General features: G+C 63.8%; 309 protein-coding genes, 3 tRNA genes and 3 pseudogenes (1 of these 315 only partly in view). 158 read left to right on the top strand and 157 right to left on the bottom strand.

What is annotated here, in order from left to right:
- Positions 1-213: 213 nt before the first annotated feature.
- Together AC56LR_RS05945 and AC56LR_RS05940 are read left to right on the top strand one after the other, a co-directional pair.
- Positions 214-1,971 carry a cation:proton antiporter domain-containing protein gene (locus AC56LR_RS05945; protein WP_497128519.1) on the top strand — a complete coding sequence of 586 codons (1,758 nt, stop codon included), beginning with the start codon at positions 214-216 and terminating at the stop codon, positions 1,969-1,971.
- Between the two features lie 1,451 nt (positions 1,972-3,422).
- Positions 3,423-3,776, top strand: a complete 354-nt coding sequence (locus tag AC56LR_RS05940) for a hypothetical protein (protein WP_497128517.1) — start codon at positions 3,423-3,425, stop codon at positions 3,774-3,776.
- Positions 3,777-3,916: 140 nt separating this feature from the next.
- Here the strand turns inward: AC56LR_RS05940 and AC56LR_RS05935 are convergent, their stop codons facing one another.
- Both AC56LR_RS05935 and AC56LR_RS05930 read right to left on the bottom strand, forming a co-directional pair.
- Positions 3,917-5,518, bottom strand: coding sequence for an NAD(P)-binding protein (locus AC56LR_RS05935; RefSeq protein WP_497128515.1), 1,602 nt, complete (start codon positions 5,516-5,518; stop codon positions 3,917-3,919).
- Complete coding sequence (locus tag AC56LR_RS05930; protein WP_497128513.1) at positions 5,518-7,029, bottom strand: polyamine aminopropyltransferase; 1,512 nt, start codon at positions 7,027-7,029, stop codon at positions 5,518-5,520. Before AC56LR_RS05930 ends, AC56LR_RS05935 begins: the two co-directional genes overlap by 1 nt.
- 64 nt (positions 7,030-7,093) lie before the next feature.
- Between AC56LR_RS05930 and AC56LR_RS05925 the strand changes: the two genes are divergently transcribed.
- Genes AC56LR_RS05925 through AC56LR_RS05900 form a run of 6 tightly spaced genes read left to right on the top strand, consistent with a single transcriptional unit; the run spans position 7,094 to position 11,874 of the window.
- The gene (locus AC56LR_RS05925) at positions 7,094-7,480 is read left to right on the top strand and encodes a DUF350 domain-containing protein (RefSeq protein ID WP_497128511.1); all 387 of its coding nucleotides are present in this window, start codon (positions 7,094-7,096) and stop codon (positions 7,478-7,480) included.
- A gap of 38 nt (positions 7,481-7,518) precedes the next feature.
- Positions 7,519-8,604 (top strand): SPFH domain-containing protein, encoded by a 1,086-nt coding sequence (locus AC56LR_RS05920; RefSeq protein ID WP_497128509.1) that lies wholly within the window; start codon positions 7,519-7,521, stop codon positions 8,602-8,604.
- Between the two features lie 9 nt (positions 8,605-8,613).
- Positions 8,614-10,065, top strand: a complete 1,452-nt coding sequence (locus AC56LR_RS05915; protein WP_497128507.1) for a DUF4178 domain-containing protein — start codon at positions 8,614-8,616, stop codon at positions 10,063-10,065.
- Positions 10,066-10,075: 10 nt separating this feature from the next.
- The gene (locus tag AC56LR_RS05910; RefSeq protein ID WP_497128505.1) at positions 10,076-10,237 is read left to right on the top strand and encodes a hypothetical protein; all 162 of its coding nucleotides are present in this window, start codon (positions 10,076-10,078) and stop codon (positions 10,235-10,237) included.
- The gene (gene speD, locus AC56LR_RS05905) at positions 10,234-10,593 is read left to right on the top strand and encodes an adenosylmethionine decarboxylase (RefSeq protein ID WP_497128503.1); all 360 of its coding nucleotides are present in this window, start codon (positions 10,234-10,236) and stop codon (positions 10,591-10,593) included. The genes AC56LR_RS05910 and speD overlap by 4 nt, the downstream gene beginning before the upstream one ends.
- A gap of 33 nt (positions 10,594-10,626) precedes the next feature.
- Complete coding sequence (locus AC56LR_RS05900; RefSeq protein WP_497128501.1) at positions 10,627-11,874, top strand: CaiB/BaiF CoA transferase family protein; 1,248 nt, start codon at positions 10,627-10,629, stop codon at positions 11,872-11,874.
- Between the two features lie 3 nt (positions 11,875-11,877).
- Here the strand turns inward: AC56LR_RS05900 and AC56LR_RS05895 are convergent, their stop codons facing one another.
- Positions 11,878-12,201, bottom strand: coding sequence for a hypothetical protein (locus tag AC56LR_RS05895; RefSeq protein ID WP_497128499.1), 324 nt, complete (start codon positions 12,199-12,201; stop codon positions 11,878-11,880).
- Between the two features lie 365 nt (positions 12,202-12,566).
- Here AC56LR_RS05895 and AC56LR_RS05890 point away from each other — a divergent pair, with 365 nt between their 5' ends.
- Complete coding sequence (locus AC56LR_RS05890) at positions 12,567-13,382, top strand: hypothetical protein (protein ID WP_497128497.1); 816 nt, start codon at positions 12,567-12,569, stop codon at positions 13,380-13,382.
- Positions 13,383-13,474: 92 nt separating this feature from the next.
- Entirely contained in the window at positions 13,475-14,776 is a 1,302-nt protein-coding gene (locus AC56LR_RS05885; protein ID WP_497128495.1) for a Xaa-Pro dipeptidase, read from the top strand.
- Between the two features lie 156 nt (positions 14,777-14,932).
- On the opposite strand, the gene AC56LR_RS05880 is transcribed toward AC56LR_RS05885, so the two are convergent.
- The 5 genes from AC56LR_RS05880 to AC56LR_RS05860 all read right to left on the bottom strand — a co-directional run bounded on the left by AC56LR_RS05880 (position 14,933) and on the right by AC56LR_RS05860 (position 18,682).
- Positions 14,933-16,129 (bottom strand): MFS transporter, encoded by a 1,197-nt coding sequence (locus tag AC56LR_RS05880; RefSeq protein WP_497128493.1) that lies wholly within the window; start codon positions 16,127-16,129, stop codon positions 14,933-14,935.
- 10 nt (positions 16,130-16,139) lie between these two features.
- Positions 16,140-17,012 (bottom strand): hypothetical protein, encoded by an 873-nt coding sequence (locus tag AC56LR_RS05875; RefSeq protein WP_497128491.1) that lies wholly within the window; start codon positions 17,010-17,012, stop codon positions 16,140-16,142.
- Between the two features lie 17 nt (positions 17,013-17,029).
- Positions 17,030-17,818, bottom strand: a complete 789-nt coding sequence (locus tag AC56LR_RS05870; RefSeq protein ID WP_497128489.1) for a hypothetical protein — start codon at positions 17,816-17,818, stop codon at positions 17,030-17,032.
- Positions 17,815-18,324, bottom strand: coding sequence for a hypothetical protein (locus AC56LR_RS05865; protein ID WP_497128487.1), 510 nt, complete (start codon positions 18,322-18,324; stop codon positions 17,815-17,817). Before AC56LR_RS05865 ends, AC56LR_RS05870 begins: the two co-directional genes overlap by 4 nt.
- A gap of 67 nt (positions 18,325-18,391) precedes the next feature.
- Complete coding sequence (locus AC56LR_RS05860; protein WP_497128485.1) at positions 18,392-18,682, bottom strand: DnaJ domain-containing protein; 291 nt, start codon at positions 18,680-18,682, stop codon at positions 18,392-18,394.
- A 275-nt stretch (positions 18,683-18,957) separates the two neighbouring features.
- Here AC56LR_RS05860 and AC56LR_RS05855 point away from each other — a divergent pair, with 275 nt between their 5' ends.
- The 3 genes from AC56LR_RS05855 (at position 18,958) to AC56LR_RS05845 (ending at position 23,762) form a co-directional block, all read left to right on the top strand.
- Positions 18,958-20,718: a glutamine--tRNA ligase/YqeY domain fusion protein gene (locus AC56LR_RS05855; protein ID WP_497128483.1), complete on the top strand. Its 1,761-nt coding sequence runs from the start codon at positions 18,958-18,960 to the stop codon at positions 20,716-20,718.
- 241 nt (positions 20,719-20,959) lie between these two features.
- Positions 20,960-22,819, top strand: a complete 1,860-nt coding sequence (locus AC56LR_RS05850; protein ID WP_497128481.1) for a sensor histidine kinase — start codon at positions 20,960-20,962, stop codon at positions 22,817-22,819.
- Between the two features lie 250 nt (positions 22,820-23,069).
- Entirely contained in the window at positions 23,070-23,762 is a 693-nt protein-coding gene (locus AC56LR_RS05845) for a glycine-rich domain-containing protein (RefSeq protein WP_497128479.1), read from the top strand.
- Positions 23,763-23,850: 88 nt separating this feature from the next.
- Here the strand turns inward: AC56LR_RS05845 and AC56LR_RS05840 are convergent, their stop codons facing one another.
- Both AC56LR_RS05840 and AC56LR_RS05835 read right to left on the bottom strand, forming a co-directional pair.
- Entirely contained in the window at positions 23,851-24,078 is a 228-nt protein-coding gene (locus tag AC56LR_RS05840; protein ID WP_497128477.1) for a hypothetical protein, read from the bottom strand.
- Complete coding sequence (locus AC56LR_RS05835; protein WP_497128475.1) at positions 24,075-24,989, bottom strand: SDR family oxidoreductase; 915 nt, start codon at positions 24,987-24,989, stop codon at positions 24,075-24,077. The genes AC56LR_RS05840 and AC56LR_RS05835 overlap by 4 nt, the downstream gene beginning before the upstream one ends.
- Positions 24,990-25,138: 149 nt before the next feature.
- On the opposite strand from AC56LR_RS05835, the gene AC56LR_RS05830 reads away from it, so the two are divergent.
- The gene (locus AC56LR_RS05830) at positions 25,139-26,167 is read left to right on the top strand and encodes a CDP-6-deoxy-delta-3,4-glucoseen reductase (RefSeq protein ID WP_497128473.1); all 1,029 of its coding nucleotides are present in this window, start codon (positions 25,139-25,141) and stop codon (positions 26,165-26,167) included.
- Positions 26,168-26,287: 120 nt separating this feature from the next.
- The gene (locus tag AC56LR_RS05825) at positions 26,288-26,677 is read left to right on the top strand and encodes an HPF/RaiA family ribosome-associated protein (protein ID WP_497128471.1); all 390 of its coding nucleotides are present in this window, start codon (positions 26,288-26,290) and stop codon (positions 26,675-26,677) included.
- A 39-nt stretch (positions 26,678-26,716) separates the two neighbouring features.
- On the opposite strand, the gene AC56LR_RS05820 is transcribed toward AC56LR_RS05825, so the two are convergent.
- Complete coding sequence (locus AC56LR_RS05820; RefSeq protein WP_497128469.1) at positions 26,717-27,535, bottom strand: helical backbone metal receptor; 819 nt, start codon at positions 27,533-27,535, stop codon at positions 26,717-26,719.
- 102 nt (positions 27,536-27,637) lie between these two features.
- On the opposite strand from AC56LR_RS05820, the gene AC56LR_RS05815 reads away from it, so the two are divergent.
- Both AC56LR_RS05815 and sbcB read left to right on the top strand, forming a co-directional pair.
- Positions 27,638-28,603, top strand: a complete 966-nt coding sequence (locus tag AC56LR_RS05815) for a GGDEF domain-containing protein (protein WP_497128467.1) — start codon at positions 27,638-27,640, stop codon at positions 28,601-28,603.
- Positions 28,604-28,708: 105 nt separating this feature from the next.
- Entirely contained in the window at positions 28,709-30,157 is a 1,449-nt protein-coding gene (gene sbcB, locus AC56LR_RS05810) for an exodeoxyribonuclease I (RefSeq protein ID WP_497128465.1), read from the top strand.
- 27 nt (positions 30,158-30,184) lie between these two features.
- Here sbcB and pyrF read toward each other — a convergent pair whose 3' ends face one another.
- Positions 30,185-31,006: an orotidine-5'-phosphate decarboxylase gene (pyrF, locus tag AC56LR_RS05805; RefSeq protein WP_497128463.1), complete on the bottom strand. Its 822-nt coding sequence runs from the start codon at positions 31,004-31,006 to the stop codon at positions 30,185-30,187.
- A gap of 145 nt (positions 31,007-31,151) precedes the next feature.
- Between pyrF and AC56LR_RS05800 the strand changes: the two genes are divergently transcribed.
- From AC56LR_RS05800 to AC56LR_RS05760, 9 genes are all read left to right on the top strand, one after another.
- Entirely contained in the window at positions 31,152-31,763 is a 612-nt protein-coding gene (locus AC56LR_RS05800) for a LemA family protein (protein WP_497128461.1), read from the top strand.
- A gap of 3 nt (positions 31,764-31,766) precedes the next feature.
- Complete coding sequence (locus AC56LR_RS05795) at positions 31,767-32,624, top strand: TPM domain-containing protein (RefSeq protein ID WP_497128459.1); 858 nt, start codon at positions 31,767-31,769, stop codon at positions 32,622-32,624.
- 5 nt (positions 32,625-32,629) lie between these two features.
- On the top strand, positions 32,630-33,133 hold the full coding sequence (locus AC56LR_RS05790; protein WP_497128457.1) for a TPM domain-containing protein: 504 nt from the start codon (positions 32,630-32,632) through the stop codon (positions 33,131-33,133).
- A gap of 67 nt (positions 33,134-33,200) precedes the next feature.
- Entirely contained in the window at positions 33,201-33,782 is a 582-nt protein-coding gene (locus AC56LR_RS05785) for a helix-turn-helix domain-containing protein (RefSeq protein WP_497128455.1), read from the top strand.
- The gene (locus tag AC56LR_RS05780) at positions 33,779-34,300 is read left to right on the top strand and encodes a GNAT family N-acetyltransferase (RefSeq protein ID WP_497128453.1); all 522 of its coding nucleotides are present in this window, start codon (positions 33,779-33,781) and stop codon (positions 34,298-34,300) included. Before AC56LR_RS05785 ends, AC56LR_RS05780 begins: the two co-directional genes overlap by 4 nt.
- A 162-nt stretch (positions 34,301-34,462) precedes the next feature.
- On the top strand, positions 34,463-35,227 hold the full coding sequence (locus AC56LR_RS05775; RefSeq protein WP_497128451.1) for an SDR family NAD(P)-dependent oxidoreductase: 765 nt from the start codon (positions 34,463-34,465) through the stop codon (positions 35,225-35,227).
- A 639-nt stretch (positions 35,228-35,866) separates the two neighbouring features.
- Positions 35,867-36,133 carry a hypothetical protein gene (locus tag AC56LR_RS05770; protein WP_497128449.1) on the top strand — a complete coding sequence of 89 codons (267 nt, stop codon included), beginning with the start codon at positions 35,867-35,869 and terminating at the stop codon, positions 36,131-36,133.
- A gap of 70 nt (positions 36,134-36,203) precedes the next feature.
- Positions 36,204-36,605, top strand: coding sequence for a VanZ family protein (locus AC56LR_RS05765; RefSeq protein WP_497128447.1), 402 nt, complete (start codon positions 36,204-36,206; stop codon positions 36,603-36,605).
- A 161-nt stretch (positions 36,606-36,766) separates the two neighbouring features.
- The gene (locus AC56LR_RS05760) at positions 36,767-37,351 is read left to right on the top strand and encodes a hypothetical protein (protein WP_497128445.1); all 585 of its coding nucleotides are present in this window, start codon (positions 36,767-36,769) and stop codon (positions 37,349-37,351) included.
- 178 nt (positions 37,352-37,529) lie between these two features.
- Here the strand turns inward: AC56LR_RS05760 and AC56LR_RS05755 are convergent, their stop codons facing one another.
- The 6 genes from AC56LR_RS05755 to AC56LR_RS05730 all read right to left on the bottom strand — a co-directional run bounded on the left by AC56LR_RS05755 (position 37,530) and on the right by AC56LR_RS05730 (position 45,363).
- A complete protein-coding gene (locus AC56LR_RS05755) occupies positions 37,530-39,356 on the bottom strand; it encodes a glycoside hydrolase family 2 protein (RefSeq protein ID WP_497128443.1) in 1,827 nt (608 codons plus the stop codon).
- The gene (gene galK / locus AC56LR_RS05750) at positions 39,353-40,441 is read right to left on the bottom strand and encodes a galactokinase (protein ID WP_497128441.1); all 1,089 of its coding nucleotides are present in this window, start codon (positions 40,439-40,441) and stop codon (positions 39,353-39,355) included. Before galK ends, AC56LR_RS05755 begins: the two co-directional genes overlap by 4 nt.
- 2 nt (positions 40,442-40,443) lie before the next feature.
- The gene (locus tag AC56LR_RS05745) at positions 40,444-41,547 is read right to left on the bottom strand and encodes a M24 family metallopeptidase (protein WP_497128439.1); all 1,104 of its coding nucleotides are present in this window, start codon (positions 41,545-41,547) and stop codon (positions 40,444-40,446) included.
- A complete protein-coding gene (galT, locus tag AC56LR_RS05740) occupies positions 41,544-42,650 on the bottom strand; it encodes a galactose-1-phosphate uridylyltransferase (protein WP_497128437.1) in 1,107 nt (368 codons plus the stop codon). The genes AC56LR_RS05745 and galT overlap by 4 nt, the downstream gene beginning before the upstream one ends.
- A 399-nt stretch (positions 42,651-43,049) precedes the next feature.
- Positions 43,050-43,655: a DUF642 domain-containing protein gene (locus tag AC56LR_RS05735; RefSeq protein WP_497128434.1), complete on the bottom strand. Its 606-nt coding sequence runs from the start codon at positions 43,653-43,655 to the stop codon at positions 43,050-43,052.
- 181 nt (positions 43,656-43,836) lie between these two features.
- Entirely contained in the window at positions 43,837-45,363 is a 1,527-nt protein-coding gene (locus AC56LR_RS05730; protein WP_497128432.1) for a dipeptidase, read from the bottom strand.
- Between the two features lie 126 nt (positions 45,364-45,489).
- Here AC56LR_RS05730 and AC56LR_RS05725 point away from each other — a divergent pair, with 126 nt between their 5' ends.
- A complete protein-coding gene (locus AC56LR_RS05725; RefSeq protein ID WP_497128430.1) occupies positions 45,490-46,356 on the top strand; it encodes a pirin family protein in 867 nt (288 codons plus the stop codon).
- On the opposite strand, the gene AC56LR_RS05720 is transcribed toward AC56LR_RS05725, so the two are convergent.
- Positions 46,342-46,737 carry a hypothetical protein gene (locus AC56LR_RS05720; protein ID WP_497128428.1) on the bottom strand — a complete coding sequence of 132 codons (396 nt, stop codon included), beginning with the start codon at positions 46,735-46,737 and terminating at the stop codon, positions 46,342-46,344. The genes AC56LR_RS05725 and AC56LR_RS05720 overlap by 15 nt on opposite strands.
- Before the next feature lie 281 nt (positions 46,738-47,018).
- Here AC56LR_RS05720 and AC56LR_RS05715 point away from each other — a divergent pair, with 281 nt between their 5' ends.
- Entirely contained in the window at positions 47,019-48,041 is a 1,023-nt protein-coding gene (locus tag AC56LR_RS05715) for an asparaginase (RefSeq protein ID WP_497128426.1), read from the top strand.
- Positions 48,042-48,051: 10 nt separating this feature from the next.
- Here AC56LR_RS05715 and AC56LR_RS05710 read toward each other — a convergent pair whose 3' ends face one another.
- The 4 genes from AC56LR_RS05710 to AC56LR_RS05695 form a co-directional block, all read right to left on the bottom strand.
- Positions 48,052-48,909, bottom strand: coding sequence for a hypothetical protein (locus tag AC56LR_RS05710; protein ID WP_497128424.1), 858 nt, complete (start codon positions 48,907-48,909; stop codon positions 48,052-48,054).
- Positions 48,910-49,117: 208 nt separating this feature from the next.
- A complete protein-coding gene (locus AC56LR_RS05705; protein ID WP_497128422.1) occupies positions 49,118-49,807 on the bottom strand; it encodes a fumarylacetoacetate hydrolase family protein in 690 nt (229 codons plus the stop codon).
- A gap of 55 nt (positions 49,808-49,862) precedes the next feature.
- Positions 49,863-52,589, bottom strand: a complete 2,727-nt coding sequence (locus AC56LR_RS05700) for a hybrid sensor histidine kinase/response regulator (RefSeq protein WP_497128420.1) — start codon at positions 52,587-52,589, stop codon at positions 49,863-49,865.
- Positions 52,590-52,723: 134 nt separating this feature from the next.
- Entirely contained in the window at positions 52,724-53,800 is a 1,077-nt protein-coding gene (locus tag AC56LR_RS05695; protein ID WP_497128418.1) for an aldose epimerase family protein, read from the bottom strand.
- Between the two features lie 328 nt (positions 53,801-54,128).
- Between AC56LR_RS05695 and AC56LR_RS05690 the strand changes: the two genes are divergently transcribed.
- On the top strand, positions 54,129-55,148 hold the full coding sequence (locus tag AC56LR_RS05690; RefSeq protein ID WP_497128416.1) for a porin: 1,020 nt from the start codon (positions 54,129-54,131) through the stop codon (positions 55,146-55,148).
- Between the two features lie 54 nt (positions 55,149-55,202).
- On the opposite strand, the gene AC56LR_RS05685 is transcribed toward AC56LR_RS05690, so the two are convergent.
- Together AC56LR_RS05685 and AC56LR_RS05680 are read right to left on the bottom strand one after the other, a co-directional pair.
- On the bottom strand, positions 55,203-55,676 hold the full coding sequence (locus AC56LR_RS05685; RefSeq protein ID WP_497128414.1) for a chemotaxis protein CheW: 474 nt from the start codon (positions 55,674-55,676) through the stop codon (positions 55,203-55,205).
- Between the two features lie 58 nt (positions 55,677-55,734).
- Entirely contained in the window at positions 55,735-55,926 is a 192-nt protein-coding gene (locus tag AC56LR_RS05680; protein ID WP_497128412.1) for a hypothetical protein, read from the bottom strand.
- Between the two features lie 22 nt (positions 55,927-55,948).
- Between AC56LR_RS05680 and AC56LR_RS05675 the strand changes: the two genes are divergently transcribed.
- On the top strand, positions 55,949-58,546 hold the full coding sequence (locus AC56LR_RS05675) for a hybrid sensor histidine kinase/response regulator (RefSeq protein WP_497128410.1): 2,598 nt from the start codon (positions 55,949-55,951) through the stop codon (positions 58,544-58,546).
- A gap of 6 nt (positions 58,547-58,552) precedes the next feature.
- On the opposite strand, the gene AC56LR_RS05670 is transcribed toward AC56LR_RS05675, so the two are convergent.
- Entirely contained in the window at positions 58,553-60,172 is a 1,620-nt protein-coding gene (locus AC56LR_RS05670) for a M28 family peptidase (RefSeq protein WP_497128408.1), read from the bottom strand.
- Positions 60,173-60,337: 165 nt separating this feature from the next.
- Between AC56LR_RS05670 and AC56LR_RS05665 the strand changes: the two genes are divergently transcribed.
- Positions 60,338-60,640 carry a putative quinol monooxygenase gene (locus AC56LR_RS05665; RefSeq protein WP_497128406.1) on the top strand — a complete coding sequence of 101 codons (303 nt, stop codon included), beginning with the start codon at positions 60,338-60,340 and terminating at the stop codon, positions 60,638-60,640.
- A gap of 4 nt (positions 60,641-60,644) precedes the next feature.
- On the opposite strand, the gene AC56LR_RS05660 is transcribed toward AC56LR_RS05665, so the two are convergent.
- From AC56LR_RS05660 to AC56LR_RS05640, 5 genes are all read right to left on the bottom strand, one after another.
- Positions 60,645-61,790 (bottom strand): sensor histidine kinase, encoded by a 1,146-nt coding sequence (locus AC56LR_RS05660; protein WP_497128404.1) that lies wholly within the window; start codon positions 61,788-61,790, stop codon positions 60,645-60,647.
- A 270-nt stretch (positions 61,791-62,060) separates the two neighbouring features.
- On the bottom strand, positions 62,061-63,056 hold the full coding sequence (rfaD, locus tag AC56LR_RS05655; protein WP_497128402.1) for an ADP-glyceromanno-heptose 6-epimerase: 996 nt from the start codon (positions 63,054-63,056) through the stop codon (positions 62,061-62,063).
- A 24-nt stretch (positions 63,057-63,080) separates the two neighbouring features.
- Complete coding sequence (waaF, locus tag AC56LR_RS05650; RefSeq protein WP_497128533.1) at positions 63,081-64,103, bottom strand: lipopolysaccharide heptosyltransferase II; 1,023 nt, start codon at positions 64,101-64,103, stop codon at positions 63,081-63,083.
- A gap of 112 nt (positions 64,104-64,215) precedes the next feature.
- Positions 64,216-65,565: a Nal1-like putative serine protease gene (locus AC56LR_RS05645; RefSeq protein WP_497128400.1), complete on the bottom strand. Its 1,350-nt coding sequence runs from the start codon at positions 65,563-65,565 to the stop codon at positions 64,216-64,218.
- Positions 65,566-65,679: 114 nt separating this feature from the next.
- Entirely contained in the window at positions 65,680-66,747 is a 1,068-nt protein-coding gene (locus AC56LR_RS05640; protein ID WP_497128398.1) for an alpha/beta fold hydrolase, read from the bottom strand.
- A gap of 324 nt (positions 66,748-67,071) precedes the next feature.
- Here AC56LR_RS05640 and AC56LR_RS05635 point away from each other — a divergent pair, with 324 nt between their 5' ends.
- Complete coding sequence (locus AC56LR_RS05635; RefSeq protein ID WP_497128395.1) at positions 67,072-67,494, top strand: hypothetical protein; 423 nt, start codon at positions 67,072-67,074, stop codon at positions 67,492-67,494.
- 50 nt (positions 67,495-67,544) lie between these two features.
- On the opposite strand, the gene blaOXA is transcribed toward AC56LR_RS05635, so the two are convergent.
- The 3 genes and pseudogenes from blaOXA to AC56LR_RS05620 form a co-directional block, all read right to left on the bottom strand.
- Positions 67,545-68,351 (bottom strand): class D beta-lactamase, encoded by an 807-nt coding sequence (blaOXA, locus tag AC56LR_RS05630; RefSeq protein WP_497128531.1) that lies wholly within the window; start codon positions 68,349-68,351, stop codon positions 67,545-67,547.
- Between the two features lie 90 nt (positions 68,352-68,441).
- Positions 68,442-69,326: pseudogene (locus AC56LR_RS05625) on the bottom strand (M56 family metallopeptidase); the annotation flags it as partial.
- Positions 69,323-69,703 carry a BlaI/MecI/CopY family transcriptional regulator gene (locus tag AC56LR_RS05620; protein WP_497128393.1) on the bottom strand — a complete coding sequence of 127 codons (381 nt, stop codon included), beginning with the start codon at positions 69,701-69,703 and terminating at the stop codon, positions 69,323-69,325. The gene AC56LR_RS05620 and the pseudogene AC56LR_RS05625, both read right to left, overlap by 4 nt.
- Positions 69,704-69,815: 112 nt before the next feature.
- On the opposite strand from AC56LR_RS05620, the pseudogene AC56LR_RS05615 reads away from it, so the two are divergent.
- Positions 69,816-70,433, top strand: a pseudogene (locus tag AC56LR_RS05615) (penicillin-binding transpeptidase domain-containing protein); the annotation flags it as partial.
- 6 nt (positions 70,434-70,439) lie between these two features.
- Positions 70,440-71,504 carry a class C beta-lactamase gene (gene ampC / locus AC56LR_RS05610; RefSeq protein ID WP_497128529.1) on the top strand — a complete coding sequence of 355 codons (1,065 nt, stop codon included), beginning with the start codon at positions 70,440-70,442 and terminating at the stop codon, positions 71,502-71,504.
- 341 nt (positions 71,505-71,845) lie between these two features.
- Here ampC and AC56LR_RS05605 read toward each other — a convergent pair whose 3' ends face one another.
- On the bottom strand, positions 71,846-72,049 hold the full coding sequence (locus AC56LR_RS05605) for a hypothetical protein (protein WP_497128391.1): 204 nt from the start codon (positions 72,047-72,049) through the stop codon (positions 71,846-71,848).
- Positions 72,050-72,798: 749 nt separating this feature from the next.
- On the opposite strand from AC56LR_RS05605, the gene AC56LR_RS05600 reads away from it, so the two are divergent.
- From AC56LR_RS05600 to AC56LR_RS05560, 9 genes are all read left to right on the top strand, one after another.
- Entirely contained in the window at positions 72,799-73,308 is a 510-nt protein-coding gene (locus tag AC56LR_RS05600; protein WP_497128388.1) for a hypothetical protein, read from the top strand.
- A gap of 739 nt (positions 73,309-74,047) precedes the next feature.
- Positions 74,048-75,280, top strand: a complete 1,233-nt coding sequence (locus AC56LR_RS05595) for a tyrosine-type recombinase/integrase (protein WP_497128385.1) — start codon at positions 74,048-74,050, stop codon at positions 75,278-75,280.
- A 50-nt stretch (positions 75,281-75,330) separates the two neighbouring features.
- Positions 75,331-76,068, top strand: a complete 738-nt coding sequence (locus AC56LR_RS05590; protein WP_497128382.1) for a hypothetical protein — start codon at positions 75,331-75,333, stop codon at positions 76,066-76,068.
- A gap of 44 nt (positions 76,069-76,112) precedes the next feature.
- A complete protein-coding gene (locus AC56LR_RS05585) occupies positions 76,113-76,388 on the top strand; it encodes a helix-turn-helix transcriptional regulator (RefSeq protein ID WP_497128379.1) in 276 nt (91 codons plus the stop codon).
- Between the two features lie 12 nt (positions 76,389-76,400).
- Positions 76,401-76,628, top strand: coding sequence for a hypothetical protein (locus AC56LR_RS05580; RefSeq protein WP_497128377.1), 228 nt, complete (start codon positions 76,401-76,403; stop codon positions 76,626-76,628).
- Complete coding sequence (locus tag AC56LR_RS05575; protein ID WP_497128374.1) at positions 76,625-77,197, top strand: hypothetical protein; 573 nt, start codon at positions 76,625-76,627, stop codon at positions 77,195-77,197. Before AC56LR_RS05580 ends, AC56LR_RS05575 begins: the two co-directional genes overlap by 4 nt.
- Complete coding sequence (locus AC56LR_RS05570) at positions 77,197-79,653, top strand: phage/plasmid primase, P4 family (protein ID WP_497128371.1); 2,457 nt, start codon at positions 77,197-77,199, stop codon at positions 79,651-79,653. Before AC56LR_RS05575 ends, AC56LR_RS05570 begins: the two co-directional genes overlap by 1 nt.
- Before the next feature lie 183 nt (positions 79,654-79,836).
- The gene (locus AC56LR_RS05565; protein WP_497128368.1) at positions 79,837-80,508 is read left to right on the top strand and encodes a hypothetical protein; all 672 of its coding nucleotides are present in this window, start codon (positions 79,837-79,839) and stop codon (positions 80,506-80,508) included.
- On the top strand, positions 80,429-80,767 hold the full coding sequence (locus AC56LR_RS05560) for an HGGxSTG domain-containing protein (RefSeq protein ID WP_497128365.1): 339 nt from the start codon (positions 80,429-80,431) through the stop codon (positions 80,765-80,767). Before AC56LR_RS05565 ends, AC56LR_RS05560 begins: the two co-directional genes overlap by 80 nt.
- A gap of 466 nt (positions 80,768-81,233) precedes the next feature.
- On the opposite strand, the gene AC56LR_RS05555 is transcribed toward AC56LR_RS05560, so the two are convergent.
- Positions 81,234-81,482: a hypothetical protein gene (locus AC56LR_RS05555; RefSeq protein WP_497128363.1), complete on the bottom strand. Its 249-nt coding sequence runs from the start codon at positions 81,480-81,482 to the stop codon at positions 81,234-81,236.
- A 714-nt stretch (positions 81,483-82,196) separates the two neighbouring features.
- Between AC56LR_RS05555 and AC56LR_RS05550 the strand changes: the two genes are divergently transcribed.
- From AC56LR_RS05550 to AC56LR_RS05535, 4 genes are all read left to right on the top strand, one after another.
- Entirely contained in the window at positions 82,197-82,823 is a 627-nt protein-coding gene (locus AC56LR_RS05550; RefSeq protein ID WP_497128360.1) for a hypothetical protein, read from the top strand.
- 219 nt (positions 82,824-83,042) lie between these two features.
- On the top strand, positions 83,043-83,282 hold the full coding sequence (locus tag AC56LR_RS05545) for a surface-adhesin E family protein (RefSeq protein WP_497128357.1): 240 nt from the start codon (positions 83,043-83,045) through the stop codon (positions 83,280-83,282).
- A 34-nt stretch (positions 83,283-83,316) separates the two neighbouring features.
- Entirely contained in the window at positions 83,317-84,153 is an 837-nt protein-coding gene (locus tag AC56LR_RS05540; protein WP_497128355.1) for a tetratricopeptide repeat protein, read from the top strand.
- Positions 84,154-84,276: 123 nt separating this feature from the next.
- A complete protein-coding gene (locus AC56LR_RS05535; protein ID WP_497128353.1) occupies positions 84,277-84,711 on the top strand; it encodes a hypothetical protein in 435 nt (144 codons plus the stop codon).
- Between the two features lie 851 nt (positions 84,712-85,562).
- Here the strand turns inward: AC56LR_RS05535 and AC56LR_RS05530 are convergent.
- From AC56LR_RS05530 to AC56LR_RS05505, 6 genes are all read right to left on the bottom strand, one after another.
- Positions 85,563-85,976 (bottom strand): hypothetical protein, encoded by a 414-nt coding sequence (locus AC56LR_RS05530; protein WP_497128350.1) that lies wholly within the window; start codon positions 85,974-85,976, stop codon positions 85,563-85,565.
- Positions 85,977-86,135: 159 nt separating this feature from the next.
- Positions 86,136-86,543 carry a hypothetical protein gene (locus AC56LR_RS05525; RefSeq protein ID WP_497128347.1) on the bottom strand — a complete coding sequence of 136 codons (408 nt, stop codon included), beginning with the start codon at positions 86,541-86,543 and terminating at the stop codon, positions 86,136-86,138.
- Between the two features lie 323 nt (positions 86,544-86,866).
- Positions 86,867-87,457 (bottom strand): hypothetical protein, encoded by a 591-nt coding sequence (locus AC56LR_RS05520; protein ID WP_497128344.1) that lies wholly within the window; start codon positions 87,455-87,457, stop codon positions 86,867-86,869.
- A gap of 311 nt (positions 87,458-87,768) precedes the next feature.
- Complete coding sequence (locus AC56LR_RS05515; protein ID WP_497128342.1) at positions 87,769-88,575, bottom strand: M48 family metallopeptidase; 807 nt, start codon at positions 88,573-88,575, stop codon at positions 87,769-87,771.
- Between the two features lie 814 nt (positions 88,576-89,389).
- Positions 89,390-90,124, bottom strand: a complete 735-nt coding sequence (locus tag AC56LR_RS05510; RefSeq protein ID WP_497128339.1) for an abortive infection system antitoxin AbiGi family protein — start codon at positions 90,122-90,124, stop codon at positions 89,390-89,392.
- Between the two features lie 1,227 nt (positions 90,125-91,351).
- Positions 91,352-91,504: a hypothetical protein gene (locus AC56LR_RS05505; RefSeq protein ID WP_497128336.1), complete on the bottom strand. Its 153-nt coding sequence runs from the start codon at positions 91,502-91,504 to the stop codon at positions 91,352-91,354.
- Positions 91,505-91,593: 89 nt separating this feature from the next.
- Here AC56LR_RS05505 and AC56LR_RS05500 point away from each other — a divergent pair, with 89 nt between their 5' ends.
- From AC56LR_RS05500 to AC56LR_RS05485, 4 genes and pseudogenes are all read left to right on the top strand, one after another.
- Positions 91,594-93,156 (top strand): recombinase family protein, encoded by a 1,563-nt coding sequence (locus AC56LR_RS05500; protein ID WP_497128333.1) that lies wholly within the window; start codon positions 91,594-91,596, stop codon positions 93,154-93,156.
- The gene (locus AC56LR_RS05495; RefSeq protein WP_497128331.1) at positions 93,150-94,649 is read left to right on the top strand and encodes a recombinase family protein; all 1,500 of its coding nucleotides are present in this window, start codon (positions 93,150-93,152) and stop codon (positions 94,647-94,649) included. Before AC56LR_RS05500 ends, AC56LR_RS05495 begins: the two co-directional genes overlap by 7 nt.
- 287 nt (positions 94,650-94,936) lie before the next feature.
- Positions 94,937-95,767 (top strand): annotated as a pseudogene (locus tag AC56LR_RS05490) (FAD-binding oxidoreductase); the annotation flags it as partial.
- Complete coding sequence (locus AC56LR_RS05485; RefSeq protein ID WP_497128328.1) at positions 95,659-96,228, top strand: D-arabinono-1,4-lactone oxidase; 570 nt, start codon at positions 95,659-95,661, stop codon at positions 96,226-96,228. The pseudogene AC56LR_RS05490 and the gene AC56LR_RS05485, both read left to right, overlap by 109 nt.
- Before the next feature lie 46 nt (positions 96,229-96,274).
- Here the strand turns inward: AC56LR_RS05485 and AC56LR_RS05480 are convergent.
- A protein-coding gene (locus tag AC56LR_RS05480) for an IS3 family transposase (protein WP_497128326.1) occupies positions 96,275-97,425 on the bottom strand; the annotation gives its coding sequence in 2 pieces (ribosomal slippage) (positions 96,275-97,185 and positions 97,185-97,425; 1,152 coding nt in all).
- 49 nt (positions 97,426-97,474) lie between these two features.
- On the opposite strand from AC56LR_RS05480, the gene AC56LR_RS05475 reads away from it, so the two are divergent.
- Entirely contained in the window at positions 97,475-98,461 is a 987-nt protein-coding gene (locus tag AC56LR_RS05475; RefSeq protein WP_497128324.1) for a recombinase family protein, read from the top strand.
- Here the strand turns inward: AC56LR_RS05475 and AC56LR_RS05470 are convergent.
- Entirely contained in the window at positions 98,458-101,202 is a 2,745-nt protein-coding gene (locus AC56LR_RS05470) for an ATP synthase subunit B family protein (protein ID WP_497128322.1), read from the bottom strand. The two genes, AC56LR_RS05475 and AC56LR_RS05470, sit on opposite strands and share 4 nt — an antisense overlap.
- 546 nt (positions 101,203-101,748) lie before the next feature.
- On the opposite strand from AC56LR_RS05470, the gene AC56LR_RS05465 reads away from it, so the two are divergent.
- Entirely contained in the window at positions 101,749-103,248 is a 1,500-nt protein-coding gene (locus AC56LR_RS05465; protein ID WP_497128319.1) for a recombinase family protein, read from the top strand.
- A 391-nt stretch (positions 103,249-103,639) separates the two neighbouring features.
- On the opposite strand, the gene AC56LR_RS05460 is transcribed toward AC56LR_RS05465, so the two are convergent.
- From AC56LR_RS05460 to AC56LR_RS05435, 6 genes are all read right to left on the bottom strand, one after another.
- Positions 103,640-104,275, bottom strand: a complete 636-nt coding sequence (locus AC56LR_RS05460) for a hypothetical protein (RefSeq protein ID WP_497128317.1) — start codon at positions 104,273-104,275, stop codon at positions 103,640-103,642.
- A 125-nt stretch (positions 104,276-104,400) separates the two neighbouring features.
- Complete coding sequence (locus AC56LR_RS05455) at positions 104,401-105,312, bottom strand: hypothetical protein (RefSeq protein WP_497128315.1); 912 nt, start codon at positions 105,310-105,312, stop codon at positions 104,401-104,403.
- A 186-nt stretch (positions 105,313-105,498) separates the two neighbouring features.
- A complete protein-coding gene (locus tag AC56LR_RS05450; protein WP_497128313.1) occupies positions 105,499-106,347 on the bottom strand; it encodes a hypothetical protein in 849 nt (282 codons plus the stop codon).
- A gap of 2 nt (positions 106,348-106,349) precedes the next feature.
- Positions 106,350-107,237 (bottom strand): hypothetical protein, encoded by an 888-nt coding sequence (locus AC56LR_RS05445; protein ID WP_497128311.1) that lies wholly within the window; start codon positions 107,235-107,237, stop codon positions 106,350-106,352.
- A gap of 351 nt (positions 107,238-107,588) precedes the next feature.
- A tRNA-Ser gene (locus tag AC56LR_RS05440) sits at positions 107,589-107,679 on the bottom strand.
- Positions 107,680-107,778: 99 nt separating this feature from the next.
- Positions 107,779-108,084: a helix-turn-helix domain-containing protein gene (locus AC56LR_RS05435; RefSeq protein WP_497128309.1), complete on the bottom strand. Its 306-nt coding sequence runs from the start codon at positions 108,082-108,084 to the stop codon at positions 107,779-107,781.
- Between the two features lie 81 nt (positions 108,085-108,165).
- Between AC56LR_RS05435 and AC56LR_RS05430 the strand changes: the two genes are divergently transcribed.
- Together AC56LR_RS05430 and AC56LR_RS05425 are read left to right on the top strand one after the other, a co-directional pair.
- Positions 108,166-108,531, top strand: coding sequence for a VOC family protein (locus AC56LR_RS05430; protein WP_489874138.1), 366 nt, complete (start codon positions 108,166-108,168; stop codon positions 108,529-108,531).
- A gap of 142 nt (positions 108,532-108,673) precedes the next feature.
- The gene (locus tag AC56LR_RS05425) at positions 108,674-111,346 is read left to right on the top strand and encodes a polysaccharide deacetylase family protein (protein WP_497128307.1); all 2,673 of its coding nucleotides are present in this window, start codon (positions 108,674-108,676) and stop codon (positions 111,344-111,346) included.
- Between the two features lie 101 nt (positions 111,347-111,447).
- On the opposite strand, the gene acs is transcribed toward AC56LR_RS05425, so the two are convergent.
- Positions 111,448-113,445, bottom strand: a complete 1,998-nt coding sequence (acs, locus tag AC56LR_RS05420) for an acetate--CoA ligase (protein ID WP_497128305.1) — start codon at positions 113,443-113,445, stop codon at positions 111,448-111,450.
- A gap of 203 nt (positions 113,446-113,648) precedes the next feature.
- Between acs and AC56LR_RS05415 the strand changes: the two genes are divergently transcribed.
- The 4 genes from AC56LR_RS05415 (at position 113,649) to AC56LR_RS05400 (ending at position 116,867) form a co-directional block, all read left to right on the top strand.
- On the top strand, positions 113,649-114,251 hold the full coding sequence (locus AC56LR_RS05415) for a TIGR00645 family protein (protein ID WP_497128303.1): 603 nt from the start codon (positions 113,649-113,651) through the stop codon (positions 114,249-114,251).
- Positions 114,252-114,272: 21 nt separating this feature from the next.
- Entirely contained in the window at positions 114,273-115,808 is a 1,536-nt protein-coding gene (locus AC56LR_RS05410; RefSeq protein ID WP_497128300.1) for a fumarate hydratase, read from the top strand.
- Positions 115,809-115,848: 40 nt separating this feature from the next.
- Positions 115,849-116,718 (top strand): glutamate racemase, encoded by an 870-nt coding sequence (murI, locus tag AC56LR_RS05405; protein ID WP_497128298.1) that lies wholly within the window; start codon positions 115,849-115,851, stop codon positions 116,716-116,718.
- A gap of 73 nt (positions 116,719-116,791) precedes the next feature.
- A tRNA-His gene (locus AC56LR_RS05400) sits at positions 116,792-116,867 on the top strand.
- Between the two features lie 24 nt (positions 116,868-116,891).
- On the opposite strand, the gene AC56LR_RS05395 is transcribed toward AC56LR_RS05400, so the two are convergent.
- Together AC56LR_RS05395 and AC56LR_RS05390 are read right to left on the bottom strand one after the other, a co-directional pair.
- Positions 116,892-117,065 (bottom strand): hypothetical protein, encoded by a 174-nt coding sequence (locus tag AC56LR_RS05395; protein WP_497128296.1) that lies wholly within the window; start codon positions 117,063-117,065, stop codon positions 116,892-116,894.
- 72 nt (positions 117,066-117,137) lie between these two features.
- On the bottom strand, positions 117,138-117,347 hold the full coding sequence (locus tag AC56LR_RS05390) for a cold-shock protein (protein ID WP_171085897.1): 210 nt from the start codon (positions 117,345-117,347) through the stop codon (positions 117,138-117,140).
- A gap of 345 nt (positions 117,348-117,692) precedes the next feature.
- Between AC56LR_RS05390 and AC56LR_RS05385 the strand changes: the two genes are divergently transcribed.
- From AC56LR_RS05385 to AC56LR_RS05375, 3 genes are all read left to right on the top strand, one after another.
- Positions 117,693-118,832: an ATP-binding protein gene (locus AC56LR_RS05385; RefSeq protein ID WP_497128293.1), complete on the top strand. Its 1,140-nt coding sequence runs from the start codon at positions 117,693-117,695 to the stop codon at positions 118,830-118,832.
- Positions 118,833-118,984: 152 nt separating this feature from the next.
- Complete coding sequence (locus AC56LR_RS05380) at positions 118,985-119,404, top strand: PDC sensor domain-containing protein (protein WP_497128291.1); 420 nt, start codon at positions 118,985-118,987, stop codon at positions 119,402-119,404.
- A 32-nt stretch (positions 119,405-119,436) separates the two neighbouring features.
- Positions 119,437-120,411 carry a sensor domain-containing diguanylate cyclase gene (locus AC56LR_RS05375; protein ID WP_497128289.1) on the top strand — a complete coding sequence of 325 codons (975 nt, stop codon included), beginning with the start codon at positions 119,437-119,439 and terminating at the stop codon, positions 120,409-120,411.
- Positions 120,412-120,454: 43 nt separating this feature from the next.
- Here AC56LR_RS05375 and AC56LR_RS05370 read toward each other — a convergent pair whose 3' ends face one another.
- From AC56LR_RS05370 to dusA, 4 genes are all read right to left on the bottom strand, one after another.
- Positions 120,455-120,892, bottom strand: coding sequence for a YXWGXW repeat-containing protein (locus tag AC56LR_RS05370; protein WP_497128287.1), 438 nt, complete (start codon positions 120,890-120,892; stop codon positions 120,455-120,457).
- Between the two features lie 201 nt (positions 120,893-121,093).
- The gene (locus AC56LR_RS05365) at positions 121,094-121,438 is read right to left on the bottom strand and encodes an energy transducer TonB (RefSeq protein WP_497128285.1); all 345 of its coding nucleotides are present in this window, start codon (positions 121,436-121,438) and stop codon (positions 121,094-121,096) included.
- Positions 121,439-121,514: 76 nt separating this feature from the next.
- Positions 121,515-123,287 carry a methyl-accepting chemotaxis protein gene (locus AC56LR_RS05360; protein ID WP_497128283.1) on the bottom strand — a complete coding sequence of 591 codons (1,773 nt, stop codon included), beginning with the start codon at positions 123,285-123,287 and terminating at the stop codon, positions 121,515-121,517.
- A 337-nt stretch (positions 123,288-123,624) separates the two neighbouring features.
- Positions 123,625-124,632 (bottom strand): tRNA dihydrouridine(20/20a) synthase DusA, encoded by a 1,008-nt coding sequence (gene dusA / locus AC56LR_RS05355; protein WP_497128281.1) that lies wholly within the window; start codon positions 124,630-124,632, stop codon positions 123,625-123,627.
- A 452-nt stretch (positions 124,633-125,084) separates the two neighbouring features.
- On the opposite strand from dusA, the gene AC56LR_RS05350 reads away from it, so the two are divergent.
- From AC56LR_RS05350 to AC56LR_RS05325, 6 genes are all read left to right on the top strand, one after another.
- Entirely contained in the window at positions 125,085-125,513 is a 429-nt protein-coding gene (locus AC56LR_RS05350) for a hypothetical protein (protein WP_497128279.1), read from the top strand.
- Between the two features lie 455 nt (positions 125,514-125,968).
- Positions 125,969-126,121, top strand: a complete 153-nt coding sequence (locus AC56LR_RS05345) for an STY0301 family protein (RefSeq protein ID WP_497128277.1) — start codon at positions 125,969-125,971, stop codon at positions 126,119-126,121.
- 172 nt (positions 126,122-126,293) lie between these two features.
- A complete protein-coding gene (locus tag AC56LR_RS05340; protein WP_497128275.1) occupies positions 126,294-128,462 on the top strand; it encodes an O-linked N-acetylglucosamine transferase, SPINDLY family protein in 2,169 nt (722 codons plus the stop codon).
- A 199-nt stretch (positions 128,463-128,661) separates the two neighbouring features.
- A complete protein-coding gene (locus tag AC56LR_RS05335; protein ID WP_497128273.1) occupies positions 128,662-129,513 on the top strand; it encodes a flagellin N-terminal helical domain-containing protein in 852 nt (283 codons plus the stop codon).
- Between the two features lie 113 nt (positions 129,514-129,626).
- The gene (locus AC56LR_RS05330; RefSeq protein WP_497128271.1) at positions 129,627-130,523 is read left to right on the top strand and encodes a hypothetical protein; all 897 of its coding nucleotides are present in this window, start codon (positions 129,627-129,629) and stop codon (positions 130,521-130,523) included.
- Between the two features lie 13 nt (positions 130,524-130,536).
- Complete coding sequence (locus tag AC56LR_RS05325; RefSeq protein ID WP_497128269.1) at positions 130,537-131,142, top strand: acyltransferase; 606 nt, start codon at positions 130,537-130,539, stop codon at positions 131,140-131,142.
- A 10-nt stretch (positions 131,143-131,152) separates the two neighbouring features.
- Here AC56LR_RS05325 and AC56LR_RS05320 read toward each other — a convergent pair whose 3' ends face one another.
- From AC56LR_RS05320 to AC56LR_RS05285, 8 genes are read right to left on the bottom strand one after another with little or no spacing between them, the layout of a single operon-like run.
- A complete protein-coding gene (locus tag AC56LR_RS05320; protein WP_497128267.1) occupies positions 131,153-132,274 on the bottom strand; it encodes a DegT/DnrJ/EryC1/StrS family aminotransferase in 1,122 nt (373 codons plus the stop codon).
- A 3-nt stretch (positions 132,275-132,277) separates the two neighbouring features.
- On the bottom strand, positions 132,278-134,371 hold the full coding sequence (locus AC56LR_RS05315; protein WP_497128265.1) for a flagellar biosynthesis protein FlhA: 2,094 nt from the start codon (positions 134,369-134,371) through the stop codon (positions 132,278-132,280).
- Complete coding sequence (gene flhB, locus AC56LR_RS05310; RefSeq protein ID WP_497128263.1) at positions 134,368-135,507, bottom strand: flagellar type III secretion system protein FlhB; 1,140 nt, start codon at positions 135,505-135,507, stop codon at positions 134,368-134,370. Before flhB ends, AC56LR_RS05315 begins: the two co-directional genes overlap by 4 nt.
- Complete coding sequence (gene fliR, locus AC56LR_RS05305; protein ID WP_497128261.1) at positions 135,497-136,276, bottom strand: flagellar biosynthetic protein FliR; 780 nt, start codon at positions 136,274-136,276, stop codon at positions 135,497-135,499. The genes flhB and fliR overlap by 11 nt, the downstream gene beginning before the upstream one ends.
- A 17-nt stretch (positions 136,277-136,293) precedes the next feature.
- Positions 136,294-136,563 carry a flagellar biosynthesis protein FliQ gene (fliQ, locus tag AC56LR_RS05300; protein WP_497128259.1) on the bottom strand — a complete coding sequence of 90 codons (270 nt, stop codon included), beginning with the start codon at positions 136,561-136,563 and terminating at the stop codon, positions 136,294-136,296.
- Positions 136,564-136,579: 16 nt separating this feature from the next.
- Positions 136,580-137,371: a flagellar type III secretion system pore protein FliP gene (fliP, locus tag AC56LR_RS05295; protein ID WP_497128257.1), complete on the bottom strand. Its 792-nt coding sequence runs from the start codon at positions 137,369-137,371 to the stop codon at positions 136,580-136,582.
- Positions 137,368-137,727, bottom strand: coding sequence for a FliM/FliN family flagellar motor switch protein (locus AC56LR_RS05290; RefSeq protein ID WP_497128255.1), 360 nt, complete (start codon positions 137,725-137,727; stop codon positions 137,368-137,370). Before AC56LR_RS05290 ends, fliP begins: the two co-directional genes overlap by 4 nt.
- Positions 137,727-138,638 carry a FliM/FliN family flagellar motor C-terminal domain-containing protein gene (locus AC56LR_RS05285; protein WP_497128253.1) on the bottom strand — a complete coding sequence of 304 codons (912 nt, stop codon included), beginning with the start codon at positions 138,636-138,638 and terminating at the stop codon, positions 137,727-137,729. The genes AC56LR_RS05290 and AC56LR_RS05285 overlap by 1 nt, the downstream gene beginning before the upstream one ends.
- A gap of 326 nt (positions 138,639-138,964) precedes the next feature.
- On the opposite strand from AC56LR_RS05285, the gene fliE reads away from it, so the two are divergent.
- The 17 genes from fliE (at position 138,965) to AC56LR_RS05200 (ending at position 152,475) form a co-directional block, all read left to right on the top strand.
- Positions 138,965-139,312, top strand: a complete 348-nt coding sequence (fliE, locus tag AC56LR_RS05280; RefSeq protein ID WP_497128251.1) for a flagellar hook-basal body complex protein FliE — start codon at positions 138,965-138,967, stop codon at positions 139,310-139,312.
- A 25-nt stretch (positions 139,313-139,337) separates the two neighbouring features.
- Positions 139,338-141,047, top strand: a complete 1,710-nt coding sequence (fliF, locus tag AC56LR_RS05275) for a flagellar basal-body MS-ring/collar protein FliF (protein WP_497128249.1) — start codon at positions 139,338-139,340, stop codon at positions 141,045-141,047.
- The gene (locus tag AC56LR_RS05270) at positions 141,031-142,053 is read left to right on the top strand and encodes a flagellar motor switch protein FliG (RefSeq protein ID WP_497128247.1); all 1,023 of its coding nucleotides are present in this window, start codon (positions 141,031-141,033) and stop codon (positions 142,051-142,053) included. Before fliF ends, AC56LR_RS05270 begins: the two co-directional genes overlap by 17 nt.
- Entirely contained in the window at positions 142,050-142,739 is a 690-nt protein-coding gene (gene fliH / locus AC56LR_RS05265) for a flagellar assembly protein FliH (RefSeq protein ID WP_497128245.1), read from the top strand. Before AC56LR_RS05270 ends, fliH begins: the two co-directional genes overlap by 4 nt.
- The gene (gene fliI, locus AC56LR_RS05260; RefSeq protein ID WP_497128243.1) at positions 142,736-144,052 is read left to right on the top strand and encodes a flagellar protein export ATPase FliI; all 1,317 of its coding nucleotides are present in this window, start codon (positions 142,736-142,738) and stop codon (positions 144,050-144,052) included. The genes fliH and fliI overlap by 4 nt, the downstream gene beginning before the upstream one ends.
- Positions 144,049-144,486: a flagellar FliJ family protein gene (locus AC56LR_RS05255; protein ID WP_497128241.1), complete on the top strand. Its 438-nt coding sequence runs from the start codon at positions 144,049-144,051 to the stop codon at positions 144,484-144,486. The genes fliI and AC56LR_RS05255 overlap by 4 nt, the downstream gene beginning before the upstream one ends.
- 65 nt (positions 144,487-144,551) lie before the next feature.
- Positions 144,552-145,949, top strand: coding sequence for a flagellar filament capping protein FliD (gene fliD / locus AC56LR_RS05250; protein ID WP_497128238.1), 1,398 nt, complete (start codon positions 144,552-144,554; stop codon positions 145,947-145,949).
- A 19-nt stretch (positions 145,950-145,968) separates the two neighbouring features.
- Complete coding sequence (gene fliS / locus AC56LR_RS05245; RefSeq protein WP_497128236.1) at positions 145,969-146,358, top strand: flagellar export chaperone FliS; 390 nt, start codon at positions 145,969-145,971, stop codon at positions 146,356-146,358.
- Complete coding sequence (locus AC56LR_RS05240; protein ID WP_497128233.1) at positions 146,351-146,668, top strand: hypothetical protein; 318 nt, start codon at positions 146,351-146,353, stop codon at positions 146,666-146,668. The genes fliS and AC56LR_RS05240 overlap by 8 nt, the downstream gene beginning before the upstream one ends.
- A gap of 8 nt (positions 146,669-146,676) precedes the next feature.
- Positions 146,677-147,882: a flagellar hook-length control protein FliK gene (locus tag AC56LR_RS05235; RefSeq protein ID WP_497128231.1), complete on the top strand. Its 1,206-nt coding sequence runs from the start codon at positions 146,677-146,679 to the stop codon at positions 147,880-147,882.
- A 10-nt stretch (positions 147,883-147,892) separates the two neighbouring features.
- Positions 147,893-148,351: a flagellar basal body-associated FliL family protein gene (locus tag AC56LR_RS05230; RefSeq protein WP_497128229.1), complete on the top strand. Its 459-nt coding sequence runs from the start codon at positions 147,893-147,895 to the stop codon at positions 148,349-148,351.
- Between the two features lie 25 nt (positions 148,352-148,376).
- The gene (locus tag AC56LR_RS05225) at positions 148,377-149,117 is read left to right on the top strand and encodes a FliA/WhiG family RNA polymerase sigma factor (protein WP_497128227.1); all 741 of its coding nucleotides are present in this window, start codon (positions 148,377-148,379) and stop codon (positions 149,115-149,117) included.
- A gap of 40 nt (positions 149,118-149,157) precedes the next feature.
- Positions 149,158-150,069, top strand: coding sequence for a flagellar motor stator protein MotA (motA, locus tag AC56LR_RS05220; protein WP_497128225.1), 912 nt, complete (start codon positions 149,158-149,160; stop codon positions 150,067-150,069).
- A gap of 2 nt (positions 150,070-150,071) precedes the next feature.
- Positions 150,072-151,010 carry a flagellar motor protein MotB gene (locus AC56LR_RS05215; protein WP_497128223.1) on the top strand — a complete coding sequence of 313 codons (939 nt, stop codon included), beginning with the start codon at positions 150,072-150,074 and terminating at the stop codon, positions 151,008-151,010.
- Positions 151,011-151,047: 37 nt separating this feature from the next.
- A complete protein-coding gene (gene flgM / locus AC56LR_RS05210; protein ID WP_497128221.1) occupies positions 151,048-151,323 on the top strand; it encodes a flagellar biosynthesis anti-sigma factor FlgM in 276 nt (91 codons plus the stop codon).
- On the top strand, positions 151,320-151,748 hold the full coding sequence (flgN, locus tag AC56LR_RS05205) for a flagellar export chaperone FlgN (protein WP_497128219.1): 429 nt from the start codon (positions 151,320-151,322) through the stop codon (positions 151,746-151,748). Before flgM ends, flgN begins: the two co-directional genes overlap by 4 nt.
- Positions 151,735-152,475, top strand: a complete 741-nt coding sequence (locus tag AC56LR_RS05200; RefSeq protein ID WP_497128217.1) for a glycoside hydrolase family 73 protein — start codon at positions 151,735-151,737, stop codon at positions 152,473-152,475. The genes flgN and AC56LR_RS05200 overlap by 14 nt, the downstream gene beginning before the upstream one ends.
- A 14-nt stretch (positions 152,476-152,489) precedes the next feature.
- Here the strand turns inward: AC56LR_RS05200 and flgA are convergent, their stop codons facing one another.
- Entirely contained in the window at positions 152,490-153,062 is a 573-nt protein-coding gene (gene flgA, locus AC56LR_RS05195; RefSeq protein WP_497128215.1) for a flagellar basal body P-ring formation chaperone FlgA, read from the bottom strand.
- Between the two features lie 218 nt (positions 153,063-153,280).
- On the opposite strand from flgA, the gene flgB reads away from it, so the two are divergent.
- From flgB to AC56LR_RS05135, 12 genes are all read left to right on the top strand, one after another.
- Positions 153,281-153,640, top strand: a complete 360-nt coding sequence (gene flgB / locus AC56LR_RS05190) for a flagellar basal body rod protein FlgB (protein ID WP_497128213.1) — start codon at positions 153,281-153,283, stop codon at positions 153,638-153,640.
- Between the two features lie 13 nt (positions 153,641-153,653).
- Entirely contained in the window at positions 153,654-154,058 is a 405-nt protein-coding gene (gene flgC / locus AC56LR_RS05185; protein WP_489876284.1) for a flagellar basal body rod protein FlgC, read from the top strand.
- A gap of 4 nt (positions 154,059-154,062) precedes the next feature.
- Positions 154,063-154,752, top strand: coding sequence for a flagellar hook capping FlgD N-terminal domain-containing protein (locus AC56LR_RS05180; RefSeq protein WP_497128211.1), 690 nt, complete (start codon positions 154,063-154,065; stop codon positions 154,750-154,752).
- Between the two features lie 11 nt (positions 154,753-154,763).
- Positions 154,764-155,948, top strand: coding sequence for a flagellar hook protein FlgE (locus AC56LR_RS05175; protein ID WP_497128209.1), 1,185 nt, complete (start codon positions 154,764-154,766; stop codon positions 155,946-155,948).
- Between the two features lie 17 nt (positions 155,949-155,965).
- Positions 155,966-156,694: a flagellar basal body rod protein FlgF gene (locus AC56LR_RS05170; protein WP_497128207.1), complete on the top strand. Its 729-nt coding sequence runs from the start codon at positions 155,966-155,968 to the stop codon at positions 156,692-156,694.
- A gap of 26 nt (positions 156,695-156,720) precedes the next feature.
- Positions 156,721-157,506 (top strand): flagellar basal-body rod protein FlgG, encoded by a 786-nt coding sequence (gene flgG / locus AC56LR_RS05165; protein WP_497128205.1) that lies wholly within the window; start codon positions 156,721-156,723, stop codon positions 157,504-157,506.
- Positions 157,507-158,157: a flagellar basal body L-ring protein FlgH gene (gene flgH / locus AC56LR_RS05160; protein WP_497128203.1), complete on the top strand. Its 651-nt coding sequence runs from the start codon at positions 157,507-157,509 to the stop codon at positions 158,155-158,157.
- Between the two features lie 79 nt (positions 158,158-158,236).
- Positions 158,237-159,289, top strand: coding sequence for a flagellar basal body P-ring protein FlgI (locus tag AC56LR_RS05155; RefSeq protein ID WP_497128201.1), 1,053 nt, complete (start codon positions 158,237-158,239; stop codon positions 159,287-159,289).
- Positions 159,289-159,621, top strand: a complete 333-nt coding sequence (locus AC56LR_RS05150; protein WP_497128199.1) for a rod-binding protein — start codon at positions 159,289-159,291, stop codon at positions 159,619-159,621. The genes AC56LR_RS05155 and AC56LR_RS05150 overlap by 1 nt, the downstream gene beginning before the upstream one ends.
- A gap of 78 nt (positions 159,622-159,699) precedes the next feature.
- A complete protein-coding gene (flgK, locus tag AC56LR_RS05145) occupies positions 159,700-161,091 on the top strand; it encodes a flagellar hook-associated protein FlgK (protein ID WP_497128196.1) in 1,392 nt (463 codons plus the stop codon).
- An 11-nt stretch (positions 161,092-161,102) separates the two neighbouring features.
- The gene (gene flgL, locus AC56LR_RS05140; RefSeq protein ID WP_497128193.1) at positions 161,103-162,014 is read left to right on the top strand and encodes a flagellar hook-associated protein FlgL; all 912 of its coding nucleotides are present in this window, start codon (positions 161,103-161,105) and stop codon (positions 162,012-162,014) included.
- Positions 162,015-162,020: 6 nt separating this feature from the next.
- The gene (locus AC56LR_RS05135) at positions 162,021-163,028 is read left to right on the top strand and encodes a hypothetical protein (protein WP_497128190.1); all 1,008 of its coding nucleotides are present in this window, start codon (positions 162,021-162,023) and stop codon (positions 163,026-163,028) included.
- A 61-nt stretch (positions 163,029-163,089) separates the two neighbouring features.
- On the opposite strand, the gene AC56LR_RS05130 is transcribed toward AC56LR_RS05135, so the two are convergent.
- The 15 genes from AC56LR_RS05130 to AC56LR_RS05060 all read right to left on the bottom strand — a co-directional run bounded on the left by AC56LR_RS05130 (position 163,090) and on the right by AC56LR_RS05060 (position 181,899).
- Entirely contained in the window at positions 163,090-163,983 is an 894-nt protein-coding gene (locus AC56LR_RS05130) for a flagellin N-terminal helical domain-containing protein (RefSeq protein WP_497128187.1), read from the bottom strand.
- Positions 163,984-164,022: 39 nt separating this feature from the next.
- Positions 164,023-164,148: a hypothetical protein gene (locus AC56LR_RS05125; protein WP_497128184.1), complete on the bottom strand. Its 126-nt coding sequence runs from the start codon at positions 164,146-164,148 to the stop codon at positions 164,023-164,025.
- A 15-nt stretch (positions 164,149-164,163) separates the two neighbouring features.
- Positions 164,164-165,996, bottom strand: coding sequence for a translational GTPase TypA (gene typA, locus AC56LR_RS05120; RefSeq protein WP_497128181.1), 1,833 nt, complete (start codon positions 165,994-165,996; stop codon positions 164,164-164,166).
- Positions 165,997-166,182: 186 nt separating this feature from the next.
- A complete protein-coding gene (gene truB / locus AC56LR_RS05115; RefSeq protein WP_497128178.1) occupies positions 166,183-167,103 on the bottom strand; it encodes a tRNA pseudouridine(55) synthase TruB in 921 nt (306 codons plus the stop codon).
- On the bottom strand, positions 167,100-167,543 hold the full coding sequence (rbfA, locus tag AC56LR_RS05110) for a 30S ribosome-binding factor RbfA (protein WP_497128175.1): 444 nt from the start codon (positions 167,541-167,543) through the stop codon (positions 167,100-167,102). The genes truB and rbfA overlap by 4 nt, the downstream gene beginning before the upstream one ends.
- Positions 167,544-167,684: 141 nt before the next feature.
- Positions 167,685-170,516 carry a translation initiation factor IF-2 gene (infB, locus tag AC56LR_RS05105; RefSeq protein ID WP_497128172.1) on the bottom strand — a complete coding sequence of 944 codons (2,832 nt, stop codon included), beginning with the start codon at positions 170,514-170,516 and terminating at the stop codon, positions 167,685-167,687.
- 46 nt (positions 170,517-170,562) lie between these two features.
- On the bottom strand, positions 170,563-172,128 hold the full coding sequence (gene nusA / locus AC56LR_RS05100; RefSeq protein ID WP_497128170.1) for a transcription termination factor NusA: 1,566 nt from the start codon (positions 172,126-172,128) through the stop codon (positions 170,563-170,565).
- Positions 172,125-172,613, bottom strand: coding sequence for a ribosome maturation factor RimP (rimP, locus tag AC56LR_RS05095; RefSeq protein WP_497128168.1), 489 nt, complete (start codon positions 172,611-172,613; stop codon positions 172,125-172,127). Before rimP ends, nusA begins: the two co-directional genes overlap by 4 nt.
- A gap of 309 nt (positions 172,614-172,922) precedes the next feature.
- Positions 172,923-174,806, bottom strand: a complete 1,884-nt coding sequence (gene rluB, locus AC56LR_RS05090; RefSeq protein ID WP_497128527.1) for a 23S rRNA pseudouridine(2605) synthase RluB — start codon at positions 174,804-174,806, stop codon at positions 172,923-172,925.
- The gene (scpB, locus tag AC56LR_RS05085) at positions 174,793-175,563 is read right to left on the bottom strand and encodes an SMC-Scp complex subunit ScpB (RefSeq protein WP_497128166.1); all 771 of its coding nucleotides are present in this window, start codon (positions 175,561-175,563) and stop codon (positions 174,793-174,795) included. Before scpB ends, rluB begins: the two co-directional genes overlap by 14 nt.
- A 368-nt stretch (positions 175,564-175,931) precedes the next feature.
- Complete coding sequence (locus AC56LR_RS05080) at positions 175,932-176,960, bottom strand: glucokinase (RefSeq protein ID WP_497128164.1); 1,029 nt, start codon at positions 176,958-176,960, stop codon at positions 175,932-175,934.
- A gap of 148 nt (positions 176,961-177,108) precedes the next feature.
- On the bottom strand, positions 177,109-178,062 hold the full coding sequence (locus AC56LR_RS05075) for a DedA family protein/thiosulfate sulfurtransferase GlpE (RefSeq protein ID WP_497128162.1): 954 nt from the start codon (positions 178,060-178,062) through the stop codon (positions 177,109-177,111).
- 200 nt (positions 178,063-178,262) lie between these two features.
- A complete protein-coding gene (locus AC56LR_RS05070) occupies positions 178,263-179,954 on the bottom strand; it encodes an ABC transporter ATP-binding protein (RefSeq protein ID WP_497128160.1) in 1,692 nt (563 codons plus the stop codon).
- Positions 179,951-180,964 carry an ABC transporter permease gene (locus tag AC56LR_RS05065; protein ID WP_497128158.1) on the bottom strand — a complete coding sequence of 338 codons (1,014 nt, stop codon included), beginning with the start codon at positions 180,962-180,964 and terminating at the stop codon, positions 179,951-179,953. Before AC56LR_RS05065 ends, AC56LR_RS05070 begins: the two co-directional genes overlap by 4 nt.
- Positions 180,961-181,899, bottom strand: a complete 939-nt coding sequence (locus AC56LR_RS05060; protein WP_497128156.1) for an ABC transporter permease — start codon at positions 181,897-181,899, stop codon at positions 180,961-180,963. The genes AC56LR_RS05065 and AC56LR_RS05060 overlap by 4 nt, the downstream gene beginning before the upstream one ends.
- Positions 181,900-182,237: 338 nt before the next feature.
- Between AC56LR_RS05060 and AC56LR_RS05055 the strand changes: the two genes are divergently transcribed.
- Positions 182,238-185,150, top strand: a complete 2,913-nt coding sequence (locus AC56LR_RS05055; protein WP_497128154.1) for a TonB-dependent receptor domain-containing protein — start codon at positions 182,238-182,240, stop codon at positions 185,148-185,150.
- 78 nt (positions 185,151-185,228) lie between these two features.
- On the opposite strand, the gene aroG is transcribed toward AC56LR_RS05055, so the two are convergent.
- Positions 185,229-186,287: a 3-deoxy-7-phosphoheptulonate synthase AroG gene (aroG, locus tag AC56LR_RS05050; RefSeq protein WP_497128152.1), complete on the bottom strand. Its 1,059-nt coding sequence runs from the start codon at positions 186,285-186,287 to the stop codon at positions 185,229-185,231.
- A gap of 522 nt (positions 186,288-186,809) precedes the next feature.
- Here aroG and AC56LR_RS05045 point away from each other — a divergent pair.
- Entirely contained in the window at positions 186,810-189,485 is a 2,676-nt protein-coding gene (locus tag AC56LR_RS05045; RefSeq protein ID WP_497128150.1) for a TonB-dependent receptor, read from the top strand.
- A gap of 152 nt (positions 189,486-189,637) precedes the next feature.
- Here the strand turns inward: AC56LR_RS05045 and tldD are convergent, their stop codons facing one another.
- The 9 genes from tldD to AC56LR_RS05000 all read right to left on the bottom strand — a co-directional run bounded on the left by tldD (position 189,638) and on the right by AC56LR_RS05000 (position 206,164).
- Positions 189,638-191,098 (bottom strand): metalloprotease TldD, encoded by a 1,461-nt coding sequence (tldD, locus tag AC56LR_RS05040; protein WP_497128148.1) that lies wholly within the window; start codon positions 191,096-191,098, stop codon positions 189,638-189,640.
- A 193-nt stretch (positions 191,099-191,291) separates the two neighbouring features.
- Positions 191,292-192,074, bottom strand: a complete 783-nt coding sequence (locus AC56LR_RS05035) for a hypothetical protein (protein ID WP_497128146.1) — start codon at positions 192,072-192,074, stop codon at positions 191,292-191,294.
- 107 nt (positions 192,075-192,181) lie between these two features.
- Positions 192,182-195,412 carry a hypothetical protein gene (locus AC56LR_RS05030; protein ID WP_497128144.1) on the bottom strand — a complete coding sequence of 1,077 codons (3,231 nt, stop codon included), beginning with the start codon at positions 195,410-195,412 and terminating at the stop codon, positions 192,182-192,184.
- Position 195,413: 1 nt separating this feature from the next.
- A complete protein-coding gene (locus AC56LR_RS05025; RefSeq protein ID WP_497128142.1) occupies positions 195,414-195,851 on the bottom strand; it encodes a hypothetical protein in 438 nt (145 codons plus the stop codon).
- Between the two features lie 49 nt (positions 195,852-195,900).
- The gene (locus tag AC56LR_RS05020) at positions 195,901-196,581 is read right to left on the bottom strand and encodes a hypothetical protein (RefSeq protein WP_497128140.1); all 681 of its coding nucleotides are present in this window, start codon (positions 196,579-196,581) and stop codon (positions 195,901-195,903) included.
- 549 nt (positions 196,582-197,130) lie between these two features.
- The gene (locus AC56LR_RS05015; protein ID WP_497128138.1) at positions 197,131-200,052 is read right to left on the bottom strand and encodes a type IV secretory system conjugative DNA transfer family protein; all 2,922 of its coding nucleotides are present in this window, start codon (positions 200,050-200,052) and stop codon (positions 197,131-197,133) included.
- Between the two features lie 9 nt (positions 200,053-200,061).
- Entirely contained in the window at positions 200,062-200,754 is a 693-nt protein-coding gene (locus AC56LR_RS05010; RefSeq protein ID WP_497128136.1) for a hypothetical protein, read from the bottom strand.
- 435 nt (positions 200,755-201,189) lie between these two features.
- Positions 201,190-202,002: a carbon-nitrogen hydrolase family protein gene (locus AC56LR_RS05005; RefSeq protein ID WP_497128134.1), complete on the bottom strand. Its 813-nt coding sequence runs from the start codon at positions 202,000-202,002 to the stop codon at positions 201,190-201,192.
- Between the two features lies 1 nt (position 202,003).
- Complete coding sequence (locus AC56LR_RS05000; protein WP_497128132.1) at positions 202,004-206,164, bottom strand: YhdP family protein; 4,161 nt, start codon at positions 206,162-206,164, stop codon at positions 202,004-202,006.
- Between the two features lie 176 nt (positions 206,165-206,340).
- On the opposite strand from AC56LR_RS05000, the gene glnE reads away from it, so the two are divergent.
- The 5 genes from glnE to AC56LR_RS04975 all read left to right on the top strand — a co-directional run bounded on the left by glnE (position 206,341) and on the right by AC56LR_RS04975 (position 219,467).
- A complete protein-coding gene (gene glnE, locus AC56LR_RS04995; RefSeq protein ID WP_497128130.1) occupies positions 206,341-209,076 on the top strand; it encodes a bifunctional [glutamate--ammonia ligase]-adenylyl-L-tyrosine phosphorylase/[glutamate--ammonia-ligase] adenylyltransferase in 2,736 nt (911 codons plus the stop codon).
- Between the two features lie 309 nt (positions 209,077-209,385).
- Positions 209,386-212,289: a TonB-dependent receptor domain-containing protein gene (locus AC56LR_RS04990; protein WP_497128128.1), complete on the top strand. Its 2,904-nt coding sequence runs from the start codon at positions 209,386-209,388 to the stop codon at positions 212,287-212,289.
- A gap of 302 nt (positions 212,290-212,591) precedes the next feature.
- On the top strand, positions 212,592-215,504 hold the full coding sequence (locus AC56LR_RS04985; protein WP_497128126.1) for a TonB-dependent receptor domain-containing protein: 2,913 nt from the start codon (positions 212,592-212,594) through the stop codon (positions 215,502-215,504).
- A gap of 141 nt (positions 215,505-215,645) precedes the next feature.
- Positions 215,646-216,410, top strand: coding sequence for a type I methionyl aminopeptidase (gene map / locus AC56LR_RS04980; protein ID WP_497128124.1), 765 nt, complete (start codon positions 215,646-215,648; stop codon positions 216,408-216,410).
- Positions 216,411-216,674: 264 nt separating this feature from the next.
- On the top strand, positions 216,675-219,467 hold the full coding sequence (locus AC56LR_RS04975) for a bifunctional diguanylate cyclase/phosphodiesterase (RefSeq protein WP_497128122.1): 2,793 nt from the start codon (positions 216,675-216,677) through the stop codon (positions 219,465-219,467).
- 372 nt (positions 219,468-219,839) lie between these two features.
- On the opposite strand, the gene AC56LR_RS04970 is transcribed toward AC56LR_RS04975, so the two are convergent.
- The 3 genes from AC56LR_RS04970 to tkt form a co-directional block, all read right to left on the bottom strand.
- The gene (locus tag AC56LR_RS04970) at positions 219,840-222,632 is read right to left on the bottom strand and encodes a TonB-dependent receptor plug domain-containing protein (protein ID WP_497128120.1); all 2,793 of its coding nucleotides are present in this window, start codon (positions 222,630-222,632) and stop codon (positions 219,840-219,842) included.
- Positions 222,633-223,071: 439 nt separating this feature from the next.
- On the bottom strand, positions 223,072-224,082 hold the full coding sequence (gene gap / locus AC56LR_RS04965) for a type I glyceraldehyde-3-phosphate dehydrogenase (protein ID WP_497128118.1): 1,011 nt from the start codon (positions 224,080-224,082) through the stop codon (positions 223,072-223,074).
- Positions 224,083-224,165: 83 nt separating this feature from the next.
- Positions 224,166-226,163 carry a transketolase gene (gene tkt / locus AC56LR_RS04960; protein ID WP_497128116.1) on the bottom strand — a complete coding sequence of 666 codons (1,998 nt, stop codon included), beginning with the start codon at positions 226,161-226,163 and terminating at the stop codon, positions 224,166-224,168.
- A gap of 126 nt (positions 226,164-226,289) precedes the next feature.
- Between tkt and AC56LR_RS04955 the strand changes: the two genes are divergently transcribed.
- Positions 226,290-227,021, top strand: coding sequence for a 16S rRNA (uracil(1498)-N(3))-methyltransferase (locus AC56LR_RS04955; RefSeq protein WP_497128114.1), 732 nt, complete (start codon positions 226,290-226,292; stop codon positions 227,019-227,021).
- A gap of 233 nt (positions 227,022-227,254) precedes the next feature.
- On the opposite strand, the gene AC56LR_RS04950 is transcribed toward AC56LR_RS04955, so the two are convergent.
- Positions 227,255-230,140: a TonB-dependent receptor gene (locus AC56LR_RS04950; protein WP_497128112.1), complete on the bottom strand. Its 2,886-nt coding sequence runs from the start codon at positions 230,138-230,140 to the stop codon at positions 227,255-227,257.
- Positions 230,141-230,914: 774 nt separating this feature from the next.
- Here AC56LR_RS04950 and AC56LR_RS04945 point away from each other — a divergent pair.
- Together AC56LR_RS04945 and AC56LR_RS04940 are read left to right on the top strand one after the other, a co-directional pair.
- The gene (locus tag AC56LR_RS04945) at positions 230,915-232,531 is read left to right on the top strand and encodes an NAD(P)/FAD-dependent oxidoreductase (RefSeq protein ID WP_497128110.1); all 1,617 of its coding nucleotides are present in this window, start codon (positions 230,915-230,917) and stop codon (positions 232,529-232,531) included.
- Complete coding sequence (locus AC56LR_RS04940; protein ID WP_497128108.1) at positions 232,528-233,421, top strand: EamA family transporter; 894 nt, start codon at positions 232,528-232,530, stop codon at positions 233,419-233,421. The genes AC56LR_RS04945 and AC56LR_RS04940 overlap by 4 nt, the downstream gene beginning before the upstream one ends.
- Positions 233,422-233,442: 21 nt before the next feature.
- On the opposite strand, the gene corA is transcribed toward AC56LR_RS04940, so the two are convergent.
- From corA to glnA, 5 genes are all read right to left on the bottom strand, one after another.
- The gene (gene corA / locus AC56LR_RS04935) at positions 233,443-234,411 is read right to left on the bottom strand and encodes a magnesium/cobalt transporter CorA (RefSeq protein WP_497128106.1); all 969 of its coding nucleotides are present in this window, start codon (positions 234,409-234,411) and stop codon (positions 233,443-233,445) included.
- A gap of 52 nt (positions 234,412-234,463) precedes the next feature.
- Positions 234,464-235,933 (bottom strand): nitrogen regulation protein NR(I), encoded by a 1,470-nt coding sequence (gene ntrC / locus AC56LR_RS04930; protein WP_497128104.1) that lies wholly within the window; start codon positions 235,931-235,933, stop codon positions 234,464-234,466.
- 62 nt (positions 235,934-235,995) lie between these two features.
- Positions 235,996-237,060, bottom strand: coding sequence for a nitrogen regulation protein NR(II) (glnL, locus tag AC56LR_RS04925; protein WP_497128102.1), 1,065 nt, complete (start codon positions 237,058-237,060; stop codon positions 235,996-235,998).
- Complete coding sequence (locus AC56LR_RS04920; protein ID WP_497128100.1) at positions 237,057-237,593, bottom strand: DUF4124 domain-containing protein; 537 nt, start codon at positions 237,591-237,593, stop codon at positions 237,057-237,059. Before AC56LR_RS04920 ends, glnL begins: the two co-directional genes overlap by 4 nt.
- 159 nt (positions 237,594-237,752) lie before the next feature.
- Positions 237,753-239,168 carry a type I glutamate--ammonia ligase gene (glnA, locus tag AC56LR_RS04915; protein ID WP_497128098.1) on the bottom strand — a complete coding sequence of 472 codons (1,416 nt, stop codon included), beginning with the start codon at positions 239,166-239,168 and terminating at the stop codon, positions 237,753-237,755.
- Between the two features lie 290 nt (positions 239,169-239,458).
- Between glnA and AC56LR_RS04910 the strand changes: the two genes are divergently transcribed.
- On the top strand, positions 239,459-239,917 hold the full coding sequence (locus AC56LR_RS04910) for a rhodanese-like domain-containing protein (RefSeq protein WP_497128096.1): 459 nt from the start codon (positions 239,459-239,461) through the stop codon (positions 239,915-239,917).
- Positions 239,914-240,639 (top strand): hypothetical protein, encoded by a 726-nt coding sequence (locus tag AC56LR_RS04905; RefSeq protein WP_497128094.1) that lies wholly within the window; start codon positions 239,914-239,916, stop codon positions 240,637-240,639. Before AC56LR_RS04910 ends, AC56LR_RS04905 begins: the two co-directional genes overlap by 4 nt.
- Positions 240,640-240,696: 57 nt before the next feature.
- Here the strand turns inward: AC56LR_RS04905 and AC56LR_RS04900 are convergent, their stop codons facing one another.
- From AC56LR_RS04900 to AC56LR_RS04875, 6 genes are all read right to left on the bottom strand, one after another.
- Complete coding sequence (locus AC56LR_RS04900) at positions 240,697-242,649, bottom strand: CocE/NonD family hydrolase (RefSeq protein ID WP_497128092.1); 1,953 nt, start codon at positions 242,647-242,649, stop codon at positions 240,697-240,699.
- A 235-nt stretch (positions 242,650-242,884) separates the two neighbouring features.
- Entirely contained in the window at positions 242,885-243,286 is a 402-nt protein-coding gene (locus tag AC56LR_RS04895; protein ID WP_497128090.1) for a type II toxin-antitoxin system MqsA family antitoxin, read from the bottom strand.
- A gap of 5 nt (positions 243,287-243,291) precedes the next feature.
- Positions 243,292-243,597 carry a type II toxin-antitoxin system MqsR family toxin gene (locus tag AC56LR_RS04890; RefSeq protein ID WP_497128088.1) on the bottom strand — a complete coding sequence of 102 codons (306 nt, stop codon included), beginning with the start codon at positions 243,595-243,597 and terminating at the stop codon, positions 243,292-243,294.
- Between the two features lie 251 nt (positions 243,598-243,848).
- Positions 243,849-245,225: a TAXI family TRAP transporter solute-binding subunit gene (locus AC56LR_RS04885; protein WP_497128086.1), complete on the bottom strand. Its 1,377-nt coding sequence runs from the start codon at positions 245,223-245,225 to the stop codon at positions 243,849-243,851.
- Positions 245,226-245,269: 44 nt separating this feature from the next.
- Positions 245,270-248,443 carry a transglycosylase domain-containing protein gene (locus tag AC56LR_RS04880; protein ID WP_497128084.1) on the bottom strand — a complete coding sequence of 1,058 codons (3,174 nt, stop codon included), beginning with the start codon at positions 248,441-248,443 and terminating at the stop codon, positions 245,270-245,272.
- Between the two features lie 402 nt (positions 248,444-248,845).
- Complete coding sequence (locus AC56LR_RS04875; protein ID WP_497128082.1) at positions 248,846-249,667, bottom strand: EI24 domain-containing protein; 822 nt, start codon at positions 249,665-249,667, stop codon at positions 248,846-248,848.
- A 159-nt stretch (positions 249,668-249,826) separates the two neighbouring features.
- On the opposite strand from AC56LR_RS04875, the gene AC56LR_RS04870 reads away from it, so the two are divergent.
- Both AC56LR_RS04870 and AC56LR_RS04865 read left to right on the top strand, forming a co-directional pair.
- Entirely contained in the window at positions 249,827-250,183 is a 357-nt protein-coding gene (locus AC56LR_RS04870; protein ID WP_497128080.1) for an FKBP-type peptidyl-prolyl cis-trans isomerase, read from the top strand.
- 230 nt (positions 250,184-250,413) lie between these two features.
- Positions 250,414-250,668 carry an acyl-CoA-binding protein gene (locus AC56LR_RS04865; protein ID WP_497128078.1) on the top strand — a complete coding sequence of 85 codons (255 nt, stop codon included), beginning with the start codon at positions 250,414-250,416 and terminating at the stop codon, positions 250,666-250,668.
- 43 nt (positions 250,669-250,711) lie between these two features.
- Here the strand turns inward: AC56LR_RS04865 and AC56LR_RS04860 are convergent, their stop codons facing one another.
- A complete protein-coding gene (locus AC56LR_RS04860; RefSeq protein ID WP_497128076.1) occupies positions 250,712-250,993 on the bottom strand; it encodes a polyhydroxyalkanoic acid system family protein in 282 nt (93 codons plus the stop codon).
- Positions 250,994-251,169: 176 nt separating this feature from the next.
- Between AC56LR_RS04860 and AC56LR_RS04855 the strand changes: the two genes are divergently transcribed.
- The 5 genes from AC56LR_RS04855 (at position 251,170) to AC56LR_RS04835 (ending at position 256,234) form a co-directional block, all read left to right on the top strand.
- On the top strand, positions 251,170-252,684 hold the full coding sequence (locus AC56LR_RS04855) for a hypothetical protein (RefSeq protein WP_497128074.1): 1,515 nt from the start codon (positions 251,170-251,172) through the stop codon (positions 252,682-252,684).
- Positions 252,681-252,956, top strand: coding sequence for a protealysin inhibitor emfourin (locus AC56LR_RS04850; RefSeq protein WP_497128072.1), 276 nt, complete (start codon positions 252,681-252,683; stop codon positions 252,954-252,956). The genes AC56LR_RS04855 and AC56LR_RS04850 overlap by 4 nt, the downstream gene beginning before the upstream one ends.
- A gap of 180 nt (positions 252,957-253,136) precedes the next feature.
- On the top strand, positions 253,137-253,460 hold the full coding sequence (gene fdxA / locus AC56LR_RS04845) for a ferredoxin FdxA (protein WP_091871505.1): 324 nt from the start codon (positions 253,137-253,139) through the stop codon (positions 253,458-253,460).
- Between the two features lie 127 nt (positions 253,461-253,587).
- Positions 253,588-254,685, top strand: coding sequence for an NAD(P)/FAD-dependent oxidoreductase (locus AC56LR_RS04840; RefSeq protein WP_497128070.1), 1,098 nt, complete (start codon positions 253,588-253,590; stop codon positions 254,683-254,685).
- A gap of 313 nt (positions 254,686-254,998) precedes the next feature.
- On the top strand, positions 254,999-256,234 hold the full coding sequence (locus AC56LR_RS04835; protein WP_497128068.1) for a polyhydroxyalkanoate depolymerase: 1,236 nt from the start codon (positions 254,999-255,001) through the stop codon (positions 256,232-256,234).
- Positions 256,235-256,321: 87 nt separating this feature from the next.
- Here the strand turns inward: AC56LR_RS04835 and AC56LR_RS04830 are convergent, their stop codons facing one another.
- The gene (locus AC56LR_RS04830; protein WP_497128065.1) at positions 256,322-256,657 is read right to left on the bottom strand and encodes an RcnB family protein; all 336 of its coding nucleotides are present in this window, start codon (positions 256,655-256,657) and stop codon (positions 256,322-256,324) included.
- Between the two features lie 151 nt (positions 256,658-256,808).
- Between AC56LR_RS04830 and rsxB the strand changes: the two genes are divergently transcribed.
- Both rsxB and nth read left to right on the top strand, forming a co-directional pair.
- Positions 256,809-257,486 (top strand): electron transport complex subunit RsxB, encoded by a 678-nt coding sequence (gene rsxB, locus AC56LR_RS04825; protein ID WP_497128063.1) that lies wholly within the window; start codon positions 256,809-256,811, stop codon positions 257,484-257,486.
- A 13-nt stretch (positions 257,487-257,499) separates the two neighbouring features.
- Complete coding sequence (gene nth, locus AC56LR_RS04820) at positions 257,500-258,204, top strand: endonuclease III (RefSeq protein ID WP_497128061.1); 705 nt, start codon at positions 257,500-257,502, stop codon at positions 258,202-258,204.
- Positions 258,205-258,224: 20 nt separating this feature from the next.
- Here nth and AC56LR_RS04815 read toward each other — a convergent pair whose 3' ends face one another.
- From AC56LR_RS04815 to rplU, 6 genes are all read right to left on the bottom strand, one after another.
- Entirely contained in the window at positions 258,225-259,811 is a 1,587-nt protein-coding gene (locus tag AC56LR_RS04815) for a methyl-accepting chemotaxis protein (protein WP_497128059.1), read from the bottom strand.
- Positions 259,812-259,979: 168 nt separating this feature from the next.
- The gene (proB, locus tag AC56LR_RS04810; RefSeq protein ID WP_497128057.1) at positions 259,980-261,098 is read right to left on the bottom strand and encodes a glutamate 5-kinase; all 1,119 of its coding nucleotides are present in this window, start codon (positions 261,096-261,098) and stop codon (positions 259,980-259,982) included.
- On the bottom strand, positions 261,095-261,541 hold the full coding sequence (locus tag AC56LR_RS04805) for a hypothetical protein (RefSeq protein ID WP_497128055.1): 447 nt from the start codon (positions 261,539-261,541) through the stop codon (positions 261,095-261,097). The genes proB and AC56LR_RS04805 overlap by 4 nt, the downstream gene beginning before the upstream one ends.
- Positions 261,531-262,643 carry an Obg family GTPase CgtA gene (gene cgtA / locus AC56LR_RS04800; RefSeq protein ID WP_497128053.1) on the bottom strand — a complete coding sequence of 371 codons (1,113 nt, stop codon included), beginning with the start codon at positions 262,641-262,643 and terminating at the stop codon, positions 261,531-261,533. Before cgtA ends, AC56LR_RS04805 begins: the two co-directional genes overlap by 11 nt.
- A gap of 108 nt (positions 262,644-262,751) precedes the next feature.
- On the bottom strand, positions 262,752-263,024 hold the full coding sequence (gene rpmA / locus AC56LR_RS04795; RefSeq protein ID WP_497128051.1) for a 50S ribosomal protein L27: 273 nt from the start codon (positions 263,022-263,024) through the stop codon (positions 262,752-262,754).
- A 42-nt stretch (positions 263,025-263,066) separates the two neighbouring features.
- Positions 263,067-263,378: a 50S ribosomal protein L21 gene (gene rplU, locus AC56LR_RS04790; RefSeq protein WP_171087799.1), complete on the bottom strand. Its 312-nt coding sequence runs from the start codon at positions 263,376-263,378 to the stop codon at positions 263,067-263,069.
- Positions 263,379-263,664: 286 nt separating this feature from the next.
- On the opposite strand from rplU, the gene ispB reads away from it, so the two are divergent.
- Together ispB and AC56LR_RS04780 are read left to right on the top strand one after the other, a co-directional pair.
- Positions 263,665-264,651, top strand: coding sequence for an octaprenyl diphosphate synthase (gene ispB / locus AC56LR_RS04785; protein WP_497128048.1), 987 nt, complete (start codon positions 263,665-263,667; stop codon positions 264,649-264,651).
- A 55-nt stretch (positions 264,652-264,706) separates the two neighbouring features.
- Positions 264,707-264,783 (top strand) — tRNA-Pro (locus AC56LR_RS04780).
- A 74-nt stretch (positions 264,784-264,857) separates the two neighbouring features.
- Here the strand turns inward: AC56LR_RS04780 and AC56LR_RS04775 are convergent.
- Entirely contained in the window at positions 264,858-265,817 is a 960-nt protein-coding gene (locus AC56LR_RS04775) for a PEP-CTERM sorting domain-containing protein (RefSeq protein ID WP_497128046.1), read from the bottom strand.
- Positions 265,818-265,868: 51 nt separating this feature from the next.
- Between AC56LR_RS04775 and AC56LR_RS04770 the strand changes: the two genes are divergently transcribed.
- From AC56LR_RS04770 to AC56LR_RS04745, 6 genes are all read left to right on the top strand, one after another.
- Complete coding sequence (locus tag AC56LR_RS04770) at positions 265,869-268,712, top strand: M16 family metallopeptidase (protein ID WP_497128044.1); 2,844 nt, start codon at positions 265,869-265,871, stop codon at positions 268,710-268,712.
- 95 nt (positions 268,713-268,807) lie between these two features.
- Entirely contained in the window at positions 268,808-269,500 is a 693-nt protein-coding gene (locus AC56LR_RS04765; RefSeq protein ID WP_497128042.1) for a dienelactone hydrolase family protein, read from the top strand.
- Between the two features lie 183 nt (positions 269,501-269,683).
- Entirely contained in the window at positions 269,684-270,433 is a 750-nt protein-coding gene (locus tag AC56LR_RS04760) for a DUF6345 domain-containing protein (RefSeq protein WP_497128040.1), read from the top strand.
- 2 nt (positions 270,434-270,435) lie between these two features.
- Complete coding sequence (locus AC56LR_RS04755; RefSeq protein ID WP_497128038.1) at positions 270,436-271,377, top strand: hypothetical protein; 942 nt, start codon at positions 270,436-270,438, stop codon at positions 271,375-271,377.
- 476 nt (positions 271,378-271,853) lie between these two features.
- Positions 271,854-274,211 (top strand): S9 family peptidase, encoded by a 2,358-nt coding sequence (locus AC56LR_RS04750; RefSeq protein WP_497128036.1) that lies wholly within the window; start codon positions 271,854-271,856, stop codon positions 274,209-274,211.
- 114 nt (positions 274,212-274,325) lie between these two features.
- Positions 274,326-276,512, top strand: coding sequence for a hypothetical protein (locus AC56LR_RS04745; protein ID WP_497128034.1), 2,187 nt, complete (start codon positions 274,326-274,328; stop codon positions 276,510-276,512).
- Between the two features lie 3 nt (positions 276,513-276,515).
- On the opposite strand, the gene AC56LR_RS04740 is transcribed toward AC56LR_RS04745, so the two are convergent.
- Together AC56LR_RS04740 and AC56LR_RS04735 are read right to left on the bottom strand one after the other, a co-directional pair.
- A complete protein-coding gene (locus AC56LR_RS04740) occupies positions 276,516-277,754 on the bottom strand; it encodes a M20/M25/M40 family metallo-hydrolase (protein WP_497128032.1) in 1,239 nt (412 codons plus the stop codon).
- Entirely contained in the window at positions 277,754-278,989 is a 1,236-nt protein-coding gene (locus AC56LR_RS04735) for a urate hydroxylase PuuD (protein ID WP_497128030.1), read from the bottom strand. The genes AC56LR_RS04740 and AC56LR_RS04735 overlap by 1 nt, the downstream gene beginning before the upstream one ends.
- A gap of 128 nt (positions 278,990-279,117) precedes the next feature.
- On the opposite strand from AC56LR_RS04735, the gene AC56LR_RS04730 reads away from it, so the two are divergent.
- Together AC56LR_RS04730 and AC56LR_RS04725 are read left to right on the top strand one after the other, a co-directional pair.
- Positions 279,118-280,056 (top strand): LysR family transcriptional regulator, encoded by a 939-nt coding sequence (locus tag AC56LR_RS04730; RefSeq protein ID WP_497128028.1) that lies wholly within the window; start codon positions 279,118-279,120, stop codon positions 280,054-280,056.
- A gap of 80 nt (positions 280,057-280,136) precedes the next feature.
- Positions 280,137-281,879, top strand: coding sequence for an allantoate amidohydrolase (locus AC56LR_RS04725; RefSeq protein WP_497128026.1), 1,743 nt, complete (start codon positions 280,137-280,139; stop codon positions 281,877-281,879).
- A 1-nt stretch (position 281,880) separates the two neighbouring features.
- Here AC56LR_RS04725 and AC56LR_RS04720 read toward each other — a convergent pair whose 3' ends face one another.
- The 8 genes from AC56LR_RS04720 to aptA form a co-directional block, all read right to left on the bottom strand.
- A complete protein-coding gene (locus AC56LR_RS04720; RefSeq protein WP_497128024.1) occupies positions 281,881-282,393 on the bottom strand; it encodes an MgtC/SapB family protein in 513 nt (170 codons plus the stop codon).
- 46 nt (positions 282,394-282,439) lie between these two features.
- A complete protein-coding gene (locus tag AC56LR_RS04715) occupies positions 282,440-283,678 on the bottom strand; it encodes a Zn-dependent hydrolase (protein ID WP_497128022.1) in 1,239 nt (412 codons plus the stop codon).
- 17 nt (positions 283,679-283,695) lie between these two features.
- Positions 283,696-285,087: a dihydropyrimidinase gene (gene hydA / locus AC56LR_RS04710; RefSeq protein WP_497128020.1), complete on the bottom strand. Its 1,392-nt coding sequence runs from the start codon at positions 285,085-285,087 to the stop codon at positions 283,696-283,698.
- A gap of 18 nt (positions 285,088-285,105) precedes the next feature.
- The gene (locus tag AC56LR_RS04705) at positions 285,106-286,581 is read right to left on the bottom strand and encodes an NCS1 family nucleobase:cation symporter-1 (protein ID WP_497128018.1); all 1,476 of its coding nucleotides are present in this window, start codon (positions 286,579-286,581) and stop codon (positions 285,106-285,108) included.
- A 102-nt stretch (positions 286,582-286,683) separates the two neighbouring features.
- Complete coding sequence (gene preA, locus AC56LR_RS04700; protein ID WP_497128016.1) at positions 286,684-287,964, bottom strand: NAD-dependent dihydropyrimidine dehydrogenase subunit PreA; 1,281 nt, start codon at positions 287,962-287,964, stop codon at positions 286,684-286,686.
- The gene (locus AC56LR_RS04695; RefSeq protein WP_497128014.1) at positions 287,952-289,328 is read right to left on the bottom strand and encodes an NAD(P)-dependent oxidoreductase; all 1,377 of its coding nucleotides are present in this window, start codon (positions 289,326-289,328) and stop codon (positions 287,952-287,954) included. The genes preA and AC56LR_RS04695 overlap by 13 nt, the downstream gene beginning before the upstream one ends.
- A gap of 34 nt (positions 289,329-289,362) precedes the next feature.
- Positions 289,363-290,856: a CoA-acylating methylmalonate-semialdehyde dehydrogenase gene (locus AC56LR_RS04690; protein ID WP_497128012.1), complete on the bottom strand. Its 1,494-nt coding sequence runs from the start codon at positions 290,854-290,856 to the stop codon at positions 289,363-289,365.
- A 2-nt stretch (positions 290,857-290,858) separates the two neighbouring features.
- A complete protein-coding gene (gene aptA, locus AC56LR_RS04685) occupies positions 290,859-292,175 on the bottom strand; it encodes an omega-aminotransferase AptA (RefSeq protein ID WP_497128010.1) in 1,317 nt (438 codons plus the stop codon).
- 254 nt (positions 292,176-292,429) lie between these two features.
- On the opposite strand from aptA, the gene AC56LR_RS04680 reads away from it, so the two are divergent.
- The 6 genes from AC56LR_RS04680 (at position 292,430) to AC56LR_RS04655 (ending at position 297,117) form a co-directional block, all read left to right on the top strand.
- The gene (locus AC56LR_RS04680) at positions 292,430-293,830 is read left to right on the top strand and encodes an aminotransferase-like domain-containing protein (protein WP_497128008.1); all 1,401 of its coding nucleotides are present in this window, start codon (positions 292,430-292,432) and stop codon (positions 293,828-293,830) included.
- A gap of 7 nt (positions 293,831-293,837) precedes the next feature.
- Positions 293,838-294,473 carry a TetR/AcrR family transcriptional regulator gene (locus AC56LR_RS04675; protein ID WP_497128006.1) on the top strand — a complete coding sequence of 212 codons (636 nt, stop codon included), beginning with the start codon at positions 293,838-293,840 and terminating at the stop codon, positions 294,471-294,473.
- A gap of 34 nt (positions 294,474-294,507) precedes the next feature.
- Positions 294,508-295,071, top strand: coding sequence for a GNAT family N-acetyltransferase (locus AC56LR_RS04670; protein ID WP_497128004.1), 564 nt, complete (start codon positions 294,508-294,510; stop codon positions 295,069-295,071).
- A gap of 136 nt (positions 295,072-295,207) precedes the next feature.
- On the top strand, positions 295,208-295,459 hold the full coding sequence (locus AC56LR_RS04665) for a hypothetical protein (protein WP_497128002.1): 252 nt from the start codon (positions 295,208-295,210) through the stop codon (positions 295,457-295,459).
- A 3-nt stretch (positions 295,460-295,462) separates the two neighbouring features.
- Positions 295,463-296,353, top strand: a complete 891-nt coding sequence (locus AC56LR_RS04660; RefSeq protein WP_497128000.1) for a sensor histidine kinase — start codon at positions 295,463-295,465, stop codon at positions 296,351-296,353.
- Positions 296,353-297,117 (top strand): LytR/AlgR family response regulator transcription factor, encoded by a 765-nt coding sequence (locus AC56LR_RS04655; RefSeq protein ID WP_497127998.1) that lies wholly within the window; start codon positions 296,353-296,355, stop codon positions 297,115-297,117. The genes AC56LR_RS04660 and AC56LR_RS04655 overlap by 1 nt, the downstream gene beginning before the upstream one ends.
- Before the next feature lie 22 nt (positions 297,118-297,139).
- Here AC56LR_RS04655 and AC56LR_RS04650 read toward each other — a convergent pair whose 3' ends face one another.
- The 11 genes from AC56LR_RS04650 to xapA all read right to left on the bottom strand — a co-directional run bounded on the left by AC56LR_RS04650 (position 297,140) and on the right by xapA (position 311,325).
- Positions 297,140-297,811 (bottom strand): DUF2076 family protein, encoded by a 672-nt coding sequence (locus tag AC56LR_RS04650; protein WP_497127995.1) that lies wholly within the window; start codon positions 297,809-297,811, stop codon positions 297,140-297,142.
- A gap of 177 nt (positions 297,812-297,988) precedes the next feature.
- The gene (locus AC56LR_RS04645) at positions 297,989-298,666 is read right to left on the bottom strand and encodes a hypothetical protein (RefSeq protein WP_497127993.1); all 678 of its coding nucleotides are present in this window, start codon (positions 298,664-298,666) and stop codon (positions 297,989-297,991) included.
- A complete protein-coding gene (locus AC56LR_RS04640) occupies positions 298,663-299,406 on the bottom strand; it encodes a hypothetical protein (RefSeq protein WP_497127991.1) in 744 nt (247 codons plus the stop codon). The genes AC56LR_RS04645 and AC56LR_RS04640 overlap by 4 nt, the downstream gene beginning before the upstream one ends.
- A gap of 71 nt (positions 299,407-299,477) precedes the next feature.
- Entirely contained in the window at positions 299,478-300,851 is a 1,374-nt protein-coding gene (locus AC56LR_RS04635) for a hypothetical protein (protein ID WP_497127989.1), read from the bottom strand.
- 65 nt (positions 300,852-300,916) lie between these two features.
- The gene (locus AC56LR_RS04630) at positions 300,917-303,823 is read right to left on the bottom strand and encodes a type VI secretion system Vgr family protein (protein WP_497127987.1); all 2,907 of its coding nucleotides are present in this window, start codon (positions 303,821-303,823) and stop codon (positions 300,917-300,919) included.
- 198 nt (positions 303,824-304,021) lie between these two features.
- A complete protein-coding gene (locus tag AC56LR_RS04625; RefSeq protein WP_497127985.1) occupies positions 304,022-304,423 on the bottom strand; it encodes a cytidine deaminase in 402 nt (133 codons plus the stop codon).
- Between the two features lie 8 nt (positions 304,424-304,431).
- Entirely contained in the window at positions 304,432-305,754 is a 1,323-nt protein-coding gene (deoA, locus tag AC56LR_RS04620; RefSeq protein ID WP_497127983.1) for a thymidine phosphorylase, read from the bottom strand.
- A 163-nt stretch (positions 305,755-305,917) separates the two neighbouring features.
- Positions 305,918-308,296, bottom strand: coding sequence for an aldehyde dehydrogenase family protein (locus AC56LR_RS04615; protein ID WP_497127981.1), 2,379 nt, complete (start codon positions 308,294-308,296; stop codon positions 305,918-305,920).
- 17 nt (positions 308,297-308,313) lie between these two features.
- Positions 308,314-309,270 carry a deoxyribose-phosphate aldolase gene (gene deoC, locus AC56LR_RS04610; protein WP_497127979.1) on the bottom strand — a complete coding sequence of 319 codons (957 nt, stop codon included), beginning with the start codon at positions 309,268-309,270 and terminating at the stop codon, positions 308,314-308,316.
- Positions 309,267-310,460 carry a phosphopentomutase gene (locus AC56LR_RS04605; RefSeq protein ID WP_497127977.1) on the bottom strand — a complete coding sequence of 398 codons (1,194 nt, stop codon included), beginning with the start codon at positions 310,458-310,460 and terminating at the stop codon, positions 309,267-309,269. The genes deoC and AC56LR_RS04605 overlap by 4 nt, the downstream gene beginning before the upstream one ends.
- 19 nt (positions 310,461-310,479) lie before the next feature.
- Entirely contained in the window at positions 310,480-311,325 is an 846-nt protein-coding gene (gene xapA / locus AC56LR_RS04600) for a xanthosine phosphorylase (RefSeq protein WP_497127975.1), read from the bottom strand.
- A gap of 386 nt (positions 311,326-311,711) precedes the next feature.
- Between xapA and AC56LR_RS04595 the strand changes: the two genes are divergently transcribed.
- Genes AC56LR_RS04595 through AC56LR_RS04585 form a run of 3 tightly spaced genes read left to right on the top strand, consistent with a single transcriptional unit; the run spans position 311,712 to position 314,683 of the window.
- Entirely contained in the window at positions 311,712-312,830 is a 1,119-nt protein-coding gene (locus AC56LR_RS04595) for a carbohydrate kinase (protein ID WP_497127972.1), read from the top strand.
- 4 nt (positions 312,831-312,834) lie between these two features.
- On the top strand, positions 312,835-313,755 hold the full coding sequence (locus AC56LR_RS04590; protein ID WP_497127970.1) for a pseudouridine-5'-phosphate glycosidase: 921 nt from the start codon (positions 312,835-312,837) through the stop codon (positions 313,753-313,755).
- A gap of 13 nt (positions 313,756-313,768) precedes the next feature.
- Positions 313,769-314,683 carry a LysR family transcriptional regulator gene (locus AC56LR_RS04585; protein WP_497127968.1) on the top strand — a complete coding sequence of 305 codons (915 nt, stop codon included), beginning with the start codon at positions 313,769-313,771 and terminating at the stop codon, positions 314,681-314,683.
- A 3-nt stretch (positions 314,684-314,686) separates the two neighbouring features.
- Here AC56LR_RS04585 and AC56LR_RS04580 read toward each other — a convergent pair whose 3' ends face one another.
- Positions 314,687-314,896, bottom strand: a complete 210-nt coding sequence (locus AC56LR_RS04580) for a hypothetical protein (protein ID WP_497127966.1) — start codon at positions 314,894-314,896, stop codon at positions 314,687-314,689.
- 194 nt (positions 314,897-315,090) lie between these two features.
- Here AC56LR_RS04580 and AC56LR_RS04575 point away from each other — a divergent pair, with 194 nt between their 5' ends.
- A complete protein-coding gene (locus AC56LR_RS04575; RefSeq protein WP_497127964.1) occupies positions 315,091-315,468 on the top strand; it encodes a hypothetical protein in 378 nt (125 codons plus the stop codon).
- Positions 315,469-315,654: 186 nt separating this feature from the next.
- On the opposite strand, the gene pcp is transcribed toward AC56LR_RS04575, so the two are convergent.
- From pcp to AC56LR_RS04555, 4 genes are all read right to left on the bottom strand, one after another.
- Entirely contained in the window at positions 315,655-316,299 is a 645-nt protein-coding gene (gene pcp, locus AC56LR_RS04570) for a pyroglutamyl-peptidase I (RefSeq protein WP_497127962.1), read from the bottom strand.
- On the bottom strand, positions 316,296-317,249 hold the full coding sequence (locus tag AC56LR_RS04565) for a DUF979 domain-containing protein (protein WP_497127960.1): 954 nt from the start codon (positions 317,247-317,249) through the stop codon (positions 316,296-316,298). Before AC56LR_RS04565 ends, pcp begins: the two co-directional genes overlap by 4 nt.
- On the bottom strand, positions 317,246-317,938 hold the full coding sequence (locus tag AC56LR_RS04560) for a DUF969 domain-containing protein (RefSeq protein WP_497127958.1): 693 nt from the start codon (positions 317,936-317,938) through the stop codon (positions 317,246-317,248). The genes AC56LR_RS04565 and AC56LR_RS04560 overlap by 4 nt, the downstream gene beginning before the upstream one ends.
- A gap of 66 nt (positions 317,939-318,004) precedes the next feature.
- Entirely contained in the window at positions 318,005-318,307 is a 303-nt protein-coding gene (locus tag AC56LR_RS04555; RefSeq protein ID WP_497127956.1) for a YciI-like protein, read from the bottom strand.
- Positions 318,308-318,467: 160 nt separating this feature from the next.
- Here AC56LR_RS04555 and AC56LR_RS04550 point away from each other — a divergent pair, with 160 nt between their 5' ends.
- The 7 genes from AC56LR_RS04550 to AC56LR_RS04520 all read left to right on the top strand — a co-directional run bounded on the left by AC56LR_RS04550 (position 318,468) and on the right by AC56LR_RS04520 (position 326,076).
- On the top strand, positions 318,468-318,986 hold the full coding sequence (locus tag AC56LR_RS04550) for a DUF2231 domain-containing protein (RefSeq protein ID WP_497127954.1): 519 nt from the start codon (positions 318,468-318,470) through the stop codon (positions 318,984-318,986).
- 293 nt (positions 318,987-319,279) lie between these two features.
- A complete protein-coding gene (locus AC56LR_RS04545) occupies positions 319,280-320,293 on the top strand; it encodes an alpha/beta hydrolase (RefSeq protein WP_497127952.1) in 1,014 nt (337 codons plus the stop codon).
- 396 nt (positions 320,294-320,689) lie between these two features.
- Entirely contained in the window at positions 320,690-321,691 is a 1,002-nt protein-coding gene (locus AC56LR_RS04540) for a BMP family lipoprotein (protein ID WP_497127950.1), read from the top strand.
- Between the two features lie 95 nt (positions 321,692-321,786).
- Positions 321,787-323,316, top strand: a complete 1,530-nt coding sequence (locus AC56LR_RS04535) for an ABC transporter ATP-binding protein (protein WP_497127948.1) — start codon at positions 321,787-321,789, stop codon at positions 323,314-323,316.
- A complete protein-coding gene (locus AC56LR_RS04530) occupies positions 323,313-324,395 on the top strand; it encodes an ABC transporter permease (protein WP_497127946.1) in 1,083 nt (360 codons plus the stop codon). Before AC56LR_RS04535 ends, AC56LR_RS04530 begins: the two co-directional genes overlap by 4 nt.
- 3 nt (positions 324,396-324,398) lie before the next feature.
- Positions 324,399-325,364: an ABC transporter permease gene (locus AC56LR_RS04525; RefSeq protein ID WP_497127944.1), complete on the top strand. Its 966-nt coding sequence runs from the start codon at positions 324,399-324,401 to the stop codon at positions 325,362-325,364.
- A 385-nt stretch (positions 325,365-325,749) separates the two neighbouring features.
- A complete protein-coding gene (locus AC56LR_RS04520; protein ID WP_497127942.1) occupies positions 325,750-326,076 on the top strand; it encodes a hypothetical protein in 327 nt (108 codons plus the stop codon).
- Between the two features lie 70 nt (positions 326,077-326,146).
- Here the strand turns inward: AC56LR_RS04520 and AC56LR_RS04515 are convergent, their stop codons facing one another.
- The 10 genes from AC56LR_RS04515 to puuE form a co-directional block, all read right to left on the bottom strand.
- Positions 326,147-327,010, bottom strand: a complete 864-nt coding sequence (locus AC56LR_RS04515; protein ID WP_497127940.1) for a MipA/OmpV family protein — start codon at positions 327,008-327,010, stop codon at positions 326,147-326,149.
- A gap of 189 nt (positions 327,011-327,199) precedes the next feature.
- Positions 327,200-328,264 (bottom strand): S1/P1 nuclease, encoded by a 1,065-nt coding sequence (locus AC56LR_RS04510; protein ID WP_497127938.1) that lies wholly within the window; start codon positions 328,262-328,264, stop codon positions 327,200-327,202.
- Positions 328,265-328,290: 26 nt separating this feature from the next.
- Positions 328,291-329,994, bottom strand: coding sequence for a bifunctional metallophosphatase/5'-nucleotidase (locus AC56LR_RS04505; protein WP_497127936.1), 1,704 nt, complete (start codon positions 329,992-329,994; stop codon positions 328,291-328,293).
- Between the two features lie 168 nt (positions 329,995-330,162).
- Positions 330,163-333,594 (bottom strand): TonB-dependent receptor, encoded by a 3,432-nt coding sequence (locus tag AC56LR_RS04500; RefSeq protein ID WP_497127934.1) that lies wholly within the window; start codon positions 333,592-333,594, stop codon positions 330,163-330,165.
- A gap of 524 nt (positions 333,595-334,118) precedes the next feature.
- Entirely contained in the window at positions 334,119-335,612 is a 1,494-nt protein-coding gene (locus tag AC56LR_RS04495; protein ID WP_497127932.1) for an adenosine deaminase, read from the bottom strand.
- 224 nt (positions 335,613-335,836) lie between these two features.
- The gene (gene guaD, locus AC56LR_RS04490; RefSeq protein WP_497127930.1) at positions 335,837-337,144 is read right to left on the bottom strand and encodes a guanine deaminase; all 1,308 of its coding nucleotides are present in this window, start codon (positions 337,142-337,144) and stop codon (positions 335,837-335,839) included.
- Positions 337,144-338,223: a xanthine dehydrogenase accessory protein XdhC gene (gene xdhC, locus AC56LR_RS04485; RefSeq protein WP_497127928.1), complete on the bottom strand. Its 1,080-nt coding sequence runs from the start codon at positions 338,221-338,223 to the stop codon at positions 337,144-337,146. Before xdhC ends, guaD begins: the two co-directional genes overlap by 1 nt.
- Complete coding sequence (gene xdhB / locus AC56LR_RS04480; RefSeq protein WP_497127926.1) at positions 338,223-340,556, bottom strand: xanthine dehydrogenase molybdopterin binding subunit; 2,334 nt, start codon at positions 340,554-340,556, stop codon at positions 338,223-338,225. Before xdhB ends, xdhC begins: the two co-directional genes overlap by 1 nt.
- Positions 340,553-342,034 carry a xanthine dehydrogenase small subunit gene (gene xdhA, locus AC56LR_RS04475; protein WP_497127924.1) on the bottom strand — a complete coding sequence of 494 codons (1,482 nt, stop codon included), beginning with the start codon at positions 342,032-342,034 and terminating at the stop codon, positions 340,553-340,555. Before xdhA ends, xdhB begins: the two co-directional genes overlap by 4 nt.
- A gap of 141 nt (positions 342,035-342,175) precedes the next feature.
- Positions 342,176-343,129 carry an allantoinase PuuE gene (gene puuE, locus AC56LR_RS04470; protein ID WP_497127910.1) on the bottom strand — a complete coding sequence of 318 codons (954 nt, stop codon included), beginning with the start codon at positions 343,127-343,129 and terminating at the stop codon, positions 342,176-342,178.
- A gap of 103 nt (positions 343,130-343,232) precedes the next feature.
- Here puuE and uraH point away from each other — a divergent pair, with 103 nt between their 5' ends.
- The 7 genes from uraH (at position 343,233) to AC56LR_RS04435 (ending at position 351,036) form a co-directional block, all read left to right on the top strand.
- Entirely contained in the window at positions 343,233-343,586 is a 354-nt protein-coding gene (gene uraH, locus AC56LR_RS04465) for a hydroxyisourate hydrolase (RefSeq protein ID WP_497127908.1), read from the top strand.
- Between the two features lie 77 nt (positions 343,587-343,663).
- The gene (locus AC56LR_RS04460) at positions 343,664-344,221 is read left to right on the top strand and encodes a ClpP family protease (protein ID WP_497127906.1); all 558 of its coding nucleotides are present in this window, start codon (positions 343,664-343,666) and stop codon (positions 344,219-344,221) included.
- Positions 344,222-344,442: 221 nt separating this feature from the next.
- Positions 344,443-345,681: a hypothetical protein gene (locus tag AC56LR_RS04455; protein WP_497127904.1), complete on the top strand. Its 1,239-nt coding sequence runs from the start codon at positions 344,443-344,445 to the stop codon at positions 345,679-345,681.
- 9 nt (positions 345,682-345,690) lie between these two features.
- Entirely contained in the window at positions 345,691-346,098 is a 408-nt protein-coding gene (locus AC56LR_RS04450; protein WP_497127902.1) for a hypothetical protein, read from the top strand.
- 72 nt (positions 346,099-346,170) lie between these two features.
- Positions 346,171-347,730 (top strand): methyl-accepting chemotaxis protein, encoded by a 1,560-nt coding sequence (locus AC56LR_RS04445; RefSeq protein ID WP_497127900.1) that lies wholly within the window; start codon positions 346,171-346,173, stop codon positions 347,728-347,730.
- Positions 347,731-348,062: 332 nt separating this feature from the next.
- Entirely contained in the window at positions 348,063-349,790 is a 1,728-nt protein-coding gene (gene pilB, locus AC56LR_RS04440; protein ID WP_497127898.1) for a type IV-A pilus assembly ATPase PilB, read from the top strand.
- A 10-nt stretch (positions 349,791-349,800) separates the two neighbouring features.
- Entirely contained in the window at positions 349,801-351,036 is a 1,236-nt protein-coding gene (locus AC56LR_RS04435; protein ID WP_497127896.1) for a type II secretion system F family protein, read from the top strand.
- 12 nt (positions 351,037-351,048) lie between these two features.
- Here AC56LR_RS04435 and AC56LR_RS04430 read toward each other — a convergent pair whose 3' ends face one another.
- On the bottom strand, positions 351,049-351,942 hold the full coding sequence (locus tag AC56LR_RS04430; protein WP_497127893.1) for a LysR family transcriptional regulator: 894 nt from the start codon (positions 351,940-351,942) through the stop codon (positions 351,049-351,051).
- 102 nt (positions 351,943-352,044) lie between these two features.
- On the opposite strand from AC56LR_RS04430, the gene AC56LR_RS04425 reads away from it, so the two are divergent.
- Positions 352,045-352,473: a tellurite resistance TerB family protein gene (locus AC56LR_RS04425; RefSeq protein ID WP_497127891.1), complete on the top strand. Its 429-nt coding sequence runs from the start codon at positions 352,045-352,047 to the stop codon at positions 352,471-352,473.
- A gap of 24 nt (positions 352,474-352,497) precedes the next feature.
- Complete coding sequence (locus AC56LR_RS04420; protein WP_497127889.1) at positions 352,498-353,484, top strand: TerC family protein; 987 nt, start codon at positions 352,498-352,500, stop codon at positions 353,482-353,484.
- Positions 353,485-353,512: 28 nt separating this feature from the next.
- On the opposite strand, the gene AC56LR_RS04415 is transcribed toward AC56LR_RS04420, so the two are convergent.
- On the bottom strand, positions 353,513-354,883 hold the full coding sequence (locus AC56LR_RS04415; RefSeq protein ID WP_497127887.1) for a hypothetical protein: 1,371 nt from the start codon (positions 354,881-354,883) through the stop codon (positions 353,513-353,515).
- A 193-nt stretch (positions 354,884-355,076) separates the two neighbouring features.
- Here AC56LR_RS04415 and AC56LR_RS04410 point away from each other — a divergent pair, with 193 nt between their 5' ends.
- From AC56LR_RS04410 to yacG, 4 genes are all read left to right on the top strand, one after another.
- Entirely contained in the window at positions 355,077-355,949 is an 873-nt protein-coding gene (locus AC56LR_RS04410; protein ID WP_497127885.1) for a prepilin peptidase, read from the top strand.
- Position 355,950: 1 nt separating this feature from the next.
- Positions 355,951-356,574, top strand: coding sequence for a dephospho-CoA kinase (gene coaE / locus AC56LR_RS04405; protein WP_497127883.1), 624 nt, complete (start codon positions 355,951-355,953; stop codon positions 356,572-356,574).
- Positions 356,575-356,668: 94 nt separating this feature from the next.
- Positions 356,669-357,424, top strand: coding sequence for a cell division protein ZapD (gene zapD / locus AC56LR_RS04400; RefSeq protein WP_497127881.1), 756 nt, complete (start codon positions 356,669-356,671; stop codon positions 357,422-357,424).
- A gap of 18 nt (positions 357,425-357,442) precedes the next feature.
- Complete coding sequence (gene yacG, locus AC56LR_RS04395) at positions 357,443-357,625, top strand: DNA gyrase inhibitor YacG (protein WP_497127879.1); 183 nt, start codon at positions 357,443-357,445, stop codon at positions 357,623-357,625.
- Between the two features lie 27 nt (positions 357,626-357,652).
- Here yacG and AC56LR_RS04390 read toward each other — a convergent pair whose 3' ends face one another.
- The 4 genes in view from AC56LR_RS04390 to argJ are tightly spaced (at most 10 nt apart) and all read right to left on the bottom strand, a layout consistent with a single transcriptional unit that may run on beyond the window.
- Positions 357,653-357,781 (bottom strand): hypothetical protein, encoded by a 129-nt coding sequence (locus AC56LR_RS04390; RefSeq protein WP_497127877.1) that lies wholly within the window; start codon positions 357,779-357,781, stop codon positions 357,653-357,655.
- Positions 357,781-358,203: an NUDIX domain-containing protein gene (locus AC56LR_RS04385; protein ID WP_497127875.1), complete on the bottom strand. Its 423-nt coding sequence runs from the start codon at positions 358,201-358,203 to the stop codon at positions 357,781-357,783. Before AC56LR_RS04385 ends, AC56LR_RS04390 begins: the two co-directional genes overlap by 1 nt.
- Positions 358,196-359,086 (bottom strand): ATP-binding protein, encoded by an 891-nt coding sequence (locus tag AC56LR_RS04380; protein WP_497127873.1) that lies wholly within the window; start codon positions 359,084-359,086, stop codon positions 358,196-358,198. The genes AC56LR_RS04385 and AC56LR_RS04380 overlap by 8 nt, the downstream gene beginning before the upstream one ends.
- Before the next feature lie 10 nt (positions 359,087-359,096).
- Positions 359,097-359,721: the 3' portion of a bifunctional glutamate N-acetyltransferase/amino-acid acetyltransferase ArgJ gene (gene argJ / locus AC56LR_RS04375; protein ID WP_497127871.1), read on the bottom strand. 614 nt of this gene lie beyond the right edge of the window; the window shows 625 of its 1,239 coding nt (coding positions 615-1,239); its start codon lies beyond the right edge, outside the window; it ends in the stop codon at positions 359,097-359,099.

Below are 359,721 nucleotides of genomic sequence, written 5' to 3'. Positions count from 1 at the left end.
CTGAACATGTTGCAGGGTTTGAGTTTTAAGTTTGGCGACTTCGGGTATACGCCCGTAACCCACTCCCTGCAACCCTTTCAGCGATTTCCCTACAAATTATTCCGGACAGCAGTGGGCGAAGGCCGGGACCCAATTCCGTACCGCAGCCAGTAACGTCACAGCCCTGCTCCGGCACGCTACAATCGCCCGTCCCCAACCCCACGGCAAAACAACGTGCAAGAGCAACACGCCTTCCCCTTCCTGCGCGAGATCCTCCTTTTCCTGGTCCTCTCGGGCATCCTGATCCCCACCTTGCAGCGCCTGCGCATCAACCAGGTGGTCGGCTTCCTGGCCGTCGGCACCCTGGTCGGGCCCTTCGGCCTCGGCCTGCTGGCGAAGGACATCCCGTGGCTGGCCTTTCTCACCTTCCCGCGCGGCGAAGGCATCTCGATGCTGGCCGAGATCGGGGTGCTGTTCCTGATGTTCATGATCGGCCTCGAACTCTCCGCCGCGCGCCTGTGGGCGATGCGGCGCTGGGTATTCGGCGCCGGCACCGCACAGGTTCTTGCCAGCGCGGTCCTGATCGGCGGCGCGCTGCTGCTGTCCGGCCAGATGGAGACCCAGGCCGCCGTTATCGTCGGCCTGCTGCTCTCGCTGTCCTCCACCGCCGTCGTCATGCAGCTGCTCGCCCAGCAGCAGGCCACCGGCACGCCGCTGGGCCAGGCCACCTTCGCCCTGCTGATGCTGCAGGACCTGGCAGTGGTGCCGATCCTGCTGCTGATCGGCGCGCTGGGCCATGGCGGCGGCGACGGCGTCGCCATGCTCGCGCTCACGACGCTGGCGAAAGCGGCGGCCGCCATCGCCCTGATCTACCTGGTGGGCGGGCGCGTCGTCCACAAGCTGTTCCGCTCCTTCGCCGAGCACCGCCAGCCGGACGTCTTCATGGCGCTGATCCTGCTCAGCACCTTCGGCATCGCGGGCCTGTCCGCCGCGGCCGGCCTGTCGATGGCCCTGGGTGCGATGATCGCCGGCCTGCTGCTGGCCGAGACGGAATTCAAGCACGAAGTCGAACTGATGGTCGAACCCTTCAAGGGCCTGCTCATGGGCCTGTTCTTCATGACGGTCGGGATGAGCATCGACACCCGCCAGGTGCTCGAGGCGCCGCTGCTGCTGGCTGCCTGCGTGGCCGGCCTGGTGCTGCTCAAGGCGGTGGTGGTGGCGGTGCTGCTGCGGATCGGCGGCTTGAGCTGGGGCCGCGCGCTCGAGGGCGGGCTGCTGCTGGGCCAGGGCGGCGAGTTCGCCTTCGTCGCGGTGGGCTATGCGGTTACTTCACAGGTGCTCGATCCCGTGCTGGGCGCGCGCGTCATGCTGGTGGTGGGCCTCACCCTGTTCATCACGCCGATGCTGGCCCGCCTGGGCCGCGCCATCGGCGACCGCAGCGACAAGGCCACGCACGAACTGGCGGCGGGCCAGGACGAGCACCAGCTGGCGTCCGCCCGCGGGCGCATCATCATCGCCGGCTTCGGGCGCGTGGGCCAGCAACTGGCCAAGCTGCTGGGCGAGCAGAACATCCCTTTCGTCGCCTTCGAATGCGACGCCAAGCTGGTGTCGCGCCTGCATGCGCAGGGCAAGCCGGTCTACTTCGGCAACGCCGCGCGCCCCGAACTGCTGCGCCGCGTGCATGCCGGCGAGGCGCCGGCCATCGTGCTGACCATGGACCATCCGGCATCGAGCATGCAGGCCGTGCGCGGCATCCGGCGCGAATTCCCACACGTGCCGCTGTTCGTGCGCTCGCGTGACGAGAAGCATGCGCGGGCCCTGCGCCTGGCCGGGGCCAGCGTGGTGGTGCCGGAAACGCTGGAAGCGAGCCTGCAGCTGTCGGCCTTCGTGCTGGAAGCGATGGGACTGGACGAGCGCCTGGTGGACGGCATCGTCGACCACGAGCGCGACCTGTTCGCGGCGAAGCTGTCTGAACCGGAGCGTCCCGCCTGAGCAGCTTTGGCGGCCCCGAGAAAATTGGAGAGCTGCCTGCCGGCGCCCATGGCTATACTGTCCGCTTATGGCCAGCCAGTGGCGGCCACGCCAGCAAGCGTGTAGATCCCGACGCCGCCAGCCGCGCCTATCACAGCGGCGCCGACCATTCTGCCGGCACGGCAACCGTTTGGTCGCGCGGCATGGCTGCCGAGTGCCGAAGGAATGCGCCGCTCCTGATACGCCACCTATGAACTGATGGGCAATGCGAGGGACCACCTGCGTGGGTCCACGGTCAAAGCCGGCGCACCTTGAGCATATGCAGCCGCCGCTGGAAAGCCAGCCTGCCTGCAGTGCGGCTCACGGGCTAACCAGACCAGTGCGCGAGCAGTCGCCTAAAAGCCCCACCTCGATGATTCCTTTAACACCCACGTGTGGTAGACAAACCACAGCTGGAGAAGAACCGACTGCAACTGGTCGCGATCGTGTCAATTGGTTAGTAAGCTCCCTGTTTTAATATGTATTCTGATTCTGCTAACATGCCCTACAAGATTGCCGTCGAATCAGCGAATACCTTATTAGCTCATGCGCAGGAAAATAAATGGCAGACGTTACACTAAATACCTACAGCCTACCGGGCGGCATTACTATGCCGATGCAACTACAATCTAATAGCAGCATGAATATTACGGAATAGCGGCACTTTCATCACGTGCGCAGCTCTAAGTGGCGGGGTCAGACTCGCGGTATGGGCATATTATGGGGGCAATACCGCTCTCGCCAGCCTTACAATGAGACTGTCGGCGCTTGGTTGCACTTATGCTGTTGAACAACTTCAAGACTCATCAGGAAGTGGCAAGGGCGGAGACAGTGGTGGAGTCGGGGGAGACGGAGGCGGAGGTCCAAATCAATCGCAGACAACGCCAAAAATTCCAGGCGGTTATTGGCAGATTCCAGAAATAGTCACTGGGCCCGAACCAACTACAGAAGCCGTGACTGTCAGCCCGGGACAGCAAGCCGAATCGTACGTTGAGCCGGATCCTGCCGTTTTTGTAGGGGTGGCCGACCCGGTGTTTTAACGGAACGTATAAGCTCAAGCATCTCCACTTGCTCAGCTTGTGGAGAGTCACACAAGCTACCTAGCAAGCTGCAAACGGCCACAGACAGCTTAGATTAGACTTCATCCGCAACTCAGCGCTCATCCAAGCGTAGACAATTGAAAGGCTAATCCGAATCAAATTCTAATCGGCTATTACCCGGCTTGCGCGTGGACACGCAATTGTAAGCTGTTGCCGGGAAAATCCCCCGTTGCGAACAGGCTAAGGAGCCACCACTCCGAAAAGTTGGCCAGCAGCATTAAACTGGAAGAGGCAATTATACTAATTGTGTAAGACGTGAGTTTCGAATACTCTCACAAGTGGGTAAGTGCCGGATATTTTCCAGCCGATTAATCAATGTAAAACGGGACGATAATGAACAGATTTAAAGTAGCGTGCTATGCGGGACTGGGCCTACTGGCAATCGCTATTTCCTCAATACCCACTTCGCCGTTGTCGAAAGCTTTTTTCGGTGGAATACTTTTATATGTTGCCATTGGCCTGGCACATTTAGTGTTCAAGTTTGTGCTGCGAATGCTTTCTGGAAGCGTACGCCAAGAAATTAAAATGAGTGGCCAATTCAGTGCAGGCTTAGGTTTTGTCGGAAGCGTTCTGCTAACGACTGGTATATTGAATGCAGACACCCTGCTGAGTCAAATTGGCATTGCAGTCATTTTAATATCGCTAGAGTATTTTTTCACCATTCAATCACATAGCACCTCTCACTAGTTTGCGCATAACATTAAGACAAACATGCTATTTAGTAAGCCTAACATCATTCCTACTTATTGTGGGTGTGCAGCATTCTGAAGCACTAAGCCGGTCCGACCACTTCATTTCGGGCTAGCCTGCAAGGAGTGGCACTAGTTTTACGCCAGCGCCTGTTGAGCCGCCCGGCAGCCCCACCATGCTGCCTCTTCGAACACCGACAACCCGGACAAATCGGCGTGGGCGAACAGGATCGGCCCCTTCGCCTCGCGTAGCGCGGCCAGCCCGAGATTGGTCCGGAACCCCGGCGCCGGCACTGCCATCGCGTGCGCCCGCAGCGTGATGTCCACCCGCTCGACGCAAGTCGCGAATGCCCAGCCATACGCTTTCTTCAAATCGCTGCCCGCCAGCTTCAGCAGATCGGCGGGACTCGCCGCTTGCATCCAGCGCCGCGCTTGTTCGGGCGTGCGGCTCGACAAGGCCATGTAGGCGGTGAAGACGGTCTTGTCAGGCGGGCGCGAACGAATGTCCTGGTGGGTCGAGACGACGTAGCCGAGTCCCCTGCCCTGATAGACCACGTTGTCCCAGGCCAGCTGCGTGCCAAGCAGCTCGCGCGGAAAATCGCGCATCAGGAAATTCGACACCATCCACGGCGCATAGGCCGGCAGGTGAACGCGCGCATCGAAGCCGTAGCGCTCGATGCGGTCGACGATGCGGCTGGCGACGAACAGCGGCATCGCGCATATCGCACGGCGCGCCCGGACAAGGAAGCTGCGCGGCTTGCCATCGACGAGCGTAAAGCACAGCGCCTCGACCTTGCCGTCCACCTCGCGGACCGACGCCGCGGTTCCCGCACGGCGGCGTGGTCCGGCGCGCGCCGCCAGCGCTTCGGCCAGCGGCGCCAGCCCACCGGGCCAGGTCAGCAGCGCGTTCTCGCCGGCGTTCGCGGCCTGGCCCCAGCGGCCGGCAAAATAATGCAGGCCGGCCCAGGCCGACACCCGGTCGATCCCGGCGCCGTAGTCGTCGCGGCAGCAGTAGTCGAGATACCAGCGCAGGCTTGCCGAGCGATAGCCCTTGTCGCCCAACCACTGTGCGAAGCTGATCCGGTCCAGCGCCGCGAATTGCGGGTCGCTGGACGAGCGCGCCAGCGGGAACACGAAGGCGCGCAGGCCGTCGCTGCCGCGCTGGTGGCGCAAGCGCGCCATCTCGTCGAAGAACAGCTTGTGCTCGGCCGCGTCGGCGGCGCTGGCGGGAATCAGCCCCTCGTGCCATTCGCCCTCGACCAGCAGCCGTTCTTCCGGCCCGTGCAGGAGGAAGCGCTCGTCGTAGTAAGGCTTGTCGCCGTCGGCGTCACGCAGGATGATGCCGAGGTCCGCCAGCATCTCGCGCACGTGGGTCGCCTCAGGCCCCGGAAGCGGCAGGTAGTGCGCGCCGGTCGGGCAGGCCAGCTCGCCGTAATGGCTGCCGGCCGCATTGCCGAAGGCCTCCGGCCCGTCCAGCAGCAGGTAGTCGTCGCAACCCAGGCGACCCAGTTTCCACGCGGCGCTCAGGCCCGCAATGCCGGAGCCGAGGATCACGACGTCCGTCTCGACGACCTCGGAGGGCTGTGGCAGCGCGCTGCGGTCGCGCAGGAAGTGCCCTTCCGCCCGGCCCGGCGTGTGCACCGCCGGCGTGATTTCCTGGTAATAGCGAAAGCCTGCCGCGGATGCCAGCCCCGCCGCGCCGGCGCCCGCGGCCGTCATCAGGAAGGAACGCCGGTCCATCAGCGGATCACCTGCTGCCAGTCCTCTTCGAATTCGCGCACCAGCGACTGGGTGTCCAGGCGGTTCGGCGCCATGACCCGACGCGGCATGTCGGGCGGGAAGTCGAACATGGCGCGGGTGGTCTCGCCGGTCAGGTAACGCATCGGCAGCCGGTAGTTCGACGGCGGCACGAAGCGTCCCTGCGGGGAAGCCATGATGAAGCCCCACTCGCCGAACGAGGGCACGTACAAGTGGTAGGGCCAGGTCTGCAGCCCGACTTCGCGCAGGGTGGCGTCGATGGTCCAGTAGGCGTTCGGTGCGAAGAACGGCGAGGTCGACTGCACCACGATCAGGCCGTTGGCCGCGACGTGCTTGCGCAGCACCCCGTAGAAGGGCACCGAATACAGCTTGCCGAGGGCGAAGCTGGACGGATCCGGGAAGTCGACGATCACCGCGTCGTACATGCCAGCCTCTTTTTGCAGCCAGATCGCGGCGTCGGCGTTGACCACCTTCACGCGCTTGTCCTTGAGCGCGCCGGCGTTGAGCTTGACCAGTTCGGGGCGGGTCGCAAACGCCTGGGTCATGGCCGGGTCGAGGTCGACCAGCGTGACTTCCTCCACCTGGGGATAGCGCAGCACTTCGCGCAGCGCCAGCCCGTCGCCGCCGCCCAGCACCAGCACGCGCTTCGCCCACGGGAGCGACTGCATCGCCGGGTGCACCAGCGCCTCGTGGTAGCGGTATTCGTCGCGCGAGGAGAACTGCAGGTTGCCGTTGATGTAGAGGCGCAGGTCGTCCTTCCAGCGCGTGATGACCAGGCGCTGGTAGGGCGTGGTGGTGGAGTACACGACCTCGTCGCCGAACAGGCCGTGCTCGCCCCACTCCACCATGCGGTCCGAAAAGCTAAAGCCCAGCACCAGCGCGAACAGCACGGCGCTGGCGCGGATCGCCTTGCCGCGCAGGTGTTCCAGCTCGGCGCGGAACACGTAGAGCGTCCACATCGCGACGCCGACATTGAGCATCCCGAACAGGAAGCCCGTGCGCACCAGGCCCAGGTGCGGCGCGAGCACCAGCGGAAACAGCAGCGACACGGCCAGCGCCCCCAGGTAGTCGAAGGTCAGCACGCGGCTGACGATCTCGGCGAATTCGGTGCGGCGCTCGTTCAGGGCGCGCATCACCAGCGGCACCTCCATGCCGACCATGCAGCCGATCAGGAACACCGTCACATACAGCACCGTACGAAACGGGGCCGGCATCCAGGTGAAAGTCATGAACAGCACCGCTGCCGAGACGCCGCCGATCAGGCCAACCGCCAACTCGATGTCGATGAAGCGCGACAGCACGTCCTCGTCGCGCACATACTTCGAGAAGTGCGCGCCCACGCCCATGGCGAACAGGTAGCAGCCGATGATGGTGGAGAACTGCAGGACCGAATCGCCCAGCAGGTAGCTGGACAGGGCCCCGGCGATGAGTTCGTAGGCGAGGCCGCAAGAGGCGACGACAAATACCGAGAGTATAAGAATTCTTTTGGTCATGAAACGGCTTTTGTTCTAAGATCGCGCTGTGCTGCCATCCTGTCTATTTTCTCTGGAGAATGTCGTGCCCGCCATCCTAAACTATGTGCTGCATCTTGCGACGGCAATTGCGCTGGTGCTCGCTTTTTTTGTGGTCTACACGCGGGTCACGCCGTACGATGAAATCCTGCTCATCCGCCAGGGCAACTGCGCCGCCGCGGTCTCGCTGGGCGGCACCCTGCTGGGCTTTTCGGTGACGATCGCCTCGGCGCTGATGCACACCGACGACTATTATGAATTCTGCGGCTGGGCGGGCCTGGCCATGCTGCTGCAGGTGCTGGTCTTCGTGATCGCCACGCGCCTGCTGCGCATGTCGAAGGACCAGATCGAGGCCAACAATGTCGGCTTCGGCATCCTGCTCGGCGCCATCTCGCTGTCGATCGGCCTGGTCAACGCGGGCAGCATCTCCTGACACCAATAGTTATCCATCGCGCATAAAGAGGATCCATCATGTCTATCGGCTCATTCATCAAGAAGCAGTTTCTCGACGTCCTGCAGTGGAACGAGGAAGGCGAAGGCACCTTGGCCTGGCGCTACCCGATGGAGGACTTCGAAATCCAGAACGGCGCCACCCTGGTCGTGCGCGAGTCGCAGGTCGCGATCTTCGTGGACGAAGGCCGCATCGCCGACGTGTTCGGCCCCGGCACGCACCGCCTCACCACCTCGACCCTCCCGGTGCTGACCAACCTGAAGAACTGGGACAAGCTGTTTGCCTCGCCCTTCAAATCGGACGTGTATTTCTTCTCCACGCGCGTGCAGACCGGCCGCAAATGGGGCACGCCGCAGCCGGTGACGATCCGCGATAAGGATTTCGACATGATCCGCGTGCGCGCTTTCGGCATGTATTCGTATCGCGTCGCGGACCCGCGCCTGTTCTTCACCGAGATCAGCGGCACCCGCGAAGCCTATACGCGCGACGAAGTCGAAGACCAGCTGCGCGGCCTGATGCTGGCGACCATGGCCAATTCGCTGGGCGCATCGAAGATCGCCTTCCTCGACATGGCCGCCAACCAGACCCTGATGGCGCAGCAGATCCGCGGCGACCTCGAAACCGCCTTTGCGCGCTACGGTGTCAAGCTCGATGAATTCAACGTCGCCAGCGTCAGCCTGCCGGAAGAACTGCAAGCGGCCCTGGACGAACGCATCTCGGCCGGCATGAAGGCCAGCCTGGGCGCCGACAAGATGGGCGGCTTCACCCAGTTCCAGGTGGCCAGCAGCATTCCGCTGGCAGCCCAGAACGAAGGGGGGCTCGCCGGCATCGGCGCCGGTGCGGGCGCGGGCATCGCGATCGGCCAGGCCATGGCGCAGGGCATGAGCGGCGCGTTTGCTCCGCACGCCGCGACGCCGCCGCAAGCGGCCGGCGCGGAATCGGTCGCCGCGGCATCGGCCGGCGCGGCATCGGCCGCCGCGGCATCGGCCGGCGAATCGATCGAAGACCGCCTGGGCAAGCTCAAGGGCCTGCTGGACAAGGGCCTGATTTCGCAGGGCGACTACGACAGCGCGAAGGCCGAGCTGCTCAAGAAACTGATCGGATAAGCAGCGCCGATGCAGAACGTCTCCTGTCCTTCCTGCGGCGCACCGGTCCAGTTCCGCTCGCACGCCTCCGTCATGGCGGTGTGCGAGTTCTGCCGCGCCACCGTGGTCAAGGACGCCGGTGCGGTCAAGGACCTCGGCAAGATGTCCGAGGTGCTGGAAGATTATTCACGCATCCAGATCGGCACCTCGGGTGTGCTGGCGGGCCGCAGCTTCACGGTGATCGGCCGTATCCAGCTGAGCTATGACGCGGGCATGTGGAACGAGTGGTACCTGCTGTTCGACGACGGCCTCGATGGCTGGCTGGGCGATACCTCCGGCCAGTACACCTTGAGCACCAAACGCGAACTGGCGCCGGGCTGGCCGGCTTTCGACGCGATCAAGGTCGCGCACCAGTACGACGTCGGTTTCGGCCCCTATGTGGCCTCCGACAAGCGCGTGGCCAGATGCACGGGCGGCCAGGGCGAATTGCCGTTCCGGGTCGGCGAAGGCTGGGAGGCGCGCGTGGCCGACTTCCGGCGCGGCCCGAGCTTCGCTACCTTGGACTATTCCGACGGCGACACGCCCCTTCTCTACGCCGGCAATGCGGTCACGCTGGAAGCCTTGAAATGCCAGCTGCTGCGCGACGACGAGCAGATCAAGGCCAGCGCCGGCAAGTACCGCGGCAAGGTGGACACGCTGGTCTGCCCTTCCTGCGGCACGGCGATCGCCTACCTGCCCGGCATTGCGGCCAATTGCGTCTGCCCGGCCTGCAGCACGCGCCTGGACGCGAGCACCCCGGCGCTGCGCGTGCTCGAAAAAGGATCGGATTCCGCCGCGGCCGGGTTCACGCTGCCGCTCGGCGCGAAGGGCAAGATCGGCGGCAATGAGTACCGCATCATCGGCGCCATGCGCCGGGCCGACGACGAGGGCGAATCCTGGACCGAATACCTGCTGTTTGGCAGCGGCGGCGGCTTCCTCTGGCTGGTGGAAACGCTTGAAGGATGGACGCGCTCGCAGGTGATGGACGACTGGCCCACGCCGCCGCTGCCGGCCATGAACGAGGTCCAGGTGGACAAGGTAAGCTACCAGCGCACGTGGGTGTACCCGGCACGGGTGCTGTACGCCGCGGGCGCCTTCAACTGGCGCGTCAAGGCCGGCGACACCGTCAATGTCGCCGAATACGAGCATGGTGCTACAAGCCTGGCGGCCGAATACACGGACGAGGAACTGAGCTGGTCGCGCTCTTCGCCGGTGGCCGAAGACCAGGTGCGCAGCTGGTTCGGCCTGGGCGCCCCGGCGGCGGCGAAGGCGTCCAGCGCGGCGGGGCAGTCGAAAAGCGACGTCGCCTGGAAAGCCCTGCTGTGGATCCTGGGCCTGAATTTCATCCCGCTGGTCTTCAATTTCGGCATGACGATCTTCCTGCTCCTGCTCGGGGTGCTGGCCCTGTTCATGCCGATGCTGCTTGCACCCGACAAGAAATGAGTCCGACCGCATGAACCGCAACTTCCTCCTCTACGCCATCGTCGTCACGCTGGTCACGACCATCGTCTGCTGGACCAGCATGGCATCAAGCGCCCGCACCGGCGGCGGCAACAGCTGGCGCAGCTATGGCAGCGGCAGCGGCGGCAGCTATTCGGGCGGCGGCCACAAGTGAAGGCAGTTCACCGCCCTGCCGGCATCCACCTGCTGGCCGACCTGGCCGGCATCGACGCCGCGCGACTGAATGACCCGGCCGCCATCGACGCGCTGCTGCGCGAGGCCGCGCAGGCCGCGGGCGCCAGCATCCTGCACAGCCACTTCCACGCCTTCGGGCCAGGCATGGGCGTGACCGGCGTGCTGCTGCTGGCCGAATCGCACATCTCGATCCATACCTGGCCAGAGCACGGCTTTGCGGCGGCCGACATCTTCATGTGCGGCGACGCCCAGCCGCAGCGCGCGCTCGACGTGATCGCTGCGGCCCTGAAGCCGGGCTCGCGCTCCGTGCAAACCATCCCGCGCGGACAGCTATAATCCGCGCTGGTCCCCTACTCCAGCAGGAACACCATGACGCACTTTCCTTCCGCGGCGCTGCCGAAGGCGCTCGGCCACATCCGCGTACTCGACCTGTCGCGCGTGCTCGCCGGCCCCTGGTGCTCGCAGAACCTGGCCGATCTCGGCGCCGACGTGATCAAGATCGAACGTCCCGGCAACGGCGACGACACGCGCGCCTGGGGCCCGCCCTACGCGAAAGACGAAGAAGGCCGCGACACCAGCGAAGCCGCCTACTATTTGTCGGCCAACCGCGGCAAGCGCTCGGTCACGGTGGACATCGCCAGCCCTGAAGGACAGCTTCTCTTGCGCGAACTGGTGCGCCATTGCGACGTGGTGCTGGAAAACTTCAAGGTCGGCCACCTGAAACGCTACGGCCTCGATTACGACAGCCTGGCGGCCATCAAGCCCGACCTGGTCTACTGCTCGATCACCGGTTTCGGCCAGGACGGCCCCTACGCGCACCGCGCCGGCTACGACTTCCTGATCCAGGGCATGGGCGGCCTGATGTCGGTCACCGGCGAACGCGACGACCTGCCCGGCGGCGGTCCGCAGAAAGCCGGCGTGGCCCTCACCGACCTGATGACCGGCATGTACGCGACGGTCGCCGTGCTGGCCGCGCTGACCCACCGCGACCGCAGCGGCCAGGGCCAGCACATCGACATGGCCTTGCTCGATACCCAGGTGGCGATGCTGGCCAACATGGGCAGCAATTACCTCAACAGCGGCAAGCCGCCCAAGCGTTGGGGCAATGCGCACGCCAACATCGTGCCCTATCAGACCTTCGCCTGCGCGGACGGCCACATCATCGTCGCTACCGGCAACGACGGCCAGTACCAGAAGTTCGTCGAGGCCGGCGGACGTCCCGAACTGGCCAGCGACCCGCGCTTCGCCACCAACCCGCTGCGCGTGCAGAACCGCGACCTGCTGGTGCCGATGCTGGCGGAGATGGTCAAGGAGCGCGGCCGCGACGCGTGGATCGATTTGCTCGAATCGGTCGGCGTGCCCTGCGGGCCGATCAACGATATTGGCGACGTGTTCGCCAACCCGCAAGTGAAGGCGCGCGAAGTCGCCTTCGAGCTGCCGCACCCGACCGCAGGCATGGTGAAACTGGTGCGCAACCCGATCAGGATGTCGGCGACGCCCGCGACCAGCGACAAGGCGCCGCCCCTGCTGGGCCAGCACACCGACGAGGTATTGGGCGATGTGCTGGGCCTGGGAGAGGCGGAGATTGCCGCGTTGCGCGGCAAGGGAATCGTGTAAGGATCAGTGCAACTGGTGCTTCAGATCCGACAGCACGTCATGCACCCGCGTCACCACCGAGGCCACCTGGGGCGACGGCTGTGAGCTGCGCACCATGCGCTTGGCATCGTCGCCCATCTCTTCCAGCCGGTCGATGCATTCGATGATGCGGGTCTGGTCGTTCGAGCGCATCACGCGTTCGGCGGCCGGCATTTCATGAGCGATCTTCTGGATGCAATCGCGGATGTCGTCGGGCGCGCCCTGGTCGTTCCGGGTCACTTCTTCGGCCTGGTTGATGGTCTGCTGGATCTGGCTGAAGCGTTGTTGAATTTCGGCAGGTTGTAACATGATGAGCTCCTGGAAGTGGTGCGGCAAATCCGCTGGACTTAATCACTTTAGACCTCTGCGCGGCGATTTCAAGCAAGCATTTCAGCAGTGCGCGCGTCAAAGATGGGGCAGCGATCGCGGATGTTTCAAGCGGTAAATCAGCCCTGGGCTAGATACCGATCAAACAGCGAGGACGGGAAATTCGCGCACGGCTGAGGCTTCAGGAGTTGTCACAAGCGGCGGATCACTACAATTCCTGAGTTGATGTTCGCCCACCCACCTCCCGAGACGCCATGACTGTCCCCGCTTGCGCGCTGCGCCCTGTATTACCGCGATGCTTCCTCGATGTGCTCTGCCGCTGCCTGCTCGCTGCCTGCACCGTTCTCGTGCTCGGGGCCTTTCTGCCCGCGCGTGCGGCCAGCTCCACCGAAGTCGTGAACGTCATCCTGACCTCGCGCTTCCTGGAACAGGAACGCTGCGACAACCTGGGCCTGGTCAGCATCGGGCTGCTGCAAGGCCTGCACCGCGGCGTCGGCGTCAACAAGCGTCCCGAACTCCCGGCGCATCAAGTGCGCGAGATCGCCACCCGCTATGTCGCGATCAACGAGCATCTGTGCGAGGCGATCACTCCCCTGTTCGCCGACCACTGGGCGCTCAACTACGACAAATACGCGCGCTCCAGCCTGGCCAATACCGCCTGGGACGAGTTCCTGGCCGACGAACGCGCAGTGAAATGGGCGGGGATCAGCGCCCGCTTCCGGACCGAACTGATCATGCTGAACAATGCGATCGACCTCGTGCTGGCCTTGCGTCCCGATGCCTTCAATCCGGACTCGAAGCAGATGCGCGGCCTGCTGTTGCCGGAAAAGCGCAAGCTGCTCGACGACATACGCCGGGTGTCGCTGACCGATGACGAAGCCAAAGTCAGGCTGATGCTGGCGACCTCGCACGACCAGCCGATGTTCCGCGACATGCTCCCGGCGCGCTTCAACCTGGAGAGCCTGGCCGCGATCGAAGCAAAGACGCGCCAGATCGGCCTGCAGCTGGTCAATGGCTACCGCGTCCATTTCGACGACCTGTACAACCCCGGGACGCGCCTGCTGCTGTTCGCGGTCGAGGACAGCGCGCGCGGGCCGAAGTTTGACACCACCGTCCGCAGCGCAACCACACAAATCAAGGCACTGGCGTCGAAATATCGCTAGCACCTCCATCCAGCCCTTACGTGCGTCTGGACGCTGGCAGTGACTATCTGTATAAGTTGCTACTTGTCCATATCATACGTAAGGGGAATCTTTTGGATCGACAGCACCGCCCGCTATCCCGCATCGCCCTGTTCTGCCTGGCTTTACTGGGCAGCTCCGGCGCCTTCGCCGCCGACGTGATCATCACCGCCGACCGCCTGCTCGACGTGCGCGCGGGACGGATGATCCAGAGTCCGGAAATCCTGGTCCGCGACGGCAAGGTCGTCAGCATCAAGCCGAACGCTGCGACGCCCGCCGCCGACGCCGGCGCCGGCGCCACGCGCATCGCCTTGCCGGGCATGACCCTGGTCCCGGGCCTGATCGACATGCACGTCCACCTCGATTCGGACCCGACCTACGGCGGCTATACCAATCTCGAATACAACGACCGCTTCTGGTCGGCCCTGAGCGTGGTCCACGCGGGCAAGACCCTGGACGCCGGCTTCACGACCGTGCGCAACGTGGGCGCCTCGGACTGGAACGACGTGGGCCTGGGCCAGGCGATCGCCGCCGGCAAGGTGCGCGGTCCGCGCATCGTTCCCGCGGCGTGGTCGTTCGGGCCGACCGGCAGCCACTGCGACTCCACCTATTTCCCGCCGTCGATGGACGAGAAAGCACCGTATAACGCCGACGGTCCCGACGAAGTGCGCAAGTCGGTGCGCGCGCTGCGCAAGTACGGCGCCCAGGTGATCAAGATCTGCGCCACCGGCGGCGTCTTCTCGCGCAATACGGAACCGGGCCAGCAGCAGATGAACCTGGCCGAGATGCGCGCCGCGGTCGAGGAAGCCCACCAGTGGGGCCTGCAGGTCGCCGCCCATGCCCACGGCGCGGCCGGCATCAAGGATGCCATCCGCGCCGGCGTCAACACGATCGAGCACGCCAGCCTGATCGACGACGAAGGCATTGCGCTCGCCAGGAAGCACGGCGCCTGGCTGTCGATGGATATCTATAACGGCGACTACACCGCACTTGAGGGCAAGAAGAACGGCGTGCTGGAAGATAACCTGCGCAAGGACCGCGAAGTGACCGACATCCAGCGCCAGAATTTTAAAAAGGCGCATGCCGCCGGCGTGAAGATGGTCTTCGGCACGGATGCGGGCGTGCATCCCCATGGCGGCAACGCCAAGCAGTTCGCGGTGATGGTCAAGTACGGCATGACGCCGCTGCAGGCGATCCAGGCTGCCACCATCAATGCGTCCGAAGCCCTGGCGCGGAAGGACGTCGGCGTGGTCGAGGCGGGACGCTTTGCCGACATGGTGGCGGTGGCGGGCGATCCGACGACCAATGTGCAACTGCTGGAGGCGCCGGCAGTTGTGATTCAGGGCGGCGTAGTGGTCAAACGCGCGGGGCAGTAAGCCGCTTCAGGGCGTAATGCCGGGAAATCGTAGGGTGGTCGGCTCTGCCGACCGCGCGTTCAACTCGAGCAAGCGTTTCCACGACGCTGACGGAAGTTGAACGCGCGGTCGTTCGTAATTCCGGGCATTGCCCGAAATTACCCCGACCACCCTACGTCAAATAGGCGCCAGTCGACGCAGCCGCAGCGCAATCAACATCGCCACCGCCAGCAGCGCCCCGAGCACCGCCACCACGCCGGGCCAGCCCCAGGATGCCCACACATAGCCGGTGCACCAGCCGATCACGCTCGAGCCCACGTAGTAACTGAAGAGATAGATGCCCGAGGCCAGCGCCTGCGGCGGCCGTGCGCGCCGCCCGACCCAGCTGCTCGCCACCGAATGCGAGGCGAAGAAGCCGAAGGTGGCCAGCCCGGTGCCCAGCACCACCGCGACCACGGAATCGTGCAGGGTCACCAGCAGCCCGGCGATCATCACGCCCAGCACCAGCCACAGCACGTTGCGCCGGCCCAGGCGGTCGGCGAGCTTGCCGGCCCACATCGAGCTGACGATGCCCAGCAGGTAGAGCAGCGAGACGGCGCCCACCGCGCTCTGGCTCAGGCCAAAGGGAGGCGCCAGCAGCCGGTAGCCGATGTAGTTGTACAGGCTGACGAAAACGCCCATCAGCAGGAAAGGCAGCACGAACAGCCAGGGCAGGCCTGCGTCGCGCCAGTGCGTGCGCAGCCCGTCCAGGAAGCCCGGCCCCGGCGCGCGCTTCGTGCCCGTATGACGCGAAGGCGGCAGGCTGCGCGAGAACTCCCAGGCCGCGTACAGCCCGGCCACGCCCAGCAGCCCGACCGCGATGCGCCAGGATGTGTAGTCGCTGATGAAGGAGGACAGCACGCGCCCGCTCATGCCGCCGAAGGCGCTGCCGCTGATGTACATGCCCATCGACAGGCCGAGCGACGAGCCTTCGATCTCGTCGCTGAGGTAGGCCATCGCCACCGCGGGCAGCCCGCCCAGCACGAGGCCGAGCAGTGCGCGCGCGCCGACCAGCTGGGTGTAGTCGACCGCAAAGGATGACAGCAGCGTGAGCAGCGCGCCGCCAAGCATCGAGGCCGTCATGATCTGCTTGCGGCCGATGCGTTCGGCGAGAAGGCTTGAAGCCAGCAGGGCGATGGCCAGGGTGGCGGTGGACACCGACAGCGCCAGGCTGCTTTGTGCGGGGGTGAGGGAAAAGTCGCGCGCCAGCAGCGGCATCAGCGGCTGGACGCAGTAGAGCAGTGCGAAGACGGAAAAGCCACCGAAGGCCATCGCGCGGTTGATGCGGCGGAACTCAAGGCTTCCGGCCGCGATCGGACCACGCGCGTCCGTCATCGCCGGCTCGTCACGGCAGGTCCGCGTCGAGTTCGGAACCGGCGTAGTTCTCCAGTTCTCCGAAGAGCTGCTTCATCGTCGCCTTGGTCCCGATGTGCTGCAGCACCGTGCATTGCTCGCGGTAGGTCGCGATGCGCTCGGCAATCACGCTTTGATGCGCCGGCGGGATGCGCGCCATCAGTTCGGCCCAGCCGGCTTCGAAGTCGGGCTTGTTGCGGCGTACCGATTTCACGAAGCGTTCGAATTCGCGCTGACCGGTGCGCGCCGTGATGCGCCCGCCCGCTTCCACCGCGAAGATGATCGCCAGCGCGATCACGCCCTCGGCATTCAGGTCAGGATCGTTGATCGGGCCTTCGTAGTGATGGCGGCGCAGCCACTGGGCCGCGCGCACGATCGCCTGCACGCCCTGGCGCTCCTTGAGCTGGGCAACGTAACGCTCGTAGCCGGACCAGGTCTCGCCCGGATCGGCCGTGCACAGGTCGACGAACAATTCCTTGAGGCGGCGCTGCGCATACACCGGGTCGGTGTCGTATTCGCCCACCAGCGTGTCTTCGGGCATGGCGGAGAGCTCGCGCACCATGCGAAAGCCCGACTGGAATACCGCTTCGGCGCCCTCCTCGATCAAGATGTCGAGTGCGTCGAGGTCGTCGTCGCTGTCCAGCTCGTGCTCCAGGCCGAGCGAGACACCGCCCACGGTGAGCAGCAGCGCGCGCTGGATGCCTTCGGCGGTGCGGTCGTTGGTGAACTTCTCGGCCACCATCGCGGTGATGCCGCACAGCTCGTCGGCCAGGGCCTCGGCTTCGTCCGGCGTGGCCTCGCCCGGCAGCAGCTTGATGGCGCGTATCAGGCGCGGCAGCGTCTCGACGACGAGGGCGGGCAGCATGGTTCCCGGCGCTCCGCTCACGAGAAGATGTCCGTGCCGATGCTGCGGCGCGTACTGCGGCGCGGCATGCTGCGCACCGACGGCACCTGCTTGCGCAGGCGGTAGAGCAGTTCGCGCGTATTGCGCTGCATGAAGGGCGACTCTTCGTCCGGATCGTCCGGCAGCTCCATGTCGGCCATCTCGGCGCTGTGGCGGAATTCCGGGAACAGCTCGAGCAGCGAGCGCTCCCAGCCGTCTTCGCTGGCCTTGGCCAGGTCGATCGCCAGCGGCACGATGTCGCTGTCGCCGCTGGTCTGGCCGGTGACGTAGCGCCCCTTGGCCAGGATCTCGCCGGCCACCTCGAGGATCTCGCGCGGCGCCAGCGACCACATGATGGCGAACACGGTGGCGCCGTGGTCGGTGGCGGAGGCTTCGCGCAGCAGTTCGTGGCGGCGCTCTTCGTCGTCGTTGGCGTACACGATGCCGTGCACGTGGTTGAACAGGTTCTCGGCGATGCGCTCGGGATCGTCCTCGATCATGTTGTCCGGCCAGGTGGCGGCGATATAGGCCAGGCTATCGGCCCAGGCCTTGGGCGGCACCAGCATGGTCGCGAGCGAGGTCTTGCCGCCGTCAAAGCCGGCCAGGTGCAGCGCGGTCACTTGCGGCGGCAGGGTCGACAGGACTTCGGCCACGGCATAGTCGCCGTGCTCGTCGGCGGCCTTCGAGAATGCTTCTTCGGCATGGTCGAGCGAGCCGGCCAGCACCAGTTCGCTGACCTGGCGGGTCAGCGCCGGCAGGTTGCTGCCTTGCTTGGCGTCGTCGCTCATTCGCGCTCTCCTCCGTCCGCATCGAACAGCTGGGTGAAGTCGTCGGTTGCGGCGCTGTCGTCCATGTCGTCGTCGCCTTCGTCGCCTTCGCCGAGGCGGTCGAAATCGCGGTCCTCGTCTTCCCAGCGCGACTGGTTCTTGTACAGGAAGGCCGTGATGATGGCCTGGCGCGCCAGCTCCGGGTAGTTGGCCGTCATGGCCGCGTACATGGCGCGGCCCTGTTCGCCGTCGCACTCGGCCATGGCGAAGACGTGCGAAGGAATGGTGCCTTCGTAGTCGGCCGCTTCACGCAGCAGGCCTTTCGGATCCTTGAACTTGATACAGTCAACGAGCGCGAAGGCCATCAGGTTGACGTCGTCCAGGCCCGAGCCGCTGGCGTATTCCGACACCAGTGCGCTGACCATCATGTTGTAGTTCTTCTTGTTGGGCGGATCGCCCAGCGTGCCCTCGATCTGCCCGTCCAGTTCACGCGACTGGAACGAGAATTCGGGATGTACGTTTTTCATGGTGTGTCCTGTTGATTCGTTGGTTGGGCGCCGACAGCAATCGGCGCCGGCCGGCAGCCGGCCCGGCTCAGTGCGGGAGGTTCACGCCGTTGAGCGCGAACACCGAGCGCCACAGCTCGAAGGCTTCGGCCTCGGCATCGAGCACGATGCGGTGGTTCACGCTCTGGTTGTACTCGGCGCGCTTGACCGGGTCGGACAGGACCTCGTAGGCCTTCGACACCGCCTTGAAGCGCGCCTCGGCGCCCGGCGCCTGGTTGCGGTCCGGGTGGTAGCGCATCGCCAGGGAGCGGTAGACCTTCTTGATCTCGTCGTCGCCGGCATTCGGGGCAACGCCGAGGATCGCGTATAAATTTTCCAACTGAAACTCTCCCGGCCAAGGCCGCTAACAATGCCGCACTTGCGGCAAGTCCGGCAAAAACGAGATTATCCTATAGAAAACGATCACGTGGCGAAGCTGCCCACGGAGCCCAGTGGGGTGACGAGGGTTTTCATGCCTGGACCCTTCGGTTTGGGCGAATTTGCCACAAGTATGTTCTCGCCTGGCGTGCCGTACCGTGCGCTCCACCACATAGGAGGCCGCCTGCCCCGCCGTACGGTAAAATGTTCGTTACTTCCCCATCCAGAAACTTCTTCATGAGCAACGATAAGAACAAACCGGCGGCGACCAACGCGCCGACGCCTCCGTCTAATTTTCTGCGCGCCATTATCGACAATGACCTCGCGGCCGGCACCCATGCGCGCGAAGGCATGCCGCAAGTCATCACCCGCTTCCCGCCGGAGCCGAACGGCTACCTGCACATCGGCCATGCGAAATCGATCTGCCTGAACTTCGGCCTGGCGCGCGACTACGCCGGCCGCTGCCACCTGCGCTTCGACGATACCAATCCGGAGAAAGAAGACCAGGAATACGTCGACACCATCATGGACAGCGTGAAATGGCTCGGCTTTTCCTGGAGCCAGGGCGGGGAGGAATTCCTGCACTATGCCTCCGACTATTTCGACAAGCTCTACGCGATCGCCGAATACCTGATCGAAAAAGGCCTGGCCTACGTCGACAGCCAGAGCGCCGAAGACATGGCGAAGAACCGCGGCAATTTCGGCACGCCGGGCACGAATTCGCCCTTCCGCAACCGCCCGGTCGCAGAATCCCTGCAGCTGTTCCGCGACATGAAGGCGGGGAAATTCAAGGACGGCGAACACATCCTGCGCGCCAAGATGAGCGAGGACGCGATGGCCTCGCCGAACATGACCAACCGCGATCCGGCCCTGTACCGCATCCGCCATGCGCACCACCACCGCACGGGCGACGACTGGTGCATCTACCCGATGTACGACTACACCCATCCACTGTCCGATGCGCTGGAGTCGATCACCCATTCGATCTGCACCCTCGAATTCCAGGACCACCGTCCGTTCTACGACTGGCTGATCGCCACCGCGACCGAAGGCGGCTTCTTCACCCCGCCGGTGCCGCGCCAGTACGAGATGTCGCGCCTGAACCTGACCTATGTCGTCATGTCCAAGCGCAAGCTGCGCCAGCTGGTCGACGAAGGCATCGTGTCCGGCTGGGACGATCCGCGCATGCCGACCATCGTCGGCCTGCGCCGCCGCGGCTATACGCCGGAATCGATCCAGCTGTTCTGCGAGCGCATCGGTGTGTCGAAGTCCGACGGCTGGATCGACATGAGCACGCTCGAAGGTTCGCTGCGCGACGACCTCGACCCGAAAGCGCCGCGCGCCATCGCCGTCCTGCGTCCGTTGAAGCTGATCGTGGATAATTTCCCCGAGGGCGAAGCACACGAATGCACCTCGCCGGTCCACCCGCACCACCCAGGCATGGGCGCACGCAGCTTCCCGTTCACGCGCGAACTGTGGATCGAACAAGAAGACTTCATGGAAACCCCGACCAAGGGCTATTTCCGCTTCACGCCGCCCGTCGGCGACCAGCCGGGCAGCCGCGTGCGCCTGAAGTACGGCTATGTGGTCGAGTGCACCGGTTTCGAGAAAGATGCCGACGGCAAGGTAACGGCCGTGCACGTGAACTACTTCCCGGATTCGAAATCGGGCACGCCGGGCGCGGACAACTACAAGGTCAAGGGCAACATCACCTGGGTCAGCGCCGCCTCGGCACTCGAGGCCGAAGTGCGCCTGTACGACCGCCTGTTCCTCGATGCCCAGCCGGACGCGGGCGGCAAGGACTTCAAGGCCCTGCTCAATCCGAACGCCCTGGAAACCGTGACCGCCTATCTCGAGCCGGGCATGGCGGCAGCCCTGCCGGAGCAGCGCTTCCAGTTCGAGCGCCACGGCTATTTCGTGGCCGACCAGGTCGATTCAACGCCGGGCAAGCCGGTGTTCAACCGCGTGACCACGCTCAAGGACAGCTGGGCGAAGTAAGCGCTTCGGCATCGGCAGTCGACTGCCGCAGCACCGTCGCCCCGGCGCAAGCCGGGGCCCGGGTGCTGCGTGCAGTCGCGATGCGTCCCTCCCCTGAAACCTTTCCAATTCCCCAACACCCGTTGGTTTTTTGGTAAACCTATCCATCCTGATAGGTTCTTCGTCGCCTAAACCCGCTTAGCGTATGAACGTCTGTCGCATAAAGACGACGACTTCATCTTTGCAAGCGAGGCCACGGATCATGTCTTCCCGCCGTCACCCTGCCATTCTGGCCAGGCTGCCAACGACCCTGCTCACCGGGGCGCTGCTGTCCCTGGCCGTTGGCGCCGGCCTTTACCTCGCCACCGCGGAAGCCATCGAAAGCGATACGCAGACGCGTTTCCACGGCATGGCGCGCGCCGCCCAGTACACGATCGACGCCCGCATCAAGAGCTATTCCGACGTGCTGCGCGGTGCGGCCGGCCTGTTCCGCGCAAATCCGGATGCCGGCGCCGACGAATTCCGCCACTATGTCGAACAGCTCGACACGCGCCGCAACTTCCCCGGCATCGAGGTCATGAACTATGCGCGCACCGTCGGCCCGGATGAGCTGGCGGCAGTGGACGCGGACGTGCGCCGCCGCCTGCGCCAGCACGGCATGCCCGAGCCTGCCACGAAGCTGCGTCCCATACCCGGCCGCCACAGCTACACGATCCTGGTCTACATGGAGCCGGCCACCCCGCAAACGCTCGACAAGCTCGGCCTCGACCTGGAAGCGCGCAGCTACATCCGCCGCACGGCTGCGGATTCGCGCGACAACAACACCATTGCCGCCTCGGGTTTCCGCGTCAGGATCATGCCGGGGCCGATCCAGAACGTGCTCGCGATGCGCCTGCCGGTGTACCGCAGCGACATGCCGATCGACACCGTGCCCCAGCGCCGCGCCGCCTATATCGGCTCGGTCGGGATCGGGTTCGGCGTCAACAGGGTGGTCAACGGGGTGCTCGACGAATTCCCCGTCAAGGGCGCGCGCCTGGTGCTCACCGACCTCACCGACATGCCGCCGGAGCCGGGCGAGGCACGCCCCAACGCCGTCCTCTACGACAGCCAGGCGAGCTTGCGCGATCCGAATCCGGCGCCGGCCGGGCAGGAAGGCGCCGTGCTGCGCGCCAGCCTGCCGATCGAATTCAACCAACGCCGGTGGCGCGCCGACTTCAGCATCGACAAGGCCTCGCTGTATACGCGTTTCGACGTGTATTACCCGTGGCTGGCGGCGCTCGCGGGCACGCTCAGCACCGCCCTGCTCTACGCGCTGTTCCAGACCATGGCCTCGTCGCGCCGCAGCGCCTTGCGCATGGCCGAGGACATGACGCGCGAGCTGCGCGCCAGCCAGGGCAAGCTGCAGGCCACCAACGAGAAATTGCGGCTGCTGGCCGCGCATGCGGAACAGATCAAGGAAGGCGAGCGCAAGCGCATCGCGCGCGAGATCCACGACGAGCTGGCGCAGAACCTGCTGGCGCTGAAGATCGAGGCCGAGATCCTGGCCAACCGCACGCGCGGACGCCATGGCCGCCTGCACGAGCGCGCCGACGCGACCGTGCGCCAGATCGACGTCACCATCCGCAGCGTGCGCCAGATCATCAACGACCTGCGGCCGAACGTGCTCGACCTGGGCCTGAACGCGGCGGTGGACTGGCAGGTGGCGGACTTCGCGCGCCGCACCGGCATCGAATGCGAGCTGGTGGAAGACGAAACCGAGCACCACCTGGACGACCACTGCGCCACCGCGCTGTTCCGCATCCTGCAGGAGTCGCTCAACAACGTGGCGCGCCACGCGCGCGCCAGCAAGGTGCGGATCGACCTGCACGAGCACGCGGGGATGCTGACCATGACGATCCGCGACAACGGCGTCGGCATGGAGCCTGGCAGCCGCAACCGCAATGGCTCGTTCGGGCTGGTGGGGATCGAGGAGCGCGTCAACATCCTCGGGGGCAGCTTCTCGATCAGCAGCGGCCCGCATACCGGCACCACCATCGTCGTCACGATCCCGATCCGCGGCGACGGGCAGGGCCTGCGCCACGTGGCGCGCGACAGCGATTTCACGCTGTCCGCGCTGGCCTGAGTGCCTGCCCGCATCAGCGTTTGGAGCTTGTTGTGGCGTTTCTGCACAGCAGTTTCTTGCTTGATCGAACTCAACATTAAATATGACCGCGCGCAGGACAATTCTTATCACTGCCACCGGTCAAGATGAAAGCCTTGGCTTCCGATTAACCCGCACAGCCTGATCAGGAGGGATCTTCTGAAGCACCGCTCCACCACTAGGGATAATTAGAAGTGCCTTATTAAACATACCAAAACCAAAGGTGAAAATCATGTCGACTACCGAATTCGCAGCATTTGAAACGCTCGATCTGGCTCCGATCAAGATGAAGCTGATGCACGTGCAGTCCGGTGAAGGCTGGTCCGCCATGCGTGCCGATGCCGTGGAAGCGGAGTACCGCCGGTTCCTGTTCCTGATGAAGAAATACCCGGACGCGGGCGCATCGCCCACCGTCGATGTCGACACCTTCTGGCACTACCACATCCTCGACACCATGAAATACGCGGCCGACTGCGAAGTGGTGTTCGGCTACTTCCTGCACCACTACCCGTACGTCGGCATCGGCGCCGGTGCGAACGAAGGCGAGCACGCTGCCGGCGGCGAACGCATGCGCGATATCTACGAAGCGGAATTCGGCGCCTGGCCTGCCGCCAAGGCCGCGTACGCATTCTGCTCGTCGCCCGGCAAGCCACGTGCAACCGCCAGCGCCGCGCATGCGTTCTGCTCCTCGCCGGGCAAGCCGGGCGACGCTGCCAATGCGGCATATGCATTCTGCTCGTCGCCCGGCAAGCCACTTGTAACCGCGAGCGCCGCGCACGCCTTCTGCTCGTCGCCAGGCAAGCCCGGCCAGGCGAGCAGCGCCGCATATGCCTTCTGCTCCTCGCCGGGCAAGCCAGGCGAAGCCGCCACCGCGGCGTACGCATTCTGCTCTTCGCCAGGCAAGGCGCTGGCGCACGCGGCCTGAATGCGGTCAAAGCAACGGCCGGGGTGGCGACAAGCGCCAACCCGGCCGTTTTTTCGTTTTCGCAGCGTCGTGCGCAACGATCGAGGAGTTACTTCTTCTTGCCTGGCACAACCTTGGTCATGCCGCTGGCGTCGAACAGCTTGCGGGCGTCGAGGTGGGCGCGGTCGATGGTGCGCATGTCCGGCTGCTCGTCGTGCGGGACAAAGAATTCCTTGTCCTGCGCCTGCACCACGATCTTGATCGCGGCGTTTTCGGTGATGCCGTATTTCTCCACGATCAGCGTGGTTACTTCATCGAGGTATTCTTCATAGGTCATGCTTGGTTCTCCTTCAGGGAGCGTGATTGTACGCGGGCGAAGCCTTCCAGCGCCACCGTTACCTCAGGATAGCGCAGCCGCATGCGCAGCTCGCGCTTCAGGCGCGTATTGTCCAGCCGGCGCGATTCGGACATGTACGACAGCAGCGTCGGTGTGACCACCTCCTGCAGCGCGGCGCGCGCCAGCCGCGGCGGGCGCTGCATGCCGAACGCGTCGGCGACCGCATCGAAATAGTCGGCCATCTTCATGCGCGTATCGTCCACCGCATGCAGCACGCGCCCGCCGCGCGTGCGCAACAGCGCCTGCACGGCGATCCGCGCCAGGTCGTCGGCATGGATATGGTTGGTGTAGACGTCGTCTTCCGCCCGCAATGCCGGGGTGCCCAGCTCCAGGCGCCTGAAAGGCAGGCGCTCGGCCGCATAGATGCCGGGCGCGCGCAGGATCGCCAGCCGGGTGCCGTTGACGAAGGCCCAGGCCCGCAATACGCGCTCGGCGTCCACGCGGCGCCGGGCGCGCGCATTCTTCGGCGCCACCGGGCGCGATTCGCGCACCAGCTCACCGCCGCAGTCGCCGTAGACGCCGCTCGTGCTCACATAGGCCAGCCGCGCGGCCGGCCCGAGCGCCGCGACCAGGTGGCGCGTGCGGCGGTCTTCAACGCCGTCCGGCTGGGGCGGCGCCAGGTGCAGCACCCAGTCGGCCAGGCCGCGCAACCGCCCGAGAGTGTCCGGGCGGTCGAGGTCCGCCACGATGGGCACGGCGCCGGCGGCGCGCAATTCTGCGCAGCGCTCCGGCTGGCTGGTGAGCGCGAACACGCGCCAGCGCCCGCGCACCAGCGGCAGCACGCGCATGCCGACGTCGCCGCAGCCGACGATGAGCAGGCGCGGACGGTTGAATGCAGCAAAGCGGGTCATGGGAAGAAAAGGAAAGTCCGGGCGCGCCAATGTAGCACAGCGGCTGGCGTGCCGCGGCGCAAAGACCGGCGGTGTAGAATACCGCCCTGTCGCACCACCCGTTTTCCCTATCAACGCCTGCCCGCGCAGGCCTTAACCATCGACACCGCATGACCTTCCAGATCACCGTCCAGCCCAGCGGCCACCAGTTCACCTGCGAGGCCGATGAAACCGTTCTGTCCGCCGCCATCCGCGCCGGCATCGGCCTGCCCTACGGCTGCAAGAACGGCGCCTGCGGTTCCTGCAAAGGCAAGGTGCTCGATGGCTCCGTTCAGCACAAGCCGCACCAGCAGCGCGCCCTGGGTGAGACCGAAAAAACCGCCGGCATGTCGCTGTTCTGCTGCGCCGTGCCCGAGGGCGACCTGGTGATCGAAGCGCGCGAAGTGGGCGGCAGTTCGGAATACCCGATCCGCAAGATGCCGACCCGGGTCGCCGGCATCTGCAAGGCCGCGCCGGACGTCGCCATCGTCACCCTGCAGCTGCCGGCCAACGAGGCCCTGGCCTACCGCGCCGGCCAGTATGTCGAATTCCTGCTCAAGGACGGCAAGCGCCGCGCCTACAGCATCGCCTGCGCGCCGTCGTTTACCGGCCCGCTCGAACTGCACATCCGACACCTGGAGGGCGGCCTGTTCACCGACCACGTCTTCGGCGCCATGAAGGAGCGCGACATCCTGCGCTTCGAAGGCCCGCTCGGCACCTTCTTCCTGCGCGAAGAATCGAACAAGCCGATCGTGCTGCTGGCCTCGGGCACCGGCTTCGCGCCGGTCAAGGCCCTGGTGGAGCACCTGATGCACCTGAAATCTACCCGCCCCGTGCACCTGTACTGGGGCGGCCGCCGCCCGCAAGACCTGTACATGGACGAATTGTGCCGCGCCTGGGAAACCACCCTGCCCGACTTCCAGTACGTGCCGGTGATTTCGGATGCGCTGCCTGACGACGCCTGGCAGGGCCGCAGCGGCTACGTGCACGCCGCCGTGATGCAGGACCTGCCGGACTTGTCTGGCCACCAGGTCTATGCCTGCGGCGCCCCCATCATGGTCGATTCCGCGCGGCGCGACTACGTGGCACAGTGCGGGTTGCCGGAAGACGAGTTCTTTGCGGATGCGTTTACGAGCGAAGCGGATCTGGCGCAACCCTGAGCGCAAGTGCAAGCTGGTCACCCTTGCAACCCGCCGGGACGACCCCACGTGTCGTAACGGGACGCGGCAAATTCAGCGCCGCATGTAAGATGTAGTTGTTATGACAACAGGAGCGATCTTATGCAAATCAATGTAAATACCGACAACACCATTGAAAAACACCAGGGCCTGGACGAACACGTGGAATCCGTGGTCCAGAGCTCGATCGGCCGTTTCGGCGAACAGGTCACCCGCGTCGACGTGCACCTGAGCGACGAGAACAAGGAAAAGCATGCCGACGGCGGCAATTACTGCATGATGGAAGCGCGCGTTGCCGGCTACCAGCCGATCGTCGTGCATGAGCACTCGACCGAACTGCACCAGTCGATCAAGAACGCCGGCGGCAAGCTGGCCCGCGCCCTTGACAGCGCCCTCGGCCGCCTGGCAGACAAGAACAAGCACGCACCGGCCGCGGTGGCGATCGACGAAGATATCGATCCGCTGTCCGACAAGCATCTGACCGACTCGTAATCCCGCATCACGCGCACGCCCGGCTCCTGGGCGTGCGCACTAGTATCCCGTTTCGCCTTCCACCATCGCCCTCAGCGTGCGCAAATAGCGCAAGCCTGCCAGTGCGCGGCTGCCGTACCACGACATCATTTCTCCATCGACCAGGAAGACCGGGATGCCGAGCTGCTTCTCGAGCGCATCCGCATGCGCTTCCGTGAAACGGTAGGGTTCGGTGGACAGCAGGACCGCATCGAGCTGGCCGACCAGTGCCTCGGTCCAGTCGAAGCACGGATAGCGCGCCGCGCCGAGGGTTGGCACCGTCCAGCCCAGTTCCCCCAGCATGGCGGCGATATAGGTGCCGCTGGAAACGCTCATCCACGGGTCCTGCCAGATGCAGTACAGCACGGTGCGCGGCGGGGCTGTGGGCAGCGCGCGCAGGGCCGCGTATTCCTGCTCGAAGGCGGCGCACCACTTCTCCGCCGCTTCCTCCCGGCCGAAGATCCCGCCCATCAGCCGCGCCAGCGCCAGGTTGTCGCGCGGAACCAAGGGGTGCGTGACCACGATGTTCGGCACGCATTCCGCCAGTTTCTCCACCGTCGGCTTCTCGTTCTCGTCGATGTTCACCACGAGATGGGTCGGCGCGAGCTTGCGGATTTTCTCGATGTTCACATCCTTGGTGCCGCCGATTTTCGGGATGGCCTCCAGCGCCGCGCGCGGATGGATGCAAAATCCCGTGCGGCCGACCAATTGCCCGGCCAGGCCGAGGTCGCACAGCAGCTCGGTAATCGAGGGCACCAGCGACACGATACGGGCGCCGGGCGCAGGAAGATGCGGGTGGCCCGCGGCGTCGACCAGAGGGAGAGAGGCAGGATTCGTCATGGCCGCTATTGGACCACTGTTGTTTCTGGAACGCCAGCCCGCGCTCGTCTATTGCAATGGGTTATCATTCCAGGTCGTAATGACATTTCTTCCCGACACCCTGTGAACCCGATCGGCACCTTCGGTGCATCCCGCTACGCCGTGCGCGACCTGCAATTGTTCCGCGACGCCGACGACCCGGCCGTAACAAAGGCGCTCGCCCCTTGCGCCATCGTGCGGGTGGCGGCCGGCGAGCGGGTCGAGGACGGCTTGCGCGCGCGCCTGTATATCGTGCTGTCGGGCTCGCTGGAAGTGGCGCCGGATGCGCACAGCGGCCATGAAGACAGCGGCATCACCCGGGTATTGCCCGGCGAAAGTGTCGGCGAGCAGGCGGTGCTCGACGACGCGGTGAATCTGGCGGCGATGACGGCGCTCGAGGACAGCGAGCTGCTGGTGATTGAGCCGGAACTGGTGTGGCAATTGATCGACCGCTCGAACGTGCTGGCGCGCAACCTGCTGCGCCTGCTGTCCTTCCGGGTGCGCGCCGCCAACGTCCTGTTGCGCCGGCGCCAGAAGCTCGGCGAGTTCTACCGCCAGCTCTCGCTCAACGACGCCCTCACCGGCCTGTACAACCGCGCCTGGCTCAATGAAATGCTGCCCAAGCTCGCGGCCCGCGCCCATCAGGACGGCAGCCCGCTGTCGGTCATCATGATCGACCTCGACCATTTCAAGCGCTTCAACGACACCCATGGCCACGTCGCGGGCGACGCGGCCTTGTCGAGCGCCGCCGGCGTGATCCGCGATTCGCTGCGGCCATCGGACTTTGCCGTGCGCTATGGTGGCGAGGAATTGATGGCGGTCTTGCCGGACACCCACCTGGGGCTGGCGGAAATGGTGGCCGAACGCCTGGCCGAGCGCCTGCGCGCGGCCATGGTCTTCCCCGACATGCGCCTGCCCATGCCCCATATCACCGGTTCCTTCGGCGTGGCCACCCTCGGGGACGGCGGCGACGAGCACGCGCTGGTGGCGGCCGCCGACGCCGCGCTCTACCGCGCCAAGGAAGCCGGCCGCGACCGCGTCAGCGTCTGAAGCCGCGTTCGGCGCAAACGGGCCTGCGGGACGGCTGACGCCGCGCCCATTCTGTGCCACCATGGCGCCTGCCCGCCGCAGTCGCGGCGAACACCATAACAATACATGAGCACGCATACCTTCCTCTGGCACGACTATGAAACCTTCGGCGCGGTCCCGCGCCGTGACCGCCCGGCCCAGTTCGCCGCCATCCGCACCGACGCCGACCTCAACGAGATCGGCGAACCGGTCATGCTGTATTGCCAGCCGGCGCCGGATTTCTTGCCCGACCCGCAATCCTGCCTGATCACCGGGATCACGCCCCAGCACTGCCTGGAACGGGGCGTGCCCGAGCACGAGTTCGCGCACCAAGTCGAGGCCGCCTTCAGCGAGCCCGGCACCATCGGCGTGGGCTACAACACGATCCGCTTCGACGACGAGGTCACGCGCCACCTGTTCTGGCGCAACCTGATCGACCCGTATGCGCGCGAATGGCAGAACGGCTGCGGCCGCTGGGACCTGCTGGACGTGGTGCGCATGGTGTATGCGCTGCGCCCGGAGGGCATCGAATGGCCTTCGCGCGAAGACGGCAAGCCGAGCTTCCGGCTGGAACACCTCACCACCGCCAACGGCCTGGTGCACGAGGCGGCGCACGACGCGCTGTCGGACGTGCGCGCCACCATCGCGCTGGCCCGCCTGATCCGGCAAAAACAGCCGAAGCTGTTCGACTTCTGCCTGGAACTGCGCCGCAAGGACCGCGTGGCCGCCGAAATGGGCCTGCACCTGGAGCCGAGCCAGCGCCAGCCCTTCCTGCACGTGTCCGGCATGTTCCCGGTCGAGTACGGTTGTCTGGGCCTGGTCTGGCCGCTGGCCCAGCATCCGACCAACAAGAACGAGATCCTGGTGTGGGACTGCCGCCACGATCCGTCCGAATTGTTCACGCTCGACGTCGAAACGATCCGCCTGCGCATGTTCACCCGCAGCGCCGACCTGCCCGAAGGCGTGACCCGCCTGCCGATCAAGAGCGTGCACCTGAACAAATCGCCCATGCTGGTCGGTAACCTCAAGACGCTGCAGCCGGCCGCGGCCGCGCGCTGGGACATCGACCTGGAGCGCGGGCGCGCCCATGCGGCGCTGGCGGCGAACGGACGCAACATGACGGCGATCTGGGCGCAGGTATTCCAGAAGCCGGCCTCGACCGTTGAAGTGGACGTGGACGAAGACCTGTACGGCGGTTTCGTTGGCAACGGCGACCGCCGCAAGCTCGAATCGCTGCGCCACGAAAAACCGGCGGCGCTGGCCGGCATGCGGCCCTCGTTCGAGGACGAGCGCCTGGCCGAACTGTTCTTCCGCTACCGCGCGCGCAACTTCCCGCAAACCTTGTCGGCCGAGGAAGCGCAGCAGTGGGAAGAGCACCGCGCCGCGCGCCTGTTCGACGGCGCCGGCGGTGCGCGTACGGTGGACCAGCTGTTCGGGGAAATCGATGCGCTGTCGGAGACGGCGGACGAGCGGGCCGAGGAGATCCTGGGGGCGCTGTACGACTATGTGGAGTTGATTGCGCCGGAGCGGTATTGAGGGTGCTCGCGCTTCACCAGCGCCTCCTTACCCCCGCGCCTTGTTGATCGCATCGCGCGTCTCGCGCGCCACCCTGCGCGCCGCAGCCGCGAAATCCTCCCCCTCCTGCGGCGCCGCATACAAGATCGCCCGCGACGAATTGATCATCATCCCGGTGCCACCTGGCGTGCGGCCCGCCTTGACCGTCGCCTCCACATCCCCGCCCTGCGCGCCCACGCCCGGGATCAGCAAAGGCATGTCTCCCACCAGCTTGCGCACCTCGGCGATTTCTTCCGGGAAGGTCGCTCCCACCACCAGCGCCAGCTGGCCATTGCGGTTCCACTTGTCCGCCACCAGTTGCGCCACGTGCTGGTACAGCGGCCGCCCGCCGACGTCGAGGAATTGCAGGTCCGAGCCGCCCGCGTTCGAGGTACGGCACAGCACGATCACGCCGCGGTCGGCCCACTCCAGGTAAGGCTCGACCGAATCGAAGCCCATGTAGGGATTGACGGTCACCGCGTCCGCGCCGTAGCGGTCAAAGGCTTCGCGGGCGTACTGGTGGGCGGTGGCGCCGATGTCGCCGCGCTTGGCGTCGAGCACCAGCGGAATGTGCGGATAATTCGTGCGCAGGTAGCTGCAGATTTCTTCCAGCTGGCTCTCCGCGCCGAGCGCCGCGAAGTACGCGATCTGCGGCTTGAAGGCGCAGGCCAGGTCGGCGGTCGCGTCGATGATGGCCTTGCAGAACTGAACGATGGCGTCCGGCTGGCCCTGCAAGTGGGCCGGGAAACGCGCCAGGTCCGGGTCGAGCCCGACGCACAGCAGCGAATCGTTGCGGGTCCATGCAGCGGAAAGTTTGTCGATGAAATTCACTCTAGGCCCCTTGTCGGTCGATTATTGCAAACCCAATATTGTACCCGCCGGCTTCGCAGGCCGTCCCGCGCCCCGATGATGCGCCAAAAAATCTTTACATCATGTATATTTTGATTATTCGACAACTTGCTGCGGATTATTAATTATGACCTTTACTTTCTTCTCCCGTTGGACCCGTACCCTGGCCCTGGCCATCCTCACCGGTTCGCTGCTGTCCGGCTGCGGCTATAACGAATTCCAGACCAAGGACGAAGCGACCAAGGCGGCCTGGGGCGAAGTGGTCAACCAGTACCAGCGCCGTGCCGACCTGATCCCGAACCTGGTCAATACCGTCAAGGGCTATGCCTCGCACGAGCGCGAAACGCTCGAGGCCGTGACACGCGCCCGCGCGGCCGCCACCAGTTTCCAGATCACGCCGGAAGTGCTGAACAATCCGGAAGCCTTCAAGAAATTCCAGCAGGTGCAGGGCGAACTGTCCGGCGCGCTGTCGCGCCTGATGGTGGTCTCGGAAAAATATCCTGACCTGAAGGCCGACACCAGCTTCCGCGACCTGCAGTCGCAGCTCGAAGGCACCGAAAACCGCATCACGGTGGCGCGCCAGCGCTATATCGCGGCGGTGCAAGACTATAACGTTTCGGTGCGCCAGTTCCCGAACAACCTGACCGCCATGGTCTTCGGCTACGAAACCAAGCCGTCGTTCACGGTCGAGAACGAAAAAGCGATCTCGACTGCTCCGTCGGTCAACTTCGGCAAATAAACGATGCGCGCGTTTTCAAAGGGCCATTTCCTGCACTCGATCTGGGCCCTGCTGCTCGCCTGCGTGCTGGCCAGCCCGGCATTCGCCCAGCTCAAGCCGGTCCCGGCGCTGAGCGGCCGCGTGGTGGACCAGGCCGGCATGCTCGACGCCGCCCAGCGCGAGCGGCTCACCGCCGTGCTGGCCGATTACGAGGCCCGCACCGGCAGCCAGATCGCCGTGCTGCTGGTCAAGTCGACCGAGCCCGAAGCGATCGAGCAGTACAGCATCCGCGTCTCGGACGCCTGGAAGCTGGGCCGCAAGGGCGTCGACGATGGCGTGCTGCTCATGGTGGCGCGGGATAACCCGAGCGCGCTGCGCCGGCTGCGCATCGAAGCCGGGCGCGGCGTGCAGGGCGTGCTCACCGACGCGCAATCGAAACGCATCCTGCAAGATGTGATCGCGCCGCATTTTCGCCAGAACCATTACTACGAAGGACTGGTGGCTGGCGTCGGCGCCATCGCCACAGTGCTGAACAAGGAAGCCTTTCCGGCTCCGGCACAACGGCAGGTGCCGCCGGGCCAGCTCCAGCAAGATAGCGGAGGAGGAGGTTTTTCGATGTTCACCATTCTGGCAATCGTGATTGGTTTTACCCTGCTGCGCTCGATCTTCCGCCCGCGCCGCAGCCGGCTCTCTCCGGGTCATTGGGGCCGTAGCAGCAGTGGCCTGGGCAATGTTGCAACCGGCATCATCCTCGGCAATGTCCTCGGCGGCCTTGGCCGCGGCGGCGGCGGCTTCAGCGGTGGTGGTGGCGGATTCGGTGGCGGCGGCTTTTCCGGCGGCGGCGGCAGCTTTGACGGCGGCGGCGCCTCGGGAGATTGGTAATGGGTATGGGACACAGCATTGGGCGCGCATGGCGCCACCTCACCAGCAGCAGCGCCGAAGCCAAACGGGCCTTCCCTGAAGCGACGCTCAGCGCCCTCAGCGAAGCCATCACGGCCGGCGAACAAACCCACCGCGGCGAAGTCCGCCTGATCGTCGAGAAGGCCCTGCCCTTCGACGATGCCTGGGATGGCGTCACCAACCGCCAGCGCGCACTGGCGCTGTTCGCCGACTATGGCCTCTGGGACACGGAAGACAATTGCGGCGTGCTCATCTACGTGAACCTGGCCGAGCACAAGGTGGACATCGTGGCCGACCGCGGCATCGACCGCAAGATCGACAGCGCCACCTGGCAGGCGGTGTGCCAGACCATGACCGCCGGCTTCAAGGCGGGCCAGTTCCATGATGCGACGCTGGCGGCCGTCAAGCAGGTGAACGAACTGCTGCGCACCCACTTCCCGGCCAATGGCTCGCGGGCAAACGAATTGCCGGATCAGCCACTGATGCTGTAAGCACCCGCTTCGGCAAACGTCAAAAAATCCAGTATACGGGATTCTTCAATCCTATATACTGGATGTCATGGACATCAATGAACTCATCGCTTCCCGCCTGCGTGAACTGCGCGCTGCGCAGGGCCTGACGCTGGCGGCCCTGGCCGACCGGAGCGGCGTCAGCCGTTCGACCATCTCGCTCATCGAGCGCGGCGAAAGCAGCGCGACCGCCACCGTGCTCGACAAGCTGAGCGCCGCGCTCGGCGTCACGCTTGCCTCGCTCTTCGAACAGCCCCGTGCTGCGCCCTCCCCCTTATCGCGCCGCCAGGACCAGCCGGTGTGGACCGACCCGGGGTCCGGCTATGTGCGCCATCAGCTTTCACCCGCCGCGTATTCGCCGATCCAGCTGGTGGAAGTCGATTTTCCTGCGCGGCAGCGCGTGGCCTACGAAACGGCGGCGCGCAACGTCGATGTCTACCAGCAGGTCTGGATCATCGAAGGCACGATGGAATTGACCGTGGGCGACACCCCCTGGCGCCTCGCCACGGGCGACTGCATCGGCATGCGGCTCGACCAGCCGATCGTCTTCCACAACCCGGCCGATGTTCCGGCGCGCTACCTCGTCGCCCTGGTCTCGCAGGCGCACAAACCTCCAAGGAAAGAAGAATGACGAACCCTTATCGCGTGCGCCGGCTTGATGCGGGCGAGGCGGCAGCCTGCACCGGGCAACTGGCCGACCTGCTGCTCGACTGCGTCGAAGGCGGGGCATCGGTAAGCTTCATGCTGCCCATGCAGCGCGAGACCGCGCTGCGCTTCTGGCAGGACGTGGCCGATGGGGTGGCCCGCGGCGAGCGCACGCTGCTGGTGGCCGAGGACGCTCACGGCATCGCCAGCACCGTCCAGCTGCTTACCGGCATGCCCGAGAACCAGCCGCACCGCGCCGACGTCGCCAAGCTGCTGGTGCACCGCCGCGCCCGCAATTGCGGCATCGGCCAGCGCCTGATGCAGGCGGTGGAAGACGCCGCCCGCACGCAGGGCCGAAACGTGCTGGTGCTCGACACCGCCGATGCCGGCGCGGCCCGCCTGTACGAGCGCCTGGGCTGGCAGCGGGTCGGCGTGGTGCCGGACTATGCGCTGATGCCGAACGGCCAGTTGTGCGCCACCACCTTCTTCTACAGGCATGTGTGAGACATGCCGCTCGCTTCCAGGCGCGCTTCCTGCCTTTGGGGTGCGCAGCACGGAAGACGTGCTGCGCGAACTCGCGGCCTGATTGATGCAGCAAGCCTGCTCCGTCCGCCGTCAAGGCGCCGATTCGCTACAATTGCCGTTTGCCCATTACGAAAGCCCGCCATGAGACTAGCCGACAAAACCGCAATCATCACCGGCGCCAGCCAGGGGATCGGCCTTGCCTGCGCCCAGCGCCTGGTGCAGGAAGGCGCGCGCGTGATGCTCGTCGATATCCGCCCCGAAGGCGCCGCCGCTGCCGCCGCACTGGGCGAGGCCGCGCGCTTCTACCAGGCCGACGTCGGCATCAAGGCCGAGGTCGACGCAATGATCGCGGCCACGCTCTCGAGCTTCGGCCAGGTCGATATCCTCATCAACAATGCGGGCGTGACCCATGCGGCCGATTTCCTCGACCTGACGGAAGACGATTTCGACCGCGTGCTGCGGATTAACCTGAAGTCGATGTTTTTGTGCAGCCAGGCTGCCGCCCGCGAGATGGTGAAACGCCAGAGCGGCTGCATCATCAATATGTCGAGCGTCAATGCCGAGCTGACCATCCCGAACCAGGTGCCGTATGTGGTGTCCAAGGGCGGCGTGAACCAGCTCACGCGCGTGACCGCCATCAGCCTGGCCCAGCACGGCATCCGCGTAAACGCGATCGGCCCCGGCACGATCCTGACCGAGCTGGCCAAGAAAGCCGTGCTCGGCAGCCCGGAGGCGCGCCACACCATCCTGTCGCGCACCCCGCTCGGCCGCTGCGGCGAACCGGAAGAAATCGCCTCGATCGCCGCCTTCCTGGCGAGCAGCGACGCTTCGTACATGACCGGCCAGACCCTGTATGCCGACGGTGGACGCATGGCGCTGAACTACACGGTTCCCGTACGCGAATAAGCGCCGCCAGCCGGAAGAATCAGCTGGAGATATGCGGAATATCAATGTCTGGTATCAAAACTCGCAATTGGACATATATTTGGCAACGCAACATAATCGCACCTGTCTCCACTATTCTCCTCCAAGAAAATAGTTTTAAGCCCGCCTCGAGCGGGCTTTTTTTTGCCCAGAAATAAGTACCTGCAAGGCACCCTGTACGGCCTGAAGCGGCGCGCGTCCTGCGCGACTTTGTTGAGATCGCGCTATGCCGGAAGGGTTCGCCTAGCCCCGTTGACGTTTGATCCAGGTCACGGCGTGGTCACAATAAGCCCATATACTTTGAATCTACTGCGATACACGCAACCGATATGCGTGATCCCAGCAGGTGTGTTGCACCTACGTGCAGCACACCCACCGAACACGCGTCTCTTGGCCCGATCTTGGGTTGTGCCCGCCAGCTCCTGGCGGGCATTTTTTTCATATGTACAACATGCCAACATAAATCCGGTCACAAGGCTTGAAGCTGCGCGAAATTTGGCTATGATGAAGCTCCCGCCCTGCTTTTTCTCATCCGTAGGGTGCCGGACCACACGATAACAGGGAGCCTGTCCTATGAGTTTACGTGCATCCGAGTCATATTCGCATCCGCCCGAGCCAGTCATGTGCCGCCGTCACGATGCCGACGGCAACCTGGTCCTCGTCGAGCTCAATCCCCTGGCCGTCATCGACCAGCCCGATGACGCGAGCATGCCGCTGGATTTGCTGACCTTCGGCAGCGTGCGCGAAACCTGCCCCAAATGCCGGCACAGCCACCTCAAGCTCGTGCTGCGCCAGACCAGTGTGCGCATGGCGCACCTCTTTTGCGCCGATTGCGAGAGCTGCTTCGACGCGCATTACACCAACGGCGCCCCGGCGCTGACGATCTGATCAGCAGGACGGGTGTGGCCGCTTAGCCGGCAGGCATGGTATCTTTGGCGTTTGCCAACGCCTCAACGTCATGCCAGCCATCCTGTCCTACCTCCTGCTCGACCCCCGCCTGCGCAGCGCCCGCCTCGGCCTGGCCCTGGTGGTCTATGCGGGCGTGATCGTCGCCGGTTCGATTCCCGGCGCGCGCGCCGGGATCGGCGAATACGCGCCGGGCGTCGTGCTGCATGGCCTGACCTATGCCGCCCTGACCCTGCTGTGGTTCCTCGGCAGCACGGGAAGCGGACCGGTGCGCGCCGTCAAGGCCGTGCTGGCGATCGCCCTGATGGGCGCTGGCGACGAACTGGTGCAAAGCTTCCTGCCCTACCGCTCGGGCGACATACGCGACTGGATGGTCGACGTCACCGCCGCACTGCTGACCAGCACCCTGCTGGCCATGCTCCTGCCGCAACGCGACCCGGTGCGCCCGCGCTGACAAGCGCGGTCTGGAAAATTCCGCCGGCCTCATCGCCTTTTTGATACAGCTCAGGTTTTACCCGGTTCAGCTGGAACGCTGACGCGCTTTCCGCCTCTTACCAGAGGTGGCACGCTGCATCGTCACGCATCCCACTGAACATCCATTACAAGGAGTTAACCATGAAGCAAAAACCCCAGAGCGTGATCCTGGCGGGCTTGCTGGCTGTGGCGCTGGGCCTGTCCGGGTGCGCCAGCACGCAGGGCGACAAGAGCGGCGAGTCATCCACCAGCGGCGGCATGTCCGGCAGCACGGGCGGCGCCACGGGCACCACCGGTTCCAGCAGCACCACCGATCCCGCCGACGCCGGCAGCTCGGGCAGCAGCGGCAGCTCCGGCACGTCCGGCAGCAGCAGCACCGGCTCGACCGGCTGGGACCAGTCCGGCACTTCCGGCACCAGCGGCAGCACGGGCAGCATGGGCGCCACCGGCGCGCAGGCTGGCGCGGCCAGCACCGCCAGCGCAAGTCCGAACAGCACCGTGCTGGCAATCGAGGTCATCCCGCGCGCCAGCGGCAGCGCAGGCAGCTCGGGCAGCGCCGGCAGCACGGGCGCCAGCGGAGCAGCCGGCGCCACCGGCAGCTCTACCTCCTACCGCGTCACCGTGCGCATGGACGACGGCAGCACCCAGGTCGTCACGCAAAACACCACGCCCGACTTCCGCAGCGGCGACCGGGTGAACGTCACCAGCGGCGTCATCCAGCGCTAGCCTCAGCGTCCGCGCATGCAGCATGCGGGGCCTGGCAGTGGCCGGGCTCACGCCGGCTGCCTGCCGGTTTCCCGTAGCGACCGCTGAACGGCATAAAAAAACGCGCACCATCCGATGCGCGTTCGTACAATCAGCGAGACGCACCCCGAGCAGGATGCGCCTTCGCGAACCTGCCTGCTTACGGCATGCCCGTCCCACCCGGCAAGCCATCCCCTTCCGTCTCGATATCCTTCTTCTGCAGCGGCACGTTGCGCGTGGCGGCGCTGATGACCTCCAGCGGCAGCTTCGGCGTGCGGTCGGCGTTGAGCAGGCCGTTCGCTTCCTGGAAGGTATCGGTGAACTGCGTGTAGCAGAATCCGCTGAACATGAAGGTTTCGTTCACCACCTGCAGCAGCCTGCGGTAGAGCGACGAATAGGTCTCGGCGCTATGCGCGCGCGAATAGCCCCAGGTCGTCTTGTCGGCATCCGGATTCTGCTTCGGATCGTAGGCAATGCCGCCGAACTCGGTGAGCACGATCGGCTGGCCGCGGTGCGGGAAACCATCGAGCGTCAGGATGCGTCCGCCTGGACGCCGTTGATCGAACAGAGTCCGCACCGGGTCGGTGACTGCATAGCGCGCCTGCACCTTTTCCGGGTCGCAGTCGTAATCGTGAATGCCGAGGATGTCGGTGGCCGAGGCTTCCCAGCCATCGTTGCCGATCACCGGCCGCGTCGAATCGAGCGTGCGCGTCAGGTGATACAGCGCCTCGACCGCATTGCGGTGCGCCTGGGTCAGGGTCAGGTTCGGCACCCCCCACGACTCGTTGAAGGCCACCCAGACGATGATGCAGGGGTGGCTGTAGTCGCGCTGGATCGCCTCGGTCCATTCGCGCACCATGCGCGTGATGGCCCGCGAGCTGAAGCGGTAGGCGGACGGCATCTCTTCCCACACCAGCAGGCCCAGCCTGTCGGCCCAGTACAGGAAGCGCGGGTCCTCGATCTTCTGGTGCTTGCGCACGCCGTTGAAGCCCATCAGCTTGACCAGTTCCACGTCGCGCTTCAAGTGCGCGTCCGAGGGCGCCGTCATGAAGGATTCGGGCCAGTAGCCCTGGTCGAGCACCAGGCGCAGCTGGTAAGGCCTCCCATTGAGCATGAAGCGGTCGCGGTTGATCGAGACCGAGCGCAGCGCCGTGTACGAGCGGATGCGGTCCAGGATCTGGTCGCCGCAGCGCAGCGTCACCTCGGCGTCGAGCAGGGTCGGACGCTCCGGGCTCCACAGGATCTCGTTGCGCGAATCGTCGATGCCCGGGTCGGACAAGGCGATCTTGCGGTTGGCTTCGCCGCCCAGCAGCTTGTAGTAATCGTCTGCCAGCAATTGCTCGCCGTGCCAGATCTTGACCTCGACGAACAGGTCTTGGTGGGTATGGCCGGCGGCAAACACCTCGCAGCCGATTTCATAGGTTTCGAAAATCGGGGTCCAGCGCAGCGAGGCGATATAGGTGTCTTCCACCTGCTCGACCCAGACGGTCTGCCAGATGCCGGTGGTGCGCGGATACCAGATCGAGTGCGGCTCGAGCAGCCAGTCCTGCTTGCCGCGCGGCTTGGCCAGGTCGGCCGGGTCGTCCTCGACGAACACGGTCACCACCTGCCTGCCGTTCTCGTTCATGGCGCCGGTGATGTCGGCCTGGAAGGGCGTGTGGCCGCCCTCGTGCTCGGCCACCAGGCGGCCGTTTACCCAGACGCGTGCGCTGTAGTCGACCGCGCCGAAATGCAGGATGGTGCGCTTGTCGTTGGGGGCGAGCTCGAATTCGCGCTCATACCAGACCGCGCGGTGGAAGCCGGTATCCTGGATGCCGCTCAGTTCTGTTTCGACCGCGAAGGGCACGTTGATGTCGTGGGTCCACTCGGGTGCGTTGTCCGGCAGCCGGTAGACCAGCTCGTCGTCGAAGCAGAAGCGCCATTGTCCGTTCAAATTGATCCAGTTGTCGCGCACCAGCTGGGGACGGGGGTATTCAAACTGACTCATTGTTGTCCTTTCTGTTCAGTCGGGACCGGAACCAGTATCCGGCCCTCTCGTCCATGTTCGTTATAGGCCGCCAGCGCGGCGGCGGCCGCTTCTTGCGCCTGCCCTGCCCGGCACAAGGCCACGCAGGCGCCGCCGAATCCGGCGCCGGTCAGGCGCGCCCCGAGCACGCCGGGCTGGGCGCGCAACTGCTCGCACAGGTCGTCGAGCTCGGGGATCGATACTTCGTAATCGTCGCGCAGGCTGAAGTGCGAGGCGTTCATCAGTTCGCCGAAGCGCTCGGCGCTGACGCCGTCCGCCGCTTCGAGCACGCGTAAATTTTCCTGCACCACGTGGCGGGCGCGCTCGCGCAGCGGCGAGGGCAGATCCTCCACGGTGGATGGATCGGTCACGTCGCGCAGCGCCCGCACGCCCAGCTTGCGCGAGGCTTCCTCGCACTCGGCGCGCCGTTCGTTGTACTTGCTGGCGGCGAGCTTGCGCGCGATGCCCGAATCAACCACGATCAATTCGGTATCGGGCGGCATTTTCACCAAGCGGTGTTCGAGCGTGCGCGCGTCGATGAACAGCATGCTGGTCTCGTCGGCCAGGCTCGACGCCATCTGGTCCATGATCCCGCAGTTCACATGCGCGTATTCGATTTCGGCGCGCTGGGCGATCTGCGCCAGCCTGACGTCGTCGAGTTCGAAGCCGAGCAGCGCGCGCATGGCGCGCAGCGTCGCCACCTCGAGTGCGGCCGACGACGACAGCCCCGAGCCCACCGGCAAATTGGTATCGACATAGATGCGCAGCGGCGGCACCTCGATGCCCTCCGCCTGCACCAGCCGGATGCAGCCCTCGATATAGCTGCCGAAGCCCTGCGGCGCATTGCCCTCGTAGGCGAAGGTGACGGTGTTGTCGAAAGTCGGCGAATAGAAATGGAAATGGTCGTCGCCGCTGCGGCTCATCGCCACCAGCGTGCGTTGCGGGGTCGCAACCGGCAGCATGAAGCCGTCGTTGTAGTCGGTATGTTCGCCCAGCAGGTTGACGCGCCCGGGGGCCGACGCGTTCACTTCCGGCGCGCCGCCGAAGAAGGTGTCGGTATTGAGCATGTTTACGCCTCCAGCCAAAGGGGCCGCATGCGGCCATGTACGTCCACCGCCGGCCAGCCGGGGTCGAACGTGAGGTTCTCGAGCCCTTCCGGGCCGAGCAGGAAAGTGTCTTCGATCTTGACGCCCGCGAAGCTCGGGTTGAATGCGAAGGCCATGCCTTCTTCGAGCAAGGTGGCGGTGCTCGGGCTGGCCACGATCTCGCGCGCCCGGTAGCCGGTGATGCCGCCCTGGTGATGCTCGCGGATCGCCGCCTCGCGGTCGGCGTGCTTGTAGGCTGCGTCCAGCGCGTGGTACACGGACGACAGCGACATGCCCGGCTTTACCGCCGCCAGGCCGGTGGCCTCGACTTGCATGAGCGCGCGCTGCTCGTCGAGCGGCGCCGCACCGAAAGAAACGAAGCGGGTCAGGTTGGCATACAGGCCGTGGCGGCGTGCGCAGAACACCAGCATCGCGTGCTGGCCGATCGGGTCGTGCGAGGGCACCGGATGGCGCCAGGCCGGCATGCGCCGTTCGCCGGCCACCAGCACCAGCGCCGGATGGATGCCGCGCCGCCACAGCGCCTGCGCGCCGGCGCCCGCCAGCTGGAATTCGGTCCAGTCGGGGCGCGCCTGGCGCAGGGTTTCGCTCATCGCTTCGGCCGCTTCCCGTCCCAGCAGGCGGTAGCGTTCGCGTTCGCCCGCGCCCAGCACCACGCGGCGCTGGCGCAGCGCGTTCGGCAACGGCTGCTCCCTGCCGTTGGCTGCGGCATCCGGACGGTCCGACAGGATGGTGCGCCCCGCCGCCGCGTTCTGCACATAGCGCTCGCGCAGCTCGGGTTCGGCCCAGGGCTCGGCGTGAAAGGTGAAGCCATCGGGGACTTCCTCGGCGCGCAGGCGCTCGGCTTCGATGGCATCGGTCAGGATGCAGGCTTCTTCAGGCGTGACCAGGACTTCGGCCACCCCATGGTCGGTGGTGTGCAGCACGGCGCTGGAGCCGCCGGCGGTGACCCAGGCGAACCAGTCGACGCCGCGCAGGCGCAGCGCCCCGGCATTGGCCGCCGCCAGGTGCGCGCGCAGCAGCGCCAGCTTGTCCGCGACCTCGGCCGCGCGTGATGGGCTTTGGGTCATCCGCGCTCCTCCACGAGTTCGTCCAGGCTCACTTCCACCTGCTGCAGTTCGTAGGCGGTGGTCTCGGGCAGCACGTCCATCGCGAACATGCCCGCCGCCAGCTCGGTGCCGGCCAGGTATTTCAGACGGTCTTTCGTGCGATACGGCGGATAGAACTGGGCGTGCAGCTGGGTCTCGGGATGCGCGGCGCCGTCGGTGGGCGCCTGGTACCAGGCCATCAGGTAGGGGAAAGGCCGGTCCCACAGCGTCTCGAACTTGAGCAGCACGGTCTTGAGCGCACGCGCCAGGCTGGTGCGCTGCGCCGGCGTCAGGGCGGCGAAATCCTTGCACGGGGCGGTCGGCATCACCCACACCTCGTAGGGATAGCGCGCGCAGGCCGGCACGAAAGCGATCGCATGCTCGTCCAGGTAGAGCACGCGCTTGCCGTCGGCCGCTTCGTCGCGCGCCATGTTGCACAGCAGGCTGCTGCCGTGCTGGAGAAAATATTCGCGCTCCTGCGCCAGCATCCGCGCCGGCACCGCCGGCACGAACGGGTAGGAATAGATCTGGCCATGCGGATGGTGCAGGGTCACGCCGACCTCGGCGCCGCGGTTCTCGAAGGGCAGCACGTAATGGATGTGCGGGTGGGCGCCGATGCGCCGGGTGCGGTCGCCCCAGACGGCCAGCAGCAGCTCGATGCGCGACAGCGGCAGCGAAGCCAGCGCCGCATCGGCCTGCTGGGTGAACACCACCACTTCGCAGTGGCCGTTGGCGGGCGCGGTCGGCACCGTCACGGTGGGCGGGTCATGCGACTCCAGCGCCAGCGAAGGGAAACGATTGTCGAACACGGCGATCTCGTAGTCGCCGGCCGGCATCTCGGTCGGGTGTTCGGCGTCGCTCATGGGCGCCAGCGGGTTGTACTGGGGAGGCGGCTGGTAGGTGCGGTTCTGGCGGAAGGCGGCGTAGCTTACCCACTCGCCGCGCAGCGGATGCCAGCGCAGGTGCGGGTTGGCATGCTGGGGTTCGGCAAATGGGCTGGGTGCGGTAATACCGTCCGGAATCGGCTGGTTGCTGTAGAGCGTAATATTGCGTCCGTCCGGCTTCTTGAGATCTTGGCTGTGCATGGCATCCAAAAATGTCGGCAATCGGCGCGAGCAGGCACCCGCCACAGCCGGTGCGCCCACGTTCTAGAGCCGATCCTAACATGCTGATTTCGCCACATTTTCCTGTGGGTATTGACGCATTTTCCGGGCGTCAACGACGCCATGCCGCAGTCCCACACTGCCATAGGCCAGCCGCCCTTTGCCTCCTAGGGAAAGGCCATATTCGATCTGTGGAATCCGGCCCTCATGTAATCCCAGTCCTACAGCAGGACCAGATTTTTTGCCCGGTTTTGGCGAGCAATACACCTACGAACCGGGAGTGGGAATGGCAGAGTAAAAACGGCCAGACGAAAAAAAAGCCGCCCAGCTTTCACTGAGCGGCTTCACCGCAGGCGCGGTGTTTTCAGGCGATGCCGGTATTCAAGCGGCCTTGCGGCGGCGCCCGAAGCCCAGGCCCAGGAAGCCCAGGCCCATCAGCGCCAGCGAGGCCGGTTCCGGCACATCCACGCGCACGTTGTCGAGCAAGCCGTCATTGCTGATCGAATTGTTGGTGTTCGCATCAAAGAAACGCAGGGTGGTCATGCCACCTGTGCCGACGAAACTGAAGCGGTAGCTGTCGAGCAGGCCCGAGACGTTGTTATCGGTGACTTTGCCATTGGCAAGCGTGTTGTTGGCGGCGAGCACGATATAGTTCATGCTCTGCGGCGATGGGCTGGTCGAGCCGTAGTCGAACGACACCCGGTAGACGTGGCCTTGCACGGTCGCGAAGCTCTGCGACAGCGTGCCGTTCGCGAACCGATCTCCGCTATTGAACGCAATGGCACGGGTACCATTTTGCGCGACGCTTCCGCCGCCCCAATAGAAACCTCCCTGGGTCTGGCTGGCGTAGTCAACATTGCCCGTCAACGCCCAATGGCTACGACCGCTTTCGAAGTCGCCGTTCTTGATGACATTGATGATTTCCGCGTTGGCCGAACCAGCAAGGGTGGCGAGGGCGAACAGGGCGGTAGCAAATTTGAGTTTCATGGGGCAATCCTGAAAAGGTGGAGGTTACCCCTCATCTAGCAATTGTCATGCCAGCAGTAAAAACTCACGCATAATCAACTGCTTATGGTTTCCGACCGGATATTTATAATTCCTCATGTAAAAATTTCCGACAAAACACTTATGTTTCAATAAGGAACAATGGAGAGGAAAGGAAGACCCCTTACTTCGCCAGTTCCACCAGCACCGCCGTGTACATCTGCAAATTCAGCAGCAGCTGCTTTTCAGTGATGAACTCATGTTCCGAGTGGCCGGTATACACCTTGCCCGGCATGCCCGGACCGAAACTCACCGCGCCCGGGAACAGGCGCGAATTGGTGCCGCCGCCGATCGCCACCGGTTTCGGGTCCTTCATGCCGGTGAAGTAAGAGAACACTCCCATCAGGGTCGGCAGGTGCGGTGCGCCTTTCTGCACCCAGGGTTCGTTGATGCGCACCGATACGTTCGCCAGCGGCAGCCGGCGGCTCTGCCACTGGGCCAGCGCGGCATTGACTTCGTTGGTCAACTGCTCGGTGCTCTTGCCCTGCGGGCGGCGCAGGTTGATCGACACCTCGATGCCGTCCTCGCGCTGGCGCAGCACGGTCGGCGAGAAGGTCATCGGCCCCATGAAGCCGTCGCGGTAGGCGACATTGCCGAACTTCTCGCCATGGATGCCGGTGCCGACCATCTCGTTCAGGTAGTTCACCACCCCGCCCGCGGTCGTGTTGGCCCAGGGGCGCACCGCCAGCGCATCGGCCAGCATGCTCACCGCGTTGATGCCGTCTTCCGGCTTGGAGGAATGGGCCGACACGCCCTTGGCTTTCACGGCCAGGTTGCTGCCTTCCCAGGCGAAGCTGTACTGCATGCCTTCCTGTTTCGCACCGCGCGCGCGCACCTGCTTTTCGATCTCCGGCGTGGCGTTGGCGATCACCGCGTTCGCATCTTCCGGAATCTGGCTGCCGAAGAAGCCGCCCGCGAATTGCGCCACATACGGCTCGCCGTCCAGCGGCGTCGCCGCGCCTTGTCTGGGCACCGTCACCGCCACCGTGCCGGAACCCTTTTCGGCGATCACCGCCGGGTATTCGGCGTCCAGCGTGATGTTGACCTGCGGCGGCTGGTGGGTCTTGAGGAATTCGGTCAGCGGGGCCCAGTCGGATTCCTCGCCCATGTACACGTAGAGCTCGATGCGCTTGGAGAGCGGCACGGCGCGGTCGCGGATCGACTTCATCGCGTACAGCGCGGTGGCGATCGGGCCCTTGTCGTCTTCGGCTCCGCGCGCCAGCAGCTTGCCCGGCTCGCTGGTGCGGTCCAGCACGAAGGGCGACTTCTTCCATTTGCTGGCGTCGACCGGCTGCACGTCGCCGTGGGTGATGACGCCGACGCGCTCCTCGCCCTTGCCCAGCCCGATGACCACGGTCCAGCCATGATCGGTATAGTCCAGGCCCAGGCGCGTGGCTTCCGCCTTCAGGGCTTCCTTGAAGGCGATATGGACCGGGTTCTTGTCGGACGGGACGCCCTTGTCGGCCACCGTGTTGTAGCTCACCAGCTTGGCCAGCGTGTCGACCAGGTCCTTGCGGTAGGTGGTCACCGCATATTTCGCGGTCTTGACGGCGGCCTCGCCCGGCGGCCTGGTGGCGGCGCCTGCAGGCGCCTGGCCCGCGATGGCGAAGGAGGCCAGCAGCAGGCTGGACAGCAGGGTTTTCTTGATCATGGGCGCCGTCTCCGGTTGTAAAAGCGCTGGTTGCAAAAGCGCAAGAAGTCTAGCACAGGCCTGTACGCGCGCATGGCGGCGATCGGGTATCGTGAGGGCCATCCGACCAATCACGAGCGCTCTTCCATGACCAACAAGACCGTCCACCGCCTGCACCCGGCAATGCGCGACGACATCGGCGACCTCATTACCCAGCGTCCCCTGCCCGCCCGCCATCTCGAGCAGATCGATCCCTTCCTGTTCCTGAACCACCACGGCCCGCAGACCTACCCGCCGCACAACCGCGGCCTGCCCTTCGGGCCGTACCCGCACCGCGGCTTCGAGACCGTCACCTTCATCCTGGAGGGCGTGCTGGCCCACCGCGACAACGCCGGCCATGAAAGCATCATCCACGCCGGCGGCGTGCAGTGGATGACGGCCGGGCGCGGCATCGTGCATGCGGAAGTGTCGCCGCGCGCATTCCTGGAAACCGGCGGCCCGGTCGAGATCCTGCAGCTGTGGGTCAACTTGCCGTCACGGCTGAAGATGAGCGAGCCGGCCTATACGGGCCTGCAGCGCGCCGACATCCCCGCCTTGCAGCTCGACGGCGGCAAGGTGACGATGAACCTGATCGCGGGGGAATGGGAAGGCGCCAGGGGGCCGGTGCAGTCGCTCACCAATGTCTTCATGACGACGCTGCAGATGCGTAGCGGGGGCAGCATCCGCCTCACCGGATTGGCGGGCCGCAGCGTGTTTCTTTACGTGGCGCGCGGGGTGGTTCAGGTGGGCAACCATGCCGACATGGTCAGCCCGATGCACCTGGTGGAGCTGGACGAATCGGGCGACACGCTCGAGATCCGGGCCGAACGCGATGCGCTGCTGGTGTTCGGCCATGCAGACCCGATCCGCGAGCCGGTGGTGGCGCACGGCCCCTTCGTCATGACCACCCGCGAGGAGATCTCGCAGGCGATCGCAGACTACCAGGCCGGGCGCTTCGGATCAGCGCTCGGCTAGCGCCAGCTGCTGGCGGCCGTCGGCCGTGCTGATGCGCACCGTGTCCACCACGCGGCGGCGTTCTTCGAAGGCGAAGCGCACGTCCTTGTTCATCGCCACGAAGCGGCCGGCGCCGATGTGGACGATCTCGACCGGGCCCTCGCCCAGGTCAGCGTACACCGTCCTTCGCTTGCCGGTGATGGTGCCGGTGATTTCCAGCATGCGGCCGTCGTCCAGTTCGTAGTGGCCCATCATGCGGTCGAACAGGAAGGGCGCCATCTGGGTGCGCGCGGCCTGCGCACCGACCACGGTGACGCGTTCGGTGGGGGCGCCTTGCGGCGCGGCGCTTGCGCTCAGGGTGATGAAGGTGGCGGCGGCGGCCAGCAGCAGTTTGGTACGCATGATTGGTCTTCCTTTCGAGGGCGATTGAGGTCGGACCGGTGCGCCTGGAAACTGCTGTGCGCGCGGTCCACGAAATTCAAGTTCGCCAGCGTTTGTCTGGGTTTGTCTGGCGATGGGAGAAGTGTAGCGAGGCGCCGCGCGCGCTCAAGCGGCATGTGCCGAAACGCCGGAAAGACGGGACGAACTGCGTAAAACCGGGGATAGCCGGGGGGTGCATATACGTGCGGCGGTCCAGCGTGCATATGCCTTACATTAGGACTTTATTCCAACCAGATCAGCCCATGCAACCGACTCCCCTCGCCGCCACCACGCGCGGCTACCCCGGCCTCGATAAGGTCGTCGAGAACGTCCACTTCGGGTCGGTGGCCGTCGTCGACGTCCAGGGCCGCCTGCTGTTTTCCGCCGGCGATCCGCACTACCCCACCTTCACGCGCTCGGCCCTCAAACCTTTCCAGGCCCTGCCCTTCATGCTGTCCGACGGCCCGGCGCGTTTCGGATTGACGCGCGACGAACTGGCGCTGCTGTGCGCCAGCCATTCGGGCGAAGGCATGCACCTGCAAGGCGTGCAGTCCATCCTGAACAAGATCGGCCTGGACGCCGGCCACCTCGAGTGCGGCTGCGCCACGCCCCTGTTCTACGAGTTCACCGGCCAGCGCGCGCCGGACCAGGAATGGACGCCGCTGCACCACAACTGTTCGGGCAAGCACAGCGGCTTCCTGGCCTGGTGCCGCCTGCACGGCGCACCCACCGCGAACTACGTCGATCGTGCGCATCCGCTGCAGCAGGCGATCCGCAGCACGCTGGCCGTTGCCGTGGGCATGCCGGCGGAGGCGATGCCGACCGGGATCGACGGCTGCTCGGCGCCGAACTACGCAATGCCCCTCTCAACCCTGGCCCATTTGTATGCACGCCTCGGCCAAGGCAGCCTTGACCCGCAACTGGGCGGCGCCATGGGCGACCTGTATGACGCGATGACGGCGCGCCCGGACCTGGTCTCGGGAACCGCGCGCACCGATTTGTCCTGGATGACGGCGGGCGGCGGCGACTGGGTGGCGAAGGTCGGCGCCGATGCGGTGCAGACCATCGGCATCCGCTCGGCGGGCCTGGGCATCGCGATCAAGATCGCCGACGGCAACAGCCGGGCCTTGCACCCGGCCGTCTACAGCGTGCTGGAACAACTCGGCTTGCTGGACGATGCGCGCCGCGCGGAACTCGAGCAGTACCGCCGGCCGCTCATCCGCAACGCGCGCGGCGCGGTGGCGGGCGATATCCGGACGCTGTTCACGCTCAGGCGCGAAGCCTAGGCGACGCCGGTCACGCGGCCAGCCGGCGCAGCATGGCCGCAATCGCCGCGATCACGGCATCGTCGGACCAGTAGTTGTTGTGGGCCAGCGGGTTCCAGCTGCGCAGCAGCAGGCCGGCCACGCCGCCGCCGGCATTGATGGCGCGGTCTTCCACCAGGGCGCGGTAGCCGCTTGAGAGCGGCTGCAGCGGCCAGCCCAGGATGTCGTCCGGGTCGTAGAAGTTGATCCACTTGAACAGCGAAGTCGGGGGCGCGATCGGGATGATGTGCATCTCCTTGTGCGCGGCCACGAAGATGGGGATGTTGCAGCCGGTCGTGACCAGCCCCGCGCAGGTGCCGGCGGCCAGAAACGTCTTTTCGCTGGCGGTCAGGGTGCGTCCGAGCGCGGTCGAGGCCCAGGCGTCGATGTTGCGCCAGATGCCCGCCGCCACCGGCCTGCCCGCTTGCGCTTTCTGCGCATCGTAGATGTAACTCGACAGCACCTGGCCGCCCAGCGACTGCGCCACGAATACCACCGGCATCGAGGGGCGGATTGCATGGGCGGACAGCAGGGTTTTCGCAATCTCGCCCTGCGCCAGCTCGTAGACCGAGCCCGGGATCTCCTTGCGGTTCTCCAGCCCGGCCGCATCGCCGAAGCCGAACAGCACGAACTTGCGCAGGTCGGGGTAGCGCACCGCGCTGCCCTTTTGGGTGCGGTCCCAGACGATGAGCTGGTTATCCTGCAGGATCTTCTGGTAATACACGGAACGCATCACCACCTTGCCCGCGACGGCGCCCAGCTGCCCGCGCACGCGCTCCATCAGAGCGTCCGCATACGTGGGCGGGGTCTCCCCCATCCCGTGCACCGTGATCAAGGCCACTTCGGCCATGGCAGCCTCCCCCGAATGGCCACATCCTGATCTGCGTGCGGCCTTTGTTTGATATCGTTAGCCTATCAGTTTTCGGGGCTGTGCATGCGCTCGCCGACCACTGACCCGTAGGGTGGGCGGGTCTCCCGCCCGCGCGTTCAACCAGCTCATGAATAGCCGCGCCGACTGCTCATCCGTGATGTGAACGCCTGGGCAGAATCTGCCCACCCTACGAGATGGAAAGTGCGAACTCCGTGACTCCTTCGACACCACCGCGCACCTGGTCACCCGGCTTCAAGGCCGCCACGCCGGCCGGCGTCCCGGTATAAATCAGATCGCCCGCCTCCAGGCGAACGAGCCGCGACAAATGGCTGATCACATCCGCGATCGGCCAGATCATCTCATTGAGATTGCCTTCCTGGCGCAGCGCCCCGTTCACCTCCAGCCAGATGCGCGCATCCTGCGGGTGCCCGAGCGTCGCCGCCGGAATGAGCGCACTGCACGGCGCCGACGCATCGAAGCCCTTGGCCATGTCCCACGGCCGCCCCGCATCCTTGGCCACCGCCTGCAAGTCGCGCCGCGTCAGGTCCAGCCCCACGCCATAGCCCCAGACCAGCGCCATCGCATCCTCAGGTGCGATGTGGACACCACCCCCACCCAGCGCCACCACCAGCTCTACCTCGTGATGCAAGTCTTGCGTCGCAGGCGGATACGGCAGCGCGCCGCTGGCCGGCACCACCGCATCGGCAGGCTTGGTGAAGAAGAACGGCGGTTCGCGGCCTGGGTCGCTCCCCATCTCGCGCGCATGCGCGCCGTAGTTGCGGCCGACGCAGAACACGCGGCGGATCGGGAAACGGGCCTCCTGGCCCGCCACGGCCAGCGAGGGCGCGGCGGGCGCGGGGATGACGTAGCTTGGCATGCTGAACCTTTCATGGACGGGAGTCGCCCATGATAACCGCGCAGCGCGGCTGCTGTCAGGCCGTGCCGGCCGGGGCCTCAAGACGCGCCGCGGCGGCGCCGACCGATTCCAGCACCCGCACCAGCGCCGTCATGTCCACCGGCTTGACCAGGTGGTGCGCAAAGCCGGCGGCAATCGCGCGTTCGCGGTCCTTGGCCTGGCCGTAACCGGTGATCGCCACCAGCACGGTGCCGCTCGTTTCCGGCATCGCGCGCAGCTGCCGGGCGAGCTGGTAGCCGTCGATGTCGGGCAGGCCGATATCGACCAGCATCGCGTCCGGGCGCTCGGCCCGGGCCCGGCGCAGGCCGGAGCGGGCGTCGTACTCGACCGCCGTACGATAGCCCTGCACGGTCAAGAGCGTGGACAGGCTGTCGGCGGCGTCGGCATTGTCGTCCACCAGCACCAGGCGCAGCGGGCGCGCCAGGAGCGTGCCTTCGACGGCTTCCTGCGGCCCGAGGCTGGCGCCAGGGACGTCCGGCGCCGCGTCCACGCAGGGCAGCGCCAGCGTGAAGCGGCTGCCCTGCCCTACGCCCTCGCTATGCGCCGCGACTTCTCCTTCGTGCAGCTCCACCAGGCGCTTGACCAGCGTCAGGCCCAGCCCCAGCCCGCCCTGCGAGCGCGCCAGCGTGCGCGCGCCTTGCGTGAACAGGTCGAACACGTTGGGCACCAGTTCCGCCGGCATGCCGGAACCGTTGTCGCTGACGGTGAGCAGCATGCGCCCGTCCATCGCTTCGAGCCTGAGCGCGATGCGCCCGTCCTTCTGGGTGTACTTGGCGGCGTTGTTCAGGATGTTGGCCACGCTCTGCACCAGCCGGGTCTGGTCGCCGCGCACATGTACCGGCCCGGGCGGCAGCGCCACCTCGACCTGGTGGCCTTTTTCCGTGATGAGGGGACGGGCCTGGTCGAGCGCGCCGGAGACGATGTCGCGGAAGTCCACCACGCCCAGCTTGAGCTTGACGAGCCCGCGCGTGACGCGCGAGACGTCCAGCAGGTCGTCGATCAGGCGGCTCATGTGGCGCACCTGGCGGCTGATGATGGTGGTGGTCTGGCGGACGCGCGGCTCCTCCTTGAACTGCATCGACAGCAGGCTGGCCGAGCTGCTGATCGGCGCCAGCGGGTTGCGCAGCTCGTGCGCCAGCATCGCCAGGAATTCGTCCTTGGTGTGGGAGAGGCGTTCGGCCTGCACGCGCGCCGCGCGTTCGCTCTGCAGCAGCGCGTCGCGCTCGAGCGCGGACTTCTGCGCCACCTCGTACAGGCGCGCATTGTCCATTGCGATCGCCGCCTGCGCCGCGACGCCCGCGATGATGCGTTCGGTGCGCTCGGTGAACACGCCGGGTTCCGGATGGCCGAACAGCAGGCCGCCGAGCACCGCGCCGGACCGCGACACCACCGGCACCGCCAGGTAGCTGCGCACCGACAGCTGCCCGGCCGGCGTCCCTTGCACCACATAGCGCGGGTCGCGCGTGATGTCGCTGCTGCGCACCGGTCCTTCGCCGCCGGAGGTGGGGCGGAAGATGCCGCCCGGGCGCAGCCGGCCGAGCTGCTCGAATTCCTCGCGCGAGGCGCCCGACAGCGTGTACAGGGGCAGGCGCTCGCCCTGCTGGTCCTGGGCGTTGTAGAAAAAGCCGCCGAAGCGCGCGCCGGCCAGCTCGGTGCCGGCATCGGTGATCGCCTGCAGCAGGGTCTCGAGGTCGAGCGTCGACACCAGCGCCTGGCCGGTGCGGTTGAGCATCTCGAGCACGCGCTTTTCGTCGCGCAGCGATTCTTCCACGCGTGCGCGGCGCACGACTTCGCGGGTGTGGCGCGCCACGTCCTCGGCCAGCGCGATCTCCTGGTCGGTCCAGCGCCGCGGGCACTGCTCGTGCAGGTAGAAGACCGCGGCCAGGTGTCCTTCTTCGATCAGCGGCACGATCACCATCGAGCGCGCGCCGATGCTGGCATAGCCTTGCGCATAGGGCGCGGCGCGCTCGTCGAGCGCGATGTCGTCCAGCCGCAGGGTGCGCCCCTTGCGTAGCTGCGAGACGATCGCCGGCCCGAAACTCTCCAATGGGCGCGACTGGCCGGCCAGGCTGGCGATGCTGCCGTCGGTCCAGTCGCGGTCCACGCTGATGGTGCCCGCGGCGGCGTCGATCTCGGCATAGCCGACCCGTGCCACGCCCAGGTAGCCGCCGGCCAGGCTGCTGGCCGCTTCCATGATGCACGCGGTGTCCACCAGGGGACGCAGGGACTCGCTCAGTTTCAGGTGGAAGGCGTGGCGCTGCTCGGCCAGCACGCGCGAGGTGGTGTCGGACAGGACGAAATACACGCCGATCACATTGCCGTCGTGGCGCACGGGGGTGATCGAGGCCGACACATAGTAGCGCTCGACCTGGCCATTGCGGACCGGGTACATCAAGGCGTTTTCGAAATGAACCGGCTGGCCGCCCAGTGCGGCCATCACACAGGGCTGGATCTGGGGCCACAGTTCGGGGCGCACCAGCGGGAAAGGCTGGCCCATGGCATTCGGGTGCTTATCGCCAAGCAATTCGGCATAGGCGTCGTTGTAGAACAGGCGCAGCTCCGGTCCCCAGGCGATGACCATCGGGACATGCGAGGCGATGATCAGGTCGGCGATGGCCTGCATGCCTTCGGGCCAGTTGTCCGGTTTCACGGACGGGAAGACGGGCCAGGGGCGCCCGGCGCGCGGCACGGGCAAGGCCAGGCCAGCCTCCGGCAAGGAAGAGGAACTGCTGTGGATACTCATCAGGATTCCCGGTTATCTTGGGCGGCTTACGGTCGCAGGTGGGAGAACCCGTCGCCTTGATTATGTTGTCGCGCCGCAAACTTTTTAACCCGCGGATTATAACCAGCAATTTTCCGGGGCCGCGCCCGTTACGCTTATTCCTGCACCGAGAACCGGAAGCGCGATTCGGTCCGGTAGACCTGGCCCGGTCGCAGGATGGTGTCGGGAAAATGCGGCTGGTTGGGCGAATCCGGGAAATGCTGTGGCTCGAGGCACAAGCCGCCGCGATGGGCATATGTGCGTCCTTTCCCCTTCAAACTACCGTCAAGGAAATTGCCGCTATAGAACTGAACGCCCGGTTCTTCGGTGAAGAGTTCCAGCACCCGGCCCGAGCCCGGGTGCCAGACGCGGGCCGCGCGCGTCATGGCCGGGCCTGCAGGCTTGTTCAGCACGAAGGTATGGTCATAGCCCAGCCCGTGGCGCAGCTGCTCGTTCGCCTCGCCGATGGCCTGGCCGACCGGGCGCGGCGCGCGGAAGTCGAAAGGCGTGCCTGCCACCGGTTGCAAGGGGCCCAGCGGAATCGACCCGGCGTCGATTGGAACGAAGGCATCGGCGTCGATCGACAGCACGTGATCGAGGATGTCCCCCTCGCCCGCCAGGTTGAAATAGCTGTGCTGGGTCAGGTTGACCGGAGTGGCGCGATCGGTCACGGCATGGAAACGCACGATCAGCTCGTTATCGTCGGTCAGCGTGTACACCACGGTCGCGTCCAGGTTGCCCGGGTAACCTTGTTCGCCGTCGGGGCTGGAGTAGGCCAGCTGCAGGCTGTCGCCGTCGACGATGGCGTTCCAGCGCACCTTGTCGAAGCCCGGCACGCCGCCATGCAGGTGATTGCGTCCGTTGTTGACCGGCAGCGCATAGGTCTGGCCGTCGAGCGTGAACCTGCCGCCGGCGATCCGGTTTCCGTAGCGGCCGATCAGGGCGCCGAAATACGGACTGTCGCCGCAATACGGCGCGAGCTGGTCGAAGCCCAGTGCCACATCGGCCATGCGGCCGTCGCGGCCGGGCGCGTGCAGCTCGGTGATGATGCCGCCAAAGTCGATGATCCTGACCACCATGCCGCCGGCATTGGCGAGCGTGAACTGGGTAACGGTGTCGCCATCGGGCAACTGGCCGAACGGCGTTTGGGTAATCCGGGTCTGCACCTTGTCTTTTCCTCGGTTGGACGGCATTGGTCGCCTGCCCCCGATCCTAGCAGTTTGGACGACAGGGCCCCGCGCGCCTCGCTGTCACACTGGCCGGTCAGTGTCGCCAGGACCTAAGTAAAACCACCGATAGCGTGTGATAGGCGCAACATGTAAAGTGTTTCCGCGGCAATGTTTGCTCTGGATCATGCGGCTTTTTGACCACACAAACATGCCAATCAGAAATCATGTAAGGATAGTGCAAATGTTTATTGGCATCATTTTGATGGTGCTGGTAACGTAACTGTCTAACAAACCTGACTTTTCACTCACAGACAGACCTGCACAATTCGCAATCAACCACTGGAGACATGCAATGAAGAAGATTAGTCTGGCCCTCGCCCTGTTATCCGTCCTGCCGCTGGCCGCCCAAGCGCAAAGCAGCGTCACGATCTACGGCATCGCCGACGCATCGGTCGGTATCGAAGACACGGATGCACCGGGCTCGGACAGCCGCACCGTGATCAGTTCGGGCACTCAGGGCACCAGCCGCATCGGCTTCCGTGGCACCGAGGACCTGGGCAATGGCCTGAAGGCGCTGTTCAACATCGAAGCGGGCGTCGCCCTCGATACCGGTGCTTCCGATTCCGCCGGCCTGTTCCAGCGCCGCGCCGTGGTTGGCCTGCAAGGCTCGTTCGGCACCGTCACCGTCGGCCGCGAATACAGCCCGATCGCCGCAGTCGTGCAGTCGAGCGACCCGCTGGGCCACGGCTTCTACGGCTCCAACCTGGGCAGCTTCGGCACCGGCCGCGCGACCCGCCGCCTGGCCAATTCGGTCAACTACAAGAGCGAAGCGCTGAGCGGCTTCACCGTGCAGGCCGCCTACAGCGCGGGCGAGCGCCAGAACAACAACCCGTCGGGCAGCCTGGTCGGCGTGTCGGTCGAATACAAGAACGGTCCGCTGAACCTGGGCGCGGGCTACCACCGGGTCGAGAACCTGGCCACCGGCGACGACGACGAATTCGCTCTCGGCGCCGGCTACAACTTCGGCGCCTTCGACCTGCGCGGCTCCTACGTCGTGGCCGATCCGGAAGGTCCACTGCCCGAGTTCAAGTTCACCACCGTGGGCGGTTCGTTCACCAGCGGCGCCAGCAAGTTCTTCGCGTCGCTGCACCAGCAGCGCGTCGACACGGGCGGACGCGGCAACGGCTTCTCGCTGGCCTACCAGTACACCTTGTCCAAGCGCACCAACGTGTACAGCAGCTACGGCCGCGTGCGCAACAACAACGCCGGCAACTTCGGCCTGACCTCGGCGGGCGGCACCTTCGCCCCGCCGCCAACCGCGTTCGGCGCCGATCCGTCGGTGTTCAACGTGGGTGTGCGCCACTCGTTCTAAGCGCTGCGGCGTCGAACAAGAACGGCAAGCCTGTTGGCTTGCCGTTTTTTTTGGTCAGGCCGCCTGTTTCGGGCTGGCGATCAGGCCGAGCTTCTCCGAGCTCATGAGCTGGTCGATGTCGAGCAGGATCAGCATGCGCTCGCCGACCGTGCCCAGGCCGGTGATGTAGTCGCCTTCCGCGGTCGAGCCCATCTCGGGCGCCGGGCGGATCTGCTCGTCGAGCAGGGTGACGACGTCGGAGACGCTGTCCACCACCATGCCGATCACGTGGTTCTTGATGTTCAGGACGATCACCACGGTGAACTGGTCATAGGTCGGCTCGCCCAGGTTGAACAGGATCCGCATGTCCACGATCGGCACGATCGAGCCGCGCAGGTTCTGGATGCCCTTGATGCAGGCGGGAGCGTTCGGCAGCAGGGTCGGCTCTTCATAGCCGCGGATTTCCTGCACCTTGAGGATGCTGATGGCGTACTCTTCCTTCGCGAGGCGGAAGGACAATACTTCGTTGTCTTGGGTTACTGCGTCCATGGGTGGTTCCTGTTCCTGGTGTCTGGGCGAGAGCGTAATTGCCTCAATGCAAGATACCTTACGTCCAATCCGCTGCGGATTCGATGGAGAAGTAGCAAAATTGGGCAAATTTTCCTGTTTTGCGGCTGCGGTATGGCGTGCCTGCAACGGATTTGTGACTTGCCCGTGGAAAGCTCGGCAGTTCGCCTAAAACAACACCCGTGCGGTCGCCGCCGGTGCGCAGTGGCAATATCACGTAGAATCCGTCCATTCCACTGCATCCGGACGACCGCGTGACCGGCACCCCCCCCTCTTCTTCCCCGGCACGCAGGCCACTGCGGGCCTACCTGTTATGGCTGGTCCTGGCAACCCTGCTGCCTGGCGTCGTCGGCGCGTCCCTGCTGTTCGTCCACCAGTACCAGAAAGCGCGGGCCCAGTTCGAGAAGAACACCATGCAGACCGTGCGCGCGCTGGTGCACACGGTCGAGAACAAGATGCTGCAGGGCGAATCGATCGCCCAGACCCTGTCGACGCTCGACGCGCTCGAAACGGCGGACTTCGCGCGCGTGCACCGCCAGGCGCGCCAGGCCCTGGTGCTGGCCGGCGGCGGCATGAACATGGTGCTGCGCGACCGCAGCGGCCAGCAGCTCGTCAACACCGCGGCCGACTACGGCACGCCCCTGCCGCTCGAGCGTTCGGCCCAGCTCGAGCGCGTTTTCGCCACCGGCAAAGCTTCGGTGTCGGATGTGTTCACCGGTCCGCTGAACAAGTTGCCGAAAGTCAGGGTCGACGTTCCGGTGCAGGTGGGCGGCGAGGTACGCTATGTGCTGAGCATCGGCATGCGGCCCGACTACTTCCAGGACATCCTGACGCGGAAGTCGATCCCCGAAGGCGCGGTGGCTTCGCTGTTCGACCGCCAGGGCATCATTTTCGCCCGCAACATCAATCCCGCCCAGTCGATCGGCAAGCCGGTCAATCCGCTGCTGCGCAACGCGGCCGCGCGCGCCAGCGAAGGCACCATCGACTCGCGCTCGCGCGAAGGCATACCGCTGGTGACCTCGTTCTCGCGCTCCGCCGTCACCGGCTGGGGCATCGCGATCGGGATCCCGCGCGCCGTCCTGCGCGCCGAACTGCTGGGACAACTGGTCCTGATGGTGGGCGGCACGGCGGTGCTGTTCGCGATCGGGCTGTGCCTGGCCTGGCTGATCGGCGGGCGCATGGCGCGCTCGCTGCAGGCGCTGACCGGCCCGGCCCTGGCGCTCGGCAAAGGTAAAAACGACGGCGCGCAGCCATTCAACGGCGTGCCGCTGGACGAGGTCTACGTGCGCGAAGCGGCCGAGGTGGCGGCCGCCATCGGCGACGCAGCAAGCCTGCTCGAAGAACGCTCGTGCGAACTGGCGGCCAAGGAAGCGGCGCTGCGCGACACCCACATGCAGGCGCGCTTCGGCACCTGGCACTGGAGCATCGGCAGCCAGGCCATCGAGGTGTCCGATTCGGTATCCCACATCTTCGGCCGCCCGTTGCCGCCCTTCGCGCAGCAGCGCGGTTCGGTGCTGGGCGAGGAATCGTGGCTGCAGGTCCAGCGCCTGACCAGCGAACTGGCGCGCGTCGGCGGCAACGGCAAGCTGCAGCTGCACGCCACCCACGCCGACGGCCACCGCATCTGGCTCGACTACCGCTGCGAGAGCGTGCACGGCCCGGACGGGCGCGTGGTGGCGCTGCGCGGCTCGATGCAGGACGTGACCGAGCGCGTCCGCGCCGAAGAAGCGCTGCGCCACGCCGACCAGCGCAAGAACGAATTCCTCGCCATGCTCGCACACGAGCTGCGCAACCCGCTGGCCCCGATCACTTCCGGCGCGCAGCTGCTTGGCCAGGACGGGCTCGATCCGGCGCGCACCAAACAGATCAGCGCCATCATCGCGCGCCAGGCGCGCCACATGGCCGGGCTGGTGGACGACCTGCTGGACGTCTCGCGCGTCACCCGCGGCCTGGTGGAACTGAGCAAGGAGCGCATCGACATCAATGCGGTGGTGCTGGACGCGGCCGAACAGGTGCAGGCGCTGGTGCGCGACAAGGGCCACCGTCTCGAGGTCCGCACCCTGCCCCAGCCCTGCCACGTCTTCGGCGACCGCAAGCGGCTGGTGCAGGTGGTGGGCAACCTGCTGCACAACGCGGCCAAGTTCACCGACCGTGGCGGCGAGATCGTCGTCACGCTGGCCGCGGGCAGCGAACTGGTGGTGCTGGAAGTGCGCGACAACGGCATCGGCATGCTGCCGGCCGAACTGGAACGCGCCTTCGACATGTTCGTGCAGGGCGAACGCACGCCCGACCGCTCGCTCGGCGGCCTGGGCATCGGCCTGGCGCTGGTGCGCAGCCTGGTCGAGCTGCACGGCGGCAGCGTGGGCGTGGCCAGCAGCGGCCAGGGCCTGGGCACGGTCTTCACGGTCCGCCTGCCGCGCGCAAGCGAGCGCGCCCCGGCGGGCCTGAACGCCGCGCCCGCGGCCGCGGCCCCGGCGCACGACGCCAACCTGAAGGTGCTGGTGGTGGACGACAACATCGATGCGGCCCAGGTGCTGGCGATGTATGTCGGCGCGCAGGGACACGAGGTGCAGGTCGAGCATGACTCGCAGGCGGCGCTGGCGCTGGCCCCAGGCTTCGCGCCGGACGTCTGCCTGCTCGACATCGGGCTGCCCGACATGGACGGCTACGAACTGGCGCGCCGCCTGCGCCGCGACCCTGTCACCGCCCAGGCGGTGCTGGTGGCGGTAACCGGCTACGGCCAGGAGCAGGACCGCCGCAACAGCGCGGCGGCCGGCTTCGACCACCACCTGGTCAAGCCGGTGGACATGGCCAGCCTGGAGAAGATCCTCGCAGGCGTGGCCGCCGCCTGACGACGCTTAGCGTTTGACGCCGCCGAAGCTGTCGCCCTTCTTCCACGCCGGCATGCCGGGTGCGTTCGCCACCGCATAGCCCAGGTTCAGCGTGAACTGCGCCTGCTGCACCATGCCCGACAAGTCCCAGTCGGCGCGGTACTCGTCGCTCACCTGGTGGTAGTCCTTCTTGAAGCCCACCATCTTCTCGCTCGATGCGCCGTGCTGGTGCGCGAACTCGAAATGGCCGTCGCCCGAGAACACCGCCGAGCCGACATTGAAGGCCGGGACGCCCGCCTTGGCAAAATTAAAATGGTCGGCCCGGAAGTAGGCGCCCGACAGGTCGGGAATCAATGGCGCCAGCTTCAGGCCCATTCCCTTGGCCACGGTGGCCGCGGTGTCATACAGGGTGCTGCGCTCGGCGCCCGGCACGCCGATGTCGCGGGTACGGCCGACGAAATTCAGGCTGTCGAGGTTCAGGTCGGCGGCGGTCTGCGCCAGCGGCACCACCGGATTCTTCACATAGGCGGCGCTGCCCAGCAGGCCCTGCTCTTCGGCGGCCGGCCACAGGAATACCTGGGTGCGGCGCGCGGGCTTTTTCACCGCTTCGGCCGCCATCGCCAACAGCGCGGCGGTGCCGGAGGCGTTGTCGATGGCGCCGTTGTAGATGCGGTCCTTGTTTCCTGCAGCTGCCTCTTCGTCCATGCCCATGTGATCCCAGTGCGAGGAATACACCACCGCCTGCTCTTTCAGCCTGGGGTCGGTCCCCGGCACCAGTCCGACGACATTGAACTGCTCGACCTGGCGAATGCCCGACCTGAGCTCGACATGGGTGGCGATCTTCAGGTCCACCGGACGGAAATCGCGGCGCTCGGCCTGGGCGCGCAAGGTGTCGAGGTTGAAGCCGGCGGCTGCGAACAGCTCGCGCGCCGTGTCTTCGTGCAGCCAGCCTTCCACCGGGTTGCCGGCGCCCGCGAGGTGGAAGCGCTCGTGTGAGAAGCCGTTGGCCGGCACGCTCCACGGGTAGGAGGACGATGGCAGCGTGTGGATCAGCAGCGCGCCGGCCGCGCCCTTGCGCACCGCTTCCTCGAACTTGTACAGCCAGCGGCCATACCAGGTGTAGGCCTTGCCCGCGAAGCGGTTCGGCTCCTGGGAGGTAGGCTGCGGGTCGTTGACCATCATGACCAGGATCTTGCCCTTTACGTCCACGTCCTTGTAGTCGTCCCATTTTTCTTCGGGCGCGGAGACGCCATAGCCGACAAAAAGAAGCGGCGCATCGAAGGCCAGGCTCGTGCGTCCGCTGGCGGTGCCGAACACGATGCCCTTGCCGATGTCAGGCTTGAAGTGCTTGCCGCCGGCCTCGAAGCTCACGCTGCTGCCGGGCAGCAGCCGGGTGCCGCGGATGTCAACCTTCTGGCGGTAGCCGCCGCCCGGGATCTCCTTGAGCCCGATGATCGCGGCCTGGGTCTCGAGATAGCGCACCGCCAAATCGCCGCCGCGCTGGCCGGTGCCGCGCCCTTCGAACAAATCGTCGGCGAGGAAGGCCAGGTGGCCGCGCAGCACCGGCTCGGACACGGCAGGCGCCTGTGCGAAGGCGGTGCCGGACAGGGTCAATGCAGCGGCAAGGGCGAGAGGGGAAAGTCGCATCGAAGATTCCATATCGAGGTGGGCCGGCTTGGCAGGCTGCCATCTTAACCCAGCCCTCATGGAGTGGGCGGTCCCCATTGCCGCAGGCTGGATGGCAGGCCTATACTTGCCATCTACTGAACAGGAAGCGCCAGCCACGCCGCACCACCCACCAAGGAGTCCACCATGTACGGTTTGATCGGAAAAATGCGCGCCCAGCCGGAACAGCGCGATGCCTTGATCGCCATCCTGCTCGAAGGAACCAAGGCGATGCCGGGCTGCCTGGGCTATGTGATCGCGAAAGACAGAACGGACGCGGACGCGCTCTGGATTACCGAGACCTGGGACAGCCAGGCCAGCCACAAGGCCTCGCTGGCGCTGCCACAGGTACAGGCTGCGATCGCCAAGGGACGGCCCTTGATCGCAGGCTTCGGCGAGCGCTTCGAGACCGAGCCGGTGGGCGGGCACGGGCTGGCCGCGCCGCGCTGACCAGTCAGGCGGCGGTGGGCGCGCCGGCGAAGGGCCGGGCGTCGATCGGGAGATCGATCACGAAGGCCGTGCCCTCTTCGGCGGAACTGGACATCAGCACGCTGCCGCCGTGCGCCTCGGCCACGCGGCGCACGTAAGGCAGGCCCACGCCCCAGCCCTCGCCCAGGCCCTGGTTGCCGGCGCGGCGGTAGAGCTGGAAGATGCTCTCGCTGTCTTCGGGCGCGATCGGCGCGCCCTGGTTATGCACCATCACCTGCACCCGTTCGACCGTGGTGGACACGGTCAGGCGGATGGCCGCGTCGTGCGCGCCGTACTTGATCGCATTGTTGACCAGGTTTTCGATGGCCCGCTGCAGGGCTTCGCGGCACCACCAGCCTTCAATCGGTTCGACTTCGATCGTGACCTCGACCGGGTGGAAGATCTCGGCCGACTGCGCCACTTCGCGCACCAGCGCCACCATGTCCATCTGCGCCAGCGTCAGGCGCACCGGCCCGGTCTTGCAGAAGGCAATCCCGTCGAGCAGCTCGCGCGTCATGCCGTCCATGCGCTGGGTGCTGGCGACGATCTTCTCGGCATAGCGGCGCACGTTGGCGTCGCCCGATGTATGGTTGATCATCTCGGCCGCCATCTGGGCGGTGGACAGCGGCGTGCGCAGGTCGTGCGCCATCGAGGCCACGAACTGTTCGCGCAGCGCGGCCTGCACCACGATGAAGGCGTTCGCGCTTTCGCGGATGGTGGCGTCGATGTGGGCCGAAAGCATAGCGCGCTGCGCTTCGTCCAGCAGAACGCCGTGGCGGTCGAGTTCGCGGAACAGGACGTCGCGGAAGATCTGCATCTCGTGGATGACGGCGGTGGCGTCGTACATCGTCATGCGCGCACGCTCGCCGCCATGCTCGCTGGCGACCGCGCCCAGGTCGGTGACCACGCGCGCCGAGTGGCCCGGCGTGAGCAGTGCCGCCAGGGTGTCGAAATAGGCCGGGAGCGTGTTCTCGAGGATGGGCAGCGCCAGGTCCTTCGCCTGCGGCACATGGCCGCGCACCTCGGTCATCCAGGCTTCGATGAGCGGCGTGCGCAAGGCCACCATCGCGCGCGTCACGGGCGACAGGTCGGGGTCGTCGGGGGACAGGTGCCCAGTCAGGTTTGCATTCATTACCGGTGGGGACCCTGGTCGCGTTGGCAAAATGGAACGAGACTGGAGTCTACACGACGGTGTTTATGGACGGCGCGTGAATGCGGGGCTCATCTATTAGCTCATCTTATGAATGAAGCCGCGAAATAAGATTGGCTAATACACCGTAGGGTGGGCGGGTTTCCCGCCCGCGCGTTCAACGAAAGGTGTACGCCACGGAGCGGGCCGAGATACGTAATTTGAACGCGCGGGGTAATCTGGTCCAGTGGACCAGATTACAAGCCGCCCACCCTACGATTTCAGGTACTGCATGTACTTTGCCACTCCGCTTGCGACATCCGTGAACGGCTCGCTGTACCCCGCCGCCCGCAGCGCCCCGATATCGGCCTGCGTAAAGCTCTGGTATTTACCTTTCAGCTTGTCCGGGAACGGCAAATACTCGAGCAGTCCCTTCTCGACGATCTGCTCCAGGTTCATCGGCTCCCCGCCTTCATTGGCCAGCGCATTGACGGTGGCCACCGCCAGGTCGTTGAAGGGCTGCGCGCGCCCGGTGCCGAGGTTGAACACGCCGCGCTTGTCCGGGTGATCGAGGAAGAACAGGTTCACCTTGACCACGTCCTCGATGTAGACGAAGTCGCGCATCTGGGTGCCGGCCTCATAGCCATCGTTGGCGCCGAACAGCTTGACCTTGCCCTCTTTCTGGAACTGGTGGTACTGGTGGAAAGGCACCGAGGCCATCGTGCCCTTGTGGCCTTCGAGCGGACCGTAGACGTTGAAATAGCGCAGGCCGACGACCTGGCTGCCCTCGCGGATGCCGTGATGCCGCCAGTGGCGGCGCATGTACTGGTCGAACAGGAATTTCGAATAGCCGTAGACGTTCAGCGGGCGCTCGTGCTCGCGCGCTTCCTTGAACACGGTGCCGCCACCATACACCGCGGCCGACGAGGCGTAGATGAAGGGAATGCGTTCGCGCTGGCAGAACTCGAACAGCGCGATGGTGTAGTCGTAGTTATTCTTCATCATGTAGACGCCATCGGTCTCCATGGTGTTGGAGCAGGCGCCCTGGTGCAGCACGGCCGTGAACTTGCCGTCGAATTCGCCCGCCTTCAGGCGCACCAGGAAGTCATGCTTGTCGGCGTAATCGGCCACCTCGGCATCGACGATGTTCAGGAATTTGTCGGGACGCGACATGTTATCGACCGCGAACACGCTGAAGGGCTTGCGCTTGGATAGCGCATGTACCAGGTTGGCTCCGATGAAGCCTGCTGCGCCGGTGACCAGTATCATTTTCTACCTCGTTTCAATGTGCGTTCAGGCTGCGGCCAGCATGGGCTGCAGCGGTTGCCAGACGTCGCCTGGCAGGAGTTGTTTCATGCAGTTCTGGTGGCCCAGCGGGCATTCGCGCTGCTGGCAGGGCGAGCACTCGATGTGCAGCCACAGCACCTTGGCCAATTCGGAATGTGGCGGCGTGTGGCGCGGGTCGGTCGGGCCGTAGATCGCCACCACCGGCCGGCGCAGCGCCGCGCCGATGTGCATCAGGCCCGAATCGTTGGTGACCACCACGGCCGCGCGCGAAATCAGCGCAATCGCCTCGCTGAGCGAGGTGGAGCCGGCCAGGTTGTGCGCCTCTGGAACCTGCGCGGTGATCTCGTCGCAGACCGCGCGGTCTTTCGGGGAACCGAGCAGCAGGATTTGCGCGTCCGGGCGGTTGGCCAGGATCGTTTGCGCCAGCTCGGCGAAATACGGCGCCGGCCAGCGCTTGGCCGGACCGAACTCCGCTCCCGGCGCGAAGGCCACGTAGGTGCCGGCCGGCAGGCCGAGGCGCGCAATGGCGGCGTCGGCCAGTTGCGGATCGACGCTCATCTCGGGCTCGGGCAGCTTCGCGGGGCGCGGCAAGTGGCGCACCGGCGCGTCGGCCAGCGCCGCATAGAACTGCACCATCGGGCGCGGCGCGGCCTTGTCGTCGTGGTGCATGGCGTTGACCAGGCCATAGCGCATTTCGCCCTTGTAGCCGACCCGCCGCTTGATCCCGGCCAGCCACGGAATCAATGCGAACTTCAGGGTATTGGGCAGCACATACGAATCCGCATAGCCGCGCGCCTTGAGGATCTTCGCGAATGCGCGGCGCTCGGCCCACTGCAGCGAGCCGTGCTTGAAGGGCGATTCGATGACCGTGTCCACCTCGCGCATGGCGCGCCAGACCGGGGCGACCCAGGTCGGGGCCAGCACGTCGATCGGACGGTCGGGATGCAGTTCGCGCAGGCGGCGCAGCAGCGGCTGCGCCATGACGGCGTCGCCGATCCAGTTGGGGGAAATGACAAGCGTGCGCAAGATGGGTCCTTCGTCGGGATTGTGCGGGACCCGAGGCGTCAGCCAGGTCCCTGCATTCGTAATCCCGGATTATAGCAACCAGGGCGCCGGCCTTCCCGTGCCGGGCAAGCGCTTGTCAGGAAGGCTCGGCGCCGGCGCTTTCCTTCACCCTGCCATGCAGCGCGTCGCGCCAGCTGTTGCCGACGTTCGCGCAGACGAAGCGGCACATCGAGGCCGCCTGCTGCTGCAGCATGCGCTGGTGGTTCGCCTGCAGGAATTTGCCGAGTGCTTCGTACAGGTCCCACATCACCTCGTCGGTATCGTGCGAGCCGAGTTTGGCGGGGATGATGGTGTCCGGGTCGATCATGGCTTCGCGCAAGGCCGCCAGCAGCTCCGTCACCGGCATCCGGCGCCACATCGCGGCCAGGCGCGGGACGTTGTGGAAGATGTGGCGGAAATAGATGCGGTTGGTCGAATAGGCGTCCCACCAGGCCTTGCCGCGTTCGGTCTCGCCAAGAAAAGACTCGAAGCGTCCCAGCAGGGTCTCGCCGGGCGAGCGCACGGCATCCCGCGTGGTCAGCACCGACACGCCCAGGCTGTTCGTCACGCGGTCGATGGGTGCGGCGATGGCGATGCGGTTGGTGTCCGGCGACTTGCCCCACAAGAGGCCGACCACGAGATTGTTGTCCTCGTCGATCCGGTGCACGATGGCCGAGCCGGAATCGCCATGGTCGACGAATTCGTGGCCGCTGCCGCAAATGAACAGCATGTCCTGGAAGAGCTCGAGATTGGCTGCCTGCCCGCTGTAATGGATCGCGGTGATGCTGCCGGAAGTCAGGCCGGTGGACACGCCGCGCTTGGCGACGGCGAAGGGCAAGTCGTCCCTGGTGAGTTCGTGGGTGCCGGTGACGGCGCCGATTTCACGGATATAGGCCAGGGCCGTATCGTTGTAGTAATCCAGGCCGACGATGGCGGCGTCGACTTCCGAGCTGTCGTGCACGTCGACGGTCGTGCCGATCTCGTCGCATTTGACCTTGGCCGGCTGGTAGACGGTGGTGCCGACGCTGCCCAGCACGTGCGCGGCCGACAGCGCATAACAGCTGCCGTCGGGCTTTTTGACGATGCAGCCGAGCGTGCCGAAGAAATAGCCGACGCTGAGCTTGGTGCCGCCGACCAGCGGCCGGTACTTGCCGTTGTCCTCGTACATGGCGCGCTTCTCGGCGGTGGCGTCGCAGCGGATGACGGGGGCGTGCTCGATCACGTCGGTGGGAAAACCGTCGACCTCGACCGGGATCTGCTCGTCTTGCGGGATGGATGCCAGGCTGCGCTTGCGCCTCAGGTGTACGCAGATCGCCAGCTCGCCGGTCGGCTTGCCCTGCACGCGCTTCACGCCGATGCTCGTTCCGTGTACACCCGGAATCATCATCGCGACGGCGTGAAAATACTCCTTCGCCTGCTTCATCTGCTCGAAACTCATGTCGTCCATCGTCGCTCTCCCCCTAGAAAGTAACGCAGCGGTAAATGGCCTTACGCCAATAAGTGTCAATTTAGCACCAACTTAATGCTGAGTCACCGGGTATTTACGATCTGCTGGCGCGTTTCACCTGCAGCTGCCGACTTCCTTGAGCATCCTGAACTGGGCATCCATCATCACCGGATTCGGATCGTGCCCGGTGCGCGGCAGCATGACGAATTGCTTGCGCGGGGCCCGGATGCTGTCGAACCAGCGTTTGCCGGTGGCCGGCATCGTCACCAGGTCGTGCTCGCCCTGCAGCAGGAAGACCGGGACGGCGAAGTCGGCGCCGAGCTTGTACAGGTCGACTTTCGACGCGATGCCGTCGCCCTTGTAGCCGACGAACTGCAGCCAGGAGTAATCCTCGCCGGCCGTGTAGTCGGCCTGGTATTGCGCGGTCGTATACTCGGGTGGCGGATTCCACCAGGATTTCGGGGCCGGCTCCGTGACCAGGGCTTCGTACTTGCGCGTGACGCGGCGCAGGACGCCGGGACTGCGCGGGTTGGTCCAGGGCGGCGGGCCGAGGGCGTCGAGTTTGCTGATGGCGTCCTGATCCCTGGCGGCGCGGGCGAGCGCCAGCGTGGCGTTGTAGCTGTCCTGGTCGCCGAAGCGGCCGACCAGCTGGCCGGTGCCGATGTAGGCGCAGAAGGCCTCCGGCCACGATTTCACCATGTGCACGGCGAGCATCGAGCCCCAGGAGCCGCCCATCAGGATCACCTGACGCTTGCCGAACAGCTTCGCGATTTCTCGGGCGAGCTCGGTGCCGTCGTCGCGCAGGCGCTCGACCACCAGCGGCTCGTCATCAAGCGGGCGGTTGCGGGCGTAGGTCATGCCGGAGCCGCGCTGGTCCCATTGCACCAGGGTGAAATCCTTTTCCCAGGATTTGTAAACCTGGTCGGCGTAGGGCGTGGAGGGGTTGCCGGGGCCGCCATGCACGATCAGGACGAGGGGGTTGGCGCAATTGCTGCCCTTGATGCGCACCCATTGGTCGATGCCGCCGATGCGCATGTAGCCCTTTGCGTCGACGGATTTGCCGGGGCTGGTGCAGACGGTCTTGCCGAAGGTGTCGGTGGCCGGGGATGCGGCCTTGGCGATGCCGGTGCAGAGGGTGAGCAGGATGGTGGCGGATAGGACCAGGCTTCTTGTCGTCGTCATGGCGTTCGTCGAGTGTTGTTATGGAAACACCTCTGAGGGTACATCACGACGGCGCGGCAAAGTGCGTGGAATTTCACAGGGGTCTTGCCCCGCCATCCTGAGGCAAGTGTCGTCATTTCGCGCGGATATAGCTTTCTGCAGATCGAGACTGTTTCGTGATGACCCCGCCGGCAGTGCTTGCTCTCCTTTGGCGCTGTCCTAGACTGAATCATCGGAGAAGCGCGATCCGCGTCAGCGATCGTGCGGCACTCCGACGGCACGACATTACGCTGATTCGGCGCGACGCCTGTCCCAAAGACGAGTTTGCTTTGTGAAGGAATGATCATGCGTCCCCTTTCCTACCTCCTCCCTGCCGCCCTGTTTGCACTCGCTTCCAGCGTGGGCGCGCAGACCCAGACCTATCCACGACCCGACACTGCGCCGATCTCGACCGTCACTGTGACGGCCCCGGCCAAGACGGTCCGGTTGAGGGATGAACAGGTCCGGGAAATTGCCGGTACCTATGCCATGTCAAATGGCTGGAACCTGAGAGTGCGCGGTACGCCGCGTTACATTGACGCGACCATCGATAGCGAAAAGCCCATCCGGCTGGTTCCGGTTTCTTCGGACAAGTTCGTTTCCGGGGATGGGAACGTGACGATGGAATTCAACCGGGGTGCGTCGCGTGAAGATATGGTGATGAGCTATGTGCCGGATCCGAAGGACCCGGGCAGAGTGGAAGTGTCGGCGCAGAGAGAGAAGCGCTGACGGGTTGCGCGGATCGAGATGCAGGCGGCTGCCCCGCATCTCGATGAGTGCTAGAGCCGGTCCAGCCGCGCGGGCAGTTCGCGTAACATCGCCTCGCGGGCGCGGGTGCCGCCCATAGCCGATTCCTGCCTTGCATCCAGCACCAGGCGCGCGAACACGACCGTGCGCCCGTCTTTTTTCGCCCATCCGACATACCAGCCATACTGGCGCGTTGCGTCATCGCCGCCGTCGGGCCGCAGCGCCGGAGCAGTACCGGTCTTGCCGGCCACTTCCCAGCCGTTCGCGAGCGTTTTCTGCGGCATGATACGGGCGGTCATGGCATAGGCATGGGCCGACAGCGGCAATTCGCGGTTCGCCACCTTGCGCAGGAAAGCCACTTGCTCGAGCGGTGAAATACGCAGGCTGGAGCCGACCCAGGATTGCGTCACGCCGTTGTCCTTGCCGGGATCGCCGCTGACGTCCCGGTTGCCGTAGCCGAAGCCTTGCACATACTTCTCGAAGCGCGCGGTCCCCAGGCTGGCCGTCACTTGCTGGGCGTACCAGAGCACCGAGTTCTGCAGCCAGCTGCCGGGATCGGTATCGGCGCGCCAGGATGCGTTGTACGCGGGATAGCCTGGCTTGAAGGGCAGCACGGGCGCGTGCGGACTTGTCAGGATGCCGCTGTCGAAGCCCATCAGGGCAACCGGGATATTGAAGGTCGAGGCGGGCGTGACGCGTTCATCGCAGTGGCCTTCGCGGGCCAATTGCTCGCCACTGACAGCGTCGAGCAGCACCGTGCAACTGAATGGGGCCTGCGAGGCAACCGGGGCGATGCGCCAGGCCAGCGCGGGCTGGAAGGCGAGGCTTGCGCCAAATATGCAGGCCAGCCCGGCGATGGCGAGCACACGCGTGACGCGCGCCCGATCGCCGCGCGCCTGCCTTGGCTCGCGAATCAGCGCGATGCGCGCGGCCAGCGTGCCGGGGCACACCGCGCCGAAGGCAAGCGCCGATTGTGGCGTCCCGCGCTGCAGGCGCAGCTGAGCCACCAGCGCCATCGCGTAGGCTTTGCGCTGTGCCGGCAGGCGCCGGCGCAACACGTCGCGGTCGCAGCCGAGCTCCTGGGCCAGGGACAGGCTGGTGCGCAGCATCCGCATGAATGGATTGAACCAGAGCAGCATCTGCAGCACGATGCCGACGCTCGTCCAATGCAGGTCGCGCCGGCGCCAGTGGGTCAGCTCATGCTCGACGATCAGCTGCCGTTGCGCCTCGTCGAAGCTGCGCAAATGGCGCGGCAGCAGCAAGCGCGGCTTGAGCAGGCCGAACAGCATGGGCGAAATCGGCGCGTCCACTTCGATAAAAACAGGCGAGCGGGTGGGCGGGCCATGCGACGGCAGGCGGCTGCCGCTCGCAGCCAGGCCGTCGAGCAGCCGGCGCGCCTGCAGCAGCCGAAACACCTTGCAGCCCAGGCCGAGCAGGTAGGCCAGCAGCCAGGCTTGCGCGGCAAGGCTCAGCCAGGTGGTGGGATGAGCGTCGGCGGCAGCGGCGGCAACCCGGCCGGCCGCCGCCGACACGCTCGCGCCTTGCGGCGCGGCGGGACGGCTCTGCGCCATGTCGGGCAAGTCGATGGGCGGCACCAGGCGCAGGCGTTCACTGTGCGGAAGCAGGATCACCAGGAAGACTGCCACCACGGTGGCCTGGCCCAGCAGCCAGGTCGAACGCTGCGACGCGACGCCAGGCAGGCGGGCAAACAGCGCCGTCATCGCCCACACGCACAGGCCGGCGACCAGGCAACCCGCGCTGGCCAATAGAAAACGCAAGGGCAGCTGGTCCAGCAACTGGGCAAGCCCGGTCATGCCGCGTCCGGGTCATCCGGCCAGCTGTGCAGCAGCTGTTCCAGCTGCGCCAGCTCTGCCTCGTCCACCAGCTTGCTGCCGGTGAACATATTGACCGGCAGCGGTGCATCCATTTCCATCACCCGCTTGCCGAAGTCGTGCGCGAAGGCAGCCAGGGTACCGACCTTTTCCAGCGCCGCTTCATACACCTGCACACCATGCCGCGTGTGCTGGTGCACGGAGCCTTTGTCCAGCATGCGTTCCAGCGTCTTGCGGGTGGAGGAATACGACCAGCCCAGCTCGGGTTCAACCTGATCATGGATTTCACGCGCGCTCAGCGGATGCTGCTTCCACAGCGCCTTGAGGACGGACAGTTCGGAGATAGAGGGGATAGCCATGGCGGATATTGTGCAGGGGTCTGCGACCAATGTCACCAAGAATAAAATAATTGACAGCAATACGACATGAGTCGCATGATGGTCAGCATTGTCGCATATTGAAAGGTACAGCATGAGTTTCCGCATTACCGCCATGGCGCTGCTGGGCGGCATGGCCGCGCTGGCCCCTGCCCCTGTCGTCCACGCCGCCGAAATCTGCACGGCGATCGCCGATGCCGCCACCGGCAAGGTCCTGATGCAGCGCGGCGACTGCCGGCGCCAGGTGACGCCCGCCTCCACGTTCAAGATCCCCCTGCGCCTGATGGGCTACGACGCCGGCTTCCTGAAGGACGCGCAAGCACCCGAGCTGGGCAACCAGGACGTCTCGGGTGATGCCGGGCATGATGGCTTGACCGCTTCCTGGCTGGAATCGTCGCTGCGCATTTCGCCATTGGAACAGCTCTCCTTCCTGGGCAAGCTCGTCAACCGCCAGTTGGGCGTGAGCGGGCACGCCTACGCGATGACGGCGCAGCTGACGCAATCGGGCCAGTCGCCGGAAGGCTGGCGCATCAATGGCAAGACCGGCAGCGGTTCTGGATACGGCTGGTATGCCGGCTGGGCGTCACGGGGCGCGCGCACCTATGTCTTTGCGCGCCTGATTCAGAAAGACCCGGCGCAAGCAGCGAATGTGCCGAGCGGCGTGCTGGCGCGGGACGGCCTGATCGAGGAATTCCCTGCCCTGATCAACGCCATCGAGGTGGACCAGGCGATTCAAGCGCTGATGCAAGAGAACGATGTTCCCGGCATGGCGGTGGCGCTGAGCTTGAATGGCAAGCACTATTTCTACAACTACGGTGTGATGTCGAAAGAGACGGGGCAAGCAGTCAGCAACGCCAGCTTGTTCGAGCTCGGCTCGCTCAGCAAGACCTTCACGGCAACCCTGGCGACCTATGCGCAAGCGCAAGGCAAGCTGGCCATGACGGACCCTGTCAGCCGCCACCTGCCCCTCCTGCGCGGCAGCAGCTTCGACCACATCAACCTGGTCCACCTGGGTACGCACACCGTCGGCGATTTTCCGATGCAGGTGCCGCAGCACATCACGACCTACGATCAGCTGATGGATTACTACAAGAACTGGAAGCCTGGCCACGCGGCGGGCACGCACCGGACCTATTCCAACCTTGGCATCGGCCTGCTGTCCATCGCCACCGCCGCCAGCCTGGGCCTGCCCTATGTGGACGCCGTGGAGAAGACGCTGTTCCCTGCCCTGGGCATGACGCATAGTTATATCAGGGTGCCGGCCGCGCACATGGCGCAGTACGCACAAGGCTATGACAGCGAGGGCAGGCCCGTGCGCGTGCATCCGAATGTATTGGCCGATGAGGCCTACGGTGTGAAGAGCAATACGCGCGACTTGATTCGCTTCCTGGACGCCAATATGGGGCTGGTGAAGCTAGAGGCCAGGCTAGCGCGTGCGGTCGCAGACACGCATCTGGGTTATTTCAAGGCGGGTGTGCTGACGCAGGCTCTGATCTGGGAGCAGTTCCCGGGTCAGGCGGGGGTGGAGCAGCTGTTGGTCAGCACGGGAACGAAGATGTCGCGCGAATCGAATCCGGTCAGGGCCATTGCGCCGCCGCTGGCGCCGCAGGCTGATTCGTGGCTGCACAAGACGGGAGCGACAGGCGGCTTCAGCGCTTATGCGCTGTTCAATCCGGCGCGCAAGCTGGGGATTGTGTTGCTGGCGAATCGGTTTATTCCGGGGGAGGAGCGGGTCAGGGCTGCGTATACATTGCTGGAGCGCGTGGCGCCTGGGGTGCGGTGAGCTGCGTCGGCAAGCCGGAGCAGTTCACGGGCGGCCCACATGCTGAGCGCGGAATCGAAGACTCGCGCGGCATCGTTTCCTTCTTCAGCATTGACGGTGGCGACGGAGCGCCGGGACACATCGCTATCGTGTCGAGAGATCGCTGGGGCAAGTATCTTCGTTGTGGGAATGAGGTCGATGGGACGCCAAGCGGCTGTTACAGGCAGTCGCGTGATGGCCGCTGCTGTAGTCAGCCCTTGGGGAGGCCAGACCTGACTGCGGCCCAGGCGCTGACGGGAGCCTCCGACGTCGAAACGGACAAGCCCGCACCGAAAGGTAGCGGGCTTTTTGCTTTCTCGAGTCTACTTTGTCTTCGACGAACGGTATTCGTCAATCGCCGTAGCGTAGTTCTCGAGCTCGTCAATTACCTCATGAAAGATCACTAGCGCACGTCCCTGTGCATGGGCTTTGGCCTCATCTGTAGGCATGCTTCCGATTTCGATCGAAGCACGTTCCTTTGCAAGCTTGCGAACTTCAGCTGCAAATAACAATCTAGCGTAGTCCATCGCCATCTCTCCTGAAAGAAATTATCGGAAGCACCATGTTTACGCCGGACGCTTTGATCGGTTTGAGCCTTGGAGCGCAGCGGTTTGGCGTTGTTGTATGGTACGCCGCTCGATGCTTAGTGTCAGACGATTTGCTTGCCGTGCTGCGCCGTTGGAAGCTTGTGACAGCCCGAAACACCGGCGGCACTATCACAGCCACTCGACGGCAGCGTCGAGACGCAGGTTCGAGAACGGGGTCAGCGGGGAGCGGGGCTGCTGCCGAGGGCGCGCGATGGGACCGAACTAGCTAGTGTGTCTGACGTTTTCGGTCTTTCGTAGAGGGGCGTGTTGGGATGTGAGGCTTGGCCCCATTCTCAGGTCAGTCATATAAATTCGACACTTTTAGCCCAGTTAGTACGGACTTTTTGTTACAAATGAGGCCAAGAAATGCACATTTACGCCATCATGTCAGACAAACCCCTACACAATATGCACAAAGATTGCCGCAACGCAAGCATATTTCTCAGATGTGACGTCCGTCACAAACTTTGATATATCGAACGATGTACACTACTGTTATTCCTCGCCAGTTTGTGATGGTGATCACATCTCGTATGTTATATGCGAGATATTGAAAGGTATTAACTTACTTAAGTGGCTCGGACGACTAGTCGGCGTGTGACTTAAAGTATCTTTTCTGTAAAGTCGCGTTCTAACTTTACAGAGTCGGCATTGCCGACTAGCTATTACTCCATACCAGGAGACCTCGCATGAATAGTATTAACGAATTTCGCAAGTTGAAAGCGTTCGGCAACCAAATTACATCTGAGGCTACACGTGATCTACAAGAGTCGGTCCGTGACCTCAAGCTTTTACGTCACATTGAAACTACACTCGACGCGCTCGATGTTCGATGCGAACAACTACGTCAGGTGAACCAAGCTGCCGACTACTTTATCGATCGTCTTAAAGACATCGATCCTCTCACGTTCAAACATGACGGGGAGTTAGTGACTTTGTTCGAAAGTGCTCGAGATGCGGTTGGAGATGCGTATGATCGCTTGAGCGTCAAGCACCTCTGCGCAGTTAGTGCCCCGGAGCTTACTGAAGAGGACGGGATTGTCGATGGATATGCCTTACTTCTCACAGAAGTAGCAGCTCTTCATGACAAACTGAATACTCTTTCTTGGATCATTCGGGAGTATGAAGCCGATCAGGACACAACTCTGCCTGGAGAGTTCTCGGGCGCTGACGATCTGTTCGCTGCCATGGGAGTTTAATTGAGTCATTGCGTTCCAAGAATTACAACAATTACAAGGAACGCGAAGTTTGAAAGCGATTTCAAGGCTCTCCCTGTCGATGTGCAAGAGGCTGCCAAAGAAGCAGTTCGAGATCTTACTAAAACTCCCGTTCCAAAATCGAGGCGGCTACACGCGTTACACGGGTACAGGAATCCCAAGGTCTTCACAATCGATGTCACATCAAATCATGCCTACAAGATCTCTCTTGAAATTAGCGGATCTAGAGCGAACCTCAGGCGCATAGGCACACATAAGGTCATTGACCGTTCAGCGTAGCGAGGAAACGGCGGCATCAGGTCTGACATCCCGACACGACCTCGACAATAGCCGGAGAACGCGCTAGCTGGTGTGCACGCATCGCGCGCCCTCGGCGCGCGGGGCTGTCGCCGTTGGCGACAGCAAAGTGGCGATTCGGAGCGGCACGCGCGACTACGCGCGAGGCCTTCGAATCCCCCGCGCAGAGCCCGCAGGGGCTCTGCTTCTCTCCGCCCGGAAACAAAAAATGGCCACCCGAGGGGTGGCCATTCTTTTGTGTCCTGGCGGAGAGAGGGTCCGCCGGGATTGGCGATGGGGCAACATGATTTGATCTGTTCTGAGACCAGCCTTTTGACTTTCCCCCTCTGGTGTTCAGGCAAAAATCCAAAAACGCTTGAATCACTACGTGGCACACGTTAGCATACGATTACATTTTCCTTTGGGGGGTAGAAGGTGGGTAATCATGCCGCGTATCGCTAAGGAACTTAGCGCGCTCGAAATCCGCCGCTTGATCACGCCCGGCTATTACTTTGTCGGTGGCGTGCCCGGCCTGCTGCTTCAGGTCTCAGCGTCTATAAGTCGGTCCTGGCTCCTGCGGGTGACCGTGGGCAGTAAGCGCCGTGAGATCGGACTTGGTCCCTACCCTGCTGTGTCGCTGGCGCTGGCACGAGAGAAAGCCCAGGCGATGCGCGACGAAATCGCTGCCGGTACCGATCCAGTCTCCAAACGTAAGTCGAGCAAACAAGCGCTCCACGAGCAACAGGAAGCGGAAAGACGGCTGGCTTGGACCTTCCGGCGCTGTGCAGAAAAGTTCATCCAGGCAAAGAAGCCGGGATGGCGTAACGCCAAACACGCCCAGCAGTGGCAGAACACGCTCGCCAGCTACGCCTATCCGTTGATCGGCGACATGGCCGTGGCGAACATCCGCGTCGAACACATTATGCAGATCGTGGAACCGCACTGGACGACCAAGAACGAGACCATCAACCGTGTGCGTAACCGCATCGAGCAGATCCTCGACTGGGCAGCCGTTCACGGCTACCGCGAACAAACCAATCCTGCACGCTGGCGTGGTTGCCTCGACAAATTACTGCCCAAGCCCTCAGACGTCGCGCCGGTCGAACATCATCCTGCCGTGCCCTCGGATAACATGTATGGGTTTATGCGCCGCCTGCAGGCGATGACAAGCATGAGTGCACGTTGCCTTGAATTCGTCGTCCTCACCGCGTGCCGCTCCGGCGCCGCCAGGCTGGCTACTTGGGGTGAGATCGATTGGAAAAACCAGGTCTGGAATATCCCGGCCGAACCCGGCCGAAAATTGAAGCGGCTACTCCGTGTCCCGTTGTCTGATCCAGCTCTAAACTTGCTGAAGTCGCTACCGCAGGGCAAAGGTGGCACGCTCATTTTCCCCGGCAAGAACGATCAGCCGCTATCCGACATGGCGCTCACGGAACTCATGCGTGGCATGAGCCTAGAGGCGGTCCCGCATGGGTTCCGCTCGACGTTTTCAAGCTGGGCCGCGTCGTCCACCGCCTATCCTTTTGAAGTGCGCGAGATGGCGCTCGGACATACCGTGGGCAGCGATACGGTGCGCGCTTATCAGCGTGATGACCTGTTCGTAAAGCGAACCTCGATGATGGCAGACTGGGCCGCATTCGTTAACACCAGTCCGCATCCCGAGCAGCCGCCGTCCTGAACGAATTTGGCGGCCTGCACCAAGCGTCTGTCCACCAGCACTAGTTCTAAATGAAACATCCCTCAAAGGTAATGCTCGAGATGGAAAACTATTCGACGTGGTCCAAATATCAAAACGAAGTGGCAATGTATCTTTTGCGCTGGGACGCCGGATTCGCTGAGCGGGTCTGGGCCGCTCTGTGCGCTGACCTGGCGCCGTTCCTGTCCCGTCCTAATTCTGAAGCGCCCGACCCTATCACTGCCGCGCTTCTCCTCCGCAAGCAGGTTCCGACTGCGCTCACCGACGTCGCGGTCAAGTTCAATATCAGCGAGAAACAGATCTGGGCTTTGTTGATCGACCGTGCCGAGCCGACTATTACCTCTCTGGAACGGCTCTCCGACGCACGGGATCAGATTCTTCGCTTGACCGCTCAACAAGATTTCTCCGCCCAACAAAGACTACATGCCAACTTCAACTATGGGGCGGCGGAACGTCAACGGCAGTCAGCCCGCGCACAACACCCGCGGGTCAAGGTTGACGTCGAGTCGGACCAACCGACACCGAACGCAATTATTTTCGAGCTGGCGCGCGCAGCACAGTACGAGGAATACAGCGCGAAAGAGCTATGGCACGTTTTTATCGGGGAAATGGAAGCCAACCATTTTGAACCTGAAGAGGATGATTCCGACCCCAAAGGCACCAAGTGCACGTATTGGCTGGTTAACAAACCGAAGACGCTTTCATTCCGCCATTTTTCTAACGAGATCGCCAGACACCGTAAAAAAATCAGATTAGCCGGGCTACCCTGATTTCCTGAAGACCATGGGTGTTCTCACTCACAAGGAGACACACCATGGCAGCAACAATCATCCAGGCTCACGAGTCGGAAGCATCCGACAAAGGCTCCGATAAGGACCGCATCCCTACCGCCCTCAAGTACTTCGACGACCTGCCCGACTCGGCAAACGTGCGCCAGCCCGTCGTGCAGGGCCTCTACGGCTGCTCGGGCGCCACCGTCTGGCGCGGCGTGAAGTCCGGCCGCATCCCGGCTCCGATCCGCTTGGCCGGCCGCGTTACCGCCTGGAACGTCGGCGAACTGCGCCGTGCACTGAAAATCGCAGCGGCTTAAGGGGCGCCCATCATGGCTAACTCGAACCGCGTCGAATCCTGGCCCCAGGACGACTACTCCTGGCTCACTGAACTTCCGATGCTCTTGTCGCGCCACTCCGGCCTCGGCATCGGCGCCGACGTTGACGCGATGGGCCTCGACGAACTGCGCGGTGTGTACCTCTACCTCTCCCGACTCCAATCCCCATCGCGCACCAACGTGCACTGCCACGGACTAAATAATCCGAAGGACGAAAAATGAAACAGATCAAGAACGATCAGCAGTTCAAAGAAGTGGTCGACAACAAAACGCGTGCTGAACGGAGGCCAGTAATGAAAAACGTCAACCCGAGGCCCAATGCTGTGAACGCCCAGAACAATTCCGAAAACTTCGTGGGTGAGTTGCCAGCGCGTTGCGGCACGATCCAATCCGAGATTTTGGCTCGACTGCTGGCAGGCGGCGAGCCGCTGACGCCAATCGCTGGTGCGCAAATGCATGGTGCAGTTAATCTCAGCGCACACATCAACAAGCTGGAGAAAAAATTCGGCTGGCCCATCAAGCGCGAACGAATGGAAGTTCAAACCGTCAACGGCCGCCACGTGATGACGGTCGGCTACTCGCTGCCGCCAAGCACGATTGAAGCCGCGCGTAAGCTGTACGGGACCGAATGGACCGACGAAGTGAAGTGGTACTGCGACCACTACGAAGACGAAGCAAAGTTCTGCATGTACCTGATGCTCGACAAAGATCCATTGTGGAACAGCTTCATCCCGGAGTCGGAGACCAAATTCCTCGCCGCCTATCTGTACCAGCTCTTGGGTACCCACTAATGGCCGCTGCTCTCCAAACGGAGCGGGAAGTACCTGGCACCTGCGCGACGAATCGTCCTGCAGGTGCCGGGCTCCGCAACACGGCCCAACAAGCCATCTTCTGCGCGTCGCTGCAGGAAGCCTTCGCACGTGTCGGCATGTCGTATCCCGACGTGCCGATCGAGCCTGGCGTCAAAGCACGCTTCCCGACCAACGGCCGTCCCGGCGACAACGCCGGCTGGTGCTTCATGTTCCTCGACGGCACGGGCGCTGCCTTTGGCTGCAACCGAGCCGATACGAAGTTCGTGTGGCAGCAGCGAGATGCCAATACGCCCCCGCCCAGCAAGCGAGAGCGCCGCGCAACGCACGCCAAGGCAGAGCAGACGCGACAGGCTGCCCAGCGCAAACTCAAGGCCGCACACGCGCAGGGTGCTGAAAATGCGGCTCGCATCCTCACTCGGGCAACTGACCTCGGCGCTACCCATCCGTACCCGGTAGGCAAGGACATCAAGCCCTTCGCTGCCCGCGGAACAGGTGACGGCTCGCTCGTCCTCCCAGTCCACGGCCCGGATGGCAAGCTGCAGAGCCTGCAATTCATCTACGCTAACGGCCAAAAGCGCTTCCTGGCAGGGGCGCGCATGAAGGGAGGGCGCTTGGTCCTCGGCGACCTCGCCAGCGACACGCCCATCATCCTGTGCGAGGGCTGGGCCACCGGCTGCAGCCTGCACGAGGCGACCGGCTACGCCGTGGTCGTGTGCTTCTCTGGTGCCAACCTAGCCAAGGTAGCTGAGGACCTGCGCGAGCAATTCCCTGACGCTGTCCTGCACATCGCGGCCGACCTCGACGCACACGGCAAGGGACTGGAGTTCGCCCGCGACGCTGCTGCTGCTGGTGCTCCGGCAACCTTCCTGCTGCCGGAATTTGATGATGGCCGCGACTGCGGCGACTTCAACGACCTGCACCAGGCCGAAGGTCTGGAAGCAGTACGCCAGCAGCTAACGACCGGAAGCGCCAATCCCGGCCATATCGTGGTGCCATTCCGCGCCCCGGTATTGCCTGGCTGCGACGCACGTGACGGTACCGGAGACTCTCGCCCGCTCACGGAACTCGGCAACGCCCAGCGTCTCTTCGACCTGTACGGCAAGCAGCTGCGCTACGTGCACGACGCGGAGTCCTGGCTGATCTGGCAGGACGGCGCATGGCGCTGGGGTCCGACCGACGCCCCCGTGCGCTCTCTCGCCGCCCACCTGCCGAAGTTCATCTACAAGGACGGTGAGCGCTACCCGATGGATGGCGAGCATTTCGCAAAATGGGCACGCAAGAGCCAGGAGCTGCGAGTAGTAAGCGCCGCCGTGAAGTTGTTGTCCGACTTCCCGGCGTTACGCTTGCCGCTCGTGCATGTCGATGCCGATCATCTTTTGGTCGGCATCGACCAGGCTCGCCAGGTGATCGACCTGCGCAGTGGCACGACCCGGGCTGCGGCGCCAAGCGACTACGTGACCAAGACCCTCGGCGTGAAGACCTTGGGAGATGCTGCTGAGGCGGAACGCTGGATCCAATTCCTCGACCAGGTCTTCGACAACGATCGTGCACTGATCGACTGGCTGCAGCGCTTCTGCGGCTACCTGCTGACGGGATCGACGCAGGAACAGATCTTCCTGTTCTGCTTCGGCCACGGCGCCAACGGCAAGAGCGTCTTCATCGAGACGCTTAAGCATGTGGCAGGCGACTATGCCCGCGCCATCGCACCGGAGACGCTGGCCGACTCGAAGCGCCAGGCTGGCAGCGCCTCGCCCGACCTCGCGGCGTTGATCGGTGCCCGACTGGTCCTTTGCAGCGAGACCGAGGACAACACGGCCCTGGCCGAGTCCCTCGTCAAAAGCATGGTAGGTGGCGACAGCATGTCGGTCCGAAATCTCTACAAGGCGCCAGTGCAGTTCACGCCGGTGTTCAAGCTGGTCATGGCGGGGAACCACAAACCAGTCGTGCGTGGCAACGACAATGGCATCTGGCGCCGCATCCGGCTCGTTCCGTTCAGCCAAACGTTCACACCAGATGCGCGTGATCCGAACCTGCTCGCCAAGCTCAAGGCCGAAGCGCCACACATACTAGCGTGGATGGTCGAGGGCTGCATCAAGTGGCAGCATGAAGGGCTGGGCGAGACTCCCTCAGCCGTCGACAACGCAACCGATGAATACCGCGAGGACCAGGACATCATCGGCCGCTGGGTCGAAGAGTGCACCAACCGTGATCCGCTGGGCGTAGTAGCCATGCAAGACCTGTATCGCAGCTACGAAGAGTGGTGCGTTAGGAACGGCCAGCGTGCAGCCAGCAACGTCACGCTGGGTCGCCGCTTGGGCGAGCGTGGTTTTGTCCAGCGCAAGTCCAACGGCAAGCGCCTGTGGATGGGGTTGAGCCTAAAAGATGCGCAGCAGTTCGATATCGACAGCTACCTGCGTGCCACCAAGGGCTACTGAGCTCAAGCATTAAGCCATCTCAGGGCGGATGGGGCAGATAAACACCAGTTTTCAAGAACTCCACCATGGTTTTGTTTCTTGGAGAAGTTTTCAAAACTGGACAATATCCGCCCTATCCGCCCTGTCTTCCGTTGCATGGCAAGTTGCTCTTAAACATCACGCTGGCATACTGAAAGGGACACCATGAAAAATAAACTTAAGCAAGCGGTCCAACTGCAACAGGAGGCTCAGGTCGCGCAAAAATCTGCTCTCGCCGCTGAGGCTGCAGGTTACTTGGAACAGGCGTCGACATTCCAGGTTGACGCTATCTATCATGACGCCATGGCCCTGGCCCAGCTGCAACCAAGCGTGCTGCCGTCGATTGTCGCGGGCGAGGTAGTGCCGGGCGAAGCAGACCTGCCGCATAACCGTGGTGGCTGGGCGGTGCGCGATACGCTTGCAACACCGGACACACCTGCCTTGGCTGCGTCACTGGCGCGCACCGAAATGCTGGCGCAAAGCCGCCTCGATGTCCTGGCCCTCGGTGTCGATGCTGCCGCCGCAACAGCTTCTAGCGATCCTCTGACGAAAATGCTCGCCCACCAGGCTGCTCTTGCGCACGCCGCTGCCTTTAAATTGATGGACCGCGCCATGGAACACGAGAATCCAGTCGAGACCGCGCGACTCATGAACACCGCTGCTCGCATGATGAGTGTTTTCCAGCAGGCGCTGGTAACGTTGCACCGGCTGCAGAACGGTGGCCAGCAGACGGTGACGGTGCAGCACATTAACGTGAATGCCAATCAGGCTGTCGTGGCCGGCTCGGTACAAGCCGGGGGGCGTCCTGCCTCGACGGGGGGCAAAAATGAAAACTGAAATCAACCCCATGCACCCGCAGGAAGCACCACGCTGCGGTGCAAGGACACGCTCAGGTGCGCCATGCCAGTCACGGCCCGTGCACGGCAAAAAACGCTGCCGCGTGCACGGTGGAACCAGTCCTGGTGCACCTCGCGGAAATCAGCATGCTCTTAAGAGCGGTGCCTACACCCGCCAAGCATTGGCGCAACAACGCAACGCGCGGGCCGTTCTACGGGCACTAAGGGAATTGATCGAGAAAGTTACGCACGTGACATGAGTTTCGCCCGACCCACGCATGCTGCGCTGTCATACTCTTACGCTGATCCAGCGCTGCTGGCGCTACGTTCAGTGGCGTCAGACAGTACTCGGCGGGAAGCGCTAACGCCGGCTGCCGACCAATAATGGCTGCACTTCCAATTCTGGAGTCATGCCATGCACCCTCTTCACGTCCCCTCGCTCGTCAACGACTTGCACTCGGCGCTCACCGCCACATGCGTCGCGGCCATCCACTAGCCCCGTTGCGTCGCCGAAATCCGTGATCACATGGCGGACGCGGCGCGCCGCTCCATGTCGGTCTCGTCAGTCAGTAACCGAAGTCGCGGTGCGCATGTCCTTGAATTGGCCTATAGTGGTATTGCCGTCAGCTCCCATGCCGTAACGCGTAACCGTAGGCACGGCTTGCGTAGACAGGACGGGATCGAACCCTCCTCCTTGTTCACCTGACGGCCCTTCTGGATTCGTTGTCATGGATGCAGGCGCAGCTGGCGGTACTGCCGCTCCAGCGCCGCATGCCGCTCCATGTCGGTCTCGTCGTCGCGCCGGCCACCACGCGCTTCCTGGTGCCCGTCGCGGCGTTTGGTGGCTGTGGCGATGGCCGATGCTTCGTCACTGTCCTGGCGGCCTCGATTGATGCCGAACACGGTCGACTTGCTCACTTTGAACTGGGCCACGACCTTCCGCAGCGACTGGCCGGCAATGCGCAGCTCTATCATCTGGGCCTAGTCGCGCTGCGTGTTGCTTGTTGGGCGGTAGGCATCTTGCACTCAACCTTGGCCCACGTGAGACCTCTGAGCAGGGCACTCGTCAAGGAATCGCTATCCCGGGGTCCGACGCAGTTGGCTAGACGCACCGTGCGTTTAAGTCTTGCCCTCGCCCCCATGCGCACTCGCCCAACAATGCTTCCGGGTCGGCCGCGCAGCTGAGTACTCTCGCAGAGTCCGGTCCGGCCTCCCTCGGAGCCGTGTCGAATGTGTCGAATGTGTCGATTGAACGCCGATCGTTATGAAAGCTGCGTCTGTGCCAGCGCCGGCTCTTTGTCCGGCAATGTGGTGGAGTGTGTCGATTGTGTCAATTTCGGCCATGTCGCCACTGTCGAGATTTCTCATCGCATTTGCCGTCGCCTCGCGCGGTAGGTGAGGAGCCGCCAGCGCACAGTGCAATGCTGCCGGCACCAGCGTCGAACAGATCGACACAATCGACACGATCGACACAAGAAAATATGGTGTGACATACCAACGTGGACGCCGAACAGGCTGTCGAAGCTGGCTCACTGCAAACCGGGGGACGTCCGGCTCTAATGCCGGGGCGCAATGAATTCTTTGATAGCGTTCAATTTCGACCCACAGCAGACTTATTAGGACTTCTGACCTTTTTCTACAGTACTTTTGCCCTTTTTTGCTCCCTTAGCTGAAATTGTGAAAAACGTTATGAAGGTGATGCTGCATAATGAACCACCTCATCAGAAAGGGCGCATTATGCAAACTATTCTGTTCGTAGTGTGTTGCGTATTGATGACTGCGATGGCCACTACAGTTTCAGCGGCTGGAATATGCATTCAATTAAATGGTGGATGTAAAGATGCGGTCACCAATAAAATTTATGTTCAATCTGGCGAAAAACTTATTGACCCTGAGACTCAAATTCCGGTCATGACGGTTGAGCCGTTCAAGTTCCATGTCGTAACCCAACAGGATCGCCTCGATACCTTGCGTCGCAAATCTGAAGCAATCGCGCAAGCTAAAGCGACAGCTGCCATACAGCGAGCAGAAGCCGAGAATCAAAGGGTACGGGTATTGGCATATCAAGCTCAAAGATTACAGGCGTTTGAACAGCACCATGAGCAAACACGGGCGCAAATGCAATACGATTCACAGTCAGACATGTACCGTAACTCGCTCCCCACAGGCGTTAGCCCCTCTTACTTCGGCACGAACGGGCAGTATTACCAAGGTCTGGCGGGAGGCATTGTGAACACTACTAATGGAACATTTTCGCAAGACGTTGGTGCGGGTTTCGTTAATAGCCAGACCGGGCAGTTTTCGGCCAAACCTTAAGAGTTTCTGTCACAAAAATGGGAAGCGCGAGCAATCTTGAAATAGCTAAAAGAGTTGTTGAGGCAATCGGACTCTAGCCAATAATAGAGATTGAAATACTTTCACAGCACGCCCTCCCTTCGGTACACAACGGACAAACTAATAAGCGTTACAGATGAATACGAAACGAACCTGTCGAGGGATCTTGCAAACCGTGCTATTCGTCTATAGTTTGAATTGATGCTTGGAACTTGTAACCAGTTAGCACCTGAGAATAGTTATCAATGCTGGCATTGTCGCTATCGTGCGGAAGGCAAATCGCGCACGCTACAGGGAGTGGCATTTGAAGGACACATGCGTAAAGGCAAGATGGTTCTTTCCCATAACTCACCTGACGAATGGTCTTACCCAATGCCTGAAACTGTCGAGAGTGCTGAACTGAACGCGGCGTGCAAAGCTGCACGCCACCGCATAGAATGAATTGCAAAATGAATCGATGCGGAGGAGTCTTGAGATGAAAAATTGGCCGATCTGTATTTTTATCGCGGCAGCCTGCATGTCTTCAGCTTTTGCCCAAACTCTGTGGCAACTAGAGAGTGGCAACTATCAGGCAGTAGAAAGTGCTTTTGCAACGCTTCAGAGAAAATTCGAGGCGGGGAAAGCCACCGAATATGAACTGCTCGACGCATACAAGATTTTTTATCAGAAAGAAGATCGATACCGGATTCCACTCAATAATTGGATCGGGGTCTATCCAAACTCTCCATCGGCTTATCTCGCACGCGGTGTGTACTTTCGCAAATTAGGGGAGTATAGACGTGGAGAAGGGTACATTTCGCAAGTGCCGTCTGAATACCTTGAGTACATGGGGCAGATGTTTGCGTTGGCAGAGAAAGACCTTGAAACGTCCTTGCGTCTCAATTCCAAGTCATACCTGGCCATTCTCCATTTGTTGAATATTGCTCAATTTGAGGGAAATGCGCGTGCCGCCAAAAAATACTTGCACTTAGGCAATGAGCTGTTTCCAGCTAATTTTATTTTGCGCGCACGCTACCTGATTCGCCTGACTCCGCGCTGGGGCGGCTCGTATCATGACATGGAAAAATTCATCGCCGAATGTCGCGCTCAAGGTTTGCCAAAAGACAAAATCGACTTGCTTAAAGCGATCATGTTTAACGACCTGGGCCTCTCCGCAAGAGAGCAAGGAAACATGGATGCGGCGCGCAAGGCGTATGAAAACGCGCTTATCCTCGCACAATCCGGCGGTCCAAGATTTCGGCAAGACTACATGAGTCATGCATCACAAATTTGTATGGAGCCTAAGTACGACAACAAGCCATACTGCCAATAAAGCAGGGCAGCTTGGTGGTGACCATATCCGCCTCACCTTGACGATTTTTTTGACGGTTCTTGATGAAAGGTTTCGGGACAGAATTCACAGTAAATTTTTCCTGACTACTTAGAACAAGCAGCAATGTTCCAGACCGAAGCCACCTACCATGACGCCGCTGCCCTGGCACAGCTGCAACCGACAGTGCTGCCGCTGATCGTCGCAGGTGAGGTAGTGCCGATCGAAGACGCCCAGCCACCCAACCGTAGTGGCTGGGCGGTGCGCGATACGCTTGCGATACCGGACACACCTGCCCTAGCTGCCTCGCTTGCCCGCACCGAGATGCTGGCGCAAAGCCGCCTTGATGTTCTGGCCCTCGTATCGACGTTGCGGCCGCAAAAGCCATTAACCTCTAAGACCTCTTCTTCGCGCTTACGCCGGAAGGTAGTGGGGATCGACACCAGCCTTTCTGCATGCGGCCAATACAAATTGGCGCATCAGATCCGCTGTCATCCAGTTCTTCTCGGTGAGATGAACGACCCACTGGAGAATCTTGACAGAGTTGTCGATACGGTTTAGGGCGATCTCGTATTGGTTCTGATCATCAACATTGATGGTCAAATGCGTTTTGTCCACTACGATCCTAGTCAGGCGGTCCTGGATCGTTGCCATGTATTCCTCTTCATTGAATTTTTCTGCCACTTCTTTCTCCCGGTCGCTCGAATAATTGGTACGTTGTGGTTGCTGGTTCCACGGGACAACACTGTGGTGCTTCTCTCAATAGCATAGCCGCGTCAAGCGCTGCAGGGCAAACTAGTGAGGTGAAGGCACAGGGCAGAAGAATTGCCAAACTTCACGCCACGAATCAACTAATTTTGCGTCGTGTTAGTTTTGTTAACCTAAACTATCCAACCGCACTTCAACGCCCACCGGGCCTCGGTCCTCCAATTGATGCGTCGGTTCGTGCTTTTAGTATGGACGGGGTCCGGGCAACGCCTTGCAAGCTCCTCAAACGCGGAGCAGGCCCAAATTTCTTTCCAAATGCTCCACTTCATCGGGTCAGCCTCGGCCGTGGCCCGTAAGCTGCGCTTTTCGATCACTTGGTACGGCCCCTCAAGAATAGCTGGCTGTTTCCGCATGCTTTTCCGAGCTAAATGCGAGGATTTTGCGCGAGGTACTCGTTAGCGATCTGCCGGGCTTCGCTCAAAGTCGGAGCGTGCCCGATGACGACGTAGGTCGGTACTTTCCCTTTCTCCAACATCCGACGATTCTTCGCTGCGATCGTTTCTACCGTATCGATATGGAAGTCATCCATACCAGACTGTGGACTGATGTTCCATTCAACGCACCAGGTCATCTCGCTTTTCCTTGCTCGGCTACCGGCCGGATCGGAGCGCTCAGGGCGCCAAATGGGTTTCGCTCGTCCAGCTCTAACTCTTCAGCTCGTTTGTCGACATTTTGATATGTAACGATTTCAGAAAATCGACCTCCGTTTTTCGATGTTGCCAACCAATCAATGTACCACACGGGAAAAGCTGTTTAGTTAGCGGGATCGGGATAAAGGGCGGGAACACTCCTCGGGGCCTTGACTTGTTTTGTTCTTTGGTTATGAGAACCGTTTGATCTTTTTCAAGGAAGAACTCGAAGAACTCGTCGATCGGCAAGACCGTGGTCCGAATGGAGAAAAGTTCGTGTGCAGTACTTGATCGATCCGCCTTGTGACCACGCTGATTTAGACCTGTTGGGCGCTCAAAACCGTTAGCCGCAAAAATTGCGAGGGCAGCGGGCGTGATGCCGATGACTCGCCAAGACCATGGTCGAGAGCCCATCAGGCTAGTAAGCATGCGAGTTGCGTCGGCTCTAGTGAATGCAGTAGGAAACCGCTGCATGGTCTCAAACTGCGCCACGTAAAGACTGTACAGAGCGGACCGCAGTTCGTTATTGTTTAAGATAGAGTTTATTTTCCTCGAATTCACCAAATGGCACTCGGTGGCCCCTTGGGGCTAATCCAAAAACCGCGCGATTAGTCTTGCGATGCCGGACAGTTGATGTTCGTTCCAACGGTCAAGGTCAGTACGAGCGAACGCCTTCCAGACCGCCAGCAGAACACATGCGACAAGGATGGCAATGCCTGCCCACTCCGCTGGGTGAATGAACCGATGAATGAAGATATCGTCAAGCAGCTTGCCAAAGTGTGCTGCGTGTCGGCCAACTAGCTTACCTTTGTTGTACTCCGCCCAGACTGTCAGTATCCAAGGCAAGAAGAAGTAGAAAAGCGTGAAGCCTGCTGCGCCGAGAATCAGGGTGCCTTTAGGTCCAAAGGCATTTGAAACTTTAATGCTATCGGTCACAGCGGAGCCAAAAACACTTTTCGCGCGCCCTCGGCGCGAGCGTCGTTTCTTGTATCTCATTGGCTCCCTTACAGTGACCTAGCGACGTCTAAGCATGCCGCTGGCAGGAAGTCATCGAGCGGCGCAATTGAAATGGAACAGTCCTCTGGATAATCGACACAATCGACAGTGTTCAGATGCTGCTCCCTGCCGTTAATGACGATAAGAAAGCTCGCGCGGCGCTGTTTGAACCAGATACAGCGTTGGTCACGAAATGGCCTGTTCCGACTTTAACGAAGGACTCATGAACTGCATCGTACCATCAACATGGCGTAACATTTGAATACAGTTGAAGGAGCGGATCCCAATTCATTTTCTACTCCATTATGACTACCCCCCCCGGACTACGCTGCGTCATATGCGATCATCATCTTGTGTGCGTAATCAACAATTGCACCGCAATGAAATCGCGCGAAGTTTGATCTTTTGCGAAGTGCTCCACTCGGGCTATGAGCCGCAGCGGCTACGAAGTGACGATGGGCCAACTGAACCGCATCCATCAAGGCAACTGCACAAGTTCGCTCCGCGTCGTCACGGTCGCCCTCGACCTGCAAGGTCACATAAAATATCCAGTGTGGTTCACCGACAGAGCGGTAGGAGGCAGGCGCTACGCATTCTGGGTATTTTTTAATCAACTCCGCTACCTGCGGCCCAGAGATCAGGAATCTGAAATCGAGAAAGCCATGATCGCCTGGTGTTTTAAACACTTCAGGATCCCAATGTGTGTAAAAGCATGTCATTGCTTCGACCTGCCCTACATTAATTCGGAAGCCGGAGCGGAGCAGTGAAACCGACCACGCCGAACTGCCTAATTCTATGCAAGAGCTGATGGTCTTCAAAAGCTGCGAGCACATTAGACGTTGATCTTCGAGATTGGGAATGATTTCGTCGAATGCTTCCTGTATCTGTCCTACCGTGGTAAATACGCCGTCCATCCAAGCCTCCTTGAGATACGTGATGATTCAGGCCTGCGGGTGCCGCTGCTCCTTGCCTGTCCAGCTATACAACGACTTACAGTGGAGCGCGGCAGTACTTACATTATGTCGCGTCGCTTGACCCATGTTGTATAATTTCAAGCAAATTGAAACGGGGATCAGGTAAAAAATATCTCTGATATCAGATGACGACGATGCAGTTGACGTGCCTAAAATAGAGAGCAATGCCAACATACCTAATATTGCCCATCTGGCATCTTTCCTGCTCATAGTGGTGGAAAAAGAAAGCTAAGTGCAAAGCGCTAGTTAGATCAATGCTGTTTGGCCCCTTCATAAAGCGGCATGACTGCCGGCATTAATCTCGTGATCTCGTTAATCCGGTGTTCATTAGATGGATGAGTCGACAGGAACTCAGGCGCTTTCTTATCGTCCGTTGAAGTCATTTTACGCCAAACAGATACCGCTCCCTTAGGGTCATATCCTGCACGCGCTGCAAGCTCGATTCCAATCTTATCTGCCTCGGATTCGCTCTCGCGCGAGTTCGGCAATAGATAAAGGTATTCCGCTATCTTATTCGCAAGGGCGGCGTTGGCACTACGATTAGCCGTGCGCGCTGTAGCAGCCTGTGCAAGGACATTCACGGCCATTACGTTAGAAACCTTTTCCCGACCGTGCTCGCGCAAGGCGTGAGCAATCTCGTGACCCATAACTGCAGCGATCTCATCGTCGGTCAACTTTAGCTTATTTAGAAGGCCAGTATAGAAAGTAATTTTCCCGCCTGGACCACAACTCGCGTTGATGATGGGCGAGTCAATCAATATCAATGCCCATTTCCAGCTACCTGTATCGGTGCGAAAAATCGGAACCTGTGCTCGGATTCGCTTTGCGATTCTGATCAACCTGTCATAGTCTGGTCCAGACACGATAAGCTTCCCCGATACTCTAGCATTTGTTACTTCCTTAGCGTAGCTCATCAAAGCGGCCTGCTCTACGGTCGTTGCAGGGATAAGTAACAACTGAGCACGGTTAATGCCGATGGCTCCGGGTGCTGTAGTAGAAGCGCATCCCGAAATGAAGGGTATGACCAAAAAAAAGCATGCAGTCAGCAGTTTTTTCATGATTGTCCTCAAATTGCGGTGCACGTATAAATCTTAGTTTTTAGTTGTATGTGTGGCTATAGAGCTTCCGTCGTGTTTGCATAGGCAAATTTACTGGGCAGAGGAGTCACCGCTGCTAAGAAGCAACGCACGAGCCCTGCATGGACGCATACGATGGCACCAGTCGATCACGTTGTGGCTAGTGCAAACGGATGTAATAACAGCATCCGCTGCTTCCAATTCAGCGTCATCATGTCAACCCAGCATGGTGAGGACCTCGGTCGATGGCCTGCCGCGCAGCCGCAACCTGTCACGGAGCATTGGCCATTATGGCGCACGATAGGTTGTAAATCAGTAGCGCTGCCGCATCCTCCGCAGTCTCTCGCTCGACAAGGTGCTCTGCCGTTAGCACCACATCCTCCAAACCTTCCGGGTTAGTCAGGAACCGTACTGCGTCCCTAGGGTGCCAGCGTGTCACCATCGCGTTGACCTGCGCCATCAGGCGGCCTCCGTCCGGGTCATCCACGCTGAACGGCTCCGTTCCGATCCCGTTGTCCAGCCCCTAGCGAATTAGAGTCAGCACCGCCGGCTCCTGTGCCAGTGGGGTACAGCCTTCCAGGAACCGTGTTGCCACGCGGTTGAGAGGCATTTGGTTGAGCAACACGTTCTGCGCCGTGCGCATCTCAAACAAACTTTTGCACATGTGGATACCTCTCGACAGCAACGACGGCAGCGCAAAGGCCGGCACAAGCCGCTTGGCAATGCTAGAACGCCCGCCCTTGTGAAGGCAGCTAACGCTCTGCTTCAAGAGGCGAAATTTAGGCCGTGACCGTTACTAGGCTTCCCTTGTGCAGATTTTTTCTGTAAAGGCCGGCAGCGCTTCTTTGGCCCGTTCGAGAAACTCATGATGCACGACAACCCCAACCACATCTGTCGGCTCGAACTTCATGTTCCCGTATTTCCTCCACTCGCGCTCCGCATAGTAATAGTCTTCATGGTCTTCATCGAGTGTGGAGTCGTAGGGTTTAATAAAAGCCAACACAGCCAGTTCAAGCGTTCGTTGCAGATGATGAATTGCGTCCTCGGGGGACTCGGGTACTCGAGTTGGAATTGATCTGCCGGTATGCTGCTCCACCGTGGGAACAAGCTGGTCAAGGAGTCCACGGTAGGTAGCCTCAAGAGTATCAAGGAAGTTCTCACCGTTATGCACGCCACCACGCCAGTCATCGTCACGCATTGGAATATAGGTGACCGGACGGGCACCGAATTCGATAAGGTGGTGGCGGGACAACGACAAGCCGAACTCACCGTATTTTCGGGTATGGATGCGAAGAGCCGCGCGCGGAATGTCGCAATAGCAGGTTACGGTGGGCACGATCAAAGTTTCGGCGCGCAATCTCCCGGACAAATCACGTTTATATGACGTTTTGCCCCAAGTGTCATCAGGTGGTCTATGGCAAATGGCGCCCCCGCCCAAGACATGACAGAGGGTGTTAAAGTTGGCCTCATGGTCCTCAGGGTTTGCTCGTCCAACGAAATGAAATAGTTCGTCTGAAATACATGCGGTCATATTGCTCCTCCCTGAATTTGATGGGAACACATGAAAAGCCACAATGTAACGAGCTGATCAACAGCATTCACATCGTAGCAGGGCTGGCGAAAAAGACCCTATATCAGGAGTAATAGGACGGGGCCACACATCCGAACAAACAAAGGTCGGAGAACGGCCGAAGGTGCTTAGTTGAAGCTGATCAGAGGCATTTTTGGAGGAATTACAAGCACAATCTTCAACATGCTCGTAGGCAAAGGAGAAGTCCGCCCACCAGCCACCGGGATTTCGAGAGGGCCTGGACTGGTTTACTGATGGGGAGGTGCTCATCGCGCGTTACCTGGCTGGATCAGCCCATTGCGATCGCCCGCAATGACGTGCGAGCCGCTTAGGCCAAGCAGGCCCGCGATGTACTGGAACAAGACGGTCCCGTGCGCCGCGCCTACGTCAGTCCACAAGGCAGCAACGCAGATCAGCAGCACACCCAGCCTGCGCGGCCATGCTGTACCCGCCGGCGGCCTCGTGACCTGGTGCACGACCCATGGCTCACCGGACGGTGCGCGTTCAACGATTTTCGTTTGGTCAGGGTGCATGGGTTACTCCTCAACTAGTCGCGCGACTTCGACGATCATGCCGTTGTCCACACCTCGACGTTCTCGAAGTGTCGCCAAATGAAGAACTTCCGCGTTAAGCACGGAGCAGAGGCGACGGCCTAGGCTCGCTCAGCCATGGTGCAAGCCTTGATGAGCTGCTCGGCTAGACCCGTCGGGTGGGTAACTTCATAGTGGTACACACCCGGATCGACTGCGTGGAGTAACCGATTCATCAGGGCGACCATGTTGCTGGCGCCCTGGCGCAAGGCCTTCCAGGAAAGGTCGTAGCCGGGCGCGTGGACGCCTTCCATAACGATTGCATTCGTGATGATCCTATTGTCGCGCTGGCGCTCGAATAGGTGGGCCAGCTGAACATCTTCGCGTCGAAAAGCGGGAGTTGGCCGGGCAGTTTAAGAAACCGCTCGCCGAGCACACGGCCATCCGCAATATTGCCAAACGTAAGTGCCTAAAATGATCGGCACTTATTCCGACGCCAGTGGAGTGGCCGTGGGATCGCGGTCCCGAAAATCGTTCAAGTTGGCGCGCAGCGCAGCCTTGAATGTCGGCAGTACGGGAATGTCTCGTACCTGTGGCCGCGTGGCGCATCGATAAGCGCGGCACTTACTTTAATGCCGGCGTGAAGGGTACCGTCCTGTCATGCTTCCGATTTGTCACTCTTGGGACGACGTCCAAGTACCTCCACAGCAACTTCGAGGGCAATTCCTGCTTCACACAAGTAGAACGCCGCAAAACGCACGCCATGGAGCCGTGCCAGCTCAAGTGCAGTTGCAAGGATCATCGAATTCATAATTCACCTGTGCGGCGTCATGGCTCTTCCTCATATAGTCTTCGATTTGAACTGTCGAGTATTGAGCTTCCTCAACGCTGGAGACTACCGTGGACCAAAGCTGCGCTAACTGTGCCGTGATGTACGTCCGCATGTCGACTGAGAGTCAGGATTACTCGACGGACCACCAGCGCGCCAAGATCCGCGAGTATGCAGAAGCACGGGGCATGTCGATCATTCGGGAGTATGTCGACGACGGGAAGAGCGGCCTTGATATCAAGCGGCGTGCCGGTCTTCAAGCTCTCATGAAAGCAGTGCAGTCCGCCCAACCGGACTTCAGCCACATCATCGTGTACGACATCAGCCGCTGGGGACGATTTCAAGACATCGATGAGGCCGCGTACCACGAGCACACCTGCCGGCGGGCTGGAATCGATGTGGTTTACTGCGGTGAGCGATTCACTAACGACGGCGGACCATACTCTTCACTCCTCAAGAGCATGAAACGGGTGATGGCCGCTGAGTACAGCAAAGACCTGTCCGAAAAGGTCTTCATTGCCCAGTCACGCTTCGTTGAGATGGGATTCAAACAAGGTGGGCATGCCGGCTACGGGCTTAGGCGTCTCGCCCTCAAGTCCTGCGGAACACCAAGGGCGGTACTTGAGTACGGTGAATCAAAGGTCTCAGCGACAGACCGGGTCGTCTTGATCTGGGGGCCAGATGAAGAGATAGCGACGGTGCGACGCGTCTACTCCCTCTACCTGGACAACCGAATGAGTGAGGCCGGTATTGCACGACTCCTCAACAGCGAAGCCTTGCCGAGCGAGTTTCGCCGGCCCTGGACACAGGCAATGGTCAACTCCCTGCTGACCAACTCGAAGTACTGCGGGGTCTTAGCGTACAACAGACGCTCCTGCAAGCTGTCGAGGCCGCGAACACGTAACTCGCCCGACAAGTGGGTCGTGAATCCCACCGCGGTCGAGCCGATCATTGCCTCAGCCGTATTCGAGCGAGCACAGGTTGAACGAGCGCGGAGACTCCGCCGATACAAGTCTTCCGAACTAATCACCCTGCTTCAGTCGTGTCATCAAAGACATGGCAAGGTTAATGCGAAAATCATCGCGGAAGATCCAACCATGCCTGACCCACAGCTGATTGTCAGATCGTTCGGCTCGCTGATCCGCGCCTACGAGGCCGCGGGGCTGCCTCGCTCACCAAAACATGCGTTTGTCGAGACAAAGAAGCGATTGTCAACTAGACGACAGGACCTTCTGGTTCAAATAGAAGCATTCGCAAAGGCTGCCGGCGGAATAGTTGAACGGACAGCTAACCCTTTCACGCTTTTGCTGAACGGTCACCTACAGGTGCGAATCGAGGTGGCGGTCTCCCGCAATCCAAGCCGTGGACTGCAGAGCTGGAAGATTACTGCAAAGCCTGGAATCGACTTTATCATCACAGGTCGGATGGATTCTGCAGCTATCGAAATCACTGACTACTTTTTGATGTCCTCGGCGGACCTCGCTGCCGGGCCGATCTATTTGAAGGCTACGAATCTCGACCGCTACTCGGCATTGAGGTACACCTGCGTCGGTGCGATGTTCGGTGGCGAACTGCATGACGCTGAGTTCGAGGCACGCAGCGCCGTCGCTGGCCGTCTGGTGCAGACGTGCTGAAGCCCTGCAGAACTCGTGCCGCGCTGTATGTCCGGGCATCGACCGAACACCAGAACTATTCGACAAGCCATCAAGAGGCAGCGCTGCGCGATTATGCAGCCGAGCACAACTATGACATTGTCACGGTCTACCGCGACGAGGCGCGCAGCGGCCTCACGCTTGATGGCCGCGTTGGTCTGCTTACCCTGTTCGAGCACATTCGGTCGGGCCAGGCCGACTTTACAGCGGTATTGGTATATGACGTAAGCCGTTGGGGACGATTTCAGGACGTTGATGAGGCAGCCTATTACGAGTATGCCTGCCGACGTGCTGGCATCGCTGTGTCCTACTGCGCCGAACCTTTTGCCAACGACGGCTCGCCAATCGCTGCGCTGATCAAAGGTCTGAAGCGGGCGATGGCCGCCGAATACAGCCGCGAGTTGTCAGCCAAGGTATTTCGAGCGCAAGTTCGCCTGTCTGAAGCGGGTTACAAGCAGGGTGGCGCTGCTGGCTATGGACTGCGCCGGATGGTTCTCTCGGCAAGTGGTGAGCGGAAGGGAATTATCCGGCCGGGTGAGCGCAAGAGCATGCCGAGCGACCGGGTTACGTATGCTCTTGGGCCTGAAAACGAAATCGCGGTAGTGCATCGCATCTATGCGATGTATGTTGATGAGCGCATGGCGGATGTCCGGATTGCTGAAAAGCTTAACGCAGACGGTGTGCCGACTGATACAGGCCGCCCTTGGACGGCGCACATCGTCAAGCAGGTGCTTACTAACGACAAGTACGTTGGCACCATGACGTTCAACCGCGGCACCCAACGCATGCGCACAATTCGACGATGGAATGACCAGGACAAATGGATCCGCAGGGAGAACGCATTCGAGGCTGTAGTTGCCCGCGATCGGTTCGACCAAGCAGTCGAGGAGCGAGCACAGCGGCACAAACAATGGACTGACGACGAAATGCTCGATGTACTGCGAAACATTATGGTCGAGCATGGCAAAGTGACCCCCGACTTGATCAACGCTGGCGAAGGACCGTCGGTAAAATCGTTCACGTTTCGCTTTAACGGGTTGGTCTCTGCAATGGGCCTAGCCGGCGTAAGTTGGCCATCGCTTTCACGCGACACCATCACGCGTTTCCGCCTGCGCTGTGTAACCCGTGACATGACGGTCGAACTGGAGCGGTGCATGGCCGCTGTAGGGGCTCTAGTCGAACAGATCAGCCCGCGCACTTGGCGCGTGAACGGCGTCATGGTCAGGCTACTGTGCACTCGCTGTCGCTACGAGCGCAGTCACCCCTGCTGGAAAGTGACCGTGGCACATGACCCCGCTGTCGACTTCGTCATCTGGGTGCGTATGGACAAGGCCAATGAGCTTCCCGAACAGGTCTATCTCATTCCCGTCGCAGATTTCCCAGGGCATAAATATATCTGGCCGTCGACTCGCACGCTGGAAAAGTACGAGCAGTATCGCCGCCCGACGCTGGCCTCTTTATTTAGCTCGGGCTAACTGCATGGACATGAAGCTGAAAATGAGCTTCCCGGAGCCAGATAGCTGACCTACTTCGGCAGTCTGTGTTGCGGAAGGCCGACTCGTTGCAATGATTTATTCAAAAACGCCTGCCTGTACTTACCCAATGGCGTGCCGATCGTGTCGATTCGCGCCTGTCCGGTCCTGTCGACAATTTTCGCGCCCAACAGTGCATCGTCCCCGCAAGGGGACGCTCCTAAGGCTACGCCGCCCGTTGCCACATGCCGAGGGTATCGATGTGACCACGTGCGGACGCGGCGAGGCGCGGCGCGTCACTGACCATCTGCGGTGGACGGCATGCCACGGACGGCCAGCAGTTCGCTGTCGATGCAGTGCTGCTCGACATGCAGCACATGCGCCGCGTACTGGCGTACAACGTCGGCGCCAGCCTGATCGAAGTCGAGGCCGGCATCGAATGGCCAGACTTGATCGACTATCTCGAAAGCGGGCCAGCCCCACATGGCAGACGCTGGAGTATCCGCCAGAAGCAGACCGGCGCGGAGCGGCTGTCGCTCGGTGGCTGCCTCGCGGCGAATATTCACGGGCGTGGCCTGCGCATGCGCCCCCTCATCGGCGATGTGGAAGCCTTTACTCTGGTAGATGCAAATGGTGAGGTGCAGCATTGCAGCCGGACCAGCAACAGGGAACTGTTTGCGCTTGCGATCGGCGGCTACGGCCTGTTCGGCATTATCGCCAGCGTAACGCTGCGCCTGGCGCCACGTCAGGTATTGCGGCGCGATGTGACGCTGCTTCACCTAGACGAACTCATGCCCGCGTTCGAGCGGCGCATTGCCGCTGGCTATACATTCGGCGACTTCCAGTTCGCCATCGATCCCCAGACCAGCGATTTCATGAATCTCGGCGTGTTCTCGTGCTATGTGCTAGTCCACGATGCCGAGGCCCCCGCCGGCGTGGCCAAAGAGCTGTCTGAACAAGACTGGCGCCAGCTGCCGCATCTCGCGCATATCGACAAAACCAAGGCTTTTGAGTGCTATGCGCGCCACTTCTCGCTACCGACGGCCAGTACCACTGGAGCGACCGGCTGCAGCAGAGCACCTACCTGGACGGCTATCATCTCGACATCGACCGCACGCTGAATCATTGCGGTTCCGAGGTCATCAGCGAAATCTATGTCCCACGCGAGCGCCTGGTGGCCTTCATGCGCGAGGCTGCGGCTGACTTCAGGCAGCACGGCGTGGACCTCATTTACGGGACAATTCGCCTGATTGAACGCGATACGGAAAGCTTCCTGCCGTGGGCGCGCCAGGACTATGCCTGCATCATCTTCAACCTGCATACACCGCACACGCCCGACGGCATCGATGCAACACACCGCGCCTTTCGCCGGCTGATCGATATGGCGATCGCGCGCGATGGCAGCTTTTACCTGACTTACTCGAGAGCTGCGAGCGCAGAGCAGGTGCGCGCCTGCTATCCACACTTCGCGCAGTTTCTCGAAGCGAGACGCCGCTTCGACCCACAGCAGCGCTTCCAGAGCAACTGGTATCGTCATTATTGCGCGCTGCTGACCGGCGCACCGGCAGACCTGGCGGCATGAAGCCGGATAAGCCAAGCAATACGGCCCTTGAATCGCCACGGGTTTCCTAGACACCCGCGAGCCGCTGGAAATACTGCTTTTCATATTCGACCGGCGACAAGTCATTGCTGAAGCTGTGCCGCCGCTTTGGATTGTAAAACATCTCGATGTAATCGAAGACATCCTGCTTTGCTTCGTCCCGGGTGCCGTAAGTCTTGCGTCGGATTCGTTCCCTTTTTAAGAGCTGGAAGAAGCTCTCGGCCACAGCGTTATCGTGGCAGTTTCCTCGTCGGCTCATGCTTTGCTGCAGATTGTGCTGGTCGAGGAAGTCGCGCCAGTCATAGCTGCTGAACTGACTTCCCTGATCAGAATGCACCATCACCGTATTCTTGGGCTGCCGCCGCCAAACCGCCATCAAAAGCGCATTCATTGCCAGCTCACGATCGATGCGTGAACTCATCGACCAGCCAATTACCTGGCGCGAGAACAGATCAAGCACCACGGCCAAATATAGCCAGCCTTCATAAGTACGGATGTACGTTATATCTGTTACCCAAACGCGATTGGGTTCTTGCACGTCAAATTGGCGTTGAAGATGGTTGGGCGCTACTAGCGAAGGCGCGCCGCCGCGCTTGCATTTGCGCCTGGCGTAACCAGTTTGCGAACGAATCCCGGCCGACCTCATAAGACGGTGGACGCGATTGATGCCGCATTGCTCACCGAGTTCGCGCAGATCGTCGCTGACCTTCCGATAACCGTAGACGCTACCGCTTTCCAGCCAGGACTCCTTGATCGGTACGAGTAGGCGCTTGTCTTCCCTGGCGCGACGGCTTTCCGGATTCAGTCGCCAGGCATAGAAGCCGCTCGGATGCACCTCAAGCGCTTTGCACAGCCGGCGCACCGGGAATTGGTCCTGTAACTCAGCAATTAAGGTGTACCTTACCCGGACGTCTTGGCAAAGTACACCGCGGCCTTTTTCAATATGTCACGCTCCTCCGTGACGCGCTTGAGCTCGGCCTTCAGGCGCCGCATCTCATCAGACTGGGCATCGACAGCCTTACGCTCCGCCTCGGGCACGCCGTAGCGCTTCGTCCAAGCGTACAGGCTATGGATGCTGACCCCGAGCCGCGCCGCTACTTCGCTCGCTGGGTGACCGCCCTGCGCCACCTGCTTGACCGCTGCAATCTTGAATTCTTCTGTGTACCGCTTGCCACTCATATCTTCTCCTTGTGCCCGACATTATGGCTCAGGAGTGTCTACGATAGTCGTGGCGATTCATGGAGAATCAAAGATCGCAGCCACAGACCGAGTCATCTTGGTCTGGGGGCCACACGAAGAAATAGCGATCGTCCAAAAGGTCTATTCCCTCTATCTGAATGACCGGCTGAGCGAAGCCGGGATCGTGAGGTTGCTCAACAGCGAACAGGTCCCGAGTGAGTTTGGCCGTCCGTGGACCCAGGCGATGATCAACACGTTGTTGACCAACGTGAAGTACTGTGGCGCCCTGGCCTATAACAGGCGCTCGTGCAAGCTTTCCAACCCGCGCAGATCCAACGCCCGAGACGAATGGGTCGTGAACCCGACTGCGCTTGCGCCGATCATCGCGGCCGACGTGTTCGAGAAGGTTCAGGAAGAGCGGGCACGCAGGATGCGTCGATACTCACTTCCTGAGCTTACTGCCCTCCTCCAGGCCTGCCATCGAAGGCACGGCAAGGTCAACGCGAAGATCATTGCGGAAGACAGGGAAATGCCGGATCCACAGCTGTTTGTGCGCGGCTTCGGGTCGCTGGTTCGCGCTTATGATGCAGTCGGACTACCTCGTTCCTTGACGTATGCATTTGTCGACACGAAACGGCGACTATCGGCAGTCAGGGCCGAACTTCTCTATGAGGTCATCACCTTGGCAAACGCTGGCGCGACCGTCAGGCAGACAGTGGACCCTTACACGTTCATATTGAACGACACGTTTCACGTTCGAGTAGATGTCGCCGTTTGCCGGAATCCCAAGCGCGGACAGCAGAACTGGAAGATCACTGGACGACTAGGGGTAGACTTTATCATCGTAGGCCGGATGAACCCTGAAGCGTCTCACATCATCGACTACCTTCTGGTGTCCGCCGCAGACCTAGCCACGGGTCCGATCTATCTAAGGACATCATGCTTTTGTCGCTACACAGCATTGATGTACAGCTCGTTAGAGGAAATATTTGGTGGCACTCGAGCAAGCGCAATTTTGGTAAAAGAAAGCGTCTAAAGAACCCGTGAAGACATAACGCCAATAGCAGTACGCTTGCTTGTAGCAGGGTCAACCAAAAGTGTCGTGGGGAATCGGTCAACAAGAATTTCGACTAAACGCTTATGGTGAGTACCTCGTAACGCTTTGCTTTTGCCGCACAATGCTGCTGCGATTCGATCTGGGGAACAAACAATCAGACCGGATCCTATCAGTTTAGCTTCAAGCCGTTGTCGAATCGAAAGCACTTCATCAAGTGGAAAATCGATCAACAGTGCTGCCTGTAGCATCGGATTCTCATGTGTAATTGGAGTTTCCTCAACTTCGTCTTCCACTAGAGTGTTGTCAGTCTCAGACTCAGCCTGATCAGGAGGCGAATCGACGCTCTCATCAGCAGTTTGCGTCTCTTCATTTGTATTGGGCTCTACCGCTTCACCATCTATCTGCAACTCCTCGGTTACAGAATTAAATTCAGGCTTAGCGACAGCCGCTGCGGTTGAGATTAACCGTTCTGAACCTATGTTAAGGACCACCATAGCGGAACTCATCGCCCTTTCGTCACCATCGACAGGGGTCGACAAATCACATGTGATATCGAGCCGTTTTGTCTCCTCCACAACGGGCAGCTCAGGTAATGCAAAAGCTACGCCAGTCTGCAAGATTGACCAGTCGTGCAAAAAAGTATTGGCTGCCGTTGACGCCGTCAGCGCAAGCGGCGCACGCTGCCGCGCCGATACTTCTTTATCCGTTACCAGTGTTTCAAGGATGTCAGCCATAAGCTGTAAACCTGTGCCACCAGTGTCTTCCTTTTGCGCACGGTTGGCTGCCCAGACTGCTTCGGCGCGCCGCCCTCCAGCTCCTTGGCACTTTAGTTCAGCTCTACGTACTGCTCCTGCCTGCGCAGGGTCTGCATACTGAACATGACGCGCTAACACTTCAATTGCACCAAATGGCACATCGAGTAATTGTCGTCGCGCCCAAGGTGAAGCACTTGAAAACTCAGTGCCTTTTGGTAGAGCTTTCCAAGCCTCTAGTAACTCGGCTGCATTGACAAGAACACTCGGTGTTGCTGCGCTACCACTAGCCTGCGACACAAGAATTGTCCCTAACACTTCTGATGTCCGTACAGTTAACTCGCGTACAGCCAGACGCAGTTGCTGGTCCGCGGTATAAGCTGCATCGTCGGGCATTTGGTCCGCCAATGTTACCAGCTCACTAATACGCGCAGCGGCGAGCGGTTCTTTCAGTCCAAGCACCTCGTTAAGAGAGCGGCCGCCAAGCAACTCAGCTGCCTCAGCGTCAGCGACAGGATCAAGTAAATAGCTTTCTATTAAATAGCGCGCACTTGTACGATAAGTTCCGCCAATTTCAGGATTATTACGCAACACGTGATAAGCCAGCGAAGCCCCTGCAAGTTGCCCACCACGATTACTAGCCAAGCGAGCTGTCATTTCACCAACCAATAAAAGTAGGTGACTATCAAAATTGCCTTCCTTTTGTTTTAGACGATTAATTAACCCGATAGTTTGTCTAAGTTCTCCGTGGAGATCACGCTCACTGACACTGAACGTCGTGCGCAAATAATACCGACGTAAATATTGCACACGCTCATCATGCAATCGATAACTTGTTGCACCAGGGAAGGTGGTTACTAAAACACGTGAAGAAGCGATGGCATTGGACCAGTCGGCATCGCGGACAAACTGTTCGCGGCGTTCGATCATGCGCCGGGCTGGGTCATCCGCCAGATACCGATCAAGTACAATAGAGCCGCCAATTATTACTGCAGTCAGGGTTAGCCCAGCTCCAGCCAGCAGTAAGCGAGGACCCGTACCGCGAGTCCGCAGAAACGCACGCCTGAATAGCGGAACCGAAATAGCAAAAAGTATAAAACCTCCTGAGAAAACCAGCATCGTTTGAGTACGGCTTGCCGCTGTATTAGCTTCCACGCTGAATAGAGCATATACATCCACCGCTTTGCGCTCAAGACTATTGCTCTGCTCTGCCAAAACTGTATTTAATCCCGCAGTTGCCTCATTTGCCGACGAAGCTAAAATAGAGTCCAATTCATTGAGCCTTCGCCCGACCAGAAGGTCAGCGCTAGCCAGCTTTTGGTCGGCTATCGTATTTGCCTTATCTAATGCCTGATCAACTGCGTGCTGTGCCTGCACGATGCGAGCGTCTGCATCCTTCATTAAGTTAACTGCAACAAGTTCAGCTTGACGAATTCGGGCTTCGGCCATACCGTCGGCCAAGGATAAAGCCTTATGCACAGCGAATTCAGCTTGCACGATCCTTTGATCTGCCATCTCGTTCGCTGTCCCTAACAAACTTCTTGCAGTAACTTCAGTTGCACTACGTTGAGCATCAATCATTTCGCTCACTTCTTGCAAACGCGCGCCGACGCGGTTATCTACATCGTTCACAGTTCCTTTGAGGACTTTGTCCACATCATTAATTCTCTCGCGTGTTTTTTCGTCAACGTTCTTTATTTTCTCGTCAAGCATCTTGTCGAGGACATCTGAATATTTTGCACCTAGACTGTCTAGCTTCTCACCCATAGCATTGACAGTTGGCTCGAATACAACCGACTTGACAGCATCCCCTGCAAATTGTGTGTTAATAATTCCACGACTACCACCGCAGGCAATCATGCAGGGCAAATTCCCAATGTTTCCAATAAAAGGCCATACGTTGCCAGGCGTGAACAATGGCACCGATAACACGAGAGCAAATACAGCAATGTAGAGTCTGCTGTGCATAAAGGCCCCACGTCAGAAAAACGACATTACCGCCAGTTACATTAGCCTGTTTGATGTACATCAATCATTTCTCATAGTTGTACAGATTTCTTCGCCCGCTCATGGTTTACTAGAATCACTAAAAATGGAGTCGAGCCATGCGCCCCAGCCTTTATATTTTGAGCCTAACCTTAATGTTCGCGTCACTGACAGGCTGTGATTTTTTAAAATCACCAGAAGACAACCCGTGTGTTAAGAAAGGGCAAACTTGTTGTGTAGTGACGACAGGACCGGGTCAACTAGTATCGCAATGTGTGTCAAAGCAGACTGGCGCCTCTGAATGCGGTGCGATCGCCAATAACTACCCCAAATTCGATAGCTATCCGCAGTCGAGACTTAGTGATTCTGTAAATGATTGCGACAAATGATACTGTTCAGTTCATCCAATCAGCTTGTTATCCACTGGCTGAACGGACGAGATGGCCTTTGAGCAGTCGAAATCTTCGTCGGCATACCCCAAGCGCAACGTCTGATTGACACGATTCCTCTGCAGCTGTGAGGGAGCCAATGCTAACGCCCCACACAAATCGCGCTGTTCTCTACGTCCGGGCGTCGACCGAACATCAGAATTATTCGACTGACCACCAAGAGACCGCCCTGCAAGAGTACGCTGCATCACATAGCTTCGAGATCGTAGGCATATACCGTGACAAAGGCCGAAGTGGTTTGACCCTGGACGGGCGCACCGGATTGCTGCGTCTACTAACGGACATTCAATCCGGCCAAGCTGGCTTTAACATAGTCCTTGTCTACGACGTGAGCCGCTGGGGCCGATTTCAAGATGTCGATGAAAGCGCGTACTACGAGTATGCTTGTAGGCGCGCGGGCATCGCTGTCGCCTACTGTGCTGAGCCATTCACCAACGACGGATCTCCCCTCGCAGCGGTTCTCAAGGGTTTGAAGCGCGCCATGGCTGCAGAGTACAGCCGGGAGCTGTCGGTTAAGGTCTTTCAGGCGCAGTGTCGATTCACCGAAGCTGGTTTCAAGCAAGGCGGTCAAGCAGGCTATGGATTGCGGCGAGTTGCCATCTCTGCCCAAGGGCAAGCAAAGAATGTACTTAAGCGTGGTGAGCGCAAAAACATGCCCACTGATCGGGTTACCTATACGCGAGGCCCGAATGAAGAAGTTTCAGTAGTGCGGCGCATCTACGACATGTTCTTGGAAAAACGGATGACCGATACTGGTATCGCCAGGCGCCTGAATGAGGAAGGCATCCAGAACGAGTTCGGCAGGGCCTGGTCACCCTATCACGTCAAGCAAGTGCTCACGAACGACAAGTACGCAGGCACGCTCGTGTTCAACCGAAGCACCCAGCGGCTCAAAAGTTCACGACGCCCAAATAGCCCGGACACTTGGGTCAAAGTGGAAGATGCTTTCGATGCGATCGTCTCGCGCGAAAAATTGGAGAGGGCGCGGGCCGAGCGACGACGTCGGCACAAGCACTGGACTGACGACGAAATGTTGGACGTGTTGCGTGAGATCTTCGTCCAGCACGGCAAAGTCACGCCCGACCTGATCAACTCTAGCGGTGGCCCAGCCGTGAAGTCCTATGCCTGCCGTTTTAACGGCATCACCTCAGCGATGGGCCTCGCTGGCGTCACCTGGCCATCCCTCACACGAAGCACAATCACCAGGTATCGGATGCGCTGCATTACGCGCGACATGACAATAGAGCTGGAACGTTGCGCTGCAGCCGCGAAGGCAGAGGTCAAGAAGCTTAGCCCGCGCACCTATGACCTAAACGGCGTCACGGTGCGATTGATGTGCACCAGGTGTCGATTCGAGCGCAGTCACCCGTGCTGGAAGGTTACGTTAGCTCACCAGCCGACTGTCGACTTCGTACTTTGGATGCGTGCGGATCAGACCAACGAACGGATCGAACAAATCTACCTCATTCCGGTCGCTGATTTCCCCACTCACCTTTACATCTGGCCATCCCAACGGACGCTACCAAGATATGAACGGTATGCCCATGATTCCATGCGGAACGTGTTTGGGCTGAGATAGTGAACGAAAGCGGAAAAGATAAATGTCACACGGTCTGCTGCTCTGGGAGGCAACAAGAATGAAAACTAAATTGCCGCCATGCAACCGTATCAGGTTTCCGCACTTGCGCCAGAATGCGGTCAGGCACACTACGTCTGTCTGCACTAGTTCAAAAAAAGTAGCGCTGCCGCATGCACGGCAGAAGGGTCTAGGTCTCTACATCGCAATTAAAATGCGCTAAAGACCTGCACATAAACCCGCGAAACGCTGACGAAAAAACGCTAAGCTGATGTAATTCTTAAAGCCTAAAGATCTCCCGAATTAGTCCAATCTCTTCAACCAAATAGGATCGACATGCGGTCATGGTCAATGCCTGCTGGAAGCGCAGTTCAACGCGGCATGGCAGCCGAGCTTAATCAGAGTCGAGAAGTACTTTGCGGGCTGTGATCGCAAGATCACACTTTGATTTTGCTCTATTGAGATGGTCGCCAAAATATCTAATGTCACGCTCAAGCTCGGGAGGACGTATGCCGCCAGAGCTTAAATCAAGCAGTGAATTCAACTCTAAATCTAGATCGTCGCAAAGTTCACGGGCGCGGGACTGAATTGAAAGACAAAGTACCAAAAGCTCTGGGTCTGGCATCTCAAATGGTGGTAATCCTTCTAGAAGACTGGCTGCGTTACGGAGCTTTTCTATATGGTCTTTGTTGCCGATATAAAATTCGGACCGTTCCCGTGCTTTGATCAAACCCACAAATCGCGTGCCAATGCGATTTAGGATCGCCTTAACGATTTTAAAACGATTTTGCTCATGTCGCCAAGCCTGCTTTTCCTGCAGCCGAAGATCTTTTTTATGTTGTCGGCTTGCTAGCGCGAACGCGCCATAAATTGCGGCAATAGATCCGACTGCTTGGACCCACGATGCCCATGCTGAGGAGTCCAGGCCTTTCCAGCCATGGGCCGTAAAAAGAAGCGCAATTAGCTGATGGCAAGCAAGCAAAATAGCTGCCCCAAAGACGGTTAACACAGTTCGCTCGACGATTTTCATTGGGAGCAGCGTAGTTGAGTTAGCTTAACGAAACTTCTGACGAATCAAATCACTGAATTGGATTACGTAGCCACCCGCCCTGTCAATCGCAGACCGTTGATACGGTTAGTGCAGAGGTAGCAGTTTCAACGACAAGTAGGAGTCTTTGCTAGTTGCTCTTGCTCGACCTCAGATAAGTGTTTTTCGATTTTTTGCCATGCAGGAATCCCTGCAAGATCTACTGATTCCAAAAACTTTACATGGTACCTTGAGATGTCGAAATGGCGGAGCACTTTGAGTACGAGCACAGGGGTGTTAAAAGCAAGCATGAATAGATATGGAAAATAGCTTTGACGTTCGACCACATACCGTTCGATGCGCCGCTTGTCTATGTCACCAAGGAACAATAATGTGTCGTTATCCTCCGCACCGAGCATATACTGGACACTATGTGCAGCAGGATGGGTATACTGACATAATTCTGCGTAAAGCTCTTTTATATCTCCAGACGGAGCATTTTTCAGTGGCTTAAGGTAATCCGCCATGGTCTTCGCTACATGCGTCGGCGGGACTTCAATACCTTTTGTTGGCTTATGAGCGTAAGCGAAGTGAATCAGCATATTCTCAAGCTCGGCTGAAATACAGACCATATCGCAGTCTCCTGCCAGTGCCTGCTCGATGACTTTGTGATTCTCAGCCAATGTAAGTGCAACCCCATTGAGCGCGTGATACGTATCTGCGGCTGATTCCAGTAGAGCACGGAGGGAAGCGCAGAACGGGAGAAATAGACCTGCCGCGTGTGCGGAATTCATACCTTGAAGCCAGCGATATGAGCGCACTACGGATGTGGTTCCAGCAATGTGTGCTCGGGCGAGCATTTCTTCCCAATACACTTGCATCGCTGCTCTAAAATCACGGTTACACAGCTCCGCAAACGCGGCCTCATTCATGAAAGTATATCGGGATGAGGTGCGGAAAATTTCGGCGACGAGAGGTTGAACTACGGTAATTAGCCTTGTAGCTTCTTGCCCGTAAAGGTTGTCCTGTCCAGTCATCATATTCGCAGTGCCAATATTAAATTAAGGTTTTTTAGTGTGGCGAAATAGACGGATGTGCATGGTGCCTGTTACCTCGTTGACGATTGCCGAACCCAACCTTAGTAGATCTTGGCGAAAATACGCCGTTGACTATTTTGCATAGCAATCAAAAGATTGAAGAATTACTAGCCTAAAGAGAAAATCCAGTTAAGCGAGTTGCTCCAACGCACGTACTGCCGCGTCTGTCGATTTAACTTCTACAGGCTGAACGTTGTGGCGCTTGGCGAACCACTGCAATGATTCATTTGCCTTGGCTACGATATTTCTAATGCTTTCGCTGGCATGAACGATTGGCTGGCGGTTAATAATTAAGATCGTTTCGGTTGGTGACTCGACAAAGTCTCGGGCGGTGATCAATTCCAAGATTTTACTTTCTGCCTCACGACGAACATATGGTGCCTGACCAACGGTAGAAGGCAAACTAGCAAATTGCACCAGCCATTTTTTGTATGCGTAATCGATCGTTACGCGCTCTTCGCCATCAGCCCTCATTGACTTGAAGAAGCGGCTGCGCCGATCTTTAATATCATGGGAAAAAGCAGTCTGAACAAGCTTCAAAAAAGCTAGGGTTGTCGACGTCGATCGTGTTCCGAACGTGTCATCTTCTAAGAGGTCGTCGATGTCACCGAGCGCCGAAACCATCTGCACTGCACCGGACAAGAGCTGTTCTTCCGAGAAAGCTCTAATGGTTCGTACGTTTCCTACCGTAAATCCCGCAAACGGCGCGTCAAGTTCTTCTAAAGTCAAACCGGCGACCAGACGAGAGGTCATAAACTCTGCCACCTCATTCAGTATGCCGTATGCCGAGCTGCCGCGGGCTGGTCCAAAGATTCCCTTGAGCCGCTTGAGCGGCAGAATTAAGTGTGCAGCTGGTGTTAAATACGTTTGCCCTGGTTCTGGCTCTATAGCCAAGAGCGCAGTGATCCGTTCAGCACCACCTGCCATCGGTTGCCAAAAGATGGGGGAAAATCGTGCGCTAATTTTTGGGGCGTCCATGTTCAGTCGGAATCTTGTTTCCATAAATCTGCAGCGCTGGGTTTTTCAATGCGGTCTTGAATATGTAGCGCGAGGGCTGGCAGTCGTAGCTCGATAGCAGTTAGAAGTATAGCAGTGGTCTCGAAAATCTTTTGTATCCTCGGATCAGGATGAGTCCATTTGCTTGCGGCCTGAACGAGCATCGAAAGCGCTTTCTTGTTGCGGTCGAACTCAGCTGGCTGGGCCGCGATGCCGTGGTTCGACTGAAGACGACTGACCATTTGGGCTGCTAGATTATTGGATTTCGCACGAAAATTCGTCAGATCCAGCCGCGTCACATTGTCAGTCGGATTCTTATTGAAAGGCCCTGCCTCCATTAACGCACGGTCATGATCGAAGAGCCACCAGTAGGATCCGTCGAAGATAGCATTTTGATAATGTCGATCGTCATTTGCCACGAGTTCATCCCAAGCTGCCCCAGCTGGCCCCATGTCGCTGGCACATAGCTTGTTCCACACGAACTCTTCCGCCGCAGGGTTACCATCGGCAGCCATTGCGAGAAAAGCGTCAGGCACCTTGTACTCGCTCCCAACGAGCAGGACTTCTTCGGAGTGGAGCGCCGCGGGAATGCCGTGAACGAACTCACGGGGTGCGACAACAATGGCTGGCGTAGGTACGCGGACCCCTAGACTTTGGGCAGCAAGCGCGCAAGCGAGTTCGACACAAGCAGCAAAATGACCGCCCAGCCACTTCATTATCATCGTCTTGGCGCGGGGCATATCACGTGAAGCAACTTGTCCTCGCCACACTCGATGCACATGACTCCCCTGCAGTGGTTCTGCTGCACAGATTAAGAAAAGTACTTCGAGAGCAGTCGGTGCCTTCGCGCGAGCCTTGCCAGCAGTTACCATTTAATATGTCCTTTGCACGTAGAAGCCTTCCGAAGCCTTCGCTCATCATGGCGTCTGAGATCATAAGCGCACTGAACAGGCCAATTCCTGCACGGCAGATGATAACTTATATCAATGTTTCCCATATGACAAGGGGACAGCCACGAATTACCTTAGCGAGGTTCTGAATTCATACGCTCACGCATTGAGGCAGTCCTTGGACGTACATCGAATGGAAAAAGTGGTTCACCAAAACAACAAAGCCCGCACGAGGCGGGCTTTCAGGAAAGCGCTTGTTTCACGCAATCTCATTTTTTTTGAGGGGTCGTTTGGGGGGTAGGCACCGTTACAACCATATTTTCACTCTTGTCTTGGCGGAGAGAGGGGGATTCGAACCCCCGGTAGGCTATGAACCTACACACGCTTTCCAGGCGTGCGACTTAAACCACTCATCCATCTCTCCTGATGGTCCTCGTGTCTCCACGAAGCCGCCTATTATATCAAGGATTCTCTTCTATACAAGACTGTTCCGGCGACGCCGTCACGGCGCGGTATCAAGCGGCTAGCGCCGGCGCCAGGGGCGCAGGACGTGGCGGACCGGGTTGAGCTGCGTACCGACCTCCTCTTGACCAATCAGTCCGCGCCGCTTCAGGTGGCGCAACGCGGACTGGACGGCCGACTTGGACAGTCCGGTTTTCACGGCAATCGTTTGCAAGCTGGCCGGCACTGCGTCGCGGCCCAGGGCTTGCGCGCTGTACAAAAGATGCAGGTAGACGACGAAGGCGGCGGGACGGCGGTCGTGGCCGACGAGGTCGGGCATCAGGACCTCGAACACGTAGGCATCAAGCGAAGACTGGCGGGTAGTCATGAATACTATAGTGATTAAAAATACATGGAGGCGCGAGTCTGCCACGATAATGGATGCAATGACAACCACGGCAGACCACCCATGATCACCCAACTGAAATTCGTCAGCATCCCGGTCTCGGACCAGGACCGCGCCCTCGCCTTCTACACCGAACAGCTCGGCTTCGACATCGCGACCGACCAGCCGATGGGCCCGGGCAAGCGCTGGATCGAGCTGCGCATCGGCAGCTCCGGCACGCGTGTCGTGCTGTTCACGCCGGATGGGCAGGAAGACCGCATCGGCAGCTTCTTCAACGGCTCGTTCGCTTGCGACAACGTCGAAGCGACCTACCGCCAGCTGAGCGGTCGCGGCGTCGAATTCGTCGATCCGCCGACCACCCAGCCTTGGGGCTCGTATGCGAAGTTCCGCGATCCGGACGGGAATACCTTCGTGCTGTCGTCTTCCTGATACGCGTCCTAAGCACCGCGCATAAAATGCCGCCTCCTGGGCGGCATTGCCGTATCTAGCGGGGGATTTTGCGCTTCAACGCAGCGACAAGGTCAGCAGGATGGTATCGTTTCCCGGATTACACTCCCTGCCATGAGCCGCCGTGAAACGCAAAGCCCTGTATTACGTCATCTTCACCGTTGCCGCAGCCGGCGCCGCTGCGGGCAGCTGGATCGTCAGCCTTCAGTCCCCCTCCTCGCCTGCACCTGCCGCGGCCAGCAAGCCCGCGGTTGACACCAGCGCGATCTCGGCCGACATGCAGGCGATGCTGGCGGCCTACCGCAAGATCATCGTGCTGACCCAGGACGAGGCCGGGCTGTCGCCAGAACAGCGGGCCCAGGCCAACCGGGTCGGTCAGGAGCTGTTCCACGAGAATCAGGTTCGCGTCGGCAAGGTCGATGCAGCACTTGCGCAGCTGGTCGCCTCGACCAATCCCGCCCGCTTCGACGCCCTCGGCAGCCTGCTCGACTACGTGGAATCGGGCGAAGGCCTGTATGACGCGGATCGCCTGGCTTTCCGCGAGCTGATGCAGTCGCTGCTGGCCCAGGTGGCGAAGGATTCGTCGCTGCCCGCGATCAAGCTGCACAAGCGCATTTCGGAAGACCTGGAGGCGCTGGCGGAAATCGAGCGCAATTACGAGAAGGAGATCCGCGCGGTGTTCGGGCGCTTCGAGTCGCGTTCGATCATCCTCAAACGCGAGAAATGGGAAAGCTATGTCGCCTACCTGAAGACCCTCTACCAGCGCGAGCGCATCCTGAAGGATTACGGTTTTGTCGCGCCCTACCCTGCCAAGCCGGAAGCGCCGTCAAGCCCGTCGCAGGCGAGCGTGGAAGAAGGCGAAATCTTCGGCAAGTCGCTGCCGAAGAAGACCGTGGTGCTAACTTTTGACGATGGCCCGCACCGCCGCTACAGCGAGGAGATCGCGGCCATCCTCAAGCAGTACAACGCGCCGGCGATTTTCTTCAGCGTGGGCCGCAATATCGGCGCGCTCGACGCGCAGGGCAAAGCCAAACTCAATGGCGGCGCGGAGGTGATGCGCCGGCTGAAACAGTCGGGCTATGTGCTGGCGAACCACAGCTTTTCGCATGCGCAGTTGTCGAAGCAGACAGGCAGCGGCTTGCGGGCGGAAATCATGAGTACCGATACCCTGCTCAAGGCCGTCGACCCGCAGCGTTCAAACCTGTTCCGCTTTCCCTATGGGGCGCGCAACCGCGAGGGCATGCAGGCGCTGGACGCGGCGCATTTGAAATCGGTGATGTGGAATATCGATTCGCTCGACTGGGCCGACCCGGTGCCCTCCTCGATTGCCGACCGCGTGCTGCGCACGGTCGACAAGGAAGGCCGAGGCATCATCCTGTTCCATGACATCCACGAGCGCACCGTGAAGGCACTGCCCGCCATCCTCGACCGGCTGGTGGCCGAGGGCTATCAGTTCGCGGGCTGGGACGGCGATGCCTTCAAGGTATCCGGCGCCACCGCCCCTGCTCCCGTGCAGCGCTCGGCGGCGACCGGCTATGCCAATTCGTGGGCGATCGTGGTCGGGATCGACAAGTACCAGAAATGGCCGCAGCTCCAGTATGCGGTGCGCGATGCGGAAGGCGTGGGCCAGATGCTGGTGCAGAAGTTCGGCTTCGCGCCGGAACGCGTGATCACGCTCAAGAACGAAGCGGCGACCCGGAGCGGCATCCTGGCCGCCTTCCACGACAAGCTCGCGCACGGCAACCTGCAGCCGAACGACCGCATCTTTGTCTTCTTCGCCGGGCATGGCGCCACGCGCAAACTCAGCTCTGGACGCGACCTGGGCTATATCGTCCCGGTCGATGCCGACCCGGACAAGCTGGCGACCGACGCGATCCCGATGACCGAAATCCAGAACATCGCGGAAAGCCTGCCGGCCAAGCACGCGCTGTTCGTGATGGACGCCTGCTACAGCGGACTGGGCCTGACGCGCGGCGCGGCGAATGCTTCCTTCCTGCGCGATAACGCCAAGCGCCTGGGCCGTCAGATGCTGACGGCCGGCGGCAGCGACCAGCTGGTGTCGGACGGCGGACCGAACGGGCATTCTGTGTTCACCTGGACGTTGCTGCAGGGCCTGGGCGGCAAGGCGGATTTGAACGGCGACAGCCTGATCACCGGCACCGAGCTGGCGGCCTATGTGGCGCCGGCGGTGTCGAGCGTGTCGCAGCAGACGCCGGCTTTTGGCAGCCTGCCGGGCTCAGAAGGCGGCGAATTCGTGTTCGAATTGCCGGAGGAAAGCGAGTTCCTCAATACCGGCACGGCGCAGTTGTCGAACGATGCGATTGCGCTGAACACCAAGCTCGATGCACAGGCTTCCGCGCCGGCCGCGACGGTGGTGGTGAAGGACTTGCAGGGCTTTGATACGCGGATCACGGCGCCGGCGGCGGTGCCGGGTTCACAGCGGCAGCAGGCGCAGCGGGCCAATGACCAGGGGCTGCTGCTGTACAAGGAAAAGCAGTATGCGCAGGCGGAGGCGCAGTTCACCGAGGCGCTCAAGCTGCGGCCGAACTTTGCGCTGGCGGCGAATAACCTGGGCTTCGTGTTCTACAAGCAGGACAAGTATGCCGAGGCGGCGCGCTGGTTCGAGAATGCGGTGAAGATGGATCCGTCACGGGCGATCGCGTATCGGAACCTGGGCGATGCGCATGCGCGGGCTGGGGACAAGGCGAAGGCCAAGGCGGCGTACAAGACCTATGTGGAACTGGCGCCGGGCGGGGCCGGGGCGGAGTATGCGAAGCAGCAGATGGAGAAGTTGTAGGGTGGTCGGCTACGCCGACCGCGCGTTCAGCCAGTGCGTGCTCAGCCACGGCGCTTGCTTTAGTTGAACGCGCGGGCGGAAGACCCGCCCACCCTACGGGACTACGCCGACTCTTTCAACTGATCCAGAATCGCCGGATTCTCCAGCGTCGACACATCCTGCGTAATCGCCTCGCCCTTGGCCAGCACGCGCAGCAGGCGGCGCATGATCTTGCCGGAGCGGGTTTTCGGCAGGTTGTCGCCGAAGCGGATTTCCTTCGGCTTGGCGATCGGGCCGATTTCCTTGGCGACCCAGGTGCGCAGTTCGGCGGCCAGTTTCTTGGCATCCTCGCCGCTCGGGCGTGCCTGCTTCAGCACCACGAAGGCGCAGATCGATTCGCCCGTGGTTTCGTCTGGCTTGCCCACCACCGCGGCTTCCGCGACCAGCGGGTGGCCCACCAGGGCCGATTCGATTTCCATCGTGCCCATGCGGTGGCCCGAGACGTTCAGCACGTCGTCGATGCGGCCAGTGATGGTGAAATAGCCGGTGTCCTTGTTGCGGATCGCGCCGTCGCCGGCCAGGTAGTATTTGCCGCCCAGTTCTTCCGGGAAGTAGCTGGTGCGGAAGCGCTCCGGGTTGTTCCAGATGGTGCGGATCATCGAGGGCCATGGGCGCTTGACCACCAGGATGCCGCCCTGCCCGTTCGGCACGTCGGCGCCGGATTCGTCCACGATCGCGGTCATGATGCCCGGCAGCGGCAGCGTGCACGAGCCCGGCACCAGCGGGGTCGCGCCCGGCAGCGGGGTGATCATGTGGCCGCCGGTTTCGGTCTGCCAGAAGGTATCGACGATCGGGCAACGTTCTTCGCCGACGTTCTTGTAGTACCACATCCAGGCTTCCGGATTGATCGGCTCGCCGACCGAACCGAGCAGGCGCAGGCTCGAGCGGTCGAAGTTCTTCGGGTGCACCTTTTCGTCGACATCCGATGCCTTGATGAGCGAACGGATCGCGGTGGGCGCCGTGTAGAAGATCGTGACCTTGTGCTTGGCGATGGTTTCCCAGAAGCGGCCGGCGTGCGGGTAAGTGGGCACGCCTTCGAACACGATCTGCGTGGCGCCGACCGCCAGCGGGCCGTAGGCGATATAGGTGTGGCCGGTGACCCAGCCGATGTCGGCCGTGCACCAGAACACATCGTTCGGCTTGATGTCGAAGGTCCACTTCATGGTGAGGGCGGCCCACAGCAGGAAGCCGCCGGTGGCGTGCTGGACGCCCTTCGGCGTGCCGGTGGAGCCCGAGGTGTAGAGGATGAAGAGCGGGTGCTCGGCATCGACCCATTCCGGCTCGCATTGCGCGCTCTGGTTGTCGACCAGGTCGTGCAGCCAGATGTCGCGGCCTTCCTGGAAAGCGATGTTGCCGCCGGTGCGCTTGTAGACGATGACGTCGCGGATGGTGGTGATGCCGCCCAGCGCCAGCGCTTCGTCGACGATGGCTTTCAAGGGCAGCGACTTACCGCCGCGCATTTGCTCGTCGGCGGTGATGACAGCCACGGCGCCGGCGTCGATGATGCGTTCCTGCAGCGACTTGGCCGAGAAGCCGCCGAACACCACCGAGTGGGTGGCGCCGATGCGGGCGCAGGCCTGCATGGCGGCCACGCCTTCGAGCGACATCGACATGTAGATGATGACGCGGTCGCCCTTCTTGATGCCGCGGCTCTTTAAACCGTTGGCGAATTTGCAGACGCGCTCGTGCAGCTCGCGGTAGCTCGCGCGGGTGACCGTGCCGTCGTCCGCCTCGAAGATGATGGCGGTCTTGTCGGCGTTGCCGTTGGTAAGGTTGCGGTCGAGGCAGTTGTACGAGGCATTGAGCTGGCCGTCGCCGAACCATTGATAGAACGGTGCGTTCGATTCGTCGAGCGTCTTGGTGAACGGTTTCTGCCAGTCGATGTTCTCGCGCGCCAGGCGCGCCCAGAAGCCTTCGTAGTCGCCGGCGGCCTCGGCGCACAGCTTTTCGTAGGCTTGCATGCCGGAGATCGTGGCCTTGGCAGCGAACTCGGCCGGCGGTTGGAATACCCGGCTTTCCTGCAGGGTAAATTCTTCGTGACTGGTCTCGTTCTCGGTCATGTTCGTCTCCATGGTAGTAAGTTTTACAGGACACCTTAGGTGGGCTCGCTTACTCTGCCCTTACATGGGAGGCAGCGGCGCTTTCTTCTGGAATGCCATTCTACCAACGCAGCCGAAAACCAGGAGCTTGAACAGGCAGGCGGGCGCCGGCAGGTGTAAAATGCTCTGCTGTATTTTTCCGCATTCCAGGAGCTCAAGTCCCGATGGCCCAGTTATCCCCTGATTCGCAACCGAAAAAGCTTACCCCGCTTAACAACCTGATTTTTTCCAGCCGTTGGCTGCAGCTGCCGCTGTACCTCGGCCTGATCCTGGCGCAGTGCGTCTACGTCTTCCATTTCTGGGTCGAACTCAAGGACCTGATCGGCGCGGCGATGGGCAACGTCGCCTCGCTCCAGCACATCCTGGATGCCGTCACCGTGCCAGGCGCACCGCGGCCGACCAAGCTGACCGAAGTGACGATCATGCTGGTCGTGCTCGGCCTGATCGACGTGGTCATGATCTCGAACCTCTTGATCATGGTGATCGTGGGCGGCTACGAGACCTTCGTCTCGCGCATGCACCTGGAGGGTCACCCGGACCAGCCGGAATGGCTGTCGCACGTGAACGCCTCGGTGCTCAAGACCAAGCTGGCGATGGCGATCATCGGCATCTCGTCGATCCACCTTCTGAAAACCTTCATCAATGCGGCGAACTATGCTCCGGAAACGATGATGTGGCAAACCATCATCCACTTTGCCTTCCTGTTGTCGGCCATGGCGATCGCGTACACCGACCGCATCGTGATGACCACGCATTCAAAACATTAATTCCCCTGATCGAGAACTTCCATGCCCACCGTTATCACCCAAAGCGACCTCATCGAATCGGTCGCGGCAGCCCTCCAGTACATCAGCTATTACCATCCGGCCGACTATATCCAGCATCTGGCGCGCGCGTATGAGACCGAGCAAAGTCCGGCGGCAAAGGACGCCATTGCCCAGATCCTGACGAACTCGCGCATGTGCGCGGAAGGCAAGCGTCCGATCTGCCAGGACACCGGCATCGTCAACGTGTTCCTGAAGATCGGCATGGGCGTGCGCTTCGAAGGCTTCACCGGCACCGTGACCGACGCCGTCAACGAAGGCGTGCGCCGTGCCTACGCCTTCGAGGACAACAAGCTGCGCGCCTCGATCGTGGCCGACCCGCATTTCGAGCGCAAGAACACCAAGGACAACACCCCGGCCGTGGTCCACATGGAACTGGTCGAAGGCGAGACCGTCGATGTGAAAGTCGCGGCCAAGGGCGGCGGCTCGGAAAACAAGACCAAGTTCGTCATGCTCAACCCATCGGACTCGCTGGTGGACTGGGTCATGAAGACCGTGCCGCTGATGGGCGCCGGCTGGTGCCCGCCGGGCATGCTGGGCATCGGCATCGGCGGCACCGCCGAGAAGGCGATGCTGATGGCCAAGGAGTCGCTGATGGAAGACATCGACATGTACGAGCTCAAGCTGCGCGGCCCGCAGAACAAGACGGAAGAACTGCGTATCGAGCTGTGCGACAAGATCAATGCACTGGGCATCGGCGCCCAGGGCCTGGGCGGCCTGACCACCGTGCTCGACGTGAAGATCAACATGTACCCGACCCACGCGGCTTCCAAGCCGGTGGCGATGATCCCGAATTGCGCCGCCACCCGCCACGCCCACTTCGTGCTGGACGGCTCGGGCCCGGCGTACATCGAACCGCCGGCGCTGTCGACCTGGCCTGACGTCCACTGGACCCCGGACACGGAGAAATCCAAGCGCGTCGACCTGAACACGCTCACCAAGGAAGAAGTCGCTTCGTGGACGCCGGGCCAGACCCTGCTCCTGAACGGCAAGATGCTGACCGGCCGCGACGCCGCGCACAAGCGCATCCAGGACATGCTGGCCAAGGGCGAGCCGCTGCCGGTGGACTTCACCAACCGCGTGATCTATTACGTCGGCCCGGTCGACCCGGTGGGCAGCGAAGTCGTCGGTCCGGCAGGCCCGACCACCGCGACCCGCATGGACAAGTTCACCGACATGATGCTGGAAAAGACCGGCCTGATCTCGATGATCGGCAAGGCCGAGCGCGGCCCGATGGCGATCGAATCGATCCAGCGTCATAAGTCGGCCTACCTGATGGCAGTCGGCGGCTCGGCTTACCTGGTGTCGAAAGCGATCAAGTCCGCGAAAGTCGTGGGCTTCGCGGACCTGGGCATGGAAGCGATCTACGAGTTCGACGTGACCGACATGCCGGTCACCGTTGCGGTGGACTCCACCGGTACGTCGGTGCACAACACCGGACCGAAGGAATGGTCGGCCAAGATCGAGTCGCTCAAGGGCATTCCGGTCAACGCGGTGTGATTGACGCGCGGGCTTGCTCAACCCTGCCCGCGCCCTCGCCATGAGCACCCCTTCCCTACTCCCTGACGCCCCGGTCGGCATTTTCGACTCGGGCGTCGGCGGCCTCTCGGTGCTGCGCCATATCCAGGCGCAGCTGCCGCACGAACATCTCCTGTATTTTGCGGACACTTCGTTTGCGCCCTATGGCGACAAGCCGGAGCAGGTCGTCATCGAGCGCGTGCTCGCTGTCGCCGGCTACCTGGTGGCGCAAGGCGTCAAGGCGTTGGTCGTGGCCTGCAACACCGCCACCGTGGCCGCGGTGCGGGTCCTGCGCGGGCAGTATCCCGATATGCCCATCGTCGGCGTCGAGCCGGGCCTGAAACCGGGCGCGGCGGCCACCCGCAACGGCACGGTCGGCGTACTGGCCACCGAACGGACCCTGGCCGGCGAAAAATTCCTGCTGCTGCGCGACCAGATCCATGAAGCGACCAGCGCGCGCTTCCTGTTGCAGCCCTGCGTTGGCCTGGCCGACCAGATCGAATTCGGCGAACGCGACTCGCAGGCTTTGGAGGCCATGCTGGAGCGCTTCATCGCGCCGCTGCTGCGTGAAGGCGCCGACACCCTGGTGCTCGGCTGCACGCACTACCCGCTGGTGCAGGGCTCGATCGAGGCCGTGATCCGCCGGCATACCGACGCCGAAGTGGTGCTGATCGACACGGGCGACGCCGTGGTGCGCCAGCTCGCGCGCCTGCTGGGGACGGCCGGGCTGCTGCGCGCGGCCGGCGGCCAGAGCGCGCGCCTGGACGGTTTTACCAGCGCCAGCGCGGCGGCGCTCACGGCGGCGTTCACCACCCTGCTGGGGCAGGATCCGCCGGTGCACGAGGTCGGGAGCGGTGTGTTGTGCCCCAACTCAGGCGCACCGCACATTTAGATTTGCCAGTTCGCGAAGTTGTTTGTATAATCTTGTTCTGTCGCAGAAACAACGCGGCAGATGCAAGTCAGTGGTGGCTGTAGCTCAGTTGGTAGAGTCCAGGATTGTGATTCCTGTTGTCGTGGGTTCGAGCCCCATCAGCCACCCCAAGAATTCGGTAGTAAAACAAAGGCTTACTCAGCAATATTCGAGTAAGCCTTTTGTTTTGTCTGGACGATTTTTACAAGCGGTGACGCGCGGACTGGAAAGCCCAGCTGGTCTGCCTGCCAATGCAAAAACCCGCCAATTGGCGGGTTTTTTATCGCTACGGCCTCGCCCATGCTATCTGCATGGTGCGCGCCGCTCATTTCGCTCCAGCCTCGCCCACGCTATCTGCGTAGTGCGCGCTGTAAGAGCGAAATGATAATCAGGCTAGCTAATTAGATTGCGCGGATATTGCCGGCTTTTTCGCCTTTAGGTCCGGTCGAACGCTCGAACGAAACACGCTGGTTTTCGGCCAGGCTCTTGAAGCCTTCCGACTGGATGTCGCCGAAGTGGGCGAACAGGTCGCCGCCGCCTGCGTCAGGCGTGATGAAGCCGAAGCCTTTGGAATCGTTGAACCATTTTACGGTGCCGGTTTGAGTAGTCATTTTACATTTCCTTTAGTTTGCATGGGCAAAAACGCCCGAGGCGCACAGACGACCAAGAGAGGGTAACAGGAGGAAATCAAACGGGACCGCCGAACGGCGAACAGGAGAGAAAGACCAACAATAACAACGACTTGATGTAGTGCAGGACAGAAGATACAGGCATTCTTCCCGTTCACCTAATCATTTCGGATTTAATTTCGCGCGTGTGCACATTCCTAAATGCCGGTAAATGGCTGGAAACGACTGTTATTATGCCGAAAACCCGTTCGATGCGAATGTCGCGGAACCGGGCATGACAAGGTTGACATGACAAAGCACCGACTGGGTGATTTCATTCGCAACAATATGGAATCGATACTCCAGGCATGGGAAGATTTTGCCCGCACGATCGAGCCACCTGCACTGACCATGGACGACGCCGCGCTGCGCGACCATGCGCGCCAGATGCTGCTCGCCTTTTCCTCCGACCTGGCCACGCCGCAATCGGACCAGGAAAAAATCGCGAAATCCAAAGGCCTGGGCAAGCGCACGCATGCCGATACGGCCGCCGAAACCCATGCCGAGGCGCGCCTGCTGTCCGGCTACACCGTGGTGCAGCTGGTTTCAGAATACCGCGCCCTGCGCTCGAGCGTGCTCACCCTGTGGGCGGCCGACATCCGGGACGACCGGTCCACCGACATGCGGGATGTGACGCGCTTCAACGAAGCGGTCGACCAGGCGCTGGCCGAGTCGGTCGCACGCTACGAATCCATGGTCAAGCAGTCGCAGAACATGTTCCTGGCAATCCTCGGGCACGACCTGCGCAACCCGCTCGGCACCGTCGTGACCGGATCGAGTTTCGTCATGCAGGCCACCGACATCCTGCCGAAATATGTGCTTGTTGCCACCCGCATGTTCAACAGCGCCAAGCGCATGAGCAAGCTGATCAATGACCTGATCGACTTTACGCGCACCCACCTGGGCCCGGGCATCCCGATCCGGGTCAAGCAGGCCAGCCTGGTGGAGGTGTGCGAGGAAGTCGTCAACGAACTGCGTACCTTCCACCCGGAGAAGCAGATCGACATCGAGGCGCCGTGCCAGCTGGACGCCATTTTCGACGAGGGCCGCATTGCCCAGGTGCTGTCCAACCTGGTCGGCAATGCCATCCAGTATGGCAATCCCGACGTCCCGGCCAGTATCATGGTGGCCTGCAGTGAAGACGATCTCGTCATCACGGTCAACAACCGCGGGGCGCCCATCGCGCCGGACAAGCTCTCCAGTATCTTCGATCCCATGGTGCGCCTGGCCGCCGCCGGCAACGCCGACGGCGACTACATGGAACGCACCAGCCTGGGCATTGGCCTGTTCATCTCGCGCGAGATCATCCACGCGCACGGCGGCAAGCTCAGCGTCGCTTCGGACGCAAGGGATGGCACCACCTTCACGGTCAGGATGCCCCGCCTCCCGAAGGGATTCCAGGGCAATCCGGGCGACGAGAACCCCTGACCCTGCGGGCCCTGCACAAGGGCAGGGCCCGCTGCCCCACGATCCGGGCCGGATACCCCGCGCCAGGGGTTGGCGTATGCTGCTCGACTTTTTCGGGTGTCATGGATATTCTCCAAGCTTCCTGCAACCCGGCGCCGCCAGCGGCCACCCTGATGACCCCTAGTGAGCCCGTACCTACCCCGATTACCCGGCTGAGGGCGAAGAAGCGTCCGGCGGTGCGCTACGCCATCCTGGTGCTCGCCCTGTTCTGTACCTTGCTGGTGGCCGCGCAGGCCTGGAGCGCCTGGAGCGCGCGCCAGAGCCGGCTGGCCGAGACGGCGGCGGCCACCTCGAACATGGCGGGCGCACTGGCGGCGCAGGCCGAAAGCACGATCAGGATCGTCGACACCGTGCTGTCCAGCGTGGTCGAGCAGGTGGAACACGAGGGCCTGTCGCCGGACTCGGCCGCGCGGCTGCGCACCCACCTGCGCAGCATGGTGGCCGGCACCAAGGAATTGCACGGCCTGTTCGTCTACGGACCCGATGGAAGCTGGCTGGTCACTTCCCGGTCGCCCTGGGCACGATCCAGCTAGACTTCTTTGCCGACCTGTACGACAGTTTCCACGTGGGCAAGGAAGGCGTGATCCTCCTGGCGATCGACAATGGCGTCGTCATCTACCGCCGCCCTTTCCTGGAAAAGCTGATCGGCCAGAGCGTCGCCGGCGGCCCCATCTTCCAGACCTATCGGGAACAAGGGCCGGTCGGCAGCGCCATGCTGCGCTCGCGGGTCGATGGCGTGGTGCGCCTGTACAGCTACCGGCATCTCGGCAGCTTGCCGCTGCTGGTCGCGACGGCCCAGGCCAAGGATGAGATCCTGGCCGAATGGCAGCAGTCGACCCTCTTGATGACGGGCGGCACCATCCTGATCGTGCTGCTGCTGGTGGGCGTCGGTGCACGGCTGGTGCGCCAGATCATGATCCGCGACCAGCTCGAAGGCGAACTCGTCATCGCCAAGGAGCACCTGCAGGAGCGCAACCAGGAACTGACCGTGCTGGCGACCAGGGATGCGCTGACGGGCATCGCCAACCGCCGGCATTTCCAGGACGTCCTGCTGCTCGAACTGGCCCGCGCAGCGCGCACCGGCGCGGCCGTGTCGCTGGTGCTGGTTGACGTCGATTTCTTCAAGAAATATAACGACCGCTATGGCCATGTGGCCGGCGACGCCTGCCTGCGCCAGCTGGCAGCGACCTTGCGTGAGGGGCTGGCGCGGCCGACCGACCTGGTAGCGCGCTATGGCGGGGAGGAATTCGCCGTGGTGCTGCCGGGAACGGGCGCGGTCGGTGCGCGCTATGTGGCCGAGCGCCTGCGGCTGGCCGTCCTCGAGCTCGGCATTGCACATCCGGACAATCCGGCCGGCACCGCCACCATCAGCGCAGGGGCAGCCACCTTCCATGCAGCGCCCGGCGAAGCGATCGCCCCCGGCGTATTCGTGAGCCGGGCCGACACCCTGCTCTACCGCGCCAAGGATACCGGGCGCAACCGCGTGTGCAGCGACCTCGACGACGCCGGATCGGGCTTCGCGCCCTCGTTCTCCATATAAAAAAACCGCCTGCGGTGCAGGCGGTTCATGTACTTCTCAACCCTTAATAACGGTTCGGGTTGTTCGGGCGGGCATCGTCGCGGTTGCGGATGCCGTCGCCGTCGCGATCACGGTCGACGCCGTTGCGGACACCATCGCCGTCGCGGTCGCGGCGCTCTACGCGGTCGCCGCGCTGCCAGCCGCCGCGCTCGAGGTACCAGCCGTTACGGTCCTGGCGCCATTCAGGCTGGGCGTAGGCATAACCCCTGCGCGTACGTTCCCAGTGGCCACGTTCCCAGACGTGGCGGCGGCCGTTCCAGGCCCAGTAACCCGGGACCCAGACATGCCCGCGGCGTGCGGCCGGGATGGCTTCATGGCGCGGCGACGGCGGCGCCTTCTGGATGACGATCACTTCGGTGCGGCCTTGTGCCTGGGCCTGGACCGGTGCGAAGGCTGCGGTGCTGATGAGGACAGCTGCGGTAGCGGCAAGAATGCTCTTCATGGTGCTTCTCCTTCTCAGTTGTATGGCTCTACTGTAGCCAGTCCCGAGCGCGCACAGTAGAAAAGAGACAACTTCTTACACTCGATACATGTCGCCACGAAAATGTAACGGTGAACGTGAACTACCTCACCCAGCACTGCCCCCATACGAAAACAGCCGGCGCAAGGCCGGCTGTTTCTTTACGATTGGCAAAAAACCGGATTAGTCCAGCTTCCATGCGTAGTCGACCTTGGTCCAGGTAGCGGCTGGTGCGCCGTCCTTGGTGCCCGGCTTGAACTTGCACGACGACAAGCCTTTGAGGGCTGCCTTGTCCAGGTTCTTGAAGCCGCTCGACTTTTCCAGCTTCGATTCGTTGACGGTGCCGTCAGCGCCGACCAGGAAGGATGCCGAAGTGGTGCCCTGCTCTTCGTTCATCAGCGATGCTTTCGGGTATTCGACCGAGCACTTCTTCGGGTCGAACGAGGCCGGCACTTCAGCGGCGAAGGTGGCGCCGGCTGCGGCGGCGAGGGTCATTGCTGCGATCAGCTTCATGGTCAGGTTTTTCATATAATTTTCCAATAAGGTTTTGATTAAGGTTGGCAGTCTCAGCTGCTTGCCGGCCTGGGCCGGCGCTTCGTCTCTCTTAGAATTCTTCCCACTCGTCATTGCCGGCGGTGGCTGCTGCTTTCTTTGGCCGGGCGGCCGGTGCTGCGGCGTCTTGCGGCGCTGCTGCGGGTTTCTTCGCGGCCGGCTTCTTCAGGGCCGGGGCCGGGCGCTTGGCTGCGCTTGGCCTCACCACCACGGCGGTGCTGGTCACGACCGGGGCCGGTGCTTCGGCCTGCTGTTCGCCTTCGGTCAGCTTGAAGATGCTGACGACGCGGGTCAGTTCGCTTGCCTGGTCTTGCATGCTCTGCGCGGCGGCAGCGGCTTCTTCGACCAAGGCGGCATTCTGCTGGGTCATGCTGTCCATCTCGATGATCGACAGGTTCACCTGTTCGATACCGGCGCTCTGCTCGGCGCTGGCGTTGGCGATCTCGCTCATGATGTCGGTCACGCGTTTCACGCTCGCCACCACTTCGTCCATCGTCACGCCGGCCTGGCCGACCAGCTTGCTGCCGCGCTCGACCTTCTCGACCGAATCGCCGATCAGGGTCTTGATTTCTTTTGCTGCCGCAGCCGAACGCTGGGCCAGGTTGCGCACTTCCGATGCCACCACCGCGAAGCCGCGGCCCTGTTCACCGGCACGGGCTGCTTCCACAGCGGCGTTCAGCGCCAGGATGTTGGTCTGGAACGCGATGCCGTCGATCACGCTGATGATGTCGGCGATCTTGTTGGCCGAGGTGTTGATCTCGCCCATCGTGCCCACCACCTGCGACACCACTTCACCACCCTTGAGCGCCACGTTTGAGGCGGTCGCCGCAAGTAGATTGGCTTCACGGGCATTGTCCGCGTTCTGCTTGACCGTCGAGGTCAGTTCTTCCATCGCCGAAGCGGTCTTTTCCAGCGAGCTGGCCTGCAGTTCGGTACGCGAGGACAGGTCGATGTTGCCGGCGGCGATTTCACGCGAGGCGGTGCCGATGGTCTCGGTGCCGCGGCGCACTTGCTCGACGATGCCGACCAGGCTGTTGCGCATTTCTTTCATTTCCACCAGCAGGCTGCTGCGGTCCGACGCATCGGTCTCGATGCCGATCGACAGGTCGCCGTGGGCGATGCTGCTGGCGATGCTGGCGGTGTAGGCCGGCTCGCCGCCCAGCTGCTTGCGCAGGCTGCGGCTGATCACCCAGGCTGCCGCGATGCCCATGGCAACGGCGGTCAGCAGCATGACGATCATGAAGTTACGGGCATTGACGAAGGCGCTCTGGGCATCGGCCGCGGCTTGCGCGTTCTGCTTTTCTTCCAGGGTGGAGAGCTGGTCCAGCGCTTCGGTCCACTTCTTCTGCACCGGGCGCACTTCGCGGATCATCACGCGGGTGGCGTCCATCGCGTTATTGGCCAGGTACAGTTCCGAGGCCTTGGCAATGGCCGGCATGGCAGCGGCTTCGAATTCCTTGACCTTGGCCAGCACCGCTTTTTCCTTGTCGCTGGCGTGGGCCGCGAAGATCGCCGACAGCTTCTTCTGGGCTTCGTCGTACTTGCGGGTCTGTTCCTTGAACTTGACCATTTCCGGTTCCATGTCGGCCGGGTCGGTCATCAGGGTCAGGACGCGCAGCGCAGCGACGCGCTCGCCGACGTTGTTGCGCATGTCGGTCACGAGGCTGGTCGACACGTTGTTGACGCTCACGACCTGGTCGAGGCGATCCTGGATCTGCGACATGCGCAGGATACCCACACCCGTGACGGCGATCAGCAACACCAGCACCAGCGCAAAGCCGAGCGCGAGGCGGGTACCGACCTTCAAGTTATTCAAAAAAGCCATTCGTGTTCTTCCCTGTTTGTGTGATCGAATTCGCCCGGATCGCTGCGCCGTGCGACGCGTCATGTGCCTCAAAAAAACGCCACATGTTTCCGACAGGATAAATCAAAAATTCTGGCCGGCAACTCGAAATCGGTGGCCGCCGCTTGTTTGTTTCAGCTCAACAACAGAATTGATTTCGATCAATCCGGTGGGAGCGAGAGAAATTATGCGATTACTCTTGCCGGTCGGCAAGCTTTTCATGACTTGCCTATACAATTCACACACATTGTGTCGTAATTTGCCGACAGGCAACGAAAAAAGCGTACCGAAGTACGCCTTTTGGGAGGGGTGAAGCAGCTCAGGCCGCGACGGGCATGCGCGCGGCGGCTTCCAGCAGCAGGGCCGGGTCGGCGCCGGCCAGCTTCTTCGGATCGGACAGCATCTGGCGGAAAGCCCGCGCGCCCGGCAGGCCGGTCATGATGCCCAGCATGTGCCGCGTAATGCTGTTGAGCTTGAGACCGTGGCTGCCATGCAGGCGCAGCTGCTCGGCGATATACGGCACCATCGCTTCGAGCACCTGCCGGCGGGTCTTCGGGCTGGCCTCGTCGCCATAGAACAGGCTGTCCCAGGTCGCCATCACCCAAGGGTTATGGTAGGCCTCGCGCCCCAGCATGACGCCGTCGACGTGTTCCAGGTGCAGGACGATCTCTGCATCGGTCTTGACGCCGCCGTTGATGATGATTTCCAGCTCGGGGAATTCGCGCTTGAGCTGGTAGGCCACCTCGTAGCGCAGCGGCGGGATCTCGCGGTTTTCCTTCGGCGACAATCCCTTGAGCACGGCGTTACGGGCGTGCACGATGAAGGTCTGGCAGCCTGCGTCGGCAATGGTACCGACGAAATCGCGCACGAAGCCGTATTCCTCGTTGTAGTCGATGCCGATGCGGTGCTTGACGGTGACGTCGATCGACACCGCGTCGCGCATCGCCTTGACGCAGTCGGCCACCAGTTGCGGCTCGCCCATCAGGCAGGCGCCGAACGCGCCCTTCTGCACGCGCTCGGACGGGCAGCCGCAGTTCAGGTTGATTTCCTTGTAGCCCCACTGCTCACCCAGCTTGGCGCTTTTCGCCAGGTCGGCCGGGTCGCTGCCGCCCAGCTGCAGCGCGACCGGATGCTCGACGCCGTCATAACGCAGGTGGCGCTCGACGTCGCCATAGACCAGTGCGCCGGTGGTGACCATCTCGGTGTACAGCCAGGTGTGGCGCGTGATCTGGCGGTGGAAGACGCGGCAGTGGCGGTCGGTCCAGTCCATCATGGGGGCGACCGACAGGCGCCGGCCGCTTGCCGGCTTGGCAGATACAGAAGTCATTGAGTGCTTGGGAAACGCGCCGTGCGGGCGAAGCCCGACATGATAGAGCAAAAGAGGGAAAGCGTCAGGGTTGGTACGGCCGAGCCGGTCACGGTATGGCGCATACGGATGAGGCCGTGTCCAAATGTCAGACCCGGCCGGTTCCTCCACATACAGCTGACACCGTGTCCGAATTACAGACCTGTCCCCGTTCCTCGTTGAGGCGAAGGGCCATCTTCCCAAAAATTTTTTAGGAAAAGTCAGCCCTGGAACACTGCCGGTTGATCTTCCTCCCTCCGGTTCCTGACTCTTGCCAACGTTGCTCCTGATCAGTCGGGCAAGAATCGCCGTTCAACCCATATGCCAAGATCAAATGGCACTACACCCGCCAAAGCATCCGGGGTGGAGCGCAGGGCAATACTAGCGGTAGCTGGGATTGTTCAGCACATAAAGTGTGCTAACCCGGAGGCTATATGTCCGAGCCTTACGAGGGTGCAGCAATGATTCTCTGCCCGCTGGAAGAACGCGACTTCCAGCACGTTTGTGCCGTCATTGTGACCGGGAGTGGGTTCAACGCATGCGGCCATACGCTACTACATGTCGGTGAAAGCTGGAGTTGGTATGTCCATATCGCTGGCCCGTATAAGTTGCCCAAGTGGATGCCTGAGAGTAACTATATGCGGTACTTAAGAGAGAACGGCAAGCGTGAAATGCGCCGCTGGATGATCAAGCTGCCCAACCCTAAGGGGGCGCATGAAAAGCTGCATGAACTGATACAAAAGCCGTGGCTATGGGGCGCTGTGGCTCATAACTGCACTTCCTTTGCGGAAGAAGTTGTCCGGGCAGGTGGTAGTAAAGCCGGGCAGTATTTCAATTGTCCTGCCGGGGAGCCATTCGCATGAGAACTACATTCATTTCGCTCAGCATCGGCTTATTGATAGCTGTACTTGTCTGGGCTTCAATAATCTTCCTCGATCCCGGCATGAACCTCGACAAGGCGTATAACATCATCGTCCTTTCGTTCATCGGTTCGGCAGTTCTCACTGCATTGGTGTTGAGGCTATGGAGTCGCCCCCGCTGAAGACTGCACACATAGAGTGCACACAACTTCAAAGGAAGCCTTTATTTACGGCTTTTTCTGTCCAGTCCATCATGGGGCGACGGACAGGCGGGGCCCGCTTGCTGGCTTGTCACAGACAGAAGTCATTGAGTGCTTGGGAAACGCGCCGTATGGGCGAAGCCCGACATGATAGAGCAAAAGGTGCTTGATGTCGCTGCCATCACACCGTGACTGCTGCCAAGTTCGTGCACCCACCGGCCTGACACCATACCCTCTCCATATCGATCAGGAGGCAGCATGCCGCATGAGTACAGGTTATGGTGCGGATATAGCGGCGAAACGGTCAAGCTGTTCCGGCGCATGGACGATGCCGCAACGCGCTGCGACTTGGTATCGAAGCAAGAGCGCCCCGGCGTGTACCGGGAGATGACGCTGCAGTGCAAACGCTGACGCGTATCCACCACGCCTTACCGGCATGTGTGGGCAGGAAGCCAAGCCGCTTTGCCAACAAAGGCAAATTTTTCCGCCCCCGGCGCAACATTCCCGCCCCCCAGACTACGGTCCCGTTTTACAATCGCGGCTATTGCCGCACAGAAACCGGCCACGCCGACCCCACTTCCCGATGACCCAGACAAGCTCTCCTGCCGCCTCCGACCAGCTCGACCAGCACCGCCTCGCCGTGCGCCGCAACCCGCGCGACGGCAATGCCCATGCCCTGCTCGGCCTGGCCCTCCTGAAAGCGCGCCGGCTCGACGAGGGCGTGGCGAGCCTGCGCCGGGCGCTGGAACTGAATCCGAAGGTGCGCGGCCTGCAGGCGGTGCTGGCTGCGGGCCTGTTCGAGCTCGGGCGCGATGAAGAAGCCGTGGCGGCCTACCGGGGCGCGCTGCGCTTCCAGGACGAGGCCGACCTGCACCAGGGCCTGGCCAATGCGCTGCTGCGCCTCAAGCGCGCGGCCGAAGGCGAAGCCCCGGCGCGGCGCGCGGTGGAGCTGGCGCCGGCGCGCAGCGCGCCGCTGCTGGTGCTGGCCGGGGTGCTGCACGCGCTCGGGAACAGCGGCGAAGCCGTGGATTGCTTGCAACGCGCGCTCGCGATCGAGCCGGACCATCTCGATGCGCGCACGGACCTGGGCAATATCCTGTTCCACCAGGGGCGCCACGAGGAAGCGGCCGGGCATTTCCGCGCAGTCCTCGCGCAGCAGCCCGGCCATGTGGCCGCGGTCCTGCACCTGGCCCATTGCGACCATGTCCTGAAGCGCCATGACGCGGCCATCGAAGGCTTCCAACGCGCCGTCGCCCTGGCCCCGGGGCGGCCGGATGTACTGGTCGACCTGAGCAATGCCTTGCGCGCCCGCGGCAAGCTCGGCGAGGCGGCGGCAACCCTGCGCCGCGCCCTCGAACTGGCGCCGGAGAACGTCCAGGTGCTGCATGGCCTGGTAGGGCTGTGCTTCAACCTGGGCGAGTGGCAGGAAGCGCTGCGCCTGGCCCGAAGCGCGTTCGAGCTCGCGCCGTCGCCGGGGGCGCACAGCGTGATGCTGTTCATCCTGAGCCACTGCTGTTTCGATCCGGACGAACTCACCCGCGAACACTTCGCTTTCGGCCAGCGCTGGGAGCCCGCACTGCGCGCGCTGCGCCGGCCCCACCTCAATGGGCGCGATCCGGCGCGCCGGCTCCGGATCGGCTTCGTATCGGCCGACCTGTACGAACATGCGGTGGCCACCTTCGTGGCGCCGGTGTTCGAGGCGCTCAAGGATAGCGGGCAGGTGGAGCTCCACGTCTATTACAACAACACGATCGACGACCCCAAGTCCGCGGCGCTGCGCGCCTGCACCGCCAGCTGGCAAACGATCGCGCACCTGGACGACGCCGCCGCCGAGGAGCTGATCCGCGCGGACGGCATCGACATCCTGATCGACCTGTCGGGCCATTCGGCCCTGAACCGCCTCCCGCTGTTCATGCGCAAGCCCGCCCCGGTGCAGGCCAGCTGGATCGGGTATGCCGGCACCACCGGCATGGAATCGATGGACTACTACGTGTGCGATCCATTCATGCTGCCGGAAGGCCGCTACGACACCCAGTTCACCGAACAGCTGGCGCGCCTGCCGCTGCTGGCGCCCTTCCTGCCGGATCCGGGCGCACCGCCGGTCAACGATTTGCCAGCGCTGCGCAACGGCTTCCTGACCTTCGGCAGCTTCCACCGCGCAAGCAAACTCAGCCGCGACGTGATCGCCCAGTGGTCGAAGCTGCTGCATGCGGTGCCGGATTCGAAGATGCTGCTGGGCGGCCTGCAGTCCGGGGTGGACGACGTGCTGGTCGACTGGTTCGCCCACGAAGGCATCCCGCGCGAGCGCCTGCTGCTGCGCGAGCGCACCCACGTGCATGGCTACCTGATGCAGCATTACGACGTCGACGTCTGCCTCAGTCCCTTCCCCTACAGCGGCTCGACCACGGTCGGCCACGCCTTGTGGATGGGCGTGCCGACGCTGGCGACGGTCGGGGCGACCAACCCGAGCCATGCCGCGGTGTCCTTCATTTCCCACGTCGGCCTGCGCGACTTCGTGACCGATGACGACGCCACCTATGTGCGCCTCGGCGTGTTCCTGTCGCAAAACATCCCGGCCCTGGCCGCGATGCGCGCCGGGATGCGCGAGCGCTTCGTCAACTCGGTGCTGGGCTATCCGGGCGTGACCGCCGCGGGCCTGGAACATGGCCTGCGCCTGATGTGGCAGCGCTGGTGTGCCGGCGAGGCGCCGGCGTCGCTGCGGGTACGGCTGTCGGACCTGGCGCCGGCCTGACTTCCCCTCGCACTATATATAGATGTCGCTTCGACGCCGCCGTTAGGCGGCGTCGTCGTTTCTACCAGCTGGGTGCGGTCACGAAAAATATTTAAATAAATTTCCGCACGGCACTTAATGCCGGAGTGAAACCTGTCGCCTTGTACTTGTGAGAGCGAGTGACGCACTCGAAACCGAATTCACCAATCAGGAGCACACCATGCTGAGCCTTCACACCAACAACGCTGCACTGTCCGCACAGAACTCGATCAGCCGCACCCAGAGCTCGCTGTCGACCTCGATGACCCGCCTGTCGACCGGCTACCGCATCAACTCGGCAATGGACGACGCTGCCGGCCTGCAGATCGCCTCGCGCCTGAAAGCCCAGACCTCGGGCATGGCCGTCGCAATGCGCAACACCCAGAACTCGACCTCGATGCTGCAGACCGCCGAAGGCGCGCTGGACGAAGTCAGCAACATGCTGGTCCGCATGAAAGACCTGGCCACCCAGGCAGCCGATGCTTCGTCGACCGCCGACGACAAGACCGCCATGCAGTCGGAATACGACGCACTGGGCACCGAACTGAAGAACGTCCTGCAGAACACCACCTTCGGCGGCACCAAGCTGCTGGTCGGCGGCACCATCGCTTCGTCGATGACCTTCCAGATCGGCGCTTCGTCGAGCGAAACCATGGATGTCACCCTGGCCACCGACGTGTCGCAAGTCGTGTCGGACGTGACCGCCGTCACCACCAAATACGCCACCACCGCCGTCGGCACCGAGCTGACCGCTTCGGCCAACGGCACCATCGGTACGCTGGAAACCGCGCTGGCTTCGGTCAACAAGGTCCGTTCGGGCCTGGGCGCTGCCGCCAACCGCCTGGAACACGTGTACAACAACCTGTCGAACATCAGCACCAACAGCAAGGCCGCTGCCGGCCTGATCATGGATGTCGACTTCGCCACCGAAAGCGCCAACATGACTTCCAGCCAGATGCTGCTGCAAGCCGGCACCGCCATGCTCAAGCAGTCGAACAGCATGTCGTCGATGGTCATGTCGCTCCTGCAGTAATCCAGCTTCTACCGGATTCGTCCGGCGTGGAATAGCCAAAGGCCAGCCGCAGTTTTCGGTTGGCCTTTTTTTATTCCGTCTTATACTTGTCTCTCCCTCACTTGCCCCCGACCATGGTCAGCATCGTCCCGCTCATTCCCGCGATCCTTCCAGCGACGCAACCCGTGCGCAACGGCGAGCTCGGGGTCATGCCCGCCGCCATCGCCGCCCTGGCCGAGGCCGAACTGGCCCTGCCGGTGTCCCAGCCACAGGCTGCCGCGGCAAATCCTGCCACGGCCATGGACGACGCGGCCGCGCTGCGCCCGGACCAGGTGTTCCTGGCGCGCCAGATGGCCTACCCGGCCCTGGACGGCCGCGCGCTGGCCTCGAACTGGCGCGCGATGGTGCGCACCTATGGCGACCTGCAGGCGCGCCGCGACCTGCAGGCGCGCGCCGGCGCCATGCCGCCGCTGCAGCTGGCCGCGGGGCAGCAGGGCCAGGTGGTCAACCAGCCGCAGGCCCAGCTGCTCGGCGCCGACGCCTGGCGCTTCACCGTCCATGCCGGCAATGCGCTGGCCCACCATCTCGAAGTCGTGGCCGAACGCGAAGACGAGCCGCCCGGCCGGCGCAAGCGCGTGCGTTTCGGGCTGCGCCTGGAACTGAGCATGGCGGACGGCACCCGCGTGGTGGTGCAGGTCGAGCCCCTGCCGGGCGGGATCGCGCTGGAATTGTGTGCGCAAGGCGCCGGGCCTTTGGCGCGCCTGCGCGTGCTGCAGCCGCTGCTCGAAAAAGCCGTGGCCCTGGCCGGGCTGCAGGTGATCCGCTGGCGCTTCCGCGATTCCCTCCCGGCCGGGAATGTGCACGCCGCGCTGGCGGCGGGCGACGCCTCGACCGCACTGAGCCTGCCGGTATTTCGCGCACTGGCGGAAATGGCGCTGCTGCTTCCGCGTGATCCGGATCTTCCCGCAACGCCCGAACCGGAGCTCGGCGCGGACGGTGGACGTACAATGGACAGCCTTGCAACAAGCTGAAGCGAGACGCACCGTGGCGCATCCCTCCCCTCTCCCGAATCCGTTCAACCCCGGCTATTACCGCAGCGAAGAGCTCAGGCAATTCGGATTCCGGCAGGTCGGCGAGAACGTGATGATCGCCAGGAATGCCACCATCATCGGCCTGGAGAATATCTCGATCGGGAACAACGTCCGCATCGACGGCGGCGTGGTGCTGGCGGCGCATTCCGGTTCCCTGGTGGTGGGCGATTACATCCACATCGGGGGCGGCAGCTATCTCGGCTGCGCCGGCGGTATCACGCTGGCGGACTTCGCCAACCTGTCGCAGGGCGTGCGCATCTATTCGAGCAGCGACGACTATTCGGGCGAGGCGCTGACCAACCCCACGGTCCCCGCCGCCTACCTCAAGCTCACCAAGGCGCCGGTCGCGCTGGGCAGGCATGTCATCGTCGGCTCGGGCAGCGTGATCCTGCCGGGCGCGAACATCGGAGAAGGCAGCGCGGTCGGCGCCTTGTCGCTGGTCCTGCGCCCGCTCGAGGCATGGGGGGTGTACGCGGGTGCGCCCGCCAAGTGGCTGAAAGCGCGCAGCCGCGCCCTGCTGGAACTGGAGCAGGCCCTGCTGGCCGGCAAAGGCTGCTGAGCCCCTGGCGCTAGCCGGCAATGAGCCCGGCGATGCGTTCGATATCGGCGTGCGCGAGCTCCGGATACATCGGCAGGCACAAGACCCTGTTCGACGCCGTGGCCGCAACCGCGAGGTTGTCGCGCCGTGCCGACGGCAGGCCGCGGTACATCGGGAAATCCGAAATCAGCGGATAGAAATACCGGCGGGCGAACACGCCCTCCGTCTTCAGCTTATCGTACAGGCCGTCCCGGCTCAGCGGGTAGTCGGGCCCGACCAGGATCGGAAAATACGCGTAATTCGACGAATAATTCGCGGCGACGGCGTGCTCCTGCGCATGGCAGTCGATGCCGGCAACGCCGGCCAGCAAGGCGCGGTAGCGCGCGTCGATCTCCTTGCGCCGGGCGATGGCCCCATCGATGCCCTTGAGCTGCAGCATCCCGAAGGCGGCATTAATTTCGCTCATCTTGCCGTTGATGCCGGGCGCCACGACCGTCAATTCGTCGACGAAGCCGAAGTTCTTCAGGTGGTCGATCCGTTGCTTGGTGCGCGCGTCGGGGCAGATGATCGCGCCGCCCTCGAAGGTATTGAATACCTTGGTCGCGTGAAAGCTCAGCACCGACAGGTCGCCATGGCGCAGGATGCTGCCCCGCGCATCGCGCACGCCGAAGGCATGCGCGGCGTCGTAGATGACTTTCAGGTTGTAGTTGTCGGCAATGCGCTGGATCGCCTCGACATCGCAGGGATGGCCGTAGCAGTGCACCGGCATGATGGCGGTGGTCTGCGGCGTGATCGCCGCCTCGATCTTCTGCGGATCGAGGTTCAGCGTGAGCGGGTCGACATCGGCGAACACCGGCTTGATCCCGTTCCATAGCAGCGAATGGGCGGTTGCCACGAAGGAGTACGGCGTGGTGATGACTTCACCGGTGACGCGCAGGGCCTGCAGCGCGGTCACCAGCGCCAGCGTCCCGTTGGAGAACAGCGAGAGGTGTTCGACTCCCAGGTAGTCGCACAGCGCCGCCTCCAGTTGCTGGTGGAAGGGGCCGCCATTGGTCAGGATCCTGTTTTCCCAGATCTGCTCGAGATACGGATAGAACTCTTCCAGCGGCGGCATCTGGGGCTGGGTAACGTAGATCGGCTTGCGCTTGTCCATGGCTTAGCCCACCGTGCCGACGATCGAGACGTCGTGGTTTTCCGGGATTTCGTTGTACGACAGGACATGCAGGCCCGGCGCGAACAACCTGGCATAGCGCGCCAGCAGCGGGCGCACCTGCGGCAGCACCAGGAGCAGCGGCGGCGTGTGCTGCCCCTTCATCTGCTCGCGCGCGACCGGCATGTTGATCTGCAGTTGCGACAGCAGTTGCGGATCGATCGGGTAGTTATCCAGCGCCACCTTGCCGCCGCCGTTCTGGCGCGCCTGGTTCAGGGAACCGAGCAGCATGTTTTCCAGTTCGGCCGACAGGTTAAAGGCCGGCATCTCCTTCTTCTTGCCATACATGCTCGAGACGATCTGGCGCCGCAGCGCGCAGCGCACTTCGGCCGCCAGCAGGATCGGGTCCTTGGTGGTTTCCGAGCTGTCCAGCAGCGTGGTGGCGATCACCACGATGTCCTTGAGCGAGACGCCCTCCCCCAGGAGCACGCGGAACACGCGCAGCAGCTGGGTATGGGTCAGCGCCTTTTCCAGCGCGCCGGCCAGCTTGGGCGAGAGCGCGGTGAGACGCTCGATAATCGCCGGCACGTCTTCGTGGCGGAACAGCTCGTGCAGGTATTCGCGCACCACTTTTGAAGTATGGGTGGCGATCGCGCTCGGCACCTCGACCACCTGGTAGCCCAGGCCCAGGGCGTGGCCCTTCTGGTCCGGGGTGATCCAGGTGATCGCCATGCCATAGGCCGGCTCGATGCCGGGGATGCCGTCGATCTCGCCGTAGACGCTCGGCGAGGGAATCGCCATCAGATGCTCGGGCATGACTTCGGCCTCGGCCACCACGGTGCCGGACAGGCTGATCGCGTATTGCGAGGGGCGCAGCGCCAGGTCGTCGCGCACGCCGATCGCCGGCAGGAGCATGCCCATCTGCTCCGACAAACTCTGGCGCACGCCCTTGATGCGCTTGGTGAGCGGCTCGCCCTGGGCGCGGTCGATCATGCCGACCAGCTTGTAGCCGACCGCCACCGAGACCGGCTGCACCACGGGCAGCGCCTGCCAGTCGAGTTCCGGCGCGCGCTCGTCGCGCAGCGCCGCCTCGATCGCGGCCACGCCGGACGTATCGGGCGGGGCGACGCGCTTGTTCAGGCGCCAGCCGACATAGATCAGGGCGCCCGCGAAGGCAAAGAACGGCAGCTTGGGCATGCCCGGCACCAGCGCCAGCACGATCATCACGCCCGCGGCCGAGTACAGCACCGCCGGCTGGGCCAGCAGCTGGCCGCTGACCTGCTGCTCGAAGTCGCCCGACTCGCCGATACGGGTCACCAGGATCGCGGCGGCAGCCGACAGCAGCAGCGCCGGGATCTGGCCGACCAGGCCGTCGCCGATGGTGAGCAAGGCATAGACCTTGAACGATTCGGCGAGCGGCAGGTCGTGCATCAGCGAACCGATCGCGATACCGCCGACCAGGTTGATGATCAGGATCATGATCGAGGCGACCGCGTCGCCGCGCACGAACTTCGAGGCGCCGTCCATGGCGCCGTAGAAGTCGGCTTCCGCCGCCACGTCCTTGCGGCGGATGACGGCCTGCTCCTGGTTGATCAGGCCCGCATTCAGGTCGGCGTCGATCGCCATCTGCTTGCCCGGCAGCGCATCCAGGGTGAAGCGCGCCGACACTTCCGAGATGCGCTCGGCGCCCTTGGTCACGACGACGAAGTTGATGATCATCAGGATGATGAAGACCACCAGGCCGACCACGAAATTCCCGCCGATGACGACGTTGCCGAAGGCTTCGATCACGTGGCCGGCGGCGGCCGTGCCTTCGTGGCCGTTGAGCAGGACCACCCGGGTCGAGGCCACGTTCAGCGCCAGGCGCATCAGCGTGGTGCCCAGGATCACGGTCGGGAAGACCGAGAAGTCGAGCGGCCGCTTGGCCGTTACCGACACCAGGATCACGATCAGCGCCAGCACGATGTTGAAGGTGAACAGGATGTCGAGCAGCACCGGCGGCAGCGGCAGCATGATCATCGCCAGCAGCGCGATCAGGAAGACCGGGCCGGCGAACTTGTGGCGCCGCAGCTCGGTCAGGAAATTTTTCAGGGCATTCATGCAGGAACCTCACTCAGGTGAGATGGGACGACCACCTCGTTGGGGAACCGTGGGGGCGCGGGGCGCCGGCCTGCACGGAACGCATTCAGTTGTAGAACGTAATTCAGGACTTGCGATACGGCCTGGTAGAGCTGCGCGGGGATCTGCTGCTGCACCTGGCTGGTGTTGTAGATCGCGCGCGCCAGCGGCGGCAGCGAAATGGTTTCGATCTTGTGTTCTTGCGCCACGCGGCGGATGTACAACGCCATCTCGTCCACCCCCTTGGCCACCACGAAGGGCGCCTCGGCGCGGTTGGTGTCGTACTTGAGCGCCACCGCGTAGTGCTCGGGGTTGACGATGATGACGTCGGCCGTCGGCACGCTCTTGCGCACGCTGCGCTGGGCCAGCTGGTTCTGCAGCTGGCGAATGCGCTGCTTCACTTCCGGCCGGCCTTCGCTGCTCTTGTGCTCTTCTTTCATCTCCTGCTTGCTCATGCGCTGGTTTTTCGTGAACAGGAAGGCCTGCACCGGCACGTCCAGCAGCGCAAAGGCGATGAACACCGTCACCAGCGCCATCAGGCCATCGAGCATCAGGGCGCTGCCGCCCACCAGCGCATCCGACAGCGGCATGCGCTGCAATTCCACATAGGCCTTCATGCTCGAGCGGCACACGTGCACCAGCACGAAGCCCAGCACCACCGCCTTGCCCGCCGAGGTGGCGAAACCGATCCAGTGCTTCTGCGTGAACAGGTTGCCCAGGTTGGTCATGGGACTCAGGCGGCTGAATTTCGGCGCCATGTTCTTGCTGGAGGCGATGAAGCCGCCGGGGATCAGGCCGGCCACGACGATCGCGAAGGGCACCACCGCCAGCGGCAGCACCATCTTTATCAAGAGCAGCAAGGCGTCCGTGAACACGATCGACATCGCGTTCTCGATCGCCCCGGCCTCGCCCAGCGGCACGAACACCATCTGGAACAGCATGCGGAAGGACTCCAGGTAACCCGGCAGCATCATGGCGAACAGCTTCAGGCTGACCAGGATGCCCACCGCCGTGGACAGGTCGCGCGAACGGACGACCTGGCCCTCCTCGCGCGCTTTCTTGAGCTTTTGCGCTGAGGGCTTTTCGGTCTTGTCGCCACCGGTGCCGCTATCGGCCATGCGCCATCCTCATCTGCTCCTGCAGCATTTCCAGGATCTGGTTGGTCATCGAGACGTAATGCTCGGGAATGAAACGCACCACCTGCACCAGCATCAGGAGGCCGAAGATCGTCACCAGCGAAAAACCCAGCGAAAACAGATTCAGGCTCGGCGCCACCCGGTTCAGGAAGCCGAAGCCGATCTGCACCACCATCGTCGAAAACACGATCGGCAGCGCCAGCAGCACCGCCGCGGAAAACACCCAGGCCAGGTTCAGCGCCACCGCTTCGAGCAGCATCGGGCCGAAGCCGGCGCCGACCGGCCAGGCCTTGAAGCTCTGGCCGACCACGCCCATCAGGACCAGATGGCCGTCGATCCCGAAGAACACCAGGATCGCCAGCAGCGACAGCAGGCTCGATACCACGTCGGACGCCTGGCCATTGATCGGGTCGTTCATCTGCGCCATCGAGAAGCCCACCTGGCTCGAAGCCAGGAAGCCCAGCATCGTGACCACCGCCATCGCGAACTGCAGCGCCAGTCCGATCACGCCGCCGATGATGGCCTGCTCGACCATCGCGAGCACGCCGGCCAGCGAGAACGGGTCGGGCATCGCGCCGCCTTTTGTGAGCGGCAGCATCATGAAGGCCAGGGCTACCGACAGCAGCGCGCGCACCGGCACCGAGACCGTGCCCTCGCCCAGCACCGGGGCGGTCGAGAGCATGGCCATGATGCGGCAGAAGGGCCACCACAGCGCGCCGATCAGGGGCATCAGGAAGCTGACCAGCTCCATTGCGTGCGGACCCTGCCCTAGCTCGCGAGCGTGGCGGCGCGCTGGAACACCGACACGCAGTAATCCATCAGCGTGCTCGTCATCCAGTGGCCGGCCAGGATCACCGCCAGCAGCGTCACCAGGAGGCGCGGCAGGAAGCTCAGGGTCTGCTCGTTGATCTGGGTGGCGGCCTGGAACAGGGCCACGATCAGGCCCGTGACCAGGCCCGGCACGACCAGCACCAGCACCAGCAGCATCACGACCTGCAGGGCTTCGACCACCAGGTCGACAGCGATATCAGGACTCATCTCGATTCGGTCTCTTCTAGTAGCCGTGGATACTGCCGACCAGCGTATTCACGGTCAGGGTCCAGCCGTCGACCAGCACGAACAGCAGCAGCTTGAAAGGCAGCGAAATCACCAGGGGCGAGAGCATCATCATGCCCATCGCCATCAGCACCGAGGACACCACCAGGTCGATGATCAGGAAGGGAATGAACAGCATGGCGCCGATCTGGAAGGCGGTCTTCAGCTCGGACAGCACGAAGGCGGCCAGCTTGGTGGTGAAGCCGCGCTGCTGCGGCGCCAGGTTGGCCGGCTCGCCCGCCAGGTGCGCGACCTGGGCCAGCGAAGTCTTGCTGGTCTGGGCCAGCATGAAGCGCGAGACCGGCACTTCGGCGATGCGCAAGGCTTCTTCCAGGCCGATCTTGTCGCGGTCGTAGGGCAGGAAAGCGTCGCGCCACACGGCCTCGCCCACCGGGCGCATGACCAGGATGGTGAGGATCAGGGCGATGCCGGTGATGATGCGGCTCGGCAGGCCCTGCTGCAGGCCGAGGGCCTGGCGCAGCAGCGAGAGCACGATCACGAAGCGGGTAAAGCTGGTCATCATCATGACCATCACGGGCAGCAGCCCGAGCAGGGTCATCAGGACCAGGATCTGCGACTTGACCGTCATGCCCTGGGTCGAGGCGGGAATCACGCCCGGCAGGATGCTCGGCTGCTGCTGGGCGGCCGCGGGCAGCGCCCAGGCGAACAGCACGAGCAGCAGCACGCCGGCGATGACCGGGGCTGCACGGCGCAGCAACGGCAGCTGCGCGCCGCGGACAGGCGACGTCATTTAGTCAGCGCGTCCAGGTTCAGGCCGTCCAGGTCGATGACCTTCAGGCCGTACTGCTCGCCTGCGACGACGACTTCGGCACGGCCGATCGGGGCGCCGTTGACTTTGATGATCAGCGGTTCGCCGGCCAGCGCGTCGAGCGGCACCACCGAAGAGGGGCCGATCGACATCAGTTCCTGCAGCGAGATGCGGGCCGAGCCGACTTCGAGCGTCAGGGTCACCGGAATGCGGCGCATCATCTGCGGCAGCTGGCGCGCGGCGTTCTTGCCCGCGACGGCGGTGGCGGCATCGAGGCCGTCGAGGTCGTCGATGATCAGGTCGGAGCCAGTCAGTTGCTCATTCAAATTCATATCCATTACTCGGCATCTTCAAAAGAGGTTAAACAGAGCTTGCCCTTGTGTTCGGCCACGGCGGCCGTGAACAGGCGCGATTCGTCCAGCAGTACGTCGGCGCGTCCCACCGATACCGGGATCACGTCGCCGACCTTCAGCTCGAACAGCGCGGCCAGCGTGATTTCCTTGCTGGCCAGGCGCCCTTCCAGTTTGACGAACAGCCCGGTGGCCAGCGGCTCGGTGCTGCGCGCCGTACGCACGCTGCTGCGCTCGTCCATCAGGCCCTGCAGGACATGCGCCATCAATTCCTGGTCGAGGCCGATCCAGCAATGGCTGTCGGGCTGGCCCTGGGCCTGGCCATGCGCGGCGCGCAGGCCCACCCGGATCACCCAGCCGGCCTTGCCCGGCGCGCTGGCCGCGGCCGGCGCGCCCAGGGTCAGGGGATCCACCGAGGATACCGCTTCCAGGCCCGCGGTACCAGCGTCGGCCAGGGCGTCGGCGACGCAGGCATGCAATTGTTCCGCCAGCTGGGCGGTCAGGGTCGCGGCCAGGCGCTCTTCGGTGGCGGTGACGCGCTCGCCGGCCGTGTCGCGCTGCGTGCCCGGCGTGGCGGCCGGACCGTTCTTGCGGCCGTAGCGCCCTTCCAGCAGTCCCAGCAGCAGCGCGCGCTCGAAGGCGACCGCGGCGGTGCCCAGCGGGCCTTCCACGGACAGCCAGCGCAGGCCGGCTTCGTCGGGTGCGCGCTCGAAGGCCAGGTTCGACAGCCGCCAGGCGCCCCAATAGCGGCGGCCGCCCGGCCCGCCCATGGTCGTGCCCAGGACATCGGCGAAGCGGCGCGCAAATTTTGGCAGCAGGTGCACAGGACGACCCAGCAGGCTGGGATCGAGTACCTGGTAGTCGCCCTGGCTGGCCCGCGGTCGGTCTGGAGGATTCATCGGCATGTTAATTAATGACTGGGTAACGGTGAATGTGTTTTTTTCATTCTCCTAGGCAACAATTATACATGCAGATTTGATGCAGGGACTTTGACATTCGCCTTTGATTTCCTACTTGCCGTACGGTAAGATCATATCCATTGAAGTGCTTCACCCGGCCCCGCCCCATATGTACAGAGGGAAGACCCAGCAACGGGGTCAAGAATAAAACGGCCGTTCGTAGATCATTATTTAACAATCGGGGCCTTGATCCACGCCTCCCGTCGACAAAATAAGACACATTTTGTCGCTCCCGAACAACACGTACCTGTTTATTGGAATGACGCATGGGAATCGAACTTGCCGGTCTGATCAAAGCTGACCTCGCCGCCCTCACCAACGAAGCCAACCGCCTCGCGATCGCCCCCGCCGCCGACCTCCCGGCCCAGGGTGCATTTAACAATTCGCCAAGCGAGTTCTCGTTTACCCAAACCATGAAGAACGCGATCGCCAGCGTGGACGGCGAAGACCGCGCCGCCGGCGAGCGCATGGCGGCCGTCGATGCCGGCAAGAGCGACGACCTGGTCGGCGCCATGCTGGCCAGCCAGCAGGCCAGCCTGTCGTTCTCGATGCTCATGCAGGTGCGGAACAAGGTCATGGGCGCCGTCGACGAACTGATCAAGCTCCCGGTTTGATCTTCCTTCTTAAAGAGACGCATCTGTGATTTCCTCCCTCAAGGCCGCAGTCGGCGGCAAGCTGTCGCTGCCCTCGCTGCCGCCGGCATTGCGCAACAACTTCACCCTGCTGCTGGGCCTGGCGGTCGCCATCACGGCCGCCGTCATGATGTTCTCGTGGCAGGACCAGTCGAACTACAAGCCGGTCTTCGGCGCCCGCGAAAAGGTCGCCGCCAGCGACATGATGACCGTGCTCGAAGCCGAAGCCATCCCCTACCGCATCCACCCGGACAGCGGCCAGGTGATGGTGCCGTCCGGCGAACTGGGCAAGGTGCGCATGCTGCTGGCCGCCAAGGGCGTGACCGCCCAGCTGCCGGCCGGCCTGGAGCTGATGGACCGTAACGACCCGCTGGGCGTGTCCTCGTTCGTGCAGGACGTGCGCTTCCGCCGCGGCCTGGAAGGCGAACTGGCGCAGAGCATGCTGACCATGGACGCGATCGCCTCGGCGCGCGTGCACCTGGCCATCGCCAAGTCGAGCTCCTTCGTCGCCGGCGCGGGCGACCAGTCCTCGGCATCGGTGGTGGTCGCGGTCAAGCCGGGCCGCTCGCTGTCGAACGAGCAGATCGCCGCGATCGTCAACATGGTCTCGAGCAGCGTCGCCAACCTGAGCCCGAGCCGGGTGTCGCTGGTCGACCAGGCCGGCAACTACCTGTCCTCGCGCGTCGACCTGGTCGACGGCTTCGACGGCCAGGCGCAGGGCGACGGCGCCGCCAAGCGCTACACCGACACGGTGCGCACCAACGTCAACGAACTGCTGGCGCCGGTGCTGGGCGCGAACAACTACAAGGTCAGCGTCACGGCCGACGTCGACAACGACAAGATCGAAGAAACCCAGGAAAAATACGGCGAAGCGCCAAAGGTCACCAGCGAAGCGATGCGCGAAGAGATGGAACGCAGCCGCATGGCCCTGGGCGTGCCGGGCACCCTGTCGAACCGTCCGCCTGTCGCAGCCGATCCGGCCGCGGCCCAGGCCGACGCGCAGAATCCGGATGCCGACAAGGACAATGGCAGCGCGCGCAAGAACGCCACCACCCGCCAGTACGCCTATGACCGCGCGATCACCCAGATCAAGCGCTCGCGCGGCCGCCTCAAGAAGCTGTCGGTGGCAGTGGTGCTGAACAATGCCAGCGCCGCCAATGCGAAGGTCGGCTACACCCCGGTGGAGCTGGCCAATATCGAGAAGATCCTGCGCGGCGGCCTCGGCATCGACGCCGCCCGTGGCGACGTGCTGACCGTATCAAGCCTGACCTTCCCGGCCGCGCCGGTGGCCCAGGAATGGTGGCAGGAACGCGACAACGTCGTCGATATGACCACCTACGGCATGTATGCGCTGGGCGCCCTGCTGGCCTACCTGCTGCTGGCCCGCCCGCTGCTGCGCGCGGTGACCACCCGCCTGGCGCCGCAGCCGCCGCTCGTTCCGGCGCCGATCGCCCTGCCAGGCGCACTTGGCGCAGCAGTCGCTGCCCCCGGCGCCGCCGCCCTGCCTGCGGGCGCGCCTGCCGCACTGGGCGCCCCGGCCGCCGCACCTGGCGCGATGCCGGTGGTGCCGCTGCTGGAAAACTACGACCTCCCGCCAACCGGTTCCTCCGTGGACGTCATGGTCGATCACCTGAAAGTCCTCGCCGGCAAAGAGCCTGAGCGCGTCGCCGAAGTCGTCAAACAATGGGTACAGAAAAAACATGGCCGAACTGAATAATCCTGACGGCGCCGAAGGCGCACTGTCCCCGGTCGAGCAGGCCGCCATCGTGCTGCTGTCGATCGGCGAAGAAGGCGCCGCCGCCGTGCTGCGCTGCCTCGAGCGCGACGAGCTGCTCGAGCTGACCCAGGTCATGTCGCGCATGAGCGGCATCAAGGTCGATACCGTCAAGACCGCGGTCCAGAACTTCTTCGACGACTACCGCCAGCAAAGCGGCCTGCATGGCGCCTCGCGCAGCTACCTCAAGCGCTCGCTCGACCTGGCGCTGGGCAACGACATCGCCAATAGTGTGCTGAACACGATCTACGGCGACGCGATCCGCCCGATGATGGCGCGCCTGCAGTACGCCTCGCCGAAGTGGCTGGCCGAATTCATCTCGCACGAGCACGTGCAGATGCAGGCCGTGTTCCTGGCCTTCCTGCCCCCGGCGATGGCTTCCCAGATCCTGGAAGCGCTGCCGGTAGAGGGTCGAGAGCTCGTTCTGCTGAATATGGCGCGCCTCGACGAGATCGACCGCGACGTGCTGCACGAACTCGAAGAGCTGGTCAACCGCTGCCTGGCCGCGCTGGACACCCAAAGCGCCAGCGTCGAAGGCGTGCGCCAGGTCGCCGAGATCCTGAACCGCCTGCAGGACAACCGTGCCGGCATGGTCGAGCTGCTGCGCGCCCACGATCCGGACGTGGTGTCGCAGATCGAGATGTCGATGTACGACTTCTTCATCCTGTCGCGCCAGACCGAACAGGTCATCAGCCGCCTGCTCGACGAAGTACCGCTCGAGCAGTGGGCCGTTGCGCTCAAGGGCGCCGAGCCGCCGTTGCGCGACGCCGTCCTGTCCGCGATGCCGAAGCGCCAGGCGCAGAGCTTCGAGGACCTGATGCGCCGTTCGGGCCCGGTCCCGATGTCGCGTATCGAACAGACCCGCCGCGAGATCATGGCCACCGTCAAGGGCCTGGCCGACGCCGGCGAAATCGACATCCAGCTGTTTGCCGAGGCTACTGCCGAATGAAGCAATTCCGGGCTTACCACTTCCCTCCTCTGCACCAGTTCCCCGGGGCCCAGCGCCCCGGCGCGCCCGCCCCTGCCGGCGGCAGCGCCGCGTCGGCCGAAGAATGGCAAAGCGCGCTGGCCGACGGCTACCGCCAGGGCCAGCGCGAAGGATATGAAGCGGGCCTGGACCAGGGCCGCGCCGACGGCTACCCCGTAGGACAGAGCGAAGGCCTGCAGCGCGGCATCGAAGAAGGCCGCGAGATGGCCCAGAACAGCTTCGAGGAGCTGGTCAAGCCGGTCGACGCCATGCTCAAGAGCCTGAAAAAGCTGAAAACCGACATGCGCGCCGCCCAGCGCAAGGAAGTGGTCGACCTGGTCGGCAAGATCGCCCGCCAGGTGATCCGTGCTGAACTGGCCCTGCAGCCGGTGCAGCTGCTGGCCTTGGTGGAAGAAGCCCTGAGCGTGATGCCGCCGTCGCGCGACCAGGTCGAGGTTTTCCTGAATCCGGAAGAACTGCGCCGCGTGCTCGAGCTGGACCCGAAGCGCGCCAAGAAATGGACCCTGCTGCCCGACCCGGCGCTGGAGCCCGGCGAATGCCGTGTGCGCTCGGGCGACAACGAAGTCGATGCCGGCTGCCAGGGGCGATTGAGCGCCGTGATGGACCAGGTGCGCGAGCAGCTGCTTGAGGACGAGGACGAAGAATGACGGCCCTCGCCTCGCGCCTGCGCGCGGTCGAACTCGGGGCGGTGCCGGTCGCCACCCCGACCGGGCGCCTGGTCGGCGCCCAGGGCCTGCTGCTGGAATCGGTCGGCTGCCCGCTGCACACCGGCCAGCGCTGCCGCATCGAGACCGTCGATGGCGGCTGGCTCGACGCGCAGGTCGTGGGCTTCAAGGAAAAAGTCTCCTACCTGATGCCGTTCAAGAAGGCCACGGGTCTTGCGACCGGCGCGCGGGTGCTCCCGACCCCGGTGCCGGCCGACCTGATGATCGGCCCTTCGTGGATGGGCCGCATGGTCAATGGCCTGGGCGAGCCGATCGACGGCCTGGGCAAGCTCGGCGGCGACCAGCCGCTGTCCACGACCCCGCCGAAGGTCAACCCTTTGAAAAAGGCGCCGGTCGAGGAACCGCTCGACGTCGGCGTGCGCGCGATCAATGCGATGCTCACCATCGGCAAGGGCCAGCGCGTCGGCCTGATGGCCGGTTCCGGCGTCGGTAAATCCGTGCTGCTGGGCCTCATCACGCGCCAGACCGTGGCCGACGTGATCGTGGTCGGCCTGATCGGCGAGCGTAACCGCGAGGTGCGCGAATTCGTCGAGAAGTCGCTCGGACCCGAAGGCCTGAAGCGCGCCGTGCTGGTCGTGGCGCCGGCCGACGAGTCGCCGATGATGCGCGTGATGGCCACCGAAATGTGCCATTCGATCGCGGCCCACTTCCGCGACCGCGGCCAGAACGTGCTGCTGCTGTGCGATTCGCTCACGCGCTACGCGATGGCGCTGCGCGAAGTGGCGCTGTCGCTGGGCGAGCCGCCGGCCACCCGCGGCTATCCGCCGTCGGTGTTCTCGAACATGCCGCAGCTGGTGGAATCGGCCGGCAACGGCGAGAACCCGAAGGGCAGCATGAGCGCGATCTATACCGTGCTGGCCGAAGGCGACGACCAGCAGGACCCGGTGGTCGATTCGGCGCGCGCGATTCTGGATGGCCACATCGTGCTCACGCGCGAGCTGGCCGAGCGCGGGCACTATCCGGCCATCGACGTGGCCCAGTCGATCTCGCGCTGCATGGCGCAGGTGGTCGGCCAGGACCATGCCTTGGCCGCACGCAGGCTCAAGGCTTCGCTGGCGCGCCATGCGCGCGTGCGCGACCTGATCCCGCTCGGCGCATATGTGCCGGGCGCCGATCCGGAAACCGACAAGGCGGTGCGCCTGCACCCGCATATCGAATCCTTCCTGTGCCAGGGCACGCGTGAAGAAGCACCGATGCCGGGCTGCGTCGAACAGTTGAAAGCGATGATGGCATGAGCAAGCAGCACATGATCGACAGCCTGGGCACCCTGGTGCGCCTGCGCAGCCTTGACGTGGACCGCCTGCAGGCCGATATGGCGACCCAGGAAGCCACCCGTGTGCGCTACCAGAACAACCTGGCCCGCATGGATGCGCTTGCCGCAGGCAGCGGCCCGACCGGCGCCCTGCCCCCGGCGCTGGCGCTGAACTGCGGCGCGTATAAACAGAACGTGATGGCGATGGCCGACCTGCACCGCACCGACCTGGCGCTGCACGAAGCCAACATGGCGGTATCGCAGCGCAACCTGAGCGCCGCCTGGACCAAACGCGAGCTGCTGGGCAAGGTGCTCGAGCAGCAGGAAACCCGGTTGTCGCAGGCCCAGGAGCGCATCGTGCGCAAGCGCGAAGACGACATCGCCACCCAGTCGTGGATGGCGGGACGGACCGCTTAAGCATCCAGGCGGCAAGCAGCACCAGATCAGCAGTATCACAGCAAGTAGAGTCAGGAGAAACGAACATGGCATCCTCAATCACCGCACCGAGCTACGACCCGATCACCACCGCGAATTCGCTGGCGGACAAGTACGTCATGGCGCGCCAGCAGATCATCGACGCCCAGGGCGCCGCCGCGAAGGCCACCGAAAAGGGCCTGACCGACCTCGGTTCGGCGATGACGGCATTCCAGACCAGCCTGGCCGCGCTCACTGGCCTGAACAAGAACATGTATGCGCAGTCGGCCACCTTCAGCGATACCACGATCGGCAGCGCCACCGCCGGCGCCACCGCGGCTCCCGGCAACTACGCCTTCTTCGTCAAGCAGCTGGCCACGGCCAGCCAGGTGTCCTATGCCGGATTGAGCGACAACGCCGGCGTGGCCGGCACCCTGCACATCAACATGGGCGGTTCGCTGGCCTTCGACGTCAGCCTGAATGCGGCCGACACCGACGGCAACGGCACCCTGAGCACGCGCGAGCTGGCGGCAGCGATCAACAGCGCCACCGGCAACACCTCGATGGTCACCGCCTCGATCGTCACCACCGGCACCACCTCGGAGATGGTGCTGACCGCGAAGAACACGGGCCTGGACAGCGCCATCACGATCGACACCAATGACATCAGCGGCGCATCGAGCCTGGCCGCGGCCAATGCCGATCCGCTGCGCCGGCGCACCCTGGTAGCGGCGCAGGACGCGGAGATCCGCATCGGTTCCGAAAACGGCACCCCGATCATCCAGGCCAGCAACACCTTCAGCAACGTCGACGGCGTGAAGATGACCTTCACCAAGGCCCAGGCGCCGGGCAGCGCGCCGGTGGCGATCGCGGTCGGCGCCGACAGCAAGAACACCATCGCCAACGTGCAGGCCTTCATCGACGCCTACAACAAGCTCAAGGGCGTGCTGAACAAGCTGACCGATTCGGGCGACCCGTCCAAGGGCGCCGCGGGCGGCTCGTTCGCCCACGACGGTGGCATCCGCGCGCTCAACGACCGCCTGGTGAGCCTGCTGCGCCCGACCACCACCGGCGACACGCTGGCTTCGTTCGGCATCATCGCGACCAAGGACGGCACGCTCGAACTCAATAGCGAGCGCCTGCAGCGCCAGCTGGCGCTGAAACCCACCGGACTGGATACCCTGATCGGCTCCAGCTCGGCCTCCGCGCCGAGCGGCATCGCCGGCGCGCTGGAAAAATTCATCAAGGGCTGGAACAACACGGCCGACGGCCAGATCAAGCAGCGCAAGGAGCAGACCAGCAACCTGCAGTCGACGCTGGCCGACCGCCAGGCCTTCCTCGAGCAGCAGCACGAGGCGGCCTACCAGCGCTACCTGCGCCAGTTCACGGCCCTGCAGTCGCTGCAAGGCGCCATGACCAACAACCTCTCGATGTTCGATGCCATGTTCGGCAACGACAACGACTAAACGAACCTACGGGATCCACATGTCCTATCAAGAAGCCTACGGCAGCTACCACGCCGTGAACCTCGATGCGCAGACCTCGCGCGCTTCGCCGGTGGAGCTGGTCCTGCTGCTCACCGACGGCCTGCTCGACGAGCTGGCGCGCGCCCGCGCCCACATCGCCGCGCGCCGCTATGAAGCGAAGGCGGTCAGCATCGACAAATGCGTCGAGATCATCAACGGCCTGTCGAGCTCCCTGGATTTCGACCAGGGCGGCGAGACCGTCGCCAACCTGGCGCGCATCTATGATTTCTGCGCCCAGCACCTGCACGGCGCCGGCATCAAGCTCGACCCGACCATGGTCGATGAAGTGATCCGCGTGCTCACCACCATCCGCCAGGGCTGGAAAGGCGTCCAGGAGCGCAATGGATAGGTCGCGCGCCATCGACGCCCTGGCCAGGGCGCTGCAGGACGCCGTCACGCGTGCCGACTGGGACGGGCTTGCCCAGGCCGTGCGCGAGCTCGGCCCCAGGCTGCAGGCGCTGGCCGCGGACAAGCCATGGAGCGGCGCCGAGCGCGCCGCCCTTGGCCGCCTGCGCAGCGCGCACGACGAAGCAGCCGGCCAGGTGGGCGCCGCCTCCGGTCAGCTGCAGGCGCGCCTGGACGACATGCGCGTCAACAAGGAAGGCTGGATGGCCTATGCCCTCGCGGGCGAACCCGATTCTGGTAACACCACCACATGAATATCACGATGAACAGCGCACCCCTGCCGACCAGCAGCGAAGCGACCGTCGCCGCCAACGGCGCGACCACCGTCCCGGCCGACGCCCTCACGCTCGACCCGGCGCAGCTGGCCACGCCAGGCGTTGCCGCTGCCATGCCCTTCCTGCAGTTCATGGACCTGAACGCCGTGACCATGCCGACGGGCGAGCAGCCGGTGCCGGAACTGGCAACGGTTGACGCACCTGCGCCGCAAGAAGGCAGCGCACCCGCACCGGCCGTCGCCGAGAGCGCGGAAGAAACGCCTGCCAGCGGCAACGACACGCTGCTGGCCGCGATGGCCATGCCCTTGATGCCGTCGATGATGATGGCCATGCCGGCCGCCCTGCCCGCCGGCCTGCGCTTCGCGTCAAGCAAGCCGGACCAGGCCACCGGCAGCGCAAGCGTCGCCGCCGGCACGGCAGCCACCACCACCGGCGCCATCGAGCTGCCGCTGGCAGCTGCCGCCGCGCCTGTCGTCAAGGCCGCGGACGCCGCCCTGCCGGCCCAGGCCGTCGATACCGCCTCGGCCCAGCTGGCGCGCGCCAGCGCATCCACCGCCGCCGCCCAGCCAGCGCCGGCAGCGAGCAGCGGCCAGCCGGCTGCCGCAGCAGCAGTACAGGCGCAGCCGCGCGAGGGCGCCGTTGCCGAAGCCGCCCCGGCAGCCGGCAGCAACGCCGGCTTCGGCGTCGCCGCCCCCGCCGCGCCGACCGCCCCCGTGCGCGACGGCGGCACCTTGAGCCTGGCCGGCCCGCCCACCGCCTGGCGCCAGTCGCTGCAGGAAGCCCTGGGCGAACGCCTGAACGTCCAGCTCACGAAAAACGCCGAGCAGGCCGTCATCCGCCTCGATCCGCCGATGCTGGGCCGGGTCGAGATCTCGATCCGCCACACCGCGGGCGCGCTCGAAGTGAACATCACGGCGACCCACAGCGAAGTGCTGCGCCAGCTCAACACCGTGAGTGACAACCTGCGCAGCGACCTGGCCGGCCGCCAGTACACCGACGTGTCGGTGAACGTCAGCCAGGCCGCGCCGCGCGCGCAAGCTGCCGCGCAAGCCGGTACCGGCGCCGGCTTCGGCGCCGATGCGCAAGGCCGCGGCCGCCAGCAGGACCCGGAGCAGGACGAGCGCGCACCCGGCGCCGCCCTGGCCGAGGCCCACCATTCCACCACCGCGTTCTCCCTGAGCGGACGCGCTTGAGCCCACGACCATGAACAGTAAAGCCAAACTGATCGCCGCCTTCCTCGGTGTTGCCGTCCTCGCCGCGGGAGCCGCCGGCGGCGCCATGTGGTACATGGCGCCCGCAGCCGCTGCCCATGGCGCCCCCGCCAAGCCGGCCCCGGAAAAGAAGCTGACCAAGTACGTCACCCTCGACAAGGTCATCGTCATGCTGCGCCGCATGCCGAACCAGCCGACCGCCCACTACCTGTCGGTCGACCTGGTGCTGGCCACCACGCCGGAGCAGGAAAAGGAAGCCAAGGAACACCTGCCGCTGCTGCGCAGCGTGGCCGTATCGAGCCTGTCGGCCTACACGGTGGCGGAAGCTTCGAGCATGACGGTGGAACAGTATGCCCAGCAGCTGAACAAGACCTTCGACGCCAGCTATGCCAAGGAAAACCACGAAAAGCCGTTTTCCGAAGTCATGATCGGCAAGCTGATCGTCGAATGATCCTTCTCTAGACACCGGGGACATCGTGGCCTATACAGCCGACTATGCCGACTCCAGCGCCGCTTCCCTCTACGGGGAAGCGCCCGCCAACGCGGGCATGCTGCCTGCCGAGGAGCAGCGCCACCTGCTCGCGTATGCGCCGCTGGTCAAGCGCATCGTGCGCCAGCTGAACTCGCAGGTGTCCGGCGCGGTCTCGCGCGAGGACATGGAGCAGATCGGACTGATGGGACTGCTCGAGGCGCTGCGCCGCTATGGGCAGCCCGACAACGGCTTCGGCAGCTATGCGTCCCTGCGCGTGCGCGGCGCCATCCTCGATGAATTGCGGCGCCAGGACTGGCGTCCGCGCGCCGTGCGCCAGGACAGCCACCGCATGCGCGACGAGCTGCGCGCCCTCACCCGGCGCCTGGGCCGCGAGCCGGGCGAGAAGGAAGCCGCCGCCGCGCTTGGCATGAGCGCCGACGAATTCCGCCAGCACGTGCTCGACGACGTCGCCGAAGAGATGCTCAGCTTCGACGAAGTGCTGCAGGAAGCTACTGATCACGCCCACAGTGCGCCGAGCCCGGAAGAAGGTTATATGGTGCGGCGCAGCCTGGAGCAGGTGCTGGGCAGCCTGAACGAAAAAGAACAGCGCGTGATCCAGATGATCTACGAGTTCGAATTGAGCTACAAGGAAATCGCCGCCGTGCTCGACCTGTCGGACGCCCGCGTCTGCCAGCTCAACAAGAGCGCACTGGCAAAAATGAAGGCGGCGCTCGGGCGCGCCTGAGCTTCTCACTACAAGCAGGCAACAAGAAAGGCAGTACGTCATGCAGCAATTACTAGGTCTCGCCATCGTGCTCGGCGCCGTCTTCGGGGGCTTCTCCCTGATGGGCGGCACCTTCGCCTCGATCTTCCACCCGATCGAGCTATTGATCATCGGCGGCGCCGCCTTCGGTGCGCTGGTGCTCGGCAACCAGCGGCACGTGCTGGGCGAGATGGCGCACCAGCTGAAAAAAGTCATGGCGCGCAGCAAGCATGACTCGGAATTCCAGCGCCAGCTGCTGCTCCTGATGTACGAACTGCTGCAGACCGCCGCCGGCGGCCTGAAGGCGCTCGACGCCCACGTCGAGGCGCCGTCGGAAAGCCCGCTGTTCCAGCGCTACCCGCGCATCCTGGACGAGCCGAAACTGCTGGCTTTCATCGTCGACAACTTCCGCCTGATGGCAATGGGCAAGATCAACGCCCACGAACTCGAAGGCGTGCTGGAGCAGGAACTGGAAGCCATCCACGAAGAACTCACCCAGCCGGCCAAGTCGCTGCAGAAGATCGCCGAAGCGATGCCGGGCTTCGGCATCCTGGCCGCGGTGCTGGGCATCGTGATGGCGATGTTCTCGGTCTCGGGCGGCGCCGATTCGGGCGAGATCGCCGAAAAGATCGGCGCCGCGATGGTCGGCACCTTCATCGGCATCTTCTTCTGCTACGGCCTGCTCGAACCTCTGGCGAACATGATGAAGCAGCTGGTCAATTCGGAAGCCTCGACCATGGAAACCGTGAAGGTGGTGCTGTGCACCCACGTGGCCGGCAAGCCGGCGCTGCTGGCGATCGACGCCGGGCGCCGCCTGATCCAGCTCAACACCAAGCCCAGCTTCGCCCAGCTGGAGCAGTGGATCAATGCGATGGGCGGCGAGGATGAATCGCAGAACAAGCGGCGCCGTACGGCCGACCGCATGACGGGATAATCGTGTCAAAAGCTAACGACAAGCACGAATCGACCATCGTCAAGCGCGGCGGCGGCAAGCATGCGCATGACGAGCACGGCGGCGCCTGGAAGGTGGCCTTCGCCGACTTTTGCCTGGCTTTGATGGCATTGTTTCTAGTCTTGTGGCTGATTGCCTCACGGGAACAACAGAATCTGAAGAAAATCGTGCGTGATGCAACCGAGAACGGTATGCTCGACGAAAAGGGCCGCAAGCCCGAGATCGCGGCGGAACCGAGCGGCAGCATGATCGAACGTTTCGACCTGCCGCTGGCAGGCAGCGCCGGCAACCAGGCGCCGGGCAGCCCGAACGCGCCGCGCGTGGCCTACGAGTCGCCCGAAGACCTGGCGGCGTTGTCGAAAGCGCTGGGCGAGATGAGCGCGGACGCGGGCCTGGCGGCCAACCTGGACACCGTGATCACGCCCTACGGCCTGCGCGTCATGCTGCACGACACCGACCGCCAGGGCATGTTCATGCGCGGCAGCGCCCTGCCCACCGGACGCTTCGTGCGCCTGCTGCGCAAGATGGGCCCGCTGTTCGCGCAGATGGAAAACCAGATGCTGATCGTCGGGCATACCGATTCGTCGCGTTTCGCCGGCTCCGACAAGGGCGGTTATTCGAACTGGGCGCTGTCGACCGACCGCGCGCTGTCGGCCCGGCGCGAATTGCTCGACGGTGGCATGCGCAGCGAGAGCGTGCTGCAGGTGGTGGGCATGTCCGACCGCGCGCCGCTGGAAATGAAGGAAACGCTGGCGGGAGTGAACCGCCGCATCGAACTGCTGATCCTGACGACTGGCCAGTCGCGCATGGTCGCCAGCATGTTCGGCAAGCCCGGCGCCACCACCCCGCTGGGGAAGGACGCGTCGATCAGCATGCCCGACGCGGCAGCCCTGGACAAGCTGCGCAGCCAATTGCCGAAGTAAACCCATGAGCATCCAATCGAAAACCCGAGGTAACCGCATGAAAATCACCGGCGCAATCGCTCCTACCGTGACTATCGGCACCGGGCGCACGACCGTGCAGACGCCTGTCGAGACGGCATCCAGTGCGGACGCGGCGCCCGCCCTGCAATCGAGCGTGCTGCAGCCGGCCGCGCAAGCCCTGCGCGCGATGCCGGACTTCGATGCCGCACGTGTGGCCGAGCTGCGCGACCAGCTGGCCAAGGGCGAGCTGCCCTTCAACGCCGGCCGCCTGGCCGGCCTGATCGAACGCTTCCACGGCGGAGGCCGGGGATGAACCGCATGACCCGCCCGCAGGCCAATGCGCTGCTCGTCGATGGCGTGCAGGCCGACGTGCGCGACAGCGCCGAAGTGCTGGCTCTGCTCGAGCGCCAGTTCGAGGCGGCGCTGCGCCACCAGAGCGCCGAACTGACCTCGCTCGCGGGGCTGCTCGAACCCTTGTTGGACGGCATGGATGCACGGCGCCAGCAGCGCGTATCGCTGGTGCGCGCCCTGCTCGGCGAAGACGCGACCATGGCGCAATTCATTGCAACGCTCAGCGAACCGGCGCAGGGCGCGCTGGCCGCGGCCTGGGCCGACCTGGAACATACCGTGCAGGCCTGCAAGGCGGCCTCGACCCGCAACGGCGGCCTGCTGGCCGAACAGTACACTGTGATGCAGCGCGTGCTGCACGGCGAGGAAGACATTTATGCGCCACGCTGATTTTTCGACCGCCCCGATCGCGCCGCTGGCGCCGACCAACGCGACCCGCCCCACCGCCGCCATCGGCGGCGGCAGTGGTTTCGGCAACATGTTCGGCGAGGTGCAGGGCGAAGTGACTGCCTACATCCAGAACGGCGACGGCGAGACCGGCGCGGCCGCCCTGAGCGCCGAAGGCAGCATCTGGCATGCCCGTGCGGCAGGTCTGATCAGCGGGGAAAACGAGGTCGACGGCGTCGACGGGGTGCCCGCAAGCGCCCACACGCCCGAGCAGCAGGCATTCCTGGACAGCATCGCCCCATGGGCGCGCCAGGCCGGCGAACAGCTGGGCGTGGCGCCGGAACTGGTGTCGGCCCATGCCGCGCTGGAATCGGGCTGGGGCCAGCGTCCGCTGAGGAATGGCAGCGGCGAGTCGAGCCACAACTTGTTCGGCATCAAGGCCGGCGCCAAGTGGGAAGGCGCCGTGAGCGAGTCGGCGACTACTGAATATATCGGCGGGGCCGCGATCAAGACCCGCGAACGCTTCCGCTCCTACCCGGACGCGGGCAGCGCCTTCCGCGACTACGCGCAAATGCTGGCCGATAACCCGCGCTATAAAGGCGCACTCGGGGTCGGCAACGACGCCCGCGCCTTCGCCCAGGGCCTGGCCAAGGGCGGTTACGCCACCGACCCGGCCTATGCGGCGAAACTCACCCGCCTGGCTACCAAACTGCAGCGCAGCGACGGCTAAGCCGGCCTTCTATCCTATCTACTGATCCCGGGCGCCTCGACCGGCTCGACCGTGCCGGCGCCGGTCACCCGCATCCGCACCACCTGCCCGCTCGCCGCGTTGCGTACCCGCACCGTGGCGCCGCGCGCGCCGGCGTCGAGCGCCTCGCCGCCCATGCTGATCTCGATGCCCTCGTGGCGCGCCAGCATCAATACCTGGTCGCCGCGCTTGACCATCAGGGGCGACGTAAGGGCGCTGGCACGCAGGATCTCGCCCGCGCGCAGGCTGCGCCGGCTGGTCTGGCCGACAGCCGCTTCAGGCGCGCCGATGGCGTCAAGCACCTGCGTAACGTCGCGCCGCTCGAGCGTGAGGTGCTCGTCCGTCAGCACTTCGTTGTTCCTGAGCGGCATGGCCGTGACGGCGACCACGGCCGTGATGCGGGCCCGCACGACGAAATCGTGCTTCCAGCCGCGCGGATCGGGGCAGCGCGCCACGAAGCGCATGCGCGCGTACTGGCGGGTGTCGAGCGCCTCGATCGCAACCGGGGCGCTGCATGGCGGCGCCGGGCGCGCGCTGACCACGTTCAGCTCGATTTGCGGCTCCGACATGCCGCTGGCGAGCAATTGTTTGTCAATTTGGCCACGGGCAGCTTGTTCTATCTGCAAGGAAATAGATTGAGCGGCCTCGGTTGTGGCGCATAAAAGACAGGATACAATGAACGAGGTTGCCCTATGGAAAGCAATCATTGTTAAATAGAGGGTCGCGTTAGAAACAAAGAAGCGACCATCATACCGAAACAAACTGCAGGACACCGACGAGGACCGATATGACGATTAATTTTAAGGAAGCACTGGGCGTACACGCCGACGCGTTGCAGGTGCGCGCTGAGCGTACCCGCGTGCTGGCCGCCAATATCGCCAACGAGAGCACGCCCGGCTATACGGCGCGCGACATCGACTTCGCCTCAAGCCTGCAGGAGCAGATCGCGCTTGAAGCCGGCGAGCCGACTCTGGAAAGCGACGGCCCGCTCTACCGCGTGCCCTTCCACCCCAGCGCCGACGGCAACACCGTCGAAATCGGCGTCGAGCAGGCCGCGTTTTCGCAGAACGCCTCCGACTTCCAGACCAGCCTGACCTTCATCAACATGAAGCTGCGTGGCCTGAACAAAGCCATTACCGGCCAATAAGGGAAACAAGACCATGGGTTTCAAGGATATTTCCCAGATCGCCGGATCGGCCATGGCGGCCCAGACCGTGCGCCTGAACACGATCGCCAGCAACCTGGCCAACGCCAACGCCGTGGCCGGCTCGGAAGCCGAAGGCTACCGCGCCCGCAAGCCGGTGTTCGCCGCCATCATGGGCGAATCGGGCGGCGCCAGCGTGCAGGTGCTGGACGTGGTCCAGTCGAGCGAGCCGCTGCGCAAGATGTACGAACCGGACAATCCGGTCGCCGACGCCGACGGCATGGTGTACTACGCCAACGTCAACGAAGTGGCCGAGATGGCCGACATGATGTCCGCCTCGCGCGCCTTCGAGACCAATGTCGAGGTGATGGGCCGCATCAAGAACATGCAGCAGTCGCTGCTGAAGATGGGCGAAGGCTGATTCAATGGTCACCACCACCAACAACGCCTTCGGCTTCTCCACGCCGAACACCAGCGCCTCGAACGACAAGATCGCCACCAGCAGCGCCACCAGCGAGAACAAGGACATGTTCACCAAGCTGCTGGTCGCCCAGATCCGCAATCAGGATCCGCTGGCGCCGTCGGACCCGACCCAGTTCGTGAACCAGCTCTCGCAACTGTCGCAGACCGAAGCGCTGCAGCAGCTGGCCAAGACCACCAGCGCCAGCGCCAGCGTGCTGCAAAGCCTGCAGGTGATGGCGATGGGCGCCCAGGTCGGCAGCGAAGTGTCGGTTGCAACAAGCCGCGTGCGCCTCGGCGAAGACAAGATCAGCGGCAACGTCCAGCTCGGCGGCGCCAGCAGCGTGACCACCTTGGTGCTGACCGGCGTCGACGGCCAGCAGCACCGCGTCAGCCTGCCCTCGCATGGCGCCGGCGCCCTGCCCTTCACGCTCGACCCGGCTCTGCTGGGCCTGGCGCCGGGCAATTACAGCATCAGCGCCGAAGCATCGGACGGCACCAAGCCGGCGGTGGAAGTCAACGGCCGCCTCGACTCCGTCCGCATGTCGGCCACCGGCGGCATCCTGTTGCAGGTCGCCGGCGTCGGCGAAGTCGATCCATCGAGCGTCACGGGTTTTAACGGTAAGGCCAATGTCCTGGCCGCCACGGATATCTAAAAGGAATTCACATGAGCTTCAATATCGCACTGTCCGGCATCCAGGCCATCAACGAGCAGCTGGAAGCCGTCTCGAACAACATCGCCAACGCCGGCACCTTCGGCTTCAAGAGCAGCCGCGCCAACTTCGCCTCGGTGTATGCCGGCGACCAGGCCAATGGCGTGGAAGTGGCATCGCTGACCCAGAACATCGGCCAGAACGGCAGCCTGCAGAACACCGGCCGCGGCCTGGACGCCGCCATCCAGGGCCGCGGCTTCTTCACCAGCCGTGACGCCCAGGGCGTGATGCAATACACCCGCGTCGGCATCTTCTCGGCCAACAAGGACGGCAACCTGGTCGACGCAGCCGGCCGCAACGTGCAGGGCTATGGCCCGACCGTGGGCGGCGTGATCGGCGTGATGGGCGACATCAAGATCCCGACCGGCCAGATCGCGGCCAAGGCCAGCACCGGCATCAACTTCGTCGGCAACCTGTCGGCCGACTGGAAAGTCCCGGCCACGGCCTTCAACGCCACCGACTCGTCGACCTACAACATGGTCAAGCAATCGGTGCTGTTCGACTCGCTCGGCACCCAGCACACCGTGTCGCAGTACTTCGTCAAGACCGGCGCCAGCACTGTCGCCGTGCACTACGCCATCGACAACGCGGCCCCGTCCGCCGCCACGACCACCCTCACCTTCGACACCCTGGGCCAGCTCCCGGCGGGCACCAAGAGCGGCCCGCAAACCCTGGCGGCCGGCGGCGGCGCCGCGGCGCTGACCTTCGACATCGACTACAGCGGCACCACCCAGTTCGCGGGCGAAGCCACCACCACCACCAACCGCAGCGACGGCTATGCCTCGGGCAGCTTCGTGGGCGTGGAACTGGCCGAAGACGGTTCGATCGTGGCCAAGTACAGCAACGAGCAGCAGCAGGTCGTCGGCACCCTGGCGATCGCCACCTTCCCGGACGAAGGCAGCCTGATCTCGACCAGCGACACCAGCTGGGCCGCCAACAACGCCTCGGGCACGCCGCTGTACAGCACCCCGGGCGTGGGCCTGGCCGGCAAGCTGTCGAAAGGCACGCTGGAAGGCTCGAACGTGGACATCACCTCGGAACTGGTGGGCCTGATGACCTCGCAGCGTAACTACCAGGCCAATTCGAAGGTCATCACGACCGAGAACCAGATGATGCAAGCCCTGATGCAGGCGCTCTAAGCCAAAGGCAGACCGTCATGGATAAACTGATCTTCACCGCCGTCAGCGGCGCCGAGCGCACCATGCGTGCGCAGCAGGTGCACGCCAACAACCTGGCCAATATCGACACCTCGGGCTTCCGCGCGAACCTCGAAGTGGCCGCGACCCAGGCGCAGCAGCGTGGCTACGGCTACGACAGCATGCACCTGGCCCAGACCCAGGCGGACACCATTTCGACCCGCTCCGGCGCGGTGCGCGAAACCGGCCGCCCGCTGGACGTCGCCATCAATGGTGGCGGCTACCTGGCGGTGCAGTACGACGGCGGCGAAGCCTATACCCGTGCCGGCACCATCGACATCGACGCCAACGGCGCGCTGTCGGTGCATGGCCATCCCCTGATGGGCGAAGGCGGCCCGATCACGCTGCCGCCGCACTTAGCGGTCGAGATCGGCCTTGATGGCACCATCTCGGTCTTGACCGAAGGCGCGACCGCCATGCAGGCGATCGACAAGCTGCGCCTGGTGAACGCCGAAGGCGCGGAACTGACCAAGAACGAAGCCGGCCTGATCGTGTCGCGCCAGGGCGAACCGCTCGAGGCGGATGCGAACGTCACTGTGCGTGGCGGCGCCCTCGAGGGCAGCAACGTGTCGGCGGTCGAAGAAATGGTCGCCGTGATGAGCCTGAACCGCAGCTTCGAGATCCAGATGAAGCTGTTCAAGGCCAGCGACAGCATGAACGAAGTCGGCAACCGCCTCATCGGCGCCTGATCCATCTACCTATTTAAGGAGTACCCATGAATCCAGCAATGTGGATCAGCAAGACCGGCGTGCAGGCGCAAGACGCCAAGCTGCAGGCGATCGCCAACAACCTGGCCAACGTGAATACCGTCGGCTTCAAGCGCGACCGCGTCGTCTTCGAAGACCTGTTCTACCAGGTCGACGCCCAGCCGGGCGCGCAGAGCGCGGACAACACCGTCTCGAACGGCGTCCAGCTCGGTAACGGCACCCGCCTGGTCGGCACCCAGAAGGTCTTCACCAACGGTAACATGCAGACCACCAGCCAGCCGCTGGACGTCGCCATTTCCGGCGCCGGCTTCCTGCAGGTGCGCCGCCCGAACGGCGAACCGGCCTTCACCCGCGCCGGCCAGCTGCAGGTCGACGCCAACGGTACCCTGACCAATGCCCAGGGCCTGGCCCTGGTGCCGCAGATCACCGTGCCGCAGAACGCCACCGCCATCACCATCGGCGAAAACGGCATGGTCTCGGCCACCGTCGCCGGCAGCAGCACGCCGACCGAACTGGGCCAGCTCACGCTCACCAGCTTCGTGAACCCGGCCGGCCTGCTGGCCCTGGGCGAGAACCTGTTCAGCGAAACCGCCGCCTCGGGCACCGCCAACGAAGGCCGTCCTGGCGATGGCGCCATGGGCAAGCTCAAGCAGGGCGCGCTGGAAGGCTCGAACGTGCAGGTGGTCGAAGAAATGGTCGACATGATCGCCGCCCAGCGCACCTACGAGATGAACACCAAGGTGCTGTCGGCTGCCGACAACATGCTGCAATACCTGGCACAGGCTGCACGCTAAATGAAATATCTGACCGCGGCGCTGTGCGCTATTTTGCTGGCCGGCTGTGCTTCCACCGCGCCGCGCCAGGCGTCGATCGACGACGACGAAGTGCCGATGGCACGCTCGGCGTCGCGCGGCGTCTCGGGCGGCGTCTTCACGGGTGAAACCGTGTCGCTGACCTCGGACAGCCGCGCCTACCGCGTGGGCGACGCGGTCACCGTCATCCTGCAGGAAACCACCCAGGCCAGCAAGCGCGCCGGCACCAGCTTCTCGAAAGGCTCTTCGGTGGCGGTCGCCCCGATCGCCGCGCTCGGCAAGACCTTCGGCAAGACCGCGATCGACATCTCGGCCGACCGTTCGTTTGACGGCGACGCCACCAGCACCCAGCAGAACGCCCTGTCCGGCGCGCTGACCGTGATCGTGCAGGAAGTGCTGCCCAATGGCCTGCTGCGCGTGGCCGGCGAAAAGAATCTGATGCTGAACCAGGGCGAGGAATTCGTGCGCCTGAAGGGTTTCGTCCGTGCCGCCGACATCGACAACGACAACCAGGTCTCGTCGCTGCGCGTGGCCAATGCCCGCATCGCCTATTCGGCGCGCGGCGCCCTGGCCGATGCCAATACCCCAGGCTGGCTGACCCGTTTCTTCAACAGCCCCCTGATGCCGTTCTGAGGACGATATGATTCAAAATCGGCATATTGCCCGTGGTTTTCGTATCATGTTGTGCGCCGCCCTGCTGGGCGGCGCAGCCATGCCTGCTACCGCAGCGCAAGCACTGCGCAACCTGGTCAGCGTCGAGGGCGTGCGCGACAATCCGCTGGTCGGTTACGGCCTGGTCGTCGGCCTGAACGGCAGCGGCGACTCCAGCCAGGTGAAATACGCCGGCCAGTCCGTCGTCAACATGCTCAAGCAGTTCGGCGTGCGCCTGCCCGATGGCGAAGACGCCAAGAACAAGAACGTCGCCGCCGTCATGGTGTCGGCCGTCTTCCCGCCGGGCTACCGCCGCGGCCAGGCGATCGACATCACGGTATCGTCGCTGGGCGACGCCAAGAGCCTGCGCGGCGGCACCCTGCTGCTGACGCAGCTGCGCGCGGCCGACAATGAAATCTATGCGCTGGCCCAGGGCAACCTGGTGGTCGGCGGCCTGACCGCCACCGGCAAGAGCGGTTCCTCGGTGACGGTGAATACCCCGACCACCGGCCGCATCCCGAACGGCGCCATGATCGAGCGCGAGATCGCCTCGGACTTCTCGACCCGCCCGCAAGTCATGCTGCGCCTGCGCCAGCCGCATTTCGAGACCGCCACCAACGTGGTCGAAGCGATCAACAGGAAATACGGCCCGATCGCCACCACCGCCGACGGCACCAGCGTCGAAGTCATCGCACCAAGCAATCCAACCGAGCGCGTGGCCTTCATGGCCAAGCTGAACAACTTGGTCGTAGAGTCGGGCATCGAAGTGCCGAAAGTCGTGTTCAACTCGCGCACCGGCACCGTGGTGATCGCCGACGGCCTGCGCGTGAAAGCGGCCGCAGTCACCCACGGCTCGCTCAAAGTGATCATTTCCGAAAGCGCGCGCGTGAGCCAGCCGGGCCCGCTGTCGCGCGGCCAGACCGCCGTCACGCCGGAGTCGAAATTGTCGGTCGACCAGGGCTCGGGCCAGATGTTCCGCTGGCCGCCCGGCGCCAAGCTGCAGACCATCATCGACGTGGTCAACAGCCTGGGCGCCTCGCCCGACGACATCATGGCGATCCTGCAGGCGCTCGACCAGGCCGGCGCGATCGAAGGCGAACTGGTGGTGATCTGATGCGTATCGACCCGACCCAACTCCAGCAGGCAGCTTTGGCTGCCGAAGCACCGGTGGCCCCGGCCGCCGACCCCGTCTATGTCAAGAAGGCCACCAAGGCCGCCGTCGAGTTCGAGCGCTTTTTCATCTCGCACATGCTCAAGGAAATGCGCTCGTCGACCCGCGCCATGGCGACCGAAGACAGCGTGTTCAACAACAAAGTCAACCAGGACATGCAGGACATGGCCGATGACCAGCTGGCCGCGAGCATGGCCGGCAAGCGCGCTTTCGGCATTGCCGATGCGATCCTGCGCCAGCTCGTCCCCGCCGCCAAGCCTGAGACCAAGATCTAGTTTCAGTAAAAACTTAATGCCGGGCAATAAACGGTCGCCTTGTTAGGTTGAACCCTGCCTCTGGAAAGAATCCGCACCATGGCCATTATCAATAACGCATTGTCCGGCGCCCTCGCCGCCCAGGTCGCTCTGTCCGCCAGCAGCCAGAACATCGCCAACCTGCAAACCAAGGGCTATACCCGCCAGTCGGCGCTCCTGACCGCACTCGGTCCGGACGCCAGCCCGCGCTCGGCCGGCAATGGCGTGCAGGTCAGCTCGCTGCTGCGCTTTTCGGATGGCTACAAGAGCCAGGCCATGTGGCGCGCGGCAGCCGAACTCGGCGCGCATTCCCAGACCCAGCCCTACCTGAGCCAGCTCGAGAACGTCATGGGCGACGAGACCGCCAGCCTGTCGGCCGGCATCGACCAGTTCTTCGGCGCCCTGAACGCCGTCGCCGGCGACCCGGGTTCGACCCCGCTGCGCCAGCAGGTGCTGACCTCGGCCGGCCTGATGGCCGAACGCTTCAACGGCCTGAACAACGTCTTCAACGCCCAGCTGCAGTCGGTGCGCAACCAGCGCAGCGCCATCGTCGACTCGGCCAACGCCCAGATCGCCTCGATCGCCAGCCTGAACCAGCAGATCAGCGAAGCCCAGGCCGGCGGCCTGAGCGCATCAAGCATGATCGACGCCCGCGACCAGGCCATCGACGACCTGGCCAGCAAGATGGCGCTGGAAGTCTCGGACAACGGCGACGGCACCCGCGACATCTCGCTGAAAACCGGCCAGGCGCTGGTGCTGGGCAGCATGCACGGCACCCTGAAGGCCGCGCCGACCGCGACCTCGCCTCAGGAATTCTCGCTGAACTTCGCCGGCACCAAATACGTGCTCGACGCGGCTAAACTCGGCGGCCAGCTCGGCGGCCTGGCGAAATACGAAACCGAGAAACTGGTGCCGATGCAGGGCGATATCGCCTCCATCGCGGAGCAGCTCGCCAAGAAGGTCAACGACCAGCTGTTCGCCGGCCTCAAGCCGGCCGTTCCACCGTCCACCACCCCTACCGCCGGCGCGCCGCTGTTCGTGTTCACCGCGGGCGGCAATGCGGACATGCTGAAGGTCGCGACTCCCTTTGTTGCGGAAGATTTCGCCTTTTCGAGCGACGGCGCGCCCGGCGACACGGGCAACCTGCAGAAGCTGGTCGCGATCAAGACGCAGTCGATCACGGTCGGCACCATCGGCAACGTGCTGCTGTCCGACGCCGACACCCAGATCGTCGGCAAGCTCGGCGTGGATAGCCAGCTCAACAAGGCGGCCCTGAAGACCACCCAGACCGTGCGCACCCAGGCGCTCGACGACTGGCAGTCGACCAGCGGCGTGAACCAGGACGAGGAAGCCGTCAACCTCGTCGAATACCAGAACATGTACCAGGCGAACCTGAAAGTCATTTCGATCGCCAACCAGCTCTTCGACGCCACCCTGGCGATGATGGGCTAAAGGACACCACCATGCGTATCGCCACCTCGCAGTACCAATCGACGATGAACCAGTCGCTCCAGACCAACCAGGAGCGCATCACCCACCTGACCCAGCAGATGGCGAGCAACAAGCGCATCCTGGTGCCGTCGGACGATCCGGTCGACAGCGTGCGCCTGGCGCGCCTGGCGCGCGAAGAAGCCACCGTGCAGCAATACCGCGACAACATCGGCTCGATCAAGATCCGCCTGACCAAGACCGAAGGCTACCTGAGCAATATGTCGAAGGAAATGGTCAATGGCCGCGACCTGCTGGTCTGGGCCTCCGACGGCGGCAACGCGGCGGAAGACCTGAAGGCCATGGTCAGCCCGCTCGAAGCACTGCGCGAGAGCCTGTTCTACAACGCCAACACGATCGACCAGGAAGGCCGCTACGTGTTCTCGGGCACGCTGACCACGACCGCCCCGATCAAGTACGACCCGGCTGCGCCCCTGGGCTCGCGCTACACCTATGCCGGCAACACCAATTCGCAGAACGTGGTGGTCGGCAACGGCATCACCCAGGCCGGCAACCAGGACCTGAAGGGCCTGGAAAAGCTGCTGAACCAGCTCGACGAGAGCATCGACATGCTCAAGACCCCAGGCATCACTGCCAACAACCCGGCGCTGCGCACGCTGCTGGCAAACAACCTCGGCGGCTTCGACGACGCACTCGACCTGGTCAGCGGCAAAATCGCCGTACTGGGCGGCGCACAGAACATCATGGCCACGCTCGACGCGAATCACTCGAACGTGAGCCTGTCGAATAAGATGGCGATTACCGATATCGGCGCACTCGACGTCGGCGAGGCTGCAACCTCGCTCAACGGCTATTCGACCGCGTTGCAGGCCACGTACAAAGCCTACAGCCGCATCGGTACCCTGTCTCTGTTCTCCGTCCTGTAAGCGATCATGGAAGCTGCCCTCCGCCCGGCCAACCCGGCCATCCCGAATACCACCGCCGCTGCCGGTACCGGCGCCGCGGCGCGCGCCACCGCGATCCGCGCGGCGGATCCGGACAGCCGCGTCGTCACCCAGGTCGCCCCCACCTCCGCCCCGCTCCAGCGCGGCATCAAGTGGGATACCCGGCTGCAAGGCGACGTCGCGCGCGCGCAACAGGCGGTCGACTACCTGGAACGCGTCGCATCCCAGCTCGAAGCCCTGAAAGCCGACCTGAGCGCCAAGATCTCCGGCCGCGGCGACCCGGCGCGCCAGATCGAACTGCGCGCCCAGCAGCTCGCCACCGCCCTCCAGACCCGCGCCAGGAAAAGCGGCGGCGGCGTCGATTCCCAGCTCGAGTTCAAGGACGGCCAGGCGGCCACCACGCGTTTCCGCATCCGCGGCTTCGACATGGCTGCGCTGCAAGCCGCCGGCCCGCAAACCTACGCATTCTCGGTCGGCAGCGCCGGTGGCCCGCAGCTCACCGCCACCATCGACGAAGGCATGACGCCCCAGGAAATCGCCGCCCGCCTCGACCGTACCCTGTCGCCGGTGAAGGTTCGCGTCTCGCTCGACAACCAGCAGCAGCTGGTGTTCGGCGCGCCGGAAGCCGAATGGGCCGGCATCAAGGATGCGATCGCGATCTCCGGCCGCGGCCGCGTGGACACGGCTGAAGAGCCGCCTGTCATCGCACCGGAGCAATGGAACATCGGCAACCCTGACGCCCTGCGCCAGAGCCTGCGCGAAGTCATGGCCGCCCTTGGCCGCGTGCGCCGCTCGCAGGAAGCCGCCAGCGCCGCACTGAGCGCTGCCATGGCGCGTACGCCGCAGCCGGTGCTGCCGGAAGCGGCGCTGGCCGTCATTTCCAATGATTTCACCTCAAGCGCCGCCGGACATGATTACCAGTCGCTGCTGGCGATTACCTCGGCCCTGGTGGGCGTGAGCCGGGAGCGGGTGCAGGCGCTGCTTGGGCTGCGCTGAGCGCCCTTCCCGTCCGCAAAAAAAGCTCCCTCGGGAGCTTTTTCTTTGGTGCGGGAAGTGCTTACTGCAGCAGCGACATCACCATCGAGGACATGCTGTTCGATTGCTTGAGCATGGCGGTACCGGCCTGCATCAGCATCTGGTTCGACGTCATGCTGGCGCTTTCGGTCGCGAAATCGACGTCCATGATCAGGCCGGCGGCGGCCTTGCTGTTGGTGCTGATGTTCGACAGGTTGTTGTAGACGTGCTCGAGGCGGTTGGCGGTGGCGCCCAGTTTCGAGCGGATGGCGCTGACGCTGTCGATGGCGCCTTCGATATCGCCGATGCGCAGGTTGGCCGAACCGGCAGCGGTCAGCTCGGTGCCGACGCCGGGAATGGTCAAGCCATTGCCCGTGTATTTCGCGGTCACCGGAATGAAGGCCGTATTCATCGCGCTGATTTCGGGGAACAGGTCCATGGTCATGGTTTCCGAGGCGCTGGCGCCGATCTGGAACTGGGCCGCGTCCATGAACAGGCCGCGCTTCGGTCCGGGCACGGAAATGTTGAACACATTCTTGCCACCGAAGGTCGTGTTACTGACGATATTGCCCATTTCCCTGGCCAGCGCATCGTATTCCGACTGCATGGCGGTCTTGTCGTCGTCGGTCGAAGACGCATCAGCGGCCTGGGTCGCGAGGTCTTTCATCCGGACCAGGACGCCATTCAACTCGTTCATCGCCCCTTCGGCGACTTGCAGCAAGGCGGTACTGGCCTGGGTATTGCGCATGGCGACGGCCATGCCGCTGGTTTGGGCTTTCAGGCGCGACGCGATCTGCAGGCCGGCGGCGTCGTCCATGGCCGAATTGATGCGATAGCCGGTCGACAGGCGCGTCATCGAGGTCGACAACTTGTCCTGGGTCCGGGTGATCGCACCTTGTGCCGACAGGGCGGCGTGGTTGGTGTGTAGGCTGAGCATGGCGCAGTATGGTGAAGGTTCAGGTTCGAGGCATGCGGTTCATGCCTTCTTCTGGAACAAGGCGACCATCCCGCCGTAAATATTAATATCCACCAAGAAATAATTCGGCCGGCCAAAAAATTTGCCAGACGTAAAAAAACCCGCTGCAAGCAGCGGGTTTTTCATTCACCATCGAAGGAATCAACCCTCGCGGTTTGCCTTCTTGCGCTCGTGCTCTTTCAGGAAGCGCTTGCGCAGGCGGATCGATTTCGGGGTGATCTCGACCAGCTCGTCGTCCTCGATGAACTCGACAGCGTACTCGAGCGACATCTGGATCGGCGGCACCAGGCGCACGGCTTCGTCGGTACCCGACGAACGCACGTTGGTCAGCTGCTTGCCCTTGATCGGGTTCACGACCAGGTCGTTGTCGCGCGAGTGGATGCCGATGATCATGCCTTCGTACACCGGGTCGTTGTGCGACACGAACATGCGGCCGCGGTCCTGCAGCTTCCAGATCGCGTAGGCGACGGCGGCGCCGTCATCCTGCGAGATCAGCACGCCGTTACGGCGGCCGGCCATTTCGCCCTTGGTGTTGTCCACCGGTGCGTACTCGTGGAACACGTGGCTCATCAGGCCGGTGCCGCGGGTCAGGGTCATGAATTCGCCCTGGAAGCCGATCAGGCCACGCGCCGGGATCAGGTACTCGAGACGCACGCGGCCCTTGCCATCCGATTCCATGTTCTGCAGGTCGCCACGGCGGCGGCCCAGCTCTTCCATCACGCCACCCTGGTTGACTTCTTCGACGTCGACCGACAGGGACTCGAACGGTTCCTGGCGCACGCCATCGACCATCTTGAAGACCACGCGTGGACGCGACACGGCCAGCTCGAAGCCTTCACGGCGCATGTTTTCCAGCAGAATCGTCAGGTGCAGCTCGCCGCGGCCCGAGACTTCGAAGATCGTGTCGTCGTCGGTCGGGGCAACGCGCAGGGCGACGTTGGCCTTCAGTTCGCGATCGAGGCGTTCGCGCAGCTGGCGGCTGGTGACGAACTTGCCTTCGCGGCCGGCCAGTGGCGAGTTGTTGACCATGAAGTTCATGGTCAGGGTCGGCTCGTCGACGGTCAGCATCGGCAGCGCGTCCGGGGTGTCCGGTGCGCACACGGTCGAACCGATGCCGATTTCTTCGATACCGTTGATCAGGACGATGTCGCCGGCGACGGCTTCGTCGACCAGCACGCGCTCCAGGCCCTTGAAGTTCAGCACCTGGTTGATGCGGCCCTTGATCGGGGTCGAATCAGGACCGTTCAGGACGATGACGTCCTGGCCGGCCTTGATGCGGCCGCGCGAGATACGGCCAATGCCGATCTTGCCGACGTAGGACGAGTAATCGAGCGAGGTGATTTGCATCTGCAGCGGGCCGTCCGGATTGTCGTCACGGACTGGAACGTGTTGCAGGATCGCTTCAAACAGCGGCTTCATGTCGCCCGAGCGGACGTCTTCGGTCAGGCCGGCGTAGCCGTTCAGGCCCGAGGCGTAGACGATCGGGAAGTCCAGCTGCTCGTCGGTGGCGCCGAGCTTGTCGAACAGTTCGAAGGTCTGGTTGATGGCCCATTCGGCGCGCGCGCCTGGACGGTCGACCTTGTTGACGACGACGATCGGCTTCAGGCCCAGGGCCAGTGCCTTGCGGGTCACGAAGCGGGTCTGCGGCATCGGGCCTTCTTGCGCGTCAACCAGCAGCAGCACCGAGTCGACCATCGACAGCACGCGCTCGACTTCGCCGCCGAAGTCGGCGTGGCCTGGGGTGTCGACGATGTTGATGTGGGTACCTTCGTACTCAACGGCGCAGTTCTTCGACAGAATCGTAATGCCGCGTTCTTTTTCGAGGTCGTTCGAGTCCATCACGCGGGTTTCGACGGCCTGGTTCTCGCGGAAGGTACCCGACTGGCGCAGCAGCATGTCCACGAGAGTGGTCTTGCCGTGGTCGACGTGGGCGATGATTGCGATATTACGAATCGCGCGTTTGGTGTTTGACATGAATTTTCGAGAAGTTGCGTATTGTACGAAAGTGTACGAGTGCTGCTGCTGACTGTTGCTGGGTGCTGCTGATACGGTATTGCAGATTACTGGAACCGACTAGTATAGCACGTATAGTCGGTAATCCAGGCGGGTCGGCGGGGAAAGCGCCGGAATTTTGCCAGCTGCGCATGATCTGCCGCCGACCTACGAGACGGTGGAGATCAGCCGCTCCGGCGCCAGGATTGCATACTCCCCCAACTGCGCGGTGCCGAGCAGGCGTCCGTCGTGGTACACGCGGACCCTGCCCTGCTCCGCCGGCAGACTGATCTCTTCCTTGCCCAGCGCCAGCCGCTGCCCCTGCAGAAAGCGCTTCGCCAGCTCCGCCGTCAGTTCCAGCGCAGGGAAACTCGACAGCAGCGCATCGACCGGCATCAGGAGCGACATCGGATCGGGATGGTCCAGCAGTTCGTCAAGCGTCACCATCCCATCCATCGTCAGCGCGCCGACCTGGGTCCGGCGCAGCGCGTTCAGGTGGGCGCCGCAGCCGAGGGCCGCACCGATGTCTTCGCCAAGCACGCGCACATAGGTGCCCTTGCTGCAGGTGACCAGGATCTTGAGGAAAGGCGCCGTGTAGTCGACCAGCGACAGGCCGTGGATGGTCACCGGGCGCGCGTCGCGCTCGAGGGTGATGCCTTCGCGCGCGTATTCGTACAGGGCCTTGCCGTCGCGCTTGAGCGCGGAGTACATCGGCGGCACCTGCAGGATGGGACCGCGAAAACGCGCCAGCGCCGCTTCGATCTGTTCAATCGTCACGTCCACCTCGCGCTGCTCGATGGTCTCGCCCTCGGTGTCGCCGGTGGTGGTCATGATGCCGAGGTGAACCAGCGCTTCGTAGGTCTTGTCGGCTTCGAGCAGGTCTTGCGAAAATTTGGTCGCTTCACCGAAGCACAACGGCAAGAGGCCGGTGGCGAAGGGATCGAGCGTGCCGGTATGCCCGGCCTTCTTGGCGTTGAGCACGCGCTTGGCCTTGATCAGCGCGTCGTTGGACGACAGGCCGACCTGCTTGTCGAGCAGGAGGACGCCGTCGACCAGGTCGCGCGGCTTCTTGGCAGGACGCGCGCTCACTCGGAATCCGGCCCGTTGTCAGGCGCGGCGTCCGGTACGGTATCCGGCGCGGCATCCGGCTCGGCGTCGGCCGCGCGCACCGCATTGGCCTGGTCGATCAGCGCCGACATGGCCAGGCCGCGGGTGGTCGAGGTGTCGTGCACGAAGTGCAGCTGGGGCAGCGTGTGGATGTGCAGGCGCTTGCCGAGCAAGTTGCGCAGGTAGCCGGCGGAGCGCGACAAGCCCTCGAGGGTCATCCTGATTTCTTCCTTGCTGTCTTTCAGCAGGGTGAAGAAGACCTTGGCGTGGGCGTAGTCGGGGGTCAGCTGCACTTCGCTGATCGTGACCATGCCGATGCGCGGATCCTTGAGTTCGTAGGCGATCAGTTCCGACAGGTCTTTCTGGATCTGGTCGGCGACGCGCAGGCCGCGCTGGGGGATGCTTTTACTGTGTTTTGCCATGATAGTTGTCTACTGCGTGTTGTTCTTGTGATGGTCTGCCCGCCCGGGAAACTGAAAAAGGCGCTGCCAAAAAACAGGGGCCAGGCCCCTCGCGGCATCGCCGCGAAGCGTCCTGGCCCCATCGTACTCCCAAGCTGCAAATTACAGCGTACGCGCCACTTCGGTCACTTCGAACACTTCGAGGACGTCGCCGACCACGATATCGTTCATGTTCTTCAGCGACAGGCCGCATTCCAGGCCGGCGCGGACTTCTTTGGCGTCGTCCTTGAAGCGCTTGAGCGAGTCGATCTCGCCGGTCCACACGACGATGTTGTTGCGCAGCAGGCGGACCGAGGAGGAACGCTTGACCACGCCATCGGTGACCAGGCAACCCGCGATCGCGCCGACTTTCGAGACCAGGATGACCTGGCGAATCTCGACCTGGCCGGTGATGGTCTCGCGCTTTTCCGGCGCCAGCATGCCCGACAGTGCGGTCTTGATCTCGTCGATCGCATCGTAAATGATACTGTAGTAACGGATGTCGACGCCGTTGGCTTCGGCCAGCTTGCGCGCCTGGTTGTCGGCACGGGCGTTGAAGCCGATGATGACCGCCTTCGAGGCAACCGCCAGGTTGACGTCCGACTCGGTGATGCCGCCGACCGCCGCATGGACGATCTGGACGCGCACTTCCGAGGTCGACAGCTTCTGCAGCGAACCGACCAGCGCTTCCTGCGAACCCTGCACATCTGTCTTGACGATGAGCGGCAGGTTCTTGACTTCGCCTTCGGCCATCTGCTCGAACATGTTCTCCAGCTTGGCGGCCTGCTGCTTGGCCAGCTTGACGTCGCGGAACTTACCTTGACGGAACAGGGCGATTTCACGCGCCTTGCGCTCGTCGGCCATGACCATCACTTCTTCACCGGCGCTCGGCACTTCGGTCAGGCCCTGGATCTCGACCGGGATCGATGGACCCGCGGTGGTGACCGGCTTGCCGTTTTCGTCGAGCATTGCACGGACGCGGCCGAACGAGGAACCCGCCAGCACGACGTCGCCGCGCTTGAGGGTACCCGACTGCACCAGGATCGTCGCGACCGGGCCCTTGCCCTTGTCGAGGCGGGCTTCGACCACCAGGCCACGTGCCGGTGCTTCGGTCGGCGCCTTCAGTTCCAGCACTTCGGCCTGCAGCAGCACCTGTTCGAGCAGGTCGTCGATACCGGTACCCATCTTGGCCGACACCTGGACGAATGGCGATTCGCCACCGTATTCTTCCGGCACCACGCCTTCGGTGACCAGTTCCTGCGTCACGCGGTCGGCATTCGCACCCGGCTTGTCCATCTTGTTGATTGCCACCACCAGCGGCACGCCGGCAGCTTTTGCGTGGGCAATCGCTTCTTTGGTTTGCGGCATCACGCCGTCGTCACCCGCCACCACCAGGATGACGATGTCGGTTGCCTTGGCGCCGCGGGCACGCATGGCGGTGAACGCCTCGTGGCCCGGGGTATCCAGGAAGGTGATCATGCCGCGCGGGGTGTCCACGTGGTATGCACCGATGTGCTGGGTAATGCCGCCGGCTTCGCCCGACGCCACTTTGGCACGGCGGATGTAATCCAGCAGCGAGGTTTTACCGTGGTCGACGTGACCCATGACAGTGACCACCGGAGCGCGCGAGGTCGATTCGAACTCGGCGTGCTCGCCCTGGTCGGCCAGCAGCGCTTCCGGATCGTCCTCGGCAGCGGCAAATGCCTTGTGGCCCATTTCTTCCACGAGAATCATCGCGGTTTCCTGGTCCAGCACCTGGTTGATGGTGCACATCTGGCCCAGCTTCATCAGTTGCTTGATGACTTCCGATGCCTTGACGGCCATCTTGTGCGCCAGTTCGGCGACCGTGATGGTCTCCGGCACGTGGACGTCCTTGACGATCGCTTCGGTCGGCGCCTGGAAATTGGTTTCGCGGTCATCGCCATGCGAACGGCGGCCACCACTGCGGCCACCGCTGCGCCAGCCGTCACGGCCGGTCGAGGCTGGTGCGCCACGGCCTTTCGGGCCGCTCGGTGCGCCGCGCTTCTTGGCGTCGTCCGACCAGGTCGAGGAGACATTGGCCGACTTGATCGACTTCTTGTCGCCCGGCTTCTTATCGTCGGCCTTCTTGACGTCGCCCGGCTTCTTGTCGGTGGCGGCAGGCTTGTGCAGCGTACCGGTCGGCGCGGCTGGCGCGGCCGGCTTGGCAACCGGCTCCGGCGCCTTGATGACGCGGCGCGGCTGGCTCATCATGAGCTTGATCTGGGCGACTTCGTCGGCCACGGCCTTGCGGGCCTTCTCGGACGCGGCAGCACGTTCGGCCGCTTCCCGGGCAGCTTCCTCGGAGCGCTTCTTGGCTTCGGCAGCAGCGGCTTGCGCCTTCTCGTCGGCAGCGCCGCTGGCGGCGGTCGCGGCGGCAGTCTTGGCGGCAGCCTGGGCAGCAGCATCGCGCTTGGCCTGTTCGGCCGCTTCGCGCTTGCTTTGCTCTTCGGCGACCTTGGCCTGGGCGGCTTCCTCAGCTTCGAGCTTGGCCAGGCGCTCCTGCTTTTCACGCAGGTCCGCTTCCTGGCGGGCGATCAGCTCGGTCTGGCGGCGCGCGTCTTCTTCGCGGCGCGCCAGTTCGGCGGCGTCGATCACCGGCTCGGCTTCGACCTTCGGCGCCGGCGCAGGATCGTCGCGCTGGACGAAGGTGCGCTTCTTGCGCACTTCCACCTGGATGGTGCGCGATTTACCGCTGGAATCGGCCTGCTTGATCTCGGTCGTTTCCTTGCGGGTCACCGTGATCTTTTTCTTTTCGGTCGGTTCCGCCGCGCCGTGGGTACGGCGCAGGTGGTTCAGCAGCTTGTCCTTATCATCCTTTGACAAGGGATCTGACGTCGAACTTTTTTCGACGCCGGCCGAGCGCAGCTGCGTCAGCAGCAGGTCTGCAGGCATCTTCAGTTCGGTGGCAAATTGGGCTACGTTGTTACTCGCCATTCAGTCCTCTTTTCTATGTGTCGCGGAGATGATAAAGATTTGCAAATTACGCCTTGGCCGTTTCTGCCAGGCTCCAGGCTTTCGCCTGCAGCGCCTTGGCGCGGTCATCGTATTTACTGTCGACCAGCTTCATCTCATCGTCGGTCACATCATTAAATTCATTCTTGATCAGTTCACCGGCACGCTCCGACGACAGGGCCAGGATGGCGCCGAATTCGTCATAGGCGAGTGCCGAAAATGCTTCGACCGTCTTGATACCGGCCAGGCCAAGCTTGCCGGCCGTGGTACGGTCCATGCCTTCGAGGTTGACCAGTGCTTCTTCCATGCCTTCCAGGCCTTCTTCGGAAGCGATGGCTTCGGTCACCAGCGCGTCACGGGCACGGGTACGCAGCTCGTTGACGGTGTCTTCGTCGAAGGACTCGATTTCCAGCATTTCGGAAATTGGTACATACGCGATTTCTTCAAGGCTGGCAAAGCCCTCTTCCACCAGGATATCGGCCACTTCCTGGTCGACGTCCAGTTTTTCCATGAACAGCGTGCGGATCGCGGCGGTTTCCTGCTGCACCTTGTTGGCCGATTCCTCGGCCGTCATGATGTTGATTTTCCAGCCGGTCAGTTCCGACGCCAGGCGCACGTTCTGGCCCGAGCGGCCGATCGCGATCGCCAGGTTTTCTTCGTCGACGACGACGTCCATCGCATGCTTTTCTTCGTCGACCATGATCGACGAGACATTCGCCGGGGCCAGGGCGCCGATCACGAACTGGGCCGGATCGTCCGACCACAGCACGATGTCGACGCGCTCGCCGCCGAGCTCACCGGTCACGGCCTGCACGCGCGAACCGCGCATGCCGACGCAGGTACCGATCGGGTCGATGCGCTTGTCGCTGGTGAAGACCGCGATCTTGGCGCGCACGCCGGCGTCGCGGGCAGCCGATTTGATCTGCAGGAGGCCCTGCTCGATTTCCGGCACTTCGAGTTCGAACAGCTTCATGATGAAGTCAGGAGCGGTGCGCGACAGGATCACCTGCGGGCCGCGCATGTTGCGGTCGACGCGCAGGATGAAGGCGCGGACGCGGTCGCCGATACGCAGGTTCTCTTTCGGGATCATCTGGTCGCGCGGCAGGCGCGCTTCGATCTTGCCCGACTCGACGATCGCATCGCCGCGCTCCATGCGCTTGATGGTGCCGGTGACCAGAGAATCGCCGCGCTCGAGGAAGTCTTGCAGGATCTGCTCGCGCTCGGCGTCACGCACGCGCTGCAGGACGACCTGCTTGGTGTCCTGGGCGAAGCGGCGGCCGAACTCGACCGACTCGATCGGGTCTTCGATGTATTCGTCGACTTCGATGTCCGGAATCTGTTCCATGGCTTCGAAGTGCAGGATTTCCTGGTCGGGCAGCTGCAGGCCGGCTTCGTTCGGAACGACGTGCCAGCGGCGGAAGGTCTCGAATTCGCCGGTGTCGCGATCGATCGCCACGCGAATGTCGACCTCGCCTTCATAGCGTTTTTTGGTGGCTTGCGCGAGCGCGAACTCGAGCGCTCCGAAAACCACTTCTTTATCGACGTTCTTTTCGCGCGCAAGCGCATCCACCAGCAACAAAATTTCGCGACTCATGCTTTGCGACTCCTAAAATCCACCTGCGGCACCAAACGTGCCTTGTCCAATTCGGCCAGCGTAAATTCCAACAACGCTGCGCCATCTTTATTTTCAATTTCCAAACCGACCTTGTCGTTCTCGACGCCGCGCAGGATCCCGGTAAAGGTCTTGCGGTTCTGGGCACCAGGCATCGCGACGCGCAGCTTGACCGTGCATTCGTGCCCGGCAAAACGCGCAAAGTCGGCGAGGGTTCGTACCGGGCGATCGAGGCCCGGCGACGAAATTTCCAATCGTTCGTAGTCCACGTTCTCGACGGTGAACACGTGCGACAACTGGTGGCTTACCGTGGCGCAGTCCTCGACCGTGATCGGGCCCTTCTCTTCCACGGTATCCGCCGGAAAATCGATATACACGCGCAGGATCCCGCGCTCGCCGCGTTCGACGTCAACAAGTTCGTAACCGAGGCTGGCGACTGTCTTGGCGATTAAATCAAACTGCTGCACGGCACTTCTCCAGGGCGTTAAAACGATTTACCAAAAAAAAAATGGGCATCTGCCCATCTTTTGTATTTGCAACCCAACCAGATGAAAGCACTTGCACCAAGAAATAATGGGAAGAACTTTGATTAGGCTGCAAATTATACAGCGTTACTGCTCCTCTCGCAATCGCCGGGCTGGAATTGCCTGAGGAATAGAGCAAAAAGCAACAGTTGGCAGGGTGACCATATCAGGGCCTGCGTGGCATTTTACGGCATTGCGAAATCATGTGCCCGGCGACGCAAAACAATTTGCGCGCCGGGCGGTATTCCCGGATCAGCCGCGCTTGCCGCGGCGCGGCATGCCGTGCTCGGAGCCGCGCGGACCCTGGCCGCCGCGGCGGCCACCGCCACCGGTGCCGGCAAAGCCGAAGGTGGTCTGGAGCGGATCCGGCTGCTTCGGACGGCTGCTGCCGCGCTGCTGGGCGGCACCGAAGCTGCCCGGCTTGCCGCCACCCTTGGCGCCGCCCTGGCCGCCGCCTTGCGGACGGCCGCCCGGGGCGCGCCCGGCCGGCACGACGCCAGGCTGGGCCGGACGGCCGGAACCCACGCGCGCCGCCTGCGGACCGAAAGGATCGACGTTGCGGTTGGCGTCGGCGCGGTCGATGCGGTTGCCGTCGCTACGGCGCGCTTCGTCGCCACGCGGGCCGGCCTGCGGCTTGCCGCCGCGGCCCTTGCCCTGCTCGGGCGCAGCGCCCTTCTTCTCGACCCCGAATGCGGTCATGAGCGAGCGCACGTCGTTTTCTTCCAGCTCTTCCCAGCGGCCGCGCTTGAGGGCGGTCGGCAAGGTCATCGCGCCGTAGCGGGTACGGATCAGGCGCGAGACGGTCAGGCCGACCGCTTCGAACATGCGGCGCACTTCGCGGTTGCGGCCTTCGCCGATGACCACGCGGTACCACTTGTTGATGCCTTCGCCGCCACCATCCGAGACTTTCGAGAACGAGGCCATGCCGTCGTCGAGCTCGACACCCGCGAGCAGCTTCTGGCGCATGCCTTCTTCCAGCTCGCCCAGGGTGCGCACCGCGTATTCGCGGTCGATGTTGTAGCGCGGGTGCATCAGGCGGTTGGCGAGATCGCCCGAGGTCGTGAACAGCAGCAGGCCTTCGGTATTGAAGTCGAGGCGCCCCACGGCCAGCCATTTGCCGGTCTTCATGGTCGGCAGGCGGTCGAACACCGATGGACGGCCTTCCGGATCGTCGTGGCTGACGATCTCGCCGGCCGGCTTGTGATAGACCAGCACGCGCGGCGGCTTGCTGGTGTTCACGCGGCGCTGGATCAGCTTGCCGTTGATGCGCACGGCGTCGGTCGGCAGGATGCGCTGGCCGATGTGGGCCGGCTCGCCGTTCACCGACACGCGGCCGGCGACGATCAGGTCTTCCATGTCGCGGCGCGAGCCCAGGCCCGCTTCGGCCAGCACCTTGTGCAGTTTCGGCGCGTCGTCGTCCGAGGTCAGGTCGCGGCGCACGGCTTTTGCCGGCGCCTGGCCACGGCCGCCTTCGCTGGTATCGAAATCGTCCGAGGTGACGAACGAGAACACGGCGTCGGCATCGCTCGACGGCGCGCCGCCCGGCTTGCCGCCCTTGCCGTGCGGCTTGCCCTGGGCCTTGCCCTGGTGCTTGCCCTGACGGGCTGCCTGCTGCGCCCCTGGCTGGTTCGGCTGGCCGCGCTTGCCCGGCTTTTGCCCGTTGCGGCCGCGCTGGCCGGCCTGCGGCTGCTCGCCGTCGGCCGACGCTTCGGCGCCGGCCTCGAGCGGGACTTCGACAGCTGGCGCGTTTTCCATCTGGCGCAGTTCGCGCTCGTGGCGCTTTTCGCGCATCTGGCGCGGGCCGCGCGGCTTGTCGCTCTGTGGTGCCGCAGCGGCCGCCGGCGCTTGCGCGGCAGGCTGCACTTCGGCTGCGGCGGCGCGGGCGGCACGCGCCTTCGGCGGCTTGGCTGCGGGCTTGACGGCCGGCGCGTCCACTGCGGCTTCGGCAGGTGGAGCGCCGTCGGCCACGGCGGCTTTGCGGGTGCGCTTCGGCTTGGCCGCCGCTTCCGGCGCGGCTGCTACCGCGCCTTCCGGCGCGGCTGCGGCTGCGGCGGGCTTGCGGGTGCGTTTCGGCTTGGCTGCGGCGCCTTCGCCTGCGTCTGCAGGGATGGTCTGGTTCGGTTCAGTTGGGTTCATCATTCGTATCTTTATTGTGCTGACCTGGCCCAGCGGCTGCCGCCGTCTCGCGGTCAAAAATCGGGACGTCGACCGGCGCCGCCTCGTTGGCGGCGCCCGTCTCCGTGTCTGTCTCGTTTGGTGTGTCGTCGGCGTCCGCTCGCGCTTGCGCCCTGTCAAAATTGTCGTTCAGCGCCGCTTCCAGCGCCTCGAGGCTGCGGCTGTCCGGCCCGTCCGCCACCGCCTGCAGCGGCGGCAGTTGCGACAGCGATGCCAGGCCCAGGTCGTCGAGGAACTGCCTGGTGGTGCCCAGCAGCGCCGGGCGCCCTACAACTTCGCGGTGGCCCAGCACGTCGATCCAGCCTCGGTCTTCGAGCATCTTGATCGTCTGCGAGTTCACCGCGACGCCGCGGATTTCCTCGATGTCGCCGCGCGTGACCGGCTGGCGGTAGGCGATGATCGCCAGCGTTTCCAGCGTGGCGCGCGAATACTTCGGCGGCTTCTCGGGCGACAGGCGGTCGAGGTAAGGCTTCATCTCGGGCCGGCTCTGGAAGCGCCAACCCGAGGCCAGGCTGACGACTTCGATGCCGCGCCCCTGCCAGTCCTGGCGCAATTCTTCCAGCAAAATCTTGATCGTGTCGGACCCGACGCCGGCATTCAATTGGCGCCCGCCCGCGTCGACCTCGGCGAACAGCTTCTTCATGCCGTGGATCGTCATTGGCTCGCGCGCGCACAGCAGTGCGGTCTCGAGGACCCGTTTGGCCTCGTCAGTATTCATGTCGCGGTGTCGTCACGCTTCGAATGCAAGAAAATCAAACAAAATGGATGCTCATCCCGGGCGCCACCACGGATGCCAGCCGCCGGCTTGACAAGCCGCGGTGCGACGAAACTGCGCGCAAAAAAAACTGGAATCCCGGGCCCGGGCTGGATGCGCCGGGCTGGCAATAACGGCAGGCTTGGCGCCCGCCGCGGCTCGCATATCGCCTGGGGCAGAGCGGGAAGGCAGGCTTCCCAGCGCTCGGCACGAGCAGGCAAGGCGAGTGAGCTACAAGGTTTCGGACAATTGGCGGCCATTGTAACCGATAAAACCGGACAACGGACAAGGCCACGGCGCCGTGCCGTGGCGGATTTGCCTTTTTTGCCGCTTCAGGCTGCGGCGGACAGTTTTTCCGACAACATCGCCGACACCCCGACGAAGGCCGGATACTCGGCCGTGATCACATAGGTCGGGATCTGCGCCATGTAGCCGGAAAAGCGCCCGCGCTGCTCGAAACGGCTGCGGAAAGAGGAATCGACGAAGCGCCGGCCCAGGCGCGGAACGATGCCCCCGCCGATATACACCCCGCCTTGCGCGCCGAGGGTAATGGCCAGGTTGCCGGCGGCGGTGCCGAGCATGCCGCAGAAGGTTTCCAGGACCTGGTCGCAGAGCGCGCATTCGCCGCCGAGGGCGCGGCGCGAGATCTCCGGGGCGCTCAGGCTCTCGCCGGGACGGCCGGCGCGGTCAAGCAGCGCGCGGTAGATCAGTTCCACGCCCGCGCCCGAGAGCAGGCGCTCGCTCGAGACGTGCTCGAACTCGCGCCATGCGTATTGCAGGATCGCGACTTCCAGCTCGTTGACGGGCGAGAAGCTCACGTGGCCGCCTTCGCTGCGCAGCGCGGTCCAGCCGGGTTTGCCGTTGGTGGCAGGGATCAGGCCGGAGACGCCCAGGCCGGTGCCGGCGCCGAGCAGGCCGATGGCAGCGTCGGGCTCCGGCGCGCCGCCGCCCACCTGCAGCTTCTGGTCACCCAGGTGCGGCAAGGAACGCGCCAGCGCGGAAAAATCGTTCACCACCAGCAGCGTATCGAAACCGCATTCCTGGCGCAGCGCCTCGATCGAGAACGCCCAATGGTGGTTGGTCATGCGCACCTGGTCGCCGGCGACCGGATTGGCGATGGCAATCGCCGCATGGCGGATGCCGCCATGGAGCTGCGCGACCTGCGGCAGCGCCAGGTAGGCGCGCACGGCGTCGGCCAGCGTGGCGTGCTCGTTGCAGGACAACACCTCGATTGCCTCGAAACGGCCCGGTGCGCTCTCCAGCGCGAAGCGGGCGTTGGTGCCGCCGATGTCGGCGAGCAGGCGCGCGCCGCCGGCGTGGGCAGGCGTCAGGGAGGCGGGGCTGGAAGGAAAAGCGGTCATTGCAGCAAGTCAGGATGCGATGACCTGAGCTTACTAAACTTTGTAACGCAATTACAAGTTATTTCTGTAGTTTAGGTACATGTACGTCGCATTCCTGCGCCTCTGTGCAGCGCAGCATGGCGAGCGTAGAAGTAGTAGGACTACCTATCTAGCATGGCGCCGGGTCCGCGCCGGTCTCGCCCAGGGCCCGGCCGTGGTGGGCATGCCAGGCCTCCAGCCCGCCACGCAGCGGGCGCGCACGGTGGAAGCCATTGGCCAGGAACTGCTGCGCGACCTGGGCCGCCGTCACGTCGTCCGGACAGCTGCAATAGACGACGATGTGGCGGTCCTTGTCGAGGGACGCCATCAGCTGGCCGGGCGCGCAGGAGTGATACACCAGGGCGCCGGGGATTGCCGCTTCCAGTTCTTGCGCGGTGAGGCTGCGGGCGTCGACGATGAGCGGATCATGGCCGCCGTCGATCAGGGCCGCGAGTTCGGCCATGCCGATGCGCGGCACGGCGACACGCGCGCGATGGCGGCGCCGCTCGACGAATTTGGCGCCGATGAACAGCGCCAGCAGCACGGCCAGCACCGACAGCGCCGTGCCGCCCATGGTTGCCAACAACTCGAGCAGGCCCTCGACGCTGTCGTGGAACAGCATGCCCAGCACGATGCCGGTGCCGCTCCACAGCAGCGCACCGGTGACCGAAAAGGCGAGGAACTGGCGGGTGCGGGTGCCGATCGCGCCCGACAGGGGCGCCGCGATGGTATTGAAGCCGGGGACGAATTTCGACACCAGCAGCGACTTGACGCCGAAGCGGCGGAAGCGGTCTTCGGTCTGGTTGACGCAGGAATCGGGGGACAGGGAGATCTTGCAGAGCAGCCGCAGGATGCGCTTGCCGTAGAAGCGCCCGGCGCGGAACCAGAACAGATCGCAGATCAGGCAGGCCAGCATGGCGGCCAGCAGGCAGAGCAGCGCGCTGAGCCTGGCGTCGGCCGACAGCGCACCGGCCACGACCAGCACGGGAAAGGCAGGAATCGGCAGGCCGAACTGCTCGACAAGGACGATGCCGAACACGATCAGCACACCATAGGTCTGGAGCAGGTCGACTAGCTGGGGCATCGCATCAGTTTATCCGAATTCCCTGGACGTCACCGGGCGCCTTTCGCCGTGGTAGGGTGGGCGGCTTCGCCGCCCGCGCGTTCAACATGCGGTTGAATGGACGCGATACATCAATGCACGTGTGATTTGAACGCGCGGGCGGGAGACCCGCCCACCCTACGGGTTACCAATTCGTGCCAAATGCGGCCATCGGCCCGTGATCACGCCCCACGCGGAATCGCCGCCAGCAAGGCCCGCGTGTACGCATGCTGCGGATCGCGGTACAAATCGTCCGAATCGGCCATCTCGACCACGCTCCCCTGGTGCATCACCATGACCTGGTCGGCGATGTACTTCACCACCGACAGGTCGTGCGAAATGAAGATATAGCTCATCTTGTATTCGTCCTGCAGGTCCTGCAGCAGATTCAGGACCTGGGCCTGCACCGAGACGTCCAGCGCCGATACCGATTCGTCGCAGACCAGGATTTCCGGCTTCATGGTGAGGCAGCGCGCGATCGCGATGCGCTGGCGCTGGCCGCCGGAAAATTCATGCGGATAGCGGTGGAAGGCCTGCTCCGGCAGGCCGACGCGCTTCAACAAGTCATACGCCATCGCCACGCGCTCGCCGTCATTGACGCCGATGCGGTGGATGCGCATCGGCTCGAGCAGGATCTGTCCCACCGTGAAGCGCGGATTGAGCGAGGCATACGGGTTCTGGAAGATGATCTGGATGCGCCGCTTGTAGGCCTGATAGTCGCGGTCGGACATCGCCAGCAGGTCGCGGCCCTCGAACAGCGCGCTGCCGCCGGTGGCGCGGTGCAGGCGCAGCAGGGTCAGGCCGACGGTGGTCTTGCCCGAGCCGGATTCGCCCACCACGCCCAGGGTCTTGCCGCGCGCCAGCGTGAACGACACGTCCTTCACCGCCTTGAACTCGCGCTTTTTGAAGAACCCGTCGCGCAGGTAGAAACTCTTGGCGAGGTTGCGGACCACCAGCAGCGGCTCGTCGCCGGGCGCGCTGCCGCGCGTGCGCTGCGGCAGCGCGTGCACCGCCACGCCTTCGCCGAGGTAGTCGTCGATGACGGGCAGGCGCAGCGGACGCTCATCGAGCTTCGGGCGGCAGTGCAGCAGCGCGCGGGTATAGGCGTCGCGGGGCGCGCCGAATACCTGGGCGGCCGCGCCCTCTTCCCGCACTTCGCCATGGCGCATCACGATCACGCGGTCGGCGATCTCGCCCACCAGGGCGAGGTCGTGGGTAATGAAGAGCACCGACATCCGGTGCTTCTTTTGCAGACCGGCGATCAGTTCCATGATCTGCTTCTGGATCGTCACGTCCAGCGCCGTGGTGGGCTCGTCGGCGATCAGCAGCTTGGGCGCGCAGGCGATCGCCATCGCGATCATCACGCGCTGCTGCTGGCCGCCCGACATCTGGCCGGGATAGGCGTCGATTTTTGCCGAAGGGTCGGGAATCCCGACCTCGTCCAGCAACTCCAGCGTGCGCGCCCTCGCCTGTTTGCGGCTCATGCCCATGTGCCGGCGCAGCACCTCGCCGATCTGGAAACCGACCGTGAACACCGGGTTGAGCGAGGACATCGGCTCCTGGAAGATCATCGCGATCTCCTTGCCGCACAGGGCGCGCCGCTCGCCCGGCGGCAGCGCGAACAGTTCGCGGCCGTCGAAGCGCACGCTCGATCCGGGATCGATGAGGGTGGTTTCCATCGGCAGCAAGCCCATGACGGCCAGCGAGCTGACCGATTTGCCGCTGCCGGATTCGCCCACCAGCGCCACGGTGCTGTTCCTCGGCACGTCGAACGAAATGCCCTTGACCGCTTCCGCGCTGTGCTTCTTGTCGATGCGGAAGGAGATGCGCAGGTCGCGCACCTGCAGCAGCAGGTCGGCGTCGATATCGGTCATTTGAGTTTCGGGTCCAGTGCGTCGCGCAGCGCGTCGGCGAACAGCGAGAAGGCCGTCACCAGGAGCGCCATCGCGCTGGCCGCCGCCGCCAGTTGCCACCACTTGCCCAGGATGAGTTCATTCTGCGCTTCGTTGAGCATGCTGCCCCAGGACACGGTGCCGACCGGTACCCCGAAGCCCAGGAAAGACAGGATCACTTCGGCCTTGATGAAGCCGACCACCATGATCGACATCTGCACCAGCGCCACGTGCGAGACGTTCGGCAGGATGTGGCCGAACATCCGGCGCCAACTGGACGCCCCGATGGCGTCGGCCGCCATCACGTATTCGCGCGCCTTGTGCTTGATGTATTCGGCCCGCATCAGGCGGTAGGGACCGGTCCAGCCGGTCAGGCCGAGGATCAGGACGATGGTCATGACGCCTTTTTGCTGCAGCACCGCGGCCACGGTGAGGATCATCAGGATCGAGGGAATCGAGGTGAAGATGCTGTAGAACCAGTTGAACAGATCGTCCACGAACCCGCCATAAAAACCCGAGAGCGCGCCGAACAGGGTGCCCAGGCCGACCGCCACCAGCGCCGCCACCAGGCCGACCACGATCGAGGTCTCGCCGCCCTTGATGGTCTTCTTGATCACGTCATGGCCCCATTTGTCGGCGCCGAAAGGCAAGGTCAAGGATTTTTCGCGCGGCGGGTGGGTAGCGCGGACCTGCGCCTTGAGTTCGGCCAGTTCGGCCGCCAGCGGATCGAAGGCGTTCGGCGGCGTCGCGCGCGGCAGCGCTGCTGCGGCCAGCGCGCGGGTGCCTGCGTCGGCGCCGATGAAAGACGGCGGCGCGTAGTTGACCGCAACCTCGTCTTCCCAGTCGCCCGCGACCAGGCCCGCTGCGGACAGCACCAGTATCAGCAGGAAGGCGCCCACCACCGCCAGCGCGCCCATGGCGATGCGGTCCGCGCGCAGGCGGCGCCAGGCCAGCGCCCACAATCCGGGAGATATCGGGTGAGTCGTCATCATGTCAACCGGACCCGCGGGTCCACGGCCTGGTACAGCAGATCGGCCAGCAGGTTGAACACCATGGTGGCCGCGGCCACGTACACCGTGATCGCCTTGATCACCGGGAAGTCGCTGCGCTCGACGGCGAGGATGACTTCGCGCCCGATGCCGGGAATGCCGAAGAAGCGCTCGAGCAGGAAGGCGCCGATCAGCAGCGCCGGCAGGTTGGCCATGACGTGGGTGATGATCGGGATCGCCGCATTGCGCAGCACATGCACCCAGACGATGCGCCGCTCGCTCAAGCCCTTGGCGCGCGCGGTGCGCACGTAGTCCTGCCCGGCTTCGTCCAGCACAAAACTACGATACAAGCGTAAGGTCGGCGCAATCGATACGGCGAGGCCGATGATGATCGGCAGCAGCGCATAGCGCAGCAGGTTCTCGCCAAGGCTGTCGCCCCAGCCCTGCACCGGGAACAGTCCCAGCTTGTAGGCGAAGACGTACTGGAAGACGATGATATAGACCAGGATCGAGACCGACATGCCGACCGTGCACGCGACCATCACGGCGCGGTCGGTCAGCGAGCCGCGCACGAATGCGATGGCGAGCGCCAGCGCGATGCCGAACAGGGTTTCCAGGATGGTCAGCGGCACCAGCACCGTGAGCGAGGGCTTGATGCGGCTGGCGATGATTGTCGATACCGGCTCGCCCGTGCTCCAGGCATTGCCGAAATCAAAAGTCAGGATCTGCTGGATGAAGATCCACAGCTGGACGGGATACGGCTGGTCGGTGCCGAGCTGGCGCCGGATGTTCTCGATGGCGCTGGTGTCGGCCATTTTCCCGGCCAGCAGGTAGGCCGGATCGCCGCCGACCCAGTTGAACAGCACGAACACCAGCAGCACCACCCCAAGCATGGTGGGCAGCATCTGCCACAGCCGCCGCAGGATAAAACTCAGCATAGGAATTCTGAAGTAGGTCGTGAAAATCGGCAGGGGTGCGCCAGAGAGGCGTAACGATAGCGCATATTTCCCCGGGTTGACAGGTGGCTACTGCGCTTACTGAACATTCCTTTTTGTTTCCCACCCATAACGCCAAATCGTTTTTTTGTAAATATGTTTCGTCAATAGTTGTATTTCTAGCTTGTACAGACATTCCAATTGACAACATATATACCTCAATGTTTTTATTGCTATGTAGTAAAAGATGCCGTTTTTGTATTTGGACGGCAACGTGATCGAAGCATCTCTGCGGTCGTCGTCAAAAAAAGAGCCGCGGAACTTACCTGGGAATTTTCGACATGATGGTGGAAACAGTAATATCTCGTTCGGTTCGATTGATGTTCGCAGGCGGCATGGCCTTTGCCGCGTCCGCGTATGCGCAGGAAGCGCAGCAAGCCCCGGCCGAAGGCCTGCAACGCGTGGAAGTGACCGGTTCGCGCATCGCGACCGCGAACCTGGAAAGCGTCAGCCCGGTGACCGTAGTCGGCGCCAAGGACATCAAGCTGGAAGGCACGCGTTCGGTGGAAAACCTGCTGAACAACCTGCCGCAGGTATTCGCCGACCAGGGTGGTTCGATCTCGAACGGCTCGTCCGGCACCGCGACGGTCAACCTGCGCAACTTCGGCGCCGACCGCACCCTGGTGCTGGTCAACGGCCGCCGCCTGCCAGCCGGCTCGCCACGCAACACCGCAGCCGACCTGAACCAGATTCCGGCAGCGCTGATCAAGCGCGTCGAAGTACTGACCGGCGGCGCTTCGGCCATCTATGGCTCGGACGCGGTCGCGGGTGTCGTCAACTTCATCATGAACGACAGTTTCCAGGGCGTGCAACTGGAAACCAACTATGCGTTCTACAACCACCAGCAGAACGGCGGCATGGCTGCCGATGCTTCACGCCGCCGCAATTTCCCGCTGCCTGACGACAAGGGCGCGGACGGCAAGATCAAGGATGCAAACCTGCTGCTGGGCGGCAATTTTGCCGACGGCCGCGGTAATGCGGTAGCCTTCTTCGGCTACAAGAAGGAAGACGCGCTGCTGCAATCCGAGCGTGATTTCACCGCCTGCTCGCTGGGAGGTTTCAGCTCGGCCGATCGCTTCAACTGCGGCGGATCGGGCACCAGCTTCCCGGGCCGCTTCTTCACCAACGCCGGCCAGCGCACGGTCGCCGACAGTGCTGGCAACACCCGCCCGTATGTCGCCGCCACCGACCAGTACAACTTCGGTCCGCTGAATTATTTCCGCCGCCCATCGGAGCGCTACACCTTCAGCAGCTTTGCCCGCTATGACATCAACGAGCAGATGCGTCTGTACACCGAGGCAAGCTTCCACGACGACAGCACCGTTGCGCAGATCGCCCCGTCCGGCCTGTTCGGCTTCGACGCCTCGGGTTCGAACGCGATTCGCTTCGAGAACCCGTTCCTGTCGCCGGCCTGGCGCCGCGACCTCGGCCTGACTGGTCCAGGCACCACCGCCGACGCACTGATTTTCCGCCGCAACGTCGAAGGCGGCGGCCGCCAGGATGACCAGCGCCATACCTCCTACCGCGGCGTGATCGGCCTGAAAGGCGACGTAGGCAACTGGACTTATGACGCCTTCCTGCAGGCTGGCAAGGTGCTGTACTCGGAGACCTATTTCAACGACTTCTCGAACCAGCGTATCGGCCGCGCACTGAACGTCGTGCCTGGTCCGGGCGGCGTGCCGACCTGCCAGAGCGTGATCGACGGCACCGACCCGAACTGCGTGCCTTACAACATCTGGAGGCTGGGCGGCGTGACGCCCGAAGCACTGAAATACCTGCAGACCCCGGGCTTCCAGAAGGGTAGCACCTCGCAGACCGTGCAAGGCGTCAACCTGTCGAGCGACTTGGGCGAATATGGCCTCAGGCTGCCGACCAGCAAGAACGGTATCGGCGTCGCATTTGGCTGGGAACACCGTACCGAAAAGCTCGACCTGGCAACCGACACCGCCTTCGAAACCGGCGATCTCGCCGGCCAGGGTGGACCGACCCTGGGCGTGGCCGGCCAGTTCAGCGTGCGCGACTACTATGCTGAAGCCCGTATCCCGGTGCTCGAAAAGATGCCATTCGCAGAATCGCTGACCCTGAACGCGTCCTACCGCAAGTCGGACTACTCGACCGGCCAGAAGACCAGCTCGTATGGTGTCGGCGGCGAATGGTCGCCGATCCAGGCCGCTAAACTGCGCTTCAGCTACCAGCGCGCCGCTCGCGCCGCCAACGTCGTCGAACTGTTCACCCCGCAAGGCCTGAGCCTGTTTGGCATGTCGTCCGACCCGTGCGCCGGCGCTACCCCGTCGGCCACCCTGGCCCAGTGCGCACGCACCGGCGTTACCGCTGCGCAGTATGGCCGCATTGAAGACAGCCCGGCGCAGCAGTACAACCAGATCACCGGCGGCAACACCGGCCTGGCGCCCGAGGAATCGGATTCGTACACGCTCGGCCTGGTCCTGACCCCGATGCGCAACCTGAGCCTGACCATCGACGCGTTCGACATGAAGGTCAAGGGCACCATCGGTGGCCTGCCTGCATCGACCACCCTGACCCAGTGTCTCCAGACTGGCGATCCGAAGTTCTGCGGCCTGATCCAGCGTGACCGCCTCGGCACCCTGTGGGCCCTGAATGCCGGCCGCATTGTCGCCACCAACCAGAACCTGGGCATGAGCTCGACTCGTGGTATCGACCTGGGCGCGAACTACGGCTACAAGATGGGTGGCTACGGCAGCCTGGACCTGTCCTACATCGGCACCTTCCTGGATGAGTTCAAGGCGGAAGACTTCCCAGGTTCGGGCGAGTACGACTGCGCCGGTCTACACGGCACCACCTGCGGCACCCCGCTGCCGAAGTACCGCCACAAGATCCGCGCCGTGTGGGGTACTCCTTGGCAGGGCCTGGAGGTCGGCGTGACCTGGCGCCACATCAACGCGGTCAAGCTCGACGCGACCAGCGACAATCCGCTGCTGGGCACCGACTTCCAACCGGTCGATGCACGCCTGGCTTCGCGCGACTACCTGGACCTGGTGGGATCATGGGCAATCAACAAGAACCTGACCCTGCGTGTCGGCGTGAACAACTCGCTGGACAAGGACCCGCCTCTGAGCGGTGTTACCGCAGCTGTGTTCGGCAACGGCAACACCTACCCACAGGTGTATGACGCGATGGGCCGTCACGTGTTCCTGAACCTGACCGCCAAGTTCTGATCCGGCGAGTCACATGAAAACGGCGCACCTCGGTGCGCCGTTTTTTTTTGTGCCGGGAACCCGGGTTCCCCGCGGCCCTTACTCTCTTTGCAGCCGGCGCGCCATTACCGCCGCCGCCAGCCCTTCCAGCACGCCGATCGTGGTCTCCCAGTCGATGCAGCCATCGGTCACCGATTGCCCATAGACCAGCTCCCTGCCCGGCACCAGGTCCTGGCGCCCCGCCACCAGATGCGATTCGACCATCACGCCCACGATACGGTCGTCGCCTCGCGCGATCTGGGCCGCGATGTCGGCGCATACCGGTACCTGGTTCTGCGGGTCCTTGCTGCTGTTGGCGTGCGAGGCGTCGATCATCAGGCGGCTGGCCAGGCCGTTGGCCGCCAGCTGCCTGCAGGCGTCCTCGACGCTGGCTGCGTCATAGTTCGGCGTCTTGCCGCCGCGCAGGATGATGTGGCAGTCCTCGTTGCCGGCGGTCGAGACGATGGCCGAATGCCCGCCCTTGGTCACCGACAGGAAATGGTGCGGCTGCGAGGCCGCCTTCATCGCATCGGCCGCGATCTTGATGTTGCCGTCGGTACCGTTCTTGAAACCGACCGGACAGGACAGGCCCGACGCCAGCTCGCGGTGCACCTGCGACTCGGTGGTGCGCGCCCCGATGGCGCCCCAGCTGATCAAGTCGGCGATGTACTGCGGGCTGATCACGTCGAGGAATTCGGTGCCGGCCGGCAGGCCCAGTTCGTTAATGCTGCGCAGCAGCTCGCGCGCCATGCGCAGGCCGTCGTTGATGCGGAAGCTGTTGTCCATGTAGGGGTCGTTGATCATGCCCTTCCAGCCGACCGTGGTGCGCGGCTTCTCGAAATACACGCGCATCACGATCTCGAGCTCGCCGGCCAGGCGCTGGCGCAGCGGGGCGAGGCGGCGCGCATAGTCGAGCGCGGCCTGGGGGTCGTGGATCGAGCAGGGACCGACCACCACCATCACCCGGTCGTCCTGGCCGTGCAGGATGCGGTGCAGCGCCACGCGCGCGCCGGCCGCGGTCTGCTCGGCGGCCGCGGTCACCGGGAATTCGCGGATCAGGTGCGAGGGCGGCGTCAGTTCCTTCATTTCGCGGATGCGTAGATCGTCGGTGCGAGGCATGCTGTACTCCGTGTTGTGTGTGTCTGGGCTAAAGCTGGGCTGAAAACAAAAAACCGCCATCGCTGGCGGTTTGTCTGGATTGTGTCGGACTGTTCTGATGTCGCGTGAACCTGCCGCTACTCCACCGCCAAGGGGCTGGAATGGCCAAAGTAAAAATAGCAGGTAAAGAAAACGTGCTGGCGCATGAGAATCCGGCTGGCCCGGTCGGCTAGGTCTGAGTTGACTATAACAATATAGCATGAAGCTTGGCAAGCAAATCGCCTGCCTTTTTCTCTGCCGCTCCGCCGCCTCCGGACATCGGATTTGGCAAGCGGTTGCGCCAATCCCACAGGGTTTTGCTCGCCTGGATTGCTCCTTGAGCGAAATCAGACGCGTTCCAGCGGACGGTGCAAAAGTCGCTCCACGCCCCGCTCGTCCTGCACCGGACTTGTGTTCTCACAAGAAAAGTCTTTGAGTCATTTGATCGCACTCAACAAGCCTGGACAGGCGCTGCGGGAATTCCCCAACCTCTGGAGTCCGTACATGATCGAAACCCTGCTCTCGCGCGCCGTGCGGCGCATCTTCGCCGGCGGCGGCGCCGTCGGCCTGGCGCTGCTGGCCGCGCCCGCCGGCCTGCTGGCGCAAGAGGCGCCGCCTCCCCCCGCACAGGCTGTCCCCATCGCGCGCGTCGAGATCACCGGCTCCTCGATCCGGCGCCTGGCCGCGGAATCCTCGCTGCCGATCACCACGGTGCGCGCCGCCGACTTCGCCAAGCAGGGCCTGTCCACGGCGCAGGAAGTGCTCAATTCGATTCCAATGAACCAGTCATCCGAAGTCGGCTCGTCGGCGGTCGGCGCCGGCACCGGCGGGCGCTCCACCGCCGACCTGCGCGGCCTGGGCGGCGACAAGACGCTGGTGCTGCTCAACGGGCGCCGCCTCGCCAACCATCCCTATTTCGCCGACTCCGTCGACCTCAACATCATCCCCGTCGCGGCGCTCGAACGCGTCGAGGTGCTGCGCGACGGCGCCTCGGCCATCTACGGCACCGACGCCATCGGCGGCGTGATCAACTTCATCACCAAACGCTCGGTGCAGGGCGCCGCGCTCACCTTCGAAGGCTACGAGCCCTGGGCCAACGGCGGCGGCAGCGAACAGCGCCTGAACCTGTCCGGCGGCTGGGGCGAACTCGAGCGCGACGGCTTCAGCGCCTGGGGCGTGGTCGACTGGCACCAGCAATCCGCGCTGCGCGCTGACGAGCGCAGCTTCTCGGCTACCGGCATCCGTCCGGACCGCGGCCTGTTCGAAGTCAGCGGCACCACCTTCCCGGCCAATTTCTTCTCCGACCTCGGCATCAGCGGCAACCCGCTCTACCCGGCCTGCCGGCCGCCCGCCTCGGTACCGCAGCCGGACGAACCGCTGTGCGCCTTCGACTACACGCGCTTCGTCGACAATATTCCCCAGACGCGCCAGTTCAGCGCCATGGCCAAGCTCAACAAGAAATTCGGCGCGCAGATCGCCAGCCTGGAATTCGTGCACGGCCGCAGCACCAACGAGTCGCTGGTCGCCCCCCCGCCGCTGTCGAACATCGGCGTGATCATGACCAGCAGCAGCCCCTGGTATCCGGGCAACGGCCGGGTCCCGGCCTTCCCGGGGCTCACCGGCGAGCCGCTCGACATCTCCTGGCGGCCGCTGGAAACGGGCCGGCGCAACAACTTCGACTCCAGCATCACCGACCGCCTGCTGGCCAACCTCGAGGGCACGTTCGGCGGCTGGGACTACAACACCGGCATCTCGTATTCGCTGGGCAAGGCCAAGAGCATCTTCAACGGCGGCTATGTCATCGACCAGCGCATCATCGACGGCGTCGGCGCCGGCATCCTGAACCCGTTCGGCACGCAAGACCCGGCCGGAGCCGACTACCTGAACAACTCGATCCTGTCGGGCGAATACCTGCACGCGCGCATCCACAGCGCCGCGGTCGACGCACGCGCCAGCCGCGACCTCATGGCCCTGCCGGGCGGGCCGCTGGGCTTCGCCGTGGGCGCCGAATTCCGGCGCGACCGCGCCAAGTATTTCGTCAACCGCGACCTGGCCTCGCAAGCCTCCAGTTCGGGCTATGCCGACGCCCGCGACCAGGCCGGCGCGCGCAGCATCTGGGCCCTGTTCAGCGAACTCAACGTCCCGGTCATCAAGGACCTCGAACTCAATTTCGCCGCGCGCTACGACCACTACAGCGACGTCGGCGGCAGCTTCAACCCCAAGGTCGCGCTGCGCTGGCAGCCGACCAAGCAGGTGCTGGTGCGCGGCTCCTTCAACAAGGGCTTCCGCGCGCCCACGCTGTTCGACCTGTACGGCCCGCAGTCCACCACCTTCAGCTCGGATACCTACGACGACCCGCTGCTCTGTCCGGGCGGCGCACCGGCGCCCGGGGCCAACCCGAACGTGTCCTGCGGCCAGCAGCAATACATCCGCCTGGGCGGCAATCCGGACCTGTCGCCGGAACGCTCGCGCACCTATAGCGCCGGCGTGGTGTTCGAGCCCATCTCCAGCCTGACCCTGTCGCTCGATTACTGGAACATCCGCCTGAAAGACCAGCTCAATTCGCTGGCCGAGCAGACCCTGTTCGGCAATTTCGCGAAATACCGCGACCTGTTCGTCTACGACGCCAGCGGCACCAACCTTCTCTACGTGCTGGCCATCACCGACAACCTCGGCGAAGTCAAAACCCGGGGCCTGGACCTGTCGATCGCCTACCGCATGCCGCGCACCCGCCTCGGCAATTTCACGGTCAACCTCGACGGCACCTATGTCAACAAATACGACTACCAGAACGAGCCCGGCGGGCCATTCACGGAAAACGCCGGCCGCTACGCCGACGAGTCCCCGGTGTTCCGCTGGCGCCACAACCTGCTGTTCTCGCTGAGCCACGGCGACTGGACGGTGAACCTGGCCAACCGCACCATGTCGCACTACACCGACCAGAACTCGGCGGTCGAGCCCGAGTTCTTCAACAAGGTAGGCCACTACTCGACCTGGTCGCTGTCGACCACCTACACCGGCAACAAGCGCGCCGAATTCACCGCCGGCATCAAGAACCTGTTCGACAAGGAGCCGCCCTTCACCAACCAGCTCACCAACTTCCAGCTTGGCTACGACCCGCGCTATACCGATCCGCTGGGCCTGACCGTGTATGCGCGCGTGACCTACAAGTTCAACTAGCCACGGAGCAAGCACAGCCGCAAACCGTAGGGTGGGCGGGTTTCCCGCCCGCGCGTTCAACCATCGGACGAGCAGCCGCGCAGTCCGAGACTCAAAAACAACAACGCCCGGCAAAACCGGGCGTTGTTGTTGAAGCTAATAGAGCTAAAACTTCAGCCCGTCCCACCCACGGTCACGCCATCGATGCGCAGCGTCGGCTGGCCGACGCCCACGGGCACGCTCTGGCCTTCCTTGCCGCACACGCCCACGCCCGAATCCAGGCGCATGTCGTTGCCGATCATCGAGATGTTGTTCATCACTTCCGGGCCATTGCCGATCAGGGTCGCGCCCTTGACCGGATAGCTGATCTTGCCGTTCTCGATCATGTAGGCCTCGCTGGCCGAGAACACGAACTTGCCGTTGGTGATGTCGACCTGGCCACCGCCAAAGTTCACCGCATACAGGCCGTTCTTCACCGAAGCCAGGATTTCTTCCGGATCCTTGTCGCCGGCCAGCATGTAGGTATTGGTCATGCGCGGCATCGGCAGGTGGGCGAAGGACTCGCGGCGCGCATTGCCGGTCACCGGCATCTTCATCAGGCGCGCATTCATCGTGTCCTGGATATAGCCCTTCAGGATGCCCTCCTCGATCAGCGTGGTGCACTGGGTCGGGTTGCCTTCGTCGTCCATGTTCAGCGAACCGCGGCGGTCCTGCAGGGTGCCGTCGTCGACCACGGTCACGCCCTTGGCGGCGACGCGCTCGCCAATGCGGCCGGCGTAGGCCGACGAGCCCTTGCGGTTGAAGTCGCCTTCGAGACCGTGACCCACCGCCTCGTGCAGCAGCACGCCGGGCCAGCCTGGGCCCAGCACGATGGTCATCGGGCCGGCGGGCGCCGGGCGCGCTTCCAGGTTGACGCAGGCCGATTTCACGGCTTCGGTCGCATACTGGTCGAGCAATTCGTCGGAGAAATAGCCGTAATCGTAGCGCCCGCCGCCGCCGGACGAACCGACTTCGCGCCGGCCGTTCTGCTCGGCGATGACGGTGACCGACACGCGCACCAGCGGGCGGATATCCGCCGCCAGCACGCCATCGCTGCGCACCACCAGCACCACGTCGTATTCACCGGCCAGGCCGGCCATCACCTGCACCACGCGCGGATCCTTGGCGCGCGCCATCTTCTCGACACGCTCGAGCAGTTTGACTTTGGCGGTCGCATCGAGCGATGCCAGCGGATCGTGCGGCAGGTAGAGCGAGCGGCCGCCGGTCGGGCGCGCCGCGGTGGCGATCTTGATCTTGCCGGAACCGGCGCGGGCGATCGTGCGGGTCGCCGCCGCCGCATCGAGCAGCGCCGCTTCGGAAATGTCGTCCGAATACGAGAAAGCCGTGCGATCGCCGGAAATGGCGCGCACGCCGACACCCTGGTCGATCGAGAAACTGCCGGTCTTGACGATGCCCTCTTCCAGGCTCCAGCCCTCGCTCTTGGTGAACTGGAAATACAGGTCGGCGTAATCGACCTTGTGCGTGAACATCGAGCCCAGCGCGCTCAGCAGCTTGCCCTCGTCGAGGCCGAATGGCGTCAGCAGCACGTCGCGCGCGACCGCCAGGGAGGTAAGGTTCGGTTCGAATGGTTTCATTTTGCGTTCGGTCGTTCGGATAGAGAAGGCATTGTGCCATATCCCCGTGCTTCGTACCGGACGCGCAGCCTGCCTGCGGCCTCCGTCAAACAATGAGGGTCAGCGTCAAATTGTTGAGTACGATCCGTGGGTCAATATGCTGCGCGTTCCGCGACACACCCATTCAGCGGCAAGCCTGCAGGCGCCTTCCCGCCTACCAGGCTAGTTTCACCACGTCAGCCGAGTGATCAACCGGCGTTTGCATATGTTTGCCACGGGTGACGAGGCGAATCGCCGTCTCAAGCGTTGGAAACGGGGCTGTGCCCAGCTTCCATTTCGGATTGAAGCAATTAAGTGCTTTGGCAAACACTTTGATCAGCTTTTCTTCGTTTTCAGCAATACTTGAATCGGTAAAGCTGATCTGTTCGAGAATGGCCGCTTCGACTTGAACGCTGCCAAGAAAATCGACATCCGAGGTATATCCAAAAATCCAGTGCGAACCGCCCTTGAGTGCTTCAACTACCGCAGGGTCGTGCCCACTGGCCGAACATGCGCTTAATATAATGCCTTCGACTTTACGCTTACGGGAAAACTCGGCGATTTTCTTCATCAAATTGGTTGTACGTGCACCGCCAACCTTGCCTTTTGAACCATGCGCGCCAACGTAAAGGATAATGCGCTGCTCAGGAACAGTTGCAGCCGCATCCAGGGCATGTCCGAAACTACTTGCGTCATAAAAGTTCAGGCGGTAACTCTTCAAATTACCGACGAGACGACATACACCTTCCAGGAACGGTGCATTCGAAGCCTGCCCCGGGTTTTCGTCAAAGCTGAACCAGTGATCTTCCAACATGACGACAGCAATGCGCTCCCGCTGTTCTTTCCGCGTCTGATCGGACAAGCGAATCAAGCGGCCGAGCGCTCGACTGTCTTCGTCCTTGCCGCGATAGTCATCAAACTGCTGAAATACTTTTTCGTCGACTTCAATTCGTTTCATGCGATCTCAATTCATCTTGTTTTTTGCCAGGCCAGGCACGCCTTCGATCCACACCTCGCCCCCAGCGCAATCGTCGAGGCCGGGCCGCCGAACGCCCGGCGCTGGACTTATGCATGCTGAGATTGCGCGGCCGCCTGGGCGCGACGTTCAGCCTCTTCCATTGCGCGCTTACGCTCGAGCTGCTCACGTTGACGCTCACTGAGTCCTTCCATGTCGTCCGTCTTTGTTTCACCTGACTGTGCCTGGTGCGCAGGCGCTTGTGTCTGGCTGCGACGCTCCGCCTCTTCCATTGCGCGCTTGCGCTCGAGTTGTTCGAGTTGCCGCTCGCTCAAGGCCACAGGGGGTTCCGACGTTTCGTTCGCCTGCGCAGGCTGTTCGTTTTTGGCCGCCTCGACCTGCGCTGCCACTGCCGGAGCGTGACTGTCGCTGGATTGCGCCTCCGGCCGCTGCGCCGTTTTGGTCTCTTCGACTTGTGCGCTTTCGCTCGGCCCTGCGCTTGCCCTGGCTTGGCTTGCGTCGTCGGTGCGCGCCGGCAGGTCGCTGCAGGCCTCGCGCGTAGCGGCCGGCGACCTTGGTTCATCGCGCTCGGTTGCGACAGTGCCGGTCGTCTGGTCCGCCTCCACACGCTGTGCGGCTGACGCCTCGACGCCATTGCCGCTGACTTCGGCCGCCTTGCTTTCGGCATCGGTCGCCAGCGCGGCCTGGTGAGGACGAATACTGGTCTCGGTTGCGCGCCGGTCCTCACTCGCATCCATATTGGAACCAGCAGCGTTCGCACCCGCGTCTTGATACGCTGCTTGTTCAGATTTTGCACCAGAAGCTTGTGCTTGTTCGTTCACAGGCTCGTCCGCTGTCGTCCGGTTTGCGTTGACGCCGTCGTTCCTCGCCGCCTGCTCCACTGCCTCGTTCGTTTTCGGCCCATGGTCGGCCGCGTGCGCCGACTGGTCGTCCGTGGACACGGTCATGGCGCCCGAATGCGGAGGTTCGGCGCCCGCGTCCACCTGGGACTTCGTAGCTCCCTGCTGTTCGGCTTGCGCCGTCTGCTCGCGTGGAGCCTGCGACGAATTCTCTGGTTTTTCCACCGGCTTGCCCAGGTCATCGCCCTGGCCCGTGGACTGCGCATCCACGGAGACGGCCTCACGCGCTGTCAGCTCGTCCGCTTGTGCATTGGGCGACTGGATTGCACCGGACGCGGGGGCGTGCGCAGCGTCATGCGCATCGCCGGGCTGCCCCGGGTCGGATGCGGGAGGCTGTGCACTGACCGGCTGCAGCGGGGATGAGATCGGTCCGGTATCGGCTGGCGCCGATTGCCCCTGCTCTGCTGTAGACGCAGCAGGCGCGGACGAAGGAGCCGGCGGTGGAGGACCCGGCGGTGGCGTGACCGATGCGTTCTCGTGCGCATGCGCATACTGCTTCGCCGTCTCTACCGCTGCCGACGCCGCCTCATAGAGTGTGACGTACTTTTCCTTCAAGACCTTTTTTTGTTCTTCTTTGGTGAGCTCATGTGGATTGATCCCGGCCTTGAAGTCTGCGCGTTGTTGCTTGTATTCGCGCCGCGCCGCATCGGCCGCGTCGAAGGCTGCGCGCACTTCCTTGGCTGGAGCAGCGTGAGCCGGATCACTCGACTGGGCGTTCGCAAGGGTGACGGCGTCGAGCTTCTCCCTCAGCGCAGGAAATTCGCGATTGATCCGCTGTCGATCGGCGTCATCGTGGTTCAAGGCCTTGAGCGCATGGTACTTGCCATCGATCCGGGCCACCGAATCGGACTTGCCGCTTTGCAGGCTGTCGAAGCGCGCTTGTTGACGATCGAGGTCGCGCTCGCGCGCGCTGCTGAGTATTGTGATGGGGGCGTCGACCATGCCGGTCATGGTCTTGAGCCCATCCGCAGCGAGCTTCAGCCCCGGCACGTTTTGCGCCAGATAGTTGCCTGCCGCCTCACCCGCGCTTGCCAGCACCTTGCCGGCGTCGACCTCGAGCTTGAGCGATTGGCCAAACGCCGCTATTTTTTCCTTGAAACTCAGGCCCGCGCTCTGTTGGTCGGCGTGAGCTGGCGCGGTGAAGAAGTTTCCTTTTTCGTGTTCTTTGGCCTGGATCACGCAATCGTACAGCGCATCGGCTTGCGCGACGTAGGCGTGGCGATACATGGCCTTTTCGTCGGCCGAGAGGTCCTTGACGGCGCGGCCATCGGCCGCCAGCGCTTCCTTGACGCCGCGCATCTGCTCGCTTTTAAGCTTCGCCTCGTCGAAGCGCGACAGCAGCGCGCTGGCCGATTCGCGCCTGGCTGGATCGGTCGACGACGCATCGGCTTCGAGCTTGGCGCGCTGCTCAGCGAAATCCTTGACGATTTGCCGCTTCGCTTCCTCCGGACGCTTCGCGTACGCGGCGAATTTTCCGTCAGCCTGGAATTGCGCGTTGCGGTCGGTCTGCACTGCAGAGACCTCGCGGGCCAGTCTGGTGGCATTTTCCGAGTCGCGCGTGACGTCGAGACCCAGGATCTCGGCCCCGCGTTTGACGTAGCCGGCCGCCTCTTGAACCTGAGGAAAATGCTCGCCGAGTAGGTCGAGCCCTTTCTCGGCCGCCCACCCGGCAACTTTTCCGTATTCTATTTTCCCTTCGATGCGTTTCCAGAAAGGCTCGGATCGCGCAGCTTTCGCGGCTTCGGCCTGGCGCATTGCCTCAGCGGCAAGCGCGTGTTTGTCGACGTGATAATTCGAGGCCTGATGATGCTTGCCCACCTCGATGGCCGCTTTCGTATGGCTGACATAGGTATCACGCAATTGGCCATAGCGGCGCTGCTGGTCCTGACTGAGTTCGTGCGTTTGTTTGCCCGGGCTTAAGTGTTGGCGCTTGAATTCACCAAACGCATGGCGCGATGCTTCCGCTTGCGCGAAAAAAGGCTTTGCCTCGAGTGCCGAGCTGCGTTTGTCTGGATCATGGTGGACCGAGTCGGCAAGCAGACCGGTGCGCAGCGCGAGATAGTCCTTGTGGAGCGTTTGTTCCTGCCTGGCGTGCGCAACGCTGTCGTTGAGGCGCTTCTCTTCCAGTTTGGTTTGCCCGCCCAACACCGTCCAATCGACGCCAACCATGCTGCCGACGGCCGAGACGCCGTCCAGGGCCAAGCCGGCGTACGGAAGCCTGCGCACTTCGTCAATGACGACGGGGGCGGCGCGAGTGACGAGCTCACCCAATACTTTGCCGGCCTTTTCGGAAGTTAAGACATCCTTGAGATCGACTTTGATGGCGACGTTCTCATTGACCCACTGCCTTACATCGGAAAGACGGATGGCTTTGACGGCGTGCGCCTGTGCGGCGACCTTGGCGCGAAGGGCGTCGAGCACGTCACTCTTCCTTTTCGGCTTTGTCTTTGAGGTAGGCGACGATCGCGTCGATCTGGTTATGCTCGGCTGAATACGCCAGGATCTTCTCAAGATCGGTTTCGGACACCGATCCGTGCGCCGCAAGGGCCATGAAGCGCGCCGTCCACACCGTGAGGGCGATGGTGCGTTGGTAGGCAAACAGGACCTCGTGTTCCGGCGAGGCCTCGAGCTGCCGCAGCGTCGATCCATCCATCAGGGGCAAGCCGGCGTTTTCCCGAATCTGTTCCGGCACGCCCGGATCATCGAGCAGCGCCGGCTTGAAGGCGAATCGTCTGGCCACGACTTCCACCGGTACTCCGGCGATCACCACATCACGATCGAAGTCGGCAAACCAGGCCGATACGATCTCGTCCGCGCGCAGTTCGTCGGCGTCGTCCTCGTCGAGTTCCAAAAATTCCATGTCACGTTCTCCTGCTATCGATACGGTGCTCGCCCCGCGCTGGTGGGATTCAGCCGCGGCGGCCCTGGGTTGCTTGCTCAGGTTGCGAAACGAACTGCTTTTGTTCCAGCGGTTGGTAGAAGATCAGGCTCTCGCGCACGTTTTTCGCGGTGAAGAACTGGACATCGACCTTTTTGGTGGTGCGTGCTTCAACAATGCCTTCGTTGACCCATTTCTCGACATTTTTCTTGCTTGCCGGAGTCACATTGGCGACGATCTGGTAAGGCTCGTTATTGTTCGCCATCGCTGCGCGCCGCGCCATCTCGCGAATCCCGGCAGCCCAGGTCGGATCGCCTGCAATAATTTTATCGTTGAGCAATGGTCGCAGGCTGACCAGCCTGGTGGCTTCGGTGCGTTCGCGTGCGCCGCCATGTTCATCGCTCTTCTCGACCACGCCTGGCTGGACCGTCACAGGCAAACCCTGTTGCTGGGCATGCCGAGCGAACGCGCGCGCATCGGCCAGGTCTTGCTGCTTGCCGTTCTTCCAGCCAACCAGGGCGCCGGCAACAGCTGCGCCGGCAGACGCGGCTAGACACTTTCCATCGTTCCCGCCAGCGAGCTTGCATAGCGCGAACATACCCGCCGCGCCCACTCCTGCGCCCAGCGCCGCGTTTTTTTCAGCATGCGTCGTCGGTGCGGCGCATCCGGACAAGAACGCGCACATGCCTGCCGCTACCATCACTTTTTTCATCGTACCAACCTCATCAATTAATCATCCGAGCCGTTTGGCTTGTCACTGCCGGCGTAGCAGCATGTTCAATGCCGCTTCAGCCTGCTGACGCTCAGCGCTGGTCGGGACGGGTTCCTCGTTGCTTGCCCGGCCGTCGGCGGCGCGCTTCCTGGCGCGCGCGCCAGGCGTCTCCGCCGTGGAGGCAGCCACGGCTTTGCCGTCCTGGTGTCCCGCAGGGGTTGGGGATGCAAGTGTCCTGGCGCTTGCCGTCGGTGGAGACGAGGTCGCAGGCTTGACGGCGGCTACAGACGGCGTTGACGAAGACGCTTTGCCTGCGTTGCCTGGCTGGGATGGCGCCGTAGGCATTCCTGATGGCTTGCCCGGCGCCGGAGCCGCAGGAGGCGGAGATTTGCTGGTGCTGGCGGCGCTGTTTGGCGCAGTGTCGCCTGCCGGCTTTGCAGGTTTTTTCGCAAACGGGTTCGCTGCCGCATTGGCGCTGACTGCGAGGGCGCACACCACGATCGCTTTAGTAAGTTTCGACATGTTCGTTTAGATGTAGCAGGTAGTGATTCAGGCTGGTGCGTTAAGTGATGCAGAGCTTGCGGACGACGATTGAATCAGCTCGGACAGCCTGGCCTCGGAAGCAAGCAGCTCTTGCAGCGCGTCGTTCTGTTTCACGGCCTGGCCGGCCCGCTGCTCTTTCGCGTGGGGTTGATGAAAGCGTTCGAACACCGACTGGGTGTTCACGACGTCCATGCGCATATGCCCTGCGCGTTGGACAAATGCCAGCATGAGGCCGCGTCCAAAGGTCAAGGCTTCATCGCTGTGGACCAGGTCTTCTTCAGTATTGCCCTGATTGAAATGGTTGTTGCGCTTGTCTTCAGCGCGCCACCGGATTCCCTTCAATTTTTCGGTCCAGTCGACCGGGCTACCCTGTGGACCGCCACCGGTGACATTAGCAGCGTAGAGGTCGTACTCGATCTCATAGACCGGACGAATGGCTGCATGAATGGAGGCGGGCATTTTGCGTGCCAGGGCATGCATCAATCCATCGTCTGGCAAACTGAATGGCATGATCGTGTCGTCCATCGAAAAATCGTTGGATTCGAAACGGCGCGCCGCATACGACTCGTAATGGTCGAGCTCGGTTACAGTCGAGCGCATCGTCTTGCCGGCGAGTTCCCGGATGAACGACGCGGTCTCCAGACCTTCGGAGCTCAGGAAAATCTTGGTGCGCAAGTTGTCAAGCAGGGTCTTGGTGCGCTGGCCGCCGCCGGCTTCGCCGAATGCCGAGTACAAGGTCGACAGCGTCTGGAATGACAGAACGAGCGAGACGCCGAAGGCGCGGCAGATCGAAGCGTAACTATCTTCCGACAAGGGTGATCCGGACGAGATGAGAAGATGGGCTTCGTCCATGATCACGACCAGCTTCGATTCAGTCCCGATCTTCGGGTCTTTCAAATAGCGAGCATGGCTGTGCGCAAACACGCGCGCCTTGAAGAGCATCATGGCAACGCGCGCTGCCAGGCCGTATTCCATCGGCGACAGATCGACAGCAGTGATGACCTTGTCGTCCCAGATTTTTTCGATGGGCAATGGCGCAGTCGCATTGCGCGCGGGGTCGAGCCCTTCCACGCGACCGGCGCCGAAACGTGCACGCAGCTTCGGGTTCGACGCGAACCCGGATAACACCTGCGTGAACTGGGCAACGAAGGAACCCCAGGTTTGTTCTGGAAACTGGACGCAGTCGACCGTCAGGAATGCAATGGCACTATCGAGCTCAGTATTGAGGTAGGGGGCGACTGCATCGTGTTCAGGGCCTGCGATGTCCCACACACGCTGTAGCTCCTCGACAATTTTCATGCACAAACCGCTGGATTTGCGCGCGGAAACCGCAATCTTGTAGATGCCGACCGGCGAATACCAGCGTTCTGCGCTGGCTTGCATTTGTTGCCGGCCCAGGGGCGTCAACTCATAGGCGCGCGCAAGGACGGCCGCATTCGACAGAATCATCGAGGCCATCTGGCGCCAGTACGGATCGCTGCTTCCGCCGGACAGCTGGCTCATCACGTCATTGAGTGCCGACGAGACGATTTGCGGATCCAGTCCATCGAAGAGGTCGATGCCGAACTGATCGTCCTTGCAGCCGATGATGCGGATTTCAGCGCCACACTTCTCGGCCACTTCCTTGGCATCGTTGTGCAACACGCCTTTACCGTCCATGACCAGCATGGCGATCTTCTGTTTTTGCCCTGGCGCGCGCTCATCGAGCACAATGCGCGGCGCCGAAATGACCTGATGCATGAGGGGCACGAGGATCGACGCGGACTTGCCTGATCCGGTGGTGCCGGTGATCGCCATGTGCGTATTCAAATCGTTCATGCTCAGCCGGACTGGCTGGTTCGGCAGATAGCCGGTCAGCGCCCCGCGGAACAGCAGCGTCCCGGTGCCTTGACCGAGATCGATGAGCGGCGACTTGTCGGCCTTGGCGATGCGGATCTGATTGCGATAGGCATTCGATTCGTTGCGACGTTTTTCGAGTCGCTTCTTCCAGCGAATGATCGCCTCCTTGGTCTCCCGCAGAAGCGCGTCGTCCATATTGATGATGGTCGCGATGGCGCCCCTGATCGAACGCGGCGCCAGGGCTTTATACATGAAGGCAAGATAAGCCATGCCGGCCAGGACAACGGAGAGGAAGGCCGCGTGCGCGACATTACCGAGGACCATGACGACTTTCGCGAGCCATTTCCGTCGCGTCACTTGCGACGCGATGTCGGATCGAATGCCTTCCGATACGGCTTCCGCTTCGGCTGCGGACCAGACATCTTGCTGCGCGGTGATCAGGCTGAGCGGCGCATCGGCGGCCGCTGCGCTGGATAATTGAGCAAAGCGTTGATCCACCAGAGCGTTTTCGTGGCGCAGGGCGACCCATGAGGAAGTGAGCGCGATGCCGATAACCAGGATCAAGGCTTTATTGAAATGCGCGGCGTTACGGCGCAGATTCAGGCGAAACAGCCGCGTGACCACGTCGCGCGACAGGCGGCGCGGCGCCAGGTGGTTCAACAATTCGCCGGTGCAGACACGGCCGTCGACAATCACCGAGCGCCGGATGTCTTCCGGGATGTCTTCGGCATAGAGCTCCGGGTGCAGCGCACGAGGATAAATGCGCTCGGCGTGCGCCTGCAGGTCACCGCGCTTGAGCGCATCGTGGTGCGTCGAAAAATGGCGATCGACGCGGTCGGCCATGCCGACGCCGAAGTCATCCGCTATCCCGATGCCGAGCAGCTTTTTCGCATGCAGTTCGAACGCATGCGTGAATGGCGATCGGATCTTGAAATCAGGAAAGAAGTTCCGCTTCAGCTGCGCGACAGCAAATCCCAGGATGGCGATGACGAGTGCCGGAAATACATAGGCACTGAGGTCAATGTCGAGGAAGCGGGTGACGATGTAGAGTCCAGCCAGCGCCAGCAAAGCAATGATTGTTTTTCGCATGGCACTTCCTTATTTCAAAATTGCGCTGGCAGCGCGGGGAATCATGTCGTCGCCGATATTCTGCAATTTCGGAAGGCGAACCAGTTGCACGCCATACCCCGAACGCCGTGGCGCCAGGTTATAGATCGTCCATTTGTCATCCGCTTTATGCGCCATGCCGACCCAGACGGCGCCTGCCTGCGGACCATATGAACCCGACTGCAGCCGGGCGCCGATGAACACCGTATCGTTGGCAACGTGCTTGTACACAACGGCATCGACCGGCCACGGTTTGCCCGGTGCCGGCAAGGCAATTGCGGCAACGTCTTTCAGGTTTTTATTCGCGATCGGCAAAACGACGGCGTTCAGCAAATCATTCGAGAAGTCATCGGCACTTGCGAGTGGGGCGACCCCATCAGACACCGCCCCGCGCAACAAGGGCTCGAAATCGAGCGTTTCCGGCGCTGGATTCGTGGACTGTTCGATGATGTCGGCGGACGGCGAGATCAGCCCTTGATATAGAGGCGAGATTTTTCCATATCCCAAATAGGCCAGTACGATGACCAGCGCCGCAACGCCTAGTGAGACCAGCGACGCGATCGGGGACACGAAAACAGTCAGATCGCGACTGTTGAGCCGTGCAACCCACGTATGACCTGGGGACAAAATACGCTGCCACCCGAGCTGGGTGTCAGCGTCGCCGAGCTTGCTTTGATTGACCATGACGGCCCTTCCGAAAAATATAGCGGCCGACAACAGCGCGCATGGTGGAGTCACCGTAATCAGCTCTTGTCACGTAACTGAATTGGAAAGCTCCTTCACGCCGCAAGGCGGGTGCCTCTCGTGCCGACAGGATGAAAATATCTTTGGTGAAACTATTTCATCCTATATACGAAGGTAAGACCTGTCTAGCAAATAAATATCAAAGTAATAAGTTCCCGTTAATTTATGGAGTTTATATGCGGGCCGGGTATTATCTGTAGCGTTTAATAAACCACGCCAGGTAGTGAGAGCGTCGGCGCACCATGGTCGGATAAGGCCATATACCAGAATCATGGCTCGGGAGTGTCTACGATAGGCGTGACGATTCGGCCAAGCTCTTGGCAAACAACTCGGGGTTGACCTTGTTATTTTTCTGAAGCAGTCCTGCCAGCCCGATTACAGCTTGCGATGCTTCAGCGCCGGCAAGCTCTCGCGCACGCCGGCCAGGAAGGCGGCGTCGAGCTCGCCAGTGACCACGCCCTCGCCTTCGCGCAGCACGGCCTTGACTTCGCCCCAGGGGTCGACCAGCATGCTGTGGCCGAAGGTGCGGCGGCCGTTGGCGTGCAGGCCACCCTGGGCCGAGGCCAGCACGTAGCACTGGTTCTCGATCGCGCGGGCGCGCAGCAGCACTTCCCAGTGCGCCAGGCCGGTGGTGTGGGTGAAGGCGGCGGGCACCACGATCAGGGCGCATTCGCCCATCGCGCGGTAGAGCTCGGGGAAGCGCAGGTCGTAGCAGACCGACAGGCCGACCCGGCCGAACGGCGCATCGAAGGCCCCGATGCTTTCCCCCGGCACGATGGTGCGCGCCTCGTCATAGGATTCGCTGCCCTTGTTGAAGCCGAACAGGTGGATCTTGTCGTAGCGGCTGACCGCCTGCCCCTGCGGGTCGTAGACCAGCGTGGTGTTGAGCACCTTGCCGGCATCCATCGACACCAGCGGCAGCGTGCCGCCCACCAGCCAGATGCCGTGCTCGCGCGCCAGGGCCGCCATGCAGTCCTGGATCGGGCCGGAGCCCTGCTGCTCGGCGTGCGCCACCTTGTCGCGGTCGGTCATGCCCATGATCGGCCAGTATTCCGGCAGCACGACAAAGCCCGCGCCCTCGCCGGCCGCCTGCGCCACCAAGCGGCGCGCAGTGGCCAGGTTCTCGCTCACGTCTGGAGTGGACACCATCTGTACAGCGGCAACCTTGCTTGCGTTCACACGGGTCATGTCAGTCCTTTTTCGCGTTCGCGCGCACGGCAGCCTGCACCGGCGGCGGATTGTCGAGCTTGGTGATGACCGGGGATTTCCACGGTCCCGAAATCTGCATCTGGTAGGTCAGCGCCTTCATCATCGGCGCGCGCAGGAAAAGCTGGGCCAGGAAGCTGCCCAGGCCGATCACCGGGTTCACCGCCAGGCCATAGACCAGCGGCCCGGTGCCGAGGTTGAATTCCGGGATCACGACCACGCGCAAATTGGTGGTTTCGTTGGCGATGTCGGCCGTGCCGTCCATCAGGATGGTCGCCGCCACCCCGTGCATCTTGAGGTTGTCGGTGCGCAGCACGCCGCGCTGGATCATGGCGTTGGCGCTGATGCCGTCGAAGGCCAGGCCTTGCGAGAACACGTCGTGGAAGTCGAGCTTGAGCAGGCGCGGCAGCGCTTGCAGGCTCAGCACGCCCAGCAGCTTGGCCGCGCCCGGGTCCTGCTTCAGGAACTGGCCCGATTCGACGTTCAGCTCGACCTGGCCCGACAGGCTCGGGATGTCCATCGCATACGGCAGCCCGCTCCACGAGATATCGCCGGACAGCGTGCCCTTGCCGCGGCGCAGGGTCTCGGGGAAGCCCAGGCGGTCGAGCAGCTTGCCGGCATCGAGGATGTCGAGCATGAAATTCAGGCTGGTATTGCTCTTGCCGTCCTTGGTCAGCCAGCGCCCGTTGGCCTTGAGCTGGCCGTCCGGGCTCTGGAGGGTGAGCCTGTCTATGCGCCATTCGCGCCCGGCGAGGGCTTGCACGTTGCTCGCCTGCAGTTCGAGGCGGCCCAAGCGCTTGTCGAACAGCTGGAAATTCTCGGCCACGATGTCGAGCGAAGGGATGGTCGCGCTCGCGCCCTGAGACGATTCGAGCAAATTCTTCACTTCCTCTTCGCTGGATTCGGGAATCACGAGCGAGGCCAGGCGCGCCGTCACCTTGCCCAGGCCCTGCCCGCTGCCCGATTCGGCCCAGGTCACGTAGCCGCTGACCTGGCGCGAATTCAGGTTGGCCTGCCAGGTGTCCTTGATGTGGGTCGCGCCCAGCACCACGTCGGCCAGGCGGCGCTCGCCCACCGTCAACTCGGACACGCGGCCCGCGATCACGTCCGGCACCACGTATTGCGCGAACTCGCCGCCGCTGGACGGCGCCGCGCCGGCCACCTCGTTGCCGGTGCCGGCAATCGCCTTGCCGGCCGCGATCCAGCCATCCACGTTCAGGGCGCGCATGTTCACATGGATCATGGTGCCGCTGTCCGGCTCGGGCGCCGGCACGTTCACGCCGATGCCGCCGTGCTGCACCAGCCACGGGCCGCGCCCCTGCTTTTCGCGCAGGTAGCGCGCCGCCAGGTCGTCGCCCAGCGCCACCCGGATCTCGTCGCGCGCGACGCCGTTGACGGTCGGCTCGCCGGCCAGCGTAAAGCGCAGCGGCAAGGCATTGGCCTGCGGCTTGTTCAGGGGCGCCGGCAGTTCGATGCCCAGCCCCGCCAGGTTCGACTCGAGCGTCACGGTGCGCCGCCCGTCGCGCACCACCACCGCGCCGGTATAGGGCGTGCTGCCGGACAGGCGCGCGCCCAGGCGCTGCAGGGCCGGGGCCGGCGCGGTGCGGCGCATGCCGTCGGCCGACAAGGTGCCGCCCAGACGGATCGCGATGCTGCCGTCCTTCTGGGTGCCGCCGGACAGCGCCAGCGGCCCGCCCAGGAAGCTGGCGCCCACGCCATTGAGGTTGACGCCGTGCTCCCAGAAATCGATCCGGCCCAGCGCCGCCTGCAGCGGCGGCAGTTCCGGGAACAGGCTGATGTCGTTGCCCAGCAGTTGCAGGCTGCCCAGGACCTTGGTCTCCCCCAGATGTGCCAGCGGCATGCGCAGCGACAGACCCAGGCGCGCATTGCCGCCGGCATGGGAGTCGTCGGTGAAGTGGCCGATCCAGCCCGGCACCGGGCTGGCCGCCACGTAATTCAGGAATTCCTGCAGCGGGCCGGAGGCAGCGCCGTCGATCTCCAGCACCTTGAGGTCGTGCGCGCCGAGGTCGGGAATGACCGCCTTCACGTTCGACAGCGCCACGCCCATCGTGCGCAGGCTGTCGCCGCGGATTTCCATGCGGGCGCGGTCGAACTCGATGCGGCCGTTGATGTGTTCGGCCAGCGGCCACAAAGGCGTGCCGTCCGGGTGGCGGTGGCCCGGCGCATATTCGAGGCGCGCCTCCTCGAGGCGGCCGGCGGCGCGGAACTCGCCGCGCGCGCGCTCGAGCACGTTGTTGGCGCGGAAGGGGAAAGCCGCCAGGTCGCCGCGCAGGCGCAGCGTCGCGTCGCGCAAGCGGCCGCCTTGCAGCGCGCCGGTCAGCCAGCCGCGCAGGCCTTCGGGCGTGGCCAGCGGCAGGAAGCGCCCCACTTCACCGATGGCGAAACCGTCGATCCTGCCGGTGAAATCGGCCACGCCCGGACCACGGCCAGCCTGCAGCGGCAGCGCGTGGCGCCCGGACAGCTGGCCATTGAAGGCGCCCTGCGCAAACTGCAGGTTCTCCACTTCGACCAGCAACTGCTGCCCCGCGTCATAGGTCCAGCGCGCCTTCAGCGCCAGCCGGTCGAGCGGCATCGCCGGTTCGGCGAACCAGGCCGGCAGCAGCAGGACCGCTGCCTGCGAATCGACCGTCACGCTGCCGCTGCGCTCGGTGGCGTCGATGCGGCCGCTCAGGTTCTGGAAGCCCGGCGTGGCCGGGCGTGCCGGCAGTGCGCCCTGGCCGGCCCGCGCCGGGCGCGCATTGATGGCCAGGCCCGCCACGTCGCCGCGCACCCGGAACGCGCGCAGCGCTGGATAGCGCCCTTCCCATTCGGCCGACAGGTCGAGCAGGCGCCCGCGCGGCGCATAGTCCGCCAGCATCTGGCGCTGCTGCGGCGGCAAGGGCACATAGCCGGCCAGGGCCGACAGCGCGCCGATGTCGAGCTGGCGCGCTTTCAGCTCACCGTGCTCGGGGCGGCCGGGACGGGCCGGACGCCAGCTCTGCTCGAGCGTGGCGGGCGGCAGCGTGCGGCCGTCGCGGGTGGTCACCGAGAAACCGGTCAGGCTCACCGTGTGGCCGTGGGCGCCGAAGGTCGGCTTGCCGTCCTCTCTACCCGGCAGCATTTCTTCGCGCGCGGCCAGGCGGCCGCGCACCCGCGCCAGCGCCAAGGGCGCCAGGTCTGGGCCCAGGCGGGCATTGACCTCGGCCAGCGCCAGGTCGGCGGTGAAACCGGCCACCCGGGCCTGGTCGACATTGAGCCAGGCGCGTACCGAGCCGCGCCCGCTGGCCAGCTGGAAAGGCAGGTCCACGTGGTGCTTCCAGGCCGCCAGGTCGGCGTCGCGCAGATCGGCGTACACCTCGCCCTTCCAGCGCTTGAAATCGGATGGGCGCGCGCCGAAACGGTGGCGGAAGCGCGCCCGCAGGTCGAGCGGGCGGCCGAGCGCGCGCGGCGGGGTGGCGCGCAGGGCGAACTGGTGGCCGCCGCCAAAGCGGTTGAGCAGGGCCAGGGTGACTTCGGTCAGGGCCAGGGTCGGGCGCGCGCGCAGCTCGTCGGTCCAGTCGATGCGGCCGTCGCGGATCACGATCTCGCGCTGGCGCAGCAGCCAGTCGGCGCCGCGGCCATCGTCTTTTTTATTCGGGTCGAGCCGCACGCCGGCCACCGTCAGCACGCCGTCCAGGCCGCGCCGCACGTCCAGCTGCGGCCGATGCACCTCGAGCGCATGCAGGCGCGGCTCGAAAGCGGCAAGGCTCCACCACGAGAGCGTGGCCGCCACCTCGGGCAGCGCCAGCACCTGGCGCCCGCGCGCGTCGATCAGGCGCACATCGCCCAGGCGCAGGGCCGGATGGATGCCCTGCCACGAGGCCGACAGTTGCGAGATCGTGACCCGGTTGCCGAGCGCACGCCCGGCGGCCGTTTCGATGTCGCCTTTATACAGGCCGATATTCGGGAGGATGGCGTAGCGCAGCACCAGGAACAGCACGGCGAGCGCGAAATAGATGAACAGCACCAGCTTGATGGTGAAACCGAGGACGTGGTGCGAGGCCAGGTTCGCATAGCGATAGGCCGCGCGCAGGCGCCGCCAGCGCACGGCCAGCGGCAGGTGCCCGCCCTGTGCGTGTGCCGCCTGCGGTTCCGGATTGTCCATCAAGGTACTCAACAAAGGCCGCCGTAAATTAAAACTTTGATAACAGATCGCTTGCAAGGGTTGCGGCGTCTACCTTACCATCATGCTGACCGGGGCAGCACGGCGGGCAATTCTACCGCACGAACGCCTGCCGGACGGCAAAACCGGACGCCCACACGCCCATTGGATCGCACACCATGACCCCTGCTGCACCAGCCCCCGGAGCGCCGGATGGCTCGCGTTTCCTGCAACGCTGGCTCGACGCCGACCCGGCCCGCCCCGCCCTGCTCACGGACTTTGCCCGATTATCGCTGGCCGATGCCGACTTTGGCGCGGCTTTGGCGCGCGAACAAAGCGCCGGCCTGCCCCTGCCGCGGGCCATGCGCCGCCTGCGCAATCTATTAGTGTGCGCCATCATCCAGCGCGACCTCGACGGCCGGGCCAGCCTGGACGAGGTGGTCACGGCCATGACGGCGTTCGCCGACTTCGCCATCCGCACCCATGTCCACGCCCTGACCGATGAGCTGATGGCCATCCACGGCATGCCGACGGGGGAAGAATCCGGCCGGCCCCAGCACCTGATCGTGCTGTCCATGGGCAAGGGCGGTGGCGGCGAGCTGAACGTTTCGTCGGACATCGACCTGATCTTCGTCTATCCCGAGGATGGCGACACCGCCGCCGGCCCGGGGCAGCGCCAGCTGTCGAACCACGAATTCTTCGTGCGCCTGGGGCGCAAGCTGATCGCCGCCCTGGCGGAAGTCATCGAAGACGGCTTTACTTTCCGCGTAGATATGGCGCTGCGTCCCAACGGGAATTCGGGCCCGCTCGCGGCCAGCCTCAACATGGTCGAGGAATACCTCATTGTGCAGGGCCGCGAATGGGAGCGTTACGCCTGGGTCAAGGCGCGCGCAGTCACGGGCGAGCCTGAAGACATTGCCGCGCTGGACGCGGTGGTGCGTCCTTTCGTGTTCCGCCGCTACCTCGATTTCGGCGTGATCGATGCGATCCGCAACATGCACGCCCAGATCCGCGCCGAGGTCAAGCGCCAGGAGCGCCTGCATCCCGAGCGCAGCCATAACGTCAAGCTCGGGCGCGGCGGCATCCGCGAGATCGAATTCCTGGCTCAGGTGTTCCAGCTGATCCGCGGCGGGCGCGACCCGGCGCTGCGCGAGCGCTCGACCCGCAAGACCCTGCGCCTGCTGGCCGAGCGCGAGCTGCTGCCGATCGAGGCCGTCGAGCGCCTGCTCGAGGCCTATACCTTCCTGCGCAACCTGGAGCACCGCCTGCAGTACCTGGAAGACGCCCAGACCCATACCCTGCCCGCCGCGGACGCCGACCGCGAGATTATCGCCCGCATGATGGGCCTGCCAAGCGTCGCTACCCTCTTGCTGCGCCTCGACGAGCAGCGCAGCTATGTCGCCGCCCAGTTCGATGCGATCTTTGCCGATAAAACCGAGAACAACGATCCGGACGTCCCGCTGCTGGCCGACGATCCCGAGAACCGCGACGCCATCGCCGCCCGCCTGCTCGAGCTCGGCTACGACGACCCGGTCGGCGCCGCCACCCGCCTGGTCGCCACCTTGCAGGGCCCGCGCCTGGCCGCCCTGCCCGACGCCAGCCGCGCCCGCCTGCTGGCCCTGGGCGACGCGGCCCTCGGCCAGATCGCCACCGTGGTGCGCGAGGCCGGTATCGGCAGCCATGCCGCCACGCTCGGGCGCCTGCTCGACTTCTTCGAAGCCATCGCGCGCCGCTCGGCCTATCTGTCGCTGCTGACCGAATACCCGCATACGCTCGAGCGCGTGATCCGGATGATCAACGCCAGCGGCTGGGCCGCGACCTTCCTCACCGGCCACCCGATCCTGCTCGACGAGCTGCTCGACGACCGCAACGAGGGCGCCGGCGATCCCGGCCAGCTGGCCCGGCTGGCCGTCGAGCTCGACGCCCAGCTGCTGGCGGCCGCCGGCGACACCGAGCGCCAGCTCGACATCCTGCGCGAGACCCACCACGCCCAGCTGTTCCGACTGCTGGCCCTGGACCTGGCCGGCGAACTGTCGGTCGAGCGCCTGGCCGATCACCTGTCGGCGCTGGCCGACACCATGGTCGGCGCGACCATCAAGCACGCCTGGCGCGCCATCGCCGGCCGCCACCGCGAGGAGCCGCGCTTCGCCGTCATCGCCTACGGCAAGCTGGGCGGCAAGGAGCTGGGCTATGTGTCCGACCTCGACGTGATCTTCCTGTTCGACGACGAGGACGAGATGGCGCCGTCCAACTACGCAAAACTGGCGCAGCGCTTCATCACCTGGAACACGGCGCACACCGCGGCCGGGATCCTGTTCGACATCGACACCGCCCTGCGCCCGGACGGCGCCAGCGGCATGCTGGTGTCCTCGATCGCCGCCTTCGAGCGCTACCAGGCCGGCAGCGCCTGGATCTGGGAGCACCAGGCCCTGACGCGCGCGCGTTTCTGCGCCGGCGACGCCGCCATCGGGGCGCGCTTCGAAGCCATCCGCGAGGAAGTGCTGCGCAAGGACCGGAGCGCCGACGAAGCCAGGCTCAAGGACGAGGTACGCGCGATGCGCAAGCGCATGCGCGAGGCCGGCAGCAGCCGCGGCGACCTGTTCGACCTGAAGGGCGACCCGGGCGGCATGATCGATATCGAGTTCATCGTCCAGTACCTGGTGCTGCGCCATGCCGCCACGTATCCGCAGCTGACCGCGAACACGGGCAACATCGCCCTGCTACGCCTGTGCGGCGAGCTCGGCCTGATCGACCCGCTATTGGCCGCCGCCGTGGCCGACGCCTACCGCGCGATGCGCAAGCTCCAGCACCAGGTGCGCCTGCAGGGCCAGGAAAAAGCCCGGGTCGACCCCGCCCTGCTCGGCAGCCATCCGGACAGCGTGCTGCGCCTGTGGCAGGCCTGTTTCGGCGACTGAGCGCCACTGATCCAGCCCGCACCACCCTGGTGCGGGCGCACCGCCACCGCCCGTTTCCCCTCTGAAAAGCCCCCTTGCCGTGCAGCCTTTCTCTTCTGACCTTCCGGTCAGAAATTTCCTTGCAATAACTGTTGTTTTTCAGACAGATATTACTGCTGAGCATATTGACACATATCAACCCTGAATGATCTGATAGGGATGTGTATGTACTTATGCAATATCGCTACCCGCGGTGTGCTGGTCGCACAGGTTGCCACTTTTAAAAACAAGCCCGCTGCCCCACCCCGGGTGGCGCGAGATGGAGAACTCATGCAACAACGTACCAAGATCGCCCTGGCGGTCGCCTTTGCCGTTCATTCGATGGCCGCCGTCGCGCAGGATGCAGCTGCTCCGCTGCAGCGCGTGGAAGTCACCGGTTCGCGTATCCGCCAGGTCGACCTGGAAACGGCCCAGCCGGTCCAGGTGATGACCCAGGAACAGATTCAGAAAACCGGTCTGGTCACCGTCGGCGACATCATCAACAACCTGTCGTCGGCCGGCTCGCCGTCCTTCAGCAAGGGTGGCGCCCTGACCTCGAACCGTGAAAACGGCGGCCAGTACGTCAACCTGCGCAACCTGGGCAGCCAGCGCCTGCTGGTGCTGGTCAACGGCAAGCGCTGGACCCAGTCCACCGCCGGCTTCACCGACATGTCGACCATCCCGTCGTCGATGATCGAGCGTATCGACATCCTGAAGGACGGCGCTTCGTCGATCTACGGTTCCGACGCGATCGCAGGCGTGGTCAACATCATCCTGAAGAAATCGATGGAAGGCGGCCAGCTGAGCATCTACGCCGGCCGTAACGAGAAAGTTGCCGACGGCAAGAACAAGGACTTCTCGCTGAGCTACGGCGCGGGCAACGAGAAGGCCAACCTGATGTTCGGCCTGTCGCACACCGAATCGGGCGCCGTGTTCGCACGCGACCGCGAAAGCACCCGCTTCGCACGCGGCCCGAACTTCCCGCTGGAGAACCTCGGTGGCGGTCCATGGGGCCGTATCCGCCAGGTCAGCGCCACCGGCGGCGCGACCGGCTTCGACAAGATCCTGAACCACACCGGCGACCAGAACGCCGCCGGCGTCGGCGCGGATTCGCGCAACCCGGCCAACTACCACGACGTCGCGGCCCTGACCCCGATCCCGGCCGACAACTGGAACACCACCCGCGACATGGTGTTCCAGATGCCGTCCAAGCTCGACACCCTGTTCACCAAGGGCGAGATCGAACTGCCGTACGACATGCGTTTCGTCACCACCGCGATGTACTCGCAGCGCAAGAGTGTCTCGACCACCGCAGGCTACCCGCTGTCGTCGACCTCGCAGTCGAAGTTCCCGGTCTATATCGACAAGGACAACTACTTCAACCCGTACGGCAATGCCGTTGCCGGCGCCGGCCTGGGCCGTGACCTGTTCTTCTACCGCCGCACCATCGAAGTGCCGCGCGTGACCGAGAACGAGAACCGCACCCTGCACATCGACGCGACCCTGGAAGGCGACTTCGAGCTGCGCGGCCTGCCGTGGAACTGGAGCGCAGGCTACAACCACAGCAAGATCTCGGGCGGCACCATGGGTACCGGTAACCTGAACCTCCTGAACCTGAAGAAGGCCCTCGGCCCGTCGTTCCGCAACGCTTCCGGCATCGTCCAGTGCGGCACCGCCGCAGCCCCGATCGCCATGGCCGATTGCGTACCGTTCGACATCCTGGGCGGCCCATCGGCAGCAACCCCGCAAGCCCTGAAATATGTCATGTCGGTCAGCGGCTACACCTTCGGCAGCAAGGTCGACAGCGCGACCGCCGACATCGGCGGCGAACTGTTCACCCTGCCGGCGGGCGCGGTCGGCGTGGCAGCCGGTATCGAACACCGTACCGTCACCGGTAAGGACCTGCCGGGCCAGTTCGAACGCTCGGGCTTCTCGACCGACCTGGCCGGTAACCCGACCACCGGCCGCTACACCGTGCGCGAGGCTTACGCCGAGCTGAACATCCCGGTCCTGAAGGGCCTGCCGTTCGTCGAATCGCTGAGCTTCAACGTGGCGACCCGCTACTCGGACTACAGCAACTTCGGTTCGACCAACAACAGCAAGTTCAGCTTCGTCTACCGCCCGATCAAGGACCTGATGGCCCGTGGCACCTGGGCTGAAGGCTTCCGCGCACCGACCGTGGGCGACACCTTCGGCGGCGGCCAGCAAGCCTTCGACACCTACCTCGACCCGTGCGACACCGTGTACGGCGAAGCAGCCCGCACCCCGGCCGTGCTGGCACGCTGCAACAGCGGTTTCGGCGGCATCGGCGGCACCGCGGCGGGCTTCCGCCAGCGCGGCCAGACCGGCGCAGCCATCACCTCGAGCGGCGGCACCCAGACCGCGGTTCCGTTCAATGCGGGCGCCGGCAACGGCTTCCTGCAGCCTGAGACCGCCACCACCCGCACCCTGGGCCTGGTGTTCAGCCCATCGTTCGTGCCAGGCTTCTCGGCAGCGCTGGACTGGTACAGCATCCAGATCGACAACCGCATCGTCGGCGTGTCGGCGAACTACATCCTGGGCGAGTGCTATACCCAGGCCCTGCCATCGTTCTGCTCGGGCATCCGCCGTGATGCAGCCACCGGCACGATCATCGACCTGTCGCGCGGCAACGCCAACCTGGGCCAGATCAAGACCGAAGGCGTCGACCTCGAACTGCGTTACCGCCTGCCGCGCTACTCGTTCGGCCAGTTCGGCTTCAAGAGCGAAACCACCTACCTGGACGAGTACTCGACCAAGAGCTCGGCCACCTCGCAGTGGATCGACTTCTCGGGCGAATACGATTTCCACCGCTGGAAGTCGAACTTCACGCTCGACTGGTCGCTGGGTAACTGGAGCGCCAACTGGGGCCTGCGTTACCTCTCGCCAGTGCTGGACCAGTGCCTGAACATCCCGCGCGGCTGGGAATGCAACGCACCGACCACCTTCCGTGCAGGCGCAACTTCGGCTGGTGCAAACCGCCTGCCGTCGCTGACCTACCACGACCTGAGCGTCGGTTACAAGTTCCCATGGAACGGCAATATCCGTGTCGGCGCGAACAACGTGTTCAACAAGGCGCCGCGCTTCACCGCCCTGGGCGCATCGTCGGCAACCTTCGTCGATGCCGACCTGCCGATCGATCGCTTCTTCTACGTTCGCTACAACCAAGCGTTCTAACGCAATTTAATTGCGGCAAAAACCCGTTCGGCGCAAGCCGGGCGGGTTTTTTTCGTTTGAACCGAAGGATATGCATTCGTCAATGGTTAAATGGGTTGGTTTACGTAAATACACAAATTCGCAACACATACACATTTTCTGAGTCCGTTCGATTGACAGGCAAAGCCCGCAGATGATTCTATTGCCTACTTGAAAATAAGTTTGACGGAAACATCAGACTGTTTTTGCGTAGTCGCTCAGCGACCTTCCCTGTGGACTGCATCCAATTGCAGCCGCTTTTTCACCCCAAGGAGTTTTGCAACATGATGGAAACACTCTTGTCCCGTTCGATCCGCGCGATCTGCCTGGGCGGCATGACCCTCGGCATGACCGCCGCTATCGCACAGGAAGCCTCGGCTCCGCTGCAGCGCGTTGAAGTGACCGGTTCGCGTATCCGCCAGGTTGACCTGGAAACCGCACAGCCGGTCCAGGTCATGAGCCAGGAACAGATCCAGCGCACCGGTCTCGTGACCGTCGGCGACATCCTGAACAACCTGTCGTCGGCCGGCGCGCCTGACTTCAGCCGCAGCGGCTCCCTGACCTCGAACGCGGAAGCCGGCGGCCAGTACGTCAGCCTGCGCAACCTCGGCTCGAACCGCCTGCTGGTCCTGGTGGACGGCAAGCGCTGGACCCAGACCGCGGCCGGCTATACCGACTTGTCGACCATCCCGTCGTCGATGATCGAGCGCATGGAAATCCTGAAGGATGGCGCTTCGTCGATCTACGGTTCGGACGCAATCGCAGGCGTGATCAACATCATCCTGAAAAAGAACATGGAAGGCGGCCAGCTGAGCCTCTACAAGGGCCAGTACGACGAAAAAGACGGTCGCAACACCGACTTCTCGCTGAGCTACGGCGCCGGCAACGACAAGGCCTCGCTGATGTTCGGCCTGTCGCACACCACCCAGGGCAAGGTCGGCACGCAAGCGCGTGACATCACCAAGACCAGCTACGGTCCGGATCACCCGTTCGACGGCCTGGGCACCTCGCCTTGGGGCCGCATCACCCCGGTCAGCGCTTCCGGCGGCGCGCTCACCAGCGCGGCAGCGGGCGGCTTCAACCGCATCCTGAACCACACCGGCACCTATGACGGCGTGGGCACCGGCGCCAACTCGCGCGACCCGAACAGCTACCACGCGTACACCAACGCACCGGAAGACCGCTACAACTCGTCGCAGGACATGGACCTGCTGTCGCCAAGCCGCCTCGACACCCTGTTCACCAAGGGCGAGATCGCGCTGCCGATGGACATGCGCCTGAAGACCACCGCGATGTACTCGCAGCGCAAGTCGACCCGCACCATTGCCGGCTACCCGCTGCAATCGGCTTCGCAGGCCAACTACAAGGTCTTCATCGACAAGGACAACTACTACAACCCGTACGGCAACCAGGTTGCCGGCGCCGGTAACGGCCGCGACCTGTACTTCTTCCGTCGCACCATCGAAATGCCGCGCGTGACCGACAACGAGAACCGCACCCTGCACATCGATGCGGCGCTGGAAGGCGATTTCACCTTCCGTGACCTGGCGTGGAACTGGAGCGCAAGCTACAACCACAACAAGGTGTCGGGCACCCAGGCCGATACCGGCAACATCAACCTGCTGAACCTGAAGAAGGCCCTGGGCCCATCCTTCCTGAACGCAGCCGGCCGTGTCCAGTGCGGCACCGCAGCCGCACCGATCGGCTTCGCAGACTGCACGCCGTTCAACATCCTGGGCGGCCCATCGGCCTCGACCCCGGCAGCGCTGGCCTACGTCAACACCATGGGCACCAAGACCTACGGTTCGACCATCAACAGCGCCAACGCCGACATCGCCGGCGAACTGTTCCAGCTGCCAGCCGGCGCGCTGGGCCTGGCCGTGGGTATCGAGCACCGCGAAGTCAAGGGCTACGACATTCCTGACCAGTTCTCGCAGTCGGGTTACTCGACCAACCTGTCGGGCCAGCCGACCGTCGGCAAGTACAGCGTGCGCGAAGCCTACGCCGAGCTGAACATCCCTGTGCTGAAGGCCATGCCTTTCGCAGAATTGCTGAGCTTCAACCTGGCGACCCGCCACTCGGACTACAGCAACTTCGGCGTGACCAACAACAGCAAGGCCAGCTTCATGTACAAGCCGGTCAAGGACGTTCTGTTCCGCGGTACCTGGGCTGAAGGCTTCCGTGCACCGACCGTGGACGACGTCTCCGGCGGCGGCTCGCAGTCGTTCGACACCTTCCTGGACCCATGCGACACCCGCTTCGGCGAGGCATCGCGCAACCCGTCCGTGCTGGCACGTTGCACCAGCGGTTTCGCCGGCACCGGCGCCACCACCGCCACCTACCGCCAGCTGGGCCAGGCAGGCGCTCCAATCACCAGCACCACCGGCACCCAGTCGCTGGTCGCCTTCAACTCGGGCGCCGGCAATGCATTCCTGACCCCGGAAACCGCTGTGACCAAGACCGCCGGCTTCGTGTACAGCCCGTCGTTCGTCTCGGGCCTGAGCATCGGCCTGGACTGGTACAACATCGCGATCGCCAACCGCATCACCGCGATCAGCGCTACCTATGTGGCGAACCAGTGCTTCCTGGAAGGCAACGCGAACTTCTGCTCCGTGATCAAGCGTGACCCGGTCACCGGCCAGATCAACCAGCTGGCACGCGGCAACGCCAACCTGGGCCAAGTGGAAACCGAAGGCGTCGACCTGGCGATCAACTACCGCCTGCCACGCACCTCGTTCGGCCAGTTCGGCATCCGCAGCGAAACCTCGTACACCGATTCGTACAAGACCCGCAGCGGCGCCGATTCGGACTGGACCGAGTACGCCGGCGAATACTTCTACCACCGCGTCAAGTCGAACAACACCATCGACTGGTCGCAGGGTAACTGGTCGGCAAGCTGGGGCTTCCGCTACTTCAGCCCGGTCAAGGACCAGTGCTGGGATGTGGACGTCGAGTGCAACATGCCTGACTACGAAGCCACCTTCGGCACCGGCGCCAACAAGCTCGGTTCGGTCACCATCCATGACCTGAGCGTCGGCTACAAGACCTCGTGGAACGGCCGCATCCTGTTCGGCATCAACAATGCCTTCGACAAGAAGCCACGCATTGCCTACAGCACCCAGGCTTCGGCTTCGGCTGTCGACGCGGACATGCTGCTGGACCGCTTCTTCTACGTGCGCTACAACCAGTCGTTCTAATGGCTCGGGGTCGCAAGACCCTGTCCTGAAGAGATGACCGAATGCCCGCCCGGCTTTGCCTGGCGGGCATTTTTTTATGCCAGCTCCGCTTCGGGTATCATGGCGGATTGGGCGGCGCGGCCGCTACTACCCACACGAACAATGGCAATCAAACTCAAGAACGACAAAGACATCGCCAAGATGCGCGTAGCCGGCCGCCTCGCCGCCGAAGTTCTGGAAATGATCAAAGAGCACGTGGTGCCGGGCGTGTCGACCGAAGAGCTCGACCGCCGCTGCCACGAATACATCCGCAAGGTGCAGAAGGCCACGCCGGCCAATGTCGGCTACCACGGCTTTCCCAAGACCCTGTGCACTTCGGTCAACGGGGTGGTCTGCCACGGCATCCCGAGCGAGAAAGAGATCCTCAACGATGGCGACATCGTCAACATCGACGTCACCGTCATCAAAGATGGCTGGCACGGCGACACCAGCCGCATGTATTTCGCCGGCACCCCGCGCCCGGAGGCGCAGAAGCTGGTCGACACCACCTACGAAGCCATGATGGCCGGAATCCGCGCGGTGCGCCCTGGCGCGCGCCTGGGCGACGTCGGCCACGCGATCCAGAAGCTGGCGGAAAGCGCCGGCTACTCGGTGGTGCGCGAATACTGCGGCCACGGCATCGGCCGCGTCTACCACGAGGAGCCGCAGGTGCTGCACTACGGCCGCCCGAACACGGGCCTGCTGCTCAAGGAAGGCATGACCTTCACCGTCGAGCCGATGATCAACCTGGGCGGCCCCGACGTCGACCAGCTGGACGACGGCTGGACCGTCGTGACGGTCGACGGTTCGCTGTCGGCCCAGTGGGAGCACATGATCGCGGTGACGAAAAACGGCGCCGAGATCCTGACGCCCTGGCCGAAGGCCTGAGCGCGCTGGCACGCGTCCCGGCCACCCTGAGGTGACGGCGCCGAGCTCGCAGCACGCCGCTCCTGTCCTCGGGTGGATGGCGTTCCGCCGCCCGTCCATCAGGTAGTCCACCGCCTCCACCGTATGCCGACCAAATGTTGTCCCGTAAGAACGCGGGTTGCGGGACTGCGCGCTCGCCGCGCATCCTGACAATGCCAAGGGCCGGATGCTACACTGGCCGGCAAGCGCGCAAGCGCGCTACCTGTATCCAGTCGGAGGACAATAGTGCGCATAGATACCAACTGGTCGGTTCGCCGCCTGCTCTACAGCCTGACGGCGGCGGCTGTCGTCCCCGCATCGATCCTGCTGGTTTTCTCGGTATGGAATCAATACAAGACCGACGAGCGTGAAGCCGCGCGCTCGGCCTATAACCTTGCCCAGCTAGCGGCAGACAATGTGCAAGGGATGTTATCCGATGCCCAGCATGTCTTGAGCAAGATTGCCCAGCGTCCCGGCGTGCGCGCCGCATCCGGCGCGGGCTGCGACCCGATCTTCGGGCAGTTCAAGGACCTGTATCCGCAGTTTTCCAACCTGAGCCAGGCCGACCTGCAGGGCCGTCTCATCTGCTCCGCCGTGCCCCAGCCGCAGGGCAAGCTTACCTATGTTGGCGGCACCGACTGGTACAAGCGCGTGTTCGCCGACCAGCGCTTTACCCTGGGCCCTCCCTATCTGGGTCCGGTCAGCGGGCGGATAGTCGCCGTGATGGCCTACCCCTTGTTCGACGACATGGGTAAAATGACCGGCTCGATCCAGATGCCGCTCGACCTCGCACGGCTGAAGGTCATCCGGGGGGCTGAAAAGCTGCCGGAGTCCACCGTCATTGCCCTGATCAACAGCAAAGGGGTGATGGTGGCCCGTTCGCGCGACGCGGAGGGACGGGTTGGCAAGAACCTGCGCGATGTCGCGGCGTCGAAGATCGTTCTCGCCCAAAAAAACGGGACCGGGCGCGCCCGCACCTCCGACGGTGCGGACCGGGTCCTCGGCTTCCTGCCGATCCCGGGAACCGACTGGATCGCCGTCGCAGGCATCGATACCAGGACTGTCCTGGCCAGTGCGCGCGAGTCCGCCGTCCGCAATGCGGTGTTCGGCGGACTGACCCTGCTGCTGGTGCTGATCCTCGCCATGTACGTGAGCAAGCGCATTTCGCGCCCGATGGCGGCGGTTCAGGACGCGGCACGCAAGGCCGCAGCGGGCAACCTCGACATCAGGGTTCCCTACTCTGGCCCGCTCGAGATCGCCGATCTCGCGGCCCAGTTCAACCGTACGCTCGACGCGATCAAGGCATCGCAGAACGAACTGGCCAATGCCCAGTCGGAACTGGTGCTGCTGGGCACCTGCGTCGCGCACTTGACCGACATGGTCATCATCATGGATGCCCGGCGAAGCGGCATGGAATGGCCCCCGATCGTATTCGTCAACGAGGCATTCGAAAGCGTCACCGGCTACCCGCGCAGCGAAGTGCTGGGACGTCCGGGCTGCATGCTGCATGGGCCCGACACCAGCCAGGAAGCGATCGCCAGCCTGCGTGTGGGCTTGCGGGATCAACTGCCTGTGCGCGCAGAACTGATCCACTACACCCGCAGCGGCGTCAAGTTCTGGGCGGAACTGGACACGATCCCGATCCGCGATGCCGCCGGGGTACTGACCCATTGGGTCTCGATCAACCGCGACGTCACGATACGCAAGCAGGCCGAGGAAAGCATTCACCGGCTCGCCTATTTCGATGCATTGACCGGTTTACCGAATCGCCCTGCCTTGATGAGCCGCATCGAGACCGCGCTTGCGGCTGCGACCCAGGACGGATTGCTGGGCGCAGTGCTGTTTGTCGATCTCGATCATTTCAAGAACATCAACGACGCACGCGGGCATGCCGTCGGCGACACTTTTCTCCAGGTCGTTGCCCAGCGCCTCGCCGCCGTGCTGCGTCCTTCGACGACGCTGGCGCGCCTTGGCGGCGATGAATTCGTAGTCCTGATGACCGGACTGGCCCGGGACGAGCGCGCCAGTGCGGCAATCGCAATGGCAGAGGGACGAAACCTGTGCCTGGCGCTGGCCCAGCCATTCGAGGTCGATGGCCAGCCGTATACCTCAACCGCCAGCATCGGCGTCACGCTGCTGCGCGGCGGCGTCCAGTCCGCACACGACCTGCTGCGCGAGTCCGACACGGCCATGTACCGCGCCAAGAGGAGCGGCCGCAACCACGTCGCGTTTTTCGAGCAGAACATGCAGGTGGAAGTGGAGCTCCGGCTGGCTCTCGAGCACGAGCTCGCGTCAGCTGTCGCCAACGAGAACATGAGCGTGTATGTCCAGACCCAGGTGGACTGCGCGGGCAAGCCCGCGGGCGCCGAGTTGCTGCTGCGCTGGCAGCACCCGGTCCGGGGGAATATCTCGCCAGCCCAGTTCATCCCGATTGCGGAAGAAAGCGGACTGATCCTGCCGCTCGGCGCCAGGGTGATCGAGCAGGCGTGCATGGCCTTGGCCAGGCTGCAGGAAGCTCACCATTGCCTGCCGCTTTCCGTCAATGTCAGCCCAAAACAGTTTCACCAGCCCGGGTTCGTGGACCACGTCAAGCAAGTGTTGGCAAAAACCGGAGCGCCGGCAGGACAACTGATTCTGGAGGTGACCGAGACCCTGCTGATCAATGAGCTTGACGCAGCCATTGTCAGCATGAACGAGCTCGCCGCGCTCGGCATTCGCTTTTCAATCGATGATTTCGGAACCGGCTACTCAAGCCTGGCTTACCTCAAGCGCCTGCCGCTGTACGAACTCAAGATTGACAAAAGCTTTGTACAGGACATGCCGCAAGACAACGACGACATGGCCATCGTCCAGATGATCCTGTCGATGGCGCGGCACCTGAACCTGCACGTCGTCGCCGAAGGCGTCGAAAGCCGGGCACAGGCGCAATTCCTGATCACCAACGGGTGCAATGCCATGCAGGGCTATTTGTATTCGCGGCCTGAACCAATGGGCCAATGGCTGTCCAGGCTGTTGTCCGCTGCCAGCCTGGAAGCCTGACGACCTGGGCAATTGAGCGGCGTGGAGTGTGCGTCCATGCTGGCTGCACAAAGCGAACGGCCAAGTCGCGGATACGACCTAACCGCCATGACGACACCGGCGCGGCCTGCCCTCGACACCGTTCGGCAACTGTCGTGACTGGGCGGCCTGAAGGCCGTGGCAGGCGAAAAAAAAACCGGCCGAGGCCTAATGCCGTTCAGTTAAGCGTAGGGTGGCCGGGTTTCCCGGCCGCGCGTCCAACTCCAATGTGATCTGCCACAGCGCATCGGTGATTTGAACGCGCGGCCGGCGAAGCCGGCCACCCTACATTTTCATGCTAACTGAACAGCATTACCGGCCGAGGCCGGTTTTTTCATTCGAGCGACGAATCGCTTAGAAGCGGTACTCCAGCGCCACGCGCAGGGTACGGCCGCGCGGTGCAGGATTACCGGCGCGCACGTTGACGCGCTCTTCACGATCGAATACGTTGTTCAGGTACGCCGACACGGTCGTGTTCTTGATACCGGTGTACGCCAGGTTCAGGTTCACCAGCACGTCTTCCTTGAGGCGGCAGTATTCGGTAGGAATACCTTGCGCTTCGCAACCTGCCGGGGTGTAGTTGGTGCTGTACTTGGAATCGATCAGCTCGGTCTCAGGCACGTAGGTCACGACGCCGCCGACACGCCAGTCGCCCTTGGCCCAGGTGGTAGCGGCGCGGACGTTGTAGCGATAGTTCCCGAAGTTGCCTGCCAGGTCCTCGGTGTAGTCGTTCTCGATGCTGTCCCAGCCGCGGTAGTCCAGCTGCACGTTGGCCTTGACGTTGGTAGCCAGGCGACCGGCCGAACCGAGGTTCATGCGGTGGTTGACTTCCATGTCGATGCCCGACACGCGGGTCTTGTGCAGGTTCTCGTAACGGCGGAACAGCGCGGTGATAGGACCGACCGGCCAGACGAAGCTGCGGCCTGCGAGTTCCCCGGCGCGCGCGGCCAGGCGCTTGTCGTCGTCGGTCACGGCCAGGCGCGCGACGCTGCCAGGCACCTGGTCTTCGTTGGCCAGCACTTCGACGGTTGCCTTGGTGCCGATCTCGTTACGGCGCTCGATGCGGTAGTAATCCATCGTCAGGCTGAGATCCTTGATCGGCTCGAACACGAAGCCGGCGTTGAAGCTCTTCGACTTTTCCGGCTCCAGGTCCGGATTGCCCTGCACCGACGAGGCGAAGCTGACGCGGCAGCCGAGGTCGCGGGCACGGGTGCTGTCGGCCTTGTCCAGGGTGTTGCCGTTCTTGAGCACGTCATAGATCTGGTTGGCGACCGCGCAGCGCTTCGGGTCCTGCACGCCGTTGTTGAAGGCCGACAGGGCGACCTTGCCGGTTTCCGCGACGTTCGGTGCGCGGAAGCCATGCGCGACGGTACCACGCAGCATGAAGCTCTTGCTCACTTCGTAGCGGGCGCTCAGTTTCGGCACCAGCGACGCGTCGGTGTTGCCGACCTTGTCGACGCGCACCGCGCCGTTGATTTCCAGCTGCTTGGTGATCGGGGCATTCAGCTCGGCGAATGCGGCAACGATGTTGCGTGCGCCGCTCACCGCGATCGAGCCGTAGCCGACGATCTCGGCGTTGGCGACGTTCTCGCTGGTCCAGGCATCGAACTCGTCGCGGCGGATGTCCGCGCCGACTGCCAGGCCCAGGCCGCCACCGGCCAGCTGCATCAGCTCGCGCGATGCCTTGATGTCGGCAAAGATCTGCTTCGATTCGCCGCCGAAGGTGACGGTCGGGAACATGCGCTCCAGCAGCTCAGGGCTGTTGCTGCCGCCGAAGCGGTATTTGCCGGTCGTGATCGCGTCCAAGTAGTTGGCGGCATGCTTGGCGCTGCGGATGTCGTTGTCGACTTTCGAGCCCATGACGCCGGCGGCTGCATTCCAGTCCCAGCCGTAGTCCGTGCCTTCCACGCCGACCAGCAGGCGGTACTGGTTGGCGACGGCGGTGCTCTTGAAGATCTCGACGTCGTCGGCGTAGCGGTAGCGCAGCGCGACCGGGAACGAATACGGATTGTCCGGGTGGCCCACCGGCAGCTTAGGCTCGGTGAACGACTTCAGGCGGCCTTCCTTCGAGCTGTACCAGGTCGATGGCGTACCGGTGTACTGCATGATCGGAGGCGGGTTGTAGTACGTGGTCTTGGTCTGCGCCAACGTCAGTTCCGAATACGCCGTGTGGTTCGGCGACAGGGTCAGGCGGCCACCGCCGTAGAAGTTGACGCGCTTGGCTTCGGCGTGGATGCCGAGGCGGTCGTACTGGTCGAAGCGGCAGGTGCCGTCGACGATGGTCGCGCAGCCTGCGCGCGGGGTGGTGAAGCTCTTGCCGGCCAGCGCAGGATCCGAGTAGTTGGTCGGATAGCGGTCGACGAAGTTACCCGGGTAGGAATAGGTCGAGGTGACGCCGAAGCTCGGGTTCACGTATTTCAGGTACCACGGGGCGACCGTGGCTTCGATCTGGCGGTCGGTGTACGGATTGCGGTGGTAAGCCTCGATGTGGCCGAACACGTTGTAGCCGTCACGGACCAGGTCGCCGAAACCACTGGTGATCGACGCGGTCTGGTCCTTGTCCAGCTTGCTGTTGAGCAGCGACTGGCGGGCGCTGGCGCGCACGGTCGTGCCCTGGAAATCTTTCTTGGTGATGACGTTGATGACGCCTGCGACCGCATCCGAACCGTACACGGCGGAGGCGCCGTCCAGCAGGATTTCGACGCGTTCGATGATCTCCGACGGCAGCGCGTCGATGTTCACGAAGGTTTCCTGTCCACCGTCGGCCAGGCCGTAGTTCGACACGCGGCGGCCGTTGAGCAGGGTCAGGGTCGAGTTCTTGCCGAGGTTACGCAGCGAAACGCCCGAGGCGCCGCTGGCGAAGGAGTTGCCGCCGCCCAGGTCGGACAGCGCGCCGGTATTCGCGGTCAGGGTGTCGAGCACGTCCTTGACGGTGCTGGCGCCGATGGTCGCGATCTCGGCCGCGGTGACCACCTGGATCGGCGACGAGGTCTCGGTATCCACCGCACGCGCGATGTTCGAGCCGGTCACGTAGACCTTCTGCACCGGCGCTGCCGGATCGACGGCGGTTTGCTGCGCGCCGGCGTGGGTAGCCAGGGTGAGCGCAACGGCGACGACGCTGGTCTTCAGTACGAGTTGTTTCTTCAAAATTTCTCCGTAGTTTCTTCTAGGCTTTTTTTGCTTTGGTTTTTAAAGCGGAATCAGTCTGGCATACGTTGATTCCGATCAATCTTTATAGGCGTGAACTTATGCGTGATGGGAGAAATTCGTTGTTTTTGTGCAATCCGCGTGTCCTTATGTCCATACAGATCAGGCCGGGCCAAAACAAAACCCGGCCGAGGCCGGGTTCCAGTTGAAGCGGGAAACGCGTTTGGAACGAATACTCATGCACCGCCCATACAGGTCATGCATACGGGGTGCAGTTTCGCAGAGCCATGCAATAAAGAAAATGTGTTCCGTTGGAAAAACAAAAAATGCTTGAAATCTGTTGTATATCTTCAACGCAGAATTTTGTTCTGCTTAGAATGCATATCGACATAAAAAAAACGCCCCTCACGGGGCGTTATCGAACTTCTGTTAAAACAGCTTATTTGGCGTTCATCAGCGCGACAGTGGTGTCGAGCATGCGGTTCGAGAAGCCCCATTCGTTGTCGTACCACGACGAGACCTTCACCAGGCGGCCCGACACTTTGGTCAGGGTCGAATCGAAATTCGACGAGGCCGGGTTGTGGTTGAAGTCGATCGAGACGAGCGGCTCGGTCTGGTAAGTCAGGATGCCCTTCAGGGCGCCTTCCGAAGCGGTCTTGAGGATGGCGTTGACTTCGTCCACCGTGGTGTCGCGCTTGGCGATGAAGGACAGGTCGACCAGCGAGACGTTGATGGTCGGCACGCGGATCGCGAAGCCGTCCAGCTTGCCGTTCAGCTCGGGCAGCACCAGGCCGACCGCGGCGGCGGCGCCGGTCTTGGTCGGGATCATGCTCATCGTGGCCGAACGGGCGCGGCGCAGGTCTTCGTGCATCACGTCCGACAGCACCTGGTCGTTGGTGTAGGCGTGCACGGTGGTCATCAGGCCGGTTTCCAGGCCGATGGCGTCGTTCAGCGGCTTGACCAGCGGGGCCAGGCAGTTGGTGGTGCAGGATGCGTTCGAGATGACGGTGTCGGTGGCTTTGAGCACGCCCTGGTTCACGCCGAACACGATGGTGGCGTCGACGTCCTTGCCGCCCGGAGCCGAGATGATGACTTTCTTGGCGCCGCCCTTGAGGTGGGCCGAGGCTTTTTCTTTGGTGGTGAAGAAGCCGGTGCACTCGAGGACCACGTCCACGCCCAGCTCGCCCCATGGGATCTCGGCCGGGTTGCGGGTGGCGAACACGCGGATCTTGTCGCCGTTGACAATCATGTTGTCGCCCTCGACCGTGACGGTGCCCGGGAACTTGCCGTGGGCGGTGTCGTAGCGGGTCAGGTGGGCGTTCGATTCGGCGTTGCCGAGGTCGTTGATCGCCACGATCTGGATGTCTTGCTGTTTGCCGCCTTCGTAGAAAGCGCGCAGGATGTTGCGGCCGATGCGGCCATACCCGTTGATTGCAACTTTGATCGTCATTGCTTTGGCTCCTGATTAGAAAAAAACTTTTTTCATGCTGCAGAATGCGAAACGGGCCACCCGAAGGCAGCCCGCAGAAATTCTTATGCCGCGATCACGGCCTTGGCTTTCGCCACGACGTTCTCGACCGTGAAGCCGAAGTGCTTGAACAGCACCGGCGCCGGCGCCGATTCGCCGAAGGTGTCGATGCCGACCACGGCGCCTTCCAGGCCCACGTACTTGTACCAGAAGTCGGTCACGCCGGCTTCGATGGCCACCCGGGGAATGCCGCGGGTCAGCACCGACGCTTTGTAGCCCGCCTCCTGGCGCTCGAACACGTCGGTCGACGGCATCGAGACCACACGCGCGGCGATGCCCTCGCCTGCCAGTGCATCGGCCGCCTTCATCGCCAGTTCGACTTCCGAACCGGTGGCGATCAGGATGACTTTTGCACCAGCGGCGTCGCGCAGCACGTAGCCGCCCTTGGCGACGTTGGCGACGGTAGCGCTGTCGCGCTCCATGAACGGCAGGTTCTGGCGCGAGAAGATCAGGGTCGACGGGCCATCCTTGCGCTGCACTGCCACGCCCCATGCCACCTGCGATTCGACCGTGTCGCATGGACGCCAGTTGTCCAGGTTCGGGATCAGGCGCAGCGACGAGACGTGTTCGACCGACTGGTGGGTCGGGCCGTCTTCGCCCAGGCCGATCGAGTCGTGGGTGAACACGAACAGCGAACGGATCTTCATCAGCGCAGCCATGCGCAGGGCGTTGCGGCTGTAGTCCGAGAAGGTCAGGAAGGTCGCGCCGAACGGGATGAAGCCGCCGTGCAGGGCCACGCCGTTCTGGATCGCGGCCATGCCGAACTCGCGCACGCCGTAGTTGATGTGGTTACCCGGGATGCCCGAGCGCACCGCGACGGACTCTTTCCAGTTGGTCAGGTTCGAGCCGGTCAGGTCGGCCGAGCCGCCCAGGAATTCCGGCAGGCTTGGCGCCAGGGCCTGGATTGCGTTCTGCGAGGCCTTGCGGGTGGCGATGGTTTCTTTCTTCTCGACGCAGGCGGCGATGGCGGCATCGAGCACCTCGCTGAAGTTGCCCGGCAGTTGGCCCAGCATGCGGCGCTCGAATTCGGCGGCCAGTTCAGGGTGCTTGGCGCGGTAGCCGGCGAACATGGCGGTCCATTCGGCTTCCGCCGCGGCGCCGCGTTCCTTGGCATCCCATGCTTCGTACAGCTCGGCCGGGATGTCGAACGGGATCGGGTCCCAGACCAGGTGCTGGCGCACGGCCGCGATTTCCTTGTCGCCCAGCGGGGCGCCGTGGACCTTGTCGCCGCCTTCCAGGTTCGGGGCCCCTTTGCCGATGATGGTCTTGCAGCAGATCAGGGTCGGACGGTCCGAGCCTTTCGCCGCTTCGATCGCGGCGGAGACCGCGGCAACGTTGTGGCCGTCGACCGCAGGGATCACGTTCCAGCCATAGGCCTCGAAACGCTTCTGGGTGTCGTCGGTGAACCAGCCTTCGACGCGGCCGTCGATCGAGATGCCGTTGTCGTCGTACAGCCAGATCAACTTGTTCAGGCGCAGGGTGCCGGCCAGCGAAGCGACTTCGTGCGAGATGCCTTCCATCAGGCAGCCGTCGCCCAGGAAGGCGTAGGTGTAGTGATCCACCACGTCGAAGCCCGGACGGTTGAATTCATAGCCCATCAGCCACTCGGCCAGCGCCATGCCGACCGAATTGGCGATGCCCTGCCCCAGCGGGCCGGTGGTGGTTTCCACGCCCGGGGTGATGAACACTTCCGGGTGGCCCGGGGTCTTCGAATGGAGCTGGCGGAAATCGCGCAGGTCGTCCATCGAGACGTCGTAGCCTGCCAGGTGCAGCAGCGCGTAGTGCAGCATCGAGCCGTGGCCGTTCGAGAGCAGGAAGCGGTCGCGGTTCATCCAGCCCGGATTGGCCGGGTTGTGACGGTAGTGCTTGTCCCACAGGGCGACGGCGATTTCGGCCATGCCCATCGGCATGCCCGGGTGGCCGGAGTTGGCTTTCTGGACAGCGTCCATCGCCAGCGCGCGGATCGCGTTGGCCATCAGGGTGGTGGTTTGCGTAGATTTCATGGAATTACGTAGGGTCTGGATTGGGAAGCGGTGGCGGTACGGCTGGCCGTAACCCGGTATTTTACCAGAGCACCATGCTGCCGAATTAAAATGCAGCTTTGTCGCTCGATCTCCACCAGGAACCGCATGCCCCGTTTTTATTCGCCACAGCCGCTGACCAGCGGCGCCACCGTCGACCTGCCCGACTCCATCGCCCATCACCTGCATGTTGTAAGGATGCAACCGGGCGAAGCCTTGACCCTGTTCGACGGCCGCGGCGGCCAGTACGCGGCAACGCTGCTCGAGATCGGCAAGAAGCGCGCCAGCGCGGTCGTCGGCGCGCATGAGGCGGTCGAGGTCGAACTTCCCTATGCCGTGACGCTGGCTCAGGGCCTGCCCGAGGGCTCGAAGATGGACTGGATCATCGAGAAGGCGGTCGAACTGGGCGTGGCCGCGGTCCAGCCGCTGGCGGCCCGCCGCAGCGTGGTGCGCCTCTCCGGCGAGCGCGCCGAAAAACGCCACGCCCACTGGCAGGGCGTGATCGAGGCCGCCTCCGGGCAGTGCGGGCGCAACCGCCTGGCCGCGCTGGCGCCGGTGGCGGACTACGGCCGCTGGCTGGCATCCGCGCCCGCCCCTGCCCAGCCACGCATCCTGCTCAGCCCGCGCGCAACGCAGTCGCTGGCCGGCTGGGCGCAGGCTAACGGACCACAGGCGCTGACCCTGATGGTGGGGCCGGAGGGCGGGTTCACGGGCGAGGAAGAAGACGCGGCGCTGGCAAGCGGCGCCCTCATGCTGTCGATCGGACCGCGCGTGCTGCGCACGGAGACGGCGGCGCTGGCGGCGCTGGCCTTGTTGAATGGCGTGTGGGGCGGGATGTAAGCAGCCGCTCACCGTAGGGTGAGCGGGGTAATTTCGGGCAATGCCCGGAATTACGAACGCCCGCGCGTTCAAATCACGTATGAAATCCCTGCTCGGTCGTTCGTCAGCCGGTTGAACGCGCGGCCGGCAAAGCCGGCCACCCTACGAAAAAAGCCCGCACGGCAGGAACTCCTGCCGTGCGGGCTTTGTACTTTACAGGCAGCGGCGTTGCCGCCGCTGCCATGTTCAGCTAATTAAAACGCGTAGGCCAGGCCGAGGCTGAAGAAGCGGCCGACGGCGCCAGGCTGGTGCAGCGAAGCGTTGTACGAGGTACCTGCACCTGCGTTGCCGTAGGTTGCGACGTCATACGGTGCTTCCTTGTCGAACAGGTTCAGGATCGCGCCGCGGATGGTGAGTTGCGGGGTGATCTTGTACGAGACGTTCAGGTTGGTCGAGGTGAACGAGGACACGTTGCAGTAGTTCGCAGGCTGGATCAGGCCCTGGAAGTACGTACGGCCGCCCACGTGTTCCGCCGTGGTCGCGCAGTCGGTCTCGCCCAGCGCCGGGTCGATGGTCGAGAAGCCGCTCGTGTAGTTCACGGTGGCGGTCACGTCCAGCGGGCCACGGGCATAGCCGAGGGTGAACTGTGCACGTTGTTTCGGGTTACCCGTTGCGCCGCCGACCGACGATGGACCTTGCGTGCCAGCCAGCTGGTACGAGATGTCGCCGATCGAGGTGACGTAGCCGAAGGTGTGCGCAGCGCTCAGGTTGGCCGACACGGTGCCCATGTCGTTGGCCAGGCGCCAGCGGTAACGCACGTCCGCTTCGATGCCGTGGGTCTCGGTGCTGCCCGCGTTGATGTACGGCGACAGGCCGTACAGGATCGGGCCGACCGATGGGGTGCCGACCACGGTGCCGGTGCCGACGCCGGTGGCGATGTCGACCGGTGCCGCAGGGCCGCGGACCCAGGTCGGGACGAAGCTAGGATCGTTACCAGCCTGGGTGACGACCAGGTTGTTGATGCGGATCTTGTAGTAGTCCAGCGACATGTTCAGGCCGCGCATCGGCTCGACGATGACGCCCAGGGTGTAGGACTTCGACTTCTCTGGCTGCAGGTCCGGATTGGTGGTCTGCACGTACGGCGGAGCGAAGCCGCAGGCGCCCGGCACGTTGCCGGCGGTGGTACGGCTGCCGTTAGGGCACAGGATCGGGTCGTTGATCGCGTTGAAGGTGAAGAACGAGCCTGCGTTGCCCACTTCAGCCGGGTTCGGCGCGCGGAAGCCGCGTGCGAAGGTACCGCGCACGGCGACCTGCTGGATCGGCGTGAACTTGAAGGTGGCGGCCGGGGTGAACGAGTTGCCGTAAGTGTCGTAATGGTCGTAACGGGCCGAGACGCCGAGTTCCAGGTTCTTGACCGGATTCGCCTGGAGTTCGGCGAAGACGGCGGTGTTGGTCTCGTCGCCGATGGTGAAGGCCGAGGTGTTGTTCACTGCGCCGATTCGGGTCAGCGACGATGCCGGTGCATTCTGCTCACGCTTGTGCCAGTGGGCGCCGACTGCCAGTGCCAGGGGACCGGCGCCGAGCTGCATCAGTTCGCGCGAACCGACCAGGTCGGCGTAGTTCAGCGTCGATTCCAGCTTGTTGCCGAAGTGCGGAGCGACTGCGTCGACCAGGGCCGGGCTGTTGCCGCCAATAACGTTCCAGCTGCCATTGCGGATCGCGTTGTACAGGTTCTGGCGGTTGATGTTGCCGCTGATCTCGAGGTCGTTCTTGACGCGGGTGGCGCCAACGCCGCCGCGCACGTCCCAGCCCATTGCCTCGCCAACGATGTCGGCGGTGAAGCGGGTGCTGGTGGCCTTGTTGTTGGTCTGCAGGGTTGGGCCGATGCCCGGGATGTAGCCGTACAGGCGGGCCGACTGGGCGAACGGATTGGTGACGTTCGCGCCGACCTGTGCGCCTGGGGCGAACAGGGTGCTCGGGATCGCGCCCACGCGGCTGGTCAGCACGCCGTTGTTCAGGGTGGTGAAGCCGTTGAAGCTGGTCGGGTTGTAGGCCGCCGGATTGGCGTTACGGTTGTTGGTGCTTTCGCGCTGGAAGATCGAACCCTTCAGGTTCAGTTCCCAGTTGTCGCTCAGCTTCTTCGTCATACCGATCATCAGGTTGACGTTCTCGGTTTCCGGCTGGATGTTCGATTCGGTGTCGTTGACCTGGCAGCCGCCGGCGCGGTACGAGGTGAAGTTACACTTGCTCGGGTCCAGGAACACGTAGTTGGCCGGATTGTTGACGTTGGTCACGCCAGCCGGATTGTTCGGGTTCGACGGGTTGTACAGGAACGGGGTGTTGGTTGGGGTCAGGAAGCTGTTCAGGTTGGTCGGCACACCCAGGTTGATGTTGTTGCCGCCGCGTGCGCGCCAGTCGCGGTTCGCATAGCCGAACTGCTCGCGCTGGGCGACCTTGATCGAGCCCTGCTTGCGCGCTTCCAGGGTCACGAAGGCGTTGTAGCCGTCTTCGTCCAGGTTGCCGATGCCGGTGCTGATCGACATGCGCTTGGTCTTGCCGCCGCCGTGCTGGGTGTCGCCGAATTCAGCGGCCAGGCGGGTGCCGTTCAGGTTTTTCTTCAGCTTGATGTTGATCACGCCTGCGATCGCGTCCGAGCCGTACAGCGCCGATGCGCCGGACTTCAGGACTTCGATGGTTTCGATGGCGTCGAACGGGATCGACGACACGTCGACGAACGAGCGCTGGGCATCGTCCGACAGCGGATACGGCGCCATGCGGTGGCCGTCGATCAGGACCAGGGTCGCGCCCACGGTCAGGCCGCGCAGCGAGATGCCCGATGCGCCGTTGGCGAATGCGCCGGCGAAGCCGGTGCCCAGGGTACCCGCGCCGTTGGCGGCCAGGTCGGTCAGCAGTTCGGCGACCGAGGTCTTGCCGCTCTTCTGGATGTCCGCTGCGGTCAGCACCTGGACCGGGGCCGGCGTTTCGGTGTTGGCACGGCTGATCAGCGAGCCGGTCACGACCACGCGCTGCGCTGGTGCTGCGGTGTCGGTGGTCTGCGCGAACGCCGGTGCGCCGACCAGGGCGCCGCTGGCGACCACGGCGGCAACTGCGAACGGCAGCGACTTCAATTTGAACGTCATGAGTACTTCTCCTTCTGGGCTTTTCTTAGGGTGGTTTTTCTTCTTACCGGGCCCTGCCTGGCATGCCAGGCGGGGCTCGGCTGTCTCCATCGAACCCGGGCGCCGACTGCGCGCCCTGCCCGGAATCGCTCCCGGGCGGGATTGGAGGATGTCTGTTAGTACAGCCAAGTCACTACATGTGTATATCCACCGCTTTTCGGCGGTGCCGTTCTTTCGTACCCCGACCACTAGTACGACTAGCCTCAAATAACTGTAAATTGAACGTAAACGTTATTTGAATTTATACATAAAACCATACCGCTGGTAAAAGTGTCAATTGAGCACCCGGAGCGATCTGGGTCGAAAACAACATATTGGCTGCAATCTTCATCGACGCTTAACGAACTGATGCATTACCGGGATGCTGGAGCCGGTACAACTTGCGCCGGGTAAATACGCGCAACACGCCGCACGATGGCCGGTACTTGCGCGTAGTTAGCGTCCTGATCGCGCAAAGATCTGTATATCAGCCGATCTGGTCAATACGGCAACAAAAATTCGGCGCGCATGGGCTGGGGCCTCCAAATATTTGCATCCCGAGCGTTGTAGGCAAACAACGTTATCATTTCATACATATTCGATTGCCCCATCGAAAGGGAGAGAAAAGGGACAGGCCCGCCGGAGGCTTCCTTGCCGCCAGGGCTGCCTTCTTCCTCCGTGGCAGCGGGCTTTGGGTAAAATAGCGGTTTGGCCCGTCTTTTTATTGTTGCCTCACTAGCAACCACGCCCCTACCTATGCTCCGACTCAGCGACCTCAAACTCCCCCTGAACCACCCCGATTCCGCCCTGCGCGAGGCCATCCTGGCGCGCCTGGGCATCGCTAGCCACGAACTGGTCGACTTCACGGTCTTCAAGCGCAGCTACGATGCGCGCAAGAAGTCGGCAATCGTGCTGATCTATTCGATCGACGCCGAGCTGCGCGACGAAGCGGCCGTGCTGGCGCGCTTTGGCAAGGACCAGCACGTCGGCCCCTCGCCCGACACCGGCTACAAGTTCGTCGCCGCCGGCAAGCCTGCCCCCGGCACGCCGCGCCCGATCGTGGTCGGCACCGGTCCCTGCGGGCTGTTCGTGGCGCTGGTCCTGGCGCAGATGGGCCTGAACCCCCTGGTGCTCGAGCGCGGCAAGGTGGTGCGCGAGCGCACCGTGGATACCTTCGGCTTCTGGCGCAAGCGCAAGCTCAATACCGAGTCGAACGTGCAGTTCGGCGAAGGCGGCGCCGGCACCTTCTCCGACGGCAAGCTGTACAGCCAGATCAAGGACCCGAAGCATTACGGCCGCAAGGTCCTCACCGAGTTCGTCAAGTCGGGCGCGCCCGAAGAAATCATGTACGTCAGCAAGCCGCACATCGGCACCTTCCGCCTGGTGAAGATGGTCGAGCAGATGCGCGCCGAGATCATTTCGCTGGGCGGCGAGATTCGCTTCGAGACCCGCCTGGACGACATCTATGTCAGCGAGGAAAACGGCGTGCGCCAGGTCCAGGGCGTACGCCTGGCCAATGGCGAGGAAATCCCGACCCGCCACCTGGTCATCGCCATCGGCCACAGCGCGCGCGACACCTTCGAGATGCTCTACGAGCGCGGCGTCTACATCGAGGCCAAGCCATTCTCGATCGGCTTCCGGGTCGAGCACCCGCAGTCGCTGATCGACGTCTGCCGCTTCGGTCCGAACGCCGGCAACAAGATCCTGGGCGCGGCCGACTACAAGATCGTGCACCACGCTTCCAACGGGCGCTCGGTCTACAGCTTCTGCATGTGCCCGGGCGGCACCGTGGTGGCGGCATCGAGCGAAGAAGGCCGCGTCGTCACCAACGGCATGAGCCAGTATTCGCGCAACGAGCGCAACGCCAACAGCGCCATCGTGGTCGGCATCACGCCCGAAGACTATCCGGGCCACCCGCTGGCCGGCATCGCCTTCCAGCGCGAACTGGAGTCGCGCGCCTTCCTGCTGGGCGGCAGCACTTATGACGCGCCGGGCCAGCTGATGGGCGACTTCGTGCGTGGCGTGCCGTCGAAAGAATTCGGTTCGGTGATCCCGTCCTTCCGCCCGGCCGTGCACCTGACCGACCTGGCCCCTTCGCTGCCGGAATATGCGATCGTCGCGATGCGCCAAGCCTTCGTGGCTTTTGATAAGCAGATCAAGGGCTACTACAAGGAAGACGCGGTGCTGACCGGCGTCGAGACCCGCACCTCCTCGCCGATCCGCATCAAGCGCAACGACGGCGACCTGCAAAGCCTGAACACGCGCGGCCTGTTCCCGGCCGGCGAAGGCGCGGGCTATGCCGGCGGCATCATGTCGGCGGCGGTGGACGGCATCCGCGTGGCCGAAGCGGTGGCGCTGGCGATGGCTGCGTGACGGCTGCGGCGGGAAGCCCGCCCCGCACGCTCGGCCCCGGCCTGGCGATCCTGGCCTCGATGGTGTCGGTCAATGCCGGCGCCGCCTGGGCCAAGGGGCTGTTCCCGCTGGTCGGCAGCGAAGGCGTCACCGCCGTGCGCGTCGGCCTGGCCGCGCTGCTGATGCTGGCCATCGTGCGGCCCTGGCGCACCCTCCCCGCGCGCCGCGACGCATTCAATTTACTGGTCTACGGCCTGATGCTGGGCTGCATGAACCTGCTCATCTACGGCGCCTTTGAGCGCATTCCGATCGGCGTGGCGGTGGCCATCGAGGTGGTGGGCCCGCTCGCGGTCGTGGTGCTGTCCTCGCGCCGTGCGCGCGACTTCGCCTGGGTGGCGCTGGCGGCCTTCGGCCTGTGGCTGCTGGCGCCTTTCCACGAGGGCGTGCCGCCGCTCGATCCGCTTGGGGTCCTGTACGCGCTGGGCGCGGCCTTTTGCTGGGCGATGTATATCGTGTTCGGCAAGCGGGTTTCCAGCATGAACGGCAGCCAGGCCGTGGCCTGGGGACTGCTGGCGGCGGCGCTGTTCACGGTGCCGGTCGGCGTGTTCCACGCCGGCGCCGGCCTGCTCGACGTGCGGGTGCTGGCGGGCGGGCTGGCCGTCGCCGTGCTCTCGAGCGCCCTGCCTTATTCGCTGGAGATGGCGGCCCTCAGCCGTCTGCCGCAGCGGGTGTTCGGGATACTGGTCAGTGCCGGGCCGGCCTTTGCGGCGCTGGCGGGCTACCTGGTGCTGGGGGAGCGGCTGACAGGCATGCAGTGGCTGGCGATTGCGCTGGTGATCGTGGCCTGCGGCGGGGCCGCGGCCACGGCCAGTAGGGTGGGCGGCGAAGCCGGCGCGGCGCAATCCCGATAAGGGCCAGAGCCGCCCAACATGCTAGATCCAGCCGGATTTCTTGAAGCGCCAGTACAGGTAGCCGCACACGATGGCGATGGTGGCGAGGGCCACCGGATAGCCGTATTTCCACTTCAGTTCAGGCATGAATTCGAAGTTCATTCCCCATACCCCGGCGAACGCAGTGAACACGGCGAAAATCGCCGCATACGCGGCCAGCTTCTTGCTGATGTCGTTTTCTTCGATTGCCACCATCGACAGCGTCACCTGGATCGCGGTGTTGATGGTGTCGCGGATTGCGTCGAGCCGCGCCGCGATGCGGAACAGGTGGTCATGCACGTCGCGGAAATACTCCTGCGTCTCGATGACCACGCCGGGCACCCGTCCACCATACAGTCGACCTACGGCATCCATCAGCGGAATGACGGCGTGGCGCAGCACCTGGGACTTGCGCTTGAGCGCATACAAGCGTTCGACGTTGGCGCGCTGCTCGCCTACCTGTCCGAAGATGTGATCTTCGATCGATTCCAGCTCGGAGTCGAGCATGTCGACCACGGGGAAATAGCGGTCCACGACCGAGTCGACCAGTGCGTACAGCACGAAGCCCGCTCCCTTGCGCAGTTGGTGGGGCTCACGCTCGGCGCGCGCGCGTACGCCAAGAAATCCCTCGTTGGCGTCGCGCCTTGCCGACAACACGTAATTAGGACCTGCAAACACCGACAGTTCGCCCACACTGAGTTCGTCGCCGGCAAGTTCGACCATCTGTACAACGACGAACACGCAGTCGCCGTATTCTTCCATCTTGGGGCGCTGGTGGCCGCGCGTTGCGTCCTCGACGGCCAGCTCGTGCAGGCCGAATTCTTCCTGCATCGTGGCGATTTCATCGTGATCCGGGTCGCGCAGGGCAACCCAGACGAAGGTTTCCGGTTGCTTCAGGTATTCGCTGATGTCCTCGACGGGTATGTCGGACAGCTTCTTGCCTTCCTGGTAGGCGACACAATTAATCAACATGAATAGGGATAGGGACGGTTAATACACGATGCGCCAGCTTACACCATCGGCCCTACTCTTCCCGCGCGCCGTCGATCCCGAGCTCCACGATCTTGCGGGTGATCGTGTTGCGGCCGATCCCGAGCCGCATCGCGGCATCGTTCTTGCGCCCATGCGTGTGCCTGAGCGCGGTCTTGATCAGGGCCGATTCGAACTGGCGGCCAAGCGTGTCCATCACATCGACCTGGCCGGCGCTGAGCATGCCGGCGGCCTGCAGCTCGAGCAGGCCGATCCAGCCTTCCGGCAGCGACGGCGTAGCCGCGGGCGCCGCGCCCGGGGCGGCCGGGATGCCCGCCGGGTCGCCATCGAACAGGATGCCGGGTGCGGCCTGGCCCTGGATCAGGTCGCGCGGCAGGTCCTTGACCTCGACCGTCTGGCCGGGCGCCATCACGGTGATCCAGTTGCACAGGTTTTCCAGCTGGCGCACGTTGCCCGGCAGTTCGAGCCCGGCCAGGTAGCGCATGGCCGGCTCGCTCATGCGCTTGGGTTCGACGCCCAATTGGTGTGCGCTCTGCACCAGGAAGTGGCGCACCAGCACCGGGATGTCTTCGCTGCGTTCGCGCAGGGACGGCAGGCGCAGGCGGATCACGTTCAGGCGGTGATATAAATCTTCGCGGAACAGGCCATCGCGCACGCGCTGCTCGAGGTTCTGGTGGGTGGCCGCGATCACGCGCACATTGGCTTTCACCGGCTGGTGCCCGCCGACCCGGTAGAAGTGGCCGTCCGAGAGCACCCGCAGCAATCGCGTCTGCAGGTCGAAGGGCATGTCGCCGATCTCGTCCAGAAACAGGGTGCCGTTCTCGGCCTGCTCGAAGCGGCCGCGCCGCATCGCCTGCGCGCCGGTAAACGCCCCACGCTCGTGGCCGAACAGTTCGGATTCGAGCAGGTCCTTCGGGATCGCCGCGGTATTCAGGGCGATGAAGGGCTGCTGGGCGCGCGGGCTGTGCTTGTGCAGGGCGCGCGCCACCAGTTCCTTGCCGGTGCCCGATTCGCCGGTGATGAGCACCGTCACGTTCGACTGCGACAGGCGGCCGATCGCGCGGAACACTTCCTGCATCGCCGGGGCGTGGCCGAGGATCTCGGGCGTCTCGGCGGGCGCGGCTTCCACGCTGGCTTCGCGCAGGCTCTCTTCCAGCGCACGCCGGATCAGGCTGACGGCCTTGTCGATGTCGAAGGGCTTGGCCAGGTAATCGAAAGCGCCGCCCTGGAACGAGGCGACCGCCGAATCGAGGTCGGAAAACGCGGTGATGATGATGACCGGCAGGCCGGGATGGCGCGCTTTCACGGCGCCGAGCAGGTCGATGCCGGATTCGCCCGGCATGCGGATGTCCGACACCAGCACTTGCGGCGTATCGGTTTCGAAGGCGGCCAGCGCGTCGCGCGCGTTGGCGAAGCTGCGGGTCTCCAGGCTCTCGCGCGCCAGGGCTTTTTCCAGCACCCAGCGGATCGATGCGTCGTCGTCGACAATCCAGATTGGTTTCATGTAGTCGTGGTTCCCGCAATATGGATGTGCAATGGGGACTCACGGCGGCTACCGGCGCCCGCCTATGGCAGGGGCAGCAGTATCCGGAAATCCGTCAGTCCAGGCCGGCTTTCGCACTCGATCACACCCAGGTGCTGCTGCACGAAGGTCTGCGCCAGCGTCAGCCCGAGGCCGCTGCCGCCATCCCTGCCCGACACCAGCGGGTAGAAAATGCGGTCGCGTATCTCGGGCGCGATGCCCGGTCCATTGTCGATGATATGCAAGTCTAATGCCAGCCCATAACGGACCTTGGCCAGGGTGACCTGGCGCGCCACCCGGGTGCGCAGCACGATCTCGGCGTCCCCGGCCGCAATGCGCCCTTTGAGGGCCTGGGCGGCGTTGTGGGCGATGTTCAGCACCACCTGGATCAGTTGCTCCATGTCGCCCCGGAACTCGGGGATCGAGGCGTCGTAGTCGCGCCGGATCGTGAGGCCCGAAGGGAATTCGGCCAGGATCAGGCTGCGCACGCGCTCGCACACTTCGTGGATGTTGACGTCGCCGACGATATGCGGCTTGCGGTGCGGCGCCAGCAGGCGGTCGACCAGGGTCTGCAGGCGGTCGGCCTCCTTGATGATCACCTGCGTGTATTCGGACAGCTGGGACAGGTGCAGCGGCGGCAGCTCGAGCTCGAGCAGCTGGGCCGCGCCGCGGATGCCGCCGAGGGGATTCTTGATCTCGTGGGCCAGGTTGCGGATCAGTTCCTTGTTGGCCTGGCTCTGGTCGAGGATGCGCTCTTCGCGATCCAGCTTGAGCTGCTGGACGTTCTCGCGCAGCTCGATCAGGAGCTCGCCCTCGCCCAGTGCGCTGACGATGCTGTTCACGTGCAGCGGCTCGCGCCCGCTGCGGTGCAGGGTCAGGTCCTGGCGCAGGTCGGCATACTGGTGCGCCAGCGCCTGGGCGCACAGGGCGGCCAGTTCAAGGCCGTTGGCGAACAGCTCGGGCAAGGGGCAGCGCTGCAGCGACTTGAGCGAGAGCTCGAGCAGGTTCTCGGCCGCCGGGTTCGCGTACAGCACCTCCCCCTCGGGGCCGACCAGCAGCACGCTGGAGGCCAGCAGGTCCAGGCCCGCGAACCGGCTTGTCGGACTCATTTGATATTGGCGATCTCGCGCCGCAGCGCGGCGACATTGCTTTCGGTGCGGCCGATCTCGGCGCGCATGCCGGCCACGCGTTCCTGGTATTTGGCGTAGTTGCGCTCGTTGCCCTGGCGTTCGGGCTCGCCGCCGTTGAAGTCGCGGCGCAGGTCGGCCAGCTTTTTCTCTTCCAGGCGCAGCTCGTCGTTGAGGATCTCGCGGCGGTCGTCGTCGCGCGCGCGCTGCTGGGCCGTGTCGACGCGCGGGAAGCTGGCCGGGGTCGCCGCGGCGGCAGGTCCCGCGTTGCCCGGGTTGGGCGGGCGCACCGCGGGAATCGGCGCCGAGGCGCGTACCGGCGCCGGCGCCGCGACCGGCGCGAGGCTCTCGAGCTGCTTGCAGCCGCGGCGGTTCTGGTCGGTGAATTCGACGCGGCCCTGGTCATCCACGCATTTGTAGACCTGGGCCTGTGCGGCGGTCGAGAGCAGCAAGCCGGACCCGAGTATGGCCAGGACGCCGGCGAGACGGTGGAATGAAATAATTGTCGTTCCCATCAGAAATTAATTTGCACAATAAACGTGCAGTCATTGTAGTCCGGCCCGACTATACATCAAGCATGAAAAAACGCGGGGAAAGCCCTCGCTTTCCCCGCGTTTGTTACCGCTGCTTACACCCATTGACGCCTGGGCGCGACAGCCGGCTTGCCTGAACGATTACGCCGAGTAGTACATGTCGAATTCGGCCGGGTGCGGGGTCATGCGCAAGCGCTGGACTTCCTGCATCTTCAGTTCGATGTAGGCATCGATCATGGCGTCCGAGAACACGCCGCCGCGGGTCAGGAACTCGCGGTCCTTGTCCAGGGCTTCGAGCGCTTCTTCCAGCGAAGCGCAGACGGTCGGGATCAGCTTGTCTTCTTCCGGCGGCAGGTGGTACAGGTCCTTGGTTGCCGCTTCGCCCGGGTGGATCTTGTTCTGGATGCCGTCCAGGCCCGCCATCAGCAGCGCGGCGAAGCACAGGTAGACGTTGGCCAGTGGGTCCGGGAAGCGGGTCTCGATGCGGCGGCCCTTCGGGTTCGCCACGTGCGGGATGCGGATCGAGGCCGAACGGTTGCGGGCCGAATAGGCCAGCTTGACCGGGGCTTCGTAGCCAGGCACCAGGCGCTTGTACGAGTTGGTGCCCGGGTTGGTGATCGCGTTCAGGGCGCGTGCGTGCTTGATGATGCCGCCGATGTAGAACAATGCGGTTTCCGACAGGCCGGCATAGCCGTCGCCGGCGAACAGGTTCTTGCCGTCTTTCCAGACCGACTGGTGCACGTGCATGCCCGAGCCGTTGTCGCCATTGATCGGCTTGGGCATGAAGGTAGCGGTCTTGCCGTAGCTGTGGGCCACGTTCCAGATCACGTATTTCATGTTCTGGGTCCAGTCGGCGCGCTCGACCAGGGTCGAGAACCTGGTGCCGATTTCATTCTGGCCGGGGCCGGCCACTTCGTGGTGGTGCACTTCGACCGGGATGCCCATCGATTCGAGGATCAGCGACATTTCCGAACGCATGTCCTGGAAGCTGTCGACCGGCGGGACCGGGAAATAGCCGCCCTTGACGGTCGGGCGGTGGCCGCTGTTGCCGCCTTCAATTTCCTTGTCGGTCGACCACGAGGCTTCGTCGGAATCGATCTTGACGAAGCAGCCGGACATGTCGATCTTCCAGCGGATCGAGTCGAAGATGAAGAATTCCGGTTCCGGGCCGAAATAGGCGGTGTCGCCGATGCCCGAGGACTTCAGGTAGGCTTCGGCGCGCTTGGCGATCGAGCGCGGGTCGCGGTCATAGCCCTTGCCGTCCGACGGTTCGATCACGTCGCACTGCATGAACAGGGTGGTCTCTTCCATGAACGGATCGATGTTGGCGGTGAGCGGGTCCGGGATCAGGAGCATGTCCGAGGCTTCGATGCCCTTCCAGCCGGCGATCGACGAACCGTCGAAGGCGTGGCCCGACTCGAATTTGTCTTCGTCGAAGTGCGAGACAGGAACGGTCACGTGATGCTCTTTGCCGCGGGTATCGGCGAAGCGGAAATCAACGAACTTGACTTCGTTGTCTTTGATCATTTGCACTACGTCTGCAGCCGTCTTTGCCATTCGTATCTCCTGATTGAAAAGGGGGGACCGCGCTCGACATCCTCGGTAGCGCGACCACATGGTGTACTTCAAAGCATGAACTATGCCAAGCTGTCGTTATGAGCAAATGCCATAAGCTTCGTTGGAAGCCTGCATATTTGGCCATACAATCGTCATCAGCCGGTGCCTGTGCCCCGGTGCATGCATGCACCGATTTGGTGCAAATGCGGCGACCGTGCACCATCGCAGCGCAGGATACACCGAACCAAGTTGGTGCAACGCTTTTTCTTGTCCAGGACGGAACAACCATCATGAACACACCTGAGGCCATTCTTGCCGCCGCCCGCGAACGCGCCGCCGGCCAGCCCTATGCCGGCGCGGTCACGCCCGAAGAAGCGTTCGCCCTGCTCCAGCTCGACCCGCGCGCCAAGCTGGTCGACGTGCGCACCAACGCCGAGCGCGACTGGGTCGGCCGCGCCGCCGTACCCGAGTCCCAGCACGTGGCGGTGCAATGGGCCACCTATCCCGGCGGCCAGCCCAATCCCGCCTTCGCTGCGCAGCTCGAGCAGGTCGCGCGCAAGGACGAGGTGCTGCTGTTCCTGTGCCGCTCGGGCGTGCGCTCGCGCCACGGCGCGCGGGTCGCCACCGAGCATGGCTTCGCCGAATCCTACGACATCCTGGAAGGCTTCGAGGGCGACCGCGATGCCGACGGCCACCGCAAGACGATCAGCGGCTGGTGCAAGGCCGGGCTGCCGTGGATCGGGGCGTGACGATGGATGCACAGGCACGCCTGGACGCCGCCAGCGAACTGGCGGGCGACGGCCAGCATGAGGAAGCGCTGCGCGAGTTCCAGTGGTTCCACGACCATGCACTGGAACAGGATCCGGCGCTGTACGGCGTGCGCCTGTCGTATGCGCTGTATGCGTGGGCCGACCTGGGGCAGGAATATCCGCCCGCACTGGAAGCCCTGGAAGCCGTGCGCCAACGCGACATGGCCCTCCTGCTGGCAGGCCAGGGCAAGCGCGGGCTGTTCCACGACGTGGTGGCCATCAATGACGAGCTGGGAAAGAGCGATGAGACGCATGCCCTGTGCGTGCAACTCGAGCGCGCCGATCCCGCCCTGCTGCTCGCCTGCGCCGACATCGCCCTGCCGGCCATCATCGCCGCCGGCGACTACGCGCTGGCCGAACGCCTGCTGCCCGCGCCCGAAGAGACCATCCGCGAGCGCAGCCGCTTCCTGATGAAGGCGTTCTCGCGCTGGCGCCGGCAGCATGGACGCACCATGTATATTCCGTCGCAGATCGACATCTATGCGAACGACGTGCGGCAGGTGCTGGCGGTGCTCGGGCAGCGCGGGCGGCATGCCGAGGCGGAGCGCCTGCGCAAGCTGGCCGTGGACCTGATTCCTGCGACCACGGTCAGGCGCGCGGTGCGCGCTGCGCTTGGTAGGGTGGCCGGCTCCGCCGGCCGCGCGTTCAACGAACGGGGATGAACCACGGTGCCGAAACATTAACGTGATTTGAACGCGCGGGCGGCGAAGCCGCCCACCCTACGGCATGACGAACACCTGCATGCCCGACGCCGCCCCAGGCGCACGGTACACCCGCTGCGTCGCCTTCCTGAAATCCTCAGCCTTCGCCGACGGAATATGCGTAAACGTCTGCGGATTCAAATCCACCAGCGGGAACCACGAGCTCTGTACCTGCACCATGATGCGGTGGCCGCGCCGGAAAGTATGGTTCACCTGCCCCAGCTCGAAGGACAGCGCCTCCTGCTTGCCCGGCGTGAACGGCTCCGGCTTTTCGAAACTGTTACGGAATTTCCCGCGCAGCGGATTGCCGCGCACCAGCTGCTGGAAGCCGCCCATGTTGATCGCCGGCGGTCCCACGTCGTTGCCCTTGCGCTCCACACCAGGTGTCGGATACGCTGCCGGATACACGTCGATCAGCTTGACCACCCAGTCCGCATCGGTGCCGGTGGTCGACACGAACATCTTCGGCGCCACCGGCCCGGCGATCGTCACGTCCTCGTCCAGTACCTCGCTCTGGTAGACCAGCACGTCCGGCCGCGTGGCGGCGAAGCGCTGGTCCGAGACCATGTATTCGCGCGGCACCCCTAGCGCCGCGTAGCCGATGTAGGGCACGGGATTGCGCGGGTCGGCCACATACTCGTCGTAGCCCGCGCCGGCAGCCGCCGGCTGCTGCCAGCCCAGCGTGCCGTTCGGGCCGAAGTAGAGCGTGCGCGCCTTGGCGGGCGCCGGCGGCCAGGCGGCATACGTGCGCCAGACGTTGGTGCCGGTCTCGAACGCGGTCACCGCAGGCAGGATGCGCGCGGGCTTGACGCCCTTCAGGTGCTGCTCGAAGAAGGGGAACTGGATCTCGCGCCGGAAGTAGTCGCTGGTCCTGGCGTCGAACGACACGTTGCCGAAACGCGCGCCGTCGCTGCGCGCCCAGCCGCCGTGCACCCAGGGTCCCATCACCAGCGCGTTGGACGTGCCGGGATTATATTTCCCCACTGCCTTATGGATCGCAAACGGGCCGGCCGGGTCTTCGGCATCGAACCAGCCGCCCACCGTCAGCACCGCCGCCTTGACGTTCTTCATGTGCGGCGTGATGTCGCGCGAGCGCCAGAATTCGTCGTAGGTGTCGTGCTCGATGGTCGGCACCAACAGCTCGCGCTGCTCCGCGCTCATGGTGGCGAGGATGTTCGGCAGCGTGAGGTGCTTGAGGAAGAAGTCGTAGCCGTCCGCTTCGCGGTAGTCGAAGCCGGGGCGGTCCCGCAAAGGCAGGGTCGGGTTCTTCATCGGCAGGAAGGAGGCGTAGAAATCGAAGTTCGCCGCCAGCATGAAGGCGCCGCCGTGGTAGGAGTCGTCGCCCATGTACAGGTCGGCGATCGGCGCCTGCGGCGACGCGGCCTTGATCGCAGGGTGCGAATCGATGATGCTGGCCGCGGCATAGAAGCCTGGATAGCTGGTGCCCCAGATGCCGACCCGGCCGTTATTGTTCGGGACGTGCTTGAGCAGCCATTCGACGGTATCGTGCATGTCCGCGCTCTCCTGCCCTTCGCCCGCCGCGCGCTTGGCCTTGAGGTGCGGGGTCATCTCCTGCCAGGCGCCTTCGGACATGAAGCGCCCGCGCACGTCCTGGGTCACGAAGATGTAGCCGGAATCTTCCAGCTCGGGCGTGGGGCTGAGCGCTTGCGGGAACCAGTCCACGCCGTAGCGCTGCTCGCCCTGGGCCGCCACACCGGCGCTGTAGGGCGTGCGCTGCATCAGGAAGGGATAGGCTTTGGAAGCGTCCTTCGGCACGTAGACCACGGTGAAGAGCTTGACGCCGTCGCGCATCGGGATGCGGTATTCGTATTTGGTATAGGCCTCGCGCGGGCTGCGCTTCTGGCTTGGTGCATCCGCCGCAGCGGCGCTGGACTGGCTGGCGGCTTGCGCGCCTGCGGCGCAGGCCAGCAACACACCCAGCACAAGTGCGGACAAGGGACGACGGATCATGGCTTCCTCGGGGAATCTAGACAAAGTCCGCCAGTCTAGCCGAACCCATAAGGTAGGCGGAATAATTGGCAGAAATCGTCCGACGAGGATAGAACTGGCAACTGCTTAGGACTTGGTTAGTGCAGGCTGCTGATAGGCCAAGCAAGCAAAATTTAGCCGAGGCTAGCGCAGCGTGTGCCACGTACCGGAGATATGTTTTCTGAAATTTAAAAAATTAGATACCAATTCAAATGAATCACGCTGCTATAACTTCCGAAAGAAGTTCTGGATGCTTGTCTAATAGCTTCAATAACTTAACGGTAGAAAGTGGAGGTTTTGTTTTACCATTTTCATAGCGAGAAAACGCATTAACGCCTCCACCAAAAATTTCAGCAGCTTGTCGTTGATCCAGCGAAAGCCGCTTACGAACCGAAACAATAAATTGCGGGTCCACCGCAGCAGAGTTGACTTGTCGATTAAACGCCAACATTAAATCCATTGTTCGTCGAGATTCACTCGACGCCAAAATTGACTCGTCGCAAGATGGGCAAAAATCACCTTCAACATGGGGAAGAATCGTAGTCTCCCCTTTGTAGGTGTAGGGAACATCCCGCACATCATGGATGAGTTCGGAAGTGCCACAATTTTCGCATTTCATATTAGCTATAACTCCTTGAACGATACAATCAATACACCGTCTAGTATCATCAATTTTAGATACACATCATCGCCTGCTAGCGTTTGTGTATGATAAACATCCATCCAATGACCCGGATTCTTGTCAGATTCCATCGTCTTATAAAACTTACCCCTAGCTGGCAAATCGACCACGACCGCGATCATTTGGTCGAGATTAAGGCCTAACTGGGTGGCGCCTTCGCGGGCAACCTTTGTAGTTTTATACTTTTCCTGCTTTATCAGCGCAATCATATGCGCCAAATCGTGTGTTGGAGTGATGTAGTTGGTCATTGGGTGGTGTCGGGTAGCTCATGACTCACATATTAACCTACTTGGTGAAATTTAGCAAGTAGGTTAAAAATACACGCGGGACTAATTTGTTGCTCCGACAAGGAATGGTCAATGTGTTTGTATCCGCTGAATCGCAGACACTGGTGGGGCCTCGACACCATCTGGGGAAGGCGGGGGGGGGTAACGCGGATGAGCGATCAAACTCATGCTTGACGTCACGGCATCGATCAACGCTGCGTGGAGCGACAGGGCTACATATCTCTGTCCCGAGCTGCCCACGCTACGGACTTCCCATTTTGGTCAATCGTACCGCGCACCCGCTCGCGCACGAAGTTGATGTGGCTGCGCAGCCGGTACAGTTCTTCCGCATAGGCCAGCGGGATCGAGATATGGTTGACGCTTTCTTCGATCTCGTCGAGGCGCCCCATCAGGCCTCCGCGCGCGGCCTCCCTCCCCTCCGGCTGCGTGGCCTCGAGCTCCTGCTCCACCTTGCGCAATTCGCCATACCAGCGGTAGACGCGCGAGCGCACGCGCCAGACGTAGATCGGCGGCACGATTTTAGAGAGCGGAATGAGCAGGGCCGCCAGCGCCACCGCCACCACCCACAGCCGCTCGAACAGGTTGGCCAGCCAGAAGCGCATGTAGCGCTGCATGAAGGGCGGCCCGTCGCGGTAGTAGCGCGCCGCCTCGGCCGCCACCGGGATCTCGGTGTATTTCGGCGACGGGAACTGGCCCTGCTGCTGGAACCAGCCCGCCTTGCCGTGGATCTCGCCGGCCGACTTCACCAGCAGGCCCACCAGCGCCGGATGCAGGTCTTCACGCGCGACCAGGGTCGCGGTCGGCGCGATCAGGTGGTAGTCCTGGGACGGAATGTCGCGCCCGAGGTCGACGATCCCGCGCGGCAGCACGACGTGGGTCAGGAAAGGCAGGCGCCGGGTATAGGCGTCGGCCTGGGTGAAGTTGAACAGCCGGATGCCGGGGGTCTGCAGCAGCATCTGGATCAGCGGCGCTTCCGGCGCCGACGAGAAGACCAGGCCATCGATGCGGCCCGCCAGCAGCTCCATCGTGGCCGGCGTGTTTTCCAGCGCGCCGATGCGCAGCTCGCCGGGGGCGATGCCGTTGGCGTCCAGCACCTGGCGGAACAGGCGCGGCACGCCGGTGCCTTCCGGCCCCAGGTTGATGCGCTTGCCTTTCAAATCCGTGAGGTGGTTGATGCGGGCGCCTTCGCGCAGGAACAGCCACACCGGTTCGGTGAACAAACTGCCGAGCGAGACCAGCCCGGTGGTGTCGCGCCGCGCGGCGCCCTGTCCGTCTTCGGTCGAGCCGCTTTGCACGAAAGCGATGTCGGCCTTGCCTTCGATCAGGCGCTGCAGGTTGTCGTGGGAGCCGAGCGAAGGCTGGAGCGCCAAGGCGATGTCGTCGCGCGCCAGCCGCGCGCCGTACTGGCGGCCGAATTCTTCGTAGGCGCTGTTGAACTGGCCGGTGGCCATGGTGAGCTTGCGCGGCGGGGCCGGATCGACCCACAGGTAGGCCAGCACCGCCACCGTGATGACTGCCAGCAGGGTCGGCCCCATTGCTGTCAGGAGGTCGCGCAGGGACACGATGCTGAATTGGCGTACGCGCGTCACCGCACGCTTGACGGCAACGCCTCCGGATCGCCGGACCGCGCCTTTTAACGGACGCACTGTCGCTGGGCGCCGATGCTGCCCGGAGGCGGCTCAATCATCGGCATCAGGCTCGGGGCGAGCGTGACCAGCAGCTGCACCGGCAGTGCGCTGGTGAAGTCGTAGTTACCGGACTGCGGACCGTGCACATAGGCGGTCATGCTGCCGAAGAAGCGCTCGCCGATGTTGAACACAAAAGTAGCCGAGCGGTTCACGTAGCGCGACTCGAGCACGCGGCCACCGCGCGCATACACCTCGAAGCGCTGGTCGCCGGTACCGGTCTTGCCGCCCAGGGCGATGACGCTGCCATCGGACTGCACGAAGGCCGTCTTGACGCGCTTGGCGGTGCCGTCCGAGACCACGCCCTGGATGGCGTCGGCCACCGCGCGCGCCACCTCGGGCGAGAGTACCTGTTCCTTGCCGCCGCCCTTGGCGCGTTTGACCAGGGTTTCGTAAGGCGTGTCCTTGGCGAAGTGCAGCGAATCGATGCGCTCGACCGGCTTGCGCATGCCGCCGTTGACGATGATGCCCATCAGCTCGGCCAGCGCGGCCGGCCGGTCGGCCGAGGCGCCCAGGGTGGTGGCGTAGGACGGCACCAGCGAGTCGAACGGATAGCCCATCTTCTTCCACTGCGCGTGGATCTTCAGGAAGGCTTCGACTTCGAGCAGGCCGGCGATGCGGTTGTCCTGGGCGTGCTTGCGGTGGGTCTTGAACAGCCAGGAATACACTTCCTGGCGTTCCTTGACGCTGGCATTGGTCACTTCGGTCCAGCCGGCCTTCGGATGGACGCGCAGGTAGCTCACCAGCCACAGCTCGAGCGGGTGCACCGAGGCCACGTAGCCGCGGTCGGCCAGCGACATGTTGCGCGGGTCGTACATCTCGTACATCTTCGGGATGCGGTCCGGGTCCATCTCTTTTGCCGTCGGCAGCGACTTGTCGATGAACTCGGCAAATTGCGCCAGCGAGGCCTTCGGCGCGATCGTGCGGTGGGCAGCGGCCAGTTTCGAGGCCATCGGACGCACGGTCTGGAACAGCAGGGCCTCGACCTCGGCCGGGGTCTTGCCCTTGTACTTGTTCCAGAACTTGGCCATGAACACCTTGCCTTCGCTGTCGGCGAAGCGCGCCAGGTATTCGGCGCGGCGCGGGTCGTCGGCGTCGGCCAGCAGCTGGGCCGAGGAACCCGGCAGCTGGAACATGTAGTAGCGCACGACGTCGCGCATCATCCGTACGAACACGAGGTTGGTCGAATTGCGCAGCGCCTCGGTCACCGTCATGATCCGGCTGTTATCGAGCTTGCTGAAGTTGCCGAAGGTGTGCAGGCCGCCGCCGGTGAAGAAGGCTTCGCCCGGGTTGGCCGAATACTTGCGCTCCATCGCGGCCGCCAGCATCGGCGCCAGGCCGCGGTCGGCGCGCGCGGGCAGCGTGCGGAAATACTCCAGCGCCCACTGCGACATGCGGTCTTTGGCGTCGACTTCGACGCCCATCAGGCCGATCTTGTCCATCGGCTCGAAGCGCTTGTGCAGCTGGTCGACGATGTCGAGATAGGTCACCAGGGTGCGCAGCTTGGCGGTCGAGCCGAGGTCGAGCTTGGCGCCTTCGTTGATGTCGAGCGGCTGGTCGTAGTTATCGGTCTGCACGCGCAGGTAGTTCACGTGCTCGCCGCGCTCCATCAGCGTGAAGCTGTAGACCACCTGGGCAGGGTCGCCGTTGCCGAGCAGGCCCTTGCCGGTCAGGCCGGCCGCTTTCGCATGCTCGGCGTCGGTCAGCTTGCGCAGCGCATCGGTGACGGCCGCCTGCACCTGGGCGTCGAGGGTGGACACCACCGACAGATCGAGGCGGTCGATGTTGTACAGGCGCGCGTCGCCCACCAGCGAGCCGAGGTGGTTGCGCACCGCATTGGCGGCCTTGCGCGACACGAAGGCGTCGGCGCCGGGCGCGGCCACGCCCGAGGCCTGGGACGGGTGCAGGGCTACCCGCAGTGCGGCGTCGCGCAGCTGCGGCGAGATCACGCCGGCCTGCGCCAGCACGCGCAGGTGGCTGTTGGTCAGGGTTTCGAGGTCGTTCTCGCCGGCGCCCAGGTAATAGGCCGGGCGGCGCTGCGCGATCATGAGCGACAGCGCCTCTTTGTAGGCGGTGACGGCGTCAGGGGTGTTCATCGGCCCCTTGAGCATGCGGCTGACCTGGTCGAAATCGCGCCCGTACCAGACCCACATGCCGTCGCCGATACCGTTGACTTCGCCGTAGCCCGGCTTGGCCGACAGCGGCACCGTGTTCAGGTAGTCGAGCACGATCTGGCGGCGCGACCCGGTGGTGTCTTCGCCATCCTGGTAGGCGCGCAGTGTGGCCGAGGACATCTGGATGATCTTGTCGTGCAGCGAGCCGGTGCGGCCCTCCGGAGAATGCCGGTATTTCTCGATCTGGGTGGCGAGCGTGGAGCCGCCGGCCACGCGCCCGGCGCCGCCCAGGCCGACGCTGCTCAGGGTCTTGTCGAACACGGCTTTCGAGAAGCGGTCCCATTCGATGGCCGGATTGCGGTGCGGATAGGCCGGGTCGAGCAGCTCGCGGTTCTCGATGAACAGCAGGCTTTGCACCAGCAGCGACGGCGCTTCGTCGAACTTGTGATAGAAGCGTTCGGGGAAGCGCGAGGCGAACAGGGGCTGGGCGCGGCAATCGAGGATCTCGAGGCCGACCTTGGTTTTCTCGTGGTAGGTGGCGTACAGGCCGCGGTCGGCCATCTCGACCATCTTGGGCGAGATGCGCGCCTGCGAATCGATCAGGTAGCCGCGCGACTCCAGTTTTTGCAGGTAGGCCGGCAGGCTGGCATAGCCCAGGCGCGTGTCGTAGGGGCTGGCTCCAGGGAAGCGGATCGATTGGCTCGGCCCCTTCTCCATGCGGAAGTCGAGGTCGGCGGCCATGCCGGCGAAAATCCTGGCCTGGAGGCGCGAGCTGCGCACCTCGAGCACGGTCCAGGCGGCCAGCAGCGCCAGCAGCACCAGCAAGGCGCCGTACAGCCAGAGCTTGACATTGCGCTTGCGCGGCGCCGGCCCGGGCGAGTCGGAACCCTCGGGCGGCTCGGGCGGAGGCAGCGGTTCGCCGCCGGACGCACCCCCGCCTCTGGCCACGGCCAGATGCGGGAAGGCTTCGTACAGGGGGACATCGCTGCCGCCCGCGGATGCGAGCACAGGTGCGCCGCCAGCTGGGGCGGAACGTCCGCGCCACTTGCCGACCGCGCGGAATACATTACTAGGCCGTCCTAAACGGCGGATACTTTCCATGATGGCTCAACCGGTTTGATTCAATATGCTGCGCTCAATCCCCGCCAACCTGCTCGCCATCGTTGCTGCTGGTTTGTTCGAGTGATTGCGTCGTCGTCAGTTCGCAAAAACGGGCGGCGCAAACTCACTCCAGATTGCACCACCACAGGTATCATTCCACCACATCAATACGTCACGCGCGAGACGCGGTTTAACAATTTTGATCCATGCGATGTATTTTCGCAAAAAAACAACGGCCGAGTTAGCTCAGCGGCATGCAGTCCTACAAAGCCTCCGGCGCTGTCCTGACACGCCGTCCGGGACCTGTGTTCAGGCCTGCGCCGCCGGCGTCAGGGCGCTGCCGCGCATCTCTTCCAGCGCTCCCAGGCAGTAGTACTGGAACCAGAGCCCGGCGAACAAGAAAATCATGATGTAGAGCCACAGCGACAGCAGCGCCAGGAAGGGGAACAGCACCACCGACAGCAGCGCCCCGCCCATCCAGGCAATGCCCGGCAGTGCGCCGGCCAGGCCCGAGGCGAAGCCGATCGTGAGCAGCGCGCCGCGATGGCGCCGCATCAGCTCCTGGCGCTCGTCCACGCTGGCATGCGCGGCCAGCGCGTCATAGCTCATCACGCGCGAGGTCACCCAGGCCCACAGGCAGGCCTGCACCAGCCAGGCCAGCGGCGGCACCGCATACAGCGGCAGGGTGAACAGCCATAGCACCGCGAACACCGCCGTGCTGCCGACGTTGATGGCGACGCTGCCGATGAAGGAACCGCCCTGCTTCTTTTCCAGCTGCGGGTAATGGTTGTTGCCGACGTGACGCTCGATGACGGGCATCGCGATCACGCCCATGAACAGCAGGGCCGAGCCGATGATCAGCGGCAGCAGCAGCGCGATGGCCAGCAGCGGCACCACCATCACCTTCAGCACGCTCAGGCCGAGCATGGCCAGCATGCCGCCGGTCTGCTGGAAGATCTCGTATTCGGTGAAGGCGCCATGCAGCCAGTCGAGCAGCGGCTGAAGGCCGGTCCAGAGCAGCGCGCCCCACAGCACCAGCGACAGCGCCAGCGGCGCGCTGGAGAGCAGCAGCATGCGGCGCGAGAACTGGGCCCGCAGCGCGCGGCGGTAGGCCAGGCCGACGCCTTTCATCGGACCACCCGGCACGGCGTCTGGGGAGGAAGAGGCATCGCGGCTCCTTGCTTGGTTTGCATGATTGCCATTCTACGCACATCGCCGGGGGCGCGGCCATTGGCAGCCCGTCCGGCGATGCACTACAATCGCCTTTCAACTTGAACAACAGGGAAGACCATGTCCACCAATACCACTGATTCCGGCCTGCAATACGAAGACACCGTCGTCGGCGACGGCGCCGAGGCGAAAGCCGGCCAGCACGTCACCGTCCACTACACCGGCTGGCTGCGCAACGACGACGGCACCGCCGGCGCCAAGTTCGATTCGAGCAAAGACCGCAATGACCCGTTCCAGTTCGCGCTGGGCGCCGGCCATGTGATCCGCGGCTGGGACGAAGGCGTGCAGGGCATGAAGGTCGGCGGCCAGCGCCGCCTCACCATCCCGGCCAGCCTCGGATACGGCGCCCGCGGCGCCGGCGGCGTGATCCCGCCGAACGCGACCCTGATCTTCGACGTCGAACTGCTGGCTGTCTAATACGCATGCCTGTAGGGTGGTCGGCTTTGCCGACCGCGCGTTCAAACCACGGTGCTGAAGCCCGTGCGCTTATTCATCGCGCAACTATCACCGCGCGATCGGCCGAGCCGGCCACCCTACCCCCGAGCATCCCCTCTAAAGTTCGCCCCGTTTGGGCGTGAACGCGCCGCTCCTGCGCTAAGATGCCCCGGCATTACCGTAATGCCAACGCAACCACCACAGGAGTATTCATGAGCTTGCAAGAACAGTTTGCCCAGGCCCAGGCCGAATCCAAGAATCTGCCGGAACGTCCGGACAACATGACCTTGCTGAAGATTTACGCGCTCTACAAGCAGGGCTCGAGCGGCGACGCCACCGGCGAGCGCCCGGGCATGACCGATTTCGTCAACCGCGCCAAGTTCGACGCCTGGGCCGCCCTGAACGGCACCTCGCAGGACGACGCCATGCAGCAGTACATCGACCTGATCGAAGAACTCAAGGGCTGAGGCGGGGCTGAAGTGTTGCCCGCCTAGGCGGGCAAAAAATTGATTAAGCGGGCACGAACACCTTGCGCATCTTTTCCGCCACCTTGGCCTCGATGGCCGCGGCGAATGCGCTCATGAAGAAGCCCAGGCGGATCCGCATGGCCGCGCGCCCGCCGTCCAGGGTCAGGGCGCCTTCCACCCCGCTGCGCTCGAAGCGCAGGACGTCCCCTTCCCACTTGCACTCCAGGCCATATTCGGTCGAGATGCGCTGCGCCACCTGCTGGGCCGCTGCGCGCGCCTGTTCCGGGCTGAGGCTGTGTTCCTGGACGATGCTGATTTCCGACATGCTGGGCTTTCCTTCATTTATTGCGAGACAGTCCGCCATGATGCCAGCTGGAAGCGAACTCGGCCAGTCCGCCACAGCACACCGCTTCCGTTCCAGATCAATTGATAGTGCTCAATGCCCGCATTGCCCAGCGCGCGAACATGGTCAGGCCGCCCGACATTTCGCAAGGAGCCGTCATGGAACCAGGTGCCCCCTTGCCGGACGCGTTGGCCACGCTTGACCGTGACCAACCTCCGGCCCGCTTCATCCCCACGCCCAGCGCGCCCTACCAGCGCCAGCACCGCGCCGCCCGGCTGCTCGAGCAGCCGGCGGTGCCTGAGCCGGCCCCGGGCGCCGCACCTGCCCCCCTGGAAGACGAGGTCTCGGCAGAACCTCCGCCCCTGCCCCATGCCTTCGGCGCGCGCGTGCTGATGTGGAAGCAGGACCCGTCGGTCGGCGAGATCGGCACCCGCCGCGCCTACCTGCCCGGCCCGGTCCTGGCCGGCCCGCGCGACGCCCGCATCGCGCCCGGCAGCCCCGGCATCGACCCGGTCGAGCCGAACACCTTGGGCGATTTCGTCACCCAGCCCGACACCCCGCAGTTCGACGCGGTGCACACCTTCTCGGTGGTGCGCCAGACCCTGACCATGTACCAGCGCGCCCTGTTTGGGGCCGGGCTCGAGATGCCCCTGCCCTGGCAGTGGAACACCAGCATGGACACGCGCCCGCTAACGGTCTTCCCCTACGGCCTGCCGAACGTGATGAACGCGTTCTACAGCCGCAGCCAGGCCTGCCTGAAGTTCGGCGATTTCATCCCGAACGGCACCGCTGGTGGTGAGGCTGCGCGCGTGTACACCTGCCGTTCCTTCGACATCGTGGCCCACGAGACCGCCCATGCGGTGCTCGACGGCCTCAAGCCGCAATGGCTGCTGGCCGACGCCCCGCCCCAGACCGGCGGCCTGCACGAAGCCTTCGGCGACCTGACCGCGATCTTCCTTGCCCTGTCCCAGCTCGACCAGTGCGAAGCCGTGGTCGCACAGACCAAGGCCCACCTGCACGACAAGACCTACCTCTCAGACATTGCCGAGCAGTTCGGCCTGGCCCTGGGCGGCGCCACCGGGCTGCGCAACGCCGACAACGACCTGACCCTCGGCCAGGCCGGCACCCAGGTGCATGCGATCTCGCAGGTCTTCACCGGCGCCATGTACGACGTGCTGGCCGACATGTTCGCCTACGAACGCAACCCGCTGCTGGACGACTGCGCCGCCGTACTGCACCGGGTGGCGGCCTACCTGCGCGGTCTGCTGCTGCGCGCCCTGATCGCCGCGCCGGACCGCGCCGCCACCTATGTCGACGTGGTCAACGAGATGCTGCGCATCGTTCTTGAAGACGGCAAGCCCGACAGCTACGCCGCCTTCATCCGCAACCAGTTCGGGCGGCGCGACGTGGTGGAGGCGCCGCCGGAAGGCTCGGCGGCGGCCATCGGCGGCGAGAAACTGGCGCCCAAGGTCTGCGACGCGCCCGGCGCGCGCCAGGACCGGCGCGCCTGCTGCGGCACCATGAACCTGCCCGAATACCACAAGGTCGACCAGGTGCTGGACGGCGAAGCCCGGGCGCTGGCGCGCTGGTGCGCGGCCAATGGCCGGATGGGCGAGTGCACGGTTCCTGCCGCTGCGGCGGTCCCGGTGTCCTCGATGGCGGACCAATCATGAAGATCAGCGCGCGCGCCTGCGGCGGCTTCGCCGGACTGGCCGAAGCCTACGACCTCGACACCGCCCACCACCCCATCGGCGGCGAGCTCGAAGGCCTGCTGGGCCGGCTCGATTTCTTCTCGGCCGCGCCGGTCTGCCCGGTCGGGGCCGATATGCCGCGCTGGGAAATCACGGTCGAGGACGGGCCGCGCTGCCATACGGTCTTCGTGCGCGAGGACGGCAGCGGCGGCGACTGGCAGACCCTGTTACAGCGCCTGCGCGGCGCCGCCTGAAGCGAAATTGGCCCTGGCGGCGTCCTGCTGTGCGCCGTCACGGCCAACATTTGCTTATATATATTGTGTATAAGGCCAATTTGTCGGAAAGCGGGAATTGCCCTAAAATACAGTGCTTTGCCATGTCCGGCCGGCCCCCGCGCCCGGCGCCGCGACGCCTTACCAACTAATAGGACTGTTATGACCCACGTTGTCACCGAATCGTGCATCCGCTGTCGTTATACCGATTGCGTCGATGTATGCCCGGTAGATTGTTTCCGGGAAGGCCCGAATTTCCTCACCATCGACCCTGACGAATGCATCGACTGCGCCGTCTGCGTCGCCGAGTGCCCGGTGAATGCAATCTACGCGGAAGAAGACGTGCCGTCGGACCAACAGCAATTCATCAAGATTAACGCCGACCTGTCGCGCTTCTGGCCGTCGATCACCAAGACCAAGCCGGCCCTGCCCGACGCGGAAGAGTGGAAAGACGTCAAGGACAAGCTGGACCAGCTGGCCCGCTAAGCTCCGTACAGCCGGGCCCGGCCGAACGCGGGACCGCTGGGCCTGGCCTCAGCGCAGGTTCGTCAATCGTGGCACACTAGCGGCCACCGTCACACCCACACCCAAAAAAACCACAGGATTTAAGCGCATGACTATCAGTGCCTCCCACGAAGCGGGCAGCATCGCTCCCAACAGCTCGTTCGCCGGTGCGATCGACGCCGACGCCGTGATCATCGGCGCCGGTCCGGTCGGCCTGTTCCAGGTCTTCGAACTCGGCCTCCTCGAAATCAAGGCCCATGTCATCGACTCGCTGCCGGCCGTCGGCGGCCAGTGCGTGGAACTGTACCCGGACAAGCCGATCTACGACATCCCGGCCGTGCCGGTGTGCACCGGCCAGGAACTGACCGACAACCTGCTCAAGCAGATCGAGCCGTTCGAGCCGACCTTCCACCTGAACCAGGAAGTCACGACCGTGCAGCGCCGCGAAGACGGCCGCTTCAACGTCGAGACCTCGACGGGCACCCAGTTCATCACCAAGACCATCTTCATCGCCGCCGGCGTCGGCTCGTTCCAGGCGCGCACGATGAAGGTCGACGGCATCGAGAAGTTCGAAGGCTCGCAGCTGCACTACCGCGTCAAGGATCCATCGATCTTCGAGGGCAAGAACCTGGTCATCTGCGGCGGCGGCGACTCCGCGCTGGACTGGGCGCTGAACTTCGTGGGCAAGGCCGAATCGGTCGTGCTGCTGCACCGCCGCGAAGACTTCCGCGCGGCCCCGGCCTCGGTGGCCAAGATGAAGGCCCTGTGCGACGAATACGAAATGCAGCTGATCACCGGCCAGGTGGTGGGCTTCCACGAAACCGACGGCAAGCTGTCGGAAGTCAAAGTCACCGGCGCCGACGGCGTCACCCGCCGCGTGCCGCTGGACATGCTGATGGTCTTCTTCGGCCTGTCGCCGAAACTCGGTCCGATCGCCGAATGGGGCCTGGACATCGAGCGCAAGCAGCTCAAGGTCGTGGATACCGAAAAGTTCGAGACCAACGTGCCGGGCATCTTCGCCGTGGGCGACATCAACACCTATCCGGGCAAGAAGAAGCTGATCCTGTCGGGCTTCCACGAAGCCGCGCTGGCCGCCTTCGGCGCCGCGCCCTACATCTTCCCGGACAAGAAGATCCACATGCAATACACGACGACCTCGCCGAAGCTGCACAAGATCCTCGGGGTCGAAAGCCCGGTCTTCGACTAAGCGGGCTTCGCCCTCAAAAAATGCCGCCCGGTGCAAGCCTGGCGGCATTTTTTTTGACCCTTATCGGGTTGGCATCGAGTAGAAAAAACCGCATCGTTCCGTAACGTAGTGACGACGAAAAAGCGCTCTTGATCAACGCATTTCCGGTTATGTGGGGAGCCTCACCGAACTACCGCACACAAATATGCTACAAGGGAGTTGTGAGCGCAGGGAATTGAAAACGACTGTTTCCACAAGTAAATCATATCCCCTATAATCAACCGCAGTCACGCGCAACGATTGCGACGCGCTTAGCCTACCGAAGGAACACTTTATGCTTTACCAACTACACGAGATGCAACGCTCTTTCCTCACCCCGCTGATGCAGTGGGCTGACGCGTCCTCGAAAATGTTCTCGAACCCGGTGTCGCCATTCGCGCACACGCCGTTCTCGCAACGTATCGCCGCAGGTTACGAACTGATGTACCGCCTTGGCAAGGATTACGAAAAGCCGGCCTTCGGCATCAAGACCGTCCCTGTCAACGGTTCCGATGTCGGCATCATCGAGCACACCGTGGTGGAAAAGCCATTCTGCAAGCTGCTCCATTTCAAGAAAGACCTGGGCGACCAGGCTTTTGCCGCGCTGAAGCAGCCGACCGTACTGCTCGTCGCGCCCCTGTCGGGCCACCATGCCACCCTGCTGCGCGACACCGTACGCGCCCTGCTGGCCGAGCATGACGTCTTCATCACCGACTGGACCGACGCCCGCATGGTGCCGCTATCAAGCGGCCCGTTCCACCTCGACGACTACATCTTCTACGTGCAGGACTTCATCCGCCACCTCGGACCCGACGTGCACGTGATCTCGGTCTGCCAGCCGACCGTGCCGGTACTGGCCGCGATCTCGCTGATGGCGACCAACAAGGATCCGAAGCTGCCGAAGACGATGACCATGATGGGCGGCCCGATCGACCCGAGCAAGTCGCCCACCGCCGTCAACGACCTGGCCGTCGAAAAGCCCTTCTCGTGGTTCGAGAACACCGTGATCTATTCGGTGCCGGGCAACTACCCTGGCTTCGGCCGCAAGGTCTATCCCGGCTTCCTGCAGCATGCCGGCTTCATCGCGATGAACCCGGGCCGCCACGCCCAGAGCCACCGCGAGTTCTACTCGCACCTGCTGCAGGGCGACGACGATTCGGCCGAAGCGCACCGCCAGTTCTACGACGAATACAACGCCGTGCTCGACATGCCGGCCGAGTACTACCTCGACACCATCAAGACCGTGTTCCAGGAACACCGCCTGCCCAAGGGCACCTGGGAAGTCGGCGGCCAGCTGGTGCGCCCGCAGGACATCACCACGGTCGCCCTGTTCACGGTCGAAGGCGAACTCGACGACATCTCGGGCGCCGGCCAGACCCGCGCGGCGCACGACCTGTGCACCGGCATCCCGCCGGAAATGCACCTCGACTTCGAGGCCCCGAAATGCGGCCACTACGGCATCTTCTCGGGCCGCCGCTGGCGCGAGATCATCTGCCCGAAGATCGGCGAGTTCATTCGGGCGCATGCCTGAATAACGTAAAAATGCCGGAGATTAGCTCCGGCATTTTTGTTTGGGGGTCGCGGGTACACAGCGAAGCCGGTCAGCGTCAGCGCATCATCACTTCCCCACCAACACCTCCGTCACCACCCCCGTCGCAATCGACACCAGCGCATAATCGCTCCCCGCCTGCACCCACTGGTGCCCGCGCGGCGGTTCCGTCAGGCGGTGCGCCTTCCAGTTCTCGACCACGTAATGATGCGTGCGGTAGCGCGCCGGCAACTGCTCGCCGCGCTTGAGCTGGCCGCTGGTTTCCACGCTGCGGTAGCGTCCCGTCTTTTCTGCCTGCTTGACCTGCTGTGCCCGTGCTTCCTGTTCGCCACGCTGGTGGACCTGGGCCGCGGCGCCACCGGCCAGCACCGCGGCGACCAGGGCCGGGACGATGAGTTTGTTCATGTGAGCTCCTGTATGGGCATCGATGGCTCCAGTACACCACGCACACGCCGCGCAGTCTGTTCGCTCAAGCACGCTGATTGCGTGCGCTGGCGAACTTCGCACCGGCACCGGTTTTGGCGGATAATGTCGGCTTTCCCCGCACCCGCGCGCCGTGACCAAGACCCTCGCCGACCAGATCGAAGACCTGCTGCCGCAGACGCAATGCACGAAGTGCGGCTATCCCGCATGCCGGCCATACGCGGAGGCCATCGCACGCGGCGAAGCTGACATCAACCAGTGCCCGCCCGGCGGCATCGAGGGCGTGCGGCGCCTCTCTAGCGTGACCGGCCGCCCGGTGATCCCGATCAATCCCGCCAACGGCCTCGAGCGCCCGCGCCCGGTCGCCTTCATCGACGAGTCGCTCTGCATCGGCTGCACCCTGTGCATCCAGGCCTGCCCGGTGGACGCCATCCTGGGCGCGGCCAAGCAGATGCATACCATCCTGCCGAGCCTGTGCACCGGCTGCGACCTGTGCGTCGCGCCCTGCCCGGTCGACTGCATCTCGATGCTGCCGGTCACGAACACGACCGGCTGGGATGCGTGGCCGCAGGAAGCGGCCGATGCGGCGCGTGCGCGCCACGACTTCCGCAGCGAACGCCTGCGGCGCGAGAAAGCGGAAAACGATGCGCGGCTGGCGGCCAAGGCGCTGGCGAAGATGCGCGAAGTGACGCTTGAAGCGGCCAACACGCCGGAAGAACTGGCGGAGAAAGAACGCAAGCGCGCCATCATCGCCGCCGCGATCGAGCGCGCGCGCCAGAAAGCCTCTAGCACGCCGCCGGACCAGCAGTAAGCCCACGCTCACCATGAACCCCGCCAAACGTCTCGAGATCTTCACGCGCTTTCGCGCCGCCAACCCGAAGCCCACCACCGAACTCGAATTCACCACGCCCTTCGAACTCCTGATCGCGGTGCTGCTGTCGGCGCAATCGACTGACGTCGGCGTCAACAAGGCCACGCGCCGCCTCTACCCGGTGGCGAACACGCCGCAGGCCATCCTCGACCTGGGCCTGGACGAACTCAAGTCGTATATCGCGACCATCGGCCTGTACAACACCAAGGCGAAGAACGTGATCGCCACCTGCCGGATTTTGGTGGACCAGTACGGCGGCGAAGTGCCGCCCGTGCGCGAGGCGCTGGAATCGCTCCCGGGCGTGGGCCGCAAGACCGCCAACGTGGTGCTCAATACGGCGTTTGGCGAGCCGACCATGGCGGTGGACACCCACATCTTCCGGGTCTCGAACCGCACCGGTATCGCGCCGGGCAAGAACGTCGACATCGTCGAGCAGAAGCTGCTCAAGTTCGTGCCCAAGGATTTTTTGCATGACGCCCACCACTGGCTGATCCTGCACGGCCGCTATACCTGCGTGGCGCGTAAACCCAAGTGCTGGAACTGCCTGATCGCCGACCTGTGCGAATTCCGCGGCAAGACGCCGGCGCCGGCCGGCGTGCTCGATCCGGCAGCGGCGCCCACGCTCAATGCGACGGAGCTGGCGCGCGACGGCGCCTAGGACATCTGCTTTTCGCCGGCTTACCCGGGAGCGCGCAAGCGTGCCGGCGACTGGGCTGGAATGGCCCGGCGCGCCGCGCGCGCATCTTCGAGCCTGAACACGGAGACGACCTCGGTGAGCGCCAGCGTTTGCTCACGCAGCGATTCCGCCGCCGCGGCAGCTTCTTCCACCAGCGCCGCGTTCTGCTGGGTGGCGGTGTCCATCTCGCTCACCGCCATGTTGACCTGGGCAATGCCCGCGCCCTGCTCTGCACTGGCGGTGCTGATCTCGCCGATGATGTCCATCACGCGGCGCACGCTGGTGACGATCTCACCCATCGTGGCGCCGGTCTCGCCGACCAGGCAGTTGCCGGCATCGACGCGCGCGACCGAATCGTTGATCAGGCCCTTGATCTCCCTGGCCGCGGTCGCCGAGCGCTGCGCCAGGTTGCGCACTTCGCCCGCGACGACCGCAAAGCCGCGGCCCTGCTCGCCGGCACGCGCCGCTTCGACAGCGGCGTTCAGCGCCAGGATGTTGGTCTGGAAGGCGATGCCGTCGATGACCGAAATGATGTCCACGATCTTGCGCGACGATTCGCTGATCGAGGCCATGGTGCCGACCACCTGCTCGACCATGTTGCCGCCCTTGACGGCCACGTCGCAGGCCGAGATGGCGAGCTGGTTGGCCTGGCGCGCGTTGTCCGCGTTCTGCTGCACGGTGGAGGTGATTTCTTCCATCGACGAAGCGGTTTCCTCGATGGCGCCGGCCTGGTGTTCGGTGCGGGTCGACAGGTCCAGGTTGCCGCGCGCGATTTCATCCGATGCCACGGCAATGGTTTCCGCGCCGCCGCGCACTTGCGCCACGATGTTCTGCAGGCTGCCGGTCATGTCCTTCAGCGCCTGCAGCAGCTGGCCGGTTTCGTCGTCCGTGCGCACCTCGATGACAGTGCGCAGGTCGCCCGATGCGACGTTCTGCGCCGCCTCGACCGCCTCGCCGAGCGGGCGGGTGATCGAGCGCGACACCAGGATTCCGGCGGCGACGGCGGCGATCGCGCCCAGCAGCATCAGTGAGTAGCTGAGCACGGTAGCGCGTTTGCCGACCGCTTCCGCTGCCAGGACGGTCGCGTCGGTCTGCTTCGCCATGGCCTCACGGGCCTTGACCAGGAGCTCGGCCGGCGCGCGGTCCATGCCCTTGACCGCCTTGTCGCCGGCAGCCGCGTCGAATTCCGCAGCAGTGAAATCGGCGAAGCCGCGGCGATAGCCCTCGCCCATCTTGAGGTGGGCCTGCCCGAACCGGACCAGCAATTCGCGCACTTCGCCCGCCGGCATGGCGGCGGCCAGCTCCGCTACCTCCTTGGCAAGCCCGGCCTCGTTACTCTGGAAGGCCTTCCAGTATTTGACGCGCTGTTCTTCATCCTTGCCGCGCAGCAGGGTGTTCTTCCATTCCTGGGTCTGCAGCCGGAAGTGCGACAGCAGGCTTTCCACGCGCTGGGCATGGGTGGACTGGACGACGGCGGCGTTATAGGTGTCGATGGCGTGGTTCATCTGGCTCATGCCGAAGAATCCGGCGCAGGCGACCAGCAGGGTGACGGCGGCGAAGCCGATGGGCAGTTTACGGCTGAGTTTCATGATCGGGTCCTGGAAAACACGTTGCACAAGCGCGGACGGCTATGCAGGGCGCATCTCCAGTCTAGGTGGTTTGTGTCTTCCAGGCAAAATTAAGACCCTGGCCATGAGCGAACGGGCATCACTATGTAGCTCAGCAGCAACGGACGCACCATGGCGGTGCGAACCGGCTTACAGCAGCACGAGGTTATCCCGGTGCACCAGCTCCGGCCCTTCGACATAGCCGAGGATGCGTTCTATCTCGGCCGACGAATGGCGCATGATGCGCCGCACTTCGCTGCTGGTGTAATTGGTCAGGCCGCGTGCCAGCGGCTGGCCCGCTTCGTCGATGCAGGTGATCACCTGCCCGCGTCCGAACTCGCCGCGCACGGCGACCACGCCGATCGGCAGCAGCGACTTGCCTTCGCGCGTGAGCTTCTGCGCGGCGCCGGCGTCGATCACGACCTCGCCGGTGGTGTGCAGGTGGTCGATCATCCACTGGCGGCGCGCGGTCAGGCGGCCGGTCGGCGCGACCAGCTGGGTGCCGATCGCCTCGCCGCCGGCCAGGCGGGTGAGGACCTCGTCTTCGCGGCCCCAGGCGATGATGGTATGGGCGCCGGAGCGCGCGGCGCGGCGCGCGGCCAGCACCTTGGTCAGCATGCCGCCGCGGCCCAGGCTCGAGCCCGCGCCGCCGGCCATCGCTTCCAATGCGGGGTCGCCCGCCTGGCCTTCGGCGATCAGGTGCGCCGTAGCGTCCTTGCGCGGGTCACTCGAATACAGGCCGCGCTGGTCGGTCAGGATCACCAGCACGTCCGCCTCGATCAGGTTGGCCACCAGCGCGCCCAGGGTGTCGTTGTCGCCGAACTTGATCTCGTCGGTGACCACCGTGTCGTTCTCGTTGATGATCGGGACCACGCCCAGGCGCAGCAGGGTGGTGAGCGTCGAGCGCGCGTTCAGGTAGCGTTCGCGGTCGGCCAGGTCGGCGTGGGTCAGCAGCACTTGCGCCGTGCCTATGCCGTGGCTGCGGAAGCTGGTTTCGTAGATCTGCGCCAGACCCATCTGGCCTACGGCCGCGCAGGCCTGCAGTTCGTGGATATCGGTCGGGCGCCTGGCGAAGCCGAGGCGCAGCATGCCCTCGGCGATGGCGCCCGAGGACACCAGCACGACTTCCTTGCCGAGATCGCGCAGTGCGGCAATCTGGGAGGCCCAGCGGGCGATGGCGGTGTGATCCAGGCCCCTGCCCTCGTCCGTGACGAGCGAGGAACCGACCTTGACGATGATGCGCGAGGCTTGCTGGAGCGTTGAGTTCATGGCGACAGGATTTTCCCTCGCGGCCGCAAGGCCAGCAGGGAAAGTCCCGCCAACAACTCGACCGCGCTGACTGCTAATAATACCCCCTTCGGCAGCCCGATCGCGAAAGCCGCGACAAGGCGCCCGGCCGGCTGGGCCAGGAGGAACAATGCGGTGAGGTCGCCAAGGATGGGCTGGTCGCCCCGCCTGGCTGCCAAAAGCGCCAGCAGCGCGATAGCGAGCCGGACTCCGACGTAGACGGCGTAGAACTGGCTGTAGCCGTTCACGCCAACGAGAAACACGCCCATCGCCGACGCAATGCGGTCGGGATCGAGCAATGCCGCCAGGGCCGCCAGCGAGCTGGCGGTGGCGACGAGTTGCAGCAGCCGACTGCGCAGCCAGCCGCGGCTGATGCCGGGGCTGGCACGCTTGCCGGGTGATGCGCCGGCCAGCTTAGTCTTCAAGGATCTTGAAGCGTGGGTCTTCCGGATCGATCGACGAGATGCCGCGCGCTTCCTCGGTCATCGAGGTTTCTTCGGCGCGCTGCGCGCTGTGGCGCTTCTCTTCCAGGTGCAGGTAGATCGCGTTGATCAGGTCCTGGCAGCCTTCGCGGTTCAGTGCCGAGATCTCGAACACAGGACCTTTCCAGGCCATGCGCTTGACGAAGTCTTTCACACGCTTCTTGCGCTCGGCTTCGTCCAGCACGTCGAGCTTGTTCAGCACGATCCAGCGCGGCTTGTTCAGCAGCTCTTCGTCGTACTTTTCAAGTTCCTTGACCAGCGCCTTGGCTTCCTTGACCGGATCGACGTTGGTCTCGAACGAGGACAGGTCGACGATGTGCAGCAGCAGGCCGGTACGCGCCAGGTGGCGCAGGAACTGGTGGCCCAGGCCCAGGCCTTCGGACGCACCTTCGATCAGGCCCGGGATGTCGGCGATCACGAAGCTGCGCTCGTGCGACACGCGCACCACGCCCAGGTTCGGGTGCAGGGTCGTGAACGGGTAGTCGGCGATCTTCGGCTTGGCGTTCGACACGGCCGTAATGAAGGTCGACTTGCCGGCGTTCGGCATGCCCAGCAGGCCGACGTCGGCCAGCACTTTCAGTTCCAGGCGCAGGGTGCGGCGCTCGCCTTCCTTGCCCTCGGTCTTCTGGCGCGGTGCGCGGTTGGTCGAGGTCTTGAAGTGGATATTGCCCCAGCCGCCCTCGCCGCCCTTGGCCAGCAGTTCGCTCTGGCCATGCGAGGTCAGGTCGGCGACGATCTCGCCGTTGACGTCGTCGATGATCAGGGTGCCGACCGGCATGCGCAGGTAGACGTCTTCAGCGCCCTTGCCGTAGCAATCGGAGCCACGGCCCGGTTCGCCGTCCTTGCCGTGGTGGGTCTTCGAATAGCGGAAGTCCACCAGGGTGTTGATGTTGCGGTCGGCCACCACGTAGATCGAGCCGCCCTTGCCGCCGTCGCCGCCGTCCGGGCCGCCGAACGGGCGGAACTTCTCGCGGAGGAACGAGGCGCACCCGTTGCCGCCGTCGCCGGCGATGACTTCAATTCTTGCTTCGTCGATAAACTTCATGATGGTAACCGCTTAAAAACTAAAAAGGCCCTACCTGGGGCAGAGCCTTTCGATGGAAGGCTTGCGCCTTACAAAGAGCGCCGCAAACGCGGCGCATGCATGCGTAAATTACGCTGCGACTGCTTCGCTAGCAATGACGGTCACGAACTGCTTCGAGCCCACGCCTTGCTTGACGAACTTGACATGACCATCGACCAGCGCGAACAGGGTGTGATCCTTGCCGGTGCCGACGTTGGTGCCGGCGCGCACTGGGGTGCCGCGCTGACGAATGATGATGCCGCCGGCGTTGATCGCCTGGCCGCCGTAGACTTTCACGCCGAGGCGCTTGCTTTCTGAGTCACGGCCGTTGCGGGTAGTACCGCCGCCTTTTTTGTGTGCCATTTACTTACTCCTTGATGACTGAACTGATGGACCGGTCGGCGATTAGCCGTTGATCGAAACCACTTGGATTTCGGTGTAGTTCTGGCGGTGGCCCTGACGCTTTTGGTAGTGCTTACGACGACGCATCTTGAAGATACGCACCTTGTCGTGGCGACCTTGGGAAATCACCTTCACCAGAACCGTTGCACCTTCGACCAGCGGAGCCCCAAACTTGAGGCTGTCGCCCGCGCCAATGGCGAGGACCTGATCGATCGTGAGTTCGGAACCAATGTCAGCCGGTATCTGTTCTATTTTAAGTTTTTCGCCAGCGACAACTTTATACTGCTTGCCACCGGTTTTTATGACCGCGTACATGATTAGAAACCTCATCAAATGTTAAAAGAATCTCGCCGGCGTCAGAGACGCTGAACTGTTCGGATGCCGGGGAACAGAGGATTATACATAACTCGCTGCAGCGCGTCAAAACGGCGCCACTATTTCGGACGAGCCGGCCGGCCACCGTAGCGTGCTGGCAACGCCCGCGCCCGGCACCGGGCCCGAGCCCTCGCGGCGAGCCGGAAGTCATCAGTGGGGCAGCCTTCCCTTGCATGTCGTATAATCACCACTTAACCAAATACTCACTGTTTATTGCAGGTTCGCCTTGTCAGCCGCTACCCAACACGCCCAGAACACCATCGCACAATCGATCGCCACCGACATGGATGCCGTCAATGCGGTGATCCGGCAGCGCCTGCACTCGGAAGTGAGCCTGGTCAACCAGATCGCCGAGTACATCATCAGTGCCGGCGGCAAGCGCATCCGGCCGGTGCTGGTGCTCCTTCTGGCAAACGCCTATGGCTACCGCGGCACCGCCCACCACGAGCTGGCGGCGGTCGTCGAATTCATCCACACCGCCACCCTGCTGCACGACGACGTCGTCGATGAATCCTCGATGCGGCGCGGCCGCCAGACCGCCAACGCCCTGTTCGGCAATGCCGCCTCGGTGCTGGTCGGCGACTTCCTGTATTCGCGCTCGTTCCAGATGATGGTCAGCCTCGACAACATGCGCATCATGCGCATCCTGTCCGACGCCACCAACGTGATTGCCGAAGGCGAAGTGCTGCAGCTGCTGAACATGCACGACCCGGACGTGACGCACGAGAGCTATCTCAAGGTGATCCGCTCCAAGACCGCCAAGCTGTTCGAAGCGGCCGCCGAACTGGGCGCGCTGATCTCCGGCGCCACCGACGAGCAGATCGAAGCGGCCGGCGAATACGGCCGCTCGCTGGGCACCGCCTTCCAGCTGATCGACGACGTGCTCGACTACGCCGGTGACGCCGCCGAGATCGGCAAGAACCTGGGCGACGACCTGCGCGAAGGCAAACCGACCCTGCCCCTGATCTGGCTGATGGACCACGGCACCCCCGAGCAGCGCGAGCTGGTGCGCAACTGCATCGAGCACGGCGACGAAGCCCAGTTCGAAGCCGTGCTGGCCGCCGTCACCTCGAGCGGCGCGCTCGACTACACCCGCCAGCAGGCGGAACAGGCCGGCAAGCGCGCGGCGGAAGCGATCTCCGGTTTGCCCGAGAGCGTGTACAAATCAAGCCTGCTGCAACTGTGCAGCTTCGCTGTTGACAGAAACCATTAAGCAAAATTATATTAATGCTTCCCGAGGCAGAGTGTTTCAGGCGCCTCGAACCAGTCGGGGTGTAGCTTAGCCCGGTAGAGCGCTACGTTCGGGACGTAGAGGCCGGAGGTTCGAATCCTCTCACCCCGACCACAGAATAACAAAGGCCAGATGCAGCGACAGCGCATCTGGCCTTTCCTTTACTGCTCTCAGCACTACGCGTCAGTCTACACTCGCGCCCCAATACTGCGGCGGCGGACCAGGCATCCGGCCACACCAAGACCGAGCAGGGCCAGGGTTCCCGGCTCCGGAACCGTGCCCACGGCGCCGTTCTGGAAATCGAAGTTCGTGATACTGGTGTCTACCACGCCACTTACAGCGCGTGCAACCAGGCCGATCTCATAAGGATTCGAAAGACCGGTACTCCAGGGTGCGACGTCGGTATAGGTCAGCGTCGTGCCGACCTGCGAACCAAGCGCGCTGCTGGGGTTTGACGCAACGGCATGGCTGAAGACTTTGCCTGTGATCGTAAAATCCTGTCCGTTGAAGGCGAGATCGAGCATGAGCCTGTACCAGGCGTCCTCCAGAATGTCATTGCTGAGAGAGACACTGCTCAGATTGGATGTCGACACACCGGTCTGCTGTTGCAGCTTGACCGAAAAGCTGTCGCTGTTGCCTGCATTCGTCAGGAACAAGGCGATGCCGGTGTTGCCAGGGCCTTCGTTAAACATCGTCACGAGGCCGCCGCCTTTGCCGTTATTGAAGCGGCTGATCAGTATATCGGCTGACATGGACATGTTGCCGGTAAACATGTTCTTCACCGTGCCATCGATCGGTGTCGTGTCGTAGATCGTGACGCGTCCCATTGGCGAGGCGTTATTGTCCGAACCGGTGAAGTTCAAGGCCGTGTTCAAGCCGGGACCATCTGCCGGCCCGCCAAGATCCTGGCCGCGGTTGATCATCGCCCCATTGTGAACATCGCGGAAGTACCCGAAGGTCTGCACCGCGCTGTTATCGTAATCCGTCGCGGAAAACGTGATGGGGACTGCTTGCGCGAGCGAACTGGCCAGGCAGAAGAGTCCAGCAAGACCAACAGAATGAATCGACTTTTGAAATTTCAACATGGCATCCCTCGGCGCTGCCCTGCTTTCACGCGCTTTTTCATTGAAGCAATCAAAAAACTGCAATAGTATCCAGAGCACTTCGTGCCCCTTCCCTATTGCCAGGATTTGATACCCATGCAGCTTCGCCCCCTCCCCCTCTTGCTGGTCGCCCTGTTTGCCTCAAGCACGATCTCCACCGCCCATGCCGCCACGCCGGCCAAGGCAGCAGCAGCGCCGAACGCCGTCCTGAAAGTCGACTACCAGAAGTTCACCCTGCCCAACGGCATGGACGTGATCTTCCACATCGACCGCTCCGACCCCGTCGTGGCCGTGAACCTGACCGCGCACGTGGGCTCGTCCCGTGAAAAAGTCGGCCGCACCGGCTTTGCCCACCTGTTCGAGCACCTGCTGTTCCTGGAATCGGAAAACCTCGGCAAGGGCGGCCTGGACAAGATGACGGCGCGCATCGGCGGCTCGGGCGCCAACGGGTCGACCTCGCAGGACCGCACCAACTACCTGCAGACGGTTCCCAAGGATGCGCTGGAAAAAATGATCTGGGCCGAAGCGGACAAGCTCGGCTGGTTCATCAACACCGTCACCGATCCGGTGCTGGCCAAGGAAAAGCAGGTCGTCAAGAACGAGAAGCGCCAGGGCGTGGACAACGCGCCCTACGGCCACACCCGCTACGTCATCAACAAGGCCCTGTACCCGGCCGACCATCCGTACAACTGGCAGGTGATCGGTTCGCTGGAAGACCTGCAGAATGCGCAGCTCGACGACGTCAAGGAATTCTTCCGCCTCTGGTATGTGCCGAACAACGTGACCCTGGTGCTGGCCGGCGACTTCGATCCGGTGCAGGCCCGCAAATGGGTCGAAAAGTATTTTTCCGAAATCAAGCGCGGCGACGCCATCAAGCCGATGGTCAAGCGCGCCGGCAGCGTGGCGCAAACCGTCAAACTGGCCCACGAAGACAATTTCGCCAAGCTCCCCGAGCTGACCATGGCCTGGCCGACCGTCGAAGACCTGCACGCCGATTCCTACGCGCTTGAGGTGCTGGCTGAATACCTGTCCCAGACCAAGCGCGCGCCCTTCTATAAAGTACTGGTGGAAGACAGCAAGCTGGCGCCGAGCGTCCAGATCGGCAACCAGACATCGGAACTGGCCGGCCAGTTCATGCTGCGGGTTCGTGCTTTCGAAGGCAAGCCCCTCGATACCGTCGCAACCGCCGTCGGCCAGGCTTTCGCCAGGTTCGAGCAGGAAGGCATTTCCGAGAAAGACCTCGCCCGCATCAAGGCCGGCATCGAAACCCGTTTCTACAACTCGGTGTCCAGCGTGCTCGGCAAATCAGCGCTGCTGGCCGAATACAACTATTTGACCGGCAATCCAGGCTATGTCGCGGAAGGCATCAAGAAGACGCTGGCGGTCTCGCGTGCCGACGTGCGGCGCGTCTACGACACCTATATCAAGGGCAAGCCGTATGTTGCGACCAGCTTCGTCCCGAAAGGCAAGCTGGACCTGGCCCTGACTGGCTCGGCCAAGGCCGAAGTCGTCGAGGAAAAAGTCGTGCAGGGGGCGGAGAAGGCGGTCGATGCGAGTGCGAATGCCGACTACGCCAGGACCGCATCCACCTTTGACCGCAGCAAGGAGCCGGCCTACGGCCCGACGCCGGCGCTCAAGGTGCCGCAGGTGTGGGACACCAGGCTGGCCAACGGCATGCGCGTGATCGGCATCGAGAACCGCGAAGTGCCGCTGGTGCAGTTCGATATCGCGATCGACGGCGGCCTGCTGCTCGACAGGCTCGACAAGGTGGGGGTGGCCAACCTGATGGCGCGCATGATGACGCAGGGCACCGCGAAGCGCACCCCGCAGGAACTGGAAGAAGCGATCCAGCAACTGGGCGCCACGATCAATGTGTCGGCCCGGCTTGAAGACGTGCGCATCAGCGTGACCACCCTGGCGCGCAATTACCCAGCGACCCTGGCCCTGGTCGAAGAGATCCTGCTGGAGCCGCGCTGGGACGAAAAGGAATTCGCCCTCATCAAGCAGAGCGTGCTGAGCCAGATCCGCCAGCAGGAAGCCGATCCGAACGCGCTGGCCAGCAGCAATTTCAACAAGCTGATCTACGCCAAGGAAGACCTGCGCTCGCGCAACATCCTCGGCACCTTTGATACGGTGAATGCGATCGGCATCGACGACCTGAAGGCGTATTACGCCGCCAACCTGTCGCCATCGGTGGCCCGCATGCACGTGGTCGGCGCCTTGCCGAAAGCCGTCATGACACGTTCGCTGGCCTCGCTCGGCAGCAAGTGGAAGGCCAAGGCCGTCACCCTGCCGGCGCCGACGCGCGCGGCAAGCCTGGCGCCGGCCAAGGTGTATTTCGTGGATGTGCCGGATGCCAAGCAATCGGTGCTGCAGGTCGGCTACCGCGCGCTGGCCGCCACCGACGCGGACTTCTACCCGGCCGCCGTGGCGAACTACATCCTGGGCGGCGGCGGCTTCGCTTCCCGCCTGACCCAGCAACTGCGTGAAGGTAAAGGCTACACCTACGGGATCAATTCGAACTTCTCCGGCAGCAAGAGCGCGGGCGCCTTCACCATCGGCAGCGGCGTGCGCAGCAATGTCACGCTCGAGTCCTCCCAGCTGGTGAAACAGATCCTGCAGGACTACCCTGCGACCTATTCCGCCGCCGACCTGGAAACCACCCGCAACTTCCTCGTCAAGAGCAATGCGCGGGCCTTCGAGACGGCCGCGGCCAAGCTGGGCATGCTGGACAATATCAGCAAGTACGGCTGGCGCGCCGACTACGTCAAGGACCGCGAGCGGATCGTCAAATCCATGACCCTGCCGCAGATCCAGGCCTTGTCGACGAATTACCTGGATCCGTCGAAAATGGTCTGGCTGGTGGTGGGCGACGCAAAAACCCAGCTGCCGCGGATGAAGGAACTGGGCTTCGGCGAGCCGGTCCTGATCGCCAAGTGATCCATACGTAATCGAAGCGGGAGGCAGTTCCGATATGATGGGCGGGCAGAGTTTCCCCGCCCGCAGACGGCGCCACCCGCTTCGAAAGGATCTCCATGACTGAACAACTCAAGGTACAGACGCCGGAGGGCAGCTTCGACTGCCACGTCGCCCGCCCCACCACACCGGGACCTCATCCCGTCGTCATCGTATTGCAGGAAATCTTCGGCGTGAACGCCGGCATCCGCAGCATCGCGGCCGACTATGCGGCCAAGGGCTATATCGCCGTTTGCCCCGACCTGTTCTGGCGCCTCGAGCCGGGCGTGTTCCTGTCGGAAGCCCGCGAGGGCGACTGGGCCAAGGCCTTTGCGCTGTACCAGGCCTATGACGTGAACAAGGGCGTCGAGGACATTGACCTCACCATCAAGCAGGCGCGCAGCCTGCAGGACGCCAACGGCAAGGTCGGCGTGACCGGCTATTGCCTGGGCGGCTTGATGACTTACCTGAGCGCGGCGCGCACCGACGGCGACGCCTTTGCCGCCTATTACGGCGGCGGCACCGACCAGCACGTGAACGAGGCCCCGAACATCAAGGCTCCCCTGCTCTATCACCTCGCCGAAGAAGACGAGTACATCGGCAAGGATGCGCAGGCGACCATCCGCGCCGCACTGGCCGGCAAGGCCGAGCTGTATTCCTATCCCGGCTGCAACCACGCCTTTGCACGTCCGGGCGGCAATCATTACGACGCGGCTGCCGCCACCCTCGCCGCCAGCCGCACCGACGCCTTCTTCGCGCGCATGCTGCGCTGAGCGCGCGGTCGCGACTGGCGCAAGCCGGAAGGACCGGACTGTCTGCCCGGACACCCAACCACCACCGTCTCTGATCCACGACAGGCCGGCGCCCGCCGGCCAGGCCTACCGTAAAGCTTGCTACCTACCGCCGTGCCCGCAACGGGCCGGCGCCGTAGCTTCCGATATGGAAAGGAGTTTGCCATGGCAAGGTTCGGAGTCGAAGCGATCCGCTACTTCAGTCATGCGCGCGCCGCGGGCGTGAGCACGGCTGGAGACCTCACTTACACCTTCAACCGAAGTAACGGATTCGACGCGAAGCTGCGCGGGGCCGGCCACGCCCGCGCATTCTATTGGGCCAATACCGACTGCTGGGAAACCGACATCCGCGACACCGACCAGGGTGGCGACGACCGCAGCTGGGTCGACGACGTCGACCTGTTCTGGCTCGAGACCCACGGCGGCCACGAAGAAGACGGACGCGCGCGCATGTTGTACGACACCGCGCACAGCGAATGGCGCACTTATTCGAATCGCTGGCAGCTGGGCGAAGACTGGAACAGCGAATGGGTCATGGCCTATTCGTGCGAGACCGTCAACCGCAACCGCGTCACCGGCCTGTGGAACATCTTCGCGCGCATGCACATCTATTGCGGGGCGTGGGAAACCATGTGGGACGGGATCACCACCGACGAATGCGGCGAGGACGTGGCCGACAACCTGCTTGATGGCGACACCGTTCATTCGGCCTGGCACAACGGCGTGTCCGACTGGTGGGTCGACAACCACCCGATCACGGTCTGCGTGGGCGACGCCGCCACCTGGAACAACGGGAACATCCGCTGGGAGCGCTCCTACCTGAACCGCGACCACCTGTGGGGACACGGCAATGTGGACGCCGACCTGCCGCCGGCCCAGCAGGCCTGCATCCTGTGGTACTGGACGGAGGGTTAATCATGAACGAACAAGCCTTGATCGAGAGCCTGGCAGCCTCCTGCCCCGGCCAGCCAGCCCGCGCCGACGTGCTGGTGCTGCAGAGCTTCACCCAGGACGACGTGCGGGCGCGCGCCACGCGCTTCATCTCGCTGCTGCACGAAGCCCACGGCTGCTCGCGCGACCACGCCAGCTTCACGACGCGCGACGACCGCACGCTGGTCCAGCTCACCGGCGGCGCACGCGCCGTCATCTACCACGCCTCCGGCGCCCTGCAGTTCAGCGCAGGCATCGCGCCGCTCGAGGCGCCGTTTGCCCGTGTCGAGGAACGCGAGGTGCTGCAGCGCCTGGTCGTCGAAACGGCGCAAAGGCTCAAGCTCGGCGAGTGGACGGGCGATCGGGGCAGCCTCGCCTTCGAGCGCCTGTGGCTCTCGAAGGCGCAAGGCGCGGACCGCGAGCGCAGCTCGGAGCCGGTGCTGCTGCGCGCCACCGGGGCCTGGCGCCATGCGATCAACGGGATCCCGGTGCTGGGCGCGGCTTCGGTGGCGATCACACTGGCCGGCGACAAGCAGCTCGATGCACTGTCGCTGCGCATCCGCCCCGGCGTCGCCGAGACCCTTGACAGCGCCATCGTGACCTCGCCGGAAGCGGGCGCGCAGCAGATCGCGCGCAATCTCGCCAGCGTGCTGGGCAATGCCAAGGAGCGGCTGCCATCGGATGCGGTGCGGGTGCGGTCGATGCAGTTCGGTTACCTCGACCTCGGCAAGCGCAAGGCGCAGCGCGTGCTGGCCCCGGTCTACGTGGCCCAGGTCGAAGTGCGGCACAAGCTCGAGACCCAGGGCTATGTGTTCGCCGTGCCCGCTACCGAACGCGCCTACCAGGAGCTGCCGCTGTTCGGCACCGACCAGGTGGCGGCGCGCTCCCGCGCCAGCATCGGCGGGCACTGCAAGGACGTGCTGCGCTAGCAGCCGCGGTGACCGCCTGCGCCGGTGCAGGCGGTCACCGCGCCCGCCGCCCCTCTCATTCACAGTGGCATGGATGAGACATTCGCCACATCAATAACTGCGGCCGGGTCAAGTCGTCAATTATTCACATTACGTATCGCCGGCATCACGAACAGAAAGTTTATTTATGGCTGAGAGATCCCTATACTGCAACGCAACATCGCAGTATTCACAACGGGAGATCATCATGGCCGCAACCACACGCAGCATCCGCCGTCACTTCGCCACCGCCGTCTCGGCCGTGCGCAGCTTCTCGATCGAACTCTACGCCGCACACGGCGGCTGGGCCCCGGCCGTGCGCGGTTAAACATCGGAGCGCTGTTCTGGCGGACACAGCTTCCGCATCCCTTCCCCGTATCGATGGTGACTGAGCTAGAATGCAATTCGCATTTTCTAGCAAGAAAGCAATTCTCCTTTCACTCGGTCCCCTACCTACGATGCGTACACCTGCACTCACACTCTTTGCGGCGCTGATCGCGCTGCCGGCGGCGGCGTCCACGCCGATCACCCTCGACCAGGCCATGGCCCACCCCGACTGGATCGGCACCCCGGCGGAAACCGCCTGGTGGAGCTGGGACGGCAAGCAGGTGTTCTACAAGCAGAAACGCACCGGTTCGCCCGTGCGCGATACCTGGCAGGTGGCCCAGGGCGGCAAGCCGAAACTGGTGCTTGACGCCGAACTGGCGAAGCTCGACGGCGACGTGGTCGTCTACAACCGCGACAACACCCGCGCCCTGATGCTGCGTAACGGCGATCTGTTCGAGCGCGACCTGAAGAACGGCGCGCTGGTGCAGATCACCCGCGGCGCCAGCAAGCTCGAAGCGCCGCAGTATTCGAGCGACGAGCGCAGCGTCCATTACCGCATCGGCACCGACTGGTACGCCTTCGAGCGCGCCAGCCGCGTGGTCGGCCCGGTCGCGCTGCCGCGCGCCGCGAAAGACCCGGCAGTGAGCGAAGACGACCCGCTGCGCGACCAGCAGTTGCGCCTGATCGCCACCCTCAAGCGCCAGAAGGATGAGCGCGACGCCCTGCGCGAGCGCATGAACGAGCAGCGCCGCCTCGATCCGTCGATGCCGCCCGCGCCCGTGTACTTCGGCGACAAGGTCACGATCGAAGGCAGCGCGCTCTCGCCCGATGGCCGCTGGCTGATCGTCGTCACCGCCCCGAAGAACGGCGACAAGGGCCGCGTCGGCAAGCTGCCGCGCTACGTCACCGAATCGGGCTACGAGGAATTCGACGACCAGCGCACCCGCGTCGGACGCAACACGCCGGCGCCGCATGCACTCAAGCTGGTTGACCTGCGCACCAACACGGTGCAGGACCTGTCCCTCGACGTGCTGCCGGGGATCGCTACCGACCCGCTGGCCGACCTGCGCGCCGCCGCCAGGAAGGACCCGCTCAAGGGCAACCGCCCTGTGCGCGTGATCGACGGCGCCGACGCCATCGCATGGAGCGCCAACGGGGCCAACGTCGCCGTCATGCTGCGCTCGGTCGACAACAAGGACCGCTGGATCGCCACCGTCGACCTGGCAGGCGCGAAGCTCAAGCCCATGCATCGTTTGACGGAACAGGCCTGGGTCAACTACGACAACAACGAATTCGGCTGGCTGCCGGACAACCGCACGCTGTGGTATCTGTCGGAACAAAGCGGCTACTCGCACCTGTACACCCAGGACGCGAACGGCACTGCCGCGCGCGCGCTCACCTCGGGCAAGTGGGAAGCGTCGGACGTGCGCTGGTCGCATGACGGCAGCGTCGCCTACGTGATGTGCAACCGCGCCACCCCGGGAGACTACGAAGTCTGCGCGGTCAACGCGAAAGACGGCGCGATTCGCGAAGTGACGAACCTGGACGGCGTCGAGCGCTTCCGCCTGTCGCCGGACGAGCGCAAGCTGCTGGTGCACTACTCCGCCAGCTACACCCCGGTGCAGCTGGCCACGGTGCCGGTCAGCGGCGGCGCAGCCGTGAAACTGACCGATACCCGCAGCCTTGAATTCAAGGCGCGCCAGTGGATCGAGCCGGAATACGTGGCGGTGCCGTCGAGCGACGGCGGCGACCCGGTCTGGGCCAAGCTGTATCGCCCGGCCCAGCTCGACCCAGGCAAAAAATATCCGGTCGTGATGTTCGTGCACGGCGCCGGCTACCTGCAGAACGTCAGCAAGCGCTACCCGAACTACTTCCGCGAGCAGATGTTCCACAACCTGCTGGTCCAGAAGGGCTATGTGGTGCTCGACATGGACTACCGCGCCTCGAAAGGCTACGGCAGCAAGTGGCGCACCGCGATCTACCGCCAGATGGGCCATCCGGAACTGGTCGACTACCTCGACGGCGTCAACTACATGGTCAACAAGCACCAGGGCGACCCGAAGAACGTCGGCATCTACGGCGGCAGCTATGGCGGCTTCATGGCCTTCATGGGCCTGATGCGCGCACCCGAGACCTTCAAGGCCGGCGCGGCGCTGCGCCCGGTGACCGACTGGGTGACCTATAACCACGAGTACACCGCCAACATCCTGAACACGCCGGACATCGACCCGCAGGCCTACAAGATCTCGTCGCCGATCGAATACGCCGACAAGCTGCAGGGCCACCTGCTCATCGCGCACGGCATGGTCGACGACAACGTGTTCTACCAGGACTCGGTGCGCATGGCCCAGCGCCTGATCGAACTGAAGAAGGACAACTGGGAACTGGCGAGCTACCCGCTCGAACGCCACTCCTATGTGCAGCCGGAAGCCTGGTACGACCAGTACCGCCGCATCTACCAGCTGTTCGAGCGCACGCTCAAGCAGTAAGCAGACTCCACAGGCGCCTCCGGGCGCCTTTTTTCCTGGCGGGTAACGAAACGCGCCCGCGCGGCGGAGGCGTTAACATGGGCGCCCCAGTCCTTGCTTTCATCGTGGAGCCACATGTACCTGTCCCGACAAACCAGCCTTTCCTTACTGCTTTCCAGCGCCCTGCTCTGCGCCGCCTTCGAGGCCGCGGCGCAGGCGCCGGCAGGCCTGCCGGCCGGTGGCGGACTCGATGCAGGCAAGGTCGTCGAGAAGCGCTACGGCGCGGCTGTGGCGCCTGCCGCCATGCCGCGCATCGAAGGCAGCGTTGCCACCGTCATGGTAGACAACGTGAGCGGCGGCGTGGCGGGGGAACTTGTCCCGGTCACCTTCGGCCAGGTGTTTGCGCCGGGCGTGCTGCCGCGCGCCGCCACCCTCCATGGAAAGACCACGGCCGACGCCAGCACGGCCTTGCAGGCCGATATCAAGGCGACCCACCCCGACGGCTCGGTGCGGCATGCCGTGATTTCCGCGCTGCTGCCCCGCCCCGCCGGCAAGAAGCCGTTCGCGCTGGCGCTGGTGGCGGCCACGCCCTCGCGCCTGGCCGCGGTCGGCACCGCCCTCGCCCCCGCGCTGCCCGATCCGGCTCGCCTGAGCGGCGGCGCCACGGTCAGCGCCGTCATCGACGGCAAGCGCTATACCGCTTCGCTCGAGCGCCTGCTGAAGGGCGCACGCCCAGCCACCTGGCTGGCCGGCCCCGTCGTCACCGAATGGCATGTCTCCGGTCCGCTGCGCAGCGCGGCGGGCGAAGAGCATCCGCACCTGAGCGCGCGCTTCGCGCTGCGCGCCTACACGGGCACGCAGCGTGCGCGGATCGACGTCACGGTCGAAAACAACTGGGCCTACGAGCCGAATCCGCGCAACTTCACCTACGATGCCGAGATCACCCTGAACGACGCGCCGGCCTATACCCGCCCGGCGTTGGTCCACTACCATCATGCGCGCTGGCGCAAGGTGTTCTGGGTCGGCGGCGATCCGGGCGTGGACGTGCGCGCGAACATGCAGGACCTGATGGCCAGCCGCGCGGTGCCGAACTACGATCCGGCGGTGGTGGTCGCGGAGCGCGCGCTGGCGGACATGCAGGCGCGCTGGCAGGGCGCGCGCACCGAACCGATGGGAACGGGCGAAGCGATGCCCTACATGCCGACCACCGGCGGACGCGCCGATATCGGCTTGCTTCCAGGCTGGGCCGTCATGTATATCCTCAGCGGCGACCAGCGCGCCAGGCGCGCCCTGCTGGGCACGGCGGACCTCGCGGGCAGCTATTCGGCGCACTTCCGCGACAAGCGCACGGGGCGTCCCGTCAGCCTGTTCGATTATCCCTACATGACGATCCTGCAGAGCCGCGGCGACACCCTCAATCCGGCCACCGGCAAGCTCGAGGCCTTCCCGCTGTGCGCGCCGCCGGATGCCTGCAATACCCCCAACGTCCAGGATGTCGCGCACCAGCCCTCGCTGGCCTACCTGCCCTATCTGCTCACGGGCGACCACTACTATCTCGAGGAATTGCAGTTCTGGGCCATGTACGACGTGTTCTGGTCGAACCCGTCCTACCGCGAGTACAAGAAGGGACTGGTCAAGACCGACCAGGTGCGCGGCCAGGCCTGGGCCTTGCGCACGCTGGCGCACGCCGCCTACATCACGCCGGACAACGATGTGCTCAAGCGGCAGTTCCTGCAGCTGCTGGACGCCAACCTGGACTGGTATACCGCGCAGTACGCGGCCAATCCGCAGGCGAACAAGCTCGGTGTCATCGTCGACCAGGCCACAGTCTACGAAAACGGCATCGGCCTGGCGCCCTGGCAGGACGACTTCGTCACCGCGGCGGTGGGCCATGTGGCCGAACTCGGGTTTGCCAAGGCCAGACCGCTGCTGGCATGGAAGGCCAAATTCCCGGTGCAGCGGATGACGGGCGCCGGCAGCTGCTGGATCGATGCCGCCATCTATGCCATGAAGGTGCGCGCGCGGCCCAACGGCCCGCTCTACGACAGCATCGAGCAGGTGTACCACGCGAACCACACGCCGCAGTTGCTGGCCATGCCGTGCGGCGGGCCGGAGATGGCCGCCTCGCTCAAGCTCGCGGTGGGGGAAATGACCGGCGACTCGACCAGCACGACCGGGATGCCGTCGACCATGCAGCCGGCGCTGGCCTATTCGGCCGGTGCCGCGGGCGACGCCGGCCGCAAGGCCTGGGAGCGCTTCATGGCGCGCAGCGTCAAGCCCGACTACGGCCTGGGGCCGCAGTTCGCAATCGTGCCGCGCTGAGGCTTACCCGGCCGCCAGGAAGTCCAGCAGCGTGAGCGCCACCACCTTGGTGGCGCGCCGCAGGTCTTCCAGTTGCAAATGCTCGTCGGCCTTCTTGGCATTCGATTCCGGCACCGTGCGCGGACCGGCGCCATAGAGCACCGCGGGGATGCCGCGCTCGCCGTACAGGCGCGCGTCCGCATACAGCGGCGTGCCCTGGGCCGGAATGTCTTCGCCGAGGATGGCGCGGCCGTGGCGCTGCAGGCTCGCCACCAGCTTGTCGGAACCGGGCAACGGCCGCAACGCATGCGACAACAGCAGGCGCCGGATCTCGAGCCGGATGCCGGGCATGCCGGCCACCGCATCCTCGATCATCTTGCGTACCTGCGCCTCGACCGCCACCGGGTCTTCTTCGGGAATCATGCGGCGGTCCATCTTCATGACCACCTTGCCCGGCACCACATTGGTGTTGGTGCCGCCATCGATGCGGCCGACCAGCATGGTGGGCGAGTCGATGCCCGGGACCTGCGACTTGATGCTCTTCAGTTCCGGCAGCTGGCCGTAGATCGCGTTCAGGATGCGGGTGGCCGCCTGCAGCGCATCGACCGCGGTCTCCGGCATGGCGCCGTGCCCGGCCTTGCCGTGCACCGTGATTTCCAACTGCAGGCAGGCGTTGTGGGCGGTGACGATGTTGTAGCTGAATCCTGCCGCGATGACGTAATCGGGTTTGGTCAGCCCCTGCTCGAGCAGCCAGCCGGGGCCCAGCAGGCCGCCGAATTCCTCGTCATAGGTAAAGTGCAGTTCGATCCCGCCCTTGAGCGGCAAGCCGAGCGCCTCCAGCGCGCGCACGGCGAACACATAGGTCGCGAAATCGCCTTTCGAGACCGCCGTGGCCCGCCCGTACATGGCGCCATCGATGATCTCGGCGCCGTAGGGCGGCCGGCTCCAGCCCTCGCCCGGCGGCACCACGTCGCCGTGCGCGTTCAGCGCCAGCGTCGGGCCACCTTCGGCGTATGGCCGGCGCACGATCAGGTTGGTGATGCTCTCCATGCCGTAGTCGCGCACCTCTTGCTGGGGTACGGCGTGCTGCTCGGCCGTCCAGCCGTATTGGGTCAGCATGCTTGCCACCGCTTCGGCATGCGGCGCGTTGTTCCCCGGCGGGGTGTCGGTCGGGATGCGCACGACCTGCTGCAGGAAGCCGACTTCCTCGTCGAAATGCGCGTCGATCCAGGCCAGCAGCCTTTCCTGTGTTTGTTTGTCCATCAGTTTTTCCCGGTTTTTGCGCCGGCTTCGAACCAGGCGCCGACCTGCGCCCGTTCGGCATCGGTCATGTTGGTAAGGTTCGCGATCGGCATGGCCTTGAGTTGCACCGTCTGCTGGTAGATGCGCTGGGCGTTCTGGCTCACCAGTTCGGGCGTGTGCAGCATGACGCCGGCCGGCGCCGTGGCGAAGCCGGGCTGGGTCGGCTGCTGCGCGTGGCAGGACACGCAGCGCTGGTCGATGATGGTGCGCACCTGGGCGAAGCGCGCCGCCTCGTCCAGCCCCGCTGCCGCCTTGGCCTGCCCCGGTGCTTTTGGGGCGATCGCCACGGCCAGCCCCAGGAGCAGCGCCACGCCCGCCGCCGGATACGTCCACTCGACCCGGCCCTTGTGGCGCAGGTTGAAGAAGTGACGGATCAGGACGCCCGCCGCCATGATCACGCCCAGCACCGCCCAGGCATGCTCGTGGCGGTAGGTCATCGCATAGTGGTTGCTGATCATGATGAACAGCACCGGCAGCGTGAAGTAGTTGTTATGCACGCTGCGCTGCTTGGCCTTGATGCCGTGGATCGGGTCGGGCTTGTCGCCCGCCAGCATGGCGTTCACCATCTTGCGCTGGCCCGGGATGATCAGCATCGCCACGTTCGCCACCATCATGGTGCCGATCATCGCGCCCACGTGCAGGTAGGCGGCGCGCCCGCTCAGCAAATGGCCCAGCACATAGCTGCTGGCCACCAGGAAGACGAACATCACCAGGCCGAATGCCAGGTCGTGCTTGCCCAGCGGTGAGCGGCACAGCAGGTCGTAGACGATCCAGCCGATCGCCAGGCTGCCCAGGCCGATGCCGACCGCCTGCATGCTGGAGAGGTCCGCCACGCTGCGGTCGACCATCATGGCCTGCGCATTCAGGTAATACACGATGACCAGCAGCGCAAAGCCGGAGATCCAGGTGGAGTAGGCTTCCCACTTGAACCAGTGGAGTTCCTTCGGCAGCTCGGCGGGGGCCACCAGATATTTTTGCGGGTTGTAGAAGCCGCCGCCGTGCACCGCCCACAATTCGCCGGCCACGCCCTTCTTTGCCAGGTCTGAACCCGGCGCGGGTGGCCGGATCGTGTTGTCGAGCCAGACGAAATAGAAGGACGCGCCGATCCAGGCGATGCCCGTGATGACGTGCAGCCAGCGCACGAGCATGTTGAACCATTCGAGCACATAGGGCCCGAGATATCCGAAAACGTCCATGGAGCTTCCTGGTTGGCGGTATCCCTCGACAATAAAGGATTTCCTTTTCTGCAACATGAAACTTAGCGTATATTCAACATACCCGGATTGATATACCTGAACCCAACCATTCAGTTGAGAGCGACTCGATGTCCAGCCTGCCCCAGCACCTCGACCTGCACCTGATCCGCATCCTCTACCTGCTGCTCGTGGAGAAGAACGTCTCGCGCGTGGCGCTCAAGCTGAACCAGCCGCAGCCCTCGATCTCGGCCTCGCTGCGCAAACTGCGCGAACTCACCGGCGACCCGCTGCTGGTGCGCGGTGCACGCGGCATGGTGCCGACCCAGCATGGCGAAAGCCTGCTCAAGCCGGCCAAGCGCATCCTCGACGAAACCGAGAGCCTGTTCGTGCGCAAGTCGCCCTTCGTGCCCGAAGAAGCCACGCGCAGCTTCCACATCGCCGCGCCCGACTACCTCGACACCCAGTTCCTGCCGAATGTGGTGGCGGCGCTGCGGCGCGGCTCGCCGGGCAGCAAGGTGGTCTTCCACAGCCTGGGGCCGGGCGTGGACTACCTGCGCATGCTCTCAGACGGCGACATGGACCTGGTGATCGCCAACTGGGACGAGCCGCCCGCCCACCTGCACATCTCGAAACTGTTCGAAGACCCGATCATCTGCACCATGCGCGCCGACAGCCCGTATGCGCGGCGCACGGCGGTCGATGCGATGACGGTCGAGGATTACCTCAGCCTGCCGCACGTGGCGCCCTCGCAAATGCTGCCGGGTTATCACGGCGTGATCGACGCCCACCTCGACCGCATGGGCCTGCAGCGCACGGTGGCGGTCGAGTCGCCGTACTTTGGCGTAATCCCCTACATGCTGACCCAGAGCGACCTGGTCTTGACCACCGGCCGCCAGTTCATCCGCTTCTACGAGCGCATCCTGCCGCTCAAGAGTTTTACCGTGCCGATCAAGTTCCCGCCGATGCGCTTCTACCAATTGTGGCACCAGCGCGTGCACCAGTCGACCGAGCACAAATGGCTGCGCGACCAGGTCAGCGCGGCGGCGCGCGCCCTGGTCACGAAGTGAGTGCAATACCGTTTATGCGGCGGCGCGTATAAGCTGGAAGGGTTGCAGGACTTATCATCCCGGGATTGAAGAGGCAGACCATGACTACCTTGCTGGACCTGAACAACTGCGACCGCCCCGCCTTCGTAGCCATCCTGCGCGGCATCTACGAACATTCGCCCTGGATCGCCGAGGGCGCGGCCGTGCTGCGTCCGTTTTCCAGCCTGACCGCGCTCAAGCAAGCCTTGCAGGCCGTGGTGACGCTGGCCTCCAAGGACCAGCAGCTGGCCCTGCTGCGCGCCCACCCCGAGCTGGCCGGCAAGGCGGCGATCGCCGGCGAACTGACCGCGGAATCCACGGGCGAGCAGGCCGCCTCGGGCCTGAACCGCTGCAGCGCGGAAGAATACGCCCTGCTGCACGAGCTGAACGCCAGCTACAAGGACAAGTTCGGCTTTCCCTTCATCCTCGCGGTGAAGGGCCCGACGGGGCAAGGTTTGACGCGCAGCGTCATCATCGAGACCTTCGCGCGCCGGCTCAAGAACCAGCCCGCCGACGAGATGGCCGAATGCCTGCGCCAGGTGCACCGCATCGCCGAGATCCGCCTCAACGAACTATTGAACGTGCAGCTCGTCTTTGGACCACAGGTGATGGAATGGGCCGAGCAGCTCGGCGCCATCAGCGACAGCATCGACAATCTCACCTGCGCCTACATGACGCCGGCGCACCAGCGCACCGCCGGCCAGCTGCGCGACTGGATGATCCAGGCCGGCATGGACGCCCACATCGACGCCGTCGGCAATGTCGTCGGACACTATGCGGCCGCGCAGCCCGATGCCAGGACCCTGATCACCGGCTCGCACTACGACACGGTGCGCAACGGCGGCAAATACGACGGCCGGCTCGGCATCCTGCTGCCGATCGCGCTGGTGCGCCACCTGAACGCGCGCGGCGAGCGCCTGCCCTTCCACCTGGAAGTGATCGGCTTTGCCGAAGAGGAAGGTGTGCGCTTTCGCAGCACCTTCCTCGGCAGCAGCGCCATCACCGGGCGCTTCGACCCGGTCCTGCTCGAACAAACCGACAGCGCGGGCGTCACGATGCGTCAAGCCCTGGTCCAGGCCGGGCACGATCCCGCGCAGATTCCCGGCATCGTGCGCGACCCTGCAACGCTGCTCGGCTTCGTTGAAGTCCATATCGAACAGGGACCGGTGCTGCTCGAGCGCGGCTTGCCGGTCGGCGTGGTCACGGCAATCGCGGGAAGCTCGCGCTACCTGGTCGAGCTGGGGGGCGTGGCCAGCCATGCCGGCACCACGCCGATGGGCATGCGGCGCGATGCGGCCGCAGCGGCCGCCGAGATCGTGCTGCTGGTGGAGGCGCGCAGCAAAGGACGCGGTTCTCTGGTGGGCACCGTCGGCCAGCTCGAGGTGCCTTCCGGCTCGGTCAACGTCATTCCCGGGCAGTGCCGGCTGTCGCTCGACATCCGCGCCGCCGATGATGCCGTGCGCCTGGAAGCGGTCGACGATATCCTGGCCGGCATTAGCGCCATCTGCGCGCGCCGCGGCATCGACGAAAAGCTGTGGAAGCTGGTCGAGGCAGACGCCGCGCCCTGCGCGCCGCGCCTGATGGATCGAATGGGCCATGCCATCGAAGGCTGCGGCCTGCCGCGCTTCGACCTGCTGTCCGGCGCCGGTCACGATGCGATGGAGATGGCTTCCATCACCGAGGTGGCAATGCTGTTCACGCGCTGCGGCAACGGCGGCATCAGCCACAATCCGCTCGAGACGATGACGGCGGACGATGCCGAAATCGCAGGCCAGGTGCTGCTCGGGTTCCTGCGCCGGCTTTAAGTCAGCTCTGCTTCGTCGTGCTGCGCAACAGCGCCAGGATGGCAAGTGCAAACAGTGCACTGAGCACCGCCGTCGCTTCGCGTCCCATCCCGGCCGCGATGCCGATGGCCGCGGTCAGCCATACGCTGGCTGCCGTGGTCACGCCTTTGATATCGTCATTGCGGGAGTGCTTGATGATGGCGCCGGCGCCGATGAAACCGATGCCCGCCGTGACGCCCTGCAGGACCCGCGAGACGTCGCCGATCTGCATGCCCGCCTGCAGCGGAATCAAGACGAACAGGGCCGAGCCGAGCGAGACGAGCATGTGGGTGCGCAGGCCTGCCGTTGCACCCACGGACTCGCGTTCGTAGCCGAGCATCCCGCCCAGCACGACCGCGACCAGCAGGCGCAGCACGATGCGGGTGATGGATTCCACATCGCCCAGGTCCGAAAATTCCTGCAAAACCGTTTGCCAACTGCGTTCCAGCCACACCGTGTCGTCCTCCCGAGTTTGTCCCGGGATGATGCCATTCATGCAGGTTTGGTGTCGCCACGCTCGGCCGAGGCCGCCAGGCTCCGGGTCAGTCCACGACGCGGGCGCGCTCCAGCATCGCATGCAGCAGCACGTTGCAGCCCGCCTCCAGGTGGGCCGGCTGGGCGTCTTCGATTTCGTTGTGACTGATGCCGTCCTTGCAGGGCACGAAGATCATGCCGGATGGGGCAACGCGCGCGGCATAGATGGCGTCGTGGCCGGCGCCGGAGACCACGTCCATCGTCGAATAGCCCAGCTTGTCGGTCGCGGCGCGCACGGCGCCCACGCAATCCGGGTGGAAGGGGCAAGGCGGGTAATACGAGACGCGCTCGAGATCGATCGCCAGGCCGCTTTGCTCGCGCGTTTTCGCGACAAACGCCAGCATCTCTTCGTGCATGGTGTTCAACAGCTCGTCGTTCACGTTGCGCAGGTCGATGCTGAACTTGACCCGGCCCGGGATCACGTTGCGGCTGTTCGGGAACACGTCGACCATGCCCACCGTGCCGCGGCCATAGGGCTGGTAGCGGTTCGCGATCTGCACCACCTCCTGCATGATGCTTATTGCCACCTGCAGCGCGTCGCGGCGCAGACCCATCGGGGTCGGCCCGGCATGCGCTTCCATGCCGGTAACCGTGCAGTCGTACCACGACAGGCCCATCACCGCCGGCACGACGCCGATCACCTTGTCGGCGTCTTCCAGCACCGGGCCCTGCTCGATATGGGTCTCGAAATAGGCGCCGATCGGATGCCGGCCGGGCACTTCGTCGCCCAGGTAGCCGATGCGTTCCAGCTCCTCGCGCACGCTTTTTCCATCAAGGTCCTTCGCCGCATAGGCGGTTTCCAGGCTGAAGGCGCCGCAGAACACGCCAGAGCCCATCATCACCGGCACGAAGCGCGAGCCTTCCTCGTTGGTCCAGAACGCGACCTCGATCGGCGCCTCGGTCTGGAGACCAGAGTCGTTCAGGGTGCGCACCACTTCCAACCCGGCCAGCACGCCGTAGTTGCCGTCGAACTTGCCGCCCGTCGGCTGGGTATCGACGTGGCTGCCGGTGACGATCGGGGGCAAGGCCGGGTTGCGCCCCTCGCGCCGCATGAAGACGTTGCCGATCTGGTCGACCGTGATCGAGAGGCCAGCCTCGCGTGCCCACTTCACCACCAGGTCGCGTCCCTGGCGATCGAGGTCCGTCAAGGCCAGGCGCTTGACGCCGCCCTTCTCGGTGGCGCCGATCGCGGCCAGGTCCATGAGCGACTTCCACAGGCGGTCGCCATTGATACGCAGTTCAGTCATTGCTGTTTTCCTCAGGTTCAGGCGACGGTGGCGGTAAAGGCGGGACGATCGATGTGGCGGCCGGCGCCGGGCTCGGCGCGCAAGTCGCCGCGCTCGAACACCAGCTTGCCGGCGGCGATCGTATGGGTCGGGATGCCACGCACCTTGCGGCCTTCGAACACGTTGAAGCCGCCTTTCGAATGCTGGGTCGCAGCCGAGATGGTGCGGGTGCCTTCCGGGTCCCAGACCACGATGTCGGCGTCCGCTCCGACCTGGATAACGCCCTTGCGCGGGTAGATGTTGAAGATCTGGGCCGCATTGGTGGAGGTGACGCGCACGAATTCGGAAGGGGTGAGCAGGCCCGTGTTCACGCCGGCGTCCCAGACCACGGCCATGCGCTCTTCCACGCCGCCGCAGCCGTTCGGGATGCGGGTGAAATCATCCTTGCCCGCCGCTTTCTGCTCGGCGCAGAAGGTGCAGTGGTCGGTCGCCGTGGTGTGCAGGTTACCGCCGCGCAGGCCCTGCCAGAGCGCCTCTTGATGATGCTTGCTGCGGAACGGCGGGCTCATGACGTGGGCGCGCGCGAAGTCCGGGTCCGGGTGGCGGTAGACGCTGTCGTCGATGACGAGGTGGCCGGCCAGGGCTTCGCCGTAGACGCGCTGTCCCTTGGCGCGGGCGCGCCCAATCGCCTCGAGCGATTCGGCGCAGGATACGTGCACGATGTAGACGGGCGTGCCCAGCACGTTGGCAATCGCAATCGCCCGGTTGGCCGCTTCGGCCTCGACCTCCGGCGGGCGCGAAAGCGGATGCGCCTCGGCGCCGCGGATGCCCTTACCAAGGAGCTCCTGCTGCAGCTGGTAGACCAGCTCACCGTTCTCCGCGTGAACGGTCGGGATGGCGCCCAGTTCCAGCGAGCGGCGGAAGCTCTTCACCAGGGTCTCGTCGTCGGCCATGATGGCGTTCTTGTAGGCCATGAAGTGCTTGAAGCTGTTCACGCCATGGTCGCGCACCAGCACGCCCATCTCTGCGTGCACCGACTGGTCCCACCAGGTGACGGCCACGTGGAAGGTGTAGTCGCCGGCCGATTTCTCGGCCCAGCCGCGCCAGGTATGGTAAGCCTCGAGCAGGGATTGCTGCGGGTTCGGGATCACGAAGTCCATGATGGTGGTCGTGCCGCCCGCCAGCCCGGCCGCGGTGCCGGTGAAGAAATCGTCGGCGGTGACGGTGCCCATGAAAGGCAGCTGCATGTGGGTGTGGGTGTCGATCCCGCCCGGCATCACGTACTGGCCGCCTGCGTCGACGATGGTGGCGCCGGCCGGCGCTTCCAGGTTCTCGCCGACCGCCACCACCTTGCCGCCTTCGCACAGCACGTCGGCGCGGAAGGCGCGGTCGGCGTTCACCACGGTACCGCCACGGATCAGGGTCTTCATCGAATCGCTCTCCTCGGTTCAGGAATGTCGCGCGGCCAGCGCCGGGACGCGGTGGCCGCGCATCATGGCGCCGTAGACAACCGCCGCGATGGCGACGCCGACGAACCATGCGTAGGTATAGATGGTCTTGAAGGCCTCGCCCACATCCGGGAAGGATGCCGGGAAGGCCGCGTTCAGGAAGCCGGGGATATTGGGCAGCACGCCCAGCACGAAGGCCACGACGGCGGCCATGTTCCAGCCGTTGCCGTACGAGTAGATGCCGTCGCTGCGGTACATCTGGGCCACATCGAGCTCGGTCTTGCGCACCAGGTAGTAGTCGACGATCAGGATGCCGGCGATCGGCCCGAGCAGCGCGGAATAGCCGACCAGCCAGGTGAAGATGTAGTTCTGGGTCGTCTCGAGGATCTTCCAGGGCATCATGACCAGGGCCAGGCCCGCGGTGATATAGCCGCCCAGCCGGTAGCTGATGGCGCGCGGCGCCAGCGCCGAGAAATCGTAGGCCGGACCGACCAGGTTGGCCGCCAGGTTGACGCTGACCGTATCGACCAGCAGCACGATCAGGGCCACCAGCACCGCGATGCCTTCCATGCGGCTGGCCAGGTCCACCGGGTCCCACAGTGCCTTGCCGTACAGGACCACGGTGGCCGAGGTGACGATCACCGCCAGCGCGGCCAACAAGCCCATCGGCAGCGGCAGGCCGACGGACTGGCCGATCACCTGGTCGCGCTGGGTTTTCGCAAAGCGGGTGAAGTCGGGGATGTTCAGGGCCAGGGTGGCCCAGAAGCCGATCATGGCCGTGAGCGAGGGCCAGAACACCTCCCAGAACTGGCCTTCTTTCGCGCCGCCCGCAACGAAAGCGGATGGCCGCTCGAGCAGCGGGCCGAAGCCGCCTGCGCGCTCATACACCCACCACAGCAGCACGAAGCAGATCGCGATTTTCAGGGGCGCGGTATAGGTCTCGAGCTTGCGGATCGATTCGATGCCGTGCACGATGAAATAGAGCTGGATCGCCCAGAAGCCCAGGAAGCACAGCAGCTGCGCCCCGTTGATGCCCAGGCCCGCGATGGCCTCGCCGCCGATCGGCGCGCCGTTCATCACGCCCAGCAGCGTGTAGATCATGCTGCCGCCAAACCAGGTCTGGATGCCGTACCAGCCGCAGGCGACGATGGCGCGCATCAGCGCCGGCAGCTTGGCGCCGCTGGTGCCGAAGGAACTGCGCGCCAGGACAGCATAAGGGATGCCGTACTTGGTGCCGGCGTGGCCGATCAGGAGCATCGGCACCAGCACGATGGCGTTGGCCAGGAAGACCGTCCATACCGCCTGCCAGCCGGACATGCCCGATTCGATCAGGCTGGCCGAGAGGGTGTAGGCGGGAATGCACATCACCATGCCGACCCACAGCGCCGCGAAATGGTACCAGCGCCAGGTGCGCTGCGCCGCGGTGGTGGGGGCCAGGTCTTCGTTCCAGAGATCCGAACTTGCGTTGTCGTGCATGGTGAACCCTTTTCGTCGGTTGCGAAGGATGCAGCCGAGTGTAGCGCAATCGTATGCGCGGATGTGCCCATTGGGTGGGCGAATTCACGCCCACCCCGGCGATCAAACCGTTACCGGCTCCGCCCGCGGATTCCTCGGATCCTGCGTCCAGTTCATATACGGCTTCCCGCTCGGCTGCGGCACCATGGTGATGCAGGCCTCCACCGGGCAGGTGATCTCGCACAGGTTGCAGCCCACGCACTCGTCCTTGATCACCTCGTAGCGCCGGATGCCCACCGCGTCCACCGAGCGCCCGACCGCCTGGTGCGAGGTATCCTCGCAGGCCACATAGCACTTGCCGCATTTGATGCACTTGTCCTGGTCGATCTGGGCGATCACGTGGTAATTCATGTCCAGGTATTTCCAGTCGGTCGTGTTCTGCACGGCCCGGCCCGAGAACGCGGCGATGTTGGCATAGCCCTGCGAATCCATCCAGCGCGACAGGCCGTCCTTCATCTCCTCGACGATGCGAAAGCCGTGCAGCATGGCGGCGGTGCATACCTGCACCGAGCCGGCGCCGAGGGCGATGAACTCGGCCGCGTCGCGCCAGCTGCCGATGCCGCCGATGCCGGAAATCGGCAGGCCGCGGGTTTGCGGGTCGCGCGCGATCTCGGCCACCATGTTCAGGGCGATCGGCTTGACCGCCGAACCGCAATAGCCGCCGTGGGTGCTGGCCTTGCCCACCACCGGGAAAGCGACCATCCGGTCGAGATCCAAATGCGTGATCGAGTTGATCGTATTGATCAGGGATACCGCATCGGCCCCGCCGGCCAGCGCCGCCCGCGCCGGGGAACGCACGTCGGTGATGTTCGGGGTGAGCTTGACGATGACCGGCAGGCGCGTGTGTTTCTTGCACCAGCTGGTGACCATCTGCACGTATTCCGGCACCTGGCCCACCGCCGCCCCCATGCCGCGCTCGGGCATGCCGTGCGGGCAGCCGAAATTCAGTTCGATGCCGTCGGCGCCGGTGGCTTCCACTAGCGGCAGGATCGCCGCCCACAGCGCTTCCTCGCAAGGCAGCATCAGGGACACGATCATGGCCCGGTCCGGCCAGTCTTTTTTGACTTGCGTGATTTCGCGCAGGTTGATTTCCAGGCTGCGGTCGGTGATCAGCTCGATGTTGTTGAAGCCGATGACTTCACGGTTCTTGCCGTAGTGGGCCGAGTAGCGCGACGAGACGTTGACCGCCGGCGGGTCTTCGCCCAGCGTCTTCCACACCACGCCGCCCCACCCCGCTTCGAAGGCGCGCACCACGTTATAGGCCTTGTCGGTCGGGGGCGCGGAGGCCAGCCAGAACGGGTTCGGGCTCTTGATGCCGCAGAAATCGATGCTCAGGTCGGCCATGCTGCCTCCGATGTCGACTGGATGTCTTCGTGGATGGCCAAAGCGGCCAGTTTTCCGTGCTGGACCGCCTGGACGGTCAGGTCCTGGCCCGGTGCAACGCAGTCGCCGCCGGCATAGATGCCGGGCAGCGCGGTGCGGAAGCGCTTGTCGATCCAGATGCGGTCCCCTTCCCGCGACAGTTCGCCGGCGATCGGCTCCTGGAAGCCGGCATCGTCCATGCTCTGGCCGATGGCCTTGAACACGGCGTCGGCCGCGATCTCGAGGAAGCCGCCGGTGCGCACCAGCCGTCCTTCTTCCATGCGGGTCTGCTCGAAGCGCATGCCGGTCACGCGGCCCGCGTCGTCCAGCAGCACGTCGAGCGGCGAGGCCCAGGTGCGGATGCGCACGTAGTTGGCCTTGGCGATCTCGATCTCGTGGCCGGTGGCGCTCATCGATTCCATGCCGCGGCGGTAGACCAGGGTCACGTCCTCGGCGCCGAGACGCTTGATCTGCACCGCCATGTCGATGGCGGTATTGCCGGCGCCGATGACGATCACGCGGCGCGGCACGGGTAGCAGCGACAGGTCGGCCGCCTGGCGCAGCGCGGCGATGTAGTCGACCGCCGCCATCAGGCCGGGCGCGTTCTCGCCCGTCAGGCCGAGCGAACGGCTGGCCGACAGGCCGATGCCCAGGAAGACCGCGTCGTAGCGGGTATGCAGCTCGGCCAGGCTCAGGTTCTCGCCCAGCTTGCGGCCGTATTCGACGTGGATGCCGCCGATCGACATCAGGAAGTCGACTTCCTGCCGGGCGAAGTCGCCCGGCAGCTTGTATTTGGCAATGCCGTATTCGTTCAGGCCGCCCGCCTTCGGGCGTGCTTCATACACCACCACGTCGTTGCCCAGCATGGCCAGCCGGTGCGCGCAGGACAGCCCGGCCGGGCCGGCGCCGACGATGGCGATCACCTTGCCGGTGGATGGCGCACGCTCGAACGGGTGGCCGCCGAAGTTGGCATGGTCGATGGCATAGCGCTGCAGCAGGCCGATGCGCACCGGCTCGCGCTCGGCCGGGTTGTTGCGCACGCAGGAATCTTCGCACAGGATCTCGGTCGGGCAGACCCGCGCGCAGCTGCCGCCGAAAATGTTCGCCTTCAGGATGCCGTAGGCGGCGCCGTTGATGTTCTGGTCATGGATGTTCTTGATGAAGCCGGCGACGTCGATGCCGGTCGGGCAGGCATTCATGCAGGGGGCGTCGTAGCAGTACAGGCAGCGCGCCGCCTCGACTGCCGCCTGGCGCGCGGTCAGCGGCGGCGCCAGGTCGGTGAACTGCCCGGCCAGTTCGCCGTTCGACCCGCTTGCCGTCGGCAGGTGCTGGAGTGATTCGATCATGTGCATCCCTATGCTTTTATATTGGTCGACCTGCTTACTTCATCTGCGGGAAGGAGAACTCCGGTCCGCTGCTGGCGGTATTGGGCCAGCGTTCCATCACCGCCTTGTGGCGCGTATAGAAACGCACGCCTTCCGGTCCGTAGGCGTGGTGGTCGCCGAACAGGCTGCGCTTCCAGCCGCCGAAGCTGTTGAAGGCCATCGGCACCGGCAGCGGCACGTTCACGCCGACCATGCCCACTTCGATCTGGCGCACGAATTCGCGCGCCACGCCGCCGTCGCGCGTGAATATCGCGACGCCATTGCCGTATTCGTTGGCGTTGATGAGTTCCACCGCACGGCCCACGTCCGGCAGGCGCACCACGCACAGCACCGGGCCGAAGATCTCTTCCTGGTAGATGCTCATGGCGGGGGTGACGTGGTCGAACAGGGTGCCGCCGACAAAGAAGCCCTTCTCGCAGCCTTCGACCCGGCATGCGCGGCCGTCGACCACCAGGGTGGCGCCCTGCTCCACGCCCTGGCCGATCAGGCGCTCGACGCGCTCCTTGGCCGCGGCGGTCACCAGCGGGCCCATTTCGGCGCCCTCGCTCATGCCGTCGCCGATCTTGAGGCGGGCGGCGCGTTCGGCCAGGCCTGCCACCAGCTTGTCGCCGGCGTCGCCGATGGCGACCGCCACCGAGATCGCCATGCAGCGTTCGCCCGCCGAGCCGTAGGCCGCGCCGATCAGGGCGTCCACCGCCATGGCCATGTCGGCGTCCGGCATCACGACCATGTGGTTCTTGGCGCCGCCCAGGGCTTGCACCCGCTTGCCGTTGGCGGAGCCGCGCGAATAGATGTATTCGGCGATCGGCGTGGAACCCACGAAGCTGATGGCCTGGATGTCGCGGTGATCCAGCAGCGCATCGACCGCCACCTTGTCGCCCTGGATGACGTTGAAGACGCCATCGGGCAGGCCGGCTTCCTTCAGCAGGCGCGCATGCAGGAGTGAGGGCGACGGGTCGCGTTCGGAGGGTTTCAGCACGAAGGTATTCCCGCACGCGATCGCGACCGGGAACATCCACATCGGCACCATCACCGGGAAGTTGAACGGGGTGATGCCGGCCACCACGCCGAGCGGCTGGCGCATCGACCAGGCGTCGATGCCGCGGGCGATCTGGTCCGAGAATTCGCCCTTGAGCATCTGCGGGATGCCGACCGCGAACTCCACGATCTCGATGCCGCGCGCGACTTCTCCTTGCGCATCGGCGAAGGTCTTGCCGTGCTCGCGGGTGACCATCGCGGCGAATTCGTCGGTATGCTGCTGGCACAGCTGCAGGTATTTGAACAGCACGCGCGCACGCGCCAGCGGCGGGGTCGCGGCCCAGGCCGGGAAGGCCTTGGCGGCCGCCGCCACCGCCGCATCGACGTCGCGCGGCTCGGCCAGCGCCACCCGCGCGCAGGGCTCGCCCTTGGCCGGGTTGAAGACGTCGGCCTGGCGCGTGCCTTCGGGGTGGGCCTGCTGGCCGTTGATGAAATGGGAAATCAGGGTCATGGTCAGTCCAGGTTTTTCAGTACGTTGGCCAGCTTGCCGAACAGTTCGTCGATATGCTGCTTGGTCAGGATGAGCGGCGGCGACAGCGCGATGATGTCGCCGGTCGTGCGGATCAGGATGCCGTCCGCGAAGGCCTGCTTGAAGGCGCTGTAGGCGCGTGCGCCCGGTTTGCCCGCGATGGGTTCGAGTTCGATGCCGGCCACCAGGCCGATCGAGCGGATATCGATCACGTGCGGCAGGCCGCGCAGCGAATGCAGCGCGTCCTCGAAATAGGGCTGCAGCTCTTTGGCATTCTCGGTGATGCCCTGCTCGCGGAACACCTCAAGCGTGGCGATCGCGGCCGCGCAGGCCAGCGGGTGGCCCGAATAGGTATATCCGTGGAACAGCTCGATGCCGGCCGGCGCATCCATGAAGGCGTCGTGGATGAAGGATTTGGTGAACACCGCGCCCATCGGCACCACGCCATTGGTCAGGCCTTTTGCGGTGGTCATCATGTCCGGCTCGACGCCGAAATAGTCGCTCGCAAAGGGCGTGGCAAGGCGGCCGAAGCCGGTGATCACTTCGTCGAAGATGAGCAGGATGCCGTGCTTGTCGCAGATCTCGCGCAGGCGCTTCAGGTAACCCTTGGGCGGCACCAGCACGCCGGTGGAGCCGGCCACCGGCTCGATGATGACGGCGGCGATGGTCGAGGCATCGTGCAGGGCCACCAGGCGTTCCAGCTCGTCGGCCAGTTCGACGCCGAAGTCCGGCTCGCCGCGCGAGAAAGCGTTCTTCAGCAGGTTGTGCGTGTGTGGCAGGTGGTCCACGCCCGGCAGCAGCGGGCCGAAGCTCTTGCGGTTGTTGCCGATGCCGCCCACCGACAGGCCGCCGAAACCGACGCCGTGGTAGCCGCGCTCGCGGCCGATCAGGCGGGTGCGCCCGCCCTCGCCGCGCGCCCGGTGGTAGGCCAGCGCCATCTTCAGCGCGGTGTCCACCGCTTCGGAACCGGAATTGGTATAGAAGACGTGGCCGAACTTGTGGCCGGTGTAGTCCATCAGCTGCTCGGCCAGATCAAAAGCGGCCGGGTGGCCCATCTGGAAGGTGGGCGCGAAGTCGAGCTGGCCGACCATTTCGCTCACGGCGGCCGTGATGCGCGGCTGGGCGTGGCCGCAGGGAACGCACCACAGGCCAGCGGTGCCGTCGAGGATGCTGTTGCCGTCCACGTCCTTGTAATACATGCCTTCGGCCGAGACCAGCAGGCGCGGATTGGCCTTGAAGTCGCGGTTATTGGTGAAGGGCATCCAAAACGACGACATCGACTTGGGCCTGGATTCGTTCATGCGACTCTCCCCGCCATGTTGGCGAAAAATTTTTACCAGTTGGCAAAATATTGATCAATAATAGTCAGCAAGGCAACACCGGCACAGATACACCAACGGCAAAACCGACCAACCGTACTGGTAGCTTAACCGGTACAGTTGAACACCCGAGGAGCGGAGCGGCGGCGATGGAAGAAGCTGTTTTGACAGAAGGATTTCCTTGCGAAGCGTCTGCGACGGCGTCCGCTACGGCGTCCGCTACGGCCTGGCCGCTGTTGCCCATCGACAGGAGCAAGCGCGGCAGCCTGGTGGACCAGATCGTCGGGGCCATCTCGACGATGGTAAACGAGCGTCAGTTGGGTAGCGGCACGAAAATGCCTTCGGTTAGACAATTCGCAAAGATCAATAGCGTCAGCACCTACACGGTGGTCGATGCCTACGAGCGCCTGCACCAGCTCGGCCTGCTGTCCTCGCGCCGCGGCTCCGGATTTTTCGTCACCCGCAGCCTGCCGCCGGCGCCCTGCGCGCCCAGCGAACCGTCTTCCAACCTGCACTCCGAGATCGACGCCCTCGCCCCCGATCTGTATTCCGGCCAGGGCGAAGCCTTGCCGGTGGGCGCCGGCTGGCTGCCGCCCGACTGGTATGGCGAAAACACCATCCTCGACGCGGTGCGCCACGCGATGAAGATCCCGCCCAACCGCCTGCGCGGCTATGGCCACCCGCTCGGCTTTCCTTCGCTGCGCCAGCACCTGGCCACGACCCTGTCCGATGAGCTGTTTCACGTCGAGCCGGACCAGGTGCTGCTCACCCACGGCGCCACCCACGCCTTCGATCTCGTGCTGCGCACGCTGACGCGTCCCGGCGACGTGGTATTGGTCGAAGATCCCGGCTACAGCAATCTGCTGTCGCTGGTGCGCCATCATGGCTGCATCCCGGTCGGCATTCCGCGCACTGAAGCGGGCCTGGACATGGAGGAGCTGGCGCGCCAGGCGACTGCGCTGCAGCCCAAGCTCATGTTCGTCAACACTGTGCTGCAGAATCCCCTCGGCACCTCGCTCTCGCAGGCACAGGCGCATCGCCTGCTGGCGCTGGCCGAGCAGTTCGATTTCTGGCTGGTCGAGGACGACATCTACCGCGAGCTGGCCACGCCCGGCGAGGCCTCGCTGGCGGCGATGGACGGGCTGCGCCGCGTGATCCGGGTCGGCAGCTTTTCCAAGACCCTGTCGCCGGTGCTGCGCGTCGGCTCGCTGTGCGCATCGAGCTCGCTGGTGCCGGAACTGCTGCGCGTGAAGATGGTGACCGGCCTGACCACCTCCGAGATCAATGAGCGCGCGGTGTTCGACGCCACCAGCGCGCGCGGCTACCGCCGCATGGTCGAGCGCCTGGTGGTGCAGCTGGGCGACGCGCGCGAACGCGCGCTCGAGGCCCTGGACGGCATCGGCATGGGCCCGCTGGCGCGCCCGCGCGGCGGCATGTTCGTCAGCGCCGGCTGGGCAGAGGCGCCCACGCCCGCACGCAACGGCCGCAGCATTGCCGACGCTGCTCTCAAGGCCGGCATCCTGCTCGCGCCCGGCGAGTTCTTCACCCAGCGCGCACCAGGGGGCATCTGGTTCCGCTTCAATGCCGCCTATGCGGCCAACCCGCAACTGCTTGCCTTCCTGCGTACGCAGCGCTGAGGAATCCATGGAACTCCAGACAAGCGACTCAGCCGCCAGGCGGCGCGACCGGGTCGAGACCACGATCCTGTTTGAGGCCACCCGCCTGTTCGCCGAATGCGGATTCGAAGGCACGACCATCGCCGCCGTCGCCGAACGCGCCGGGATGTCGAAGCAGAGCCTGATGTACTACTTCCCCACCAAGCAAGGCCTGTACAAGCGCGTGCTCGACGACGTGCTGGATGACTGGCTGGAGCGCATGGCGCACCTGGCCAATGCCGACGGCGCACCGGCGGACGTGCTGCGCGCCTATGTCGCGGCCAAGCTGCGCTTCTCGCGCGAGCAGCCCTGGGCCTCGCGCGTGTATGCGATGGAAGTCATCGGCGGGGCCAAGTTCTACGGCGACCAGATCCGCGAACGCGTGGTGCCGCTGCTGCGCCGCGACATCGAGGTGTTCGAGCGCTGGATGGCGGACGGGCGCATCGCGCGCGTGAACGCCACCCACCTGCTGTTCGCGCTGTGGGCGATGACGCAGTCATACGCCGATTTCTCGGCGCAGATGACGCTGGTGCTGGGCCAGCCGGAACTCACCGGCAGCGATTTCGAGGACGCGGAACGGCTGGTGGGCGACCTGGTAGTGCGGGCAGTGGCGGCGGCCGCCTGAGCATTACTGATTGGGCAATGTTATCATTACACTCATGCCCAGTTATCCCACGCCCATCCTGACGACCAACCGGCTCACCCTGCGTCCGCTGACAATGGACGATGCCGCCGACCTGTTTGCCGTGTTTTCCGACCCGGCCGTGGTGCGCTACTGGAGCGCCGAGCCCTGGACCTCGGTGGCGAATGCGGAAGCGTCGATCGCCCATGCGCTCGAGTGCTACCGCGACCAGAGCGAAGTGCGCTTCGGGATCGAGCTCGCGGAGACCGGTGCGCTGATCGGCACCGTCAACCTGCACCACGTCTTCCCCCAGAACCGGCGCTGCGAAATCGGCTATGCCCTGGCCAGCAGCTACTGGGGCAAGGGCTATGCCAGCGAAGCACTGGGCGCCGCGCTCGACTACGGCTTCCACGAGCTGCGCCTGAACCGGATCGAGGCCGACATCGACCCGCGCAATGCCGCGTCGAGCGCCGTGCTGGAACGGATGGGCTTTCGCAAGGAGGGCTTCATGCCCGAGCGCTGGTTCGTGCACGGCGAAATGGCCGACACGATCAACTACGGCCTGCTCAAGCGTTACTGGGACGCGCGTCCCAGCCGCTGAGCGTAGGCAGTCCTTCCCGCTTATCCGCCCTCGCTACCGCCAATGCCGGGTTTCCGGCACTTCGTCGGATGACCATGGCGCGCTTGATGTGCTCCCCCTAAAGTAGCACCATCAACCCCAGCAAAGGACGCATCCCATGAAAACCACGCCCTTCCAATCCTTCGTCGCCGACATGGAAGACCTCGGCCGCAAGTGCAACCGCGCCGTGCGCTCCGGCGCCCGCACCCTGGCCGCCCTGCCCTGGCCTGCGCTGCTGGCGGTGTCGATCCTGCTGGCCTGCCTGCTGACCATCGTCCCGCTCGCGCTGACGCTGTTCATCGGCTTCCTGCTGCTCAAGCTCGTCGCCACGGCCCTGTTCGGCCGCCGCCCTTCGCAGATCGTGGAGTAAGCCATGGCCGCCGCACCGATCAACCGCGCACTCGACTTCGTGCGCGAAGCCGTCAGCGAAGCAAGCGCCCTGGCGTGGAGCTTCTTCGACTGGCTGGCCCTGGTCGAGTGGCGCCAGCTGTACGTGACCTGGTTCGTGGTCTTCGTATTCGGCCTGTTCTTCCAGCTGGCCGAACCGGCGATCTCGTTCATCCTGATCTCGTTCGGCGTCAAGGTGCTGGCAGGCGGCAAGCGCCGCGCCGAACTCCAGGCAAAGGATGCTTCCGACAAGGCCAATGTGGCCACCCTGGAGCGGCGCCTGATGGAAGCGCAGATGGCCACGCTGCAGGCGCAGGTCGAGCCGCACTTCCTGTTCAATACCCTGGCCCTGATCGGCCAGCTGATCGAGACCGACCCGAAGGAAGCCGCGCGCGTCCATGCCCACCTGATCGAATACCTGCGCTCCTCGCTGCCCCAGATGCGCGCCGGTGGCGGCGGCACGCTGGGCAAGCAGGTGGAACTGTCGAAGGCCTATCTCGCCATCATGCAGGCACGCATGAAGGAACGCCTGGCCGTGCGCTTCGAGGTACCGGATTTCCTGGGCAGCTCGCCCTTCCCGCCGATGATGCTGCAGACCCTGATCGAGAACGCCATCAAGCACGGCCTCGAGCCGAAGGTAGCGGGCGGCACCATCACGATCAAGGCCCATGTCGAAGGCGCGATCCTGCACGTAGACGTCTGCGACGATGGCGTCGGCATCAACCTGCATGCCGACGAAGGCGTGGGCCTGGCCAACATCCGCGAACGCCTGGCCCTGCTGTATGGGAAGGATGCGGAACTGGTGATCGAAATGCCTCCAGGGGGCGGCGCCTGCGCCTCGATCCGCCTGCCGTACCGGATGACGGAGTTCGACTGATGCCTGTTACCGCCCTGATCGCCGACGACGAAGCACCGCTGCGCGAGCAGTTGCGCATGCGCCTGGCGGAGGTATGGCCCGAGCTGCAGATCGTGGGTGAAGCCGCCAACGGCATGGAGGCGCTGGCGCTGGCCGAGCAGCACCAGCCGGACATCGCTTTTCTCGATATCCGCATGCCGGGCATGGGCGGCATCGACGCGGCCCGCCGGCTCTACGACCGCTGCCACATCGTGTTCGTCACCGCCTACGACCAGTATGCGCTGGACGCCTTCGAGCAGGGCGCGATCGACTACCTGCTCAAGCCCGTGACGCCGGCACGCCTGCAGACGACCTGCGAGCGGGTGCGCAAGCGCCTGAACCAGGCGCCACAGGACATCGGCGCCCAGCTGGCGGAACTAGGCACCCTGCTCAAGCAGGGCGGCGCGGCTGCGAAACCGGATTACCTGCGCTGGATCCAGGCCCAGGTCGGCGGCAGCCTGCGCATGATCAGCACCCGCGAGATCCTGTTCTTCCAGGCCGAAGACAAGTACACCTGCGTGCAGACCGCCACCGCCCAGCTCCTGATCCGCAAGACGCTCAAGGAACTGGCGGACGAGCTGGACCCGGACGAGTTCTGGCGCATCCACCGCTCCACCTTGGTGCGGGTGGACGCCATCGCCGAAGTCACGCGCGACCTGCGCGGCCGGCAGATGCTCAAGCTGCGCAACTTCGCCGGCGAGCTGGAAGTCAGCCGCAATCACAGTCACCTGTTCCAGCAGATGTAGCCTCGCCTTGTTCCGGGCTTGCTTAGCCGAACAGGCCGTCGTCGGAACCGTCGCCATCGAAGAAGCCGCCGTTGCCGTCCAGGCCAGGCTCGTTGTCGAGCAGGTTGTCGGACTGGCCGATGTCGCCCAGACCGGCCTGGTCTGCCAGTGCGCTTCCGGACAAGTCGCTGCCTCCCGGTTGGTTATCGCCCAGGAGGTGGGCTGCCGTGTTGCCGTCGTGGTCATGGAAGAGGTTGTCCAGGCCGTGGAACAGGAAGCTGCCGGCCGCGACACCAGCCGCTGTTGCGGCGATCGATCCCAGTAGTCCTCCCCCACCGCTCCCGCCGCGCAGGAAGCCGGGCATGCCGCCGCCCGTCGAGCCCGGGTAGGCGTGTTGGTAGGACATGTGTTGGGACTGGGGGTGAGAGACCTGGCGGCGATGGCCGAAGACGGTATCGAGGAAGCCGCCTTGTTGCTGTTGCTGTTGCGGATGCTGCTGGCGAAGCTGGTTTTCCAGCGTGGCGATCTGGGACTTGGCGCTGTTCAGGGCCTGTTCCATCAGCAGCACACGCTGAACCAGCAGGTAGGCGGCGTCGGGCTGCTGCTCGACCGCGCGCTGAATCAGCGCGTCGGCTTCCGGGTCTTTCTTCAGGCCGCGGGCCTGGACCAGCTGGCCGAGGATATCGTGCAATACCTGTGCGTCGGACGGGGTCATCGTGGGCTCCTCATCGGAATGTGATCAGGAAGACATGTGTGCGGGTCCGGATGAATTCAAGTCTGAATTGAGAATTTTCCCACACCGGAAAAATTTATCCCTGAAAGTAGCGATGAGCTCGAATAGCATTATCAAAACTGACGGCGCCGGATCGAGTGCTTCCAATATGTTGTTGAATCATGGCTGCACCGTGTCACTCTTTCTAATCCATCCTACAGTCTTTCTTTTTCCGTTTTCGTACTGAACAAGATACCACTCGGGCTGTTCGTCAAAAACGTAAATAACGTCGCCTTCCACCAGGTATTCCTTTCGCACAGAAGCACTATCCGGTTGACTATGGAATTTCGCCCTCTTCGCTCCTATTGCATACACTCCAACCCAGGTTCCAACGTTTGGGACTTCCATTGCTATGGCGACCTTAGCCGACGTCTCAACTACCTGCGGCCCTACATTAAACGGAAGTATCCAATCACAATCCCCACCTAAAGATTTCCTAGGAAACACAAGATATGATCGATTCCTTTCGGTTTTTATATAAGCGCTAATGCCAGAGCGATCTTCACCTCCAGATACCCATGTACCCTCCCAGTATTTAACCTCCAATCGATTCAAATTACCCTTGAATACCAATTTGCACTCATCAGTCCTCCCAGGGGCGGTTCTGAGTGCAGCAAGATACCCCGTAATTACCTTTTCATTTGGATTATAGCCATACGCCAAGAATGGATTATCCCAAATTTCCGACCTTGCCGACGGCTTCAATTCAAATGCAAGCACCGGAAATCCAAAACATTGAACCATCGCTGCAACGACCATGAAAATGATATTTCTTGACAGTATCATCAAATATGTCATTCGACTGTCTTCCTGATTGAAGTACGGTTCTTTTTTCTAGTAAGTGGATGCTTGTTAATAAGGTCCACATAAATCTTCTTTCCCGTGACGTGGTGCAACTTGGCAGGATAAAAATAGCAAATCAAGAAGCCCCGGAATGCAATTCCAAGACTCATCCAGCTAACAGGCAGCATAGCCACCAGCAGAAAAACATGTGCGAATGGCAATCCTGCCCAAGCCCTTACAGTACTTATCATCGGCAGCAACATGAACGCCAACACCAAGAATATAACGAAAAACCGATTAGGAGGCATCTGCGAAAACTTATACTTTTTCTCTAAAAGATAGCTGTCGGCGCTCTGGTTATAGTATATTGCGTCCGGCTCTTCTTCATAAATATTCTCACGCATCGATTCATCGTAGAAAATCTCTCGATATATGACAAGAAATTTCTGTCCCCACCAGATATGGCTTACAAAATAGATCAGAAAAACTCCAGTTTTAAACCATACTGAAGAAGTTCCGTAAATCAATAATGATAAAAAGGGAACGATAGCGAATAAAGACACACTGGCGATGCAGATCATGGAAGAACCGAAATATTCGATTTCCCACCCCCATCGAAACAATATCGAAATCACAGACAACAGGAACGAAGCAACCAATATTACGAGGAGTAGTTGCACTATTTTATTATCAAAGAAAGTGATATTCGGAGCTGCGCCGTATGCAAGTGGAAGGCAAATCAGAGCCAGCACCATGGAGACGCCCGCGCCAAAACTCGTGAATGTAGACGGCCTCATTTCCTTCGGATTAGTATCTTCAAGACTCCTCAAAATGAGACCTCCTCATAATCCCACAATAATTTTTTCTTCAGATAATCCCAATTGCCCTTTAAATTTTGCCGTATATGATTCGCCAAGACCGGAGAAATACCTTCTTCATGCGATTCGCCCATCATTACTTTGCCCAACTTTTTATCTGCTACATCGACCCCATACGACACAACAAGTCCCGCCCCCAATGTAAGAGCGCCGACCGCGATGACAACCACGCTTGCCTTGGCACCGAACGCAAACAACGCAACGATGGCCGCAACCACCGGGGCCACAATGGCTGCAATCAGTATCGCCTTGACGACGTTTATTAACAACGACGCAAACAAGTCACATCCATCTTTGGACGCGTCGGCCTTCCATTCCGCGAATGATGTTGCACTACCAAATATGAAAGCTACAATTGCATTTCCCTTAAATGAATTAAGTATTCCTTTAGCTGTAGAAGTCAGCACCGTACTGCCCTTTCCAGCCCCACCGAAAATAGTCATGATACGATCGTGCCCAGCACCATACCCACCCTGCTTGAAAACAGTATTGTGTTTACTATAGCCTGAGAAATAATATGTTGCCTGCCCTCGCACGTAGTGAATTTTCGCCGAAACTAGTCTAAACCCTTTGTGAGTCTTACTGTCCAGGCTTGCTCTCAACCAGTCCCAATTATCCCCAATGTATGCTGCAGTTCCTGCTATTTGGCCTAAGAGCCAGTTGCGGGTTGCCACATCGACTGGATCTAAGTCGATAAGTCCAGAATTGCCACCGCCTTTTTGAATCATTTTCCATACGGCACCGGGGGCATCTTTCACGCTCCCCTTCACTACACACACCAACGGACAGTCTTCATCCACTGGCGCCGCCATGGGGCTAGCCTGTGCAAGCGGAACGCCACCAGGATTTTCGGCGAATTTAGAAATACCGCCCCCCCGATTCGTCCCGATATTTTGAGGAGGCATACCTACAGAAATAATGATAGGTTCTGGCTTAGTAGCTGGAAGATGGTCGTAACGCTTTTTATCGAGTCGGCCTGGATCGATCCTCATAAGCAACTCGCTAGCCGACTTCAGCAAAAGTTCTCCTTTAAACTCGCGTGCCACCCAAAGATGGAGGCGCTCCCCATCGTTGAACAGCACACGTTGTTTGCCGCCTCCAGCTATGAGCTTCTTCTTGTCCGAATGGTAGAAATCTGATCCAGTGGACTCAACAGTGTATGTCCTACCCTGGGCAAGTTTAAGATCAAATATAAGGTCGCGATGCTTTTTTAGAATCACTTGCACCTTGTCGGTTGATCGCCAACATTGCACCGTCTCACCGGGAAGATCGATGCATACGGTTTGGGCCTTAGAAGATTGATCTTTGGGATGTGAAGTCATCTGGCGATCCTTCCACGCGTATATTTAATTGACTAATTTAGTGCCTGCATTCTCGGCTGTTCTTGCTATCTACGCCGAGGCTGCTTAGCACCAAAAGGACCCAGCGGAACCTTCTTTAGGACTGCCTTGCCGCTGCCGTCGAGCGCTGCGTTCTTCTGCAAACCGTTTGTGAAAGTCATTACAATCGGCTCATCAGCAAGCACATTCCCATCCGCATCCACGTATTCGATCTCAAGATCCCGTTTGATATTCAATTCGGACACCTTCATCGCAATATCCACCCCCTTCACACTCACCGGCCCCGCCAACTCCTTCTTGCTCGCCTTGAACTCCACCTTCCCCGGCGCATGCACCTCGATATTCCCGCCCTCGAGCTTGATATACGCCCCCTGCGCAGTTAGCAGCACATGCTTCTTCGGCGCTGAAATCGACACGGACTTGGTCACGCTCGCCACCGTCACCTTCTTGTCCGCAGTAATGGTCGTGGCCCCTGACTGGCTCTGCACACTCAGCTTCCCGCTGGCCGCATGAAGCTTGATCCCCACCTCCTGGTTCGGCTTGTCCTTGTTGCTCGCCTTGCCATAGGTGAACAAGCTGATCCCGCCCGCCGCGAGTGTGGAATTCGCCCCTTGCGCAAGCATATTGATGTCCTGCCCGGCAACGACACTGCTGGTCGTGCCCGCCGACAGCACCGCGTCGGCCGGCGTGCACACGGCAATCCCCGCCGGGCTCGACAATTGCAGTTGCGGCTCGCTGTATGCATCCGCCTGCCCCTCCCCGCCTTTCAACACTTCGGCGCTATGGCGCATCTGCTTGACGGCCGCCAGCTCTTCCGGCTGGGGCTCATCCTTCAGCCTGGCGTTATGCTTGCCCGCCTGGGTGGCAAGGGCGAGCTGAAGCTGGTGCGCCGCATCGATCTGCGCCTCGGCCTCGCGTGCACCGAGCTGGCTGCCGCTGCCGCTGCTACGCATATCTGTCGACAGCAGCATGCCCTGCCCGGCCCGCACGGCAAGGCTGTGCGCGGTCTTCAGCTCGGCGCCGAAACCCACCGGATGCAGGCGTTGGTTGTCCGCCTGGTGCCGCAGGTGTCCGAGGTTCAGCTCGGCTGTTCCGGAATGGGATCTGGCATGATGTTGCAAGGCGAGGCGGGCTTGCCCGGCGCTGTCGTCGAACACGAGCTGGTTGTAGGCCCCGTCGCCGTCCTGGCTGCTTTGCATGGCCTGGGACTTGATGCCGGACAGGGCTGCCGGGTGCGCGTGGCCGCCTTTTTCGCCGGGGAACCAGGGCGAGGCATTGCCGGTCGCTGCCCCACCGCCTTGCGCGACCTGGTTATGCTGGGCGTCGAACTGCCCCCGGCCGTTGTACAGGGCGCCGATGACGACAGGGCGGTCGACATCGCCATCCAGGAAATCGACCAGCACTTCCTGCCCGACGCGCGGCAGCATGTTGCTGCCCCAGTTCGCGCCGGCCACCGGGGTGGCCACGCGGACCCAGGTGCCGGCGGTGTCGTCGGCCGGGGCGCCCGTATGTCCGTCCGGATAAGGATGGCTCACCCGGCCATGGCTGTTCGCGCCGCGTTGCCAGTGGAACTGCACCTTGATCCGATGGTCGCGATCGGTGTGGATCACGGCGCCGGGAGGCCCCACCACGATGGCGGTGTGCTGGCCTCGTACGGTCGGGCTCGGCCGAAGGACGTGGCCGTGCCCATCGATACCAGCGCTGCGGAAAGGGAGACTGGCCAGGATGGCCTCGATACGGTTGCGATACAGAGGCCGCTCGCTCCCGGCTTGCCGTATATCCGGCTGGCCCAGTTCGCCGCTATTGGCGAGTGCCGTCACGCCCTTCCCTAGCAGCTTGCCCACCACATCGGCCATGTCCGCCGAGAGGTTGTTATGCATCAGGTGTTTCGCCCGAACGATGACGAATGTGCGGCCATCGTCACTGTCCGCTTCGTCGAAGCGCGCGTGCCCGCGTAGCGTGAAGCGTGTCCCCGGCATAAAACTGCGCACGGTTCCGGCGCCGATATGCACCTGGCGCGCTGCCTCGCATGCCTGGATCTCGTTGAGGGCCACGCGCTGGCCCTGCTCACGGCTCTGCCAGGCATACACGCCAGGGGTGTCGCGGCTGCTCAACAATGCGGCGCGACTGTCCATACCGGCCGCGCCCACTTGCCGCTGGCGTACGCTGCGGTAATCCCAGCTGCCCATCTCGACCGCATCGGTCGACAAGCGGGTTTCGGTACGCCAGCGGTCGATGCTGTCGGCCTTCATGACGGCGCCGGGACGGGTGAATTCGACCGATGACTGGGGATTTGGCGCAAAAGCGCCGTTGTGGTCGGCAATGACCATCGTGTGGCTGCCCAGCGAGGCGCTGTCCGGGTCGCCGCTGTGCTCGAAGAAGTAGAACAGGCCCTCCTCGTGCATCAGGCGCTGCGCAAAGACCAGGTCGCTCTCCTGGTATTGCGTGGTGAGGCTGCGCTTGGGGTAGACAGCCTGGTCGGCGATGTCATAACGCCATGCCGAAACCAGCTTGCCGCGCCCAGCGTAGCTGCCGAAGACGACATCCAGGATGTCGAAGACCGACATGTCCTGGAAGCTGCGGCTGTCCCTGCCCAGCGACAGGAAGGTGCTCCACGGTTCGATCGTCAGCACATAGCGCACGAAGCCGCCATTGGCGCCGGTGATTTCCGCCGAGGTAATGTATCCGTGGAAGGGGCGTAGGGAGCTGAAGCTCTCAGCCGTCAACAATTGCAGCAAGGCCGGCTGGCCAATCAAGGTTCTGAGCTGCAGGTCCACGTCCGTGCACAATGCGTCGACCTGGAAGCGGTAGCCTTCGCTGATCCCCTCCTCGCCGTGCACGCATTCGGCCAGCAAATCCTTGCCGAGGGGCGTGAATAAGCTGAGCAGGCGCGTGTTCTGGGTGAAACGGCTCAAGGATGCAAGAAGATTGGCGCCATGGACGTGTTCCGACATCGCTGTCTCCCGAGATTGACCACGCGCAGGTGCACGCGATTAAGCGATTACACGCCGGGATTGCGTTTTTGCTCTTGAGAAGGATCAGGCGACATGCCGCGCGACAAGCCAAAACAAAAGCGCTGTCGCATTTCTGCGTACAGCGCTTCTGGCAAGAACCGATGGCCCATGTGCCGAGGCACATCAGGCCGGGAATTGCTAGTTCAGGTCCGCACCGCCAAACGCGTTCGGCAATTGCTGGGCAGCCGTGGTCTCGAACACATCGCCATTCAGGTTGGTCAGCACCACCGGCAGCGCATTGCCGCCCAGTTCCAGGATCACCTGGCGGCAAGCGCCGCAGGGAGCGATCGGGCCGTCGGTCTGGCCGATGACGGCCAGGGCGGTGAAGTCGCCCGGCTTGTAGCCTTCCGCGATGGCGCTGAAAAACGCGGTACGTTCCGCGCAGTTGCACAGGCCGTAGGACGCGTTTTCCACGTTACAGCCGCGGAAGATGCGGCCATCCTTGCATTCCAGCGCGGCGCCGACCTTGAATTTCGAGTACGGGACGTAGGCCTTCTCGCGCGCGGCGCTGGCTTCTTCGATCAGTTTTGCGTATTTCATGAAGCCTCTTATGGACGGATGGTGCGGTGGATCATAGGCGTGGCGGCCGATTTTTCTGCACCGATCTGGTAAGCCGCCTGCACCTGGCGCACGGCCTGCTCGGCAGCTTCCTGGGTGCGTGCATGGACCATCGCCAGTGGCTGTCCAAGCTCGATCTTGTCGCCCAGTTCCACCAGACCAGTGAGGCCAACGGCAAAGTCGATCGAATCCTGCGGACGCACGCGGCCTCCGCCCAGTGCGACCACGGCCAGGCCGAGGCCACGGGTGTCGACCGAGGCGGCATAGCCGGCCTGCGTTGCTACCGCCGGCACGATCACCGGAGCGGTTTCCAGCCAGGCGTCCGGCTTGTCCATCAGGTCGGCCGGGCCGCCCAGGCTTGCCACCATGCGCGCGAAACGCTCGGCGGCTTCGCCCGAATCGAGCGCGGTCTGCAGCCTGGCGCGCGCCTCAAGGTCGTTGGCGGCGATGCCCGAGATCACGAGCATCTCGGCGCACAGCGCCATCGTCACCTCGTGAAGGCGTGCCGGGCGCGATTTACCAGTGAGGTAGTCGATCGCGACGCGCACTTCGACGGCATTGCCGGCGGCGTGGCAGAGCGATTCGTCCATGCCGGTGAGGATGGCCGAGGTGCGGGTGCCCGCGCCATTGCCGACCGCGACGATGCTCTCGGCCAGTTCGACCGATTTCTCAAAGGTCGGCATGAAGGCGCCGCTGCCCACTTTCACGTCCATCACCAGCGCGTCCAGGCCCGCCGACAACTTCTTGGAGAGGATCGAACCCGTGATCATGGCTACCGATTCCACGGTCGCCGTGGTGTCGCGGATGCTGTAGAAGCGCTTGTCGGCCGGCGCCAGCTGGGCGGTCTGGCCGATGATGGCCACGCCGACATCCTTGACCACTTTGCGGAACAGGTCCGGATCGGGCACGGTGCTGTAGCCGGGAATCGAGTCGAACTTGTCGAGCGTGCCGCCGGTGTGGCCCAGGCCGCGGCCCGAGATCATCGGCACGAAGCCGCCGCAGGCGGCGATCATCGGTCCGAGCATGAGCGAGACCACGTCGCCGACGCCGCCGGTCGAGTGCTTGTCGACCACCGGGCCTGGCAGGTTCAGGGATTTCCATTCCAGGACCTGGCCGGAATCGCGCATCGCCAGCGTGAAGGCGACACGTTCGTCCATGGTCATGTCCTTGAAGTAGACCGCCATCGCGAATGCCGCGATCTGGCCTTCGGTGACCGTGTTGTCAGGGATGCCGCGCACGAAGAACTGGATTTCTTCGGCGCTCAAGGTGCCGCCGTCGCGCTTCTTGCGGATGATTTCTTGGGGGAGGAACATATGAATACCCTTTTCTATAACGTAGGGTGGGCGGGTCTCCCGCCCGCGCGGTGATAGTTATCAGTGGCCGGTTCGTGCACGACGACGCAGCCTCCACCTATCACCGCGCGGGCGGCAAAGCCGCCCACCCTACAAATGCGTCCAGCGCGGACGCAAACAATACTTAGACGCCGTACGGAATCCAGACGTTCTTCACCTGGCTGGCATGCTGCAGCACGGTGCGGCCGCAAGCCTGCTTCGCATCGAACCAGTCACGGCCCTTGCCGCCACCCACCCAGGTACGCTTGAGCGAATCGGCCGACAGGCGCTCGACTTCCGCGCAGCCTGCCGCCGAACCGTCGTGACGCCACACGGCATCCACGTCGCCGTGCGACGCCAGCGTGCGCGCCAGTTCGTCGCTGGAGCCGGTGACGATGTTCAGCACGCCGCCCGGCAGGTCCGAGGTATCGAGCACCTGGTACAAATCGGTGGCCGACAGCGGATGCGCTTCCGACGGCACGGCCACCACGCGGTTGCCCAGCGCGATGGCGGGAGCGACCAGCGAGATGAAGCCCAGCAGCGGGTTCTCGTTCGGGCAGATGATGCCGATCACGCCGACCGGCTCGTTCAGCGCGACGGTGATGCCGTGCATCGGCGGCTGGTGGGCCGCGCCGTCGTACTTGTCGCACCATGCGGCCCAGTAGAACAGGCGCTCGATCGAGGCCTGCACTTCGAGCTGCGCGTTGCGCGCGCCGGTCTGGGCGGCGATGCGGGCGACGAATTCGTCGGCGCGGATCGCCAGGTTCTCGGCCATGTAATACAGCACTTGCGCGCGGTTGTGCGCGGTGGCCTTGGACCAGCCGGCCGCCTTGTGTGCGGCTTCCACGGCGTTGCGCAAGTCCTTGCGGTTGCCTTCGCCGACGTCGGCCAGGAAGGCACCGTTGGCGCCGTTGATGGCGCGGCTGTAGGCGCCGTCAGGGCGGGTCTGCTTGCCGCCGATGTAGAGCTTGGCGGTGCGGTCGACGGCAAACGCGTTGCCCTCTTCCGAGGCCTTGACGCGGCCTTTTTCGGCAACGACCGGCGCGGCAGGACGGGCATCTTCCGACACCGGCACCATGTATTCGTACATGCCTTCCTTGCCGCCGTCGCGGCCGAAGCCCGATTCCTTGTAGCCGCCGAAGCCGCAGGCTGCGTCGAACTGGTTGGCGGTGTTGATCCACACCACGCCGGCCTTGATCTGCGGCGCCACGTCCAGCGCCAGCGAGATCGATTCCGACCACACGCAGGCGGCCAGGCCGTACACGGTGTTGTTTGCCAGCTGCACGGCTTCGTGCGGGGTGCGGAAGCTCATGGCGACCAGCACCGGGCCGAAGATCTCGGCCTGGGCCACGGCGGCCGAGGTCGAGGCGCCGGTAATCAAGGTCGGCAGGTACCACGAGCCGGCGGTCGGCGCTTCGCAGCTTGGTTGCCACACTTCGCAGCCTTCGGCACGGGCGGACTCCACCAGGCCGTGGATGCGCTGCTGCTGCACCGGGTCGACCAGCGCGCCGATGTCGTTCGATTTGTCGAGCGGCGAGCCGACGCGCAGGTTCTGCATGCGCAGCTTGACCTTGGCGATGAAGCGGTCGTATACCGATTCCTGCACCAGCAGGCGCGAACCGGCGCAGCAGACCTGGCCCTGGTTGAACCAGATCGAATCGACCAGGCCTTCGACCGCGGCGTCCAGGTCGGCATCGTCGAAGACGATGAAGGGCGACTTGCCGCCCAGTTCCAGCGACAGCTTCTTGCCGGTGCCGGCGGTGGCTTTGCGGATGATGCGGCCCACTTCGGTCGAGCCGGTGAAGGCCAGCTTGTCGATGCCAGGGTGGTTCACGATCGCTTCGCCCACGGCGCCGTCGCCGGTGACGATGTTGACCACGCCCGCAGGCACACCGGCCTGCTGGCAGATCTCGGCGAACAGCAGCGCGGTGAGCGGCGTGTACTCGGCCGGCTTGAACACGATGGTGTTACCGGCGGCCAGCGCCGGTGCGATTTTCCATGCCAGCATCAGCAGCGGGAAGTTCCACGGCACGATCTGGCCGACCACGCCGACGGCGCGGTAGTCCGCGAATTCTTCCGATTGCAGCGCAGCCCAGCCGGCGTGATGATAGAAGTGCCTGCTTGCTAACGGCAGGTCGGCATCGCGGGTTTCGCGGATGGTCTTGCCGTTGTCCAGGGTCTCGAGCACCGCGAACAGGCGCGCATGCTTTTGCAGCAGGCGTGCCAGCGAATACATGATGCGCGCGCGGCCATGGCCACCCAGCGCGACCCAGCCCGGCTGCGCGCGGCGCGCGGCCTGCACGGCGCGTTCGACGTCGTCCGCACCGGCTTGCGTCACTTGCGCCAGCTCGCTGCCGTCGGCAGGGTTGTTGGTGGCGAAGGTGGTGGCGGCGTCGCTCCACGCGCCGTCGATGAACAGGCCGAAACGGCGTCCATGCTGGTCCAGCCACGCAGTTGCTTCCTTGGTGCTTTCTGGTGCGGGGCCGTAGTCCATGGTCTGAAGAATCTCTTTAATAGTTGGCATGACGAATCCGTTGGTATTTAAGGTTGCGCGTGGCGATGGGCGGCCGAGTAGTTGCCGGTGACGTAGTGCTCGAGCTGGCGCTCGATGTCGGTCATCAGGCTCGATGCGCCGATGCGGAACAGGTGCGGCTGCAGCCAGTCGTTGCCGAGTTCTTCCTTCATCACGGTCAGGTATTGCAGCGCGCTCTTCGCAGTCGACACGCCGCCGGCAGGCTTGTAGCCGACCTGGAAGCCGGTCTGCTCGTAGTATTCGCGGATCGCGCGGGTCATCACGAGCGACACCGGGATGGTGGCGTTGACGCCTTCCTTGCCGGTCGAGGTCTTGATGAAATCGGCGCCGGCCATCATGCAGACCCACGAGGCCTTGGCCACGTTGTCCAGCGTGACGATGTCGCCGGTGGCGAGGATCGCTTTCACATGCGCGTCGCCGCAAGCCTGGCGGTAGGCCAGCATCTCGTCGTACAGCGCCTGCCAGTTACCCGTCAACACGTGCTGGCGGGTGATGACGATGTCAATCTCGGTGGCGCCAGCAAGCACCGACAGTTCGATTTCGCGCAGCTTGGTTTCCATGCTCGACAGGCCGGCCGGGAAAGCGGTCGACACCGCGGCGATCGGCAGGCGGCCCTGCAGCACTTTCACGGCCGGGGTGATCATCTCGTGGTAGACGCAGACCGCGCCGGTGGTCAGGCTGTCGATGCCGAGGGCTTGCATCAAATCGGTGCGCAGCGGGCGCATCGCCTTCATGCACAGGCGCTCGACGCGGCCTGGCGTATCGTCGCCGCCGAGGGTGGTCAGGTCCATGCACTCGACCGCGCGGATCAGCCACGCAGCCTGGTATTCCTTCTTGACGGTGCGGCGGTTCGCCAGGCTGGCGGCGCGGCGATCGGCCGCATTGCGGTTGACCTTGATGCTGTTGACCCAACCAAGGTCGAGGGGGGCGGCGGTATTACGTTTGAAATCCAGTGGCTGGGTCATAGCAGTGCGGTTCCGTTCGAGAGTGGTTTGACGCCAAGGTGCTTGGCGAGGGTGGCGCCGATGCTTGAAAAAGTGTCCGCAATCGGCAATTCCTGAGGGGCGACGTTCGGGCCGAAGAAGATCATCGGGATGTGCTCGCGGGTATGGTCCGAACCCGGCGCGGTCGGGTCGCAGCCATGGTCGGCGGTGATCACGCACAGGTCGCCGTCCTTCAGTTTCGCCATGAATTCGGGCATGCGCGCATCCAGTTCGTGCAGCGCATTCGAATAGCCGGCGACGTCGCGGCGGTGGCCGAAGTGCATGTCGAAGTCGACGAAGTTGACAAACGTGAGCGATTTTTCCGGTGCGGTCTCGGTTTCTTCCAGCAGGCGGTCGAACAGCGCCATGTTGTCGACGCCCTTCACCAGCCTGGTCACGCCCTGGGCCGCGAAGATGTCGCTGATCTTGCCCAGCGCGATGACTTCGCCGCCTTCGTTCTTGACGTGGTCGAGCAGGGTCGGCGCGGTTGGCGGCACGGCATAGTCGTGGCGGTTCGAGGTGCGCTTGTACTTGCCGTTCTCGCCCAGGAAGGGACGCGCGATCACGCGGCCGATGTTGTAGGGCTTGACCAGCTCATAGGCCGCTTCGCAGACTTCATACAGGCGCTCGAGGCCGAAATGCTCTTCGTGCGCGGCGATCTGCAGCACCGAGTCGGCCGAGGTGTACAAAATCGGCTTGCCGCTGGCGACATGCTCGTCGCCCAGTTCGTCGATGATGGTGGTGCCCGAGGCATGGCAGTTGCCCAGCCAGCCGGGAACACCCGTCAATTCCTGCAGCTTGTCCGTCAGCTCCTTCGGGAAGGACGGCACGGTCTTCGGGAAGTAGCCCCAGTCGAACAGCACCGGCACGCCGGCGATTTCCCAGTGGCCGCTCTGGGTGTCCTTGCCGGTCGACTGCTCGCGTGCGGCGCCCCAGGCGCCCGTGAAACCGTCGCGCCGGCTGAAACCCGCGGCCCATTCGCCGCTGGCCTTGTGGGCGGCTGCGGCAAGACCCAGGCGCTCGAGATTGGGCAGCGACATCGGCTTGCCTTCTTTCGCGGCCCAGTCGGCGATGTGGCCGAAGGTGTTGGCGCCCGTGTCGCCGTACTTGTCGGCGTCGGGCAGCGCGCCCAGGCCGAACGAGTCGAGCAGGAGGATGAATGCGCGTGACATGGAGTTCGCTCGCTTTCTGTTAGTTGGCTTCGGTGCGTGGGGTCGCGCCCAGGCGCTCGATGAACGAATGGATCAGGGTGACCAGGTCCTTGGCGGCGATGGCCGCGTATTTCAGGGTCTGCTCGTGCGACAGCGGGAACGGGCTCAGGCCCTCCGCCAGGTTGGTGATGGCCGAGACGCCGGCCACTTTCAGGCCGCAGTGGCGCGCGGCGATCACTTCCGGCACCACCGACATGCCGACCACGTCGGCGCCGAGGGTCTTGAAAGCGCGGATTTCGGCGGCGGTCTCAAAATTAGGGCCCGGGCAGGCCAGGTAGACGCCTTCGTTCAGGGTAATGCCACGGGCGGCCGCGGTTTCCTTGATCATCGCGCGCAGCTCGGCGTCATAGGCATTGGCCATGCTGAAGAAGCGCGGGCCGAAGCGGTCGTCGTTCGGGCCGGACATCGGGCTGCCCGGCAGCAGGTTGATGTGGTCGTTCAGGACCACCACGCTGCCGGCATCGACTTCAGGGCGGAGCGAACCGGCCGCATTGGTCACGAACAGCATCTCGCAGCCGATCAGCTTGAAGGTGCGCACGGCGGAAGTCATCACGCTGGCGCCATAGCCTTCGTAGAAGTGGCCGCGGCCCTTCATGCACACGACCGGCACGCCGGCCAGGTTGCCCAGCACCAGCTCACCCGCGTGGCCGTGCACGGTGCTGATCGGGAAGCCCGGCAGCTCGGCATAGCTGATCGACACGACGTCGGTCATCTGCTCGGCGAGCACGCCCAGGCCGGAGCCGAGGATCAGCGCGGCGCGCGGAGCGAAGCCTGGTTTGCGGGCCTTGATGACTTCTGCTGCGTCGAATGGGGTATTGCTGAACATGGTTGTTCCTTGTCGTTTGCGGAATTCGGGAGACGGGATGAAGAGGCAGGCGCCGGAGGGTGCTGCTGAGAAGCGGCACGCGGCACATATCAGCCGGAATATTATAACTATGCACGAGGGCCAATATGTATGGCAAATACCATTTTTCTTGTCGATTTATTTGTTTTAAAAATATATGGACGGGTGTATGGTTGGCTTGCCGATAGTGTTTGACCACCACAAGACATTTGTTTAGTATGCCTAAACACTTGTTTAACGTAGGGTGGGCGGGTTCCCCGCCCGCGCGTTCAAATTACATTTCCCAGCCTGCTCCGTGGCTTGCATAGGCGAGCTGAACGCGCGGGCGGGAGACCCGCCCACCCTACAAAATCAACACCGACACGACCGTGACCGAGCTGCCCAAAAAAGAACAATTGTACGAGCTGATCCGCGCGAATCCCTTCATTTCGCAGCAGGACCTCGCCACCCAGCTGGGGCTGTCGCGCTCGGCCGTCGCCAATTACATCGCCACGCTCGTGCGCGAGCGCCGCATCCTCGGGCGCGCCTATGTGCTGCCGGACCAGCGCCCGATCCTGTGCATCGGCGCCTCGAACCTCGACCGCAAGCTGCGTACGCTCGGCAAGCTGGCGCTCGGCACCTCGAATCCGGCAACGCAAAGTGAATCCTTCGGCGGCGTCGCCCGCAACATCGCCGAGAACCTGGCGCGCCTTGGCGCCCCGACCGCCCTGATCACGGCGGTGGGCAACGACGCCTCGGGCCGCGCCCTGCTCGCCCACCTTGACGACGCCGGCATCGACACCCGCGGCGCCCTGCGCCTGGATGGCGCCAGCAGCGGCACCTATACCGCGGTGCTGGACCAGGACGGCGAAATGACCGTGGCCCTGGCCGACATGGCGCTCAACGACCGGATCACGCCCGCATTTCTCCCCACCCGCCAGCAGCAGCGCGCCAGTGCAGCCCTGGTGGTGGCCGACCTGAACCTGCCGATGGAAACCATCGCCGCCCTGCGCGACGATGCGGCGCGCGACGGCGTCGCGCTGGTGCTGGTGGCCGTGTCCGAACCGAAGATGGCGCGCCTGCCCGCCAGCCTGATTGGGGTGCGCCTCCTGATCCTGAACGAAGGCGAACTGGCGACCCGCGTCGGCCGCAGCCTTGGCAGCGAGCTGGAGGTCGATGCGGCCTGCGCCGAGGTGCAGCGCCAGGGCGCGCAGGACCTGGTCGTCACGCGCGGCGCGCGCGGCATCTTGTATACCTCGGCTGCCGGCCCGATGCGCCTGGATGCGCCCAAGGTCGACGTGGTCGACGTCACCGGCGCGGGCGACGCCTTTGCCGCCGCCGTCTGCTGGTCGCTGCACAGCGGCGAAGGCGACCTGGCGCTGGCCTGCCGCCGCGGCCTGCAGCTATCGGCCATGACCATCGCCTGCCAACAGACCGTCTGCCCGCTGCTGGCGCCCGGCCATTTCGACGGCCTCGCGACCACCCCTACCGAATCCGTACTGGACTAATCATATGCACTCCTTCCTCCTGTTCTCGCCCGAAGTGGCGGCCGCCCGCACCGCCGGCAAACCCGTCGTCGCGCTCGAGTCGACCATCATTTCGCACGGCATGCCCTACCCGCAGAACGTGCAGACCGCACGCGAAGTCGAGCAGGTGATCCGCGACGCCGGCGCGGTGCCGGCCACCATCGCCATCATTGGCGGCAAGATCTGCGTCGGCTTATCAAGCGAGCAGTTGGAACTGCTCGGCTCTTCGCCCGACGCGATGAAAGTCAGCCGGCGCGACCTGGCCTATGTGCTGTCGCAGAAGCGCCTGGGCGCCACCACGGTCGCCGCAACCATGATCTGCGCCCAGCTGGCCGGCATCGAGGTGTTCGTCACCGGCGGCATCGGCGGCGTGCACCGCGGCGCCGAGACCAGCTTCGACATCTCGGCCGACCTGCAGGAATTGGCCCACACCAGCGTGGCGGTGGTCTGCGCCGGCGTGAAATCGATCCTCGACATCGGCCTGACCCTCGAATACCTGGAAACCAACGGCGTACCGGTGGTGAGCGTGGGCCAGCCGGGCTTCCCGGCCTTCTTCACCCGCGACAGCGGCTTCAAGGCCGACTTCCAGCTCGACACGCCGGAAGAGCAGGCGGCCTTCATCCGCACTAAATGGCAGCTCGGCCTGCTAGGTGGCGTGGTGGTCAGCAATCCGGTGCCGCTTGACGCCGCGATGCCAACCGGGGAAATCGACACGTTCATCCATCAGGCGCTGGGCGAAGCGACCCAGCAGGGCATCAAGGGCAAGGCGGTCACGCCCTTCCTGCTCTCGCGCATCAAGGAGCTGACCGGGGGCCGCAGCCTGGCGACCAATATCGCGCTGGTCAAGCACAACGCCCTGGTCGGCGCGCGCATGGCGGTGGCGCTGAACGCCCTGCCCTCGGCTTGAGTCGCCCGCTGCCATGTCGATCGACCTGAAACAGCTGCGCTATTTCCTCGCGGTGGCCGAAGAGAAAAGCTTCTCGCGCGCGGCCGAACGCCTGCACATCTCGCAGCCGCCGCTGAGCCAGCAGATCATGAAGCTCGAGAGCGAACTCGGAGTGCGCCTGTTCACCCGCACCACCCGCAGCTTCGAGCTGACGGTGGCGGGCAAGGCCTTGATGAGCGAGGCGGCCGAGCTGCTGGCCAAGATGCGCATGACGATCGACACCATCCGCCAGATCGACCGCGGCGAAGTCGGCCGCCTGCGCGTGGGCATCGTCGGCTCGGCGATGTGGGGGCCGATCCCCGGCCTGCTGGAACAGTTCCAGAGCCAGTATCCACGCGTGACCTGGACCATCCATGAGCTGGGGCCGAACGACCAGTGGGAAGCGCTGCGCGCGCGCCAGATCGACGTCGGCTTCTGGCGCGAGCCGCGCATCGAGCCGGACGTGCTGAAACAGGCCAACCTGCGCCAGGACCTGTGCTCGCGCGAGGACGTGTGCGTGGCGATCAGCGAACGCCATCCGCTGGCGCGCATGGACGCCATCGAACTGATCGACATCGCGCATGAACCGATGCTCACCCTGCACCTGGAACAGTCGGCCGAGCCGCGCTACCTGATCCAGTGCTGCGTGAATGCCGGCTTCCAGCCGACCATTTTCCAGGAGGCGGCCGAGCCGCAGACGCTGCTGGCCATGGTCGGCGCCGGCCTGGGCGTGGCGCTGCTGCCGCAGACCACCAGCCGCATCGGCTGGCCGGGCGTGCGCTTCCTGCCGGTGCGCACCGATGCCCCCTCGGCCAATTTGTACATCACTTACCTGGCGCAGGACGATGCGCCGGTGGTGCGGGCCTTCCTGAACATCCTGTTCCCGGACTCCGCGCCCAGGCCGGAGTGAAGCCTACTGCCGCTTGATCTCGACCGCGACGGTATTGAGCGAGGCGATCTGGTGGCGCCGCTCGGCGGGCCGGGTCAGCACCCGCATCGTGATTTCCAGGGGAACGCCGATCCCGGCCAGCTCGGTAGCGGCGCGCGGGCGCCCTTCGCTCGCGGCCTCGTGGATGGCGGCATCGATCAGCAATGCTGTTTTATAGTCGCTTCGTCGGTCCATCCTTAAATCCTACCATTCTTTGTGCATACATCAGGGGCCTTGCGCTCTGATGTGGTAGGCGGGCCGGTTTTTCTTCGAAAAAATCCAACTTTCTTTATTCTGCGTTACTTTGCGCACGGTTCGCGGCCGGATCCCAAGGCAAACTCTTGTCAAAACATGAATACTTAAATAACCCCTTCCACAAGGAGCACACCATGCAAAAGACCACCGCTACCATTTCCGCCCTGATGCTTGCCGTCGCAGTGATGGCCACCGGCTGCAAGAAAGCCGACGACAACCCGAACATGGGTCCTGCGCAAGAAGCCGGCGCTGCCGTCGACAACGCAGGCGCAAAAGTCGCTGAAGAAACCAAGGAAGCCGCACGCGAGACCGAAGCCGCTGCCGACCGCGCCGCTGCCAACGTCGACGCTGCCGCCGAGCGCGCTGGCGACAAGATCGAGGCTGCCGGCGCCGAAGTGAAGCAGGAATCCAAGGAAGCCGCTGCCGAAGTGCGCGCAGCGTCGGACAAAGTGGGCGACAAGACTGGCGCCGCACTGGAACGTGCCGGCGAGAAGCTGCAGGAAAAGCGTTAATCGCTTCACTGCTCAGCAAAAAAGAACCGGGGCCGCGGCCCCGGTTTTTTTACGCCTGTCGTAGGGTGGTCGGCTCCGCCGACCGCGCGTTCAAGCAGACCGTGAGCCGCCACAGTGCATGCTGGAGTCGAACGCGCGGTCGGGAGGACCCGACCACCCTACGAAATTCACCGTTTCAAGCAGACTTTAGTGCGTGGCGCCGCCTGCGTGGGCCACATCCTGCTCGACCGTCACCGCCATCTCGACCGCGATGCGGATGCCGGCAATGATGTCGTCGAGCGCCATCGACGGCGGCTCGTCCATCCGGCCTTCAAGCTGCTCCGGCAGGAAGGGCACGTGGATGAAGCCCGCCTTGACCGCGCGCCCCGCCACGTGGTGCATCAGCCCATAGAACACATGGTTGCACACGAAGGTGCCGGCCGTCTGCGACACCGCCGCCCGCAAGCCGGCCGCACGTATGGCCGCGACCATCGACTTGATCGGCAGCGTGGTGAAATAGGCCGCCGGCCCATCGGCATCGATGGGCCGATCCACCGGCTGGGCGCCGGCGTTGTCGACGATCGAGGCGTCGTCCACATTGATCGCCACGCGCTCGACCGAGATCTCGGCGCGCCCGCCGGCCTGGCCCACGGCGATGACGACATCCGGCGCGAGCTCGTCCACCATGGCGGCCAGCGCACGGTTGGCCTCGACGAACACGCAGGGCAGCTGGCGCACTTCGACGCGAAAAGCCTCCCCGCTCCAGCCCTCGAGCGCGCGCACGGCCTCCCAGGCCGGGTTGATGGTCGCCCCGTTGAAGGGCTCGAAGCCGGTCAGTAAAACGGTTTTCATCGGTTCATCAAGAAATACAGCAGGAAGATATTCGACGCCAAGAGCGGCAGCGCGGTCGGGATCTGGGCACGAATGACGGCGTTCTTGTCGGGCAGGTCGAGCAGCGCGGCCGGCACGATATTGAAGTTCGCCGCCATCGGCGTCATCAATGTACCGCAATACGCGCTGAACATGCCGATCGCCGCCATCACGGCCGGGTTGGCGCCATACACGCCGACCAGCACCGGAATGCCGACGCCGCCCGCCATCACCGGGAAGGCGGCGAAGCCGTTGCCCATCACGATTGTGAACAAGGCCATGCCGATGCAGAACACGCTTACTGCGATGAAGCGCGAATCCATGTTGATGTAGGACGTCGTCACATGCGCGACCGCCTTGCCCACGCCGGCTTCGGAAAACAGCAGGCCGAGCACCGCCAGCATGTGCGGCAGCACCACGGCCCAGCTCATCGCATCGACCAGCCGGCGTGCCTCGCGCACGCCCTGCAGCGGCGTGGAGCGTGTCATCCAGCAGGCAGCGCCCAGGGCCACGATCGCGGCGCAGCCCAGGCTCACCAGGGTCAGGTGCTTCGGGTCGAGCAGCTGCATGCCGCCAAGCTGCACGTCCTTGAACAGGGTCGCCCCGAGCATGGTCACCAGCGGCAGCAGCAGCGCGGGGATGAACAGGCGGTTGCCAAGCCGCGTGCTGCTTTCGCGGCGCGTCTCTTCCGGCAGCGTGGCAGGCTTGCCCGCGGTGACGCCCTTGAAGCCGGCGACCAGCGCCATCAGGATCATCAGCGCGCCCACCAGGGCCGGCGGCAGGCGCTCGCCCGCCAGGTAGAGCAGCGCGTACAGGCTCCAGAACAGCGCAGTCGTAAAGCGGCGCGGGTTGCTGCGGTCGACCAGGTTCATCGCGGCGACCGCCACGAACAGCAGGCCGACCAGGATATAGAAGAAGTCGAGCGTGATCATGGCTTGCCCATCTCCCGGCGAATCTCGCCATCGAGCCGGCGCAGGTTCCATGCATGGATGACGAAGGCGGTGATCGCAGTGGGGATGCCCCACAGCGCCATGTGCATCGGATCGACCGCGATGCCCTCGGCCTGCAGGATGGTCTGCATCAGCACGATGGCCCCAAAAGCGACAAAGATGTCTTCGCCGAAAAACAGGCCGACGTTGTCGGTCGCCGCCGCCATCGCGCGAATGCGGTGGCGCACGTGGTCGGGCAGCGCGCCATACTGGGTTTCGGCCGCGGCTTCGGCCATCGGCGCCACCAGCGGGCGCACCATCGAGGCCTGGCCGCCCAGGCTGGTCAGGCCGGCGGCGGCCGAGGTCTCGCGCGCGAACAGGTAGACGATCAGGAGGCGCCCGGCGGTGGCCGAGCGCACTTTGGCGATCGCGGTCTGGGCCCGCTCGCGCAGACCGAAGCGCTCCAGCAGGCCGATGGCGGCCAGCGGCAGCAGCAGGATCAGCGGCAGGTTGCGCGTCTTCACGAAGGCGGTGCCGAGCGACTCCAGGATGGCAAGCGGCGGCATGAAGGCCGCGGCGCCGGTGACGCCGCAGGCCGCGACCACCACCAGCACCGGATTGGCGCGCAGCAGGAAGCCGGCGACGATGACTGCGACGCCGAGCAGCGGCCACAGGTTGACTGCAGATTGCATGGATACTCCGGCCCAGGTTGAAAGCCGGGGAAGTTTAACCCATGTGTAAATTTACTATCGGAAAGTTCAGCCCGGGCGAACCGGGTTGAAGGCGCCCTCGCCCACCACCGTATTCCACTGGCGCACATGGAAGGCGCGCACCAGTCCATGGGTGACATACGGGTCGCGCGCCGCGAACAGCTGCACCGGTTCCGGCGTGTCGCAGGAGAACATCAGCACCGCATGGTCGCATGGATCGGCCAGCGCCCCGGCAATCACCAGTTCCCCGCGCTCCTGCGCTTCCCAGGCCAGCTTCAGGTGCGCATCGCGATACTCGCCGCGGCGCTCGAGGTAGTCGGGGACAAGGTCATACGTGAGCAGGTAGTGCACGGGGTCTCCCATTGGATGCGGCGCATGGCCGGAACGACGATGGTAGCGCATGGACCGCCACCGGGCCGAAAACGCGCCGCACGCCGTCCCAAGCGTGCGTGGCTGTCCCGGCCCCTATGTCACACTCGCTGGACAGCACAACCACTGCCAGGAGAACGCCATGCACCAGACCACCATCGCCGGCCAGCCGCTGCAACCGATCCTGATGGCCGCGCCCGCCGTCCTCATTCCCTTCGGCTTCATCCTCGACGCCCTGCACAGCGCCACCGGCGACGAGGACTATGCCAAGGCTTCCTACTACAGCATGGCCGCCGGCGTGGTCGGCGGACTGGCGGCCAGCGCGGTCGGGGTCGCGGACTACGTGGCCGAAAAGCCCGAGGGCGAAGCGAAACACCAGGGGCAGATGCACGCCATGATCACCGGCGCGGCGCTGCTGGCCAGCGTCGCCAACCTGATCCTGAAACGCGACAATCGCCAGCACGGCACCGGCGCGCTGGTGCTGTCCGCCATCGCCGCAGCCGGCACCCTGGCCTCGACTTATTACGGCAAGGGCGCTTCAGGCGAGCATGCCGAAGCGGGCGTGCATACCGACGACGACAAGGTGCGCATCGACCACACCAATACCGACGTCGAGCAGTACGTGGCGGCCGGGCCGTCCCCGCTCCACGCGCCACAGTAATGACAGAACTGCCAAGCAATGCAGGTCTTGCAAGAGTAGCCACTTCATCGTAGGGTGGGCGGCTTGTAATCTGGTCCACTGGACCAGATTACCCCGCGCGGTGATAGTCACGAGTTGAGCAGCCGCGCGGGCAGCATAAGCGTGATTTGAACGCGCGGGCGGGGGACCCGCCCACCCTACGATGATTTAAGCTGTTGTAATAAGCCCACTGTTTCGCAACGTATCCTTGTCGCCGCTCACTTAGCGAAGTGCCGCACAGAACGAACACATGCGGCGGGAGTAGACTGGGCACCATGGACACTTCAAAGAAAATGGCGGCGGGGATCACCGGTGTTGCCAGCTTTTTGTGGCTGACGATGACGGCCGCAATCGCGGCGAACCAGCGCCGGCTGGTGTTCAATCCCTGCATCACGCCCGAAGTCGAAAGCCCGCGCAGCACCGGACATCGCACCCGCCCTATCGTCTTGCGCGCCAAGGACGGCACCCGCCTGTGCGGCTGGCTGCTGACCCCGCTGGTCCAGGGGCCACGCCCCGCCGTCATGTATTTCGGCGGCCGTTCCGAAGAAGTGTCCTGGGTCGCGCGCGACGCCGGCAAGCTGTTCCCCGGCATGACCGTTCTGGCCATGAACTACCGCGGCTACGGCCAGTCCCACGGCGCCCCCGACGAACTGCACATGATCGAAGACGGCTGCACCCTGTTCGACTGGCTCGCCGCCCTCGGCCAGGTCGACGCGGCGCGCATCGCCGTGGTCGGCCGCAGCCTGGGTTCCGGTGTCGCCGTGCAGGTGGCCAAGGAACGCCCGGTCAATTCGGTGGTCTTGATCACGCCCTACGATTCCATCCTCGCCATCGCCAAGCGGCGCTTCCGCGTCATGCCGATCGAATACATGCTGCGCCACCGTTTCGAGTCGATCAAGCATGCGCCTTCGCTCAAGGCGCCTACCTATGTACTGCGCGCCGCAAGCGATGACGTGGTGCCGCATTCGCACACCGACCAGCTGGTGGGCAAGCTCGCCACCCTGGCCGGCGACGACACGGTGCCGGCCTCGGACCACATGAACATCCCCTATCTCGAGGCGACCCAGGCGCTGATCGCCAGCTTCCTGACACGCCGCTTCGCGCAGCCGGCCGGCACACCCCAGCTGCCGCCTCCGGCCAATCCGGCCACGGTGGCCGAAGTCGGCATCGAAGTCGGTCCCAAGCTGGCAGAAACGCCTTCCGTGGCCGTGGCCCTCCCTGCCAGGGCGGCGACTGCGCTGCTCCCGCTCCCTGCCGCCAACGGGCAAATCGCCGCCATTGCGAAATAATTGCTGAAAAATGTCAGCACTTATATTTCCTTGGAATAAATTGCCAAGTAAAATCGTATTTGTCATCAATATGCGGAATGATGCATATTTGACAGGCTGAACAGTATAGGGCGTGGTATTGCCTCTGTGCGCAGCGCTGCGGCGCTTTTACCTCCGGGCCTGGGCCGTGTGGTGCTCACGTTCTGCGACGATGATGTTGCAACTAGGCTACATGTTTCAGGCACTGTCGAGGGAAGCGAGACCGCGATACAAATCGTAACCCCTCATGCTGCCCATGGCTGACACAATGCGCTTCGCACCGTCGGCCGTGTTGGCTGTTGACGATGCAGCTTGCTCGGCCCGTTCCAAGCTTACCGTTGTGCCGGGTACAATATCGAAATTCCAGGAGCCTCATTCATGAAACTCAAGCAATTCACCATGACCATCGCGGCGCTGTGCGTCGCCGGCAGCGCGGCGGCAGCGCCTAGCGCACCCAAGCTCGGCATGGTCTACGATGCGGGCGGCAAGTTCGACAAATCGTTCAACCAGTCGGCCTTCGAGGGCCTGCAGCGCTTTTCCAAGGAAACCGGCATCAAGGTGTTCGAGGCGCAAGCCAGCAGCGATACCCAGGCCGAACAGGTCATGCGCGGCCTGGCCCGCAAGAAGCTCGACCTGATCGCCGCCATCGGCTTCTCGCAGACCCAGGCGGTCGCGAAGGTCGCCAAGGAATTCCCGAACGTGCGCTTCGTGCTGATCGACAGCATCGCGCCGGGTAACAACATCAATTCGGTGATGTTCAAGGAACAGGAAGGCTCCTACCTGGTCGGCGTCGCCGCGGCCATGGCTTCCAAGTCGAAGAAGCTCGGCTTCGTGGGCGGCATGGACATCCCGCTGATCCGCGCCTTTGCCTGCGGTTACGCACAAGGCGCCAAGGCGCAATTCCCGAAAGCCGAAATCGTCCAGAACATGGTCGGCACCACTGCCGCCGCCTGGAACGACCCGGCCAAGGGCGGCGAACTGGCGCGCGCGCAGTTCGACCGCGGCGTCGACGTGGTGTTCGCCGTTGCCGGCGGCAGCGGCATGGGCACCCTGCAGATGGCCAAGGAAAAAGGCAAGCTGGCGATCGGCGTCGACTCGAACCAGAACTACCTGCACCCGGGCACCATGCTGACCTCGATGGTCAAGCGCGTGGACGTCGCCGTCTACGACTCGTTCATGGCGCAAAAGAACGGCACCTGGAAAGCGGGCGTCACCCACAAGGGCCTGAAAGAAGGCGGCGTGGACTGGGTGCTCGACAAGGACAACCGCAAGGTCGTCACGCCGGAGATCGAGAAGCGCGTCATGGGCGTGCGCTCGGACATCATCAACGGCAAGATCAAGGTCATCGACTACCGCGCCGCGAGCAGCTGCCCGGTCTGATTTACTCATCTCCATGAAAAAGCGCGCCGCGCCGGTCAACCGGCCCGGCGCGCTTTTGAATGAAGCACACTCCTTTTTAATATCCACTGATCGCAATGCAGCCAGCCGTAGAATTTCGCAACATCAGCAAGGCCTTCGGGGCCGTGCAGGCGAACGCTGACGTCAGCTTCCCGATCGCCAAGGGCTCGATCCACGGTGTGATCGGCGAGAATGGCGCGGGCAAGTCCACCCTCATGAGCATCCTGTACGGCTACTACCAAGCCGACAGCGGCCAACTCCTGATCAATGGGCAAGCGCGCCAGATCCGCACCTCGCACGAAGCCATCGCGCTGGGCATCGGCATGGTCCACCAGCACTTCATGCTGGTCGAAAACATGACCGTGCTCGACAACGTCATGCTCGGCACCGAGGGCGGGTTCAAGCTGGCTGCCAAGCGCGTCGAGACCGAAGCGAAGCTGCGCGAGATCTGCGCCAAATACCGCCTCGACGTCGACCCGCTCGCCACCATCCACGATCTGTCGGTGGGCGCCCAGCAGCGCGTCGAGATCCTCAAGCAGATCTACCGCAGCGCCGAAATCCTGATCCTGGACGAGCCGACCGCCGTGCTCACCGCGCAGGAAACCGCCTCGCTGTTCGAGATCCTGAAGCTGTTCAAGGAACAGGGCAAGACCATCATCCTGATCACCCACAAGCTGGGCGAGATCATGGAGATCACCGACCAGGTGACGGTGATGCGCGCCGGCCGCGTGGTCGGCGCCGTGTCGACCCGCGAGACCTCGAAGGAGCAGCTGGCCAACATGATGGTCGGCCGCCCGATCGAGGGCAACCTGCCGCGCAAGCCCTTCAACCCGGGCGCGCCGGTGCTGCAGATCTCGAACCTGCAGCTCGAAGACAAGCACAAGGTAAAGCTTCTTGCCGACATCGACCTCACGGTGCGCGCCGGCGAGATCGTCGCGATTGCCGGCGTGTCCGGCAACGGCCAGAGCGAACTGATGGAAATCCTGTCGGGCATGCGTTTGCCAACCTCCGGCAAGGTGCATTTTCTCGGCAAGGAACTGCCCTACGCGCGCCGCTCGAACGCCGACGGCCTGCCCGCCGAGTTCCGCGAGCTGGGCATCGGCCATGTGCCGGAAGACCGCCTGCGCGACGGCGTCATCAAGGATTTCACGGTGATGCAGAACACCGTGTTCGGCTACCAGGACCGCGTCAAGAACAAGCTGGGCCTGTTCGACTTCGAGGCCATCGCCAAGCGCTGCGCCCACCTGCTGGAAGCCTTCGACGTGCGTCCAAAAAATCCGGACCTGCGTATCGGCCTGCTGTCGGGCGGTAACCAGCAGAAGGTCGTGATCGCGCGCGAAGTCTCGGCCAGCCCGAAACTGATGCTGGTCGGCCAGCCGACCCGCGGCGTCGACATCGGCACCATCGAGAGCATCCACACCCAGCTGCTGCGCCTGCGCGACGAAGGCGTGGCGATCCTGCTGGTCTCGACCGAGCTGGAAGAAGTGCGCGCCCTTGCCGACCGCATCGTGGTCGTCTCGAGCGGCCGCGTGACCGGGGAACTGAACATCGACGAATTCGACACCACCCGCATCGGCCTGCTGATGGGCGGGATGCATAAATCATGAAAACCACTGAACTCCCACGCTGGGCGACAGGCATCGCCCTGCCCCTCCTGAACCTGCTGTCGGCGCTGCTGGTGTCGGCGCTCGTCATCCACCTGCTGGGCGAGAGCCCGGTCGAGTCGCTGCAGATCCTGATCAACAGCGCCATCGTCAATCCGGAAGGCCTGAGCTATACGCTGTTCTACGCATCGACCTTCGTGTTCACGGGCCTCGCGGTCTCGGTGGCGATGAAGGCCGGCCTGTTCAACATCGGCGCCGAAGGCCAGATGTACCTGGGTGGCCTGGGCCTGACCCTGGCCATGCTCGCTTTTGATGCCACGATCTCGCCCTGGCTGTTGATTCCCCTGGCGATGCTGGCCAGCGCCCTGTTCGGCGCCGGCTGGGCCTTCCTGCCCGGCTACCTGCAGGCAAAGCGCGGCAGCCACGTGGTGGTCACGACCATCATGTTCAACTTCATCGCCGCCAGCCTGATGAACTACCTGATCCTGAAGCTGATCCCCGAGGGCGACCAGAACCCGGCCAGCCGAGTGTTCGCGGAAGCCGCGTGGATGCCGCGCCTGGGCGAATGGTTCCCGGCGCTGGGCGACACCCCGCTGAACATCGGCTTCTTCATGGCCATCGCGGCGCTGGCGATCTACGGCGTCGTGATCTCGCGCTCGGCCTGGGGCTACAAGCTGCAGGCCACGGGCCTGAACCAGCACGCGGCCCACTACGCGGGCGTACGCATCAGCCGCATGATCATCTATGCCATGCTGATCTCGGGCGCCCTGGCCGGCCTGGCCGCGGTGAATTCGATCCTCGGTTCGACCCACTACCTGAGCCTGAACTTCCCGGCCGGCGCCGGCTTCATCGGCATCGCCATCGCCCTGATGGGCCGCCAGCACCCGGTCGGCATCTTCCTGTCGTCGGTCCTGTTCGGCGCCCTGATCCAGGGCGGCTTCGACCTGTCGCTGGAAAAACCGAACATCCCGCAAGAGACCTTCATTTTCATCCAGGGCCTGATCATCCTGTTCTGCGGCGCGATGGAAAACCTGTACGCGCCTGTCGTCCTCAAAATGATCAACGCAACACGCAAGGATTAAGCCATGGAAGACTTCCAGTTCGCCAGTATCGTCGTCTCCACCATCCGCAATGCGCCGGTCCTGATCTTCGCGGCGATGGCCGGCCTGTTCGCCGAACGCAGCGGCGTGATCGATCTCGGCCTCGAGGGCAAGATCCTCGCCTCGGCCTTCGTGTCGGCCGGCGTCGCCTACTCTTATCAGGATCCGTGGCTCGGCATCGCCGCCGGCATCCTGGCATCGAGCGTGCTCGCGATGGTGCAGGCCTTCGTGTCGATCACCCAGCGCGGCAACCAGCTGGTGGCCGGCATGGCGATCAATATCGCGATGAGCGGCCTGACCTTCGTGGTCGCGCAGTATTTCTTCCAGCAGGGCGGTCGCACGCCGGAGCTGGGCGCGGCGCGCCTGACCGACGTCGTGCTGCCGGGGACCGCTCTGCTTGCGGACATCCCCTTCGTGGGCTGGTTCTATGGCCACGTGATCGGCGGCCACTCGGTGCTGGTCTATGCCGCTTTCCTGCTGCTGCCGCTGGTGCACTGGCTGCTCTACCACAGCCGCTTCGGCCTGCGCCTGCGCGCCTGCGGCGAGAACCCGCATGCGGCCGACGCGGCCGGCGTGTCGGTGCAGCGGACCCGCTACACGGCCATGCTGATCGCCGGCGTGCTGTGCTCGTTCTCGGGCGCCTACCTGTCGATCGTCCAGAGCGGCTTCTTCCTGCGTGACATGTCGGCCGGCGCCGGCTACCTGGCGCTGACCGCCATGGTGTTCGGCAACTGGCGTCCCCTGCACACGGTGCTGGGCTGCCTGATGTTCGGCTTCTTCGGCGCGGTCCAGATCCAGATCGAAGGCGTGGACCTGCCGGTGGTCGGCCGCATCCCCGGCTCGCTGATCCAGATGATCCCGTATGTGCTGACCGTGATCGTGCTGGCGGGACTGATGGCCAAGTCGGTGGCGCCGAAGGCGCTGGGACGTCCGTTCGTCAAATCGCGCTGATCGCTCCTGCGTAGAACGAAGGCCCGCGGTTGCGGGCCTTTTTTTTGTCCTGATCGTAGGGTGGCCGGCTTCGCCGGCCGCGCGGTGATAGTTGACGGATGAAAACCGCACCTCGTCCGTGCTACCGCTGGTTGAACGCGCGGGGTGATCTGGTCCAGTGGACCAGATCACAAGCCGCCCACCCTACGAGAAGCGGCGGCCCGCAAATGACCGGCAGCACGCGCCTCCAGGCTTCTTGATGAAACGGAAAGTTGCCGCACTTGTTAGCAAATGTGACGACGGTAAGCCAATGTAAAGCTGGTCAACAGCACTGCTCGCCAAGCCGTTGTCAGCAAAGGTGAAACGAACCACGTACGCCAGAAACCGAAACAGAAAGGAAGTTCACATGAAGAACACCGTCGCTACCCTGATCGTCGCCCTGTCCGCTACCTCGGCCTTCGCCCAGACCACCGCCACCGCCACCCCAGGCACCACGGCAGTGCCGGCCACCACTACCATGCCGGCGACCGGCACCGGCCCGACCACGGCGACTCCGGCCATTCCCGCCACCCCGGCCGTGCCGGCAACCGCCGACACCGCTGCCACACCGGCCGTACCAGCCACCCCTGCCGTTCCTGCGTCGGCCGCTGACAAGACCGACAAGACGGCAATGAAGCACGACAAGCACACCAAGCACGACAAGAAGACCGTGTCCAAGGACACCACCAAGTAAGCCGCGCGAGCAAGCGTATCGCCCGGGCACCCTGCCCGGCTCGCCCCGCGCGGCCTTGCCGCGCGGGGATTTACGGCGTGAGCGGATCGACTGTATCGATCTCGCTTGCCCGGCGGCTGGAGCGCTTGAAAGTCCAGGCCAGCCCGATCCCTCCCGACACCCCGTTGTCCTTTACATGCAGCGGACTATCCCGGTTCGCCGCGCCCCGGTAGCTCTCGTAGCGCAGGTAGCCGAACAGGCGCAGGTCGTCGTTGATGCGGCGCGTGCCGAACAGGCCGAGGCGGCTCAGGAGCAAACCCGCATCCGCCGCATACGCCGGCCGTGAGGCCGTGGCGAACTGCGGCGACACCTCGTAGAAATGCCGGTTGATCTTGCGGTCTCCCAGCACCACCGAGACATTCCCTTCGAGCGACCACAGTCCGCGCTCGCCCGCCACTTCATAGGCCAGGCGCGGCTCGAAGGTCGCGCCCCGGTGATGCAGGCCGCCACGCGCCTCGATGACGGCGCGCAGGGGCAGTTCGGCGCGCAGGCTGCGGTTGCCGCCAAGGTCGGCCAGTTTCACCTTCAGGCGCGGCCCGAATTCCAGCAGCGGCCCCAGGTCCGGCATCCCTGCGCGCTCGTCGACCTCGTCGGAGTCCGAGGGCAGCGCACCGGCGAAGCCGACATCGAGTTCGACCCGGTCGCTGCGGAACACCCGCGCCGCGATGCCGGAGCGGTCGGCGCGCAAGACCTTGCCGCGGTAGACGATGTTGGGGAAGACCAGCAGGCGCGTTTCCCGCTCGTCGGCGCCCGGATAGGCGGGTGTGGAGATGGCGGCGGCGCCCAGGCCGATTTCCCAGAGCGGCAGCCCGCGTTCGGGGTCGGATTGGGCGGTGGCGGAGGTGGACAGGATGAGGCAGGCGGCGCAGCAGGCGGCCTTGAGGTGGGTGGTCATGGTGGGATGGCGAAGAATCGGGATGAGCCGATTCTATCCAAGACCAGTTTGTTAACGCGCCGCGGAGGATGATTGACGTTAAACAGTGTCAGCGGCTAAACAAATCCGCTCCTTGTAAACGTCATCCCGGCGCAGGCCCGGGATGACGGATCGAAGGTTTACCGTACTACTCTGGCTACCAGCAGTTTTTCAACCCTTCTCCGGCCAGATCGCCTGCAGCAGCGCCGCCAGGTTGTACCCGCCCTTGATGAGTTGCTGCTTGGCGATCTCCGAGCTCGGCACCGGATAGTTAGCCGGCACTTCCAGCGCGAAGGTGTAATAGGTTTCGCCCTTCTTGCCGGTTTGCGGCGTCAGCTTGCCCGGGGTCACGCCCTTGAAAGCATCCTTGGCCACGAACAGCGAATGGTTGGCCCAGGCGTAGGGCGCGACGATCGGGTCGCCTTCGATCTTCGGGATCTGCAGGTTGCTGCCGATGACCTTGGTAGCGAACTGGTCCGCCGTCTTGACCTGGATGCGGCGGAACGCGTAGTCGACGGTGGTGCTGTCCCAGTACGAGTGGAAAGGCTTGGTCAGCGCCTTCGGCACGCCTTCGCGCACCGGCATCGGCTCGCCGGGGCCGATCAGGCCATCGGCCAGCGAGGTGATCTTCGCATCGTCCAGCAGCAAGTTGTTGCTGCCGCGCGAATCGAAGATCGCGGATTCGTTGACGTCGGCCTGGTTGGCCGGCACCACGAATTTGCTGTCCTTGCCGACATAGGCCGCGCCCACGTGCAGCGGCTGGTGGATGTCGCCCGCAAAGTGGGCGATCAGGATCAGCGCCTGGCGCTTGGTGAACTTGTGCGGATTGAGCTCAGGGTCGGTCTTGCCCTGCAGGACTGCGATGCACTGGCGCAGCGTCTGGACGATGTCCACGCCGGTGCGGCCGACGCCGTGGTCGTCGTAGTGGTCTTGCTGGAACGGGACGTTGGTGTAATGGTATTTGTCGTGCTGCGGGTTGCCGGCGACATACTCGACCATCTCGGCGGTCTGCTCGCCGCAATAGGTGCCCTTGACGCAATCGGCCCAGTTGGCCACCATCTCCAGCGACTCGCCCGGCTTGTTGAGCAACAGGGCGATCTCCTTCTGCGCCTTGGTGCCCTTGAGCAGCTTGTCGGCGATGGCGCCGATCGCCTTGTGTCCGTCTCGGCCCCAGGCCATGGCGTCGAAGGAGGCAAATGCGCTGGTCAGCGCGAGTACAACTGCTAGTTTCTTCATGATTGTCCCTGGTTGAACAGTGCTGTTTACTTCGTCTTGATGATGCGCGGCGCGGCGGACGCCAGCGCTGCGCCCTGCCCTTCGCGCGCGCGCAGGAATTCGGTGAAGGCGTCGAGATCGAGCATGCCGGTCTCGAGACGGTTCGTGCCCTTGGCGAATTCAGGGAAGTTGTCGCCGCCCTCGGCCAGGAAGTTGTTGGCCACGACGCGGTAGCGCCTGGCATCTTCAAGAGGCGCACCGTCGATGCGGATGCTGCCCGGGACCACGCGGCTGCCCACCGGGCGCTTCTCGTCCCACTGGTAGCTGACATTGGCGGACACCTGCAGGATCGACGGTTCGGACGCGGCCGGGCGCGCCCATTGCTGCTCGAGCAGGTTGCGGATCTGGGCGCCGCTCAGGTCCATCACCACCAGGGTGTTCCCGAACGGGAGCACGGCCTGGGTCTGGCCGAAGGCCGCGACATTGTTCTCGCCGGCTTCCAGGTCCTTGCGCACGCCGCCTTCGTTCATGAAGCCGATCTGGGCGCCATTCGTGCGCGTTGCCGCCAGCACCGCGTCGGCGATCGCGCCGCCCAGCATCGATTCGCCCGACTCGTTCTTCTTGCGCAGCATCGGCGCCGTGGCCAGGCGCGCCACCGGACGATTCAGGGCGGCGCGGCTGCGCTCTTTCACCGAGGCGACGAAGGCCGTCATCTTCGGGTCGGCCGGGAAGTCGCCGGGTTTCAGCACCACGTTGCGAACCTGCAGGTCGCTCACCGTGTCGGTGGCGGCATCGACCTTCATGGTAATGCGGGTCGCCAGGTGGCCGTAGGAGCCGGCCTGGGTCACGGTGCGGCCGTCGACCTTGCACAGGTAGCCCTGGTGCGAGTGGCCGGAAATGACCAGTCGGATCGCCGGGTCGAGCTTTTTCACGATGTCGGTCACGGCGCCCTTCAGGTTGGCGCAGTCCGGGCTCAATGGGTCATCCTTGGTGGTGCCGCCTTCGTGCACCAGCGCCACGATGACGTCGGCGCCCTGCGCGCGCATCGCGGGAATGGCGCGGTTGATCGCCTCGGCTTCGCCGCCGAACTTGAGGCCGGCGATACCCGAGGCCATCACCACCGATTCGGTGCCTTGCAGGACCGCGCCGACGAAGCCGACCTTCACGCCCTTGACGGTCTCGATCTTGAAGCCGGGGATGAAGGGCTGGCCGGTGGCGCTGTCGACGACGTTGGCGGCCAGCCAGGTGAATCTGGCGCCGCCGAAGTTCGGGCCCATCTGGCAGGCCTTGGTTGGACGGGGCGAATCGCAGCCGCCGTGCTGCTGGCGCAGCAATTCCTTGCGGCCGGCGTCGAATTCGTGGTTGCCGACCGCGCTCGCACGCAGGTCCAGCATGTTCATCGCCTCGATGGTCGGCTCGTCGGCCCACAGCGACGACATCGCCGGGCTGGCGCCCACCAGGTCGCCGGCGGAGACGAACAGCAGGTCCTTGTCTTGCTTGCGCCAGGCCTGCAGCGCGGCCGCCACGGCCTCGATGCCGCCGGCGCGGATCGGCGCCGGCCTGGCGGCATCAAGCCCGGGCGGCGTGTAGCGGCTCGGCTCGAGGTTGCCGTGGAAGTCGTTGATGGCGACGATGTTGATGGTCACCGGCTCGCGGCTGCCGGTGGTGGCGCAGGCCGACAGGGTCAGGGACACCGCGATCGCCAGTGCGGCGCGGGAAAGGCGTGCCGGGGCACGAAGGGAAACGGTCATGGACTATTCTCGATCAGGGACGGGAGGCCGCTGCGGCCCTCGGCATTATTGCATGGGCCAGCGGGCGGCGGCCATCTTTACAGGCGCGAAAAAGACTGCCCTCACCCATAAAAAAACGGCCAGTGTCGCCACTGGCCGTTCTTCACATCATGCTACGAATCGCGCTGCTTAGAATTCGTACTTGACGGTTGCCTGGATGGCCCACTGCGACTCGCCCTTGGCCTGGCGCACGTCGAGGTCTTCCACGTTGTTACGCACTGCGTAGACGTATTTGCCATCGGCATTCAGGCCGACGTAGTCGACGAAGCTGCGTGCCTGCGCGCCGGCGGACTGGAAGCCCACTTCTTCGATACGGCCCCACTTCTTGTTCAGCAGGTTGCCGAAGTTCAGGATGTCGAGCGAGAAGCTGGCCTTGTGCTTGGCCATGAAGCCAGGCAGTTCCTGGGTGATCTTCACGTCGAAGCTGTTGGTCCATGGCGAGAAGGCGCTGTTACGCTCCACGACGCCGCCCTTTGCATTGCGCAGGGCCTTGTTCGCTTCCACGATGTTCCAGAACTTGGTCTCGTTGGCCTTGTTGGTCGCGGTGTCGCCGAAGAACACGACTTCGCCCGAACCGGATGCCGACGGGATGTACATCAGGTCGTTACCTGCCAGGCCATCGCCGTTCAGGTCGTTGTTGATGGTCCAGCTGTACGGCTTGCCTTCGCGGCCTTCATAGAAGACGCCGAGACGGGTGCGGTAGTCGGCGAAGAATTTCTTCTCCCACGACAGGCGGGCGTTGATACGGTCTTTCACCAGGTACGACGAGTTGGCGGCAACTTCTTCGTTCGGGTTGAAGACCGAACGGCCCGACCAGCTCGAGTTCGAGGTCGACGAGGTCAGCGGCGAGACTTCGGTCGCGTTGGTGTGCGAGTAAGCGACCGACCAGCCGAAGCCCTTGCGGGTCGGGCTCGTCACGGACAGGGTCACGACCTGGGCGTCGCCCTTGTCGGTACGCTGTGCCAGCAGCACGCGGTCATAGCTCAGGTTCGACAGCGCCTTGGCGGTGTTCTGGCAGCCGGTCGCCGTACCAACCGAGTTGTTGGTGAAGGTGTAGCAGTTGGCGCTCAGGCCGTTGGCGTTGTAGTACAGCGCGCGGCCATCGGTGCCGGTGCGGGTCGGTGCGCCCAGGTTCAGGTGCTGGTAGAAGATCGCGTCCTTGTTCTGGGTCGCCAGCAGCTCGGCGCCGAAGACCAGGCCGTTCCATGGCAGCTCATGCTCGAATGCCAGGTTGGCTTTCCAGATCGATGGTTGCTTCAGGTCCGGCGACAGGATGTCGACGTTCGATGCCGGGGTCGAGCCGGTGACGGTACGCTGTGCATTGACGTCCGGGGTGAACAGGCCGTCGGTGTTCGGGCAGCGGGTTGCGCCGGAGCCCGAGCAGGTGATGCTGCGGGTTGCCGCGCCCGGGTTCGAGAACGGGTTCGACATCCACACGGTCGCCGCGGCGCCCTGGAACAGGCCTACGCCACCGCGCAGCTGCATCGGACGAGCCGAGTCGAACTTGTAGTTGAAGCCGACGCGCGGCTGCCACAGCTTGTTGCCGTCGAAGGTACGGGTGTTGTCGAGGCTGTAGCCGCCGGTCTGGCGCGTGAAGGTCGCGGCATTGCCGGCGATGGTCGGCTGGGCCACGGCCGCGTTGCGCAGCGGGTTGTTGTCGACATTGGTCAGGTCGACGCGCACGCCCGCGCTGACGGTCAGGTTCTTGTTGACGTTCCAGTTATCCTGCAGGAAGAAACCGGTGTTCTTCATCGTGAACTGGGCAATCGCGTTGCTCAGCGAACCGCCGGCGACCGGCAGCTGCACGGTGTACGACGACGGACGGCCGCGCGAGAAGTTCTCGTAGATGGCGGCTTCGATCTGGGCCGGCGTCGCGGTGGCGCAGTTGACTGCGCCGGCAGCCGATGCGCCCGGCACGTTGGCGTAGGTGAAGTTGTTATCGCACTGGAAGGTGTAGTTGCCGTACACGTTCTGCAGGAAGGCGTTGTACACCTCGTTCGAGGTGTAGTCGGCACCGGCCTTGAACTCGTGGTCGCCCCACAGGTAGTTGGCGCCGGCGTAGACGTCCAGGGTCTTGGTGCCCAGCACGTTGTTGTGGCGGCTGCTCTCGGTACCGGTGTTCAGGAAACGGGTGCCGGTGCGGGTGCCGGCCGGCGCGTCCGACGGCAGTCCGCCGGTGAACGAGAACGACATGGTAGGCAGGGTCGCGTTGTTGATCGGTACCGAATCATAATCGCGCTGCGAGACCTTGAACTCGGTCGAGAAGTTCTGGGTCCAGTCCGAGAACACCTGGCCGACCAGGGTTTCGATGGCCTTGTCCTGCTTGTAGAACTGCGAGCTCAGCGCCACGCCGCTCTGCGAGAAGCCCGGGAAGATCGGTTCGTTCTGCGAGGTCTTCGAGTAACGCAGGTTGGCGCGGTGATCGTCGCTGATGTTCCAGTCGAACTTGACCATGCGCTCTTCGACCTTCATCTTGGTGCCGGCCGGGACTTCGGTGCTGCCCAGGTCGAAGTTGTAGCGGCTCTTGGCGATGTCGGTCAGGCGCGCGATCTGGACCGGGCTGATGCCGACGGTGGTGCCGGCGCCGGTGCCGATGGCGCCGAATTCCGGGCCGCTGCGGCTGCTTTCGTAGTTCTCGGCCAGAGCGAAGAAGAACAGCTTGTCCTGGACCAGCGGGCCACTGACCCACAGGCCCTTGGTGTTGTCCTTGAAGTTCGGCGCGTCGACATACGAGTCGGTGGTGCGGTTGTAGCGCTTGCCGACCAGGCGGTCGTCGCGGGTCACGTAGTAGGCGCCGCCGTGGTAGGTGTTGGTACCCGACTTGGTGACGGCGTTGACGTTGGCGCCGGTGTAGCCGCGCTGGGTCACGTCATAGTTGGCGACGTTGACCTGCACCGAGGCGATGGCTTCCATCGAGATCGGCTGGCGGGCGGTCGGGCTGCCGTTGGCTTCCAGGCCGAAGGTATCGTTCACGGCCACGCCGTCGATGGTCATCGAGTTGTAGCGCGAGTTTTGGCCGGCCACGGACATCTCGCCGCGGTCCTTGTCGGTCTGCGAGATGCGCGGATCGATACGCGCGAAGTCCTGCAGGTTGCGGTTGATCGATGCCTGGGTTTCCAGGTCGGCACGCGAGATGGCGGTGACCGAACCCATGGAGTTGTTCGAGAAGATCTCCGAGCGGGCAGCCGAACCGGTCACGGTCACGGTCTGCATTTTCTGGCCCAGGGTCGCATCGACGGCGGCGGTTTCGGCCAGCTCGACGAACACGTTCTCGCGGCGCTCGGTGACGCCATCCTTGGTGATGACGATCGTGTAAGGACCGCCCACGCGCAGGCCGCGTGCGACGTAACGGCCTTCCGCGTCGGTGACGACATTGCTGACAGAACCGGACTCAGCGTGAACAATCTGCACCTGGGCGCCGACTGCAGGCTTGCCGTCTGCGACCGAAATACGGCCGCCGATCGCCGAGGTGGTGTTCTGTGCGAAGACTGGCGCGGCAGCCAAGGCAACCGACAAAGCCAGCGCGAGTTTGGTGAGCCGGATCTGTTGTTGAGTGATCATTGATAACCCCAAAAGGAACTTAATAGTTATAACGGGCAGCCGACGGTTGCCCATCTCTTACAGTACTGCAATCTTAATTTGCTGCATGGTGCGCCGGCGAGCCTGCCGACTGGCGGCGGCAATCCTACCCTGCCAGTATGACAACGAAGTTACACGGCGGCGTTGGTGATAACGCGTTCAAAAATCTGGACATCAATGTCCAATATGCATGACCGTTAACATTCCGGCAAATTCGTTTTGGCAAGCTTATTTATACTTTCAAGGTATAAATACAGTCCAGCACCTTGATCTCGAACAACAGATCGCGGCCTGAGCGGAGCAAAAACACAAGGCGGAATTATACGGTGGACGTTCCTAGACGAAATTTTTTTGATATAAATTTCGCGGAAGCGAGCTGGACAGAAGGGAATGTGTAGCAAGAAGACCACAGAAAACCTGGCCTTGCTCGTTTCTGATCAAAAAGTTACCAAAGCGGGGTAACTGTCAGGCGGCCCGGCGTGCTGCCGGACCACCTGTTGCGAGGCTTATTTTCCCTGCGTCTGCGTCTTGACGAGGCCGGCGATCCTGGCCTCGAATGCCGCATACCGTGCGTCGAGCTGGCGGCTCAGGCGTTGTTTTTCTGCCACCGGCAGGAAGGCGTAGCGGATGCTGTTGTACGAGGTCTTCTTCAGCTCCGCATAGCCCGGCTTGTAGCGGCTGGCGAACAGCACGTACTCGTTCGACAGCGTATGGCGGGTCACGCCGGCGTCGTCGGTCGAGATCACGTAGGGCACGCCGTATTTGCGGTACAGGGTGACCGGATGGTTAGCCCCTTCGATGCCGTTGATGAAGCTGTTCGAGGTCAGGTTGATCTCGACCGGGATGTCGTCCTTGCGCATCTTCGCCATGATCGCCGCGGCGTTCGACTCGTGCGCGAGGTCGATGCCGTGGCCGATGCGGTCGGCGCCCGCGACCACGAGGGCCTGGTCGATGTGGAATTTCAGGCCTTCCGGCGGCACGTCGCCCAGCGCCAGCTCGCCCGCATGCATCGCCACCTTCACGCCTGGATAGCGCGCTTTCAGGAAGCGGAACATCTTCATGTGCAGCGCGTAGTCGCGCATCGAGACCATGGTGCTTTCCTGGCCCACGATGTTCACGCCGACGATCTTGTCGCTCATCCTGGCGGACTTGAAGCCCGAGACCATCGACGAGAACACCTGCGAAGGGTTCAGCAGGCGCAGCACATAGGTCTGGTAGCGCATGGTGAAGCGCTCGTCGTCGATGCCCTCGGCCGACTCGTGGATCCTGGCGACGAAATCTTCGGTGGACTTGCGAAAGCTTGCGTCCTGCTCGAGCACTGCCAGCCAGGCGCCCATCTGCGCGTCGAACGCCTTGTCGTCATTGGCGTTCTGCCAGGCCTGCTGGTCGAAGTCCTTGTTGACCACGAAGGGCGACATCTTGAACATGGTCTCGATGTAACCGACGTTTTCTTCGATCGCGCGTTTCTTCAGCTCCTGCAGGCCTTCGCGGAAGTTCGCGTTCGACACCGGGCCGAAGAAGCCGAAGGTCTGGAAGAACAGGCGGTCCGGCGGCGGCTGGATCGCGCCGTGGTTGTGGAAGTCCTTGTTCGACCAGCGCTGCAGCACTTCGCGGTAGGTGAAGTCGTCGGCGTACACCTCGGCGCTGGACAGGCAGTTGCGTTCCTCCGCCGGCCTGGCGCGCTCCTGGGCGATCACGTCCTTCTTCGTTTCGATGCGGTAGGTCTGCTTGTTGACGCACAGCCCCTGCCGGTCCACGAAATCGAGGTACTGCTCGGCATAGACCGATCCCGAATAATGGTGGTGCAGGTCACCGCCCTTGGGCATCTGGGTGAAGAACAGGGTCAGCTCGGCCGTCTTCGGCTCGCCGGCAACCAGGCTCGCGTAATGGCGCGCGGTGGCCGCTTCGTTGGTGGTGGATGCCGGGCCCTTGGCCAGCGCCTGCGGGGCGCCGGCAAAGGCCAGGGCGAGCATGGCGCTGCCGGTCAGTTTGATGTGCATGGGTGGTGACTTTCTGGTGCGGTTAAATGCGGGCCAGGGCTCGCGGTGACCGCGCAACTCTATACGGTTGAGTTGGGGTTGGCAATATGGCCAGTGGCGGGATGGCCGCCGTATCGTAGGGTGGGCGGGTCTTCCGCCCGCGCGTCCAACCAGCAGATGAACAGACGCGCAGGCGGCATCACCGTGATTTGAACGCGCGGGCGGCGAAGCCGCCCACCCTACGGTCAGCCTCGGGTGTGCACCAGCTCCCCCGCCGAATAGGTCGCCTTGATTGCCCGGTCATCCCCCAGCAGCGCCAGCGCAAACACCAGCTCTTCCAGCGACTCGAGCCGGGCCGTGCGGCGTTCCAGCAACGGCGTGGACTTCGGGTCGAGCACGATGAAATCGGCTTCCGCGCCCGGCATGAAGCTGCCGATCGTGCCTTCCAGGTCCATGGCGCGCGCGGCGCCCAGGGTGGCGAGGTAGAACATGCGCAGCGCCGGCAGGTAGCTGCCCTTCAGGCGCGCCACCTTGTAGGCTTCGTTCATGGTCTGCAGCATCGAGAACGAGGTGCCGGCGCCGACGTCGGTGCCCAGCGCAAGCTGCGTGCGGGCGCGGTCGGCGCGGTCGAAGTCGAACAGGCCGCTGCCCAGGAACAGATTCGAGGTCGGGCACACCGCCGCCGCGCTCCCCGTGGCCGTCATGCGCGCGAAGTCCTCGTCGTCCAGCCAGATGCAGTGGCCGAACAGCGCGCGCGGGCGCATCAGGCCGAAGCGCTCGTACACATCCAGGTAGCTGCGCGCCTGCGGATACAGCTCGCCGACCCATTTGCATTCGTCCTGGTTTTCCGAGACGTGGGTCTGGATGAAGGTGTCCGGGAAGCTTGCGGCCAGTTCGCCGGTGGCGCGCAGCTGGGCTTCGGTGGACGTCGGCGCGAAGCGCGGGGTGATCGCGTACAGCGCGCGGCCGCGCTTGTGCCATTTCTCGATCAGGTCCGCGCTGTCGCCGACGCCGCCTTCGACGTCGCGCAGGAAGTCCGGGCAGTGACGGTCCATCAGCACCTTGCCGGCCACCATGCGCAGGTTGCGCGCTTCGCTCGCTTCGAAGAAGGTGTCGACCGACTCGCGGTGCACGGTGCAGTAGACCACCGCGGTGGTGGTCCCGCAGCGCAGCAGCTCGTCCAGGAAGAACTCGGCGGTCGCGCGCGCATGCTCCGTTTCGCCGAAACGGCGCTCGGTCGGGAAGGTATAGGTCTCCAGCCAGGGCAGCAGGCCTGGCGCCGGGGAGGCGATCATGTCGGTCTGCGGGAAATGCAGGTGGGTGTCGATGAAGCCTGGGGTGATCAGCTTGCCGCGGTAATCCACCGGGGTGACGCCGTCGAGCAGCGTGCAGGCCAGCTTGGCGTAGTCGCCGGCCGCCTTGACGCGGCCGTCTTCGACGATCAGCAGGCCGTCCTCATGCCAGGCATGGGCGTTCGGATCGAAGGCCGGGTCGGCGTGAAAATGCAGCAAGCTCGCGCGGTAGGCTTGCACGTTTGTTTGTGCGGTGGACATCAATTTACTTCCGAAGAAACGTCAGGTTGGCGGGCGGCTGCTTCCCATACGGTGAGCAACTGGGCCGCCACGGAGGCCGCGATCACGGCCGGGGCCTTGCCCTCGATGCCGGGCAAGCCGATGGGGCAGACCATGGCGTCGAGGCGGCAAGCGTCGACGCCGCGTTCGCGCAGGCGGTGTTCGAACTGGCGGCGCTTGGTACTTGATCCGATCAGGCCGAACCAATCGACGCCGGGGCGCGACAGTATCGCGTGCGACAGGCGCAGGTCAAGGGCATGGCTGTGTGTCATGACCAAAAAGCTGGTGCCCTGTGGCGCTTTTTCAACAAGCGCCTCGGGGGTGTCGGTGGCTTCGACCGTCACGTTGGCGGAGATCGACGGCGGGAAAAGATCGTCGCGCTCGTCGACCCAGGTGACGCGGCAGGGCAGCTCGGCCAGCGCACGGACGATGGCGGCGCCGACGTGGCCGGCGCCGAACAGCATCAGGTGCGCCCGTGGGGCGAGGACGGCGTCGACCAGCCAGCGGCGGCCATCGCCGTCTTCGAAGACGTGCGTGCCCTGCCCCCGGTCGAATGCCGGAACGTCGCCGCCAGCGAGCTGGCGTCCGTCGCGATCGAATAATCCCGTAGGGTGGGCGGGTTTCCCGCCCGCGCGTTCAACCAGCTCTGGCTCAGTCGCAGTGGGATCGGATGTGCGAGCGTGGTTTGAACGCGCGGGCGGCGAAGCCGCCCACCCTACGAACACCACGCGCCAGGTGTCTTCGTTGCGCCGCTTATCGAGCAGCGCAAGCTGCCCGGCGTCCGCAAACTCGAAGGCGAGATACGCAATGCCACCACAGCATTGCCCCAGGCTCGGCCCCAGCGGAAAACGCTCGATATGCGCCGCGCCGCCGCTAGAGAGCATGCCGCGCGCAATCTCCAGCGCCCGGTGCTCCAGGTGTCCGCCGCCGATGGTGCCGTGAAAGCAGTCGGCCTGCACCAGCATGCGGGCGCCCGGCTCGCGCGGCACGGAGCCTTCGACGCGGGCGACCGTCACCAGCACGGCCGGCGCCTGGGGCGCGGCGTTCAATCCCTCGATCATCACGCGCCCTGGGCCGCTTCGACGGCCGCCACCGCCTTGAGGATTTCCTCGCAGGTCGCCGGTGCGTTCAAGGGCGGATTGACCTTGTGCCCGCCGACGGCGGAGATGGCGTCGCGGATCGCGAAGAACACCGAGAACGGCAGCAGCAGCGGCGGCTCGCCCACGGCCTTGGAGCGGTGGATGCTGTCCTCGACGTTGCGGTTCTTGAACAGGCGCACGCGGAAGTCTTCCGGGCAGTCCGAGATGCCGGGGATCTTGTAGGTCGACGGCGCGTGCGTCTTCAAGGCGCCCGCCGGGTTCCACCACAATTCTTCGGTGGTGAGCCAGCCCATGCCCTGGATGAAGGCGCCTTCGACCTGGCCGATGTCGATCGCCGGGTTCAGCGAATTGCCGGCGTCATACAGCGCGTCGGCGCGCAGCAGCTTCCATTCTCCGGTGAGGGTGTCCACCACTACTTCGGACACCGCCGCGCCGTAGGCGTAGTAGGAGAAGGGGTGGCCGTTCATGGTCTTCGGGTCCCAGTGCAGACCCGGCGTGGCGTAGAAGCCGTCGGACCACAGCTGCACCCGCGCCAGGTAGGCCTTGGCCACCAGCTCGCCGAACGGAACTTCGCGACCGGCCACGAACACGGTATCGGCCGCAAAACGCACTTCAAGAGCGTCGCCGCCGAATTGCGCAGCGGCGAAAGCGGCGAGGCGGTCGCGGATCTTGCGCGCGGCGTCCTGCGCGGCCTTGCCGTTCAGGTCCGCGCCGGTGGAAGCCGCGGTGGCCGAAGTGTTGGCGACCTTGCTGGTATTGGTGGCGGTGGCGCGTACGCGTTCCAGGTCCACGCCCAGTTCGTGCGCGACCACCTGCATCACCTTGGTGTTGATGCCCTGCCCCATCTCGGTGCCGCCGTGGTTGACCAGGATCGAGCCGTCCACGTAGACGTGCACCAGCGCGCCGGCCTGGTTCAGGTGGGTGACGTTGAAGGCGATGCCGAATTTCACCGGCGTGATCGCCAGGCCTTTCTTCAGCACGGGACTCGTGTGGTTGTATTCGGCGATGGCTGCGCGGCGGGCGCGGTAGTCGCTGGTCTCTTCCAGCTCGGCCACCAGTTCGTGGATGACATTGTCGACGATGGTCTGGCCGTAGGGTGTGACGTTGCGCTCGCCCTGGCCGTAGAAATTCAGGCGCCGGATGTCGAGCGGATCGCGCCCGAGATTGCGCGCGATCTCGTCGATCACGTATTCGATGGCGATCGCGCCCTGCGGCCCGCCGAAGCCGCGGAAGGCGGTGTTCGACTGGGTATTGGTCTTGCCGCAGGCGGCGCGGATCTCGACGTCGGACAAATAATAGGTATTGTCGAAGTGGCAGACGGCGCGCGTGGCCACCGGTCCGGACAAGTCGGCCGAATAGCCGGCGCGGGTGACCATGTCGACCTTGGCGGCGACAATGCGGCCTTCGCGGTCGTAGCCGACTTCGTATTCGTAATGGAAGCAGTGGCGCTTGCCGGTGACGAGCATGTCGTCGTCGCGGTCGGCGCGCAGCTTGACCGGGCGGCGCAGGCGCGCCGCGGCGATCGCCGCGGCCGATGCCCACAAGGCCGACTGCGATTCCTTGCCGCCGAAGCCCCCGCCCATGCGGCGGCACTCCACCACCACGTGGTGCGAATGCAGGCCGAGGGCGTGCGCCACCACGTGCTGCATCTCGCTCGGGTGCTGGGTCGAGCAGTAGACGTGCATGCCGCGGTCTTCGCCGGGAATCGCATAGGCGATCTGGCCCTCCAGGTAAAACTGTTCCTGGCCGCCCACGTACAGCTCGCCCTTGGCGCGGTAAGGGGCTCTGGCAAAGGCGTTTTCCGCGTCGCCGCGCGCCAGGCGCATCGGCGGCAGCACATAGGACCCTGCTGCGCGCGCCGCCTGCGGGGTCAGGATGGCCGGCAGGTCTTCGTACTCGAGCTTCGCCAGTTTCGCGGCGCGGCGTGCGTTGTCGTGGCTGTCGGCCACCACGATGAACACCGGCTGGCCGACATACTGCACCAGCCCATCGGCCAGGATCGGGTCGTCGTGGATGATCGGGCCGCAATCGTTGGTGCCGGGGATGTCCTGGGCCACCAGCACCGCCACCACGCCGCGGCTGGCGCGGACGGGTTCGAGGTCGATGGCGGTGATGCGCGCGTGGGCGCGGCTGGACAGGCCGAGCGCGGCGTGCAGCGTGCCGGCAGTTTCTAAAATATCGTCGGTATAGGTGGCTTGGCCGAGCACGTGCAGCACGGCGGATTCATGCGGCCGCGCGCGGCCGACTTCGTTCCACTGGGCCGTGCCGAGGTGTGGGGTGCCTGCGTCATTCATGTCGATTCTCCCTCGGTGCCGGCGGCAAATGCATTAACGGCGGTGACCGGCAGCGGGTTCTCCACCCGCGTCTCCAGCCAGAAGCGGCGCAGCAGATTCTGCGCGGCCTGCATGCGGTAATTGCTCGACGCGCGCATGTCGCTCAGTGGCGCGTAATCCTGCGCCATTGCCGTCATGGCCGCGCGCATGGCCACTTCGGACCACGGCTGGCCGACCAGTGCCGCTTCGGCATGTGACGCGCGCTTGGGCGTGGCAGCCATGCCCCCGAACGCAATGCGCGCGCTGGTCACGGTGTCGCCATCGAGCATCAGCGCAAAGGCGGCGCACACGGCCGAGATGTCCTGGTCGAAGCGCTTGGCCAGTTTATAGGTGCGCAAGCGCAGGCCGCTCTGGGCCAGCGGAATACGGATCGCCTGCACGAATTCGTCCGGGCGCAGGTCTTTCTGCTGGTAGCCGAGATAAAAATCTTCCAACGCCAGCGCGCGTTCGCCGGCGGCGCCGCGCAGCACCACGCTGCTGCCCAGGGCGATCAGCCAGGGCATCGAGTCGCCGATCGGCGAGCCGTTGGCGACGTTCCCGCCCAGGGTGCCGGCATTGCGGATCGGGAGCGAGGCGAAGCGCTGCCACATCTCGCCCAGCTCCGCGGGATAATGGCGGCACACCGCCGCATAGGCATCGTTCAGGGTGACGCCGGCGCCGATGGTCAGCATGCCGTCCGCTTCGCTGACGCCCTTGAGCGCCTCGACCTGGCCCAGGTAGATGATGTCGTTCAGCTCGCGCATGTGCTTGGTGACCCAGAGGCCGACGTCGGTCGACCCGGCCAGCAGCAGCGCGGTCGGGTGTTCGCTGCGCAGCCGCACCAGCTCGTCGAGCGTGCGCGGTGCGTGGAAGCGTCCGCCTTTGGCTTCGTAGCTGAAGCCATGCGCGCGCTGGAGCAGTTGCAGGCGCTCGGCCAGCGCGGCGCGGTCGAACGCGGCTGGCGGCAGCTCGACCATGCGGCGGGCGGCGTCGATGATCGGGCGATAGCCGGTGCAGCGGCACAGGTTGCCGGACAGGGCGTCGTCGATCTGGCAGCGCGAAGGCTGGCGGCCTTCCTGCTTCAGGTACATGCCCCATAGCGACATGGCGAAACCCGGCGTACAGAAACCGCATTGCGAGCCATGGCATTCGACCAGCGCCTGCTGCACCGGATGCAGCGAGCCGTCCTGCTGTTGCAGGTCTTCCACGGTGAACAGCGCCTTGCCGTCGAGCGTGGGGGTGAACTGGATGCAGGAGTTCACTGCCTTCAGCTCGAGCTTGCCGTCTTCGAGCGAGCCGACCACGACGGTGCAGGCGCCGCAATCGCCCTCGGCGCAGCCTTCCTTGGTGCCGGTGCAATGCAGGTCTTCCCGCAGGTGCTGCAGGATGGTCTGGGTCGGCCGGGCGTCGCGTACTTCCTGGACGGCCCCACGGTAATAAAATCGGATCGGGTCTGGCATCGTGGGTCTCGTCTGTTGATCTCTGTACTGGGCGCTTTTCACCAAGGGCGGAAGGCTACCACCCGCGGCCACCCCATTTATAAGACTTTGCATATATTGCTTATCAATATATGAGCATATCTGATGAAAGGCCCCGCAGCTTCATTCTAGGAAAGGATGGACCGTTTTCCAATGATTCGCGATGTCGATGCGGCGCGTGATCCAGACGTGCTTGTGGCTTCCTACGTAATCGAGGAAGCGCGCCAGCGCCGCCGCCCGCGCCGGCCGTCCCACGATACGGCAATGCAGGCCGATCGACAGCATCTTCGGCTGGTCCAGTCCGTTCGGGTCGCCCTCGGCATACAGCAGGTCGAACGCATCTTTCAGATAATCGAAGAACTGGGTGCCGGAATTGAAGCCTTGCATGGCGGCAAAGCGCATGTCGTTGGTATCGAGCGTATAGGGCACGACCAGGTGCGGCTCCAGGCGCTCTTCTCCCGCAGGGCCCTGCACTGCTACGCGCTGCCAGAACGGCAGGTCGTCGCCGTAATGGTCGGCGTCGTAGGCAAAACCGCCGTGTTCGACCACCAGCTTGCGCGTATTGGGCGAATCGCGTCCGGTGTACCAGCCCAGCGGCGCCTCTCCCGTAAGCTCGCGGATGATCCGCACCGCTTCACGCATGTGGGCGCGCTCGGAGTCCTCATCCATGCCTTGGTAAGAAATCCAGCGCAGCCCGTGGCAGGCGATCTCGTGGCCCAGCTCGCGGAAGGCGCTGGCCGCCTCCGGGTGGCGCTTGAGCGCCATCGCGACCGCGAACACCGTCAGCGGCAGGCCGCGCTCCTCGAACAGGCGCAGGATCCGCCACAGCCCGGCGCGCGAACCGTATTCGTAGAGCGACTCCATGCTCATGTGGCGCATCGGGAAGGCTTGCGCGCCGATGATCTCGGACAGGAAGGTTTCCGAGGCCGGGTCGCCGTGCAGCACGGAATTCTCGCCCCCCTCCTCGTAGTTCAGCACGAACTGCAGGGCGATCCTGGCCTGGCCCGGCCATTGCGGATGCGGCGGATTGCGGCCGTAGCCGGCCAGGTCGCGCGGATAGTTCGAATAGGTGTCCATGGTTTCAGAAGAAGCAGGTATATCGGCGATCATATATTGCAGGAAGCACAAGGGTATATGATTGCGCGCATACTTCAACTCATCCATCCGATATGGGAGCACCATGGGCAAACTTTCCACCCACGTCCTCGACACCGCCCATGGCCGGCCCGGCGCCGGCGTCAAGGTGGAGTTGTTCATCCATGATGGGGGCGGACGCCGCCTGCTCAAGACCGAGCTGACCAACGCCGACGGCCGCTGCGGCGCCCCGCTGCTCGAGGGCGAGGCTTTGCAGGCCGGGCAGTACGAACTGGTCTTTTACGCGGGCGACTATTTCGCCGCCCAGGGCGTGGCCCTGCCCTCGCCGCGTTTCCTCGACCGCATCACCATCGCCTTCGGCGTCTTCGACGGCAGCCAGAACTACCACGTGCCGCTGGTGGTCACGCCCTGGTCCTATTCCACCTACCGGGGAAGCTAGCGGGCTGGGGAGCGCTCCAGCCGGACGCTGCGCCGTGGTGAATCTTGCTATGCTGGGCTCGAACATCGGGGGAGCATATGGCTTTGCACATCGTTCACTTCATCGGGCCCATCAACCACAGTTCCGCCAGCGCGGTGCGCAACCTGTGCCTGCAGGCACTGCAAAACGGCGCCACCGAGATCGAACTGCACCTGTCCAGCGAAGGCGGCAACATGACGGCCGGCTTCGCGCTCTACTTCTTCCTGAAATCGCTTCCGGTGCCGCTCACCACCCACAATATCGGCAGCGTCGAATCAGTGGCCGTGGTCATTTTCCTGGCCGGCCAAAAACGCTATGCCTGCCCCGGCACGCGCTTCCTGATCCACCCGCTGCACTGGGGCTTCGGCAGCCTGGCCGCGGCCGACCATGCCCGCGTGTCCGAATGGCGCGACTGCCTCGACTTCGACGCCGAACGCTATGCCAAGGCCGTCCTCGACGCCACCACCGAGGCCGGCACCCCCACCGATATTCACGCCAACCTGTTCGGCAACGCGCGCATTTTCGACGCCGACGAGGCGGTCAAGGCCGGCCTCATCCATCGCGCCGTCCAGGCCCAACTGCCCCCGGCGGGAACCACTTGTCATTGGTGGAACTAAATCTGACAAGCTGCTGTTTCAATCTCACAACAGCAAGATAGTATTCCTGTAAGAAATATCACCAATTGTAATTATTCCCTTGCGCTCAAAATTGCCAACTGGATAGAATAATTTCCAGGGCTTCACAGTGCTGCCAGCATGCTGCCTTGGCGAGCGCTGCATTTATTACGAGCAGCTGTACGAACATGAGCGCAAGAAGAATGATGATGAATAAACGTGTAATGACATGTCTGCTGACACTCCCACTGGCGATGTCGGCTGCCTATGCCCAGGATACCGGCCTGCAAGCGATCAAAGTGAGCGGCTTCGGGACTGGCGCCCTGACCTATGCCGATACCGACAAAGCCGAGTTCGCTCGCCCGAACCAGGCCCAGGGGTCGTCGAAAGACTTCCGTACCGGCATCGATTCGAACCTCGGCCTGCAAGCCGACCTGCCGGTCAACAGCTGGCTCTCGCTGACGGCCCAGGGCCTGGTGCGCAAGGATGCCGAAGAAAGCTTTGGCGCCGAACTGAGCTGGGCATTCGCCAAGGCGAAAGTCTCCGACGAAGTCAGCGTGCGCGTCGGCCGTATCGGCCTGCCGGTGTTCATGATTTCCGACTACCGCAACGTCGGCTATGCCAACACCATGCTGCGTCCGCCGGCGGAAGTGTATTCGCAAGTGCCGTTCAATAGCGTCGATGGCGCCGACCTCACCTGGCAGCACGGCTTCGGCGACACCTCGGTCACCGCGCAACTGGCAGCCGGCCGCGTGAAGTCGCCTGTATCGGGCAATATTCACGTCCGCGGCAAGGAACTGGTCGCTCTGAACGTCAGTGCCGAACACGGCCCGTTCACGGTCCGTGCCGGCCACGCCACCGGCAAGATCTCGATCGACGATTCGGTATCGCTCAACACCCTGGTCGGCGGCCTGCGCGCTGCCGGCGCCGGTTATCGCTTCCCGCAGCTGGTCACCCTGGCCGGCGACATCGAAGCCAAAGAAAAGCGCGCTCAATTCAGCTCGCTGGGCCTGTCGATGGACTGGAACAATATCGTGGTCCAGACCGAATTTGCCAAGCGCAAGTCAGACTCCTACATCAACGACACCAGCTCCTGGTACCTGATGGGTGGCTACCGCATCGGCAAATTCCTGCCCTACTACACCCACAGCAAGCTGCAGATCGACAGCGCCGTCGTCAACACCGTGCCGGCGACCTGCCCGGCCGGCTTCCCGGCCGCCTGCACCCCGACCATGCAGGCGCTCGGCGCCGGCGTGCGCCGCCTGCCGAACACCGGCGTGGGCCAGGGCGAGCAGTCGACCAACACCGTCGGCGTGCGCTGGGACTTCGCCAGCTCGGTGGCACTGAAGGCGCAGGTCGACCGCGTCAAGCCGAAGAACGGCACCGGCCTGTTCATCAACGCGCAGCCTGGCTTCAACGACACCGTGACCGTCGGCGCCGTCGCCCTCGATTTCGTCTTCTAAGGAGCGACCATGAACAAGATTATCGCAGCACTGTTCGCAGCCGCTACCCTGGGCGCCGCCGCGCCGGCCTTCGCCGAAGTCGTGGTCGTGGTCAACCCGAAAGCCGCCGAATCGGCGATGACCAAGGAGCAGGTCGCCCAGTTCTTCCTGGGTAAGTCGTCGTCGATGACGCCGATCGACCAGTCCGACTCCGCCCCGGTCCGCGCCGAGTTCTACAAGAAGGTCGCGGACAAGGATGCGGCCCAGGCCAAGGCCCTGTGGTCCAAGCTGGTCTTCACCGGCAAGGCCACGATGCCGAAGGAAGTCGCCGACAACGCCGCCGTCAAGGCTGCCGTCGCCGCCAACCCGAAGGCCATCGGCTATATCGAGAAAAGCGCAGTCGATGCGACCGTCAAAGTCGTCTACAGCGCGCAATAAGCGCACACGCGTCTAGCAACACCCGCCGCCGGTATGACCACCCGCGGCGGTTTCTGCATTCTGGAGAGCACAATGAGCATCAAGCGCAGGATCTGGGCACTGCCCGTCATTTCCGCCATTATTTTCGGCCTGGGCGCCGGTGCGAGCGCGATGATCGCGAACGGCGCGCTCCGTTCGATCACCACGACCGCCAGCGTCGATTACCCGGTGCTCGACGCCTCCAAGGCGCTCACCCTGGACGTCGCGGCCGTGACCGACGGCTTCCGTGACGCCGTCGCCGAAGGCGACAAGGAAAAGATCGGCCAGGTCGGCGAGCAGGCCACGAAGCTGCGCGCGAAACTGGACAAATTCAAGAACATCCCGGGGCAGTTCGATGCCGGCACGCGCCTGGGCAAGGAATTCGACGCCTATTACGCGCCTGCCCTGTCGGCCGCGCGCATCATGCTCGAGATGGAACAGGGCGACCCGCAGGAAGCCGTCGGCAAGATGCAGCCGGCGCTGGCAGTCCTGAACACCGACCTCGCCAAGGTCAACGACGCGGCCCAGCGACAGTTCGCGGCCGGTATCGAGGATAGCAAGAACAGCGTGAACAAGGTCGTGATGTCGATGCTGCTCACCGCCCTGGTGGTGATCGCCAGCCTGGCCGTGATCTCGTGGTTCGTGGTGCGCACCATCTGGCGCCAGCTCGGCGGCGAGCCGGCCTATGCGCGCGAGATCGCACGCGCCGTGGCCGCCGGCGACCTGTCGACCGAGATCCGCATCGAAGCCGGCGACACCGGCAGCCTGCTGGTGGCGCTGAAGGATATGCGCGGCCGCCTAGCGACCCTGGTCGCCGAGATCAAGACCTCGGCCGACACCATCGCGCTGGCCAGCGCCGAAATCGCCAGCGGCAATGCCGACCTGGCGCAGCGCACCGAATCGCAGGCCGCGAGCCTGGACCGCACCAGCCGTTCGATGGACGAACTGACCGGCGCCGTGCGCGAGAACGCCACCGCCGCCAGCCAGGCCAACGCACTGGTGGAAACCGCGACCGATATCGCGACCCGCGGCGGCCAGGTGGTCGGCGGCGTGGTCACCACCATGGGCGACATCAACAGCTCGGCCAACAAGATCGTCGAGATCATCTCGGTCATCGACGGCATCGCCTTCCAGACCAATATCCTGGCGCTGAACGCGGCCGTGGAAGCGGCGCGCGCCGGCGAGCAGGGCCGCGGTTTCGCGGTGGTCGCGGGCGAGGTGCGCAACCTGGCGCAGCGTTCGGCGGCGGCGGCCAAGGAAATCAAGGGCCTGATCGGCGACTCGGTGGCCAAAGTGTCAGCCGGCAGCGTGCTGGTGGACGAAGCCGGCGTGACCATGGGCCAGATCGTGGAATCGGTGCGCAAGGTACAGACCATCATGGCCGAGATCAGCGCCGCCGGCGCCCGCCAGAGCGCCGGCATCGACGAAATCGGCCGCGCCATCGGCAGCATCGACGAGATGACCCAGCAGAATTCGGCGCTGGTCGAAGAAGCCTCGGCGGCGGCGGAGTCGCTCACCGAGCAGACCACGCAGCTGACGGGGGCGCTGTCGGTGTTCAAGCTGGAAGCGGCGGCGCCGGTGGGTGGTCCCGCGAGTCGGCTGGCCTTGCGTTAAGTTTCAATGTACTGCCTCCGCCGGTTTGCGCCGGCGGTTCACAACGAAGCTGGGGGAGCGATGCCAGTGGCATCGTCCCCGCCTTCGCCGGCCATCCGGCCGGTCAAGCCGATACAAGCGGCGCCGTCAACACCTTCCCTTGTCGCCTGAACCATAATCCTTGTCGGCCCAACCACAAGGCTTGTCGGGTGCACCACGAACGCACCGCTGCCGTGGCGCGCATGCATCTACACGGGCACTAATCCTTTACAAATTTGATGCCCATAGGCATCATCCAAAGAATCCTTCCCGCATTGTTTCCCCTTTTCTAGCGCTCCTTTTCCACGGCTCATATGGCAGCAGTCCTCCCCAACACGACGTCAGGCACGCAACTGTCCGGACTGGCGCGCGCGCTGGTCCAGGCCAGCCGGCTGAGCGTGGGACAGGCCGACGCGCTGCAAAAGAAGGCCGCGGCCGACAAGACCGCCTTCATCGACGCCCTGCTCGAGAGCGGCATCATCGAGCCAGGCGCCCTGGCCGCCTTCTGCGCCGAGACCTTCGGCTACCCGCTGCTGGACCTGTCGAGCTTCGCGCTTGACGCCTTCCCGCTCACCGCCATCGACGCCAAGCTGATGCAGGCGCAGCGCGTCATCGCGCTGGCCAAGCGCGGCAACAAGATGTCGGTGGCGCTGTCGGACCCGACCAACACCCAGGCCCTGGACCAGATCAAGTTCCAGAGCGAGGCCTCGGTGGAGCCGGTGATCGTGGCCCACGATGTTTTGCTCAAGCTGCTGGCCGGCCTGGCCAAGAGCGCCGAGCAAAGCCTGAACGACCTGGCCGGCGAAGAAGCGGAAATCGAATTCGCCGAAGAAGAAGCGCAGGCGCAGGCGCCGGCCGACGCCTCCAACGAGGTCGAGGACGCGCCGATCGTGCGCTTCCTGAACAAGATCCTGATGGACGCGGTGCAGATGGGCGCCTCGGACATCCACTTCGAGCCTTACGAAAAATACTACCGGATCCGCCTGCGCGTGGACGGCGTGCTGCGCGACCACGCCTCGCCGCCGCTGTCGATCCGCGAAAAGCTGGTCTCGCGCATCAAGGTGCTGGCCAAGCTCGACATCTCGGAAAAGCGCGTGCCGCAGGATGGCCGCATGCGCCTGATCATGGGCCCGACCCGCGCCATCGACTTCCGCGTCTCGACCCTGCCCACGCTGTTCGGCGAAAAGACGGTCATGCGTATTCTCGACGCCACCCAGGCACAGATGGGCATCGACGCGCTCGGCTACGACCCCGACCAGAAGGCGCTGCTGCTGAACGCGATCTCGCGCCCCTACGGCATGGTGCTGGTGACCGGCCCCACCGGTTCCGGCAAGACCGTGTCGCTGTACACCTGCCTGAACGTGCTGAACAAGCCGGGCATCAACATCTCGACCGCGGAAGACCCGGCCGAGATCAACCTGCCCGGCGTGAACCAGGTCAACGTCAACGACAAGGCGGGCCTGACCTTCCCGGTGGCGCTGAAATCCTTCCTGCGCCAGGATCCGGACATCATCATGGTCGGCGAGATCCGCGACCTGGAGACTGCCGACATCGCGATCAAGGCCGCCCAGACCGGCCACATGGTGTTCTCGACCCTGCACACGAACGACGCGCCCTCGACCCTGACGCGCCTGATGAACATGGGCGTGGCGCCCTTCAACATCGCCTCGTCGGTGATCCTGATCACGGCGCAGCGCCTGGCGCGGCGCCTGTGCACCTGCAAGCAGCCGCTGGAGACCCCGCGCGAGGCCCTGGTCGCCGCCGGCTACCGCGAGGCCGACCTGGACGGCGACTGGAAGCCCTACGGCCCGGCCGGCTGCGACCGCTGCCTCGGTTCCGGCTACAAGGGCCGGGTGGGCATCTACCAGATCATGCCGATCACCCCGGCGATCGAGTCGCTGATCCTGGCGCACGGCAATTCGATGCAGATCGCCGCCCAGGCCGAGAAGGAAGGCGTGAACTCGCTGCGCCGCTCGGGCCTGATGAAAGTGAAACAGGGGCTGACCAGCCTCGAAGAAGTGCTCGGCTGTACCAACGAATAGGCGAATGACTATGGCAACCTCCCTACCAACCCGGAGCCGCGGCGGCGCGCAGGTCAAGGAATCCGTCTACGCCTGGGAAGGCAAGGACAAGACCGGCAAGACCGTGCGCGGCGAACTGCGCGCCGGCGGCGAGGCGATCGTCAACGTCACGCTGCGCCGCCAGGGCATCCTGGTCACCAAGGTCAAGAAGAAGGCCTACCGCAGCGGCAAGAAGATCACCGACAAGGACCTGACCCTGTTCACGCGCCAGCTGGCGACCATGATGAAAGCCGGCGTGCCGCTGCTGCAGGCCTTCGACATTGTCGGCAAGGGCCATGGCAATCCGTCGATGTCCAAGCTGATCATGGACCTGCGCAACGACGTCGAGACCGGCACCAGCCTGAACAACGCCTTCCGCAAATACCCGCTGTATTTCGACCCGCTGTTCTGCAACCTGGTGGGCGCCGGCGAACAGGCCGGCATCCTGGAAGACCTGTTGACGCGCCTGGCGATCTACAAGGAGAAGACGCTGGCGATCAAGGCCAAGATCAAGTCGGCCCTGATGTACCCGGTGTCGATCATCGCGATCGCTTTCGTCGTCACGGCCGTGATCATGATCTGGGTGGTCCCGGCCTTCAAGGAAGTGTTCAAGACCTTCGGCGCCGACCTGCCCGCCCCGACCCTGATCGTGATGGCGATCTCGGAATTCTTCGTCACCTGGTGGTACCTGATCTTCGGCTCGATCTTCGGCGGCCTGTATTTCTTCTTCCAGGCCTGGCAGCGCTCGCTCAAGATGCAGCAGGCGATGGACCGCATCCTGCTGCGCCTGCCCATTTTTGGGGCCGTGATCCGCAAGGCCACCATCGCCCGCTGGACCCGCACCCTGTCGACCATGTTCGCCGCCGGCGTGCCGCTGGTCGAGGCGCTCGACTCGGTCGGCGGCGCCTCGGGCAACGCGGTCTACCTGGAAGCGACCCGCAAGATCCAGAACGAAGTCAGCACCGGCACCAGCCTGACGCTGTCGATGCAGAACGTGAACGTGTTCCCCAACATGGTGATCCAGATGGTGCAGATCGGCGAGGAATCCGGCTCGCTCGACGCCATGCTGGGCAAGGTGGCGGACTTCTTCGAGGAAGAAGTCGACGAGGCGGTGGCGGGGCTGTCGTCGCTGATGGAGCCGCTGATCATGGTGATCCTGGGTGTGCTCATTGGCGGCCTGGTGATTGCGATGTATATGCCGATCTTCAAGCTGGGGTCGGTGGTCTAGGTCGCGCGCCGCTCAGGGACGGAACACCGATCCGGCCCCGTCGAGGATGCGGCGCACCGCCGGATGGTGTTCGCGCCGCTCGACCGACACCGCGTAGAAATGCTCGACGATCGCATCGATCGTCCCCACCGCTTGCAGCCCGTTTTCTTCCTGCACGATCGCGGCCAGCACCGTGGGCGCCGCCATGAAGCCGGTCCCGGCGCGGGCGAAGGACTTGAGCAGCGCGCCGTCGTCGAATTCGCCGACGACGATCGGTTTGAGCTCCCGGGTATCGAACCAGCTGACCAATTGGCTGTGGATGGCGGAATCCTGCCCCGGCATCAGGAAGGGAGCGTCCTTCAGGCGCCGGGGGAAGGCGCCCGGCCAGTCCCGGCACAGGCCGGGGTGGCCCAGCACCGTCAGGGTGCTCGAGCCGAGCAGCCTGGTATGGCCGCGGATGGCGCCGCCGGTCGGCAAACCCTGGTCGGAGATGACGAGATCGAGCCGGTGCGCCGACAGCTCGAGCAGCAGGTCTTCGAAGCGTCCTTCCTTGCAGATCAGGCGCATCGCCAGGCCAGCCTCGCGCGCCGGCTGCAGCAGCCGGAATGCCATCGTCTTGGGAATCATGTCGACGATGCCCACGCGCAGGGTTTCCGCTTCCGTGAACCCGCCTCGGCGCACCGCCTGTTCCAGTTCATTACCCAAGTCAAAGATCTGCTCGGCATAGGTCTGCACGGTCTTGCCCGCTTCGGTCAGCTCCAGCAAGCGGCCCTTTTTCTGGAACAAGGCTTCGCCCAGCTGGTCTTCCAGCAGTTGCAGCTGCATGCTGATGGCCTGGGCGGTCACGTGCAACTGCTCGGCCGCGCGCGCCACCGTGCCCTGAACGGCCACCACGTGGAAATAATGCAGGTGCTTGTAGTTGATCACGGATACCTCAGAAAAACTGATGGATTTCGAAAGATTAATCGATTTTACTTTCGCTTTGACGATCCCTATAGTGATTTCACCCATTTACATCAGGAGATCGCCATGCAAGTCTACGAAGTCAACAGTCCGGAAGCCGTCAGCCGCATCCTTGCCCTGGGCATGATCGTCGATGGCCACCTCGATCCGTCCGAGGTGCGCGCCATGCACGCCTGCCCTTTCCTCGGCTCGGCCGGGGTCGACGACGCCACCTTCGACCGGACCTTGCGCCAGCTGTGCGAAGACCTGCTGTGCGCCGCGGCCAACCGCCATGCCGGCATGGTCGAGATCGACCCGGTCCTGCTCGACGGCTTGCTGGCCGAGATCCGCGATCCGCTGCTGCAGCTGCGCCTGTGGAAAGCCATGCTCGACATCATCCATGCGGACGGCCACCTGGACGGACGCGAAACCACGCTGGTGCGGCGCGCCGCCCGGGCCTGGTTCGGCCACGCGCGCCCGGATGCACCACTTCCGCTCGAGGAACTGGCTGGCTAAGCGCCGGCCGACAAGGAGACAATCATGGACATGCTCGATGCAATCTGGCTGGGAACGCCGGCCTGGACCTGGCTGGTGTTCCTGGGGACCGTGGTGGTGCTGCTGGCCTTCGACCTGGGTGTGCTCAACAAGCGCGACCATGTCATCGGGGTCAAGGAAAGCCTCAAGCTGTCGGCGCTGTACCTGACGGCGGGCCTGGCCTTCGGGCTGTGGGTATGGTTCGAACTGGGCAGCGAAAAGGGCCTGCATTTCTATACGGGCTTCCTGATCGAGAAGAGCCTGTCGCTGGATAATATCTTCGTCATCTCGCTGATCTTCGCCACGCTGGCGATCCCGCCCCTGTACCAGCACCGGGTGCTGTTCTGGGGCATCGTGGGCGTGATCGTCACGCGCGGCATCATGATCGGCGCCGGCTCGGCGCTCGTGGAAAGCTATTACTGGACGCTCTACCTGTTCGGCGCCTTCCTGGTGCTCACCGGTATCCGCATGTTCTTCGTGACCACCGGCAGCGACGACATCCGCGACAGCGCGGTGCTGGCCTGGCTGCGGCGCCACCTGCGCATCACGCCTGAGCTGCACGGCAATGCCTTCCTGGTGCGCCAGCCCGATCCGGCGCGGCCGGGCAAGACGCTGCTGTGGGCCACGCCGCTGTTCCTTGCCCTGTGCATGGTCGAGCTGACCGACGTGGTGTTCGCAGTGGACAGCGTGCCTGCGATCTTCGCGATCACGAGCGATCCCTTCATTGTGTACACCTCGAACATCTTCGCCGTGCTGGGCCTGCGCGCGCTGTACTTCGCCCTGGCGGCCATGGTCGAGCGCTTCAGCTACCTGAAGTATTCGCTGGCAGCCGTGCTGGTGTTCATCGGCTCGAAAATCTTCCTGGGCGACTTCGTGTTTGGCGGCAAGGTACCGGCAACGCTATCGCTGGCCGTGACAGGTGTGCTGATCCTGTCGGGTATCCTGTACTCGCTCTGGCGTACCCGCAAAGGGGCGCATCCGGCCACAGGCTGAACCCGGGCCGGGGAAAGCAGGCGGCATCCTAGCGCAACGCCGCCTGCACCTGCCGCGTCATCTTGCCCACCAACACGCGCAGCAGGAAGCCGCCCATCGCCAATGGCCGGCGGCGGTCGGCGCCCCGCTGGCCCATGCGCTGCGGCAGGAAGAAGCGACCGAAGCTTGAGATGCCGCTGCGCCGCAGCGTCCAGAAGCACCCGCCCGCATACACGGTATCGAAACCATCTTCCAGCCGTAGCAGTTGCAGCGCGGTGCCCGAGAACATGGCCACATGGGCTGCCGTCTCGCGCGGCAGCATGCGCAGGCCGCTGCGGTAGGACAGTTCGACGTTCTGGCGCAGGTCGGGCAGGTGTACCCGGAGCGGCCCCAGCAGCCCAAGGGTTTCGAGCAGCCATGGCAGCACATGCGTCGTCGCCATGACGCGCTCGCGGTAGCGGGTGAAGGCGGCCTTGAGCTCGCCCAGCGAGGCCTGCTTTGGTCCCGGCAGCGGTGCCGGGCGCTTGCGCCAGCAGTCGGACCAGTGCGCCAGGGCCAGGTGGTGGATTGGCGCCAGCGACGCGGGCGTATCGCGCTGCAGGTCGATGCTGCTGCCGGGCGCGAGGAAGCGCAGCAAGCCGCGCACGCCGTCCAGACGCGGCGCCTCGAGGAATTCGGCGGGCGAGAGCCTGCCGCCGTTGAGCCAGGCATTGTCGGCCCGCGCGAAGCGCGCGAACGAGGCAATCGGCACGACCAGCTTCGGCCGGAAGGTGTCGACTTGCAGCGCCATGCGCTCGACTGCGGCGTTGGCGGCGGCCTCGCGCTCGGCCAGGCCGTCGGGGTTGCCGCACCAGCCCATGCTGCCGAAGCCGGTGAGCAGCAGGTCGATACGCGGTGCGATCCGTGCCAGCTGGGGGGCGATGGCCTGGCAGGCAGCCGCGCCGGCCAGTGCGCGCTCGCCCAGGTTCACGATGTTGCGCCCGGCGCAGCCGAGCAGGCAGGCCGTGTCGCCGTCGCCGTTGGCAATCGCCGTCAGGCGCAGGTCGCCGGCCAGCCCCACGGTGACGCCGTCCGGGCATTCGGCCACGGGCAGGCGCAGGCGCCGCAGTTCGTGGCCGATGCGCAGGTCGCGCCCGGGGCGATACAGGAAGGTGGCGATGCCGCGGAACTCGAGGCGGAAGCGCTTCAGGAAAGGCAACGAGAAACGGTCGGGCTGGGCGCGCGAGCACCATATATAGACCGGCACGCCGGCGGCGCTGAGCTGCTCGATCATGCCTGCGCTGCTGGTCGAGCCGTCGACCAGGTCCCATGCGCCGTCGAGCACGCTGCCCTCGCACCAGGGATCGGACACCAGGAGGGCGCCGTCGGTGCGCACCATGAAGCAGGCGTGGTTGATGAAAGTAAATGTTGCGCGTGGCATCGCAGGCACCGGGCAGTAGCGGGAACAGTCCAGCGTAGCCGCGCGCCGCGTTTTGCCCATGATCCCCCACAATCGGGCGCCAATGGCAGGCCGCTCGATGACAGCCTGCACAGGCTTCGCCAAATCGCGGGGAAACCTCTACAATAGGTTGATATAAAGAATCTTTTTACCTTGTTGATCGGACCCAGCCGCCATGCCCGTGGAATCCTTCCTGTTCGCCGCACCTGCCAACCTGGGCGCCACCCTCGTGGCTATCCTGTTCGGTCTGCTCATCGGCAGCTTCCTGAACGTGGTCATCCACCGCATCCCGAAGATGATGCAGCGCGAGTCCGACAATTACGTGGCCCAGGAAAGCGGCAAGGAACTGCCCCATACCGGCCGCTACAACCTGATGGTGCCACGCTCCGCCTGTCCGCATTGCGGCCACCAGATCACGGCGCTGGAAAACATCCCGGTCATCAGCTGGCTGGCGCTGCGCGGCAAGTGCAGCAAGTGCAAGGCGCCGATCTCGGCGCGCTATCCGGCCATCGAGCTGCTCACGGGCCTGCTGTCCGGCCTGCTGGTCTGGACCTTCGGCAGCGGCATGGCGGGCCTGGCCACGCTGCTCTTCCTCTACCTGCTGGTGGCGATGACCTTCATCGACGTCGACACCCAGCTGCTGCCGGACGACCTGACCTATCCGCTGCTGTGGGCCGGCCTGCTGGTGAACCTGCACGGCACCTTCGTTCCACTGCAGGATGCCGTCATCGGCGCGGCCGCGGGCTATCTCGCGCTGTGGTCGGTGTACTGGCTGTTCAAGCTCGTTACCGGCAAGGAAGGCATGGGCTACGGCGATTTCAAGCTGCTCGCCGCGCTGGGCGCCTGGCTGGGCTGGGCCATGCTGCCGACCATCATCCTGCTGTCCTCGGTGGTGGGCGCGGTGGTGGGCATCAGCCTGATCGTGTTCGCCAAGCGTGGCCGCGACAAGCCGATCCCCTTCGGTCCCTACCTGGCGGCGGCCGGCCTGATCGCCCTGCTCTACGGCAGCCGCATCAGCGAGCAGATCCAGGCCGTGGTCGCCGGCTGACATGCACACGACGCCCGCGTTCTCGGTTGGCCTGACCGGCGGCATCGGCTGCGGCAAGACCACCGTGGCCGACATGTTCGCCGCGCTCGGCGCGTCCGTCATCGACACCGACGCGATCGCCCATGCCTTGACCGCGCCGCAGGGCGCGGCGATGCCGGCCCTGCTGGCCGAATTCGGCAGCGGGTTTGCCACGCCGGAGGGCGCCCTCGACCGCGCCAGGATGCGCGCCCTGGTGTTCTCGGAAGCGAGCGCGCGGGCGCGCCTGGAAGGCATCCTGCACCCGCGCATCCGCGACGCCACCGCGGCGGCGGCCAGCATCGCCACCGGCGACTACGTGATCTATGTGGTGCCGCTCTTGATCGAATCGGGCACCTGGCGCGAGCGCGTCACGCGGGTGCTGGCGATCGACTGCCCGGAAGAGGTGCAGGTGGCGCGCGTCATGGCGCGCAACAGCCTGAGCGAAGCCCAGGTGCGCGCCATCATGGCGGCCCAGGTCACGCGCGAAGCGCGCCGGGCGGCGGCCGACGACATCATCGTCAACGACGACGGACTCGCGCTGCTAGGCCCCCAGGTCGAGGCCCTGCACGCCCTCTATCTGGGCCTGGCCAGGGCCGGGGCGTCATGAAAACGCATAAAGTCAATGCGCTGTTTGTAATTTTGCGCGGCATGGTTCAGAATCACAGGGTTGCTCTCCAGCCCACATTCAGGGGAATGTTACTTTGATCGTCTACGAATATCCTTTCAACGAGCGGATTCGCACGTTGTTGCGGCTGGAAGATTTGTACGAGAAATTCAAGTTCTTTGTGCAGCAAGAGCATCCAATGCAGCATCACGTGGCGCTCGCCACGATATTCGACATGCTGGAAGTGGCCGGCCGCGCCGACCTCAAGTCCGACCTCCTGCAGGAACTCGAACGCCAGAAGCAAAGCCTGATGGCCTACCGGAGCAACCCGAACGTGGCGGCCGAGGCGCTCGACGCCGTACTAAGCGAGCTCGACAGCGTCAGCAGTGCCCTGGTCGGGGCGCAGGGCAAGACCGGCCAGAACGTGCGCGACAACGAATGGCTGATGAGCATCCGGGGCCGCACCATCATCCCCGGCGGCGCCTCCGAATTCGACCTGCCCTCCTACCATGCCTGGCAACAGCGCCCCGCCGGCCAGCGCCATGCCGACATCATGAAGTGGTTCGCACCGCTGGCGCCGCTGTTCGAGGCGCTGTCGCTGGTGCTGCGCCTGCTGCGCGACTCGGGCGGCCCGGTCCCCATGGTGGCCACGGGGGGTAGCTACCAGCAAATGCTGCAGGGCAAGGTCTACCAGATGCTGCGTTTGTCGATCGACGAAACGCGCGGCGCGATTCCCGAGATCTCGGCCAATAAATACATGCTGTGGGTGCGTTTCACCAGCCAGGACGGCGACTGCAAGCCGAAGGCGCTGGAAGAAGACGTGCCCTTCGAGCTGACCCTCTGTAATTTCTGATTTTTGATTGGTAATGGTATGACTGTTGTTGCGTGCCCGACCTGCGGCAAGAAGGTCGAATGGACCCCCGCCAATACATTCCGCCCGTTCTGCTCCGAGCGCTGCAAGCAGATCGACCTGGGCGCCTGGGCCGAGGAAAAGTACACGATTCCCGGCGCGGCGCCGAACGAGAACCAGGACGATCCGCTGGCCGACGAATAAGGCGATTTGAAGTCCGGTACGCCTGCGTCAACGCGCGCGGGCCTCGGCGACCGCGATGTAGTCATGCATGAGGTTCCAGCCCGCACGCACACCAACGCCGAACGCCGCCAGCGCGATGCAGGCCAGCACGATGCCCAGGATACGGCGCGGCGCCATCAAGGCTGCGTGGGTGCGAAGCGCACCTTATCCAGCCACTCCAGCAGCGGTATCGTCGCCGGCAACAGCGGACTGACACTGTACGCCCCCTGCCACGCAAACGCCTGTCCCTCCAGGCTTTGCGGCTCGCCCGCCCATTCGCGGCAAATATAAAAATACAGGCGCACGTGGGCGTGCTCGTACACGTGCTCGACGCAGCACCAGGCCTCGCCGCTCACCACCCGCACGCCCAGCTCTTCGACGAACTCGCGCTGCAGCGCGTGGAAGATGTCTTCGCCCTGCTCCACTTTCCCGCCCGGGAATTCCCAGTAGCCCGCATAGGGTTTGCCCTCGGGCCGCTCGCCCAGCAGCACGTCGCCGTTGGGACGCATCAGGATGCCGACCGCGACGTCGACCGGTTTTGCTGTCACTGCTTCACTCATTCGTTTCGTTCTCCGGCAATCTGCCGGCATAGTCTTTCGCAAACTGCCAGGCCACGCGGCCCGAACGCGAGCCGCGCTGCAAAGCCCATTGCAAGGCTTCCGGGCGCGCTAGCGCGATCTGCTGCGGCGTGCAGCCGAAGCTGGCCAGCCAGTGCGCGGCGATGCCGAGGTAGTCGTCCTGGCGGAACGGATAAAAGGACAGCCACACACCAAAACGCTCCGACAGCGCAATGCGCTCTTCCACCGTCTCGCCCGGGTGCAGGTCGCCATCCTCGCCATGGCGGTAGCCGGCGTTGTCCGAGTGCTTTTCGGGCAGCAGGTGGCGCCGGTTCGAGGTCGCGTAGATCAGCACATTGTCGGACTGCGCCGCGATGCTGCCGTCCAGCGCCACCTTCAGCGCCTTGTAGCCCGCTTCGCCCTCTTCGAACGACAGGTCGTCGCAGAAGACCACGAAGCGCTCCGGCCGCCCCGCCACCAGGTCGACGATGTCAGGCAAGTCGGCCAGGTCGGCCTTGTCGACTTCGATCAGGCGCAGGCCTTCGCTGGCAAAGCCGTTCAGGCAGGCCTTGATCAGGGAGGATTTGCCGGTGCCGCGCGCGCCGGTGAGCAGCACGTTGTTGGCCGGGCGGCGCGCGACGAACTGGCGGGTGTTCTGCTCGATCTGGCGCTTTTGCGACTCGACGTGGTGCAGGTCGTCCAGCCGGATGGGTGACGCATGCAGCACCGGCTGCAGGTAGTTGCCGCCCCCACTGGCGCGGCGGCGCCAGCGGAAGGCGAAGCTGCGCTTCCAGTCCGGCTCGCGCGGCACGCTTGGGGGCAGCACCGCTTCCACCCGCGCCAGCAGGGCTTCGGCGCGGTGCAGGAACTGTTCGAGCGGCGTCATCCCGTGGCGATCAGGAGCGATAGTCGGCGTTGATCGACACGTAGTCGTGCGACAAATCGCAGGTCCAGACGGTGGCCGCGGCCTCGCCCCGCCCGAGCGTGACGCGCACCGTGATCTCGGACTGCTTCATGATGCGCTGGCCGTCTTCTTCCTTGTAGTCCGGGTTGCGGCCGCCGTTCCTGGCCACCCACACGTCGTCCAGGTACAGGTCGAGTTTGGTCACGTCGAGGTCGTCCACGCCGGCATAGCCGACGGCGGCCAGGATGCGGCCCAGGTTCGGGTCGGATGCGAAGAAGGCGGTCTTCACCAGCGGCGAGTGGGCGATCGAGTAGGCGATCTTGCGGCATTCCTCGACGTCGCGGCCGCCTTCGACCGTGATGGTCATGAACTTGGTTGCGCCTTCGCCGTCGCGGATGATCTGCTGCGCCAGGTTGCGCGAGATGCCGGTGACGGCATCCTTCAGCGCCTCGTATTCGAAGCCCGTGGCCTCATCGACCACCAGCGAGCCGGCGCCGGTGGCGACGATGATGAAGGAGTCGTTGGTCGAGGTGTCGCCGTCGATGGTGATGCTGTTGAACGAGTGGTCGGCCGCGTACTTGACCAGTTCGTCCAGCACCGGCTGGGCGACTTTCGCG

It is taken from the genome of Telluria sp. ZT3P39 (assembly GCF_059685935.1).
Note: the sequence above shows the minus strand (reverse complement) of the source record. Positions and strands in the feature narration are given on the sequence as shown.

Bases quoted from the DNA above. Each gene is read 5' to 3' on its own strand.
- AC56LR_RS05940 (WP_497128517.1), top strand. From the start codon at position 3,423: ATGAACAGATTTAAAGTAGCGTGCTATGCGGGACTGGGCCTACTGGCA.
- AC56LR_RS05935 (WP_497128515.1), bottom strand. From the start codon at position 5,518: ATGGACCGGCGTTCCTTCCTGATGACGGCCGCGGGCGCCGGCGCGGCG.
- AC56LR_RS05930 (WP_497128513.1), bottom strand. From the start codon at position 7,029: ATGACCAAAAGAATTCTTATACTCTCGGTATTTGTCGTCGCCTCTTGC.
- AC56LR_RS05920 (WP_497128509.1), top strand. From the start codon at position 7,519: ATGTCTATCGGCTCATTCATCAAGAAGCAGTTTCTCGACGTCCTGCAG.
- AC56LR_RS05915 (WP_497128507.1), top strand. From the start codon at position 8,614: ATGCAGAACGTCTCCTGTCCTTCCTGCGGCGCACCGGTCCAGTTCCGC.
- AC56LR_RS05910 (WP_497128505.1), top strand. From the start codon at position 10,076: ATGAACCGCAACTTCCTCCTCTACGCCATCGTCGTCACGCTGGTCACG.
- AC56LR_RS05900 (WP_497128501.1), top strand. From the start codon at position 10,627: ATGACGCACTTTCCTTCCGCGGCGCTGCCGAAGGCGCTCGGCCACATC.
- AC56LR_RS05895 (WP_497128499.1), bottom strand. From the start codon at position 12,201: ATGTTACAACCTGCCGAAATTCAACAACGCTTCAGCCAGATCCAGCAG.
- AC56LR_RS05880 (WP_497128493.1), bottom strand. From the start codon at position 16,129: ATGACGGACGCGCGTGGTCCGATCGCGGCCGGAAGCCTTGAGTTCCGC.
- AC56LR_RS05875 (WP_497128491.1), bottom strand. From the start codon at position 17,012: ATGCTGCCCGCCCTCGTCGTCGAGACGCTGCCGCGCCTGATACGCGCC.
- AC56LR_RS05870 (WP_497128489.1), bottom strand. From the start codon at position 17,818: ATGAGCGACGACGCCAAGCAAGGCAGCAACCTGCCGGCGCTGACCCGC.
- AC56LR_RS05865 (WP_497128487.1), bottom strand. From the start codon at position 18,324: ATGAAAAACGTACATCCCGAATTCTCGTTCCAGTCGCGTGAACTGGAC.
- AC56LR_RS05855 (WP_497128483.1), top strand. From the start codon at position 18,958: ATGAGCAACGATAAGAACAAACCGGCGGCGACCAACGCGCCGACGCCT.
- AC56LR_RS05850 (WP_497128481.1), top strand. From the start codon at position 20,960: ATGTCTTCCCGCCGTCACCCTGCCATTCTGGCCAGGCTGCCAACGACC.
- AC56LR_RS05845 (WP_497128479.1), top strand. From the start codon at position 23,070: ATGTCGACTACCGAATTCGCAGCATTTGAAACGCTCGATCTGGCTCCG.
- AC56LR_RS05840 (WP_497128477.1), bottom strand. From the start codon at position 24,078: ATGACCTATGAAGAATACCTCGATGAAGTAACCACGCTGATCGTGGAG.
- AC56LR_RS05835 (WP_497128475.1), bottom strand. From the start codon at position 24,989: ATGACCCGCTTTGCTGCATTCAACCGTCCGCGCCTGCTCATCGTCGGC.
- AC56LR_RS05830 (WP_497128473.1), top strand. From the start codon at position 25,139: ATGACCTTCCAGATCACCGTCCAGCCCAGCGGCCACCAGTTCACCTGC.
- AC56LR_RS05825 (WP_497128471.1), top strand. From the start codon at position 26,288: ATGCAAATCAATGTAAATACCGACAACACCATTGAAAAACACCAGGGC.
- AC56LR_RS05820 (WP_497128469.1), bottom strand. From the start codon at position 27,535: ATGACGAATCCTGCCTCTCTCCCTCTGGTCGACGCCGCGGGCCACCCG.
- sbcB (WP_497128465.1), top strand. From the start codon at position 28,709: ATGAGCACGCATACCTTCCTCTGGCACGACTATGAAACCTTCGGCGCG.
- AC56LR_RS05800 (WP_497128461.1), top strand. From the start codon at position 31,152: ATGACCTTTACTTTCTTCTCCCGTTGGACCCGTACCCTGGCCCTGGCC.
- AC56LR_RS05795 (WP_497128459.1), top strand. From the start codon at position 31,767: ATGCGCGCGTTTTCAAAGGGCCATTTCCTGCACTCGATCTGGGCCCTG.
- AC56LR_RS05790 (WP_497128457.1), top strand. From the start codon at position 32,630: ATGGGACACAGCATTGGGCGCGCATGGCGCCACCTCACCAGCAGCAGC.
- AC56LR_RS05785 (WP_497128455.1), top strand. From the start codon at position 33,201: ATGGACATCAATGAACTCATCGCTTCCCGCCTGCGTGAACTGCGCGCT.
- AC56LR_RS05780 (WP_497128453.1), top strand. From the start codon at position 33,779: ATGACGAACCCTTATCGCGTGCGCCGGCTTGATGCGGGCGAGGCGGCA.
- AC56LR_RS05775 (WP_497128451.1), top strand. From the start codon at position 34,463: ATGAGACTAGCCGACAAAACCGCAATCATCACCGGCGCCAGCCAGGGG.
- AC56LR_RS05770 (WP_497128449.1), top strand. From the start codon at position 35,867: ATGTGCCGCCGTCACGATGCCGACGGCAACCTGGTCCTCGTCGAGCTC.
- AC56LR_RS05765 (WP_497128447.1), top strand. From the start codon at position 36,204: ATGCCAGCCATCCTGTCCTACCTCCTGCTCGACCCCCGCCTGCGCAGC.
- AC56LR_RS05760 (WP_497128445.1), top strand. From the start codon at position 36,767: ATGAAGCAAAAACCCCAGAGCGTGATCCTGGCGGGCTTGCTGGCTGTG.
- AC56LR_RS05755 (WP_497128443.1), bottom strand. From the start codon at position 39,356: ATGAGTCAGTTTGAATACCCCCGTCCCCAGCTGGTGCGCGACAACTGG.
- galK (WP_497128441.1), bottom strand. From the start codon at position 40,441: ATGCTCAATACCGACACCTTCTTCGGCGGCGCGCCGGAAGTGAACGCG.
- AC56LR_RS05745 (WP_497128439.1), bottom strand. From the start codon at position 41,547: ATGACCCAAAGCCCATCACGCGCGGCCGAGGTCGCGGACAAGCTGGCG.
- galT (WP_497128437.1), bottom strand. From the start codon at position 42,650: ATGCACAGCCAAGATCTCAAGAAGCCGGACGGACGCAATATTACGCTC.
- AC56LR_RS05735 (WP_497128434.1), bottom strand. From the start codon at position 43,655: ATGAAACTCAAATTTGCTACCGCCCTGTTCGCCCTCGCCACCCTTGCT.
- AC56LR_RS05730 (WP_497128432.1), bottom strand. From the start codon at position 45,363: ATGATCAAGAAAACCCTGCTGTCCAGCCTGCTGCTGGCCTCCTTCGCC.
- AC56LR_RS05725 (WP_497128430.1), top strand. From the start codon at position 45,490: ATGACCAACAAGACCGTCCACCGCCTGCACCCGGCAATGCGCGACGAC.
- AC56LR_RS05720 (WP_497128428.1), bottom strand. From the start codon at position 46,737: ATGCGTACCAAACTGCTGCTGGCCGCCGCCGCCACCTTCATCACCCTG.
- AC56LR_RS05715 (WP_497128426.1), top strand. From the start codon at position 47,019: ATGCAACCGACTCCCCTCGCCGCCACCACGCGCGGCTACCCCGGCCTC.
- AC56LR_RS05710 (WP_497128424.1), bottom strand. From the start codon at position 48,909: ATGGCCGAAGTGGCCTTGATCACGGTGCACGGGATGGGGGAGACCCCG.
- AC56LR_RS05705 (WP_497128422.1), bottom strand. From the start codon at position 49,807: ATGCCAAGCTACGTCATCCCCGCGCCCGCCGCGCCCTCGCTGGCCGTG.
- AC56LR_RS05700 (WP_497128420.1), bottom strand. From the start codon at position 52,589: ATGAGTATCCACAGCAGTTCCTCTTCCTTGCCGGAGGCTGGCCTGGCC.
- AC56LR_RS05695 (WP_497128418.1), bottom strand. From the start codon at position 53,800: ATGCCGTCCAACCGAGGAAAAGACAAGGTGCAGACCCGGATTACCCAA.
- AC56LR_RS05690 (WP_497128416.1), top strand. From the start codon at position 54,129: ATGAAGAAGATTAGTCTGGCCCTCGCCCTGTTATCCGTCCTGCCGCTG.
- AC56LR_RS05685 (WP_497128414.1), bottom strand. From the start codon at position 55,676: ATGGACGCAGTAACCCAAGACAACGAAGTATTGTCCTTCCGCCTCGCG.
- AC56LR_RS05680 (WP_497128412.1), bottom strand. From the start codon at position 55,926: ATGGACGGATTCTACGTGATATTGCCACTGCGCACCGGCGGCGACCGC.
- AC56LR_RS05670 (WP_497128408.1), bottom strand. From the start codon at position 60,172: ATGCGACTTTCCCCTCTCGCCCTTGCCGCTGCATTGACCCTGTCCGGC.
- AC56LR_RS05665 (WP_497128406.1), top strand. From the start codon at position 60,338: ATGTACGGTTTGATCGGAAAAATGCGCGCCCAGCCGGAACAGCGCGAT.
- AC56LR_RS05660 (WP_497128404.1), bottom strand. From the start codon at position 61,790: ATGAATGCAAACCTGACTGGGCACCTGTCCCCCGACGACCCCGACCTG.
- rfaD (WP_497128402.1), bottom strand. From the start codon at position 63,056: ATGATACTGGTCACCGGCGCAGCAGGCTTCATCGGAGCCAACCTGGTA.
- AC56LR_RS05645 (WP_497128400.1), bottom strand. From the start codon at position 65,565: ATGGACGACATGAGTTTCGAGCAGATGAAGCAGGCGAAGGAGTATTTT.
- AC56LR_RS05640 (WP_497128398.1), bottom strand. From the start codon at position 66,747: ATGACGACGACAAGAAGCCTGGTCCTATCCGCCACCATCCTGCTCACC.
- AC56LR_RS05635 (WP_497128395.1), top strand. From the start codon at position 67,072: ATGCGTCCCCTTTCCTACCTCCTCCCTGCCGCCCTGTTTGCACTCGCT.
- AC56LR_RS05620 (WP_497128393.1), bottom strand. From the start codon at position 69,703: ATGGCTATCCCCTCTATCTCCGAACTGTCCGTCCTCAAGGCGCTGTGG.
- AC56LR_RS05605 (WP_497128391.1), bottom strand. From the start codon at position 72,049: ATGGACTACGCTAGATTGTTATTTGCAGCTGAAGTTCGCAAGCTTGCA.
- AC56LR_RS05600 (WP_497128388.1), top strand. From the start codon at position 72,799: ATGAATAGTATTAACGAATTTCGCAAGTTGAAAGCGTTCGGCAACCAA.
- AC56LR_RS05595 (WP_497128385.1), top strand. From the start codon at position 74,048: ATGCCGCGTATCGCTAAGGAACTTAGCGCGCTCGAAATCCGCCGCTTG.
- AC56LR_RS05590 (WP_497128382.1), top strand. From the start codon at position 75,331: ATGAAACATCCCTCAAAGGTAATGCTCGAGATGGAAAACTATTCGACG.
- AC56LR_RS05585 (WP_497128379.1), top strand. From the start codon at position 76,113: ATGGCAGCAACAATCATCCAGGCTCACGAGTCGGAAGCATCCGACAAA.
- AC56LR_RS05580 (WP_497128377.1), top strand. From the start codon at position 76,401: ATGGCTAACTCGAACCGCGTCGAATCCTGGCCCCAGGACGACTACTCC.
- AC56LR_RS05575 (WP_497128374.1), top strand. From the start codon at position 76,625: ATGAAACAGATCAAGAACGATCAGCAGTTCAAAGAAGTGGTCGACAAC.
- AC56LR_RS05570 (WP_497128371.1), top strand. From the start codon at position 77,197: ATGGCCGCTGCTCTCCAAACGGAGCGGGAAGTACCTGGCACCTGCGCG.
- AC56LR_RS05565 (WP_497128368.1), top strand. From the start codon at position 79,837: ATGAAAAATAAACTTAAGCAAGCGGTCCAACTGCAACAGGAGGCTCAG.
- AC56LR_RS05560 (WP_497128365.1), top strand. From the start codon at position 80,429: ATGCCAATCAGGCTGTCGTGGCCGGCTCGGTACAAGCCGGGGGGCGTC.
- AC56LR_RS05555 (WP_497128363.1), bottom strand. From the start codon at position 81,482: ATGATAGAGCTGCGCATTGCCGGCCAGTCGCTGCGGAAGGTCGTGGCC.
- AC56LR_RS05550 (WP_497128360.1), top strand. From the start codon at position 82,197: ATGAAGGTGATGCTGCATAATGAACCACCTCATCAGAAAGGGCGCATT.
- AC56LR_RS05545 (WP_497128357.1), top strand. From the start codon at position 83,043: ATGCTTGGAACTTGTAACCAGTTAGCACCTGAGAATAGTTATCAATGC.
- AC56LR_RS05540 (WP_497128355.1), top strand. From the start codon at position 83,317: ATGAAAAATTGGCCGATCTGTATTTTTATCGCGGCAGCCTGCATGTCT.
- AC56LR_RS05535 (WP_497128353.1), top strand. From the start codon at position 84,277: ATGTTCCAGACCGAAGCCACCTACCATGACGCCGCTGCCCTGGCACAG.
- AC56LR_RS05530 (WP_497128350.1), bottom strand. From the start codon at position 85,976: ATGCTTACTAGCCTGATGGGCTCTCGACCATGGTCTTGGCGAGTCATC.
- AC56LR_RS05525 (WP_497128347.1), bottom strand. From the start codon at position 86,543: ATGAGATACAAGAAACGACGCTCGCGCCGAGGGCGCGCGAAAAGTGTT.
- AC56LR_RS05520 (WP_497128344.1), bottom strand. From the start codon at position 87,457: ATGGACGGCGTATTTACCACGGTAGGACAGATACAGGAAGCATTCGAC.
- AC56LR_RS05515 (WP_497128342.1), bottom strand. From the start codon at position 88,575: ATGAAAAAACTGCTGACTGCATGCTTTTTTTTGGTCATACCCTTCATT.
- AC56LR_RS05510 (WP_497128339.1), bottom strand. From the start codon at position 90,124: ATGACCGCATGTATTTCAGACGAACTATTTCATTTCGTTGGACGAGCA.
- AC56LR_RS05505 (WP_497128336.1), bottom strand. From the start codon at position 91,504: ATGAATTCGATGATCCTTGCAACTGCACTTGAGCTGGCACGGCTCCAT.
- AC56LR_RS05470 (WP_497128322.1), bottom strand. From the start codon at position 101,202: ATGCACAGCAGACTCTACATTGCTGTATTTGCTCTCGTGTTATCGGTG.
- AC56LR_RS05465 (WP_497128319.1), top strand. From the start codon at position 101,749: ATGCTAACGCCCCACACAAATCGCGCTGTTCTCTACGTCCGGGCGTCG.
- AC56LR_RS05460 (WP_497128317.1), bottom strand. From the start codon at position 104,275: ATGAAAATCGTCGAGCGAACTGTGTTAACCGTCTTTGGGGCAGCTATT.
- AC56LR_RS05455 (WP_497128315.1), bottom strand. From the start codon at position 105,312: ATGATGACTGGACAGGACAACCTTTACGGGCAAGAAGCTACAAGGCTA.
- AC56LR_RS05450 (WP_497128313.1), bottom strand. From the start codon at position 106,347: ATGGACGCCCCAAAAATTAGCGCACGATTTTCCCCCATCTTTTGGCAA.
- AC56LR_RS05445 (WP_497128311.1), bottom strand. From the start codon at position 107,237: ATGGTAACTGCTGGCAAGGCTCGCGCGAAGGCACCGACTGCTCTCGAA.
- AC56LR_RS05435 (WP_497128309.1), bottom strand. From the start codon at position 108,084: ATGACTACCCGCCAGTCTTCGCTTGATGCCTACGTGTTCGAGGTCCTG.
- AC56LR_RS05430 (WP_489874138.1), top strand. From the start codon at position 108,166: ATGATCACCCAACTGAAATTCGTCAGCATCCCGGTCTCGGACCAGGAC.
- acs (WP_497128305.1), bottom strand. From the start codon at position 113,445: ATGACCGAGAACGAGACCAGTCACGAAGAATTTACCCTGCAGGAAAGC.
- AC56LR_RS05415 (WP_497128303.1), top strand. From the start codon at position 113,649: ATGGCCCAGTTATCCCCTGATTCGCAACCGAAAAAGCTTACCCCGCTT.
- AC56LR_RS05410 (WP_497128300.1), top strand. From the start codon at position 114,273: ATGCCCACCGTTATCACCCAAAGCGACCTCATCGAATCGGTCGCGGCA.
- murI (WP_497128298.1), top strand. From the start codon at position 115,849: ATGAGCACCCCTTCCCTACTCCCTGACGCCCCGGTCGGCATTTTCGAC.
- AC56LR_RS05395 (WP_497128296.1), bottom strand. From the start codon at position 117,065: ATGAGCGGCGCGCACCATGCAGATAGCATGGGCGAGGCCGTAGCGATA.
- AC56LR_RS05390 (WP_171085897.1), bottom strand. From the start codon at position 117,347: ATGACTACTCAAACCGGCACCGTAAAATGGTTCAACGATTCCAAAGGC.
- AC56LR_RS05385 (WP_497128293.1), top strand. From the start codon at position 117,693: ATGGAATCGATACTCCAGGCATGGGAAGATTTTGCCCGCACGATCGAG.
- AC56LR_RS05380 (WP_497128291.1), top strand. From the start codon at position 118,985: ATGACCCCTAGTGAGCCCGTACCTACCCCGATTACCCGGCTGAGGGCG.
- AC56LR_RS05370 (WP_497128287.1), bottom strand. From the start codon at position 120,892: ATGAAGAGCATTCTTGCCGCTACCGCAGCTGTCCTCATCAGCACCGCA.
- AC56LR_RS05365 (WP_497128285.1), bottom strand. From the start codon at position 121,438: ATGAAAAACCTGACCATGAAGCTGATCGCAGCAATGACCCTCGCCGCC.
- AC56LR_RS05360 (WP_497128283.1), bottom strand. From the start codon at position 123,287: ATGGCTTTTTTGAATAACTTGAAGGTCGGTACCCGCCTCGCGCTCGGC.
- dusA (WP_497128281.1), bottom strand. From the start codon at position 124,632: ATGACTTCTGTATCTGCCAAGCCGGCAAGCGGCCGGCGCCTGTCGGTC.
- AC56LR_RS05350 (WP_497128279.1), top strand. From the start codon at position 125,085: ATGTCCGAGCCTTACGAGGGTGCAGCAATGATTCTCTGCCCGCTGGAA.
- AC56LR_RS05345 (WP_497128277.1), top strand. From the start codon at position 125,969: ATGCCGCATGAGTACAGGTTATGGTGCGGATATAGCGGCGAAACGGTC.
- AC56LR_RS05340 (WP_497128275.1), top strand. From the start codon at position 126,294: ATGACCCAGACAAGCTCTCCTGCCGCCTCCGACCAGCTCGACCAGCAC.
- AC56LR_RS05335 (WP_497128273.1), top strand. From the start codon at position 128,662: ATGCTGAGCCTTCACACCAACAACGCTGCACTGTCCGCACAGAACTCG.
- AC56LR_RS05330 (WP_497128271.1), top strand. From the start codon at position 129,627: ATGGTCAGCATCGTCCCGCTCATTCCCGCGATCCTTCCAGCGACGCAA.
- AC56LR_RS05320 (WP_497128267.1), bottom strand. From the start codon at position 132,274: ATGGACAAGCGCAAGCCGATCTACGTTACCCAGCCCCAGATGCCGCCG.
- AC56LR_RS05315 (WP_497128265.1), bottom strand. From the start codon at position 134,371: ATGAATGCCCTGAAAAATTTCCTGACCGAGCTGCGGCGCCACAAGTTC.
- flhB (WP_497128263.1), bottom strand. From the start codon at position 135,507: ATGGCCGATAGCGGCACCGGTGGCGACAAGACCGAAAAGCCCTCAGCG.
- fliR (WP_497128261.1), bottom strand. From the start codon at position 136,276: ATGGAGCTGGTCAGCTTCCTGATGCCCCTGATCGGCGCGCTGTGGTGG.
- fliQ (WP_497128259.1), bottom strand. From the start codon at position 136,563: ATGAGTCCTGATATCGCTGTCGACCTGGTGGTCGAAGCCCTGCAGGTC.
- fliP (WP_497128257.1), bottom strand. From the start codon at position 137,371: ATGACGTCGCCTGTCCGCGGCGCGCAGCTGCCGTTGCTGCGCCGTGCA.
- AC56LR_RS05290 (WP_497128255.1), bottom strand. From the start codon at position 137,727: ATGGATATGAATTTGAATGAGCAACTGACTGGCTCCGACCTGATCATC.
- AC56LR_RS05285 (WP_497128253.1), bottom strand. From the start codon at position 138,638: ATGAATCCTCCAGACCGACCGCGGGCCAGCCAGGGCGACTACCAGGTA.
- fliE (WP_497128251.1), top strand. From the start codon at position 138,965: ATGGGAATCGAACTTGCCGGTCTGATCAAAGCTGACCTCGCCGCCCTC.
- AC56LR_RS05270 (WP_497128247.1), top strand. From the start codon at position 141,031: ATGGCCGAACTGAATAATCCTGACGGCGCCGAAGGCGCACTGTCCCCG.
- fliH (WP_497128245.1), top strand. From the start codon at position 142,050: ATGAAGCAATTCCGGGCTTACCACTTCCCTCCTCTGCACCAGTTCCCC.
- fliI (WP_497128243.1), top strand. From the start codon at position 142,736: ATGACGGCCCTCGCCTCGCGCCTGCGCGCGGTCGAACTCGGGGCGGTG.
- AC56LR_RS05255 (WP_497128241.1), top strand. From the start codon at position 144,049: ATGAGCAAGCAGCACATGATCGACAGCCTGGGCACCCTGGTGCGCCTG.
- fliD (WP_497128238.1), top strand. From the start codon at position 144,552: ATGGCATCCTCAATCACCGCACCGAGCTACGACCCGATCACCACCGCG.
- fliS (WP_497128236.1), top strand. From the start codon at position 145,969: ATGTCCTATCAAGAAGCCTACGGCAGCTACCACGCCGTGAACCTCGAT.
- AC56LR_RS05240 (WP_497128233.1), top strand. From the start codon at position 146,351: ATGGATAGGTCGCGCGCCATCGACGCCCTGGCCAGGGCGCTGCAGGAC.
- AC56LR_RS05235 (WP_497128231.1), top strand. From the start codon at position 146,677: ATGAACAGCGCACCCCTGCCGACCAGCAGCGAAGCGACCGTCGCCGCC.
- AC56LR_RS05230 (WP_497128229.1), top strand. From the start codon at position 147,893: ATGAACAGTAAAGCCAAACTGATCGCCGCCTTCCTCGGTGTTGCCGTC.
- motA (WP_497128225.1), top strand. From the start codon at position 149,158: ATGCAGCAATTACTAGGTCTCGCCATCGTGCTCGGCGCCGTCTTCGGG.
- flgM (WP_497128221.1), top strand. From the start codon at position 151,048: ATGAAAATCACCGGCGCAATCGCTCCTACCGTGACTATCGGCACCGGG.
- flgN (WP_497128219.1), top strand. From the start codon at position 151,320: ATGAACCGCATGACCCGCCCGCAGGCCAATGCGCTGCTCGTCGATGGC.
- AC56LR_RS05200 (WP_497128217.1), top strand. From the start codon at position 151,735: ATGCGCCACGCTGATTTTTCGACCGCCCCGATCGCGCCGCTGGCGCCG.
- flgA (WP_497128215.1), bottom strand. From the start codon at position 153,062: ATGTCGGAGCCGCAAATCGAGCTGAACGTGGTCAGCGCGCGCCCGGCG.
- flgB (WP_497128213.1), top strand. From the start codon at position 153,281: ATGACGATTAATTTTAAGGAAGCACTGGGCGTACACGCCGACGCGTTG.
- flgC (WP_489876284.1), top strand. From the start codon at position 153,654: ATGGGTTTCAAGGATATTTCCCAGATCGCCGGATCGGCCATGGCGGCC.
- AC56LR_RS05180 (WP_497128211.1), top strand. From the start codon at position 154,063: ATGGTCACCACCACCAACAACGCCTTCGGCTTCTCCACGCCGAACACC.
- AC56LR_RS05175 (WP_497128209.1), top strand. From the start codon at position 154,764: ATGAGCTTCAATATCGCACTGTCCGGCATCCAGGCCATCAACGAGCAG.
- AC56LR_RS05170 (WP_497128207.1), top strand. From the start codon at position 155,966: ATGGATAAACTGATCTTCACCGCCGTCAGCGGCGCCGAGCGCACCATG.
- flgG (WP_497128205.1), top strand. From the start codon at position 156,721: ATGAATCCAGCAATGTGGATCAGCAAGACCGGCGTGCAGGCGCAAGAC.
- flgH (WP_497128203.1), top strand. From the start codon at position 157,507: ATGAAATATCTGACCGCGGCGCTGTGCGCTATTTTGCTGGCCGGCTGT.
- AC56LR_RS05155 (WP_497128201.1), top strand. From the start codon at position 158,237: ATGCCTGCTACCGCAGCGCAAGCACTGCGCAACCTGGTCAGCGTCGAG.
- AC56LR_RS05150 (WP_497128199.1), top strand. From the start codon at position 159,289: ATGCGTATCGACCCGACCCAACTCCAGCAGGCAGCTTTGGCTGCCGAA.
- flgK (WP_497128196.1), top strand. From the start codon at position 159,700: ATGGCCATTATCAATAACGCATTGTCCGGCGCCCTCGCCGCCCAGGTC.
- flgL (WP_497128193.1), top strand. From the start codon at position 161,103: ATGCGTATCGCCACCTCGCAGTACCAATCGACGATGAACCAGTCGCTC.
- AC56LR_RS05135 (WP_497128190.1), top strand. From the start codon at position 162,021: ATGGAAGCTGCCCTCCGCCCGGCCAACCCGGCCATCCCGAATACCACC.
- AC56LR_RS05130 (WP_497128187.1), bottom strand. From the start codon at position 163,983: ATGCTCAGCCTACACACCAACCACGCCGCCCTGTCGGCACAAGGTGCG.
- AC56LR_RS05125 (WP_497128184.1), bottom strand. From the start codon at position 164,148: ATGAAAAACCCGCTGCTTGCAGCGGGTTTTTTTACGTCTGGCAAATTT.
- typA (WP_497128181.1), bottom strand. From the start codon at position 165,996: ATGTCAAACACCAAACGCGCGATTCGTAATATCGCAATCATCGCCCAC.
- rbfA (WP_497128175.1), bottom strand. From the start codon at position 167,543: ATGGCAAAACACAGTAAAAGCATCCCCCAGCGCGGCCTGCGCGTCGCC.
- infB (WP_497128172.1), bottom strand. From the start codon at position 170,516: ATGGCGAGTAACAACGTAGCCCAATTTGCCACCGAACTGAAGATGCCT.
- nusA (WP_497128170.1), bottom strand. From the start codon at position 172,128: ATGAGTCGCGAAATTTTGTTGCTGGTGGATGCGCTTGCGCGCGAAAAG.
- rluB (WP_497128527.1), bottom strand. From the start codon at position 174,806: ATGAACCCAACTGAACCGAACCAGACCATCCCTGCAGACGCAGGCGAA.
- scpB (WP_497128166.1), bottom strand. From the start codon at position 175,563: ATGAATACTGACGAGGCCAAACGGGTCCTCGAGACCGCACTGCTGTGC.
- AC56LR_RS05080 (WP_497128164.1), bottom strand. From the start codon at position 176,960: ATGACCGCTTTTCCTTCCAGCCCCGCCTCCCTGACGCCTGCCCACGCC.
- AC56LR_RS05075 (WP_497128162.1), bottom strand. From the start codon at position 178,062: ATGCCCCAGCTAGTCGACCTGCTCCAGACCTATGGTGTGCTGATCGTG.
- AC56LR_RS05070 (WP_497128160.1), bottom strand. From the start codon at position 179,954: ATGACCGATATCGACGCCGACCTGCTGCTGCAGGTGCGCGACCTGCGC.
- AC56LR_RS05065 (WP_497128158.1), bottom strand. From the start codon at position 180,964: ATGATGACGACTCACCCGATATCTCCCGGATTGTGGGCGCTGGCCTGG.
- AC56LR_RS05060 (WP_497128156.1), bottom strand. From the start codon at position 181,899: ATGCTGAGTTTTATCCTGCGGCGGCTGTGGCAGATGCTGCCCACCATG.
- AC56LR_RS05055 (WP_497128154.1), top strand. From the start codon at position 182,238: ATGATGGTGGAAACAGTAATATCTCGTTCGGTTCGATTGATGTTCGCA.
- aroG (WP_497128152.1), bottom strand. From the start codon at position 186,287: ATGCCTCGCACCGACGATCTACGCATCCGCGAAATGAAGGAACTGACG.
- AC56LR_RS05045 (WP_497128150.1), top strand. From the start codon at position 186,810: ATGATCGAAACCCTGCTCTCGCGCGCCGTGCGGCGCATCTTCGCCGGC.
- tldD (WP_497128148.1), bottom strand. From the start codon at position 191,098: ATGAAACCATTCGAACCGAACCTTACCTCCCTGGCGGTCGCGCGCGAC.
- AC56LR_RS05035 (WP_497128146.1), bottom strand. From the start codon at position 192,074: ATGAAACGAATTGAAGTCGACGAAAAAGTATTTCAGCAGTTTGATGAC.
- AC56LR_RS05025 (WP_497128142.1), bottom strand. From the start codon at position 195,851: ATGGAATTTTTGGAACTCGACGAGGACGACGCCGACGAACTGCGCGCG.
- AC56LR_RS05020 (WP_497128140.1), bottom strand. From the start codon at position 196,581: ATGAAAAAAGTGATGGTAGCGGCAGGCATGTGCGCGTTCTTGTCCGGA.
- AC56LR_RS05015 (WP_497128138.1), bottom strand. From the start codon at position 200,052: ATGCGAAAAACAATCATTGCTTTGCTGGCGCTGGCTGGACTCTACATC.
- AC56LR_RS05010 (WP_497128136.1), bottom strand. From the start codon at position 200,754: ATGGTCAATCAAAGCAAGCTCGGCGACGCTGACACCCAGCTCGGGTGG.
- AC56LR_RS05005 (WP_497128134.1), bottom strand. From the start codon at position 202,002: ATGACCCGTGTGAACGCAAGCAAGGTTGCCGCTGTACAGATGGTGTCC.
- AC56LR_RS05000 (WP_497128132.1), bottom strand. From the start codon at position 206,164: ATGGACAATCCGGAACCGCAGGCGGCACACGCACAGGGCGGGCACCTG.
- glnE (WP_497128130.1), top strand. From the start codon at position 206,341: ATGACCCCTGCTGCACCAGCCCCCGGAGCGCCGGATGGCTCGCGTTTC.
- AC56LR_RS04990 (WP_497128128.1), top strand. From the start codon at position 209,386: ATGCAACAACGTACCAAGATCGCCCTGGCGGTCGCCTTTGCCGTTCAT.
- AC56LR_RS04985 (WP_497128126.1), top strand. From the start codon at position 212,592: ATGATGGAAACACTCTTGTCCCGTTCGATCCGCGCGATCTGCCTGGGC.
- map (WP_497128124.1), top strand. From the start codon at position 215,646: ATGGCAATCAAACTCAAGAACGACAAAGACATCGCCAAGATGCGCGTA.
- gap (WP_497128118.1), bottom strand. From the start codon at position 224,082: ATGACGATCAAAGTTGCAATCAACGGGTATGGCCGCATCGGCCGCAAC.
- tkt (WP_497128116.1), bottom strand. From the start codon at position 226,163: ATGAAATCTACGCAAACCACCACCCTGATGGCCAACGCGATCCGCGCG.
- AC56LR_RS04955 (WP_497128114.1), top strand. From the start codon at position 226,290: ATGCCCCGTTTTTATTCGCCACAGCCGCTGACCAGCGGCGCCACCGTC.
- AC56LR_RS04950 (WP_497128112.1), bottom strand. From the start codon at position 230,140: ATGACGTTCAAATTGAAGTCGCTGCCGTTCGCAGTTGCCGCCGTGGTC.
- AC56LR_RS04945 (WP_497128110.1), top strand. From the start codon at position 230,915: ATGCTCCGACTCAGCGACCTCAAACTCCCCCTGAACCACCCCGATTCC.
- corA (WP_497128106.1), bottom strand. From the start codon at position 234,411: ATGTTGATTAATTGTGTCGCCTACCAGGAAGGCAAGAAGCTGTCCGAC.
- ntrC (WP_497128104.1), bottom strand. From the start codon at position 235,933: ATGAAACCAATCTGGATTGTCGACGACGACGCATCGATCCGCTGGGTG.
- glnL (WP_497128102.1), bottom strand. From the start codon at position 237,060: ATGAGTCCGACAAGCCGGTTCGCGGGCCTGGACCTGCTGGCCTCCAGC.
- AC56LR_RS04920 (WP_497128100.1), bottom strand. From the start codon at position 237,593: ATGGGAACGACAATTATTTCATTCCACCGTCTCGCCGGCGTCCTGGCC.
- glnA (WP_497128098.1), bottom strand. From the start codon at position 239,168: ATGGCAAAGACGGCTGCAGACGTAGTGCAAATGATCAAAGACAACGAA.
- AC56LR_RS04910 (WP_497128096.1), top strand. From the start codon at position 239,459: ATGAACACACCTGAGGCCATTCTTGCCGCCGCCCGCGAACGCGCCGCC.
- AC56LR_RS04900 (WP_497128092.1), bottom strand. From the start codon at position 242,649: ATGATCCGTCGTCCCTTGTCCGCACTTGTGCTGGGTGTGTTGCTGGCC.
- AC56LR_RS04895 (WP_497128090.1), bottom strand. From the start codon at position 243,286: ATGAAATGCGAAAATTGTGGCACTTCCGAACTCATCCATGATGTGCGG.
- AC56LR_RS04890 (WP_497128088.1), bottom strand. From the start codon at position 243,597: ATGACCAACTACATCACTCCAACACACGATTTGGCGCATATGATTGCG.
- AC56LR_RS04875 (WP_497128082.1), bottom strand. From the start codon at position 249,667: ATGAAAGGCGTCGGCCTGGCCTACCGCCGCGCGCTGCGGGCCCAGTTC.
- AC56LR_RS04870 (WP_497128080.1), top strand. From the start codon at position 249,827: ATGTCCACCAATACCACTGATTCCGGCCTGCAATACGAAGACACCGTC.
- AC56LR_RS04865 (WP_497128078.1), top strand. From the start codon at position 250,414: ATGAGCTTGCAAGAACAGTTTGCCCAGGCCCAGGCCGAATCCAAGAAT.
- AC56LR_RS04860 (WP_497128076.1), bottom strand. From the start codon at position 250,993: ATGTCGGAAATCAGCATCGTCCAGGAACACAGCCTCAGCCCGGAACAG.
- AC56LR_RS04855 (WP_497128074.1), top strand. From the start codon at position 251,170: ATGGAACCAGGTGCCCCCTTGCCGGACGCGTTGGCCACGCTTGACCGT.
- AC56LR_RS04850 (WP_497128072.1), top strand. From the start codon at position 252,681: ATGAAGATCAGCGCGCGCGCCTGCGGCGGCTTCGCCGGACTGGCCGAA.
- fdxA (WP_091871505.1), top strand. From the start codon at position 253,137: ATGACCCACGTTGTCACCGAATCGTGCATCCGCTGTCGTTATACCGAT.
- AC56LR_RS04840 (WP_497128070.1), top strand. From the start codon at position 253,588: ATGACTATCAGTGCCTCCCACGAAGCGGGCAGCATCGCTCCCAACAGC.
- AC56LR_RS04835 (WP_497128068.1), top strand. From the start codon at position 254,999: ATGCTTTACCAACTACACGAGATGCAACGCTCTTTCCTCACCCCGCTG.
- AC56LR_RS04830 (WP_497128065.1), bottom strand. From the start codon at position 256,657: ATGAACAAACTCATCGTCCCGGCCCTGGTCGCCGCGGTGCTGGCCGGT.
- nth (WP_497128061.1), top strand. From the start codon at position 257,500: ATGAACCCCGCCAAACGTCTCGAGATCTTCACGCGCTTTCGCGCCGCC.
- AC56LR_RS04815 (WP_497128059.1), bottom strand. From the start codon at position 259,811: ATGAAACTCAGCCGTAAACTGCCCATCGGCTTCGCCGCCGTCACCCTG.
- proB (WP_497128057.1), bottom strand. From the start codon at position 261,098: ATGAACTCAACGCTCCAGCAAGCCTCGCGCATCATCGTCAAGGTCGGT.
- cgtA (WP_497128053.1), bottom strand. From the start codon at position 262,643: ATGAAGTTTATCGACGAAGCAAGAATTGAAGTCATCGCCGGCGACGGC.
- rpmA (WP_497128051.1), bottom strand. From the start codon at position 263,024: ATGGCACACAAAAAAGGCGGCGGTACTACCCGCAACGGCCGTGACTCA.
- rplU (WP_171087799.1), bottom strand. From the start codon at position 263,378: ATGTACGCGGTCATAAAAACCGGTGGCAAGCAGTATAAAGTTGTCGCT.
- AC56LR_RS04770 (WP_497128044.1), top strand. From the start codon at position 265,869: ATGCAGCTTCGCCCCCTCCCCCTCTTGCTGGTCGCCCTGTTTGCCTCA.
- AC56LR_RS04765 (WP_497128042.1), top strand. From the start codon at position 268,808: ATGACTGAACAACTCAAGGTACAGACGCCGGAGGGCAGCTTCGACTGC.
- AC56LR_RS04760 (WP_497128040.1), top strand. From the start codon at position 269,684: ATGGCAAGGTTCGGAGTCGAAGCGATCCGCTACTTCAGTCATGCGCGC.
- AC56LR_RS04755 (WP_497128038.1), top strand. From the start codon at position 270,436: ATGAACGAACAAGCCTTGATCGAGAGCCTGGCAGCCTCCTGCCCCGGC.
- AC56LR_RS04750 (WP_497128036.1), top strand. From the start codon at position 271,854: ATGCGTACACCTGCACTCACACTCTTTGCGGCGCTGATCGCGCTGCCG.
- AC56LR_RS04745 (WP_497128034.1), top strand. From the start codon at position 274,326: ATGTACCTGTCCCGACAAACCAGCCTTTCCTTACTGCTTTCCAGCGCC.
- AC56LR_RS04740 (WP_497128032.1), bottom strand. From the start codon at position 277,754: ATGGACAAACAAACACAGGAAAGGCTGCTGGCCTGGATCGACGCGCAT.
- AC56LR_RS04735 (WP_497128030.1), bottom strand. From the start codon at position 278,989: ATGGACGTTTTCGGATATCTCGGGCCCTATGTGCTCGAATGGTTCAAC.
- AC56LR_RS04730 (WP_497128028.1), top strand. From the start codon at position 279,118: ATGTCCAGCCTGCCCCAGCACCTCGACCTGCACCTGATCCGCATCCTC.
- AC56LR_RS04725 (WP_497128026.1), top strand. From the start codon at position 280,137: ATGACTACCTTGCTGGACCTGAACAACTGCGACCGCCCCGCCTTCGTA.
- AC56LR_RS04720 (WP_497128024.1), bottom strand. From the start codon at position 282,393: ATGAATGGCATCATCCCGGGACAAACTCGGGAGGACGACACGGTGTGG.
- AC56LR_RS04715 (WP_497128022.1), bottom strand. From the start codon at position 283,678: ATGACTGAACTGCGTATCAATGGCGACCGCCTGTGGAAGTCGCTCATG.
- hydA (WP_497128020.1), bottom strand. From the start codon at position 285,087: ATGAAGACCCTGATCCGTGGCGGTACCGTGGTGAACGCCGACCGCGCC.
- AC56LR_RS04705 (WP_497128018.1), bottom strand. From the start codon at position 286,581: ATGCACGACAACGCAAGTTCGGATCTCTGGAACGAAGACCTGGCCCCC.
- preA (WP_497128016.1), bottom strand. From the start codon at position 287,964: ATGGCCGACCTGAGCATCGATTTCTGCGGCATCAAGAGCCCGAACCCG.
- AC56LR_RS04695 (WP_497128014.1), bottom strand. From the start codon at position 289,328: ATGATCGAATCACTCCAGCACCTGCCGACGGCAAGCGGGTCGAACGGC.
- AC56LR_RS04690 (WP_497128012.1), bottom strand. From the start codon at position 290,856: ATGACCCTGATTTCCCATTTCATCAACGGCCAGCAGGCCCACCCCGAA.
- aptA (WP_497128010.1), bottom strand. From the start codon at position 292,175: ATGAACGAATCCAGGCCCAAGTCGATGTCGTCGTTTTGGATGCCCTTC.
- AC56LR_RS04675 (WP_497128006.1), top strand. From the start codon at position 293,838: ATGGAACTCCAGACAAGCGACTCAGCCGCCAGGCGGCGCGACCGGGTC.
- AC56LR_RS04670 (WP_497128004.1), top strand. From the start codon at position 294,508: ATGCCCAGTTATCCCACGCCCATCCTGACGACCAACCGGCTCACCCTG.
- AC56LR_RS04665 (WP_497128002.1), top strand. From the start codon at position 295,208: ATGAAAACCACGCCCTTCCAATCCTTCGTCGCCGACATGGAAGACCTC.
- AC56LR_RS04660 (WP_497128000.1), top strand. From the start codon at position 295,463: ATGGCCGCCGCACCGATCAACCGCGCACTCGACTTCGTGCGCGAAGCC.
- AC56LR_RS04655 (WP_497127998.1), top strand. From the start codon at position 296,353: ATGCCTGTTACCGCCCTGATCGCCGACGACGAAGCACCGCTGCGCGAG.
- AC56LR_RS04650 (WP_497127995.1), bottom strand. From the start codon at position 297,811: ATGACCCCGTCCGACGCACAGGTATTGCACGATATCCTCGGCCAGCTG.
- AC56LR_RS04645 (WP_497127993.1), bottom strand. From the start codon at position 298,666: ATGACATATTTGATGATACTGTCAAGAAATATCATTTTCATGGTCGTT.
- AC56LR_RS04640 (WP_497127991.1), bottom strand. From the start codon at position 299,406: ATGGTGCTGGCTCTGATTTGCCTTCCACTTGCATACGGCGCAGCTCCG.
- AC56LR_RS04635 (WP_497127989.1), bottom strand. From the start codon at position 300,851: ATGACTTCACATCCCAAAGATCAATCTTCTAAGGCCCAAACCGTATGC.
- AC56LR_RS04630 (WP_497127987.1), bottom strand. From the start codon at position 303,823: ATGTCGGAACACGTCCATGGCGCCAATCTTCTTGCATCCTTGAGCCGT.
- AC56LR_RS04625 (WP_497127985.1), bottom strand. From the start codon at position 304,423: ATGAAATACGCAAAACTGATCGAAGAAGCCAGCGCCGCGCGCGAGAAG.
- deoA (WP_497127983.1), bottom strand. From the start codon at position 305,754: ATGTTCCTCCCCCAAGAAATCATCCGCAAGAAGCGCGACGGCGGCACC.
- AC56LR_RS04615 (WP_497127981.1), bottom strand. From the start codon at position 308,296: ATGCCAACTATTAAAGAGATTCTTCAGACCATGGACTACGGCCCCGCA.
- deoC (WP_497127979.1), bottom strand. From the start codon at position 309,270: ATGACCCAGCCACTGGATTTCAAACGTAATACCGCCGCCCCCCTCGAC.
- AC56LR_RS04605 (WP_497127977.1), bottom strand. From the start codon at position 310,460: ATGTCACGCGCATTCATCCTCCTGCTCGACTCGTTCGGCCTGGGCGCG.
- xapA (WP_497127975.1), bottom strand. From the start codon at position 311,325: ATGTTCAGCAATACCCCATTCGACGCAGCAGAAGTCATCAAGGCCCGC.
- AC56LR_RS04590 (WP_497127970.1), top strand. From the start codon at position 312,835: ATGCACTCCTTCCTCCTGTTCTCGCCCGAAGTGGCGGCCGCCCGCACC.
- AC56LR_RS04585 (WP_497127968.1), top strand. From the start codon at position 313,769: ATGTCGATCGACCTGAAACAGCTGCGCTATTTCCTCGCGGTGGCCGAA.
- AC56LR_RS04580 (WP_497127966.1), bottom strand. From the start codon at position 314,896: ATGGACCGACGAAGCGACTATAAAACAGCATTGCTGATCGATGCCGCC.
- AC56LR_RS04575 (WP_497127964.1), top strand. From the start codon at position 315,091: ATGCAAAAGACCACCGCTACCATTTCCGCCCTGATGCTTGCCGTCGCA.
- pcp (WP_497127962.1), bottom strand. From the start codon at position 316,299: ATGAAAACCGTTTTACTGACCGGCTTCGAGCCCTTCAACGGGGCGACC.
- AC56LR_RS04565 (WP_497127960.1), bottom strand. From the start codon at position 317,249: ATGATCACGCTCGACTTCTTCTATATCCTGGTCGGCCTGCTGTTCGTG.
- AC56LR_RS04560 (WP_497127958.1), bottom strand. From the start codon at position 317,938: ATGCAATCTGCAGTCAACCTGTGGCCGCTGCTCGGCGTCGCAGTCATC.
- AC56LR_RS04550 (WP_497127954.1), top strand. From the start codon at position 318,468: ATGCACCAGACCACCATCGCCGGCCAGCCGCTGCAACCGATCCTGATG.
- AC56LR_RS04545 (WP_497127952.1), top strand. From the start codon at position 319,280: ATGGACACTTCAAAGAAAATGGCGGCGGGGATCACCGGTGTTGCCAGC.
- AC56LR_RS04540 (WP_497127950.1), top strand. From the start codon at position 320,690: ATGAAACTCAAGCAATTCACCATGACCATCGCGGCGCTGTGCGTCGCC.
- AC56LR_RS04535 (WP_497127948.1), top strand. From the start codon at position 321,787: ATGCAGCCAGCCGTAGAATTTCGCAACATCAGCAAGGCCTTCGGGGCC.
- AC56LR_RS04530 (WP_497127946.1), top strand. From the start codon at position 323,313: ATGAAAACCACTGAACTCCCACGCTGGGCGACAGGCATCGCCCTGCCC.
- AC56LR_RS04525 (WP_497127944.1), top strand. From the start codon at position 324,399: ATGGAAGACTTCCAGTTCGCCAGTATCGTCGTCTCCACCATCCGCAAT.
- AC56LR_RS04520 (WP_497127942.1), top strand. From the start codon at position 325,750: ATGAAGAACACCGTCGCTACCCTGATCGTCGCCCTGTCCGCTACCTCG.
- AC56LR_RS04515 (WP_497127940.1), bottom strand. From the start codon at position 327,010: ATGACCACCCACCTCAAGGCCGCCTGCTGCGCCGCCTGCCTCATCCTG.
- AC56LR_RS04510 (WP_497127938.1), bottom strand. From the start codon at position 328,264: ATGAAGAAACTAGCAGTTGTACTCGCGCTGACCAGCGCATTTGCCTCC.
- AC56LR_RS04505 (WP_497127936.1), bottom strand. From the start codon at position 329,994: ATGACCGTTTCCCTTCGTGCCCCGGCACGCCTTTCCCGCGCCGCACTG.
- AC56LR_RS04500 (WP_497127934.1), bottom strand. From the start codon at position 333,594: ATGATCACTCAACAACAGATCCGGCTCACCAAACTCGCGCTGGCTTTG.
- AC56LR_RS04495 (WP_497127932.1), bottom strand. From the start codon at position 335,612: ATGCACATCAAACTGACCGGCAGCGCCATGCTCGCCCTGGCCTTTGCC.
- guaD (WP_497127930.1), bottom strand. From the start codon at position 337,144: ATGTCCACCGCACAAACAAACGTGCAAGCCTACCGCGCGAGCTTGCTG.
- xdhC (WP_497127928.1), bottom strand. From the start codon at position 338,223: ATGATCGAGGGATTGAACGCCGCGCCCCAGGCGCCGGCCGTGCTGGTG.
- xdhB (WP_497127926.1), bottom strand. From the start codon at position 340,556: ATGAATGACGCAGGCACCCCACACCTCGGCACGGCCCAGTGGAACGAA.
- xdhA (WP_497127924.1), bottom strand. From the start codon at position 342,034: ATGCCAGACCCGATCCGATTTTATTACCGTGGGGCCGTCCAGGAAGTA.
- puuE (WP_497127910.1), bottom strand. From the start codon at position 343,129: ATGGACACCTATTCGAACTATCCGCGCGACCTGGCCGGCTACGGCCGC.
- uraH (WP_497127908.1), top strand. From the start codon at position 343,233: ATGGGCAAACTTTCCACCCACGTCCTCGACACCGCCCATGGCCGGCCC.
- AC56LR_RS04460 (WP_497127906.1), top strand. From the start codon at position 343,664: ATGGCTTTGCACATCGTTCACTTCATCGGGCCCATCAACCACAGTTCC.
- AC56LR_RS04455 (WP_497127904.1), top strand. From the start codon at position 344,443: ATGACATGTCTGCTGACACTCCCACTGGCGATGTCGGCTGCCTATGCC.
- AC56LR_RS04450 (WP_497127902.1), top strand. From the start codon at position 345,691: ATGAACAAGATTATCGCAGCACTGTTCGCAGCCGCTACCCTGGGCGCC.
- AC56LR_RS04445 (WP_497127900.1), top strand. From the start codon at position 346,171: ATGAGCATCAAGCGCAGGATCTGGGCACTGCCCGTCATTTCCGCCATT.
- pilB (WP_497127898.1), top strand. From the start codon at position 348,063: ATGGCAGCAGTCCTCCCCAACACGACGTCAGGCACGCAACTGTCCGGA.
- AC56LR_RS04435 (WP_497127896.1), top strand. From the start codon at position 349,801: ATGGCAACCTCCCTACCAACCCGGAGCCGCGGCGGCGCGCAGGTCAAG.
- AC56LR_RS04425 (WP_497127891.1), top strand. From the start codon at position 352,045: ATGCAAGTCTACGAAGTCAACAGTCCGGAAGCCGTCAGCCGCATCCTT.
- AC56LR_RS04420 (WP_497127889.1), top strand. From the start codon at position 352,498: ATGGACATGCTCGATGCAATCTGGCTGGGAACGCCGGCCTGGACCTGG.
- AC56LR_RS04415 (WP_497127887.1), bottom strand. From the start codon at position 354,883: ATGCCACGCGCAACATTTACTTTCATCAACCACGCCTGCTTCATGGTG.
- AC56LR_RS04410 (WP_497127885.1), top strand. From the start codon at position 355,077: ATGCCCGTGGAATCCTTCCTGTTCGCCGCACCTGCCAACCTGGGCGCC.
- coaE (WP_497127883.1), top strand. From the start codon at position 355,951: ATGCACACGACGCCCGCGTTCTCGGTTGGCCTGACCGGCGGCATCGGC.
- yacG (WP_497127879.1), top strand. From the start codon at position 357,443: ATGACTGTTGTTGCGTGCCCGACCTGCGGCAAGAAGGTCGAATGGACC.
- AC56LR_RS04390 (WP_497127877.1), bottom strand. From the start codon at position 357,781: ATGGCGCCGCGCCGTATCCTGGGCATCGTGCTGGCCTGCATCGCGCTG.
- AC56LR_RS04385 (WP_497127875.1), bottom strand. From the start codon at position 358,203: ATGAGTGAAGCAGTGACAGCAAAACCGGTCGACGTCGCGGTCGGCATC.
- AC56LR_RS04380 (WP_497127873.1), bottom strand. From the start codon at position 359,086: ATGACGCCGCTCGAACAGTTCCTGCACCGCGCCGAAGCCCTGCTGGCG.